General features: G+C 45.6%; 466 protein-coding genes, 15 tRNA genes, 1 other RNA gene, 3 pseudogenes and 3 riboswitches (2 of these 488 only partly in view). Of the genes and pseudogenes, 229 read left to right on the top strand and 256 right to left on the bottom strand.

Translation table 11 applies throughout. From position 1 onward, the window contains the following. From C2758_RS06320 to C2758_RS06305, 4 genes are all read right to left on the bottom strand, one after another. Positions 1-1,153, bottom strand: partial view of a DEAD/DEAH box helicase gene (locus tag C2758_RS06320; protein WP_215327429.1) — the 5' portion only. 137 nt of this gene lie to the left of the window's left edge; the window shows 1,153 of its 1,290 coding nt (coding positions 1-1,153); it begins with the start codon at positions 1,151-1,153; its stop codon lies beyond the left edge, outside the window. A gap of 104 nt (positions 1,154-1,257) precedes the next feature. Continuing rightward, positions 1,258-1,839 (bottom strand): hypothetical protein, encoded by a 582-nt coding sequence (locus C2758_RS06315; RefSeq protein WP_215327428.1) that lies wholly within the window; start codon positions 1,837-1,839, stop codon positions 1,258-1,260. Between the two features lie 21 nt (positions 1,840-1,860). Next, complete coding sequence (locus tag C2758_RS06310; RefSeq protein ID WP_215327427.1) at positions 1,861-2,280, bottom strand: YbgC/FadM family acyl-CoA thioesterase; 420 nt, start codon at positions 2,278-2,280, stop codon at positions 1,861-1,863. Positions 2,281-2,296: 16 nt separating this feature from the next. Next, complete coding sequence (locus tag C2758_RS06305; RefSeq protein ID WP_215327426.1) at positions 2,297-2,752, bottom strand: GNAT family N-acetyltransferase; 456 nt, start codon at positions 2,750-2,752, stop codon at positions 2,297-2,299. Between the two features lie 143 nt (positions 2,753-2,895). Between C2758_RS06305 and C2758_RS06300 the strand changes: the two genes are divergently transcribed. Next, a complete protein-coding gene (locus C2758_RS06300) occupies positions 2,896-3,477 on the top strand; it encodes a hypothetical protein (RefSeq protein WP_251369149.1) in 582 nt (193 codons plus the stop codon). An 86-nt stretch (positions 3,478-3,563) separates the two neighbouring features. On the opposite strand, the gene C2758_RS06295 is transcribed toward C2758_RS06300, so the two are convergent. The 3 genes from C2758_RS06295 to C2758_RS06285 are packed head-to-tail and all read right to left on the bottom strand — an operon-like array spanning position 3,564 to position 5,499. Further along, positions 3,564-3,788: a molybdopterin-binding protein gene (locus C2758_RS06295; protein ID WP_046330336.1), complete on the bottom strand. Its 225-nt coding sequence runs from the start codon at positions 3,786-3,788 to the stop codon at positions 3,564-3,566. An 8-nt stretch (positions 3,789-3,796) separates the two neighbouring features. Beyond that, a complete protein-coding gene (locus tag C2758_RS06290; RefSeq protein ID WP_215327425.1) occupies positions 3,797-4,672 on the bottom strand; it encodes a substrate-binding domain-containing protein in 876 nt (291 codons plus the stop codon). Between the two features lie 5 nt (positions 4,673-4,677). Next, on the bottom strand, positions 4,678-5,499 hold the full coding sequence (locus tag C2758_RS06285; RefSeq protein ID WP_215327424.1) for a substrate-binding domain-containing protein: 822 nt from the start codon (positions 5,497-5,499) through the stop codon (positions 4,678-4,680). Between the two features lie 75 nt (positions 5,500-5,574). On the opposite strand from C2758_RS06285, the gene C2758_RS06280 reads away from it, so the two are divergent. The 5 genes from C2758_RS06280 (at position 5,575) to C2758_RS06260 (ending at position 9,216) form a co-directional block, all read left to right on the top strand. Further along, positions 5,575-6,600 carry a helix-turn-helix transcriptional regulator gene (locus C2758_RS06280; protein ID WP_215327423.1) on the top strand — a complete coding sequence of 342 codons (1,026 nt, stop codon included), beginning with the start codon at positions 5,575-5,577 and terminating at the stop codon, positions 6,598-6,600. An 81-nt stretch (positions 6,601-6,681) separates the two neighbouring features. Beyond that, positions 6,682-7,074, top strand: coding sequence for a cytochrome c5 family protein (locus tag C2758_RS06275; protein WP_215327422.1), 393 nt, complete (start codon positions 6,682-6,684; stop codon positions 7,072-7,074). A 4-nt stretch (positions 7,075-7,078) separates the two neighbouring features. After that, on the top strand, positions 7,079-7,351 hold the full coding sequence (locus tag C2758_RS06270) for a SemiSWEET transporter (RefSeq protein WP_215327421.1): 273 nt from the start codon (positions 7,079-7,081) through the stop codon (positions 7,349-7,351). 89 nt (positions 7,352-7,440) lie between these two features. Further along, positions 7,441-8,133, top strand: coding sequence for a fumarylacetoacetate hydrolase family protein (locus C2758_RS06265; protein ID WP_215327420.1), 693 nt, complete (start codon positions 7,441-7,443; stop codon positions 8,131-8,133). A gap of 36 nt (positions 8,134-8,169) precedes the next feature. Then, on the top strand, positions 8,170-9,216 hold the full coding sequence (locus tag C2758_RS06260; RefSeq protein WP_251369148.1) for an alpha/beta fold hydrolase: 1,047 nt from the start codon (positions 8,170-8,172) through the stop codon (positions 9,214-9,216). Positions 9,217-9,254: 38 nt separating this feature from the next. Here the strand turns inward: C2758_RS06260 and C2758_RS06255 are convergent, their stop codons facing one another. Next, the gene (locus C2758_RS06255; RefSeq protein ID WP_215327419.1) at positions 9,255-10,028 is read right to left on the bottom strand and encodes an enoyl-CoA hydratase/isomerase family protein; all 774 of its coding nucleotides are present in this window, start codon (positions 10,026-10,028) and stop codon (positions 9,255-9,257) included. Between the two features lie 74 nt (positions 10,029-10,102). On the opposite strand from C2758_RS06255, the gene C2758_RS06250 reads away from it, so the two are divergent. The 5 genes from C2758_RS06250 (at position 10,103) to C2758_RS06230 (ending at position 12,951) form a co-directional block, all read left to right on the top strand. Beyond that, a complete protein-coding gene (locus tag C2758_RS06250; protein ID WP_215327418.1) occupies positions 10,103-10,261 on the top strand; it encodes a DUF5993 family protein in 159 nt (52 codons plus the stop codon). A gap of 5 nt (positions 10,262-10,266) precedes the next feature. After that, complete coding sequence (locus C2758_RS06245) at positions 10,267-10,830, top strand: disulfide bond formation protein B (protein WP_215327417.1); 564 nt, start codon at positions 10,267-10,269, stop codon at positions 10,828-10,830. Then, complete coding sequence (locus C2758_RS06240; RefSeq protein ID WP_251369147.1) at positions 10,769-11,818, top strand: tripartite tricarboxylate transporter substrate binding protein; 1,050 nt, start codon at positions 10,769-10,771, stop codon at positions 11,816-11,818. Before C2758_RS06245 ends, C2758_RS06240 begins: the two co-directional genes overlap by 62 nt. Before the next feature lie 111 nt (positions 11,819-11,929). Next, positions 11,930-12,427 carry a hypothetical protein gene (locus tag C2758_RS06235; protein WP_215327416.1) on the top strand — a complete coding sequence of 166 codons (498 nt, stop codon included), beginning with the start codon at positions 11,930-11,932 and terminating at the stop codon, positions 12,425-12,427. Positions 12,428-12,462: 35 nt separating this feature from the next. Then, positions 12,463-12,951, top strand: coding sequence for a glycine zipper family protein (locus C2758_RS06230; protein ID WP_215327415.1), 489 nt, complete (start codon positions 12,463-12,465; stop codon positions 12,949-12,951). 15 nt (positions 12,952-12,966) lie between these two features. On the opposite strand, the gene C2758_RS06225 is transcribed toward C2758_RS06230, so the two are convergent. The 5 genes from C2758_RS06225 to trxA all read right to left on the bottom strand — a co-directional run bounded on the left by C2758_RS06225 (position 12,967) and on the right by trxA (position 18,512). Continuing rightward, positions 12,967-14,358, bottom strand: coding sequence for an MATE family efflux transporter (locus C2758_RS06225; protein ID WP_215327414.1), 1,392 nt, complete (start codon positions 14,356-14,358; stop codon positions 12,967-12,969). A 3-nt stretch (positions 14,359-14,361) separates the two neighbouring features. Further along, positions 14,362-16,089 carry a glycosyltransferase family 39 protein gene (locus C2758_RS06220; RefSeq protein ID WP_215327413.1) on the bottom strand — a complete coding sequence of 576 codons (1,728 nt, stop codon included), beginning with the start codon at positions 16,087-16,089 and terminating at the stop codon, positions 14,362-14,364. 107 nt (positions 16,090-16,196) lie between these two features. Next, the gene (locus C2758_RS06215) at positions 16,197-16,544 is read right to left on the bottom strand and encodes a type B 50S ribosomal protein L31 (protein WP_173960509.1); all 348 of its coding nucleotides are present in this window, start codon (positions 16,542-16,544) and stop codon (positions 16,197-16,199) included. Positions 16,545-16,702: 158 nt separating this feature from the next. Further along, positions 16,703-17,965 carry a transcription termination factor Rho gene (gene rho / locus C2758_RS06210; protein WP_046330324.1) on the bottom strand — a complete coding sequence of 421 codons (1,263 nt, stop codon included), beginning with the start codon at positions 17,963-17,965 and terminating at the stop codon, positions 16,703-16,705. 220 nt (positions 17,966-18,185) lie between these two features. After that, on the bottom strand, positions 18,186-18,512 hold the full coding sequence (trxA, locus tag C2758_RS06205) for a thioredoxin TrxA (RefSeq protein WP_215304272.1): 327 nt from the start codon (positions 18,510-18,512) through the stop codon (positions 18,186-18,188). Positions 18,513-18,629: 117 nt separating this feature from the next. On the opposite strand from trxA, the gene C2758_RS06200 reads away from it, so the two are divergent. From C2758_RS06200 to C2758_RS06190, 3 genes are all read left to right on the top strand, one after another. After that, positions 18,630-21,623 (top strand): PD-(D/E)XK nuclease family protein, encoded by a 2,994-nt coding sequence (locus tag C2758_RS06200; RefSeq protein ID WP_215327412.1) that lies wholly within the window; start codon positions 18,630-18,632, stop codon positions 21,621-21,623. Continuing rightward, positions 21,620-25,147 carry an exodeoxyribonuclease V subunit beta gene (locus C2758_RS06195; protein WP_251369146.1) on the top strand — a complete coding sequence of 1,176 codons (3,528 nt, stop codon included), beginning with the start codon at positions 21,620-21,622 and terminating at the stop codon, positions 25,145-25,147. Before C2758_RS06200 ends, C2758_RS06195 begins: the two co-directional genes overlap by 4 nt. 111 nt (positions 25,148-25,258) lie before the next feature. After that, positions 25,259-26,104 carry a tetratricopeptide repeat protein gene (locus tag C2758_RS06190; RefSeq protein WP_215327411.1) on the top strand — a complete coding sequence of 282 codons (846 nt, stop codon included), beginning with the start codon at positions 25,259-25,261 and terminating at the stop codon, positions 26,102-26,104. A gap of 95 nt (positions 26,105-26,199) precedes the next feature. Here C2758_RS06190 and C2758_RS06185 read toward each other — a convergent pair whose 3' ends face one another. Both C2758_RS06185 and C2758_RS06180 read right to left on the bottom strand, forming a co-directional pair. Beyond that, the gene (locus C2758_RS06185; protein WP_251369145.1) at positions 26,200-27,150 is read right to left on the bottom strand and encodes a tripartite tricarboxylate transporter substrate binding protein; all 951 of its coding nucleotides are present in this window, start codon (positions 27,148-27,150) and stop codon (positions 26,200-26,202) included. Beyond that, complete coding sequence (locus C2758_RS06180; protein ID WP_215327410.1) at positions 27,147-28,214, bottom strand: tartrate dehydrogenase; 1,068 nt, start codon at positions 28,212-28,214, stop codon at positions 27,147-27,149. The genes C2758_RS06185 and C2758_RS06180 overlap by 4 nt, the downstream gene beginning before the upstream one ends. Positions 28,215-28,410: 196 nt before the next feature. On the opposite strand from C2758_RS06180, the gene C2758_RS06175 reads away from it, so the two are divergent. The 4 genes from C2758_RS06175 to C2758_RS06165 all read left to right on the top strand — a co-directional run bounded on the left by C2758_RS06175 (position 28,411) and on the right by C2758_RS06165 (position 31,223). Next, positions 28,411-28,899 carry a LexA family transcriptional regulator gene (locus C2758_RS06175; protein ID WP_215327409.1) on the top strand — a complete coding sequence of 163 codons (489 nt, stop codon included), beginning with the start codon at positions 28,411-28,413 and terminating at the stop codon, positions 28,897-28,899. After that, the gene (locus C2758_RS06170; RefSeq protein ID WP_215327408.1) at positions 28,896-30,197 is read left to right on the top strand and encodes a Y-family DNA polymerase; all 1,302 of its coding nucleotides are present in this window, start codon (positions 28,896-28,898) and stop codon (positions 30,195-30,197) included. The genes C2758_RS06175 and C2758_RS06170 overlap by 4 nt, the downstream gene beginning before the upstream one ends. Positions 30,198-30,383: 186 nt before the next feature. Then, positions 30,384-30,515 (top strand): hypothetical protein, encoded by a 132-nt coding sequence (locus C2758_RS10790; RefSeq protein ID WP_256441893.1) that lies wholly within the window; start codon positions 30,384-30,386, stop codon positions 30,513-30,515. A gap of 165 nt (positions 30,516-30,680) precedes the next feature. Beyond that, a complete protein-coding gene (locus C2758_RS06165; protein ID WP_215327407.1) occupies positions 30,681-31,223 on the top strand; it encodes a TIGR00645 family protein in 543 nt (180 codons plus the stop codon). A 20-nt stretch (positions 31,224-31,243) separates the two neighbouring features. Here the strand turns inward: C2758_RS06165 and C2758_RS06160 are convergent, their stop codons facing one another. Then, positions 31,244-31,900 carry a putative quorum-sensing-regulated virulence factor gene (locus tag C2758_RS06160; RefSeq protein WP_215327406.1) on the bottom strand — a complete coding sequence of 219 codons (657 nt, stop codon included), beginning with the start codon at positions 31,898-31,900 and terminating at the stop codon, positions 31,244-31,246. Positions 31,901-32,234: 334 nt separating this feature from the next. Between C2758_RS06160 and C2758_RS06155 the strand changes: the two genes are divergently transcribed. The 5 genes from C2758_RS06155 (at position 32,235) to C2758_RS06135 (ending at position 37,416) form a co-directional block, all read left to right on the top strand. Continuing rightward, positions 32,235-32,795 carry a hypothetical protein gene (locus tag C2758_RS06155; RefSeq protein WP_215327405.1) on the top strand — a complete coding sequence of 187 codons (561 nt, stop codon included), beginning with the start codon at positions 32,235-32,237 and terminating at the stop codon, positions 32,793-32,795. After that, on the top strand, positions 32,792-34,441 hold the full coding sequence (locus C2758_RS06150) for an ion transporter (RefSeq protein WP_215327404.1): 1,650 nt from the start codon (positions 32,792-32,794) through the stop codon (positions 34,439-34,441). The genes C2758_RS06155 and C2758_RS06150 overlap by 4 nt, the downstream gene beginning before the upstream one ends. Before the next feature lie 129 nt (positions 34,442-34,570). Beyond that, entirely contained in the window at positions 34,571-35,710 is a 1,140-nt protein-coding gene (locus C2758_RS06145) for a mandelate racemase/muconate lactonizing enzyme family protein (RefSeq protein WP_215327403.1), read from the top strand. 41 nt (positions 35,711-35,751) lie between these two features. Further along, on the top strand, positions 35,752-36,729 hold the full coding sequence (locus C2758_RS06140) for a tripartite tricarboxylate transporter substrate binding protein (protein WP_215327402.1): 978 nt from the start codon (positions 35,752-35,754) through the stop codon (positions 36,727-36,729). Between the two features lie 159 nt (positions 36,730-36,888). After that, a complete protein-coding gene (locus tag C2758_RS06135) occupies positions 36,889-37,416 on the top strand; it encodes an HD domain-containing protein (RefSeq protein ID WP_215330142.1) in 528 nt (175 codons plus the stop codon). Between the two features lie 19 nt (positions 37,417-37,435). Here the strand turns inward: C2758_RS06135 and C2758_RS06130 are convergent, their stop codons facing one another. Genes C2758_RS06130 through C2758_RS06120 form a run of 3 tightly spaced genes read right to left on the bottom strand, consistent with a single transcriptional unit; the run spans position 37,436 to position 38,503 of the window. Then, on the bottom strand, positions 37,436-37,834 hold the full coding sequence (locus C2758_RS06130) for a hypothetical protein (RefSeq protein WP_215327401.1): 399 nt from the start codon (positions 37,832-37,834) through the stop codon (positions 37,436-37,438). Positions 37,835-37,883: 49 nt separating this feature from the next. Continuing rightward, entirely contained in the window at positions 37,884-38,318 is a 435-nt protein-coding gene (locus C2758_RS06125) for a polymer-forming cytoskeletal protein (RefSeq protein WP_215327400.1), read from the bottom strand. An 11-nt stretch (positions 38,319-38,329) separates the two neighbouring features. Beyond that, complete coding sequence (locus tag C2758_RS06120; RefSeq protein ID WP_215327399.1) at positions 38,330-38,503, bottom strand: hypothetical protein; 174 nt, start codon at positions 38,501-38,503, stop codon at positions 38,330-38,332. 301 nt (positions 38,504-38,804) lie between these two features. Next, positions 38,805-38,920: riboswitch (SAM-I-IV-variant riboswitch) on the top strand. A 227-nt stretch (positions 38,921-39,147) separates the two neighbouring features. Between C2758_RS06120 and C2758_RS10785 the strand changes: the two genes are divergently transcribed. The 4 genes from C2758_RS10785 (at position 39,148) to C2758_RS06105 (ending at position 40,140) form a co-directional block, all read left to right on the top strand. Continuing rightward, positions 39,148-39,279 (top strand): hypothetical protein, encoded by a 132-nt coding sequence (locus C2758_RS10785; RefSeq protein ID WP_256441892.1) that lies wholly within the window; start codon positions 39,148-39,150, stop codon positions 39,277-39,279. An 85-nt stretch (positions 39,280-39,364) separates the two neighbouring features. Further along, positions 39,365-39,766 carry a hypothetical protein gene (locus C2758_RS06115; RefSeq protein WP_215327398.1) on the top strand — a complete coding sequence of 134 codons (402 nt, stop codon included), beginning with the start codon at positions 39,365-39,367 and terminating at the stop codon, positions 39,764-39,766. A 25-nt stretch (positions 39,767-39,791) separates the two neighbouring features. Beyond that, positions 39,792-39,941 (top strand): hypothetical protein, encoded by a 150-nt coding sequence (locus C2758_RS06110; protein ID WP_215327397.1) that lies wholly within the window; start codon positions 39,792-39,794, stop codon positions 39,939-39,941. Between the two features lie 28 nt (positions 39,942-39,969). Next, positions 39,970-40,140 carry a hypothetical protein gene (locus tag C2758_RS06105; RefSeq protein ID WP_215327396.1) on the top strand — a complete coding sequence of 57 codons (171 nt, stop codon included), beginning with the start codon at positions 39,970-39,972 and terminating at the stop codon, positions 40,138-40,140. A gap of 1 nt (position 40,141) precedes the next feature. On the opposite strand, the gene C2758_RS06100 is transcribed toward C2758_RS06105, so the two are convergent. The 3 genes from C2758_RS06100 to ffs form a co-directional block, all read right to left on the bottom strand. Further along, on the bottom strand, positions 40,142-40,456 hold the full coding sequence (locus C2758_RS06100) for a helix-turn-helix transcriptional regulator (protein WP_215327395.1): 315 nt from the start codon (positions 40,454-40,456) through the stop codon (positions 40,142-40,144). Continuing rightward, positions 40,449-40,763: a type II toxin-antitoxin system RelE/ParE family toxin gene (locus tag C2758_RS06095; protein WP_251369144.1), complete on the bottom strand. Its 315-nt coding sequence runs from the start codon at positions 40,761-40,763 to the stop codon at positions 40,449-40,451. The genes C2758_RS06100 and C2758_RS06095 overlap by 8 nt, the downstream gene beginning before the upstream one ends. 319 nt (positions 40,764-41,082) lie before the next feature. Continuing rightward, positions 41,083-41,180, bottom strand: an RNA gene (ffs, locus tag C2758_RS06090) — signal recognition particle sRNA small type. Positions 41,181-41,212: 32 nt separating this feature from the next. Between ffs and dnaX the strand changes: the two genes are divergently transcribed. From dnaX to rlmD, 16 genes and pseudogenes are all read left to right on the top strand, one after another. Further along, a complete protein-coding gene (gene dnaX / locus C2758_RS06085; RefSeq protein ID WP_215327394.1) occupies positions 41,213-42,880 on the top strand; it encodes a DNA polymerase III subunit gamma/tau in 1,668 nt (555 codons plus the stop codon). Positions 42,881-42,907: 27 nt separating this feature from the next. Continuing rightward, the gene (locus C2758_RS06080; RefSeq protein WP_215327393.1) at positions 42,908-43,231 is read left to right on the top strand and encodes a YbaB/EbfC family nucleoid-associated protein; all 324 of its coding nucleotides are present in this window, start codon (positions 42,908-42,910) and stop codon (positions 43,229-43,231) included. A gap of 25 nt (positions 43,232-43,256) precedes the next feature. After that, the gene (gene recR / locus C2758_RS06075) at positions 43,257-43,871 is read left to right on the top strand and encodes a recombination mediator RecR (protein WP_215327392.1); all 615 of its coding nucleotides are present in this window, start codon (positions 43,257-43,259) and stop codon (positions 43,869-43,871) included. 148 nt (positions 43,872-44,019) lie between these two features. Then, complete coding sequence (locus C2758_RS06070; protein WP_215327391.1) at positions 44,020-44,247, top strand: hypothetical protein; 228 nt, start codon at positions 44,020-44,022, stop codon at positions 44,245-44,247. Then, on the top strand, positions 44,244-44,534 hold the full coding sequence (locus C2758_RS06065; RefSeq protein WP_215327390.1) for a nucleotidyltransferase family protein: 291 nt from the start codon (positions 44,244-44,246) through the stop codon (positions 44,532-44,534). Before C2758_RS06070 ends, C2758_RS06065 begins: the two co-directional genes overlap by 4 nt. After that, positions 44,531-44,755: a DUF86 domain-containing protein gene (locus C2758_RS10750; RefSeq protein WP_251369143.1), complete on the top strand. Its 225-nt coding sequence runs from the start codon at positions 44,531-44,533 to the stop codon at positions 44,753-44,755. The genes C2758_RS06065 and C2758_RS10750 overlap by 4 nt, the downstream gene beginning before the upstream one ends. Further along, the gene (locus tag C2758_RS10745; protein ID WP_251369142.1) at positions 44,749-44,886 is read left to right on the top strand and encodes a DUF86 domain-containing protein; all 138 of its coding nucleotides are present in this window, start codon (positions 44,749-44,751) and stop codon (positions 44,884-44,886) included. Before C2758_RS10750 ends, C2758_RS10745 begins: the two co-directional genes overlap by 7 nt. A gap of 232 nt (positions 44,887-45,118) precedes the next feature. Next, positions 45,119-46,537: a carbohydrate porin gene (locus tag C2758_RS06055; RefSeq protein WP_215327389.1), complete on the top strand. Its 1,419-nt coding sequence runs from the start codon at positions 45,119-45,121 to the stop codon at positions 46,535-46,537. Positions 46,538-46,766: 229 nt separating this feature from the next. Further along, the gene (locus tag C2758_RS06050; RefSeq protein WP_215327388.1) at positions 46,767-48,239 is read left to right on the top strand and encodes a TolC family protein; all 1,473 of its coding nucleotides are present in this window, start codon (positions 46,767-46,769) and stop codon (positions 48,237-48,239) included. 9 nt (positions 48,240-48,248) lie between these two features. Then, positions 48,249-49,520 (top strand): efflux RND transporter periplasmic adaptor subunit, encoded by a 1,272-nt coding sequence (locus C2758_RS06045; RefSeq protein ID WP_215327387.1) that lies wholly within the window; start codon positions 48,249-48,251, stop codon positions 49,518-49,520. Then, positions 49,521-52,598 carry an efflux RND transporter permease subunit gene (locus C2758_RS06040; RefSeq protein WP_215327386.1) on the top strand — a complete coding sequence of 1,026 codons (3,078 nt, stop codon included), beginning with the start codon at positions 49,521-49,523 and terminating at the stop codon, positions 52,596-52,598. Positions 52,599-52,623: 25 nt separating this feature from the next. Continuing rightward, the gene (surE, locus tag C2758_RS06035) at positions 52,624-53,418 is read left to right on the top strand and encodes a 5'/3'-nucleotidase SurE (RefSeq protein WP_215327385.1); all 795 of its coding nucleotides are present in this window, start codon (positions 52,624-52,626) and stop codon (positions 53,416-53,418) included. 29 nt (positions 53,419-53,447) lie between these two features. Next, positions 53,448-54,071, top strand: a pseudogene (locus C2758_RS06030) (protein-L-isoaspartate(D-aspartate) O-methyltransferase); the annotation flags it as partial. An 8-nt stretch (positions 54,072-54,079) separates the two neighbouring features. Then, positions 54,080-54,853 (top strand): peptidoglycan DD-metalloendopeptidase family protein, encoded by a 774-nt coding sequence (locus C2758_RS06025; protein WP_251369141.1) that lies wholly within the window; start codon positions 54,080-54,082, stop codon positions 54,851-54,853. Positions 54,854-54,884: 31 nt separating this feature from the next. Beyond that, a complete protein-coding gene (locus tag C2758_RS06020; RefSeq protein WP_215327382.1) occupies positions 54,885-55,706 on the top strand; it encodes a 3'-5' exonuclease in 822 nt (273 codons plus the stop codon). After that, the gene (gene rlmD, locus C2758_RS06015) at positions 55,699-57,126 is read left to right on the top strand and encodes a 23S rRNA (uracil(1939)-C(5))-methyltransferase RlmD (RefSeq protein WP_215327381.1); all 1,428 of its coding nucleotides are present in this window, start codon (positions 55,699-55,701) and stop codon (positions 57,124-57,126) included. Before C2758_RS06020 ends, rlmD begins: the two co-directional genes overlap by 8 nt. 75 nt (positions 57,127-57,201) lie before the next feature. Here the strand turns inward: rlmD and C2758_RS06010 are convergent, their stop codons facing one another. Beyond that, complete coding sequence (locus C2758_RS06010) at positions 57,202-57,903, bottom strand: Bax inhibitor-1 family protein (protein WP_215327380.1); 702 nt, start codon at positions 57,901-57,903, stop codon at positions 57,202-57,204. A 295-nt stretch (positions 57,904-58,198) separates the two neighbouring features. On the opposite strand from C2758_RS06010, the gene ndk reads away from it, so the two are divergent. From ndk to C2758_RS05935, 15 genes are all read left to right on the top strand, one after another. Next, on the top strand, positions 58,199-58,624 hold the full coding sequence (gene ndk / locus C2758_RS06005; protein ID WP_215327379.1) for a nucleoside-diphosphate kinase: 426 nt from the start codon (positions 58,199-58,201) through the stop codon (positions 58,622-58,624). 91 nt (positions 58,625-58,715) lie between these two features. Then, a complete protein-coding gene (gene rlmN / locus C2758_RS06000; RefSeq protein WP_215330138.1) occupies positions 58,716-59,912 on the top strand; it encodes a 23S rRNA (adenine(2503)-C(2))-methyltransferase RlmN in 1,197 nt (398 codons plus the stop codon). Between the two features lie 17 nt (positions 59,913-59,929). Beyond that, on the top strand, positions 59,930-61,198 hold the full coding sequence (gene ispG / locus C2758_RS05995) for a flavodoxin-dependent (E)-4-hydroxy-3-methylbut-2-enyl-diphosphate synthase (protein ID WP_215327378.1): 1,269 nt from the start codon (positions 59,930-59,932) through the stop codon (positions 61,196-61,198). A 57-nt stretch (positions 61,199-61,255) separates the two neighbouring features. Then, positions 61,256-62,584, top strand: coding sequence for a histidine--tRNA ligase (hisS, locus tag C2758_RS05990; RefSeq protein ID WP_215327377.1), 1,329 nt, complete (start codon positions 61,256-61,258; stop codon positions 62,582-62,584). A gap of 47 nt (positions 62,585-62,631) precedes the next feature. Beyond that, positions 62,632-63,291 (top strand): tetratricopeptide repeat protein, encoded by a 660-nt coding sequence (locus tag C2758_RS05985; RefSeq protein ID WP_215327376.1) that lies wholly within the window; start codon positions 62,632-62,634, stop codon positions 63,289-63,291. Continuing rightward, positions 63,291-64,445 (top strand): outer membrane protein assembly factor BamB, encoded by a 1,155-nt coding sequence (bamB, locus tag C2758_RS05980; protein WP_215327375.1) that lies wholly within the window; start codon positions 63,291-63,293, stop codon positions 64,443-64,445. Before C2758_RS05985 ends, bamB begins: the two co-directional genes overlap by 1 nt. Further along, a complete protein-coding gene (der, locus tag C2758_RS05975) occupies positions 64,442-65,806 on the top strand; it encodes a ribosome biogenesis GTPase Der (RefSeq protein WP_215327374.1) in 1,365 nt (454 codons plus the stop codon). Before bamB ends, der begins: the two co-directional genes overlap by 4 nt. Positions 65,807-65,992: 186 nt before the next feature. After that, entirely contained in the window at positions 65,993-66,235 is a 243-nt protein-coding gene (hfq, locus tag C2758_RS05970) for an RNA chaperone Hfq (RefSeq protein WP_114653200.1), read from the top strand. Next, positions 66,195-67,469 carry a GTPase HflX gene (gene hflX / locus C2758_RS05965; RefSeq protein WP_256441890.1) on the top strand — a complete coding sequence of 425 codons (1,275 nt, stop codon included), beginning with the start codon at positions 66,195-66,197 and terminating at the stop codon, positions 67,467-67,469. Before hfq ends, hflX begins: the two co-directional genes overlap by 41 nt. Continuing rightward, a complete protein-coding gene (gene hflK, locus C2758_RS05960) occupies positions 67,462-68,964 on the top strand; it encodes an FtsH protease activity modulator HflK (RefSeq protein ID WP_215327373.1) in 1,503 nt (500 codons plus the stop codon). The genes hflX and hflK overlap by 8 nt, the downstream gene beginning before the upstream one ends. Next, positions 68,964-69,836 (top strand): protease modulator HflC, encoded by an 873-nt coding sequence (hflC, locus tag C2758_RS05955; protein ID WP_215327372.1) that lies wholly within the window; start codon positions 68,964-68,966, stop codon positions 69,834-69,836. The genes hflK and hflC overlap by 1 nt, the downstream gene beginning before the upstream one ends. An 18-nt stretch (positions 69,837-69,854) precedes the next feature. Continuing rightward, positions 69,855-71,018, top strand: a complete 1,164-nt coding sequence (locus C2758_RS05950; RefSeq protein ID WP_215327371.1) for an ATP phosphoribosyltransferase regulatory subunit — start codon at positions 69,855-69,857, stop codon at positions 71,016-71,018. 50 nt (positions 71,019-71,068) lie between these two features. Further along, positions 71,069-72,409, top strand: coding sequence for an adenylosuccinate synthase (locus C2758_RS05945; RefSeq protein ID WP_215327370.1), 1,341 nt, complete (start codon positions 71,069-71,071; stop codon positions 72,407-72,409). A 61-nt stretch (positions 72,410-72,470) separates the two neighbouring features. Continuing rightward, positions 72,471-74,687 carry a malate synthase G gene (locus C2758_RS05940; protein ID WP_215327369.1) on the top strand — a complete coding sequence of 739 codons (2,217 nt, stop codon included), beginning with the start codon at positions 72,471-72,473 and terminating at the stop codon, positions 74,685-74,687. 100 nt (positions 74,688-74,787) lie between these two features. After that, positions 74,788-75,291, top strand: coding sequence for a hypothetical protein (locus C2758_RS05935; protein WP_215327368.1), 504 nt, complete (start codon positions 74,788-74,790; stop codon positions 75,289-75,291). Between the two features lie 96 nt (positions 75,292-75,387). Here the strand turns inward: C2758_RS05935 and C2758_RS05930 are convergent, their stop codons facing one another. Continuing rightward, positions 75,388-75,543 carry a hypothetical protein gene (locus tag C2758_RS05930; RefSeq protein WP_215327367.1) on the bottom strand — a complete coding sequence of 52 codons (156 nt, stop codon included), beginning with the start codon at positions 75,541-75,543 and terminating at the stop codon, positions 75,388-75,390. Between the two features lie 172 nt (positions 75,544-75,715). On the opposite strand from C2758_RS05930, the gene C2758_RS05925 reads away from it, so the two are divergent. The 5 genes and pseudogenes from C2758_RS05925 to C2758_RS05905 all read left to right on the top strand — a co-directional run. Continuing rightward, positions 75,716-76,945 carry an MFS transporter gene (locus C2758_RS05925; protein ID WP_251369140.1) on the top strand — a complete coding sequence of 410 codons (1,230 nt, stop codon included), beginning with the start codon at positions 75,716-75,718 and terminating at the stop codon, positions 76,943-76,945. A 29-nt stretch (positions 76,946-76,974) separates the two neighbouring features. Then, a complete protein-coding gene (locus C2758_RS05920; RefSeq protein ID WP_215327366.1) occupies positions 76,975-77,661 on the top strand; it encodes a dienelactone hydrolase family protein in 687 nt (228 codons plus the stop codon). Positions 77,662-77,685: 24 nt separating this feature from the next. Further along, complete coding sequence (locus C2758_RS05915) at positions 77,686-78,183, top strand: hypothetical protein (RefSeq protein ID WP_215327365.1); 498 nt, start codon at positions 77,686-77,688, stop codon at positions 78,181-78,183. Positions 78,184-78,192: 9 nt separating this feature from the next. Continuing rightward, the gene (locus C2758_RS05910) at positions 78,193-78,897 is read left to right on the top strand and encodes a class II aldolase/adducin family protein (RefSeq protein ID WP_215327364.1); all 705 of its coding nucleotides are present in this window, start codon (positions 78,193-78,195) and stop codon (positions 78,895-78,897) included. A gap of 13 nt (positions 78,898-78,910) precedes the next feature. Then, positions 78,911-79,096 (top strand): annotated as a pseudogene (locus C2758_RS05905) (4-oxalocrotonate tautomerase); the annotation flags it as partial. Between the two features lie 158 nt (positions 79,097-79,254). Here the strand turns inward: C2758_RS05905 and C2758_RS05900 are convergent. Continuing rightward, positions 79,255-79,341 (bottom strand) — tRNA-Leu (locus C2758_RS05900). A gap of 144 nt (positions 79,342-79,485) precedes the next feature. Here C2758_RS05900 and rnr point away from each other — a divergent pair. Together rnr and rlmB are read left to right on the top strand one after the other, a co-directional pair. Beyond that, positions 79,486-81,888, top strand: a complete 2,403-nt coding sequence (gene rnr, locus C2758_RS05895) for a ribonuclease R (protein ID WP_215327363.1) — start codon at positions 79,486-79,488, stop codon at positions 81,886-81,888. 29 nt (positions 81,889-81,917) lie between these two features. Next, a complete protein-coding gene (gene rlmB / locus C2758_RS05890; protein WP_215327362.1) occupies positions 81,918-82,673 on the top strand; it encodes a 23S rRNA (guanosine(2251)-2'-O)-methyltransferase RlmB in 756 nt (251 codons plus the stop codon). Here the strand turns inward: rlmB and trxC are convergent. Both trxC and tal read right to left on the bottom strand, forming a co-directional pair. Next, entirely contained in the window at positions 82,666-83,088 is a 423-nt protein-coding gene (trxC, locus tag C2758_RS05885) for a thioredoxin TrxC (RefSeq protein WP_215327361.1), read from the bottom strand. The genes rlmB and trxC overlap by 8 nt on opposite strands. Positions 83,089-83,118: 30 nt before the next feature. Further along, a complete protein-coding gene (gene tal, locus C2758_RS05880) occupies positions 83,119-84,087 on the bottom strand; it encodes a transaldolase (RefSeq protein ID WP_215327360.1) in 969 nt (322 codons plus the stop codon). Between the two features lie 110 nt (positions 84,088-84,197). Here tal and rpiA point away from each other — a divergent pair, with 110 nt between their 5' ends. After that, positions 84,198-84,908 (top strand): ribose-5-phosphate isomerase RpiA, encoded by a 711-nt coding sequence (gene rpiA / locus C2758_RS05875; protein WP_215327359.1) that lies wholly within the window; start codon positions 84,198-84,200, stop codon positions 84,906-84,908. Positions 84,909-85,129: 221 nt separating this feature from the next. Here the strand turns inward: rpiA and C2758_RS05870 are convergent, their stop codons facing one another. Both C2758_RS05870 and argA read right to left on the bottom strand, forming a co-directional pair. Continuing rightward, positions 85,130-85,402 (bottom strand): oxidative damage protection protein, encoded by a 273-nt coding sequence (locus tag C2758_RS05870; RefSeq protein ID WP_215304216.1) that lies wholly within the window; start codon positions 85,400-85,402, stop codon positions 85,130-85,132. A 56-nt stretch (positions 85,403-85,458) separates the two neighbouring features. After that, on the bottom strand, positions 85,459-86,823 hold the full coding sequence (gene argA, locus C2758_RS05865) for an amino-acid N-acetyltransferase (RefSeq protein WP_215327358.1): 1,365 nt from the start codon (positions 86,821-86,823) through the stop codon (positions 85,459-85,461). Between the two features lie 17 nt (positions 86,824-86,840). Between argA and hrpA the strand changes: the two genes are divergently transcribed. The 15 genes from hrpA (at position 86,841) to C2758_RS05790 (ending at position 103,557) form a co-directional block, all read left to right on the top strand. Continuing rightward, positions 86,841-90,923, top strand: coding sequence for an ATP-dependent RNA helicase HrpA (gene hrpA / locus C2758_RS05860; RefSeq protein WP_251369139.1), 4,083 nt, complete (start codon positions 86,841-86,843; stop codon positions 90,921-90,923). A gap of 65 nt (positions 90,924-90,988) precedes the next feature. Next, positions 90,989-92,809 carry an alpha/beta fold hydrolase gene (locus tag C2758_RS10810; protein WP_215327357.1) on the top strand — a complete coding sequence of 607 codons (1,821 nt, stop codon included), beginning with the start codon at positions 90,989-90,991 and terminating at the stop codon, positions 92,807-92,809. Positions 92,810-92,824: 15 nt separating this feature from the next. Next, on the top strand, positions 92,825-94,846 hold the full coding sequence (locus tag C2758_RS05850; RefSeq protein ID WP_215327356.1) for a bifunctional (p)ppGpp synthetase/guanosine-3',5'-bis(diphosphate) 3'-pyrophosphohydrolase: 2,022 nt from the start codon (positions 92,825-92,827) through the stop codon (positions 94,844-94,846). Between the two features lie 19 nt (positions 94,847-94,865). After that, positions 94,866-94,942 (top strand) — tRNA-Val (locus C2758_RS05845). A 113-nt stretch (positions 94,943-95,055) separates the two neighbouring features. Continuing rightward, positions 95,056-96,978 (top strand): threonine--tRNA ligase, encoded by a 1,923-nt coding sequence (gene thrS, locus C2758_RS05840; RefSeq protein WP_215327355.1) that lies wholly within the window; start codon positions 95,056-95,058, stop codon positions 96,976-96,978. A 33-nt stretch (positions 96,979-97,011) separates the two neighbouring features. Next, complete coding sequence (gene infC, locus C2758_RS05835; protein WP_370624483.1) at positions 97,012-97,545, top strand: translation initiation factor IF-3; 534 nt, start codon at positions 97,012-97,014, stop codon at positions 97,543-97,545. Positions 97,546-97,696: 151 nt separating this feature from the next. Continuing rightward, entirely contained in the window at positions 97,697-97,894 is a 198-nt protein-coding gene (rpmI, locus tag C2758_RS05830) for a 50S ribosomal protein L35 (RefSeq protein ID WP_046330084.1), read from the top strand. Between the two features lie 26 nt (positions 97,895-97,920). Then, positions 97,921-98,286 (top strand): 50S ribosomal protein L20, encoded by a 366-nt coding sequence (gene rplT / locus C2758_RS05825; RefSeq protein ID WP_015421011.1) that lies wholly within the window; start codon positions 97,921-97,923, stop codon positions 98,284-98,286. Positions 98,287-98,314: 28 nt separating this feature from the next. After that, on the top strand, positions 98,315-99,361 hold the full coding sequence (gene pheS, locus C2758_RS05820) for a phenylalanine--tRNA ligase subunit alpha (protein WP_215327354.1): 1,047 nt from the start codon (positions 98,315-98,317) through the stop codon (positions 99,359-99,361). A 31-nt stretch (positions 99,362-99,392) separates the two neighbouring features. Further along, complete coding sequence (pheT, locus tag C2758_RS05815; RefSeq protein WP_215327353.1) at positions 99,393-101,852, top strand: phenylalanine--tRNA ligase subunit beta; 2,460 nt, start codon at positions 99,393-99,395, stop codon at positions 101,850-101,852. A 42-nt stretch (positions 101,853-101,894) separates the two neighbouring features. Next, positions 101,895-102,218: an integration host factor subunit alpha gene (locus C2758_RS05810; RefSeq protein ID WP_046330087.1), complete on the top strand. Its 324-nt coding sequence runs from the start codon at positions 101,895-101,897 to the stop codon at positions 102,216-102,218. After that, the gene (locus tag C2758_RS05805; RefSeq protein ID WP_215327352.1) at positions 102,196-102,546 is read left to right on the top strand and encodes a MerR family transcriptional regulator; all 351 of its coding nucleotides are present in this window, start codon (positions 102,196-102,198) and stop codon (positions 102,544-102,546) included. Before C2758_RS05810 ends, C2758_RS05805 begins: the two co-directional genes overlap by 23 nt. Before the next feature lie 25 nt (positions 102,547-102,571). Then, positions 102,572-102,648: transfer RNA gene (locus tag C2758_RS05800), tRNA-Pro, on the top strand. 22 nt (positions 102,649-102,670) lie between these two features. Further along, a complete protein-coding gene (locus tag C2758_RS05795; RefSeq protein ID WP_215327351.1) occupies positions 102,671-103,072 on the top strand; it encodes a PaaI family thioesterase in 402 nt (133 codons plus the stop codon). A gap of 200 nt (positions 103,073-103,272) precedes the next feature. Continuing rightward, complete coding sequence (locus C2758_RS05790; protein WP_215327350.1) at positions 103,273-103,557, top strand: H-NS family nucleoid-associated regulatory protein; 285 nt, start codon at positions 103,273-103,275, stop codon at positions 103,555-103,557. A gap of 85 nt (positions 103,558-103,642) precedes the next feature. Here the strand turns inward: C2758_RS05790 and C2758_RS05785 are convergent, their stop codons facing one another. Then, complete coding sequence (locus C2758_RS05785) at positions 103,643-104,344, bottom strand: excisionase family DNA-binding protein (RefSeq protein ID WP_215327349.1); 702 nt, start codon at positions 104,342-104,344, stop codon at positions 103,643-103,645. Between the two features lie 295 nt (positions 104,345-104,639). Between C2758_RS05785 and C2758_RS05780 the strand changes: the two genes are divergently transcribed. From C2758_RS05780 to bamC, 9 genes are all read left to right on the top strand, one after another. Further along, entirely contained in the window at positions 104,640-107,495 is a 2,856-nt protein-coding gene (locus C2758_RS05780; RefSeq protein ID WP_215327348.1) for a 2-oxoglutarate dehydrogenase E1 component, read from the top strand. A 42-nt stretch (positions 107,496-107,537) separates the two neighbouring features. Next, positions 107,538-108,746, top strand: a complete 1,209-nt coding sequence (gene odhB, locus C2758_RS05775; RefSeq protein WP_215327347.1) for a 2-oxoglutarate dehydrogenase complex dihydrolipoyllysine-residue succinyltransferase — start codon at positions 107,538-107,540, stop codon at positions 108,744-108,746. Positions 108,747-108,757: 11 nt separating this feature from the next. After that, the gene (gene lpdA, locus C2758_RS05770; RefSeq protein ID WP_215327346.1) at positions 108,758-110,194 is read left to right on the top strand and encodes a dihydrolipoyl dehydrogenase; all 1,437 of its coding nucleotides are present in this window, start codon (positions 108,758-108,760) and stop codon (positions 110,192-110,194) included. Further along, positions 110,195-111,298: a cell division protein ZapE gene (gene zapE / locus C2758_RS05765; RefSeq protein ID WP_215327345.1), complete on the top strand. Its 1,104-nt coding sequence runs from the start codon at positions 110,195-110,197 to the stop codon at positions 111,296-111,298. Positions 111,299-111,307: 9 nt separating this feature from the next. Continuing rightward, positions 111,308-112,156, top strand: coding sequence for a 3',5'-nucleoside bisphosphate phosphatase (locus C2758_RS05760; RefSeq protein ID WP_215327344.1), 849 nt, complete (start codon positions 111,308-111,310; stop codon positions 112,154-112,156). A gap of 50 nt (positions 112,157-112,206) precedes the next feature. Next, complete coding sequence (locus C2758_RS05755) at positions 112,207-113,409, top strand: tryptophan--tRNA ligase (protein WP_215327343.1); 1,203 nt, start codon at positions 112,207-112,209, stop codon at positions 113,407-113,409. Between the two features lie 7 nt (positions 113,410-113,416). Then, complete coding sequence (locus C2758_RS05750; protein WP_371817685.1) at positions 113,417-113,980, top strand: class I SAM-dependent methyltransferase; 564 nt, start codon at positions 113,417-113,419, stop codon at positions 113,978-113,980. A 76-nt stretch (positions 113,981-114,056) separates the two neighbouring features. Continuing rightward, positions 114,057-114,929, top strand: coding sequence for a 4-hydroxy-tetrahydrodipicolinate synthase (dapA, locus tag C2758_RS05745; protein ID WP_215330129.1), 873 nt, complete (start codon positions 114,057-114,059; stop codon positions 114,927-114,929). Beyond that, positions 114,926-116,074 carry an outer membrane protein assembly factor BamC gene (bamC, locus tag C2758_RS05740; protein WP_215327341.1) on the top strand — a complete coding sequence of 383 codons (1,149 nt, stop codon included), beginning with the start codon at positions 114,926-114,928 and terminating at the stop codon, positions 116,072-116,074. The genes dapA and bamC overlap by 4 nt, the downstream gene beginning before the upstream one ends. Positions 116,075-116,145: 71 nt before the next feature. On the opposite strand, the gene C2758_RS05735 is transcribed toward bamC, so the two are convergent. Continuing rightward, on the bottom strand, positions 116,146-116,337 hold the full coding sequence (locus C2758_RS05735) for a hypothetical protein (RefSeq protein WP_215327340.1): 192 nt from the start codon (positions 116,335-116,337) through the stop codon (positions 116,146-116,148). A gap of 114 nt (positions 116,338-116,451) precedes the next feature. Next, the gene (locus C2758_RS05730) at positions 116,452-117,678 is read right to left on the bottom strand and encodes a cupin domain-containing protein (RefSeq protein WP_215327339.1); all 1,227 of its coding nucleotides are present in this window, start codon (positions 117,676-117,678) and stop codon (positions 116,452-116,454) included. Positions 117,679-117,722: 44 nt separating this feature from the next. On the opposite strand from C2758_RS05730, the gene C2758_RS05725 reads away from it, so the two are divergent. Continuing rightward, positions 117,723-118,310 carry a peptidylprolyl isomerase gene (locus C2758_RS05725; RefSeq protein WP_215330127.1) on the top strand — a complete coding sequence of 196 codons (588 nt, stop codon included), beginning with the start codon at positions 117,723-117,725 and terminating at the stop codon, positions 118,308-118,310. A 9-nt stretch (positions 118,311-118,319) separates the two neighbouring features. On the opposite strand, the gene cysE is transcribed toward C2758_RS05725, so the two are convergent. Together cysE and C2758_RS05715 are read right to left on the bottom strand one after the other, a co-directional pair. Beyond that, a complete protein-coding gene (cysE, locus tag C2758_RS05720) occupies positions 118,320-119,087 on the bottom strand; it encodes a serine O-acetyltransferase (protein ID WP_215327338.1) in 768 nt (255 codons plus the stop codon). Between the two features lie 28 nt (positions 119,088-119,115). After that, positions 119,116-119,862 (bottom strand): RNA methyltransferase, encoded by a 747-nt coding sequence (locus C2758_RS05715; protein ID WP_215327337.1) that lies wholly within the window; start codon positions 119,860-119,862, stop codon positions 119,116-119,118. 130 nt (positions 119,863-119,992) lie between these two features. Here C2758_RS05715 and C2758_RS05710 point away from each other — a divergent pair, with 130 nt between their 5' ends. Then, positions 119,993-120,781, top strand: a complete 789-nt coding sequence (locus C2758_RS05710) for an inositol monophosphatase family protein (RefSeq protein WP_215327336.1) — start codon at positions 119,993-119,995, stop codon at positions 120,779-120,781. A gap of 13 nt (positions 120,782-120,794) precedes the next feature. Here the strand turns inward: C2758_RS05710 and C2758_RS05705 are convergent, their stop codons facing one another. The 3 genes from C2758_RS05705 to C2758_RS05695 are packed head-to-tail and all read right to left on the bottom strand — an operon-like array spanning position 120,795 to position 122,951. Continuing rightward, the gene (locus C2758_RS05705; RefSeq protein WP_215327335.1) at positions 120,795-121,583 is read right to left on the bottom strand and encodes a UDP-2,3-diacylglucosamine diphosphatase; all 789 of its coding nucleotides are present in this window, start codon (positions 121,581-121,583) and stop codon (positions 120,795-120,797) included. Further along, positions 121,580-122,083, bottom strand: coding sequence for a peptidylprolyl isomerase (locus C2758_RS05700; RefSeq protein ID WP_215327334.1), 504 nt, complete (start codon positions 122,081-122,083; stop codon positions 121,580-121,582). Before C2758_RS05700 ends, C2758_RS05705 begins: the two co-directional genes overlap by 4 nt. A 46-nt stretch (positions 122,084-122,129) precedes the next feature. Beyond that, positions 122,130-122,951, bottom strand: coding sequence for a tetratricopeptide repeat protein (locus tag C2758_RS05695; protein ID WP_215327333.1), 822 nt, complete (start codon positions 122,949-122,951; stop codon positions 122,130-122,132). A 60-nt stretch (positions 122,952-123,011) separates the two neighbouring features. On the opposite strand from C2758_RS05695, the gene cysS reads away from it, so the two are divergent. The 4 genes and pseudogenes from cysS to tilS all read left to right on the top strand — a co-directional run bounded on the left by cysS (position 123,012) and on the right by tilS (position 127,363). Continuing rightward, positions 123,012-124,433 carry a cysteine--tRNA ligase gene (gene cysS, locus C2758_RS05690; RefSeq protein WP_215327332.1) on the top strand — a complete coding sequence of 474 codons (1,422 nt, stop codon included), beginning with the start codon at positions 123,012-123,014 and terminating at the stop codon, positions 124,431-124,433. 19 nt (positions 124,434-124,452) lie between these two features. Further along, positions 124,453-125,106, top strand: a pseudogene (locus tag C2758_RS05685) (DNA-3-methyladenine glycosylase); the annotation flags it as partial. A gap of 9 nt (positions 125,107-125,115) precedes the next feature. Then, a complete protein-coding gene (locus C2758_RS05680) occupies positions 125,116-126,087 on the top strand; it encodes an acetyl-CoA carboxylase carboxyltransferase subunit alpha (RefSeq protein WP_215327331.1) in 972 nt (323 codons plus the stop codon). Then, complete coding sequence (tilS, locus tag C2758_RS05675; protein WP_215327330.1) at positions 126,053-127,363, top strand: tRNA lysidine(34) synthetase TilS; 1,311 nt, start codon at positions 126,053-126,055, stop codon at positions 127,361-127,363. Before C2758_RS05680 ends, tilS begins: the two co-directional genes overlap by 35 nt. Position 127,364: 1 nt before the next feature. On the opposite strand, the gene C2758_RS05670 is transcribed toward tilS, so the two are convergent. Together C2758_RS05670 and C2758_RS05665 are read right to left on the bottom strand one after the other, a co-directional pair. Beyond that, positions 127,365-127,658: a type II toxin-antitoxin system RelE/ParE family toxin gene (locus C2758_RS05670; protein WP_215327329.1), complete on the bottom strand. Its 294-nt coding sequence runs from the start codon at positions 127,656-127,658 to the stop codon at positions 127,365-127,367. Beyond that, a complete protein-coding gene (locus C2758_RS05665) occupies positions 127,652-127,936 on the bottom strand; it encodes a hypothetical protein (protein WP_215327328.1) in 285 nt (94 codons plus the stop codon). The genes C2758_RS05670 and C2758_RS05665 overlap by 7 nt, the downstream gene beginning before the upstream one ends. Before the next feature lie 159 nt (positions 127,937-128,095). Here C2758_RS05665 and C2758_RS05660 point away from each other — a divergent pair, with 159 nt between their 5' ends. Then, on the top strand, positions 128,096-129,346 hold the full coding sequence (locus tag C2758_RS05660) for an aspartate kinase (protein ID WP_215327327.1): 1,251 nt from the start codon (positions 128,096-128,098) through the stop codon (positions 129,344-129,346). Between the two features lie 61 nt (positions 129,347-129,407). Then, positions 129,408-129,502: transfer RNA gene (locus C2758_RS05655), tRNA-Ser, on the top strand. A gap of 65 nt (positions 129,503-129,567) precedes the next feature. Here C2758_RS05655 and C2758_RS05650 read toward each other — a convergent pair. The 7 genes from C2758_RS05650 to C2758_RS05620 all read right to left on the bottom strand — a co-directional run bounded on the left by C2758_RS05650 (position 129,568) and on the right by C2758_RS05620 (position 136,903). After that, on the bottom strand, positions 129,568-130,530 hold the full coding sequence (locus C2758_RS05650; protein WP_215327326.1) for a tripartite tricarboxylate transporter substrate binding protein: 963 nt from the start codon (positions 130,528-130,530) through the stop codon (positions 129,568-129,570). An 82-nt stretch (positions 130,531-130,612) separates the two neighbouring features. After that, positions 130,613-131,440: an SDR family NAD(P)-dependent oxidoreductase gene (locus tag C2758_RS05645; protein WP_215327325.1), complete on the bottom strand. Its 828-nt coding sequence runs from the start codon at positions 131,438-131,440 to the stop codon at positions 130,613-130,615. After that, positions 131,441-132,181, bottom strand: coding sequence for an SDR family oxidoreductase (locus C2758_RS05640; protein ID WP_215327324.1), 741 nt, complete (start codon positions 132,179-132,181; stop codon positions 131,441-131,443). A gap of 2 nt (positions 132,182-132,183) precedes the next feature. After that, complete coding sequence (locus C2758_RS05635) at positions 132,184-132,969, bottom strand: citryl-CoA lyase (protein ID WP_215327323.1); 786 nt, start codon at positions 132,967-132,969, stop codon at positions 132,184-132,186. Between the two features lie 10 nt (positions 132,970-132,979). Then, positions 132,980-134,500, bottom strand: a complete 1,521-nt coding sequence (locus C2758_RS05630) for a class I adenylate-forming enzyme family protein (protein ID WP_215327322.1) — start codon at positions 134,498-134,500, stop codon at positions 132,980-132,982. A 28-nt stretch (positions 134,501-134,528) separates the two neighbouring features. Next, positions 134,529-135,521, bottom strand: a complete 993-nt coding sequence (locus tag C2758_RS05625) for a tripartite tricarboxylate transporter substrate binding protein (RefSeq protein ID WP_215327321.1) — start codon at positions 135,519-135,521, stop codon at positions 134,529-134,531. Between the two features lie 71 nt (positions 135,522-135,592). Next, entirely contained in the window at positions 135,593-136,903 is a 1,311-nt protein-coding gene (locus C2758_RS05620; protein WP_215327320.1) for an amidase, read from the bottom strand. A gap of 338 nt (positions 136,904-137,241) precedes the next feature. Here C2758_RS05620 and C2758_RS05615 point away from each other — a divergent pair, with 338 nt between their 5' ends. From C2758_RS05615 to C2758_RS05595, 5 genes are read left to right on the top strand one after another with little or no spacing between them, the layout of a single operon-like run. Continuing rightward, the gene (locus C2758_RS05615) at positions 137,242-137,538 is read left to right on the top strand and encodes a hypothetical protein (RefSeq protein WP_215327319.1); all 297 of its coding nucleotides are present in this window, start codon (positions 137,242-137,244) and stop codon (positions 137,536-137,538) included. 46 nt (positions 137,539-137,584) lie between these two features. After that, positions 137,585-138,025, top strand: a complete 441-nt coding sequence (locus C2758_RS05610) for a Smr/MutS family protein (protein ID WP_215327318.1) — start codon at positions 137,585-137,587, stop codon at positions 138,023-138,025. Between the two features lie 30 nt (positions 138,026-138,055). Continuing rightward, complete coding sequence (locus C2758_RS05605) at positions 138,056-138,391, top strand: YqjD family protein (protein ID WP_215327317.1); 336 nt, start codon at positions 138,056-138,058, stop codon at positions 138,389-138,391. A gap of 6 nt (positions 138,392-138,397) precedes the next feature. Beyond that, complete coding sequence (locus C2758_RS05600; protein WP_215327316.1) at positions 138,398-138,766, top strand: phage holin family protein; 369 nt, start codon at positions 138,398-138,400, stop codon at positions 138,764-138,766. Then, on the top strand, positions 138,766-139,047 hold the full coding sequence (locus C2758_RS05595) for a YqjK-like family protein (RefSeq protein ID WP_215327315.1): 282 nt from the start codon (positions 138,766-138,768) through the stop codon (positions 139,045-139,047). Before C2758_RS05600 ends, C2758_RS05595 begins: the two co-directional genes overlap by 1 nt. A gap of 8 nt (positions 139,048-139,055) precedes the next feature. Here C2758_RS05595 and C2758_RS05590 read toward each other — a convergent pair whose 3' ends face one another. Next, the gene (locus C2758_RS05590) at positions 139,056-139,574 is read right to left on the bottom strand and encodes an adenine phosphoribosyltransferase (protein ID WP_215327314.1); all 519 of its coding nucleotides are present in this window, start codon (positions 139,572-139,574) and stop codon (positions 139,056-139,058) included. Positions 139,575-139,585: 11 nt separating this feature from the next. On the opposite strand from C2758_RS05590, the gene C2758_RS05585 reads away from it, so the two are divergent. Together C2758_RS05585 and C2758_RS05580 are read left to right on the top strand one after the other, a co-directional pair. Beyond that, complete coding sequence (locus tag C2758_RS05585; RefSeq protein ID WP_215327313.1) at positions 139,586-140,149, top strand: 5'-methylthioadenosine nucleosidase; 564 nt, start codon at positions 139,586-139,588, stop codon at positions 140,147-140,149. 30 nt (positions 140,150-140,179) lie between these two features. Then, entirely contained in the window at positions 140,180-141,853 is a 1,674-nt protein-coding gene (locus C2758_RS05580; RefSeq protein ID WP_215327312.1) for an AMP-binding protein, read from the top strand. Positions 141,854-141,873: 20 nt separating this feature from the next. On the opposite strand, the gene C2758_RS05575 is transcribed toward C2758_RS05580, so the two are convergent. From C2758_RS05575 to C2758_RS05560, 4 genes are read right to left on the bottom strand one after another with little or no spacing between them, the layout of a single operon-like run. Continuing rightward, positions 141,874-142,782, bottom strand: coding sequence for a transporter (locus tag C2758_RS05575; RefSeq protein WP_215327311.1), 909 nt, complete (start codon positions 142,780-142,782; stop codon positions 141,874-141,876). A gap of 24 nt (positions 142,783-142,806) precedes the next feature. Continuing rightward, the gene (locus C2758_RS05570; RefSeq protein ID WP_215327310.1) at positions 142,807-143,343 is read right to left on the bottom strand and encodes a hypothetical protein; all 537 of its coding nucleotides are present in this window, start codon (positions 143,341-143,343) and stop codon (positions 142,807-142,809) included. 22 nt (positions 143,344-143,365) lie between these two features. Next, complete coding sequence (locus C2758_RS05565; RefSeq protein ID WP_215327309.1) at positions 143,366-144,664, bottom strand: U32 family peptidase; 1,299 nt, start codon at positions 144,662-144,664, stop codon at positions 143,366-143,368. A gap of 37 nt (positions 144,665-144,701) precedes the next feature. Beyond that, positions 144,702-145,571 carry a fumarylacetoacetate hydrolase family protein gene (locus C2758_RS05560; protein ID WP_215327308.1) on the bottom strand — a complete coding sequence of 290 codons (870 nt, stop codon included), beginning with the start codon at positions 145,569-145,571 and terminating at the stop codon, positions 144,702-144,704. Positions 145,572-145,749: 178 nt separating this feature from the next. On the opposite strand from C2758_RS05560, the gene C2758_RS05555 reads away from it, so the two are divergent. Then, on the top strand, positions 145,750-147,405 hold the full coding sequence (locus C2758_RS05555) for a thiamine pyrophosphate-binding protein (RefSeq protein ID WP_215327307.1): 1,656 nt from the start codon (positions 145,750-145,752) through the stop codon (positions 147,403-147,405). A 59-nt stretch (positions 147,406-147,464) separates the two neighbouring features. On the opposite strand, the gene C2758_RS05550 is transcribed toward C2758_RS05555, so the two are convergent. Then, entirely contained in the window at positions 147,465-148,496 is a 1,032-nt protein-coding gene (locus tag C2758_RS05550; RefSeq protein WP_215327306.1) for a tripartite tricarboxylate transporter substrate binding protein, read from the bottom strand. 206 nt (positions 148,497-148,702) lie between these two features. On the opposite strand from C2758_RS05550, the gene C2758_RS05545 reads away from it, so the two are divergent. Beyond that, a complete protein-coding gene (locus C2758_RS05545; RefSeq protein ID WP_215327305.1) occupies positions 148,703-149,287 on the top strand; it encodes a hypothetical protein in 585 nt (194 codons plus the stop codon). A 63-nt stretch (positions 149,288-149,350) separates the two neighbouring features. Here C2758_RS05545 and C2758_RS05540 read toward each other — a convergent pair. Further along, positions 149,351-149,425, bottom strand: a tRNA-Asn gene (locus C2758_RS05540). A gap of 21 nt (positions 149,426-149,446) precedes the next feature. Between C2758_RS05540 and thiD the strand changes: the two genes are divergently transcribed. Further along, positions 149,447-150,331, top strand: coding sequence for a bifunctional hydroxymethylpyrimidine kinase/phosphomethylpyrimidine kinase (gene thiD, locus C2758_RS05535; protein WP_215327304.1), 885 nt, complete (start codon positions 149,447-149,449; stop codon positions 150,329-150,331). Positions 150,332-150,348: 17 nt separating this feature from the next. On the opposite strand, the gene C2758_RS05530 is transcribed toward thiD, so the two are convergent. From C2758_RS05530 to C2758_RS05490, 10 genes are all read right to left on the bottom strand, one after another. After that, positions 150,349-151,275 carry a thiamine phosphate synthase gene (locus C2758_RS05530; RefSeq protein ID WP_215327303.1) on the bottom strand — a complete coding sequence of 309 codons (927 nt, stop codon included), beginning with the start codon at positions 151,273-151,275 and terminating at the stop codon, positions 150,349-150,351. 12 nt (positions 151,276-151,287) lie between these two features. After that, positions 151,288-152,106 (bottom strand): thiazole synthase, encoded by an 819-nt coding sequence (locus C2758_RS05525; protein ID WP_215327302.1) that lies wholly within the window; start codon positions 152,104-152,106, stop codon positions 151,288-151,290. Positions 152,107-152,170: 64 nt separating this feature from the next. Continuing rightward, complete coding sequence (gene thiS / locus C2758_RS05520; protein ID WP_215327301.1) at positions 152,171-152,368, bottom strand: sulfur carrier protein ThiS; 198 nt, start codon at positions 152,366-152,368, stop codon at positions 152,171-152,173. Then, positions 152,359-153,510, bottom strand: coding sequence for an FAD-dependent oxidoreductase (locus C2758_RS05515; protein ID WP_256441889.1), 1,152 nt, complete (start codon positions 153,508-153,510; stop codon positions 152,359-152,361). The genes thiS and C2758_RS05515 overlap by 10 nt, the downstream gene beginning before the upstream one ends. Continuing rightward, positions 153,511-155,448: a phosphomethylpyrimidine synthase ThiC gene (gene thiC / locus C2758_RS05510; RefSeq protein WP_251369138.1), complete on the bottom strand. Its 1,938-nt coding sequence runs from the start codon at positions 155,446-155,448 to the stop codon at positions 153,511-153,513. 41 nt (positions 155,449-155,489) lie between these two features. Next, a riboswitch (TPP riboswitch) is annotated at positions 155,490-155,596 on the bottom strand. A 75-nt stretch (positions 155,597-155,671) separates the two neighbouring features. After that, a complete protein-coding gene (locus C2758_RS05505) occupies positions 155,672-156,523 on the bottom strand; it encodes an NUDIX hydrolase family protein (protein WP_215327300.1) in 852 nt (283 codons plus the stop codon). A gap of 209 nt (positions 156,524-156,732) precedes the next feature. Continuing rightward, a tRNA-Arg gene (locus tag C2758_RS05500) sits at positions 156,733-156,807 on the bottom strand. Positions 156,808-156,868: 61 nt separating this feature from the next. Then, the gene (locus C2758_RS10780) at positions 156,869-157,003 is read right to left on the bottom strand and encodes a hypothetical protein (protein ID WP_256441888.1); all 135 of its coding nucleotides are present in this window, start codon (positions 157,001-157,003) and stop codon (positions 156,869-156,871) included. Positions 157,004-157,011: 8 nt separating this feature from the next. Beyond that, complete coding sequence (locus C2758_RS05495) at positions 157,012-158,247, bottom strand: MFS transporter (RefSeq protein WP_215327299.1); 1,236 nt, start codon at positions 158,245-158,247, stop codon at positions 157,012-157,014. Between the two features lie 26 nt (positions 158,248-158,273). Next, positions 158,274-159,263 carry an NADP-dependent oxidoreductase gene (locus C2758_RS05490; RefSeq protein WP_215327298.1) on the bottom strand — a complete coding sequence of 330 codons (990 nt, stop codon included), beginning with the start codon at positions 159,261-159,263 and terminating at the stop codon, positions 158,274-158,276. Positions 159,264-159,412: 149 nt separating this feature from the next. On the opposite strand from C2758_RS05490, the gene C2758_RS05485 reads away from it, so the two are divergent. Together C2758_RS05485 and C2758_RS05480 are read left to right on the top strand one after the other, a co-directional pair. Continuing rightward, positions 159,413-160,894 (top strand): NAD-dependent succinate-semialdehyde dehydrogenase, encoded by a 1,482-nt coding sequence (locus C2758_RS05485; RefSeq protein WP_215327297.1) that lies wholly within the window; start codon positions 159,413-159,415, stop codon positions 160,892-160,894. A 25-nt stretch (positions 160,895-160,919) separates the two neighbouring features. Beyond that, positions 160,920-161,927 (top strand): tripartite tricarboxylate transporter substrate binding protein, encoded by a 1,008-nt coding sequence (locus tag C2758_RS05480; RefSeq protein WP_215327296.1) that lies wholly within the window; start codon positions 160,920-160,922, stop codon positions 161,925-161,927. Here C2758_RS05480 and C2758_RS05475 read toward each other — a convergent pair. Further along, on the bottom strand, positions 161,924-163,144 hold the full coding sequence (locus C2758_RS05475; RefSeq protein WP_215327295.1) for a CaiB/BaiF CoA-transferase family protein: 1,221 nt from the start codon (positions 163,142-163,144) through the stop codon (positions 161,924-161,926). The genes C2758_RS05480 and C2758_RS05475 overlap by 4 nt on opposite strands. A 78-nt stretch (positions 163,145-163,222) precedes the next feature. Between C2758_RS05475 and C2758_RS05470 the strand changes: the two genes are divergently transcribed. Both C2758_RS05470 and parC read left to right on the top strand, forming a co-directional pair. Then, positions 163,223-165,211, top strand: a complete 1,989-nt coding sequence (locus C2758_RS05470) for a DNA topoisomerase IV subunit B (protein WP_215327294.1) — start codon at positions 163,223-163,225, stop codon at positions 165,209-165,211. Further along, positions 165,211-167,628, top strand: coding sequence for a DNA topoisomerase IV subunit A (parC, locus tag C2758_RS05465; RefSeq protein WP_251369137.1), 2,418 nt, complete (start codon positions 165,211-165,213; stop codon positions 167,626-167,628). Before C2758_RS05470 ends, parC begins: the two co-directional genes overlap by 1 nt. 25 nt (positions 167,629-167,653) lie before the next feature. On the opposite strand, the gene C2758_RS05460 is transcribed toward parC, so the two are convergent. Continuing rightward, positions 167,654-168,613, bottom strand: a complete 960-nt coding sequence (locus tag C2758_RS05460; RefSeq protein WP_215327293.1) for an XdhC family protein — start codon at positions 168,611-168,613, stop codon at positions 167,654-167,656. Between the two features lie 77 nt (positions 168,614-168,690). On the opposite strand from C2758_RS05460, the gene C2758_RS05455 reads away from it, so the two are divergent. Beyond that, positions 168,691-169,347 carry an NTP transferase domain-containing protein gene (locus C2758_RS05455; protein ID WP_215327292.1) on the top strand — a complete coding sequence of 219 codons (657 nt, stop codon included), beginning with the start codon at positions 168,691-168,693 and terminating at the stop codon, positions 169,345-169,347. On the opposite strand, the gene C2758_RS05450 is transcribed toward C2758_RS05455, so the two are convergent. The 3 genes from C2758_RS05450 to C2758_RS05440 form a co-directional block, all read right to left on the bottom strand. Then, the gene (locus C2758_RS05450) at positions 169,344-169,802 is read right to left on the bottom strand and encodes a RidA family protein (protein WP_215327291.1); all 459 of its coding nucleotides are present in this window, start codon (positions 169,800-169,802) and stop codon (positions 169,344-169,346) included. The genes C2758_RS05455 and C2758_RS05450 overlap by 4 nt on opposite strands. 72 nt (positions 169,803-169,874) lie before the next feature. After that, a complete protein-coding gene (locus C2758_RS05445) occupies positions 169,875-171,050 on the bottom strand; it encodes a VWA domain-containing protein (protein ID WP_215327290.1) in 1,176 nt (391 codons plus the stop codon). 32 nt (positions 171,051-171,082) lie between these two features. Next, positions 171,083-171,940 carry a MoxR family ATPase gene (locus tag C2758_RS05440; RefSeq protein ID WP_215327289.1) on the bottom strand — a complete coding sequence of 286 codons (858 nt, stop codon included), beginning with the start codon at positions 171,938-171,940 and terminating at the stop codon, positions 171,083-171,085. Between the two features lie 164 nt (positions 171,941-172,104). On the opposite strand from C2758_RS05440, the gene C2758_RS05435 reads away from it, so the two are divergent. Together C2758_RS05435 and C2758_RS05430 are read left to right on the top strand one after the other, a co-directional pair. After that, positions 172,105-172,470, top strand: a complete 366-nt coding sequence (locus C2758_RS05435; RefSeq protein ID WP_215306935.1) for a cytochrome c — start codon at positions 172,105-172,107, stop codon at positions 172,468-172,470. 17 nt (positions 172,471-172,487) lie between these two features. Continuing rightward, positions 172,488-172,832, top strand: coding sequence for a cytochrome c (locus C2758_RS05430; protein ID WP_215327288.1), 345 nt, complete (start codon positions 172,488-172,490; stop codon positions 172,830-172,832). Between the two features lie 84 nt (positions 172,833-172,916). Here the strand turns inward: C2758_RS05430 and C2758_RS05425 are convergent, their stop codons facing one another. Next, on the bottom strand, positions 172,917-173,555 hold the full coding sequence (locus tag C2758_RS05425) for a GntR family transcriptional regulator (protein WP_215327287.1): 639 nt from the start codon (positions 173,553-173,555) through the stop codon (positions 172,917-172,919). A gap of 149 nt (positions 173,556-173,704) precedes the next feature. Between C2758_RS05425 and scpA the strand changes: the two genes are divergently transcribed. Genes scpA through C2758_RS05385 form a run of 8 tightly spaced genes read left to right on the top strand, consistent with a single transcriptional unit; the run spans position 173,705 to position 182,784 of the window. After that, positions 173,705-175,846, top strand: coding sequence for a methylmalonyl-CoA mutase (gene scpA / locus C2758_RS05420; RefSeq protein ID WP_215330117.1), 2,142 nt, complete (start codon positions 173,705-173,707; stop codon positions 175,844-175,846). A gap of 23 nt (positions 175,847-175,869) precedes the next feature. Continuing rightward, on the top strand, positions 175,870-176,895 hold the full coding sequence (gene meaB, locus C2758_RS05415) for a methylmalonyl Co-A mutase-associated GTPase MeaB (RefSeq protein ID WP_215327286.1): 1,026 nt from the start codon (positions 175,870-175,872) through the stop codon (positions 176,893-176,895). A 9-nt stretch (positions 176,896-176,904) separates the two neighbouring features. Beyond that, a complete protein-coding gene (locus tag C2758_RS05410; RefSeq protein ID WP_215327285.1) occupies positions 176,905-178,437 on the top strand; it encodes an acyl-CoA carboxylase subunit beta in 1,533 nt (510 codons plus the stop codon). Between the two features lie 27 nt (positions 178,438-178,464). Then, a complete protein-coding gene (accC, locus tag C2758_RS05405) occupies positions 178,465-180,489 on the top strand; it encodes an acetyl-CoA carboxylase biotin carboxylase subunit (RefSeq protein WP_215330115.1) in 2,025 nt (674 codons plus the stop codon). Between the two features lie 7 nt (positions 180,490-180,496). After that, positions 180,497-180,961 (top strand): VOC family protein, encoded by a 465-nt coding sequence (locus C2758_RS05400; RefSeq protein WP_215327284.1) that lies wholly within the window; start codon positions 180,497-180,499, stop codon positions 180,959-180,961. 17 nt (positions 180,962-180,978) lie between these two features. Continuing rightward, entirely contained in the window at positions 180,979-181,701 is a 723-nt protein-coding gene (gene tsaB, locus C2758_RS05395; RefSeq protein ID WP_215327283.1) for a tRNA (adenosine(37)-N6)-threonylcarbamoyltransferase complex dimerization subunit type 1 TsaB, read from the top strand. Further along, a complete protein-coding gene (gene rimI / locus C2758_RS05390; protein WP_215329958.1) occupies positions 181,694-182,239 on the top strand; it encodes a ribosomal protein S18-alanine N-acetyltransferase in 546 nt (181 codons plus the stop codon). Before tsaB ends, rimI begins: the two co-directional genes overlap by 8 nt. A 2-nt stretch (positions 182,240-182,241) precedes the next feature. Continuing rightward, positions 182,242-182,784: a DNA polymerase III subunit psi gene (locus C2758_RS05385; RefSeq protein WP_215329956.1), complete on the top strand. Its 543-nt coding sequence runs from the start codon at positions 182,242-182,244 to the stop codon at positions 182,782-182,784. A gap of 9 nt (positions 182,785-182,793) precedes the next feature. Here the strand turns inward: C2758_RS05385 and lplT are convergent, their stop codons facing one another. After that, entirely contained in the window at positions 182,794-184,113 is a 1,320-nt protein-coding gene (gene lplT, locus C2758_RS05380; protein WP_215329954.1) for a lysophospholipid transporter LplT, read from the bottom strand. Between the two features lie 72 nt (positions 184,114-184,185). On the opposite strand from lplT, the gene alr reads away from it, so the two are divergent. Then, positions 184,186-185,286: an alanine racemase gene (alr, locus tag C2758_RS05375; RefSeq protein WP_215330113.1), complete on the top strand. Its 1,101-nt coding sequence runs from the start codon at positions 184,186-184,188 to the stop codon at positions 185,284-185,286. Positions 185,287-185,317: 31 nt separating this feature from the next. Here alr and C2758_RS05370 read toward each other — a convergent pair whose 3' ends face one another. Then, positions 185,318-186,190: an outer membrane protein assembly factor BamD gene (locus C2758_RS05370; protein WP_215329952.1), complete on the bottom strand. Its 873-nt coding sequence runs from the start codon at positions 186,188-186,190 to the stop codon at positions 185,318-185,320. A gap of 20 nt (positions 186,191-186,210) precedes the next feature. On the opposite strand from C2758_RS05370, the gene C2758_RS05365 reads away from it, so the two are divergent. From C2758_RS05365 to C2758_RS05335, 7 genes are all read left to right on the top strand, one after another. Further along, positions 186,211-187,254: an RluA family pseudouridine synthase gene (locus C2758_RS05365; protein WP_215329950.1), complete on the top strand. Its 1,044-nt coding sequence runs from the start codon at positions 186,211-186,213 to the stop codon at positions 187,252-187,254. Continuing rightward, on the top strand, positions 187,235-188,014 hold the full coding sequence (gene pgeF, locus C2758_RS05360; RefSeq protein ID WP_215329948.1) for a peptidoglycan editing factor PgeF: 780 nt from the start codon (positions 187,235-187,237) through the stop codon (positions 188,012-188,014). The genes C2758_RS05365 and pgeF overlap by 20 nt, the downstream gene beginning before the upstream one ends. Positions 188,015-188,115: 101 nt before the next feature. Then, positions 188,116-189,750 (top strand): class I poly(R)-hydroxyalkanoic acid synthase, encoded by a 1,635-nt coding sequence (gene phaC, locus C2758_RS05355; protein ID WP_215329946.1) that lies wholly within the window; start codon positions 188,116-188,118, stop codon positions 189,748-189,750. 20 nt (positions 189,751-189,770) lie between these two features. Continuing rightward, positions 189,771-190,511 (top strand): 3-ketoacyl-ACP reductase, encoded by a 741-nt coding sequence (locus C2758_RS05350; protein ID WP_215329944.1) that lies wholly within the window; start codon positions 189,771-189,773, stop codon positions 190,509-190,511. A 113-nt stretch (positions 190,512-190,624) separates the two neighbouring features. Further along, positions 190,625-191,185: a polyhydroxyalkanoate synthesis repressor PhaR gene (gene phaR, locus C2758_RS05345; RefSeq protein WP_215329942.1), complete on the top strand. Its 561-nt coding sequence runs from the start codon at positions 190,625-190,627 to the stop codon at positions 191,183-191,185. A gap of 2 nt (positions 191,186-191,187) precedes the next feature. Next, the gene (gene rimO / locus C2758_RS05340) at positions 191,188-192,546 is read left to right on the top strand and encodes a 30S ribosomal protein S12 methylthiotransferase RimO (RefSeq protein WP_215329940.1); all 1,359 of its coding nucleotides are present in this window, start codon (positions 191,188-191,190) and stop codon (positions 192,544-192,546) included. Between the two features lie 79 nt (positions 192,547-192,625). Beyond that, on the top strand, positions 192,626-193,810 hold the full coding sequence (locus C2758_RS05335; protein ID WP_215329938.1) for an acetyl-CoA C-acyltransferase family protein: 1,185 nt from the start codon (positions 192,626-192,628) through the stop codon (positions 193,808-193,810). Here C2758_RS05335 and serB read toward each other — a convergent pair. Together serB and mfd are read right to left on the bottom strand one after the other, a co-directional pair. Next, complete coding sequence (serB, locus tag C2758_RS05330) at positions 193,807-194,697, bottom strand: phosphoserine phosphatase SerB (protein WP_215329936.1); 891 nt, start codon at positions 194,695-194,697, stop codon at positions 193,807-193,809. The two genes, C2758_RS05335 and serB, sit on opposite strands and share 4 nt — an antisense overlap. Positions 194,698-194,717: 20 nt before the next feature. Further along, on the bottom strand, positions 194,718-198,272 hold the full coding sequence (gene mfd, locus C2758_RS05325) for a transcription-repair coupling factor (protein ID WP_215329934.1): 3,555 nt from the start codon (positions 198,270-198,272) through the stop codon (positions 194,718-194,720). A 23-nt stretch (positions 198,273-198,295) separates the two neighbouring features. Between mfd and ispD the strand changes: the two genes are divergently transcribed. The 9 genes from ispD (at position 198,296) to C2758_RS05280 (ending at position 207,567) form a co-directional block, all read left to right on the top strand. Next, complete coding sequence (ispD, locus tag C2758_RS05320) at positions 198,296-199,054, top strand: 2-C-methyl-D-erythritol 4-phosphate cytidylyltransferase (protein WP_215329932.1); 759 nt, start codon at positions 198,296-198,298, stop codon at positions 199,052-199,054. A gap of 25 nt (positions 199,055-199,079) precedes the next feature. After that, a complete protein-coding gene (gene ispF / locus C2758_RS05315) occupies positions 199,080-199,583 on the top strand; it encodes a 2-C-methyl-D-erythritol 2,4-cyclodiphosphate synthase (RefSeq protein ID WP_215329930.1) in 504 nt (167 codons plus the stop codon). Between the two features lie 81 nt (positions 199,584-199,664). Continuing rightward, positions 199,665-199,751 (top strand) — tRNA-Leu (locus tag C2758_RS05310). 57 nt (positions 199,752-199,808) lie between these two features. Then, the gene (gene tig / locus C2758_RS05305) at positions 199,809-201,146 is read left to right on the top strand and encodes a trigger factor (RefSeq protein WP_215330111.1); all 1,338 of its coding nucleotides are present in this window, start codon (positions 199,809-199,811) and stop codon (positions 201,144-201,146) included. A gap of 27 nt (positions 201,147-201,173) precedes the next feature. Then, positions 201,174-201,803 carry an ATP-dependent Clp endopeptidase proteolytic subunit ClpP gene (gene clpP, locus C2758_RS05300; protein WP_215329928.1) on the top strand — a complete coding sequence of 210 codons (630 nt, stop codon included), beginning with the start codon at positions 201,174-201,176 and terminating at the stop codon, positions 201,801-201,803. 27 nt (positions 201,804-201,830) lie between these two features. Next, a complete protein-coding gene (gene clpX, locus C2758_RS05295) occupies positions 201,831-203,192 on the top strand; it encodes an ATP-dependent Clp protease ATP-binding subunit ClpX (RefSeq protein WP_215329926.1) in 1,362 nt (453 codons plus the stop codon). 177 nt (positions 203,193-203,369) lie between these two features. Then, the gene (gene lon / locus C2758_RS05290; RefSeq protein ID WP_215329924.1) at positions 203,370-205,802 is read left to right on the top strand and encodes an endopeptidase La; all 2,433 of its coding nucleotides are present in this window, start codon (positions 203,370-203,372) and stop codon (positions 205,800-205,802) included. Positions 205,803-205,919: 117 nt separating this feature from the next. Next, positions 205,920-205,995, top strand: a tRNA-Val gene (locus tag C2758_RS05285). A 105-nt stretch (positions 205,996-206,100) separates the two neighbouring features. Then, positions 206,101-207,567 carry a peptidylprolyl isomerase gene (locus C2758_RS05280; protein ID WP_215329922.1) on the top strand — a complete coding sequence of 489 codons (1,467 nt, stop codon included), beginning with the start codon at positions 206,101-206,103 and terminating at the stop codon, positions 207,565-207,567. A gap of 1 nt (position 207,568) precedes the next feature. Here C2758_RS05280 and C2758_RS05275 read toward each other — a convergent pair whose 3' ends face one another. Next, positions 207,569-208,219: an arylesterase gene (locus C2758_RS05275; protein WP_215329920.1), complete on the bottom strand. Its 651-nt coding sequence runs from the start codon at positions 208,217-208,219 to the stop codon at positions 207,569-207,571. A 24-nt stretch (positions 208,220-208,243) separates the two neighbouring features. On the opposite strand from C2758_RS05275, the gene C2758_RS05270 reads away from it, so the two are divergent. From C2758_RS05270 to C2758_RS05260, 3 genes are read left to right on the top strand one after another with little or no spacing between them, the layout of a single operon-like run. Further along, positions 208,244-208,924: an ABC transporter ATP-binding protein gene (locus C2758_RS05270; RefSeq protein WP_215329919.1), complete on the top strand. Its 681-nt coding sequence runs from the start codon at positions 208,244-208,246 to the stop codon at positions 208,922-208,924. Positions 208,925-208,945: 21 nt separating this feature from the next. Beyond that, the gene (gene purL, locus C2758_RS05265) at positions 208,946-212,980 is read left to right on the top strand and encodes a phosphoribosylformylglycinamidine synthase (protein ID WP_215329918.1); all 4,035 of its coding nucleotides are present in this window, start codon (positions 208,946-208,948) and stop codon (positions 212,978-212,980) included. Positions 212,981-212,983: 3 nt separating this feature from the next. Continuing rightward, positions 212,984-213,760 (top strand): spermidine synthase, encoded by a 777-nt coding sequence (locus C2758_RS05260; RefSeq protein WP_251369272.1) that lies wholly within the window; start codon positions 212,984-212,986, stop codon positions 213,758-213,760. A 74-nt stretch (positions 213,761-213,834) separates the two neighbouring features. Here C2758_RS05260 and C2758_RS05255 read toward each other — a convergent pair whose 3' ends face one another. After that, positions 213,835-216,420 (bottom strand): bifunctional aconitate hydratase 2/2-methylisocitrate dehydratase, encoded by a 2,586-nt coding sequence (locus C2758_RS05255; protein ID WP_215329917.1) that lies wholly within the window; start codon positions 216,418-216,420, stop codon positions 213,835-213,837. A 388-nt stretch (positions 216,421-216,808) separates the two neighbouring features. On the opposite strand from C2758_RS05255, the gene C2758_RS05250 reads away from it, so the two are divergent. The 4 genes from C2758_RS05250 to ftsB are packed head-to-tail and all read left to right on the top strand — an operon-like array spanning position 216,809 to position 221,008. Then, positions 216,809-218,470, top strand: a complete 1,662-nt coding sequence (locus C2758_RS05250) for a CTP synthase (RefSeq protein ID WP_215329916.1) — start codon at positions 216,809-216,811, stop codon at positions 218,468-218,470. A 9-nt stretch (positions 218,471-218,479) separates the two neighbouring features. Next, positions 218,480-219,343, top strand: a complete 864-nt coding sequence (gene kdsA, locus C2758_RS05245; RefSeq protein ID WP_215329915.1) for a 3-deoxy-8-phosphooctulonate synthase — start codon at positions 218,480-218,482, stop codon at positions 219,341-219,343. A 33-nt stretch (positions 219,344-219,376) separates the two neighbouring features. Further along, positions 219,377-220,663 (top strand): phosphopyruvate hydratase, encoded by a 1,287-nt coding sequence (gene eno, locus C2758_RS05240; protein WP_215329914.1) that lies wholly within the window; start codon positions 219,377-219,379, stop codon positions 220,661-220,663. Between the two features lie 18 nt (positions 220,664-220,681). Beyond that, positions 220,682-221,008: a cell division protein FtsB gene (ftsB, locus tag C2758_RS05235; RefSeq protein ID WP_215329913.1), complete on the top strand. Its 327-nt coding sequence runs from the start codon at positions 220,682-220,684 to the stop codon at positions 221,006-221,008. A gap of 50 nt (positions 221,009-221,058) precedes the next feature. On the opposite strand, the gene C2758_RS05230 is transcribed toward ftsB, so the two are convergent. Next, positions 221,059-222,024 (bottom strand): Hsp33 family molecular chaperone HslO, encoded by a 966-nt coding sequence (locus C2758_RS05230; protein WP_215329912.1) that lies wholly within the window; start codon positions 222,022-222,024, stop codon positions 221,059-221,061. A 68-nt stretch (positions 222,025-222,092) separates the two neighbouring features. On the opposite strand from C2758_RS05230, the gene gltX reads away from it, so the two are divergent. From gltX to C2758_RS05210, 4 genes are all read left to right on the top strand, one after another. Beyond that, positions 222,093-223,496, top strand: coding sequence for a glutamate--tRNA ligase (gltX, locus tag C2758_RS05225; RefSeq protein ID WP_215329911.1), 1,404 nt, complete (start codon positions 222,093-222,095; stop codon positions 223,494-223,496). Between the two features lie 81 nt (positions 223,497-223,577). Then, positions 223,578-223,653: transfer RNA gene (locus C2758_RS05220), tRNA-Ala, on the top strand. 40 nt (positions 223,654-223,693) lie between these two features. Further along, a tRNA-Glu gene (locus C2758_RS05215) sits at positions 223,694-223,769 on the top strand. Positions 223,770-223,826: 57 nt separating this feature from the next. Then, a tRNA-Asp gene (locus C2758_RS05210) sits at positions 223,827-223,903 on the top strand. A 141-nt stretch (positions 223,904-224,044) separates the two neighbouring features. On the opposite strand, the gene C2758_RS05205 is transcribed toward C2758_RS05210, so the two are convergent. After that, positions 224,045-224,509, bottom strand: coding sequence for a DUF2147 domain-containing protein (locus C2758_RS05205; RefSeq protein ID WP_215329910.1), 465 nt, complete (start codon positions 224,507-224,509; stop codon positions 224,045-224,047). A 64-nt stretch (positions 224,510-224,573) separates the two neighbouring features. On the opposite strand from C2758_RS05205, the gene C2758_RS05200 reads away from it, so the two are divergent. Further along, the gene (locus C2758_RS05200) at positions 224,574-225,365 is read left to right on the top strand and encodes a MipA/OmpV family protein (RefSeq protein WP_215329909.1); all 792 of its coding nucleotides are present in this window, start codon (positions 224,574-224,576) and stop codon (positions 225,363-225,365) included. A gap of 1 nt (position 225,366) precedes the next feature. Here C2758_RS05200 and C2758_RS05195 read toward each other — a convergent pair whose 3' ends face one another. Further along, the gene (locus C2758_RS05195; RefSeq protein WP_215329908.1) at positions 225,367-226,239 is read right to left on the bottom strand and encodes a carboxylesterase; all 873 of its coding nucleotides are present in this window, start codon (positions 226,237-226,239) and stop codon (positions 225,367-225,369) included. A gap of 40 nt (positions 226,240-226,279) precedes the next feature. Between C2758_RS05195 and C2758_RS05190 the strand changes: the two genes are divergently transcribed. Beyond that, positions 226,280-226,705 (top strand): DUF4118 domain-containing protein, encoded by a 426-nt coding sequence (locus C2758_RS05190; protein ID WP_215329907.1) that lies wholly within the window; start codon positions 226,280-226,282, stop codon positions 226,703-226,705. A 40-nt stretch (positions 226,706-226,745) separates the two neighbouring features. Here the strand turns inward: C2758_RS05190 and C2758_RS05185 are convergent, their stop codons facing one another. From C2758_RS05185 to C2758_RS05175, 3 genes are all read right to left on the bottom strand, one after another. Beyond that, positions 226,746-227,570 (bottom strand): M48 family metallopeptidase, encoded by an 825-nt coding sequence (locus tag C2758_RS05185; RefSeq protein WP_251369271.1) that lies wholly within the window; start codon positions 227,568-227,570, stop codon positions 226,746-226,748. 34 nt (positions 227,571-227,604) lie between these two features. Beyond that, positions 227,605-228,201, bottom strand: coding sequence for a hypothetical protein (locus C2758_RS05180; RefSeq protein ID WP_215329905.1), 597 nt, complete (start codon positions 228,199-228,201; stop codon positions 227,605-227,607). A 111-nt stretch (positions 228,202-228,312) separates the two neighbouring features. Continuing rightward, a complete protein-coding gene (locus C2758_RS05175) occupies positions 228,313-229,218 on the bottom strand; it encodes a LysR family transcriptional regulator (protein WP_215329904.1) in 906 nt (301 codons plus the stop codon). 128 nt (positions 229,219-229,346) lie between these two features. Here C2758_RS05175 and gcl point away from each other — a divergent pair, with 128 nt between their 5' ends. From gcl to C2758_RS05150, 5 genes are all read left to right on the top strand, one after another. Next, a complete protein-coding gene (gene gcl / locus C2758_RS05170; RefSeq protein WP_215329903.1) occupies positions 229,347-231,137 on the top strand; it encodes a glyoxylate carboligase in 1,791 nt (596 codons plus the stop codon). A 62-nt stretch (positions 231,138-231,199) separates the two neighbouring features. After that, the gene (hyi, locus tag C2758_RS05165; protein ID WP_215329902.1) at positions 231,200-231,979 is read left to right on the top strand and encodes a hydroxypyruvate isomerase; all 780 of its coding nucleotides are present in this window, start codon (positions 231,200-231,202) and stop codon (positions 231,977-231,979) included. A 50-nt stretch (positions 231,980-232,029) separates the two neighbouring features. After that, entirely contained in the window at positions 232,030-232,926 is an 897-nt protein-coding gene (gene glxR / locus C2758_RS05160) for a 2-hydroxy-3-oxopropionate reductase (RefSeq protein ID WP_371817711.1), read from the top strand. A gap of 10 nt (positions 232,927-232,936) precedes the next feature. Continuing rightward, positions 232,937-233,524, top strand: coding sequence for a YqiA/YcfP family alpha/beta fold hydrolase (locus C2758_RS05155; RefSeq protein WP_215329900.1), 588 nt, complete (start codon positions 232,937-232,939; stop codon positions 233,522-233,524). Between the two features lie 7 nt (positions 233,525-233,531). Then, on the top strand, positions 233,532-234,533 hold the full coding sequence (locus tag C2758_RS05150; protein ID WP_215329899.1) for a DUF3108 domain-containing protein: 1,002 nt from the start codon (positions 233,532-233,534) through the stop codon (positions 234,531-234,533). Positions 234,534-234,558: 25 nt separating this feature from the next. Here the strand turns inward: C2758_RS05150 and C2758_RS05145 are convergent, their stop codons facing one another. From C2758_RS05145 to mltG, 6 genes are all read right to left on the bottom strand, one after another. Next, on the bottom strand, positions 234,559-235,098 hold the full coding sequence (locus C2758_RS05145) for an ion channel (RefSeq protein ID WP_215329898.1): 540 nt from the start codon (positions 235,096-235,098) through the stop codon (positions 234,559-234,561). A gap of 79 nt (positions 235,099-235,177) precedes the next feature. Further along, positions 235,178-235,876 (bottom strand): ankyrin repeat domain-containing protein, encoded by a 699-nt coding sequence (locus C2758_RS05140; RefSeq protein WP_215329897.1) that lies wholly within the window; start codon positions 235,874-235,876, stop codon positions 235,178-235,180. Continuing rightward, positions 235,873-236,661, bottom strand: coding sequence for a TatD family hydrolase (locus tag C2758_RS05135; RefSeq protein ID WP_215329896.1), 789 nt, complete (start codon positions 236,659-236,661; stop codon positions 235,873-235,875). The genes C2758_RS05140 and C2758_RS05135 overlap by 4 nt, the downstream gene beginning before the upstream one ends. Before the next feature lie 11 nt (positions 236,662-236,672). Then, a complete protein-coding gene (locus tag C2758_RS05130; protein WP_251369270.1) occupies positions 236,673-237,818 on the bottom strand; it encodes a DNA polymerase III subunit delta' in 1,146 nt (381 codons plus the stop codon). After that, the gene (gene tmk, locus C2758_RS05125; protein ID WP_215329895.1) at positions 237,819-238,457 is read right to left on the bottom strand and encodes a dTMP kinase; all 639 of its coding nucleotides are present in this window, start codon (positions 238,455-238,457) and stop codon (positions 237,819-237,821) included. It lies immediately after the preceding gene. A gap of 5 nt (positions 238,458-238,462) precedes the next feature. After that, on the bottom strand, positions 238,463-239,506 hold the full coding sequence (gene mltG / locus C2758_RS05120) for an endolytic transglycosylase MltG (RefSeq protein WP_251369269.1): 1,044 nt from the start codon (positions 239,504-239,506) through the stop codon (positions 238,463-238,465). Positions 239,507-239,555: 49 nt separating this feature from the next. On the opposite strand from mltG, the gene C2758_RS05115 reads away from it, so the two are divergent. Together C2758_RS05115 and C2758_RS05110 are read left to right on the top strand one after the other, a co-directional pair. Further along, the gene (locus tag C2758_RS05115; protein WP_215329893.1) at positions 239,556-240,563 is read left to right on the top strand and encodes a folate-binding protein YgfZ; all 1,008 of its coding nucleotides are present in this window, start codon (positions 239,556-239,558) and stop codon (positions 240,561-240,563) included. A gap of 27 nt (positions 240,564-240,590) precedes the next feature. Continuing rightward, positions 240,591-241,448 (top strand): NRDE family protein, encoded by an 858-nt coding sequence (locus C2758_RS05110; protein ID WP_215329892.1) that lies wholly within the window; start codon positions 240,591-240,593, stop codon positions 241,446-241,448. A gap of 17 nt (positions 241,449-241,465) precedes the next feature. On the opposite strand, the gene C2758_RS05105 is transcribed toward C2758_RS05110, so the two are convergent. Beyond that, positions 241,466-241,951 carry a PaaI family thioesterase gene (locus tag C2758_RS05105; RefSeq protein WP_215329891.1) on the bottom strand — a complete coding sequence of 162 codons (486 nt, stop codon included), beginning with the start codon at positions 241,949-241,951 and terminating at the stop codon, positions 241,466-241,468. Positions 241,952-242,006: 55 nt separating this feature from the next. Here C2758_RS05105 and C2758_RS05100 point away from each other — a divergent pair, with 55 nt between their 5' ends. The 8 genes from C2758_RS05100 (at position 242,007) to C2758_RS05065 (ending at position 247,517) form a co-directional block, all read left to right on the top strand. Next, entirely contained in the window at positions 242,007-243,473 is a 1,467-nt protein-coding gene (locus tag C2758_RS05100) for a YdiU family protein (RefSeq protein ID WP_215329890.1), read from the top strand. Positions 243,474-243,490: 17 nt separating this feature from the next. Further along, the gene (gene msrB, locus C2758_RS05095) at positions 243,491-243,904 is read left to right on the top strand and encodes a peptide-methionine (R)-S-oxide reductase MsrB (RefSeq protein WP_215329889.1); all 414 of its coding nucleotides are present in this window, start codon (positions 243,491-243,493) and stop codon (positions 243,902-243,904) included. A 27-nt stretch (positions 243,905-243,931) separates the two neighbouring features. Then, the gene (locus C2758_RS05090) at positions 243,932-244,480 is read left to right on the top strand and encodes a septation protein A (protein WP_215329888.1); all 549 of its coding nucleotides are present in this window, start codon (positions 243,932-243,934) and stop codon (positions 244,478-244,480) included. Then, positions 244,477-244,767 (top strand): BolA family transcriptional regulator, encoded by a 291-nt coding sequence (locus C2758_RS05085; RefSeq protein ID WP_215329887.1) that lies wholly within the window; start codon positions 244,477-244,479, stop codon positions 244,765-244,767. Before C2758_RS05090 ends, C2758_RS05085 begins: the two co-directional genes overlap by 4 nt. A gap of 44 nt (positions 244,768-244,811) precedes the next feature. Next, positions 244,812-245,606 (top strand): peptidylprolyl isomerase, encoded by a 795-nt coding sequence (locus tag C2758_RS05080; protein WP_215329886.1) that lies wholly within the window; start codon positions 244,812-244,814, stop codon positions 245,604-245,606. Between the two features lie 91 nt (positions 245,607-245,697). Continuing rightward, entirely contained in the window at positions 245,698-246,084 is a 387-nt protein-coding gene (gene gloA, locus C2758_RS05075) for a lactoylglutathione lyase (protein WP_215329885.1), read from the top strand. A gap of 15 nt (positions 246,085-246,099) precedes the next feature. Continuing rightward, entirely contained in the window at positions 246,100-247,272 is a 1,173-nt protein-coding gene (locus C2758_RS05070) for a GNAT family N-acetyltransferase (protein ID WP_215329884.1), read from the top strand. Continuing rightward, entirely contained in the window at positions 247,269-247,517 is a 249-nt protein-coding gene (locus C2758_RS05065; protein WP_215329883.1) for a DUF1289 domain-containing protein, read from the top strand. The genes C2758_RS05070 and C2758_RS05065 overlap by 4 nt, the downstream gene beginning before the upstream one ends. Before the next feature lie 5 nt (positions 247,518-247,522). Here C2758_RS05065 and C2758_RS05060 read toward each other — a convergent pair whose 3' ends face one another. Together C2758_RS05060 and C2758_RS05055 are read right to left on the bottom strand one after the other, a co-directional pair. Next, positions 247,523-249,130, bottom strand: coding sequence for an ABC-F family ATPase (locus tag C2758_RS05060; RefSeq protein ID WP_215329882.1), 1,608 nt, complete (start codon positions 249,128-249,130; stop codon positions 247,523-247,525). Positions 249,131-249,231: 101 nt separating this feature from the next. Then, on the bottom strand, positions 249,232-249,942 hold the full coding sequence (locus C2758_RS05055; RefSeq protein ID WP_215329881.1) for a queuosine precursor transporter: 711 nt from the start codon (positions 249,940-249,942) through the stop codon (positions 249,232-249,234). 97 nt (positions 249,943-250,039) lie between these two features. Between C2758_RS05055 and C2758_RS05050 the strand changes: the two genes are divergently transcribed. Continuing rightward, positions 250,040-251,218: an acyl-CoA dehydrogenase gene (locus C2758_RS05050; RefSeq protein WP_215329880.1), complete on the top strand. Its 1,179-nt coding sequence runs from the start codon at positions 250,040-250,042 to the stop codon at positions 251,216-251,218. On the opposite strand, the gene mnmH is transcribed toward C2758_RS05050, so the two are convergent. The 17 genes from mnmH to C2758_RS04965 form a co-directional block, all read right to left on the bottom strand. Further along, positions 251,215-252,288, bottom strand: coding sequence for a tRNA 2-selenouridine(34) synthase MnmH (gene mnmH, locus C2758_RS05045; protein ID WP_215329879.1), 1,074 nt, complete (start codon positions 252,286-252,288; stop codon positions 251,215-251,217). The genes C2758_RS05050 and mnmH overlap by 4 nt on opposite strands. 9 nt (positions 252,289-252,297) lie before the next feature. Continuing rightward, the gene (locus C2758_RS05040; RefSeq protein WP_215329878.1) at positions 252,298-252,717 is read right to left on the bottom strand and encodes a thioesterase family protein; all 420 of its coding nucleotides are present in this window, start codon (positions 252,715-252,717) and stop codon (positions 252,298-252,300) included. A 24-nt stretch (positions 252,718-252,741) separates the two neighbouring features. Beyond that, on the bottom strand, positions 252,742-253,086 hold the full coding sequence (locus tag C2758_RS05035) for a TIGR01244 family sulfur transferase (protein ID WP_215329877.1): 345 nt from the start codon (positions 253,084-253,086) through the stop codon (positions 252,742-252,744). Between the two features lie 58 nt (positions 253,087-253,144). Continuing rightward, positions 253,145-253,576 carry a DUF6691 family protein gene (locus C2758_RS05030; RefSeq protein ID WP_215329876.1) on the bottom strand — a complete coding sequence of 144 codons (432 nt, stop codon included), beginning with the start codon at positions 253,574-253,576 and terminating at the stop codon, positions 253,145-253,147. A 3-nt stretch (positions 253,577-253,579) separates the two neighbouring features. Then, on the bottom strand, positions 253,580-254,017 hold the full coding sequence (locus C2758_RS05025) for a YeeE/YedE family protein (protein ID WP_215329875.1): 438 nt from the start codon (positions 254,015-254,017) through the stop codon (positions 253,580-253,582). A gap of 21 nt (positions 254,018-254,038) precedes the next feature. After that, positions 254,039-255,160 (bottom strand): YeeE/YedE family protein, encoded by a 1,122-nt coding sequence (locus C2758_RS05020; protein ID WP_215329874.1) that lies wholly within the window; start codon positions 255,158-255,160, stop codon positions 254,039-254,041. Between the two features lie 20 nt (positions 255,161-255,180). Continuing rightward, complete coding sequence (locus tag C2758_RS05015) at positions 255,181-255,495, bottom strand: hypothetical protein (RefSeq protein WP_251369268.1); 315 nt, start codon at positions 255,493-255,495, stop codon at positions 255,181-255,183. A gap of 60 nt (positions 255,496-255,555) precedes the next feature. Further along, positions 255,556-256,524: an MBL fold metallo-hydrolase gene (locus C2758_RS05010; RefSeq protein WP_215329873.1), complete on the bottom strand. Its 969-nt coding sequence runs from the start codon at positions 256,522-256,524 to the stop codon at positions 255,556-255,558. A gap of 3 nt (positions 256,525-256,527) precedes the next feature. Continuing rightward, positions 256,528-256,953, bottom strand: coding sequence for a DsrE family protein (locus tag C2758_RS05005; RefSeq protein ID WP_215329872.1), 426 nt, complete (start codon positions 256,951-256,953; stop codon positions 256,528-256,530). Positions 256,954-256,975: 22 nt separating this feature from the next. Next, positions 256,976-258,706 carry a thiosulfohydrolase SoxB gene (soxB, locus tag C2758_RS05000; protein ID WP_215329871.1) on the bottom strand — a complete coding sequence of 577 codons (1,731 nt, stop codon included), beginning with the start codon at positions 258,704-258,706 and terminating at the stop codon, positions 256,976-256,978. 45 nt (positions 258,707-258,751) lie between these two features. Continuing rightward, positions 258,752-259,390: a sulfur oxidation c-type cytochrome SoxX gene (soxX, locus tag C2758_RS04995; RefSeq protein WP_215329870.1), complete on the bottom strand. Its 639-nt coding sequence runs from the start codon at positions 259,388-259,390 to the stop codon at positions 258,752-258,754. Between the two features lie 16 nt (positions 259,391-259,406). Continuing rightward, a complete protein-coding gene (gene soxA / locus C2758_RS04990) occupies positions 259,407-260,222 on the bottom strand; it encodes a sulfur oxidation c-type cytochrome SoxA (RefSeq protein WP_215329869.1) in 816 nt (271 codons plus the stop codon). Between the two features lie 55 nt (positions 260,223-260,277). Continuing rightward, on the bottom strand, positions 260,278-260,586 hold the full coding sequence (gene soxZ / locus C2758_RS04985; protein WP_215329868.1) for a thiosulfate oxidation carrier complex protein SoxZ: 309 nt from the start codon (positions 260,584-260,586) through the stop codon (positions 260,278-260,280). Between the two features lie 57 nt (positions 260,587-260,643). After that, positions 260,644-261,096: a thiosulfate oxidation carrier protein SoxY gene (gene soxY, locus C2758_RS04980; protein ID WP_215329867.1), complete on the bottom strand. Its 453-nt coding sequence runs from the start codon at positions 261,094-261,096 to the stop codon at positions 260,644-260,646. A gap of 83 nt (positions 261,097-261,179) precedes the next feature. Further along, positions 261,180-262,247: a c-type cytochrome gene (locus C2758_RS04975; RefSeq protein WP_215329866.1), complete on the bottom strand. Its 1,068-nt coding sequence runs from the start codon at positions 262,245-262,247 to the stop codon at positions 261,180-261,182. Beyond that, the gene (gene soxC / locus C2758_RS04970; RefSeq protein ID WP_371817716.1) at positions 262,231-263,586 is read right to left on the bottom strand and encodes a sulfite dehydrogenase; all 1,356 of its coding nucleotides are present in this window, start codon (positions 263,584-263,586) and stop codon (positions 262,231-262,233) included. The genes C2758_RS04975 and soxC overlap by 17 nt, the downstream gene beginning before the upstream one ends. A 79-nt stretch (positions 263,587-263,665) precedes the next feature. Further along, positions 263,666-264,007 (bottom strand): metalloregulator ArsR/SmtB family transcription factor, encoded by a 342-nt coding sequence (locus C2758_RS04965; RefSeq protein ID WP_215304153.1) that lies wholly within the window; start codon positions 264,005-264,007, stop codon positions 263,666-263,668. Positions 264,008-264,110: 103 nt separating this feature from the next. On the opposite strand from C2758_RS04965, the gene modB reads away from it, so the two are divergent. The 3 genes from modB (at position 264,111) to C2758_RS04950 (ending at position 266,349) form a co-directional block, all read left to right on the top strand. Next, the gene (gene modB / locus C2758_RS04960; protein WP_215329864.1) at positions 264,111-264,767 is read left to right on the top strand and encodes a molybdate ABC transporter permease subunit; all 657 of its coding nucleotides are present in this window, start codon (positions 264,111-264,113) and stop codon (positions 264,765-264,767) included. Continuing rightward, on the top strand, positions 264,761-265,870 hold the full coding sequence (locus tag C2758_RS04955; RefSeq protein WP_215329863.1) for an ABC transporter ATP-binding protein: 1,110 nt from the start codon (positions 264,761-264,763) through the stop codon (positions 265,868-265,870). The genes modB and C2758_RS04955 overlap by 7 nt, the downstream gene beginning before the upstream one ends. Positions 265,871-266,037: 167 nt before the next feature. After that, positions 266,038-266,349 (top strand): high-potential iron-sulfur protein, encoded by a 312-nt coding sequence (locus C2758_RS04950; protein ID WP_215329862.1) that lies wholly within the window; start codon positions 266,038-266,040, stop codon positions 266,347-266,349. Positions 266,350-266,389: 40 nt separating this feature from the next. On the opposite strand, the gene C2758_RS04945 is transcribed toward C2758_RS04950, so the two are convergent. From C2758_RS04945 to C2758_RS04830, 24 genes are all read right to left on the bottom strand, one after another. Then, entirely contained in the window at positions 266,390-267,013 is a 624-nt protein-coding gene (locus C2758_RS04945) for a bifunctional 2-polyprenyl-6-hydroxyphenol methylase/3-demethylubiquinol 3-O-methyltransferase UbiG (protein WP_215329861.1), read from the bottom strand. A gap of 9 nt (positions 267,014-267,022) precedes the next feature. Then, a complete protein-coding gene (locus C2758_RS04940; protein WP_215329860.1) occupies positions 267,023-268,231 on the bottom strand; it encodes an O-succinylhomoserine sulfhydrylase in 1,209 nt (402 codons plus the stop codon). 69 nt (positions 268,232-268,300) lie between these two features. Further along, a complete protein-coding gene (gene purF / locus C2758_RS04935) occupies positions 268,301-269,839 on the bottom strand; it encodes an amidophosphoribosyltransferase (RefSeq protein WP_215329859.1) in 1,539 nt (512 codons plus the stop codon). Between the two features lie 4 nt (positions 269,840-269,843). Then, the gene (locus C2758_RS04930) at positions 269,844-270,410 is read right to left on the bottom strand and encodes a CvpA family protein (RefSeq protein ID WP_215329858.1); all 567 of its coding nucleotides are present in this window, start codon (positions 270,408-270,410) and stop codon (positions 269,844-269,846) included. Continuing rightward, complete coding sequence (locus C2758_RS04925) at positions 270,410-271,174, bottom strand: SPOR domain-containing protein (protein ID WP_215329857.1); 765 nt, start codon at positions 271,172-271,174, stop codon at positions 270,410-270,412. The genes C2758_RS04930 and C2758_RS04925 overlap by 1 nt, the downstream gene beginning before the upstream one ends. A 3-nt stretch (positions 271,175-271,177) precedes the next feature. Beyond that, the gene (folC, locus tag C2758_RS04920; RefSeq protein WP_215329856.1) at positions 271,178-272,503 is read right to left on the bottom strand and encodes a bifunctional tetrahydrofolate synthase/dihydrofolate synthase; all 1,326 of its coding nucleotides are present in this window, start codon (positions 272,501-272,503) and stop codon (positions 271,178-271,180) included. 5 nt (positions 272,504-272,508) lie between these two features. Beyond that, entirely contained in the window at positions 272,509-273,396 is an 888-nt protein-coding gene (gene accD, locus C2758_RS04915; protein ID WP_215329855.1) for an acetyl-CoA carboxylase, carboxyltransferase subunit beta, read from the bottom strand. 22 nt (positions 273,397-273,418) lie between these two features. Continuing rightward, positions 273,419-274,216, bottom strand: coding sequence for a tryptophan synthase subunit alpha (gene trpA / locus C2758_RS04910; RefSeq protein WP_215329854.1), 798 nt, complete (start codon positions 274,214-274,216; stop codon positions 273,419-273,421). A 47-nt stretch (positions 274,217-274,263) separates the two neighbouring features. Next, positions 274,264-275,457, bottom strand: coding sequence for a tryptophan synthase subunit beta (gene trpB, locus C2758_RS04905; protein WP_215329853.1), 1,194 nt, complete (start codon positions 275,455-275,457; stop codon positions 274,264-274,266). Between the two features lie 32 nt (positions 275,458-275,489). Beyond that, positions 275,490-276,164, bottom strand: a complete 675-nt coding sequence (locus C2758_RS04900; RefSeq protein ID WP_215329852.1) for a phosphoribosylanthranilate isomerase — start codon at positions 276,162-276,164, stop codon at positions 275,490-275,492. A 40-nt stretch (positions 276,165-276,204) separates the two neighbouring features. Next, positions 276,205-277,032 carry a tRNA pseudouridine(38-40) synthase TruA gene (gene truA / locus C2758_RS04895; protein ID WP_215329851.1) on the bottom strand — a complete coding sequence of 276 codons (828 nt, stop codon included), beginning with the start codon at positions 277,030-277,032 and terminating at the stop codon, positions 276,205-276,207. A gap of 6 nt (positions 277,033-277,038) precedes the next feature. Continuing rightward, positions 277,039-278,412 (bottom strand): FimV/HubP family polar landmark protein, encoded by a 1,374-nt coding sequence (locus C2758_RS04890; protein WP_215329850.1) that lies wholly within the window; start codon positions 278,410-278,412, stop codon positions 277,039-277,041. After that, positions 278,405-279,568 carry an aspartate-semialdehyde dehydrogenase gene (gene asd / locus C2758_RS04885; RefSeq protein ID WP_215329849.1) on the bottom strand — a complete coding sequence of 388 codons (1,164 nt, stop codon included), beginning with the start codon at positions 279,566-279,568 and terminating at the stop codon, positions 278,405-278,407. Before asd ends, C2758_RS04890 begins: the two co-directional genes overlap by 8 nt. A 52-nt stretch (positions 279,569-279,620) precedes the next feature. Beyond that, positions 279,621-280,694 carry a 3-isopropylmalate dehydrogenase gene (gene leuB / locus C2758_RS04880; protein WP_215329848.1) on the bottom strand — a complete coding sequence of 358 codons (1,074 nt, stop codon included), beginning with the start codon at positions 280,692-280,694 and terminating at the stop codon, positions 279,621-279,623. A 24-nt stretch (positions 280,695-280,718) separates the two neighbouring features. Further along, positions 280,719-281,366 (bottom strand): 3-isopropylmalate dehydratase small subunit, encoded by a 648-nt coding sequence (gene leuD / locus C2758_RS04875; RefSeq protein ID WP_215329847.1) that lies wholly within the window; start codon positions 281,364-281,366, stop codon positions 280,719-280,721. Positions 281,367-281,395: 29 nt separating this feature from the next. Further along, a complete protein-coding gene (locus C2758_RS04870) occupies positions 281,396-281,605 on the bottom strand; it encodes a hypothetical protein (protein WP_215329846.1) in 210 nt (69 codons plus the stop codon). 9 nt (positions 281,606-281,614) lie between these two features. After that, positions 281,615-283,024, bottom strand: a complete 1,410-nt coding sequence (leuC, locus tag C2758_RS04865; protein ID WP_215329845.1) for a 3-isopropylmalate dehydratase large subunit — start codon at positions 283,022-283,024, stop codon at positions 281,615-281,617. A 20-nt stretch (positions 283,025-283,044) separates the two neighbouring features. After that, positions 283,045-284,358, bottom strand: coding sequence for a citrate synthase (gene gltA / locus C2758_RS04860; RefSeq protein WP_215329844.1), 1,314 nt, complete (start codon positions 284,356-284,358; stop codon positions 283,045-283,047). 81 nt (positions 284,359-284,439) lie between these two features. Beyond that, positions 284,440-284,709, bottom strand: coding sequence for a succinate dehydrogenase assembly factor 2 (locus C2758_RS04855; protein WP_215329843.1), 270 nt, complete (start codon positions 284,707-284,709; stop codon positions 284,440-284,442). After that, positions 284,706-285,410: a succinate dehydrogenase iron-sulfur subunit gene (locus C2758_RS04850; protein WP_215325017.1), complete on the bottom strand. Its 705-nt coding sequence runs from the start codon at positions 285,408-285,410 to the stop codon at positions 284,706-284,708. The genes C2758_RS04855 and C2758_RS04850 overlap by 4 nt, the downstream gene beginning before the upstream one ends. A 17-nt stretch (positions 285,411-285,427) precedes the next feature. Continuing rightward, complete coding sequence (gene sdhA, locus C2758_RS04845) at positions 285,428-287,206, bottom strand: succinate dehydrogenase flavoprotein subunit (protein WP_215329842.1); 1,779 nt, start codon at positions 287,204-287,206, stop codon at positions 285,428-285,430. A gap of 4 nt (positions 287,207-287,210) precedes the next feature. After that, the gene (sdhD, locus tag C2758_RS04840; RefSeq protein WP_215329841.1) at positions 287,211-287,576 is read right to left on the bottom strand and encodes a succinate dehydrogenase, hydrophobic membrane anchor protein; all 366 of its coding nucleotides are present in this window, start codon (positions 287,574-287,576) and stop codon (positions 287,211-287,213) included. Positions 287,577-287,601: 25 nt separating this feature from the next. Next, entirely contained in the window at positions 287,602-288,021 is a 420-nt protein-coding gene (sdhC, locus tag C2758_RS04835) for a succinate dehydrogenase, cytochrome b556 subunit (protein WP_215329840.1), read from the bottom strand. A gap of 141 nt (positions 288,022-288,162) precedes the next feature. After that, entirely contained in the window at positions 288,163-288,900 is a 738-nt protein-coding gene (locus tag C2758_RS04830; protein WP_215329839.1) for a GntR family transcriptional regulator, read from the bottom strand. A 148-nt stretch (positions 288,901-289,048) separates the two neighbouring features. On the opposite strand from C2758_RS04830, the gene C2758_RS04825 reads away from it, so the two are divergent. Next, entirely contained in the window at positions 289,049-290,038 is a 990-nt protein-coding gene (locus C2758_RS04825) for a malate dehydrogenase (protein WP_215329838.1), read from the top strand. 12 nt (positions 290,039-290,050) lie between these two features. Continuing rightward, positions 290,051-290,425 carry a hypothetical protein gene (locus tag C2758_RS04820; protein ID WP_215329837.1) on the top strand — a complete coding sequence of 125 codons (375 nt, stop codon included), beginning with the start codon at positions 290,051-290,053 and terminating at the stop codon, positions 290,423-290,425. A gap of 84 nt (positions 290,426-290,509) precedes the next feature. Here C2758_RS04820 and C2758_RS04815 read toward each other — a convergent pair whose 3' ends face one another. Together C2758_RS04815 and yaaA are read right to left on the bottom strand one after the other, a co-directional pair. Continuing rightward, entirely contained in the window at positions 290,510-291,721 is a 1,212-nt protein-coding gene (locus tag C2758_RS04815) for a DUF2863 family protein (RefSeq protein WP_215329836.1), read from the bottom strand. Between the two features lie 11 nt (positions 291,722-291,732). Next, a complete protein-coding gene (gene yaaA, locus C2758_RS04810) occupies positions 291,733-292,509 on the bottom strand; it encodes a peroxide stress protein YaaA (protein WP_215329835.1) in 777 nt (258 codons plus the stop codon). 68 nt (positions 292,510-292,577) lie between these two features. Between yaaA and C2758_RS04805 the strand changes: the two genes are divergently transcribed. From C2758_RS04805 to C2758_RS04745, 13 genes are all read left to right on the top strand, one after another. After that, positions 292,578-293,780, top strand: coding sequence for a methionine aminotransferase (locus C2758_RS04805; RefSeq protein WP_215329834.1), 1,203 nt, complete (start codon positions 292,578-292,580; stop codon positions 293,778-293,780). Between the two features lie 41 nt (positions 293,781-293,821). Beyond that, on the top strand, positions 293,822-294,529 hold the full coding sequence (locus C2758_RS04800; RefSeq protein ID WP_215330103.1) for a glutathione binding-like protein: 708 nt from the start codon (positions 293,822-293,824) through the stop codon (positions 294,527-294,529). Between the two features lies 1 nt (position 294,530). Continuing rightward, entirely contained in the window at positions 294,531-295,385 is an 855-nt protein-coding gene (locus tag C2758_RS04795) for a 3-hydroxybutyryl-CoA dehydrogenase (protein ID WP_215329833.1), read from the top strand. 56 nt (positions 295,386-295,441) lie between these two features. Beyond that, positions 295,442-295,921 carry a DUF3429 domain-containing protein gene (locus C2758_RS04790; RefSeq protein ID WP_215329832.1) on the top strand — a complete coding sequence of 160 codons (480 nt, stop codon included), beginning with the start codon at positions 295,442-295,444 and terminating at the stop codon, positions 295,919-295,921. Positions 295,922-295,931: 10 nt separating this feature from the next. After that, positions 295,932-297,245 (top strand): replication-associated recombination protein A, encoded by a 1,314-nt coding sequence (locus tag C2758_RS04785; RefSeq protein ID WP_215329831.1) that lies wholly within the window; start codon positions 295,932-295,934, stop codon positions 297,243-297,245. Continuing rightward, entirely contained in the window at positions 297,242-297,883 is a 642-nt protein-coding gene (locus tag C2758_RS04780) for a 2-hydroxychromene-2-carboxylate isomerase (protein WP_215329830.1), read from the top strand. Before C2758_RS04785 ends, C2758_RS04780 begins: the two co-directional genes overlap by 4 nt. Before the next feature lie 52 nt (positions 297,884-297,935). Next, on the top strand, positions 297,936-298,511 hold the full coding sequence (locus C2758_RS04775; protein WP_215329829.1) for a peptidylprolyl isomerase: 576 nt from the start codon (positions 297,936-297,938) through the stop codon (positions 298,509-298,511). A gap of 19 nt (positions 298,512-298,530) precedes the next feature. Continuing rightward, positions 298,531-300,375, top strand: a complete 1,845-nt coding sequence (locus tag C2758_RS04770; RefSeq protein WP_251369267.1) for a bifunctional chorismate-binding protein/class IV aminotransferase — start codon at positions 298,531-298,533, stop codon at positions 300,373-300,375. A 9-nt stretch (positions 300,376-300,384) separates the two neighbouring features. Beyond that, positions 300,385-300,945, top strand: a complete 561-nt coding sequence (locus tag C2758_RS04765) for an NUDIX hydrolase (protein ID WP_215329828.1) — start codon at positions 300,385-300,387, stop codon at positions 300,943-300,945. A gap of 13 nt (positions 300,946-300,958) precedes the next feature. Then, a complete protein-coding gene (gene aat / locus C2758_RS04760) occupies positions 300,959-301,696 on the top strand; it encodes a leucyl/phenylalanyl-tRNA--protein transferase (RefSeq protein ID WP_215329827.1) in 738 nt (245 codons plus the stop codon). Continuing rightward, the gene (locus tag C2758_RS04755; RefSeq protein WP_215329826.1) at positions 301,693-302,439 is read left to right on the top strand and encodes an arginyltransferase; all 747 of its coding nucleotides are present in this window, start codon (positions 301,693-301,695) and stop codon (positions 302,437-302,439) included. Before aat ends, C2758_RS04755 begins: the two co-directional genes overlap by 4 nt. Before the next feature lie 9 nt (positions 302,440-302,448). Next, the gene (locus C2758_RS04750; protein WP_215329825.1) at positions 302,449-303,483 is read left to right on the top strand and encodes a quinone-dependent dihydroorotate dehydrogenase; all 1,035 of its coding nucleotides are present in this window, start codon (positions 302,449-302,451) and stop codon (positions 303,481-303,483) included. Positions 303,484-303,561: 78 nt separating this feature from the next. After that, positions 303,562-304,380 carry an IclR family transcriptional regulator gene (locus C2758_RS04745; protein WP_215329824.1) on the top strand — a complete coding sequence of 273 codons (819 nt, stop codon included), beginning with the start codon at positions 303,562-303,564 and terminating at the stop codon, positions 304,378-304,380. Positions 304,381-304,408: 28 nt separating this feature from the next. Here C2758_RS04745 and C2758_RS04740 read toward each other — a convergent pair whose 3' ends face one another. Together C2758_RS04740 and C2758_RS04735 are read right to left on the bottom strand one after the other, a co-directional pair. Then, the gene (locus tag C2758_RS04740; protein ID WP_215329823.1) at positions 304,409-305,449 is read right to left on the bottom strand and encodes a serine hydrolase; all 1,041 of its coding nucleotides are present in this window, start codon (positions 305,447-305,449) and stop codon (positions 304,409-304,411) included. Positions 305,450-305,535: 86 nt separating this feature from the next. Further along, positions 305,536-306,423: a DMT family transporter gene (locus C2758_RS04735; protein WP_215329822.1), complete on the bottom strand. Its 888-nt coding sequence runs from the start codon at positions 306,421-306,423 to the stop codon at positions 305,536-305,538. Between the two features lie 192 nt (positions 306,424-306,615). On the opposite strand from C2758_RS04735, the gene C2758_RS04730 reads away from it, so the two are divergent. Next, positions 306,616-307,182, top strand: coding sequence for a phasin family protein (locus C2758_RS04730; protein ID WP_215329821.1), 567 nt, complete (start codon positions 306,616-306,618; stop codon positions 307,180-307,182). 96 nt (positions 307,183-307,278) lie between these two features. On the opposite strand, the gene lpdA (C2758_RS04725) is transcribed toward C2758_RS04730, so the two are convergent. The 3 genes from lpdA (C2758_RS04725) to aceE are packed head-to-tail and all read right to left on the bottom strand — an operon-like array spanning position 307,279 to position 313,113. Next, positions 307,279-309,078, bottom strand: coding sequence for a dihydrolipoyl dehydrogenase (lpdA, locus tag C2758_RS04725; protein ID WP_215329820.1), 1,800 nt, complete (start codon positions 309,076-309,078; stop codon positions 307,279-307,281). A 9-nt stretch (positions 309,079-309,087) separates the two neighbouring features. Then, positions 309,088-310,401 (bottom strand): dihydrolipoyllysine-residue acetyltransferase, encoded by a 1,314-nt coding sequence (aceF, locus tag C2758_RS04720; RefSeq protein WP_215329819.1) that lies wholly within the window; start codon positions 310,399-310,401, stop codon positions 309,088-309,090. Positions 310,402-310,416: 15 nt separating this feature from the next. Next, on the bottom strand, positions 310,417-313,113 hold the full coding sequence (aceE, locus tag C2758_RS04715) for a pyruvate dehydrogenase (acetyl-transferring), homodimeric type (RefSeq protein WP_215329818.1): 2,697 nt from the start codon (positions 313,111-313,113) through the stop codon (positions 310,417-310,419). Between the two features lie 203 nt (positions 313,114-313,316). On the opposite strand from aceE, the gene C2758_RS04710 reads away from it, so the two are divergent. The 4 genes from C2758_RS04710 (at position 313,317) to C2758_RS04695 (ending at position 319,560) form a co-directional block, all read left to right on the top strand. Beyond that, entirely contained in the window at positions 313,317-315,806 is a 2,490-nt protein-coding gene (locus C2758_RS04710; protein WP_215329817.1) for a PAS domain-containing sensor histidine kinase, read from the top strand. A 37-nt stretch (positions 315,807-315,843) separates the two neighbouring features. Then, positions 315,844-316,491, top strand: coding sequence for a response regulator transcription factor (locus tag C2758_RS04705; protein ID WP_215329816.1), 648 nt, complete (start codon positions 315,844-315,846; stop codon positions 316,489-316,491). Positions 316,492-316,497: 6 nt separating this feature from the next. Next, positions 316,498-317,355 carry a bifunctional methylenetetrahydrofolate dehydrogenase/methenyltetrahydrofolate cyclohydrolase FolD gene (gene folD, locus C2758_RS04700; RefSeq protein WP_215329815.1) on the top strand — a complete coding sequence of 286 codons (858 nt, stop codon included), beginning with the start codon at positions 316,498-316,500 and terminating at the stop codon, positions 317,353-317,355. Between the two features lie 72 nt (positions 317,356-317,427). Then, positions 317,428-319,560, top strand: coding sequence for a M3 family metallopeptidase (locus C2758_RS04695; protein WP_215329814.1), 2,133 nt, complete (start codon positions 317,428-317,430; stop codon positions 319,558-319,560). A 17-nt stretch (positions 319,561-319,577) separates the two neighbouring features. Here C2758_RS04695 and xth read toward each other — a convergent pair whose 3' ends face one another. The 11 genes from xth to C2758_RS04640 all read right to left on the bottom strand — a co-directional run bounded on the left by xth (position 319,578) and on the right by C2758_RS04640 (position 330,632). Beyond that, on the bottom strand, positions 319,578-320,423 hold the full coding sequence (xth, locus tag C2758_RS04690; protein ID WP_215329813.1) for an exodeoxyribonuclease III: 846 nt from the start codon (positions 320,421-320,423) through the stop codon (positions 319,578-319,580). Next, the gene (gene ntrC / locus C2758_RS04685; RefSeq protein WP_215329812.1) at positions 320,416-321,867 is read right to left on the bottom strand and encodes a nitrogen regulation protein NR(I); all 1,452 of its coding nucleotides are present in this window, start codon (positions 321,865-321,867) and stop codon (positions 320,416-320,418) included. Before ntrC ends, xth begins: the two co-directional genes overlap by 8 nt. Then, the gene (glnL, locus tag C2758_RS04680; protein ID WP_215329811.1) at positions 321,864-323,000 is read right to left on the bottom strand and encodes a nitrogen regulation protein NR(II); all 1,137 of its coding nucleotides are present in this window, start codon (positions 322,998-323,000) and stop codon (positions 321,864-321,866) included. The genes ntrC and glnL overlap by 4 nt, the downstream gene beginning before the upstream one ends. Before the next feature lie 11 nt (positions 323,001-323,011). Continuing rightward, positions 323,012-324,427, bottom strand: coding sequence for a type I glutamate--ammonia ligase (gene glnA, locus C2758_RS04675; protein WP_215329810.1), 1,416 nt, complete (start codon positions 324,425-324,427; stop codon positions 323,012-323,014). Positions 324,428-324,624: 197 nt separating this feature from the next. Beyond that, positions 324,625-325,488 carry a molybdopterin-binding protein gene (locus C2758_RS04670; protein ID WP_215329809.1) on the bottom strand — a complete coding sequence of 288 codons (864 nt, stop codon included), beginning with the start codon at positions 325,486-325,488 and terminating at the stop codon, positions 324,625-324,627. Next, on the bottom strand, positions 325,481-326,341 hold the full coding sequence (locus C2758_RS04665) for an EI24 domain-containing protein (protein ID WP_251369266.1): 861 nt from the start codon (positions 326,339-326,341) through the stop codon (positions 325,481-325,483). The genes C2758_RS04670 and C2758_RS04665 overlap by 8 nt, the downstream gene beginning before the upstream one ends. A 43-nt stretch (positions 326,342-326,384) precedes the next feature. Next, entirely contained in the window at positions 326,385-327,377 is a 993-nt protein-coding gene (locus C2758_RS04660) for a sterol desaturase family protein (RefSeq protein WP_251369265.1), read from the bottom strand. Continuing rightward, positions 327,378-328,148 (bottom strand): polysaccharide deacetylase family protein, encoded by a 771-nt coding sequence (locus tag C2758_RS04655; RefSeq protein WP_215329807.1) that lies wholly within the window; start codon positions 328,146-328,148, stop codon positions 327,378-327,380. It lies immediately after the preceding gene. A 9-nt stretch (positions 328,149-328,157) separates the two neighbouring features. Beyond that, positions 328,158-329,174, bottom strand: coding sequence for a cytochrome D1 domain-containing protein (locus C2758_RS04650; protein ID WP_215329806.1), 1,017 nt, complete (start codon positions 329,172-329,174; stop codon positions 328,158-328,160). Positions 329,175-329,232: 58 nt separating this feature from the next. Beyond that, positions 329,233-329,883 carry a CoA transferase subunit B gene (locus C2758_RS04645; protein WP_215329805.1) on the bottom strand — a complete coding sequence of 217 codons (651 nt, stop codon included), beginning with the start codon at positions 329,881-329,883 and terminating at the stop codon, positions 329,233-329,235. Positions 329,884-329,933: 50 nt separating this feature from the next. Continuing rightward, positions 329,934-330,632: a CoA transferase subunit A gene (locus C2758_RS04640; RefSeq protein WP_215329804.1), complete on the bottom strand. Its 699-nt coding sequence runs from the start codon at positions 330,630-330,632 to the stop codon at positions 329,934-329,936. Positions 330,633-330,820: 188 nt separating this feature from the next. Between C2758_RS04640 and C2758_RS04635 the strand changes: the two genes are divergently transcribed. Continuing rightward, positions 330,821-332,491 (top strand): electron transfer flavoprotein-ubiquinone oxidoreductase, encoded by a 1,671-nt coding sequence (locus C2758_RS04635; protein WP_215329803.1) that lies wholly within the window; start codon positions 330,821-330,823, stop codon positions 332,489-332,491. A gap of 25 nt (positions 332,492-332,516) precedes the next feature. On the opposite strand, the gene C2758_RS04630 is transcribed toward C2758_RS04635, so the two are convergent. From C2758_RS04630 to C2758_RS04615, 4 genes are all read right to left on the bottom strand, one after another. Next, the gene (locus C2758_RS04630) at positions 332,517-333,674 is read right to left on the bottom strand and encodes an MFS transporter (RefSeq protein ID WP_215329802.1); all 1,158 of its coding nucleotides are present in this window, start codon (positions 333,672-333,674) and stop codon (positions 332,517-332,519) included. Positions 333,675-333,704: 30 nt separating this feature from the next. Continuing rightward, complete coding sequence (gene aroC / locus C2758_RS04625) at positions 333,705-334,820, bottom strand: chorismate synthase (RefSeq protein WP_215329801.1); 1,116 nt, start codon at positions 334,818-334,820, stop codon at positions 333,705-333,707. Positions 334,821-334,863: 43 nt separating this feature from the next. Further along, entirely contained in the window at positions 334,864-335,319 is a 456-nt protein-coding gene (locus C2758_RS04620) for a CBS domain-containing protein (protein WP_215329800.1), read from the bottom strand. A 79-nt stretch (positions 335,320-335,398) separates the two neighbouring features. Beyond that, positions 335,399-336,247 carry a YhjD/YihY/BrkB family envelope integrity protein gene (locus tag C2758_RS04615; protein WP_215329799.1) on the bottom strand — a complete coding sequence of 283 codons (849 nt, stop codon included), beginning with the start codon at positions 336,245-336,247 and terminating at the stop codon, positions 335,399-335,401. A 30-nt stretch (positions 336,248-336,277) separates the two neighbouring features. On the opposite strand from C2758_RS04615, the gene wrbA reads away from it, so the two are divergent. From wrbA to C2758_RS04600, 3 genes are all read left to right on the top strand, one after another. Beyond that, on the top strand, positions 336,278-336,880 hold the full coding sequence (gene wrbA / locus C2758_RS04610; RefSeq protein WP_215329798.1) for an NAD(P)H:quinone oxidoreductase: 603 nt from the start codon (positions 336,278-336,280) through the stop codon (positions 336,878-336,880). 3 nt (positions 336,881-336,883) lie between these two features. Further along, on the top strand, positions 336,884-337,288 hold the full coding sequence (locus C2758_RS04605; protein WP_215329797.1) for a DUF2069 domain-containing protein: 405 nt from the start codon (positions 336,884-336,886) through the stop codon (positions 337,286-337,288). A gap of 106 nt (positions 337,289-337,394) precedes the next feature. Continuing rightward, the gene (locus tag C2758_RS04600; RefSeq protein ID WP_215329796.1) at positions 337,395-337,580 is read left to right on the top strand and encodes a hypothetical protein; all 186 of its coding nucleotides are present in this window, start codon (positions 337,395-337,397) and stop codon (positions 337,578-337,580) included. 84 nt (positions 337,581-337,664) lie between these two features. On the opposite strand, the gene C2758_RS04595 is transcribed toward C2758_RS04600, so the two are convergent. Both C2758_RS04595 and C2758_RS04590 read right to left on the bottom strand, forming a co-directional pair. Continuing rightward, positions 337,665-338,669: a sulfurtransferase gene (locus C2758_RS04595; RefSeq protein ID WP_215329795.1), complete on the bottom strand. Its 1,005-nt coding sequence runs from the start codon at positions 338,667-338,669 to the stop codon at positions 337,665-337,667. Between the two features lie 33 nt (positions 338,670-338,702). Further along, the gene (locus tag C2758_RS04590) at positions 338,703-339,977 is read right to left on the bottom strand and encodes an MFS transporter (protein WP_215329794.1); all 1,275 of its coding nucleotides are present in this window, start codon (positions 339,975-339,977) and stop codon (positions 338,703-338,705) included. A gap of 57 nt (positions 339,978-340,034) precedes the next feature. On the opposite strand from C2758_RS04590, the gene C2758_RS04585 reads away from it, so the two are divergent. Further along, positions 340,035-340,313: a serine/threonine protein kinase gene (locus C2758_RS04585; protein WP_215329793.1), complete on the top strand. Its 279-nt coding sequence runs from the start codon at positions 340,035-340,037 to the stop codon at positions 340,311-340,313. A 25-nt stretch (positions 340,314-340,338) separates the two neighbouring features. Beyond that, entirely contained in the window at positions 340,339-341,112 is a 774-nt protein-coding gene (ppk2, locus tag C2758_RS04580) for a polyphosphate kinase 2 (protein ID WP_251369264.1), read from the top strand. A gap of 1 nt (position 341,113) precedes the next feature. On the opposite strand, the gene C2758_RS04575 is transcribed toward ppk2 (C2758_RS04580), so the two are convergent. Genes C2758_RS04575 through C2758_RS04565 form a run of 3 tightly spaced genes read right to left on the bottom strand, consistent with a single transcriptional unit; the run spans position 341,114 to position 342,439 of the window. Then, entirely contained in the window at positions 341,114-341,377 is a 264-nt protein-coding gene (locus C2758_RS04575) for a hypothetical protein (RefSeq protein ID WP_215330309.1), read from the bottom strand. A gap of 7 nt (positions 341,378-341,384) precedes the next feature. Beyond that, positions 341,385-342,071 (bottom strand): DUF3313 domain-containing protein, encoded by a 687-nt coding sequence (locus C2758_RS04570; RefSeq protein ID WP_215329792.1) that lies wholly within the window; start codon positions 342,069-342,071, stop codon positions 341,385-341,387. Positions 342,072-342,106: 35 nt separating this feature from the next. Then, on the bottom strand, positions 342,107-342,439 hold the full coding sequence (locus C2758_RS04565; RefSeq protein WP_215329791.1) for a hypothetical protein: 333 nt from the start codon (positions 342,437-342,439) through the stop codon (positions 342,107-342,109). Between the two features lie 86 nt (positions 342,440-342,525). On the opposite strand from C2758_RS04565, the gene pcaC reads away from it, so the two are divergent. Next, complete coding sequence (gene pcaC, locus C2758_RS04560) at positions 342,526-342,903, top strand: 4-carboxymuconolactone decarboxylase (protein WP_215329790.1); 378 nt, start codon at positions 342,526-342,528, stop codon at positions 342,901-342,903. Between the two features lies 1 nt (position 342,904). Here pcaC and C2758_RS04555 read toward each other — a convergent pair whose 3' ends face one another. The 17 genes from C2758_RS04555 to C2758_RS04475 all read right to left on the bottom strand — a co-directional run bounded on the left by C2758_RS04555 (position 342,905) and on the right by C2758_RS04475 (position 358,189). Continuing rightward, on the bottom strand, positions 342,905-343,639 hold the full coding sequence (locus tag C2758_RS04555) for an amino acid ABC transporter ATP-binding protein (RefSeq protein ID WP_215329789.1): 735 nt from the start codon (positions 343,637-343,639) through the stop codon (positions 342,905-342,907). A gap of 30 nt (positions 343,640-343,669) precedes the next feature. After that, entirely contained in the window at positions 343,670-344,338 is a 669-nt protein-coding gene (locus tag C2758_RS04550) for an amino acid ABC transporter permease (protein WP_215329788.1), read from the bottom strand. A gap of 20 nt (positions 344,339-344,358) precedes the next feature. Beyond that, positions 344,359-345,147, bottom strand: a complete 789-nt coding sequence (locus tag C2758_RS04545; protein WP_215329787.1) for an amino acid ABC transporter permease — start codon at positions 345,145-345,147, stop codon at positions 344,359-344,361. A 32-nt stretch (positions 345,148-345,179) separates the two neighbouring features. Further along, positions 345,180-346,094 (bottom strand): amino acid ABC transporter substrate-binding protein, encoded by a 915-nt coding sequence (locus C2758_RS04540; protein WP_251369263.1) that lies wholly within the window; start codon positions 346,092-346,094, stop codon positions 345,180-345,182. A 181-nt stretch (positions 346,095-346,275) separates the two neighbouring features. Next, positions 346,276-346,854, bottom strand: a complete 579-nt coding sequence (locus C2758_RS04535; protein ID WP_251369262.1) for a cytochrome c — start codon at positions 346,852-346,854, stop codon at positions 346,276-346,278. 14 nt (positions 346,855-346,868) lie between these two features. Then, a complete protein-coding gene (locus C2758_RS04530) occupies positions 346,869-348,146 on the bottom strand; it encodes a sorbosone dehydrogenase family protein (RefSeq protein ID WP_251369261.1) in 1,278 nt (425 codons plus the stop codon). Positions 348,147-348,292: 146 nt separating this feature from the next. Next, the gene (locus tag C2758_RS04525; RefSeq protein WP_215329786.1) at positions 348,293-350,404 is read right to left on the bottom strand and encodes a TonB-dependent receptor domain-containing protein; all 2,112 of its coding nucleotides are present in this window, start codon (positions 350,402-350,404) and stop codon (positions 348,293-348,295) included. Positions 350,405-350,506: 102 nt separating this feature from the next. Further along, positions 350,507-351,112 (bottom strand): alternative oxidase, encoded by a 606-nt coding sequence (locus C2758_RS04520; RefSeq protein ID WP_215329785.1) that lies wholly within the window; start codon positions 351,110-351,112, stop codon positions 350,507-350,509. A 153-nt stretch (positions 351,113-351,265) separates the two neighbouring features. Continuing rightward, the gene (locus tag C2758_RS04515) at positions 351,266-351,451 is read right to left on the bottom strand and encodes a hypothetical protein (protein ID WP_215329784.1); all 186 of its coding nucleotides are present in this window, start codon (positions 351,449-351,451) and stop codon (positions 351,266-351,268) included. A gap of 118 nt (positions 351,452-351,569) precedes the next feature. Then, a riboswitch (glycine riboswitch) is annotated at positions 351,570-351,674 on the bottom strand. Positions 351,675-351,861: 187 nt separating this feature from the next. Further along, positions 351,862-353,169, bottom strand: a complete 1,308-nt coding sequence (locus C2758_RS04510) for an aspartate aminotransferase family protein (protein ID WP_215329783.1) — start codon at positions 353,167-353,169, stop codon at positions 351,862-351,864. 14 nt (positions 353,170-353,183) lie between these two features. After that, positions 353,184-354,110: an NAD(P)-dependent oxidoreductase gene (locus C2758_RS04505; protein WP_215329782.1), complete on the bottom strand. Its 927-nt coding sequence runs from the start codon at positions 354,108-354,110 to the stop codon at positions 353,184-353,186. A 2-nt stretch (positions 354,111-354,112) separates the two neighbouring features. Continuing rightward, positions 354,113-354,823, bottom strand: a complete 711-nt coding sequence (locus C2758_RS04500) for a trans-aconitate 2-methyltransferase (protein WP_215329781.1) — start codon at positions 354,821-354,823, stop codon at positions 354,113-354,115. 273 nt (positions 354,824-355,096) lie between these two features. Next, positions 355,097-355,504 carry a PAS domain-containing protein gene (locus C2758_RS04495; protein WP_215329780.1) on the bottom strand — a complete coding sequence of 136 codons (408 nt, stop codon included), beginning with the start codon at positions 355,502-355,504 and terminating at the stop codon, positions 355,097-355,099. A gap of 95 nt (positions 355,505-355,599) precedes the next feature. Next, positions 355,600-355,980: a HEPN domain-containing protein gene (locus C2758_RS04490; RefSeq protein ID WP_215329779.1), complete on the bottom strand. Its 381-nt coding sequence runs from the start codon at positions 355,978-355,980 to the stop codon at positions 355,600-355,602. Continuing rightward, the gene (locus C2758_RS04485; RefSeq protein WP_046330019.1) at positions 355,977-356,321 is read right to left on the bottom strand and encodes a nucleotidyltransferase domain-containing protein; all 345 of its coding nucleotides are present in this window, start codon (positions 356,319-356,321) and stop codon (positions 355,977-355,979) included. The genes C2758_RS04490 and C2758_RS04485 overlap by 4 nt, the downstream gene beginning before the upstream one ends. A gap of 266 nt (positions 356,322-356,587) precedes the next feature. After that, a complete protein-coding gene (locus C2758_RS04480) occupies positions 356,588-357,364 on the bottom strand; it encodes an enoyl-CoA hydratase/isomerase family protein (protein WP_215329778.1) in 777 nt (258 codons plus the stop codon). Positions 357,365-357,403: 39 nt separating this feature from the next. Further along, positions 357,404-358,189 (bottom strand): IclR family transcriptional regulator, encoded by a 786-nt coding sequence (locus C2758_RS04475; protein WP_215329777.1) that lies wholly within the window; start codon positions 358,187-358,189, stop codon positions 357,404-357,406. Between the two features lie 153 nt (positions 358,190-358,342). On the opposite strand from C2758_RS04475, the gene C2758_RS04470 reads away from it, so the two are divergent. The 6 genes from C2758_RS04470 to C2758_RS04445 are packed head-to-tail and all read left to right on the top strand — an operon-like array spanning position 358,343 to position 364,246. After that, complete coding sequence (locus tag C2758_RS04470; protein ID WP_215329776.1) at positions 358,343-359,563, top strand: CaiB/BaiF CoA-transferase family protein; 1,221 nt, start codon at positions 358,343-358,345, stop codon at positions 359,561-359,563. A 12-nt stretch (positions 359,564-359,575) separates the two neighbouring features. Next, positions 359,576-360,061: a MaoC family dehydratase gene (locus tag C2758_RS04465; RefSeq protein WP_215329775.1), complete on the top strand. Its 486-nt coding sequence runs from the start codon at positions 359,576-359,578 to the stop codon at positions 360,059-360,061. Positions 360,062-360,089: 28 nt separating this feature from the next. Next, entirely contained in the window at positions 360,090-361,250 is a 1,161-nt protein-coding gene (locus C2758_RS04460; protein WP_215329774.1) for an acyl-CoA dehydrogenase family protein, read from the top strand. Between the two features lie 21 nt (positions 361,251-361,271). Beyond that, entirely contained in the window at positions 361,272-362,243 is a 972-nt protein-coding gene (locus C2758_RS04455) for a tripartite tricarboxylate transporter substrate binding protein (protein ID WP_215329773.1), read from the top strand. A 1-nt stretch (position 362,244) separates the two neighbouring features. Further along, the gene (locus C2758_RS04450) at positions 362,245-363,234 is read left to right on the top strand and encodes an oxidoreductase (RefSeq protein WP_215329772.1); all 990 of its coding nucleotides are present in this window, start codon (positions 362,245-362,247) and stop codon (positions 363,232-363,234) included. 37 nt (positions 363,235-363,271) lie between these two features. Further along, positions 363,272-364,246: a tripartite tricarboxylate transporter substrate binding protein gene (locus C2758_RS04445; protein WP_215329771.1), complete on the top strand. Its 975-nt coding sequence runs from the start codon at positions 363,272-363,274 to the stop codon at positions 364,244-364,246. Positions 364,247-364,685: 439 nt separating this feature from the next. Here C2758_RS04445 and C2758_RS04440 read toward each other — a convergent pair whose 3' ends face one another. The 13 genes from C2758_RS04440 to C2758_RS04380 all read right to left on the bottom strand — a co-directional run bounded on the left by C2758_RS04440 (position 364,686) and on the right by C2758_RS04380 (position 373,278). Further along, complete coding sequence (locus tag C2758_RS04440) at positions 364,686-365,066, bottom strand: rhodanese-like domain-containing protein (RefSeq protein WP_215329770.1); 381 nt, start codon at positions 365,064-365,066, stop codon at positions 364,686-364,688. 96 nt (positions 365,067-365,162) lie between these two features. Beyond that, positions 365,163-365,354: a DUF2892 domain-containing protein gene (locus tag C2758_RS04435; protein WP_215329769.1), complete on the bottom strand. Its 192-nt coding sequence runs from the start codon at positions 365,352-365,354 to the stop codon at positions 365,163-365,165. A 17-nt stretch (positions 365,355-365,371) separates the two neighbouring features. Next, positions 365,372-365,689, bottom strand: coding sequence for a helix-turn-helix transcriptional regulator (locus tag C2758_RS04430; protein ID WP_215329768.1), 318 nt, complete (start codon positions 365,687-365,689; stop codon positions 365,372-365,374). Positions 365,690-365,700: 11 nt separating this feature from the next. Next, positions 365,701-366,678 (bottom strand): sulfurtransferase, encoded by a 978-nt coding sequence (locus C2758_RS04425; RefSeq protein ID WP_215329767.1) that lies wholly within the window; start codon positions 366,676-366,678, stop codon positions 365,701-365,703. Between the two features lie 10 nt (positions 366,679-366,688). After that, positions 366,689-367,315, bottom strand: coding sequence for a hypothetical protein (locus tag C2758_RS04420; RefSeq protein WP_215329766.1), 627 nt, complete (start codon positions 367,313-367,315; stop codon positions 366,689-366,691). An 8-nt stretch (positions 367,316-367,323) separates the two neighbouring features. Beyond that, a complete protein-coding gene (locus C2758_RS04415) occupies positions 367,324-367,557 on the bottom strand; it encodes a hypothetical protein (protein WP_215329765.1) in 234 nt (77 codons plus the stop codon). 18 nt (positions 367,558-367,575) lie between these two features. Beyond that, positions 367,576-368,142, bottom strand: a complete 567-nt coding sequence (locus C2758_RS04410; protein WP_215329764.1) for a YeeE/YedE thiosulfate transporter family protein — start codon at positions 368,140-368,142, stop codon at positions 367,576-367,578. A gap of 1 nt (position 368,143) precedes the next feature. Then, complete coding sequence (locus C2758_RS04405; protein WP_251369260.1) at positions 368,144-368,671, bottom strand: YeeE/YedE thiosulfate transporter family protein; 528 nt, start codon at positions 368,669-368,671, stop codon at positions 368,144-368,146. Between the two features lie 318 nt (positions 368,672-368,989). Then, positions 368,990-369,709 carry a Crp/Fnr family transcriptional regulator gene (locus C2758_RS04400; RefSeq protein WP_251369259.1) on the bottom strand — a complete coding sequence of 240 codons (720 nt, stop codon included), beginning with the start codon at positions 369,707-369,709 and terminating at the stop codon, positions 368,990-368,992. Positions 369,710-369,822: 113 nt separating this feature from the next. Beyond that, positions 369,823-370,839, bottom strand: a complete 1,017-nt coding sequence (locus C2758_RS04395) for a cytochrome d ubiquinol oxidase subunit II (RefSeq protein WP_215329762.1) — start codon at positions 370,837-370,839, stop codon at positions 369,823-369,825. Positions 370,840-370,842: 3 nt separating this feature from the next. After that, the gene (locus C2758_RS04390; protein WP_215329761.1) at positions 370,843-372,204 is read right to left on the bottom strand and encodes a cytochrome ubiquinol oxidase subunit I; all 1,362 of its coding nucleotides are present in this window, start codon (positions 372,202-372,204) and stop codon (positions 370,843-370,845) included. 36 nt (positions 372,205-372,240) lie between these two features. Next, positions 372,241-372,897 carry a peroxiredoxin gene (locus C2758_RS04385; RefSeq protein ID WP_215329760.1) on the bottom strand — a complete coding sequence of 219 codons (657 nt, stop codon included), beginning with the start codon at positions 372,895-372,897 and terminating at the stop codon, positions 372,241-372,243. A gap of 310 nt (positions 372,898-373,207) precedes the next feature. Further along, a tRNA-Arg gene (locus C2758_RS04380) sits at positions 373,208-373,278 on the bottom strand. Between the two features lie 90 nt (positions 373,279-373,368). Here C2758_RS04380 and C2758_RS04375 point away from each other — a divergent pair. Further along, positions 373,369-374,388, top strand: coding sequence for a site-specific integrase (locus C2758_RS04375; protein WP_215329759.1), 1,020 nt, complete (start codon positions 373,369-373,371; stop codon positions 374,386-374,388). Between the two features lie 16 nt (positions 374,389-374,404). On the opposite strand, the gene C2758_RS04370 is transcribed toward C2758_RS04375, so the two are convergent. Together C2758_RS04370 and C2758_RS04365 are read right to left on the bottom strand one after the other, a co-directional pair. Continuing rightward, positions 374,405-375,427 carry an HNH endonuclease domain-containing protein gene (locus C2758_RS04370; RefSeq protein WP_215329758.1) on the bottom strand — a complete coding sequence of 341 codons (1,023 nt, stop codon included), beginning with the start codon at positions 375,425-375,427 and terminating at the stop codon, positions 374,405-374,407. A 2-nt stretch (positions 375,428-375,429) separates the two neighbouring features. Next, the gene (locus C2758_RS04365) at positions 375,430-375,813 is read right to left on the bottom strand and encodes an HIT family protein (RefSeq protein ID WP_215329757.1); all 384 of its coding nucleotides are present in this window, start codon (positions 375,811-375,813) and stop codon (positions 375,430-375,432) included. A gap of 107 nt (positions 375,814-375,920) precedes the next feature. Here C2758_RS04365 and C2758_RS04360 point away from each other — a divergent pair, with 107 nt between their 5' ends. Both C2758_RS04360 and C2758_RS04355 read left to right on the top strand, forming a co-directional pair. Continuing rightward, positions 375,921-376,241 carry a hypothetical protein gene (locus C2758_RS04360; RefSeq protein WP_215329756.1) on the top strand — a complete coding sequence of 107 codons (321 nt, stop codon included), beginning with the start codon at positions 375,921-375,923 and terminating at the stop codon, positions 376,239-376,241. Between the two features lie 256 nt (positions 376,242-376,497). Next, positions 376,498-377,934, top strand: a complete 1,437-nt coding sequence (locus C2758_RS04355; RefSeq protein WP_215329755.1) for a hypothetical protein — start codon at positions 376,498-376,500, stop codon at positions 377,932-377,934. Here the strand turns inward: C2758_RS04355 and C2758_RS04350 are convergent. From C2758_RS04350 to C2758_RS04340, 3 genes are all read right to left on the bottom strand, one after another. Next, entirely contained in the window at positions 377,931-378,485 is a 555-nt protein-coding gene (locus tag C2758_RS04350; protein WP_215329754.1) for a hypothetical protein, read from the bottom strand. The genes C2758_RS04355 and C2758_RS04350 overlap by 4 nt on opposite strands. Before the next feature lie 98 nt (positions 378,486-378,583). Next, positions 378,584-379,216, bottom strand: coding sequence for a hypothetical protein (locus tag C2758_RS04345; protein ID WP_215329753.1), 633 nt, complete (start codon positions 379,214-379,216; stop codon positions 378,584-378,586). 20 nt (positions 379,217-379,236) lie between these two features. Then, positions 379,237-379,854 (bottom strand): hypothetical protein, encoded by a 618-nt coding sequence (locus C2758_RS04340; RefSeq protein ID WP_215329752.1) that lies wholly within the window; start codon positions 379,852-379,854, stop codon positions 379,237-379,239. 105 nt (positions 379,855-379,959) lie between these two features. Between C2758_RS04340 and C2758_RS04335 the strand changes: the two genes are divergently transcribed. Continuing rightward, the gene (locus C2758_RS04335; protein WP_215329751.1) at positions 379,960-380,154 is read left to right on the top strand and encodes a hypothetical protein; all 195 of its coding nucleotides are present in this window, start codon (positions 379,960-379,962) and stop codon (positions 380,152-380,154) included. Positions 380,155-380,194: 40 nt separating this feature from the next. After that, entirely contained in the window at positions 380,195-380,527 is a 333-nt protein-coding gene (locus C2758_RS04330) for a hypothetical protein (protein WP_215329750.1), read from the top strand. A gap of 194 nt (positions 380,528-380,721) precedes the next feature. On the opposite strand, the gene C2758_RS04325 is transcribed toward C2758_RS04330, so the two are convergent. The 4 genes from C2758_RS04325 to C2758_RS04310 are packed head-to-tail and all read right to left on the bottom strand — an operon-like array spanning position 380,722 to position 382,362. After that, positions 380,722-381,306, bottom strand: coding sequence for a hypothetical protein (locus tag C2758_RS04325; RefSeq protein WP_215329749.1), 585 nt, complete (start codon positions 381,304-381,306; stop codon positions 380,722-380,724). Continuing rightward, positions 381,296-381,562 (bottom strand): hypothetical protein, encoded by a 267-nt coding sequence (locus C2758_RS04320; protein ID WP_215329748.1) that lies wholly within the window; start codon positions 381,560-381,562, stop codon positions 381,296-381,298. Before C2758_RS04320 ends, C2758_RS04325 begins: the two co-directional genes overlap by 11 nt. 52 nt (positions 381,563-381,614) lie before the next feature. Beyond that, complete coding sequence (locus C2758_RS04315) at positions 381,615-381,833, bottom strand: hypothetical protein (RefSeq protein WP_215329747.1); 219 nt, start codon at positions 381,831-381,833, stop codon at positions 381,615-381,617. Between the two features lie 58 nt (positions 381,834-381,891). Beyond that, positions 381,892-382,362 carry a hypothetical protein gene (locus C2758_RS04310; protein ID WP_215329746.1) on the bottom strand — a complete coding sequence of 157 codons (471 nt, stop codon included), beginning with the start codon at positions 382,360-382,362 and terminating at the stop codon, positions 381,892-381,894. A gap of 36 nt (positions 382,363-382,398) precedes the next feature. On the opposite strand from C2758_RS04310, the gene C2758_RS04305 reads away from it, so the two are divergent. Further along, positions 382,399-382,569 (top strand): hypothetical protein, encoded by a 171-nt coding sequence (locus C2758_RS04305; protein WP_215329745.1) that lies wholly within the window; start codon positions 382,399-382,401, stop codon positions 382,567-382,569. A 46-nt stretch (positions 382,570-382,615) separates the two neighbouring features. On the opposite strand, the gene C2758_RS04300 is transcribed toward C2758_RS04305, so the two are convergent. The 3 genes from C2758_RS04300 to C2758_RS04290 form a co-directional block, all read right to left on the bottom strand. Continuing rightward, a complete protein-coding gene (locus C2758_RS04300; protein ID WP_215329744.1) occupies positions 382,616-382,774 on the bottom strand; it encodes a hypothetical protein in 159 nt (52 codons plus the stop codon). Positions 382,775-383,139: 365 nt separating this feature from the next. Then, positions 383,140-383,216, bottom strand: a tRNA-Arg gene (locus tag C2758_RS04295). Positions 383,217-383,251: 35 nt separating this feature from the next. Then, positions 383,252-383,328 (bottom strand) — tRNA-Pro (locus C2758_RS04290). A gap of 60 nt (positions 383,329-383,388) precedes the next feature. Between C2758_RS04290 and C2758_RS04285 the strand changes: the two genes are divergently transcribed. Together C2758_RS04285 and C2758_RS04280 are read left to right on the top strand one after the other, a co-directional pair. Further along, positions 383,389-383,754 carry a hypothetical protein gene (locus C2758_RS04285; RefSeq protein ID WP_215329743.1) on the top strand — a complete coding sequence of 122 codons (366 nt, stop codon included), beginning with the start codon at positions 383,389-383,391 and terminating at the stop codon, positions 383,752-383,754. A 90-nt stretch (positions 383,755-383,844) separates the two neighbouring features. Then, positions 383,845-385,950: a TonB-dependent receptor gene (locus tag C2758_RS04280; protein ID WP_215329742.1), complete on the top strand. Its 2,106-nt coding sequence runs from the start codon at positions 383,845-383,847 to the stop codon at positions 385,948-385,950. A gap of 8 nt (positions 385,951-385,958) precedes the next feature. On the opposite strand, the gene C2758_RS04275 is transcribed toward C2758_RS04280, so the two are convergent. From C2758_RS04275 to C2758_RS04255, 5 genes are all read right to left on the bottom strand, one after another. After that, on the bottom strand, positions 385,959-386,486 hold the full coding sequence (locus C2758_RS04275) for a chromate transporter (RefSeq protein WP_215329741.1): 528 nt from the start codon (positions 386,484-386,486) through the stop codon (positions 385,959-385,961). Beyond that, on the bottom strand, positions 386,483-387,055 hold the full coding sequence (locus C2758_RS04270; RefSeq protein ID WP_215329740.1) for a chromate transporter: 573 nt from the start codon (positions 387,053-387,055) through the stop codon (positions 386,483-386,485). Before C2758_RS04270 ends, C2758_RS04275 begins: the two co-directional genes overlap by 4 nt. Then, a complete protein-coding gene (locus C2758_RS04265) occupies positions 387,052-387,879 on the bottom strand; it encodes a hypothetical protein (RefSeq protein WP_215329739.1) in 828 nt (275 codons plus the stop codon). The genes C2758_RS04270 and C2758_RS04265 overlap by 4 nt, the downstream gene beginning before the upstream one ends. A gap of 59 nt (positions 387,880-387,938) precedes the next feature. Next, positions 387,939-388,844 carry a polyphosphate kinase 2 gene (ppk2, locus tag C2758_RS04260; RefSeq protein WP_215329738.1) on the bottom strand — a complete coding sequence of 302 codons (906 nt, stop codon included), beginning with the start codon at positions 388,842-388,844 and terminating at the stop codon, positions 387,939-387,941. Positions 388,845-388,909: 65 nt separating this feature from the next. Beyond that, positions 388,910-389,695: a 1-acyl-sn-glycerol-3-phosphate acyltransferase gene (locus C2758_RS04255; protein WP_215329737.1), complete on the bottom strand. Its 786-nt coding sequence runs from the start codon at positions 389,693-389,695 to the stop codon at positions 388,910-388,912. A gap of 84 nt (positions 389,696-389,779) precedes the next feature. Between C2758_RS04255 and C2758_RS04250 the strand changes: the two genes are divergently transcribed. The 4 genes from C2758_RS04250 to C2758_RS04235 are packed head-to-tail and all read left to right on the top strand — an operon-like array spanning position 389,780 to position 392,981. Then, positions 389,780-390,589 carry a UDP-2,3-diacylglucosamine diphosphatase gene (locus C2758_RS04250; RefSeq protein ID WP_215329736.1) on the top strand — a complete coding sequence of 270 codons (810 nt, stop codon included), beginning with the start codon at positions 389,780-389,782 and terminating at the stop codon, positions 390,587-390,589. Continuing rightward, on the top strand, positions 390,586-391,614 hold the full coding sequence (locus C2758_RS04245) for a glycosyltransferase family 1 protein (protein WP_215329735.1): 1,029 nt from the start codon (positions 390,586-390,588) through the stop codon (positions 391,612-391,614). The genes C2758_RS04250 and C2758_RS04245 overlap by 4 nt, the downstream gene beginning before the upstream one ends. Positions 391,615-391,623: 9 nt before the next feature. Next, positions 391,624-392,025, top strand: coding sequence for a diacylglycerol kinase (locus C2758_RS04240; RefSeq protein WP_215329734.1), 402 nt, complete (start codon positions 391,624-391,626; stop codon positions 392,023-392,025). 20 nt (positions 392,026-392,045) lie between these two features. After that, complete coding sequence (locus tag C2758_RS04235) at positions 392,046-392,981, top strand: GNAT family N-acetyltransferase (protein WP_251369258.1); 936 nt, start codon at positions 392,046-392,048, stop codon at positions 392,979-392,981. 3 nt (positions 392,982-392,984) lie between these two features. Here C2758_RS04235 and ppx read toward each other — a convergent pair whose 3' ends face one another. Both ppx and C2758_RS10800 read right to left on the bottom strand, forming a co-directional pair. After that, positions 392,985-394,496 carry an exopolyphosphatase gene (gene ppx / locus C2758_RS04230; protein ID WP_215329733.1) on the bottom strand — a complete coding sequence of 504 codons (1,512 nt, stop codon included), beginning with the start codon at positions 394,494-394,496 and terminating at the stop codon, positions 392,985-392,987. A 125-nt stretch (positions 394,497-394,621) separates the two neighbouring features. Continuing rightward, positions 394,622-394,834 carry a GDCCVxC domain-containing (seleno)protein gene (locus C2758_RS10800; RefSeq protein ID WP_305849063.1) on the bottom strand — a complete coding sequence of 71 codons (213 nt, stop codon included), beginning with the start codon at positions 394,832-394,834 and terminating at the stop codon, positions 394,622-394,624. 111 nt (positions 394,835-394,945) lie between these two features. Between C2758_RS10800 and C2758_RS04225 the strand changes: the two genes are divergently transcribed. Both C2758_RS04225 and C2758_RS04220 read left to right on the top strand, forming a co-directional pair. Further along, the gene (locus tag C2758_RS04225) at positions 394,946-395,365 is read left to right on the top strand and encodes a hypothetical protein (protein ID WP_215329732.1); all 420 of its coding nucleotides are present in this window, start codon (positions 394,946-394,948) and stop codon (positions 395,363-395,365) included. Continuing rightward, the gene (locus C2758_RS04220) at positions 395,366-396,340 is read left to right on the top strand and encodes a hypothetical protein (RefSeq protein ID WP_215329731.1); all 975 of its coding nucleotides are present in this window, start codon (positions 395,366-395,368) and stop codon (positions 396,338-396,340) included. A gap of 1 nt (position 396,341) precedes the next feature. Here the strand turns inward: C2758_RS04220 and C2758_RS04215 are convergent, their stop codons facing one another. The 3 genes from C2758_RS04215 to C2758_RS04205 form a co-directional block, all read right to left on the bottom strand. Beyond that, complete coding sequence (locus C2758_RS04215) at positions 396,342-397,358, bottom strand: alpha/beta fold hydrolase (RefSeq protein ID WP_215329730.1); 1,017 nt, start codon at positions 397,356-397,358, stop codon at positions 396,342-396,344. A 114-nt stretch (positions 397,359-397,472) separates the two neighbouring features. Beyond that, positions 397,473-399,224, bottom strand: coding sequence for an alkaline phosphatase (locus C2758_RS04210; RefSeq protein ID WP_215329729.1), 1,752 nt, complete (start codon positions 399,222-399,224; stop codon positions 397,473-397,475). Positions 399,225-399,260: 36 nt separating this feature from the next. Continuing rightward, positions 399,261-399,443: a hypothetical protein gene (locus C2758_RS04205; protein ID WP_215329728.1), complete on the bottom strand. Its 183-nt coding sequence runs from the start codon at positions 399,441-399,443 to the stop codon at positions 399,261-399,263. A 154-nt stretch (positions 399,444-399,597) separates the two neighbouring features. Here C2758_RS04205 and C2758_RS04200 point away from each other — a divergent pair, with 154 nt between their 5' ends. The 3 genes from C2758_RS04200 (at position 399,598) to C2758_RS04190 (ending at position 402,031) form a co-directional block, all read left to right on the top strand. Then, positions 399,598-400,428: a hypothetical protein gene (locus C2758_RS04200; protein WP_215329727.1), complete on the top strand. Its 831-nt coding sequence runs from the start codon at positions 399,598-399,600 to the stop codon at positions 400,426-400,428. 207 nt (positions 400,429-400,635) lie between these two features. Continuing rightward, positions 400,636-401,646 carry a CorA family divalent cation transporter gene (locus C2758_RS04195; protein ID WP_251369257.1) on the top strand — a complete coding sequence of 337 codons (1,011 nt, stop codon included), beginning with the start codon at positions 400,636-400,638 and terminating at the stop codon, positions 401,644-401,646. 160 nt (positions 401,647-401,806) lie between these two features. Then, entirely contained in the window at positions 401,807-402,031 is a 225-nt protein-coding gene (locus C2758_RS04190; protein WP_215306664.1) for a hypothetical protein, read from the top strand. A gap of 15 nt (positions 402,032-402,046) precedes the next feature. Here the strand turns inward: C2758_RS04190 and phoR are convergent, their stop codons facing one another. From phoR to C2758_RS04135, 11 genes are all read right to left on the bottom strand, one after another. Continuing rightward, complete coding sequence (phoR, locus tag C2758_RS04185) at positions 402,047-403,345, bottom strand: phosphate regulon sensor histidine kinase PhoR (RefSeq protein WP_215329726.1); 1,299 nt, start codon at positions 403,343-403,345, stop codon at positions 402,047-402,049. A 61-nt stretch (positions 403,346-403,406) separates the two neighbouring features. After that, complete coding sequence (gene phoB, locus C2758_RS04180) at positions 403,407-404,120, bottom strand: phosphate regulon transcriptional regulator PhoB (protein ID WP_215329725.1); 714 nt, start codon at positions 404,118-404,120, stop codon at positions 403,407-403,409. Between the two features lie 21 nt (positions 404,121-404,141). Beyond that, complete coding sequence (gene phoU, locus C2758_RS04175) at positions 404,142-404,849, bottom strand: phosphate signaling complex protein PhoU (protein ID WP_215329724.1); 708 nt, start codon at positions 404,847-404,849, stop codon at positions 404,142-404,144. Positions 404,850-404,861: 12 nt separating this feature from the next. After that, entirely contained in the window at positions 404,862-405,653 is a 792-nt protein-coding gene (pstB, locus tag C2758_RS04170) for a phosphate ABC transporter ATP-binding protein PstB (RefSeq protein ID WP_215329723.1), read from the bottom strand. A 56-nt stretch (positions 405,654-405,709) separates the two neighbouring features. Then, positions 405,710-406,576 (bottom strand): phosphate ABC transporter permease PstA, encoded by an 867-nt coding sequence (gene pstA, locus C2758_RS04165; protein WP_215329722.1) that lies wholly within the window; start codon positions 406,574-406,576, stop codon positions 405,710-405,712. Further along, positions 406,573-407,562, bottom strand: a complete 990-nt coding sequence (gene pstC / locus C2758_RS04160) for a phosphate ABC transporter permease subunit PstC (protein WP_215329721.1) — start codon at positions 407,560-407,562, stop codon at positions 406,573-406,575. The genes pstA and pstC overlap by 4 nt, the downstream gene beginning before the upstream one ends. Before the next feature lie 87 nt (positions 407,563-407,649). Continuing rightward, the gene (gene pstS, locus C2758_RS04155; protein ID WP_215329720.1) at positions 407,650-408,672 is read right to left on the bottom strand and encodes a phosphate ABC transporter substrate-binding protein PstS; all 1,023 of its coding nucleotides are present in this window, start codon (positions 408,670-408,672) and stop codon (positions 407,650-407,652) included. A 114-nt stretch (positions 408,673-408,786) separates the two neighbouring features. Continuing rightward, positions 408,787-410,130, bottom strand: a complete 1,344-nt coding sequence (gene glmM / locus C2758_RS04150; protein ID WP_215329719.1) for a phosphoglucosamine mutase — start codon at positions 410,128-410,130, stop codon at positions 408,787-408,789. A 40-nt stretch (positions 410,131-410,170) separates the two neighbouring features. Beyond that, entirely contained in the window at positions 410,171-411,043 is an 873-nt protein-coding gene (gene folP, locus C2758_RS04145) for a dihydropteroate synthase (protein WP_251369256.1), read from the bottom strand. Positions 411,044-411,047: 4 nt separating this feature from the next. Next, the gene (ftsH, locus tag C2758_RS04140) at positions 411,048-412,925 is read right to left on the bottom strand and encodes an ATP-dependent zinc metalloprotease FtsH (protein ID WP_215329718.1); all 1,878 of its coding nucleotides are present in this window, start codon (positions 412,923-412,925) and stop codon (positions 411,048-411,050) included. A gap of 127 nt (positions 412,926-413,052) precedes the next feature. Further along, entirely contained in the window at positions 413,053-413,727 is a 675-nt protein-coding gene (locus tag C2758_RS04135) for an RlmE family RNA methyltransferase (protein ID WP_215329717.1), read from the bottom strand. Between the two features lie 138 nt (positions 413,728-413,865). Between C2758_RS04135 and C2758_RS04130 the strand changes: the two genes are divergently transcribed. Continuing rightward, the gene (locus C2758_RS04130) at positions 413,866-414,492 is read left to right on the top strand and encodes a YhbY family RNA-binding protein (protein WP_215329716.1); all 627 of its coding nucleotides are present in this window, start codon (positions 413,866-413,868) and stop codon (positions 414,490-414,492) included. A 73-nt stretch (positions 414,493-414,565) separates the two neighbouring features. Here C2758_RS04130 and C2758_RS04125 read toward each other — a convergent pair whose 3' ends face one another. The 7 genes from C2758_RS04125 to gloB all read right to left on the bottom strand — a co-directional run bounded on the left by C2758_RS04125 (position 414,566) and on the right by gloB (position 424,395). Continuing rightward, positions 414,566-415,051, bottom strand: coding sequence for a DUF4149 domain-containing protein (locus tag C2758_RS04125; protein ID WP_215329715.1), 486 nt, complete (start codon positions 415,049-415,051; stop codon positions 414,566-414,568). Between the two features lie 17 nt (positions 415,052-415,068). Continuing rightward, a complete protein-coding gene (greA, locus tag C2758_RS04120) occupies positions 415,069-415,545 on the bottom strand; it encodes a transcription elongation factor GreA (RefSeq protein WP_215306640.1) in 477 nt (158 codons plus the stop codon). Between the two features lie 19 nt (positions 415,546-415,564). Further along, positions 415,565-418,828 (bottom strand): carbamoyl-phosphate synthase large subunit, encoded by a 3,264-nt coding sequence (carB, locus tag C2758_RS04115; protein WP_215329714.1) that lies wholly within the window; start codon positions 418,826-418,828, stop codon positions 415,565-415,567. After that, positions 418,828-420,021, bottom strand: a complete 1,194-nt coding sequence (gene carA, locus C2758_RS04110; RefSeq protein ID WP_215330081.1) for a glutamine-hydrolyzing carbamoyl-phosphate synthase small subunit — start codon at positions 420,019-420,021, stop codon at positions 418,828-418,830. Before carA ends, carB begins: the two co-directional genes overlap by 1 nt. A gap of 245 nt (positions 420,022-420,266) precedes the next feature. Beyond that, complete coding sequence (locus C2758_RS04105) at positions 420,267-422,150, bottom strand: propionate--CoA ligase (protein ID WP_215329713.1); 1,884 nt, start codon at positions 422,148-422,150, stop codon at positions 420,267-420,269. A gap of 35 nt (positions 422,151-422,185) precedes the next feature. Beyond that, positions 422,186-423,604, bottom strand: a complete 1,419-nt coding sequence (locus tag C2758_RS04100; protein WP_251369255.1) for a transglycosylase SLT domain-containing protein — start codon at positions 423,602-423,604, stop codon at positions 422,186-422,188. Next, the gene (gene gloB, locus C2758_RS04095; RefSeq protein WP_215329712.1) at positions 423,586-424,395 is read right to left on the bottom strand and encodes a hydroxyacylglutathione hydrolase; all 810 of its coding nucleotides are present in this window, start codon (positions 424,393-424,395) and stop codon (positions 423,586-423,588) included. The genes C2758_RS04100 and gloB overlap by 19 nt, the downstream gene beginning before the upstream one ends. A 6-nt stretch (positions 424,396-424,401) precedes the next feature. On the opposite strand from gloB, the gene C2758_RS04090 reads away from it, so the two are divergent. The 5 genes from C2758_RS04090 (at position 424,402) to dnaQ (ending at position 430,984) form a co-directional block, all read left to right on the top strand. After that, complete coding sequence (locus C2758_RS04090) at positions 424,402-425,217, top strand: class I SAM-dependent methyltransferase (protein WP_215329711.1); 816 nt, start codon at positions 424,402-424,404, stop codon at positions 425,215-425,217. Between the two features lie 4 nt (positions 425,218-425,221). Next, complete coding sequence (rnhA, locus tag C2758_RS04085) at positions 425,222-425,677, top strand: ribonuclease HI (protein WP_215329710.1); 456 nt, start codon at positions 425,222-425,224, stop codon at positions 425,675-425,677. A 119-nt stretch (positions 425,678-425,796) separates the two neighbouring features. After that, complete coding sequence (locus tag C2758_RS04080; RefSeq protein WP_215329709.1) at positions 425,797-427,179, top strand: efflux RND transporter periplasmic adaptor subunit; 1,383 nt, start codon at positions 425,797-425,799, stop codon at positions 427,177-427,179. Then, on the top strand, positions 427,176-430,274 hold the full coding sequence (locus C2758_RS04075; RefSeq protein WP_215329708.1) for an efflux RND transporter permease subunit: 3,099 nt from the start codon (positions 427,176-427,178) through the stop codon (positions 430,272-430,274). The genes C2758_RS04080 and C2758_RS04075 overlap by 4 nt, the downstream gene beginning before the upstream one ends. Further along, positions 430,274-430,984, top strand: a complete 711-nt coding sequence (gene dnaQ / locus C2758_RS04070; protein WP_215329707.1) for a DNA polymerase III subunit epsilon — start codon at positions 430,274-430,276, stop codon at positions 430,982-430,984. The genes C2758_RS04075 and dnaQ overlap by 1 nt, the downstream gene beginning before the upstream one ends. Positions 430,985-430,997: 13 nt before the next feature. Here the strand turns inward: dnaQ and C2758_RS04065 are convergent, their stop codons facing one another. Genes C2758_RS04065 through C2758_RS04055 form a run of 3 tightly spaced genes read right to left on the bottom strand, consistent with a single transcriptional unit; the run spans position 430,998 to position 433,810 of the window. After that, positions 430,998-431,657 (bottom strand): SprT family zinc-dependent metalloprotease, encoded by a 660-nt coding sequence (locus C2758_RS04065; RefSeq protein WP_215306620.1) that lies wholly within the window; start codon positions 431,655-431,657, stop codon positions 430,998-431,000. 11 nt (positions 431,658-431,668) lie between these two features. Beyond that, on the bottom strand, positions 431,669-432,646 hold the full coding sequence (locus C2758_RS04060; RefSeq protein WP_215329706.1) for a tripartite tricarboxylate transporter substrate binding protein: 978 nt from the start codon (positions 432,644-432,646) through the stop codon (positions 431,669-431,671). A 42-nt stretch (positions 432,647-432,688) separates the two neighbouring features. After that, complete coding sequence (locus C2758_RS04055) at positions 432,689-433,810, bottom strand: NADH:flavin oxidoreductase/NADH oxidase (protein WP_215329705.1); 1,122 nt, start codon at positions 433,808-433,810, stop codon at positions 432,689-432,691. Positions 433,811-433,961: 151 nt separating this feature from the next. Here C2758_RS04055 and C2758_RS04050 point away from each other — a divergent pair, with 151 nt between their 5' ends. Further along, entirely contained in the window at positions 433,962-435,482 is a 1,521-nt protein-coding gene (locus C2758_RS04050; RefSeq protein ID WP_215329704.1) for a CoA-acylating methylmalonate-semialdehyde dehydrogenase, read from the top strand. 95 nt (positions 435,483-435,577) lie between these two features. Here the strand turns inward: C2758_RS04050 and C2758_RS04045 are convergent, their stop codons facing one another. The 25 genes from C2758_RS04045 to pnp all read right to left on the bottom strand — a co-directional run. After that, a complete protein-coding gene (locus C2758_RS04045) occupies positions 435,578-436,243 on the bottom strand; it encodes an amino acid ABC transporter permease (protein ID WP_215329703.1) in 666 nt (221 codons plus the stop codon). Continuing rightward, the gene (locus C2758_RS04040; protein WP_215329702.1) at positions 436,243-436,974 is read right to left on the bottom strand and encodes an amino acid ABC transporter ATP-binding protein; all 732 of its coding nucleotides are present in this window, start codon (positions 436,972-436,974) and stop codon (positions 436,243-436,245) included. The genes C2758_RS04045 and C2758_RS04040 overlap by 1 nt, the downstream gene beginning before the upstream one ends. Before the next feature lie 34 nt (positions 436,975-437,008). Further along, positions 437,009-437,662 (bottom strand): amino acid ABC transporter permease, encoded by a 654-nt coding sequence (locus C2758_RS04035; protein WP_215329701.1) that lies wholly within the window; start codon positions 437,660-437,662, stop codon positions 437,009-437,011. Positions 437,663-437,706: 44 nt separating this feature from the next. Beyond that, entirely contained in the window at positions 437,707-438,459 is a 753-nt protein-coding gene (locus tag C2758_RS04030) for a transporter substrate-binding domain-containing protein (protein WP_215306608.1), read from the bottom strand. 82 nt (positions 438,460-438,541) lie between these two features. After that, the gene (locus C2758_RS04025) at positions 438,542-439,069 is read right to left on the bottom strand and encodes a DUF1178 family protein (protein WP_215329700.1); all 528 of its coding nucleotides are present in this window, start codon (positions 439,067-439,069) and stop codon (positions 438,542-438,544) included. A 60-nt stretch (positions 439,070-439,129) separates the two neighbouring features. Beyond that, positions 439,130-439,732 (bottom strand): NUDIX domain-containing protein, encoded by a 603-nt coding sequence (locus tag C2758_RS04020; RefSeq protein WP_215329699.1) that lies wholly within the window; start codon positions 439,730-439,732, stop codon positions 439,130-439,132. Positions 439,733-439,837: 105 nt separating this feature from the next. Further along, on the bottom strand, positions 439,838-441,343 hold the full coding sequence (gene nuoN, locus C2758_RS04015; protein WP_215329698.1) for an NADH-quinone oxidoreductase subunit NuoN: 1,506 nt from the start codon (positions 441,341-441,343) through the stop codon (positions 439,838-439,840). 10 nt (positions 441,344-441,353) lie between these two features. After that, entirely contained in the window at positions 441,354-442,820 is a 1,467-nt protein-coding gene (locus C2758_RS04010) for an NADH-quinone oxidoreductase subunit M (protein WP_215329697.1), read from the bottom strand. A 24-nt stretch (positions 442,821-442,844) separates the two neighbouring features. Continuing rightward, the gene (gene nuoL / locus C2758_RS04005; RefSeq protein WP_215329696.1) at positions 442,845-444,899 is read right to left on the bottom strand and encodes an NADH-quinone oxidoreductase subunit L; all 2,055 of its coding nucleotides are present in this window, start codon (positions 444,897-444,899) and stop codon (positions 442,845-442,847) included. Positions 444,900-444,901: 2 nt separating this feature from the next. Beyond that, positions 444,902-445,210 carry an NADH-quinone oxidoreductase subunit NuoK gene (gene nuoK, locus C2758_RS04000; RefSeq protein ID WP_173960150.1) on the bottom strand — a complete coding sequence of 103 codons (309 nt, stop codon included), beginning with the start codon at positions 445,208-445,210 and terminating at the stop codon, positions 444,902-444,904. Further along, positions 445,207-445,854, bottom strand: coding sequence for an NADH-quinone oxidoreductase subunit J (locus tag C2758_RS03995; protein WP_215329695.1), 648 nt, complete (start codon positions 445,852-445,854; stop codon positions 445,207-445,209). Before C2758_RS03995 ends, nuoK begins: the two co-directional genes overlap by 4 nt. Before the next feature lie 21 nt (positions 445,855-445,875). After that, positions 445,876-446,367, bottom strand: a complete 492-nt coding sequence (gene nuoI, locus C2758_RS03990; RefSeq protein WP_215306593.1) for an NADH-quinone oxidoreductase subunit NuoI — start codon at positions 446,365-446,367, stop codon at positions 445,876-445,878. An 11-nt stretch (positions 446,368-446,378) separates the two neighbouring features. Next, positions 446,379-447,452, bottom strand: coding sequence for an NADH-quinone oxidoreductase subunit NuoH (nuoH, locus tag C2758_RS03985; protein ID WP_215306591.1), 1,074 nt, complete (start codon positions 447,450-447,452; stop codon positions 446,379-446,381). 8 nt (positions 447,453-447,460) lie between these two features. Beyond that, positions 447,461-449,776: an NADH-quinone oxidoreductase subunit NuoG gene (gene nuoG / locus C2758_RS03980; RefSeq protein ID WP_215329694.1), complete on the bottom strand. Its 2,316-nt coding sequence runs from the start codon at positions 449,774-449,776 to the stop codon at positions 447,461-447,463. A 31-nt stretch (positions 449,777-449,807) separates the two neighbouring features. Then, positions 449,808-451,106 carry an NADH-quinone oxidoreductase subunit NuoF gene (gene nuoF, locus C2758_RS03975; protein WP_215329693.1) on the bottom strand — a complete coding sequence of 433 codons (1,299 nt, stop codon included), beginning with the start codon at positions 451,104-451,106 and terminating at the stop codon, positions 449,808-449,810. After that, on the bottom strand, positions 451,103-451,609 hold the full coding sequence (gene nuoE, locus C2758_RS03970) for an NADH-quinone oxidoreductase subunit NuoE (protein WP_215329692.1): 507 nt from the start codon (positions 451,607-451,609) through the stop codon (positions 451,103-451,105). Before nuoE ends, nuoF begins: the two co-directional genes overlap by 4 nt. Positions 451,610-451,632: 23 nt before the next feature. Beyond that, the gene (locus C2758_RS03965; protein WP_215329691.1) at positions 451,633-452,886 is read right to left on the bottom strand and encodes an NADH-quinone oxidoreductase subunit D; all 1,254 of its coding nucleotides are present in this window, start codon (positions 452,884-452,886) and stop codon (positions 451,633-451,635) included. A gap of 3 nt (positions 452,887-452,889) precedes the next feature. Beyond that, positions 452,890-453,489, bottom strand: coding sequence for an NADH-quinone oxidoreductase subunit C (locus C2758_RS03960; RefSeq protein WP_215329690.1), 600 nt, complete (start codon positions 453,487-453,489; stop codon positions 452,890-452,892). A gap of 3 nt (positions 453,490-453,492) precedes the next feature. Beyond that, positions 453,493-453,975 carry an NADH-quinone oxidoreductase subunit B family protein gene (locus C2758_RS03955; RefSeq protein ID WP_215329689.1) on the bottom strand — a complete coding sequence of 161 codons (483 nt, stop codon included), beginning with the start codon at positions 453,973-453,975 and terminating at the stop codon, positions 453,493-453,495. Positions 453,976-453,980: 5 nt separating this feature from the next. After that, positions 453,981-454,340: an NADH-quinone oxidoreductase subunit A gene (locus tag C2758_RS03950; RefSeq protein ID WP_011902892.1), complete on the bottom strand. Its 360-nt coding sequence runs from the start codon at positions 454,338-454,340 to the stop codon at positions 453,981-453,983. Positions 454,341-454,450: 110 nt separating this feature from the next. Next, positions 454,451-454,535: transfer RNA gene (locus tag C2758_RS03945), tRNA-Leu, on the bottom strand. Positions 454,536-454,620: 85 nt separating this feature from the next. Continuing rightward, entirely contained in the window at positions 454,621-454,968 is a 348-nt protein-coding gene (secG, locus tag C2758_RS03940) for a preprotein translocase subunit SecG (protein WP_215329688.1), read from the bottom strand. A 22-nt stretch (positions 454,969-454,990) separates the two neighbouring features. Then, complete coding sequence (tpiA, locus tag C2758_RS03935; protein ID WP_215329687.1) at positions 454,991-455,749, bottom strand: triose-phosphate isomerase; 759 nt, start codon at positions 455,747-455,749, stop codon at positions 454,991-454,993. A 17-nt stretch (positions 455,750-455,766) separates the two neighbouring features. Next, positions 455,767-456,765 (bottom strand): NAD(P)H-quinone oxidoreductase, encoded by a 999-nt coding sequence (locus C2758_RS03930; protein ID WP_215329686.1) that lies wholly within the window; start codon positions 456,763-456,765, stop codon positions 455,767-455,769. A 27-nt stretch (positions 456,766-456,792) separates the two neighbouring features. After that, positions 456,793-456,885: the end of a polyribonucleotide nucleotidyltransferase gene (gene pnp, locus C2758_RS03925; protein WP_215329685.1), read on the bottom strand. Its footprint extends 2,061 nt past the window's final position; the window shows 93 of its 2,154 coding nt (coding positions 2,062-2,154); the start codon falls outside the window, past its right edge; it ends in the stop codon at positions 456,793-456,795.

Here is a 456,885-nt window from a genome sequence, read left to right as displayed (position 1 = left end):
GTTGTGCTACAGCGTTTGGATCTGGCTCAAATCCAGCAATGACCTCTTGCGGTAGCTTTTGCTTGATGAGTTTTTCAATATCTCGAAGCATCTCATGCTCGTCAACGCAGACTAAAGAAACCGCAACTCCGTTTGAGCCAGCTCTACCAGTTCTACCAATGCGGTGAACATAATCCTCAGAGACGTTTGGTAGATCGTAGTTCACAACGTGGGGTAGTTGATCAATGTCAATACCGCGCGCAGCAATATCAGTAGCTACTAGAACAGTGATTTTGCCATCCTTAAATTCTGCTAAAGCTTTGGTGCGAGCACTTTGACTCTTATTGCCATGAATCGCCATAGCGGTGATGCCATCTTTTTCAAGCTGAGTCACTAATTTATTCGCGCCATGTTTTGTGCGAGTAAATACGAGGACCTGCTGCCACTGATTTGATTTAATCAGATGTGCTAATAAAGGATGTTTCTGGTTTCTATCGACCGGGTGAATGAGTTGGGCAATAGCATCATTGGTGCTATTACTTCGTGCTACTTCAATTAATGCTGGTGAATTCAGTAAGCCATCCGCTAAGGCTTTAATCTCAGTAGAGAAGGTCGCTGAAAATAGGAGGTTCTGTCGTTGTTTTGGCAATGCTGCAAGGATCTTTTTAATATCCCGCAAGAAGCCCATATCCAACATGCGATCTGCTTCATCCAGAACCAGAATTTCAATATGAGCGAGTGAGACGCAGTTCTGCGACATGAGGTCAAGCAGGCGACCTGGTGTTGCTACCAAGATATCAAGCCCTGCAGCAATGGCTTTAATTTGGGGATTAGCGCCGACCCCACCAAAAATAACAGTCGATTTAAGGCCAGTATATTTGCCATAAGTCACGACGGATTCTTGAACCTGCGCAGCGAGTTCGCGGGTGGGGGTCAAAATCAAGACACGTAATTGACGCTTGCCACCAGTCTGAGCTGTACTGCTTAAGCGCTGCAGAATCGGTAGGGTAAAGCCGGCAGTTTTACCGGTACCGGTTTGAGCAGCGGCTAGTAAATCACCACCCTTTAATACAGCGGGGATCGATTTTGCTTGAATGGGGGTAGGGCTGGTATAACCTTCTTCGCTAATCGCGCGAAGAATGGGTTCTGATAAACCAAGATCTGTAAATAACATAGGAGCCAATTAAATATTGGCCCGTATTCAATTAAACGACTATCCCGGCCAATGGGGTGAGCTGCCACACTTGCAGTGTTTGCAGAAAGAATCGCTATTTTAAGCTATCTGACAGCATTCCAAAGGTTTGGTGTTACAGAATTGGCATATCCCGAGATAAATAATTTCTCTGAACCTGTAACGGGATCAAACACAGCGCGTTCGATACGGCCAATGTTTCCACCATAAACATGGATGCTGATGGAAGTTTGGTCACTCAATGCGTTCTCGACTACATGGATGTCATGTGTATTAGGGGATACAGTGGCCACTTGACCTGGCTCGCAAATAAAAGACTTATCCGCTTGATAACTGCCATCAGACTGGCGGTAATAGTCGGCACTACGTTCTTGCCCGCGTAACTGGCCAATCATTCCCCAGACGGTATGGTTATGCAGCGGTGTCTTTTGACCAGGACCCCATACAAAGCTCACTACTGAAAAGCGATCTAATGGATCTGCGTACAGCAAGTATTGCTGGTAATACTGTGGATGTGGTTTACAAAATTCCTCTGGCAGCCAGTCATCAGACTGGATTAAGTTTTCTAAGAGTTTTTTACCTTTGGAGAAAATGATCTCTTCATTCGGATTGGTCTCCAGTAATGTCGCGAGGCCTTTCACAAAACTCAGTAATTTTCCATCTTGCATACATGCTCCTCAATTGAGATCTTATTGATCGGCTGCAAACAGCCAATCGGGAAGGCCCTTGGGCTTAAGGGAGGTGGTATCAACGCAAACAATATGAAGAACGGCGCTGACAATCAGCTCTGGCTCGCTACCTACAACAATTCGCTGCGCAGTTTGCTTGACTGCAATTTGAGTGCGACCACGATGTTCAATGACCTGATCAATGCTTAAAAGATCATCCAAGCGTCCTGGCCTATGAAAGTTCATCGTGAGTTCTCGAACAGGCAGAAGAATGCCAAACTCATTTATCAATTTTGTTGGGCTTAAACCTCTTTGCTGAAGCCATTCTGAGCGACTGCGCTCAAAGATCTCTAGATAGCGGGCGTGATACACAAAGCCTGCTGCATCGGTATCAGAATAGCAAACGCGAAAAAGGAAAGGTGGATGATTAGTCTGAGTCATGATCATTTCAATGCTGTTAGATACGTAGAATCATATCGCGATGTGGGATGCCTGCTTCGTCATACACATCACCTTGGGCAATAAATCCAAATTGCTCGTAAAACGAGATCACTGTTACTTGGGCGTGAAGCTCTATTTGTTTAATACCCTGAGATTGACATGCTTTTAGTAAAGCTCCCAGTAGTTGTTTACCAACGCCGTGCCCTCGATGCTTTGGTAATACCGCCATACGTCCAATTCTTCCAATGCTTCCAACACTCCCAGTTAGGGTAACAAGGCGAGCTGTACCGTTGCATTCTGAGTCTGCATAGGCAAGTGCATGCTTCGCATTGAGATCGAATTCATCTATCTCCATCTCTTCTGGAACGCCTTGTTCATCGATAAAGACTCGCTTTCGAACGGAGTAAGCATCTAGCCTGGCATCTTGCCAAGCTTTAATCAGGATAACGATAGGGATCTGCGAATGAGTCATAAAGGCTTCTAATGTAGCAAATTGCTTCTATTTAAGGTTTAAATATTAGCTCTAAGACTTAAAATTTACTCATTTCATGGTTAGAATGAATGAGAAGCTTTGCCTGGCCTTGCCCCCTCAAAAACATTTATCTAGGAGTTATTTTGAAGAAATCTTTACTAGCTACATTAGTTGCCTCACTCGGTTTAGTTGTTGTAGGCTCAGTATTTGCTCAGGCACCAGCAAAAATGTTGCCTTTGGCAGCCGAAGCAGTTGTATTGACTGCTACTGTTGATTCAGTCGATGTAAAGAAGCGCATCGTAGTTCTTAAGGACGCTAACGGTAACTTAGCTCAAATGAACGTATCCAAGCAAGTCAATGATTTGGATAAAGTGAAGAAGGGTGATCTGTTTGTAGTTGAGCACGCTCAAGCGATTGCGGTTGGTTTAGTTGCTGCCCCTAAAGATGCAAAACCCGGTGTTTCAGGCGTTCGTTCTGTTGTGATCGCTGGCAAAGGTTCAGCTAAGCCATTTGAAGAGACTACGGATACTGTTTATGCAACCGTCAAAATTACTACGATCGATGCAAAAACCCGTGTTGTGACATTCACATTGCCATCAGGCGAGAAGCAAAAAGTGAAAGTGGATCCAAGCGTTTTAGGTCTTGAGAAATTCAAGGCTGGTGATGACGTATTGGTTGAGTTCGTTGACGACACAGCAATTGGCTTTGTAACACCGAAGAAGTAAGCATTCAATAATGTATTCAGCATGACTTAGTGCTGATGTCCTAAAAAAGGCCCGCATTGCGGGCCTTTTGCATACCAGCTAATCACTTAAGCGTCTTTAGCAATCATGACATCAGAGGCTTTAATGACCGCCCAAGCCTGATCTCCAACCTTGAGATTTAACTCGTCAACTGCCTCATTGGTAATGGACGCGGTGACAATATGGCCAGCACCGATATCTAATTTAACGTGGGAGGTAGTTTGACCCATTTTGAGTTCAACTACTTTTCCGCTAAGAGTATTGCGTGCGCTGAGTTTGACTTTAAGTTCCATGATTTCTCCTATTGGACGTATTGTTTGGCGTAGACGGCATCATTGTAGAGGGCTTCTTTGTACTGAGATTTTCCATAATTGCGAATGATGGCCTGACCTTCATCAGATGCTACAAACTGAATGAACTTAGCAGCAATATCGCGATTTTCAGTTGCACCTACAGGTGCTACTAAAGCATCATAGGTATTGACTAAGTAAGGGTCGCCTCTATACAGAATCTGCAACTCAGGAGCGATATTTTTCTCTGCCACCCAAGTGCTGCTATCTGTCATGAAATACGCCTTATCTGCATTCGCTCTTTTGAGTGATGCCGTCATAAAGTCATTAGTCACGATATACCAATTACCCTCTGGCACGACCCCCGCTTTTTTCCAAATATCCATTTCTTTTTGGTGCGTACCCGATTTATCACCTCGAGAAATAAAGTTGGCTTGGGTCTTCGCAATCTTTGTATAAGCATCTGCACCACTACTTGCAGATTGGATCTTGGCCTTATCGGCTTTGGGGCCCACTATATAAAACTCATTAGATCCAATCAGCGTTCTACCAGTTGCCCATCCTTCAGCAATTGCCTTGTTAACCCCATCTGGTGCATGCACCATGATCATGTCAACTTGCTTTGTTTTCAGCAAATTGAGGGAGGCGCCGCTTCCTGCCTTAATCCACACCAAGCGCGCACCTTCTTTTTTATCAAAGGCCTCACCAAGTTGCTGTAGTAAACCCAACTCACCAGGGCTACCAGTGGCTAATTTAAAGCTCTTAGCACCTTGACCATAAGTAGCTTCTACTTTTGGCGGAGTGGATTGCGCTATCGATGTTTGCATTCCAAGTCCCAATAGCAAAGTGGTGAGTAGGGTACTAGTGAATAGATGTGGATATTTCATATGCATTATTTCTTGGCGTTCGGGAAGAAGAGTTGTTCGCCACCAATTTGATAGCTGGCAATCACGTCTTGACCATTTTTAGAAGTAATCCAGTCAATGAATTCTTGGCCTTCAGCTTTTTTCACATGTGGGAATTTAGTTGGGCTTACCAACATCACGCCATATTGATTAAATAGCTTTGGGTCACCTTGAACTAGGATTGTTAAATCGCCACGGTTCTTAAATGAAAGCCAAGTAGCGCGATCAGCTAAGATATAGCCATTCATTGCTGAAGCCGTATTTAATGCTGGACCCATACCTGAGCCGGTTTCTTTGTACCAGGCGCTAGGAGCCACTGTGATGGCAGCATCTTTCCAATAACGTAATTCAGCTGCATGTGTACCGCTCTTGTCACCACGGGATACAAATGGTGCCTGCGCTGTAGCGATCTTTTGAAATGCCACTTTAATGTCCTTGCCGCCACCAATTTTGGCTGGATCTGATTTAGGCCCAATCAAGACGAAGTCGTTGTACATCACTTCAATACGTTTTGTAGCAAAGCCCTCGGTAACAAACTTTTCTTCAGCAGGTTTGTCATGAACAAACACCACATCTGCATCGCCCCGACGTCCAATGTCTAGAGCTTGTCCAGTTCCAACAGCAACTACTTTGACATCAATCCCGCTCTTCATCTTGAAGATTGGCAAGATGAAGCCAAAAAGACCAGATTGCTCTGTTGAGGTGGTGGATGAGACAACAATGCTTTTCTCTTGCGCGTAAGCTGAGTTGCCTACAAGCAGCAGTGCAGCAATGGCGCTTGCTAATAATCGGTTGAATGAAAATGTCATTTAAATAGAGCTCCATTTGTTAGGTTCGGTTAAGATTTGACATATTACAAAACATCAATATGCAAAAAATTACATATGAGAATTCAGATCCGGCCAACCCTCGTTTTTGGAAATAAGAATGCTAAAGATCCAGCTGTAGTGGATTTGGTGTGGTTGACTGCCTTATTAAAGGACATTGATCACGGCAAAACGCTGATGTCTGCCTGTAAAAAGATGGGGCTTTCTTATAGAAATGTTTGGCAAAAACTCAACGATGTAGAACTGGCCTTGGGGTTTAAGTTGATGGATCGCGTAAGGGGGCATGGCTCTCAATTGTCAGAATACGCAAGATACTTGATTCAATTTACCGAAGACTTTGACCAAAAAACCATGCGATTGGGACAATCCAGTCTCTCGCACCTAGAGGAGGGTTTTGCTCAATTCAGGGTGAAGGCAAAAAAACAATGGCGCTTTGCTAGTAGCAGTGATCCGATGATTCAAAAAGCGGTTTTAAGTATTGGTGGCTTCGAACTCATTACCGCTGGGTCAGGTGAGGCCTTGGAGCGTCTGCTGAATTACGAAGTCGATATTGCCGGATACCACGTTTCAGATTCACAAAGCTCTTTGATTATTTCGAAGCGGCTACAAAAAGAGGGTATGCAAATATTTCCCGTGATGAAGCGTGTGCAAGGTTTTTTAGTAGCCAGGGGAAATCCTCTCAATATTATTTCAGCTAAAGATTTAATGAAACCCAAAGTGCGTTTCATCAATCGCCAGAAGGGATCTGGCACACGCTTACTACTCGACACGATTCTAAACAACGAGGGTATTGATGCACATGGCATTAAGGGCTACGAGAACGAAGAGTTCACCCACTCCGCAATTGCTACGGCTATATTGGCAAAAAAAGCGGATGTAGGCATGGGGGTAAAAAGTATTGCCTTGGAGAATGGTCTGGATTTTATTCAACTGAAAGACGAAATCTTCTTTCTTGCGATGAACAAGGACCTTAGTCTGAATCCCGATTTCGCAAAACTGATTCGGAAAATTCGGGTTCTTTCCAGCGCTAGTCCGGGCTATAAGTCGATCGGGCTAAAACGGCAGATTGCGGGTTGGTTATAAGTAGCGCGAGCTCAAATAAGTGCGCCGTCTGAAAATGAGATAAATTATCAGTCATACCCACTTATCTCAGAGAAGCTACCCATGAAATCGCTCCTTCGCCCCTTAATTCTTGTTACTTGCTTCCTCTCCCCATTAGCTGCCTTTGCCGAGCCCGGTGAAAATACTTATAAGCAAGTCTGCGCAGGCTGCCATGGTGCTGGCGTTCTAAAGGCCCCCAAGTTTGGTGATAAAGCCCAGTGGGCTCCATTGATTGCAGAAGGTCAGGTTACCCTCACTGCACACGGATATGTTGGTGTGAGAGGAATGCCTGCTAAGGGCGGTAACCCCAATCTCACGGTAGAGGGATTCTCAGAGGCAGTGGCTTATATGGTCAATAAGGCGGGTGGTAACTGGAAGACTCCTGACGCAAAAACCTTAGCAGCCATCAACAAAGAAATCGAAGCGCGTAAATCAAGTCTGAACAAGAAGCCGTAAGCGCGTGAATTTACTGCCACATCAGATTGAGATCATTGGTTACTGCGCTGCATTTTTAACCACGATTGCCTTCCTGCCTCAGGCTATTCAATCCTGGCGTACCCGAGATCTTTCTGGGATCTCAGTGGGAATGTATAGCCTATTTATTGCTGGGGTAGGCTTGTGGCTTGTTTATGGACTCATTATTGAAAAGTGGCCTTTGATTCTGGCTAACGCCTTGACCTTTGCTTTGGCTCTGAGCATCCTCGTGCTCAAGCTCCGCAGTAAGGTGCAGTAAGGGGCAGCAATGACATTGATTCAAGTAATATCATCATTTATTCAGATCAGAATGATCAAAAAATTAGACATTCATCACAAAGGCCATTCATGAGCACCACATACGTTATTGATCCACCCATTGTTCCATCACTACCCGTAGTGGGGGATACCCGCCGTTTTGCTGTGAATCGTATCTATTGTGTTGGACGTAACTATGCTGATCATGCCCGTGAGATGGGTCATGACCCTGATCGTGAGCCACCATTCTTTTTTATGAAGCCGGCTAATTCGATTGTTGCTGACGGTAAAGATATGCAATATCCAAACCTATCAAATGATGTGCATCATGAGATTGAGATGGTCGTTGCTATTGGTAAGGGTGGCGCCAACATTTCTGCGGATAAAGCGCTAGAGCATGTCTATGGTTACGGAATTGGATTGGATATGACTCGTCGTGACTTGCAAGGAGAGGCTAAAAAAATGGGCCGCCCTTGGGATACCGGTAAGGCATTTGATCAATCCGCACCATGTGCGGCGCTGACACCAGCCACTCAGTTTGGTCATCCAACTAAAGGCACAGTCAAGCTCTTAGTGAATGGTGAAGTGCGCCAAGAGGGTGACTTAAACCAACTGATCTGGAATATTCCAGACACCATTGCCTACCTCTCTACTTTATTTACGCTGGAGCCAGGTGATTTGATTATGTCTGGCACACCTGCGGGTGTGGGCCCTGTAAAAAAAGGTGATGTACTTGAAGGATCAGTTGAAGGTTTAAGTCCTCTGAAAATTAAGATCGTATAAAAAGTTTAAACAGTTCAAAGAGACAAAGGGATAGAGATGAAAATAAAGACACTGGGAATTGCTTTGGTGATGTGCGTCGGTGGAGTCTTCCTCTCGGCTTGTACATCGGTTGATCAGCCCAAAGTGGAAACGCCACCACCCAGTCGCTATGCCAATGCAAGTCCTTTAGATTTACGCCTCAGTGCTTGGCCCTATCCTTATCCCACTAAAGAATTTAAAACCTCTCTTCAAGGCCAGTCTGCCACCATGGTTTATATGGATGTGCCTGCAGTGGGTGCGCAGAAGGGTGTAGTGGTTTTGTTTCATGGGAAGAATTTCTCAAGTGATTATTGGGCACCTACGATTAAAGGATTGACTACGGCAGGCTATCGAGTCATTGCTCCTGATCAGATTGGCTTTGGCAAATCTTCCAAACCAGATGTCGCATATCACTTTGATGATCTTGCCCAGAACACGCAAGCCCTATTGAAATCACTCGGAGTCAACAAGACTTCAGTAATCGCCAATTCGATGGGTGGCATGGTGGGCATTCGGTTTGCCCGCCTTTATCCTAAAACTGTCCAGAAAATGATCTTGGAAAATCCATTGGGTCTTGAGGACTACAGTAAAGACATTCCGCCACAAACGAATGACAACTTACTGAAGTTGGAGATGGCGCAAACAGAAACCAGTTACCGCCGTTTCTTGCAATCGTATTTTCCAGTATGGCAGCCAAGCTTTGAGCAGTTTGTGGAGGTATATGTCAGGATTCAAAAAGGACCTGACTACCCAGCCTATGCAAAGACCTCAGTATTAACTTATCAGATGATTGCTGAAAAGCCTGTAGTGGGCGACTTGCCTCAACTGAAGATGCCGGTACTACTAGTGATTGGCCAGAAAGATAGAACGGTATTTGGTCGCCGCTTTGCTCCGCCTGAAGCGGTGAAGTCCTTGGGTAATTATCCTGAGCTAGGTCGTAAAGCGGCGCAGGTGATTCCGAATGCCAAGTTAGTGCCTTTGGATAATGTCGGACACATACCCCATATTGAAGTGCCAGATGTTTTTGTGCAGACGGTAGTGGATTTCTTAAACTCGAAATCCTAAATTAGGCGGTCACCGATAAGGTGACTCGTCGCCAATCTTTACTTACCAAGCCACTGAGGCGGGCGTCCTTCAAGGAAGGCATTCACTCCTTCTTTGAAGTCGACGCTGTTGTACGTCTCTCTCATGAGTTCAGTGCAATCCGGTAAGTTGCTTTCCATCAAGCGTGCCAAAGTGACTTTGCTCGCCTTTTGTGTAATTGGTGCGAGTGCCGCTAATTTACTAGCCAAGATCTCAGTTGCTTCTGTAATGGCATCAGGGGTAGTGGTTTGATAAAGGTAGCCTGAGTTATGTAACTCGGGTGCCTTAATGAGTTCTGCAGTCAGTAACATGCGCTTTACTATTGTGACGCCTAAGTGAGAAGCGATCCAAGATAGATTGCTAGGCGATAGGCAGTTACCTAAAGTCTTGGCGACTGGAATACCAAAGCGCGCATCATCAGTCGATATTCTGAAATCACATGCGGTAGCAATCAGTAGCCCGCTACCCACCGCCAATCCTTCGATGAGTGCAATTGTCGGAATCGGCAAATGTTGGAGAGCCTGAAAAATAGCATCCACTGCAACTTCATAGGCCTCATCTTTTTGGAGATCTACAAATTGCTGTATGTCGCTGCCTGACACAAAAGCTTTATCACCGGCACCTCTAAAAATAGCTACCCTAATCTCTGGCGTATTCGCTATCGCATTGCAAATACGCTGGAGTTCTTCATACATAGGCCACGTTAAGGCATTACGTGCAGCAGGATTATTGAAGGTAATTCGAGCAATAGACCCATCCAGCTTTAGGTCAATGCAAGGTGGGGTGGATTTCATAGTCTCATTTTATACAAAAGACCCTTTAAGACGCTTGTTTTTAAGTCTGCATCGACCTGCGATAGAATTCATTCATGTATATGTTTCTACCTTTCCTGACAGCCTTTATCGGTCTTGTCCTTGTATGGTTTGAGAAACGTCTGGCAGGCCTCTTTGTACTTGCTATCACCGTCAGCATTTTGATGTTCTGGTTTCGCATTCATGCCAACAGTCACCTCAATCTCAATTTCTAAAGAAGATGAGTAAGCAATCTTTTCTATCTTTGGCAGGTCTTGGTAATCAGCTGGCTTTGGCTGCGATTATTGGGATGTTGTCTTATGCCTTTGTCGATCAACTGTATTTTGGTGAATTACCATGCCCACTCTGTCTTATGCAGCGTATGGGTTTTGCGATTATCGGCTTTGCACTGGTACTCAATATTCGTTGTGGAGCGCATTCTGCTCACTACGGCTGGGGCATTATCGGTGGCTTAGTAGGTATGATGGTTTCATTACGCCAAGTGCTCTTGCATGTGTTGCCAGGAGATAAAGGATTTGGCGCCACCTTTTTAGAGCTGCACTTTTACACCTGGGCTTTTGTGGCTTACCTCGGCCTCATTGCAGGGCTGGCGATTTTATTGATGCTACCCAACCGAGAAGTGCGCTCGCGTTCACTGTTTGCCAATACATTAATCATTCTATTTATTGTTCTAGTCTTTGCTAACCTAGCTTCCACTCTGTTGGAATGCGGCATTGGTCCTTGTGCTGACGATCCCGTTAAATATGAGGGATGGATTTGGTTGCGTACGCGTTTTGGTTTTTAAGTCGGCTTCCGTGAAGTATCTTCTAGTTCTGCTTTTTTGCTTAGGCCTTACTGGCCTTGCCAAAGCCCAAACAATCAAAACCGATACTGCTTGGCCAAAACAGACCATCAAAATTGTAGTGACCTTTACGCCCGGTGGAGCGCCTGATATTTTGGCACGTGTACTGGCTGAGAGTTGGCAAAAAAGTTTAGGTGTAACCGTGCTGGTAGAAAATCGTCCCGGCTACGGTGGCAATATTGGCGCTGACCTAGTGGCAAAGAGCGAGCCAGATGGCTACACTCTCCTGATCGGCACTGTTGGTATCCATGCAATCAACGGCGCTCTCTACGACAAGTTATCTTTTCATCCGATCAATGATTTCACACCCATTAGTTTTTTGGCGAGCACGCCCAATGTATTGGTGGTGAACAAGAAGCTAGGCGTCAATAATCTTCATGAACTGATTGAGCTCGCCAAGGCCAAACCCAATGAGCTTACTTTTGGCTCCTCTGGTGTCGGCACTTCATTGCACATGTCTGGCGAACTCTTTAAAGAAATGACTGGTGTGCAGATTCGTCACATTCCTTACAAAGGCAGAGCCCAATCCTTGCCCGATCTCCTCAGCGGACGTATTTCTATGCTGTTTGACAACCTATCTTCATCATTACCTTTAATTAAGGCGGGAGAGGTTCAGGCTTTAGCGGTAACGACCTTAAAACGCTCACCAGCAGCCCCAGAGATTCCGACCATGGCAGAGCAAGGTTTGCCAGGATTTGAGGCCACATCGTGGTTTTCTCTCATGGCGCCAGCAAATTTAGCCCCAGCACTGCAAAAGCATTTAAATGCTCTGACTCGCCAAACTCTTAATCAATCCGACGTTAAAAACAAGCTTCGCGCCAGTGGTCTGGAACCAGCGCCCGGAAGCCCTCAAGAGCTCAATAAGCTGATTCAATCCGAGACAAATAAATGGGGTAGGGTTATTTACAAATCAGGCGCAAAATTAGAGTAGTAGTGAATACGGCAAAGTAATAAATATCTCAATAAAAGCCCAATTCCTGTCAGCCTAGGTTTGGATGAAGCGTTAAAGGAAGTAGGAGGCGACCAATTAAAGGGTTCCACTATGAAAACAGCTCAACTGCAATACCCATTCAGTATCTCTAAAGTGATGCTAGCGCTCCTCACGGTAGCGGGATTATTAGCGCTTGCACCACTACCGGCTCAAGCAGGTAATGTCGGTTGGGCAGTCTCCGTTGGGGGTGGCCATGGTGGCTATGGTGGCTATGGTGGCGGTTGGCGTCCAGCAGCATACGGTCCAGGATATGGTGGTGGATGGGGCCCAGGCTGGCGTGGCGGATATTACGGTCCTGGCTATGGCTATCCTTATGCTGGTGCTTACTATGCGCCGCCCGTGGTTTACGCAGCGCCACCCGTAGTGAGTTATGCAGCCCCTCAGCAGCCTATGGTCCTAGCTTCTCAGCCCCAAGCTCCAGTTTGGTATTACTGTGAAGCGAGTGGGCAATATTTCCCATACGTACAAAGTTGTTCATCAGGTTGGCAGACTCAGCCAGCAATGCCGCCATCTGGCAGTGCGCCTACCAGACAGCAGAGACAAAACTAATTAATTAACTCATTGCCCCGATTGAAGGATTGAATATGAAACGTGCCGTACTGACTTTGGCCATCATGAGCACTTTAGCCTCTTTGGCTGCTTGTGTCTCCGCGCCAACTGGCCCAACCATCGCGATCATGCCGCGTGAAGGCAAGCCATTTGATGTGTTCCAGCAAGAAGATCAGCAATGCCGTGAGTTTGCTGCAAATGCAATTAAAGATACTAGCAATGCCGCCTTAAAAGAAGGTGCAACCAGTACAGCGATCGGCGCTGCACTCGGCGCTGCAGCGGGTGCTGTAATTCAGGGGGGCAGTAGTCAGAACATCGGTACTGGTGCTGGTATTGGCTTGCTCGGTGGCGCAGCTATGGGCGCCATGAATTCTTCAGGTAAACAAAATCAGGCTCAGGCGCAATACAACATCGCTTATCAGCAGTGTATGTATTCCAAGGGCAATCAGGTACCGAGTTATCCATCGCAGGGTGGTGGCTCCAACTACAGACCTCCAAGCAGTGGATTTAAACCCATTCAGTAAAACTATGTGCTGAAATTAAACCTCAACCGGCGGATGCGTTTTCTCAAAGCGTGCCGCCGTTTTTCTGAAGAGGTAGAGCAATAAGAGTGCAGCCAATCCTAAGCTCATACTATTGCCAGCCCAAAAGCCATTGGCGCCTTGCAAAAATTCTGGGGTATTGCCAAAGACATTAAAGCCCATCAAGTATCCGCCACCTAAGCCTACACCCCAGAGTGAGCCTGCATAAATCAGCATCGGCCAGAAGGCAATACGATAGGCGCGCAGAATAAATGCAGCAGTCACTTGCAGGGCATCAAAGAGTTGGTAAAAAGCAATAAACAAAAAGAGTGGAATAGAAAATACCTTCACCTCTTCCGGTGGGTCGTAAAGATCTAGCAAGGCCACTCTAAAAATCCACACCATCACCCCAATAAAAACGCATAAAGTGGTGGTGAAGAAAACCGACGACCAACCAATTTCTTCTGCACGCTCTTGTTTATCTGCGCCAATAGATTGAGATACCAAAGTCATCGTAGCAATCGATAGGGACAGGGGCACCATGTAAATTACCGTTCCCATATTGGCCACAATTTGATGACCAGCTAAGGCGGTGGTACCAAGACGCGCAATGAACAGCGACATGAAGGTGAATGAGGTCACTTCAATTAAATAGCTAAAGCCAATGGGTGCACCCAATTTCAGGAGAGTCCAGATACGATGCCAGTCAGGCCAGCTAAAGCGTACAAAGATTTTGAACGGCTTATAGAAGTTATCAAAGAGTACAAAGCCCAGGGTGATAATGAGCCAGAACCAGCTGATGATGACGGTCGCTACCGCACAACCTGGACCGCCCATACCCTCAATGCCAAAGCCCCCGTAAATAAATAAGAGATTAAGTGGTAGTTTTAAGCCTAAACCAATCAGTTGCACTACGGTAATGACGGTTGGTCTTGAAACCGCATTGTGAAGCGCCATGAGCACGCGCATGGCCATGCTGGCAGGTAAACCAATCGCGAGGATATTTAGATAGAGCCTGGCCTTGCCTTCAATATCAGGCGTTACTTGAGAGATTTGCAGCAAGTGATCTGCATTGAGCAAGATTGCAATACCTAATAAGGTGAGGCCAAGAGCGAGCCAAGTGGCTTGACGTACTTCTTCACCAATCTCACTAAAACGCTTGGCGCCAAAGAGTTGTCCGGCAATTGGGGCGAGGGCAGAGATCACGCCAGTCAGGCCAACATAGATGCTAATAAAGATAGCGGAAGCCATCGCCAAAGCAGCTAAGTCATCGGCAGAATAGCGCGCAGTCATGGCAGTATCCAAAACACCAAAGGCAATCACTGCTAGCTGACCAATGAGAAGTGGACCTGCGAGTTTTAGGAGGGAGGGAATATCCTCGCGCAAACGCGATAATTTAAAGTGCAACACGTTTTATTCTTTACCTGCAGGGGTAATTTGATAGAGGCGCAGACGCTCATCACGATCGGATGCACGGCGATCTTCCCAGAGTAATTCAATTTTCTTTTTATTCAGACTGGCGTATGCCTTGGCCTCTAAAGAGCTGTGAGTCAACATCAGATTGCAGCTAGAATCATCACGCAAAGGCAGTTTTGTGAAATAACTAAATGAAGCCAATTGAGCTGGACCCAGATTAGTAGTGTCAATGCATCCTGGTGTATTGGCAATAATTTGAACTAAGCGATCGGATACATAGCGATAGGTCTTGGCGTAATTAATCGTCGGTAGCCACAAAGTCATCAAGAGAACCCACATCAAAGTAGTGCCAGAGGCGGAGATGATGAGACAGCGCCAGATTTCTTTAGGGGCGCGAGAAGTTCTCCAGCGCACAATCGCCAACCAGATGCCGGTAATGATGAGGGCAATAATAAAACCAATGTAATCAAACTGTGCCTGAAAGCCAGGTAACAGTCTTGCCAAATTTGCAGCGGTGGATTCTGGGAAGCCGGTCACCTTAGCAAGCCAAATAATCCAAATGGCTAAAGCAATCATGGTGAAGCTAAACATCGCAAACCAATCAATAAAGCTAATCAGGCCACGTTTAAGAATCGGCAAACTAAATGCAGCAATGATCGACAAACTCGGAATCAAAATGATGAGGTCATGTTCGTTTGCTTCTAAGCGGAACAGAACATAAATCAAGCAACCAATAAACAAACTCAGCGGAATGCACAGATGTGGAGCGCGCCATTGACCTGCCTCTTTTACTCTACCCCAGTGCGCGAGCGAGATGATAGCCAATGGCCAAACTGGCCAGGCATAGGCCCAGAAGTTGACACTTAAAAATCCTAGGGATTCAATAGAAGGCGTTGAGCGCATCTCTGGCATATTGCGCCAGCCTTCTTGTGCGATATGACGCCACTCAGGCGTGAGATTACCCAGATACCAAAGCGCAGGCCAAATCGCAAAACCAATTAGACCCAAAACAGTACTGGTTAAAGTCCAACGAAAGCGTAACTTCGCATTACTGGCAATCACTGCAATGATGGTGGAGCTGACGATGATGAGGCTGAGTGTCAGATTGCTTGAGAGCGCCACGATCGCAATACCAAGACCAGTCCAAAAGCCACCTTGCCAAGGTTTATCTAAACCACGGACGGTGCCGTACAAAACAATGCTGATGCCCATGAGTTGCGCCATCATCGGTGTAGTCTCATGCGCACGCTGCGCAAGTCCAACGCAAGCTAAGAAAATCAATAGAGCGCCATCAGCTAAAGTCATGCCGTAATTTTTACGACCCGGTTGACCACCCACTGCTAGCACCATCGGCTGAACTTCTGGGCGACGTCCTAATAAATAAGTCGCATACCAAATGGCTAGAGCAGCAGCAAAGAAGCAAACTGCTGCATAGAGACGTGCAGCATTAGCCATACCAATCAGTGGACCAAATAGATCCATTAGGGTGGCACCTAGCCAGTAGGGAAAGGGTGAGCCAAGAGAGACATCACGCCCCGCAAGGTGCGGCACAATCCATTCGATTGCTTTGCCACTGTGCAAAGTCCACATGCCACCAAATCCGATGGCATCTTCGTTCTTCCAGGGATCGCGCAGAAAGAGGCCAGCGAAACCATAAACCAAAGTCAACGCAAAAATAATAATGCGTGGAATGGAGGTGGTGGCGGCGGCGGTGAGTTTAACCATAAAAAACTAGCAATAAAAAAGGCAGCAAACGCTGCCTTGATTATCTCGCAGGGGAGGGTGAATAGTGAATATCCAAACCCCAGCCCCTTTGTAGAGTAAGCCTATTATTAAGCCTTCTTCTTAGCTGGCTTTTCAGCAGCTTTAGCTTCTGCAGCAGCAGCTTTTTTCTCAGCTGTTTTAGCAGCGCCATCACCAGCAGCCTTAGCAACAGCCTTAGTGCCGAATTTCTGACGGAATTTCTCAACACGACCGGCAGTATCCATAATCTTCTGGGTACCAGTGTAGAAAGGGTGTGACTCAGATGAAGTCTCGATCTTAGATAAAGGATATTCTTTGCCATCTTCCCACTTGATTGTCTCTCTTGTAGACATAGTGGAGCGAGTCTTGAAGCTGAAGTTATTAGAAACGTCTACAAAGACGATTTCACGATATTCGGGGTGAATGCCAGGTTTCATTATTGAGTCCTATTAGCGGGCAGCCGTTTTGGTGAGGTAACAAAATACGAGACCTAAATACTTACCCAAGTTAAATGCAAATTATTAAAGCGGTAAAGGCGAAATTATGCCATGAAATCAACAACAAAGCGCACTTTTACCGACTTCGAGAGCCTAAATTAGCCACCCTTACGCATTAAATCAAAGAATTCACCATTGTTTTTGGTGGATTTGAGCTTATCAACAATAAAGTTCATTGCCTCAATATCGTCCATATCGGCCAATAACTTACGCAATACCCAGATTTTCTGGAGGTTTTCAGCTTTCACCAGCAACTCTTCACGGCGGGTACCGGACTTATTGAGGTTAATCGATGGGTAAACACGACGCTCAGCCAAACGACGCTCAAGGTGTACTTCCATATTGCCGGTACCCTTGAACTCCTCATAGATGAGATCATCCATACGGCTACCAGTCTCAATCAAGGCAGTTGCAATGATGGTGAGTGAGCCACCTTCTTCCACGTTACGCGCTGCACCGAAGAAGCGTTTTGGACGTTGCAATGCATTCGCATCCACACCACCAGAGAGTACTTTGCCGGATGAAGGGATGACGGTGTTGTAAGCGCGAGCCAGGCGGGTAATCGAGTCAAGCAAGATAATGACGTCTTTTTTCATCTCGACTAAGCGCTTGGCTTTTTCAATCACCATCTCGGCAACTTGAACGTGACGCACAGCTGGCTCATCAAAGGTTGAGGCAACGACTTCACCGCGCACAGAGCGCTGCATTTCAGTCACTTCCTCAGGACGCTCATCCACTAACAATACTATCAAGATGGCATCGGGATTGTTTGCAGAAATCGCATGGGCGATGTGCTGCATCATCACGGTCTTACCGGATTTAGGTGAAGACACGATCAAGCCACGTTGGCCATAGCCAATTGGGGAGATCATATCGATGATGCGGCCAGTTAAATTCTCTTCCGCCTTGATATCACGCTCCAGTTGAATCACGCGATTTGGATGCAAAGGCGTTAGGTTTTCGAACATGATGCGGTTCTTCAAGGCCTCAGGAGCCAAACCGTTGATCTTGTCTACTTTCACTAATGCAAAGTAACGCTCGCCATCCTTAGGTGTACGAACCTCGCCTTCAACGCTGTCACCAGTGTGCAGGTTAAAGCGGCGAATCTGGGCAGGAGAGATATAGATGTCATCCGGAGAAGCCATATACGAGGCATCTGGGGAACGTAAGAAACCAAAGCCGTCAGGCAAGACTTCCAAAGTACCGTCACCGAAAACAGATTCGCCTTCCTTGGCGCGTTTCTTCAGAATGGCAAACATCAACTCTTGTTTGCGCATACGTTGTGTATTTTCAATCTCCAGGCTGGCTGCCATTTCAAGCAGGGCGGATACGTGGAGTACTTTGAGTTCAGATAATTGCATGTGGTTCTCGGGTGTAGAAAGGGAAGTAAATGTGTTTTGGGGTATCGCTGTCTAGATGGACATCAGACAGAATTGAAAAACAGAATGTTTGGGGGAGGGGGGGAGTTTGCTAAAAAAAGAAGAGCACTTGTAGTGCGTTGAACTACTAATGAAACAGATACTACACTAAAAACAGCTAAAAACCACAGGCTCACCCAGTGAACCTGTGATCCGGGACTATTTACAGATGACTATCAATAAATGCAGTCAACTGAGATTTGGCCAAAGCGCCTACTTTTTGAGCAGCCACAGTGCCGTTCTTAAAGAGGATCAATGTAGGGATACCGCGGATATTGAACTGGGCAGGAACGCCTTGGTTCTCATCTACATTCATCTTCGCGATTTGGATCTTGTCACCATATTCGCCAGCCAGCTCTTCAAGGATAGGGCCGATCATCTTGCAAGGACCGCACCACTCAGCCCAGAAGTCCAGGAGAACAGGTTTATCGGACTTGAGAACGTCTTCCTCGAAAGAAGCGTCAGTTACATATTTGATGCCGGCACTCATGAAAATTCCTTAATTAGTCTTATTTAGTTTTATATTTTATTGCGCTACAACGCTTATATTAGCAATAAGCCACAGTCTCTGCCTAAATTCTCAAAAGAAGCCATAGAACTCACCTCAATGCCGCACCCGTTTCCAACCCTAAACAAGCAAAAGCAGCCGCATGCTTGGGTGATCACACCCAATGCTAATGCTCTGAGATCACTCGCCGAGGGTATCTGGAATTGTGCAGTGCAAACCAATCAACGCCCCTTAGTGGTGCTGAGCACGGCAGGTCCACTAATGGGAGTCAGGACAGCCTTAGAGAAATATCGACCAAAGGATCTACCGAGCCAGATTGCCTTCTTGCCCCAAGTGATGAGTTTTAACGATTGGCTAGAAGCAGCGCCAGGCGCATGGAAGTTCCCCAAGAAGCAAACGAATCTAGAGCGTTGGTTATCTGTTTACATTAATCTGCGCAAACATAAAATATTGCAAAGCTGGTTCAAGGCTGAGAATGAGGCGGGTGCATGGGGATTAGCTCAGGCAGTGATCGATGCATGCGATGCTTTATCAGAGGCAGTCGTGCCACTGATGCAAAGTGAGATTAATGCCTTAGTGCAAAACCCAACCCTCGATGCAGAGTTATGGGTAAAAAAAGTAGAAACACTGTTAGATCAAGCAATTGCTAAAGCCTATGTTGGTTTATCTCGTAAAGTCGTTGATCAAGAGTCCACAGTGTTATTAGCCTTCTGGCGCTATCTCAGTAGTGCTGGTGATCCTGTAATACGTAAACATATCGCCTTGGCTGCCCACCTACAAGCAGCCGGCACCAATCAAGCTCTTGCAAGGCCTTTGATCTGGGTAGAGACTGCCGATCCTAAGCCAATCGATCAAGAGACGATCTCGGAGTACTTGCAGGAGTATTCGCAATTTGCACCCGTAGTCAATATTGGATTAGATTGGCATTCAGTAGCGCTATGGTCTGAAGCCTTAAGCGGTCAAAATGCTGAGGGTCAACTCAAACCCATAGATAGCGAACAACAGATTCAGATAGATCGCAATGTTCAAGCAAGCTTTCACAATGGGTGGAAGTTGCTAGCAGCTAGACGCTTTGAAGAACTAGCTTGGGCTGCAGCCAAATCCATTGAGGCCCACTTAATTGCTGGCAAGACCAATATCGCTCTAGTTGCACAAGATCGTTTGGCTGCAAGAAGGGCGCGGGCATTGTTATCCCGCTTTGGCCCTAGTTTGCGTATTCGGGATGAAACCGGTTGGAAGCTGTCGACTACTCGCGCCGCTGCCTCGCTCAATAGTTGGTTAGAGTTAGTCCGCTCACCAAAAGAAGGACCGAGTGCCAGTGCTTTGCTCGAGTTTTTGCAAAATCCTTTTTTTGATATTGCGCATACCTTACAAAAGCCGCCACAGGCTTGTGTCAGTCTGATTGCGCAGCTCGAGGATATTCTGATTGCAAGCCAAGCAAAGTCTGGTTGGGAAACCTTTCGGATGGCTATTGAGCGTGCCAACGTTTATTCATCATCGCGCGATAGTGTGCCTTATGAATCACTCTTAGAGCTGCTTACTTTCTTGCAACGGCATCATGCCCAGTGGTTGGAGCTCAAGCTCGATTGTGAAAATGCTTATGCGCTTTTAAATACCAATCTACAAGAGATGGGTATGACACAAGAGCTTGAGAAAGACTCTGCCGGTAAACAGTTGCTTGAAGTGCTCAAGACCTTTGATCTGGGCGCGGGAGCTTACCGGCAAGTTAGTATGCGTTTGCCGGAATGGCTGAGCTTACTCAAGACAGTTATTGAAGAAGCCTCGTATCAGGAGGTGGGGCAACAAGCGGAAGCAACTCTGAGCATCCTGCCTCTGAGCTCAACACGTTTACGTGAGTTTGATGCTGTTGTCTTGGTGGGTTGTGATGAGCAACAATTACCAGCGTTTTCTGAACCGCCATTATTTTTCTCGGACACGCTCAATCGATTATTAAAAGCCTCCACCATAACAGCGCAATATATTCAGCAAGCCAGAGATCTATCGCAATTATTAATTTCTTGTCCTGAGGTGGAATTGCTTTGGCAAAGTAAAAGTAAGAGCGGTGAACCGCTCAGACCATCAGCCTGGATTAGTCGTCTGCGTACGCAACTTCCAGATTGGTCAATATTAGAAGTGAAGCCCGATACGCATGCAGATCACTCCCGTCCTTTGCAGGAGGCAGTCACTACGGTCAATCCAGAGATTGCTTTGCCAGTGAGCATGTCCCCTAGTGCATATAAGGCTTTAAGAGATTGTCCTTATCGCTACTATGTCCGCAGCATCCTGAGATTGCGTAAGGCAAAAGAATTTGAGGAAGGCTTTGATGCCTCATTGGCAGGGCAGGTTTTGCATGCTTTATTAAAAAACTTTTTCCAAGCATTAAAAACAGAAGAGCAAAAATCCCATTCAAGCATTCATCAGGGCGAAGATGCTCGTCGCTTATGGATGCAAGAGCATCTCACAAAGCATTCAGAAAAAGAGTTTGAGCGCTTGATTCAGGGTGATGCCAGGGTCACTGGAACTTTACGTGATTGGCAAAAGCAGATCCCTAGCTTTGTAGATTGGCAAATTAAGCGTGAGGCAGAGGGTTGGCAATATCACGATGCAGAGCTATCAGTCGGGTTCACCATCACACTGACTGACGCTGATGGTATCGAGAGGGAGATTGAGATTGCAGGTCGCGCTGACCGCTTTGATGTGAATACCAATCAGTCCAATGTTGCCGCAGTCATTGATTACAAGAACCAAGGGATTGCCAAAATTAAGAAGCGGGCAGAGCGTCTTTTGGATGATCCGCAATTGTTAATCTATGCCCGCGCAGTCAATGAGAATGCCATTGCTGCGCATCTTCCTGAGCGAACTGTTGAGCAGGCTGAGTGGGTTTCACTAAAGGCAGATCTTAAAAAAGCCAATGACAGAATTGTCAGAGCACATCCGGTTGAAAAGATGCCAGAGATGATGGAGCAATTTTCAGAGCAGCTTCGTGAAGATTTAGAAGTCTTATGGGCACGCAAACCCATGAAAGCTTTTGCGCCAGATAGTGTTTGCCAATATTGCGAAGCTAGGGGCATTTGCAGAAAGGGGATGTGGTGAAAGATAATTTTGATTACCCCGTAGCCTGCAACCCCAATAACTCAGTGATTGTTTCTGCTTGTGCGGGCAGTGGTAAGACTTGGCTCTTAGTTGCGCGCATGGTGCGCTTATTGCTAGCTGGTGCTAAGCCTCAAGAGATCCTAGCGCTGACCTTTACTCGTAAAGCTGCACAAGAAATGCGTGACCGCTTGTATGGATTGCTAGAACAGTTTTCTCAAATGACTGATGAGCAACTCTTGCAGGAGCTCACCATCAGGGGTTTAGATGATGCCCAAGCCAAGCACTTATTACCGCAAGCGAGAGCGCTTTACCTCAAAGTATTGATGAGTCCTCAATCGATTGTGATTGACACCTTCCATGGCTGGTTCGGAAGACTTCTTGGAGCGGCGCCAATCTCAGCAGAAGTTCAGCCTGGATTTAATCTTCGCGAAGATGCTAAGCGTTTGCAGGAGGAGTGCATGCAAGATTGGTGGGGAGATTTGTCTGCTGATCTTAAAAAACACTATGACGTTTTACTCAAAGCATTTGGCGCATTTGAGACCGAAAAGTTTTTGATGGGCAATTACAGCCTCTTTAAGCAAAGAGGTGCTTGGACATTCTTCTTAGCTTCATACAAGACTAGGGGCATTTCGCCAGTGGATGCTTTGGCGCAATGCTTGCCCAATCTAGCTTTGCCAAACCCGCTAGAAGAATATTGGCGGCGCCCTGGCACCAAAGAAGATTTGCAGGTGATGCTTGATTGCTTTAGCAATGGCACAGCCACTCAAAAGAAAAGGTTGCCCTTGATTCAGCAGGCGATCGCTCTTCACGCAGCGGGGCAATCTATCGTAGAGATTGCAGATGAATGGCAAAGCTGTTTCTACGCTAAAAGTACACTGACACCATCAGACGATATAGCCAATATATCTGCCCCCATGCGTGATTACCTTGCCGCAACTGGTGGCGACCCAGCGCAGATTACCTCCATTCGAAATGCTTGGGTAGATGCATATGAGGCATGGTTTGCCTGGCAAAATGATCAAGATGCTTATGCGATCAACGCTGCTTGGTTTGCCATGAGTGAAGCCATGCTAGGGCATATGCAAAAGGCGAAAGAGTCTATGCGCGTGCGCGACTTTGATGACCTAGAGATTGGCGTGAGCCAGCTCATGGCGGATCCGGCGAATGCAGCTTATCTACAAGCTAGATTGGATGCGAAGTACAGTCACATCCTGATTGATGAGTTTCAGGATACCAACCCACTGCAATGGCAGATTTTGCGATCCTGGTTAGAGGGCTATGGACAAGACGGCTCTCGTCCAAGTGTCTTTATTGTGGGAGATCCGAAGCAGTCAATTTATCGCTTCCGCCGTGCTGACCCAAGACTATTTACTAGCGCAACTAGCTTTCTGCAATCTACTTTGCAAGCGAAGTATCTAGAAAAAAACACCACCCGCAGAAATGCACATGCAATTAACGATGCAGTGAACAATATCTTTTTAACGGATGCCATTCCATCAAGTTATGTGTTTTCAAAACAGGATACTGACTGGAAGGCGCCAATAGAGGGTATTGCTAAGCACGAGTTTGCTACTCAGGGTGAGGCGATATTATTGCCACTGATTGAGCGTGTAGAGCAAGACCATGCTGAGCGTACTGGTAGTGCTTTAGATAACCCCATTGAGGATTCGGGGCTTACTGTGGGTGTACAGCAACGCTACTGGGAGGGTCAACAAGTCAGTCGTTTGATTCATCATGTAATAGCAACACGCCAAGTAATTGATAAAAAAGATGGTAAGGACTATTGGCGCCCAGCAAGAGCTAGCGACTTTATATTGCTCGTTAAACGACGTGCCTACTTACCGCAATTTGAACGAGCGTTGCGCGAGGCAGGTTTGGCCTATGACAGTTCTCGCCTCGGTGGACTACTCAATACTTTAGAGATTGATGACTTAATTGCTTTACTCACTGTCTTGGTATCTCCTAGGCATGACTTGCCATTGGCGCAGGTATTACGTAGCCCCATCTTTAGTTTCACTGAGCAGCAAATGCAAAAACTCAGTAGTCATGTGGGTGATAGTCAAAGCGAGAGCCAAGGTCAAACTCAAACTTCTTGGTGGGATGCTTTACAAAGTAGTTCTGAGCGTGAGATTCAGAAGGCGGCACGCTATTTGGAGCGCTGGAGAAGTTTAGGTGAAGTATTGCCTGTACATGACCTGCTTGATCTGATTTATCAAGAGAGTAATTTACGAGTCAACTATGCAGTGGCTTCTCAAAATCTAGCGCGTGCACAGGTACTGGCTAATTTAGATGCCTTCTTGGAGCTTGCCTTAAATCAAGATGGCGGTCGCTATCCGAGTTTGAGTCGCTTTATTGAAGAGATTAATGCGATGCGTCGGGGTGACGATGATGAGACGCCTGATGAAGGGGATGTAGAGGCCGAAGCCGAGGAAGATATTGGTGAGGTAGATCTCGATAGTGAGATGACCGAGGAAGATCGGCATCAGCGTGTACGTCTCATGACTATTCATGGTGCTAAGGGATTAGAGTCGCCATTTGTGATCATGCTAGATGCCAACCATACCGAGTGGAAAGCGCCTAAGCGCGGAGTACTGCTCGATTGGTCTCCGGATGAAACCAGCCCAAGCCATCTATCCTTGTATACCGCGAAGTCCTTGAGTGAGAAGCGCGCAGCAATCTATCAAAAAGAGAATGAAGTGAGTGAGAATGAAAATTGGAACGTTCTATACGTTGCAATGACGCGCGCACAGCAAGGCTTATGGATTAGTGGCGTGCACTCTCACATTAGAGATGGCATTAGCCAAAAATCTTGGTATGGCAGGGCGCTGGCAGCTGGCATGGCAATTGTAGATCCCACCCAATTGGGTGAAGTAATCCCGCAAAAGCAAGAGCAGGTGATCTCCAACGATAGCGAACTATTTCAGATAAATCATTTCCAGTTGTCATGGGACGCTGCTAAACAATCCCACCAAGAAACTATTGCCAGCATTGAGAGCGGTGCACTAGCCATTGCCACAAAGGCAAAAGAGCAAGCACAAGCAGTAGCGCAGCCAGACTCGGAAATTTTGGAAGAAGGCACGCATTTTCATAAACTATTGGAGTTCTTGACCGCACATTCTGGCAGTCAAGTTACAGCTTCAATGCCAAGCGAGCAAGAGCTCATGAATTGGCTCAGCATTGATCAAGAGCGTGCCCAAAAACTCATGGAGCGTGTCCAGCTTGTCATGGATGCGCCCATACTCAAGCCTTACCTTACGGATAATCAGTGGGTGCAGGCCTGGAATGAGATTGATATAGCGGACGAGCAAGGTAAAAGCTACCGCATGGATCGCTTAGTAGAGTTTGATGATTATTTGGCTATCCTGGATTACAAGCTCGCGATTCCAGAAGAGGGTGATGAGAAGTACGATAAATACCGCAAGCAATTACAGGGCTATCAGGCTGAGCTCGCGCGCATTCGGAAAGACAAGCCTAATAAGGCCTTTTTAATCTCCTCTAAGGGTGGACTCAAGGAAGTCATCTAGCCTTAGGCCCCTTGAAATCCCCCGCTAAAGACCCAATATGAGTAGGGAATAGCAAAAATCCCCAAACTAGGGATAATGAAATTCAGACGAAACATCCTACAAGGAGTCTTGATGAACATTCGTAAAGCAATCAATTTATTTATTGGCGTATTCGCAGCGGCGGTACTGCTAACTAGCAACGTCGCATTTGCTGAGGCAACTTTGCCAGAGGTATATAAAGCGGTGCAATCTGGACAGATGGCTAAAGCCGATGCCATGATGAAAGAGGTTCTGCAAAACCATCCGAATAGTGCAAAAGCGCACTATGTGGCTTCTGAGCTTTACCTCAAAGAAGGTAAAGTAGATCTAGCGCGCAATCATTTCATCAAAGCGCAAAACTTAGCCCCTGGCTTGCCTTTTGCTCAACCAGAATCCGTGCAAAAACTACAAGTGCAACTCGCCAGTGGCGCAGGCGGTTCTGTTGCTAGTTCACCCTCTTCTTCTATTTTTAGTAATCCACTCTTTTGGGGTTTGATTGCTATCTTGGTAGTAGGCGTCATTATTGTGATGAAGCGTCGTAAAGAACAAGCGGTACAGGTCTATAACGCCCCAAGCGCTGGTTACCCTGGCACTCCAGGTGGTCCTACTGGATATCCTGGTGGTCCCGGTGCCCCTGGAGGTCCTGGATACCCCGGAGCACCAGCTGCCGGTGGTATGGGTAGCGGCTTGATGGGTAGCCTTGCCACTGGCGCTGCATTGGGTGCTGGTATGTATGCTGGTCAGGCATTAGCCAGTAATCTCATGGGTGGTCACGATAACGGACATTCCAATGCTGGCTCTAACCCCAACATGAACCAAGTTGGCGGCCCAGCATCTTTGGATCCAAACTTTGGTGTACGTGATGCCGGCTCTTGGGACGATGGCGGCGCAAGCTCATGGGATGACAGTGGTGGTGGCGATTTTATGAGTGACGTTTAATTCTCACTCTGCCCACAAAACAAAAGCTACCGACATGGTAGCTTTTGTTTTTATAAAGACAAATTAATGTATTGCTTTATCAACTTACTCAGTCATTATTTAATCATCCCGGCATTCTTTGCATCTTCCATTGCCTGAGGAATTTTCTCTTTCATAAACGCCGGCATTTTGGAGAGTGGGACATCTACAATCACAAAGCCTGAGTCTTCTAGTTTTTTCTTCGTTTCAGGATCGGCATTGAGCTGTGCAAAATAATCCGACATTTTTTGCTGCAAGACTAGTGGCGTAGCCTTAGGTACTGCAACGCCGCGGTAAGCACCATCCACCCAGTTCAAGCCTAATTCTTTAAATGTAGGTACATCTGGTAGGGCGGGATTACGTTTTTCAGTAGCAATCGCCAGTGTACGTACCTTAGTTTTTTGTTGAATTGCCAAGGGTAGATAACCCATGGCGCCATCTACGTGCATCCCAATTAAGGCAGTAATTAAATCTCCAGTACCTTTAAAAGGAACGTAATTAATTTTTACGCCGGCCAACTTATTTAAGCGCTCCACTGCCATGTGGTTTGCAGAGTATTGCGCAGAGCCAGCAAGATTGATCTTGCCAGGTTCTTTTTTAGCAGCGGCAATAAACTCTTGATAGGTTTTGTAGGGGCTATCAGCAGAGACCATGAGGGCATCTGGAGTGAAGTGGTAATAGTAGATTGCGCTGATGTCCTCAGTCTTGTACTGAATGCCTTCTTGCAATGGCTGCAAGATCGTATGGGGAATATTGACGCCGACTACGGTAGTGCCATCAGCGGGGTAGGTATTGAGAGCACTCCAAACAAGTGCCCCACCGGCACCTGCACGATTCATGACCACCATCGGTTGTTTGAACTTTTTGGCAGAAATATCCGCTTGATAGCGCGCTACTAAGTCCGACTCTCCAGCAGGGGGGAAGGGGATGATGTATTGGATGGTTTTATCGGGGAACGGCTGTGCACTGACCACCGAGATAAAGCTTAAAGAGAGCACAGCAAACTTCATTAGTGAAAACACATTCATTTTGATATCTCCTGAATTACTGCATTAGTAACATCACTCATCATTGCAGAGCCTCCTAAATCCCGGGTATGTAATTGAGGATTAGCGGTGACGACTTCAATTGCGTGCATGAGTTTTTTGCCAAGCTCCTTTTCTCCTAAGAAGTCGAGCATCATGACTGCGGACCAAAACGTACCAATGGGATTTGCCAAGCCCTGACCCATAATGTCAAATGCTGAACCATGAATCGGCTCAAACATCGACGGGTAACGTCTTTCAGGATCAAGATTGGCGGTAGGAGCAATACCCAAGCTACCAGCAAGAGTTGCCGCCAAGTCACTTAAGACATCCGCATGTAAATTGGTAGCCACAATCGTATCGAGTGATTCAGGGCGATTGACCATGCGAGCGGTAGCAGCATCGACCAGTTCTTTATCCCAAGTTACATCTGGAAAATCTTTGGCTACCAGCTTAGCGATTTCATCCCACATCACCATACCGTGTCGCTGGGCATTGGACTTGGTAATGACGGTGAGGTGTTTACGGGGCCTAGACTGCGCGAGCTGAAAGGCAAAGCGCTGTACACGCTCTACGCCAACGCGCGTCATGATGCTCATATCGGACGCCACTTCAATTGGGTGGCCCTGGTGGGCTCTGCCGCCTACCCCGGAATACTCGCCTTCTGAGTTCTCCCGCACAATCACCCAGTCCAATTGTTCCGGCTTGCAATTGCGCAAGGGAGTTTGAATGCCAGGAAGAATGCGAGTGGGACGCACATTGGCATATTGATCAAAGCCTTGGCAAATTTTGAGACGCAAACCCCACAGCGTAATGTGATCCGGAATATCAGGGTCGCCAGCTGAACCAAATAAGATGGCATCTTTAGAGCGCAGGGGTTCTAGGCCGTCGTTAGGCATCATGATGCCGTGCTTACGATAGTAGTCGCCGCCCCAATCAAAGTGCTCAAAGGCAAAGGCTACTTGAGGATGTTTTTTACTTAAAGCATTTAATACTTTCTCGCATTCAGGGATTACTTCTTTGCCAATGCCATCACCCGGAATCGAGGCTATTTTGTAAGTCTTCATTCGTCTCCTACTGCCATTTTCTTATTAGTGCATGCGCTTTTACATGCATTCTCAGAACCATTATGTGGTGCTTCCCCCGCTAAAGAACTTGGGGTTTATGACTAGAAAAAGCGGGGATCAGCAGCAAAACAACAAAAAAAGAGTCATTTTTAAGGTTTTTACATATACTGTATGGATATACAGTATATTAATAAACATGACGACTCAGCTGATCTCCCCAAAATCGACCCTAAGCCAGGCTCCACAAGCCTTGGGGCTTCATTCTGCATATGAGTTCAAGCTATTAAGTCACCGGATTTCAGCGGGATTTCCGAGTCCAGCGGCTGATTATGCCGAGGAAGGCTTGGATCTCAATAGCTACTTAGTCCAAAACAAGCCAGCCACCTTCATGTTTACCGTCAAAGGGGACTCGATGATGGGCGCGGGTATTTGTGACGGCGATAAGGTAGTGGTCGATAAAGCCCTCAAGCCAAAACACAAAGATATCGTGGTTGCCGTAGTGGATGATGAGTACACCATTAAGCGCCTCTATCAATTGCGTGGCAAAACTGAGCTGCAGCCTGAGAACGCCAATTACGAGCCCATTACCTTTAATGAGAACAGCGAGCTCCAAATCTGGGGTGTAGTCGTTGGGGTAGTGCGCAAGTACAGCCACGCTAGCAACAGAAACGGCAGGTCCGCATGAACCAAGCCGGCCAAACCAATCAACTCTTCGCGCTGGTCGATGTAAACAATTTCTATGTATCTTGCGAGCGTGTATTTGCTCCCAAACTGGAAGATGTGCCGATGGTAGTGCTATCGAATAACGATGGTTGTGCCGTAGCGCGTAGTGCTGAAGTCAAAGCACTGGGCGTGAAGATGGGCACGCCCTGGTTTCAGATGAAAGATCTAGCTCAGCAACATGGTATTCAAGCCTACTCATCAAACTACACCTTGTATGGCGATATGAGTGGCAGGGTAGTAGAAGTCTTAAGAAAGTTCACGCCTAATTTAGAGGTCTACAGTATTGATGAGAGCTTTCTACAAATCGAAACAGTACTTAAGCAATATGCTGATCCCACTAGCTTGGGTCAAATCATCAAGCAAGATGTTAAAGACACTACAGGCTTGCCGGTATGTGTTGGCATTGGGGCTAGTAAGACGCTTGCCAAGTTAGCCAATCACTTGGCCAAAAAGAATCCTCAGTTTGCTGGTGTGTGTGACATCAGCTCCATGCCAAAAGCAATGCTCTATCAGTGGATGGCCGAGACAGCAGTAGGTGAGGTGTGGGGTATCGGCGGGAAGACTGCCAAGAAACTCAAAGAGCTCAAGATTAATAGCATATTTGATCTAGTACAAATATCGCCACAAGCCATGCGTCAACAGTTTGGTGTTGTGATCGAGCGTATTTGCTATGAGTTGCGCGGAGTATCTTGCCTGCAGTTAGAAGAAGTAGCGCCAGCTAAACAACAAATCATTTCCTCAAGAAGTTTTGGCAAGCCAGTGACTTCAATGGAAGGCTTGTCTGAGTCTGTTGCCACTCATGCCGCAAGAGGTGCCGAGAAACTCAGAAGCCAAAAGTCAGTGACGGGCGCGCTGACGATCTTTGTGCAAACTAACCCGCATAAACCATTTGAGCCACAACATCATCAAAGCATCACAGTAGTGCTGAGTGATCCTAGTGATAACACTTTAACGCTGACTAGCGCTGCATTAAAGGGTTTGAAGCAAATCTACAAAGCAGGTTTTAAGTACAAGAAAGCAGGAGTCATTCTGAATCTTTTGGCTGATAAGCCGACGATGCAGCAATCTCTATTTGACGACGTGGAAGTCAAAGGAAAGTCTGCAGGACTTATGAAGGCCATGGACTCCATTAATAGCCGCTTTGGTAATACTGCAATCAAAACCGCCGCATCCGGAACCAAGCAAGACTGGAAGATGCGGTCAGGCAATAAATCACCAAACTACACCACGCAGTGGGATGAGTTGCCGGTAGTGCGCTAACGAGCAAGTAAAAACAATGAAAAAAACGATGAAACAAATGAAGAAAAAAACAACAAATAACGACTCTAGTTTTACTAGCTCATTTCGTGAGCTAGTAAGCCCATATTCTGAATACATAGAAACAAAACAGTCATCAACAATAGCAACAAAATTTTATTAACGTAGATACACACTAGGAGAAATCAAATGGAACTATTAAATAACTTTAACGGCATCTCACTCGCAGTGATTATGGTTTTGTCTTACTGCGCAGTATTGAAAAACACGAAGCGCAATGAGCGTAGCAATAATTCGGTATTTAGCCGCAAGTATCAGTAAGAAAAATCAGCAGTAGAAAAAACAAGCAGCAGCTGCCTAGAGGGGGAATAAGGAAATCACGGATTCCTTATTCCCTAGTCAAGGCGAGAGTCATCAGATTCGCCCTTACACAAAATATGTGTAATGAGGGTATAAAAATGTCATAAATATGGATAAAATCCATACATGATCGACGATAAGCAAACCTTCATAGATAAAAAATTACGCCCACTACCACGTTGGATATTTATGTCCCGCTGGTTGCAGGCGCCGCTCTACATTGGCCTAATTGTTGCCCAGGGTGTTTATGTGTGGCAGTTTTGGTTGGAGTTAGCCCATCTGATTAGCATGATGTCAGAGAAAAGCATGACAGAAACTGCACTCATGCTCATTGTGTTGGGCTTGATTGATGTGGTGATGATCTCAAATTTGTTGGTGATGGTCATTGTCGGCGGTTGGGAAACTTTTGTTTCTAGGTTAGAGCTAGAGAACCATCCAGATCAACCTGAGTGGTTATCGCATGTCAATGCAGGCGTACTCAAGGTGAAGTTGGCAACAGCCATCATTGGAATTTCATCAATTCATTTGCTAAAGACCTTTATTAATGCGTCCTCACACGATGAAAAAACCTTACTGTGGCAAACCGTCATACACATGACCTTTGTATTTTCAGCTCTCGCGATTGCTTATACAGAAAAGCTCGTAGCCTCAGCACATCAGAAGCACTAAATAAGTTAGAGCTTAAAAAATTAGGCCTGCAAAGCTTTGCGTAGGTATTCAGAGACATTGTCCTGACGTAGCATCCATTGCTTGTAATCGGATGGTACTTGGCTAATGAGTTCGCCCTTGTGCTTACCAAAGGGCATGATCGTCGGAATACGAGCCTTCTCAGACATTTCCCATAAAGCGTCCAGAGAAGCGGGTTTGAGTTTCTCAATAATCTGCCCAAGTATCTTGGAGCAAATCCACACATCCGCTAATGCACTATGGGCATCACGCAGTTGCTCTCTAGCAGTCGAGCGTTCAAAGTAATAGAGTAGGGCACTTTGGGTGTGACTATCGAGATCAGGCCAAAGACTGCGAGCTAAGGCAAGGGTGCAGATACGTTTCACTTCGGGTTTGCCAATGGCCTCCCAGTCAAAATCCACGCTATGGCCAATGATGCACTTGGTGTCGGCCGGCAATTTAAAAGAGCTGCTAGCCGGGCAATGAACCAATTCTTCATCCAAGATGTGGTGGGTTGCTAGTGCACCTAAGCTAATCGGCTTACCTGGGTTGTAGCGTTGCACCCAAGGGTTGCCAACGGATAATGGATTAATTGAAGTGACATCTAAGGAGGCTGCTTCAATAATGACGGCATCCGTCTTATCGGTGGCTTCAACATCAAAAATAATGGCTTGGGGCATAAAAATCTTAAAAGAGAATGGCTTAAAGCTAGGCTAGCTATTTATTGCCTGGAATGTCTGACTTACTAGCAACATCTGGGGATAAACCCTTGTTTTTATCGTGCTCAGCCAGTTTTTGCATTATGTTATGAGCCATTGGGGATAAATCTTGAGTAGGCTGGGCGGGATTAACTCCGGGCTTTACTCTCTTTTTCTTTAATAAATTTTGTAACAGCGTTTGGAAAAACATTGATAATCCCCGTGTGGCAGTCTTATTAACTCTAAATCTGAATATACAGTAATTAAAAGCGGCAAGATAGCCACTTTTAAATCAAGGAAAAGCTGGGAGAGCGTGTTGGGCAAGAATATCCAAGTTCTATTTCGCGACATGCGCGTCTCAGACTATTTCTTTATTTTGGCTGTAATAGCCAACGTGCTTCTAGTGATCTATCTCGGAATAGGAAACTATCAAAATGCTGCAAAGGTAGCGGCATCACAAAATAATGCCGAAGAGATCATTACCTGGTTTGAGACTCTTGCTAGCAAGAACGAAGCCAATGAGCCTATTGAACCTGTGGCATGCACCCCCATCGATGAAGATGAAAAATTGATTAAAGGCGTCAAGCCAAATCACTGGAAAAATTGTGTTGAAGCACTTTTTGCAGCCAAAGGCCCCTTTGAGAGCTATGTCAATCTTTTAAATCCGGCTGGCCCAGCATATACAGCTAAATGTAATAAAACAGATCTGCTCAATAGCGGAGCTCTCATCTTTGAAAAACTGACTCCCAATCCGGCAGGGCCTCCCGGGGTATCTCCACTAGAACCTGGGGAGAGGCTCGTCAGCGGTTTGCAAATTCGTCTCAGTCTTTGCGATACCGGTTTTTACCTCATCAGAATTGGAGAATTTAAATTATGAATCTCCAGTCGATTTCTTTGTCTAGTTTGAACTTATACATCCGTAAGCGGATATTTGATTTATTCTTTAATCACCAGATTAAAGCAAATTATTGCAACCAGTTCGAGCGCTTTATTACGTACATGATCGTACTGAATATGGCAGGTTTAGTGCTTGAGCATATTCCGGTGTTCTATGAAACTCGCGAACACCTCTTTCATATTTTTGATGTGGTCTCGCTGGCAATCTTTTCGATTGAATACGTCTTGCGCGTGTATGTTGCGCCAGAAGATCCTGCCTTTAGTTCGGCTAAATACCCTCGTCTTGCTTACTGTAAGAGTCCATTTGCCCTCATTGACTTGGTATCGATCTTGCCGTTCTACCTAAGCGCATTCTTTGAAGCTGATTTACGGATTCTGAGAGCCCTACGTTTATTGCGTTTACTCAAACTCTTCCGCGCTTTGGCACCAGCGTTCAATGAATTTTTAGAGCTGAACAAAAACAAATCCTATCGTTATAAGATTTATGCCCTAGTCAATGAAACACCAACCAGCGGCAACCTGCATCACATCTTTGATATGTTTATTGTGAGCTGGGTCATTGTGTCGGTGCTGGCTGTGATTTTTGAATCAGTGCAGAGCATTAGCTACCACCTACATTCTGAATTTATTATTCTCGATACCATTGCAGTGGTGATTTTCTCGACAGAATACATCATGAGGATCTATAGCGCCCCTGAGGATCCCAAGTACCAAGCTTGGTTCAATGGACGCGTAAGATACGCCTGTAGGCCAACGAGCATTATTGATTTCATGGCAATTGTGCCCTTCTATTTAGAGAGTCTGCTTCACCACCTCTTTGACTTGCGCTTCTTGCGAGTCTTTAGATTGATGCGTTTACTCAAGCTAGCGCGTTATTCTGGCGCCACTCAATCCTTATTTACTGTGATTCAACGCGAGTGGCCTGTCATGAAGGCTGCGGTTTTCATTTTGCTATTACTTGTCATGCTCGCTGCCTGTTTAGGTTATGTCTTTGAGCATGAAGCTCAGCCCGATAAGTTTGAAAATATTCCCCAGGCAATTTATTGGTCTGTGATTACTTTGGCCAGTGTGGGTTATGGTGATATCTCTCCGATAACCCCAGCGGGTAGAGCAGTGACGATTGTTATAGCGCTCTTGGGTATTGGTATTTTTGCGATTCCGGCAGCGATTCTTTCATCTGCACTGAGTGACCAACTACGGATTGAGCGCGAAAGAATGATGAATGAGCTCTACCACATGCTAGAGGATGGCGTGATTTCAGCCGATGAACAAGAACTCATTGAGGCCGAGGCTAAGCGTTTGCATCTATCTCAGGGAGAGCTCACGCGCTTACTAGAAAAGGCGAAGGTGGAAATGGGTATTGAGCATGCCCCAGCCAAGGATGCTAAAACAGGTAAGGGCGCCACTAGCGAAATGAGCCTGGAGTTTTTGTCTAAGCACCCCGAATTAGCTGCTGAGCAACTGAAGATCACCATCTCCAAGCTACAGCAAATTGTGAGTGTGTCAGATCGTCAAGAGCTAAGTAAATACATTGATAATCCTGATAATGTGACGGGGCTGCAAAGTAGTATGCTAAAAATACTACTGCAAAACGCTGCGGTAAAAGAGCAGAAGAAAGATACGTAGTAGTTCGCTGGACTTGTTCTTTCCAAAGCAATCAGATGAAGCCCTTCAATTGATTTTGATGGGCTTTTTTCTTGACGACAGTTTAAATATGAGTCATATCAATCGAGCTATGACTGTACGGATTTTTATATGAAAGATACGACTTTGCAGATACCTATTCTTATTAAAAATATCGAGGCATTTGTCTTGAGGGCCCCCATTGCAAATCCGGTAAAAACCTCATTTGGAATTATGACCAATCGGCCTGCTATTTTTGTTCGATTAGAGGATGAGGATGGTCTTGTTGGGTGGGGGGAGATTTGGTGTAACTTTCCCAATTGTGGCGCTGAGCATCGCGCCAAGTTATTGCAAGAAACTTTTAAGCCTTTGCTGATTAAAAAATCGTTTCATCACCCCTCGCAAATCTATCAACAGATTACTGAGCATACGGCAGTATTAGCTATTCAATCAGGAGAGTTTGGTCCTATAGCTCAAGTTATTGCTGGCATTGATCTTGCAGCCTGGGATTTATTTGCTAAAAAATCAAAGCTACCTCTTTGGCGCTGCCTAGGCGGCTCAGATCCACTGATCAAGACCTACGCTAGTGGCATTAATCCGGATAAACCAGAGAAAGTAATTGAAGACTTGTTAAAAGAGGGTTTTACCGCTTTTAAGCTCAAGATCGGTTTTAGTGAAAAGGCAGATATTGAAAATCTACGCAACATTCGACAACTGATCCCAAGTCATCAACTCATGGTTGATGCCAATCAAGCGTGGGATTTACCAGCTGCCATCAAAAATATTCAATCGATCGAAGAGTTTGATGTAAGTTGGATTGAAGAGCCAATCAGAGCGGACAATTCCATTACCCATTGGCAAGAGCTCTCTAGAAGTTGTACTGTAAGGTTAGCTGCTGGCGAAAATATGGGCAGTGAACACGCTTTTAAAGAGGCTATTGCATCAAAGGTATTTAGCGTCATCCAGCCTGACATTGCTAAATGGGGTGGAATTTCAGGTTGTCTACCTATTATTCATAGCCTTAATCAACATGGCATTGAATATTGTCCGCACTATCTTGGCGGTGGCATTGGGCTCATGGCTTCGGCGCACCTCTTGGCGGCATCCTCATCAACTGGAATGCTTGAAATTGACTCTAACCCTAATCCTTTGAGATCTTTGGTATCGACTCCATTGGCCCATATTGCTGATGGTAGGGTTAGCTTGTCTGATGTCCCTGGAATTGGAATTGAGCCAGATTTTGATGTGCTAGCTCATTTTCTAATACACTAAAAATTCATGATTTACCAACCGACTCATTCTTCCTTAAAAATATGCGCCCACAAAATTTCATCCTCAGTTTGATTTCTTTGCTATTACTCACTCTATCTAGTTTGGTAGCGGCACAGTCTTGGCCAGATCGTCCAGTCAAGGTAATTGTTCCTTATGCACCAGGTGGTGGTGTGGACCCTGTAGCTCGCCTTGTCAGTTTGAAACTGGCCGATATTTGGAAGCAACCCGTAGTAGTTGAAAATAAAGCGGGTGGTAGTGGCACTATTGGTGCTAACTATGTGGCCAAATCTCCATCTGATGGCTTAACGATTTTGATGTCTGCGACAGCAGAAGTCGTGATTAATCAACATTTCATGCAAAAAATGTCTTACAACCCGGATACCGACCTAAAGCCGGTGACCTTGCTTGTGAAACTACCATTTGTGTTGGTTACCAATCCTTCTAAACCCTATTCAAGCGTTACTGAGCTTATTGCTTATGCGAAGAAAAATCCTGGCACCGTGACTTATGCATCATCTGGTCCTGGTACACCGCAGCACTTAGCTGCCGTGATGCTAGAAGAGCAGGCCAATATTAGATTGGTTCATGTTCCTTATAAGGGCGTTGCTCCTTCAGTATCTGATTTGCTCGCTGGCCATGTGGATGTTGGCTTTGCAGGACTACCAACTGTACTACCGCATATTCAGTCAGGAGCCTTGAAAGCACTTGGACTCTCATCTAAAACGCCATCGATTGCTGCACCGAATATTCCACCGCTAGCTAAAACACCAACGCTACAGAATTTTGATCTCACTCAATGGTTCGGTGTTTATGTACCAAGCGGAACGCCTAACGCCATTGCCCAAAAGATTCAAAAAGATATTGTTGATGTACTTAAGATGCCTGAGGTGAAAGAGGTCCTTGAAAAGCAGGGCGCACAGCCAGGCAATATGACCCTAGCTGAATTTCTAGCATTCTCTAATAGTGAGAGCAAAAAGTTTGGCGCTATTGTGAAAAGCGCAAAGATAGAGCAGAACTAAATGATAAGAAATTTTATAGCCCTGAATTTTTTTGGGCTTTTTATTTACCAAGACAGATAAAATGATGAGGATGCAGAAGAGTTTTGTCAATATTGCCTTTAAATGAAGGTGCGGGATTGGAAAAATAAATAGCCAATCCCTATAATAGATAACATCATGATTAATCATTTTGTTCATGCTCTAGCATTTTCAGCTGAGAAGCATAAAAATCAGCGGCGTAAAGATGCGCAAATAACGCCTTACATTAATCACCCGATTGAGCTAGTGAATGTTTTAGTCAACGAGGGCGGAGTGTTATCTTGGGATGTTCTGTGCGCAGCCTTACTGCACGATGTGATTGAAGATACCCAAACGACTGAAGAAGAGTTAATAGCCCATTTTGGTAAAAAAGTCACTGCGATTGTGAAAGAGTTGACCGACGATAAATCGCTTGCCAAAGAGGTGCGTAAAAGCTTACAAATTGCTCACGCCCCCTTTGCTAGTCATGAGGCCAAGCTTGTCAAACTCGCCGATAAGATTTGCAATCTGCGCGATATATTGGTCGCCCCGCCAGCTGGCTGGGATCTCAAACGCAAGCAAGAGTATTTTGCTTGGTCTGAAGCAGTAGTAGGTGGCGTTAGAGGAACTAATGCCAAGCTAGAAAAGGTATTTGATGGCTTGCTACAAGAGGCTGAGCAAATGCAGTAGGTGAGCCTTGATACTGGATTTAGGTATCGAGCTTGCTAGTGATTAATAACTCACCCCACATCACGATATCCATATCGACCAATTGCCAACCTTTGTGTTGAAAGCCAATATCAAAATCATCCGTGGTCTTGCTCTGCTGAAAAATAGCATTTAAGGATTTTTGCTCATCTTGTGACACGGTCTCAGAAAAGTAGATGAGGTGCTGACCTTCGCTAGAGAGGTTTACCTCCGTAAAGTCCTGACTCCCCACGCTAATACCAATATTTTCATCATATTCGGCCAAAAAGTTGGGCGGATTCTCTGTAATGAAAGACCCGCTTTTCCAAAGAAAGCCGCAATGCATTTCTTTATTGTCTTTGCGGTAGGTCATACGCTCGGTAAGGTGAAATTCATTTTTAGGTGAAATACTAAAAGCCATAAAAAACTCCGTTTGCTAATAGCGGTTTAGATCATTTGAAAGAGTTTTTTTATGAAGCAATCTTTTTAATAGGCTCAAAAGTAATTACTTCTGATTTATTAGGTTTGACAACATCTAAGGCTTCGCAAGACAAGATGCCATTGACTCTCGCATCAGGGTGAATATCAATGGATTTATAGCGAATATTGCCCAAAATCATAGCGCTGGGATACACCACCATTTTTTCATCTACTGTAATGGAGCCTTCAATAGTTCCGGCAACAATCAGGTTGGAATAATGTAAATCGCCAGTCAGAACCCCTCCTTTATCGATCACAAGGGTTGATTCGCTTCCTTCTACTTCTTCGATGTTGCCTACAAAATGCCCCGCAACCCGGATATTGCCGTTGCCCTCTAGGTTTCCAAGTACTTTGGAACCCGCTCCAATTTCATTAGTAAATTGAAGTTGGTAATTGGTCGATTTTTTGGTCTCAAACATACTCATACCTACTTGTCCTAATCAAGCTTTTGCTTGCGATACTCTTGCTCTGAAATGTCGTGCATTTTATTCATTTTACGTCTGGTGAGATGTTGCCAAATTAGCCTCTCCTCGACTAATTCGTAGTTCTGTAATGCAAAAACTTGATCAGAAGGACCGTCTTCTTTAATTTCTAATTGCGTAATATTCATGATGTACTCCTCAAGAATGTCTATTTGGTTGCCAACAAATCGACTAATGCGTGCTGTGTCGAAACGGGACCGTTGGCACGCTTAACTGATTTATTGACATGGCTTTATCCTGCCTTTCAACTACCAACTTGTCCAATCAATTTTTACATTTTTTACGAGATGAAATTTCGTTGCAGGGCAACAAAATAAATCGCTTTCTAAGTCCTTGATTCATCAATACAGGGGTCAAAATATTGAAAGATATGTGACAAAGTAATGACGCAATCCCCTATACAGAAAAGGTTATTATCTTATTAATAGACACATACATGAAGAGGGGGCGAAAGCCCACAGCAACCGGTCTACTAGACAGCGGTGCCACGCTTACAGCGAATGTGATCTAACAAACTAGCTTGATAGGTAACTAAACATCGCATTGCTGACTTGGACGATAACTTGATGTTTTGTATGAGCGCTGAAGTAGTGAAGCCTGCATTTCTTCGCAAGAAGGTCACCCAAGGCGGAAACTCAGATTCACAAAAGTAATCTTTATTCATTGGCTTTAGGAGAGGGCAATCCTTTCCTACACACCAATCATCTTCAATCCCTGTTCATTTTCGATGCAAACCTCTACGCTGAACTTTTCTAGCTAATAGGGGTTTGTCATGCAGGTTTCACTTGAATGTACTCATAAGCAATTACGTTTATTTAGATTGGTGATGGACGCCCGTACCGTTGTCGTCCTATTGATCATTTTGATGATCTGGCAAATCATGAAAATCCTCCATATTCTTTAAATTCTTAAAATAAGCCTCCTTCAAAGGATCGCGGTAATATTCTGATGAATGATCCCTGCATTCATCAGTTACTTAGGAGGCTCTCATGGATGATTTCATGGACGATTTGGTATATAAAAAGCGTGGCAAAGGTCCTGCTTCAAGCTCTTTAATTGATATCTCACCGAATTCATCTAGCGCAAATTCCCCATTACCAACGCTAGCCCAGTTACAAGAAAAGCAGCGCAGTGAACTCATTGAGATGGCCCAACTGCGCTATGGGATTAAGGGTGGTGCTGTGCAAATTAATTTAGTGCCATTACACATTCATTTAGGCATGACTCAAAAAGAAATCTTTAAGGAGCTACTAGCCGCCCCAGAAGCAGAGCACGCTGACCAAGTGCTCTATGCATTGGCTAAAGGGGAGATTGATGCGGATATGGCCAATCAAATCTTAGCTAGCTTGGCACTTTTAGATAAGTTTAAGAAAACCAAAATAGAGCCCTAAGGGCAATCTCAATGGATCCTCTCGCATGAATACTTCCCTTAAATGGTCATTGATATTTTTGGCTTTAGTCATCTTGGTATTGATTACGGTAGATCAATTCATTTGTAGTAAGTGGGTCTATCACGACTATGCTGCTGGAATTGATCGTCGTATGTCTTGTTTTTGGAAAAAATGAACTTAAGATCTAATTCAACTTCCTAATAATGTTCAACCCAGAGCCTTGGACTGATGAAGACGATGCTCCTGAATTAACTGCGGAAGATTTAAAGCGTTCTATATGGAGTGTTGATGGAAAAGTGGTCCCCGAGGCTGAAGGCAGGGCTGCCTTCGCCAAGAAGCTCAAAGAGCTAGACTGCTTAAAAGATGACTCTTAATCTATACCATCTTGATGAGAAGCTTCTTCCCGCAAGCATTGGCGTACTTACGCAGGGTTGAAAAAGAAGGGGAGTGACTATCACTCCGAATGGATGACTCAAGTCGTGAGATAGCACTTTTAGTTGTTCCCATAATTACAGCTACTTGCTCTTGTGTTAACCCAGCCTCTTTGCGTGCTTGAAACAATTCAGAGAGGGCGGCATATTCTTCCTCTAGCGCATCCCATGCCCTTTTAAATTCAGGATTAGCAAATAGTTTTTGATCGTCCTTGTGGGTATGCGGGACGGGGGAGAATGTATCTTTATGCTTAACCATGTTCTTTTACCTCTTTTAATCGCTTGCGCGCTTTTTTAATTTCTTTATCCGGAGTCTCCTGAGTCTTCTTAATGAAGCTATGCAAGATGATGATTTGTTTTCCAATCATCATTCCGTAAAAAACTCGCCCAATTCCTTCACTACCTTTACAACGAATTTCAAATAAACCATCTCCCATTGATCTTGAGTGGGGCAGTCTTAAATCAGCTCCGTGTTGCTCCATTAAATCCAGTAGCCGCCTGTAATCCGCAAGGATCCCTGCCGGCCAAGCAAGAATCTCAACTTTCGTTCGTTCATTGAAGTACAAAATGGTCCAAAGGCTCAAGATAATGTTCTCATATATGTGAACTTATTGCAATCATTGATTTGCCAATAAGCGTTTGTGGATGATGTGTTTTGGGTCAAGAAGGCTGCTATAAGCTTAAAAGCCAGAGCCTGAGGCCACTATCAGGAAAGGTGTATTACTTTGTAGGAATATCTAGAAAAAAAGGATAGGCATTGCATCAGAAAAGTTATTCAATGAGCTGAGATTGTGATGAAGTGTTGGGATCGCCAAAACACTAACAATAGGGTTGCAGGCTACACCCTCTGGGTAAGCTGCTTATGCAAAAAATCTAAATAGGAAGGTGGACGAGCCTGACCCCCGGCACTGACAGAATTGGGTTTGGCTGCTTCGTTCCCGACCTGACCAGGTTATCCAAACCGCCATGCGGGGAGGCCCGTCCAATTTCATTTTAGCTTGTTAGAATGGAGTACATGACAGCATTGGCTTTAGCCCGCTCGTGGCGCCCTAAAACTTTCTCCCAATTGGTAGGACAAGACCATGTGGTCAAAGCTCTGACCCATGCCTTAGACCAGGGTCGACTACACCACGCTTGGCTCTTTACAGGCACTCGCGGGGTCGGAAAGACCACCATTGCCCGAATTATGGCCAAAGCCCTCAATTGCACCGGGGAAGATGGCCAAGGTCGCATGACCTCAGAACCTTGCGGAAAATGCCCAGCTTGCCTAGAAATCGATGCAGGACGCTTTGTTGACTATATTGAGATGGATGCTGCAAGTAATCGCGGGGTAGACGATATTGCCTCTCTATTAGAAAAAGCAGCCTACGCACCGAGTAATGCACGTTACAAGGTTTACATGATTGACGAGGTGCACATGCTCACCAATCATGCCTTTAATGCCATGCTCAAAACGCTCGAAGAGCCGCCTGAACATGTGAAGTTCATACTTGCCACAACTGATCCTCAAAAGATTCCAGTCACCATTCTGTCGCGTTGTTTGCAGTTCAATCTCAAGCAAATGCCAGTTCCGCTCATCGTTGAGCATCTAGAAAAAGTACTCGCCGCAGAAAAAGTCGAATGTGAAACTAATGCACTGCGTGTTTTAGCAAAAGCGGCGCAAGGCTCTATGCGCGATGCGCTATCACTGACTGATCAAGCCATCGCCTATGCTGCTGGCAAAGTATCTGAAGAAGCCGTACGCGGCATGCTCGGCACCTTAGATGATGCTTACCTCATTAAAATTCTAGATGCACTGATTGCGAAAGATGGCGCAACACTATTGGCCATCTCCAATGAGATGGGTGAGCGCAGCATGTCTTTCTCATTAGCGCTGGCCGACCTCTCTAGTCTCATTCAGAAAATCGCCGCGGCGCAAATCGTTCCTGAGTCAGTATTAGAAGATTGGCCAGAAGCAGCAGAGATTCATCGCTTAGCAAGCGAACTGACAAAAGAAGAGGCTCAACTCTTCTATCAAATTAGCATTACCAGCCGCCCCGATTTATCACTCGCACCAGACGAGCAAACGGGCTTTGCCATGACTCTCTTGCGGATGTTGGCCTTTCGTCCCGGTAATGAAACTCCAGGCAGGGTAGGTAGTAATAGCAGCAATAGCGGCAACCCCACACCACCAGTAGCCCCAGCACCCCGATCACCTAGACCGGCAAATCAAACTGCTGCCCCAGTCAGGTCTGCACCTGCAGCATCTGCTCCAGCACCAGTACCAGCAGCTAAGCCCGCTGCATCAGCCTCTAGTTCTGATCGTCCAGACTGGCACACCTTAATGCGTCAGTTGCCCGTTAAAGGTCTAGTGCAACAGTTAGCGTTTCAGACAGAGTTACAAAATTGGGAAGATTCATCAGCAGGCGTGCGCGCCACAGTGGTGACACCGATGCCGCAATTAGCTTCAGAAGCTTCTATTGGTCGTCTTGCAGATGCACTGACTGCACACTTTGGCAAGCCAGTGAAAGTAGTCATCGAAAAGGGTGAGGTTGAAGGCAAGACCGTAGCTAAAGTCGATGCCAAGATACACCAAGAGAAAAGACTCAACGCAGAGCAAATGATTGCGCAAGATCCATTTATTCAGCAATTAGAAAAAGAGTTTGGAGCCAAAGTAGTGGGCGGCTCTGTTAAGCCAATCTAAAGATTAAAAACATAAGGAAATAAAGCGATGATGAAAGGTGGCCTTGCGAGTTTGATGAAACAAGCCCAGCAGATGCAAGAGAAGATGAAAGTAGCGCAAGAGCAATTGGCTGCGCTCGAGGTCACCGGTCAAGCGGCTGGTGGTTTAGTCAAAGTCACTATCTCTGGCAAACACGAGATGAAGCGTGTACAGATTGATCCAGGCGCCATGGATGATCGCGAAATGCTCGAAGATTTGCTTGTTACTGCCTATACAGAAGCATTCAAACAAGTAGAGGCAGCTAGCTCACAAGTGATGTCCGGTGCTACTGCGGGTATGCCAATGCCCCCAGGCTTTAAGTTGCCGTTTTAATCATTCATCAAAAACGGTTTATTTAATGGCACGTCAAGAAGCTCCGCAAGATGCCCTTGGTCGTTTGATCGAGGCATTGCGCGTATTGCCTGGAGTAGGGCCCAAGTCAGCACAGCGCATGGCTTTCTATCTACTGCAGCATGATCGCAATGGTGCAGCGGTGCTGGCTCAGTCATTAGGCGAAGCAGTAGAGACGGTAGGTCACTGCGCCCGTTGTAATACTTTTTCAGAGACCCAAATCTGTGGTACTTGCATGGATGACCGTCGTGATCCATCCCTGCTATGCATTGTGGAAACACCAGCCGACCAAGTGATGGTCGAGCAGACTATGAGTTTTAAGGGCAATTACTTTGTATTAATGGGGCGTATCTCGCCACTCGATGGCATGGGTCCTAATGAAATTCATTTTGATCGGTTACTCAATCGCATTGAAACACCTGACACTGGAGTGCCAGTCAGAGAAGTAGTGCTAGCAACGAATTTCACGAGTGAAGGTGAGGCGACAGCCCACTACATTGGTGAAGTACTGAAATCCAAAGGCATTAAAGTCACCAGAATTGCTAGAGGTATTCCGGTGGGTGGAGAGTTGGAGTATGTGGATGCAGGCACTTTGGCCAGAGCGCTGATGGATCGGCGTTAAGCAAATTTGTTTTATAAACCCTTTTGCTCATGGCATTGAAATTAACGCCCCAAAGAGTTACATTCACCTTTAACTACACTGCAGTCAGATTTTCCCTATGACCGATTAAAAGATGAGCTCAAAACCTAATTAAAGCCTTTCGCCAACTTTGGCTGCAATTGCAGAATTTGAGATTGGCAAGGGTCAGGCATTGAATATGGTCGACGAATTGATGGCTGACCTGCACCGTGATGAGATTGAAGATCAAGAAGATCTAAAACTAGCCGATAGGGCCATGAGAGAAATGCGAAGAGGCGGAGTTAAGGCAATACCCATAGACCAGGTAATCGAAAATATTGATCTTCGTGTAAAAAATTCGGATAATCACTCATTATGAAACCATCTACTGCTATGAACTCTCACAGGGCTCAAATTCGCTCAATTGTTGAAGCACATCATGCTAGCAATGCGCGTGTTTTTGGGTCAGTTGCTTCCTGTACCGACGTTGAAGGAAGTGATTTAGATGTTTTGATTGATCCAACTGTGGAGACCACTCTATTTGATATAGGTGCGATTCGATATAAATTAAAGCAACTATTAGGTGTTCCGGTAGATGTTTTGACACCAAATGCCTTGCCTGAGAAATTTCGTGGTTCTGTTATTGCCCAAGCCTTACCAATATGAGTCGTGATCCCCAGCGATTGCAGGATTACTTGGAGCACATTCTGCAGGCAATTACTAGAATTCAGGACTACTGTGCTGATATTGATGAGGCTGGTTTCTTGGAGAGCCACTTAATTCAGGACGCGGTAATACGCAATTTTGAGATTATTGGTGAAGCCAGTAAAAACATAGATCACCTTTTCCCGAATTTGCTAGCAGCAACCCAGATCTGCCATTGCTGATTGCTTACGAGATGAGAAATGCCTTGGCGCATGGCTACTTTAAGGTTGATCTGCAAATTGTCTGGAAAACAATTGAGCTGGATTTGCCAATGATTCAAGCGCAGGTTAGCAAGCTGATCAATATTCAATAAAGTTGGCTGACTTCACTGCATTGAGATTGCAGTCGTTGGCAATATCGTCACTAATTCGACATAAACTCTAGGTAAATTACTCTTTTCGGGGATAATTTGGTTTGCACCCCTGTTGAGCTTCAACCTCACACCGTGCCTATCCGAGCTGTCTTGTTTTTACCCCGGTAGATCTGGCCAAGAGTTTCTTTAAATGATTCATTGGTCATTGATGCTAAGTATTGTGAAATTGTGAATGACCCACAAATCCTACGTTCTCCTGTTGAGCTTGCTTGCTGCCCTTGCTAGCACGACTGCGCACGCACAGAAGGCGGGATCTGGTTCAGATCAAATCGCAACCTTTGCATCTCCTATTGAGACCTTTCCCACAGAGGGTGATCTGTTCGGATTGCCAGTCAATTTCCACGGTCAAACCACTTACATTAATCAGCGCTACAACAACTTCACATCTTCGTACTCCGGCATACGAAGTCTGTCCAGCGATAAGGCGATGAGCTATACCTGGTCAGGCACCTTATTCATGGGTGCTCGTATCGCACCAGACACCGATATTTACTTTAATCCAGAGGTGATATCTGGAGTTCCTTTTTCTAACTTAAATGGTTTAGGTGGCTTTTCAAATGGTGAGGCGACCAAAGCCAATGGTGCGCAGGCCAAGATGTATTCTGCCCGCGCCTTTGCTCGCCACATCATTAATCAAGAAGGCGATAAAGTTGTTCTGGAGAATGAAGCCAATCAAATTACTCAGACAGTGAGTAGTAATCGCGTCGTACTGACTGGCGGTCAGTTCTCCACGCTTGATATTTTTGATGACAGCCGTTATGCCAAAGATCCCCGTGTTCAGTTCATGAACTGGGGCAATATGACCTATCTAGCCTATGACTATGCAGCCGATGCCAGAGGCTATAGCTGGGGCTTGGCGGGTGAGTGGTATGTCGATAACTGGGTCATGCGCGCCTCCCGCATGCTCGCTCCTAAATCACCAAATGGTCGTGACCTCAATTGGCAAATCTTCAATACCTATGGTGATCAAGTAGAAGTAGAGCGTCAGCACAACATTACCGATCTGCCTGGCAAGGTCAGTGTTTTGGCCTACCGCAACAAAATGATGTTGGCACGTTTCTCAGACGCTACTAATTACATTGACCAAGATCCCAGCACTCGCCAAGGTACTCAAGCGATTAATAATGTCCGCAACAATATGCAGATCAAAACGGGTATTGGTTTACACGGCGAGCAGGCTCTCACGAAAGACCTTGGCATTTATGGCCGCGCCTTTACCTCTGACGGTCATACCGAAACAATGTCTTTTACTGAGGCAGACAATTCCATATCTGTGGGCATGGGCATGAACGGCAGCAGTTGGAAGCGGCCGCATGACAGTATCGGTATCTCTGCCATGCAAAATGGTTTATCAAGCTATCGTCGCAGCTACCTGCAAGCAGGAGGTGTGTCTTATTTCATTGGCGACTACGCTAGCCCAAGTCAGACGATTTCCTATTCACCTGAGCGGATTGGTGAGGTCTATTACAATGCTACGGTGATTAAGAACGTGCTTGCAGGTTTGAACTTCCAACACATCATCAATCCGGCTTATAACTCGGCACGTGGGCCGGTCAACATCCTGTCATTTAGGATTCATGCCGAGTTTTGAGCCTTTCAAGGCTGCTCAGATTCATTATTTTCTTTATAATCAATAAGTTATAAAACTCCAATAATTCGACTTTTGGAGTTTCTCACCTATAATCTTCTAATTCCCTTGTAAGCATAGGTAAACCTGTGTTTTGGGCTACAAAAACAGTATTAGTACAGATTTAGAGGTAGCCGATTTGATTTACGGCCAGATAAAAACGAGCGAATTTGTTATTGCTACTGCAATCCCCATGAAACGGGTTGCCTGTGTATTTGCCTCGCTGATTTTTGCCTCCCCTGTATTTGCCCAGATCAATGCTCCGATTCCGGCCAGCGTCACAGTGCAAGTGAGTCAATCTAACGATTCATTATCAACGCCGCCAGTAGTGAGCAATGAAACTACTAACCCTGCAAATGCCGCATCACTATTTGCACCGGTAACCAAGAGCGATACCCCTAAGATTTATACCAAGGGTGCACCATCGGGTCCAACCGATATGGATTTGCGTCAACTGTGGAATGAGCTCAAGCTCAATAACCCACAATTGTCATCATTGCGTGAGGCCTATTTATCTGCCAAGGCAACCGTGCCGCAGATTAACTCACCAGCCAATCCTCAGGTGGGTTTGGTGTGGTCTGGTATGCCGGTGAATTCTCCATTTGCATTAGGTGGGGCTAATACGCCTAGTGCTGCAAATCCTGGTGGTATCAGTAACAATAATTCCATTTCGATAGCCCAGCCATTTCAGTTTCCTGGTAAGAAGAGTTTGGCATCCGATATTGCCAATACCAATGCTGAAGCACTCTTAGCGCAAAGCGAATCTACCTACTTACAGTTAGGTGCTCAGCTATCTACTTTGTATTACACCGCTTTGGCATCGCAAAAGCAGTTACAGGTGCTCAAAGAATCGGTCATGCGTTTGGAGATGATTAAGAACGTAGCCAAAGCACGCTATGCCAATAATGCCGCTGCTTATGTTGAGTATCTCAATGCGCAAGTAGCGCAAAGCGCAGCTCAGGCGGATCAATTTAATGTCGAGCGTCAGCTATCGGTCGCATTAAACAATATCAATACCTTGGTGGGGCGCCACTCAAGAGAAAGACTTGTCTTGCGTGGCGATGTACGTCGCGCTTTGAGCAGTGTGCCAACCTTGCTGGAGTTGGAAGACTATGCCGAAACCAGTCATCCCTCGTTAAAGAGTTCTGCGCTGCAGCTCGAGGCAGCACGTAAGGGTGTTGATCTGGCCAAGAAGGCTTACTTGCCCGATTTTCAGGTGATTGGTTCTTCGTTCACACCACGCGGTCCATTTTCAGCTAACAATGGGGCGATGTTTTATCAGTTAGAGCTTGATCTCATCATTCCGCTGTATTTCTTTACCAAAGAGCGATATGGGGTAGAGCAGGCGCAGCGCAATCAAGCGGCTGCCGAGGCAGGCAATATCTCCAATCGTCAGCAAATTGTGTTGGCCGTCAATAGTGCTTATGCTGGCTATGAACAGGCTAAGAATCAAACCCAATTTTTAAAAGAACGCCAAGTCCCTCAAGCAGATGCTGCTTATAAGGTCGGCTTAACTCAGTACTCGAATAATGGTCAGGGATTTAACGATCTACTGACAGCGCAAACGCAATTGCGTAATCTTGAAGTTCAATTGGCACTTTCAGAGAGTAATCTCTTACAAGCGCAAGCAGTATTGCTGGTGACATCGGGCAAAGAACCTTTTTAAGGAGCAGTGTTGAAAGACCAAATTCTTTCTTTTCTAAAGCAGTTAGCCGATAAGGCAAAGCCTGTCACTGATAAGGCCTTGCGTTTTGGTGGTCATCGATTGCAGCTAGCTTTTGCTAGTGTTGCCGGCCTGTATTGGAATTTAAGTCCTCAAAATCGTCATCGCGTTCGTTTGGCTGCTGTTGCATTCGCCATTCTTTCAATCGGTATCGTTTTAGGTCGCATTACCAACGTCAATCGCAGCGTCAAAATTGAAGCCTCTGATAAAGCACTCAAAGTAGATAAGAGCGGTATTTTGGAATTAAAACTTCCAGGCATCAAACTGAATCCAGAAATTTACACCTTCCAAACTGCGATCAAAGTGCAGGTACCAGTTGATATTAAAGTGCCTGGCCGCCTAGCATTTAATGCCGAAAAATCTAAAGTCTTATCTGCGCGCGCACCCGGTCGAGTGGAGCGTATTTACGCTTTTGATGGTGCTGAAGTCAATATAGGCTCCCCCGTTGTAGAACTCTATAGTCCTGAATTTATCTCTGCACAACAAGAGTATTTACTGTCATCCAAAACCGCTAAGGTATTGGAATCTACTAGAACCATGAGTGATTTACTCGGTGATGCCCGCATTACTCAGCAAGCTGCAGCAAGCCGTATGCGTAATCTAGGTGCTGGCGATGCTGATATCAGATCGATTGAAACCACCGGCAGGACTCAGGGTAATTTAATCATGCGTGCTCCCTTAAAGGGGGTAGTAGTTAAACGCAATGTAGAGCCAGGATCAGTAGTGAATTCGGGTGATGTGATTGCTACCTTGGCAGACCCAAAGCAACTGTGGTTTTTGGGAAATGTGTTTGAACAAGATTTTCGTTTTGTGAAGCCGGGCCAAAAAATGGTGCTGCAAGTAGAGGCTTATCCCGGTAAAGAGTTTGTGGCATATGCAAACTATGTAGCTCCCACTGTAGATCCGCAAACTCGAGCTTTATTAATTCGTGCAAATATTGAAAATGATGACGATCTCTTACGTCCTGATATGTATGCTTCAGCAAAACTGACAACAGGCATGGCGGACGCTATCGTTGTGCCACAAACTGCCGTAGTGCGCATACGAGAGATGCGTTATGTCATTACCAAAGTAGGGGACGAAGCCTATCGCCGCCTCCCAGTTAAAGGCTATGACCTAAACAGCAAGACCTTTGCGATTACTGAAGGTGTTGAGCCTGGTGCGCGTATCTTGGCTGAAGGCGCTGTCTTGTTAAATGATCGATTTGCTAAGCAGGAAGACTAAGTGAGCGCTTTTACCTCCTTTATCCGAGGCGTACTTGAGAAACGCGTACTAGTTATCGTTGGCTCAGTCGTACTCCTCGGCTTGGGAATGTTCAGTCTTTCTAAACTACCAATTCAGCCATACCCAGGAGTAGCGCCATTAACTATCCAGGCGATTTCACAATGGCCCGGTAGAAGTACAACTGAGGTAGAGCAGCAAGTCACCATCCCCGTTGAAAATGCATTAGCAGGAATTCCGGGCCTTCAAGCTTTCCGCTCAGTTTCCTTATTTGGCCTATCGGTTGTCACACTCAAGTTTGATGACACGACAGATCCATTTCGGGCACGCCAACGTTTTATTACCAGCTTATCTAATGTTGCTTTTCCTCCAGGAGTCACTTCAAGCGTCAGTCCAGACTCCGATGCCACTGGCGAGATCATGCGTTACGAGGTGAAGTCGGATTACGCATCTTCCACCCAATTAAAAACATTACAGAATTACGATATTTACAAAGCCTTAAAGCAAACTCCTGGTGTGGCTGACGTCTCTTCATTTGGGGGCAAGGTACGTCAGTATCAGGTGATTGTTAGTCCGGAAAGTCTGCAATCTAAGGGTGTGACTGTTAATGAACTCATCACCGCCTTAACCAATGCTAATAGCAACACTGGTGGTGGCTTATTACCTAGTGGCGAGCAGCAATTTGTGGTGCGCGGTGTAGGCTTGCTGAAAAATATTGATGACATTAAGCGTGTTGTGATTACTATTCGCAATAATGTGCCAGTTCGAATCGGTGATGTCGCTAGAGTCGAGATTGGTAATGCACCGCGCTTAGGCTTATTTCAGTTTAATGACAACCCAGACTCTGTAGAGGGCATCGTTTACCTCCGTCGTGGCGAAGATGCTACTCAAGTGTTAGCGCGTGTCCGCACTACGGTTGACAATATTAATAGGCAAGTTCTTCCACCTGGTATCCAAGTAAAGCCTTTCTATGACCGACAGGTGCTCTTAGACATCACTATTGGCACCGTGAAGCACACCCTGTTTTTTGGTATCTCCTTAGTATTGGCAGTGCTATTTTTCTTCTTGGGTAATTTGCGGGCAGCAGCAGTGGTTGCGGCGGTAATCCCTTTGGCGCTTTGTGTATCGTTTATTCAGATGCATCTCTGGAGTGTGCCGGCCAATCTAATTTCCCTGGGCGCCATAGATTTTGGAGTCATCGTTGACTCTGCCGTCATTCTGACCGAGAACGTGATGCGCCATTTAGAGCAGGGTGGCAAGCGCTTGAACCAAAGTATTATTTTGGCCACTAGTGAAGTGCAGCGTGCCATGATTTATTCGACAGGCATCATAATTGTTGCTTACTCTCCACTATTCTTTATGGGCGGAGTGGAAGGAATTATCTTTAAGCCCATGGCATTTACTATGGGCTTTGCTCTCATTGCGGCTGTGATTTTGAGTTTAACTTTCCTACCAGCAATGATCTCTTTAGTATTTGGTGAGAACTTACAGCACAAACAGCCGGGTTTTATGACCAAGCTTCTCAATGCATATAAGCCTTTGTTGAGAAAATGGATGGATCGCCCGTTAACAGTGGTATCTGTTGCGGTATTTGTTCTGGGTCTGACCTTATTGAGTGTGACTCGTCTGGGAACCGCATTCCTGCCCACTCTAGAAGAAAATAATATTTGGTTACGCGTAACCTTACCAAATACAGTGGACTTAGATTACTCCGTCAAGGTGGCTAATCAATTGCGTGAAACATTCTTAAAGCAGCCTGAAATTGATAAGGTAGCCGCTCAGATTGGTCGCCCTGATGATGGTACTGACTCCACCGGTGTATTTAACCAAGAGTACGGCCTCTATCTCAAGAGTCCCGATAAGATGCCAAAAGGCACTAGTAAAAAAGATTTGATTGCCCATTTAGAAATGGAGCTCAATAAGATACCCGGCATCACTTATAGTTTCTCGCAATATATTCAGGACAACGTAAATGAAGCCCTCTCAGGCGTGAAGGGTGAGAACTCCGTCAAGATATATGGCACAGACCTAGAGGTTCTAGACCAAAAAGCCCACGAGGTGATTGACCAGCTGAAGAAGGTGCGCGGTGTTGCTGATGAAGGTATTTTGAAAGAGCTTGGTCAACCAACCCTCAATATTCAGATTGATCGTGAGCGCGCCGCTCGCTACGGGATTAATGTGAATGACATTGAGACGGTAGTGGCTAACGCTATTGGTGGAGCCGCAGTCACCAATCTCTTAGAAGATGAAAAAACGTTCGGTATTGCCATTCGTTTAAATGAAGGCAGTCGTAATGATATTGCAGATATTGGACACCTCTTAGTGGATTCACCAAACGGCGCATCGATTCCTTTGTCGATGGTGGCGACGGTTCAACTCAGTGATGGCCCATTCTTTATTTATCGTGAAGCAGGTAAGCGCTATATCGCAATTAAATTTAGCGTCCGTGGCCGTGACTTAGGTAGTGCCGTAGAGGATGCACAGTTCTTGGTTGAGAAAAACATCACCTTGCCACCAAACTATTCGATTAGCTGGGATGGTCAATTTAATCAAATGAAGCAGGCGCAGAAGAAGTTGATGCTGATCGTGCCATTGGCATTGCTAGGTATCTTCTTATTGCTAGTGAGTGCTTTCGGTAATTTCCGGGATGCAGTGATTGTGATGATCAATGTGCCCTTTGCTGCCATTGGCGGAGTGCTTGCTTTGCATCTTGCGGGCGAGACTTTGAGTATCTCCGCATTCTTTGGCTTCTTATCGCTTTTTGGTATTGCCATTCAGGATGGCGTCATCCTGATCTCCTTTATTAATAAGACAGCGGTTATGGAGCACGGGGAGATGAAAGATGTGATGGTGGAGGGCGCCTCCTTGCGTGTGCGTCCAGTATTGATGACCGCTGCACTATCTGGCTTAGGACTTTTACCAGCCGCTTTATCCCATTCAATTGGCTCTGAGGCTCAACGACCCCTTGCTTTAGTGATTGTGGGCGGTATGGTGACGACGACTATTTTGACTCTCTTAGTCTTACCAGTAATATATGGATGGTTCCGAGGTCGTGCATTAACGAAGATGGCAAAAGCCTAGGGCCGCTAAGAAGGCATTGATATTCATGAGTGAAAACACAAAACAGCCACATATTCTGATTTCGAATGATGATGGCTATCTTGCCCCTGGCCTTTTAGCTTTGGTCAATGCCATTCGCCCATTAGGTCGAGTTACAGTAATTGCTCCTGAGCAAAATCACAGTGGTGCATCGAACTCGTTAACACTCTCACGACCACTCTCAATTCATCGGGTGGCAGGTGGTGAGCGTGATGGCTTCCTATTTATTAATGGCACGCCGACCGATTGCGTGCATATCGCCATGACGGGTTTCTTGGATGAGAAGCCAGACTTAGTAGTTTCAGGCATCAATCAGGGTGAGAACATGGGTGAAGATACCCTGTACTCGGGCACTGTAGCTGCTGCAGTTGAAGGTGTGATGTTTGGTGTTCCAGGAATTGCCTTCTCACAAATCGATAAGGGCTGGAATCGGATTGAAGATGCCGCAAAAGTAGCGCACGATATCGTCGCGCAAACCTTGGCATCTAATTTGACCCATACTGATGGCGCTGCTACTTTGCTCAACGTCAATATTCCGAATCGACCCTATACCGACCTGAATCGCTGGCGTGTGACGCGCTTAGGTAATCGCCATCACTCGCAACCGGTAGTGGTGCAAAAAAGTCCACGTGGTGATGATATTTATTGGATTGGTGCGGCAGGGCATGCCAAAGACAGTTCCGAAGGTACAGACTTTCATGCAATTGATGATGGGTGCATCTCAATCACGCCCATGCAATTAGATCTAACGCATCATGCGCGCTTGGCTGCCATGCGGGCTAATGGCTGGACACGCGGTTGAAGTCAGCGGCGGAACGTAATGCTGGTCATCGGCAGGCTTTAGCAGCCAAAGTTCTTGCTGCTGGAGTGAAGCATGGCAAAACTTTAGAGGCCATTGCCACCGTCCCGCGCCATGCATTTATGGATGCAGGTATGCATCCTCAAGCCTACGAAGATACTGCTTTACCAATTGGTCACTCACAAACCATTTCTAAGCCATCGGTAGTAGCACGCATGATTGAGCTTTTGCATAAGCCTAAGCAATCTTTAGGAAAAGTATTGGAGATTGGTACTGGCTGTGGATACCAGGCAGCCGTTCTCAGCTTGTTATCGGATGAGGTGTATTCGATTGAGCGTATTCGTCCATTACACGATATGGCGAGGGATAAGCTGCGACCTTTTCGGATTAAAAACCTACGCCTCATTTATGGGGATGGCATCCTCGGCCTACCTCAAGCAGCCCCGTTTGATGGAATCATTCTCGCGGCCGCTGGACTAGGTATCCCAGACGCCTTATTAGATCAATTGGCTATTGGCGGACGCCTAGTGGCCCCGGTTGCCAAGAATGAGAAAGAGCAGCAACTAATCATGGTGGAGCGAATGAGCTCCCAGCGCTATCAAAGAACCGTTCTGGACGAGGTCTTTTTTGTCCCCTTACAATCAGGGGTAGTATGAAAATCCTTATGAATACTTTACCTAAATACTTCCTATTGCTCCTGGCAATGACTTCTGTGCTGCTTAATGTGGGTTGCTCAACAACGCCCAGAGCAAAACCCGCAACGGTAGTAGATCGAAGTGGTGGTATCAGTAGCAGTGCAACTAGTGAGGCTACGCCGCCAGGCTACTATCGCGTTAAGCGCGGTGATACCTTAGCCCGCATTGCTCTAGATAATGGGCAATCCCCGCGGGACATAGCGCAGTGGAATAATTTATCGAACCCAAACTTAATTGAAGTAGATGATCTCATTTTAGTAAGGCCTCCAGCCAGCAGCAAAATGACTGTGAAGCCTATTTCGAAAACGGCTGGCGATACCCCCAAAACCGATGCGCCAAAAGTAGATGCTTCCAAAGAAACCCCTAAAGAAATTGTTGCTGAACCTGGTATTCGTTTATCTTGGCCAGCTAAAGGTAAGGTCACAGATGATTTCAGTGAAAAGACTAAGGGTATTGATATTGCAGGTAAGTTAGGCGATCCTATAACGGCAGCCTCTGAAGGCAAGGTGGTTTACGCTGGTAACAGCTTACGTGGCTATGGCAATCTCGTCATCATCAAACATGACAATACTTATCTCACGGCCTATGCCCACAACCGCACACTCTTAGTTAAAGAGGGTGATGCTGTTAAGAAGGGGCAGAGAATTGCTGAGATGGGCGATACCGATGCAACTTCGGTGAAGCTCCATTTTGAATTACGTGTGAATGGCAAGCCGGTAAATCCAACGCCGTACATACAGTAATTGCCTTCATTCAATTGCTAGCGATTTAAGTATGGCAACCGTTCTCGTCTTCGATATTGAAACTATTCCCGATGTTGCGGGCCTGCGTCGCCTCAATGACTATCCTGAAACGCTGACAGATAGTGAGCTTGCTACTAAGGCGATGGCCGAGCGTGCCGAGAAAACCGGTAGCGAATTTCTCCCGCTGTATTTACAGCGTATCTGTGCTATTTCGTGCGTTATTCGTAGAACCAGTAAGGATGGCTCACCGCAAATTAAGGTCGGTACTCTGGGCACCCCGCAAGATGATGAGAAGGTATTGATTCAGACTTTCTTCGAGCTTGTAGAAAAGTACACCCCTCAGTTAGTTTCATGGAATGGCAGTGGCTTTGATCTGCCAGTGCTGCACTACCGCGCTTTAGTAAACCATGTTCAAGCACCGCGTTACTGGGAGATGGGTGAGAGCCAAGAAAACGATAGCCGAGAATTTAAGTGGAACAACTACATCAGTCGTTATCACATGCGCCATTTAGATCTAATGGATCTCTTGGCTAAATTTAATGGTCGCGCTAATGCACCCTTAGATGGTCTAGCAAAACTCTGCGGCTTCCCAGGCAAGATGGGAATGGATGGCAGCCAAGTATGGCCCGCGTATCAAGAAGGCAGAATTGATGAGATTCGTCGCTATTGCGAAACCGATGTGGTCAATACTTATTTAATGTATTGCCGCTTTCAGTTAATGCGTGGTGGTTTTTCATTAGCAGAATACAAAGAAGAAATTGCTTTCGTTAAGGCGTATTTAGAGAAAGAATCTAAAGAGCCACAGGGTGAACAGTGGCAAGAATATCTCTTAGGCTTTACTTCGGATGCGTAGAGGAGAAAAGCCAGTCCATATTGTGGTGACTGAGCCAGTACGAGTTGACTCCCTTGATCTAGATGCGCAAGGCATTGCGCGCCTGGCACCCAATGAGGAGGAGGCTGCTCAAGGTCAAAGCGGTAAAGTCATTTTTATTCAAGGTGCGCTACCAACTGAACTAGTCACTTACGTCATTACGCGTGACAAAGCCCGCTTCAGTAAAGCCAAAGTTCTCGACATTCTTAAGCCTGCCGTATTTAGGGCAGAGCCTAAGTGCAAAGCGTTTGGAGTTTGCGGTGGCTGCACTATGCAGCACTTAGATATTCGAGCTCAGGTAGCCATAAAGCAGCGTGTACTGGAAGATGACTTAAAACATATCGCCAAAGTAGCTCCCGAAGAAATTCTTCGTCCGATGGGTGGCCCTGCTTGGGAATATCGTCATCGTGCACGCCTGAGCGCCGTCAATCGCTCGATTAAAAAAGGTACTGTGCTGATTGGATTTCATGAGGGCAAGAGTAGCTATGTCACCGATATGACTGCGTGCGAGATTTTGCCCAAGCATGTTTCTGGTTTGTTGCCAGAGATGCGTAAATTAGTGATGGGACTATCGATTGTGGATCGCATGCCCCAAATTGAAATCGCTGTAGGTGAGCCCGAAGATCCGAATTCAGATGATCCTAAAAAATCAAAACCCGTTATCGCATTAGTATTTAGAAACCTCCTGCCACTAACGCCAGCAGATGAACAGTTATTCAGAGACTTTGCAGATAAGCATCAGGTCTGGGTTTGGTTGCAGCCTAAGGGTATTGAAACCGTTGCACCTTACTATCCATTGACAGGCAAGCTTTGCTACCGCTTACCTGAATTTGAAATCGAGATGCCCTTTAAGCCAGCCGATTTCACGCAAGTTAATCACATGATGAATCGCGCCTTGGTCAGTAGGGCGATTCGTCTCTTAGATGTTCAGGCAAGTGATCGTGTACTTGACTTATTCTGCGGCATTGGCAATTTCACCTTACCGCTTGCAAGACGGGCAAACACAGTTCTAGGCATTGAAGGTCTAGAAAGTTTGACTACGAGAGCTAAGGCCAATGCGGAGCACAATCAGCTCACAGATAAAGCGAGCTTTCTGCAAAGTAATCTGTTTGAAGTGACAACAGAAACAATTGCTTCATGGGGTAAGGCTGAGCGCTGGCTCATGGATCCTCCGCGCGAGGGCGCCATGGAGATCTGTCAAGCATTAGCCCAATTACATAAGGGGGGCAGTGACCTGCCACCGCAACGTATTGTCTATGTCTCCTGCAATCCCAAAACCCTAGCTAGAGATACAGAGATTTTGTGTCATCAAGCAGGCTATATTCTTAAGAGTGCGGGTATCGTTAATATGTTCCCCCATACCTCTCATGTGGAATCCATGGCGGTATTTGAAAGACCCTGAGAGCTCAGCAGTTGGTGATCGAGGTAAAGAAAAAGGCACCTGAAGGTGCCTTTTCTGTTGAAGCTGAACTAATACTTAGTCTTTATTGCCACCCACAATGCCCAAGAGTGCGAGCAAGTTGGTGAATACGTTATAGACATCTAGGTAGATAGCTAAAGTAGCCATCACGTAGTTGGTCTCACCACCGTTGATGATGCGCTGTACGTCAACCAAGATGAAAGCTGAGAAGATCGCAATTGCGAGAATCATCACGGTCAGCATCAAAGCAGGTAGTTGCAACCAGATATTGGCCAATGAAGCCACAATCAAGAGTAGTACTCCTACCATCAACCATTTACCCATGCCTGAGAAGTCGCTCTTGCTCACAGTAGCAATGGATGCCATAACAGCAAAAATTGCAGCTGTTCCGCCAAAGGCCAGCATGATCAAGGTAGCGCCGTTACTGTAGCTATTGAGGGTGTAACCAACTAAGCCGGACATCATGATGCCCATAAAGAAGGTGAAACCTAAAAGCAGCAGAACGCCTGCCCCAGTGTCTTTGTTTTTCTCAATCGCCCAAAAGAAGCCAAAAGCGATTGCCATAAAGACGATGAAGCCTAGGAAAGGACTACCCGCCATGAAGTTGAGGCCAAAAGCAACGCCGAGCCATGCGCCAATGACGGTAGGAACCATCGAGAGCGCCAAAAGGGCGTAAGTGTTGCGCAGTACGCGGTTGCGTACTTGAGGGGTGCTAATCGAGCCAGTTTGCCCAAAGCCGTAAGAGTTAAGATCGCTCATATTGACTCCTTTTTTCAAAGTAAATACATAAGCCCACAAGGGACTGTTGACAGTAAGTATAGACAAAATGGGGTAATTTCAAGCCCCCCATGAAAAGGACTACAACTTAAAGGGTTATGCCCTGTAAATTCAAGGGCTTAGCCACGCTAGGATCAGGGTAAATACGGTCAGCCGATGTATAATTTGGGGGTCGCCGAAATCCTGGCGCGTTGTAGGAAGTAGGGGAGAAGTTCTCTCTGGACCCAAATCAGCGCCAAATTCAGCAAAATCTTTGAAATCACTATTGGAGTTTTACATGGCTATTGAACGCACCCTATCTATCATCAAACCTGACGCTGTAGCAAAAAACGTGATCGGTAAGATCTATGAACGTTTCGAGTCTGCTGGTTTGAAGATTATTGCGTCCAGAATGGCGCATTTGTCACAAGCTGAGGCTGAGCAGTTCTACGGTGTTCATGCAGCACGTCCTTTCTTTAAAGATTTGGTGAGCTTCATGATCTCTGGTCCTGTCATGATTCAGGTATTGGAAGGCGAAGGCGCAATTGCTAAAAACCGCGACTTGATGGGCGCTACCGATCCTAAGAAGGCAGACAAAGGCACTATCCGTGCTGACTTCGCTGACAGCATCGATGCAAACGCGGTTCATGGCTCTGATGCTCCTGAAACTGCTGCTGTCGAAGTGGCATTCTTCTTCGCTGGCATGAACGTTTTCAATCGTTAATTCACGATTGCTAACGAATAAGCTATTTAATATATAAGTAGTCGCATTGACCTCCCCGCGCGTAAATCTCTTAGATTTTGACGCTGACCAAATGGCAGCGTATGTCGCGGGGTTAAATGAAAAACCCTTTCGGGCGAAGCAACTCATGCAGTGGATTCACCAACGCGGTGTATCTAACATCAACGACATGAGTGATTTAGCAAAAAGCTTTAGAGCAACATTATTCGATAAGGCGGAAGTTCTTTCACTTCCAATCATTAAAGACGAGCATGCAGCCGATGGCACCCGTAAGTGGTTGCTCGATGTTGGCGCTGGAAATGCTGTCGAGTCCGTATTCATTCCTGAAGATGATCGCGGCACCCTGTGCATTTCATCTCAGGCTGGTTGTGCAGTCAACTGCCGTTTTTGCTCAACTGGGCATCAAGGCTTCTCGCGTAACCTCACCGCCGGTGAAATCATTGGCCAACTCTGGTTTGCAGAACATTTGCTCCGCACTGATCCGAATGCGGTTCGCCGTATTGAAAAATATCCTACTCCAGGTTGGGAGCACACAGGTCGCGTGATCTCCAATGTGGTGTTAATGGGTATGGGTGAACCGCTACTCAACTATGACAACGTGGTAACGGCTTTACGTTTGATGCTTGATGACAGAGCCTATGGTTTATCACGCCGTCGTGTGACTCTCTCTACCTCTGGTGTGGTGCCAATGATGGATCGCTTGGCACAAGATTGCCCAGTCGCCTTGGCGGTGTCATTGCATGCACCAAACGACAAGCTACGCGATCAACTCGTCCCACTCAACCAAAAATATCCCTTAAGAGAATTACTTGCTGCGTGCGAACGGTATTTACCATTTGCCCCAAGAGATTTCTTAACCTTTGAATATTGCATGCTCGATGGCGTAAATGACTCTGACATTCAGGCTAAAGAACTGGTGCGTTTATTGGCAAACATTAAGTGCAAAATTAATTTGATTCCGTTTAATCCATTCCCAGAGTCTGGATTAAAGCGCTCATCAGCGCAGCGCATTCATGCCTTCGCCAGCATTTTGTTAGACGCGGGTATGGTGGCTACGGTTCGTAAAACCCGTGGCGATGACATTGCTGCAGCTTGTGGTCAATTAGCGGGTGATGTGGTTGACCGCACTAATGTGCGTGAGCGTGCAGTGCATGATAAGCGGATTAATTTGGGTCAAGATGATGAAACTGACAGTCTTGATGATGAAGAAGAAGAGCAAGAGTACCAAGCTGAGCACCCAGTGCAGTGGCTTAAAAAATTAGACGACTAATTTCATAAAAGAGTCCTATGAGTGATACATCTAGCAATCCTCCAAAGCTACTATTAGGCCCATCGCCAAAACGGGAAACACGTCAGGCAACGGTTGCCTGGAAAACCAACATCATTACGATTGGTGGCAATGCACCAGTGCGCGTGCAATCGATGACCAATACCGACACTGCTGATGCAGTCGGTACTGCTATTCAGGTCAAGGAATTGGCCCGAGCTGGTTCAGAGATGGTGCGCATTACTGTGGATACGCCAGCTGCGGCTGCAGCAGTTCCTTATATTCGTGAGCAGTTAGACAAGATGGATGTCTTGGTGCCATTGATTGGCGACTTTCACTACAACGGTCATACCTTATTAAAAGACTACCCCGAGTGTGCTAAGGCTTTATCGAAGTATCGAATCAATCCCGGCAACGTAGGTAAGGGCGCTAAGCGTGATCCGCAATTTGCGCAAATGATTGAAGCAGCCTGTACATACGACAAGCCGATTCGGATTGGCGTGAACTGGGGTAGCTTAGATCAAGACTTGCTAGCCAGCATCATGGATGCCAATGCAGCACTGCCAGTTCCCAAAACTGCGCAAGAGGTCATGATTGAGGCTTTGATTCAGTCAGCTTTGCAGTCCGCTGAAAAAGCGGTGGAGTTTGGTATGAACCCAAACCAAATTATTTTGTCTTGCAAAGTTAGTAATGTTCAAGATTTGGTGGCGGTGTACCGTGATCTCGCCAATCGCTCAGATTACCCATTGCATTTAGGATTAACCGAGGCAGGCATGGGAAGCAAAGGAATTGTTTCTTCTACTGCTGCATTGGGTATCTTGTTGCAAGAGGGCATTGGCGACACCATTCGTGTTTCCTTAACGCCTGATCCTGGTGCACCACGAGAGAATGAAATCATTGTGGCTCAAGAGATTTTGCAAACCATGGGATTGCGTAATTTCACACCCATGGTGATTGCTTGTCCGGGTTGTGGCAGAACAACGAGTACTACTTTTCAAGAGCTAGCTGCTGATATTCAATCGTATCTGCGTCAGCAAATGCCGGTGTGGAAAAAAACCCATCCAGGTGTTGAGGCGATGAATGTTGCTGTGATGGGTTGTATTGTCAATGGCCCAGGTGAGAGTAAGCACGCCAATATTGGCATCTCATTGCCAGGTACAGGCGAGACCCCTGCTGCACCGGTATTTGTGGACGGCGTCAAAGTCAAAACTTTGCGTGGCGAGAATATTGCTCAAGAGTTTCAGGTCATTGTCGATGAGTACGTCAAACAGAATTACGCGCCGAAGTAAAAGTAATAAAAAAACAAAAACACATAACAATAAAAAAGAAATCCATTAAAGCACCTCATGACAGACCAGGCAAATCCAACTAAAGCGCAAAAGATTCAGAAAATTAATGGCGTACGCGGCATGAATGATCTCTTGCCAGCGGATGCTGCGCAGTGGACACATTTAGAGCATGTTCTGCGTGATCTCACACGTGCCTACGGTTATGAGTTCTTACGCACTCCGATTGTTGAAGCGACTGCAGTGTTTCAGCGCGGCATTGGTGAAGTAACCGATATTGTTGAAAAAGAGATGTATTCGTTTGAAGATCGCCTGAATGGTGAGCAGCTCACATTGCGTCCAGAAGGTACTGCCGCTGTCGTGCGAGCTGTGGTTGAAAATAATTTACTGTACGAAGGACCAAAGCGTCTTTGGTACACCGGACCGATGTTCCGCCATGAGCGCCCACAACGTGGCCGCTATCGCCAGTTCCATCAATTTGGTATTGAAGCCATGGGCTTTGCTGGCCCAGATATCGATGCAGAAATTATTTTGATGGGTCAACGCTTGTGGGATGAGCTCGGCCTGAAAGGCGTTCGTCTGGAGATTAACTCTTTAGGGCAAGCTCCTGAGCGTGCAGAACATCGTGCTGCTTTAGTTACGTACTTCGAGAAAAACAAAGAGCAGCTCGATGAGGATTCCCAGCGTCGTTTATTAACGAACCCATTGCGTATCTTGGATTCTAAGAATCCAGCAATGCAAGATTTGATTGAAGGCGCACCCAAGTTATTGGATTTCTTAGGCGAAGAATCACTTAAGCATTTTGAGGCCGTGCAAGCTTTACTCAAGGCCAACAACATTCCTTGCAAAATCAATCCCCGTCTAGTGCGTGGATTAGATTATTACAACTTGACTGTGTTCGAGTGGATTACCGGAGAGTTGGGTGCTCAAGGCACGATCGCCGGCGGCGGTCGCTATGACCCTTTGATTGAGCGTATGGGTGGTAAAGCTGCTCCAGCCTGCGGCTGGGCAATGGGTATGGAGCGAGTCTTGGAGCTGATGAAGGTTTCGGGATCTTTGCCAGAAGCGCAGGCTCAATGCGATGCTTTTGTGATTCACCAGGGCGGTGAGACTCTGTCTGCAGCCATGATCATTGCTGAGCGCCTGCGTAATGCGGGTATTGATGTCATCCTGTTTTGCTCTCCCGATGGCCAGACTGCCAGCTTTAAGTCACAAATGAAGAAAGCGGATTCGAGTGGGGCAGCCTATGCTGTCATTATTGGGCCTGATGAATTGGCTAAGAATGAGGCTCAACTCAAAGATTTGCGTAGCACCGGTGTACAGAAGGCAGTAGATCTCGACAGCGTTGTAGAAGCAGTAATTGATGCCATAGTTGGCGCCACCGAATAGAATGAAGATATTGATTATTAATACTGTATTTATTTGCTTGGATTGACATGCCCTTAGACCTAGAAGAACAAGAACAATTAGATCAACTTAAAGCATTTTGGCAAAAATATCGCAACCTAATCACTGGTGTGATTACGGCTGCTTTATTTGCCTACGCGGGGTATAACGGATATCACTGGTGGCAAACTAACCAAGCTGCAGCCGCATCCCAGTTATACGAGACCATGGTCACTGCCATCAACAAGGGCGATAAAGATCAAACTTTACGCGCTGCTGATGATTTGCAAAAACAGTTTTCTGGTACGCCCTATGCTGCAATGTCCAGCTTAGTAGCTGCCAAGATTGCCTCTGATGCGGGTGACTCTGCAAAGGCGATGGATTATTTGCGCTGGGCTGCGAAGAATGCATCTGACCAGGGATATTTAGCATTAGCTAAATTACGCCTCACTGCCCAGTTAATTGAGTTTGGTACAGAAAAAGATTTTGTAGAAGCCGATGCGATCCTGAAAGAAAAACCTATCTCCGGTTTTGAGGCCTTGTGGTTAGAGCGTCGCGGCGATTGGTATTTAGCGCAAAAAAATACGGCCGATGCACGCAAGAGCTATGAAGCTGCCTGGAAGCAATTAAATGATGCAAAAGAATTCCCTGAAGAGGCGCGTCGTCTCTTGAAGGTTAAATTAGATGCCGTCGGAGGAGTAGCTCAGTGATGATGGATTGCAAACGTGTAGCAAAACTAGCAAGTACAGCTTTAATACTAGGTTCTGTGCTTGTGGCCCTAGTAGCTTGCTCAGGCGGCTCACGTGTACGCAAGCCTGCTGAGCTAGCTCCTGTCAGCAATCAATTTGACTTTACTCCCGTATGGACAACTAGCGTAGGTTCATCTGAGCCATTTAATTTTCATCCTGCGGTAGCAGGAGATGCTGTTTATGCTGCTTCCCATCGCGGTAATTTGGCCAAGATTGATTTGCGCTCCGGTCAAAAAGTATGGGAAGTATCTGTGCCTGATCGCCTATCGATTGGACCTGGATCGGATGGTCGCACTACAGCAGTAGTCACCACCAAAGGAACGGTCTATGCCTACGACGATACTGGTAAGGCCATTTGGAATGTAAGTGTTGGCAGTGAGGTCCTATCAGAGCCAGTCGTTGCTGGTGGTGTAGTCATTATTCGTACGCTTGATAGCCGCTTTGTTGGACTTGATGCGCAGACAGGTGTACGAAAGTGGACCTACCAACGTCAACAATCCGCTCTGTCATTGCGCGTTGGTTACGGTATGCTTGCCATTGGTAATGAGGTGATTGTGACTGGGTTTTCTGGTGGTCGCTTTGGCATGATTGCGATTGCGAACGGGGGACTCGTTTGGGAGACTCCGGTTTCGTTTCCAAAGGGATTTTCTGAAATTGAGCGCCTCAATGATGTAACAGCTAAGCCAAGTATGGATGGTGAGATTATCTGCGCCGTCTCTTATCAAGGTCGAATAGGTTGTGGTCAAGCGCGTACAGGTAATTTATTGTGGTTCAAAGATTATTCAAGCTATACCGGCACAGCGCAAAGTCCTGATTTGGTTTTCTCCTCAAACGAAAAATCGCATGTCACTGCATTTGCGGTGAAAGATGGTTCACAGGCCTGGGAAAATACGCAGCTGACATTTAGAGATGTCGGTGAGCCGATGGCGGTTGGTAAAGTATTGCTCCTTGGTGATGCGCAAGGTTATGTGCATGCACTCTCACAATCGAATGGCGAAATGCTGGCACGCATTCGTCATGATAGTAGTCCCATCACAGCCGCACCGATTGCGGTGAACGGCCTCATCTTGGTTCAGTCTCAAGGTGGAAAACTAGCGGCGTACAGTCCAAAATGAATCCAGTAATTACTATTGTCGGCCGTCCTAACGTTGGCAAGTCGACACTCTTTAATCGTTTAACGCGTTCACGTGATGCTTTGGTTGCGGACTTCTCGGGTCTGACTCGCGACCGTCACTACGGTAAAGGCCGTATTGGCGAACGCGCATTTATTTGCGTAGACACCGGTGGTTTTGAGCCGGTAGCCAAGACCGGCATTGTTGCCGAGATGGCTAAGCAAACTAAGCAAGCTGTTGCTGAATCCGACATCATTATTTTCTTGGTGGATGGCCGTTTGGGCATGGCCCCTCAAGATCGTGTGATTGCCGATTTCTTGCGCAAGACGGGTAGACCGATCATTCTGGCAGTGAACAAAACTGAAGGCATGCAGTCCGGTGTGGTTACCGCAGACTTTCATGAGCTGGGTTTAGGCGAACCATTTCCAATTTCATCAGCGCACGGTGATGGTGTGCGTGGTTTGATTGATGATGCATTGGATTCTTTAGGTATTCCAGAGCCAGAAGCAGAAAAACAAGAAAACGATCCTAATCGCCCAATGAAGATTGCGGTAGTGGGTCGTCCTAACGTGGGTAAATCAACCCTGACCAATAAATTGATCGGTGAAGAGCGTGTGATTGCATTTGATATGCCGGGCACAACCCGTGATGCGATTGAAGTTCCGTTTGAGCGTAATGGCAAGCCATATATCTTGGTAGATACAGCAGGTCTGCGTCGTCGTGGAAAAGTATTTGAAGCGATTGAGAAATTCTCTGTAGTTAAAACATTGCAGGCGATTGCTGATTGCAATGTGGTCATTTTGATGCTTGATGCCCAGCAGGATATTTCTGAGCAAGACGCCCATATCGCTGGATTTATTGTGGAGGCAGGGCGTGCATTAGTTGTTGCAGTGAACAAGTGGGATGGTCTTGATACTTACGTTAAAGAGCGTGCGCGTTTAGAGATCACTCAAAAATTACGCTTCCTTGATTTTGCAAACGTACACCCGATTTCTGCTAAGAAGGGCACCGGTCTTAAAGAGCTATTTAAGGACGTTGATCTAGCTTATGCCGCAGCCATGGCGAAATTGCCAACTCCGAAACTCACCCGCATTTTGCAAGATGCCATTGAGCACCAGCAACCTAAGCGTGTGGGTATGGGTCGTCCAAAATTACGCTACGCTCACCAAGGCGGTATGAATCCCCCCATTGTGGTGATTCATGGTACCTCCTTGAGTGGTGTAACTGATAGCTACAAGCGCTACCTAGAGGGTCGCTTTAGAGAGGTCTTCAAGTTACGCGGCACCCCATTGCGCATTCAGATGAATACCGCTAAAAACCCTTATGTTGATGCGGACAAGGGTAAAAAAGGTAAAAAGAAGTAAAAAAGCAAAAATAGCGCTACAGTTTTAATTGTGTTTTAAGTAAGGGGCTTGATTTTTGAATATCAGCCCCCTTATGTTGGAGGTAGGCAGTAGAAGCAAGCAGTAGAAAGTAAGCAGTAAAGCAATAAATAAAAAAAGCAAGACTCCCAAAATAGCAGCAACAAATAAAAACCATTAAGGAGCAGTATGAATAACAGCAAAATCCAATTACTACAGGACCCTTTCCTCAATGCCCTGCGCAAAGAGCATGTTCCTGTCTCCATCTATCTTGTCAACGGCATCAAGCTGCAAGGCAATATTGAATCATTTGATCAATACGTAGTGCTCTTGCGTAACACCGTAACTCAGATGGTCTATAAACACGCCATTTCCACAATTGTTCCTGCTCGTGCAGTGGAGTTCCGCACGGAAGAAGTTAGCTCTGTTTAAAACTGGTGTAGATGCGGCGCGTGCCGTTCTGGTTGGAGTTGATACAGGCCGCGAGGATTTTGCGGACAGCATGGCAGAGCTCAGCCTGCTTGCACAGAGTGCAGGCTCCATACCCATCACTAGTGTGATTGCCCGCAAGGGTAAGACAGATCCTGCTTTATTTATTGGTTCAGGTAAGGCCAACGAAGTTAAAAAAGCAATGGAGGAGCAAGGTGCCGAGCTGGTCATCTTTAACCATCCGCTATCCCCAACCCAGCAACGCAATTTAGAGCGCCATATTGGCTTTCATGTGATGGATCGTACTGGTCTGATTTTGGACATCTTTAGCCAAAGAGCGCAAAGTCATATTGGTAAAACTCAGGTGGAGTTAGCCCAGGTTCGCTACCGTATGTCTAGATTAGTGCGTGCCTGGAGCCACTTAGAGCGCCAGCGCGGCGGTATTGGTGTACGTGGCGGTCCTGGTGAAACCCAGATGGAGCTCGATCGGCGGATGCTGGCAACCAAGGCTAAACGTCTAGAGGCTGAATTAGAGAAGCTTCAGCGCCAGCAAAGAACCCAAAGAAGGGCTCGTAACAGAAGAGACGTTTTTTCAGTTTCGCTGGTCGGCTACACCAATGCTGGTAAATCTACCTTGTTTAATTCCCTTACAAAAGCAGGGACTTATGCGGCAGATCAGTTATTCGCAACCCTAGATACGACCTCCCGTAAAGTCCATTTAGACGGTGTGGGTTCAATTGTGGTTTCAGACACAGTAGGCTTTATCCGTGAGTTACCGCATCAGCTGGTGGAGGCATTCAGGGCCACCTTGGATGAAACGATTCATGCAGATCTAATTTTGCATGTGATTGACGCCTGTAGCCCAGTCGCAATGGAGCAGAAGGCCGAAGTAGAGGCTGTTTTACGGGAAATTGGGGCCGATGACATTCCCCGTATCGAGATCATGAACAAGATTGACCAGATGCCTCAGACCTTTACGGAAGGCGCTGTCCTAGTGCGCGATTCTGAGGGCATTCCGAGTCAGATTTTCCTATCCGCTAAGACAGGCCTAGGCCTTGATTTATTGCGATTAGCCCTTGCCGAATGCTCTCAAATGACTGATAGAATAAGAGTCGAGCAGAATCGCGCTAAAGTTCAAATGGAATCAGGCGAGTTTTTAGCTCCTTTACCAGAACGACCAGAAACTTCCGAATTTAATCCGATTCCTAACCGTAAGTACTCACCAAACGATGCGTAAATTTCTCGAACTGTTTTCGGTCAATGATCCAGGCTGGGGTAACAGTGCCCCAGGTAACGGATCTAAAGATGCCAAAGAGGGCCAGGGTTCTGATCAGGCTCCAAAAGTAGACCCCGCTAATCCAGGGTCGAATAAGCCTGTGGAAACCCCACCGCAAAATCAGCCCGCACGACCCAATGGCCCTCCAGACCTTGATGAGTTGTGGCGTGACTTTAACGACCGCCTGAGCGGTATTTTTGGCGGCAAGAAAAAGCCAGGCTCCTCATCAAGCGCGCCAGCGAATAAGCCCAACAGTACTGATATCCCTCCACCATCACAGCGCGGTAATGGCGGAGGTAATGGTGGCGGTGGCTTTACTGCACCCAACTTCAATTTCACCAACCCCTTTGGCTCAAAAGTCACAGTAATAATCGCTGCAGGTGGCGTAGTGTTGCTTTGGATTTTTAGTGGTTTCTACATCATTCAAGAAGGCCAGTCGGGTGTGGTCACTACCTTTGGTAAGTATGCGTACACCGCAGGCCCTGGTATTAACTGGCGCATGCCTTGGCCAGTTCAGGCTGAGCAAGTTGTCAACGTCTCTGGAGTTCGTTCCGTTGAGGTTGGTCGCTCTATTTTGATTAAAGCAACCAATCAAAAAGACACTTCCATGCTCACGGAAGACGAAAACATTATTGATGTACGTTTTGCAGTTCAGTACCGCTTAAAAGATCCAACCGATTATTTGTTTAATAATCGCGATCCCGATACTACTGTGGTGCAAGCTGCGGAAACTGCAGTACGTGAAATCGTGGCACGGAGCAAGATGGATACTGTTTTGTATGAAGGTCGTGAAAAGATTGCGATTGATCTTGCTGGCTCAATACAGAAAATTCTAGATAGCTATAAAACTGGTATTTATGTGACGAGCGTGACTGTTCAAAACGTTCAGCCGCCTGAGCAAGTGCAAGCTTCATTTGATGATGCTGTTAAGGCGGGCCAAGATCAGGAGCGCCTCAAGAGTGAAGGTCAAGCATATGCGAACGACATCATTCCACGTGCAAAGGGTACGGCTGATCGACTCATTCAAGAGGCTGAAGGTTATAAGTCTAGGGTGGTTGCAACCGCAGAGGGTGATGCAAATCGCTTTAAGCAAGTCCAGACTGAATATGCAAAAGCACCCGGCGTGACTCGTGATCGTATGTACATTGATAGCATGCGCGAGATGTATAACAACGTGTCTAAAGTTTTGGTAGATACCACCAAGAGCAATAGCATGCTGTATTTACCACTCGATAAGATCATTGCTCAAGTTAGTGCAGAAAGTACACAAGTCGCTACTGGTCAGGCAGCAGCTGCAACGCCTACTGGGTCTGTGACAGTAGGAGGCGCGACAGGTAATCCAGCGGCCCCATTTAGCAACAATGCAACTAGCCCAAGCCCTAGCAATACCTCAGGCTCTGGCGCTTCCGAAAAACGCGACGGCCTAAGAAACCGTGATAGAGGAGATGCAAGATAATGAACGCAAATCGTCTCTTAGCTGCTATAGCTGGCCTGATTGGTCTTTTCTATATTTTGACTTCAAGTATTTTTGTAGTCGATCAGCGTAACTACGCTGTGGTGTTCTCATTCGGGCAAATTGTGCGTGTGATTGAACAGCCTGGCTTGCAAGTGAAGCTGCCGGCGCCTTTTGAAAACGTTCGCTTCTTTGATCGTCGTATTTTGACTATCGATACACCAGAAGCCGAGCGCTTTATTACCTCTGAGAAGAAAAATCTCTTGGTTGATTCATATGTGAAGTGGCGTATTGTTGATCCCCGTAAGTTCTTTGTCAGCTTTAAAGGTGATGAACGCTTGGCACAAGACCGCTTAACTCAGTTAGTACGTTCTGCTTTGAACGAAGAGTTCACTAAACGCACAGTCAGAGAGATTATTTCAGATCAACGTGAGCAAGTGATGCAAGGTATTCGTAAAAAGGTAGCTGATGATGCTGCTGATATTGGCGTTGAAATCGTCGACGTTCGCCTCAAGCGGGTAGATCTACTAGCTGAGATTAGTGACTCCGTTTATCGTCGTATGGAAGCGGAGCGTAAACGTGTTGCTAATGAGCTACGCTCCACAGGTGCCGCAGAGTCCGACAAGATTCGAGCCAATGCAGAACGTCAGCGTGACACAATCTTGGCCGAAGCTTATCGTGAAGCACAGAAAATTAAAGGTTCTGGCGATGCAAGGGCTACGGCTTTATATGCTGATGCATTTGGACGCGACCCTCAGTTTGCGCAGTTCTATCAGAGTCTTCAGGCCTACCGAAGTTCTTTCAAGGATAAGAGGGATGTGATGGTGATTGAACCTAATGGCGAGTTCTTTAAATTCATGAACAAAAAAAATTAAGAGTGCATATTTCAAATCATGAATCGCTGGTTACTTCCTGAAGATATTGCTGATGTTTTGCCAGCCGAGGCTCGTAAGGTAGAGACTCTGCGTCGCGCTATTTTGGATTTGTATCAGTCCTATGGCTATGAGCTAGTTGCCCCTCCTATATTGGAGTTCCTAGATTCTTTGCTTACTGGCACTGGTTCAGATCTGAACCTACAAACATTTAAATTGGTTGATCAGTTATCTGGCCGAACATTAGGCCTGCGTGCCGATATGACTCCGCAAGTGGCTCGTATCGATGCGCACCTACTCAATCGTAAAGGCGTAACCCGCCTTTGCTATGCAGGATCTGTTGCCCATGCACGCACACCAGTAGGCAGCTCGGCCCGTGAAGAATTGCAACTTGGCGCAGAGATTTATGGATGCGCCACTTGGGAAGCAGATTTCGAGGCGATCTCCTTATTACTAAAAACCTTGAGTGTTGCAGGCTTGAATAAGGCCTATCTCGATCTCTCGCATGCAGGCGTGCTTGAAGGTATTCTGGATGGGCAAGTTAAAGAAAAAGCTGATGTCGAGGCTCTGTATAGCTTATTGCAAAGTAAAGATCGCCCACGCTTAGCGATTTGGTCTAAATGCTTACCAGCCAAGTCTGCACAAGCCCTAATGGCGCTTACTGAATTAAATGGCCCTTGTGCGCAAGTATTGGCTGGCGCCAGAAAATCTTTACCGAAACATCCATTGATTGATGAGGCCTTGGCTCAATTAGAAAAATTGGCCGCAGCAACAGATGCACTTCCAGGTAAGGTTGAACTCAGTATTGATCTGGCGGATCTGCGCGGATATCAATATCACAGTGGTGTGATGTTTGCGGCTTATGTTGATCAGTTGCCACAACCAATTGCGAGGGGCGGCAGATACGATCATGTTGGTCAAGCATTTGGACGCTCCCGTCCTGCTACTGGCTTTTCAATGGATTTATTGACTCTAGCTAACCTTGCGCCTTTAGCGCAAAGAAAGCCCGCTATCGTAGCGCCTTGGACTCTAGATGCTGACTTAACTAGCAAGATTACTGAATTGCGTGATGCTGGTGAAGTAGTCATCCAAGCTCCTAGTGCTGATGCCCTAGAAACTGCTGAATATCTTTGTGATCGTGAGCTAGTAAAGCAAGGCAGCTCATGGGTAGTAAAAAAGAAGTAAGCGCTATTTGAACAACACATTAATTCTGTAATTATTTTTTGGATTTCATTATGTCTTTAAAGCAACAAGCTCATGGTCGTAACGTCGTTGTCATTGGTACCCAGTGGGGTGACGAAGGCAAGGGCAAAGTAGTGGATTGGTTAACCGACCATGCTCAAGCAGTTGTGCGTTTTCAGGGTGGACATAACGCTGGCCATACGCTGATTATTGGCGGTAAAAAAACAATTTTGCGTCTGATCCCCTCCGGAATCATGCATAAGAACGTGATTTGCTACATTGGTAATGGTGTCGTACTTTCTCCAGAAGCACTCTTTAAAGAAATTGGTGAGTTAGAGGCTGCGGGCTTGGATGTTCAATCTCGCTTGAAGATTTCTGAAGCAACAACGTTAATCTTGCCCTATCACGTAGCAATTGATCATGCTCGTGAGAAAAAGCGTGGTGATGCCAAGATTGGTACTACTGGTCGTGGTATCGGACCAGCCTATGAAGATAAGGTAGCCCGCCGCGCCCTACGTGTTCAAGATTTGTTTTATCCAGAAAAGTTTGCCGCGCAATTGCGTGAGAACTTGGAATATCACAACTTCATGCTCACAAATTACTATGGTGCCGAGCCAGTAGATTTTCAAAAGACTTTAGAAGAGGCCATGTCTTATGCAGGGCGCATTAAGCCGATGGTGGTTGATGTCTCCAGCGCCTTATATGCAGCAGAGCAAGCTGGCCAAAATTTATTGTTCGAGGGTGCGCAAGGCACTTTGCTAGATATCGATCATGGCACCTATCCATACGTGACTTCGAGTAACTGTGTGGCTGGTAATGCTGCTGCTGGATCTGGCGTTGGTCCGGATTCTTTGCAATATATCTTGGGTATCACCAAGGCTTATTGCACGCGTGTTGGCGCCGGCCCATTCCCAAGCGAGTTATACGACTTTGATAACCCAGCTAAGCAAGATCCTGTTGGTATCCGTTTGGCTGAGGTAGGTAAGGAGTTTGGTTCTGTTACCGGCCGTCCGCGTCGCACTGGTTGGTTAGATGCCGCTGCACTCAAGCGTTCTATTCAGATCAATGGATTGTCTGGCCTGTGCATTACTAAGCTGGACGTATTGGATGGCTTTGAGACGATTCGTCTTTGTGTGGGTTACACACTTGATGGTCAAAAATTAGATGTATTGCCGCGTGGAGCTGAAGCTGTTGCGCATTGCGAACCAATTTACGAGGATTTCCCGGGATGGAAGGGAACAACTTTTGGTATTCGTGAATGGGGCAAACTCCCAATAGAGGCACAGAAGTTCCTGCGTCGTATCGAAGAAGTTGCAGGAAAGCCGATCGCCATGGTCTCAACAGGACCTGACCGCGATGAAACAATTCTTTTGCAACATCCATTCAAAGGTTAATAAAGCACCCCCTTTTTAATTTTTTTATATTTAATTTACACATTTGCTTTGGGATTTAGAAATGACAGCACGTACACAATGTAATAGCCTTCAAGTAGCTACACCGCTTTACCGTTTTATTGAAGATCAAGTTTTACCTGGCACAGGAATTAAAAGCGCAGACTTTTGGAAGGGTTTTGACGAGATCGTGAAAGATCTGAGTCCAAAGAACGAAGCTTTACTAGCTAAGCGTGATCGCTTGCAATTGGATTTGGATAAATGGCATCAAGCCAATCCTGGCCCAATCAAAGATATGCCTGCTTATCGTAAGTACTTGAAAGAAATTGGTTATATCGATGATGTACCTGCCAAAGTGTTGGCTACTACTCAGAATGTGGATGACGAACTGGCTCTTCAAGCCGGCCCTCAACTGGTTGTTCCTGTGCTCAATGGGCGCTATGCCTTAAATGCTGCAAATGCGCGTTGGGGCTCTTTGTATGATGCCCTGTACGGCACAGATGTTATTTCTGAAGAAGATGGCGCTACCAAGACCGGAGCCTATAACCCTATTCGTGGTGCTAAGGTCGTCGCCTACGCACGTCAATTTTTAGATCAAGCCGCTCCTTTGGCTAAAGCCTCTTATACCGATGTAGTTGCCTATGTCGTTGTAGATAAAAAACTGTCCGTGAAATTAAAAGACGGCAGCACAACGGGTTTGATTGATGAGAAACAGTTTGTTGGCTATCAAGGTGATGCCTCTGCTCCATCATCTGTCTTATTGCGTAACCATGGCATTCATATTGATATTCAAATTGATAAGACTAAAACCATTGGGGCTGCTGATTTAGCGGGCGTAAATGATGTGGTGCTTGAAGCTGCACTCTCAACCATTTTGGATCTAGAAGACTCGGTAGCAGTGGTGGATGGCGATGACAAAGTGCTAGCTTATGAGAATTGGTTGGGCATTCTCAAAGGCACCTTGGTTGAAGAAGTCAGCAAAGGCGGCAAGACTTTTACCCGCACACTGAATGCAGATCGCAAGTACACAGCGGGCATTGGCGCTATCAATGCTAAAGATGGCGTTGTGACTTTGCATGGCCGATCACTTTTGTTTCTGCGCAACGTTGGTCACTTGATGACTAACCCCGCCATCATTACTGGCGAAGGCAAGGAAATCTACGAAGGTATCTTAGATGCAGTAGTGACGGTGTTGATTGCTTTGTATGATATCAATCGCCCAGCGACTCAGGCTATTGGTAATACACGTAAAGGCTCGGTCTATATTGTTAAGCCAAAAATGCACAGCGCTGAAGAAGTGGCATTTGCTGGCGAGCTCTTTGGTCGGGTTGAGAAATTACTTGGCTTGCCTGTGAACACGGTCAAATTGGGCATCATGGATGAAGAGCGCCGTATGAGCGTCAACATTAAAGCTGCTATCGCTGCAGCTGGTGCTCGTGTTGCCTTTATTAATACTGGATTCTTAGACCGCACTGGTGATGAAATGCACACCGGCATGTATGGCGGAGCTATGGTTCGTAAAGGCAGAATGAAGATTGCTAAATGGTTCGGAGCTTATGAGCGCCGCAATGTATTGGCAGGCTTAGATTGTGGCCTACGTGGTCGCGCACAGATTGGTAAGGGCATGTGGCCTGCGCCAGATCTCATGAAGGAAATGGTTGAGCAAAAAGCTGCACATCCTCAAGCTGGAGCGAATACTGCTTGGGTACCATCACCTACTGCTGCCACTTTGCATGCCATTCACTATCACCAGGTCGATGTAGCAAAGATTCAGGAAGATATGGAGAAGCAGGACACTGCAGCCGAGTATGAGGCCTTAACCGATGATCTCTTGACCGTACCAATTGCGCTATTCCCGGATTGGACTAAGGAGGAGATTCGCGAAGCTCTGAATAATAATTGCCAAGGTATTTTGGGTTATGTCGTGCGTTGGATTGATCAAGGCGTTGGTTGTTCTAAGGTGCCTGATATCTATAACGTAGGCTTAATGGAAGATCGCGCAACATTGCGTATTTCTAGTCAGCACATTGCTAACTGGTTGCTGCATAAGTATGTAAGCAAAGCCGAAGTAGAGGAAGCCATGCAACGAATGGCTACTATCGTGGATAGTCAAAATGCTGGCGATCCCTTGTATAAGCCGATGATGCCAAACTATAAGGATTCCTACGCCTTTCAAGCTGCGAGTGATTTGATCTTTAAGGGTCTTGAGCAGCCAAACGGGTATACCGAGCCTTTGCTACATGCTTGGCGTTTGAAGGTCAAGCAGGCACAAGCGAAGTAAGCTGTGGTGAATAGAAAATGAGAATGGATTTGTCGAAAGGCAAGTCCATTTTTCTTTTGACGATAACTTGCCTGAATTCCCCTAAACTCCCGACTACCCTGTGCTGAATTTTTTTAACCTCTTCACCAGACTATCTAATAGTCGCGGCCAAGAGCTGGGCTTTCAACTCAACGATGGGGGTAGGGAGCTTGCGGGTTTCAAAGGTGGGGCTGGTGACTGTGTAGTTCGAGCGATTGCGATTGTCGCCCAATTACCTTATTTGCAGGTCTACGAAGATCTTCGCGCTGCCAATGCAGCTTATGCCGATCAACGAAACGACAAGTTGGCTAGGCGTCTCAACGCTAAGGGCGCTTCACCGCGTAACGGCAATCATCGCAATGTGTTTCATGACTATATTGTGGGTCATGGCTTTGATTGGGTGCCTACTATGCAGGTTGGCGCTGGCTGTAAAGTGCATTTACTAGCCAACGAGTTGCCCTCGGGCAGATTAATTGTGAAGGTTTCTAAGCACCTGACGGCTGTCATTGATGGTGTTATTCAAGATACCCATAACCCGTCTCGGGGTGGTTCACGCTGTGTCTATGGTTACTATGTTCAGCGTTAGGGACGCTGTTTAAAAGAAAAAGCCTCCAAAGAACGGAGGCTTATTTCTTAAAAAATGACCAAAAATGGCCTAAAACAGAGTTAAATCAGCAACAAATTACCAATTTCCACTAGTTCTACGTGATTTCTGCTCCAATACCTTAGCTTCGCTGAAAGCTTCTGCTAATAAGACAAAAATATCTTTAATTGCTATTAAAGGTTTAATGCTAATAGTAGGTGCCTGTTGAAATAGTACTGAGTTTGAATGTGCCATGGTGAGCTCCTTAAGGGTTAACCCTAATGATACACCTTTTACTTTTCAATTGCAGGAAGTGCCCATAAAAACCCATTCCTAGTAGTTGGCGTCATCAATCAAATGCTGGTAGGCTCAGCTTTAAGCTCTTAGGTTGATAATGTCCTACCCCTAATAAACTGTAAAGTAACCTTTGACCGAGCATCACACGCCAGGCGGCAAGAAGAAAGAATACTTTTTCTTATTCTCCTTGGCTGGAATTCAGTTCACTCACATCCTAGACTTCATGATCATGATGCCTTTGGGTCCGGAATTTATTCGTGAGCTCAATATCAATACCCATGAATTCGGCCTGTTACTTTCTTCCTATACTTTTGCCGCAGCTCTTGCCGGTGTCTTTGCTACCTACTTTGTAGATCGCTTTGAGAGGCGAGTGCTGCTTCTCAGTTTGTATGCCTGCTTCATTATTGCCACCTTAGTCTGTGGTTTGGCGCCGGATTACCATTCTCTTTTTATTGCTCGGGCATTTGCAGGTGCCTTTGGCGGCATATTAGGTTCATTAGTTCAAACCATCGTTGCAGACTCTATTCCGTTTGAGCGCAGAGGCAAAGCTTTGGGTACGGTGATGTCTGCTTTCTCGGTGTCGACCGTAGCGGGAGTCCCTCTCAGTCTATTGTTGGCTAACAATATTCCATACTTAGGTTGGCGTGCGCCATTCTTTTTTATTGCCTTGATATCCACTCTCATTTTGTATTTGGGTTATCGCAATATTCCCAGAATCATCGGTCATTTAGATCAGACTCATGAAGGCAGTCGCTTAAGCCAAATATGGAATGTGTTTAGCGCACACCAGCATCTACGCGTATTCTTTTTTATGGCACTGATCATGTTGACTGGATTTTCGGTTATTCCATATATTGCACTCTATCTCACCTCCAATGTGGGGATTGATAATGGATATATTCCATTGATCTATCTTTGTGGCGGGATTGCCACTTTGATGAGTTCTCGAGTGATTGGGCAAATGGCTGATCGCTATGGCAAGGTGAAGATCTTTAAAATATTGGCTATCGCCAGCCTTATTCCTTTGCTAGTCACAACCAATCTGATGCCTGTGCCGCTGTGGGTGGCCTTGGTAAATTCAACTGCATTTTTCATCTTGATCTCCGGGCGCATGATTCCGGCGATGGCAATTGCTAGCCAAATGGTGGAGGCGAAAATTCGGGGTACCTTTATGAGCTTGGTGGGCTCAGTCCAAATGTTAGCATCGGGGCTTGCCTCAATACTTGCTGGCATGGTGGTGACTATTGGTGCAGATGGAAAAATGGAGCACTACAACCTAGTTGGTTATGGGGCGGCTTTATGTGGCTTGCTTACTTTCTGCTTGGTGGGCTATATTCATACTGATAAAAAAGAGCAGTAAACCGAATTTATTTGAAAAGAAAGACTGTGATGATTTCATTTAAGAGACCAGACGGCACCTCAGTAGAGGCCTATTTAATTGAGCCGGCCAATCCAATAAATGCCCCTGGCGTGGTAGTGATTCAAGAGTGGTGGGGTTTGGATGATGAGATCAAGAATGTTGCCAATCGCTTAGCTAAAGCAGGATATCGCGCCTTGGTTCCGGATTTGTACCGTGGCAAACTCGCTCTGGAAGCAAATGAAGCAGAGCACCTCATGAAGGATCTGAATTTTGGTGATGCCGCCAGCCAAGATATTCGTGGCGCTGTTCAGTACCTCAAGACAACTGGCAGCGCTAAAGTTGCTGTTACTGGTTTTTGTATGGGTGGGGCGCTCACAGTCCTGTCAGCCGGCCTTGTTCCAGAATGTGATGGAACCGTGGTTTGGTATGGCTACCCTCCGCTGGAGTATGTTGATGCGCCGGCTATCAAAAAACCGATGTTGGCACACTGGGCCCTGCAAGATGATTTTTTCTCTATCGCTGGCGTAGATCTACTGGAGGAGAAGTTGAAATCCGCTAGAGTACATTATGATTTTCAGCGCTATGATGCTAAGCATGCATTCGCTAATCCAAAGTCAGACGCTAGGGGCTTGCCACCATTGCAATACAATTCTGCAGCTGCAGATTTAGCTTGGGATCGCACGATGACTTTCCTAAAAACTCAGCTAACTCCATAAGCACTTTATTTACAGATTTACTTTATGCACCTTTTTTCCGAAAATCTCGCTGTTGAACTTTCTTCTTATTACCGAAATCTTGCCTTAGGGCATGGGGTGATTCCCAAGGTCTTTACCTTGGTCAATGGAGAAGGGAGCCAATACCTCTTTTTTATTGATGACCTGCATATGGAGCAAGACCAGGAAAATCAATTCTTAGCTTATATTGTTCAGGAGCATGAGGCAGTTTGCTACGCCAGAGGTACTCTGGTCATCCTAGACAAGTCCCAGCAGTTGATTGAATTTGCCGTGATTGATCAAGACGATCATGAAGCTATTGTTTGCTCTGCTCAATTAACTCGGGATATGAACGATAAGCCGGTTGGGTTAACGGAGTTTGAAAAGATCTTAGCTCCCAAAAAGACAATCTTCTTTAGCGGACTCTTTGAGCCGATTGAGCTATCCGAAGATAGAGCTGAAGAGTTTGAAGGTCTTTGGGAAGAAATGAAACCCAAGATTTTGCATCGCTCTATGGGGCTCTAGTTCTTCGATATGACGAATCAAACTGAGGAAGAAGTTCGAATCAATTTAGCTGCAGCCTATCGTCTTGCTGCGTTGAAGGGATGGGATGATGGTATTTATACCCATATTTCAGCCTCTATTCCAAATGAAGAGGGCGCTTATCTCATCAATCAATTTGGTTTGCGCTTTGATGAAGTATCTCCAGAAAATTTAGTCAAGGTGAATGTTCAAGGAGAAATTCTCTCAGGCATAGGGCCGGTAAATCAATCTGGTTTTGCTATTCATGGAGCGGTACATGCGGCTAGACCAGACGCGGCATGCGTGCTGCATCTACATGTTGATTCCGTCATTGCTGTCTCAGCACAAAAGCAAGGTCTATTACCACTATCGCAGCATGCCTTACGTTTCTATGGCGATATCGAAAGGCATCGCTATCAAGGACTGGCCTTATCGGCCTCAGAGCAAGTGGGACTCATATCGGCGCTTGGGAATAAAAAGGCTTTATTGTTAGAAAACCATGGCAGCATCATCTGTGGTGTGAGTATTCAGCAGGTATTTTATTTAATGGACGTATTAGATAAGGCCTGCAAAATTCAACTATTAGCAGGTGAGGTAGAGGAGTTAGTTGTTCCCGATCCGGCAATTTGTAGAATGACTTACGAGCAATTGTGCAGTGATGGTGACGAGGAGGGTCAGATAGAGTGGCCGGCTTATCTAGGTTTATTAAAAAAATAGTGAAAAGGAGAAATCTATGCCATTAATTCAAGTTCAAATATTTGAGGGTCGCAGCGATGAGGTCAAGCGCGAGTACGCTAAGGCAATTACAGAAGCGGCGGTCAAAATTATGGGATGCAGCGCTGAATCAGTAGATGTTATTTACCGAGACGTTAAGAAATCAGACTGGGCGACCGCAGGCAAGTTATGGAGTGACTAACTTTGCGTATGAATGAATACACTATGTAGCGAGCTAAAAAGGGCTTGCAATCTGAGAAAGCACCCCCATATAGGCTTTATGTATTTTTGTGTAGAGACGGCCAGTTTTCTCTATATTGGCCTTGTATTATTAGGCGTAGAGCGCCGTTAAGCCTTGTTTGGTGCCCAGGAAGGGACTCGAACCCCCACAACCTTACGATCGCCAGCACCTGAAGCTGGTGCGTCTACCAATTTCGCCACCTGGGCATGCCGTTATTATAAAGGTATGTGCCTTTTGGCCCACCTCTTCACTCGTTTTGGTCTTTCACCCTTCAGACTTGATGGTTTGATACAGTAGGCTAATTCAGAATTTTTATTGAAATATAAGGCATGTTTTGCCGAAGGAATTAAATGCGTAAAGCAAAAGACTTGGTGCCACGAGAGGCTGACCGCTTAGGTACAGTCCAGGGTCACCGAGATGGATTTGGATTTGTTATCCCAGACGACGGCGGTGAAGATATTTTTCTTTCTGAAAGAGAAATGTCCCGCGTCATGCACGCAGACAGAGTCAATGTCAGAGTATTGGGAACAGATCGGCGCGGTCGCCCAGAAGGCCAGATCGTCGATGTCATTTTGCATGCCAATAAAGTAGTCATTGGGCGTCTATTGAATGAGAACGGTGTTTTGATTGTTGCGCCGGAAGATAAGCGCATCGGTCATGATATTTTGATTCCACCAAAAGGTCAGGGTAACGCTAAATTGGGTCAGGTTGTCAGTGTCGAGATCATTGACTATCCAGATAGCTACCGTCAAGCCGTTGGTCGTGTTGTTGAGGTACTAGGTGAAATCGATGATCCTGGTATGGAAATCGAAATCGCCGTCCGTAAATATGGTGTCCCCCACGAATTTTCAGTAGCTGCAAAAAAAGAAGCAGTTGCCTTGCCTGATGCTGTTCAGCAATCTGATTTAGAGGGTCGAGTGGATTTGCGCGACGTTCCTTTGGTCACCATTGACGGTGCCGATGCTCGTGATTTTGATGATGCGGTGTATTGCGAACCTGTGATGCACGGTAAGAGCAAGGCTTGGCGCCTGATTGTCGCGATTGCCGATGTATCTCATTATGTAAAGCCAGGACATCCTTTGGATGATGAAGGACTTCTGCGTGCGACTTCAGTGTATTTCCCAAGAAGGGTAATACCGATGTTGCCAGAGAAGATCTCTAATGGTCTTTGCTCCCTGAATCCTGGGGTTGATCGTTTGTGCATGGTGTGTGATTCAGTAGTGGATCAAAATGGTGTTGTTTTGGCTTATCAGTTCTACCCGGCAGTCATGCATTCTGCGCAGCGCTTTACATATGACATAGTTTGGGAGATTCTCTCGAACAGCAAAGGCCCCGAGGCAACACGCTTTGCCCAACTCAGGCCTCTACTGACCAATCTCTATTCCCTATACAAGATTTTGCTAGACGCACGTCAAAAACGTGGCGCTATCGAGTTTGAAACTACTGAAACCCAAATTATCAGTAATGAGTTAGGCAAGATCTTGCGCATTGAACCCCGTCTGCGTAATGACGCGCACCGCTTGATCGAAGAGTGCATGTTGACAGCAAACGTATGCGCTGCTGACTTTATTGATAAAAACAAGCATCTCAGTCTTTACCGTGTACACGGTGAACCTTCAGAAGAAAAGTTGGTTACTTTGCGCCAAGTTTTACGTACTTCAGGCTTGTCTTTGGGCGGCGGTGAAAAGCCGAAACCAAAAGACTATGCCAAGCTCATGCGCGAAATCAAAGAGCGTCCTGATGCCAATATGCTGCAGTCGGTTGTTTTACGTTCTATGCAGCAGGCTATGTATCAGCCTGATAACGAAGGTCACTTTGGCCTTGCTTACCCTGCGTATTCTCATTTCACAAGTCCGATTCGTCGTTATCCCGATCTCTTGACCCATCGTGTCATTAAAGCAATTCTCATTAAGAAGCCGTACACGCCAGTATTGCCGCCAACGGTTCCATTGAATCTCACATTGCCGCGCAAAGGTAAGGGCCGTGAAAATGCCGTGAATGCTAAGAAGTCTCATAGCGATGCAAAAGAGGCTGCAGCTAATGGCACACGTTTACCTAAATTGCCCAAGGGCGCTAATGCAGCAATGCCTATTTGGGGTCAACTGGGTGTGCATTGCTCATCGAATGAGCGCCGAGCAGATGAGGCATCCCGTGATGTAGAGGCTTGGCTCAAGTGCTACTACATGCGAGATCATTTGGGTCAAGAATATGCCGGCACGGTTACTGGAGTAGCTACATTTGGTTTATTTATTCAATTAGAAAACCTCTTTGTTGAGGGCATGATCCATGTAACTGAGTTGGGTGGTGATTATTTCCAGTACGATGAAGCTCGTCAAGAATTGCGCGGTGAGAGAACGGGTATTCGGTATCGCTTAGGTGACCGGGTTCATGTATTGGTCAGTCGAGTGGACTTAGATGCGCGTAAAATTGAATTTAGTTTGGTCAAATCGGTTGGCTTAGAGCCAGGTGGCACTACTAATCGTCGCCAAATTGTGTTGGCAAGCGATACCGGTAGACCCAATAAAAAAGCTGCCTCTAAAAAAGGTCGCTCTGGTAGCAAGGAACCGCAGAAGCATTCTGGTTTAAATGTAAATGCCGCCAAATCTGCTGGTAATCTTGGCGCAAATCAATCCAAGAATCAAGCTGGACGAACCGCAAGTAAAGTTGCGAAGTCTGGGAAGCCCACAAGACCTGCCGGCAAACCGGCAGGCACAAAACCACCTGTTCGCAGCACTAAAGCGCGTCGTAAATAAGTATCAATATCAGATCGAGATAAGTAAATATGAAGCAAATATTAGTTGGTTTTCATGCAGTACAAGCGCGCTTACGAGTGGATGCAGCAAGTCTGAAGTCAGTTTATTTTGATCCTAGCCGGCGTGATCGCCGTATGGGTGATTTTCTTAAGCAAGCCGAAGAAATTCTAGGTGAAAGATTACATGCCGCCGATGCAGAACGTCTTCACAAACTCGCAGGTCATGATCGCCATCAAGGGGTGGTTGCACTGGCCGAGAAGATGACCATTGCTAGGACCATTACTGAGGTAGTAGAGGATGCAGAAAGCAATCAAAGCAAGGTAATGTTCTTGGTCTTGGATGGTGTAACCGATCCTCATAACTTTGGTGCATGCTTGCGCGTGGCTGATGGTGCTGGTGTAGATGCTATAGTGATTCCTAAAGATCGTTCGGCCTCAATTAATGCTACTGTGAGTAAAGTATCGAGCGGCGCTTCTGAGGTAATGCCTGTCATTACCGTCACCAATCTGGTTCGAAGCATGAAAGAAATGCAAGAAGCGGGTGTTTGGCTCATCGGCACCGATGATGAAGCTGAAAAATCGATCTATGATTTAGATCTGACTGGCCCCATAGGTATTGTTATGGGTGCAGAGGGTGAGGGCATGCGCCGCTTAACCCGTGAGACTTGTGATGAGTTGGTACGTATTCCGATGAAGGGTGTTGTAGAGAGTCTGAACGTATCCGTTGCCAGTGGCGTCTGTTTGTATGAGGCGCTAAGACAGCGTTTATCTAAAGAGTCTAAATAGTCAACTGCTTAACAAATTGCTCTAGTTCGGCTGGCGGTAGAGCACCACTAGCACGGTGCACTTCTTTGCCACCCTTAAATGCCGCCAGGGTTGGGATTGAGCGGATATTCCATTGCGACCCAAGTAGCTGCTCTGCTTCGGTGTTTACTTTTACAAACAAAACTTGATTTGCATGGGCAATGGCACTTCCCTGAAAAATGGGTCCAAACATCTTGCAGGGCCCGCACCATGGTGCCCAGAAATCGACTATCACTGGCAGCGTAGATTGAGTGACGAGTTCGCTAAAGTTAGCTGCTGTGGCATTAATCGGGAGCGATAGGAGTTCTTGTTGACAAGCTCCGCAGACAGGCGTTTGATTGAGTTTTTCAGCAGGAACACGGTTCCCTTTATTGCAATGCGGGCAATGAATAATCATCTTGACTCCTCAATATGGCAATTTACAGAATTAGTGACTTAAGAGCACTTCGAGTTTCTCAGTATCGATACAGAAATTTCTAATTCCTTCGGCTAGTTTTTCAGTAGCCATGGCATCATTATTTAACTGCAATCTAAAGTTTGATTCATCTAGCTTGAGTGCGAGGATATTTTCGCTGGCAAGCGCGCTAGCTGCATTACTAGCATTTAGTTTTTTCTCAACTGCTGCAGAACTATTCTGCAGATCGCCCAATAGCTCTGGGCTGATAGTTAATAAGTCACATCCGGCTAGCTCTAATATTTGACTGGTATTACGAAAGCTGGCCCCCATGATTTCGGTGCTGATACCGAAGTGTTTGTAGTAGTGGAAGATACGCTTGACTGAGGTAACGCCAGGATCATTTGCTCCGCCATTGTTTTCATCACTCCAATTACTGCCAAGTTTTGTTTTATGCCAATCGGTGATGCGCCCTACAAAAGGGGAAATCAATTTTGCATTGACTGCACCACAAGCTGCCGCTTGTACTAAAGAGAACAGGAGTGTCATATTGCAGTGAATGCCTTCAGCCTCTAAAGCTCTTGCTGCCTCAATTCCTTCCCATGTGCCAGCCAGCTTAATCAAGACGCGTTTACGGTCAATCCCATGTGATTGATACAGCGAGATGAGATGCTTGGCCTTCTGAATTGTTGCCTGAGTATCAAAGGAGAGGCGGGCATCAACTTCAGTCGAAACCCTTCCTGGGACGATCTTCAAGATCTCCAGACCAAAAGCTACCAGGATATGGTCGACTAAATCGACGGATTTTAGGCCAGGATGCGCAGATTTGACTTGATTTACCAAAGCCTGATAGTTGGCTTGCTGGGCAGCTTTTAGGATTAGGGAGGGGTTAGTAGTCGCGTCTTGCGGTTGGTATTCCTGCATACGCTCAAAGTCGCCGGTATCGGCCACGACGGTAGTAAATTGCTTGAGTTGGCTCAGTGCGCTTGCAGGTGATGTCATGGCTATTGGCAATACTCTCGATGAATTAATCAGGTGATATAGATTGAATATCATATGATAGATGGATAAATAAGGCTGTTCCAGTTCAGACAAGGATATTGGGCAAGATCATGAATCAAGATCAACTAAAGCAATTGGTGGGTGAAGCGGCTCGGGATGAGGTATTAAAGCTACCCCCAGGGCAGATCTTGGGTGTCGGGACGGGCTCTACCGCCAATTACTTCATTGATGCCTTAGCATCCCACAAGGAGCATTTCGCTGGAACGGTATCTAGCTCCAATGCCACGACTGAACGCTTGTTAAAACACGGTTTTAAGGTGTTGGATCCCAATGAGGTGGATCATCTACCTGCCTATGTGGATGGCGCTGATGAAATCGATCCTGCTGGCCATATGATTAAAGGCGGCGGCGGTGCTTTGACCCGCGAAAAGATTATTGCCTCTATGGCCAAGCAATTTATCTGCATCTGCGATGCCTCAAAGCAGGTTCCAGTATTGGGTAATTTTGCATTGCCTGTGGAAATCATTCCCATATCAAAAGGCATTGTTACTCAAGAACTGGCTAAGTTAGGCGGCACAGTCACAGTCAGAATGAGCAAAGAAACACGAACAGACTTAGGTCAGACTCCAAGTCAGCCTTTTGTGACAGATAACGGTGGCTGGATTTTGGATGTCGCTGGTTTAAAAATCGCTAATCCCATCGCTCTTGAAGCGCAAATTAATCAAATCGCCGGCGTAATCACCGTAGGTTTATTCGCAAAAGAGAAGGCCAATATTTTGCTGGTAAGCAATGCCTCTGGCGTGAGCAGAATTACTTTTTAATTAAAAAACCCGACGGGGCAGCGAGCTGATCCATCGGGTTAGTTTGCCATGATGATTCATGGCGCAGGCAAAGGGAAGAATTGATGTTCCCAATGCCCATAAGCACATAGATATGCTTACAAGTAGTGGCTTTCGCCAATGTAGCCGATCACACAAACTGACTGACTACGATTTCATCCTATGCTTCTGAATTTGACTCGTCAAGAGATATTCAAAAAGAATTATTCAGCTGGTGGTACATAGCCCTGAGCCATGTCTGCACCACCTTCAAAGAAGTATTTTTCAACTTGCTTGAGAAGGTACTGACGAGCACGAGGGTCAGCCATATTCAGACGATTCTCATTAATGAGCATGGTTTGGTGTTTCAACCAAGCAGCCCAAGCCTCTTTGGAGACTTGATTCCAAACTTTCTTACCGAGGTCGCCAGGTAGTGGTGCGAAGTCCATGCCTTCAGCTTCTTTATTCAGTTTGATGCATTGAACCATGCGTGCCATTTGTGTTGCCTTTCAAATACGGTGTGCTAAAGAGAAAATATAAAACGAATAACTTATTAAAGATCTTTGGTTAGAACCATCGATTTACGATCCCAGTTGTAAATTTGCTTTCTTTCTTCTGGAAGATCATCTACCGACGCGCGCTTAAAGCCACGCTTCAAAAACCAATGTTCTGTTCTAGTAGTCAAGACGAAAAGCTTCTTGATGCCCTCCTGTTTTGCGCGCATTTCAACGCGCTTAAGTAAACGCTCTCCATCGCCTGAGCCTTGAACATCAGGATCTACCGCGAGGCAAGCAAGCTCACCTACGCCATTCGGGAATGGAAAGAGGGCTGCGCATCCAAAGAGAACCCGGTCATGCTCAATCACAGAGAAGCGCTGAATATCACGCTCAATGACATCCTGACCCCGCGCAGCCAAAATACCCTCATCTTCGAGCGGGCTGGTGAGTTGCAAAATGCCACCAACGTCATCCTGATTAGCTTCACGTAGATTCTCAATATCGGATGAGGCCAGCATCATGCCAATGCCATCATGGGTAAAGAGCTCCTCCAGGAGTGCTCCATCTCGGTTGCAAGGCAAGAAGTGCACTCGACTGACGCCAGCACGAATAGCCCTGCCAGAAATATTCAACAAACTTTTCATGCCTAGGTCGAGTTCCGGATGTTGGGCTACATATTCTTGAAGCTGGGGCATTGAGAGTTCGGTGATGAAGTCATCTTCCTCATCTTTCAAGCCGGTATAGGGACTTAAGAAAATTAACTTATCCGCTTTGAGTGCCACAGCAGTAGATGCAGCTACATCCTCAAAGGCGAGATTAAATGCTTGACCAGTTGGCGAGAAACCCAAAGGCGAGAGCAGTACGATCTTATTGCTATCGAGCGAAAGTTTGATAGAGGTAGAGTCTACTTTACGCACCAAGCCAGTATGAATGTAATCAATCCCCTCAACTACACCGACAGGCATTGCAGTAATAAAGTTGCCCGAGATAACGGAGATTCGTGAGCCTGCCATCGGTGTGTTGGGCAAGCCCCGACTGAATGCTGCTTCGATATCGAGACGTAATTCACCAGCAGCTTCTTTGACACACTCTAGGGCAGCTGCATCGGTAATCCGGTAGCTGTGCATTGCGCTTTGACCAAATTGACTTTTAATATTGCGAAGCATGAGTTGCTCTTCAATTTGCGGGCGAATACCGTGTACCAAAACAATTCGCATGCCCATGGCATGCAACATGGCGATATCTTCAATCAGATTCTCAAGGCCGATCTCTTGGACTAGTTCGCCAGCAAAGGCGATAACAAAGGTCTTCTCACGGAAGCTATGGATATAGGGTGCAACATCACGCAGCCATCCTACAAATGGAAAGTTAGAGCTGGATTCTTCGGCATTTGAGCCGGGATTCGGTGCATTTGTTGGCATAGTGAGAAAATTATAGGGTGCAAGAGCCATTAAACCAACAAAAACCCAAAGCAAGCCCTGAGACTGTGCCTGCTTCCAACACCTCCCGACGGCTAGAGATTCGCTTTCCGGAGGAGTTGCCGGTATCTGGTCAACGTCAAATCATCAAAGATGCCTTGAGTTCTCATCAGGTTGTGATCGTCTGTGGTGAGACTGGTTCTGGTAAAACAACCCAATTACCCAAAATCTGTTTAGATCTGGGCAGGGGCACTATGAACGGTGGTCGCCTCATTGGGCACACACAACCTCGTCGCATTGCTGCTACAGCCACTGCAAAGCGTATCGCCCAGGAGTTGGGAACCCCAATTGGTCAAGACGTCGGCTACCAAGTGCGCTTTGCTGATAAGACCAGTCAGGGCGCTTCCATCAAGTTAATGACCGACGGCATCTTGCTAGCAGAAACGCAGCGAGACCCTCAGCTGCGTGCCTACGACACTCTCATTATCGATGAGGCTCATGAACGTAGCCTCAATATTGATTTTCTATTAGGCTATCTGCGGCAGTTGCTCCCCAAGCGCCCAGACCTCAAGTTGATCATTACTTCAGCGACTATTGATGCAAAGCGTTTTTCAGATCATTTCTCATTAAATGGCAAGTCTGCTCCGGTAATTGAGGTGAGTGGGCGACTTTTCCCGGTTGAGCAACGTTACGAACCACTAGAGCCTGATGTGAAGCCTGACGGAAAAAAAGAATCTAAAGAGGCCAAGGAGCTTTCGGACGCAGTAACAGAAGCAATTGCAAAAGTATGGCGTGAAGGCGTATCTGGTGCGGGCGATGTGCTGGTCTTCCTACCCGGTGAGCGGGAGATTCGGGATTGTGCTGAAACGCTCAGAAAAGACCATGTAATTCAGCAGCGTTTCCATCCGGAGATTTTGAGTCTTTTTGCTCGGCAATCGGTTGCAGAGCAAGAGCGTGTATTTAATCCTGGTAACGGTCGACGAATTATTTTGACGACTAACGTTGCCGAGACCTCATTAACAGTTCCCAATATTCGTTATGTGGTCGATAGCGGTTTGGCACGAGTCAAGCGTTATTCCTATCGCAATAAAGTAGAGCAACTGCAAATCGAGTCAATTTCACAGGCGGCAGCCAATCAGCGAGCAGGTCGTTGTGGTCGTGTGTCAGATGGTATTTGTATTCGTCTCTATAGCGAGCAAGATTATTTAAGTCGTCCCAAATTTACTGATCCAGAAATTTTGCGCAGCTCATTAGCGGCGGTCTTGCTTCGCATGAGCTCTCTACGTTTACCTCGTATACAAGAATTTCCATTTATTGATAAACCCTTGGGTCGCGCGATTGCCGACGGGGTACAGCTTCTAGATGAGTTGGGCGCCATCGTCTATGACGATGTCACCATCAATAACGATACAGATAGCAACAGCAGATTCAAGCTCACCTCTATTGGTAAGCAGTTAGCAGATCTGCCATTAGATCCTCGGATTGGTCGAATGCTATTAGCAGCTAAGGAGCACAACGCATTACGTGAGGTCACTATCATTGCCTCCGCTTTGGCTACACAAGATCCTCGTGATCGACCCATGGATCAAGCAGCTGCCGCTGACCAAGCGCATTTGCAGTTTGCTGATGAGCGTTCCGAGTTTCTGAGTTTCGTCAAATTGTGGGATTGGCATCAAGATGCCCTAAAGCACAAGCATAGCAATCGACAATTAGAGAATCTATGTCGTAGTAAGTTTTTGTCACCAAGACGTCTGCGTGAATGGCGCGATGTTCATGCTCAACTGCACACCATGTTGGCTGAAAAGGGTTGGAGAGAAAATCCATCTGCTGCTACTTACGAACAAGTTCATCTTTCACTATTAACTGGCCTCTTAGGTTATGTAGCTAAAAAAGAAGAGGATGAAAAATCTCAAGAGCGTGGTAGTAAGACGGGCAGCTATATGGGTGCTCGCGGTATTCGTCCCTTTATTTGGCCGGGTTCAACGATTGGCAAAAAAGCCGGCGCTTGGATTTTGGCTGGCGAACTGCAAGAAACTAATCGCATGTACGCTCGCACGATTGCCAAAATCGAGCCTGGGTGGGTTGAGAAGGTTGCAGCCCACCGTCTGATTAAATCTTTGAGTGAGCCATTCTGGGATAGCCGACAAGGAGAGGTCATGGCCTTTGAGCGCGGCACTCTATATGGCCTGCCAATTTATCACGGTCGTCGCGTGCGTTATGAGCCTCACAATCCAAAAGATGCTCGTAACTTGTTTATTACCCAGGCCTTAGTTCAAGAAGAGATGTTTGGCCGTATGGATAGCCCTGCATTAATGCGAGAGACCGAAGCCGATGCTAGAAAAAAATATCCTGGGACTTTTGAATTCTTTTGGCATAACCGCAGACTGATTAAGGAGATTGAAGCTTTAGAGCATCGCTCACGACGTCCCGATGTGTTGGTGGATGATGATCTCCTTTTTGCTTTTTATGATTCACGCATTCCTGAAGATGTTCTAAGTAGGGAAAGTATGAAAGCCTGGTTGCTAAAGACATTGGCAAACAAAGGCGTTGCCGAGGAGAGTCCTGACAGTCTTTTGCGCCTAGCTAAAGCAGATTTAATGCGCCACGAGGCTGCCGGCATTACGGTAGATCGCTATCCAAAAAAGATGATGGTTGGTGGTAGCGAACTGAGTTTGACTTATCATTTTGAGCCCGGCAGTCCCAAAGATGGAGTAACGCTGGTAGTGCCTTTAACTCTATTGAATCAGGTTGATGGTCGTCGATGTGATTGGTTGGTGCCAGGCATGTGTGAAGAAAAAATTGGGTTATTACTCAAATCACTTCCTCAGAAATTACGTCGCCACTGCCTCCCACTGCCCGAGTATGCAAAATCGTTTTTAGAGCGGATGTTATCAAGCAAGCAGTTTGGGGTAGGTGATTTTTTAGACACCCTCATTACCGATATTCGTAAAGAACGTGGCTTAGAAATTAAGCGTACTGATTTCAGGCCAGAATCCTTACCTTTACATTCTTCAATGAATTTTCGTCTGGTGGATGAGCACGGCCGCCAATTAGAGTTGGAACGTAATTTATCCCGATTGCGAGCTGAGTATGGAGAGACTGCTCGCACAGCCTTCCAGGCCATAGCGCAGCAAGCAGTTCATGATGAGCTCGGGAGTGCTACCCCAGTAAATAATTTAGCGCCTATTGGTAAAACCAATCAAAGCGCTAATGCATCTTTAGTAAAAACGGTCGAGCAGGGTGGTTATCGAAGCTGGGACTTTGGTGAACTGCCCGAGACTCTAGAAATTCAGAAAGGCAATCGCACTTTATTTGGCTATCCCGCCTTGGTCGATCGTACCGAAGCATGTGATCTTGAAGTGTTTGATGATTTATTGGAAGCTAGAAAACATCATTGGCAAGGATTGCGCAGATTATTCGCACTATCGAATAAAGACACACTCAAGGCACTACAAAAACAACTCCCTGGAATTCGGGAGCTTGGTTTGCTCTTTATTAATATTGGGTCTGTTGATAGCTTAATTGAGCAAATTCTGAATCTTGCATTAGAGCGGGCATTTATGAATGACCCACTACCAGTAAATGCCGAGCAATTTGCAGAGCGTTTGCAAGCAGGCAAGCCTCGTTTAGCTCTGATTGCACAGGAGATTTCAAAGCATGCCTTGGCGGCCTTGCAGGCTTATGCGGATCTTCAAAAGAAATTGTCTCAAGCCAAGGCTGCCTCAGCTACTGCTCATGTGGATATTCAGAATCAGGTCCAGGGGCTCATATTTCCTAAATTTGTTTCAGATACGCCATATAGCCAGTTAGTACATTTCCCTCGCTATCTCAAGGCTATTGCCATGCGCATTGATAAATTGCGTGCTAACCCTAGCCGTGATTCACAGTGCCAAAAAGATTGGGAGTCGGTTGCCAGACCATGGCAAAAACTCGTTCAGGCTGGCCATGGCTCTGCTGCATATACTACTAATGAAGATCAGGCTTTAGCGGACTTTCGTTGGCAACTCGAGGAATTGAGAGTGGCTCTATATGCCCAAGAGTTAAAGACCCCAAGCCCAATGTCCTTAAAGCGCCTAGAAAAGGTCTTGGCTAGCTTGCGTTAGGTCTTTTTTATAGATAGTGAAATAATGAGGTTAATGACCCCATTTTCTTTTTTAAAGATTCCTTTATGAGCGTTGTAGATCATTCACTTCACGCACACAAGCAGGGTGATGCTAAGCATACCCATAGCAAGGAAGTCTCTAACCAGAATCTCCTGCTGATTGCCTTGGTGCTTACACTGGGTTTTTCAGGAGTTGAGGGTGCTGCTGCTTACTTTGCAAATTCTTTAGCGCTAATATCGGATGCGGGTCATATGGTGACCGATGCTGCCGCACTGGGTTTAGCATTGCTAGCTCAAATCATTTCCCGTCGTCCACCATCAGCAAAACATTCGTTTGGATTCGGCAGAGCCGAGGCCTTAGCGGCTTTTGTCAATAGCATTGCAATGCTGGCATTAGTTGCATGGATTATGTTTGAGGCAGTGAGTCGATTCTATGACCCGCATAAAGTGGATGGCTTAACTGTCACGATAGTGGCTGCCATTGGTTTGGTAATGAATATTGTGGTGGCATGGGTGCTGTCGCGCGATAAAAAGAGTGTCAATACCCGCGCCGCCTTGGTTCATGTCATGGGTGACTTGCTGGGATCTATAGCTGCTCTGATTGCAGGTATTGTGATTCAGCTTACTGGATGGATGCCGATTGATGCCATCTTATCTATCTTGGTCTCTCTCTTAATCTTAAAATCTACCATTTCAATTTTGAAGGAGTCGTATCACTTCCTCATGGAAGGGGTGCCACTACATATCGACTATTTACAGGTCGGTCAAGATTTAAAAAAGGTGCCAGGTGTTTTGGCGGTGCATGATCTGCATGTTTGGGAGATGACGCCCAGCTTCCCAGCACTGATTGGCCATATTGAAATTGAGCGTATTGGCGAATGGCCTGAAATCATGGCGCGTATCAATCAGATGCTATTTGATAAACACGGAATTGATCATGTTACCTTGCAGCCAGAGGTTCCTGGCATAGCAGATGAGCATACGCATGACGCACACCTGAATAATGAGATTCAAAAGTCGAATGTCCTTCATCGTGGTGATACCTTCTTTGTGACTTGCACTAGTCCTGACGGTCCTCATCGCATAGCCTACCACGCCTGGGGTAATCCTAATAACTCGAAGGTATTAGTGTGTGTTCATGGACTGACGCGCAGGGGGAGTGATTTCAAAACCCTGGCTGAGGCAATGAATCAGGACTATTACGTTGTGTGTCCAGATGTAGTGGGACGAGGTGATTCTGATCGACTCAAGAACCCTATGCACTATGGCGTTCCTCAGTACGTTGCAGACATGGCGAGCTTGATTAAACAGCTTAACCTTACACAAGTGAATTGGTTTGGAACCTCTATGGGTGGTTTGATTGGCATGGTCTATGCCGCAATGCCCAAGAGTCCAATTCGCAGGATGTTAATTAATGATGTGGGTCCACGCATTGAGCCTGAAGCTATCAAGCGTTTAGGCTCATATGTTGGCCAGCCTTTTAGCTTTTCTAATCGTACCGATGCTTTGCAGCGCCTCAATGAGATCTGCACATCTTTTGGCAGTCACACTCCAGAAGAGTGGGAGATTTATAACGGCCCCATGCTCGTGCAAAAAGAGGGTCTTTGGGTAATGCATTACGACCCGGATATCTCTGTGCCGTTTGCATCGGTTAATCCAATTATGGCAAAGGCGGGAGAGATGGCGATGTGGCATGCCTTCAAGCAAATCCATATCCCGATGTTGATTGTGCGTGGCGGGGAATCCGATTTGCTTTCAGCAAAAACTGTAGCCGAGATGTGCAAAGTTAACCCCTACATTCGGAGTATTGAAATTCCAGAGGTTGGTCATGCACCTGCCTTTGTGAAATCAGAACAAGTGGCTTTAGCAAAAGAATTCTTTAGTTAAGGATTTCAGTCACCCATGTCAAATGCTTCTTCTGCATCTGAGAGCATCAAAATTATTGATGGCTGGTATGGTGAGCCTTCTGAAAATCATACCGCTGGCGTTCTCGGCATACTGAAGCTGCTTCACTTAGATGAGGCAACACTCACAGCTGCACATCATATTGCCCGCACTCACGGCAAAGAATCACTCACCAAACTCATTGGCGATGAGTCGGCGAGACTACTGATTGGTTACCGTGGCCTACGGCAAGCTCAAGCTAAGCTGGTTCGCAATGATGGCGGTCTGAGTATTTCTGGGCAAGAAGAAATGCTCAGAAAGATGCTGCTCGCTTTTGGAGATGACTTGCGCGTCGTTTTGATTTATCTTGCTTCGCGCTTACAAACGCTGCGTTGGATCAATCAAGAAAAAATCGAGATGCCAAAAGCTTGGGCACAAGAGATTCTCAATATTGATGCATCGCTTGCTAATCGCCTTGGTATTTGGCAAATGAAATGGGAGATGGAGGACTTGGCATTTCGAGTTCTCTCTCCAGAGATCTACCGCGACATCGCTAAGATGTTGGATGGCAAGCGTATTGAGCGTGAATCTTTTATTCATCAGATTGTGAGTAAGCTGAAAGAGGAATTAAATGCCACCCATATTGAAGGTGAGGTTCAAGGTCGCCCAAAGCACATCTACAGTATTTGGAAAAAGATGCAGGGTAAGTCAATCGACTTCGCCAATCTCTATGACGTCAGGGCGTTTAGAGTCCTAGTAGATGACGTTAAATCTTGTTACGCTATTTTAGGAATAGTGCATAACGTCTGGCAGCCTGTGCCACGTGAATTTGATGACTACATTGCCAGACCAAAACCAAACGGCTATCAATCTTTACATACTGTAGTAATGGATGAACATGGGACGGCATTTGAGATTCAGGTGCGTACTCATGAAATGCATCAACAGGCTGAGTATGGCTTAGCTGCGCACTGGCGTTACAAAGAGGGTGCTTATATTGGTACTGCAACTCCGCCTAGAAATAAATCCAATGACACAAATTCCAGTTATCAAACTGGTACCCATAGTGCGGCAGTTGCCTATGAGCGCCAAATTGCTTGGGCAAGGCAACTCATCTCCTGGAAAGAAGATGCTTGGGAGCAACTCAAGCACCATGAGATCGATGACCATATTTATGTACTCACTCCATTAGGAAAAGTCATTTCATTGGAGAAGGGTTCATCGCCCATCGACTTTGCATATGCAGTTCATACCGACCTGGGTCACCGTTGTCGTGGCGCTCGAGTAGATGGTGCGATGGTGCCTTTAGATACGCCATTGCAAAATGGCCAGACTATTGAAATCATTGCTGTAAAACATGGTGGTCCCTCACGCGATTGGATTAGTCCGAGTCGCAATTACTTGCGTTCACAGCGTGCTCGCACACGTGTACGCGCTTGGTTTAATGCTTTGGATGATGAAGAGGCGGGGTCTAAGTCCGCTGACACTAAGGTGGAACAAAAGACGGAGACGAAAGCAATTACTCCAGCCCCAGAAATTGTTCTTAAACAAAGCACTCGTAAGCAGGGTCAGGCAGGTGATGTTTTGGTAGTTGGGGTGGATTCCTTGATGACTCAGTTGGCGCGGTGTTGCCGGCCGGTACCACCCGATGCGATTGCAGGTTTTGTGACCCAAGGTCGTGGCGTATCCATTCATCGACGCTCATGCAAAACATTTAGAGGTTTATTGGAGCGAGCTCCCGAGCGCGTCATCCAAACCGCCTGGAATGATTCTGGGTCTGAAATAACTGCCGGAAATGATCCTAAGCGTGTATTTCCTGCGGATTTAGCCGTAACCGGGCTAGACCGCCCTGAGCTGATGCGCGAGCTGTTTGAGATTCTGACAAGGCAGGGTATCCATGTGATTGATCTTCGCAAATCTGCCAAGCGGGGTCTTGCGCAAATACTGTTGACGGTGGAGATTAAAGACTCGGAAGCCTTGAGACTTACCCAAAATGCCCTGGAAGAAGTCAAAGGGGTGACCCAAGTGCGCCGCCGGTGATAAACTCTATGGCTTATATAGGCTCGTAGCTCAGCTGGTTAGAGCACCACCTTGACATGGTGGGGGTCGTTGGTTCGAGTCCAATCGAGCCTACCAACGAATAATGACCCAAAAGTGCGCGGTTGCCCAAAAGCTCCCGCGCTTTCTTTTTGGTGGATGTTGTGCAGTAAATCAGTCTTTCGGCTGAATCTTAATAAGATGGAGCGGTCATGCTTGTAGTTACCCTGCCAGATGGATCTAAACGTGAGTTCGAAGCTCCCGTACGCGTTCTTGATGTTGCCCAAAGCATTGGAAGCGGCCTTGCCAAAGCTGCCCTCGGCGGCATTGTTGATGGGAAGATGGTTGATGCTAGCTTTGTGATCGACAAAGATAGTCAATTAGCCATCATCACGGACAAAAGCCCAGAAGCGCTGGAGATTGTGCGTCATTCCACTGCCCACTTATTGGCCTATGCCGTTAAAGAGTTATTCCCAGAGGCACAAGTCACGATTGGCCCAGTAATCGAAAACGGTTTTTATTACGACTTCTCATTTCATCGTGCGTTTACGCCTGAAGATTTGGTGACAATTGAGAAGAAAATGGCTGAGCTGGCTAAAAAAGATGAGCCAGTGATTCGTACAGTAATGCCGCGTGATGAAGCCGTGAAGTTCTTTAAAGATCAAGGCGAAAATTACAAAGCAGAGATTATTTTTAGCATCCCGCAGGGTGAAGATGTGTCTTTGTATGCTGAGGGCAAGTTTACTGACTTATGCCGCGGACCCCATGTGCCATCTACTGGCAAGCTCAAGGTCTTCAAGCTTCTGAGTGTTGCTGGTGCTTACTGGCGTGGCGATAGCAAGAATGAGATGCTGCAACGGATCTACGGCACGGCTTGGTTGAAAAAAGAAGATCAAGATGCGCATTTGCATATGCTCGAAGAAGCTGAGAAGCGTGACCACCGTCGCCTCGGTAAGTTCTTAGATTTATTTCACTTTCAAGCTGAAGCACCTGGTTTAATTTTCTGGCATCCAAAAGGCTGGTCTATTTGGCAAGAAGTTGAACAGTACATGCGCCGCGTTTATCAGCGCGAAGGCTACCAAGAGGTCAAGGCCCCGCAAATTTTGGATCGCGGCCTTTGGGAAAAGTCTGGCCACTGGGATAACTACAAGGAAAACATGTTTACAACGGAGTCGGAGAATCGTGCTTATGCATTAAAGCCGATGAACTGCCCGGGACATGTACAGATTTTTAATTCAGGATTACACAGCTATCGTGAATTGCCATTACGCTACGGCGAGTTTGGTCAGTGTCACCGTAACGAACCGTCTGGTGCATTGCATGGTTTGATGCGCGTCCGCGGTTTCACACAAGATGATGGTCATATTTTCTGTACTGAAGATCAAATTCAGTCTGAAGTAGCTGCATTCGATAAAGCGGTTCGTGAGGTTTACCAAGACTTTGGTTTTACTGAAGTCGCTGTAAAGCTCGCCTTGCGCCCAATAAAGCGCGTTGGTGATGATGCTATTTGGGATAAAGCGGAGGCTGCCTTACGTGGCGCCTTGACCGCTTCAGGCCAAGAATGGGAAGAATTGCCAGGTGAGGGTGCTTTTTATGGTCCGAAGATCGAATATCACCTCAAGGACTCCATCGGGCGTACTTGGCAGTGCGGCACGATTCAGGTGGATTTCTCAATGCCAGCCCGTTTAGGCGCTGAATATGTGACCGAAGAGAACACCCGTAAGGCCCCAGTGATGCTTCATAGGGCAATTGTGGGCTCTTTAGAGCGTTTTATCGGTATTTTGATCGAAAACCACGCTGGAAATATGCCAGTTTGGCTTGCTCCGACTCAGGCTGTAGTCCTCAATATCTCGGATAATTCTGCTGCATATGCTCAAAAAGTCCAGCAATCTCTGAAAAAACAAGGGTTTAGAGTCGAATCGGATTTGCGAAATGAGAAAATTACGTATAAAATACGCGAGCACGCATTACAGAAGCTCCCATTTTTGTTAGTTGTAGGGGACAAAGAAGCAGAAAGTAATTCGGTGGCCGTTCGTGCCCGTGGCGGAGTGGATTTAGGGGTAATGCCTCTTGATGCCTTCGTTGCCCGACTCCAGCAGGATATTTCTCAGAAAGTCGGACCCGAGCTTAGCTAGGGGTGGAATGGTTTTTATTGTTTTTTTAAAGGAATTAAGAAGATCGCTACTGATAAATCGCAGCGCATAAATCGGGAGATTACTGCTCCTGAAGTGCGTCTGATTGGACTGGATGGAGAACCCATCGGTGTAGTTAAGTTGAGTGAAGCCCTGGCTTTAGCAGAAGAGAAAGAGACCGATTTGGTTGAAATTGCTCCGACAGCTGTGCCACCTGTAGTCCGGATCATGGACTTCGGCAAATTCAAGTACCAAGAAGCCAAACGTTTGCATGAAGCTAAGCTCAAGCAAAAGGTGATTCAGGTGAAGGAAGTGAAGTTCCGTCCCGGCACAGATGATGGTGACTATGGTGTGAAGCTACGCAATCTAATCCGCTTTTTGGAAGATGGCGATAAGACAAAGATTACGCTGCGGTTTCGGGGTCGTGAAATGGCTCACCAAGAAATCGGAGTCAGAATGTTGGAACGTTTGAAGTCAGACCTGATTGAGCATGGTCAAGTAGAACAATTTCCAAAGATGGAAGGTCGCCAGATGGTGATGGTATTGGCCCCCATTCGTAAGGCTAAGTAATAAATCCAATCGCAAGATGGGGTTTGTTGTTTAAGTAGGGAGGAGTCCCTAAGAATTAATAAGGGCTCTGGTAGTTAGAAGTGCTTCTAGGTACAGGAAGCGTAACCGTCGGTTACCACCTATGTTGCACAAGTAATTGAAGGGGTGCTTTATGCCCAAGATGAAGAGTAAGAGTAGCGCCAAAAAGCGCTTCACGGTTCGCGCAGGCGGAACGATCAAACGAGGTCAGGCCTTCAAACGCCACATCCTCACCAAGAAGACCACAAAGAATAAGCGTCACCTACGTGGTACTACTGAAGTTGCGAAGGCAGACGTTAAGTCAATTCGCTCCATGCTTCCATACGCTTAACCTCAGACTAGATTAGGAGAATTTAAATGCCAAGAGTCAAACGTGGGGTTACAGCAAGAGCCCGTCATAAGAAAATCACCGATGCCGCAACAGGCTATCGTGGACGTCGTAAAAACGTATTCCGTATTGCTAAGCAAGCAGTTATGCGTGCTGGTCAATATGCATACCGCGACCGTCGTAATAAGAAACGTGTATTCCGCGCATTGTGGATTGCTCGTATCAACGCGGCAGTTCGTCAGCATGACATGACCTATAGCGTATTCATGAATGGTATGAAGAAAGCTGCGATCGAACTCGACCGCAAAGTGCTTTCTGATATGGCCATTGCTGACAAGGCGGCTTTCGCTGCTTTGGTTACTCGGATCAAATCCGTAGTAAGCGCTGCAGCTTAATTCTTAGTTCATAAAAAACTAAGCTGCAATGGTTTCTCTCGACCACATTGTCGAGGATGCTAAACGTGATTTCCTCGGAGCTGCCGATTCGGCAGCTCTTGAAGACGCGAAAGCCAAGTATCTCGGTAAGTCAGGTGTTCTCACTGAGCGTTTAAAAGCGCTTGGTGGAATGTCGCCTGATGAGCGTAAGAGTGCTGGCGCCCAGATTAATCAAATCAAAACCCAAGTAGAAGCTGCATTACAAGAGCGTCGCCAAGCATTGGCTGATGCCGTATTGCTGCAACGTCTTGCGGCGGAATCCATTGACGTTTCCTTGCCTGGCCGTGGCCAAGCAGTAGGTAGCCTACATCCAGTGATGCGTACCTGGGAACGTGTTGAAGAGATCTTCCGTTCCGTTGGTTTTGATGTAGCTGACGGCCCTGAAATTGAAACCGATTGGTTTAATTTCACCGCCTTAAATAGTCCTGAGAATCATCCTGCTCGTTCAATGCAGGATACCTTCTATATCGATGGCAAAGATTCCAGTGGAAAGCCTTTGCTATTGCGTACTCATACCAGCCCAATTCAGGTTCGTTATGCGAGTGAGCATGTCAAGAAATACGCCCATGCCGATGTGATGCCACCAATCAAGGTAATTGCCCCTGGCAGAACCTATCGCGTGGATAGCGATGCAACCCATTCGCCGATGTTTCATCAGGTTGAAGGTTTGTGGATTGCAGAAAGTGTTTCCTTTGCTGATTTAAAAGGTGTGTACACCGATTTCTTAAGAACTTTTTTCGAGACAAATGAACTGCAAGTTCGTTTCCGCCCATCGTATTTCCCATTCACTGAGCCTTCAGCTGAAATCGATATGGCCTTCGGTAGCGGCAAGTTAGCCGGCCGTTGGTTAGAGATTTCTGGAGCAGGGCAGGTTCATCCAAATGTATTGCGCAATATGGGTATTGATCCAGAACGCTATACCGGTTTTGCTTTTGGCTCTGGCTTAGAGCGTTTAACGATGTTACGTTACGGTGTTGATGATTTACGCCTTTTCTTTGAGAACGACCTCCGTTTCTTAGCGCAATTTCCGGCTTAACTCGCCAACCCTCTAATAGTAGATAGCGCATATGCAATTTTCTGAATCTTGGTTACGTCAATATGTAAACCCTTCGCTGGATAGCAGTGCATTAGGTCATGTCATGACGATGGCTGGCCTTGAGGTCGAAGAGCAGCGTTCAGTAGCCCCTGCATTCACGAAAATTGTAGTTGCTCAAATTCTTTCAGCTGAGCAGCATCCTGATGCAGACCGCTTGCGTGTTTGCAAAGTTGACGCAGGAACTGGCCAAGAATTACAAATAGTATGTGGTGCACCGAATGCGCGTGCTGGCATCAAAATCCCTTGCGCTATGGTTGGAGCAGAACTGCCGCCAGCAGAAGCCGGTGGCCAGCCTTTCATGATTAAGATTGGCAAGCTACGCGGCGTAGAAAGCCAAGGCATGTTGTGCTCTGGTCGCGAGCTGGGCTTGGGTGATGACCACGAAGGTATTTTGGAGTTGCCTGCAGATGCACCAGTGGGTGAGGATATTCGTAAATACTTAAACCTAGATGACCAGATCTTTGTTATCAAGTTAACACCCAATAAGGCTGATTGTTTATCTCTGATAGGTATGGCACGTGAAGTGTCGGCCATTACAGGTGCTGCCTTGTGTGCACCCAAGTGGACGCCAGTAAACGTCACTATTGCCGATAAGCTCAAAGTGACCGTTGAAAACACTGATCTTTGCGGACGTTTTGCTGGTCGCGTGATTCGTGGCGTTAATCCAAAATCTAAAACTCCGGATTGGATTGTGCAGCGTTTATCTCGTGCTGGTCAAAGGAGTATTTCTCCTTTAGTTGATTTGTCTAATTATGTGATGTTAGAAATGGGTCAGCCGACCCATGTATTTGATATAAATAAATTGACTGGTGACTTATCGGTTCGTTGGGCAAAGTCTGGTGAAAACCTTGAGTTATTGAATGGCCAGACAGTTGTTTTGCAAGGCCCAGATTCTGCAGGCAAGATTCAAGATGCTGGTGTGGTTGCCGATCAAAATGGTCCTGTAGCGTTAGCTGGGATTATGGGCGGCAATCATTGCGCCGTGACTGATGACACTAAAAATATTTATATTGAAGCCGCTTACTGGCAGCCTTCGGCTATTCAGGGTCGTGCTCGTCGTTTTAATTTCAGTACCGATGCGGCGCATCGCTTTGAGCGTGGTGTTGATCCGCAAAATACAGCTAACTGTCTGGAATATTTAACTGCTCTGATTGTTGAGGTATGTGGTGGTCAAGTTGGCCCAATGGATGATCAAGTATTGGCTATTCCTGAGCGCAAGCCAGTCAATATGCGTTTAGCTCGCGCTATGAAAGTCATCGGTATCCCACTCACCACTGAAATTGTTGCTGATGTGTTCAAGCGCCTTGGTTTTGAGTTCAAACAAGAAGCAGGTGATGTATTTGTGGTGACACCACCAAGCTATCGCTTTGATATTGAAATTGAAGAAGATTTAATCGAAGAAGTCGCACGCATGTACGGCTTTGAAAATATTCCTGATGTACCGCCAGTCTCCTCCTTAAAAATGAGCGCTAGGGCTGAGTCAAAGCGCGGGGTGCATTTATTGCGCCAGCGTTTAGCTCTACAAGGCTATCAAGAGGCGGTGAACTTTGGATTTACCGATCTTGAGAGTGAGCAGCGTTTAGCTGCAGCTACTGAAAAAGATCTTATTCCCGTACTTAACCCGATTGCCAATCAATATGGCGTCATGCGCAGCAATCTATGGGGTGGCTTACTGGGTACTCTCAAGTCAAATCTGAATCGTGGTGCTGGCCGTGTCCGCCTATTCGAGACGGGTCGTGTATTTAAGCGTGATGCTAGCGTGCAGGAAGAGGCTGGCAAAGTTGCAGGCTTTCATCAGCCGCAGCAGCTTGGTGGCTTGGCTTACGGCTCATTTGTAGCGGAGCAGTGGGCAAGTGCTGATCGTGCAGTCGATTTCTTTGACGTTAAGGGTGATTTGGAGCGTGTGCTCGATCCCTTACACTTCGAAACTGAGGCAGCCGTTCATCCAGCGCTCCATCCTGGCCGCAGTGCACAAATTCAGTTAATGACACCAACGGGCAAGCTCAATATTGGCTGGATTGGTGAATTACATCCGGGCTTGCAGCAAGCTTACGAGTTGCCACAAGCACCAGTGCTCTTTGAAATGGATTTAGAGGCTGTTCGCAATTTAGATATTCCGCAGCCAGAAGAGTTGAGTAAATTCCCTGCAGTGCAGCGTGATTTGGCGGTAGTGGTAAAGCAGAGCGTTTCCTCACAGACTTTGCTAGATGCAATGAATGCGAAGAAGCAAAACTTTGTTAAGGCAATTGAGCTCTTTGATGAGTTCAAGCCAAAAGCTGGCTCTAGCAGTATGGCTGATGATGAGAAGAGCTTGGCTTACCGTGTGACTTTGCTCAATCCACAGGAAACGCTACAGGATGCACAAATTGAAGCGGTAATGAATGCTTTATTAGCGACACTTGAAAAAAATTGCGCAGCCCGTCTGCGCTAGGTTTAATATTAGCAACAGATCTAGTAAGAAGAGACTTTCGCCATGAATGATTTAGTTAGCAACGATACCGTTACCAAGAATGAGCTCTCGGAAGCTCTCTTTGATCAAGTTGGCTTAAATAAGCGCGAAGCCAAGGATATGATTGACGCCTTCTTTGACCGTATTGGAAAATCTCTGGAGACGGGCGTTGAGGTTAAGATTTCTGGATTTGGTAATTTCCAGTTACGCAATAAATCTGCCCGTCCAGGCCGTAATCCAAAAACTGGGCAAATGATTCCAATTGCAGCCCGTCGCGTTGTGACATTTCATGCAAGTCAAAAGCTCAAGGACGTAGTTGAGTCTCATGCTCGAGAAAACAGCATTTGACGCTGGGTCGGTGCTGCTGAGTTCGCAGCTTCCCCCAATTCCTTCTAAGCGTTATTTCACTATCGGTGAGGTATCCGATCTTTGTGCCGTTCGTTCTCATGTATTGCGCTATTGGGAGCAAGAGTTCACCCAATTAAGTCCACAAAAGCGTCGCGGTAACCGTCGCTACTATCAGCACCATGAAGTTGTCTTAATTCGCAAGATTAGGACGCTCTTATATGAAGAGGGCTTCACGATCAGCGGCGCCCGCAATCGTCTTGATGAGGCTCGTGGTGAGCTTCGCTTGCGCGATGAGTTGCAAGCTGTCCTGCAAATTCTCTCTAAATAGTTACTGATACAATTTCTTTTCCCGTCGGGGCGTAGCGCAGCCTGGTAGCGTACATGCATGGGGTGCATGTGGTCGGAGGTTCAAATCCTCTCGCCCCGACCATTCAACTTCGCATCCTCTTCCTATGACATCAAACTCAAATAACACTACGTATTTTGGATTGACCATCCCGTTTTTAGCTCACTTAGGGGTTGTTCCTGAGTATGCCGAAGGGGGTAAGTCGCGCATTAGCCTGGTCATCAAACCAGAATTTGAGAATAGCTTTCAGATTGCTCATGGCGGTGTCGTCATGACCCTCCTAGACTTTGCGATGGGGGCAGCAGCTCGCAGTACCGTGAACCAACAACTTGGCGCTATGACCATTGACATGAACGTCAGCTTCCTGCGCCCAAGTATTGGCAAGATTGTGGTGGAGGGTAGTGTTCTGAAATTTGGTAAAACGATTCATTACTGTGAAGCGGTAGTTTTAAATGAGGCTGGTGAAATTACTGCTAAATCTAGTGGTACATTTATGCTGAGAAGATAATCTTAATTCATTTATTATAAATATAATATTTATAATGATTTTTTAATAATTCCAACATTAATACTAAAATCAATAACCTATACAGGTTTTATGGTTTATTTACTTAGATTTCTATCTAGTTAATATTAAGCGTATAATCTTAGACTTAGAAATAATTATCTTATGATTATCTCGTAACTAATATTCGGAGAAATTACTAAATGTCATCTTATAAAGAGCTTTTAGCCCAGCGCGAACAGTTAGATAAACAAATTAAAGAAGCAGTTTTACGTGAAAAGGCCGACGGCATTGCTAAAGCCAAGCTCATCATTGAGCAATATGATTTGACAGCTTCAGACTTATTTAGTCGTAAAGCTGGCGTTCGCAGTTCTGGCGCTAAGGTTGCCCCAAAGTACCGTAATCCCTCTACTGGTGATACCTGGACTGGTCGCGGTAAGGCGCCAAAATGGATTGAAGGTAGAGATCGCAGTAACTTCTTAATCTAAACCATTGATTTAAATAGAAATTTTATTTAAAAAAGCCGCTCATAGCAAGATTGAGCGGCTTTTATGTTTTTTGAACCTTGAGACTCTATGCACACTTTCTATTGAGCGCCTGAATAAATATAGGCTCTAAGAGTTCGTGGCGATTTTTATCTCCCACGGTGTTTTCAAGTTCAGGATTAGTAGCTGGATAGCCAATAATCAAAGGATTTTGGTCAATTAGGCCGTTTTCAAGCTCCTCTTGAAGTACTTCAGGGTAGCGTGACTTTACTCCAACCGTATTTTCATCAGCCAGGCTGATAACCCCAGGATGAAGGCGAATAAATCCCTCGTCTACCAAAATGGGAATGCGCTGCGTGTCCCTGTTTTTGCTCAAGTAATGGATTAGGTGTACCTGCTCAACTGGTGGAATCAGTGCATCTAGGAATATGAGGTCGGGGGAAATTGAAACGGCCTTCATCAGACCCTCAAGGCTATCAACAGATACTTCCATATCCACTTTTAGCTGCCAGCATTGTATAGATTCGATTAATTCATGGCTATTTTCAGCCCTTCTGAATATCCCCATGGCAATGCAGTTTTGGGTAGTTTTTTGGCGCATTGCTCTTTTGCGACGTGCTAACTGTTGATCTAAAGAGCTTGCCAAGATGCGCCGGTGACCACCACGCGTCTTCCAGGCGATTAATTCACCTAATTCAACCATTTTCTGGACCGTGCCAAGTGATACCTGCAGCACTTTTGCGCTTTGACGGGTGCTTAGATATTCCAATTCTGGGGTAATCGCTTTCATATGTCCCTAATCTCATTAATTTATTTGGAGATTTAGAGAATACGAATCAAGTCTGGGGGAATCTGTCAGGCATGGTTTAAATCAAAGTAGGAAAATTCTTATTCAGCCCTTAAACAGTGAGGATTGCATTGAAAGCCCCTTTAATAAGGGAAAGTCCTTTATGAATCAATGGGTAGTCGTGTTAAATTAGCGTGTAAGAGTATTCGCACAGATCAATTCGTAAAGCGGTTTAGCCGCAGAGCGAATGGTTTTAACCACAGTCTTTATTCGGGAAACCCGATGAAAGGTGAGCATCATGATGCAAGATCAAAGAGATAGCTCCTATCTCTTCGGTGGAAACGCCCCTTACGTAGAGGAACTCTACGAATCCTATTTGCACGATCCAGGCTCTGTAGCTGACCATTGGCGAGATTATTTTGATAATGTGAAGCAAGTCCCAGCAGTAGATGGCTCTTCTAGATCAGACGTTGCCCATGGACCTATCGTTGCTTCCTTTGCTGAGCGAGCTAAGCAAGGCCCTATCAGAACAGTTTCTGATTCGGCTGACTCTGAGATGGGGCGCAAACGCGTTGCCGTTCAGCAGTTAATCGCCGCATATCGTAACGTGGGTAATCGCTGGGCCGATATTGATCCCTTGAAGCGAATTGAGCGCAAGGATATTCCAGAGTTAGATCCTGCTTTTTATGGTTTCACTGACGGCGATATGGATATCGTCTTCAATACTAGTAACACTTTCTTTGGTCGTAACGAAATGACCTTGCGTGATTTACTGCAAGCATTGCGTCAAACTTACTGCGGCACCTTGGGTGCTGAGTACATGTTTATTGCTGACCAGACCATCAAGAAATGGTGGCAAGAAAAATTAGAGTCGATTCGTTCAACTCCTAGATTTAATATGGACGAGAAGCGCCATATTTTAGATCGCGTGACTTCAGCAGAGGGTTTGGAGCGTTATCTTCAAGCAAAGTATGTTGGTCAAAAGCGTTTCTCTCTTGAGGGTGGTGAGAGTTTTATCGCTTGTATGGACGAATTGATTCGTGAGTCCGGCTCTAAAGGCGTTCAAGAGATTGTGATTGGTATGGCCCATCGTGGCCGACTCAATGTGCTGGTGAACGTCTTAGGAAAAATGCCTTCAGATCTTTTTGCTGAGTTTGAGCACAAAGGTCCAGAAACATTGCCTGCGGGTGATGTGAAATATCACCAAGGTTTCTCGAGCGATATTTCTACTCCAGCCGGACCCGTTCATCTATCGCTTGCATTTAACCCCTCCCATTTAGAAATCGTGAACCCAGTAGTAGAAGGGTCTGCACGCGCTCGTATGGAGCGCCGTGGTGATATGGTGGGCGAGCAGGTATTGCCAGTATTAGTGCATGGAGATGCCGCTATTGCAGGTCAAGGCGTGATGCAAGAAACCTTAGCAATGGCAGAGGTGCGCGGTTACTACACTGGCGGCACGATTCATATCGTGATTAATAATCAGATTGGTTTCACTACATCCGATCCTCGTGATTTGCGTTCTAGCTTGTATTGCACAGACATCATGAAGGTGATTGATGCGCCTGTATTGCATGTGAATGGCGATGATCCTGAAGCGGTTGTTCTGGCTACCAAGCTAGCTGTTGAGTTCCGCACACAGTTCCACAAAGATGTTGCGATTGATATTGTTTGCTTCAGAAAGCTGGGTCATAACGAGCAAGATACCCCAGCAATGACGCAACCATTGATGTACAAAATCATCGCGGCTCATCCGGGTACACGCAAGTTGTATGCAGATAAATTAGAAGCTCAAGGTGTATTGCCTGCCGGCACCGGTGAATTAATGGTGAAAGAGTATCGTGCGGCCATGGATGCTGGTAAGCAGACTTCTGACCCTGTCCTTAGTAACTTCAAAGGTAAGTTTGCGGTTGACTGGTCTCCATTCCTCAATAAGCGTTGGACTGATGAAGCCGATACTGCCATCCCTTTGACCGAGTGGAAGCGATTAGCCGAGCGAGTGTCTACTGCTCGAGAGGGATTCAAGGTGCACCCACTGGTTGAAAAGGTCTTAAAAGATCGTGCCGCCATGGGCCGCGGAGAAACCAATGTTGATTGGGGCATGGGTGAGCATATGGCTTTCGCATCTCTAGTGGCGAGCGGTTATCCAGTTCGCTTATCAGGCGAGGATAGTGGCCGCGGCACCTTCACTCATCGTCATGCTGTTTTGCATAATCAAAACCGCGAAAAATGGGATACCGGGGTCTACATTCCCCTGCGCCATATCGCCAAAGATCAAGCTCCTTTTTTGGTAATTGATTCCATCCTCTCCGAAGAGGCTGTGCTTGGTTTTGAGTATGGTTACGCTGCAGCAGAGCCAAATACCCTAACTATTTGGGAGGCTCAGTTCGGCGACTTTGCAAATGGTGCTCAAGTGGTGATCGACCAATTTATCGCTTCAGGAGAAGTGAAGTGGGGTCGTGCAAACGGCTTGGTCATGATGTTACCTCACGGCTATGAGGGCCAAGGTCCCGAACACTCATCCGCACGTTTAGAGCGCTTCATGCAGTTATGTGCTGACACTAATATGCAAGTGATTCAGCCAACGACTGCATCGCAGATCTTCCACGTCTTGCGTCGCCAAATGATTCGTCAGTTCCGCAAGCCGCTGATCTTGATGACACCAAAATCATTGTTGCGTAATAAAGAAGCTGCTTCGCCATTGTCTGAGTTTACAAAGGGTGGTTTTCATACCATTCTTGGGGAGCGCGATGAGAGCATCGATGGCAAAAAGGTAACTCGATTAATCATGTGTTCTGGCAAAGTCTATTACGACTTAGCCAAAGCACGTACCGAGAAAAAACTAGAGGATGTAGCGATTATTCGTTTGGAGCAGCTCTATCCATTCCCGCACAAAGCGTTGACTGTTGAGTTAAAGAAATATCCAAACTTGGAAGAGGTGGTGTGGTGTCAAGACGAGCCACAAAACCAAGGCGCTTGGTTCTTTGTTCAGCACAATATCTTGGAGAATATGTCTGAGGGGATGAAGTTGTCCTATGCGGGCCGCCCAGCTTCTGCTTCACCAGCTTGTGGCTACGCTCACCTCCATCAAGAACAACAGAAGTCACTTCTGAATGCAGCATTCGCAAAACTAAAGGGTTATGTCATTACGAAGTAATCGTAGACCTCACTCACATATAAATACTAAACAGGATTAATCATGGCTATTTTTGAAGTTAAAGTTCCCCAGCTCTCAGAGTCAGTAGCAGAAGCTACTTTGTTGCAATGGAAAAAGACAGTTGGCGATGCTGTCGGTCAAGATGAGATTTTGATTGAAATTGAAACTGACAAAGTTGTGCTGGAAGTTCCTTCACCGTCTGCTGGTGTCATCACAGAAATCCTGATTGCTGATGGTGGCACAGTAATTGCTGAGCAGTTGATTGCGAAGATTGATAGCACCGCTGTTGCTGCTGCAGCTCCTGTGGCAGCTGCACCAGCACCTGCAGCCGCTCCAGCTGCTGCATCAGCTAAAGCTGCGCCCGCAGCAAAATCAAGTGGCGCTGCGGCTGCACCTTCTGCAGCAAAAATTTTGGCTGAGAACAATATGACCACAGGTCAAGTTACAGGCTCTGGTCGTGATGGTCGCGTGACAAAAGGTGATGCGCTCAATGCTGTTGCTGGAAGTGCAGCCCCTGCTGCATTACCTAGTACACCAATTCCGTCGGGCAACCGTCCAGAAGAGCGCGTGCCAATGAGCCGCTTGCGTGCCCGTATTGCTGAGCGTCTGCTGGAGTCTCAAGCAAACAACGCCATCTTGACTACCTTTAATGAAGTCAATATGGCCCCAGTAATTGCTATGCGTAATAAGTACAAAGATCAGTTTGAAAAAGTTCACGGTGTGAAGTTAGGCTTCATGTCCTTCTTCGTTAAAGCGGCTACCCATGCTTTGAAGAAGTTCCCATTATTGAACGCATCGGTTGATGGCAATGATATCGTGTATCACGGTTACTTTGACATTGGTATTGCAGTGAGCTCACCACGTGGTTTGGTGGTTCCCATTCTGCGTGATGTGGATCAAATGAATTTGGCTGACATCGAGAAAAAGATTGCGGAGTTTGGTATAAAAGCTCGCGAAGGTAAGTTGTCATTGGAAGATTTAACCGGCGGCACATTCTCCATCTCTAATGGCGGTGTGTTTGGTTCGATGCTGTCTACTCCAATTATTAATCCTCCGCAGTCTGCGATCTTGGGTATTCATGCAACTAAAGAGCGTGCAGTAGTTGAGAACGGCCAAATTGTGATTCGTCCGATTAACTACCTAGCTTTGTCATATGACCACCGCATTATTGACGGTCGTGAGGCAGTGCTTGGTTTAGTCGCTATGAAGGATGCATTGGAAGATCCTTCACGCCTTCTCCTTGACCTTTAAGAGAGAAGAGCATGAGCCAATCATTTGACGTAGTAGTAATCGGCGGTGGCCCTGGTGGCTATATCGCTGCGATTCGTGCGGCGCAACTCGGTTTTAAAGTTGCCTGCGCTGAATCAAATTCTTTTGACGATCCAAAGGGTGAAATACGCCTTGGCGGAACTTGCTTGAACGTCGGTTGCATTCCGTCTAAAGCTTTGCTGGCTTCTTCTGAAGAGTTTGAGAAGATTAGCCATCATGTAGCCGATCACGGTATTACCGTTGGATCGGTGAAGCTAGACTCCGGCAAGATGATCGCTCGTAAAGATGCAATTGTGACCAAGATGACTGCTGGTATTCAGTTCTTGTTTCGTAAAAATAAAATCACCTTGTTAAAAGGCCATGCGTCTTTTGAAGGTAAGGGTGCTGATGGTTATCAAGTCAAAATTGACGGTAAAGATAAAGAAGTAGTCACAGCTAAAAACGTGATCATTGCTACTGGATCTAAGGCACGTCATTTGCCAGGTATTCCTGTTGATAACGTTTTGATTAGCGATAACGAAGGTGGTCTCAAGTTTGATTCTATACCGAAGAAGCTTGGTGTCATTGGCGCTGGTGTAATCGGCCTAGAGCTCGGATCAGTTTGGCGCCGTGTTGGTTCTGATGTGACGATTCTGGAGGCGCTCCCTACTTTCTTGGGTGCCTGCGATCAAGGTATTGCAAAAGAGGCTCATAAGATCTTCACCAAGCAAGGTCTCAAAATCAATATGGGCGTCAAGATTGGTGAAGTGAAGGTAGATAAAAAAGGTGTTGTAGTGAACTACACCGATAGTGAAGGCAAGGCTCAAAAATTAGAGTGCGATCGTTTAATCGTTTCTGTTGGCCGGGTTCCTAATACGGACAAACTAGGTCTCGATAAGATCGGCCTAAAAGTGGATGAGCGTGGGTTTATTCCAGTTGATGACCATACTTGTGCAACAGCGGCCCCTGGCGTTTACGCTGTGGGTGACGTGGTACGCGGACCGATGTTGGCCCATAAGGCTGAAGATGAAGGTGTGCTCGTTGCTGAAACGATTGCCGGTCAAAAACCACATATTGATTACAACTGTATTCCTTGGGTGATCTACACCGATCCTGAAATTGCTTGGGTTGGTAGAACTGAAGAGCAGCTTAAACAGGCTGGTATTGCTTACAAAGCAGGTCAGTTCCCATTTGCAGCTAACGGCCGCGCCTTAGGCATGGATCGTGCCGATGGTTTCGTCAAGGTATTAGCAGATGAAAAAACAGATGAAATTTTAGGTGTTCACATCATTGGACCAAATGCTTCTGACTTAATTGCTGAGGCGGCCGTAGCAATGGAATTTAAAGCAGCAGCTGAAGATATTGCACGTATCTGTCATCCACATCCAAGTCTATCGGAAGTGGTTCGCGAGGCAGCATTGGCGACGGATAAACGTGCATTAAACATGTAATTGAAAGCATTAGAGTATTACCATCAAGAGTTAAAGGCGCGCGGGTATCAAAGCGATCCCGCGCAGCTTGCTGCTATTGAGCGCTTGCAGCGCTGCGAAGATGAGTGGGTTGCTTACAAAGAAATTCGCAACAGCGGTTTAAAAAAGAAACTCTTTAAACCAAAACTCCCTCGTGGCGTCTACTTATGGGGCGGAGTCGGTCGCGGCAAATCCTTTTTGATGGATATCTTTTTTGCTGCATCTCCCCTAGAGAAAAAGATCCGCATTCATTTTCATGAATTTATGCGAGAAGTGCATCGTGAACTTCATGAGCTCTCTGGTATGGCAGATCCACTGGATGAACTTGCCAAAAGAATTGCCAATAGATACCGGCTCATCTGTTTTGATGAGTTCCATATTAATGACATTGCCGATGCCATGATTTTGTATCGCTTGCTGAGCGCACTCTTTGAAGATCGCGTCCAGTTTGTGATGACCTCTAATTATCAGCCTGACCAGCTTTATCCCAACGGCTTACATCGTGATCGCTTGCTGCCAGCCATTAAGCTGTTGGAAGAGCAGCTCGATGTGATGAATGTTGATGATGGACATGACTATCGGCGTATACAAATGGCTCAAGTTCAGGCCTACCTCACTCCAGTGAACGCCGCAACTCATGCGATCTTGATGCAGATGTTTAAAGGCTTAATTGGCAATCAAAAAGAGACTGTCCGTCCGGTGTTACGCATTGAGTCCCGTGAGCTAAGGCCTTTGCATATGGCTGAAGGGGTAGTTTGGTTTGATTTTCAAACCCTATGCTGTGGTCCAAGGTCACAAAACGACTATTTGGAGATTGCCAAGCAGTTTCATACGGTAATCTTGTCTGGGGTGCCTTATATGCCCCCTAGAATGACTAATGAAGCCCGCCGCTTTATTTGGCTGATTGACGTCCTCTATGACCATAAAATCAAACTAATCATCTCTGCAGAGGTTCCGGCGGTCGATTTATACACTGAGGGCCAGATTACCAGTGAGTTCTCCAGAACGGTTTCTCGTTTAATTGAGATGCAGTCTCGTGATTACCTGGATGCACCTCGCCGGGTAATTGATACCAGCTTGACCTAAAATAGGGTCATGACTAGCAATTCCAGCCTAAACGCAGATTTACACTGCCATTCCGTTGTTTCTGATGGAACGCTCACGCCTGAGCAGTTGGCTGAACGTGCCTATGCTAACGGCGTACGTTTATGGGCATTGACCGATCACGATGAGCTTGGTGGCCAAGCGAGGGCGCAGATTGCTGCAAGCACACTGGGTATGGACTATCTACCTGGGGTCGAGATTTCAGTAACTTGGATGGGGCAAACCATCCATATCGTTGGCTTAGGAATTGACGCTGCCCATGCAGGAATTCTAGAGGGCTTGCGCCGCACTCGTGAAGGTCGCGGTAATCGCGCAAAGCAGATGGCTGAACAATTATTGAAAGCTGGGATACCTGGCGCCTATGAAGGCGCATTACATTTTGCTGGCAACCAAGAGCTGATTTCTCGCACACACTTCGCGCGCTTTCTGGTGGAGCAGGGTATTTGCAAAGATACTGACCAGGTCTTTAAAAGATATCTGGTTGAAGACAAGCCGGGTTACGTACCGCATCTCTGGGCAACACTAGATGATGCGGTCGCCTGGATTAAAGGGGCGGGGGGTGCTGCTGTGATTGCCCATCCTGGTCGTTACAAGCTGAGTGCTATGCAGATGGATGAACTCTACAAGCATTTTAAAGAAATCGGTGGCATGGCTATCGAGGTCATTACTGGCAGTCATAGTCCGAATCAATATCAAACCTATGGCAAGATTGCTCAGCATTATGGATTTTTAGCTTCTCGTGGATCCGATTTTCATGACCCAGAGGAAAGTTATATTGACCTTGGCACCTTGCCTCATTTGCCAGATCATTTGACTCCAGTATGGTCGCTGTTTCATTAAGCGGCCTCACACTCAACCTATTTAATTACCCTTAAAGAATAAAGATCAAGATGTTTGCAGAACGCGTTCTCTCTGGCATGCGACCAACTGGTAGCTTGCACCTCGGCCATTACCATGGTGTTTTAAAGAACTGGGTTCGCTTGCAATCTGAGTATCCCTGCTACTTTTTTGTCGCAGACTGGCACGCCTTAACGACTCACTATGAAACTCCAGATGTGATCGAGAAATCGGTATGGGATATGGTGATTGACTGGTTGGCATGCGGTGTTGATCCAAACCAAGCGACTTTATTTATTCAGAGCAAAGTGCCTGAGCATGCAGAGCTATTTCTATTGTTGGCGATGGGTACTCCTTTGGGTTGGTTAGAGCGCGTGCCAACGTATAAAGATCAAATCGAAAAACTCAAAGAGAAAGATTTGCAGACTTACGGTTTCTTGGGTTACCCCTTGCTGCAAGCTGCTGATATTTTGATGTACCGCGCTCAGTTTGTGCCGGTGGGCGAAGATCAAGTGCCGCACGTGGAGATGACTCGTGAAGTAGCGCGTCGTTTTAACTATCTCTATGGACGCGAGCCTGGCTTTGAAGAGAAAGCCTTGGAGGCAGTTAAAAAATTGGGTAGTAAGCGCGCCAAAATGTATGCTGAATTGCGTATCGCTTTTCAGGAGCGGGGTGATGAAGAGGCTCTAGAGCAAGCTCAAGCACTATTACAAGAAGCGCAAAGTTTGTCGATGGCTGATCGCGAAAGACTGTTTGGTTTCTTAGAGGGAGCACGCAAAATTATTCTGCCAGAGCCACAAGCTTTGTTAACTACGGCATCCCGCATGCCGGGTATTGATGGGCAGAAGATGTCCAAGTCTTACGGTAATACGATTAGCATTCGCGAAAAACCTGAAGAAGTGATTCGCTCAATTCGCACTATGCCAACTGATCCTGCCAGGGTGCGTAGAACTGATCCAGGTGATCCTGCGCGTTGTCCTGTGTGGCAACTTCATACGGTGTATTCGAGCGAAGATACTAAAACTTGGGTTCAAAAAGAATGTCAATCTGCGGGTATAGGCTGCTTAGAGTGCAAGCAACCTGTAATTGATTCCATTCTTGCTGAACAGCAGCCCATGTTTGAGCGTGCCCAGAAATACTTAGATGATCCAAGCTTATTGCGCTCCATCATTGCTGATGGTTCCGATAAAGCGCGTAAGGTTGCTCAAGAAACCATGCGCGAGGTCCGAGAGTCTATGGGCTTGGCTTACGACTGAGGCAATCTTGACTGCAATACATGATGCAATTTCAAATGCTTCGCCTTGGGTGAAGCGTTTTGCTGCAGCAATTCCAACTGATGGGGTAGTTCTTGACCTGGCCTGTGGCTCCGGTCGGCATACTAGCTTGTTAGCTTCTTTAGGCCATCGTATTCTGGCGGTTGATCAAGATATTTCGGCTATTGAGCCCCTGAAAAGTGATGTTGTCCAAACCCAAAAACTCGATCTAGAAGGTTTAGATTGGCCTTTAGTAGGCCAGCGGTTTTCAGGAATTGTGGTGACAAACTATCTTTATCGACCATTTTTAGAAGAATTGCCAAAAATGCTATCTGAAGGTGGCGCTCTCATCTACGAGACCTTTGCTGAGGGGAATGCGGTATTCGGTAAACCTTCAAACCCCAATTTCTTGCTAAATCCAGGGGAATTGCTGGCTTTGGCACAGCGTTCAGGTCTGAAAGTGATTGCCTACGAGGATATTTACCTCGATCAACCTAAACCAGCCATGGTTCAGCGGATTTGTGCCGTAAAAGGGCATTTAAAAGGGTGCATTCCGTTACAATTTGATGGTTAACATTCAGAAAAATCAGACACATTCAGTGACTAATACAACTCAATCCAAAGTCAGTAAAAAGCCTATTGCAGGCAGTATGCCTGCCATTGTGACGCCGATGTTCGAGGATGGAAGCCTGGATTTTCCGGCTTTACGTTCCTTGCTCGATTGGCATGTTGCCGAAGGTTCTGATGGCATTGTTATTGTTGGTACCAGCGGAGAGTCTCCCACGGTATCTGTAGAAGAGCATTGTGAGCTGATTAAGGTGACAGTAGATCATGTTGCTGGGCGTATCCCAGTGATCGCTGGTACTGGTGGCAATTCCACTACTGAGGCAATTGAGTTAACGAACTTTGCCAAGTCGGTTGGTGCTGATGCCAGCCTGCAGGTGGTGCCTTATTACAACAAGCCAACTCAAGAGGGTATGTATGCCCACTTTAAGAAGATTGCAGAGTCAGTTGATCTGCCTGTAATTCTGTATAACGTTCCCGGTAGAACCGTAGCTGATCTTGCCGGTGAGACCACTGTTCGCCTAGCAGGAGTTCCAGGCATTATCGGTATCAAAGATGCCACCGGAAGTATTGAGCGCGGCACTGTGTTGCTAGCCGATCTTCAGCGTGCTGGGCATCAAGATTTTTCCGTATTTTCTGGTGATGATCTTAGTGCAGCAATGCTGATGCTCATGGGCGGCAAGGGTAATATTTCTGTAACGGCTAATATTGCCCCTCGCTTAATGCATGAGCTCTGTCAGGCTGCAATGTCCGATGATGTCGTCAAGACGCGTGCGATTCAATATCAATTACTGGCTGTGCATAAAGCTATGTTTACTGAGGCAAATCCGATTCCTGTGAAATGGGCCCTGCATCAAATGGGTAAAGTAAGCCCAGGTATTCGATTACCTTTAACCCCTTTGAGCGTTGCCTTGCGCGAACCTTTGAAGACTGCATTAAAACAGGCTGGCTTACTATGATGAATTCGATGCAACTCCTGCGCCAACACTGTGCAACTCTACTAATGCTCTCTTTAGTAAGCATTGTTTTGCTTGGCTGTAAATCCGTAACAACGAATGACACGGTTGACTACAAATCTGCTGGTGCTGTGCGTGGGCCTAATTTATCTTATCCGCCTGATCTGATTACCGCTCAAGCTGATCGTCGTTACATTGTTCAGGATGGTTCTGCCACCATGTCTGAGTACAACGCTGCGGTAAAAAAATCGGTACAGACCCGCAAGAACGTCATGACTGGTATTCCGGGTATGCGTATTGCTCGTGATGGTGAGCGTCGTTGGTTGGTTGTAGAAAAGCCAGCACCAGAGCTCTATCCGCAAATTAAAGATTTCTGGCAAGAGAATGGCTTCCTATTGGTGATTGACTCACCCTCTACCGGCATCATGGAAACCGACTGGGCCGAGAACCGCGCTAAGATCGCACAAGACTTTATTCGCTCTGCAATCGGCGGTGCATTAGATTCTCTCTACGATACTGGTGAGCGCGATAAATACAAGACTCGTCTTGAAGCCAGCAAGCCTAGCGAAACAGAAATTTATATTACTCAACGTGGTGCCATTGAAAAATGTACAACAGATGGTACTGGTGCTTGTATATCGACTATATGGACTGCACGCCCAAATGATCCTGAACTTGAAGCAGCATTTTTGGCTCGTTTGATGGAGCGCTTGGGTATGACCCAAGAAATGGCGAAGGCTCAGGTTGCAGCACCACTGGGTCCAAAGACACCTAAGGCGAAATTAGTTCAAGAGGGCGTAAATACCGCCCATATTGAGATGGCAGCCGGCTTTGATCGCGTATGGCGTGACACTGGACTTGCCTTGGATCGTTCGAACTTTACCGTTGAAGATCGCAATCGTGCGAATGGCGTTTACTACGTACGTTATGTGAATCCTAAAGATTTGGGCGATACCAAAGGATTTTTCACTAACTTGTTTAGTAGCAAAGACGACTCAAGCTTGAAGGCTAAGAAATACCTCGTGGTGGTTAAATCGACCGGTGATAATTCGTCAAGTGTGTACGTTCAGAACGCAGATGGTAAGCCTGAAAATACTCCTGCTGGATTACAACTCTTAACGCTGCTGACGGAGCAAATGGCTAGATAGGTATTGAAGCTAAGAAAACTGAGTTAATAAAAAAGCCGCTTCTCAGCGGCTTTTTTTCTTCAAGAAGAAGATTACTTCTTAGCGTCAGCAGCAGGTGCAGCAGGAGCAGCAGCAGGAGCAGCTGGAGCAGCAGCAGGAGCGTCAGCAGCTGGAGCGGCAGCAGGAGCAGCAGGAGCGGCTTCAACAGGTTTTGCTTCTTCTTTTTTACCGCAAGCGGCCAAAGCGATTGCCAACATTGCTACGAGTGCTAGGGACTTCTTCATTTGTGATTTCCTCTTAAAAAATATCATTAATAACCGGTTATTAATACTTGGAAGATACAGGGTTAGACCCTAAGTACTTTCCTGTATGCATTATAGCCATCTACTAATTGAGCCTTAAAAAAGCAGCCATCCGGCTTCAAAAGCCTCAAAAAGGCTGTTATTTAACCCAATTTTTCCTAATGATCCCTTGAACTGTTTGCTACTTGCCAGTGAGCGCCAAGCCACTTGAACAGAGGCGGGTTGACCGTTGGTCATTTCTTCGCCATTGCAGTAAATTCTTGTGCCCAAAGCGAGAAGCCTTGTATAGGGGTGTGCTTTTAAAGATTGCTTGGTAAGTTGGCGTCCAAATTGTTCGGGGGAGAGTTTATTGGCCATGCCATCAAAGTAGGCCTGTGGTTTTGGTTCGCTAAGATAAGCGGCGATACCAGGGAGAAATGTTTCTACGCGATCGAGTTGCAAACTTTTTAATTTTTGCGCTACTTGCATAATGATTTCTGCTGGTAGTTGCTCTGCACAATCGGTTGCCGTTTGCTTGGGATCTGCAAAGTGCTTATTGAGTTCAGGAATATCTTCCAGTGATTCAGCTAAACGCCAGAGGCCCTCTTGCAAGATTTCTTTATAGCTTTGCGATCTAAAGCCAACTGACCAAGTTTGGCAGCCTGCATCTAAAGCAATGCCATCATGAGCAACATGGGGTGGCAGGTAAAGCATATCGCCTGGCTCCAGATCCCACTCCTGCTCCTCTCTAAAGTCCTGCAGAATTTTCATAGGTAGATTTGGATTCAGGGTTAAATCCTTTTGCTCAGAAATACGCCAACGTCTACGTCCTGACATCTGAATTAAAAAGACATCATAAGAATCAAAGTGGGGGCCTACGCCGCCGCCAGGACCGGCGATACTAATCATCAAATCATCTAGGCGCGCATCCGGAATAAAGCGAAACCAGGAAAGTACTTTTGCAGCTGCAGGGTGTTTGGTCTCCATGCCTTGAAGGAGTAGCGTCCAATCAGACTTCTCAATGGAGGGAATCAATTTCTTTTTAAATGGACCGTTTGTAAAAGTCCAAGGCTTTGCCTTAATTAATCTAGACTCCACCGCATCATCAGCCGCTATTTTGAACAATTCTTCAGGTGATATCGCGCTACCCAAGGGGTCACCTATTTGTTTGGCAAGCTCAAAGGCGGGGATAGCACCTCGCACTAGCAGCGGCTTCTTTTGCCAATAGAATTTCATGAACTGCTGAGGGCTATTGCCCCCCAGAAGAGCCCAGGGGCGATCCAGCGGGAGGTTTTGGGGTGCCTGTGGTGGATCGTAGGCCTTGCTCAAGTAAAATGCTGTCATATCAGTAAGAAGCTGTTTAAAACACAATGTTGAATGAATTACGCATGAAGATCGAAAAAAATACCGTTGTATCCCTGCGCTACAAATTAACTGATGCGCAAAATAATATTATCGAGGAACCTGACTCTCCGATGGTATACCTGCATGGTGGATATGAGGGCACTTTTCCTAAAATTGAAACTTTATTGGACGGTCAGGATGTGGGCTATGAGGCCAGCATTCAGCTTGAACCTAGCGAGGCCTTTGGAGAGTATGACCCCGAGTTACTCAAGATTGAGCCACGCGCACGCTTTCCTGAGCCTTTGGAAGTCGGTATGCAGTTTGAGGGTGTTCCTGATGAAGAAGGAGAAGACTCTGATGAAGAAGATGAAGACCCCTTGATCTACACCGTTACTGATGTGGCTGATAGCCAAGTCGTTTTAGATGGGAATCATCCACTCGCTGGTATGGCTTTACGCTTTTGGGTTCATGTGGAAGATATCCGAACTGCTACGGATGAAGAGATCGAAAATCAACAGCCTGAGGGCGGTGAAGCATTTACCTTTGGAATGCCTGATGATTCAGATGACAGCGAGGATGACCCTGCTGGCCGAATCTCTCCCCCTGGCAGCCCATCACCAACTCTGCACTAAAACCAGAGGCTACTCTTTAAGCCACTCTTTTAGAGCTCCAAGATCACGCTTGGTATCACTAGCTTCATCGCTCAGTGTTGAGGGCGAATTACTCAACTTTGCCAGCGCTTTTTCAAGTGCAGCGATTTTGGCTTCTTGTTCCAAGGTGGCATCAATTAAACCTTTTAGTGCCATCGAAACTGGATCATCTACGTTTGGTGTGACGCCATAGGCTGAGAAATATTCTTTAGCCTTACTGTCTGGCGAGCTGGCCTGAGGCAAATCAGGATGCAAGATGCGCGCAGGAATTCCTACGGCAGTTGCACCAGCCGGGATTTCTTTAAGCACAACCGCATTAGATCCAACGCGAGCGCCATCACCTACGGTAAAGCCCCCAAGAACTTTAGCTCCTGCACTGATGACTACGCCTTTGCCTAGTGTGGGATGACGCTTTACACCTTTATATAGAGAGGTCCCGCCCAAGGTAACGCCTTGATAGATGGTGCAGTCATCACCAATTTCAGTAGTCTCTCCAATCACAATGCCAAGACCATGATCTAAAAATACCCTGCGACCGATCTTGGCCCCAGGATGAATTTCAATACCGGTAATGAAACGGGCCAGCATCGATAGCAGGCGCGCAATCCACTTCAAACCCAAGTTCCATAGACCATGTGATGCCCGGTGTATCCAAACAGCATGTAAGCCTGGGTAGCAGGTAATGACCTCAAGGCGATTTCTTGCGGCAGGGTCACGAACAATAATGGAGTCGACTTGGTCGAAGAGCGAATTAAACATCAGTTGATTTTAACGGGTAAAGTCCAATCTATTTTTTCAGGAGCATCTGCTTAGCGATACCCCGGAGCAGGTCGATTTCTTCCTTATGGAGACGTGTTCTGGCAAACAGCGCTTGTAAGCGGGGCATGAGCTTCTTGGGGTTGGCGGGATCAAGGTAGCCAATGGCTTCAAGCCCCTCGCGCCAGTGCTCCAGCATGGCAGCTACAGCTGCAGGATCCGCATAATCTACCGGCTCAGTCGAGCCTAAGGGCGCAAGCTCTAAATCCTCCGCTAGAGATTCTCTAAGGGTGAAGGCGCAAACCATGATGGCTTGGGCTAGGTTTAGTGAGGGGTAGACTGGGTTCGCATCAAGCCATACACGATGCGTGCACAGTGAGAGGTGGTGGTTATCTAGCCCAGTGCGCTCTGGCCCAAAGAGGAGGGCAACTTGCTGATTACCTGCGATAGCTGCCTTAACTAATGGGCGAGCGTCTTGCCAATTTAATGCTGGTGGTCCGAATTCGCGATCACGACTCGTGAGCCCTAAAACAAGAGTGCAACCCTGAACAGCTGACTCCAAAGACGAAGTTTCTTGGCTTGATTCCAGGACATCCACCGCACCGCTAGCAAGAGCAATGGCCTCAGGTGTCTGGGCAACTTCTGCAATCTTCGGTGCAATCAGGTGCAGATCACTAAACCCCATGGTTTTTAGTGCACGAGCTGCCGACCCCACGTTTCCTGGGTGGCTGGTTTCGACTAAAACCCAGCGGAGTAACTGTGCTTGTGAGGCATTCATATCAAAGAGAATTCTCTGGTGGCTTGGGAGTTCAATGTAGCAATCGTTTAGAATCAGAGTGTTAGCTCCTTATTGTCCCGCAGTTTGCAATCTGGTGAGCTTGTTCTTATTTAATTTGTCCATCAATACTATGCATCCCATGTTAAATGTGGCCGTTAAGGCTGCCCGTCGTGCCGGAACCGTGATTAATAGAGCCTCTCTAAATCTAGAGCGACTTCAGGTTGACCGCAAACAACATAATGATTTCGTAACTGAGGTGGACAGACAGGCTGAAGCGGCCATTATTGAAACGCTCAGCGAGGCCTATCCTTCGCACGGATTCTTAGCCGAGGAAACTGGTGCCCAAAACACCGATGCTGAAAACGTTTGGATCATTGATCCGCTCGATGGCACAACCAACTTTATTCATGGCTTTCCGCAATACGCAGTTTCTATCGCACTGTCTGTAAATGGGGTAACCCAACAAGCAGTGGTGTATGACCCAACTCGTGATGAGTTATTCACTGCTACGCGTGGTGCAGGTGCTTATTTAGATCGTCGGCGTTTACGCGTTGCCTCGCAAGATCGTTTAGCCAATTCCCTATTGGGCACTGGTTTTCCTTATCGCGAAGATCAGGACTTAGAAAAATATTTAAAAATCTTTGCAGATATGTCCCGCCAGTGTGCTGGTCTGCGTCGTCCTGGTGCTGCATCTCTTGATCTAGCTTATGTTGCTGCTGGTCGTTACGATGGATTTTTTGAGAGCGATCTCAAGCCATGGGATATGGCCGCAGGTGCTTTATTGATTACTGAGTCTGGTGGACTTGTCGGCAACTACCGCGGTGAAGAAGGCTTCCTGCAAAGTGGTGAAGTGATGTGCGCAAATCCCCGCATTTTTGCTCAGATGGTGCAGTGCTTATCCAAATATTCCACCTGTTAATTTGGTGGCAGTATTAAGTTTTAATCAGGTCGGCGTAACTTACGCCGTCTTGATTAATGAGTAGGGCGCTTGCGCGTGGTCGCCCACTCTCGGGATGATCTAAATCCCAGTCTGATAGGACCCAGCGTTGCCATTCCTGATCTTGTAGATGCTCTTGATGGTGTTTTGGCAGGTGGGTGTGACCATGTATCAATTGATTGCCGGACTGATCTCTGAGCACTGCTGCGCAGGCATCTAAAGTGACGTTTGTTTTAGCTTGCGTACCCTCGGCTGAAGATTGCATTGATCGTTGATATTGCACACCACTATTGCTGCGCAGGTGATTGGCAATCGAGCGGCGCCAACTCAAAGGTAATCTCAAGAATAGTTTTTGGATCCAGGGTTTACGAACCCAGCTACGGAAAACTTGGTAACCAATATCTGCCGTGCAAAGTGAGTCACCGTGACAGAGAACATATTCAGAGCCTGCAATATTGATCTTGCTAGGATCAGACAAGAGGGTCATGCCGGTTTTACTTAAAAAATGCTTGCCAACTAAAAAGTCCCTATTACCGTGAAGATAATAGGTTTTTACTTTGGTGGATAGTGTTGCAAGCGCTTTTTTTATCTCTTGTTGAAAAGGTGAATACAGAGTGGCATCATCCCCAACCCAATACTCAAATAGGTCGCCCAAGATCAATACAGCCTCTACCTTGGGGGCATCTTTTTCGCAAAAATCAAAGAAGCGTTGCGCCGTCAAGGGCATTGACGGTGTGAGATGTAAATCAGAAATGAGCAGCGCGCTCGCGTATTGCGGAATCATTCCTCGAGAACGCTTGCCTTTTCAAGGACGATATCTTCTGCAGGAACATCTTGATGAAAGCCGGCATTACCTGTTTTGACTTTACGAATGGCGTCAACCACATCAAGGCCATCGGTAACTTTGCCAAAAACAGCATAACCCCAACCTTGAGCATTAGGAGCTGTGTGGTTTAAGAAGTCATTGTCATTGACGTTAATAAAAAATTGTGCTGTCGCAGAGTGCGGGTCGCTTGTGCGGGCCATGGCTACTGTGCCACGGTCGTTCTTGAGGCCATTGTTAGCTTCATTCTCAATTTGTTCACCAGATTTTTTTTCTTTCAGGCCAGTAGTCATGCCGCCACCTTGAACCATAAAGTTATCAATCACGCGATGGAAAATCGTGCCATCGTAGTGACCACTTTCGACGTACTGCACAAAATTAGCAACGGTCTTTGGTGCTTTAGCAGCATCTAGCGTGAGGGTGATATCACCCTTATTGGTTTTGAGCAGAACTTTGGTCATGATGAATTCACTTTCTATGTGTTAGTGGATAAAAATACTAGAAAAATTATTTTGGAGCGGGTGCCATTGGTGCAGTCAGCTTTTTAGGTGGTTTCAGTATCTCCATCAATGCTTTTGCACGATTGGTATATTGACGCTGATTTAGGGCTGCATCCTTTGCGGCATTGTCATAGGCCTGGGTAGCAAGACGAATATAGACCTCGCCTAAGTTAGCAGAGGCAACTGTATAGCTCGGGCGCAATTTTAAGGCGAGCTCTAAATAGTCTCTTGCTTCAATCCAATTACCTTGATTCGCTGCTAGTGCAGCCAAGTTGTTGTAAGGCTCTGGTAGCTCCGGAAATTGCTGGGTAATTTCAACCAAGGTCTTTTTGGCTTCTGCCCACTGGCGCATTTCAATCTGCATACGCGCTTTGACGTAACGTAATTGAACATTGCCTGGTGTTTTCTTGAGCTGCTTATTAATGCTATCGATGGCTTCAGGATATTTTTTGGCTTTGACCAACTTTTCAATATCAGACGGAACTCCATTTTTAGTTACAGGATCAGGCTCAATAATTAAAAAGGATAAAAACGGAACAGCAACAGAATCTGATAGTTCAGCATTAAATTGATCGTAGCTAGCCTCATTGCCAGCTAGTCTTGGGGGGTCATTCGGGCCATAAGATCCTAGATAGGGTGCTTGTGTACCTTGAGTACCAGCGGGGGCGCTATTAAGTGCCTTAATTTCAGCCTCTGCTAACTGTTGCCCAGGGGTGCTGCAGCCCACAAGGAGTAAAACAGCAAAAATGGCGTACAAGCGACCTAGCTGGGCTGGACGTAGTGAAATATGGTTAGCTGACATAGGATTTGGAGTGAAAAACGGGCTCATTCGATATACTCAGCGCTCAGTCTAACAAATTGGCGCTACTTGCCCACCTTTATAGCCCCTATGCTGCAAATCTATAACACCCTCAGTCGTTCTAAGCAGGCCTTTAAACCCATTGAGCCGGGCAAGGTGAAGATGTATGTCTGCGGAATGACGGTTTATGACTTTTGCCACATTGGTCATGCCCGAGTGATGATTGTTTTTGACATGGTAGTGCGCTGGCTGCGTGCGTGTGGCTATGAGGTTGTTTATGTACGCAATATTACCGACATTGATGACAAGATCATCAATCGAGCGATTGAAAATGGTGAGCCTATTTCCGCTTTGACACAGCGTTTTATTGACGCGATGCATGCCGACTCAAATGAATTGGGCTTGATGCACCCCGATCATGAGCCTCGTGCCACTGATTACATCGGGCAAATGCAGGGCATTATTGGCCGCTTGATTGAAAAGGAATTAGCCTATCAAGGTGAAGATGGCGATGTCAATTTCGCCGTTCGCTTGTTTCCAGAATACGGTCGTCTTTCCGGCAAATCCCTAGATGAATTAAATGCCGGTGAGCGTGTCGCTGTTGGCGGCGGTAAACGGGATCCTTTGGATTTTGTTCTATGGAAGAGCGCTAAACCAGAAGAGCCTGCAGATACGCGTTGGAAATCTCCCTGGGGTGAAGGTCGCCCTGGATGGCATATTGAATGCTCTGCCATGTCATGCGACTTATTAGGTGAACATTTTGATATTCATGGTGGTGGTGCAGATTTGCAGTTTCCGCATCATGAGAATGAGATTGCCCAGAGCGAAGGAGCTCTTTACGGTCAAGATCACCAGGCTAGCGATGCGCCTTTTGTAAATTACTGGATGCATAACGGGCATATTCGGGTAAATGAAGAAAAGATGTCCAAGTCACTGGGTAATTTTTTCCTCATTCGCGATGTCTTGAAGAGTTTTGATCCTGAGGTCTTGCGTTTCTTTATGCTGCGTGCCCACTATCGCAGCCCAATTAACTATAGTGATGCACAGCTTGAAGAGGCTCGTGCTGGACTGGTTCGTCTTTATACGGCTTTAGCGCAAGTGCCCTTAAGCGATAAACCTGTAGACCCCAATTCAGTATGGTCTCAGCGCTTTACTGATGCGATGAATGATGACTTTAATACACCAGAGGCAATCGCAGCCCTGTTTGATTTAGCCACCGAAGTGAACCGTACGCAGGGCGAAGAAAAAGTGCAGTTAGCTCAGACGCTTAAGGAGTTGGCTAAAACTCTCAATTTCTTGCAACGTGACCCAATCGTATTTTTACAAGAAGGATCCCGAGGGGGCAATGCAAGCTTATCTGCTACTGCTATTGAAGAGCAGATTGCGGCACGAGTCGCTGCAAAGCTAGCTAAAGATTTTGCTAAAGCTGATTTAATTCGCAAGACTTTATTAGATCAAGGCGTAGTATTGGAAGATAAGCCCGGTGGTATTACCGAATGGCGAAAAAGTTAATTGAAGAATATTTATTTTGAGTAAAGTTGCACAGCAAGTCCTCATTGAAGAAATTGCTCCCGATTATTGGGAGGAAGCTTGTGCAGAGCTGATGAAGCACGATCGCATTTTAAAAAAACTGATTCCAAAATATGGCGCAGGTTTTTTGCGGACACGTGGTGATGCATTTACTACTCTAGCAAGATCGATCGTTGGCCAGCAAATTTCGGTTGCTGCAGCTCAGTCTGTTTGGTCTAAGGTTTTGCTAGCATCTAAAAATAAAGTAATTCCTAAAAATATTCTGACCCTAAGCGTTGATGATTTGCGTGCAGCAGGATTATCGGGTCGCAAGGTGGAATACATCCGTGATTTGGCTGAACACTTTGATTCTGGTCGTTTACATGCCAATCAGTGGAAGGGCATGGAAGATGAGGCCATCATCAAAGAATTGTGTGGGATTCGGGGAATTGGCCGCTGGACAGCTGAAATGTTCCTGATTTTCAATATGAGTAGGCCCAATATTCTCCCTTTAGACGATGCCGGACTGATTAAGGCTATTTCCGTCAATTATTTCAGTGGTGAGCCTGTGAGCAGGCATGAAGCCCGTGAAGTGGCTGCAAATTGGGCCCCTTGGCGAACGGTAGCCACTTGGTATATGTGGAGAAGTATCGACCCCAAGCCAGTTGAATATTAAAATCAGACTATGAAAACGACTTTCCTGGATTTTGAGCAGTCAATCGCTGAACTAGAGTCAAAGATTGAAGAGCTGCAATTTGTGCAAGATGAATCATCGGTAGATATTTCTGATGAGATCAAAACGCTGACTGAAAAAAGTCAGCAACTTACCAAAGATGTCTATGCCAATTTAAGCCCATGGCAAGTTTCTCAAGTGGCGCGTCATCCTCAACGTCCTTACACCTTAGATTACGTTGCTGCCTTATTCACCGATTTTCATGAGCTGCATGGTGATCGTAATTTTGCAGACGACCAATCCATTATTACTGGCTTAGCTCGTTTTCAGAATCAGCCCTGCATGGTCATTGGCCACCAAAAAGGCCGCGATACAAAAGAGCGTGCCTTAAGAAACTTTGGTATGAGTCGCCCTGAGGGTTATCGAAAAGCAAAGCGCGTTATGCGCTTAGCAGAAAAATTTAAATTACCGGTGTTTACCTTTGTCGATACGCCGGGCGCATTTCCGGGGATTGATGCAGAAGAGCGTAACCAATCAGAAGCCATTGGTCACAACCTGTATGTTCAAGCAGAACTAGAAGTGCCGATCATCGCCACTATTATTGGTGAGGGTGGTTCCGGTGGTGCATTGGCAATTGCAATGGGTGATGTTGTGTTGATGTTGCAAAACTCAACTTACTCGGTAATTTCACCCGAAGGATGTGCATCTATTCTTTGGAAGACTGCGGATAAAGCACCTGAAGCTGCTGAGCAATTAGGCTTGACTGCACAACGTTTAAAAGCGATTGGCTTGATCGATAAGATTGTTGCTGAGCCTACTGGCGGCGCACATCGTGATTACGATACGATGATGAACAATATGCGCAAAGCTTTGGCTGAGTCACTCAAGACTTTCGATGGAATGAAGGTGGATGCGCTGCTAGAGCGTCGCCATGAACGCTTGATGAGCTATGGCAAGTTCAGGGAAATCGAAGCCAAGTCTTAAGGCGGCTTCACCAGCGGCCAAACGAATTGGGCTTGCCTTAAGCGGTGGGCTCGATTCCGTTGTGTTACTTGATACTGTTTGTAAGGCAGTCAAAGCAAATGCCAATGACTCAACTGAGGTTTGGGTATTTCACATTCACCATGGCTTACAAAAGCCTGCTGATCAATGGCTAGAGTTTTGTGAAAAGTTAGCCAAAAAATACCAAGTGCATTTTGATTTCCGTCTTCTGCACTTTGCTGATCTATCTCAGGGCAATATTGAAGCCCGAGCAAGGGCGGAGCGCTACGATGCCTTGACTGATTTATGTCTAGAGCATGGCATTGAAGATTTGCTGCTTGCGCACCATCAAAACGACCAAGCTGAAACTGTGCTTTTGCAACTCTTACGTGGCTCTGGCGTAGCCGGTCTGTCTGGCATGCCACTTCATCGTGCCAACGCAATCCAGGGAGACCCAATTACTCTGTGGCGCCCATTGCTAAATCAAAGCAGGGTAGATTTAGAGGCCTATGCCAAAGAGCACAAGCTCAAATGGGTGGAAGATCCTAGCAATCAAAATACACGCTATCGTCGTAATGCTATTCGTAAAGATATTATTCCGAGGCTGGAGAAAATTCAGCCTGGCGCAATTGCCAACTTAGCTCGCAGCGCTACTTTACTAGCTCAATCCCAAGTCTTACTCGATCGCCTAGCTAAGCAAGATGGAAAAGATATTCTTGAAGGTTATAAGCTAAAGCTAGGGCCTCTTTTAGCGCTTGCCAAGACAGATCAACCCGCCGCCAATAATTTGATACGTTACTGGTTGAAGTTAAATGATCTATCTATGCCATCCCAGGAGCGTCTTGAGTCTTGGTGGAAAGACCTGAAAGCTGTAAAACCAGGCTCGAACTTGGAGTGGCAGCATGATGAGGCGAGTATTTATTTGTGGCGCAGCGTTTTGCAGGTTACTTATCGTAAGGCAGGGCGGTGGGCTTTCCAAAATGTGACTGTACGAAGTAGGTCGCTTGGTTTGCCTGCTGATTGGGTCAATACAGCTCAAGAGCAAGGCTTGATTGAGGAAAGACTGCGCCAGGGGGCAGAAAAGATTCAAATCAAACCCAATTCTCCACGCAAAACGCTCAAGAACCTCTTTCAAGAATCAGATACGCCACCTTGGGAGCGACAGGCGCCACTCCTATATATCAACGACCAACTCGTTGCCGTTGCTGGGGTAGGGACGAGCTACCCGCATTTAGTCTCATCAGGAAAAAGAGTTTTGCCCTCTTGGGAGTTGCTCTAACTTAGTAAAGCCCGCCAGATTCTTTTTGGTGACGAATGGCATTGATGAGAATCATATTTTTTGATTCTTCGAAACTATATAGGGCGACATAGCCACTCTTTCCCCGTGAAATTACCAGCTCCCTCAGGTGGGTATCGCAAAGGCGTCCTACTAGAGGATGTTTCGCTGGGATTTGAATCGCTTCTTCAATGAGCTCGATAGTGCGAAGAGCAGCATTTTTATCATTTTCAATTAGGAAGTCAGTAAGCCTTTCTAAATCTTCAAGTGCTTGCGGTGCAAAAACAATTCTTAACAATTACTAACCTTTAATGTAGCTTTTTTCCCAGCGATTCGGGCTTTCATAGCCTCGAAAACTTTATCTGATTCGAAGACCTTACCATTCTTCATAACCCCTTCGCGAGCAATGCTGGCTTGCTGAATGAAGTTTCTGCGTATTTCTGCATTGATGCTGGCTTGCTTGATTGCTTCCACCATAAATGCATGGGGAGTCATCCCCAGTTCTTTAGCTGCATTCGCAGCTTGCAGCTTAATTTCTTCTGTAAGCTTTAGAGAGGTTGTGGTGACAATGCTCATAATCGGTCTCCTGGTGTTACTTAGGTAACACCAAATCGTATAGTCAGATTGATCTACTGTCAATCACCTTAGTTTTGGGCGATAAAAACCCTGTAAAATAAGCCCCTTTTAGACCCTAGGGAATGTAATTCCCTGTAAATAGAAAATACAACGGTTTTTATGGCTCTTATCGTTCATAAGTATGGTGGCACCTCAATGGGCTCGGTTGAGCGCATTCAGAATGTCGCTAAACGCGTTGCCAAGTGGATGCGTGCAGGTCACCAGGTGGTTGTGGTGCCTTCAGCGATGTCCGGCGAAACCAATCGTTTGCTTGGCTTGGCAAAAGATATCAATCCTGATGCCAATCCTCGCGAACTCGATCAAATTGCCTCTACAGGTGAGCAAGTCAGCTCTGGCTTATTAGCCCTGGCATTGTTGCGTGAGGGCGTTGATGCAGTGAGCTATGCAGGTTGGCAGGTAACCGTCCATACAGACTCCTCATTTACTAAAGCGCGCATCAAGAGTATTGATGACAAAAAAATCCTGGCTGATCTCAATGCAGGGCGTGCGGTAGTAGTAACAGGTTTTCAGGGTGTTGATCCCAATGGCAATATCACTACCTTAGGTCGCGGTGGTTCTGATACATCTGCTGTTGCCATGGCTGCAGCATTGAGAGCGGATGAGTGCTTGATCTATACCGACGTAGATGGTGTCTACACGACAGATCCGCGTGTTTGTGAAGATGCGCGTCGCTTGGATAAAATTACTTTTGAAGAGATGCTAGAGATGGCAAGTCTAGGGTCAAAGGTATTGCAGATTCGTTCAGTGGAGTTTGCTGGTAAGTACAAAGTTAAAACCCGTGTTCTGTCATCACTGACAGATCCGTTGATGCCTTTAGACCAAGAGATGAAGTCGGGCACCTTGATTACATTTGAAGAGGACAGCACTATGGAAGCCGCAGTTATTTCCGGCATCGCCTTTGCGCGTGATGAAGCAAAAATTACCGTTCTGGGAGTTCCTGATCGCCCAGGTATCGCCTATCAAATCTTGGGTCCGATTGCGGATGCCAATATTGATGTGGACATGATTATTCAGAATCAATCATTTGAGGGTAAGACAGACTTTACTTTTACAGTGCCACGCGCTGATTACCAAAAAGCATTGGACTTGCTCAAGAAGAATGTGCAGGCCCATATTGAAGCAAAAGAAATTAATGGCGATCCCAAGGTCTCTAAAGTATCTGTAGTTGGTGTCGGCATGCGCTCCCATGTAGGTGTTGCAAGCAAAATGTTCCGCACATTGTCGGAAGAGGGTATCAATATCCTCATGATTTCTACTAGCGAAATCAAGATTTCAGTAGTGATCGACGAGAAGTACATGGAGCTGGCTGTGCGTGCTCTGCATAAGGTATTTGAGTTAGACCAGAAGTAAAAGAAACCTCTGGGTAGCGGTTATCCGTTACACTATGGTTCGTTGTACTAGTATGAAATACGGAGACGTGGCCGAGCTGGTCGAAGGCACTCCCCTGCTAAGGGAGCATCGGGGCTAAAACTCTGATCGGAGGTTCGAATCCTCTCGTCTCCGCCAAGTGCTATAGAAGAGCCCCTACCACGGGGCTCTATTTTTTTGCCCTATGACATTGAATACAGGGTTTAGTCAAGAGAGGCGCCCGATGCTTTAACGATCTTCGCCCAGCGTGTAATGTCTTCTTGAAGCTGTTTAGCAAATTCTGCTGGAGTCATGTTTGCAAGCTCTACTCCAGTGGCCTGCAGTTTTTCTCTCAACTCGGGATTGGTCAGGGTTAACTGCATCTCCTTTTGCAATTTATCGATGACTGGCTTAGGCGTGCCTTTAGGTGCGAATAAACCTATCCAAAGAGTTCCAGAAAAGCCTGGAATCTTTTCTGATATGGATGGGACCTCGGGCAGTAGGGGGGAGCGCCTTGAAGAGCTCACACCCAGGGCAACTAATTTTTGAGTATTAATGTATTGCAAAACGGATGGCAAGCTAGCAAAAGCAATTTGAATTTGCCCACCCAAGAGATCATTGAGTGCGGGTGCAACTCCTTTATAGGGAATATGTTGCAACGATATCCCATAGCTTTGATTAAGCATTTCACCTAAGAGGTGATTTAGCGTCCCATTACCAGCTGATGCAAATTGGTAAGTCTCCGGGGGCTTTGATTTAACTAACTTTAAAAAATCATCTAGATTCTTGGCCGGAAAATTAGCATTTACAACTAGAACATTTGGAACTGATCCAACCATGGCCAGGGGAATAAAGTCATTGACTGGATCAAAACCTGGATTCTTATAGAGGGCGGGATTAATAGCTTGAGCACTACTAATTGTCATTAAAAGTGTGTGACCGTCCTTCGGGGCATTGGCAACAAACTGAGTGCCAATATTGCCGCCAGCACCCGGTTTATTCTCGACAACCACGGAGGCTTTGATTTGCTCTCCGAGCCGCTGTGCAACTACTCGACCCACAATGTCATTTGTTCCACCTGGTGCTTGGGGAACAATAATGGTGATTGGTTTATACGGATAGGCAGTTGCTAAACTACAAAACAAGCAGAAACAAGTCAGGAGTCCTAATTGCAGGAAGCGGTTCATTAGAGTCTCTTTAATTTGGAGTAAGGTTAAAAAATACCTCAATATGATCCAGTAGGGAAATGGGTGCTGACCCTTAGTTTTGTTAGGTATATTTACCGGTAATGCCCCCATCCACTACCAGTTCTGTTCCGGTAATGTAGGCTGCTGCATCTGATACCAGGAAGGCGCAGGCATGAGCCACATCCCATGCTGTTCCTGATCTACCCATAGGAACTTGCTTATCCCTAGCGGCACGAGCCTCATCTAGACTATTTTCAGAGAAAATCTTTGCTACCGTGTTGGCAATGCGTGGGGTATCGATTAAACCGGGCACCACTGTATTGGCACGAATGCCTTGGCTTGCGTATTGTTGGGCAATCATCCGAATAAATTGGGTGTTGGCTGCCTTAGTGACGCTATAGGCCAAATGCGGGTAGCCTAAATAGCGCATACCCGCTACCGATGAAATAGCGATGATATTTCCTGTGCCTCTGGATGCCATCTCAGGCAAAACCTCCTGGGCTGCCAGCAAGAGGCTACGAACATTCACTTTATGAATGCGATCAAAATCTTCGGCACTCGTTTCCATAGGGCCACCAACTTTACCGATGCCCACGTTGTGATGCAAAACATCGATAGGGCCAAATTGATTACGAGCCTCAAAGAAGAGTCGCTTCACTTCATCTTCTTCAGAAACATCTCCAATAAAAGTCTTTGCAATACCACCTTCCTGCACAATAATCTTCGTGGTTTCTTCTGCGGAGGCCGCATCTCGATCAACTACGCAGACATTGGCGCCCAGTCTGGCGTAAGTGACACAAGATGCTCTACCAATACTCCAGCCCGGTCCAGCCGAGCCGCCGCCAGAGACTAAAATAGTGCGACCAGTTAGATCGGTTGGTAAGCCGGGAGGATGTGAAGTTGAGTTCATTTATTGATGTAGTCCTACAGTCATGCCACCACAAACATACACTACTTGGCCGGTAGTAAATCCAGCGCGTTGATCTAGTAGTGAAGCAACGATATGTGCTACTTCTTCTGGTTGACCAATGCGACCCAAGGGTATGCTATCAAGAATACGTTGTGTAGCAGGTGTACCTAGAGGGTTTGCACTCTGAAAGAGCTCTGTTGCAATAGGGCCAGGTCCAATAGCGTTCACAGTGATGCCATCAGCCGCAAGCTCTAAGGCCAATGTACGCGTTAGTCCTAGTAAGCCTGCTTTAGAAGTGGCATACGCAATACGCTCTTCTTTACCCAAAGCGGCGCGACTAGAGATATTCACAATCCGTCCAAAGTGAGCTGCTTGCATGGTGGGGAGAAGTTCCTGTACACAAATAATGACTGCGGCAACATTCACATTCATCACTGCATAAAAATCTTCAATGCTGGTTTTTTCTATTGTGGCAGGGCGCACAATACCCGCATTATTGACTAAGCGGGTAATGGGATACTTTGATATCGCCTTTATTAGCGTACTTCGCAATGCAGTTTCATTTGATACATCGACCTCATAGAAACTCTCATGAGGTGAACTTTCTTGAGGGGCTATTTTGTCAAAGTTAATGACGTGCATCCCATCGGCAATCAAACGCTCAGCAATTGCTCGCCCGATACCGCGGCTAGCACCTGTAATCAATACGCATTCTCTCGCTAATTGAGTTTGAGTACCCATGCTTAGCCAATCTTATTGGCGCCATCCACAAAGGGAATGGCATGTTCAACGGTATCCCAAATAAAACGGCCAGAGGGACTTTGTTGCTCTTCAACAATATGGGCTACCAAACCTGCTGAGCGTGAGATAACAGCAAAGCCACGCATGACTGCAGTCGGAATGCCGATCTCACCCAGCAGTGCAGCTACTGCACCAGTAGCATTGATCGTAATCGGGCGACCAGCTACCGTATCAACGGCTTTCGATAGAATTTCCAGTGCTCGGATCTTATCGCCCTTGAGGTCTGGTTCAGCCCGACCCATTTCTAATAGTTTGTATGCTCGTGGGTCTACTGGTTTATGAAGGTGATGCCCAAATCCCGGAACTGCTGCCTTGATTACTTTGTAATGTTGCGCTATCTCGAGCGCTTCTGCCTCAGGATTACTCGCCGCTGTAATGCGATCTAATAAGCCGGAACAATTTTCCATGGTGCCAATGAAAGAACTACCAACAGCCAGCAAGCCAGCTGATACGGCTCCTTGAAGATTTTCTGGTGCACTCATGTAAATCAATCGCGTTGCAATGGCACTGGGTGTGAGGCCATGTTCCATGAGAACAATGAGTACAACGTCTGTGATTCGGATATCTACAGGTCGTGGAGTTCTTCCTAAGATTTGCATCAACATCACTTCGGTAAACGTTTTTTTACCCATCAAGTCTTCGACAAGGTCTGCATCGCGATAGTGCAGACTGGTAAGAGTATGGGTGCACAAACTAGTTACTGGCGTTTTGTTGGATGAATTAGTCATGATGGCTTAATTAAGAATGTGTTGAAGGGTTAAGAATATTTTGGAGGACGGCGCTCTTGAGTAATTTGCCCACATTAGAGCGAGGCAAACTCTCATAAAAGTGGATACGTTTTGGTGTCTGAACCGGCCCCAAGAGTTCGCGCACAAAAGAAATGAGGGCTGCCTCATCAACCTGTTGGCCGGGGCGAAGTTGTACTGCTGCTTGCACGCTTTCTCCCCACTTATCATCTGGAACGCCAAAGACCAGACATTCGTGAACGGAGGGGTGTTGAGTTAAAGCATTTTCAACATCTACTGGATACACATTAAATCCTCCGGTAATCACGATATCCTTGAGGCGGTCTTTTAGATAGAGGTAACCACGCTGATCAATCAAACCGCGATCTCCAGTGTGCAGCCAGCCATTAATGATCGTTTCCGCAGTTTTTTCTGGCATACGCCAGTAGCCTGTCATGAGAAGATCACCGCGTACCACTACCTCACCAATTTCGCCTGTTGGTAGGAAACTTCCATCAGGCGCCATGATTGCGACATCACTAAACCAGGTAGCGCAACCAACTGCAGCCCAATTTTGAGGATCTTCAAAATCCTCCGGTTTCATAATGGTTAATATTTGAGGGGCCTCAGTTTGACCATAAGTAGTGCAAAGTACGGGACCAAAAAATTCACGGACAATACGCACTTTTTCAGCGGGCATTGGTGCGCCACCATATATCAGTCTGCGTAGCTTGGGAAAATCCTTGCGCGAGGCATTGGGTAATGCCATCAACATGTATAGCATTGTTGGTGGCATAAAGGAGGCAGTGCCACCACGCTCTCTAAAGGCTGTGCGAACAACTTCAGCACCAGCCCCATCTAGGATGACATGGCATCCGCCTTGCGCTAGGATGGGCAAAATATAAGTTGATGTGCCATGAGTAATTGGCGCAGCGACAATATAGCGCTCATGTTCATCAAAGCCCCACGACTGAATCTGGTTAGTTATATTAGCCAGCCAGGCGCGATAGGGTTGCATCACTCCTTTTGGAGCGCCCGTAGTACCGCCAGTAAATTTGATCGCTTGAGTGGCATCTAAAGGCAGGTCAAATGATGGGAGTGAGGCGCCATCGTAACCTTGGATCAGACTACCCATTGTTTTGCTTGATGTTTGCCCATCATCCATGCTGGTTAGGATAAAAATACCTGGGGCATCGGTTAACAATTCACCTAAGGCTTGATCATGAATGATGAGGCTTGGTTCTGTGATGTCGATGATGCGTCGTATTTCAGGTCGAGTACTTTTAGGGTTGAGCGGAACCCATACTTTGCCAGAGGCAAGTACCGCCAATAGGGCGATGATGTGCTCCGCGCTATTGCCTGAGCAAATTGCCACGCGGCTTTGAAGATGAGGGTCCAATGCAACAAGGGCGCTAGCAAGCGCCTTCACTTTGGAGGCTAACTCTTCATAGCTAATCGGGCCAGTAGGGGTGTCAATGGCTGTGCGCTTTGGCCAGCGCAAAGATGCTCGCCAAAAGAAGTCGATTGGAAACATGCGGGGACTTCCTTCTTTCTGGTGTGTTTTATTCGGCTTTTGCGCCAGATGCTTTAACTACTTCACGCCAGCGTTTTACCTCAGCTGTTGCGAAGTCACGCATTTTCTCTGGCGAGCCAGGTTCAGGTGTAGCTCCCAACTCTTGCAGACGTTGACGCACATCTGGCGCAGTGAGGGCTTTATTTAGTGCTGCATTAAGCTTTTCAATGATCGGCTTCGGGGTTCCAGCAGGAGCAGCCAAGGCAAACCATGACTGCACGTCAAAATTGGGGTAACCAGACTCGGCAAGTGTAGGTACTTCGGGCAGCAATGGTGATCGTTGCGCACTGGTAATGCCAACTGCACGCAGCTTTCCACTTTGAATATGAGGCATTGCAGAAGGGGCGTTATCAAACATAGAATCTACCTGACCTCCTAGTAAATCTGTGACGGCAGGAGCGCTCCCCTTGTAAGGGATATGGAGCATTTGGATTTTCGATTGCATCTTAAACATTTCGCCGGAGAGATGAATAGATGAGCCGCTACCGGAGGAAGCAAAAGTCACGCCATCTTTTGATTCTTTGGCGTAGCGCACATAGTCCGCAACTGTTTTGATTGGAAGATTTGGATTGACTACCAAAATATTGGGGATCTTGGCAATCATGCCAATCGGATCTAAATCTTTGAGTGCGTCGTACCCAAGTTTTGGATAAAGCGACATATTGATGGTGTTGGCAATTGAGAAGGCATAAAGGGTATAACCATCAGCTGGTGACCGTGCAACGATTTCTGCGCCGACATTGCTATTGGCGCCAGGCTTGTTTTCAATAATCACTGTCTGACCCAAGGTAATGCCCATTTTTACTGCAACTAAACGTGCCAATATGTCTGTAGCCCCTCCAGCAGAGTAGCCAACAATGATCTTGATGGGCTTATCAGGCCAACTTGCGTTCGTTTGAGCGTTTGCTACTCCTACCGCACAACAGGCTAGGACAGTGATTAATACAAGTAAGCCTCTACGCTTCTCAAAAGATAAGGACATTACGCTTCTCCTAAATTCAGTTTTCAACACATCCCAGATTCATATCTGGACATGATTCATTTATAACACCGCTAGTTGTTTAGAGTCTTAAAGCTTGCCTCGGCGAACGCGGCCATATTGACTAATTTTTCATCCTCACAGTAAGCACCGATGAGCTGAACGCCTAGTGGAAGTCCATTACTGGATTTGCCTACGGGTAGTGCGATGGCTGGAGTGCCTATAAAAGTCCAAAGAGAGCAAAAGATCGGATTTCCGGTAAAGCTGAGACCTTTTGGTGCCTCGCCGGTTGCAGGGGGTGCCAAGATTGCATCAAAACGCTCAAAATATTTACCAATCGACTTACGTAAGGCAATCTGCAGATTCTTAGCTTCCAGATAATCTCTTTCCGAACACGCATTTCCTTTTTCAATTAATTCTTTTATATCTGCGCCCAACATTTCAGGAAATTGTTCAAGATGTTTTTTATGTACTACTGCAGCCTCATATGACATCAGTACCGCCAATGCTTCTATTCCATCCCAATAAGTCTGTGGTAACGATAATTCTTCAATGCTGGCGCCTGAGGCTTTTAATAATGTCGCCGCCTTTTTTAAGATATCCATCTGTTCTTGGCTTAACAATTCATCGAATGGAGAACTGAGAATTGCAAAACGGGGTTTCTGCTGATCTAAAACTGCATTCACTGGTTTAAGAATAAGCTCAGGAATCACAATTGAATAATCCTCTTCAGTTGTGGAATTTTTGAGAAAATTAAATGCACACACTCCATCTGCAACGGATCTGGTAAAAAAACCAATGTGATCTAGTGAGCCAGAAACTGGATGGACTCCGCTGCGGGGAACTGCTCCATAACTCGCCTTATATCCAACGATTCCACAATATGAGGCCGGTCTAATAATGGACCCTGCAGTTTGGGATCCTATCGCCAGCGGCACAATCCCGCTTGCAACCGCTGCTGCAGAGCCACTTGAAGATCCTCCTGGAGTGTGATTACTATTCCATGGATTGCTTGTAGCTCCCGGATTACGCCACGCAAATTCGGTTGTGACGCTTTTACCAAAGATAACGCCACCTAAGGCGCGAATCTTTTTGACTATTTCGGCATCCTCACTAGGTACAAAATCTTTATAAATTGCAGATCCATAGCTTGTTACGAAATCTTTTGTATCGATCAGATCTTTAATTGCCACTGGAATACCCCTAAGCGGACCCAAGCCTGATTGTTGTATCAGAGTGGGTAGTGAAGCTCTGACGGTAAAAGCTTTTAATGTCGGCTCCAATGCATCTGCTAGCGCCACGCATTGCCCTAAATAGTCATCTACCGAAAGCTGCTCCTTCTGGATGAGCTCGCAAGCTTGCACAAGGCTACTTTGTATTTTCATGGTGATTCACTGTCTCTGTTTAGTCCTTAGTCCTTTATACCGCATCTGATCATATGTATAGCTTGCCTGCCATTAAGTCAGCATCCAAAAAACAACATATTAATTAAAGTTCACAACTTCACAACTTCTGTAGTATAGTATTACCAAAGGAGGTGAAATGAGAAGAGCGATACCAAAAACACATCAAGCTTTAGATTGGATAGGGAAGGGAATGACCGCAGCTCAGGCCGCTAGAAAGATGGAAATTTCAGAATCTAGCGTCTACGCCGCCTTAAGAAAAACAAAAGCAAAAGATTTAGGTTGTTGTCCAACATGTGGTCACAAATTAAGGAAATAAGATGAAGAAGACTCTATTGGCTGTTGTCTCAGTCTCTGTAGCTGCCTTGGCATATGCAAATACCTCATCGGATTCTTCCGAGTTGTTAAGCCAGCAATGCAAGATCTCTGCTGAAGCTGTCTCTACATTAAAGGGCTTACGCTACGGCAATACCTCGATTCGCAAGGATGTAGCCGGATTGATTAACTTAAATCTAAAAGTTCAAGAGAATAAAGATGCAGCGCAAATGACCCTAAACCGGATGGTTGATGATCAGGTCAATTCAACATCTGCTTTAGAAGCAAAGTATTGTTCTTAATAATGTTATGAATGAGTCATTACCCAATCATCTGTAAAGGCGTTTGATGATCCATTCATTTGAATGTCTAGACTGTGGCAACCCCAGGGGCATGATGGGGGAATGTCGTCAATGCGGAAGTGAGGAGCTTCCTATTCCGCATAGCGACACGATGGTGCTGAATTTAAAGTTTGATAGCCCAAGTGCCCAGGAGGCTTTGGATAGATTAACTATTGGGCTGCGCCGAGCTTCGGAAGTAGGTATCAAGGCAATCATTTTGATACATGGCTATGGGGCTAGCGGTGAGGGTGGCAAAATTAAATGGGCTGTACATGATGCTCTGGAGAATAACTATTTCTCAGACCGTGTTGATGAATATCACTTTGGCGAGCAAACCGCATTTGGTAGCGAGGCTTACCATGCGCTTTTGAGAAGAAGGCCTGGATTAAAAGCCTATCTAAAGCACTTCAAGGAGGGCAATGCAGGTATGACGGTATTAATACTGTGATCTTTGGGATCAATTGCTTAGAATAGAACGATGACTACCAAAAAACCAACAAGTACGCAGGAAGAAGCTCAGATCCATTCAGAAGTTTTGATAAGTGACTTCAAGGCGCTTATGGCAGACGCTGAGGATCTCATCAAGGCAACCGCAATCCATGACGATGGCCCACTTGGCGCAATTCGGTCAAAGGCTTTGGAGACGCTCAATAGCGCAAAAGAAAGTCTATCCTCTGTTGAGGGTACTGTGACTGAAAAAGCTAAAGTCGTTGCGGAGCGCACTGATGAGTTTGTCCATCGAAATCCCTGGGAGGCAATAGGTGTTGCAGCTGGGATTGGCTTGTTAGTAGGTCTTTTTATTCGTCGTCGCTAGGAATTCATGTCTCAAGAAAACCTTTTATCCTCCCTGAAGAATCTCGTCTCCACGGGGGCATCTATTGCGCAGACTCGTCTGGAGTTGATCTCTACTGATGTGCAGATTGCGCGCACTAAGTTCTTGAGTCTTTTAGTGATTGTGATCTTTACCTTGTTTTTCTTATTCTTTGGCTTGGTGATGCTGGCTTTACTTATTGTGATTTATAGTTGGGAGACTGATCGGGTCTTGGCGCTAAGCTTGCTAACCAGTGGTTTTTTAGCCGTAGGCATCATTTTGGCGCTGGTAGTCTTGCGCTTGCTCAAAACTATGCCCAAACTATTCGAAGCAACGATTGCTGAGTTGGCTAAAGATCGTCAGGAGCTCTCTAAATAATGGGCAAAATACTAGCTGAACTTCAGGCAAGGCAAAAAGTGCTGCAGGAGCGGGCAGCCCAAGAGCGTGCTGACTTTGCTTTGCATTTTGAGCCCATAGAAAAGCCCTTGTCATGGGCTGATAAGGGTATGGATGCATTTAATTTTATGAAGAGTACGCCGATCTTGTGGACGAGTGCGTTCGCAGTACTAGCGCACTACAAACCCAAACTTGCCAGTAAAGTACTCGCAGTAGGCTGGGGCACTGTCAAGTTTCTCAAAGGCGCTAAAAGTCTTTTGTAAGACCCGCATTAGGCAATAAAGACTGTCTTATTGGCGACTCCGTTCTGGGTGAGGATATCGCCACCATGTAAACCAGCAATTTCTAAAAACGTGAGAGCACCAGCAACGTTAAAGCCAGCCTTTTTGAGTAATTTACTGGCTGCGATGATGGTACCGCCGGTAGCTAGTACGTCGTCCACAATCAAAACCCGCGAGCCTGACGGCAAAGTAGATTGGGCAATTTCCAAGGAATCAGAGCCGTACTCTAAGCCATAGGATTCTCGATGGCTTGCCAAGGGTAGCTTATTGGGTTTGCGTGCTAAAGCGAGGCCTTTATGAGTCTGATAGGCGAGGGCGCTACCAAAGATAAAGCCCCGTGATTCAATTCCTAAAATATGACTGTAATCAAATTGCTGTGCAAGTGCCTCTAGTTGCAGTGTAGCCTCCTTAAATGCACTCGGATTAGCTAATAAAGGAGAGATATCCCTAAAGAGAATTCCTGGCTTAGGAAAGTCGGGGACTACGGGTAGATAATCTAATAAATTCATTATTGGCTGATATGAAAACACAATTACTCATTATTACCGCATTAGAGTCCGAGCTGGATAAAAGCGCGTTACCAGCGGGTGTCGATATTGTGTATTCTGGAGTAGGCAAAATCAATGCAACTGCGGCCAGTATTCAGGCTATTCATGAATATCAGCCAAAGCGGATAGTGAACTTTGGCACCGTTGGAAAAATTAACTCTGCTCTACAAGGCTTATTAGAAATCGGTAAAGTAATGCAGCGAGACATGATGGCGGTTCCTTTGGCACCTAGAGGCCAAACCCCTTTTTGCCCTAAACCATCCCACTACCTTTCTCTTGGGGGTGAGCATACTTGCGGCACTGGAGATAGCTTTGTGACAGCGCATGATCCTTGGTTAATCTCCCAGGGCATTGATGTAGTGGATATGGAATTATTTGCGATTGCGAGTATTGCCTATCAATCAAATATTCCATGGCAATCATTTAAATATGTGACTGATGATGCCAACGCTGATTCGGGAAACGAGTGGACTCATCGCGTAAACCATGGCCAAGAACTCTATCTAGAAAAGCTCAAAGAGCTTTTGAGTGCCTAAGGCACACCCAACCCAATCTCTTAATTGCTGATGCAAATGAACAATCAAAAACCTTGGCTTAAAAACTATCTCGAGGGCGTTCCCCATGAGATTGATTTAGCGGGCTATTCATCTATCGTTGATTTAATAGAAGAATCTTTTAAGAATTATCCTAATCGCGTTGCAATGGAGTCGATGGGTCACTCCATTAACTATCGTCAACTCGATATACTGTCTAAGGACTTCGCTGCGTATTTGCAAGCATTAGGTCTTGAAGCGGGTTCGCGTATCGCTATCATGTTCCCGAATGTGCCGCAATACTTAATTGCAATGCTTGGCACCCTTCGTGCAGGCTTTGTCGTAGTCAATATGAATCCGCTCTATACGGCTCGTGAGCTAGAGCATCAGCTGCAAGATAGTGGTGCATCCATCTTGGTGATGCTAGAAAACTTTGCTCACGTATATCAAGAGATTTCCAATCAAGGGCTTGTAAAGAAAGTGATTGTGAGTAGCATAGGTGAGACTCTGGGGCCGAAAGGCGTCATTATTAATTTGATTGCTCGCCATATTAAAAAGCTGATTCCGCATTGGAGCTTTCCTTGTATCAAATTCAATCAAGCTCTCAAAATTGGCTCTGGCCATGGCTTTACTAAACCCAATCTCAGGCAGGATGATATTGCTTTTTTACAATACACGGGCGGCACTACAGGGGTTTCTAAAGGCGCAGTTTTATTACACCGCAATATCTTGTCCAACATCATTCAGATTGAATCTTGGCTTGAGCCTGCTTTAAATAATCGTCAGCAGCAATTAGTGTTTTTATGTGCCTTACCCATGACCCATATCTTTGCGTTAACTGCCTGCGGTTTGCTTGGAATGCGTAAGGGTGCCAAATTATTATTGGTCGCCAACCCCCGTGATATCACTGGCTTTATTAAGCTGCTGATGAAACATCCTGATATCAATATTTTTCCAGGCGTCAATACGCTTTTTCATGCGCTGATACATCGCCCAGAATTTAAGCATGTACGTTTACCCCATCTCTTAGTTACCATCGGCGGTGGCATGGCGGTCCAAAGGAAGACGGCTGAACTTTGGCAAAAAATGATGGGGGTGCCGATTGCTCAAGGATATGGGCTATCGGAAACTTCCCCAGTGGTTTGTGTCAACACGCCATTTGTAAAAGAATTTACGGGATCCATTGGCATGCCAGTTCCTGGTACGGATGTATTGATACTCGATGATGACGGAGTAGAGGTTCCATTCGGCACACCTGGAGAAATTTGTATCAAGGGCCCACAGGTGATGGCGGGTTACTGGAATAGACCTGAAGAGACTGAGCAATCTATGACGGCAGAGGGATATTTTAAGTCTGGCGACATCGGCATCATGAGTTCCGATGGCTTTGTCCAGATTGTGGATCGTAAGAAGGACATGATCGTCGTTGCTGGCTATAAAGTATTCCCTAATGAAATTGAGGAAGTGATTTCTCAAATGCCTGGCGTAAGAGAATGCGCTGTTATTGGACTGTCACACCGTAAGCTCGGTGAGATCGTCAAGGCCTATATCGTCAAAGATAAGCCTGAGTTAAGTGAGACTCAAGTCATTCAGTATTGCAAAGAGCAAATGACCAGTTACAAACGTCCCAGAAAGATTGCTTTTATTGAGGAAATGCCCAAGTCTAATGTGGGCAAAATCTTGCGCCGTCATCTGCGCGACCTATAAATAAGCAAATAAACAAAAAACTATAAGCCACCGCCAAAGCGGTATTGCCAAGAAATTCCATACAAGTCATAGCTATTATTGGTTCTTGAGTACGCACCTGTGCTCGCCGATAGACGAATCGAATTATGTTTATTTACTGGGTAGGACATCGTTGTGCCAAAACGCCAGTTCTCTTGACTGCCGCTAATCGGGTTGCCATTTAGGTATGATTGCCCGCCAATAAAGTAAGTGGCATCTACTGAGATCCAGGCGGTATTCTGAAAGTAGTAGATTCCATGTGTTTGTGTTGAGTAAACCGGGTTCTGAGATAGCGAGTTGCCGCCCATATAGTCAGTATTGCTAGTGTAGAAAATACCAGCACCAGCAAGTTCAAATCTCCAAGAGCCAAGTGCCTTAGATACGCCAAGACCCGGCTGGATAAACCAACGATTAGCTCCCACATTAATGAGTTGATTGTCGTTGTACTTGCCCCATGGCACTGATGCTGCAAGACTGACACCAATAATTAGATCTTGCTGATAGCTCTTAAATTGATCTAGAGTTAATGCTGGAGCACCATAAAGGTTAACTGCCGCTTTGATGAGTGGATCTGATAATCCCTCGGTACTGGCATTGACTGTACGTCCACCAATGGTGCTCGACCCAGTCAGCTGGCCATAAGGAAGTACTAGAGTGATCTTGCCGGATTGGCCCCCTGCATCAAAGATATGAGTAAGACCCATGACTTCACTTGTCAGGGTGTAATTACCAGCCTTAGCTTGTGCAACCCCAGCGCTGATGAAGTTAATCCCAACGGGTGCATTGGAATAAGTTCGCGCTTCAATTTCTTGGGCATAAGATAAATCTGGTAGTAAAGCGCCTGTAATGAGAAGTAGCCAAACGCCTATTACAAAAGTCCGACCTTGAGAAATGGAGTGCAACTTAATCATCCGAGCTATATGACTCAAGTTTGATTAGTTTGGATTGGATTTGTCACCAAACAAAATCTTGATGGTTGCGTTGCCGCCAAGCATGATGCTCATCCCTGTCAGGAGTAAATAAGGCCACACAATTAACCAGTACACAATCGACATAGCCACTACGCGCAAGGGATTGGATTGTCCAAATTCAGTCATAGAGACCAAAAACGCTTTGCCATGAATTAATCCATGCACTCCAGCTTCTAAATAATTTAAGCCCAAAACAACCAGAAGATAAACGAGGGATTCTAAGAGGAGTGAGCTAACGATGCCATGCTGTTTATTCACTTTAATTGGATATGCAGCCTGAGCGATTAGCATAAATTTGGCACAGATTGCCGCTTTGAACAAAGCAAAGCCAAAGATGGATAAGGGAATCGGTCTCTCATTCAATGATGTTGCTGCTAAAAAAGCAAGAGCACAAAACCAAGAACCAAAGTAAATGGTTAGCTGAAATGCTTTGACGAACTCTTCTTTGGCTTTTTCTTTAAAACCATGGGCAGGGGCTGAGTTGGGTGTCGAGGCGCTCATAAAAACTGTCTGAAGTATTTCATTAGCAGTTACTGCAAGAGCTAGCCTCAACCGGTGCTGGTTCCTGGGTGTAGCGCGCAATAAATGCATGCTTACTCTTGAGTGGCAATTTAATCCACACAAAGTGACCTGAGCCAGGGGCAACGTCAATTGGCTCATCTTTGAGATTCCACATGGCATCTAAGACCATATCTTGATTACCTTCGGGTTCAATGATTTCTAACTTATCACCAATCGAGAAGCGGTTCTTTACATCTACCTTGATGCGACCTGAGGCTTCATCAATCTCCAATGTCTCACCAACATACAAACTTCTACCCGAGAGGGAGTGGCCACGCATATAGAGTTGATACTCTTTATCGTGGTGACGCTCATAGAAGCCATCGGTATAGCCACGATTTGCAAGGCCCTCTAAATTTCCGATGAGGGACATATTCATGGGGCGACCCTCTACCGCATCATCAATCGCAGTGCGATAGGATTGGCAAGTACGTGAAACGTAATAGGGTGACTTAGTGCGACCTTCAATCTTGAATGAGTCCACACCCATCCTGGTCAAGCGTTCGATATGTTCAATGGCACGCAAATCTTTGGAGTTCATGATGTAAGTTCCGTGCTCATCTTCTTCCATCGGCATTAAATCATCTGGGCGACGTGCCTCTTGAAGAAGAACTACATCACCACTGGTATTTTGTTGACCAGGCTTTACCTTGTAATCCCAACGACAAGCGTTAGTGCAGGCACCTTGGTTAGAGTCGCGATGGGACATGTAGCCAGATAGTAAGCAGCGTCCAGAGTAGGCGATACACAAAGCGCCATGTACGAATACCTCTAATTCCATTTCTGGACAGTCTTGGCGAACTTCTTCAATTTCATCAAAAGATAGCTCGCGTGACAAAATCACTCGACTGATGCCAACAGAGCGCCAGAATTTTGCAGAAGCGCCATTGACCGTATTGGCTTGTACCGATAAATGGATCGGCATATCTGGCCAAGCTTCTCTGGCCATCATGATGAGGCCGGGATCTGACATGATCATCGCATCAGGCTTTAAGGCAACTACAGGATCCATGTCTTTAATATAAGTACGGGTCTTACCTCCATGGGGCAGTAGATTGGACACAAGGTAAAACTTCTTACCTAAAGCATGGGCAGTATCAATACCTTCTTTGAGCGTCTCCATTTTGCCGAAGTCGTTATTACGTACTCGCAGAGAATAACGCGGCTGCCCAGCATAAATAGCGTCAGCACCAAAGTCAAAGGCAGTACGCAGCATGGAGAGGCTGCCGGCCGGGGCGAGAAGTTCTGGAATCTTAGTCATAGCGCTATTTTAAGGTCTACTGAGAGCTTTAGCTCGATTACTCATCCGCTATAGAGTTGCGCAGTATTCCAATGGATTCAATCTCAATTTCACAAATATCCCCTGGTTTCATAAAAACAGGGGGTGTCCTTGCATAGCCAACGCCAGCCGGGGTTCCGGTAATCACCAGATCGCCAGGCTCCAAGGTCATGCACTCGGTTATCAAGACAATGGTCTCTGCCACGTTCCATAAAAAGTCTTTGGTATTAGCGTTTTGCATCACTTGACCATTTAAGCGCGACTGAATACTCAAGCCATCACAGCCAAGGGGAAGTTCATCTGGGGTCACGAGCCATGGCCCAAAAGCACCAGTTTGATCGAAGTTTTTACCAATGGTCCATTGGGTAGTTTTACGTTGGTAATCTCGAAGACTGCCATCATTAAAAATGCTGTACCCTGCTACATATTCCAAAGCATTATCCAATGTCAGATGGCGCGCCTTTTTACCAACTACAAAGGCGAGTTCCGCTTCGTAATCTAATTTATCGGAAACGCGAGGCCGAATGATGGGGCTTAAATGCGCTGTTAATGAATTAGGACCACGCATAAAAAAGCTTGGGTATTCAGGTCTAGCGTTGCCACCTTCTTTTGCATGGTCAGCATAGTTCAAGCCCATACAGATAATTTTTCCAGGTTTCTCAATAGGGGATCTAAAAGTGATAGCTTCAATCTCTCCTTTAATTGCCTTTGAATTTTTGATTGCTGCTGCAGCGCGACTTAAAGCTTCTGGCGATTCAATAATCGCTTGCAAGCTATTGGGTATCGAAGGATCTGTGGCAGATAGATTAATAAAGGTATTTGAACTCCCTGTTAAGAGAGCGCCCACACCGTTATGGCCACTTGAATCTCGATAGCTAAATAGTCTCATTGCACAGCCTCCAATTAAATGGGTTTATTTGTTGTTAGTAATGGCAGTATAGGGCAGTCCTTTAGAGTATTAAGTCTCTTCAACAGGCGCTTCAATTGCTGCTGTTGCTAGATAAAGTGTGATAACTTTCTGATACTCGTCACATATATCTAAAATCTTTAGAAAGCCTATCAATATCATGGAGACCCCAAATAAAGTGCTAAATGGTGGCCAAATTCTCGCCAATGCGTTAGCAAGACAGGGTGTAGATATTGCCTTTGGCGTTCCTGGTGAGAGCTTCCTGCCTTTATTAAATGGCTTAGTTGATCACCCTGATTTTCGATTCATCACTTGTCGACAAGAGGGCGGTGCTGCCTATATGGCAGAGGCCTATGCAAAGTTGACGGGTTACCCTGGCGTTTTAATGGTTACCCGTGGACCTGGCGCCTCGAATGCCATGATTGGAATGCATACCGCCTATCAAGACTCAAGCCCAATGGTTTTATTGGTCGGACAAGTTGGGACTGACATGGTGGAGCGTGAGGCCTTCCAAGAAATTGACTATCGCCGGATGTATTCAGAATGCGCAAAATGGGTTGGCAGCATCGATCGCGTTGATCGAATTGATGAATTTGTTTCACATGCATTTCATGTTGCTCAGGCGGGTCGAAAAGGTCCAGTTGTATTGGCTTTACCAGAAGATGTGCTGTACATGATTGGTCAAGAAAGCCCCGTCAAAGCCGCCCATATCGTTCAGCCAGGTCTAGATCTCCACAGTTTTGATCAAGCAATGACTGCTTTTACCTTCGCTAAAAACCCTATGGTGATCGCAGGCGGTGGCAATTGGAATAGCACTGCCTGCGAGGCTTTACGTTCTTGGGCAAATGCGCAGGCCATTCCAGTTGCAAGCAGCTTTCGCTCTCAAGATGTCATTGACAATCTAGATCCTGCCTTTGCAGGTGACCTGGGTATTGGTGCTAATCCTGCTTTGGTAAAGCGTATTCAAGAGGCGGATGTTTTATTGGTCATCGGTGAGCGCCTTGGAGAGATGACAACTGCTGGTTACAGCATATTGACTGTTCCTCAAGCGAAAGCAAAATTAATTCACGTGCTGTCGGGCCCAGAAGAGTTAGGCCGTGTATATCGACCTGACTTTGCTATCAATTGCAGTCCAGAAAATTTCTGCTCAGCATTAAGTATGGTGAAGATGAATGCTCAGCATGATCGCACTGCCATGAAGCAGGCTCATGATGAGTATCTCACTTTCTCTAGCCCAGTGACTGTTCAAGGTGAATTGCAATTAGCATTCATCATGGACTCATTACCAGATCTCATACCGCGTGATGCCATTATTACTAATGGTGCTGGGAATTTTGCAACCTGGGTGCATCGTTTTTATCCCTATGGGAAATACAAAACCCAATTGGCACCTGCTAATGGATCCATGGGCTACGGTCTTCCTGCCGCAATCGCTGCCAAGATTGCTAGCCCTGAAAAAGTAGTTATCGCTGTGTGTGGTGACGGCGACTTTATGATGAACTGCCAAGAGCTGGCTACAGCTGCTCGTTACGATGCTTACCCAATTGTTTTGTTAGTCAACAACAGTATGCTCGGTACTATCCGCATGCATCAGGAGAGAGAGTTTAAGTCTCGCGTGATTGCGACGGGCTTAACTAACCCCGATTTTGTGAAGTTTGCAGATAGTTTTGGAATGCCTGGTTTTAGAGTCAGCAAGACCGAGGAATTTGCACCGGCATTTGCAAAGGCACTGGCTGGTAAAAAAGGTGCTTTGATTGAACTTGTCTTAGATCCAGAGGTGATTACTCCAACAAAACTACTTTCTCAATTAGGATAAAAAAAGAGGAGCTAGGCTCCTCTTTAGCTAAGTAACTAAGTAAGCTAACTCTCTAAAGCTTAATCTACTTTTGCTCCAGAATCTTTGACAACCTTTGTCCACTTCGTAATTTCATTTTTAATGAAAGCTGAGAATTGAGCTGGTGTATTACCAACAGGCTGTGCACCCATTGCTAAATATTTTTCTCTCACAGCAGGGCTATTAATAGCAGCCATTAAGATGGCGCTATCTTTATTCAGAATATCTGCTGGCATATTGGCGGGGCCGACAACACCGAACCAAGAGGTTGCCTCATAGCCTGGTAAGTTTGCTGCCTCAGCAATGGTAGGCATATCCGGAAACGCAGGGGAACGTTTGGCGCTAGTCACAGCTAATGCCTTTAAACGACCTGCACGAATAAAGTTAATGGAGGAAGGGAGATTGTCAAACATGATGTCTACATTTCCTGCCATTAAATCGGTGACTGCTGGTGGGCTTCCCTTGTAGGGTAAGTGAACCATATACGTTTTTGTCATGGACTTAAATAGCTCTCCCGCCATATGAATGGAGGTACCATTACCACTCGAAGCCATGTTGACTTTTCCTGGGTTAGCTCTTGCATACGCAATCAAATCATTCACGGTATTAATTTTATTTTTAGCGGCAAATTCAGGATTGAGAACTAAGACGTTAGGTAACTCCGCTACCAATGTTATGGGAGTGAAATCCTTCACCGGATCAAATGGTAATTTCCCGCCGCCCTGGGTGTAGAGGGGTAAGTTAATACCATGCGTACCGACTGACGCCATGAGCCAGGTATAGCCATCTGGGGCTGCTTTAGAAACAATTTCCGCGCCAATATTGCCGCCTGCACCTGGCTTATTGTCAATAATGACATTCCACTTTACGGTATTGAGAAGCTCGTTTTGGAGTGGTCTGGCAATGTTATCGGTTGCCCCGCCAGCAGGAAAGGGAACAATAAAACGTATGGGTTTATTGGGGTAATCTGATTGAGCGACAGACGTATGGCTAGTGCCAATCAATATCGCCACAACTGCTGTAAAGAATAGAGGCAAACGAATAAATACATTTACAAGCTTACTTTGAATCATAGCTATCTCCTGTTTACTAAATTCACTCTAATGATGATTTTTAATTCAGTAACAAAAGCATAACAGAGCAAGTGGTAACTGGGTTTCGGGTGACTAAAAGACCCATTTTGAGCTCAATCTAGCCCAATGAAGAGTATTCTACGGGGCTGTGGTGAGCCTTTCCACCTTGAATTGAAGGCGCCAGTAAAGAATGCAGAAAGTACACAATGACAAAACTCACATCCAAGCCAATCCTAAAAAAAGCGAGCGGCATTTTGGCGCAAGAGTTTGCTATACCTAAAGACATCGCCTGGGCTTGGGTCACTTTGCTACTTTCGCAAGAAGAACAAAAGCGCGATAGTGAAGAAAAACGCTATGCCCGTATTGCAGAATTTGAAGCCTGGATTATGGAATTAAATCTCCCAACTGATCCAAAAAATCCCGAGAGTGGCGCAGTCAGCCCAGAGTCAGTAAAAAATTCAGCCAGAAATGTATTTGAGTGGCCTCATGAGTACATCTTTGACGAGCCAGTAGTAGCAAAACACCCAGACTCCAAAGTGACCTATGGCGATACGATTACTAAGCCAATCTTAGATGCCATTAAAGATGCCGGAGGATCCGATGATCGCCCAGCACTGATTACTATTTTGGAAGGCTACGCAAAAGAGGGTAAAGAGCCTTTTGCCAATGTCACGCCAGTAGGTATTGAGTGGAAGGGCAGCAATTGGTCCGAGGGTGACAAACTCAACCTGCTTACTATTAAGACCCTAAATAACCGCCTTGCTAATCTAAAAAAGAAGGGCTTGATCTAGGTTCAATCGATTCACCTCGACCACCTAAGAAAAAACCACCTAAAAAGGTGGTTTTCTTGTATTTGGCTCCTCGACGTGGGATCGAACCACGGACCAACAGATTAACAGTCTGCTGCTCTACCGCTGAGCTATCGAGGAATAAGCCGATATTATAGCAAGATGAAAACATCTACTCCCAGTTCTGTACAGATCCCTAAAGTATTGACCATCGCCGGCTCCGATAGTGGTGGTGGCGCAGGCATTCAGGCCGACCTCAAAGTCATTACAGCCCTGGGTGGATATGGAATGACGGTCATCACGGCTATTACTGCACAGAATACTTTGGGTGTGACTCGTATTCAGGATATTGATCTTGATGTGGTTGAGGCTCAAATCGATGCAGTATTTATGGATATTGGGGTGGATATTGTGAAGATCGGCATGTTGGCCAGCCCAGAAATCGTTCGCACTGTGGCATCGGCTCTCAAGCGCCATGGTGCTAAAAGAATCGTCTTGGATCCTGTACTCAGAGCTACTTCAGGCGCCAGTCTTGGTGGAGACGATACCGCTCAGGCCATGATTAAAGAGCTGTTTCCAATGGCAAGCTTAATTACTCCTAATATGGAAGAAGCGGGCTTGTTATTGGGTCGTGAGATCCAAGGAGCTAATGACTTCAAGGTGGCAGCACAAGAGTTGCTGGATATGGGTCCTCAGGCAGTCTTGATCAAAGGTGGACATCTGGATGCTAGCCATACTCAGCTGACAGATTTTCTGATGTGGCGAACTATTGAAGATGGGCTTGAGGTGGTTCAATCTAAAGAATTTAAGCACTACCGTGTTAACACGCTTAACACCCATGGCACTGGCTGCTCACTATCGTCTGCTATCGCGACTTATTTAGCAGATGGTCACGATCTTTCTCATGCAGTTGCTAAAGCAATTTCTTATGTTGAGGCGGGGCTCGAGAAAGGCCGCTTTTTAAGTATTGGTGAGGGTCCAGGACCTTTATGGCACATGCATGATTTTTACCCAACTGCATTGCCAGAAGAAGAGGGCAAGTATTAAAGATTAAGAATTCAGAATTAGGTTTTCATGAGTTCTTGCAGTCGCTTCACAGCTGCCTTTGGATCACTAGATCCATTGATTGCCCTGACAACCGCAACCGAGCCAACACCGCTCTGTGCCACCGCATGAATACTACTTTCATCAATGCCGCCAATAGCTACTAAAGGATAGTGGCTCATCAATTGAGCATACTTATATAAACGCCCCAAGCCTTGGGGAGCGGTAGCCATCTTTTTCAGATTGGTTGCAAAGACTGCACCCATGGCGACATAACTCGGGCAGAAACGATCTGCATAAACCATCTCAGCATAGCCGTGAGTACTAAGACCTAAGCGCAGGCCTGCAGACCGAATCGCATCTATGTCTGCCACTTCTAAATCTTCTTGCCCTAGATGAACACCGTAGGCATCGGCTTCAATTGCTTCTTGCCAAAAGTCGTTAATAAAGAGCAAAGTCTTGCTGCCTTTGACTGCCTCAACAGATTGCACAATTTGTTTACGAATCAGTCTACGATCATCTGATTTGAGGCGCAGTTGTACCGTTGGCACTTCGGCCTCAATAGCGCGCTTTACCCAATCAGCATCGGGCATGACTGCATATAAACCCAAGCGCTGAGGACACTCGGCAAAAGCATTGGGGTTCATATTGCGCGTCCAAGGGAGTAAATCAAAATGCTCGGGCCTAGAGGGCCATTTGGATGGATTAAAGCCGCCATCTTGATGAGCCATGCGTGACCATGCCTTGCCCAATACTTTGGCATCACATTCGATAAAGCCCATCTCAATCGATGCAAGTGCACCTGCTAGCTCATAGTGATCGGCAGCATGTTCATTATCAATTTTTGGTGGGGGCGATGACATGCTGTACGTTGGGATCGGTAAGCGCAGATCTTCCTGTACATGGGCTGCAACTATTTGATCTGCAAGGTCGCGTACTAAGCTCATCTCATCAACTCTTTAACTTTGATGCCAAAAAGGCGTGCCAACTAAAGGCGTACTAGCTTGAGCAGACTGTTGGGCTTTCATGGCACCAGAGAGGAAGGCAGTGCGACCAGCATCGACTGACATCGCAAATGCTTTAGCCATCGCCACTGGGTCATCAGCCAATGCAACAGCCGTGTTGAGTAAGACACCATCAAAACCCCACTCCATCACACTGCATGCATGCGAAGGTAGACCTAGGCCAGCATCCACTAGTAGCGGAACTTTTAAGCGATCACGTAAGAGTTTTAATGCATAAGGATTTAAAGGGCCTTGACCAGTACCAATTGGAGCAGCCCATGGCATCACTGCCTGGCATCCTACATCCACCAAGCGTTGGCACAAAATCAGATCTTCAGTGCAATAAGGCAAGACCTTGAAGCCATCATTGATCAAAGTTTCCGCAGTGGCAACTAAACGTAAAGTATCCGGTTGCAAAGTGTAGTCATCGCCGATGAGCTCTAACTTAATCCAATTCGTCTCAAATACCTCACGTGCCATCTGCGCGGTAGTAATTACCTCTTTTGGACTATGACATCCTGCAGTATTTGGTAAAACCGGCACAGCCATTTTCTTTAAAAGATCCCAAAAGCCGGAGTGCGCTTCTGTAGTTGATGTCCCTTGCCGACGCAGACTGACCGTAATCATTCCAGGATTAGATTGCTTCACTGCATTTTCTAAGACCTGTGGTGAAGGATAGCGCGAGGTTCCTAGCAATAGGCGACTAGCAAAGGTCTCGCCATACAGCACCAAAGGATCGGCTGTATTTAAGGGGTTTGGTAATGGTGCAGTCATGTTGATCAATTACTTTTTTCTTACTTTTTATCTGTATTAATTTCTTGATATGTTCGTTACTAAATTAGCCGCCAGTCACTGGTGCAATCACTTCCATCTCATCGCCTTCACGCAACACTTCTTCTGCATGCCTGGTCTTGGGTACAAATTCATAATTAACGGCAACAGCAAAGGGTGGCTTTGCATCGATGAGTAGTAATACATCATCAATCGTGCATTGATCCGGAACCTCTTTGGCAATTTGATTGACCATTATGTGCATGTGCTGAGCTCCTGATCAGCAGAAGCTGTCACCTGAAGACCTAAGTCGATTGCGATGCTGCAAGAGCCACAATCTAATATTTCTAATGCACAGTCCAGGATCGCTGGTGAGATCATAAAACCATGTCGATAGAGTCCATTAATCATCATCAGACCAGCTTGATTTGGTTTTCGATCAACAGAAATCTCCGGCAAATTATCTTTGAGCGTAGGGCGACATTGCGTTGCCATTTCTAAAATACGCGCTTCAGCAAAGCCGCTATGGACGGTATACACCGCGCTCAGTAATTCCAGGGCGGAGCGCACACTCATTGGAGAGAGATCTTCAGATTCAATTTCAGTTGCACCAACAACGTAGACATCATCTTCTTTAGGGGCAATATAAATTGGATAGCGCGGATGAATTAAGCGAGTCGGGCGACGCAGCTTTACTTCAGGGGCATGTAAGCGAATCACTTCACCACGCACTCCTCGTAAATCTCTAGCGGAGTTACCAGCATGCTCCCAAGAAACTTTAGCACCGAGCCCACGACAATCGATAACCCAATCAAAACCATTTTTATGAGTGCGCAGTTGCTCAGGATCGGCAGCTTGACTCCAATGACAAGGCACCTTCATTAAAGTCAACTCAACTAACAAAGCCTCGAGCAGTTGGCGATTATCGAGTTGGCCTTCATTGGGAAGATAGAGGCCTTGGGTAAAGCGCTCAGCAACACCAGGCTCTATTTCTGCAAGAGACTGACTATCCAAATGAATTGGTTTTGAAAGCGCCTGATTGTGATCACAATTTCTTTCAAGATGGGAGGCAAAGCGCTCTGCATCACTGCTATCTTGACGATGCCATAAGATCAGAGTGCCATCTTGTTGAAAGAATACTGGCTTGGCTAATTCATCGATGAGTTGCTTCCAGCGCGGCAGACTATGAACACCCATGCGCACCACGTTATCTTCCGTAATAGCAGACTCTGCTAATGGAGCCAACATAGCAGCCGCAATGCGAGCTGCCGCTAAGTTGCCATCCGAACCACCTTTCTCAAACAGCTCAACCTGAGCGCCGCGTTTAGCAAGCGCGACCGCTAGTAGCCGACCCATGAGGCCGGCACCAACGATGGCGTATTTGCCGTTTGAGAATACGTGACTCACTTACTGATAAATCTCGCTACCGCGCTTACGGAACTCAGCTGACATCTCTTCCATGCCTTTTTGTGGATCGGTAGATGCTTCTGCAGTAATTGGAATGACTTTGGACTTTGGATTACCGTCCGCATCCAATGTGGCAGCGTAGTCACGTACTTCTTGCGTGATCTTCATTGAGCAGAACTTCGGTCCACACATTGAGCAGAAGTGCGCAATCTTCGCGCCTTCTGCAGGCAAGGTAGCGTCGTGGTACTCACGAGCACGCTCAGGATCTAAACCAAGATTAAATTGGTCTTCCCAGCGGAATTCAAAACGGGCTTTTGATAAAGCGTTATCGCGCACTTGAGCACCCGGCAAACCTTTGGCCAAGTCTGCACCATGGGCTGCAATTTTGTAGGTGATGATGCCGGTGCGGACATCTTCTTTATCTGGCAAACCTAAATGCTCTTTTGGTGTGACATAGCAAAGCATCGCTGTACCATACCAACCAATTTGCGCAGCACCGATACCGCTGGTGATGTGATCGTAACCAGGGGCGATATCGGTAATCAATGGTCCGAGAGTGTAGAAGGGCGCCTCTAGGCAGTGCTTCAACTCTTCAGTCATATTTTCCTCAATGCGCTGCATTGGTACGTGACCAGGACCTTCAATCATGACTTGTACATCATGCTTCCAGGCTTTGGCAGTAAGTTCACCAAGAGTATGCAACTCACCAAACTGGGCAGCATCATTGGAGTCAGCAATACAGCCAGGGCGCAAGCCATCACCCAAGCTAAATGACACGTCATAGGCTTGCATGATTTCGCAAATTTCATCAAACTTCGTATAGAGGAAGTTTTCTTTATGGTGGGCCAAACACCACTTCGCCATGATGGAGCCGCCACGAGAGACGATGCCAGTAATACGATCAGCTGTTAAAGGCACATAGCGCAGTAACACGCCCGCATGAATGGTGAAGTAGTCCACACCTTGCTCAGCCTGTTCTACTAGTGTATCGCGGAACATTTCCCAGGTAAGGTCTTCTGCAATACCGCCGGTCTTATCGAGCGCTTGGTAGATTGGAACGGTACCAATTGGAACTGGCGAGTTGCGAATAATCCACTCACGAGTTTCATGAATATGCTTGCCTGTAGAAAGATCCATGATGGTATCTGCACCCCAACGGATTGACCACACCATTTTTTCTACTTCTTCATTAATAGAAGAAGTCACAGCAGAGTTACCTAAGTTGCCGTTAATCTTGACGCGGAAGTTACGACCGATAATCATTGGCTCGAGTTCTGGGTGATTAATGTTGGCTGGAATAATTGCGCGACCGGCAGCGATTTCAGAGCGCACGAATTCACCAGTAACGATGTCAGGCAGATTTGCGCCGTAGCTCTTGCCAGGGTGTTGCTTGAGTAGTTGTTTGTATTCCGGATTCTTGCGTAATTGCTCAAGACCCATAGATTCACGTAAAGCCACATATTCCATTTCAGGCGTCACGATGCCTTTGCGGGCGTAATACATTTGGCTCACATTCTGACCCGCTTTAGCGACACGCGGAGGATTGATATGGCCGAAACGCAAATTCTGTGTAGCCACATCTTGAGAGCGGGCAACACCGTATTCAGAGCTTGGTCCAGTCAGCTGAACTGTGTCACCACGCTCCTCAATCCAGTTCTTACGCAACAAAGGTAAACCTTTTTCAAGATTGATCACGATCTCCGGATCGCTGTAAGGACCTGATGTGTCATAAACAGGTACAGGAGGATTGGGAACCATCTCCTCACCAACACGTGTTGATAATTGCTCGATCATACGAATCGGCGCTTTGATATCTGGACGCGAACCTTCTAGGTAGGTTTTAGTAGAGGCGGGGTAGGCAAATTTTTGGCCAAAGTCACGCTCTAAGCTTTTTAAGCTAGGAATTTCTTGTTTTGATTTTGTGTTGGTATCGCTCATGTCCATCTCCTGACTGTTTTTTAGATGGACGAAACCGGGTGACGGTCTGATGGAAAACTCCCCACGCCAGCATTACCTGGATCGGGTTATAGGGTCTTTCTCAGCGCCTTGTAGCAAAAATCACTCAAGGGCACCCCTGTTTCATCCTTAGGTCTTATTTAACCACGAAATGCCTTTCAACTGGGCGATCAAAATCAAGCGCTGAAATTGATATTGGATGGATTTAGTCTGTCCTGGTATTACGCAAAATGAAATCCGCTGTAACCAAAGCGGCATCGCTAGTGAATTCATCAGCCAAAATACGGGCTGCAGCCTCTGAAAGCGAGATTTCAATAAAACCGCTCACTTCACCGTCATGATTGGTGGGTACAAAGTTATCCGCCAGTTCTAGGTCGTAAACATAGAGCTGCTCATCATGAAAGCCCCGTCCTGGGATAGTGCGACGCATGTGGATGCGACCCACGGGCTCAATTTGATCGGAGATCTGGGGTGGTACACCCGCTTCTTCCCATAACTCCCTGCGGGCATTTACCCAAGGGGTTTCATCTGCCCCAACACCGCCTGCGGCCAAGTTATCAAGACGACCAGGGTCAGTAGATTTGGTTTCGCTCCGTCGCCCAAGCCATAGATTGCCCGCCTTGGTATGGCCGTTGATGTGGGTTGCCATGCTGCGAAAGCCAAAAGCACGGAAGGCAGAGCGCTCTAAACGGAAGTATTCGTGACCATTTTGGTCAATCCAAGCGAAATTCTCATTCCTCCACCCTGGAATAAATCCACCTTGGCGCATCCGATCAGCCATTTGCGAAAGGCTTTCAGAAAGCTCCACAGGCCTTGCATGGTGAATAGTCAGGCGATCGTGGCCCATTTCTATATAAGGGATTGGGTTTTTTACTAAGAATTCGAGTAAATAGGCCGTGAAATCAGGGCTTATATGCCCAATAACCTGTCCAGTTGTGTAGCCACCTAAAAAATAGATGGGTAAGTAATCGGGCGGAGCTGGCCTTGCCGTATTTTGGAGTAATTCCTCTAGTGCAGCGACAGTGCTGCTGGTGAGCTTGGTATTGAGCTTATGCATGCTGTAAGTGTAAGAGAAATTCTGATTACCAAAGATTGGGCTAAAAATCTATAAATAAATTCGAATTGTCAACAACGATTTACGTATATTTTTGTTAAAGGTAAATGCTCATAAATTAAGCAAGCTAGGTGACTCTATACAAATCTTAGACTTACGAAAACTTTTGGGTATTTATCCACACAAGCTGTGGATAAGTTCTGATTGCGAAGTGGTCCCGCCGACAGGAATCGAACCTGTATCCCACGCTTAGGAGGCATGTGCACTATCCATTGTGCTACGGCAAGATTGAAAAAAAGTAAAACGTTTTATAAAAAAGATGATAGGACAACTTTCATTATCCACTGATTACCAACCACACAGTGCCCACACTTGATTGGTAATTGCGACCGTTAACTCTGGTGCAAAGTATGCGGAGAAAATAATTCCCAACACTACTGTTGCTAGAGCGTATGAAACGAAGCGCAAAATAGAAATACTCATCAAAAAAATTAAGCAGTAGCAAGGCGATGAATTGCCCGTTCTTTTACTGGAAAATTAATTAAGAATGCAAACACACCTAAGGCAATCGCAATATTCCAAACGATCAGATAGGAGCCGGTGCGATCAAACAGGTAGCCGCCAAAATAAGCTCCGCAGAAGCTGCCAAGCTGATGAGAGAAGAATACGAGACCCGAGAGCATAGAGAGGTATTTCACGCCAAAAATCTGTGCAACGATGGCATTGGTTAATGGGATGGTGGAGAGCCACAAGAAGCCCATGATGGCTGCAAAGATATAGGTAGTAGTTGGGCTCAGAGGCAGATAAACAAAAGCGATGATCGCCACAGACCTGCTGATATAGATCCCTGACAAGAGGTAGCGCTTTGGAAAACGTTGACCTAATATTCCGGCGCCATAGGTTCCAAAAATATTAAATAGTCCAATTAATGCAAGGGCGGTAGTTGCTACAAAAGGGGCACCAACATCGGGATACATATTAGATAAATCTTTTAGGTAAGGCGCTAAATGAACTGCAATAAATACCACCTGAAAACCGCAAACAAAATAACCCAAAGTAAGCAATCTAAAGCTGGGGTTACCCATCGCCTCTTTTAAAGCTTCTTTGATAGTTTGATTGCTACCTTGCTGCATATTCGCAGCATTGGGTTCACGCAACATAAACGCAATCGGAATCATGAGGCTTGCCATGAGCGCTAACACGAGTAGCGCATCATTGGCACCAAAGTTTGACAGCAAGCCTTGCTCAACTGGAATCATTAAAAATTGTCCGAATGATCCAGCTGCTGCAGTGATGCCCATTGCCCAGACTCTTTTTTCAGGAGCAACATTACGACCTAAGATGCCATACACCACACTATAGGTGGTTGCAGTTTGCGCAAGACCGATTAGCAATCCACCTGCAAATGCAAAACTCAGAGCATCGGTAGAGATCGCCATACCGGCTAAACCGAGTGCATACAGCGCACCCCCAGCAATCATAATTTTGAGTGCACCGTAACGATCAGCCAATGCCCCAGTAATAGGTTGAACAGCGCCCCAAATTAAATTCTGGAGGGCAATGGTCAGAGCAAAAGTTTCACGACCCCAACCATTGGCGGAAGTGATGGGTAGGTTAAAGAGTCCAAATCCATGGCGTATACCCATGGAAAAAGTCACCATCAGCCCGCCAAAGATCAGTAGATTCTTCAGCGTGAGGATGTTAGATGGGCTAGATTGCGCTGTCATGGATGTTTTCTCATTATGTCCAGCGCTTAGGATAGCTTGATTATTTGTTTACCCAAACACCTGCCCTCAAGCAGATCAATGAAGGTCTGGGGTGCGTTTTGTAGGTTTTCAGTGATTTTTTCATGGACCTGGATCTTTTGTTCGTCTATTAGACCTATCAGTTGTTTTTGGATTTCCCGCCAGCGAGACATGTGATCAGAGACGATAAAACCCTGAATTAACATGCGATTGGCTAGTAAGGTGCGCAGATTGATGCTGTGGAGACGCTCCTCAAGGCCTTCAGCAATCAGTCCGCAGATGGCAATGCGGGAGAAGGGGTTCATTTGAGGAATCAGACTGTCAAATAAGGCACCTCCGACATTTTCAAACACCCCATCGATACCATTGGGGGCATGCTTATTTAAGTAGTAAGCCAAATTACTGTGTTTATAGGATAGGCAGTGATCAAAATCCAATACATTCTGCACATAAGCGCATTTTTCCTCAGAGCCTGCAACTCCAATGACATGAGCTCCCTGTAGTTTGGCAAGTTGGCCGGCAACACTCCCTACGGATCCTGCGGCAGAGCTAATGAGGATGGTTTCACTGGCTTGGGGCTTGCAAATATCCATCATTCCAATCCAGGCGGTGATCCCCGGCATTCCTGCAGCTCCCAGAAGCCAGGTTTCCGAAAATGGAATTTCAGGAATGAGCTTGATTGCAGCGCAATTCATGACGGCATGGGTTTGCCATCCCAGCATGCCAATCACCTTATCCCCCGCTTTAAATTGATCGGACCGTGAATCTAAGACGATTCCAATGCCTTCGCCCATGACAACATCGCCAAGCGCCATTGAGGGTGCATATGATTTGCGCTCACTCATTCTGCCGCGCACATAGGGGTCAAGCGAAAGCCATTGATTTAGAACCAGGACTTGGCCGCTCCTGAGAGGCTCTATATCGGCGTCAATGCATTCAAAGTTATCTTGTGTTACGGTTTGATTTGGCCTGTTACGCAGAATAATTTTTGTATTCATTTTTGATTGCAAAATTTTCTTCGTATCCAATAATTAACACCTTGGTAAAGCAATACCTGCCTAGGGTTTTTACTGATTGGTGGGGTCAAAACACTTTTTAAATTAATGAGCAATTTTGCCACCTACAAGATTCTTTGGAGTATTTATTTATGTCAGCAGTAAATCACATTAGTTCGTTATTGAAAGATAAAAATCTCCTGAAGGGCGATGCATTTATCGGCGGTAAATGGCTTCAAGCTAAATCTGGCAAAGTTTTTTCAGTAACTAATCCTGCAACTGGCGAAGAAATCGCTCAGGTTCCCAATCTCGATGTTGCTGATGCACTGGACGCTGTTGCATTAGCTGAAACTGCATTTACGCAATGGCGCACAAAAACTGGTAAGGAGCGCGCTGCAGTTATGCGCAAGTGGTTTGACTTAATCACAGAGCACACCGAAGATCTTGGAATCATTATGTCTTTGGAGCAGGGTAAGCCTTTGGTTGAAGCTAAAGGCGAGATTCATTATGGATCTTCATTTATTGAGTGGTTTGCTGAAGAGGCGAAACGAGTCACTGGCGCCATTCCTAGCTCAACTTGGGAAGACAAGCGTTTGATGGTTCTCAAGCAACCTATTGGAGTGTGCGTAGCAATTACTCCTTGGAACTTCCCTAGTGCCATGATTACTAGAAAAGTATCTCCAGCACTGGCAGCAGGTTGCTCTATTGTGATCAAGCCTGCTGAACAAACACCATTGTCAGCATTGGCATTGGCTGAACTCGCTTCTCGTGCAGGCGTCCCTGATGGCGTGATCAATATTTTGACCGCGGATGCTCACAATTCCATCGCGATTGGTAAAGCACTTTGTGACTCTCAAGTAGTTAAGCATCTCTCGTTCACTGGATCCACTGAGGTTGGCAAGTTGCTAATGATGCAGTGCGCCCCAACAGTGAAAAAGATTGCTCTTGAGTTAGGTGGTCATGCGCCATTTATTGTTTTTGAAGATGCCAACATTGACAATGCGGTTGCTGGCGCTATGTTTGCTAAGTACCGTAATGCTGGCCAAGCTTGTGTTGCAGCCAATCGCTTTTATGTGCATAAAAAAGTCCATAACGAATTTGTTGAAAAGTTTGCTGCTGCTACAAAAGGACTCAAAGTGGGTCATGGTTTAGAGCCTGGGGTGACTCAAGGCCCCTTGATCGATGAGCATGCACTGGCTAAAGTCCAGAGACATATTGCTGATGCAGTAGCTAAGGGGGCGACCTTGGTTACCGGCGGCAAGTCTTCTGAGCGAGGCGGTACTTTTTTTGAGCCCACCATTTTGGCAAATGTAAGTAATTCCATGCTAGTGGTAACTGAAGAAACCTTTGGGCCAGTTGCCCCAGTCATTCCTTTTGAGTCTGATGAAGAGGTTGTCAAGCTCGCCAATAACAGCCAGTTTGGATTGGCTTCTTATTTCTATAGCCGTGATATCGGTCGCATCTGGAAAGTGGCTGAGGCTCTGGAGTTTGGCATGGTCGGGGTCAACACCGGCCTCTTTTCTAACGAGGTTGCCCCATTTGGCGGTGTTAAGCAATCCGGCTTAGGTAGAGAAGGCAGCTCTTGGGGTATTGATGAATACCTCGAGATGAAGTATGTCTGCGTAGGCCTATAAATAAATAGTTGGAGGAGACAAATTAATGCATTCCAAGAAAAAACAAAAAATCGGAATCTTATTAGGCTGTTTATTTGCTGCAGTGTCGCTGTTCAGCCAGAGCGCTTCTGGTCAGTCAGCGCCTGCTGAAGAGTCATGGCCTAACAGACCCATTTCAATGATCATTCCATTTCCGCCGGGTGGGGTTGCTACAGTTGTTGGTAGACCCATTGCTGATGGCATGGCTAAAAATCTTGAAAAGCCGATCATTATGGAAAATAAACCTGGTGCAGGTGGCGGAATCGGTAATGCCTTTGTAGCAAAAGCAAAGCCAGATGGCTATAACGTATTGTTTGCGATGTCCTCTGTTTCAACCATTCCAGAGACAGATAAGATTGCTGGCAAGACAGCTTCGTATTCCACCAATCAGCTAAGACCCATTGGCCGCATTACTTCTGATCCATTGGTGATTGTGGTGAAGAATGATGCTCCATGGAAAACCATGACAGAGTTTGTTGCTGATGCTAAAAAGTATCCTGGTAAATACAATTTCAGCTCTTCTGGTAACTACGGAACAATGCAGTTGCCAATGGAGATGTTAAAAACAAATCAGAATATTTTCGTTGTTCATATTCCCTATGGTGGTGCTGGCCCTGCTGTGTTAGCTGTACTTAGTGGAGAGGTTGATATTGTCGCTAGTGGCCCATCAACCGTAGTTCAAAACGTCAAGGCTGGAAAACTCAGAGCTTTAGCTCATACCGGAACAGGCAGGATGGCTGCACTACCAGATGTTCCATCTCTAAAAGAGCTCGGAATACCCGTTGAATACAATCAATGGACTGGAATTTTTGTACCGAAAAGTACGCCTGAGCCGATTGTCAAAAAGTATCGTGATGCATTAAGAGTTGCCGTTAACGACAATTCCATTCGCTCAACTATTGGTAATGCAGGTAGCCCAATCGACTATCTTGATGAACCTGAATTCCAAATCTTTTGGGATAAGGATATTGCCAAGATGAATGAGGTAGTTAGAAAAATTGGCAAGCTCGATTAGATCGAACCATTCTCTCTCAGTAAATCGATATCCTGCGCGCTAAGACCCAGTCTCTCGCGTAGGATCTCATCAGTATGCTGTCCCAAGGTTGGGGGTGCCATTCTGACTTCTACTGGAGTTTTAGAGAGTCGCATAGGACTTGCTACCAACTTCATCTTGCCAGCTGTGGGGTGGGGCACATTGATTTGAATATCACGGGCTTTGACCTGTTCATTTTCAAATACCTCTTGAAAATTATTAATTGGTCCGCAGGGTACATTTGCTTTTTCAAGTAAGGCAATCCACTCTGCCTTAGTTTTCTTTCTCGTCATTTCCTCCAGCAGAGGTACTAGCTGTTCGCGGTGCTTCACCCGCATTGGATTCTCGGAGTACAGAGGGTTATCGGCTAAATGGGCTTCATTACCTGCGGTAACAAAATGCCTGAATTGGCCGTTATTTCCGGCTGCAACAATCATCCAGCCATCTGATGTGGGAAGTGTTTGATAAGGTACTATCGTTGGCGATGCATTGCCCCAACGTTTGGGGATTTCATCTGAGCATAAATAGGCGCTAGCCACATTTGCCATGACTGCTATTTGCGTATCCAATAGTGCCAAGTCAATGTATTGACCTTCGCCAGTATGGTTTTTATGGGCAATGGCCGCCAAGATGGAGGTGGTGGCGTACATCCCGGTAAAGATATCGGCAATTGCAACACCCGCTTTTTGCGGGCTAGCACCTGGAAAGTCATCCGCTTCACCGGTAACGCTCATAAAGCCACCCATTCCTTGGACAATAAAATCATATCCAGGGCGTTTTGAGTAGGGCCCAAATTGCCCGAATCCAGTAATTGAGCAGTAAATGAGATCCGGCTTTACTTTGATTAAGCTCTCGTAATCCAGTCCGTACTTAGCCAGCTGTCCAACTTTGTAGTTCTCAATGACGACATCGGAGTCTTTTGCGAGCTGGCGAATGATTTCTTGGCCTTCAGGCTTGCTAATATCGACCGTAATGGAACGTTTATTGCGGTTAATGGATATGAAATACGCACTTTCAGCCGTATCTTTGCCGTTTTGATCTCTGGCAAAAGGAGGGCCCCAGTGCCGTGTGTCATCGCCCTCACCAGGTTTTTCAACCTTAATGACATCTGCACCGAGGTCGGCGAGGTTTTGAGTACACCACGGGCCGGCAAGCACACGGCTGAGGTCTAAAACGCGAATATGACTTAAGGCTCCCATCCTGCAATTTTGGCATGAAAAAAAGGGTAATTCAGGAAAATTCAGGTTTTCCTTCAGACATGACTACAATTTGCGCGCATGGCTACCCGTAAAACATCTGAATACAGCGAATCATCGATTCAAGTCTTAAAAGGGCTTGAACCCGTCCGTCAGCGGCCGGGAATGTACACCCGCACTGATAATCCCTTGCACATCATTCAGGAGGTACTGGATAACGCTTCTGACGAGGCTTTAGGAGGGTTTGGCAAACAAATCATTGTGACTTTGCATACCGACAGCAGTGTGAGTGTGGAGGATGATGGCCGCGGTATTCCTGTGGGAATGCATCCAACCGAGAAGCTCCCAGTAGTAGAAATCGTCTTTACCCAGCTTCATGCTGGCGGTAAATTCGAAAAAGGCTCCGGCGGTGCATATGCCTTCTCTGGTGGTTTGCATGGTGTCGGTGTTTCTGTAACCAATGCCTTATCTAAGCGACTAGAGGTCACCGTATGGCGTGAGGGTCAAGTCTCTACATTGACCTTTGCTGATGGCAGGGTGATTGAAAAGCTCAAAACCAGCGCCGCCGGCAAAGAGGATAAGTCTCACGGTACACGTGTACGTGCATGGCCTGATGGCAAGTACTTTGATAACGCAGCTATCCCTATGCCTGAACTCATTCGTTTATTACGCTCTAAGGCAGTCTTATTGCCAGGCGTAAAAGTGACCCTGATTCAAGAAAAGTCTGGCGAGAGCCAAACTTGGCAATATGCCCATGGCTTGCGTGGCTACTTAAATGAAGCAATGGCTCAAGCTGGTCATGGCGCAGAAGTAATTCCTCCATTTGAAGGTGAGCAATACGCTACTGGTAACGGAGATGATGACTCCTTTGCTGAAGGCGAGGGCGCTGCTTGGGTTGTAACTTGGACCGAAGATGGCCCACCTGTGCGTGAGAGTTATGTGAACTTAATCCCGACTCCTGCAGGTGGAACGCATGAAAGTGGTCTGCGTGAAGGCCTCTTTAATGCCGTGAAAGGCTTCATTGAGATGCATGCTTTACAACCAAAAGGTGTCAAGTTAATGCCTGAAGACGTCTTTGCGCGCGCTTCATTTATTTTGTCTGCCAAGGTATTGGACCCCCAATTCCAGGGGCAAATTAAAGAGCGTCTGAACTCTAGAGACGCAGTGCGTTTGGTTTCTGGCTACGCTAAATCTGCATTAGAGCTTTGGCTCAATGAGCACGTGGACTACGGTCGCAAACTAGCGGACTTAGTGATTAAGCAAGCTCAAGCTAGAACCCGTGCTGGCCAAAAAGTAGAGAAGAAAAAATCATCTGGTGTAGCAGTTCTTCCCGGAAAGTTGACTGATTGCGAGAGCGAAGATATTGGCCTGAATGAAATCTTCCTGGTTGAGGGAGATTCAGCCGGCGGCTCAGCCAAGATGGGGCGCAACAAAGAATATCAAGCGATCCTGCCTTTGCGTGGCAAGGTTCTCAATACTTGGGAAGCCGAGCGCGATCGTTTATTTGCCAATAATGAAGTACATGACATTGCGGTAGCCATTGGCGTCGATCCACATGGTGCTAATGACATGCCGGATTTATCGAATTTACGTTACGGCAAGGTCTGCATCTTGTCTGATGCGGACGTCGATGGTGCGCATATTCAGGTATTGCTACTCACCTTGTTCTACAAGCATTTCCCTAAGTTAATTGAATTGGGGCATATCCATATTTCCCGGCCGCCCTTATTTAGAGTGGATGCGCCAGCTCGTGGTAAAAAGCCAGCCCAAAAGATTTACGCTTTAGATGCAAGCGAGCTGCAAGCAATTGAAGATAAGTTGCGTAAAGATGGCGTCAAAGAGTCTGCTTGGCAAATTTCTCGTTTTAAAGGTTTGGGCGAGATGAGCGCTGAACAACTGTGGGATACCACCCTCAACCCAGATACTCGTCGCCTATTGCCAGTGACATTGGGCACGTGGACAGAAGATGAAACAATTAAAACAATGGATATGTTGATGGGTAAATCCGAATCCGGGGCTCGTCGTGATTGGTTGGAAGAGCGCGGTAACGAAGTAGAGGCGGATATCTAATGGCGATCAAAAAAACTCCAGGTAGTGCAGACTCTACAGATCAAGCTGATTTGTTTGCAATCGATGAACCTATTTCTGTTCAGGCAGGTGGACCCAATGATCCGCATGATCCAAAAAAGATTGAGCTCAATGAGGACGATAAAGATAGCCTAACGCTAGCGGTCTATGCTGAACGCGCTTACTTAGATTACGCCATTAGCGTTGTCAAAGGTCGCGCATTGCCAGATGTATCTGATGGTCAAAAGCCGGTTCAACGCCGCATTCTGTTCTCGATGAGTGAGATGGGTTTGCGTGCTGATGCGAAGCCAGTTAAGAGTGCGCGTGTAGTTGGTGATGTACTTGGTAAATTCCATCCGCACGGTGATCAATCCGCTTATGACGCATTAGTGCGTCTTGCCCAAAGCTTCTCATTACGTTACCCATTGATTGATGGTCAGGGTAACTTTGGTTCACGTGATGGTGATGGCGCAGCGGCTATGCGATACACCGAAGCGCGTTTAACCAAAATTGCCGGTTTGTTGCTCAGTGAGATTGATGAAGGTACGGTCGATTTTGCGCCGAACTACGATGGATCCTTCCAGGAGCCTAAGTTGTTACCAGCACGCTTGCCTTTTGTTCTATTGAACGGCGCATCAGGTATTGCGGTAGGTATGGCAACGGAGATTCCTTCGCACAATTTACGTGAAGTGGCTAGCGCAGCGATTGCCTTGATGAAGTCTCCGAAGATGAGTACTTCAGAGTTATTGGAAATCATACCTGGCCCGGACTATCCTGGTGGCGGTCAAATTATTTCTTCTCCAGCAGAAATTACGCAGATTTATGAAGCAGGTCGCGGCAGCTTAAAAGTACGTGCCCGTTGGTCTGTTGAAGAATTGGCTCGTGGCCAGTGGCAAATCGTGGTGAATGAACTACCACCATCAACGTCATCGCAGCGGGTATTGCAAGAGATTGAAGAGATTACCAATCCTAAAGTCAAAGTTGGCAAGAAGACTTTAACTCCAGAGCAAAGCAATCTCAAATCCACCATTCTGAATGTCCTGGATGGCGTACGTGATGAGTCGAGCAAAGATGCGGCTGTACGTCTGGTATTTGAGCCTAAGAGTAAAAATATTGATGTCAATGAGTTTGCTAATTTATTACTAGCTCATACATCGCTAGAATCCAATGCACCAATGAACTTGGTCATGATTGGTACTGACGGACGTCCACGTCAAAAAGGTCTTAAAGAGATTATTTCAGAGTGGATTTCTTTCAGAGTGGGTACTGTTACAAGACGTACTCAATACCGTTTAGGCAAGGTGAATGATCGAATGCATATTTTGGAAGGGCGCTTGATCGTTCTTCTGAATATTGATAAGGTCATTAAGATCATTCGTAATAGCGATGAACCTAAGGCTGATCTTATAAAAGAGTTTAAGCTGAGTGATCGTCAAGCGGAAGATATCTTAGACATTCGCTTGCGTCAGTTAGCTCGCCTTGAAGGTATCAAGATTGAGCAAGAGTTGAAAGCGCTTAAGTCTGAGCGTGATGATCTTGAGGGCTTGTTACAGAGCGATACCGTTCTACGCAAGCGCATCATCAAAGAAATCGAATCCGACATGAAGGATTTTGGTGATGATCGTCGTACTCTGATTCAGGAAGATAAGCGTGCTGTAGCTGAGACTAAAGTCTTAGATGAGCCAGTCACTGTGATTGTGTCGCAAAAAGGTTGGGTGCGCGTACGCCAAGGTCATGAACATGATGCAATGCAGTTTGCCTTTAAAGCAGGTGATGCCTTGTATGACACATTTGAGTGCCGCACTGTCGATGTGATGCAAGGCTTTGGTAGTGATGGCCGCGTCTATACCGTTCCAGTAAGTGAATTGCCTGGCGCACGTGGAGATGGCTCGCCATTAACGAGTTTTGTGAACTTAGCAGCTGGATCACAAATGGTTGCCTACTATGCTGGTCAGCCTGATGATCTCGTGCTGATTTCTACAAGATCAGGCAATGGCTTCCTGGCAAACGTGGCAGACATGACTACCCGTAATAAGGCCGGTAAATCGTTTGTTGGTATTGACAGTAAATTTCCAGGTGGTGATGCACCTCTCGGAGCCGCTAAGGTCACGGCGGGCATGAAACAGGTAGCCTGCTTATCTGAAAGCTCTAAGTTATTGGTCTTCCCACTAGATGAGCTAAAGCGTTTGCCTACTGGTGGTAAAGGCGTCATCCTGATGGGCTTGGATGATAAAGAGAAGTTGGCGTCTGCCATTGCAGTTGGGCCTGATGGCGCTACGTATTCAGGAGCGGGACGGGCTGGTAAACCAACGGAGCTCAGTCTTGATGCGAAAACCTTGAAGTCCTTTGCAGGCAATCGTGCCCGTAAAGGTCACTTTGTAGAGCCAAGACTCAAAGACGGAAAGCTCACAGCGAACTAAGAGGCTGATCTAGTTTTAATTTGAGCTAAACCTTCTGAGGTATTGGGACGCCGTACTTGACGGCAATCACTTCCGCTAAGATTGATACGGCGATCTCAGGTGGAGTCAAAGCGCCGATAAATAGACCCACGGGTCCGTGAAGACGTTCAACTTGTTCCTGTGTCACATCAAATTCTAGCAAGCGATCTTTACGTTTTTGAGTATTGATTCTACTGCCCAGGGCTCCCACATAAAAAGCTGGGGACTTCAATGCTTCCATTAAGGCCATGTCATCAAGCTTAGGGTCATGCGTTAAGGCAACCACCGCTGTATGGGAGTCAACTCCAATTTCTAGCAGCACGTCGTCCGGCATGCCCTTGATAAATTGAATCTGTTCACGATTGATGCCTTCTGCATATTCTTCGCGCGGGTCAATGACGATCACTTCAAAGTCCAACGCAAGAGCAAAGTCAGCGGTATACAGTGATAGCTGTCCGGCTCCAATGATCACCATACGCCAGCGAGGACCGTAAGTGGTTTTCATTAAGCGCTCATCGCAGATGAATGCCTCATTACGATTACCAGCTTCGAGCGTAGACTTGCCAGTCGCAAGATCCACCGTACGTGAAGTAATTTGGTGATTGCTGATGGACCCTAAGATAGCTTCCAAAATAGCCAGCTCTGGTTTTGGCTCGACGAGTAATCGTAGTGTTCCACCACAGGGCAGGCCAAAACGGGCGGCCTCTTGTTGACTAACGCCATAGACCACCATTTCTGGCAAATCTCGAGTCAGGATTTCAGTTTGTACTCGGCGAATCAGGTCATCTTCGACACATCCACCTGAGACTGAGCCGGTGACTTGCCCGTCGCCTCGAATAGCTAACCAGGAGCCGATAGGTCTTGGAGCAGAACCCCAAGTCTGAACAACTGTGGCAATAGCAACCGAATGGCCTGATTTGAGCCAATCTACCGCAGCCTTTAATACGCTTAAATCGGTACTATTCATTTACTGTATTTAATTTCTTACGTTTAATTTTTTTCTATTTATTATTTATTGCTAGTTACCTATTTATTATCTCTCTAATGACAAGTTCTAGCCCATCAGCCCAAGATTCACAACTACGTATAGCCGTGCTCTTATTGGCAGCAGGCGAGGGTAGTCGGCTAGGCATTCATCCAAAAGCATTACTTCATCGTGACGGAAGAACCCTTTTAGAGCGTTTTGCAAGTGCAATTCAAGTATTTAGTCCCGTCGAATGCATTGTGGTCACTGGCTTTCATGCCCAGTTGATTGAGTCTGAGATTGCAAAGATGAATGCCTCTTTAACTAACCCGATGAAGATCATTAGAAATGTTTCACCAGAAAGGGGGCAACCATCCTCCGTTCGCTTGGGTCTTGAATCACTGCGAGCTGACTTTGATGTATTACTAGTCGCACTATCCGATCAGCCCGAAGTGGGTGCAAAAGAAATTCAAGAATTGCTTGATGAATACGCTAAGCGACAAGGTGGGCAGGAAATTATTCTGCCAACAGTGGATGGAAAGCGGGGCAATCCTGTATTGTTTTCTTATAAAGCAGTCTCGGATGTATTAGCCAAGCCAGGCATGGTTTGTCGATCTTATATGGATGCCCATCCTAATAAGGTGAGGATTATGCCCACCATCAATCAGGCATTTGTGATGGATGTCGACACGCCGGAAGACATCCAAAGGCACCAATTAAATCTATTTCCTATTTAAATTTCTGCAATCAGCTCGATTTCAACACAAGCACCCAGAGGGATTTGCGCCACACCAAATGCGCTCCGAGCATGTTTTCCTGCATCACCAAATACTTCAAAGAGTAGTTCCGAGCATCCGTTGACCACTAAGTGTTGCTCTGTAAATTCAGAAGTTGAATTGACTAAACCTATCACCTTGACTATGCGCTTTACTTTATCGAGTGAGCCTAAGTGATTTTGTAGAGTGGCAATTAAATCAATCGCAATAGATTTCGCTGCAGCTTTACCAGTTTCGGTATCCATATCAAGACCCAGCTTACCAACCCAGGGCTTACCATCTTTCTTAGCAATATGGCCCGATAGAAAAACAGTATTGCCAGTTGTTGCAGCCATAACATAGGCAGCAGCAGGCGGTCCAGGTTGAGGTAAGTCAATACCCAGAGTTTTCAGGCGATCGCTAATGTGATTTGTCATAAAGTTTTAGAAAAAAATAAAAAAATAAAGAAAAAAAGAAAATAAAAGAAGGCTGATGTAAATCTTACTGGATTACTTTGATAGTTGACGCATGGCGTTCTCGAGACCGTTTAAGGTCACAGGATACATGCGGTCTTTCATGAGACCTTTCATGATGTCGATGGATTGTCGATATTGCCAAACTGATTCTGGCTCTGGATTGAGCCAGGCAAAGTGTGGGAAGTGCTCAATGAGGCGATTAATCCACGCCGCACCAGCTTCCCGATTGTTGTACTCAACTGATCCATTCGGACTCAGAATCTCATAAGGAGACATGGTGGCATCGCCAATGAAAATGAGCTTGTAGTCAGGACCATACTTATTAATAATGTCTTGGGTTGCGGTGACTTGATCGCGTCTGCGGCGATTACTTTGCCAGAGACTTTCATAAACGCAGTTATGAAAGTAGTAATACTCCAAGTGTTTGAATTCTGTTTTGACGGCTGTAAATAATTCAGAGATGCGCGCAATATGATCATCCATTGAACCGCCCACATCCATTAGTAACAAGACTTTGACCTGGTTGTGACGCTCTGGACGCATTTGAATGTCGAGCATCCCCGCGTTTGCAGCAGTTGAGTGAATCGTTTTATCGAGATCTAACTCCAGATTTGAGCCTTCTCTGGCAAAACGGCGTAGGCGACGTAAGGCCATTTTGATATTGCGCGTTCCCAGACTGAGGTCGCCGTCATAGTCTTTAAACTCCCGGGCTTCCCACACTTTGATGGCTGTACGATTGCCCGCGCTCTCGCCACCAATGCGTATACCCTCCGGGTGAAAACCGCTATGCCCAAACGGTGATGAGCCACCTGCGCCAATCCATTTATTGCCGCCACCATGCCATTCTTTTTGCTCTTTCAAAAGCTCTTGAAGGCGCTTTTGTAATGCTTCAGAGCCGCCTAGCTTTTTGAGTGCCGCTTTTTCTTCCTCATTTAATACGCGTTGCAGTTTTTTCTCAAGCCAGTCCAAAGGAATATCGAGAGCTAGAGCGATGATCTGCTCTACACCATTGAAGTAGGAGCCAAACACTTGATCGAAGCGATCAAAGTACTGCTCATCCTTGACTAAGGTCATCCTAGCCAATTGATAAAACTCATCAATCGATGGTTCAATAACGCCTTCCTTTAGAGCTTCTAGCAGCGTTAAAAATTCCCGCACGGAAACAGGCACCTTGGCCTCTTTCAGATTCAGAAAAAATTGAATCAACATGATTCAGTTATTGAAAATATTGACTAGATAGATCAGCGGTGATTACGATTCATCATCACCAAACGCTCAAAGAGATGAATGTCTTGCTCGTTTTTAAGAAGTGCTCCATGTAGAGGAGGAATCGTAATTTTGTCATCACCGCTATACAGAGCCTCGGCAGGAATATCCTCTGCAAGTAGTAGCTTTAACCAGTCGATCAGTTCAGAAGTGGAGGGCTTCTTTTTAAGACCTGGCAAAGAGCGGATTTGATAAAAAGATTGAAGTGCGGCTTCTAACAATTCTTGCTTGATGTTGGGATGATGGACATCAACAATGCTCTGCATTGTTCCCGCGTCTGGAAAAGAGATGTAGTGGAAGAAGCAGCGACGCAAAAATGCATCTGGCAATTCTTTTTCATTATTTGAAGTAATAATGACAAGAGGGCGGTGCTTCGCTTTGATCAACTCACGCGTTTCATATACATAGAACTCCATACGGTCGATTTCTCGCAAGAGGTCATTCGGAAACTCAATATCGGCTTTATCAATCTCATCAATCAACAAAACAACGGGCTCATCTGCTTCAAATGCTTGCCAAAGAACACCTTTCACAATGTAATTACGAATGTCATTGACCTTTTCATCGCCAAGCTGTGAGTCTCTTAATCGGCTAACGGCATCGTATTCATAAAGGCCTTGTTGCGCCTTGGTGGTCGATTTAATGTGCCATTGCATTAGTGGCATGTTCAGGGCCGCAGCTACTTCCTCGGCCAGCATGGTTTTACCTGTTCCTGGCTCTCCTTTAATCAAAAGAGGGCGCTGAAGCTTTATTGCGGCATTGACTGCCAATTTCAAGTCATCAGTGGCTACATAGCTTTGCGAGCCGTCGAAGCGGGATTGGATCTTGGTCATAGTGGGGCAATTAACTTGTCTGTGAATAGCCGTCAAGTATAGGTAAAAGAGTCGGTATTTTCAGTGTTTTACTCATTTCAAGGGGTGAAAATGGGGTATCAAGGCTCGTCTCCGCTATACTCTCTTCAAATTGATTTGAATCAAACTCGTTACAGATGATTTCTATGAAAAAACACCTCATTCTTTCCCAATTGACCCTCTGCGCTGCTTTGGCCTTTGCCGGATTCTCAGCTCAAGCTCAAGACGTCAAAGGTTCTGCTCAAGCTGGACAAGGCAAGGTTTGGCTCTGTATTGGCTGCCATGCCATCCCTGAATATCGCGCTGACTATCCTTTGGTATACAAAGTCCCTATGATTGGCGGTCAAAATGCTGCTTACATTGCTAGCTCCTTGGCGGCCTACAAAAAAGGTGAGAGAAAGCATCCAACGATGCGTTCGATAGCAGGTAGCTTGTCTGATCAAGACATGGCTGACCTCGGCGAATACTATGCTGCGCAAACTGCCAGCTCACCTAATAACCCATTGAAGTGATATTTAGAGGCACGTTTATGAAATTCGCACTAATTACCGCCATTTTGTTATCAAGCATTGGCTTGGCTCAAGCAGCTAGCGCCGAAAAAGGTCAGGCTCTTGTAGAGAAGGGCAACTGTGCCTCCTGCCATGGTGCTGGGCTAAATGCACCAATCTTGCCCGTTTATCCAAAGTTGGCAGGTCAGCATGCTGATTACCTTTACTACGCTTTGCGCGCTTACCAAGTTGGCGGCTCTAATCCGCAGTTTGGTCGTAACAATGCAGTAATGTCTTCTCAGGCCAAGCCTTACAGCGATGCAGATCTTCTCGACATGGCTGCCTATATCGCTAAATTGCCAGGAAACTTTGTTGTTAAGAAGTAATTTCCTTAATTAACTAGATCCACACCAAAAGGCTTAGGTTAATCACCTAAGCCTTTGTTCTTTATGGTATTTGCAACAGATCTTTTATTTCGTAGCCTCAAGCCCTCTAGCGAGGTGATTGCGCATAGCCATCTCTGCCGCTACAGGATCTCTTTTGAGAATAGCCTGGAGAATTTCCCGATGCTCAAGCAGGGAACTTAAAAGGCGGCCCCCTCTACTTAAAGAATCGCGCCTTTGGAGTTTGAGTACCTTACGCAGGTCATCAATGACGCCATTCATCCACTTATTTCCCGCAATTTCTTGGATTAATTCATGAAATTTGACATTAAATTCAAAAAACTGCCCTATATCTCTGTCTGCAGCGGCCTTTTCTAGGCGGTGATGTAAATCATCTAATTGGGTTAGTTGGGCTTCAGTAGCATTTATTGCTGTTTCTTTGGCTGCTTGACCCTCCAATAGAGAGAGAACGGTAAAGATTTGCTCTAAATCACGCCTATCAACCTCTGTGACATAAGAGCCTTTGTTCATCTTGCTAATTACCAGACCTTCTGAAGCAAGTACCTTTATAGCCTCGCGCATGGGCGTTCGGCTTATTCCAAAGGCAGCCGCTAGGCTCTGCTCATCTAGCCAACTTCCTGGGGCTAATTCATGGGAGAAGATTTGCTCTCGCAGTCGCTCAGCAACATCTTCATACAGAGGTCTATTTATTAGTTTTGTATTCATAATTATGTATACAGTATCTAGACAAATTCAGAAAAGTCAAGCAAAATAGCCTTACAGAATTAATGACGATGTAAAAAGCCAACTGGGAGTACTTTGTGAGTTCAAGTGATAAAAAGTCTGCATCGAGTTCATCCAATACTTGGCCAAATGTGCCCGATTACGATTTAGATGCCTGGAAAAAATCAGCCCAAAAGTCAGCGCCCAATGGTGATGTTGATAAATTAGGTTGGCAAACGCCGGATGGTATTCATCTAAAAGCTTTATATACGGCCGAAGATACCGAAGGTCTTCAGTACACACATTCTTTGCCAGGTTTTGAGCCTTTCGTACGTGGACCGCAGGCAACTATGTATTCAGTGCGTCCTTGGACTATCCGTCAGTACGCCGGTTTCTCAACTGCAGAAGAGTCCAATGCGTTTTATCGCAAAGCACTAGATGCAGGGGGCCAGGGTGTTTCTGTTGCTTTTGATTTAGCGACTCATCGTGGTTACGACTCGGATCATCCGCGCGTTACTGGCGACGTTGGTAAGGCGGGTGTAGCCATCGACTCAGTAGAAGATATGAAAATCTTATTCGATGGAATTCCGCTCGATAAGGTATCCGTTTCGATGACGATGAACGGAGCAGTACTGCCGGTCTTGGCAGGTTATATCGTTGCTGGTGAAGAGCAGGGTGTGAAGCAAGAGTTGCTATCAGGCACGATTCAGAATGACATTCTGAAAGAGTTTATGGTGCGCAATACCTACATCTACCCACCAGAGCCTTCGATCCGCATCATCGGCGACATCATTGAATACACCGCCAAACACATGCCAAAATTTAACTCGATTTCGATTTCGGGTTATCACATGCAAGAGGCAGGCGCAAACCAAGTTCTCGAATTGGCATTTACATTGGCTGACGGTAAAGAGTATGTCAAAACTGCTTTGGCAAAAGGCTTAGACGTAGATGGCTTTGCTGGCCGACTCTCTTTCTTCTTTGCGATTGGTATGAACTTTTACTTAGAGGTTGCCAAGTTACGTGCTGCACGTCTTTTATGGTGGCGGATCATGAAGTCCTTCGAGCCAAAGAATCCAAAGTCTTTGATGCTGCGAACACACTGCCAAACATCTGGCTGGTCTCTAACTGAGCAAGATCCGTATAACAACGTTGTACGCACCACAGTCGAAGCCATGGCGGCTGTATTTGGTGGTACGCAATCATTGCATACCAATTCATTTGATGAAGCGATTGCCTTGCCGTCTGAGTTCTCTAGCCGCATTGCCCGCAACACTCAATTAATTTTGCAAGAAGAGACGCATATCACTAGCGTGATCGATCCATGGGCCGGCTCTTACATGATGGAAAATCTGACTCAAGAGATGGCTGATAAAGCTTGGGAGATTGTTCAGGAAGTCGATGCTATGGGCGGCATGACTAAGGCTGTTGAGAGTGGTTGGGCAAAGCTCAAGATTGAAGCTGCGGCTGCTGAGAAACAAGCGAAGATCGATTCAGGCTCTGATGTGATTGTCGGTGTCAATAAATACAAGCTTGGAAAAGAAGACTTGGTTGATGTTCTGATGATTGACAACGATATGGTTCGAGAAAGCCAAGTTGCTCGCTTAAAAGATATCAAAGCAAAACGTGACACCAAGAAAGTAGAAGCGTCATTAGAAGCATTAACTAAAGCCGCAGAAGAAAACACTGGCAACCTATTGGAATTGGCTGTGCAAGCGATCCGTTTGCGCGCTACGGTTGGCGAAGTTTCTGATGCATTGGAAAAAGTTTACGGGCGCCATCGCGCCGATACTCAAAAGGTGACCGGTGTGTATGCAGCTGCTTATGATTCAGCCGAAGGCTGGGATAAATTGAAAGTCGAGATCGCCGATTTCGCAAAAGACTTTGGTCGTCGTCCGCGTGTGATGATTGCTAAGCTTGGTCAGGATGGTCATGATCGCGGCGCTAAAGTGGTTGCGACCGCCTTTGCTGATTTAGGTTTTGACGTAGATATTGGACCCTTATTCCAAACGCCTGAAGAGTGCGCGCGTCAAGCCATTGAGAATGATGTCCATGCTTTAGGAGTTTCCACTTTGGCGGCGGGTCATAAGACTTTAGTTCCCGCCATCATTGCTGAATTAAAAAAGCAGGGTGCTGACGACATCATTGTCTTCGTGGGCGGAGTCATTCCTAGGCAAGATTATGAGTTCTTATACGAGGCTGGAGTTAAGGGCATTTACGGCCCAGGCACTCCGATTCCAGCATCTGCTAAGGATGTACTTGAGCAGATTCGCAAATCTGCAAAGCCTGCTTAACTTTAGATAAGAAGAAAATCAGCATGCTCAATGCAGTAGACCAAGCCTTAGTGAATGACCTCACCGGTGCGCCCTCAGCGGCGCAGCGCCGTGCATTGGCCAAGATCATTACTTTGCTTGAATCCACTCGTATGGATCATCGTCAGCGTGCTGATGAGGTTCTCAATACTTTATTGCCAAAGACAGGCAAGTCATTTCGTTTGGGTATCTCAGGTGTACCTGGCGTTGGTAAATCTACTCTCATCGAAACGCTAGGCTTAGATTTAATTGCAAAAGGCCATCGCGTTGCGGTTCTCGCTATTGACCCATCCTCGAGCATATCGGGTGGTTCTATTTTGGGTGATAAGACGCGTATGGAGAGGTTATCTGTTCTAGATAACGCCTTTATTCGTCCGAGCCCATCATCTTGCACATTGGGTGGCGTAGCTGAAAAAACTCGGGAGGCAATGCTAGTTGCCGAAGCTGCAGGATTTGACATTGTGATTGTCGAAACTGTAGGCGTAGGTCAAAGTGAAATTGCCGTTGCCGGTATGACCGATATGTTCCTCTTACTGCAACTACCTAATGCAGGCGATGATCTACAGGCAATTAAAAAAGGTGTGATGGAAATTGCTGATCTGATCGTGATTAATAAGGTGGATATTGATCCTGATGCTGCCATACGTGCGCAATTATTTATCACTAGCTCTTTGCGACTGCTGGGCTTCCAAGGCAATCCTGATCACGCCTCACATGACTTGGGGTATTGGCATCCGACTGTTATGACTTTGAGTGCGCTAGAGGGTAATGGCGTTCCTGAGCTATGGGAAAAAATTCTGCATTTTCAGAAGCTACAAAATGCGAACGGTCAATTAGCATCGCGCCGTAAGCAACAAGCAGGGGCTTGGATGTGGGATCGGATTGATGCAGGCCTTAAGAATGCTTTTCAGAACCATCCAGCAGTACAAGCACTTTTGCCCAGTCTGAGCGCCGAGGTGAATCAAGGAACGATGGCCGCTTCTGTTGCTGCCAGACGTTTGCTCGAGGCAATGGGTCACGAATTTTTCTAAGGAGTAGTTATGAAGGAAATCATTCAACAGCTAGAAGCAAAGCGTGAGCTCGCCAGATTAGGTGGTGGACAAAAACGTATAGCTGCTCAACATTCCAAAGGTAAGTTAACAGCGCGCGAGCGTATTGAGCTCTTGCTAGATGCCGGCACCTTTGAAGAGTGGGATATGTTTGTTGAGCATCGTTGCCATGACTTTGGTATGGCTGATCAGACTGTTCCTGGTGATGGCGTTGTTACTGGCTATGGCATGATTAATGGCCGCTTGGTCTTTGTATTTTCACAGGACTTTACCGTATTGGGAGGCTCACTTTCAGAGGCTCATGCGGAGAAGATTTGTAAGATCATGGATCAGGCGCTTAAGGTAGGTGCACCTGTGATTGGCTTGAATGATTCTGGTGGTGCGCGTATTCAAGAGGGTGTTGCTTCTCTAGGAGGTTATGCTGAAATTTTCCAGCGTAATGTCACCGCTTCTGGTGTAATTCCACAAATCTCTTTGATCATGGGCCCATCAGCGGGTGGCGCTGTTTACTCGCCCGCACTCACAGACTTCATCTTTATGGTGAAGGACAGCTCTTACATGTTTGTGACTGGTCCAGAAGTCGTGAAGACGGTAACGCATGAGGATGTGACTGCTGAAGAGCTCGGCGGTGCAATAACGCATTCAACTATTTCAGGGGTTTGCGACCTCGCTTTTGATAATGACGTTGATGCCATCATGATGCTCCGTCGTTTCTTTAACTATCTCCCATTATCGAATCGTGAAAAGCCGCCCATGATCAATGGGGCGCAACGTACTGAAGAGCCTGACTTCTCGCTCGATACATTAGTGCCAAGCAATCCAAATCAGCCTTACGATATGAAAGAATTGGTCAGGAAAATTGTTGATGATGGCGAGTTCTTTGAGCTGCAGCCTGATTACGCTAAAAACATCTTGATTGGTTTTGCACGCATGGAAGGCCGTTCAATTGGTATCGTCGCTAATCAGCCCCTAGTGTTAGCTGGCTGCTTGGATATCAAGGCATCTATCAAAGCGGCACGTTTCGTTCGCTTTTGCGATGCTTTTAATATTCCAGTGGTCACCTTAGTTGATGTCCCAGGATTTATGCCGGGCACATCTCAAGAATATGGCGGCATCATCAAGCATGGCGCAAAGTTACTCTATGCTTATGCGGACTGCACCGTTCCTAAGGTCACACTAATTACTCGTAAGGCTTACGGTGGCGCCTATGATGTGATGGCCTCTAAGCATTTGCGTGGCGATGTGAACTTCGCTTGGCCCTCAGCTGAAATTGCAGTCATGGGCCCCAAAGGGGCTGTTGAAATCATTTTCCGCGAAGAAAAGTCTGATCCTGCAAAAATTACGGCACGGGAAGCTGAGTACAAGGCCAAGTTTGCCAATCCCTTTGTGGCTGGTCGTCGTGGCTATATAGATGACGTGATCTTGCCTCACGAAACACGTAAACGTATCTCACGCTCTCTGGCAATGCTCAAGGATAAAGAGCTTACAAATCCACCGCGCAAACACGGCAACATCCCCCTTTAAGGCGCCGGAAAAATCATGACTACAAAAATGTTTAAGAAAATTTTGATTGCCAACCGCGGCGAGATCGCTTGCCGTGTGATGAAAACCGCCAAAAAGATGGGTATTAAGACGGTTGCTGTCTACTCTGAAGCTGATAAGGAAGCGCGCCATGTACAGATGGCTGATGAAGCAGTTTGTATCGGGCCTGCACCATCACGTGAATCCTACCTCGTAATGGATCGCATCATTCAAGCCTGCAAGGATACTGGAGCCGAAGCAGTTCATCCTGGCTACGGTTTCTTATCCGAAAATGAGCAATTTGCACGTCGTTGCGAAGAAGAGGGCATTGTTTTTATCGGCCCTAAACATCAGTCTATCGCAGCGATGGGCGACAAGATTGCTTCCAAAAAACTTGCCTTAGAAGCTAAGGTTAATACGATTCCTGGATTTAATGAAGCAATTGAAAAGGCGGAAGATGCTGTCAAGATTGCCCAAGGTATTGGCTATCCCGTCATGATTAAGGCATCAGCAGGAGGTGGTGGTAAAGGTTTACGTGTAGCCTTTAATGACAAAGAGGCTTTTGAGGGCTTTACAGCCTGTCGTACTGAAGCCCTCAATAGCTTCGGTGATGATCGTGTCTTCATTGAAAAATTTGTTGAAGGCCCTCGTCATATTGAGATTCAGGTGCTGGGTGATGCACACGGCAATATCGTGTATCTCGGTGAGCGTGATTGCTCGATTCAGCGCCGCCATCAAAAGGTAATTGAAGAGGCTCCATCTCCTTTTATTGATCCTGCAACACGTAAGGCTATGGGTGAGCAAGCCGTTGCTTTAGCAAAGGCTGTTAACTATCAATCTGCTGGTACCGTAGAGTTCGTAGTAGGTAAAGACAAGTCCTTCTACTTCCTCGAGATGAATACCCGCCTGCAAGTAGAGCACCCAGTGACTGAAGGCATTACTGGTCTCGATTTAGTTGAGCAGATGATTCGTGTGGCTGCTGGTGAAAAGCTGGCATTTAAGCAGGAAGATATCAAGCTAGATGGTTGGTCGATGGAGTGCCGTATTAATGCAGATGATCCATTTCGTAACTTCTTGCCATCGACTGGCCGCTTAGTTAAATACCGTCCGCCAGCAGAGCAAGATGGCGTGCGTGTCGATACAGGCGTCTATGAGGGTGGCGAGATCCCGATGTATTACGACTCTATGATTGCCAAACTGATTGTGCATGGCAAGGATCGTACTGAAGCAATAGAAAAGATGCGCTCAGCACTAAATGACTTTGTTATTCGTGGTATCCACTCAAATATTCCTTTTCAAGCCGCTTTATTGCAGCACCCCCGATTTGTATCGGGAGACTTTACAACTGGCTTTATTGCTGAAGAGTATCCAGATGGTTTCAAAAAAGATTCTGTACAACCAGCCGATCCTCAACGTTTAGCAGCCCTAGCGGCATTCATGCGCTATCGCTATCTTGAGCACATCAAAATGATTGATGGCCAGTTAGCTGGTCATGAAATGACCATTGCCAAGAGGTTTGTCGTTGTCACTGGATCGAGGGTAGGCTCAAGCGAAGACATCAAAGAAATCCCTATCCGGGTTGAGCTTAAAGACGGCATTTACTCTGTCTACATTGAAGAGGGAAGTGATGTTACTTCTTACAACATCGTTAGCAAATGGCGTCCAGGTGAAATTTGTTTACACGCCACCATCAATGACACGCAAAAAATTACTGCGCAGGTTGAGCGTAAGGGTGTGAAATACGCGCTTGTTTTAGATGGCGCCCATTTTGAGTGTATGGTGCTTAGCCCCCTCGGTGCCGAGCTTCAGCGCCGTATGTTGGTCAAGATCCCGCCAGATACCTCTAAGTTAGTAATGTCGCCTATGCCAGGTCTGTTGAGCAATGTTTCTGTCAAAGTTGGCGAGACTGTTACAGCCGGTCAAAAATTAGCTGCCATTGAAGCAATGAAGATGGAGAACACGCTTGTTGCTGCTCAAGATGGTGTCGTTGCTGAAATCTGTGCCAATGTTGGTGAAAGCTTGGCAGTTGATCAAATGATCATTCGCTTTGAATAAGGCAATCATGACTAAGCCATTCAAGATATTGGGGATTCAGCAGATTGCTATCGGCGGAGAAGACAAGAATCGTCTTCGTAAGCTTTGGGTTGACTTATTAGGCTTTGAGTACAAAAGCACTTTTGTATCCGAACGTGAAAACGTAGATGAGGATATTTGCTCGATCGGTAAGGGGGCTCATGAGATTGAAGTGGATTTGATGCAGCCATTCGATATCGAAAAGAAGCCCGCTGTTCATCAAACACCCCTGAATCACATTGGCTTATGGGTTGATGACCTTCCAAAGGCTGTTGAATGGTTATCTTCCCAAGGTCTTCGCTTTGCTCCTGGCGGGATACGTAAGGGCGCTGCTGGCTATGACATTACTTTTGTTCACCCCAAAGGAAATGAAGCGTTTCCTCTTTGCGGTGAGGGCGTATTGATTGAACTAGTTCAGGCGCCACCAGATATCATTGCAAGCTTGAGTTTATAAGATCAAGAGAGTTCCCATTGACCCATATATTGGCCATCGATACCTCCTCGGCATGGTGTTCGGTGGCTTTATCTTTAGCTAATGCTCCCCCTATAGTTCGCCACCAAAAGGTGTCGGCTGGAGCTAGTCAACTTTTATTACCTTGGGTTCAAGAGTTGTTATCCGAAGCCTCGATCGAACTTGCCGATTTGGATGCCATTGCCATAGGAATCGGTCCTGGGGCTTTCACAGGTGTTCGCCTTGGCGTTGCTGCTGTTCAGGGTTTGGCAACAGCTGCTCGCCTGCCAGTGCTTCCCATCGCTAGTTTGGATGCTATTGCCAGTCAACTGGCTCAAACCCCTGCATTTATCGCATCTGGGGCGCAGTCTTGTGTCATTGCTGTTGATGCTCGCATGGGGGAGGTTTACTGGGCTCGCTATCGAGTTGGAGCTAATCTATTACTTGCACGTCAGGATGATATTCACCTAACTGCTCCAGAGGGAGTTGAGCTCACGCAGATTGATTTTCTAGCGGGAAGTGCAATTGCTGAGTTTGGTGATCGCCTTTTTGTTACTGCTCCCAATCCATTTTCTAGCGCCCATCTCGATTCAACTATCGGAGTCAATGCCTTGGGCGTTTTAGCTTGCGCGCAAAACATGTGGAGTCAAGGTCTGCAACAAGATATTCACTTGCTGGAGCCGCTATACATTCGCAATAAGGTAGCTTTGACTTCTGCGGAGCGAAGTCAACAACATGGTTGATAAGCTTCACTCTGTGCAATCGAATACTGAAGGCGTTTCTGAGCTTTCATTTTTGCCTATGACCGCGGCAGATTTAGATTCAGTTTTGGCTATTGAAGCTGTTTCACACATTCACCCATGGACTAAGGGTAATTTCTCAGACTCATTGGCTGTGGGTCATTGGGCTTATTGCGTGAGACCCCAATTAGCAGATGCGGTAAAAGGGAGTTATTTAGATCCAGATATTCTTTGGGCCTATTGCATCTTGTTTCCCGCTGTAGACGAATTGCATCTCCTAAATATTACTGTCTCACCTAAGTTACGTCGCTTAGGTATCGGCGTAAAAATGATGAGTGCAATTGAGGGTGTAGCTGCACAGCAAAACATGCCTCGCATTATTTTAGAGGTTCGTCCTAGCAACGAGGCAGCCCTTCACCTCTATCAAAGTCTTGGCTATGAGCAGATTGGTTTACGAAAAAATTATTACCCAGTCGATGCTGTCAATGGCTTGCGTGAAGATGCGCTAGTTTTGGCTAAATCGATTAAGCTTGAGGTATGAATATGAGCACCAACTCCACCTTTCTTAAAGAGATGGGCATCACTGAGTGGACATTGCGCGACGCTGCTCCAGAGCCCACTCAAGCAATACTTGCTGCCGAGGTAAGTAATGATCAGTCTGCCCCTGTATTGCCTGCTACAGAAACACAAGAGCGTCATTCTTTAGGAATCTGGTGGTTTTTTGGTAATAAACCTCAGGGTGATGCCGAAGTCCTTTTTCAGAATGTCATTCGAGTTCTCGGTTTAACTCCAAAAGAGTGGTCTTGGAAAAATCCCGCGGATAAATTCAATCCCGACCTATTGCCGCAAGATGGAACACCCATAGTTGCCTTAGCCTTTGGTGGCGCTGCTGCTCAAAAACTATCTGGTGAGCGGGATGCACTGCCAGAACTTCGCGAAACTGTTTTAGCAATTAATGCTGATGGTGCAGAGGATCTGCCGCTGATAGCTACTTTTGAATTAAATCAATTACTTTCAAGGCCGAAAGATAAGGCTCTATTTTGGCAAGATCTACTGCTTGCTAAGTCAGTATTGCAAAATATCTAGGCCCTAGACTTAGTGCTTGTGTTCACCAATTAAATGCATCGAGTCATATTCAGCTTGATTGGCAGCATGACGTTTAATTACCATCCACATGATCACACTCACTACTACGCCAAAGCCAATAATGACTGCCTGAATTGGAACATCCAACCAAATCAATCCAGAGTAGATTAGTAGCATCATCAAAACAGAAATATTTTCATTAAAGTTTTGAACTGCAATGGAGTGGCCAGCTGACATTAGTACGTGCCCACGATGTTGCAGTAGGGCATTCATGGGCACTACAAAATAGCCCGCCAACCAGCCCACCAAAATCAATAAGAAGTATGCTGGTATCAATTTGAGTGAAAGCTCAAACTGCCCAACAGTCAAGACCGTAATGTTAGGCAGCATGTCAGAGTTGTAGATAGCCATGACACAAACGACTAAACCCATGGCAATGCCATAGGGGAGTACCTTCAGTGAATTTCTGAGAGGGATGCGCCAGGCGGCATACATAGCTCCTCCAGCAACCCCAAATGCAGATATTGCTTGAAGAATAGCGCCTTGGGATAAGGTCATATGAAGAGCAACCTGAGCCCACTTAATCACAATAAATTGTAAGGTGGCACCGGCACCCCAAAATAGAGTGGTGACTGCCAATGAGATCTGGCCAAGACGATCATCCCAAAGGGTCTTGAAGCAGACAGCAAAATCTTTTACCAACTCGATTGGGTTGGTTTTTTGGGACTCGTAGCGGGCTCCAGTATCGGGGATGCGTAAATTAATGAGTGCTGCCAGAACATAAATCATCATGATGATCATGATGGCGGACTCTGCCGCAGTATCGATGCCAGTTTCTAGGACGGGTATATCAAATCCCAGGAGACTTTCAGATACGGACTTGCTAATCAACACTCCGCCAAGAACGGTGCCCATGATGATGGAGCCTACCGTAAGCCCCTCAATCCAGCCATTGGCTGCCACCAGCTTTTCTGGGGGGAGTAGTTCTGTGAGAATGCCGTACTTAGCAGGTGAATAGGCAGCAGCTCCTAGTCCCACAATTGCATAGGCCAGTAAGGGGTGGCTTCCGAATAGCATGACTACGCAACCGATAAACTTAATCGTATTGGTAATGAACATGACATTACCCTTGGGGCGGGAGTCAGCAAAAGCCCCCACAAAGGCTGCCAGCAATACATAAGAGAGGACAAAGAATAATTTGAGCAAAGGAGTCATCCAGGCCGGAGCATTAAGCTGGACCAAGAGGGCGATTGCTGCGATCAGCAAGGCGTTATCAGCAAGCGACGAAAAAAATTGCGCCGCCATAATGATGTAAAAACTACGGTTCATTCGTACAATCTAGTCATTAATTAATTAAAACATGAAAGGAGGGTGTAAATGAGTCAGTCGGCTAACCGTTTTATTAGTAGGCCTATTGTGGCAACTATACACACTGATGCCTTTCGACATAATTTAGGCCGTATTCGGGAGCTTGCCCCAGAATCGAAGATCTGGTCAGTTGTGAAGGCAAAAGCCTATGGCCACAGCCTAGAAGCCGCCTTTAAGGGGCTGGAATCTACCGATGGCTTTGCCTTGCTCGATATTGCTGATGCTCAATGGCTAAGAGATCATAGTTGGGGAGGTCGCATCCTCCTTTTAGAGGGTCTTTTTAGTCGGCGAGAGCTAGAGCTAGTAATTAAGCTTCAATGTGACTTAGTGGTTCACAGTGAGAAGCAGGTTATTTGGCTAGAAAGCGTCCAAAATCATTCAGGTCGCCCAATAAACGTCTTCCTGAAACTGAATTCTGGAATGAATCGCCTTGGTTTTAGGCCGGAGGATTATCGTACTGCCTTTCACCGTTTGCACGCTGCCGGATACCATCTACACCACATGACTCACTTTGCTAATGCGGACCAGGTTGAGCATTCGCCAACGGTCGGAGAGCAAATGGAGTGTTTTAACAAAACTACCGAAGGACTTGAGGCGCCATCTTCCTTAGCGAATTCAGCCGCGATCCTTTGGCATCGCAACGCATTGGGGGATTGGGTGCGTCCGGGTATTTTGCTTTACGGTGTTTCGCCAACTGGGGTGCATGCCGACATCGTCCGCACTGAATTTCAAGCAGTGATGAGTTTGCGTAGTGAAATCATCGATATTCAAAATCTCAAGAAAGGTGATCATGTGGGTTACGGTGGTCGCTATCAAGCTCCAGAAGATATGCGCATTGGTGTGATCGCTGGTGGCTATGCCGACGGATATCCACGTCATGCGGAAGATGGCACACCGGTTTGGGTTGGGGCTGCTGATGCTCAGGGCGATGGCGTCATTTGCCCAATTGTTGGAAGAGTCTCTATGGACATGCTGACGATTGATCTGCGCGAGGCACCCAATGCCAAGATAGGCACTGTGGTGGAGCTATGGGGCAACGAGGTACCAGTAGATGATGTAGCTCAAATGAGCGGCACCATCGGTTATGAACTGATTTGCGCATTGGCGCAGAGGGTGCCGGTCCTTACTGAGTGAAATGGCTGGCGTTATTGATTCTTATTAGCCCTTACTTATTCCAGATCTGCCACCAGCGACGTTCTTTTTGAACACGTTGACCAGTGATCAGCATTTGACTGTCGGGGAAGTTCAGCTTAAAGACACGGGCTGCATCGTTACTAAGATCAGTCATGCCCAGCTTCTCATAAGACTTTGTCAGAAGGTAGAGCGCCTCCTCAACGGCTGGTGCGCGATCATAATCTCGTATAACCAGCTGAGCTCGATTAGCAGAGGCTAAGTAGGCGCCGCGTTGATAGTAGAAGCGAGCCACAATGACATCCGCCTCTGCTAATGAATTCACGATATAACGCATCCGATCTAAAGAATCGGGCGCATATTTACTATCAGGAAAACGCTCAACAACAACCTTGAAAGATTCAAAAGCTTCTTTAGCCGCCTTCGGGTCACGCTCACTCAAATCTTGCCCTGTAAATTTACCGAGCCAACCCAAATCATCATTAAAGCTGATTAAGCCCTTGAGGTAATAGCCGTAATCTAAATTGGGACTGCCTTGATGAAGCTTGATAAATCGATCGATAGCAACTAGAGCCTGGGCTTGCTCTTGCGCTTTCCAATAGCAGAAGGCGGCATTAATTTGTGCCTGTTGAGAATAAGGTCCAAATGGGAAGCGACCTTCTAACTTTTCAAAATACTTACCGCACTTTGCATAGTCCGCGTCCTTCATTTTCTCGGTGGCTTCGGAATACAGTTTTGTTTCTGACCAAATATCAGTGTCATCTTTTTGGCCATCACTGCCTGCGCATCCACTCAGGACAAGACAAGCAGCGCTAGCGCCAACAAGGAGAGAAATAAAGGATTTTCTGGAAGATGACCCAAGGGTGGTCGCAAGCCTTAAACTGGCGTCTGTAATAACGTCCGACATAACTAAAAGGCTCTTTAAGCGTGGCATTGCCGCATACTCCCGATTCGAATCCCATTGATTATATCGATGATGAGGATTTCATAGCCCTAGAAGTTCCTCCCGAGGTCAGTGGAGAGCGTTTAGATAAGTTTCTTGGTGGCGCTTTGCCTGATTATTCCCGCAATCGCCTTAAATCCTGGGTTGAGGCTGGGGCGGTAACTGTCGATGGAAAAGTCACCAAAGTCCGTCATTTACTTCGTGGGAGCGAGAGTATTAAGGTGTTTCCTCAAGAAATGCCTGAACAGTTCGCTTTTTCTCCTGAAAATATCTCCCTAGATGTTGTTTATGAAGATGACTCCATTATTGTGATCAATAAACCTGCTGGACTCGTGGTTCATCCTGCTGCTGGTAATTGGACGGGAACCCTCTTAAATGCCTTGCTCTACCACTTTCCGGAGCTCAAGCAGCTTCCAAGAGCGGGCATTGTTCATCGACTAGATAAAGATACCTCTGGACTCATGGTGGTTGCTAGAACAGATATTGCCCAAACTTCACTGGTAAGGCAGCTTCAGGAGCGAACAGTCGGCAGACGTTACCTTTCTTGGGTGTGGGGGGATGCACCCTCCCAGGGTAAGGTGCTGGCAACTGTTGGACGAGATCAGCGTGACCGGCTCAAAATGTCCGCGGGATCTGCTCAAGGTAAGCCTGCCGCTACCTTATTTCGGCGCTTAGCCAAAGGCAGCTTTGCGCAAAGTGCAGTCGCCTTACTGGAATGTCGCTTAGAGACTGGCCGTACCCATCAAATTCGGGTTCATTTAGAGTCTTTGGGTTTCCCTCTTTTGGGAGATCCGGTCTATCGCAAGAGGACCCCTGGTGTGGCTAAAACTTTGCCTTTTAATCGTCAGGCTTTACATGCTTACGCCTTAAGTCTTCAGCACCCCACAACTCAGGAAGTCATGACCTGGTTTCGATTACCCCCCCAAGATTTGATTGATTTATTGCCCTTGGTGGAGATGACTGAAGCTGACTTGCCAAGAGAAGAGGCTCTATTAGCCTCCATTAAAAATGACCAACGCAATCAATAAGATTGAACCAAGCTGGGCTATGCCTCAGCAAATTCAGGCTTTTTGTACTACCAGGCAAGGCGGCATTAGTAAGTCACCATTCAATAGTCTTAACCTTGGACTTAATGCAGGTGACGATTCAGCGGATGTTCTCCAAAACCGGAGCATCGTCAGGTCAGAGCTACCCTCTGAACCGCTTTGGCTCAAACAGATTCATGGCGTCACGGTAAGTACCCCAGCCTCGAGGAATTCTTTGGGCAATGGGCCATTTGAGGCGGATGCCGCAGTCACCAACATCCCAAATGAGGTGTTGGCCATTTTGGCTGCGGATTGCATGCCCGTATTATTTGCCAGCAGAAGTGGTGAGGTGATTGGGGCGGCTCATGCAGGTTGGCGCGGTTTGAGCGGTGGCGTTCTGGAAAACACCATTGATGAAATGATTGCCCTATCTACTGGCCTGATGATAAGTGATATCAGTGTGTGGCTGGGTCCAGCGATTGGACCGAATACATTTGAAGTGGGTGAGGATGTTTTACAAGCCTTTGCTCAGCAGGGCCAAGGCATCATATCCAAGGCCTTTATTCCTATTGACGGGACTTCCGGTAAGTACTTGGCCGATCTCTATTTACTGGCAAGAGATCGCTTACATGCCCTAGGTATACGGCAAATTACTGGCGGTGAGTTTTGTACCGTGAGTAGCCCAGAGCGCTTCTTTTCTTACCGCCGGGATAAGGCAACAGGTCGCTTTGCCTCACTTATCTGGATTGCAGTAAGCGCTTAGCCTGGGGTTATTACTAGCCCAGCTTTGGGGCTAGGGTTAGTGCGTATAACCCTTCCAGCCTGATAGATGGAGAATGGTCTTAATAACTTTACGAGATCATTATGTTTGCAGGCATGAATACGGGTGTAGCGCCATCGTTGGCCCCACACCATATGGCGTTAATTCCCCAAGAACGCTTAGCGGAAATCCAAAAAGAATATTTCACTGAGTTCTCTCATCTTGCAACCAATCCTGAAGCCGTCGAAGTAAAGGATCGCCGTTTCTCAGGCAAAGCCTGGCACTCCTCATGGAGCAAAATGATTGCGGCAACCTATTTGCTGAATTCAAAACATTTGCTTGCGCTTGCAAAAGCAGTTGATGCAGATGAAAAAACGAAGATCAAGATTTTGTTCACTACCGAGCAAATGATTGATGCATTGTCACCATCTAACTTTATTGCAACCAATCCTGAGGTTCTTGAAAACATTATTAGTTCACAGGGCCAGTCCATTCAAAATGGCATTGTCAATTTACTTGGTGACCTTAAAAAAGGGAAAGTCTCTCAGACAGATGAAAGTGCTTTTGAAGTCGGAAAAAATATTGCAACAACTGAAGGTCAGGTGGTATTTCGTAATGATCTTTTTGAATTAATTCAGTACACGCCGCTAACCGAAACGGTATTTGAGCGCCCTTACTTAATGGTGCCGCCTTGTATTAATAAGTACTACATTTTAGATTTACAGCCCGATAATTCAGTTGTGCGTTATATGGTTGAACAAGGCCACACTGTTTTCTTGGTTTCCTGGAAAAATCCAGATGCTTCAATGTCCAAAATTACTTGGGATGACTACGTAGGTGATGGTGTCATCAAGGCGATTGAAGTCGTCAAGGATATTGGCGGCACTGATTTAATTAACATTCTCGGTTTTTGTGTCGGTGGAACGTTAACTTCTACCGCCTTAGCAGTACTAGCGGCGCGAAAAAAGAATTACGTCGCCAGCTTAACTTTGTTAACAACTCTGCTAGATTTTAGCGATAGCGGCATCCTGGACGTGTTCATCGATGAAGGTATGGTGAAGTTACGTGAGAGCACTATTGGCGGAGAAGGCGGTCATTTCGGCATGATGTCTGGCTTGGACTTGGGCAACACCTTTTCCTTCTTGCGCCCGAATGACCTAGTCTGGAATTATGTTGTGGAGAATTATTTAAAAGGTAATTCGCCGCCCCCATTTGACTTGCTTTATTGGAATGGCGACTCAACCAATCTACCTGGTCCAATGTACTGTTGGTATCTACGCCATACCTACTTACAAAATGAATTAATCAAACCCGGCAAGCTCACCGTTTGCGGAGAAAAAGTAGATCTAGGCAAGATTACGGTTCCAGCCTACATCTATGCATCGCATGATGATCACATCGTACCTTGGAAATCTGCCTATGAGTCTACGCATATTTTAAAGGGTAAGAGCCGCTTTGTTTTGGGGGCTTCTGGACATATTGCTGGCGTGATCAATCCACCGGCAAAAAATAAGCGCCATTATTTTGAAAACAATACATTAGCCAAGACTGCGGATGAGTGGTTGGCTGCGGCAAAAGATATTAAGGGTAGTTGGTGGCCTAACTACGCTAAATGGTTAGAAGAGTTTGGTGGCAAGAAAGTGAAAGCTAGTAAAACGTTTGGTAATGCACGCTACAAAAAACTAGAAGCAGCGCCTGGTAAGTACGTGAAAGAAAAAATATCCACAGCTGCTCAATAATATTTTCATAAAGGGAACACATGACTCAAAAGATTGCATACGTAACTGGTGGTATGGGCGGCATTGGTACGGCTATTTGTCAACGTCTTGCCAAGGATGGCTTTAAGGTCATCGCTGGTTGCGGTCCGAATTCTCCGCGCAAAGATCGCTGGATCGGAGAGCAAAAAGTTTTGGGTTATGACTTTATAGCCTCTGAGGGCAATGTTTCCGATTGGGACAGTACGGTTGCTGCATTTAATAAAGTCAAAGCTGAAGTAGGGCGTGTCGATGTTCTAGTAAATAACGCCGGAATTACTAAAGACAGCGTATTTCGTAAAATGACTCCAGATCAGTGGAAAGCAGTGATTGATACCAATCTCAACTCTTTATTCAACGTTACCAAACAAGTGGTGGATGGCATGGCTGATAACGGCTGGGGTCGTATTATTAATATCTCCTCAGTTAATGGTCAAAAGGGTCAGTTCGGCCAGTCTAACTATTCAACGGCAAAAGCGGGTTTGCACGGATTTACGATGGCATTGTCACAGGAGCTAGCCTCTAAAGGCGTAACAGTGAACACGGTTTCTCCGGGTTATATCGGTACTGATATGGTCAAAGCCATTCGCGAAGATGTCCTTGAAAAGATTGTTGCTGGTGTACCTGTAAAGCGCTTGGGCACCCCTGAGGAGATCGCCTCAATCTGCTGCTGGATTGCTTCTGTTGATGGTGGCTACGCTACCGGGGCTGACTTCTCCTTAAATGGCGGCCTGCATACTGGCTAAATCTTAAAAAATAGAGTTTTAGTGGTCCCATCATCGGCATATTTACCTTTGGCTCAAACTAGAGATAAACTATGCCGATGTTGCATTGCAGTACCAAGAGTTAGGAAAACTACATGGCCACGCGTTCTAAAAAATCCGGCGACAGCCGCTTAATCAAAAAGTATCCCAATCGTCGTTTATATGACACCCAAACTAGTGCCTATGTCACGCTGGCGGATATTAAAAATTTAGTGATGGCTGGTGATGCTTTTAGCGTTGTTGATGCTAAAACTGAAGATGATTTAACTCGCAATATTTTGCTTCAAATTATTCTTGAAGAAGAGGCTGGCGGAGCCCCAGTTTTTTCAACTCAAATGCTTTCTCAAATCATTCGCTTTTATGGAAATTCCATGCAAGGTTTGATGGGAAGCTATCTTGAAAAGACCATGCAATCTTTTGTGGATATTCATAACAAGTTAGGCGATCAAACTGAGGGCTTAGGGGCAGGCAGTACACCCGAGGCTTGGGCTAAGATGATGAATCTGCAAAACCCAATGATGCAAAGCCTGATGGGAAACTACATGGATCAAAGTAAAGATCTGTTCGTAAAAATGCAAGAGCAAATGCAAAATTCCCCGAACATGTTTAGCAGCTTCCCTTTTCCTGGGCAAGCCAATAAGACTGAAAAAGAATAATTGTGGCCGGTAAAGTTGGTTTTGTTTCCTTAGGATGCCCTAAGGCATTAGTTGATTCCGAGCTCATCCTCACGCAACTCAGCGCTGAAGGTTATGAGACAGCCAAAGATTATTCTGGTGCCGATCTGGTGGTTGTGAACACCTGTGGCTTTATTGATTCCGCGGTAGAGGAGAGTCTCGCAGCGATTGGTGAGGCTTTGGCTGAAAATGGCAAGGTGATTGTGACGGGTTGCTTAGGTGCCCGAAAAAATGCAGATGGCAGCGATCTGATTCAGAGCATTCACCCTAAAGTCCTTGCTGTGACTGGGCCGCATGCTACCCAAGAGGTGATGCAGGCTATTCATTTGCACCTGCCAAAACCGCATGATCCCTTTATTGATTTGCTACCACCGATTGGCGTTAAGCTCACGCCAAAACACTATGCTTACTTAAAGATATCTGAGGGCTGCAATCACCGCTGTACTTTCTGCATTATTCCAAGCATGCGAGGCGATTTAGTTTCACGTCCGATCGGCGAAGTATTGCTTGAGGCAAAAAAATTATTTGAATCAGGTGTTAAAGAGTTACTAGTTGTATCGCAAGATACGAGTGCCTATGGTGTTGATATCCAATATCGCACTGGCTTTTGGGATGGTAAACCCGTCAAGACACGAATGTTTGATTTGGTAAATGCCTTAAACCAAATTGCGAGAGAGCATCAGGCTTGGGTGCGTTTACATTATGTTTACCCATATCCACACGTCGATGATGTCCTGCCATTAATGGCTGAGTTTTCTGAGCACGGTTTTGGCGTACTTCCTTATTTAGATATTCCTTTGCAACATTCACATCCAGATGTCCTGAAGCGGATGAAACGTCCCGCCAGTGGCGAAAAGAATTTAGAGCGCATTCAGGCATGGCGAACTGCTTGTCCGGATCTGGTCATTCGCAGTACTTTTATTGCCGGCTTTCCCGGCGAAACTGAGGAAGAGTTTTTGCACCTATTGAATTTCCTAGATGATGCGCAAATTGATCGCGCAGGCTGTTTTGCTTACTCGCCAGTCGATGGAGCTACTGCCAATGCGTTGGATAATCCAGTTCCGAGTGAGTTACGCGAGGAGCGTCGTGCTCGCTTCATGGCTAAAGCTGAGGAAATCTCAATCAAGCGACTTACTAAAAAAATAGGTAAGCGTATTCAGGTCATTATTGATCGGGTTGATGAGTCGGGTGGAGTGGGTCGAACTATTGGAGATGCCCCTGAAATTGATGGCTTGGTACGGGTTTTACCACCAAGCAAGCCATCTAAGCGCTACCGCGTTGGTGAAATCATCAAAGCAACGGTGATTAACTCCCAAGGGCATGACCTAATAGCCGAAACTTGACTATTAGAATAAAAATGGTGTTTTGGCCCTGTATTGGGTCAATTGTTTTACTTAATTAGGTATCGTAAAGGGGATTGTTATGAGTCGTGATGTCGTCGTTTTAAGTGCTGTACGTTCTGCAATTGGCGCATTTAATGGATCGCTTAGTAGCCTTGAGCCAAGTGAGCTCGGCGGCATTGTGATGAAAGAGGCAGTTGCGCGCTCTGGTGTAGATCCATCATTAATTAATTACATCACAGTAGGCAATACGATTCCGACTGATAACCGTTATGCCTATGTTGCACGCGTAGCCTCCATTCAGGCTGGTTTACCAATGGAATCTGTGGCGATGGCCTTGAATCGTTTGTGCAGTTCTGGCTTACAAGCAATTGTGACCACAGCCCAAGCCATTATGTTGGGCGACTGTGATTATGGTGTTGGTGGTGGAGTAGAAGTGATGTCACGTGGCATGTATGGCTCACCAGCTATGCGCAGTGGTGCGCGTATGGGCGATACCAAAATGATTGACTTGATGGTGTCTGTTTTGACGGATCCATTTGGTGTAGGTCATATGGGTGTCACAGCTGAGAACCTAGTTGAAAAGTGGAAGCTCACCCGTGAAGAGCAAGACGCTCTCGCAGTAGAGTCCCATCGTCGTGCTGCACACGCCATTAAAGAAGGTCGTTTTAAGTCTCAAATTGTTCCCATCACCATCAAAACTCGCAAGGGTGATGTGGTGTTTGATACGGACGAGCATTGCAAGCCAGAAACCACCATGGAAACTTTAGCGAAGATGAAAGCAGTCTTCAAAAAAGAGGGTGGTAGTGTTACTGCAGGTAATGCATCGGGCATTAATGATGGTGCAGCATTCTTTGTCCTGGCGGATGCGGAAGCGGCGAAGAAGGCTGGTCATAAGCCAATCGCCCGTTTAGTTTCTTATGCGATTGCTGGCGTTCCCAACCACATCATGGGTGAGGGTCCAATCCCCGCAACTAAGATCGCTCTTGAGCGCGCTGGACTCAAATTAGATCAAATCGATGTAATCGAATCTAATGAAGCTTTTGCTGCTCAGGCATTGGCCGTTACTAAAGGTTTAGGCTTGGATCCAGCCAAGACTAACGTGAATGGTGGAGCGATTGCATTGGGCCACCCAATTGGTTGCTCTGGTGCTGCAATTGCGACTAAGGCTATCCATGAGTTACATCGTGTTCAAGGTAAGTATGCTTTGGTCACCATGTGTATTGGTGGCGGACAAGGTATTGCAACTATTTTTGAGCGCCTCTAAGCAATCAGCAGTAAGGCAGCATCCAAGCCGACTCGGTCGAAAGCCGCGTCGGCTTTTTCTTTGACGATGGGCTTGGCTCTATAGGCAATGCTGATACCAGAGCCATGCATCATTGGCAGATCGTTGGATCCGTCGCCCATGGTGATGGCATTCCTCTTATGGCAATTCAGCAGAGCACAGGCTTGTTCTAGATAGGTATTTTTAGCTGCGCCATCCACAATGTCGCCAATGACTTTACCTGTTAGTTTGCCGTCGATGATTTCTAAAGTGTTGGCTTGGGTTTGTTTGAGGCCTAACTCTTGCTGTAGCTTTTCAGTAAAGAAGGTAAAGCCGCCTGAAACCAGCATCGTGTATAGTCCCCGAGCATTTGCTCCGGCCATTAATTGAGCAGCGCCAGGATTAGGGCGTAAACGCTCTTTGTAGACCGAGTCGAGTACATCGGCAGATACGCCGGCTAAGAGGGCTACGCGCCTGCGCAAGCTTTCTTTAAAGTCTTTAATTTCACCACGCATAGTGGCCTCAGTGATTTCTGAAACAGCCGCTTTCTTACCAGTAAAGTCGGCAATCTCATCAATACATTCAATATTGATGAGAGTAGAGTCCATATCCATTGCTAGCACCCTCACTTCATCTGGCTTAAATCCTGATGATAGAAAGGCTAAATCTACATCATGCTCACCAGCAATATTGCGCATAGCAACCCTAGCTTCCGGTGTTAAAGCTTGAGCGCAAGTCCAGCGGGCGGTGAAGTAATTAGGGTGCACACGTTCTGCACTTTCCTTGGTAATTGAAATACCTAAGACTTTTGCATGCTCAATGAATGCGGTATTTAATTCTGCAGGGATCACAGTATTAGCAAGGGCGACAAGTGTGAGGTGACTGGACATAAAGGGTGGGTAAATAATAATTAATTGGCTTGAGCAGTACTAAGCATGGCAGATGAATTCAGACTCCTGAGAATTTTCCGAATTTGCTCCAAACGTTGCTCTAGTTTCTCAAAATCCTTCTCTTTCTGGGGAAGAATTTTTAATTTATCTTGGCCGTTCAGCTGTATGTATTTTGATGATTGGATCAGTTGAATAATCTTCATCGGGTCAATTGGTGGATTGGGGATAAACTGAATCTGTATCGATAATGGGCTTGCATCAATCTTCTTAATTCCAAAGCTAGCCATCTCTAGGCGTAAGCGATGGGTTTCATAAAGTGATTTAGCCTGGTCAGGCAAATCACCATAGCGATCCACTAGTTCCTCGCGTAATCCCATGAGTTCAGAAAAGTCGTTCGTACCAGCAAAGCGCTTATACATAGAAAGTCGTTCGTGGACATCTGGGCAATAGTCATTGGGAAAGAGGGCTGGCACGCCTAAGTTGACATCGGTTGTCGCTTGGAGTGGAGACAAGAGATCTGGCTCTTTACCGCTGCGCAGTGATTTGACTGCGCGGTTAAGCATCTCGGTATAAAGCTGGAATCCAATCTCATGAATTTCACCGGACTGCTTATCTCCTAAGACTTCACCAGCACCACGGATCTCTAAATCGTGCATCGCCAAATAGAAACCAGAGCCGAGCTCTTCCATGGCTTGAATAGCATTTAAACGTAGTTGTGCTTGCTTACTGAGTGCCTCAGGATCTGGCACCAGTAAATAAGCATAAGCTTGATGGTGGGATCGTCCAACACGTCCACGTAATTGATGTAGCTGTGCCAAGCCAAACTTATCAGCACGATGAATGATGATGGTGTTGGCAGTCGGTACGTCAATACCAGTTTCAATAATGGTAGTGCACAACAAGATATTCGTGCGTTGGGTTACAAAATCACGCATAACTGATTCCAGCTCACGTTCGTGCATTTGACCGTGCGCTACGCTGATGCTTGCTTCTGGAATGAGCTCTTGTAATGCGTGTTTACGATTTTGTATGGTTTCGACTTCGTTATGCAAGAAGTAGACCTGTCCACCACGTTTAATTTCTCGAAGGACTGCTTCACGAATCACGCCATCACCTTCTCGTCGCACAAAGGTTTTGATTGCCAAGCGCTTCTGTGGAGCAGTTGCGATGACTGAGAACTCCCGCAAACCTTCCATCGCCATGCCAAGCGTTCGTGGAATAGGAGTGGCGGTTAAAGTCAGGATATCTACTTCAGCACGTAATGCTTTAAGTGCATCTTTTTGCCGCACACCAAAGCGATGCTCCTCATCCACAATCACTAAGCCTAAATTAGCAAACTGAGTTTCTTTAGATAGTAGCTTGTGAGTTCCGATGATGATGTCAGCTTCGCCTTTACCAATGGCTTCTAAGGCGGCATTAATTTCTTTGGTGGTTCTGAAGCGGGAGAGCTCGACGACGCGCACAGGCCAATCGGCAAAGCGATCCTTCCAGGTTGCGACATGTTGTTCAGCGAGTAGAGTGGTTGGAGCCAGGATGGCCACTTGTTTACCGCCCATGACCGCAACAAAACTAGCGCGTAGGGCGACCTCTGTTTTACCAAAGCCTACATCACCACACACCAGTCTATCCATAGGTGTACCACTGGTCATATCCCCAATAACTGCCGCAATGGCATTAGCTTGATCGGGTGTTTCTTCAAAGCCAAAGCTTTCTGCAAACGCAGCGTAATCATGGGCTGAGAATTCAAAAGCGTGGCCTTTGCGTATAGCTCTAGCGGCATATAGATTTAAAAGTTCAGCTGCGGTATCGCGTATTTGCTGGGCGGCCTTACGTCTTGCTTTATCCCACTGGCCCGAGCCTAATTGATGCAATGGTGCCGAATCAGGATCAGAGCCCGCATAACGGGTCACCATTTGTAGCTGTTGAACTGGTACGTAAAGAGTAGCATCCTTGGCGTATACCAAGTGCAAAAACTCTTCAAAAATGGGCTCTTCTTTCGGAGGAGCTAAATTCAGAAGCACTAAACCTTGGTAACGACCAATCCCATGATCAGAATGCACAATCGGGTCACCAATTTTGAGTTCAGATAAATCTTTAAAGAGCATATCTGGATCGGCGCTCTGACTTTCTTTACCCTTGCGTCTTTGCCGAGCGGTAGCTGTAAACAGCTCAGCCTCGGTTACGATAATTAAGTTTTCAGCAGGCCAGGTAAAGCCATTAAACAGTTGTGCTGTTACCAGGCCAAACAAAGCATCACTCTTAATAAAATCGGAGACACCTTCAAAACCTTCTGGTTTCAGTGGATAGAGCGGTTTGCCATGTTGACCAGCTACTGAATTACTCTCTTCAAATAGTTGACGAATCGATTCTTTACGACCGTTACTATCGCTGCAAATAAGTACGCGCACTTTTTCTTGAGAAACTAAAGTACGCAGTCGATTGATAGGGTCGCTGTCTCGCCGATGTACTGATAGGTCGGGAACGGCTAAAAATTGTGGAGACTCTTTGCTATCTTTACCCACTTCTTTATTTAATGCTAAGCGCGCATTTGGCTTGGCTGCCGTAAAGAATTGATCTGCATCTAGAAATAATTCAGCTGGCGGCAGAATAGGACGATCAAGATCATGTTTTAAGAATTCGTACCTAGAAACTGTATCTTTCCAAAAACCCTTGATGGATTCTTCAACATCACCAATGCTGACAGCCCAAACGGGATCGCCTGAGCGTGGAAAGTAATCAAAGACTGTCGATGACTCTTCAAAGAAGAGGGGTAGATAAGACTCAATACCTGCACTAGGAATTCCGAGGTTGGCATCTTTGTAAATAGCGCACCGCGTTGGATCACCTTCAAATACTTCACGCCAGCGCCCACGAAAGGCTGTTCGTGAAGCATCGTCAAATGGAAATTCGTGACCCGGTAATAAACGAACTTCTTTTACTGGATAGAGACTGCGCTGAGTATCAGGATCAAAGGCTCTGATTTGCTCAATCTCATCACCAAAAAGATCCAGGCGATAAGGTAGGCTGGATCCCATTGGAAATAAATCAATCAAGCCACCACGAATGCTGTATTCACCGGGGCGCATTACTGAGCTTACGGGATCGTAACCGGCTTGCTGTAACTGCAGTTTCAGTGCGACTTCATTAAGCTTATCACCCTGCCTAAAAAAGAAGGTGTGACCAGATAAAAAGTTTGGCGGCCCTAGTCTTTGCAGTGCTGTAGTAATTGGGAGCAGAACAATATCGCAGCTGCCATTCAGCAATTCATACAGAGTGGCTAAGCGCTCTGAAACCAAATCCTGGTGAGGTGAGAAATGGTCATACGGCAGGATCTCCCAGTCAGGCAAAAGGCGTGTTTTGAGTTGCGGGGCAAAAGCCGGAATTTCTTCCAGAAGGCGTTGTGCCTCCTGCGCTTGCGCGCAGAAAATGACCATGACTGAGAACTCTGAGCGATACCGAAGAGCAGATTGGGCGATGAGAGCTGCATCTGAAGAGCCAACTAGGCCTGAAAAGGTAAAGCGCTGCCCAGCCCGGGGAGCGGGTATGGGGGGTGCTAGTTTTAATGCATCAGACATCTGTGCTCATTATAGAATCAGGTATGTCCGCCGGAAATCAAACCTCATCGTCTGCGCCCCAATGTCATGCTCTGTTACCTACGGCAGGCACTGGATCTCGGCTTGGTGGAGTTTTACCAAAGCAGTTTCAGGAGCTGGCACGAAAGCCGATGCTAGCCTACGCCCTAGACGCTTTTATCAACACTCCGGAGATAGCCTCTATTTGGGTCGGTGTCAGCCCTAGTTTTATTGATAACCCCATCCTAGGGGAGCTTTCCAGTAAGTCCCCCTTGATTCGGTTCACTCCGAGCGGTGGACCAAGTCGCCAAGAAACAGTCCGAAACACTTTGGCAGAGATGCTTAAAGCAGGTATTCCTGAGAGCGATTGGGTTCTGGTGCACGATGCTGCTAGACCGGGAATCACCCCTCAACTCATACAAAAACTTATTCTTGCTGTAAGGCAGGCTGGTGAGGGCGGCTTATTAGCAATGCCGCTAGCTGACACCCTCAAGATGGCTGAAGCTCATTCCGCAATTGCTGGCAATCCCAATAGGGCTGTGAAGACGATATCCCGAGATCATCTATGGCAGGCCCAAACCCCACAGATGTTTGGTTTAAAGGATCTGCACGATGCGATTGAAGAAGGTATTCGCTTGGAGGCGGATATTACGGATGAGGCCAGCGCCATCGAGCTTGCTGGTAAAAACCCCTTATTAATTGAAGGTGCGACTAGTAACTTCAAAGTAACCCACCCAGCAGATTGGGACTTGATGCAAACCATCTTGCAAACCTCCGTTAAATAAGCCTGAAGAGAATATCCATAAGCCCATGACATCAAGTGCACCCCACATTCCGCAATTTCGAATTGGCCAAGGATATGACGTTCATGCCTTAGTCGAGGGTCGTAAGCTCATCCTCGGCGGGGTTCACGTCCCAGGTGACAAGGGTTTGTTAGGGCATTCGGATGCGGATGCCTTGTTGCACGCTTTAACGGATGCTTTACTTGGTGCTGCAGGCTTGAATGATATTGGCCAGCTGTTTCCTGATACAGACCCTCAGTTTAAGGATATGGATAGCCGCATTTTGCTCAGAGCAGCCTTGCAAAAGATCCAGGCAGCTGGATTTCATGTGGGCAATGTGGATGCAACGATTATTTGCCAAAAACCTAAATTAGCTACTTTTTTACCAGAAATGGTTCGCAATATCGCAGCAGATTTGCTAGTTACACCCAGCCATGTCAACCTCAAAGCTAAAACCAATGAATCCCTTGGGCACCTTGGCAGGGGTGAGGGTATAGCAGTCCATGCAGTGGCTTTGCTCTACAAGGTCTAAATATCCTCCAAAACCGCTAAGCATTGTAGAATTACGGTCTTTAGAGTGAAGCTTCAGCTCGGTAGTGTTTGCGGAATTCGCGCGAGGATGGCGAAATTGGTAGACGCACCAGGTTTAGGTCCTGACGCCAGCAATGGTGTGGGGGTTCGAGTCCCCCTCCTCGCACCACAAGATAGCTACTTGGCTTGGGCTTCACATAATCCGATTTTCAATTAAGAGACGAGAATAGCTGTGCAGATAGAAAATTTAGGTCAGTTAGACCGCAAAGTGACCTTAGAGTTTGCTCGTGCCGATTTGGCTAAGGCGAGAGATGACCGTTTGGCTAAGTTGGGTAAAACCATGAAAGCCCCAGGCTTCCGTCCAGGCAAAGTGCCTAAGACCATGGTTGAAAAGCAATATGGCATGCAAGTGGATTTCGAGCTCCAGTTCGATAAAGCTTCCGAACTGTTCTATGAGCTAGCTCAAAAAGAAAAAATTCAATTGGCTGGTCAACCTCGTCTCGATCCTAAATCAGAATTAGACGCTGACAAGATCGTATTCGATGCTTACTTTGAAGTCTTGCCAGAAGTAAAAATTGGCGATTTCAGTAAAGCAGAAGTAACTAAGTACACAACGGATATCTCTGATGCTGAGATTGATCGCGCACTCGATGTATTACGCAAGCAGCAAGTGCACTACCATCCACGCGGCGACGCCGGTGATCATGGCGATGGCGGTGCAAATACGGCCGCGCAAGCTGGCGACCAAGTAATTATTGACTTTGTTGGCAAGATCGATGGCGTTGAATTTGCTGGCGGTAAAGCAGAAAATTTTGAATACGTGCTCGGCGAAGGCCGCATGCTCCCTGAATTTGAAGCTGCTACATTGGGACTCAAAGCGGGTGATAGCAAAACTTTCCCATTAAGCTTCCCAGCTGATTACCACGGCAAAGATGTTGCAGGTAAAACTGCTGATTTCACCATCACTGTAAAGTCAGTGAATTGGGCTCACCTGCCAACGATCGATGATGCGTTCGCATTGTCCTTAGGCGTTAGCGAGGGTGGCGTTGCGAAGATGCGTGCAGAAGTCAAAGAAAATTTAGACCGCGAAACCAAGCGTCGCATTACTACTTTATTAAAAGGCGAAGTAATGGAGAAGCTCAATAGTATTTGCGAACTTGACACGCCCAAATCTTTGGTTGCTCAAGAGCAAGAGCGTTTAGTAGAGTCTGCACGTCAAGACCTAATACAGCGCGGCATTCCAAATGCTAAGGATGCACCGATTCCTGCTGAGATGTTTGCTGAGCAAGCCATGAAGCGTGTTCGTCTTGGGTTGATTTTGAGCGATTTAGTAAAGCAGCAGAATTTAGCTGCTACTGCAGATCAAATCAAAGCAGAAATTGATGAGCAGGCTGCTACCTACGAAGATCCAAAAGAAGTGGTACGTTGGTTCTACAGCAATCCTAGCCGCCTAAAAGATGTTGAGAACGTCGTCCTTGAGGATAACGTGATCAAGTTCTTCACTTCGCAGGCTAAGGTGATTGACAAAGCAGTTACCTTCGAAGAACTCAGTAAACTAAGCTAAGTCACTAATTTATAAAGGTCTGATCATATGAACCAGAATCATTTCCAGTCTGAGAATGTAGAGCCCAAAGGTTTGGGTTTAGTTCCAATGGTGATTGAAACCTCTGGTCGAGGTGAGAGAGCCTACGACATCTACTCTCGCTTACTCAGAGAACGCGTAGTTTTCTTAGTTGGCGAAGTAAATGATCAAACTGCAAATTTAGTGATTGCACAGCTGTTGTTTCTCGAGAGCGAAAACCCAGATAAAGAAATCTCTCTGTACATCAACTCTCCTGGCGGCTCTGTTTCAGCTGGTTTAGCAATTTACGACACCATGCAATTCATCAAGCCACACGTCAGCACTTTGTGTATGGGCATGGCTGCGAGCATGGGTGCGTTTTTATTATGTGCCGGTGAGAAGGGTAAACGCTACGCCTTACCGAATTCACGCGTAATGATTCACCAGCCATTAGGCGGTGCACGTGGTCAGGCTTCAGATATTGAGATTCAAGCTCGTGAAATTCTTTATCTACGTGAGCGCTTGAATAAGATTTTGTCTGACCGTACAGGTCAAACAATTGAAACAATTGCCAAAGATACTGATCGCGATAACTTTATGTCTGCAGACCAGGCCCAAGAATATGGCTTAATCGATAAAGTCATCGATAAGCGCCCTTAATTCAAATTTCATTTTTAGATAGTTATTTTGAGCGATATTAAGAACACCACTAGCGCAGACAAAGTTCTGTATTGCTCATTTTGCGGCAAGAGTCAGCACGAAGTTAAAAAGCTGATTGCCGGGCCCTCGGTATTTATTTGTGATGAGTGTATTGACCTCTGTACAGACATCATTCAAGAAGAATTATCTAAGCTACCTAAGCATGAGGGCGATGATTCGCTGCCAACGCCCCATCAGATTCGTGAGAATTTAGATCAATATGTGATTGGCCAAGATCATGCAAAGAAGACTCTAGCGGTAGCAGTTTACAACCACTACAAACGTCTACAGTATTTGCCAAAGCCAAAAAAAGAGAAACTGGATAAAGACGGTAAGCCTGTTGAGACTGTTGATAAAAAAGAATCCAAGCTTCCTGCTAAAGCCATGGTTGATGGTGTTGAGTTAGCCAAGAGCAACATCTTGCTGATCGGCCCAACCGGCTCTGGTAAAACATTATTAGCCCAGACTTTAGCGCGTATGTTAGACGTGCCGTTTGTGATGGCTGATGCAACCACCCTGACAGAAGCAGGTTATGTTGGTGAAGATGTAGAAAATATTATTCAGAAGTTGTTACAGGCTTGCGACTACAACGTAGAAAAAGCACAGCGTGGCATTGTCTATATCGACGAGATCGATAAGATTTCTCGTAAATCAGATAATCCATCCATCACTCGTGATGTATCGGGTGAGGGTGTTCAACAAGCGCTGTTAAAGCTTGTTGAGGGCACTATGGCTTCAGTGCCACCTCAGGGTGGGCGTAAGCATCCAAACCAAGATTTCTTACAAGTCGACACCACCAATATTTTGTTTATCTGTGGTGGTGCATTTGATGGTCTAGAGAAGGTCATTCAGCAGCGTACTGCGAAGACCGGTATCGGATTTAATGCAACCGTTCCAGGTAAAGATGATCGCGGTATTAGCGACCTCTTAATCGAAGTGGAGCCAGAAGATCTTATTAAGTTCGGTCTCATTCCCGAATTGATCGGTCGCTTGCCGGTGGTAGCGACTTTGATGCAACTTGATGAAGCAGCTTTGATCCAGATCTTGACTGAGCCGAAGAACGCCCTAGTTAAGCAGTATCAGGCACTATTAACAATGGAAGGCTCTGAGCTTGAGGTTCGTCCAGCAGCACTCTCAGCTATTGCTTTGAAAGCGATAGCCCGTAAGACGGGTGCTCGTGGCCTACGTTCTATTCTTGAGGGATCCCTCATGGATGTGATGTATGACCTGCCATCCTTGAAGAATGTTCAAAAGGTCGTCATTGATGAAAGCACTATTGCAGAGGGTGGTAAGCCCATTTTGGTCTACAAGCAAGCCGAAGAATCGACAGAATTGAGTAAAAAAGCCTAATTTTTGCTGTTTTTTGCTGTTTTCAGTAGTTTTTTGCCACTTTTCACACATTTCCCCCTTGTTTTCCGCCAGTCGGTACCCACATAGGTAGTATCCTGTTCTTAAATAATGCCCGTATCTAGTGGTACGGCATTTTTAGAGATTTTTACGGAACGACTACTTTGGAGGAATTGCCCCATGCCTGGCCACTTATTACTACCCTCTGAACCTATTCAATTGCCACTACTTCCATTAAGGGATGTGGTGGTATTTCCTCATATGGTGATTCCATTATTTGTGGGGCGCCCAAAATCCATCAAAGCACTTGAAGCCGCCATGGAAACAGGCAAAAACGTCCTTCTAGTGGCGCAAAAGACTGCTGCTAAAGATGAGCCTAGCGTGGAGGACCTCTACGAGGTTGGCTGCATTGCCAATATTCTGCAGATGCTGAAACTTCCTGACGGTACTGTCAAAGTATTGGTGGAAGGTGTTCAACGCGCTGATGTTAGTCAAGTGGAAGATAGTCAAGGCTATTTCTCTTGCGAAGCCTCTCCAACGGCTATGTCCTCATTAGACGCTCACGAGACTGAGGCATTACGTCGTGCCATCATGGCCCAATTTGATCAGTATGTGAAGCTGAACAAAAAAGTACCTCAAGAAATTCTTTCCTCATTAGGTGGTATTGATGATCCAAGTCGTTTGGCCGATACCATTTGCGCACATCTGCCAGTCAAGCTTGAGCAAAAGCAACGTTTGCTGGAGATGGGCGACGTAGTGCAGCGACTGGAAAGTCTTTTAGCTGATCTTGAGAGTGAGATCGATATCTTGCAAGTTGAAAAGCGTATTCGTGGGCGTGTAAAGCGTCAGATGGAGAAAAGTCAGCGCGAGTACTACTTGAACGAGCAAGTTAAAGCCATTCAAAAAGAATTAGGTGAGGGTGAAGAGGGTGCTGATCTCGAGGAACTCGAGAAGCGCATTAAGGCCGCTCGCATGCCTAAGGAGGCGCTTAAAAAAGCTGAGTCTGAACTGAAGAAGCTCAAGCTAATGTCACCAATGTCTGCTGAAGCCACGGTAATTCGTAACTTCATCGATACCTTAGTGACGCTGCCTTGGAAGAAAAAAACCAAGATTAATAATGATTTAACGAATGCCGAAAAAGTATTGGATGAAGATCACTACGGTCTTGATAAAGTTAAAGAGCGTATTTTGGAATATCTCGCGGTTCAACAACGAGTTGATCGTGTTAAGGCGCCAATCCTCTGTTTAGTTGGCCCTCCAGGTGTTGGTAAAACTTCTCTAGGTCAATCCATTGCCCGTGCAACCAACCGCAAGTTTGTGCGTATGGCCTTGGGTGGAGTACGTGACGAATCTGAAATTCGGGGACATCGTCGTACCTATATTGGTTCTATGCCGGGCAAGATTCTGTCTAGCTTGACTAAGGTGGGTGTGCGTAACCCTTTGTTCCTCTTGGACGAAGTCGACAAGATGGGGATGGATTTCCGTGGAGATCCTGCAAGTGCATTGCTAGAGGTATTAGATCCAGAGCAGAATCACACATTCCAAGATCACTATGTTGAAGTTGATTTTGATCTCTCGGATGTCATGTTTGTTGCGACATCGAACTCATTAAATATTCCTGGTCCACTATTAGATCGCTTGGAAATTATTCGCCTTGCTGGCTATACGGAGGATGAGAAGACCAGTATTGCTATTAACTATTTAATCCCTAAACAGATTAAAAATAATGGCCTTAAGAAAGATGAGCTGAAGATTGAGGAATCTGCTGTGCGTAGCATGATTCGTTATTACACACGTGAAGCCGGTGTTCGTTCCTTGGAGCGAGAAATCAGCAAGATTTGCCGTAAAGTGGTGAAATTGCTACTACTCAAAAAAGAAGCCGCTCCAGTCACTGTCGATGCCGACAATCTTGAGAAGTTCTTGTCAGTGAAGATGTATGACTTCGGTCTCGCAGCAAAAGAGAATCAAGTTGGCCAAGTCACCGGCCTAGCTTGGACTGAAGTTGGTGGCGACCTCCTCACCATCGAAGCAGCGGTAATGCCTGGTAAGGGCGTCATTACTCGTACGGGCTCCATTGGCGATGTCATGAAGGAATCTGTAGAGGCGGCAAAAACGGTGGTTCGCTCACGAGCAAGAGCGCTTGGTATCACTGATGAAGCATTCGAGAAGAAGGATATTCATATTCACTTCCCTGATGGTGCGACCCCGAAAGATGGTCCATCAGCTGGTATCGCCATCACCACTGCCTTGGTCTCTGTATTTACAGGCATTCCAATCCGTTCGGATGTGGCAATGACGGGTGAAATTACCTTGCGCGGTGAGGTGCTTCCGATTGGCGGATTAAAAGAGAAGCTATTGGCAGCGCATCGTGGTGGCATCAAGTTGGCATTAATTCCAGAAGAGAACGTTAAAGATTTAATTGATATTCCTGATAACGTCAAGAATGCTATTGAGATCGTGCCAGTCCGATGGATTGATAAAGTTTTGGAGTTGGCTTTAGAGCGAAAACCAGTTGCTTTGTCTGATCCAACGCCAGAAGAGCTTGCTAAAAAGGCCGCTGAAGCAAGCAAAGCCAATGAAAAGATTTCTTCTGGTGAGGTCTTAAAGCATTGATGCTGGTGGATGTTTGAGGGATTTTGAGTCTGATTGAGCGGTTTACTACTGCCCACTTTGTCGAAGAATCCCTCTTTTATTCTTACACTAGGTTACAATCTTGTCTGTATTAATTTGGGGCGCTTAGCTCAGATGGTAGAGCGTCTGCCTTACACGCAGAATGTCGGCGGTTCGATCCCGTCAGCGCCCACCAGCTTCCCATTTGCACTTGTTTTCTTTCCTATAGGCTCCCTAGTTCCTTCTAGACCTTCCGCCTAGTACACTCGTATTATTGATTTTATTTTCGAGCGATTAATTTATGTTTGATTCAGTACGTAAACACCAAAGAATTCTGCAGTTTGTTTTGATGTTGTTCATAGTGCCTTCTTTCGCCTTGTTCGGTATCTCAAGTTATTCCGGATTTATGGATAAAGAAACTGACATTGTGAAAGTTAACGGCAAGCCCATTACTGCACAAGAAGTTGATGCTGCTGCAAAACGTCAAGCTGAGCGCGTTGGTGGCAATGCGCAGATCGCTCAAAGCCTCCCTTTCCGTCAGGCGATCTTAAATGAGTTACTGCAACAACGAATTCTCGGTTTTGCGGTCAGCGACCTTCGCCTGCAAGTAGGCAAGCAAGAGCTAGTCAATAGCCTGCAAAAGATTCCACAGATTCGTGCCTTATATCGACAAGACGGTACATTTGATGATGTGCGTTTTAAACAGTTACTTGCTAGCAACGGCATGAATGAAGAGCAGTTTTATGCTGGCCAAAGTTTCGATTTAAAAATTCAGCAGCTAGTCAATTCAGTTGCACGTACAGAATTAGCTAGTCCAAAATTATCTGAAATTGTTTCATCCTTATATGAGACTGAAAGACAGGTTCAGACTTTGCAGTTCAACGCTAAAGATTATTTAGCTAAAGTAAATCCAAGCGCACAAGAGCTGCAGGCTTTCTATGAAGCCAATGCCAAGTTGTTTGAACGTCCTGAATATATGGATGTTGAATACATCGTGCTAAAGGCTGATCCGAAAGAGGATTCTAAGACTTTTAATGAAAAAGCAGATCAGTTTGCCAATATCACTTACGACCAGTCCGATAGCCTAAAACCGGCCGCAGACAAATTGAAGCTTAGTATCCAAACTCAGAAGGATGTTACTCGTGGTGGTGCAGCTGGTGTGTCTAGAGATCATCCTTTAGCTAATGCCAAAGTAATTCAGTCGCTCTATGGTGATGAGGCGCTGAAAAATAAGCGCAATACCGAGGCTGTTCAAATAGCGCCTGGGGTCTTTGCATCTGCTCGAGTTGTGACTTTATATCCAGCACAAGTTCTACCTTATAAAGATGTTGCGGCAGAAGTGAAACGCCAAGTGAGCCAAGTTTCTGCTGAGAAGCTGGCTATTGCTGCTGCTAGCGAAAAATTAGCTGCTCTTGAAAAGGACCCTCAGAATGTTGCCGGCTTCAGTAGCGCTACCTGGATTTCACGTAATAAGCCCGGAAGCTTAGTAGGCCCCTCCATGGATCAAGTCATGTCCGTAAATGAAGCTAAGCTACCAGCGATTGTTTCAGTTACCAATCCTGGTGTTGGCAGTACGATTTATCGGATTGATCAGGTTCGTCAACCATCAGCAGTTGATGCTAAGGTTCAAAAAGCGCAAGCACAACAGATCCAAGCATTGGCTGCGCAATCAGAGTTTGCAGGCTTTATGGGCTACTGGCGTAATGGTGCTGGCGTTAAGATCATTAACCCACTGAAGCAAGCAAGTGCTGGAAGCGCGGGAAGTTAAGCTAGGGCAGTTTTTTCAGCAAGTTACTGTATGGGGCCATTGAGCCCCATACGTTTTTAAAGATAATGCTTTGCGCCTCTACGTTGGGATGTAGTCGATCCGCTTGAAATAACTCTGGTTTAGTGGCAACGCCCTCTAAGAAAAAGGGCAGCAACTCCACTCGCTCTTGATTCGCTATCTGAGGATAGAGCTGTTTAAATTGCTTAGTATAAGTTTGGCCATAGTTCGAGGGAATCTGAATGCCACACAGCAAAACCTTGGCGCCTGATTTTTTACTCATCTGAATCATCTGCCGTAGATTAGCCTCAGTTTGATTTACAGGTAAGCCACGCAAGGCATCGTTAGCGCCTAACTCGATCAAGACAATCCCTGGTTTTTTCTGACTCAAGAGGTTAGGAAGGCGAGTTAATCCACCAGAGCTAGTCTCACCGCTAATGCTGGCATTAAATACGCTCCAAGGACTTTTCTCTTTTGCAAGCTCTCCCTCAAGCAGTGTTACCCAGCCTGTGCCACGCGGTAGACCGTATTCAGCCGAAAGACTGTCGCCTAACACCAGAATTACCGGCTTTACTTGAGCCCAAGAACAAATACTCATTAAGAGGCAAAATAGACCTGTAATGAATTTATTGGCGATTAAAAGCTGAGTCTGCATTTTTCCATTCTTGAAAATTTTCACATGAACAAACAGTCTAATTCCATTGTTGCCGATCGGGTAAGCAAGCTGGTTAACACGGCTGATGGCAACCTGAGTATTTTGCACGACCTGAGCTTTCAGATCGAGCAAGGCGAAAGCGTCGCCATTGTGGGGGCCTCGGGCTCTGGAAAAAGTACTTTATTAAGCCTACTGGCTGGACTAGACCTACCAAGCGCGGGACAAATTGACCTTATGGGGCAAAGCTTGAACTTGCTCGATGAGGGCGGCAGGGCACGTTTACGCGGTCAGTTTGTTGGCTTTGTTTTTCAATCATTTCAGCTCTTACCTCACCTGACCGCCCTAGAGAATGTGATGCTCCCGCTGGAGATTGCTGGGATATCCCAAGCTAAAGCTCAACTGTCCGCCCTAGAATGGCTAGAAAAAGTCGGCTTAACTCCGAGGACCAATCATTTTCCCAAAACTCTTTCTGGGGGAGAGCAGCAGCGTGTGGCACTAGCACGAGCCTTTATTAATAAGCCGGCTATTCTATTTGCTGACGAGCCTACCGGAAGCTTAGATGAGGCTAGCGGAAATAGGGTGATTGAGCTTCTTTTTGAGCTAAATCGGGAGAATTCCTCAACGCTTGTTTTGGTAACCCATGATCCAGCCTTGGCTGCTCGGTGTGGACGCCAATTGAGCCTGCATGGCGGACGATTGGCTTAATCAAAACCTTATAATCTTGGCATGTCATCATTCTGTTGCTTGCCCGGGGCAAATGCCCTTTCTGCCTTCCGTCAACAGCGACTTTTAGCTTCGCTCGCAACCCAAGGAATTCAATTTGAGTCCATTGAGGCTCAATACCTTCATTTCATTTGGTCTGAGTCTGAACTCACTGCCAAAGACAGAGAGGTGCTCGAAAGTCTGCTGACTTACGGCCAGCCTTTCGTATCGAAAATAAAGGATGGTGGTTTCATATTTAGTAAGGCCGCTGACAAACAAGCTGCGATTTCAATTCCCCGCTTCGGAACAGTTTCTCCATGGGCTAGTAAAGCTACGGATATCGCTCGTCAGTGCGGTCTTCACATTCTACGCATTGAACGCGGTATTCAATATGCTTGGCAAAGTAAAAAATCACTCAATGCGCAACAAGAGCAACAGGTATTAGCTGCTCTTCATGATCGGATGACGGAAGTTGTTATTGGCGACATTAATGAAGCAAGCGCTTTGTACCAATCTCTTGCCGACAAACCTTTTGTGCGCATTCCTGTACTTACTGAGGGTAGAGCGGCATTAGATAAAGCCAATCAGGATTTAGGCCTTGCTCTATCTGAAGATGAAGTGCTTTATCTAGTTGAGAACTTTATACGCTTAGAGCGCAATCCGAGTGATGTTGAGTTGATTATGTTTGCTCAGGCAAACAGTGAGCATTGCCGTCACAAGATATTTAATTCTAGCTGGACGATTGATGGAGATGATCAGGAAAAATCCCTGTTTGCGATGATTCGCAATACGCATCAACTTCAACCTGAAGGTACCATCGTGGCCTACTCTGATAACTCAGCGGTGATGGTGGGGGCTGAATCAGAAACCTGGTCGGCTAAGGGTCAAGATCGTCGCTACGAAAAAGATATGCGCCTTGTGCATACCTTGATGAAGGTGGAGACACACAATCACCCAACAGCAATTGCGCCATTCCAAGGGGCATCTACTGGTGCTGGTGGTGAGATTCGAGATGAGGGTGCAACAGGTGTTGGTGGACGCCCTAAAGCGGGCCTCACTGGCTTCACTGTATCCAACCTCAATATTCCTGGCACTGACTTACCATGGGAAGTCGAAAAATACGGTAAACCTGAGCGCATCGCTACACCACTCCAAATCATGATTGATGGTCCTTTGGGTGGTGCTGCATTTAATAATGAATTCGGCCGCCCTATTCTGGGTGGTTATTTCCGCGTATTCGAGCAAACCCTAGAGGGTGTTCGTCGCGGCTATCACAAACCCATCATGATTGCGGGTGGTATTGGTAGCATCGATTCCATTCACACAGCAAAGAAACAAATTAAAGCAGGGCACTTATTTATTCAATTGGGTGGCCCTGGTATGCGTATTGGTATGGGTGGCGCAACGGGTAGCTCTGTTGCGACCGGTACTAACACGGCAGATTTAGATTTTGATTCAGTCCAGCGCGGTAATCCAGAAATGGAACGTCGCGCGCAAGAGGTGATTAACTCTTGTATCGCCATGGGCACGAACAACCCGATTGTTTCGATTCATGACGTGGGTGCTGGTGGAGTATCTAATGCATTCCCAGAGCTTGCTGATGGCGCAGGTTTGGGTGCGCAATTTCAATTACGTAAAGTACCGCTAGAAGAAAGCGGCATGAGCCCTGCAGAAATTTGGTGCAACGAATCTCAAGAACGCTATGTCCTGGCAATTGAGGCTAAAGACCTAGAGCTTTTCAAATCTTTATGTGAACGTGAGCGTTGTCCATTCGCAGTAGTTGGTGAAGCCACCACAGAGCGTCAACTGCAGTTAAGTGATAGCAAAGAAGTTGTTGGTAGTGATGCTGCTATGCCAATTGATATGCCAATGGAAGTATTGCTTGGGAAGCCTCCACGCATGCATCGTAACGTGAAACGCGTTGCTCAAGCTTTTGAAGAGTTGGATGTCACTGACGCTGATCTAGCGCAATGTATTGCTTGGGTTCTACAGCAACCTACTGTTGCCAGCAAGTCTTTTTTAATCACTATCGGTGACCGTACCGTTGGCGGCCTTAACTCGCGCGATCCATTTGTAGGTCCTTGGCAAGTGCCTGTGGCTGATTGTGCCGTCACCTTGATGGATTACAAAGGCTATCGCGGTGAAGCAATGTCGATGGGTGAGCGCACTCCATTAGCCGTGATCGATGCTCCAGCTGCCGCCAAAATGGCTGTAGGTGAAGCTATTACCAATTTATTGGCTGCAGATATTCGACGCTTAGAGGACGTGAAGCTCTCTGCTAACTGGATGGCTGCTTGTGGCTCGCCCGGTGAAGATGCAAAGCTATACGACTCAGTTAAAGCGATTGGTATGGATTTATGTCCAGCGCTGGGAATTTCTATTCCGGTTGGCAAAGACTCCTTATCCATGGCAACAGCCTGGCAAGAGGGTGATCAAGCTAAAAAAGTGGTTTCACCCGTTTCACTTATCATCTCTGCTTTTGCAGCAGTTCAAGACGTTCGCAAAACAACAACGCCTTTGCTCAAACTCCAAGATGAGTCAGGCGTAGCCTTAGAAACTGAATTAATTCTGATTGATTTGGGCCGGGGTAAAAACCGTATGGCTGGAAGCATCCTAGCTCAAGTACTCAATCAGTCTGGTAAATCAGCCCCCAATGTAGATCACCCAGAAGACCTCAAGGCTTTAGCCGCCGCGATCATCGAGTTCCGTAAAGATAATCAATTACTGGCATATCACGATCGTTCCGATGGTGGTTTATTTGCTTGTATCGCAGAGATGGCTTTTGCATCACATACTGGCATTTCCATCAATGTCGACATGATTGCTGTTGATGTTGGGCAAGAGGCTGATTGGGGTGATGCTAAGAATTGGGCAGAGCAAGTTTCTGGACTTCGTCATGAACAGACTATGCGCGCCTTATTTAACGAAGAGCTTGGCGCAGTGATTCAGATTCGTAAAGCGGATCGTGATGCCGTATTTGCCGTTCTACGAAAGTTAAATCTCAGTGCTTACAGTCATGTGATTGCAAAGACAAATAACAATGGCCGTATTGAAATTTGGCGTGATGCTAAGAATATCTTTGCAGAGCCACGTGAAGTACTTCAAAAGATGTGGGCTAACACCAGCTATCAGATTGCGCGCTTACGCGATAACCCAGACTGTGCTGATAGCGAGTTTTCATTACTCGATAATATTGCTGACGCAGGAATGTCTCCCAAGTTAACGTTTGATATTGCAAATGATGTGGCGGCGCCATTCATCAACCAGAATGTTCGACCTAAAGTGGCTATCTTGCGCGAGCAGGGCGTTAACTCCCATGTGGAGATGGCATATGCTATGAACTGGGCTGGTTTTGATAGCTATGACGTGCATATGTCAGATTTACTTTCTGGTAAATCCAAGTTGAGTGATTTCCGTGGTCTGATTGCCTGTGGCGGATTTAGCTACGGAGATGTATTGGGTGCAGGTGAGGGCTGGGCTAAGACGATTCTATTTAACAGTCAACTGCGTGATCAGTTCTCCGCATTCTTTGGGCGCCAGGATAGCTTTGCGCTAGGTGTTTGTAATGGTTGCCAAATGATGAGTAATTTAGCTGGAATTATTCCTGGTGCAGAGGCTTGGCCTAAATTTACGCGCAATCAGTCTGAGCAATATGAAGCCCGCTTGGTGATGGCTGAGGTGATGGCCTCACCCTCTATATTTACACAAGGCATGACAGGCAGTCAGTTGCCGATTGCTATTGCGCACGGCGAAGGCTTTGCTAACTTTAGCCAGCAGGGTAGCTTAGAAGTTTTACAGAAACAAGGGTTAGCTGCTTTACGTTTTGTAGATCACCAAGGCAGCCCAACCGAAATCTACCCAATGAACCCGAATGGCTCGCCTGGTGGTCTGACAGGAGTTACTACGCCAGATGGTCGATTTACCGTGATGATGCCGCATCCTGAGCGCGTATTCAGGACCGTGCAGATGAGCTGGGCACCAAAAGAATGGCTGGACAATCCTGATGGAGCGAGTCCTTGGATGCGCCTATTCCGCAATGCGAGAGTCTGGGCTAAATAATTAATGGCAGACATATCCATGGCTATGGAGCCAGTGACGTTTTCCGAGAGTGGTGGGGTTCGTTACTTGCATTTTGGTAGTGAGTTGATTCAAGGCGCCATGCGCATCCGCGACCCGGATGAGATTTATCTGGAATACAACCAGCAGATGATGGCCTGGTTATTGTTTCTAGAGACAAAGCCAGGTATGCGCATTGCTCAACTTGGCCTTGGCACCGGCGCTCTGACTAAGTTTGCGCATCGCTATTGTCCTGCGGTCAAAACCACCGTAGTTGAGCTCAATCCTGCTGTGATTGTTTCTGCTAGAAGTATGTTCTTCACGCCATCTGATGATAGGCGTCTTGAGACTCTTCAGGTTGATGCAAAAGCCTTTGTGAAGAATGCTAAATATCAAAATCACTATGATGCAGTCCAAGTCGACCTTTATGATGCAATATGTGATGGCCCATCTGCAAGTTCCTTAGACTTTTATAAGGGCTGTTTTGATATCCTGAGATCGCCAGGCGTATTAACGGTGAATTTATTCTCTCGCCATAAGAGTTTTAATATTAATCTCAATAACATTTGCGAAGCATTTGATAACCGAGTGCTCTTATTTCCAGAATCGCATGATTGCAATGTTGTTGCAATTGCCTTTAAAGGTCCACAACTCGATGTGGAGTGGAAAGAGGTTTCACAGCGCGCCAAGCTGATTATGCAAAAAACGGACTTACCAACCAATACCTGGGTATCTGGATTGAATCGTGAAAATGCGCATCAAGAAAATAAACTATTTATTTAAGGAAAGTTAAATAAGAAAAAAGGCGATCAACTGATCGCCTTTTTTGTTGTCCTAAGATTCAGGGAAGATATGACTCAAATTGTGACTGTGTCAGCAACATCGCTAAATGACTTAATCTTGTCGAAGTTCATATACTTATAAACTTCGCCAGCCTTAGCATTTAAGGACTCCACTTGCTCGAAATATTCTTTCGGAGTTGGCAGACGACCCAAGAGTGCAGCTACGGCTGAGAGCTCGGCTGAAGCTAAGTAAACTCGAGTATCAATACCTAAGCGATTCGGGAAATTACGGGTCGAAGTAGAAACTGCTGTCGAGCCTTTTCGGATCTGCGCCTGGTTACCCATGCAGAGTGAGCAACCCGGAGTTTCCATACGAGCACCAGTAGCTCCCAAAATGCCGTAATAACCTTCTTCAGTCAGAATCATCTGATCCATCTTAGTTGGTGGCGCAATCCAAAGACGTGTAGGCATATCCTTTTTGCCCTGAAGAACTTGACCAGCAGCGCGGAAGTGGCCGATGTTAGTCATACATGAACCAATAAATACCTCGTCGATTTTCTCGCCAGACACTTCGGATAAGAACTTCACATCATCTGGGTCGTTAGGGCAGGCTAAGATCGGCTCCTTAATCTCGTTCATATCGATTTCGATAATCTCAGCATAGTCTGCATCGGCATCTGCCTTAAGTAACTCAGGCTTAGCAATCCAGGCTTCCATTGCTTTGATGCGACGGCCTAAAGTACGCTTATCTTCGTAGCCATTGGCGATCATCCACTTCATTAAAGTGATGTTAGATCGCATGTATTCAATAATTGGCTCTTTATTTAATTGAACGGCGCAACCGCCAGCAGAACGTTCAGCTGAGGCGTCTGATAATTCAAATGCTTGCTCAACCTTCAGGTCAGGCAGACCTTCAATTTCTAAAATACGGCCAGAGAAAATATTTTTCTTGCCTTGCTTCTCAACTGTTAATAAACCTTTTTTGATTGCATACAAAGGAATTGCATTCACCATATCGCGCAAAGTAATGCCGGGTTGCATCTTGCCTTTAAAGCGTATCAATACAGACTCAGGCATATCCAAAGGCATTACGCCAGTAGCGGCAGCAAAAGCAACTAAGCCAGAGCCGGCTGGGAAGGAGATCCCGATGGGAAAGCGAGTATGGCTATCGCCACCAGTTCCACAAGTATCTGGCATGAGCAGACGATTTAACCAACTATGAATTACACCATCACCTGGGCGTAATGAAACACCGCCACGGTTAGTCATAAACGCTGGTAATTCATGATGAGTACGAATATCTACTGGCTTTGGATAAGCAGAGGTGTGACAGAAAGATTGCATGACTAAATCAGCGGAGAAGCCTAAGCAAGCAAGGTCTTTTAATTCATCACGGGTCATTGGACCAGTAGTGTCTTGCGAACCTACGGTAGTCATGTGTGGCTCACAATAAGTACCTGGGCGAACGCCTTGACCCTCAGGTAGGCCACACGCACGACCGACCATCTTCTGTGCCAAGCTAAAGCCTTTTTTGTTATCAGGTGGGCTAACTGGAATACGGAATTCTGTAGAGGCAGGTAAGCCCAGTGCTGCACGGGCTTTAGCAGTAAGGCCACGACCGACGATCAAAGGGATGCGTCCACCCGCACGAACTTCATCCAGGATGACTGGTGACTTCAATGAGAAGGAAGTAATTTCTTTGCCGTTTTTAAAGGCTTTACCTTCGTATGGACGTAGTTCAATTTCGTCGCCCATATTCATATCGGAAACATCGAGCTCTACTGGCAATGCTCCCGCGTCTTCCATCGTGTTAAAGAATATTGGGGCAATCTTGTTGCCCAAGCAAACACCGCCGAAGCGCTTGTTTGGAACGAAGGGAATATCTTTGCCGGTCCACCACAACACGGAGTTCGTTGCGGATTTACGTGAGGATCCAGTTCCCACTACGTCACCTACATAGGCGATTTGATTGCCTTTCTTCTGGAGGGCTTCAATTTGTTTCATCGGACCACGCACACCAACCTCGTCTGGCTCAATACCTGGACGTGGGTTTTTCAACATGATGGTTGCGTGCAATGGAATATCTGGACGGCTCCATGCATCAGGGGCAGGGGACAAATCATCCGTATTGGTTTCACCAGTCACTTTAAATACAGTGAGCTTCATACTTTCTGGAACAGCTGTGCGGCTTGTAAACCATTCAGCATCTGCCCAGCTTTGCATCACTGCCTTACCGTGCGCATTGCCTTTTTCTGCCAATTCCTGAACATCATGGAAGTAGTCAAACATCAATAAGGTCTTTTTCAATGCATTTGCTGCAGCTCCTGCGCACTCAGCATCCGAAAGCAACTCAACTAAAGGCTTAATGTTGTAACCACCTAGCATGGTACCCAAGAGCTCAGTTGCCTTAATGCGTGAAATCAAAGGAGACTTCTCTGTTCCTTTGGCGATGGCATCCAAAAACTCCGCTTTAACCTTCGCTGCCTCATCAACACCTGCGGGCACTCGATGAGTAATCAACTCAACTAATTCGGACTCTTTACCCTTTGGTGGATTTTTAAGCAAACCTACTAATTCAGCGGTCTGATCTTTAGAAAGGGGGAGGGCCGGAATTCCCAGGGCTGCGCGTTCAGCGACTTGAGCGTTGTAGGCTTCTAGCATCGTATTTCCTATTGGGTAAGAGTTATCAACAGTATGACTAAGCAGGGTTTGTCCCTTTGTGAGTCTATTGTAATTGCTAATTCATGTCTTATATAAGACTTAATCATCAAAAATATCCTTTATTGCTTAAAAATTAGGCAATTACCCATCAGCTTGGGTATTGGACTCAGCAATTGTGAGCTTAATGTCATGGAAAAAAGGCGATCTGATCAGATTAAAGAGATGTTAAAAGAGTCGCAAATCATTTCACATTACAAAAATACAAATCTAAAAAGTTGCTGCAGCCTAAATAAGCTCAATCAACACCCCTGATTAATTGGGCTTCTAAAGAATTTTTAATGACTCGGTCGCTGTCGTTATAATTGCCATTTCCAACAGAGCTTAAGCGATGACCAAATACGTTTTTGTCACTGGTGGTGTGGTTTCTTCTCTAGGGAAAGGAATCGCAGCTGCCTCGCTTGCCGCGATTCTCGAATCCCGCGGCCTGAAAGTCACCCTCCTAAAATTAGACCCTTATATCAACGTTGACCCAGGGACAATGAGCCCGCTTCAACATGGTGAAGTCTTTGTTACTGAAGATGGCGCTGAAACCGATCTCGATCTTGGGCACTACGAGCGCTTTGTTTCTGCAAAGATGCGTAAGAGCAATAACTTCACTACCGGACAGATCTACGAGTCTGTTATCAGTAAAGAACGGCGTGGCGAGTACCTTGGTAAAACTGTCCAGGTAATTCCACACATTACGAATGAGATACAGGCTTTTATAGAGCGGGGCGCTAAAGCAAGTCACGATGGTCAGGCTGATATTGCGATTTGTGAGATCGGTGGCACTGTTGGTGACATCGAGTCACTACCATTTTTAGAGGCCGCTCGACAAATGAGCATTCGTCTTCCAAGGCATAGCTGTGCCTTTATCCACCTTACTCTGGTGCCTTATCTGAGTAGTGCCGGTGAGTTAAAAACTAAGCCCACCCAACACTCCGTACAAAAATTACGTGAAATCGGCATCATGCCTACGGTACTGTTATGCCGCGCAGATCGTCCGATTCCAGCAGATGAACGCGCTAAGATTTCTCTTTTCTCCAATGTACGTGAAGAGGCAGTAATTTCAGTTTGGGATGTCGACACTATTTATAAGATTCCAGAGATGCTGCAAGCGCAAGGTATGGATGACTTGATTTGTCGCGAATTGGATATTGAGGCTAAACCTGCAGACTTATCAGTTTGGGCAAACTTGGTTTATGAGTTAGCCAACCCGCAACATGATGTCACTATTGGCATGGTTGGTAAGTATGTTGAGTTAACTGAATCTTATAAGTCATTGATCGAAGCTTTGCGTCATGCTGGAATTCATAATCACACTCGCGTCAACATCAACTACATTGATTCTGAAGTGATTGAAAAAGATGGTATCGATTGCCTGCAAAATTTAGATGCCATTTTGGTACCAGGTGGATTTGGTAAGCGCGGCACTGAAGGCAAGATTGCTGCCATTCGTTATGCCCGTGAAAATAATATCCCATACCTAGGTATTTGCTTGGGCATGCAATTGGCCGTGATCGAATTTGCTCGCCATGTTGCCAACATTGCTCAGGCTAATAGCACTGAGTTTGACCCGGAGACTGAAAATCCTGTGGTTGCATTAATTACTGAGTGGGTTGATCGCGAAGGTCGAGTTGAGAAGCGTAGCAATGAATCTGATCTGGGGGGAACCATGCGCCTTGGCTCACAACGTTGCCCCGTTAAGGCTGGAACTCTGGCTCATGAGATTTATGGTAATGAGGTCAATGAACGTCACCGTCATCGCTATGAGGTCAATAATATTTATGTTCCTCGTCTTGAGAAGTCTGGCCTCATTATTTCTGCTAGAACTCCAAATGAGTCTTTGCCTGAAATGATGGAATTGCCCAACTCTATGCATCCTTGGTTCTTTGGTGTGCAGTTCCATCCAGAGTTCACTTCAACTCCACGCGATGGGCACCCATTATTTTCTGCGTTTATAGAGGCGTCATTAGTTCATCAAGCCGCAACTCAAAAGCAAGCCGCCTAGGAGAAACGCATGAGCATATTTAAGTTATGTGGATTTGATGTTGGTTTAGACCATCGCTTCTTTTTGATTGCGGGTCCTTGCGTCATTGAGTCTGAGCAGTCCGCCTTGGATATCGCAGGTCAACTCAAAGAGATTACCGGTGCGCTTGGTATTCCATTCATCTATAAGTCTTCCTTTGATAAAGCCAATCGCTCCTCTGGAACTTCTTTCCGTGGCTTAGGTATGGAAAAGGGTTTGGAGATTCTGGCCCGTGTGAAGCGCGAGATCGGTGTGCCGGTCTTGACCGACATCCATGACATTAGTGAAATTGAGCCCGTATCTAAAGTAGTGGATGTGCTTCAAACGCCCGCTTTCTTGTGCAGGCAAACGGATTTCATACGCGCTTGCGCTCAAAGTGGCAAACCAGTGAATTTCAAGAAGGGGCAATTTTTATCTCCTCATGAAATGCTCAACGTGATCGATAAAGCACGTGCAGCAGCTAAAGAAGTCAATCTGCCAGATCAATTTATGGTTTGCGAGCGAGGCGCTTCATTTGGCTACAACAACTTAGTTTCTGATATGCGTAGTTTGGCTATTTTGCGTGAAGCAAAGGCGCCAGTCGTTTTTGATGCCACCCATTCAGTGCAGCTTCCTGGTGGTCAAGGCAATGCCAGTGGCGGCCAACGTGAATTTGTTCCTGTTCTAGCACGTGCTGCTGTTGCAGTAGGCATCAGCGGTCTATTTATGGAGACGCATCCAGATCCAGCTAAAGCACTTTCTGATGGCCCAAATGCCGTGCCCTTGAACCGCATGAAAGAATTACTTGAGTCTTTAGTAGCAGTTGACTCCGTTGTGAAGAAGCCTGGATCATTTTTAGAAGATAGCTTTAAGTAATACCCCATATTCATTTAATTTAGGAGAAGGTGCATGAGCGCCATTGTTGACATCATCGGTAGAGAAGTTTTAGATTCACGTGGTAACCCCACAGTGGAATGCGATGTATTGCTTGAATCGGGTGTGATGGGGCGAGCTGCAGTGCCTTCAGGCGCATCAACAGGCTCACGAGAAGCGATCGAGCTACGTGACGGAGATCAGGCGCGTTACTTAGGCAAGGGCGTTCTCAAGGCTGTGCAGAATATTAATATTGAGATTGCTGAATCCATCCTAGGTCTTGATGCAAGTGAACAAGCATTCCTTGATCACACCTTGATCGAACTAGATGGAACGCATAACAAAGCACGCTTGGGTGCTAATGCAACCTTGGCCGTTTCTATGGCCGTGGCACGCGCTGCTGCAGAAGAAGCTGGCTTGCCTTTGTATCGCTACTTTGGAGGATCAGGCGGTATGCAGTTGCCAGTCCCCATGATGAACATTGTCAATGGCGGTGCTCATGCAAATAATAGTCTTGATATTCAGGAATTTATGGTGATGCCAGTGGGGGCGCAAAGCTTCCGTGAAGCACTGCGCTGTGGCGCTGAAATCTTCCACGAATTAAAAAAGATTCTGGGTTCTCAAGGTATGCCAACAACTGTTGGCGATGAAGGTGGCTTTGCACCTAATTTCAAGAGCAATCAAGAGTGCTTGCAAACCGTTATGAAGGCAATTGAAGGTGCGGGTTATCAGGCTGGTGAAGATGTCCTACTGGCTTTAGATTGCGCTGCTAGTGAATTCTATAAAGACGGTAAGTACCACCTAGCAGGGGAAGGCTTGCAACTGACTTCAAGCGAATTCTCAGACTATCTTGGTAACTTAGCCGACCAATTCCCAATCGTATCGATTGAGGACGGTATGCATGAGAGCGACTGGGATGGATGGGCTGACATTACTCAAAAATTGGGCAAGAAGATTCAATTGGTTGGTGATGATCTCTTCGTTACTAATACTCGTATTCTTAAGGAAGGAATTGAGAAAGGTATTGCTAACTCCATCCTGATCAAGATTAATCAAATTGGCACTTTAACTGAGACCTTTGCTGCGATTGAAATGGCGAAGCGTGCTAATTACACGGCTGTCATTTCGCATCGCTCCGGTGAAACAGAAGACAACACCATTGCGGATATTGCTGTTGGTACGAATGCTGGCCAAATTAAGACCGGTTCTTTGTCGCGCTCTGACCGGATTGCCAAGTACAACCAGTTATTGCGCATAGAAGAGGATTTGGGTGATGTTGCTAGCTATCCAGGCAAATCTGTTTTCTATAACCTGAAACGCTAGTCACAAACTAGCTAGCTCATGCGCCTTGTCATCTACTCAATGCTGCTATTGCTAATTGCAATACAGTACCCACTTTGGCTGGGTAAGGGTGGATGGCTGAAGGTGTACGAGATGGAGAAGCAGCTTGAGTTGCAGCAGGCTAAAAATAGTCTGTTGAGTTTGCGTAATGCCAAACTCACTGGTGATGTGAAGGACTTAAAAGATGGTACCCGCGCGATTGAAGAGCGGGCTCGGGTAGAGCATGGCATGCTTAAAGAGGGTGAATTCTTTGTACAAATCCTACCAAGCGAAAAATCTGCCTCGAATGCTGCTGATGGCGTAAAGCCTACTGCAACGAAACAGTAACTAAGTAATAACTGAGCAATAGCTGAGCAATAACTGAGCCATAAAATTGCTTAATGCCCACTAGAGGGTGGTCTCGTAGCATCTGCCAATAAGTCTGTTTTAAAGACCTGCCTACAATCAACCGCATCAAAGCGATAGGCCTTTGCACAAAAATCGCACTCAGTTTCTACTGCCCCTTGCTCTGCAAGAATGCTTTCAACTTCTCCTTCACCTAACATCCTGAGAATATCGGCCACCTTGGTGCGTGAACAGCGGCAGCTAAAGCGAATAGGGCGAGGCGGGAAGCTTCGGACACCGCTTTCAGTGGACTCTTCCAGAAATAGCCGGCGAAGGATTGTGTCCGGTGAAAGCGTGAGTAACTCTTCATTGGTAATGGTTTCACCCAGCGTCTGAATTCTGGTCCAGCCTTCAGCGGCAAGTTGAGGATCGAGATGGGCATGACCCCCTGAATCTGGCAAGCGTTGCAACAGTAATCCACCGACATGGGTGTCATTGGATGCAAGCCAAATGCGAGTGTCCAATTGTTCTGAGTTTTGCATGTAAAGAGCAATCGCTTCGGCAGCGCTGGTAACAGGCTTGATAACAGTACCGCGGTGCTCTTGAAGCGCCACGATCCCTTGGTAGGGCGCTTGACCTGGTTGACGGTCAGATGGGTCTAGGGTGATTACTAGACGCCCAGTATTGTCGGCATCTAATAATTCTCCCAGAGTGGCGTTAGGATCAATGCTGGCGGGGACTACAGATAGCTTTACGGTAGCTCGCATGGTCAGGTCGGACTTGCACTCAACCACCAAAAGCTGAATGGGGCCTTTACTTTGAGCCTGAATAATCAGCGTCCCATCAAATTTGAGGCTGGCGCTCAACAGGGTCGCTGCACCCACAAAATCACCCAGGATTCGCCTGACTACAGGGGGGTCATTACGACGCTCTAATACTGCCTGCCAAGCACTGCTAATAGAAACAATCTCCCCGCGAACCGGGGCACCATCACATATAAATACAAGTAATTCGTTCATATGTGAAAGTATCCACTTTTTTGACGATCAGAGTGCCAAATAATCAAATCTAAAGCTGACCTGAGATAATGCTAATTATGCATATCAGAACACGTTTCGCCCCCAGTCCAACGGGCTTTATTCACTTGGGCAACCTTCGCAGCGCTTTATATCCCTGGGCTTTTGCACGCCATAATCAAGGCGACTTTATTTTACGGATTGAGGATACCGATGTAGAGCGCTCCACACAGGAAGCTGTCGACGTCATCATTGAAGGCATGGCCTGGCTTGGACTAGATTTAGACGAAGGTCCAATTTATCAAATGCAGCGTATTGATCGCTATCGTGCGGTTGTGAAGCAGATGCTCGATGCTGGTCTTGCTTACCCTTGCTACATGAGTGAAGAAGAACTCAATAAGCTACGTGATCAACAAATGGCCAATAAAGAAAAGCCGCGATATAACGGCCAATGGCGTCCTGAGCTGGGCAAAACTCTGCCATCTATACCCGAAGGTGTTCTGCCAGTAATCCGCTTCAAGAATCCCATCGGTGGATCTGTGATTTGGGAAGATGCTGTTAAGGGCAAGATCGAAATCAGTAATGATGAGTTGGATGATCTCGTGATTGCTCGTCCTGATGGCACGCCAACCTACAATTTCTGTGTTGTAGTGGATGACCTTGATATGAACATCACCCATGTGATTCGTGGTGATGACCATGTCAACAACACGCCACGCCAAATTAACATCATGAAAGCGCTTGGTGGCACACCACCGGTATACGCCCATTTACCAACGGTCCTAAATGACTCTGGTGAAAAAATGAGTAAGCGTAATGGCGCTATGAGCGTGCGCGATTATCAAAAAGCAGGCTATCTACCTGAAGCTATTTTGAATTACCTGGCAAGGCTAGGTTGGTCACATGGTGATGCAGAGATCTTCACTAAAGAGCAGTTTGTGAATTGGTTTGACTTAGGCAGTCTAGGTAGATCACCAGCACAACACAACCCTGAAAAATTACTCTGGTTAAACCATCAATATATTCAGAATGCAGATCCAAAAAAACTGGCAGATGCAACTAAGCCATTTGCACATGAGCTTGGCATCGATACAGAAAATGGCCCGGACTTTGTGCAAGTTGTTGCGCTACTAAAAGATCGCGCCAATACGCTGATTGAAATCGCCGAAGGAGCAAAGCTCTTCTATCTACCAGCACCTGCCCATAACAGCGAACAAATTGCAGAAAATATCCCAGCTGAAATCATTCCCGCTTTGAAGGATTTGATTGAAGCCATTCAATCTGCTGAACATACAAAAGCGGCTTATGGGTCAGCTTTTAAAGAAGTGCTAGCCAAGCATCAAATTAAAATGCCAGCATTAGCAATGCCTGTACGTTACGCTTTATTTGCCACCACACAGACGCCAGCCATTGATTCTGTCTTGTTAGTGATGGGTAAGAATGAGGCAGTAGCAAGGCTTTCCAAGGTGGTCTAAACCAGAACTTGCCTCCTCCTACAAAAATAGGATAAAATCTTGGATTGTTTTGAGTGTCTTGTAGGTTTTTAACGAGATTACGGGGGTATAGCTCAGCTGGGAGAGCGCTTGCATGGCATGCAAGAGGTCAGCGGTTCGATCCCGCTTATCTCCACCAAGCATTTAGAATGGCAGAATTAGTTTTAGTAGCAGTCCAGGTCCCCATCGTCTAGAGGCCTAGGACATCACCCTTTCACGGTGAGTACGGGGGTTCGAATCCCCCTGGGGACGCCAAAAATTTTGGCTAGTTGTGGGTAGTAAGAAGTGACACAAGTAGCAAGCGATGTAATTGGAGCGGTAGTTCAGTTGGTTAGAATATCGGCCTGTCACGCCGAGGGTCGCGGGTTCGAGTCCCGTCCGCTCCGCCAAGTAAGTTTAGAAAGCCCCTGCATCAGGGGCTTTTTTCATTTCTACTAAACCAATAATGAGCCTGATTTATGTTTATTCACCCAAAGTTACCCCATAGTAATTTGCGTACTGCGAAGTTTCTTTGATATTCGCAGTAAAGGTTAACGAATCCAAGTTTGGGTTCTGCCCAATAATGGAATGCCAATATACCCCCTGACATCCAATGTTTTGTCATTGACCATAGTGATTTTTACTTTATAAATCTCACCTTCTTCGGGATCTAAAATCTCTCCGCCCGACCAAACGCCTGGGCTAGATCTCTTAAGGCCCTTCATGATGATCATTCCAATAATGGGTTTGCCTTTTCGCTCATCTTTGCACAAGTTACAGTGAGTTACCAGTGTTTCGCCAGGAGTGGGAATTAACTCAGTAACAGTACCAATTAATTCACCATTTTTTTCATCCAGTCGAATTAATGAACTGGGTTGATTTGTTTTCTCATCAATCGTTTTCCAAATACCAAGTGCTGGGTCTGTTGATTGTGCATTGCTATAGCTTACAAAAAGAAGAGCGCTCAATACTATGTATTGGGCAAATTTTGTAATGATTTCTAATGGGTTAGTCATATTACTTCCATTGAGTGGTTTAGCTGCTGATACTGACGGTCCTCTTTCATGTTAGATTGTCGACATGATTAAACCTGTAAAACTAATTGCAAACTTGATATTACTTTGTTTTTTATCAATCGCTTCTTTGGCTTACGCTGCAAATAGCATGGATACTGATATTCCAAACGGAATTCCAGATCGTATTGTGGGTGATATCGGAGCTGCTGTGTACAGCACTAATCTAAACATCGGTAGCTCTGGCAGCCAATCAATGGCCTTACCCTATGGATTTTTTGACTACCAGCGCTTTGCCATGCGCATTGACCAGTTGGCCTTTAAAACTCTGCCTGTCGGGTTTGGATTTCTTGAAATCGTAGGTAAAGTCGATCCTGATTCCTACAAGGTCAAATCAACCATTAACGGTCAAACGATTAACAAAGGCTATCAGGTACCTATTGGCATTGGAACATTTCAAGATACACCTATTGGAGCATTCTTTTTGAATGCCTATCATGACTTTGGTCAATCGAAAGGCAATCTCCTTGAAGTTAATTATTTTGCAGAAATCGAATTGATTAGCAAAGTAGTCCTCTACCCGCAAGTAGGAATGGAACGTCAGTCGGGCTCTTTTGCGAACTACTACTATGGTGTTACTCCTGCGGAGGCTCAAATTACTGGGTATCGAGCATATTCAGCCTCTGCTTCAAATAACCCATTGGCAGGTTTTTTACTTGAAATACCAGTAGCAGATGATTGGTACATTAATTTATACGGAAAACGAAAATGGCTAGGTTCTGGAGTCAATAACAGTCCAGTCCTCACTCGTTCATTTCAGGATACGGTGTTTATGGCGCTTGCCTATCGTTTTAAATAGATTAATCAATGATGCGATCACGAATTATTAATTGTTTAGCATCGTTGCTGTATTCAACTATTGCCTTGCGCTTAAAAAATGATTCTTGAATGAATTCTACGGATTCGTTAACCACTATCTCACGTTCATTGTCTAAGGTGATGATGTGATAAGAGCCCCCAAGCCAAATAATCTTACAAGTTGAAGAGCTGATGCTCTTAGAGAGCCAATCAATGGTTGTTGGTGCAACTACATCATCATCAATAGAGCAAATAATTTTTATATCAGATCGAAAATCACCAAGTATTTTTTTTGCAAATTCAATCAGGCGTAAGGATTGATATAAATGTTTTGCTGAGAGAGAGGCTGATCCCACTTCTGTAGTTTCTTGCTCTAAGATTTGTTTTGCAACACGACGACGTACTTCAGGGTTACGCAAGCCGTAAGGTTGAGATTCTTTATAGTGCCAATTCGTGATGCCAAGTTTGAAGACAATACAAAGTAATGGGTAGTACCAAGGCACACTCCAACCATCAAAAGCAAAAACAGGGGAGAGGGCTACTACTGGTAGATTCTTTTGATAATCAGCCTCGTAGGCTATTGCTAGTGTTGCACCCATGCTCAAGCCAACTAAACACACTTGATCGTGGTTTTCAAGCAGTACATTGACTACCGCATCTAATTCAGAGAGCCAAATATCAAATGTGTCAAAGCCACTTTGAGCAGAGTAGCCATGAATTATGGGAATACAAGAGGTATGCCCTAATTTTTTGATTACTTTGGGGATCGATCCCAACTCCAACATGGAGCCCTGAAGGCCAGGCAGGAATACTACTGCCATACCTGAAGTTCCTAGGGTAAACTCCTCGAAAAGATCATTCACTTCATTGGACATGGTTTTAATTGGTAGTTAGCTTTAAGAGAGTGTAATCCAAATGCAAATAAAAAATTCACGGGCATGGACGCCTAATATTCCTTCTGTCTATGGATATGCATTGCTTGGAACCCTGGCTGCATTTTTTATGCGTTATCAATTCCATCCATTAATGCTTACCCAGTTCCCAATATTATTTTTTCTATTCAACACCACTATAATTGCTTACAAGTTTGGTTGGAAGCCAGCAGCTATGACCGCTATTATTGGAATGGCTTTGGCATATTATTTTTTTATACCGCCGTTTAATAGTTTCGAGTTACCCACCATGCTTGATATTCTGAATCTTTTTATTTATTCGGTCTTATTCTTTACGGTTATTTATTTGATTGAAAAATTGCAACGTGAGCGATATAGGGCTGTATTGATTGCTAGAGTATCTGATTCAAGAATGCAAATAATGGCTAAATTAAGTGCTAAAAAATAATTAACAGTTTTTTAGAAATCTTCTTAACTACTCAATCTTTTTAAAGCTTTTTCGTAGGTGGTGGTTTTGCTGCCACCTTATATAAAGGCTCAACTGCCGGCATGAGCGCAGTGAGTTGCTCGATTCGGGTTTCACCAGAAGGGTGGGTGGATAAGAATTCTGGAGAGCTTTTACCTTTGGTTGCCTTCAACATTTTTTGCCAAACGCTAATTGCACCCATAGGGTTGTATCCCGCTCTTGCTGCAAGCTCTAATCCAATAGCATCCGCTTCTGATTCATTCTCTCTGGAGTTAGGCAAAATAATTGCATATTGGGCAACCTGGTTTGCAGCACTCACTGCGGAACCATAAGGACCAGCTACTGCCATGGCAATATTGACCAATACATTTTGTACGACCGCTTGGGATACGCGCTCTCGACCATGCTCTCTTAAGGCATGAGCAATTTCATGGCCCATGATGGCTGCAATTTCATCATCATTTAAATTCAGCTGCTCAATAATTCCGGTGTAGAAAGTGATCTTTCCGCCGGGTGCACAGGTAGCATTCAGAACGGGTGCATCGATAAGTGTTAGCCGCCAATCCCATTGCTTGGTGTCATCTCTGAATGCCTCGGTCTGCGGGATTAACCTATTTGCAATGAACTTCAATCGATCATAGGCAGGGCCAGAAGTGACCAGTATATTTTTCTCTTTTGCTTTTTGATTCTGCTCGTTATAACTCACCGCAGAAAGACGATTGACCTCTTCAGAAGAAGCCATCATGAATTGGGATCGGTTAACGCCAACAGCTCCCGAGCGAGTTGTGTTGGCGCACGCCGATAGTAAAACGATGAACGCGAGGATCAGATAGATGCGAATGCTCAAATGAAATCCCTGCCAATACCTATTTCTTTTTAAATTACTTCTTCTTTGGAGGCGTAATCGATGCAGCCATCGCATCAAAGTAAATAACTCGAACCTGCTCACCAACATTAACATCTGCTAGCAACTGCGGGTTCTTTACGGTAACAACAGTGACCTTGCCGCTCGGGCCTTTAACCGAGACTAATTTCTTAGCGCGATCTACAGCCACGATATCAGCGATGATGGTCGTGGTGTTCGTAATGGTACGAGTTGGCTTTTCACCTGGTTTAGAGGCTACTTCTTGTGAGGTTTCCACTTTGCTACGAACACCATCACTCTTAGTCTTAATCAATTCAATGGCAACAGCCAGTTCATAGGTCACATTGAGTCGGTCACCTACTTTTATCTGATCAAAGCTCTTAATTTCAGGGCCAGCAATGAACTTGGATTCACCTTCATTATTTTTAAAGAAAATAGTGCGTGTTTTCTTATCAATCTTCGTAACAGTACCTTCATACAACTGGAAAATGTTATCGGTAACAGCTGCATCCACCACTACAGCATTAGCAGCAGGTGCTTGAGCCATTACCAGTGCTGGACTAGCCAACATTGTTGCCGCTACCAGGGTAATTTGGGCGATTTTAATTTTCATAACTTTCCTTAATATTAAGTATCTATAACGATATTAGCGTATTTCAGTTGCAAAAATCTGTTGGTAAGCCCACAGATGATTTGGGTGACGTTTCAGTTGTAAGCAATTGGTTTACAGTCGCTCCCACCAGTTTCCAGAGAAGTGGCATTGCAACCAGTCTATGCACTGACTTACCTTGCCCGGCACTAAACGAGGCGATGAGAATACAGCGTGGATTTCTTGGGAGGGCAGGCTCCAATCCGTCAATATCGGCTGTAAGGTGCCTTTATTAATCGAGTGATAAGCGACGTACCAAGGGATGGTAGCCAAGCCCATGTTCCCGATCGTTGCAGCGAGCAAAGCAGATAAGTTATTAGAGTACAGCGGGCCTTTAACAGGAATTGAGATTGTCCCCCCATCACCTCCACTAAAGTGCCAGCGGTGATTATCTTGAACTGAGCTATATATGAGGGCCTGATGTGATGCCAAATCTTCTGGATGACTCGGAGTGCCGTGCTGCCTTAGATAATCTGGGCTGGCTACCAAGACCCATGGATTTAAGCCTAAATAGCGTGAGCCAAGAGAAGAGTCTGCGAGGCGACCCATGCGGATCGCAAGATCAACACCACTTTCAACCAAATTAACAAATTGATCCTCAAGACTCAGGTGTATCTCAAGTTTTGGGTTCTGACTCATGAACTGAAGTACAAGCGGAGTCAATATACGGCGCCCAAAGGCAACAGAGGAGCTAATGATCAATTTACCCTGCGTCTCGCCTTGCAGTAGGGCGGCCAGATTATCTGCCTCCTCAAGCTCTCTAGAAATGATCTTGCATTTTTCATAGTAGATCTCACCAATTTCCGTTGGTGTGACCCCTCTTGTGCTGCGGTGCAATAAAAGGGAGCCGAGACGCTTTTCTAAAAAGGCGATGTGTTTGGTTGCGGTGGGCTGAGTAATGCCCAAGCTGGCTGCAGCCTTGCTAAATGAGCCAGTTTCTACGACTCGGACAAAAAGGGCTATTCCCTGAATACGATCCATTCTAGAATTCTAACTCGATTTTGTTGGGGTATTCCATTTTGGAATAGCACATATGATGCCGACTGGCATTCTCATTTCATCATTAAGTGTTGATGATGTATCCATTCTTAAACAGCAAGGGAAACATCATGGCCAAAATGAAAGCCGCAATGGCAGCAGTTCTTGTAATGGAAAAAGAAGGTATCACCACTGCATTTGGTGTTCCTGGAGCTGCTATTAATCCACTTTACGCACAATTACGCGAACGTCAATCAATCACACACATCCTAGCCCGACATGTTGAAGGCGCTTCACACATGGCTGAGGGTTACACAAGAGCTAAAGCAGGCAACATTGGTGTTTGTATCGGTACATCTGGCCCAGCCGGTACTGACATGATTACAGGACTGTATTCCGCAAGTGCTGACTCTATTCCTATTCTTTGTATTACTGGGCAAGCTCCTCGTGCCCGTCTCTACAAGGAAGATTTTCAGGCTGTTGATATCGAGACGATTTCTAAGCCAGTAACGAAGATGTCTGTAACAGTTCGTGAGCCTGGCTTAGTGCCACGCGTTTTCCAGCAGGCATTTCATGTGATGCGTTCAGGTCGTCCCGGCCCAGTATTGATCGACTTGCCGATTGATGTTCAATTAGCTGAAATTGAATTTGATATCGATACGTATGAGCCATTGCCGGTATACAAACCAGCGGCTAGCCGCAAGCAGATTGAAAAAGCGCTGGGAATGTTGATGTCTGCCAAAAAGCCATTAATTGTTGCTGGTGGCGGCATTATTAACGCTGATGCAGATGCACTATTAGTTGAGTTTGCAGAATTGACTGGTATTCCAGTGATCCCAACCCTGATGGGCTGGGGCACTATTCCGGATGATCATCCATTGATGGCTGGTATGGTTGGCCTTCAAACTTCACACCGTTATGGCAATGCAACTTTGTTAGCCAGTGATCTTGTTTTAGGTATCGGTAACCGCTGGGCTAACCGTCATACGGGATCAATCGATGTGTATTGCAAAGATCGTAAGTTTATTCACGTTGATATTGAGCCAACGCAAATTGGTCGCGTATTTAATCCCGACTACGGCATTGTTTCAGATGCAAAAGCGGCCTTAGAGTTATTTGTTGAAGTTGCCAAAGAATGGAAAGCAAAAGGCAAGTTATCTAACTACAGTGAGTGGGTTGAGCGTTGCCAAGAGCGTAAGAGCTTGATGCTACGTAAAACCAACTTTGATAATGTACCTATCAAGCCACAACGCGTCTATCAAGAGATGAATTCCGTATTCGGTCGTGATACCGTGTATGTATCTACTATTGGCCTATCGCAAATTGCTGGCGGACAATTCCTCCATGTCTATGGTGCTCGCCAATGGATTAACTGTGGTCAAGCGGGTCCCCTTGGCTGGACAATTCCGGCTGCATTAGGTGCATTGGCGTCCGATACAACAAAGACTGTAGTTGGACTTGCAGGTGATTACGACTTCCAATTCTTAATTGAGGAATTAGCAGTTGGCGCACAATTTAACTTGCCATTAGTAATGGTCTTAGTAAATAACAGTTACCTAGGTTTGATCCGTCAAGCACAGCGTGGTTTTGAGATGGATTACTGCGTGCAGCTAGCTTTTGACAATATCAATGTGGACGATCAAAACCTAAAGGGCTATGGAGTTGATCACGTTCAGGTCGTTGAAGGGCTTGGTTGCAAAGCTATCAGAGTCTCGGATCCCAATAAAATCAATGCTGCTTTGATTGAAGCGCAAAAGATGGCTAAAGAGCATCGAGTTCCTGTAGTAGTTGAGGTCATTCTGGAAAAGATCACCAACATTGCGATGGGTACAGAAATCAATAATGTGAATGAATTTGAGGATATTGATTGCCGTCATCCCGCTGGTACAGAGGGATTGGTTGCCGCTGGTCTTTTAGAGTAATCGCTTCATTGCCTTGAATTTACCCATGTATCATCCAGTTTGATTGTTATTAAGGAATAGGAATGCCCAAGTTTGCAGCTAACCTCACGATGTTGTTTAATGAAAAACCTTTTTTGGAGCGTTTTGCGCTAGCCAAAATTGGAGGTTTCAAAGCCGTTGAATTCCTATTTCCTTATGCTTTTGAAGCGAGCGAAATCAAATCCGCTTTAGATAACAATGCCCTAAAGCTGGTTTTACATAACTTACCGGCTGGAGATTGGGATGCAGGGGAGAGGGGTATTGCATGCCACCCAGACCGTGTTGCTGAGTTTCGGTCTGGTGTTGCCAAGGCGATTGAGTACGCTAGTATTTTGGGCGTACCTCAACTCAACTGTTTAGCAGGAAAGACCCCTGAGGGAGTTGATCCAGCATTGGTTCATGACACTTTTGTCAGTAATTTACAGTTTGCTGCTGCTGAGCTAAAGAAGTCGGGATTAAAGCTGTTGATTGAACCAATTAATACATTTGATATTCCTGGTTTCTATCTCTCTAAAACTGCTCAAGGCATTGCAATACTGGATGCAGTTGCTGCTGATAATGCTTTTTTACAGTACGACATCTACCATGCCCAGCGTATGGAAGGTGAACTAGCCAATACGATTCAAAAATACTTTGATCGAATTGCGCACATCCAGTTGGCAGATAATCCAGGTCGTAATGAGCCTGGTACCGGAGAAATCAATTACAGCTACTTATTTGATTTATTAACTCGTCTTGGATACACAGGTTACATCGGTTGTGAATACAAGCCTTTGAAAACGACTGAGGCTGGCCTACATTGGATGGGTCAATACGAGCAGTAATATTAGTTGATCTGCATATTAATAAATTAATAACAATTTGGAAATAAATGATGAGTAAGTTAAAACTAGGCTTTGTAGGTTTAGGCATTATGGGTGCGCCAATGGCAGGGCATTTGGTCGCAGCAGGTCATGAGTTGTTTATCAACACACGCAGTAAAGTTCCGGATGAGTTAGCTAATACTGCCGCCGCTCTTTGCGCAACTCCTGCAGAAGTTGCGACTAAGGCAGACATCATTATTACGATGGTCCCAGATACTCCCGATGTAGAAAAAGTACTTTTTGGAGAGAATGGCATTGCTTCAGGTCTGAGCAAGGGCAAGATCGTTGTTGATATGAGTTCTATCTCTCCCATTTCTACAAAAGATTTTGCGAAGCGCATCAATGATCTTGGCTGTGAATATTTAGACGCCCCTGTATCTGGTGGCCAGCTAGGTGCAAAGGGTGCAAGCCTCACGATTATGGTCGGTGGTAAGCAAGCCATCTTTGACAAGGTCAAACCTGTATTTGATTTGATGGGAAAAAACATTACCTTAGTTGGTGATAACGGTGCCGGGCAAGTTACTAAAGTTGCAAACCAAATTATTGTTGCCTTGAATATCGAAGCTGTTGCAGAGGCCTTGGTGTTTGCTTCTAAAGCAGGCGCTGATCCAGCGAAAGTTAGACAGGCATTAATGGGTGGCTTTGCTAGCTCAAAAATACTGGAAGTTCATGGCGAGCGTATGATCAATCGCACCTTTGATCCTGGCTTCAGGATTGAGCTGCACCAGAAAGATTTAAGTTTGGCCCTCAGCAGCGCTAAGGCTCTAGGCGTTAGTTTGCCCAATACAGCTAGCGCACAAGAGTTATTTAATTCCTGTGCAGCACATGGCGGAAAATCGTGGGATCATTCTGCTATGGTCAAAGCATTAGAAAAAATGGCTAATTTTGAAATAGGTCAAAAAAGCTAGAGGAAGAAGTATGGCAGTAACCTTGGTTGTTTATTTGCATGGCTTTCGGTCTTCACCAAACTCAACCAAGGCAGTCATGACTGGGGAGGTGGTGAGGGCACTTACATCGGCAGACCATTCTTATGAGTGGTATTGCCCTCAGTTGCTTGCATCTCCAAAAGCAAGTCTGGAGATGGTGGTCAAGCATATCGATCAATCCAAATTCGATAGCCTGGTAATCATCGGATCTTCCTTAGGCGGTTTTTATACCAACTACCTTGCAGAAAAATATCAATGCAAAGGTATTGCCCTTAATCCTGCCGTATATGCCGCTAGAGAATTAGAGCCCCATGTTGGCATGATGACTGCCTATGACAGCGAAGAGCCATTTGATTTTAAGGCCAAGTACATCGACGAATTACGCGCCTTACAAGTGGGTCTAATAACTGATCCCGAGCGTTATTTTTTAATTGCAGCAAAAGGTGATGAGCTTTTAGATTGGAGGGAAATGGCAGCTTTTTATCCTGGCGCTAAACAACTGATCCTCGAAGGTGGTGATCACGGAATTTCTGACTATGCCAATCATTTGCCAGCAGTAATCGACTTTATCGAGCATTAAAGTCTTGATGGATGCAATCGACAAGCGATTTCGATTCGTACCCAGAAAATCTCTGTGGATTCTGACTGCTGCAATTTTTCTATCCCTTTTGGGTCACTTGATTTTGTTTTTCGGGATTCCATTCTTTTCTTTTGCTAGTGCTCCACCTATTGCCGAAGATCTCATTATCAAAACAGAGCTTCGGGTCGAGCCTCCAAAGAAAATACAGATGACTACGGCGCCAAAGAAAAAAGCGCCCCCCAAGCAAACTAACGCCGTATCAGCAGACCCTTTATCAGATCAGGGAAAGGGAGAACAGGGTGCATTCGGCAATCAATCTGGGCAGGCATTTCGCCTGCCTGAGTCTGGCACATATTATTTTGATGCCTATGTCGATGGCCAACTCATTCAATCCGCTCAACTGGACTGGATTACTGAGGGCAATAATTACAGGTTGCATATCAACATACCTTACGCTATTGTCGGCCCCTTTATTTTTGAATCCAGAGGCACTGTCGATGCCTACGGCATAGCGCCATCCATTTACTGGACCCAGCGAGGTACAAAAACACCGCGCTATTCTCGTTTTGATCGTGATCAGAGTGGAGCAGGGAAGATGTATTTCTCTGAAAAGCCAGAGTTCACTCCGGATCTACTGCCGGGCACTCAAGATCGTTTTAGCTTACTTTTTCAACTGGCCTCTTTACTCAATGGCAGCGATAAGATTGATGAGGCTGGCAGTATCCGAGGCATACCTGTGGTGGACTACGACACTCTCGAGATGTGGCAATTTAAAAGCTACGGAGAGGTAGTATCAGAAGATGTTCCAAGCCTAGGAAAGTCTGTAAATCGCCATTACGCACTAATGCAGAGGGAAAGTAGCCCTTTCAAGCGTCAGGTCGATATTTGGCTAGCGAGAGACTTAGATTGGCTGCCTGGCAGAATGCGCTCCCTAGAGTCTAATGGACGCATCTTGGAGCTGGTATTTAAGCAAAGGGCACCCATTGATAAATCCAAGCTAGTGAACTAAGCCTAAGAGGGCTACAGCTACTAATTTAGAACCCAGAGCCTGATCTGGGGTTTTGGTTTGATCTTCCCAGTAAAGCACCCATCATGGTGTAAAGCGCAGCCCCAGACATGGATACTGCAAAGATTCCGGAGAATGAAATAATAATGGGGAGGATTCGCCAGCGCGTAGTAAGAACATATTCACCATAGCCAACGGTTGTATACATCTCACCAGCAAAATATAGAGTTTGAAGGTTGGTGGGAAATACCTGCAATCCCAAACATATGTATGCCCAGGCAATGATTTCAAGCAGGTGGATGGCAATAATCAATAAAATTGCAAAGAAATAGGATACAAAGTTCGCTCCATAGACCCGCTTATTTTCGAGTTTTTGGTCAATCCAATGAAAGATACCTGCGATTGATAAAACGCTTAAACCATGTAATGTGAGCATCAAACACGTTAGAAATAACAAAACCCAGATATCACTATCGCCCATATCCGCATTAATTTCAGCAAAGAGCGTGCTGAAACTGGGTAGGGAGTTAAGCCCGGGAAGCTTGTCTAACAAACCGCTCAAAGTCATCGATGGGGTCCCTTAAATCCAGTTACATTTTTTGTTTGACATAATAATGATTATACGCATTAAGCAGTTATATCACTTATTAAGGAGACTTCTTGGGGCCGCCAGGATATGGCTGGTTGTAGAGCTTTAACCAACGTGACATTAAGCCATTACGAATATCATCCTTGCCGAATAATTGGGCAACATCTATCGCTGTATAACCCTCATGATTTCGCATGCGTAAGTCTGCGCCACTATCAAGCAGGTATTTAATTAATTGATCGTTGCCGGAGCCAATAGACATCATCAATGGCGTTGTCTCACTTGGACTCAACGCATTAACCTGGGCGCCATTTGCCATTAAGAATTGAGTTATTTCTAAGTGACCATTGGTGGCCGCATAGTGAATTGGTGCCCAACCAGGCTTATTTACAGCGGCTTTTTTATCAATAACCAAGGACTTTACTAAAGGCAGTTGACCATCAAAAGCAGCCATCATCAGTGCGTTTTCACCGCTTTTGTTAGTCAAATTGATGTTCGTAGCTGGATTAGCAAGCAATAAATCCGCAACCTTAAAGGATTTATCCCGAATAGCCAGGATCAGCATGGGGGTGCCTCTAGGATCGAGCGCATTTGGGGTAACGCCTGCCTTTATTAAAGACTGCACCTCAGAGACGTCATCAAACTTCGCAGCTTTGGTGAAATCCGTAATCTGATCAGCAGTTTGTGCAATTGCAAGGCTAGAAAAGCACAATAAGGAGGCATGAAAAAAGTGGCTATATTTAAATGAACTTCTCATGAAATTGCTCTATTTATTTGAAAACATTGAAAAAAGTTACTTGAAGTCTGTTCTGCCAGCAATTCAACTGAAACACCCTTCAGCTCAGCAACAAATTCACCAACCTTGGAAACCCAAGCTGGCTCATTCGTCTTGCCGCGATAAGGAATTGGGGCCAAATAAGGCGAATCTGTCTCAATCAGCATGCGATCCAGAGGAACTTCCCTGCAAGTTTCCTGTAAATCCTTAGCGCTCTTAAAGGTCACAATGCCAGAGAAAGAAATATAAAACCCCATTTCAATGGCAGCTTTGGCAACTTCAGTGGTCTCTGTAAAGCAATGCATGACGCCACCAATCTGATCAGCACCCTCTTCTTTGAGGATTCTGAGGGTATCAACAGAAGAAGATCGCGTATGGATGATGAGAGGCTTCTTAGCTGCAATAGCAGCACGTATATGCGTTCTAAAGCGTTCCCTCTGCCATTCCATGGATTCATAGCTGCGATCGCCCATGCGAAAGTAATCAAGCCCGGTTTCGCCAATCGCAATGATTTTTGGATGTTTTGATTCTTCGACTAAGAATTCAAAGCTGGGTTCTGGCGTATCTTCGTAATCTGGATGCACCCCAACCGAGGCATACAAATGAGGATGATCTTCGGCTAGCTTGCGCACCTTGGGAAAGTCCGGGATGTCTACCGATACGCACAAAGCATGACTCACCTTGCAGGCGGCCATATTCGACAAAACCTCAGGTAGACGGCTTTGAAATTCTGGAAAATCGAGATGGCAATGTGAGTCTATAAACATGACTCGCTATTTTAGTCTTCAAATACCTGCTGGTACTGAGAAAGCAATGCTTCTAGTTGAATACGGGTGGCCAGCGGGTGATTTTCGTGACGCCGCGCTTGTATCAAAGACTTCCAGAAGCGGAGCAGCTTTGGAAGACGCGCCTGCTGCGCAAGCGCCTTGATAGTGGCCTCATGCTTGGGGTAATAGCGCGGCGAACCCATTTGGGCGCAACTTTGCACATCAGAGACCCATCGCTGCATAGTAGCCAACAAAACTGAATACCGGGCTTTTTGAGTCTTATCAGCCGCATCTAGCCAATTCATTCGAGCGCCCTGCGACATCGCTTGCAATAAGTAACGCGAAGCTTGGATGGCAATCGTCAGCTCATCCTTTTCATCTTTATTGTGACGCGCAATTAAGGAATCCAATACTGCATAGGGTGCCCCACCCTGCTCGTCATAAATAGACTCGACATCGGCACCACTCATTTTTAAACCCGGAATCTTACTTAGTTCGGTATGTAGCCAATTGAGCCCAATCAATCGATCTGGTCGCGGTGCAGACAGCAAGCGGCAGCGAGAACGAATGGTTGGCAAGACACGATCAAGGCGATCTGCTAACAAAATAAAGATAGTATTTTTTGGAGGCTCTTCAAGAGATTTCAGCAAGGTATTTGCGGAATCTGATTTAAGCATCTCTAGCGGATAAACCAGAATGACTCGGTTTCCACCGCGGTGAGATCCAATAGATAGCCCTTCAATTGCACTGCGGGCGTCTTCAATAGAGATGCTTTTCTTTTCCTTTTTCTCGGGCGCATCACCATCGGAATCAGCTTGACTGGCCTTGGATTTTTTAGGTGATTCAGCATCCGAATCAAAATCACCCTGCGGTAAAAGCTTACGATGTGTTTCTGGGACTAGCGCAATAAAGTCAGGGTGGTTACCAGAGTCAAACCACCGACAGGCTTCACATTGCTTACACGGCTTTATAGCGGATGAAGTCTCGCACAACAGCGCCCTGGCTAATTCAATGGAAAACTCAAACTTACCAATACCGGACTGACCATGAATTAAAACTGCGTTAGGAAATGCGGCCAAGTTCATGCCATCCCAAATGGGCTCTAGCCATGGGGCTATTTTTTTCACCGACGCATTTGCTAACATCACATCACTCATTTAGAGCTTCATCTTTAATGTCTCGAGCTCATGCCAAATAGCTTCTGGTGTTTGGGTAGCATCTACCAGATAGAAACGATTTGGATCTGCTTTTGCTCTACGTAAATACTCTTGACGAACTTTTTCAAAAAAATCTAGATCCATCTTTTCAAATTTATCAGGCGCCCTTACCTTTGATCTTCTCGCTTGTGCAACTGAACCAGGTAAATCAAAAAGGAAGGTCAAATTAGGTTGAAGCAATGAACCATCAGGACGACCCTGAACCCATTTCTCCAAATCATTTAACTTCGCTAGACTTAAGCCGCGACCGCCGCCTTGATAAGCAAAGCTCGCATCCGTGAAGCGATCAGAGATCACAATCTTTCCTGCTTGCAGTGCTGGCTCTATTACTTGTGCAATATGTTCCCTGCGAGCAGCAAACATCAGCAATGCCTCAGTTTCTAAATTCATTGGGGCTTCAAGTAATAAAGCGCGAAGTTGCTCGCCTAATTGAGTGCCGCCGGGCTCCCTGGTCATCACAACATCGCGATCAGGATATCGCTGCTTAATCAAGTTGCTGAAAGATTCAATATGGGTACTTTTACCCGCACCATCGATACCTTCAAAGCTAATGAAATAACCTGGAAAATGAACTGTCATAACAATTACTGAGACTTAGATTGATTAGAGGGATTGCGTTTACGTTGAAACTGATCAACTGCGCTTTCATGCTCTTTCAAGGTTTTGGAGAAGTGACTAGTGCCATCACCGCGTGCCACAAAAAACACCGCATCACTTTTTGCTGGATGCATCACAGCGAGGAGCGACTCCTTGCTCGGCATGGCTATTGGCGTTGGTGGCAAACCCTTGTGCATATAAGTATTGTAGGGACTGTCTCTGCGTAAATCTGTTTTTCGCAGATTGCCATCAAATTTGGGGCCAATTCCGTAAATTACGGTTGGATCGGTCTGCAAGGGCATATTCAAATTGAGACGATTGATGAAAACTGCTGAGACCATAGACCTGTCACTCGAGCGGCCTGTCTCCTTTTCCACAATCGAGGCCAAAATAAGCAGTTCATAAGGCGTTTTTAAGGGTGTGGCTGAGTCCCTTTGCTCCCAAGTAGCCGTGAGCTGTTTTTGCATAGCCTGTGAAGCTCTTCGATAGATTGAAGTATCTGAATCGTCTGGGTCAAAAATATAGGTATCTGGATAAAAGAGGCCTTCATCGCCTGGATAAGTAAGTCCGATAGTCTGTAGCAGCTCCTTGGAGCTCATGCCTTTAGTTTGATGAATGAGTGCTGGATGTTTATCAATTAGGCTTCTCAGTTGCCATATGGTCATGCCCGGAATGATGGCAACACTCTCTCGAACTCGATCACCACGAGCAATTTGTAACAAAATATTTGCCAGGCTAGCGCGAGGAGCCAGCAAATAGGTTCCCGGCTTTAACTTAGAGCTAACAAACAGTGCCCTTGCTGCAACTTGAAAACTAACTACATTTGTAGATATGCCCTGCTCAGACAGCTGAGCTGTAATTGCAGAAAGGCCGGATTGGGGTGTTATTTTGACTTTATAGGCAGATCCCTTATCAATATTTGATATGGCTGGTACAACCGGCCATAAAAAGATGGCTGCGTACAAAAGAAGCGCTAGGGTAATGAAGATGAGGGCATAGAATTTCCAACTACCATTCTTTGAAGGTTTCATAAAAAGACTTTTCTGAAATTTTCTGCTCATCAGGCTATGATAAAAGCTCATGACCTTCAGCACAGAAAACGCCACAATGCCTGCCTCCAGCCCAAACCATGGATTTACCCCTTTGACCGATTGGGGCTTGATCTTGGTCGAGGGGCCTGATGCCGCAGCCTTGCTACAAAGTCAATTAAGCAACTCCGTGCTTAGCCTTAAGCGCACTATGCCGGGTGGTATCGCCTATGGTTCCGATGCTGTTCGATTGGTTGGCTATTGCAGCCCCAAAGGGCGCCTTCTCTCTAGCGCTTGGCTTGGACTGTTTCCAGAATCTCTTGATTCGGATGACCGTTTCGCCCTTTTTGTCTCTAAAGATATTGCAGCGAGTACTGCAAAACGATTGTCAATGTACGTACTGCGCTCAAAAGTAAAAGTGGTGAATGCCTCGGATGACTGGGAAGTATTTGGCGCCTATCAAAGCCAGAATGTTGGTCAATCCTCCAATCTATCTAAAGACGCCCTCTCTTTGCGCATGCCTGACGTGCTGAATCAAGATCAATCTTTTCAGCGCACCCTCATCGCCCAGAAAAATGCGGGGGCTACCCCGTCATCAATTGATCAAGCCTCACTAGATCAGTGGAATTCTTTAGAGGTGCTGAGTGCAATCCCCAGAATTGTTTTAGCAACTCAGGAGCAATTTGTTCCGCAGATGATTAATTTTGAATCCGTTGCTGGCGTGGATTTCAAAAAAGGTTGTTACCCGGGCCAGGAAATTGTTGCTCGGAGCCAATATCGTGGTGCAGTAAAACGTAGACTTCAACTTGTACATGTTGATTCGAGCGCAACTGCACTGGAGATCTCAAAACCAGGCGTAGAATTATTTCAAGAAGGTGATACCAGCCAGCCATGCGGTATGGTGGTACTGGCGGCTAGCAATGCCGAAAATTTGGCTCGTATTGATCTGCAGGTGGAATGTAAGCTAGATGCCTTAGAAATTGGAGCAATACATCTTGGTGCGAGCGATGGGCCAGCCCTAAAGATAGATTCACTACCCTACCCTTTATTAGAAATCTAATCCCTCCCTCATTCCACTAATCTTGCTATGTGCTTAATTCTTTTTGCCTGGAAATCTCATCCAGACTACCCTTTGGTGGTTGCGGCAAACCGTGATGAATTTTATGAGCGCGATACTGATCCCATGGGGTGGTGGTCCGAACATCCACATGTGTTAGCCGGCAAAGACCGCGCGGATGTATTGGGCAGTCCGGGAACTTGGTTAGGCTTCACAAAGACGGGGCGGTTTGCCGCATTGACTAATGTCAGAGCGCCTAGCGAAAAAAATCCCGATGCAAGAACGCGTGGAGAGCTCAGCCTGCACTATTTAACGGGTCAGCACAAGCCGCATGCTTACATACAAGAAAATGCCAAACGGTTTGAACTGTATAACGGATTTAATCTGCTGATGGCTGATCTGAGCGATCCAGAGAATGCTGAAATGCATTGGGTTAGTAACCGCCTCATGATGGGTCAACATATTCGCCCAAGGAAGGTATTTCCTGAGCAAGCACTTAGTCCTGGAGTCTATGGCCTATCAAACGCGATGTTGGATACACCATGGCCTAAAGTCAATCACCGTGTAGCAGCGTTCGCTCAAACATTGGCAATGGATAGCGGGCAACTCAAAAATGCAGATCACTATTTGCGCTTATTGGCAGATACCCACGAAGCAAGCCCGCAAGAGCTACCCAATACCGGCATTAATCCGGACTGGGAAAAAGCCTTATCTGCTGCATTTATTAAAACTCCAAGCTATGGAACACGCTCAAGTACTATTTTGCGTGTTCGCAAGGATGGTCAGTTTGAGATGGTGGAGAGACGATTTGATGCCAATGGCACCGTGGGTCATGATGTTGTCACGGGTGAACTTACTACTGCACCGGGATCCAACCTTTCAGTCTAAGCGGCCAATCGGTTAGATTATTTCTGCTGACGGGAGTCCTCGTTAATGACGCGCTCACCATCCGCATTTTTGCTTGCCAGTCGCTTAATAAACTGAAACGTTCCGGTTGACATGCAGCAGATTTCACCTTGATCGTTGTAGAGTTTGGCTTCGCAAAAGGCCATCGTGGCAGTGCGGCGTACGGTATCTGCCTTTACGCGCAAGATGCCGCTAGCAGCTTGCATGAAGTTATTTTTCATCTCAACGGTTACGACGCTGCGATCACCGGGATCACTTGAGCGGGCTGCAACAGCCATGGCTACATCCATCAGGGTAAGCAAAACACCACCATGGGCCACATCCCAAGTATTGTTATGCTCGGGCTTGAGGGCTAGAAGTATTTCACCTTTGCCCATTTCGGCAGTAATAAGCCGTACCCCTAGTAACTTTAAAAAAGGAACGTTAAGCTCTTCACCTAGGTTGGCAAGTTGAGTTTCTGCATTGAGTTGTACTTTATTTGTCATAAGGTCATTCTAGAGGCTTCTGCGACGCTTGTGAATTACCCATAGAATACAAAATATGCCTTTTACACTCCGCGGTGATGATGTATGCCAGCTAACCCCACCTACCCCTATATCCAACCCCTATTGGGTTGCATTCTCAGCCTCCGCTGCCAAACTGCTAAACCTTGAGATCGGAGCCCTTGGCATACCCAAGGATCCTGATTGGCTTGAACTTTTAGCGGGAAATCAATTGCATGCGGGCGCACTCACTTTCTCCAGCCCAATTTCAACTGCCTATAGCGGCCATCAATTTGGATCCTGGGCAGGACAGCTAGGCGATGGTCGTGCCATCTTGTTGGGTGATATGAACCAGCTTGAGCTCCAACTAAAAGGGGCTGGTAAGACGCACTACTCCAGAATGGGTGATGGCAGAGCCGTCTTAAGATCGTCCATACGTGAGTTCCTTTGTAGCGAAGCAATGCATGCTTTAGGTATACAGACCAGCAGAGCTCTTTCAGTGGTTGGATCGAAGCAGCGTGTTATCAGGGAAACCGTTGAAACCGCAGCAGTATGTTCACGTATTGCCCCAAGTTTTATTCGGGTCGGCCACTTTGAACACTTTGCCTCACTTCAGAATACTGTCCGACTCAAAGAGCTGGCAGACCTCCTGATCAATCAATTCTATCCGGAGTGTCTTAATACAAAAGATTCCTATTTAAGTTTATTTAAAGAGATCAGCGCTCGCAATGCCAAATTGGTTGCGCAGTGGCAATCAGTAGGATTTTGTCATGGCGTATTAAATAGTGACAACATCAGCGCCCTTGGTCTTACGATTGACTATGGGCCATTTGGATTTCTGGATCATTTTGAAATTGACCATATTTGCAACCATAGCGATCATGGCGGTAGATATGCCTATCATCGTCAGCCACAAATCATGCATTGGAATATGGCCTGCTTGGCTAGCGCTATGCTTCCACTGCTAGAGCTGGAGCATTCACCAGAAGAATCCCAAGCTCTTTTACGTTCGGCACTAGAAGAGTTCCCTGTGATTTATGCGAGAGAATGGCAACAAATATTCCGCTCTAAATTAGGTTTTCAGTTAGAGCAAGATGGTGATGTTGAGCTCATTGAGCGTCTCTTACAAGCGATGAATGATTCAAAAGTAGACTTCTCCACATTCTTTCGAAATCTCAGTAATATCCGAAAAGATTTCCAGCCAACAGATATTAATCAAAGAAATGAATTCATTGACCGCAACAGTATTGATCAATGGTTTTCGGATTACATTCATAGACTTCAAGTGGAAGTCTTCAGTGACGAGGCTAGAAAAGTAATGATGGACCAGGTCAACCCTAAATATATCCTCAGAAATCACCTCGCTCAAGCTGCAATTGAAAAGGCACAGCAAGATGATTTTTCTGAAATCGAACGATTGCAGCTCATACTCAGCAAACCTTTTGATGAGCAGGAAGAATTTGAAGTTTACGCCAAACCACCACCCGTCGACATGCAGCGCATAGAAGTTAGCTGCTCCTCATAACCTACCACCTTATAGCCATGAACAAGAAAACAGATCAAGAATATAAAAAATCACTGAGCGATATTCAATATCGAGTGACCCGAGAGGCTGCCACAGAAAGACCTTTTTCTGGGGAATTCTGGGATCACTGGGCTGCTGGTCAGTATCGCTGCATTTGTTGTGATACCCCGCTATTTCAATCCGCAACTAAGTTTGATGCTGGTTGTGGCTGGCCCAGCTATAACGCTCCTGATAATAACGAGGCCATTACTGAAATTCGGGACGCAACTCATGGAATGATTCGCACTGAGGTGCGTTGTACGGCATGTGATGCGCATTTGGGTCACGTATTTGAAGATGGTCCACAACCCACTGGATTGCGCTATTGCATCAATTCAGCATCCTTGGCGTTTGAACCTTCCGAAAATGCTGCACCAAGTAAAGCGGAATAATCTACAAATAGCTGGATAATCAAGCTCATGAAATTTCTATTCGACTTATTCCCGATCATCCTCTTTTTTATCGCCTTTAAATTTGGCGATATCTACACTGCAACTATCGTAGCGATGGTTGCCACTATTGGTCAGATACTGTGGGTGTATTACCGACACCGCAAGATTGATGCTATGCAGTGGGTCAGCCTTGTCATGATTCTGGTATTTGGAAGCCTCACCATTTTCTTGCACGATAAGACTTTTATTCAACTAAAGCCAACTGCGCTTTACTGGCTATTTGCAGGCGCCCTATTTATTAGCGCTCAATTTTTTCAAAAGAACTGGATTCAAGTGTTGATGGGTAAGCAAATCACCCTGAAAGAACCCACCTCAAAATCAGTTTGGCATCAAGTCAATATGGCCTGGGCAACATTTTTCTTTTTTATGGGCGCACTCAATCTCTATATTGCCTTCGAATACTCCGAGGAAACGTGGGTCAACTTTAAGCTATTTGGCAGTACAGGATTACTGGTTATATTTGTGATTCTTCAAGGAGTCTGGCTCACCCGTCACATGGAGCATCCTGCAGAATGAATATTAATCAAGAGCGAATTGTCCGATTTGAATCTGACCTCAGATTAGCGTTTCAGGTAAGTCATTTACATATTGAGGATGAAAGCCATCTTCATGCAGGTCATGTGGGCGCCGCCTCTGGTGGGGGTCACTTTAAACTGACCATCGTGACCCCAGAATTTGAGGGAAAGACTAAGGTAGCCCGTCATAGAGCTATCTATGCTGCTTTAAATAGCCACTTTCCTGATGCAATCCATGCCCTGACCATCCTGGCCTACACCCCTAGCGAAAGCACCCATTCAGCGTAGATTGCTTTAAGATTCCCTTTTACCAATATTTAAATTCCTCATCCATGTTCAACACACGCCAATTTTTGACTATCAGCGCCTGCACTGCTACGCTTTTCTCAACAGCCGTTTATGCCCAAAACGCTGCCATTGTTAATGGCAAAGCAATTCCAAAGGCGCAACTAGATAAATTAATTCAAAAATCAAATCAACCAGATAATCCGCAAGTTCGTGATCAAGCGAGAGAAATGCTGGTTACTCGTGAGCTTATTTTGCAAGAAGCCAACAACCGTGGCATCACACAAAAGGAATCCGTTCGAGACCAATTGGAGCAGTCCAAAATGGGCGTGCTCATTGCTGCCGTGTTTGAGGACTTCGTTGAAAGAGAAGGCGTAACTGAAGCCGAGTTAAAAGCTGCTTACGAACAAGTTAAAGGGCAATATACTGGCAAGGAATATCACGTAGAGCATATCCTAGTAGAAAAAGAAGCGGATGCAAAAGCTATTACTGCCCAAATTAAAGCTGGTGGTAACTTCGCACAAATTGCTAAAGAGAAGTCCAAAGACCCCGGCTCCGCAACAAATGGTGGAGATCTAGGCTGGGTAAGCGATAAAGCGCTTGTCCCAGAATTTTCCAAGGCGATGGTGCCGCTCAAAAAAGGTCAGATTACAGACAAACCAGTCAAGACCCAATATGGCTGGCACATTATCAAGATGGACGATATTCGCGATGTTAAGGCACCAAGCATGGAAGAAATCAAAGACCAGCTAAAGCAGATGATCACAGCAGATCAAAATTGGCAAAAAGCGAAATTTTCTGAGTTGATGCAAAAGCTTCGCTCTAAGGCCAAGATTCAATAAGAAGCTTGTACTTCAAGATAACAAACCCAGGCCAACTCCCTGGGTTTTTTCTTGAGCAACGGGAAATCAGATTTACCTTTATATTGAAAGAATGATGATTCTTCACACTATGCTCAGAGTCGGCAATATGACTCGCTCGATCAATTTCTACACCAAAGTTTTAGGAATGAACCTGCTTCGTAGCACTGAGCGCCCAGAGCAAAAATATTCTCTTGCATTTGTAGGATTTGGAAAAGGGAATGGGGATGGTCAATCTGAAATTGAACTCACCTATAACCATGGTGTTGAGAGTTATCAACTTGGTGACGCCTACGGACACATTGCAATTGGCGTCGCTGATGCCTATGCCGCTTGTGAAAAAATCAAGGCTGCCGGTGGAAATGTTACGCGTGAGGCTGGCCCGGTCATGGGCGGCGATACCATCATCGCCTTCGTCACTGATCCTGACGGCTACAAAATTGAATTAATTCAACGCTAGATTTTTTTTATTTAGTTGAAGCAAGACGCTATCCAACTTCGGGTTATTAATAGTCTTTCGCAGATTGCTGAAGATGATTGGAATGCCCTGTTATCGCCTGAAGCAGGTCCATTTCTAAAGTATGCATTTCTAAATGCATTAGAGCTAAGCGGATGTGTAGGCGGCAATACTGGATGGCAAGTGGCTCACTTGCTCGTTGAAGACTCTGAATCAAGATTACTTGGTGCAATGCCACTCTATTTAAAGCGACATTCCTATGGAGAGTTTGTTTTCGACTGGGCATGGGCACAGGCATATGAGCAAAACAATATGCCTTACTATCCCAAAGCGCTGTCTGCCATACCCTTTACTCCAGTACGCGGACCTAGACTACTCGTAGCGCAAACAGCAAATAAGAATGAAGTACAAGAAATCTTAGTCTCTGGATTAAAGACGCTAGTTAATCAAAATGCACTCTCGTCTGCCCACGTCCTCTTTCCCGAGAGTAACGAACTATTGGAGCTAGAGAAGCAAGGATTTATGCTTCGCAACTCGGTACAGTTTCATTGGCAGAGCATCGGTTACATAGATTTTGAGCAGTTTCTTGCAGATCTCACCATGAAACGTCGCAAGAATATTCGACGAGAGCGTGCATCTGTAGCCATGCACAAAATCAGCTATCAACATATTCCAGGAACGCAAGCAACGAGAGACGATTGGGCATTCTTTTATCGCTGCTATGAAAATACTTACATTGAGCACCGCTCTTCCCCTTATTTAACGGAAGAATGCATTCAAATACTTGGAAGGGATATGCCTGAGAATTTTCATCTCATTATTGCTATCCAAGATGAGAGGCCAATTGCCTCATCATTACTGGTAGTAGATCGCCCGAATTCAAAAGCATACGGACGTTATTGGGGTGCAATTGAGCATATTCCCTGCCTACATTTTGAATTGGCTTATTACCAAGCAATTGAGTATTGCATTCAGGAAGGCATTCAGATATTTGAAGGTGGGGCCCAGGGCGAACACAAGATGGCCAGGGGTTTCTTACCAACCGCTCTTCAATCGGCACATTGGATAGCGGATGCCAGTTTTTCAAATGCAGTAAAGCGTTTTTTAGAGCGTGAACGCGAAGGTATGGCAGCTTATGTTGATGAGCTCGAGCAACACATTCCTTTGAAATCGTCTAAAGTACTGCTATGACCGAATCCAATAACAACTCACCAGAACAAGCTGGGGCAAATTCTTTGGCCGTTGGTGACGATAGCTCTGACTCCCCTTGCATTGGAGTCTGCACAACCCTATACGATGATGTCTGCCAAGGCTGTGGCCGCACCCTAGGCGAAGTCAGTAATTGGGTCTTTTTTAGCCAAGAAGAAAAAGATTCTGTCTGGAAACGCATCCGTGCAGAAGGCACTGCAATGCGCTTTCAACGTCAAGCCAAGTAAGAAATTTAGCCAGCTAAAGCTTGACTGCGTAGATATTCTTCGTAGGTTCCCGAGTAGTCAGCAATTGAGCCATCCATCTTCACTTCGAGGATGCGATTAGCTAGCGCTGATACAAACTCACGATCATGAGATACGAAAATTAAAGTACCCTCGTATTTCTCAAGCGCGATTTGTAAGCTCTCGATCGATTCCATATCCATATGGTTAGTTGGCTCATCCATTGCAAGCACATTGTGCTTTTGTAGCATCAACTTACCCCAAATCATGCGACCCTTTTCGCCGCCAGATAGCACTTTGACAGACTTACCGATATCATCGCCAGAAAATAAGAGGCGCCCTAAGGTGCCACGAATAACCTGATCATCGTCACCAGTATTACGCCATTCATTCATCCAATCCATGAGCAATTCGTCTTTTGCGAACATCTCGGTATTGTCCTGAGGCATGACACCAACGTTAGCATTCTCCGCCCACTTCACATCACCGCTATCTGCTGAAATCCCACTAAAGCGTTTGCTGAGAATAGTCTTCAGCAGCGTTGTCTTGCCGGCGCCATTCTGACCAATGATGGCAATCTTTTCACCAGCGCGGATGCCAATCTTGAAGTTCTTAAAAATAGGACGGTCATATGCCTTGGAGAGCGCGTTACACTCAACCGCCATATTGTGCAACTTCTTCTCAGAATCAAAACGAATAAATGGGTTTTGACGTGAAGAAGGTTTTATTTCAACAATCTCAATTTTCTCTAATTGTTTTTGACGTGAAGTGGCCTGACGTGCCTTCGATGCATTTGCAGAGAATCGGGCTACGAAAGCAGCTAATTCAGCAATCTTTTCCTTAGCCTTATCGTTGGAGCTCAGCTGTTGTGCACGAGCCTGAACAGAGGCCAACATGTAGGAGTCATAGTTACCTGGATAAACTTTCAGAGTACCGAAGTCCATATCCGCCATATGCGTGCAAACCTCATTGAGGAAGTGGCGATCATGGGAAATGATGACAATCGTGCTCTTAATTTGGTTCAGAATATCTTCAAGCCAATGAATAGAGTGAATATCCAAGTTATTGGTTGGCTCATCTAGTAGCAATACATCTGGATCAGAGAACAAGGCTTGCGCCAACAATACGCGCAATTTCCAACCTGGAGCCACGGCACTCATTGGACCATTGTGTTGCTCAATCGGAATGCCAATTCCCAATAACAACTCCCCTGCCTTAGCTTCCGCCGTGTAACCACCATACTCTGCATAACTGCCCTCGAGTTCAGCAGCCTTCATGTAATCTTCGTCAGTGGCATCTGCGTTTGCATAGATCGCATCACGCTCTGCAGCTGCTTTCCACATTTCTTCGTGGCCCATCATCACCACGTCGAGAACGCGCTGATCTTCGTAAGCAAATTGATCTTGGCGCAACTTACCCAAGCGAATACCAGGATCGAGGCTCACGTTTCCGCTGGTTGGCTCTAACTCTCCACCCAAAATTTTCATGAAAGTGGATTTACCGCAACCGTTAGCGCCAATGAGGCCATAACGATTACCGCCACCAAACTTAACGGAAATGTTTTCAAACAGGGGTTTTGCCCCAAACTGCATAGTGATATTAGATGCGGACAGCACGGATGTATTCTTACTTTCTGATAGGTCAATTCGAGGATGCGGATGTAGCTAGTGCATCAAAGAGCATTATTTTAACGGCTTGCGGCTAAAAAAGCCGTAAATTAGACTTTCAGCTTAAATGGCGTGAAATCGGTGTGAATATCGTAGTGATCCTGATTTTCCTTGCGCTTGAGAAAACTAATCACCCAATACGTTAAAGGGGTTGCTAGAACCTCCCAGGCAGTCTTTAGGACGTATTGAGATGCAGCGACAGCCAAGACCTCATTTATAGGCCACAAGCCGTAAAAAGCCAGCATATAGAACAGTGAAGAGTCGACTAATTCTCCGCATGCAGTGGAACCAATGGTGCGCATCCAAAGATGACGGCCTTGGGTCAGAATCTTCATTTTGGCTAAGGTATAGCTATTTACGAAACTACCGCAGCAAAAAGCAATCATGGAGGCAAGTGCCACTCGCCAAGAATTACCAAATACCGTTTCCATACCCTGCTGGTAATTAGCCATGTAGGAACCTGGAGCGACAGGCAAAGCAATCACTAGTTGCGCCATGATGGCGGCAAAGGCAAGTGCTGCAAACCCTGCCCAAACTGCACGGCGATCGTAAGCGTAGCCATAAACCTCAGTCAATATGTCGCCAAAGAAATAGGCGATTGGGAAAAAGAGGATTCCAGCTCCGAAGGTGACGTTGCCAAAATAAGGCAAATCTAATGTAGCGGCCTTGCCAGCACCTATAAAGTTGGAGCACAACAAAACCACCACAAAGGCAGCCAATATCAGGTCGTAATAGCGATGGTGACGTCTAGGTGCGTCCATATGTCTGGAAAAATGGATAATAGAACAAAAGAATATCCGCATTCTTAAAAATTGACAGAGCGCTGATTAAACCACCCCTATAGGATCCTTAAGAACCATGAGTAAAGCTAGTTTTAATTGGGCCGACCCCCTTCTCCTTGATACGCAACTGACAGAAGATGAGCGCATGGTGCGTGATGCTGCTGCTGAATACGCACAAGGTCGCTTAATGCCGCGTATCCATGATGCCTATCGAAATGAAACTACGGATCCCACCATCTTTCGCGAAATGGGTGAATTGGGTCTACTCGGCATTACTATCCCCGAGCAATATGGTGGCGCGAACCTGAATTACGTCTCATACGGATTGATTGCTCGAGAAATTGAGCGTGTTGATTCAGGCTACCGCTCCATGATGAGCGTGCAGTCATCTTTAGTCATGGTGCCGATTAATGAATTTGGTAGCGAAGCACAAAAACAAAAATACTTGCCTAAGTTAGCTACCGGTGAATGGATTGGCTGCTTTGGCTTGACTGAACCTAACTATGGCTCTGATGCGGGTGGCATGATCACCAGAGCCAAAAAAGTTCCCGGCGGTTTCTCATTGACTGGCTCTAAGATGTGGATATCCAATTCCCCCATCGCGGATGTATTTGTTGTCTGGGCTAAAAATGATGAGGGTTTGATTAGAGGCTTCATTTTAGAAAAAGGCATGAAGGGTTTATCGGCTCCTAAGATCAGCGGCAAGATGGGTCTACGTGCCTCTATTACCGGTGAAATCGTCATGGATGAAGTCTTTGTTCCAGCTGAAAATGAATTCCCAGAAATTACCGGCCTCAAGGGTCCGTTTACTTGCTTGAACTCAGCCAGGTATGGCATTGCCTGGGGCACGCTTGGAGCTGCTGAGTGGTGCTGGTACGCAGCGCGCCAATACACTATGGATCGCAAGCAATTTGACCGCCCCCTCGCAGCAAATCAGCTGGTGCAAAAGAAGCTTGCAGATATGCAGACCGAAATTACCATGGCACTACAAGGTTGCCTGCGTTTAGGCCGTATGAAAGATGAAGGTATTGCTGCTCCAGAAATCACCTCCATCATGAAGCGCAACTCCTGTGGAAAATCATTGGATATCGCCCGTCTAGCTAGAGATATGCACGGCGGTAACGGCATCTCTGATGAGTATGGCGTCATTCGTCATATGCTCAATCTGGAAGTCGTCAATACTTACGAAGGTACACATGATATCCACGCCCTCATCTTAGGGCGTGCACAAACTGGAATCCAAGCTTTTAGTTAAAGGCCAAGCTTGGTAATGAGGTCTTTTGCTGTTTTTGCAAAGGCCTCATCGCTGTCATCCTCGAGTTGTACAAAATAGTCTTCACGATAGCTCGGGAAATTACGAATAATTGAGGATTGGTAGGATGGGTCGTAATGCATCACCAATAATTCTTCGACCAAGCTCTCAAAATCTCCCGCATCGATAGCCTCATGCCATTTGGTAATTTGCTCCTTCCCATATCGCGATGTCAGCAAGCTCAGCTTCTCTTTAAAGCTTTCAGGATTAGCTAAGAAATGCTCATACTCTCGTAACAACCAAGATACTCGCGTGTGGGTGCTAGAGCGAAGCTCAATGCATTGCCCCTCACGAATACGCTCCATCAAGAGATCGGGAATGTGCAATCCCCCAACCTTTTTGCTTTCAGACTCAACAAACACTGTCTTGGATGAGTCCAATGAATTCAGTGCATTCCATAGGTTTGTCTCAAAGCCTTTTTGTGAAGGCTGGTCTATATTGGGCTCGTTGCCCAGCACCGATCCACGGTGAATAGCCAAGTCTTCCAGATCTAGTATCTGCTGATCAAGTAAACCGATTTCTTGAAGAATGCGCGTCTTACCACTTCCAGTCATGCCAGCAATCACCTGGAAAGAAAAGTCTTTAGCAGCTTGGTCGAGATCATTGATTACGACACGGCGGAAACCTTGATAACCACTTTGTAGTTGCAGAGCTTTCCAGCCAATGCGATTGAGGATATGAGTAAAGGCACCGCTACGTTCGCCACCACGCCAACAATAAATTAAGGGGCGCCACTCACGCGGAAAATCAATCAGAGAGTTTTCTAAATGATCGGCAATATTGCGCGAGACATAAGAAGCGCCCAATTTCTTGGCAACGAATGGAGAAGCTTGCTTGTACAGCGTTCCAATCTCAATGCGCTCCTCGTTACTCAGGACCGGAAGATTGATTGCGCCAGGAATATGGTCTAAGGCAAACTCCGCTGGTGTTCTCACATCAATAATGGCATCAAATTCAGCTAAAGAGGATGCCAGCTTTTCAATACTGAGAATATGCGGATTACTGGGAAGCAAAAAAATATCCTATTGCAGCTTAGAGATCACGTGTTCAGGCCAGGGTGACGATTTACCCGTCTTCATGTCAACCCACACCATAGTAGCGCCGCCGACCGCAGCCATCATATCTGGCTCAGTAGTTAAAGACATCGTAGTGTAAACATCCACACTAGAACGCCCAATATTACCGATATAGGTTTTTAGAATGAGTTCGCCTGGATAGGTAAGTTGTTGATAGAAATTACAAAAGCCATTGATCATCAACATAGATTCGTCGCCAGGAGTAACGCTATATCCCATGGATGTAATCCACTCTACCCTAGCCTGCTCCATATACCGAAAGTACACCGTGTTATTAACATGTCCATATGCATCCATGTCACCCCAACGAATCGGCATACACATTTGGTGTACAAACTTTTTTTCTTCCGGGATTTCAATACGCATGAATATTTACTAAACGATCATTCATTAACGAACTTGCAAAGCCATGTGATACAAATTGGTAGAGCGAGCACCAGACCGACAGAAAGCCAAGATAGGACTCGGCATAGTCTTCAGTAAGCGCGCCATCTCAACCACTTGATCTGGCGTAAATGCACCAGGAATCACCGGTAAAAAAGCGTAATTTAAGCCTAAGACTTCAGCTTGAGCCTGAATTTCTGCATTTGTAGGTTGATCGGGACCACTTTCAAAATCTGGGCGATTATTGATGACGCTTTTGTAACCTTGTTTAACAATCTCAGTTAAGTGACTAGGGTCGATTTGACCCAAAGTACCGAAGTGATCGGTATGGCAGGCAATAGGAAGACTCATCTAAACCTCAAAAAATAATAAGAATTTAAAAACCAATAACTTAGATTCTAAATCAGACTTACTTTTTGTGACCTGTAAACAAGCGGTTGCAGATAGCCATACCAGCAAGCATTGCCAATATAAAGACGAGAGCCTTAAGGTGACCAGCCCCGAGAGCAACAATTGCAGGGCCTGGACAGAAACCAGCAATACCCCACCCCGCACCAAAAATGAGGCTACCTATGATGAGGGGCTTCGAAATATCTCTGCGAGTGGGAATATGTAGCGCTCCACCAAAAAAAGCTTCGGAGCGCTTTGAAACCAAATAAAAGCCAGCGAGGCCCACAAGGATTGCACCGCCCATCACAAAGATAAGGGACGGATCCCAGTTACCAGCCAGATCAAGAAAATTCAGAATCTTCTGCGGGTTACTCATGCCGGAAATGATCAGACCAATTCCGAATAAAACACCAATCAAATACTGGCTATAAAAATTGAAATGTCTTCTCATAATTTATAGACCCAGCACATGACGAGTGACAAACACTATAAAAAATCCAGCGCTCATGAAAGACACTGTAGCAACTAAAGATCTTGGCGAAAGGCGGGACAGACCGCAAACACCATGACCACTGGTGCAACCTGAACCATAGTTGGCACCAAAACCTACCAGCAGACCGGCAATGATGAGGGTGATCCAATCGGCATCAATCACAGTGATTGTGTGAAGCCCAAAAAAGAAGCTAGCCAAGAGTGGTGCGCTCAACAGCCCTAAAACGAGACTTAAACGCCAATTAGTATCACCCTCTTTGGGGGGCAGTAATCCAGAAACAATTCCACTGATACCTAGAATGCGGCCATGGAGGATGACATATAAGGCAGCTGCAAGGCCCAACAAAACTCCACCAAGAAATGCCGGGCCGGGAGAAAAAGTAAGCCAATCTATCTGCATATCATTAAGCCTAACTAAGAATTAACTACAGGGATTAGGTGCATTGCGCGTTTCTAAATACCGAAGTGCTATGTAGGCGCCGAAGATAAATCCTGGCAAGGCAAGCAGCGATCCAATTGCCAATGTGGAAATGCCACTTAAGCCTTGGCCAACAGTACAACCAAGCGCAGTAACTCCTCCAAATCCCATCAAAGTAGCGCCAATTAAATGGTTAGCTGTATCTTCAGGATCGCGAAAGCTTTCCCAGCGAAATGACTTAGTCAGAATGGCAATACATGCCGATCCGGAAATCATTCCAATGACAGCAGCAATACCAACAGTAATTACCTTTGAAGTATCGCTGTAAAGCATCAACCATTCAAGCGAGAACGCATATGGCGCCACAAAGGAGAGGCTCTCCATTCGACCAGAGTTAGTTACCAAGAAAACCTCTTCTAGGGTATTGGGATCTTCGGCAACAAAACCTAAGTTACCTGATATCCACCATACAGCGCAAATAGCTAGACCAACAAAAGTTCCAGCAAAAAGGTTTTCAGCTGTCCAAAAAGCTTTGCTTGAAAGTGCATAAGCAATGAAGGCAAATCCTACTATCATGCCCAAGGCGAGATGTAAGTTATTGCGAGCGATACCAGTAATTGGGGCTAAGATACTTGGCAAATCTTGAGATGTATTTAGGGCGATGAAGACCGAATCCAAAGTATTGACGCGAATCACACCCAAAAAGCCCCTCATAGTCATATAAGCCGAAAGTCCGAGAACGAGGAAAACAATAACGGATTTGAGATTGCCGCCGCCAATACGAACAAGAGTCTTGCTACCGCAACCAGAGGAAAGCACCATGCCAAAACCAAATAAGGTGCTACCTACAATAGAAGATAACCATAAAAACTTATTGCTAGTGTAGAAACTTTTCAGTGGGTCAATCAGCCCCAAGTAAGACATCAAAGCAAACCCGATGATCGCAACACCGATGGCCAGAAACCACTGCTTTAAACGCCCCCAGCTAGACATAATATAAATATCTGAGACTGCGCCCATGCTGCAAAAACCTGTTTTTTGCATCACTGCGCCAAGCAAGAAAGTCACTGCGAAGGTAGAAAGTAAAACTGATTTGCTAAGAGAGGAAATATCTACCGCATCCATAATAAAAATCTTTACTGAAATTATTTAAATTTATAAAATTGTTTATTGAGAAAGGCTGTTACGTCAGCCTCATCCTCAGGAAAAAGATCAAGACGTAATTCTGTATTACACCTAGCAACCATCGTCTTTAGGTTTTGAAGATTTTTAACCTTGCTATCACTGCGGGTGTAGATCATGTCACCATTGCCAAAGCCAGATTTTTTGGCATGGCAGGCATAGCATTTCTGCTGGTCAATTTTTTTGCCATTTGCAAGATCCGTTGTGGCATAGACGGATAAATGCAGGCCGAACATGGCAGCGAATATAAATACAAGCTTGATCAGTGGTAATTTCATTTGAAATCAGTCATTTAGCAAAGTAATCCGCTATTTTAAAGCCCAGATGACAAAAATGCCTTATTCCGCCTGAATTGAGAGATAAACGTTATAGGCATTCATGCGGTTTGCAGCCCTAAACAAGGGCATGCCTTCATATTCTGACCAGTCAGCCTGCCGATAAGCCTCCTCAAAGGGGTCCATATCGATAGCCGCCTTAGCCATCGATTGGCGCAAATATCGTAAATACTCCCGTGTAAAACGGATATCTTCAATTGGATTAATCGAGTGCGCACCGTGGCCAGGAATCACGATACTGGGATTGAGTGATTCAATCTCATTCAAAGCCTGCAACCAGCCCTTACTATCGGCATTGCCAACAAAGGGAATGCGACCCCGAAAAACCAAATCACCTGCAAAGAGGACTTTTTCCGATGGCACATAAACAATTAAGTCCTCAGGCGCATGAGCGGGACCCACTCTACCTATCTTAAATTCCACGCCCCCGACAGTAAGCATGAAACTCTGATCTATCCAGACATCTGCTGATATTAAATTAGTAGAGGCATTTACCAAGGGGGCAAAATCAATTCGTGATGCGATCAAGCGCTGTTTAGCAGTTTCAGAGGAAATATAGTTTCTGCCCTCTCCTTGTGCATAAATCTTCGCCCCAACACGCTTGAACTCTTGAAGTCCATAAACATGATCTGCATGGTAATGCGTTACGATGACGGCAACTACTTTTTGAGATGAAAGCTTTTTAATTTCTGCAATGAGTTTCTTGGCAAGCGCTGGTGAACCTAGAGCATCAACCACCACTACACCTTTGGGAGTAATCACAAACCCCGCATTAGAAATAAAGTTTTGATTTTTACTGCTGCCCATCTCCGGCAAGCCTTTTACGAAATACGTATGTGGGGCTACTTGAATAGGCTTCAGGATCAAATCATCGGATGCGTGAGCAGTGCTTACAGATAAAAGTAGTAAGGCCGAGACAAGAAAAAGCACTCTTAGGGCATAAGCGCGCAAGTCAAGATGCGGCAACCTCATAGCTTAGGGCTTTATATAAGCGAAACGGCTTTGGTTTTGAAGATCAGCAACTCGAACAACTCCGGATGGAGTGTAGTCTGTGTCTAAGATGAATTGATCCTTTTTCAGATTTCGATTCTTTAGCGTAATCTCGCAGACCTCAAAGCGAACTCCACGGGACTTCAATGCGCCAACTAAGGGTGCATATTCAATTCCATTCTTCTTATCTTTTGCGCCTTCCATCATGATGTCGACGCCATTGGCATGAGTAACGACAATGATTTTGGTCTGCGGGGATACATCCAAATGATTGCGTATATTACGCAAACCTTTAATACCTTGAGACTCAGCGTCATCAATGTGATAAACCACCTCTGTGGGTCCCGCACCATTGGCTCCGCTAGCAAACAGGGTAAAAGTAATTGCCAGGCATTGAAGTAATTTTTTCATTATTGATCTCGAATTAATAGTATTAGAGTGAAACCATTCCGGGGTTATTTTTTACACCTTTAATGATCGGTTCGTTGAGCTTTACAGCCTTAACCACCTTCACATCACGCAAATGGCGTTCCATCACATCCCAAATTGCCTCACCACCAGCATTCTTAGCATCTTCGCTAACTGGTGCCCAACCAGCAACCTTATATGTCTTGCTAGGATCAATATCCTTGCCATTTAAACGCATATCACTAATCCGCTTGCCAGCAGATGCCGCTGGATCAATGGTGTATTGCATACCACCCACACGAACCATGTCACCACCCTGCTGGTAGTAAGGATCAGGGTTAAATAAATTGTCTGCCACATCTTCCAAAATAGTCTTGATAGTTTCACCAGTCATATTGGTAACTGTGGTGTATGGATAGGTAATGGCGGTTTGATCTAGCAAATTCTCACGGGTAATAGCTTGACCTGGCAATAAGCTTGTGCCCCAACGGAAACCTGGAGAGAAAGCAATCTCCGCGTTCTTCTGAGTCATCAATCCGTCCAAAATTAACTGGTCGAAACTGCCATTGAAATTACCACGGCGATACAAAAGACCATCTGTAGTTGCTAGTTTTTCATTCAACTTCGCTTCATATGGGGCTCGTACTTTAGCGATCAACTTGTTCATCGCAGGATCAGCCGGAATCATATTCGAGAAAATTGGGAAAAGCTTGTAGCGAAAATCTACTGGCTTGCCACCTTTGACATCAAAATCGAGTACGCCCAAGAATTTACTATTGGAACCTGCATTGGTAACTAAAGTTACCCCATTCGAGTTCTTTACCTTGACTGGAGTTGGAACACCATCATGCGTATGGCCACCCATAATCGCATCTAAGCCTGTAACACGGGATGCCATCTTTAAATCCACATCCATACCGTTATGGGATAACAACACAACTACTTTTGCACCCTTGGCCTTTACTTCATTAATGGTCTTCTGAAGATTTTCTTCCTGAATACCAAATGTCCAGTCTGGTGTGAAGTAACGTGGATTAGCAATTGGGGTGTAAGGGAAGGCCTGGCCAATCACTGCCACTTGAATACCGTTCTGCACCTTCATGACATAAGGATTAAAAACGGAGTCACCAAAGTCAGCGGTCTTAATGTTTTGAGCGATGAAAGAAACCTTGCCTTTGAAATCGCCATTCACAATTTCCATGACGCGTTTCTCGCCTAGGGTCATCTCCCAGTGCGCAGTCATCACATCAACACCCAAGAGTAAGGCTGCATCAACCATATCCTGACCATTAGTCCAGAGTGCTGTAGCAGATCCCTGCCAAGTATCACCACCATCTAATAACATCGCACCCGGACGGCTAGCTTTAATTTGTTTAATCAAAGTTGCCATATGAGCAAAGCCACCCATCTTGCCGTAATTTTGCGCAGCAGCAACGTAATCAAGATAGGTAAAGGCGTGCGCATCACGCGTCCCTGGCTTAATGCCATTAGCCTTTAGAAAATATTCACCAACTAAGTGAGGTGTCTTACCCTCTTGCGCACCAATACCAAGATTGACATTGGGCTCACGGAAATAAATTGGCAATAGTTGCGCATGGCAGTCTGTGAAATGCAAGAAATGCACATTCCCAAACTTAGGCAAATCATAGAATTTCTGGGCAGTTGTCTGCGCGTTAGCAAAATTGGATTGCAAACTCATGCCACCAGCAGAGGCGATAGCCAATGCTTGCAAAAATTCGCGTCGATTTAAAGACATAGTTATTCCCTTAAGAAAACAGGCCTTACGGCCTGTTTAAATGTGTTATTTGTTCACAGGTGATTCTGGATCAAGAAGCAAAGCCATGACATCTTGCATTTGCTTCTCATTTAATAACTTGAAGTGGGCAAAGCGCGGCATATTACTGCAAGCGTTGTACGCCTTGGAATTGTTAATTCGGTTCCATGTGTAAGTTACAACCTCTGGTGAATATCCGCGTATTTTTCCATAGCCAGTTAGGGATGGACCAATATTTCCATAAGAGATTTCTTTGGAATCAATCTGGTGACAGTTATAGCAACCACCGCCAATAGGAGTTTCAGCAGTATCAGTCCAAGTTGCACCACGACCACTTTGTGCGATTCGCTCACCATTCTTCCAGTCACCAATGTACTTCCCATCGGATGGCTGCTTGATCGAGTCCATATTGATCTTCTGGATTTTCTCGCGCATAGCTTGACCTTGCTTGCTATCAGCAAACTTAGGATCTGAACAGAACTTTTGCGTTGCGTCTTGGTCGATGCGATCCAATCCAGCAATGCCATCAGCTCGGAAGCTATCTTGAATCATCTTATTAAATTTTGTATCATTTTTTTGCTGAGCAAGAGCAGGAGTTTGCACCAAACCAGCAGCAAAGATGAATCCAGTAGCAGCTAAGAGTTGTTTTAAGTGTGTCATTTTCATATTCATCTCTTATCCATTAACGCTTTAGGCCAGGTGTTTCGACTGTTCCACCATTTGCAGTTTTTGCCATGTACATGGACAAAGCGATGGTCACATCCGATCCATAAATAGGGAAAGGAAAGCGCTGCTGACGGAAGCAATCATTCAAACGCTGTTGCATGGTCCAAAATTGACCACTCGATACGCGGTAGGCTGGCCAATAACCCCAACCTAAAGCAGCACCTTTTTGCTCTGTAATGTTCGGTAAATCTTGCAAACGAATACGCTTGCCGTTTTCAGCATGGCAAGATGCGCAGGAGAAGTCCATTGGACCACCCTGGAAGAAGAAAGCGCGCTTACCAAGGTCATACATTTCTTTTTCTTTGGGATGTGCCGTTCTTACCTTAATCTTGTCGCCCTTAGATAAAGTAACAACATAGGCAACAATAGCCTCCATGTCTTTCTTGGGACCCTTTTGGAATGGAGCATCAATCATTTCCTGTGGATCGCGACCCTGCAATACCTGCATACAGGTCATCAAGCGTGACTCTAAATCTTGCACCTTATTAGTGTCTTTAAAGTAGCGTGGCAGTTGTGCTGCTGCGCCCTTTACTACCCCAGGCCCTAAACCCAGATTACATTGCTCAAGAGTTGCATTCTTTGGACCAGCCGGTTTTTTCCATAACTCTTCACCCGCCGCCTCGTAGAGTTCTGAAGGATTTCCATCAGCAATCATCTCGCGATATTTAGCAATATCGTCGGTAGCACTCTTTTGTGCTGACACCGAAGATGTCATTGTTAGTAAAGCTGCTACTAGGCCAGTAGCGAGCCCTAAAGTCAATTTACGCTGCATTTCCTACCCTTTCAGAACCACGGAGGCGGTGAAGATTTATTAAAGCAAAAAACAATTAAGAAACAGTTGCTTCATCAGTGCGTTTGTCGCCCTTATTATCATTCCAAGTTACAGCAATTTTGTCACCCTTAGCGCCTTTGTATTTAAAGTTCAAAAATGGGTCCTTAGAAACTGCAGGACCAAATTCGCCAGAAAATACTTTCTTGCCGTTGGCTGTAACATTAATCGTGCTGATAAACCACTGAGGAATAGTTTTGCCAGCAGCATCTTTACGCTGACCAGATTCCATATCGTGTTTCATCAAGATTTTTACATCCACAGTACCGCCATTTTCAGCGGCTCTTACGCGCATTGGATCAGCCATTTTGGTTCCTTTTTTACTCTATATATAAATGAATTGTTCTATTGAATTGCCGCGGAATTAACCGCCGCAACCACCGAGCGTTACTTTGACTTCTTTAACAGTCATTAGCCACTTACCATCGGCCTTAACTAAGCCATACACATTGGATGTTTGACCCATCTTGATACGGGTAGTAACAAAAGCGTCTGTGCCAGCAGGGATGAAAAATTGAGCCGCAAGTGCACTTGGATTCTTTTCAACCAAGATTGCCATTTGCTCGGCTTTTGCTGTAGTGGTAATGCCGACAGGCACAACGGCACCGTTTTCAGCAATATCAGGTGCGTTTAAAGTCACTGCGGCAGATTTATCTGGGCTACCAGCGCCTAAGATTTTAAAAACATCATCCAAGCTCTTGCCTTCAAAAGCGGCTTTATTCCACTCTTGGGCTTGAGCGCTGCTAATAAGACCCGTAGAAGCCATCAAGCCGAACACTGCTGAGTACTTCAATACACTACGACGCTGCTGATTCATAAAAACTCCTTTATTAATCTCTAATACGTAAGAATATTATTACTTAATCATTAAAACGTTAAGGTTAACACCTATTTTTTTAATTACTTACCACCCGAAAGCATCCACTCAACCAAAGCTTTAGACTCCGCAGCAGTCACGTCTTGAGCCGGCATTGGAATAGCGCCCCAGGCTCCAGCGCCACCCTTGATCACCTTGGTGGAAAGCATAGCTAAATCAGCTGGATTTTTATACTTTGCCGCAACCTGCTCTATTGAAGGCCCAACTAACTTCGCATTTGGAGCATGACAAGCTGAGCAATTTTTTCCTTTAAACAATGCTGCAGGCCCAGTATCGGCAACCGCCACTGATTTTGGCTGCATGCTTGAGCCAGCAGGGAGCTTTTGAAGAGGTGGCTTTGTACTGTCAGAACCTCTATAAGGACCATATTCGCGATTTTGCAATGCAATATCGCCATGCGCATTTCTGGCGTATTCAGGCAATGTAGAGCCAATTTGAACAAATTGCGTGCAATTATTCATACAAGCTTTGGCATTGACATCTGGCTTGCCATTGGCATTCCACATACCATGCTGCAAATTCATACCATTGCGATTAGGCATTTTTGCCTGAACTTCAGCAATGTTAGTATTGCTCAACACAAAGTCGCTGGGCACAATTTCACCCAAACTGAGGATGTAGGCAACCAATGCGTAAGTATCATCAGCACTCAATGAACGCGGGGCGTTCCAAGGCATAGCGCGATAAATGTAGTCCCACAACGTTGAAACTGTGGCTACTTTCATTAAAGTTGTTCGCTGAGGTTGCTTGTTATCTTTTAAGGAAGCAACCTTTCCGGTTTTTTGATCTTCCTTACTTGTGCCGCCAACAATAGGTGTGAAAATTTCATTAGATTCACCAAAGCTGCCATGACAACTTGAGCATTGAGCTTCCCAAATAATTTCACCCTTGCTAGCAGATCCAGACCCCTTTGGAAGGCCTTTGAAATCAGGGCGAACATCAATATCCCAGGCCGCAACTTCAGCCATCGTTGCATGCCGGCCAATCCCTGGAAACTTTGAGGAATCAGATTGGGCAAACGCACCTTGTGCACCCAATACTAGAAGCGCTACAAAACCAATGAGAGCAGTTAATTTATCCAACTTGTACATTGCTGACCTCACCATTTGAATCTAATTTCCAGGATTGAATTGCATTGTTGTGATAAATCGATCTTGTTCCACGAACATCACGTAAGGCCTTGATTGATGGCTGGACGTAGCCAGTCTCATCAATTGCGCGCGATTGAAGAATGGCGGGAGACCCATCCCATACCCAATCAATATTAAATCGGGTAATAGACTTGGTGAGGACAGGTGTTTCAAGGCGTGCAGTACGCCAGTTGTTACCACCATCGAAGGAAACATCTACGCGTTTGATCTTGCTACGCCCAGACCAGGCCATACCGCTGACATTATAAAAACCTTTATCTAGCAACTGCTGTCCACCAGATGGCGTGGTAATAACAGACTTACACTCTTGTACGGATGTGTACTGACGATGAGAGCCATCGGTCATGAGGTCAATATAGTGAACAGCCTCATCCTTAGAAGCCCAAGGCATGTCACCAATTTCTAAACGACGTAACCACTTCACCCAACTAACACCCTGCACCCCAGGAACTACCAAGCGTAATGGGAAGCCGTTTTCTGGACGCAGCATCTCACCATTCATGGCCCAAGCCACAATCGTATCGTTAAGGCAACTCTCAAGGTTGATAGTGCGAGTCATTCCCGAGCCATCGCCGCCCTCGGCCAACATGAACTTCCCTTTTTTGAGATTGGCGCCGCACTCTTCCAGCAATACCTTTAAAGGCACTCCAGTGAATTCACAGCAGGAGAGCATGCCATGCGTGTATTGCACGGTTGGAACAGCTACGTTGCCCCACTCTAATCCAGTATTAGCACCACACTCAATAAAGTGGGTACGAGAAACTGATGGCAAGCGCATTAAGTCATTCATCGTGAAAACACGTGGGTTTTTCACCATGCCATTCACCATCAAACGATGTTTATCTGGATCGACGTTGTACCAGCCTTGGTGGTGACGTTCGAAATGTAAACCGTTTGGAGTGATAGTTCCAAATAAACCTTGCAGAGGAGTGAAGGCTACGGATGCAGCAGAGACACGGGTAAGCCCAGGTGACTCACGTCGAATTAAATTGGATTCGTAAATAGATGGCATACCATATGGCATGGTTGCCACATTCTTGCCAAGCGTTGTTTGCCATTCTTGCTTTTCAAGAATAAATACATCGCCTTCACCCGCGGCCATGGCTAGGGGAGCTGTCAGTCCAGCAGCTGCACCACCAAGAGCGGACATAAAACCTTTACGCAAGAAGCCACGACGGTTTTCATCCAAACCATTTGTATTGATATCAGCAATCAGCTCCTGAGAAATGAAATGTTCAGGTGCTTTTACAAGGCGAGCCTGATTGGCTGGCTTTTCGATTGCGCTAATATCCTGCGCACTGATCTCAATTTGTTTTTTGGTCATTTGATATTTGCTTTGGTCAATAGATACTTCGGAATTAATGCAAACTCTCAGCAATTTTTGCGCAAACGGTTTGGCACATTTCTACTGTGGCGTTATCAGCGATTGAGTAAAAGACAGTGATGCCCTCTTTGCGTCTAAGCAAAATTCCCGCCTTATGAAGCGCAGAAAGGTGACGTGAAACATTGGCCTGGCTCGAGCCACATAACTCAACAACCTCGGATACAGACTTTTCACCGCTACAAACTGCATACATAATACGAAGCCGTGACGGCTCCGAAAGAACATTAAAGTATTCCGCGACACGAGAAAAAACCTCTTCCATTGCTTGCGGAGAGAGATCTTTGGTGGCTTTTTTTGCTTTAGCTTTTATATTCATTATTGATAATCATATATGCGTATATATGCATTTATTAAATACCTAAGAGCCTTGTATTCATATAGAGAAATACCCTAGCCTTTGGAGGCAATACAATGGGAGCATGGATATTGACGCAATTCTGCTGTCCTTAAAGCTTGCTTTTTGGACCACGGCTCTGATGTTGCCATTTGGGATATGGGCTGCCCATAAGCTAATGGATCTCAATAGAAGTCGGCCATGGGTTGAGGCTGCTCTGGCACTGCCTTTAGTTCTTCCGCCTACAGTTTTAGGCTACTACTTTCTGGTTTCATTTGCTAACACCAGTATTTTCGGGGCTCCCCTTGTATTTTCATTTACAGGAATCCTAGTTGCCTCACTGATTGCAAACATCCCATTTGCCATTCAGCCAATACAACGCGCCTTTGAGGCCATTAATCCTGAAATCCGAGAGGCGGCCCAAGTAAGTGGTCTCAGTAATTGGCAAATCTTTCGCTTAATTGAACTGCCACTTTCTTGGCGCGGCATTACTGGCGCCGCTGCCCTCACCTTCGCCCATACCCTTGGGGAATTCGGCGTCGTTCTGATGGTTGGCGGCGCAATACCTGGCGAGACAAAAACAGCCTCTATTGCTATTTATGACAAGGTGCAGAGCTTTGATACCACCGGTGCTGGCGCAATTGCTCTCGTGCTCTTAGGTATATCCCTGGTTTGCATTGCTCTCTCCTATGGAGTGCTGGGTCGTAAGTCAAATCTGCGCAAAGGCTTCAGCCAATGCTGAAGGTCAAAATTCAGCAGATTAGCCCGAGTCCGCTGCAAATTAGCTTGGAATGCGCTCCAGGTGAGCTGCATGCCTTGGTTGGACCTTCTGGTAGCGGTAAAACTACTGCGCTCAGAACCATTGCAGGCCTAAATAAACCAGCCAGTGGAAAAATTGAGTGCAATGGTCAGGTTTGGTTTGAAACCGATGATCTTGGTAATAAAGTGCAACAACTCTACCCCGCAGAGCGCTCTTGCGGCTTCTTGTTTCAGCAATATGCGCTTTTTCCGCATCTTAGCGCCTTAGGCAATGTGATGATTCCATTGCAGAACTCCGATCTCAACACATCGCAGCGCAAAGCGATTAGTCTTGATCTACTGGATCGCATGGGTATTGCCAATCTTGCAGAGCGCATGCCAAATCAACTGTCTGGTGGACAGCAGCAACGCGTTGCCCTTGCAAGAGCGCTGGCTAGACAGCCTAAAGTTCTGCTGCTAGATGAGCCATTTTCTGCAATCGATACTCCAACACGCCAGGGTCTTTATAAAACATTGGCAGACTTACGTACAGATTTACATATTCCCATCTTATTAGTCACACATGATTTACGAGAGGCTGATTTGTTGGCTGATCGGATTACTGTTATTGACCAAGGCATCAGTCTACAAACTGCAGCGCCGCAAGTGCTCTTTCAGAAACCAAGAAATTCCAGGGTTGCTGAATTAGTCGGCATCAGCAATATGTTTCATGGTGTATTTGATGCTGGTAACTTGAGTTGGGATGGTTGCGGCAGGGTCTTTAAGGTTGCTGACAAAGGCAAGATCCCTCCGAAAGTTCGCGTAGCCTGGGTTATTCCTCAAAGTGGCTTGAGCGTTCATGCTGGCCCGAGTAATGCCAGCTTACCAGCGGTAGTTGAAAAGATGAGCAGCCTTGGCCAAATAGCCGTTATTCAATTACGAATTCAAAATAGTCAAAACGCGATTGAATGGGAAGCCTCCTCAGCTGAGGTCAAAAGGCTATGCATGGAGGTTGGCAGTCTGATGCATTTAGAGCTTGATGGAAATCAAATTCACATCATGCCCTTGCGCCTCATTAATGACCCTAGACGCTTTATTGGTCCCTGAAAAGAAGTTAGATTCAGGTATCAGTAAGATCTCGAGCTGACGCTGTTCACTAAAGCCCTACTAAATCGGTAATGTTTATTACCCTATGCATAGAAATGGTATTTTGATTAATATGCTAATATCGACACCACATTATTAATAACCCTCTCGAAAAAATGGAGTTTTATATGCAAAATAGTCGTCGCCAATTTATGATCTTGTCCGCTGCTGGTGCTTGCACTTTGGCATTGAACGGTCAAGTTCAAGCTCAAGCCATGGTTGCTGAAACTGATCCACAAGCTGCCGCATTGGGTTACAAAGCAAACGCTACTACTGTAGATAAAGCTAAGTACCCTAAGTATGCTGCTGGCCAGGTATGCGGCAATTGCGCTTTGTACCAAGGTAAAGCGGATTCTGCTGCTGGTGGTTGTTCATTGTTCGGTGCTAAGCAAGTTGCTGGCAAAGGCTGGTGTTCTGCTTACGCTAAGAAAGCCGGTTAAGCTACAACGCTGAATCAAAAAGCTGCTTCGGCAGCTTTTTTTACGCCCTCTTTTTAGCTACCATTCCCAGTAATGCCGACATACCAGTATGCCTTGCACCCTCTGACAATTGTTTTTCGTAGCACTGAAGCTCGAGCACTTCAAAGTCTTGACTTAGCTCACGGATCATTTCTTCTGTATAGAGGTGCTCTATGAGTGATGGGCCACCGGTTTTATGTACCAATTGCTTTGGGGTGTATCCCTGCAAAATAAATAGGCCGCCTAGTCTCAAAGTCTGATGTACTTGTTTGAAAATTCTAAACCGCATTTCGGGATCGGCAAACTGGATGAAGATACCCATTACCGCATCATATGCATTGGCCTGCCAATCAAAGCCATCGGTGTCGCAAAGACTGTATTGAATATTGACTTGATTTTCTTTTGCGAACTGATTGGCTTTAGCTAGTGCGATATCAGAAACATCAAAACCCGTGACGCACATGCCCTGCTTGGCAAGCCAAACACCATTGCGCCCTTCTCCATCAGCAATACAGAGAACAGAAGAGTTGGGCTTTAGATAACGAGACGCTTGCTCAACCAAATATTCATTCGGCTCTTTTCCAAAGATGAATTCTTTTTTATCAAAGCGTTCATTCCAGAACTGGGTAGCATCTGTAAAGCCCATGATCTTGAATTACTTCTTCAAGCCGCCAATGAGATCACTCTTTAAATCTACTACGTTCTCTAGTCCAACTGCGATACGGACCAAGCCATCAGTAATGCCTGCAGCTTTGCGTGCTTCTGGACTTACTCGACAGTGTGTCGTTGTAGCAGGATGGGTAATGGTTGTACGAGTGTCACCCAGGTTTGCCGTAATAGAACAGAGCTTAGTTTGGTTGATTAACTTGAAAGCCGCTTTTTTCCCACCCTTAAGAGTGAAAGACAAAATAGCACCACCCGCTTTTTGCTGACGCTTAGCCAACGCATGCTGAGGATGAGATTTCAGGCCAGGATGATAAACGCGCTCTACTCCAGGCTGTTTCTCGAGCCATTGAGCAATCTCTAGCGCATTTTGACTCTGTTGCTTCATACGCAACTCTAGCGTCTCCAAACCTTTTAAGAACACCCAAGCATTGAAGGCTGAAAGTGTTGGGCCGGCAGTACGTACAAAGGGAAACACTTTACCCATAATGAAATCCTTGCTACCCACAATCGCGCCACCCACTACGCGACCCTGGCCATCCAAGTATTTGGTCGCTGAATGGATAATTACGTCAGCACCTAATGCAAGTGGTTTTTGTAACGCTGGCGTACAAAAACAGTTATCAACAGCAAATAGCGCCTTAGCTTTCTTTGCTATCTTGGAGATAGCCTTGATATCGGCAATCTCCGTTAAGGGATTGGATGGCGTTTCCAAGTAAAACATTTTGGTATTTGCTTGGACGGCACCCTGCCAAGCCTTGGTATCTGATAAATCAACATAGGTTGTTGTAATGCCAAAGCGACCTAGAATATTGCTAAATAATTGGATGGTGGCACCAAACACTGAGCGAGAACAAACAACGTGATCTCCCGTCTGGAGATGCGACATTGCCATTGTCAAAATAGCAGCCATACCAGATGAAGTTGCAATGCAAGCCTCGCCACCCTCTAGTGCAGCCAATCGATCTTGGAACATGCTCACAGTGGGATTAGTAAAGCGAGAATAAATAAAGCCTTGATCTGCATGTGCAAAGCCATCAGCTGCAAGTTCAGCACTATCAAAGCAAAAGCTAGAAGTAAGGAACATAGCCTCGGAGTGCTCTTGATATTCAGCAGTGCGACGTGTTCCAGCACGAACTGCTAAGGTTTCAAGCGCAAGCTTGGAGAAATCAGGTTTTTTACGGATAGTTTTACTCTTCATACCGCTATTTTGACACCGAATTACAGAATTGCCTCAGACACACATGTCTGACGAACTCAATCGTTGTTTTTAGTCTTCTGTAGCCAAGTGCAAATGCAGCTGCGAACGGGCAAAGTCACTAGAATCGCGTTGGCGGTCAGCTTTGGCCTCGGAGGTATTACGAGCTGCCTCTAGAGCATCTAAATACGATTCATTGATATCGCCGGTAACATAATGGCCATCAAAACAAGATGCCTCAAAGTTCTGGATATCAGGGTTGATATCTTTCACGGCCTGCTTCATATCTTCGACGCTTTGGTAAATTAATTGGTCTGCACCAATCATCTTATTAATCTCTTCATCAGTGCGGCCGTAAGCAACCAACTCACTGCGCGTTGGCATATCGATGCCATACACATTAGGAAAACGCACGGGCGGTGCAGCAGAAGCGAAAATCACTTTCTTTGCACCGGACTCTCGTGCCATCTGCACAATCTCAAATGAGGTAGTGCCCCGAACAATAGAGTCATCCACAATGAGAACGGTCTTATCTTTGAACTCAATGCGCATGGCATTGAGTTTTTGGCGGACTGATTTTTTACGAACAGCCTGGCCCGGCATGATGAAGGTTCTACCGATATAGCGATTCTTAAAGAATCCTTCACGGTAATCTACGCCTAGACGTTTAGCAACCTGCATTGCGGCTGGACGACTTGAGTCAGGAATCGGCATCACAACATCAATCTCACCTGGAATAGTCTCTTTACGGATCTTTTCGGCAAGGTAGTCACCCATGCGCATCCGCACGTTATACACAGTCACGCCATCAATCGTAGAGTCTGGGCGAGCCATGTAGACATATTCAAAAATGCAAGGTGTCAGGACTGCATCAGCAACACACTGACGTGAGGTGAAATTACCATCTAAATCAATATAAATTGCTTCACCAGGATTGACATCACGTACAAAGGTAAAACCTAAGCCATCGAGCGCAACCGATTCAGAAGCAATCATCCACTCTGGACCCTTCGGTGTATCCATGCGCCCAATACAGAGAGGACGAATTCCAAAAGGATCACGAAATGCTAATAAGCCATAACCCGCAATTAAAGAAACAACCGCATAAGAACCCTTAACACGCTTAGTTACTTGTGTAACGGCGTTAAACATAGCGCCCTCATCTAATGCTGCGCTATTGGTTTCTTTTTGAAGTTCATCAGCCAATACGTTCAATAACACCTCTGTATCTGAACTAGTATTAATATGGCGACGATCACGATAAGCCATCTCTACACGCAGGCTAGCCGCATTAGTGAGATTGCCATTGTGGGCCAAAATAATACCGTAAGGAGCGCTGACATAAAATGGCTGGGCCTCTTCCTCACTACTTGCAGAGCCAGCAGTTGGATAACGAACCTGACCAATGCCAGCGCTACCTACCAGACTTCGCATATTACGTGTTCTAAATACATCTCGCACAAGACCATTAGCTTTATGCATCGTGAATGAATTACCGTTCATCGTTGCCATACCGGCGGCATCTTGACCGCGATGTTGGAGTAACAACAACGCGTCATAAATGAGTTGATTTACTGGGGAATGGGAAACTGTTCCGACAACGCCGCACATAAGCCTAGATCCCTATTTTTAATGAAGGTGTAATGGTGGGTGTAATTTTAGGCATTGCATCACCTAATTGCTTTGCCCAATCAGCAGGCAACCACCCTTTAATTAAATGAGTTGCCATATCAATGGCTGGACGGGTAATTGCCTTCTGCCAAGCGACACTTTGGGGGATAGGAGTCAAGGCCGCTAATGTAGCCATCACAACTACAACTACACAGCCACGCGCTAAGCCAAAAACAAGACCGAGAAATCGATCTGTCATGCTCAATCCAGCAGACAAAATAATCTTCTGAATCACATTACCGATCAAACCACAAACAATCAAAGTAAGAATAAATAGAATGAGGAAGCTCACACCCAGACTCAGCAGCTCATCCATGTGAAAAGTAGATAGCCATTCAACAGAAAGGTAGTTGGTATAGTGATAAGCAACCCAAGCGGCTACAAACCAAGAGGCCAGCGCTAATACCTCTTTAAAAAGCCCACGAGAAATCCCCACCAATGCCGAAACCAAGAGCACTACCAGGGTGAAATAATCCACCGTGGTTAACTTCAGGGTGGATAAATATTCCATTAAGGGGCCTCTACCTCAACTAGCCTCGGAGACAATCCCATAGCTTTAACTTTTTTCTCAGCAGTTTCTGCTGCGTCTTTATCGGTAAAAGGTCCGACTCTTAATACATAAAGTTTTACGCCGTCAGCACCGGTTTTATTTAAAACATAGTTGGGAATCTTTTGATCTTTCATCTTCGCTATCCAACCCTTAGCCCGCTCTTCAGATGCAAAAGCACCAACCTGAATGACGTACTTACCAGGCCCGACTTTTTTTGGTAGTTCTTCAGTTTTTGATTTAGCGATTGCCTCTGGTGCAGAAATCACTTCTTCACCAGCGGCCAAACCACTAATAGAATTTATTTTGCCTGCAGGAGATGGTGTCTTTACAACTTCTTTGGGTGGAGTGGATGCTTTTTCTTTCGCTGGTGTCTCAACTCCAGCAGCCGGACTTGCTCTCTCATCATTTGCGGGCATTGCAAGATTAGGGCTAGGCAGGGTAGTCACAATATTGACAGCAATATCGTTATTCACAGACTTAGGCTTGTTATCCAAAATACGAGGGAGGCCAACTACTGCAATTAAAACCAGGACAGCCGCACCAATCAGACGATGACGTGCGCGTTGCTGATCAGGATCTTCTGTAAATGCTAGCTCTTCGTTTTCTTGAGCACGCTGAAAACTACGAGGGGCTAATTTATTGACTGTACGACGACCCCTCACCGAAGCCCGATCAAGGTCTTCAGTCTCAGGGTTTCGCTTAAAAAGCTTCGGTAAACGAATCATGGATCAATGGGCCTGGTTATTTCGATATGCCATTACGCCGGCAACGGTATAGAAGGATCCAAAGATGACAATTCTATCACCCTCACCGGCCATAGAAAGCGCTTTTTGATACGCTGCAGCAGGATCTGGGAAGCACTCAATACCACCATCTTCCCCATTTTTGACGGATACACCCAGATCTACCAGCTTCTCAGATAGTGCTGCGGCACCAGCGGCACGTGGAGTTGGTAAATCAGTGCAAAACCAGAAGTCCACACTATTTAACAGGGGCTTAATAACCCCAGCAATATCCTTATCCGCCATTGCGCCAAAAATGGCATACGTATATGGGTGATATCCCATCTTGTCCAAACCCTGCCCCAAGGTTGCTGCCGCATGGGGGTTGTGGGCAACATCCAAAACGATGGTTGGTTGACCTGGTAGAACCTGAAAACGGCCTGGCAGCTGCACCATAGCAAAGCCATTGCGAATATCCTGTGCGCTAACTGGTAGTCGCTGATGCAATGCCATCAATGCGGCTATCACAGCAGATGCATTCAGAATCTGATTGGCACCACGTAATGCAGGATAACCTAAACCACTAAAGCGTTTTTGACGCCCTGCCCAAGCCCACTGCTGCTTATCGCCTTGAAAGTTGTAGTCACGTCCCTGTAGCCATAAATCACATCCGAGTTTTTCTGCGTGATCAATCAAAGATTGTGGAGGCACTGGGTCACCACAGACCGCAATACCGCCGACTCGGAAAATACCAGCCTTTTCAAAACCAATTGCCTCACGTGTGCCACCTAAAAAATCAGCATGGTCAATGTCAATACTCGTAACGATTGCGCAATCTGTATCAACAATATTGACAGCATCCAAGCGACCGCCCATACCTACCTCAAGCACTACTGCATCTAAGTTTGCCTTAGAAAATAAATGCATGATAGCCAAGGTGGTGAATTCAAAATACGTTAGGGTTGGTGGATCCTCTAAGCTGACGCGCGCTTTTTCAACAGCTGCAAAATGCTCAAGTAAAAGATCATCTTTAACCTCCTCACCGTTGACGCGTGCACGCTCATTAAAGACAAGTAAATGGGGAGACATATGGCAACCAACCTTATAGCCAGACGCCAGCAAAATACTTTCAAGATAAGCGCAGGTTGAACCTTTGCCATTGGTACCAGCCACGGTAATAACCGGACAATCAAAGTGAAGACCTAGCGCATCTTTAACCCGATTAATACGAGCAAGACCCATGTCAATACCAACAGGGTGAGCTGTTTCGAGATGACTAAGCCAAGCCGTTAAGCTAGAAAAAAGGACGGGGGTTTGGAGGGCGAGACTCAAGCGCTTTATACAGCTGCGCTACCCGCAATCGCAGGCTCGGGGAGTTGCTGAAGCAAGGCCAATAAACGGGCAATCTCACCACGCATCTGCCGACGGTCAACGATCATGTCGATGCCGCCCTTTTGCATCAAAAACTCAGAACGCTGAAAACCTTCTGGTAGTTTTTCACGAACGGTTTGTTCAATCACGCGTGGGCCCGCAAAACCAATTAAGGCTTTTGGTTCGGCCATCACAACATCACCCATAAACGCGAAGCTAGCAGAAATTCCACCCATTGTTGGGTCAGTTAGGACGCTGATGTAAGGCAAACCTTTTTTAGCAAGCAAAGTCAGCATCGAGTTTGTCTTTGCCATCTGAAATAGGGATAACAAACTTTCTTGCATGCGCGCGCCACCGGTTGCGGTAATGCAAATAAAAGCACACTTCTTGGCAATAGCCTCTTGTACGCCACGAGCAAAACGCTCACCCACAACCGAACCCATTGAACCACCCATGTATTGGAATTCAAAACAGGCAGCTACCACTGGAATGCTTTCAATCTTTCCACCAAGAACAATTAAGGCCTCGGATTCACCGGAGGCATCGCTAGCCTCTTTAAGGCGATCGGGATACTTTTTTGAATCTTTAAATTTGAGTGGGTCGATTGGAAAGATATCGGCACCAATCTCATAGCGGCCTTTTGGGTTCAAAAGACTATCAAGGCGCTGGCGGGCGCCAATGCGCATGTGGTGACTGCATTTTGGACAAACCGATAAATTTGCTTCGATATCAGTGCTATAGAGTACGGTTTCACAGCTGGGGCACTTAACCCAAAGTCCCTCAGGGACAGATTTGCGATTAGCAGGATCCGTATGTTGGATTTGTGGGGGTAGTAATTTATCGATCCAGCTCATCAGTCTTTAACTATCCAGTACATTAACTATCTAAAGCAACGCGAATCTCACGTATGAAGGTTTCGAGTGATTGTACCGCTTGGCCAGGGGCAGAATCCTCCAAAAGACGAATAATTCGGCTGCCAATCACCACTGCATCCGCTGTTTTTGATACGGCGCGGGCACTTTCAGCGTCACTGATACCAAAACCTACTGCGATCGGAATTGACGTAGCTTCACGAATCTTAGGAATAATGCTGGCCACATCTTGGGTATTCAGATGAGATGCACCTGTTACACCCCGCATAGAAACGTAATAGATATAACCAGAAGCTATTTTGGCTGCATCTTTTATACGCTCTGGTGATGAGGTGGGTGCTAATAGAAAGATAGGATCAACACCGGCTAGCTTCATTTGGGCGGCAAAATCAACGCACTCTTCTGGAGGGTAGTCCACGATCAGAACACCGTCAACCCCGGCAGCTTTAGCTTCCGACGCAAAGCGCTCTGCTCCCATCTGTTCGACTGGATTGGCATAGCCCATTAAAACGACTGGTGTATCTACATCGGTTTTACGAAACTCTTTCACCATCTGTAAGCAGCCATGCAAGGTGACACCTTGAGTGAGCGCTCTTTCAGACGAGCGTTGAATTACTGGTCCATCAGCCATTGGATCTGAGAATGGCACACCAAGTTCAATGACGTTAGAACCACCACGCACTAAAGCGTGCATTAATTCAACAGTGAGTTTTGGATCAGGATCACCAGCGGTAATAAAAGGAATCAGACCTTTTTTTCCGCTAGCTTTTAGCTCAGTAAATAGTGCAGTAATTTTTGACATGGCAATTCGTAATTATTCTTGTATGTGGCCAAATGATGGGCTATGGATTAGCCCTCTGAACCAGTGGCTTGAGCAACGGTATGCATATCCTTGTCACCACGACCAGATAAGTTTACCAAGATGGTTTTATCTTTAGGAAGCGTGGCTGCCAATTTGCATGCATAGGCAATTGCATGAGCAGATTCAAGGGCGGGGATAATGCCTTCAATACGGCAACAGTCATGAAAAGCTTTCAAGGCCTCTTCATCAGTAATCGCTACATAGTCTGCGCGACCTGAGTCTTTTAACCATGCATGCTCAGGGCCAACGCCAGGGTAATCCATACCAGCAGAAACAGAATGGGTCTCTGATATTTGCCCATTTTCATCTTGCAAAAGATAGGTTCGATTACCGTGCAATACACCTGGCTTTCCAACGCAAAGCGCTGCGGAGTGCAAGCCGCTATTGAGTCCATGGCCTGCAGCTTCAACACCAATTAGTTTCACTTCCGGGAAATCAATATAGGGATAGAAAATACCCATTGCGTTAGAGCCGCCGCCAACGCAGGCCATGACGTAGTCAGGCTGGCGCCCGGTCATTATAGGCATTTGTATTTTGCACTCCTCCCCGATCACGCTTTGAAAATCGCGGACCATCATTGGATATGGATGGGGTCCGGCGACAGTGCCGATAATGTAAAAGGTATCTTCTACATTAGTAACCCAATCACGCATTGCTTCATTGAGTGCATCTTTGAGAGTTTTGGTTCCAGATTCAACAGGTACGACTTTTGCACCGAGCAATTTCATACGAAATACATTTTGCGCTTGACGCGCTACGTCAACAGATCCTTGATATACAGTGCAATCTAAACCAAAGCGAGCGCAAATAGTTGCAGTGGCAACACCATGCTGCCCTGCTCCAGTCTCAGCAATGATGCGCGGCTTACCCATACGTTTGGCCAGCATCGCTTGACCAATCACATTATTAATTTTGTGTGCGCCAGTATGATTTAAGTCTTCACGTTTGAGATAGATCTGTGCACCACCTAACATTTCACTCCACCGTTTGGCATGGTAGACCGGTGATGGGCGACCTACAAAATGCTTAAGCTCGTAATGAAATTCTTCTAAAAACTCTGGGTCGTATTGATATTTTGCATAAGCTGCTTTCAGTTCATCCAAAGCAAACATAAGCGTCTCAGAAACAAATACGCCACCGTAAGGACCAAAGTGTCCTCGTGCATCTGGCTTATCGTACATAAGTACCTCTTTTTATTAGTTACAGCAAATGATTAGGTTGGTGTGCTTGCGTCTGCCGCACGCACTGCCTCAATAAACTCTTTCATCAAGGCATGATCTTTTACACCTTTGCTGATTTCGACGCCGCTAGAGACGTCAACCGCGCAAGGGTGTAGACAAGCAATAGCTTCGCCCACGTTGTGAACGTTCAATCCACCACTCAAAACGACCCGAGGCGCGTTTGCGCTTATCCATGCTTGTGGAATTCCTGACCAATCAAAAGGAACACCCCCTCCTCCATAGCCCTCAACGAGTGCATCGAGCAAAAGAGCATTTGCTTGGCTATATTGTAAGGAAAAATCATTAAACGCGAAGCCAGCACCAACACGTGCAGCCTTCATCCAGGGCTGACCTGCCGCTAGACGATGGCATTCCTCAGGAGACTCGTCCCCATGAAACTGCCACAAAGTAATAGGGGCAGCTGCCCTAATAGCCTCAAATTCAGCATCGCTAGCATTTACGACCAATCCAACAGCATCAACCCCTGCTGGAAGCCTCGAAATCAAGGTGGCAGCTATATTGGGAGTAACGGCTCTAGAACTAGGGGGATAAAAAACAAAGCCGAGCGCATCAACACCAGAGGCAATAGCAGCGTCGACATCACCCGGTGTCTTGAGACCGCAGATTTTGACCCTAGTTCGGCCTGGAGAGTTTGTTATTAAGCCCATAAGAGGAAATGATAAAGGTCTTGAGCTATTAAAGACATATTTAAACAAAAATTGCCATAGGCAACCAAGAATTTGAAAGCCATGGTTTGGGGATATTAAATTCTTCCGGATAGGCAACTTGGGTCAAATAGAGGCCTGCAGGTGAAAACGTGGGAGCTGCAACACTACGATTTTTTGCGGCCAAAACTTCGGCCATCCAATTGGCAGATTGTTTGCCTACACCAATTTGGATGAAGCTCCCCACTAAATTGCGAACCATGTGATGCAAGAAGGCATTTCCTCTGATCCTAAAATACAACCATGGCTCATTCGAGAAAATTTCGATGGAATAGATGGTCTTCACTGGAGTCTTACTTTGACATTCTGATGAACGAAAAGACGTGAAGTCATGCTCACCAATCAAGCATTTAGCCGCGGATCTCATCGCGTTGGTATCAAACCAGCGATCTGCTGGAAGCATCACATAACCAGCGCGATCAGCACCCATGGGAGAGCGGCAAGGCCCTGCATGCAATGCGTAGATATAAGTACGTTCGTAAGCAGAATAACGAGCACTAAATTCATCTACAACCGGTTGGGCCCAATTAATCACAATGGACTCCGGCAGGAATGCATTAACCCCCCTTACCCACGACCAGTTATCTCGCTCAACCTCAACATCAAAGTGAACGACTTGACCTAGCGCATGAACACCAGTGTCTGTTCGACCGGCGGTGATAACACGAATAGAATGAGAGTTCTGGGCATCTTTACCAACAAACGAGGTAATAGCTCTCTCTAACTCATTCTGAACAGTAGGTTGATTGACCTGTGTCTGCCAACCAAAAAAAGCACTGCCGTCATATTGAAGTCCGAGGGCAATGCGCATCAAAGTTTAGCTATTACTGTGCGGAAGCTCGGCTAATACACCTCGCGCTTCAACCACAATTTCAGGGTCAATTGATGTGCCAATACGAACAATCTCATCTAAAGATTTCTTGGCGGCAGAAAAATCTTCAATAGTGATATAGGCTCGTGCTAGATTCAATCTCACCCTGAGCTCATCAGGCGTCAGGTCTGATGTGGCAGACTTGGCAACCGGTAAATCTAAATTAATGCTCCCGAATAACGCCTTGGCTTTGTCAGAGATCCCCTCATGATGAGCATGATCACTTATATGATGATCGGCTGATGTAGATTGCACCTGTTCTTGTTTGAATGGGTAGTCGCTAGCATGGATATGAGGTAATGGAGTTTTACGCGAATTACTGATGAAGAACCAAATCAAAAGACCGGCAATTAAAGAAAGCGCCAATAAGCCAAGAAAAAGTGTCTTTGCGTTAAAGCCAGCCTTTCCAGAATCAAGCACCTCTGAGGTACCTTGAGATTCAGCTAATAATTTTTTTAAGTCTGAAATATTCTTCTCCAACTCTTGTGCTCTAACATTAGTTTGTTCGAGAATTTTTTCTTGTGCAACTATTTCTTCGGTAATACGCTTGTTATCCGCATCTCGGTCCCCACTAGAGCCGATCTTTAAACGATTTTCAGACTTAACAACATCATCAACACTAACTTCTACACTAGCCTGATCAACCTTTTTCTCGGTCCATTGTTGTGCCGCCGAGTCAACAAAGACCTTAGCAAGCTTAGAATCAATCGCCTGCACTGCGGCAGGATCAGGAATCAAGAGTTCAGAACCAGCCAGCAAACGATTAATATTGCCACCCGCAAAAGCATCTGGATTAGCCTGATATAAAGCCATCATTTTCTGGTCAATGGAAAACTCTGGTGAACCTGGATCCATCTGGGAAGCAATCGAAGACAGAGTTTGCCCAGGCTCTACAATAAACTTAGGAATGGTTCCGTTTAAGAATGTATATATTCTGGTAATTGAACCTGTTGACCAATTTAAGGTCAGCAATAAATCTACAAAGATATCCTCAGAGATCGGTACAGCTTTTACCGTTTCTACCAAAACCATCAAGCGTCCATCCTTTGCTCGATAGACCATGACTTGGGTATTGAAGTCCAAAATTTTAGGTGAAATACCGAGGCGCTCATAAGCGCTTGCCGATGGTATCGAAGCTGATAAAGTTGTTAAAAGAGCTTGCTCATCTGGAGCCAACTCAATGGGCACCTCAATTCGTAGACTTTCGCCAGGATTAGATACCAAATTCGCCTTGCCTAAGCTAACAGCAAAGGCACTGGTCGATAGCGCAATACCGATAAAACTAGCAAAGATAAATTTCAGTATTTGAATATTAGGCATTGCTATCCAATAGAATTTTTAACATTCGGCGCAAAGGCTCAGCAGCACCCCACAAGAGTTGATCGCCCACAGTAAAAGCACCGAGATATTCAGGGCCCATCGCCATCTTATGCAATCGTCCGATAGGTACCGTCAATGTGCCGCTAACAGTGGCTGGAGATAGTTCACGTTCAGTAATCTCGCGATCATTTGGGACCACCTTGACCCATTGATTGTCATTGGCCAATATTGTCTCAATCTCTTTGAGCGGAATATCTTTTTTGAGTTTGACGGTGAGGCCTTGCGAGTGGCAGCGCATCGCACCAACGCGGACACATAAACCGTCAATGGGAATACTGCCTGGGGTTCTAAACGCAGGGCGACCTAAGATCTTATTAAATTCGGCTCCGCCCTTCCACTCTTCTTTTGTTTGACCGTTCTCAACGGGAACATCAATCCAAGGAATCAGACTACCTGCTAAGGCAGTATTACGGAAGTTTTTCTTAGGGAAGTCTGGCGAACGCAAAGTTTCAGTAATTTTGCGATCAATATCCAGAATCCAAGATGAGGGGTCGGCCAACTCAGTGGCCACACTATCGCGCAAAGCACCCATCTGCAACAGTAGCTCGCGCATGTTTTGCGCACCAGCTCCGGATGCAGCCTGATAAGTCATAGCACTGATCCATTCAACCATATCAGCTTTCACTAAACCGCCCATAGCCATCATCATTAAACTGACTGTACAGTTACTACCAATCCAGTTTTTTCCACCAGCTGCTAATGCTTTATCAATTACCGGTCGATTTACTGGATCAAGCACCAGGACCGCATCATCCTTCATACGCAATGCACTTGCCGCATCGATCCAATGACCTTGCCAACCAGCGGAACGTAACTGAGGGAAAATCTCATTGGTGTAATCACCGCCCTGGCAAGTCAAAATGATGTCGCAACGAGCAAGCGCCTTAATGTCATTCGCGTCTAGCAGAATATTTTCACTCTTGGTCACTTTTTGACCATTTAAGAGTGGCACCTCACCACCAGCTTGGCTTGTACTAAAAAAAATAGGCTCAATCAGGTCAAAATCTTTTTCAGCCAACATTCTCTCCATGAGAACGCTACCAACCATACCCCGCCATCCAACTAAGCCGACTAAAGGTGTTTTTGTATTTGACATGATGAGCAACTATCTATTCGGTGTGATGAAATATTTTTAATATGAGCAATTCTTATTTTGCAAGGGCGGCAACAACGGCATTACCCATTTCAACGGTAGAAACTTTTTTAGTACCTTCAGTATAAATATCAGCGGTACGTAAACCTTGAGATAACACCTTTTGGACTGCTGCCTCAATACGATCAGCTTGGGCAGGTAAACCCAATGAGTAACGCAGCATCATGGCAGCAGAAAGAATTGTTGCTAAGGGATTAGCAATACCTTTACCAGCAATATCTGGTGCAGAGCCATGGCTTGGCTCATACAAGCCTTTATTGTTTTTATCCAATGAAGCGGATGGCAACATACCAATTGAGCCGGTCAACATCGAAGCTTCATCCGAGAGAATATCGCCAAACAAGTTACCAGTCACCACCACATCAAATGCTTTGGGCGCTTTCACTAATTGCATGGCAGCGTTATCAACATACATATGCGTTAACTCAACATCTGGATACTCTTTGCCAACACGAATCATGACATCCCGCCACAGTTGTGAAGTCTCCAATACATTGGCCTTATCCACGCTGCAAACCTTTTTGCCTCGCTTACGGGCTGCTTCAAAAGCTACACGACCAATACGCTCTACTTCAGGCTCGCTGTAATGCATCATGTCGAAACCTTCGCGTGCGCCCTTAAATAGTGGCAATTCAGAAGCCCGAATTCCGCGTGGCTGACCAAAGTAGATATCGCCATTCAGTTCGCGAATAATCAAGATATCCAGACCACTCACAATTTCAGGTTTCAAGCTTGATGCAGCGGTAAGCTCGTCATAGCAAATAGCAGGTCTGAAATTGGCAAACAGTTCAAGATGCTTGCGCAAACCCAAGATGGCTTGCTCTGGACGAAGTTCACGAGCCAAAGCGTCATATTTCCAGTCACCCACAGCACCAAACAAAATAGCATCTGCTTTTCGAGCAAGCTCTAGAGTCGCAGGCGGCAATGGATGACCGGCTAAATCATAAGCAGCGCCACCAACTGGGGCTGACTCAAGGTCAAATTTAGGGCCGAGCGCGTTTAATACCTTAACGGCTTCAGCAACGATTTCCGGGCCGATACCATCACCCGGTAGGACTGCAATTTTCATGAAAAGGCCTTTAACTCTATAAAACTACGGCAGTTGTGTCGCAAGCCAAGGCATCTTGAGAATGCGCTCAGCTTCGTAAGCCTTGATTTTATCTGCATGTTGCAGGGTTAAGCCAATATCGTCTAAGCCGTTTAGCAGGCAATGCTTTCTAAACGGGGCCACATCAAAGCTGTAGGCGGTTCCATCAGGACAGATGACTTTCTGTGCCTCTAGGTCAATTGTGAGCTGATAGCCACTAAAAGCCAAAGTTTCATTAAATAAATGATCAACCTGTAACTCTGTCAGAGCGATCGGTAAAAGGCCATTTTTAAAGCAATTGTTGTTAAAGATGTCAGCAAAACTTGGGGCAATGACCGCTCTAAAGCCATACTGATCTAAAGCCCAGGGTGCATGCTCACGGGAGCTGCCACAGCCAAAGTTCTTACGGGCTAGCAATATTCCGGCATCTTTGTAACGCGGCTGATTTAATACGAAATCTGGATTGATTGGACGTGTACTGCAGTCTTGACCAGGTTCACCATGGTCCAGATAACGCCATTCATCAAACAAATTCTGGCCAAAACCTGTTTTCTTAATTGATTTTAAAAATTGCTTGGGGATGATGGCATCGGTATCTACATTTTCGCGATTAAGCGGAGCTACTAAGCCTTTGTATACCGTAAATTTTTCCATAGTGATCTATCTAAATATCGGCTGTGCGCTTATTTGACTGGCGTCACAACAACATCTTTCCCTTGGGTTTGGGACTGATTCGAAGTGTTGGGGGCTTTGCTAGTGCCCATAGAATTACCCATGGTTTGAAGGTCTTTACCAACACCCTCCATCGTGTTTGCACAAGCAGACAGAATGATTCCCGCGAAGGCAACGATAGTTAATTTTTTAATCATTGTGAAAGAGGACCATTTAAACACTATATCTCCTTAAGAAATCTTACGAACATCAACAAAATGACCTTCAATCGCAGCAGCGGCAGCCATCGCTGGGCTCACTAAGTGCGTTCTGCCACCATTACCTTGGCGACCCTCAAAGTTACGATTCGATGTAGATGCGCAACGCTCACCAGGCTCAAGACGATCGGCATTCATTGCCAAACACATAGAGCAACCAGGCTCACGCCACTCAAAGCCAGCAGCTTTAAATACACGATCCAAACCTTCACGCTCCGCTTGAGCCTTTACCAATCCAGATCCGGGAACTACTAGTGCCAACTTCACATTGGCAGCCACCTTCTTACCTAGACGATCAACCACCTTAGCGGCAGCGCGAATATCTTCGATACGGCTATTGGTACAAGATCCGATAAATACTTTATCAATGGAGATGTTGCTTAATGGGGTATTCGGAACAAGGCCCATATATTCAAGCGCACGCTCCATTGCAGAACGCTTGTTTACATCACGCTCTTTTTCAGGATCGGGAACGCGCTCACTAATAGCTAACACCATTTCAGGCGAAGTCCCCCAAGTCACTTGGGGGGCGATTTCTTCTGCACGTAGCTCAACTACAGCATCAAACTGCGCATCTAAATCTGAATGCAAGGTGCGCCAATATTGCAAAGCGTGACGTAAAGCTTCACCATTAGGGGCATAAGGTCTGCCTTGAATATATTCGATTGTGGTTTCATCCACTGCCACAAGTCCAGCACGAGCACCCGCCTCAATTGCCATATTGCAGACAGTCATGCGACCCTCCATGGAGAGGTTGCGAATAGCTTCACCAGCAAACTCAATGGTGTAACCAGTTCCGCCAGCTGTGCCGATCTTACCAATGACGGCAAGTACGATATCTTTTGCTGTAGAACCAGGTTGAAGGCGTCCATCAACCTTCACCAACATGTTCTTGCTTTTTTTCATCAGCAAAGTTTGGGTAGCTAATACGTGCTCCACTTCAGATGTCCCAATACCAAAAGCCAGCGCACCAAAGGCACCATGAGTACTAGTATGAGAATCACCGCAGACCACCGTCATACCGGGTAAGGTTGCGCCCTGCTCTGGTCCAATGACGTGAACAATCCCTTGGCGGGTATCGTTCATTTTGTATTGTGTAATTCCAAAAGCGTCACAGTTTTGATCTAGCGTATCTACTTGTAACTTCGATATAGGGTCAGCGATCCCTTCAGAGCGATCTGTTGTTGGAACGTTGTGATCTGAAACAGCGAGATTGGCAGAGATTCGCCACACTGGACGGCCAGCTAAGCTGAGCCCCTCAAAAGCCTGAGGACTGGTTACTTCATGCAATAACTGACGATCTATATAAATCGTGGCCGTGCCGTCTTCTTCGGAATAGACGACATGGTCATCCCACAGTTTGTCGTAGAGCGTGCGTGACATGAATACCCTCGAAAACTTTTTTATTTACGAACAGAGATGTTAGGAACTTTGCGTGAAGTCTCTCCAACATATAACTGACGTGGACGGCCAATTTTGTACTCAGGATCAGTAATCATTTCTTCCCACTGGGCAATCCAACCTACTGTTCTCGCTAAGGCAAATACACAAGTAAACATTTCAGTTGGAATGCCTAATGCGCGCTGAACGATTCCGGAGTAGAAGTCCACGTTTGGATAGAGCTTGCGGCTGACAAAATATTCATCTTCCAAAGCAATCTTCTCAAGAGTCATGGCCAGCTTGAACAATGGATCGTTCTCCAAACCCAGTTCTTTTAATACTTCATAACAGGTTTCACGCATCAGTTTTGCACGTGGGTCAAAGTTTTTATAAACACGATGACCAAAACCCATCAAGCGAACGCTAGAGTTCTTATCCTTGACTTGGGCAATGAACTCATGAATCTTATCTACGCCACCACTAGCCTGTATTCCATTCAACATGTCTAAGCAAGCTTCGTTTGCTCCACCGTGAGCTGGTCCCCACAGACAGGCAATACCAGCAGAGATGGCAGCGAATGGATTAGTACCGGAGGAGCCGCACAAACGCACTGTTGAAGTAGACGCATTTTGCTCGTGGTCAGCATGCAGGATAAAGATACGATCCAAAGCACGTACCAAGACTGGATTAACCTTGTACTCTTCGCAAGGAGTTGCAAACATCATGCGCATGAAATTGGCTGTGTATGACAAAGAGTTATCTGGATAGATAAATGGTTGTCCTACGGAATATTTATACGACATTGCAACCAAGGTTGGCATCTTCGCAATCAGACGAATCTGAGCAATTTCGCGTGCCTTAGTTTGACTGTAGTCAATTGCGTCATGGTAAAAAGCCGCCATCGCACCAACTAAGCCAGTTAATACAGACATTGGGTGCGCATCACGTCGGAAACCGCGCAAGAAAAATTGCATTTGCTCGTGAACCATCGTGTGGTGTGTTACCAATTCCTCAAAATCTTTTTTCTCGGTAGCATTAGGTAGCTCACCATTAATTAGCAAATAGCAAACCTCCAAGAAGTCGCAATTATGTGCAAGATCTTCAATTGGGTAACCACGATAGAGCAACTCCCCTTTATCGCCATCGATATAAGTGATTTTGCTATTGCAGGAAGCGGTAGATAAAAAACCTGAATCGTAAGTGAACTTGCCGGTTTGACCGTAAAGTTTCCGAATATCAATTACATCAGGACCAACTGTGCCCTTGTAGATCGGCAAGTCGATATCTGGTGTGCCATCCGAAAACGATAATTTTGCCTTGATGTCCGATTCAATCATTTCTAATCCTTAGTCATTCAAATTGATAATTACTACAACATGCGATCATGCATCACACTGCAAGCGCAACACGATACTGAATTACTTCTGTCTCAGCTTTTGTAAAACCGCCTTAAAAGAGACCTCTTGAGATTCTTTTTCCAATCCAGCCACAGAATCCCTGCGACTAATTAAAAGATCCATTAAGTCATTGTCTTCTAAAGCAAATAAGAGGCTCAATACTTTTCCATCTTCTACGCTTAATTGAGAGCCATAGCGCTCAAAAAAACGCTGCAGAATGAGATCGTTTTCAAGCAAACCCCTGCGGGCATCACTTTTTAAGCGATATAACTCTGCATTACTAAGGGTCATACTGCCCTACGCACCATCAATTCTTTGATCTTGCCAATTGCCTTGGTTGGATTGAGATGCTTAGGGCAAACATCCACGCAATTCATGATGGTATGGCAACGGAATAAGCGGTATGGGTCCTCTAAGTTATCTAAACGCTGCGCTGTATCTTCATCACGGCTGTCCGCAATAAAGCGATAGGCCTGAAGCAAACCAGCTGGTCCAACAAACTTATCTGGGTTCCACCAGAAAGATGGGCATGAAGTTGAGCAAGAGGCGCACAAGATGCACTCATATAAGCCATTCAACTCTTCACGTTCTTCAGGGCTCTGAAGACGCTCTTTCTCTGGAAATGGATTGTCGTTTACCAAGTAAGGCTTGATAGAGAGATATTGCTTAAAGAACAAGGTCATATCCACGATCAAATCACGCACTACTGGCAAACCAGGCAATGGGCGTAATGTAATGACTTTAGGCAAGGTCAACATATTGGTTAGGCAAGCCAACCCGTTCTTACCGTTAATATTCATGGCGTCAGAGCCACAAACACCTTCACGACATGAGCGGCGATAGGAAATGCTTTCATCTTGTTTCTTTAAAGAAATCAAGGCGTCCAGTAACATCCGCTCGCCAGTTAATTCAAGCTCGTAGCGCTCCATACGTGGCGCAGCATCGACATCTGGATCGTAGCGGTAAATTTCAAATACACGAATATCACTCATTTTTAATTTCTCTTCGCTTAGAAAGTACGTTCTTTAGGAGGGAAAGACTCAACAGTCAATGGCTTGAGAACAACCGGCTTATAGTCAAGTCGGTTACCTTCGCTATACCAAAGTGTGTGCTTCATCCAGTTGTCGTCATCACGATGTTGATGATCATCATGTGAATGCGCGCCGCGACTTTCTTTACGGGCAGCCGCAGAAATCATGGTCGCGTTTGCTGCTTCAATCAAGTTCGCAACTTCTAAAGCTTCGATACGTGCCGTATTGAAAATTTCAGACTTGTCTTTTAACCATATGTGCTTAGCGCGCTCAGTTAGCTTAGCCATTTGACGAACGCCCTCATCCATCAACTCTTGATTACGGAATACACCGGCATATTTCTGCATAGTCTTACGAATATCGTTTGCAACATCTTGTGCATACTCACCGGAGGTGGACTCATCAAGGGCAGCAATACGAGCCAAGGTTTTTTCACCAGCATTTGCAGGTAATGGTTTAAATTCGCGATTCTTGAGATCCATTGCAACAATATGATTACCTGCAGCACGACCAAATACCAATAGGTCGAGCAATGAGTTGGTACCTAAACGGTTTGCACCGTGAACGGATACACAAGAGCACTCACCAATGGCATACAAGCCATTAACAATATTGTTATGTTCGCCATTACCTGGAACAACTACTTGACCGTTGATATTAGTAGGAATGCCACCCATCTGATAATGAATAGTTGGCACAACAGGAATTGGTTCTTTAGTAACGTCAACGTTAGCAAAGTTGATACCAATTTCATAGACAGAAGGTAAACGCTTCATGATGGTCTCAGCACCAATATGCGTTAAGTCTAGAACCACGTAATCGCCATTCGGGCCACAACCGCGCCCTTCTTTGATTTCCTGATCCATACAGCGTGAAATAAAGTCTCGTGGAGCTAAGTCCTTATAGGTGGGGGCATAACGCTCCATGAAGCGCTCGCCATCCTTGTTACGCAAGATGGCACCCTCACCGCGACAGCCCTCTGTCAACAGTACGCCAGCACCAGCTACGCCGGTTGGGTGAAATTGCCAGAACTCCATGTCTTCCAATGGAATACCTGCACGCGCAGCGAGACCCATACCGTCGCCAGTATTAATGAATGCATTGGTAGATGCATCCCAAATGCGACCAGCACCACCAGTAGCCATCATGACTACTTTAGTTTCTAAGATATACACTTGGCCCGTTTCCATTTCGAGCGCAGTAACACCGACAACATCACCCGCATCATCACGAATCAAATCCAAAGCCAACCACTCAACGAAGAAGTTTGTTTTTGCACGAACGTTTCTTTGGTACAAGGTATGCAACATGGCATGACCAGTACGATCTGCTGCAGCGCAAGCGCGTTGGACGGCTTTCTCGCCATAGTTTGCTGTGTGTCCACCAAATGGGCGCTGATAAATAGTGCCATCTGGATTGCGATCAAAAGGCATACCGAAGTGCTCAAGCTCATAAACGACTTTTGGAGCTTCGCGACACATAAACTCGATTACGTCTTGGTCGCCCAACCAGTCTGAACCTTTGATCGTGTCGTAAAAATGATAGTGCCAGTTATCTTCACTCATATTACCGAGTGAAGCACCAATACCGCCCTGAGCAGCAACAGTATGTGAACGTGTTGGGAAAACTTTAGTTAATACCGCAACATTCAGGCCAGCTTCTGCCAACTGCAAAGAAGCGCGCATGCCTGAACCACCTGCACCGATAATTACCGCGTCGAATCGACGGCGTGGTAATGCTTTTTTAATCGCGGTCATTGAATTACACTTTCCACAAAATTTGTACGGCATAAGCCGCACAGGCTACGAGATACAGAACAGTTAACACTTGAAGTGTTAAACGAATGCTGACAGGCTTGATGTAATCCATCCAAATATCACGAATGCCAATCCAAGCGTGATAGAACAAGCTGATGAAAAATAACAGTGTCAAAAGCTTCATGAACTGGTTGCTAAACAAAGAAGCCCAACCCTCATAAGTTGCACTACCAGTGATGCAGTAATCCACCAAAAGAACGATTGTGAAAACTACCATCACGATGGCTGTGGCACGCTGAATAATCCACTCTTTGAGGCCGTAATGGGCGCCAACAACTAAGCGCTTAGGTCCAATTTGATAAATAGGCATTCGATTTCCTTAAAAAGTGAGGCGCTTAGTACAAGCCGAATAATTTGAGGCCAACAATCGCAGTGAGAGCAAGTCCTAAACAAAATACGAAAATCGCAGAGCGGTTTGCATCAGCCTTTTCAACGCCAATCTCTAAATCCAGCAAGAGATAACGAATTCCAGCACAAAAATGGTGCAAAAAAGACCAAATTAATCCAAGTAGAACAATTTTTACTAGCGCATGACCAGTAATTGCCTGAAAGGTTTGATAACTCACCTCAGAAGCCAAACTTTGGTCCAAGAGATAAAGCAAGAAAGGCAGCATTAAAAACAGTGCCGCTCCGCTGATGCGGTGAAGAATGGAAACTTTCCCAGCCCAAGGGAGGCGGTACTTGATTAACTGAGCAAGACCAATATTTCGGTAAACCGGTCTGTCTTTTTTTACATTTTGCTGTGCGTCAACCATGGGCAATCTCAATCTTTCGGTGGAGGTTCGGTGTGGTTTTGTTGTGTTGCAACATATTCTATTAGAAACCTAGGGATAGTGGGGACTTTTTAGCGTTTAAAGGGGTTAAAAACTGGTTTTTGATGATTTTGAGTGTACTACCTAGTTCAATTTATTGTCGTAATGCTGGCCATCAGTGTCATATCTAGCCCGTCGAATTTCTACTGGTTTATTCCCGTAGGTGAAAGCCACGCGTTCAACAGAAAGTAAGGCGGCAAGCTCTGAGACTTGCAGATATTTGGCAAGGTCTGGTCCCGCCAAGACGGCCTTGATTTTTTCCTCCGCCCGAACCATATGGGTGGCATATTTAGACTCATAAAAGGCATACATCGGGCCAGACCAAGCATTGAGCGTTTCTAGATTTAAGCCCTTAAAGCGGGCTTCTGGCAGCCAAATTTCTTCAAAAACAATAGGTCGACCTGCTGAGCTTTGCACTCGCTCGATCCGGATAATTAAATCGTCCGGCTTTATCTTAAGCAACTGAGCAATATAGGGATCCGATTGGATGTTCTCGCAGGCTAAAAACTGATTTTTCAGGTGCAACTTCTCACCAGAATCTGGCTCTAAACGCAAAAAACGATATTGGAAGTCTTCCTCTTGGTGGGTTGCCACAAAGGTACCTTTACCCTGGCGACGTATTAGCAAGTTTTGGGCAGCTAACTCATCAATCGCCTTGCGAACAGTCCCCTGGCTCACCGCATACCGCGCTGCAAGCTCCATCTCACTGGGGATTGCATCACCAGGCAACCATTCGGAGGCCTGCAAACTCGCCAAAATCATGGCTTTAATCTGCTCATAGAGTGGGCTAAATGAGGCAATGGGTTCGGATATCAGGGACAAATTAGCTCCAGGACAGCTGATGTTGGATAAAATTGAGGCTTATCTCATATCTTATATAAGACATGTATACAGTGTAAATGGAAAAGTCCATACACTTGAATGGATAATAGAAAAAATAGTCAATTAACCTCAACTGGAGTTATTAGTAATGGCAAAAGCCCCAATGCGTGTCGCAGTCACCGGTGCAGCCGGTCAAATCGGATATTCACTCCTCTTTCGCATCGCCAATGGCGACTTGTTAGGCAAAGATCAGCCAGTGATTCTGCAGCTACTAGAAATTCCAGACGAAAAAGCTCAAAAAGCCCTTGCTGGCGTGATGATGGAGCTCGAGGACTGCGCTTTCCCCCTATTGGCAGGCATGACAGCCCACTCTGACCCAATGACAGCATTCAAAGATATTGATGTTGCTTTATTGGTTGGCGCACGTCCACGCGGCCCAGGCATGGAGCGCAAAGATTTGCTCTCAGCCAATGCGCAGATTTTTACAGCACAGGGCAAAGCATTAAATGCCGTAGCTAAGAAAACAGTCAAAGTATTGGTTGTAGGCAACCCAGCAAACACCAATGCCTACATCGCCATGAAGTCTGCACCAGATATTCCTGCGAAGAATTTCACAGCCATGTTGCGCTTGGATCACAACCGCGCACTCTCACAGTTAGCTAACAAACTGAATAAGCCTGTTGCAGACATCGAGAAATTGGTTGTTTGGGGTAACCATAGCCCAACAATGTACCCAGACTATCGCTTTGCGACTATCGATGGTAAGTCTGTAAAGGACAGCATCAACGATGCAGCATGGAATAAAGATATCTTCATTCCTACAGTTGGTAAACGTGGCGCTGCCATTATTGAGGCGCGTGGCCTTTCTTCTGCAGCATCAGCAGCTAATGCCGCAATTGATCATGTGCGCGATTGGGTTCTGGGCACCAATGGTAAGTGGGTCACTATGGGTATTGCATCTAAGGGCGAATATGGTATTCCTGCTGAAGTAATCTACGGTTATCCAGTAATTTGCGAGAATGGTGAATACAAGATGGTGGAAGGTTTAGAAATTGATGAGTTCTCTCGCGAACGCATGAACCACACACTCAATGAATTGCTTGAAGAGCAAGCTGGTGTTAAGCATCTCCTCTCATAAGGATTTATATATATGAAGCAAACCCTTCTCATCGCTAGCTTAATTGCAGCCGCCCTTTTGGGATCCGCCACAGCCACTGCTAGCGAAGAAGTATCTATTTGGACTTGTAGCGAAAGTAAGCAGTTCAAAACTTCCGGAACAACAGAAACGGTTCGACTAACCTGGGAATCTAAAACGTTTGACTTGAAGCGGGAAAATTCTCTACCAGGAAGCTTGCGTTATAAAAATGCCACTACTGGACACGATCTTGTAGTGTTGGGTAATAAGGCAATGCTGTTCAATATTAAATCTGGGACTCGTCTGGCTGATTTCTGCCAAACAGCAGAAATGAAAACTGGCAAGCTCCCGCACCTGTTTGCGAATTCAGAGCCTTTTGTACAGAACTAAATGTAATGCTTCATAGTAAAAAAGCCGAGACATCCTCGGCTTTTTTTATTTGCAACTTTCAGTTTTATAGCTAAGTGAATTTGTTTAATGGAACAAGGGTTGCTGTATCGGTGCATCATCTGGTAGCTCGGCATGCACAGCATCACCTGATCGGTCCGGAAATAGCGGCGCTCCACAGTCGTCACAAAGTTCTGGGTCAAAGAGCATTGCATGGCGGAAGACGTCTTCCACGCCAGCATTACGAAGCGCGTCTGCGATGCGTTTCATTGGGCTTTCGTCATCAGATAAATCATTGAGCGCATCATTGGCAACACTCTCGCGATCGTACAAAGGCCAAATCACTCCGTACACCACTTCAGAAGAGCCTTTTACGCTAAAAGAAATTCGATACTCATCGGCCTGATCTTCGCCGAAGGCCCCCACTACGCAGGACAATCCAGCGGGCATCACACCGAGAGTGCTCTCCAGAAAATTCACGCCAGCTCGAATGCTCAGTGGACGCACTTGTTTATCCGCTAATCGACAGTTAGTGAAATACGCCTCAGGCAATAAAAGCTCAAACTCGCAACCCGGCAAGAGTGCAGCAATAGGTTCTTGCATCGCGTTTTGCCAACCAATTAAGCTCATGCCACGCTCTTGACGTGTTGGCACTTCAGCTTGCCAACGGAATAAGGGCATACCAGAAGGAGCAGCAATAGCAGCGATGATGAAGCGTGGATCAGCCAGAACCGCAATGGTCTCTGACATATCGCGCAGCTCTATTTTCACTTCACTAGCAGTAATGGCGGCGGTAGCTAAAGCCTCGGTTAGTAAACGCGTTTGGCAATGTGAGTGGGGCATTTGATCAATGCTGTACAGCCAGGGGACAATCGCCAAGCGTGTATCCGTAGAAGCTATTGAGTTATGCAGTGCGGCGGCAGTAGACTCAATCACATTCACGGGCAATGCCCCAGAGGGAATCTGATAGCGAGTGTGGGCAACGATTGGTAAAGCCAAGAGCAGCACATCCCAATTCTGACCCTCATGCTCCATAACCAGTGATTCAGCAAGTGTTTCAGCGCAATCAGCAAGTACCTCGAAGGCTAGCGTATTAATTCGAAATGTTTGATCTAAGGAAGCATCGATCACATTTTGATTTTGACTTTTAAGCAGGCGCATTAAGCGAACATTTAAGCGCTCCTCCCAAAACTGGTCTTCAATATGACTGCCAGAAGCTGCCAAAGAAATAGCATCAGCTACTAGGCGCTCAACATCTGGAGAGGCGCGTTGTGAGGATTTAGTGCGATGAACAGCCATGGTGCACTCTCCTACTTTCTTTCAGGACGTCTAAATAACGGTTTTTCTGGTTTAGATTCGGAAGCAACATATTTGTAACCATCCAAATTGAAACCCTTCAAATCTGCGGGATCGGTGATCCGGTTTTCAACCACATAGCGTGCCATCAATCCCCTAGCTCGTTTAGCGTAGAAAGAGATGATTTTGTATTTGCCATCCTTACCGTCCTGAAATACTGGGGAGATCACCGGGCAATCTAAGTTTTTGGCTTGTAATACCTTGAAATATTCTTCAGAGGCTAAATTGAGAAGTACTGGTTTCTTTTGTTGTTCCAGCACCTTCTTTAGTGAATCGGTCACACGCTCACCCCAAAAAGCGTATAGATCCTTACCTCGGGCATTCTTGAAGGAAGTGCCCATCTCTAAGCGGTAAGGCTGCATTAAATCTAGGGGACGCAGAGCGCCATACAGGCCTGACAAGATACGAAGATGATCTTGCGCAAAATCCATGGCTTTGGAATTCAGTGTCTTGACGTCAAATCCGTCATAGACGTCGCCGTCAAAAGCATAAATAGCCGGCTTGCTATTGGCATCCGTGAACTTCTTAGACCAATCACGATAGCGACCCACATTCAATGCAGCCAACTGGTCCGAGAGACCCATCAAATCGGCGACCTCTTGAGGTGAGAGCTTCTTGAGATCCGCTATCAACTTGGCTGATTCTGAGACAAACTCGGGCAAGGTTGGAGCCTTGACCTTGGCTGGGGTTTTGTAATCTAGGGATTTCGCGGGTGAAAGGACGATCAACATGGCACAATTTGAAGATGAGTTCTTACCATTCTAGCGACTACCTCCCTTATTTGCCCTAAACCGCCTTAATGGACCAAAACCTCGCCCTAAGCCCAGAATTTCCAAGTCGCCTACCCAAGGTGGGTACAACCGTCTTTACGATCATGTCAGCCCTCGCTGCAAAACATCAGGCCATTAATTTAGGCCAAGGTTTTCCAGACTTCCCTTGCGATCGAAAGCTGATAACCGAAGTTCATGCGGCCATGCTGGCTGATCACAATCAATATCCACCGATGATGGGAGTTGCAGAGCTACGCCAAGGCGTGTCACGAAAGATATCCGCTTTATATGGCCATGATTACGATCCTGATTCAGAGATCACCATTACTGCCGGTGGCACCCAAGGAATCATGACCGCCATTTTGTGCTGCGTCAGTCCAGGCGATGAAGTGGTCATCATTGAACCCGCCTACGACAGCTATCGCCCGTCAATTGATCTGGCGGGAGGCAAAACTGTTGCCGTATCTTTGACTGCTAATCGTGATGATCAAGGCATGGTAAGTTCTTATTCCATACCCTGGAACGATCTAGCAAAAGCAATTAATACCAAAACACGGCTCGTCATGATCAATACACCACACAATCCAACCGGTATGGTGTGGCAGAAATCTGATCTTGAGCGCTTGGCAAACTTAGTCCGAGATACGAATGCACTGATCTTGAGTGACGAGGTCTACGAGCACATGGTGTTTGATGGACATCAACATATCAGCATTGCAAGTCATCCTGAATTAGCGGCGCGCAGTTTTCTGATATCCAGTTTTGGCAAGACCTATCATGTGACTGGCTGGAAGATGGGCTATATAGCAGCTCCTGCAGCGATGATGACCGAGTTTCGTAAGGTGCATCAGTTCAACGTGTTTACAGTAAATACGCCAATGCAATATGGCCTTGCTGAGTACCTTAAAAACGCAGATCACTATTTAGGATTGCCGCCTTTTTACCAAGCCAAGCGGGATTACTTTCGTCAAGGTTTGCAGCAAACTAAGTTCAAGCTACTGCCTGCGCCGGCAAGCTATTTTCAGTGTGTCAATTACACCGAGCTGGGCATCCCACAGGCTAAGTTAAGTGAAGCAGATTTTTGCTCCTGGTTAACTACCGAGATTGGCGTAGCTGCTATTCCAGTTTCTGCTTTTTACGCCAAGCCAGTGGAGTCAGGTGTCATTCGTTTTTGTTTTGCTAAAGAAGAAAAGACGCTTTTAAACGCATTAGAGCGTTTACAAACCCTATAGAAAAGGAATAAATCATGGCGATAAGCAAACTCAATAAAGACATCATTGATGTTTACAGCTGGCCAACACCAAATGGCCATAAGGTTCACATCATGCTCGAGGAGTGTGGCTATCAGCTAGGTAAAGATTGGATTGCCCATCCCATTGATATTGGCGCCGGTGATCAGTTTAAAAAAGAATTCTTGGCGATTAGCCCGAATAACAAGATTCCAGCTATCACCGATCCCAATGGGCCTGATGGCAAACCTATCCATTTATTTGAATCCGGTGCAATCTTGCTATACCTAGCAGCCAAAACAGGAAAGTTTTTACCTAAATCTACCCGAGGCAAATATGAGGTGTTGCAATGGCTCATGTTTCAAATGGGCGGCTTAGGGCCCCTCTTAGGGCAAAACCACCACTTTCGAATCTACGCTCCGGAGAAAATTGATTACGCAATTAATCGCTATACCAATGAAGCTAAGCGCTTGTATGGAGTAATAGATCACCAACTGAAAGATAATGCCTATATTGCTGGCAAAAGTTATTCCATAGCCGACATTGCTATCTTTCCTTGGACTCGTAACTGGAAGAATCAAGGCATTGATATTAACGAATATCCTCATTTCAAACGTTGGTTTGAAATGATTGGTGAACGCCCTGCTGTTAAGCGTGGCGTTGAAGTGTTGACTGCATTACGCAAGCCCTTGCACGATGACAAGGCAAGAGAACAATTATTTGGCCCATCACAGTATCAAAAAAGGAAATAGCATGAAGATTCAATCAGTCGGGGTCATTGGGGCGGGTACGATGGGCAATGGTATTGCGCAAGTCTGCGCAGTTGCCGGCCTTGATGTTGTCATGGTTGATATCAGCGATGCTGCCCTTGAGCGCGGCTTAAACCAAATTAGCAAGAGCTTGGATCGCTTAGTGAAAAAAGAATTACTTACTAATGAGAATAAAGATGCTGCACTGAAACGTATTAAAGCTAGCACTTCATATACTGACTTCAAGGGACTGCAATTAGTCATTGAGGCCGCTACTGAGAACCAAGCTGTTAAAGAAAAGATTTTGAAGCAGGTTGATGAGATCGTCAGTAAAGAAACTATTATTGCCACCAATACCTCCTCACTCTCCATTACCAAACTTGCAGCCTTAGATTCCAATCCAGGCCGCTTCATTGGTATGCACTTTTTCAATCCGCCACCGCTGATGGCATTGGTTGAAGTGATTCGAGGCTTGCAAACCTCTGACACGACCCACGCTGCCATTATTGAAATGGCCAAACGTATTGGTAAAGAGCCCATCACCGTGAAGAACTCACCCGGCTTTGTGGTGAACCGTATATTGCTTCCAATGATTAATGAAGCTTTCTTTGTTCTGCACGAAGGCCTTGCTAGCCCAGAAGATATAGATGCTGGTATGAAATTGGGCTGCAATCAGCCGATTGGCCCACTTGCTTTAGCCGATTTAATTGGTCTTGATACCTGTTTGGCAGTGATGGAAGTCTATTTTGAGAACTTCAGTGACTCTAAATATCGCCCTTGTCCACTGTTGCGTGAGATGGTTGCCGCTGGCTACCTCGGTCGTAAGTCTGGACGCGGCGTCTTTGTCTACGATCAATGATTTTGTAATTCACTATCCACTATCCACCACCCACCAACCCAGATAAAGAAGTTTTTGTGAACCCATTACCTCCCCTAGTTACTAAATTAGCCTATGCCGGTCTAATTCCCTTTGTTGGTCTTGCGCTGATGGTGCAGCTTGCGCCAACACCGCTGAATTATTTAAGTGGGGAGTCACTGGCTGGTTATGGGGCAGTAATCACTGCATTCATGGGCGCCTTGCATTGGGGCGCCAATCTACATAAATTAGGAAAAATACCTAGCGGCGATCGGTGGGGAGATCGCAATGCATGGATCTGGGGCGTAACACCGGCCTTAGTTGCCTGGCTCGCGCTACATATTTACATACCAGTTGGTATGGTCATCTTGGCGTCAGCATTAGTGATTCAGCGCAACATTGATAAAGAAACTTACCGATATTATTTTTCTAGTGAAGCAGCGCTCAATGCATTCATCACCTTACGAAATCGACTCACATTCGTTTCTGCTGGATGCTTAATTTGGTCTGCATTAGTTATTTTGTTTGTACAAAACTAAATAAGTGCTTATGGGCAATCTATTTGATCAAGCACCTCTGCCACCATTAGCGGAAGTCTTGCGCCCTAAATCTATAGAAGAAGTCATCGGTCAGACACATCTGCTCGCAACTGGCAAACCACTGAGTCTTGCCTTTGGATCTGGTAAGCCACATTCGATGATTCTGTGGGGTCCGCCAGGTGTTGGTAAAACAACCTTGGCAAGACTTTCAGCAAAAGCCTTTGATCGAGAATTTATCGCCATTTCAGCTGTGCTTGCTGGGGTAAAAGAAATTCGTGAGGCTATAGAGCAGGCCCAACAGAATATGTCTCAATATGGCAGACAAACTATTTTGTTTGTAGATGAGATCCATCGATTTAATAAAAGCCAACAAGATGCCTTGTTGCCACATGTTGAGTCTGGCCTATTTAACTTTATCGGCGCTACAACTGAAAACCCTTCATTTGAGGTGAACTCAGCCCTACTCTCACGCGCGCAAGTCTATGTACTGAAATCGTTAAGCGCTCTCGAGCTGAAGCAGTTGTTTGATCGTGCATGTCAATATGCAATGCCTGATATTCCTTTTGAGTCAGATGCAGTCGAGAGCTTAATTTCACATGCGGATGGTGATGCTAGGCGATTATTGAATTTAGTGGAGCAAGTTCGCAATGCCGTCTCAACGCCAAACTCAGAGATAAGCAAAATAGATCAGCAGTTTATTGAAAACGCCCTAACAGCTCAGGCACGTCGCTTTGATAAAGGCGGAGACCACTTTTACGATCAAATATCTGCCTTACATAAATCAGTGCGTGGTTCCAATCCTGATGCTGCGCTGTATTGGTTTTGTCGCATGATAGATGGCGGTGCAGATCCCCGATATCTTGCTCGCAGAATTATTCGCATGGCTTGGGAAGATATTGGGCTTGCCGATCCCAGAGCGATGCAACTAGCCAATGATGCAGCTCAAACTTTTGAGCGGCTGGGCTCGCCTGAAGGTGAATTAGCGCTAGGTCAAGCTGTAGTCTATTTAGCGATCGCCGCTAAGAGCAATGCAAGTTATAAGGCTTACAACGCGGCAAGAGCTTATGTTGCTGGCGATCAAAGTAAACCTGTTCCCAACCATTTGCGCAATGCCCCAACTAAACTCATGAAAGAGCTAGGTCACGGCAAAGAATATCGTTATGCACATGATGAACCCCATGCCTATGCTGCTGGAGAAAACTACTTGCCCGATGGCATGGCAGAGCCTCATTGGTACCAGCCAGTTGATCGGGGCTTAGAGAGTCAGATTACCGAGAAAATAGCTTTCTTGCGCAAGTTAGATCAGGAGTCAAAACAGAAATGAGCCAAGATCCAGTAGATGAAAAACGGATTAAAGGGACGTTCTACTACGACATCATTTCTCCATTCTCTTATTTTTATATTAAGCAACGCCATCGTCTTGAAAAACGAATCGATATTCAACCCATACCTATCTTATTGGGTGGCTTACTCCGGGCAACTGACAATCGCGGACCTGGTGAAGTGGAAGCCAAGCGCCCTCATACCTATCAATATTGCGTATGGCTCGCTGAAAAGTTAGGTCTCCCTTTTCGCTTTCCAGAGCACCACCCTTTTCTCACCGTTGCAGCACAGCGTTTACTTGTTCAGCAAAATGCTCAGTGGGATATGGTTGAGCGTGCGTTTGAGTATGTCTGGGTAGAGGGTAAAGATCCTAATTTATCTTGGCCAGAGTTTTGCCGATATCTTGGCTTAGCTGCAGACACTCCAAAACCAGATATGCCAGAGGTGAAAGCCGAACTTATTAGCAACACAGAGAGAGCAAAATCAGATGGGGCGTTTGGTGTCCCCACCCTTGTGATCACTGGGCATGCTTTTTGGGGTGTCGACTCCATTGATTGGGCCTTAGACTATCTAGATAGGCCGAACCTGTTTAAAGAGGCGGCTTATGACTATGCTGGTCACATCCCCTCTGGACTTTGAGCAATACAATTTGATTTACTCTATTTTCACTCGATTCTTAAGGATACTCAGTATGCGCAAAATCATTACATCCCTATTTTTAGTTTCCAGCCTCATTGCTAGTGCTGCAAGCTTTGCTGGCCCTAAGGTGGAATTTAAAACTACCATGGGTAATTTTGTTGTTGAGCTTGATTCAGTAAAGGCACCAAAAACTTCTGCCAACTTTTTGAACTATGTAAACAGTGGTTTTTATAACGGCACGATTTTTCACCGTGTGATAGATGGCTTTATGGTTCAAGGCGGTGGATTTACTGCGGACTTGACACAAAAACCAACTAATGCGCCTGTAGTTTCAGAAGCTCAAAATGGCCTGAAGAATCAAACTTACACCATCGCTATGGCGCGTACCTCTGACCCCGATTCAGCAACAGCCCAGTTCTTTATTAATGTGAAAGACAATGAGGGTCTGAATTTTCCAAATGCTATGGGTAATGGCTATACCGTTTTCGGGATAGTCGTTTCTGGTACGCAAACTATTGACGCTATTCGTAAAATCCCAACCATGGTGGCATCATCACCAAAAATGGGTCGCATGTCAGACGTGCCTAGCAAGACTGTTACGATCGAATCAGCTACTGTTTTAAAGTAATTGCCACTTGCTTATTTGAGTGCTGACGATCAATAGCATGATATTGCTTGATGATGCCCAGAGCACCACAGCAAAGCCGAGCAGTCGCCTGTATGAGCAAGTGCTCCAGCTTTGGACCATCTATCCTCAGTCCAACCATGCACAGACAATTGCAGCTGTAGATCAATGCCTGAAAGATGTCAATGCAGCATTGGCACAAGGAGAATACGTTGTCGCTGCATTTGCTTATGAGCTAGGTCTAGATATACACAATATAGACCGTCCAGCTCAACGTGAAAGCAAAGAGCATCCATTAATCCAAGCATGGTCTTTTAAGTCCTATGAAAGCTTTAGCAAAGCGGATGTTGATAATTACATTGAAAAAAAGATAGCAACCCTAGAACCTGAATCTCAAGTTGCAGGTGTTGCCAATCTACAATTTTCCCTTGATCAAGAGAAGTTCACCTCTGACATTCAGACTATTCAAGAGTACATTCGCAATGGCGACGCTTATCAAATTAATCATACGTTTCGGATTACAGGTGAAGTCTATGGTGACCCGCTCTCTCTGTATGCGCGATTAAGGAAGCGTCAACCCGGAAGATTTGGCGCATTTATTGCGCAAGATTCAAGCTTTATTTTGTCCCAATCACCCGAGTTATTTATTCAGAAGCAAGGCAATACTTTGAAAGCCATGCCGATGAAAGGTACTGCTAGCGCATTGAATGATTCAGCTGAGCATTTATCAGCAGATGCAAAGAATCAAGCCGAAAATGTCATGATCGTCGATTTATTGCGTAATGATCTGAGTCGACTTGCCTTACCAGGAGCGGTCTCTGTACCCAAGCTCTTTGAGGTTACTCAGTATGGTGATGTTCTGCAAATGACATCGACAGTTCAAGCTGAGATCAGGCCTGAAATGCAATTGCGTGATGTACTCAATGCAGTATTTCCCTGTGGGTCAGTAACGGGTGCTCCCAAGAAGCGCAGTATGGAAATCATTCAAGAATTAGAGCCGCAAGATCGAGGCTACTATTGTGGCGCACTGGGCTGGATTGATCCTGGTGGTGACTTTGCATTTAGCGTTCCTATCCGCACCCTTGAAGTGAATCATGATCCAAAAACACATACTTCACCCTTTTCCTTGGGTATAGGTGCGGGTATCACGATTGACTCTGAGCCCGAGCAGGAGTGGGAAGAATGCCAAATTAAAGCTGCATTCTTGAGCAAATTACCCAGTGAAGTGGGATTGTTTGAAACTATCTTGGTCCGCAACGGTCAGGCTCAGCATGTACAACTTCATCTAGCACGCTTGGCCAATTCTGCTTTATCGCTTGGTATTCCCTGCTCTGTGCCGGATATCATGAAAGTAATTTCGCTTGCGTGTGAAAACTGCGCAATAGATATTGAATATCGATTACGTTTGAATCTAGATCGCCTAGGAATCGCAAGTTATCAAATAGCTCCCATCAGCCCATTAGAAGGCTCGGTAAAAATATTTTGGGCAAAAGATATTCTGCCCGATTCAAGCAAGGCGACCTTTTACTCTGGCAATATTTTATTAAGGCATAAGGTGAACATTCGTAATGTCTATGACCAAGCCTGGGGATTGGCAGAAAATCTTAGTGGCTTTGATGCTCTATTTACCAACGAGCAAGGTTATGTCACCGAGGGTGGAAGAAGCAGTGTTTTTGTAAAATCTGGAGATCGCTGGCTTACACCCCCCGTATCTGCAGGTCTGTTACCAGGGGTTATGAGATCCATCATATTGAACGATCCCCAGTGGAATGCCCATGAAGTCAACCTGACTATTGATGATATTCAGAATGCAAAAGAGATTATGCTTAGCAATGCCTTACGCGGTCACATCCCCGCTCATTTTTAGAAAGTCCGCATGAAGTTTTGCTCGTACTGTGCAGCGCCTATCAGCATCAAGATTCCTGCGGATGATTCGCGAGAGCGCCATGTCTGTGACTCTTGCGGAAGTATTCATTATTTCAATCCACGTAACGTAGTTGGCAGTATCCCCATCTTTGGTAAGCAAGTTTTATTGTGCCGTCGTGCTATAGAGCCTCGCCATGGTTATTGGACGCTGCCTGCTGGATTCATGGAGCTTGGTGAAAGTACCAGTACTGGGGCAGCACGTGAAACACATGAAGAGGCTGGGGCTATTGTTCAGATGGGCCCGCTCTACTCTCTTCTCAATGTGCCACATGCCGAACAAGTACATCTTTTTTATCTAGCTTCGATGAGTTCGCCCAATTTTCAAGCGGGAGAAGAGAGTCTAGAGGTTGCTTTATTTGATGAGCAGGATATCCCATGGGATGACATTGCCTTTCCAACGGTAAAGCAAACTCTGGAGTGGTTCTTTGCCGATCGTGCTGCCGGCGTATTTGATTCAGGTAAAGAGTTTAGTGTTCGCAGCAGAGACATTCTGCCGACTGAAAAAATCTAAGCATCACAAACTCATGAGCAACATCAACTGGCTGGGGTCTCAGGATGAATTTCCTAACCCTATTCATCATTCAGATCCCGACCCGAGCGTTCCCGGTTTAATTGCAGTCAGTGAACGAATATATCCAGGACAGTTAGCTCGTGCATATCAAATGGGAATCTTTCCTTGGTATTCTGATAATCAACCAGTGTTGTGGTGGTCACCCAATCCCCGGATGGTATTAAAGCCTGATCACTTTAAATGCCATGACTCGCTGAAGAAATCAATTCGTCATTTTTTATCTGACCCTCGTAAAGAAATCATGGTTGATAAAGACTTTAGTGCTGTTGTCCGCTCCTGCGCAACTGCGAACCGCAAGGATCAGGATGGTACTTGGATTACCCATGAAATCATGGAGGCTTACACCAATCTTCATGAAGAGGGGCATGCTCATAGCATTGCTATCATGGAAGATAGTCGACTAGTCGGTGGCCTCTATTGTGTTTCATTCGGCGGGATGGTTTTTGGTGAATCGATGTTTAGCCATCAAACAGATGCCTCTAAAATTGCTTTAGCTGCGCTTGCTGCCTGGTGCGAGCAAAATCAAGTGGGGATGATCGATTGTCAGCAAGAAACCCCTCACCTCAATTCTTTAGGGGCCGCACCAATTTCCCGTGATGAATTTTTAGCGCATCTGCAAGTTGCTTTAAATCAAACTAATATAGAGATTCCTTGGAAATTTGATAAACAGATTCTTGGTCACTGGTTATGACTCAACTAAAAGAGCTTCCTCTTACTGAATTGCAGTTTTATGCAACTGCACCCTATCCCTGTAGCTATCTACCAGGGAAGACTGCACGCTCGCAAGTCGCAACTCCCTCACATTTAATACACGCTGATTTGTATAGTGAGCTCGTAAATGCGGGATTTCGTCGCAGTGGCTTATACACTTATCGACCTTATTGCGATGCATGCAATGCCTGTACTGCCACACGCATTCCAGTAAAGCAATTTTTACCCAACCGCAGTCAAAAACGCGGCTGGAAAAAACATGCTGGACTGGATGTACGCGTTCTTAATCTAGGATATCAAGAGGAACACTACCAACTCTATCAACGCTATCAACATGAACGTCATGCTGGTGGGGATATAGATCAAGACGATCAAGACCAGTACATGCAGTTTTTATTGCAAAGCCGTGTGAACTCCAGAATTGTTGAGTTTCGGGATGGTCCACATGATTCACACCCAGGACGTCTGCGCATGGTCAGTATGATTGATATCTTGGACCAAGGAATATCTTCGGTTTACACCTTCTTTGATACCAGCAATACTTCTGCAAGCTACGGAAGCTTCAGCATCTTGTGGCAAATTCAGCAGACTCTGGAGTTAGACCTTCCTTATCTCTACCTTGGTTACTACATTGAGCAAAGCGAAAAAATGTCTTATAAGGTGAAGTTTCAGCCTATCGAGGGCTTGATCGACGATCACTGGCAGCCCATCAATGGGTCATAATATCCACCCATGATTGATAGCTACCCCCTTCTACGTTCCTGGCTTTTTTCTTTAGATCCAGAGCAAGCCCACAACCTCACCATGAGCAATCTAGATCGTGCTGAGCGCTGGGGTTTATTACGTCATTTGATCGATCAACCCGCTCTAGATCCACGTCAATTGTGCGGGATTACCTTTCCAAATCCAGTAGGGCTTGCTGCTGGCCTCGATAAAGATGGTAGACATATTGATGCGCTGGGGGCCCTAGGCTTTGGTTTTTTAGAAATTGGTACTGTTACCCCAAAACCGCAACCCGGCAACCCGAAGCCTCGCATGTTTCGTCTACCGCAAGCTCAGGCCCTCATTAATCGCATGGGCTTTAATAATGATGGTGTTGATGCTTGCGTAAAGCGTGTACGCAATTCCACTTATTGGCAGAATGGCGGCATTGTCGGTCTCAATATTGGCAAGAATGCGAGCACCCCCATCGAGAATGCTGCAAGCGATTACGTCATGGCCATGGAAGCAGTCTACGAGGTGGCCTCGTACATCACTGTCAATATCTCATCGCCTAATACCCAGAATTTACGCGCTCTCCAAGGTGAAGATATGCTGCGCTCTTTGCTGCAATCGCTGCATATTGCGCGTGAAGCTTTGAGTGATCGATTTGGTGTACGTAAACCCCTCTTTTTAAAAATTGCACCTGACCTTGAGCAAAACGATATTAAGCTCATTGCCGATCTCTTGGTGGAATTTAAGATTGATGCCATCATCGCTACCAACACAACGATTGCCCGAGATGCTGTCCAAGAGCTTGAATTTGGCAAAGAAGCTGGTGGCCTCTCTGGGGCGCCTGTGCGTCAGGTCTCCACCGAAGTAGTCAGAAGTCTCAAAGAGTATTTAGGCGCTGCCATTCCGATTGTTGGCGTTGGCGGCATTATGACTGGTAAGGATGCCCAAGAAAAGCTTGTCGCTGGAGCTAGCCTAGTTCAAATTTACAGCGGCTTGATCTATCGTGGTCCGAAATTAATCTCTGAATGTGCTGCTGCCCTGAAGGGTCATTAGGCTTCAAAAACGTTTTTTTAGCGTTCCGATGCTATTTCATATTGTGCAATTTGGGCAAAAATCGCTACAATTGACAGCATGGCATTGAACAAATCAGAAAAAGTTACAAAAACACCAGGCGAAGCTGGCAAAACAGCGATTCAGGTGGTGGAACGCATGATGAACTTGCTCGACGCCCTTGCATCCCACGAAGAGTCTAGTAGCCTTAAAAACCTTGCCCAAGAAACTGATTTACACCCCTCCACAGCTCACCGCATTCTGAATGACTTGGTAGCCTGCCGCTTGGTGGAGCGTGGCGATGGTGGCACATACCGCCTTGGCCTAAAGCTGCTTGAGCTAGGTAACCTCGTCAAAGCCCGTTTATCGGTACGTGAGGCAGCGCAAGCGCCAATGCGGGCATTACACAAGCTGACCGGTGAAACCATCAATCTTTCTGTGCGCCAAGGTGATGAAATTGTTTATATTGACCGCGCCTATAGCGAACGATCTGGCATGCAGGTGGTTCGGGCTATTGGCGGTCGTGCGCCGCTCCACCTGACATCAGTTGGCAAGCTATTTCTGGCAAGCGATGATCCAAGCCAAGTTCGCGCTTATGTCACGCGCACCGGTTTAGCTGGCCACACTAGAAACAGCATTACCGAATTGGGAAAATTAGATTCAGAACTCAATCAAGTTCGTAAGTTAGGCCATGCGAGCGACAATGAGGAGCTAGAGTTGGGTGTCAGTTGCGTGGCAGCTGAAATTTATGATGACAGTGGTAAGTTAGTAGCAGGACTCTCATTAAGCTCACCTACCGATCGTATTCAGGCAGACTGGCTCAAGCTTCTACAAGATACTGCACTGCAGATTTCTAAGGGGATGGGTTACAAACCTAAGGTCAGCGACCCCCATTCTTAAAACTCAATCTTGCTTAGTAATGCAATTCCTACATCAATCGACGAATTGCCTGAGGCTCACCCATTGGCATACGCTCATACCAATCGCGTACTCTCACGGCATCAGCAAAACGCGATTGCGTTCCAACAGAGTCCAAGAAAATCAGTAGCAAAGGTGTGTTGTTCACACGGGCCTGCATCACTAAGCACTTGCCTGCTGCATTAATAAATCCCGTTTTTTGTAGGCCGATATTCATATCGCCTGCACGTACCAAGCGATTAGTATTAAGAAACTTCTGGGGTCGCTTGGCAATCATCATAGTCAAATCTGGCCAGGTAGAAAACTCTCGAATCATTTTGTATTGATAAGCAACACTCAACATACGTGCCAGATCTTCTGCGGACGCAACGTTTTCACTTAAGAGGCCAGTAGGATCAGCAAAATGAGAATGCGTCATCCCAATCTCTTTAGCCTTACGGTTCATAGCGTCAATAAATGCAGTAATACCGCCTGGGTAGTTTCGTCCAAGCGTGTAGGCTGCGCGATTCTCAGAGGACATTAGTGCTAGTAAGAGCGCCTCCTCTCTTGTTAATACCGTCCCCCCAGCAAGACGGGATGCACGATAAATATGTACGTCATCCGCATTGATAACAATGGTTTCATCTAGAGGCAATTTAGAATCAAGTACAACCATTGCAGTCATCAGCTTGGTAATAGAAGCGATCGGCAAACTGACCGAGGAGTTCTTTTCAAAATACACTTCCTTGGTATCTTGATTAACCACCATAGCTACGCTGGACTTTAAACTCAAATCGTCATGTTGACCGCGCAAACCCAGTGCTGTTGCAAATGAGGGTCTTAGTGGGACAACAGGCTCGACTGAACGAGTAACAGTGGTCCTCACTGTTTTTGATTTTTTAGATGACTTAACTACCTTTTTTGACTCTGATTTTGCAGGCGCCTTTGCTGCTGATTTGGTGGACTTTGCAGTTTGGGAATCTGAGTTAGCTGCGATTACCGGAGAAGAGGTAGCAACTCCAAACGAAATTAGGCAGATGTGGGCAAGAAGCCAAAAACGATTCAAATACATCCCAAATTGCCTTCCAAAACTTTTAACATACGGAATGATAAATAACTTTTAGTTCCCAGCTGCAGTTTTTTACCATTAAAGACAACTTATTCTGCAATCGTAGCAACTGTACTTGTTTGACCTCGGTTAACTAGAACAACTCCAGTCATCGTGAGCAATAAACCACCTGCCATCATAAAGGTAAAAGGTTCGCCGAATAAGAACCATGCCATCGCCGCAGTGGTGGGTGGCGTTAAATACAGGAGACTCGTTACCTTGGTTGCAGCCCCCTTACGAATCATCATAAAGAGCAGGCTGATGGAGCCTATCGAGAGCGGGAAAATCGCCCACAGTAATGCTCCGATGACTGGGGCATTCCAAACCATGACAGCAGACTCAAAGTAATACATACAAACAAAGCAAAGTATGGCGGATACGCCAAACTGAATCGATGAGCCTGCCCGCAAGTCAAAGACTGGACAGAATTTCTTTTGATAAAGAGTGCCAAACGTAATTGAGAGTAAGGCAGCAAAAGCCAATACGTAACTCAATGGAGGAATGTAGGTGAAGCCGATTTTTTCAGCGACAACCAAAGCTACCCCAGCGAATCCGAAACCCAAACCAATCCACTGGCGTCCCGTCACTTTTTCAGATACCCAGGCAGCGAACCAAGCTGTCAGGATGGGCTGCAAGCCTACGATGATTGCTACCAGGCCTGCAGTCATCCCCAGCCGGACTGCGAACCAGACACCCAATAGATAGCCGAACTGAAGCAATATGCCAGCAACCGCTATGTGCTTGAATTGAGACCAACTTGGCCAGCTGATTCTCCAGACCAGGCTCAGGCATGCCATAGCCATTAATACCCCTGAGAAACGCCAAAACAGGAAGGTAGCAGGTTCAACATAAGGCATTGCTAAGCGTGCAATAACAAAGCCCGTACTCCAAATTAATACAAATAAGGGGGCAATCAGGCTATCAAGCTTCAATTTCATGGATAACTTATTGAAAGGGTGGGATTTTTAGTTAAGCCATGATTTTAGGCTTATTTCTTAAGCCTCTGTCCAGATCTTGGGGCGCTGCAATATAAAAATTAAATACTACTCAATGTAGCCTAAATGAATTGACTTTATACAGATATAGCTCATAGTAAGCAAAGCCATGAAATCATTAGCAAAGGTATTGAGATGAAATTAACGCCTGAACAAATAGCTGCAGCACAAAAAGCTAACCTAGAAACCTTAAGCGGGCTAACTAATCAAGCACTACAAAGCATAGAGAAATTAATTGAGCTTAATATGCATATCGCCAAGCAAAGCCTGAGTGAAAGCATGAGTAGCGCCAAGAAAGCGCTTGAAGTCAAAGATATACAGCAACTCCTTGCCCATCAGGCGGAAGCAGTCCAGCCCATGGCTGAAAAAATAATGGCCTATAGTCGCCATCTTTATGAATTAGCGCATGAGACTCAAGCGAGTTTTACTAAGTCTGCTGAAAAAGAATTTCAAGCAGGCCAGCAAAAAATGAATGCCTTAGTAGAAGACTGGACCAAGGCTGCGCCAGCAGGCTCAGATGCTGCAGTCCATGCCATGAAACAAGCAATCACATCTGCTGCCAGTGTATTTGAAACCAGTCAGAAGGCAGTGAAACACGCTGTAGAGGTTGCTCAAACAAATCTGAACCATGCAACTAGCGCAGTTGAAAAGAACGTGCAATCAGGCAATCAAACGGTGAGTAAAAAAAGTAATAAGAAATAATAATTATGTAACGACTGCATCACTCTTATTGCAAAGATATACAAAAAAAGCCCCGATTTTTTTTCGGGGCTTTTTTGTCAAGGCAAAGAGGATTACTTAATGCGCTTTCTTCTTTACAGGCGGTAAATCAGTGCAGTGACCAAGTGCAGACTCTGCAGCTAGACCAACCGATTCGCCTAGGGTTGGATGTGGATGAATCGTTTTGCCAATATCCACAGCGTCAGCACCCATCTCTATAGCAAGACAGACTTCGCCAATTAAATCGCCGGCATGCGTACCAACGATACCGCCCCCAATAATACGTTTGCTGGTCGCATCAAAAATCAGTTTAGTGAAACCTTCATCACGACCATTGGCAATCGCTCTTCCGCTAGCTGCCCACGGAAATAAACCTTTTTCATAGGCGATTCCTTGAGCTTTGCACTGCTCTTCAGTCAAGCCTGCCCAAGCCACCTCAGGGTCAGTGTATGCAACCGATGGAATTTGCTTAGCGTCAAAATAGGATTTTTCACCCGCAGCGACTTCAGCGGCAACGTGACCCTCATGAACTGCTTTGTGCGCAAGCATGGGTTGACCAACAATATCGCCAATCGCAAAGATGTTGTGCACATTGGTGCGCATTTGATTGTCGACGGGGACAAAGCCGCGCTCGTCTACAACAACGCCTGCAGCCGATGCATCAATCTTCTTGCCATTTGGCGTACGTCCAACTGCAACCAATACTAAGTCGTAAGTCTGCGGCTCTGAGGGAGCGCCCTCACCTTCAAAGCTCACCGAAATACCTTCAGCCTTGACTTCAGCTTTAGATGCTCGGGTCTTCAACATGATCTTTTCGAAACGGCCGGCATTAAATTTCTCCCAGACCTTTTCTAAATCACGATCTGCACCGGCCATGAGGCCATCCATCATCTCAGCAATATCGATACGGGAGCCTAGGGTACTGTAAACAGTAGCCATCTCCAAACCAATAATGCCACCACCGATGACCAGCATGCGCTTTGGAATACTCTTGAGTAATAAGGCACCAGTGCTATCTACGATACGAGGATCTTCTGGCAAGAATGGTAATTTTACTGGCTGGCTTCCCGCTGCAATAATCGCCTTCTGAAAACGAATCACTTCTTTTTGCCCTGTTAAGTCTTGGCCATCACCCTTAGTTAACTCCACTTCAACGTGATTTGCATCTAAGAATCGGCCTAATCCACGCACTACACTAACCTTACGGGCTTTTGCCATGCCGGCCAATCCACCCGTTAACTTCGCAATCACTGAATTTTTATAGCCGCGCAATTGATCAATCTCAATCTTGGGCGCACCATAGCTAATGCCATGCTTGGACATCGTTTTCACTTCATCCATGACTGCGGTTGTGTGAAGCAAGGCTTTCGAAGGAATACAACCCACGTTTAAGCAAACACCACCGAGAGTTGAATAGCGCTCTATCAAAATAGTACTCATACCCAAATCTGCACTTCGGAAGGCGGCGCTATAGCCACCTGGTCCTGCGCCTAAGACGAGCAATTCGCACTCATGATCCACTTTGCCGCTGTATTGACCGGCAATAGGAGTGCTGATGACAGGCGCTGCTACAGGAGCAGAAGCAGGGGCAGGAACTGATGGGGTTGCAGGAGCAGAAGCTTGAGGTGCAGTTGTTGCCACCCCCACTTCAATCTCCGCTACAACACTACCTTTACCAACCTTATCTCCAGCTTTGACTGAAATACTCAGAACAGTTCCAGCTGTATCTGCTGGAATTTCCATCGTTGCTTTGTCAGATTCTAGAACGAGTAATGGCTGCTCCTTTTCAATGACATCACCCACCTTAATGAGCACTTCAATCACTGGTACATCTGAATAATCACCAATATCCGGTACGAGAATAATTTGCTTAGCCATATCTTTTCCTTATAGCGCAGCGCGACGGAAGTCGGACATCAGCTGAGCGATGTAGACATTGAAACGCGTTGCCAAAGCACCGTCAATCACACGATGGTCGGCACTGAGTGACAATGGGCAAATTAAGCGTGGCACAAATTGCTTACCATCCCAAACTGGTTTCATAGCAGCTTTGCTGACACCCAAAATTGCTACCTCAGGAGCGTTCACGATTGGTGAGAAATAGGTGCCGCCAATGCCACCCAAGGAAGAGATAGTGAAACTAGCGCCCTGCATTTGCTCGGGCTTCAGTTTTCCATCTCGCGCTAGTGCGGCTAACTCTGACGTTTCACGAGCAAGCTCAAAAATACCTTTTTTATCTGCATCACGAATCACGGGCACCACTAAACCATTTGGCGTATCAGCGGCAAAGGCGATATTGAAATACTTCTTCAACACTAAGTCATCACCATCAATAGAGCTATTGAATTCAGGGAATTTTTTGAGCGCAGCTACGGCAGCTTTCATCATGAAAGCCAGCATGGTGATTTTGAGGCCCTGCTTTTCATTCTCTTTATTGGTTAGCACTCTAAATGCCTCGAGATCAGTAATATCGGCATCTTCGTGATAAGTCACAGCAGGAATCATGACCCAGTTACGACCCAGGTTAGCGGCGGTCAGCTTCTTAATGCGATTGAGTGGCTGACGTTCTGTCTCACCAAATTTAGAGAAATCGACTTTTGGCCAAGGAATGAGATTCAGGCCGCCTAAGCTTCCGCCAGATGCAGTTGATGTGCTGCCGGCTCCGCCACTCATTGCAGCCTTTACAAAAGCCTGCACGTCTTCTTGGGTGATTCTGCCTTTGGGGCCAGAGCCTTTAACTTGATGAACCGTGACACCGAGTTCACGTGCAAATTTACGGACTGAAGGACTGGCGTGACTGGCTGTTGGATCCATTTCAACCGGGGCATTACCAACAGGAGGTGGTGCTGGTGCACGCATAATTGGTGGCTCCACTTTGGGCACTGGTGCCTCAGCAGATTCCATTTTCGCTACTGCGGGAGCGGCGGCGGTTTGTGTAGCAACTGGAGCTGCAGTTGCGCCACTCTCCTCAAGTACCAGAACAATAGCGCCCTCTGAAATAGAGTCACCCACCTTCACCTTGACCTCTTTCACAAGCCCTGAGTGCGATGAGGGGACGTCCATGGTTGCCTTGTCTGACTCCAGAACAACGATAGATTGCTCTTTCTCAATACGATCACCGGCTTTTACCAATACCTCGATGACAGGCACATCTTTGTAATCCCCAATGTCTGGGACTTTAATATCAATTAGTTGGCTCATAGTATCCGTCTCTTATCAAACCGTCATTGGATTTGGCTTGGTGGTGTCGATGCCGTACTTCTGAATTGCTTCGGCTAACTTTTGACGATCCAACTGGCCAGCATCCACCAAAGAGCGCAAGGCTGTGATAACGATCCAGCGACGATCTACTTCAAAGAAATCACGTAATTTTTCACGAGTATCAGAGCGTCCAAAACCGTCTGTTCCTAGCACCTCAAAGCGACGGCCTAGATGCTGAATGGCTGGGCGAATTTGCTCAGCAAACAAGCGGACATAGTCAGTAGCAGCGATGATCGGGCCCGCAGTATCTTTGAGGCACTGCTCTACATGAGATAAAGCAGGTGCTGTAGTTGGATTTAGAAGATTATTACGATGAACTGTATTCCAATTACGACCAAGTTCAGTAAAGCTTGGGCAACCCCACAAATCGGAAGCAATACCCCAATCTTTATTTAGGATTTCAGCGGCTTCAATAACTTCACGGAAGATAGTTCCCGAACCTAATAGCTGTACACGCAATTTCGTATTAGCATCGCCAACCGACTTGAGTTTGTACATACCCTTAATGATGTCTTGCTCCGCTCCTTTGGGCATAGCAGGATGAGCGTAGTTCTCATTCATCAAAGTGATGTAGTAATAGACATCTTCTTGTTCAGCCAGCATACGGCGCATACCATCTTGAATGACTACGGCTACCTCAAACGAGAATGAAGGGTCATAACTAATGCAGTTTGGAATTGAAGCGCTCCATACTTGGCTGTGTCCATCTTCATGCTGAAGACCTTCACCATTTAAAGTCGTTCTACCGGCAGTACCGCCTAATAAGAATCCACGACTACGCATATCACCAGCAGCCCAACAGAGGTCACCAATGCGCTGGAAACCAAACATGGAATAGAAGATATAAAAAGGCAGCATCGGTACGCCGTGCGTTGAGTATGAAGTGGCAGCGGCGATCCAGTCGCACATACCACCCGCTTCATTAATGCCTTCTTGCAAAATCTGACCAGTCTTATCTTCTTTGTAGAACATCAATTGATCATGATCTTCTGGGGTGTAAAGCTGGCCTAGCTGATTCCAAATACCTAATTGACGGAACATGCCCTCCATACCAAAGGTGCGTGACTCATCCGGAACAATCGGAACAACCCGCTTACCCAACACCTTGTCGCGCACAATCGTATTGAGTATGCGAACAAAGGCCATCGTGGTAGAAATCTCACGACCATCGGTAGTTGCTTCTAGTAATGGAGCAAATACCTCAAGCGCAGGAACAGGTAAGCTCTCAGCCTTCATGCGACGCTGTGGCAAGTAGCCCCCCAACTCTTGACGGCGAGCTTTCATGTACTCAAGCTCTGGACTTCCTTCAGCGAATTTCACTAAAGGCATTTCTTCTAGTTGCTCATCTTTTACGGGAATCTCAAAACGATCACGGAAACGACGCACATCATCTGCATTCATCTTCTTCGCTTGATGGGCAATATTCATCGCCTCACCCGAGGCACCCATACCGTAGCCTTTGATGGTGTGAGCCAAAATGACGGTTGGTTGATCCTTGTGATTTACGGCTGAATGAAAAGCTGCAAATACCTTATGGGGATCATGACCACCGCGATTGAGTTGCCAAATTTCGTCATCACTCCAGTCGCTGACCAATGCCTTTAACTCGGGTGTATTGAAAACGATTTCACGTACGTAGGCACCACTCTTGGCTTTCATGGTCTGGTATTCACCATCGACAATCTGACCAAGACGCTGCATCAAGATACCTTTTTTATCGCGAGCGAATAAAGCATCCCAATGACCGCCCCAAACTACCTTGATTACATTCCAACCTGCACCGCGGAACTCACCTTCGAGCTCTTGAATAATCTTACCGTTACCACGTACAGGCCCATCAAGACGTTGAAGGTTGCAGTTCACTACAAAAATCAGGTTATCTAATTTTTCACGGCCGGCCATACCAATAGCACCCAGTGATTCTGGTTCATCAGTTTCACCATCGCCGAGAAAGGCCCAAACCTTTCTACCTTCGGCTTGAATGAATCCACGATCCTGCATGTAGCGCATAAAGCGTGCTTGATAAATAGCCATGATGGGTCCAAGACCCATCGATACTGTTGGGAACTGCCAGAAATCGGGCATCAACCAAGGATGTGGATAGCTAGAAATGCCTTTGCCACCCACTTCTTGACGGAAGTTATTCAGCTGCTCATCCGATAAGCGACCGAGCATATAGGCCCGAGCATAAACACCGGGGGCAGAATGCCCTTGAACAAATATGAGATCGCCACCATGCTCTGGAGATGGGGCATGCCAGAAATGGTTAAAGCCGACGTCATATAGAGTTGCCGCCGACTGGAAAGAAGAAATATGACCACCAACGTTGGTATCTTTATTGGCACGCAAGACCATAGCCATTGCGTTCCAACGCGTGTAGGAACGGATGCGATGCTCGACATTTTGATCGCCTGGTAGACGTGCTTGCTGCTCTACAGGGATTGTGTTGATGTAGGGAGTTTCAGCATGAAAGGGTTGGTTCACTCCATTCACTCGGGCATGAGAAATTTGCTGATCAATGAGATAAGCAGCACGCTCTGGACCCTCATTCCGAATAACGCCATCAAGAGCCTGTAACCACTCTTGGGTTTCGCCTGGATCAGCATCTTGTTTTCCTGCGCTACCCAAAATTTGTTCTGGAACCGCTGCCATAAACTGCCTCCATTAGTTATATCGTTTTTATTAATTCACTTTATAGGCAATATTCTAGGAAGGTCTATGGGTGTAAACAAGCAATTTTTCACATAATGATAGTATTTCTTACTATGTGGAAAATTGTTGCATCGCATTCAAATGAGCCAAAAAGTGAAAAAAGGCCAAGAAAGCCTATCTATAGGGCAAAATAAGCGGATTACATGAAAAAAATAGCACTGTCTTTCTGGCAGCTCTCGCCCGTGAAATGGCTCCGCCGAATACGGGGATTCAAGCTTGTCTTTACCCCCCTAATAGCCATCGTCCTATTTACTGTAGTGATGGGCATCATTATGGGTACCTTGCAGTTGCAAGAAAAAAGTCAGCAAGAAGCTGCCCTATTTAGAGAGCTTTCTTTTGCTAAGCAACGAATCCAATTACGTTTTTCTAACAATACCGATGTACTTCAGTCTCTTGGACGTGATTATGTAAGTGGTGGCGAATCACCTAAGTCAAAAGAAAACTTCTTTATTCAAGCTGAAAATTTATTACAAAGTAATCATGAAATTGCACAAATAGTTTGGATTGATAAAGCAGGTCAACGACAGTGGAGAATTCCACTAGATAACTTAAGAACAGAATGGTTCAATAAGAACGTAAACGCTGAGACTATCAATCAAGGCTTAAGAAAAACACTTGAGCTCAGTTCAGCAACAAGCAGACCTGCTTTTAGTCAGTTCATGACGCTTGAAGTCCCCAGCGACGAAGTCATCTCAAAAGAGATTCGTAACGTATTTTGGCAAACAGTTCCCCAGATTTCTGGTAATGAAATTAATGGCATGGTGGCTGTTCTATACACCACACAAGGCTTGCTAGAAATGATTCCTGGCGAGCTCAAGGGTCAGTACCGCTTCACATTAATTACGGACGATGACAGAGTCCTAGCAATCTCATTCGATAAAAATACGCCAAAGCGTGCATTTAGCAATCAAACCAGTTTGGATATTGGAGTTCTCAGCCCAAACCTAAGTCTACGCATTGACACCTACCCGCCAGCAACGAATTTAACTTTTAGGATGTTAATAGGCGTCGTGCTGGGTTTGAGTGCATTTGTGATCTGGAGCTTATGGTCCGTTCTCAAACAGATGCAAGTTAGGCAAGAGGCTGAAGCAAATCTTCGAGCGGAAACTAATTTCCGTCGTGCGATGGAGAATTCCACTCCCGTGGGAATTCGTGCGCACGACATGAATAGAGTGATTACTTATGTGAATCCAGCTTTTTGTGAGATGACTGGGTGGTCTGCAGAAGAACTCATCGGACTGAGCCCCCCTTTTGCCTTCTGGCCTGAAGGCCAGAAAAATGAGCTGACTGACAAAATGAATAAGGCTCTCAAAATAGCGATGAGTGAAGAAAGGACTATTGGGATTGAGGGCTCGATTCTCCACAGAAATGGAGCAGTCATTCAGACGCGCACATTTATTGCACCCCTCGTAAACGAGAAGGGTCAGCAAACTGGTTGGGTAACTTCATTAATTGATATCTCCGAACCCAAGAAAATTCGAGAAGAATTAGCAGCTTCACAAGAGCGATTTGTTGCGGTATTAGAAGGGCTTGATGCTGCCGTTTCAGTAGTATCAAATGAGAACGGCGAACTATTATTTACAAATCGCTTCTATCGTGAACGCTTTGGTAATACTGCCAAGGGTCACTTTGAATTAGCTGGTAGCGATAAGACGTCCGAAGGCATTTCAGTCCAGCCGCCTTACCAAGAAACTGAGTCAGAAGAAATTCAATTACTTGATGAGGTAACGGGAATCTCAAAATGGTATGAAGTTCGCAGACGGAATGTCCCATGGGTAGATGGTCACTTGGCACAATTATTAATTGCCACGGATATTACGCCTCGCGTCGAAGCTGATGACTTGGCTCGACAACAAGAAGAGCGGATGCAATTTACTAGCCGCTTAACAACCATGGGCGAAATGGCCTCTTCCTTAGCCCATGAATTAAACCAACCGCTGGCTGCAATTTCAAACTATTGCATGGGTGTAGCAAAGCGCTTACAGGGTCAACTTGACCCTGCCTTGCAAAAAGATATTCTTCCGGCGCTAGAGAAGGCATCTGATCAGGCTCATCGCGCTGGTACGATCATTCAGCGTATTAAGGGCTTTGTAAAACGAAGTGAACCCCAAAGAAAGTCTTGCGACATTGCTGAAATCATTCACGATGCCGTTGGATTAGTAGAAATTGAAGCCCACCGCCATCGCTTAAGTATCAGCACTGAAATTGCTGAAAATCTTCCTGCGGTCGACTTAGATCCAGTCTTAATTCTGCAAGTCTTGGTCAATCTTCTCAAAAATTCATTAGATAGCTTGAGAGAGGTTTACCCCCTTTCCTCACGCTGGTCGGCTCCTCCTGTGCGGATTTCAGCGGATCTAGATACCAGCACCTTCCCCACTATGTTGCGCATCCAGGTGAAGGATACAGGCTCCGGGATCGCTGAATCCGTGATTGAACGCATGTTTGAGCCCTTTTTCAGCACCAAAAGTGATGGAATGGGCATGGGTCTGAATATCTGTAGATCCGTTATTGAGTCCCATCAGGGTCGCCTTTGGGCAACTAATCTGATGGATGCCGAACATACAAAGCTGTCAGGCTGCACCTTTACAATATTATTACCTTTAGAGTCTCCTGGCTCTGAGGATAGTATTTAATTTGATGTATTTTTTAGATTTATCTGCGAAAGCTAATATGAATATCAGTGCTGCCACCAAACCCAATCAAGCTGAAGTAGTTTATGTTGTAGATGACGATGAGGCAGTTCGCGACTCCCTTACCTGGCTACTCGAAAGCAATGGTTATGTTGTTCGCTGCCATGCAAGTGCTGAGCGTTTTTTGCAGTCACTTCAAAGTACTGACAAGACAACCATCTCCTGCGCCATTCTGGATGTCCGCATGTCCGGCATGTCTGGCCTAGAATTACAAGAGCGCCTCATTAGTGAAAACCTACCCATGCCAGTTGCTTTTATTACTGGTCACGGGGATGTTTCGATGGCAGTTTCGACTATGAAGCGTGGTGCGGTGGACTTTATCGAAAAACCGTTTAAAGAAAACGATCTCTGTGGCTTAGTAGATCGTATGCTTGGAAAAGCGCGAGTTGATTACTCACAAGCAAGTCAGCGTAAGGTCACCCAAAGCCTCTTGAGCAAACTCACTGGGCGTGAACGCCAAGTACTCGAGCGCATCGTAGCCGGTCGCTTAAACAAACAAATCGCAGATGATTTGAGTATCTCAATCAAAACTGTAGAGGCTCATCGCGCGAATATTATGGAAAAGCTCAATGTGAATACCGTTGCAGATCTTCTACGTCTTGCCCTTTCTGATCCACAGCCGAATTAATTTTTTATGCCTGCACAGTTACTCGATGGCGTTGCGCTATCAAAAAAATTACGTACTGAAATTGCTGCACGTGGAGCAATCGTTACAGCCAAGGGTGTTAGACCAGGTTTAGCTGTCATCGTTGTTGGCGAAAATCCTGCTAGTCAGGTTTATGTCAGAAACAAAGTAAAAGCCTGTGAAGACGTTGGTTTCCACTCCGTGCTTGAGCGCTACTCCGTAGAGTTAGGCGAAGAAGAATTACTTGCTCGTATTGCCACTCTCAATGCTGATCCAGCGATCCACGGGATCTTGGTCCAACTACCGCTTCCCGAGCACATTGCAGCTGAGCGCGTACTGGAGGCAATCGCACCAGCAAAAGATGTGGATGGCTTTCACGTAGCCAATGCTGGCGCCCTCATGGTAGGCCAGCCTGAATTCAAGCCCTGCACTCCTTATGGCTGCATGAAAATCCTGGAGAGCATTGAATACCCCATCCGTGGTGCGCGTGCGGTGATCGTGGGCGCTTCTAATATTGTTGGCAAACCCATGGCTATGCTCTTGCTACAAGCAGGCGCAACCGTCACTATTTGCAACAGCAAGACTCGTGACTTAGCGCATCACACTAAAGATGCCGATATTTTGGTAGTGGCAACTGGCAAGCCGAAAATGATTACCGGTGATATGGTCAAACATGGTGCCGTAGTCATTGACGTGGGAATTAATCGCATGCCCGATGGCAAACTCTGTGGCGACGTAGATTTTGATGCCGTTCAATATGTTGCTGGTTGGATCACACCCGTGCCAGGTGGCGTAGGCCCCATGACTATCACCATGCTTCTGATGAATACCCTAGAGGCAGCAGAAAAGGCGGCCAAGCCGTCTTAATAGGCGCCTTCGCTTGAGGCCTTTTTTAGGATCTGATTAGCAAAAGTTCCTGTCGTCCATTAAGCTATGGGGATGACTACATCAATCACATCAAAGCCTTCTGCCGAACTTCAAAAAAATCCACTAATTGCATTCGGAAGAGGTATTTGTGCCTACCCTGAGGTAAAGCCATCCGACATTGCACCGGCAATCGATTTCCTTTTGCAGCGGGCGCAATCTGCAGTTGATCATGCGGTGGACCCAAGCACCCCTGCAAACTGGAATGATTTGCTCGAACCCCTTGAGGACGCAACTGAATCCCTAAGTCGGTCATGGGGTGTTGTTTCTCACTTAAATAGCGTCGGAGATACGCCGGAGCTACGAGCTGCTTATGGCGAGATGATGCCTAAGGTAACCGCCTTCTTTTCAAGCTTGGGACAAAATCTTGCGCTATATGAAAAGTTTAAAGTCCTGAGTCAAGATAGTGACTTTTTGAAACTTAATTCTGCACAGAAAAAAGTGATTAAAAACTCATTAAGAGACTTCCGCCTTGGTGGCGCAGAGCTGAGTGATGCCGATAAGCCCCGTTTTGCTGCGATTCAAGATGAGCAAGCATTATTAGGCAAGGCCTTCTCTGATCATGTTTTAGATGCCACTGATGGATTTATTCATCTCATAACTGATAATGCCGATTTGGCTGGCTTACCTGAAGATGCTATTGCTGCTGCAGCCGATCTTGCCCAACAAAAGAATCTTCAAGGTTGGGCATTTTCATTGCATTTCCCTTCCTATTACCCAGTAATGCAGTACTCTGAGAACAGGGCACTACGTCGCCAAATGTATGAGGCCTATGTCACTCGAGCTTCTGAATTAGCCCCGCAATACTCTCAAGGCAAACTTGATTGGGATAATACGCAAAACATGCTTGAGCAATTAAAGCTTCGCGATGAAGAAGCGCGCATGTTGGGATTCAAAAACTATGCCGCTCTGAGTTTGGCACCTAAAATGGCAAGCACCGTTGAGGAAGTCGATACCTTCTTAACGAATTTTGCTGAAAAAGCAAAACCTTTTGCATTAAAGGATTGGCAAGAACTTTCTGACTTTGCCGGGACTGAACTCTCTATTGCCAATGGGTTAGAGCCTTGGGATGTTGCCTATGCTTCCGAGAGATTAAAACAAGAGCGCTATTCTTTTTCTGAAAATGAGTTGAAACAATACTTCCCTTTACCTAAGGTATTGGAGGGCCTATTTGGCGTCATTCAAACTTTGTTTGGGGTGAAGATTGAAAAGGTTAATCTGCCAACTTGGCATCCAGATGTCCAATCCTTCTCAGTCAAAAATACTGCAAATAATATAGTGGCCTATTTTTACTTAGACCCCTATGCGAGATCAGGTAAACGTGGCGGAGCATGGATGGATGATGCGCGCGGTCGCCGTGAATTACCTAGTGGGGAAATCCAGATTCCAGTAGCGTATCTGGTCTGTAACTTTGCACCTCCTGTCAAAGTCAATGGTGTATTGCGCCAACCGACAATCACTCATGATGATGTGATCACACTCTTTCACGAGAGCGGTCATGGTCTACATCACCTCTTAACCCAAGTCAGTGCCTTAGGCGTGTCCGGTATCAATGGTGTTGAATGGGATGCCGTAGAGCTGCCAAGCCAGTTCATGGAAAACTTCTGCTGGGAATGGGAGGTCTTAGAAAAAATGACAGCGCATGCTGAAACTGGAAAACCGCTGCCTCGTGAATTATTTGAAAAAATACTGGCTGCCAAAAATTTTCAAAATGGCTATATGACTTTGCGGCAGGTTGTGATGTCACTCACTGATTGGCGCCTTCATGCTAGCTTTGATCCCATGAGTGCACATGGGCAGGCTGTGCTCGATCTGTCTAGAAGCATTTCAGATCAATTCAATGTCATACCGCAGGCATCCATCTCTCGCTGGATAAATACCTTCAGCCATATTTTCGCTGGTGGCTATGCTGCTGGTTATTACAGCTATAAATGGGCGGAAGTACTCTCAGCCGATGTCTATTCCGCTTTTGAAGAAGCTGCCAAACTGACCGGTAGCGTCCTTGATGAAAAAACGGGTATTCGCTATCGCCAAGAAATTCTGGAGGTGGGTGGTAGCCGCCCCGCTGCCGAGTCATTTAAGGCATTCAGAGGCCGCGAGCCCAGTATCGATGCCTTACTTCGTCACGGCGGCTTAGTGACTCAGTAGCTTTGCAGGGTAATGATTTAAGCTTTAATTTCTGCAATGACGGGGGCATGATCCGAAGGTTGCTCCCAAGTTCGCGGCTCTTTATCGATGATGCTGGACTTGCACTTTTCTTTTAGTGCATCACTCAGAAGAATGTGGTCGATACGCATACCAGCGTTTCTTCGGAAGCCCATCATGCGGTAATCCCACCAGCTGAAAGATTTTGGCGCCTGCTCAAACATGCGAAAAGAATCTGTCAAGCCTAATTCCAGTAGTTGCTGGAAAGCTTTACGTTCTTCTGGAGAAACTAGATTTTGCCCGATCCATTTTGAGGGGTCGTGTACGTCGATGTCACTTGGTGCAATGTTGAAGTCACCTAAAAGGGCTAAGCGACTATTCTGAGTTAGTTCTTCTTTTAACCAATTTTCTAGCGCCTTAAGCCAGCCTAGTTTGTAAATAAACTTGTCACTATCGGGCGACTGCCCATTAGGGAAGTATGCTGATACTAGGCGAATAGGCTGCATTCCCTTGAAGCATACTGTAGCCGCTAAGATACGTTGTTGCTCATCTACATTTTCTGGAATATTTCTGACTGGCTTTAGAAAAGTAGTGTCATGATCGGAAGCAATAGGCGCTAAGGCAGCTTTACGAACAATAATCGCCACACCGTTATAAGTTTTTTGCCCAGCAGCAATACTGATATATCCCGCCTCTTCAAGCTCTTGATGCGGGTACTTATCATCAGTCAGCTTAAGCTCCTGAAGACAGAGTGCATCAATAGGTGTTTTTGCCCGCTCTTGATCCTGCAACCACTTAAGCACCTGCGGTAAACGCACCTTTAGAGAGTTCACATTCCAGGCAGCTATTCTGATTGAATCAGTCATTAATTCCTAGCTCCTGCAATTTCCGGGTAATGGTATTACGACCGATGCCCAGTCGTTGAGCTGCCTCTACACGTCTGCCACGAGTTACCTCTAGTGCAGCTTGCAGTACCGCTTTTTCAAATTTAGAGCACAACACGTCATACACTTCGGAATCTCCATCCTGCAACATTTTGACTGCAAGGCGCGCCAAACCGCCTTCCCAGTCAACAGGGCTAGTTCTAGATGCAAGCTGTACATTGGAGCTAGACTCGCCCTGTAATAGAACCGGCTGTTCACCGGCTTCTGCCAAAACATCAGCTGGCAAATCACTAACTCCAATGACATTAGATGGTGTCATCACCGTCAGCCAGTGACAGAGATTTTCTAATTGACGTACATTGCCTGGAAATGGCATCGAGCTCATTTCTTTTAAAACGTCGTCCGAAAGATTTTTAGCTTCAACACCTAAGGACTTTGCACAGGTCAACATAAAATGCCGTGCCAAAACAGGAATATCCTCTGCACGCTCACGTAATGCTGGCATGCGCAAACGAATGACATTTAAGCGGTGCAATAAATCTTCTCGGAAAGCGCCTGCAGCTACTCGAGCCTCTAAGTTTTGGTGAGTCGATGCAATGATGCGTACGTTTGCTTTAATCGGATCTTGACCGCCAACACGATAAAAATGACCATCCGTTAGCGCGCGCAACAAACGTGTTTGTAGGTCGAATGGAATATCGCCAATCTCATCTAAGAATAAAGTGCCGCCATCCGCCTGCTCAAAACGACCACGACGTAAAGTCAATGCTCCAGGAAAAGCGCCGCGCTCGTGGCCAAACAGCTCTGACTCCAATAAATCCTTGGGAACTGCTGCAGTACTAAAGGCGAGAAATGGGCCTTTCGCGCGGGGGCTATGCTTGTGCAACGCTTGCGCTACCAACTCTTTACCAGTACCAGACTCGCCTGTAATTAATACTGTTGAGTGTGACTGAGCTAGACGTCCGATCGCTCTAAAGACCTCTTGCACTGCCGGAGCTTGGCCAATCATTTCAGTGGAATCTTGTCTCCAACCATTCATCTCTTTATTGCCAGATTGATTGCGCTCACTTTGCTCCATAGCGCGACGAATTAACTCAACCGCTTTATCAATATCGAATGGCTTAGTAAGATATTCAAATGCGCCGCCTTGAAAAGATGAGACTGCCGAATCTAAATCCGAATAAGCAGTCATAATGATGACCGGCAGCAATGGATGGGTTTCTTTTACATTCTGCAAAAGATCTAAACCATTGCCACGTGGCATACGAATATCTGATATCAATACTTGCGGAGCATCTTTTTCTAGCGCATCCAGCACATCATTGGGATTGGAAAAACTCTTATGGGGAATATTTTCGCGAGACAGCGCCTTTTCTAAGACCCAACGAATAGATTGATCATCATCCACGATCCAAACGGGTTTCATAATACTTTCTCCTGCCTACGGTAAGGAATTTGAATCTGGAAATCAGTCCGTCCAGGACGGCTGTTACAAGCAATAAAACCTTGATGCTGCTGCACAAAAGTTTGTGCCAAGGTGAGACCAAGACCACTACCACCATCCCTACCGGATACCAAGGGAAAGAAAATGCGCTCACGAATATCTTCTGGGATACCAGGTCCGTTATCAATCACATGTAAATCCATTGCCATCTTGTAGCGTTGCTTTGAAATAGTGACCGAACGAGCCACCCTCGTCTTCAATTCAATCTGGGCTGTACCTTGAGCAATTTCCTCAGTAAGCGCTTGGGCTGCATTGTGGGCAATATTTAAGACAGCCTGAATTAACTGTTCACGATCGCCCAAAACATCAGGAAGACTGGTGTCATAGTTACGAATGATTCTGAGCCCCTTAGGGAACTCAGCCAATACGAGACTGCGAACTCGCTCTAGCGCCTCGTGAACATTAAATGACTCCATGGCATGCGCTTTGCGATGCGGCGCAAGCAGTCGATCAACTAAGTTCTGTAGACGATCAGATTCTTTAATAATGACTTGGGTATATTCGCGCAAGCCCTTTTCTGGCAGCTCGAACTCGAGCAATTGGGCGGCACCACGAATACCACCTAGAGGATTTTTGATTTCATGCGCTAAGTTACGCATTAATTGTTTATTTGCTTCAACTTGCTGTGTTACGCGCTCATCACGCTCACTACGCAACTGCTGGTCAATTGGGAACCACTCCATCATGATGAGTGTTGGATCTTCAAGACTGGCTACCACCACATGTGCAGGAATAGATTCTTGATGAATGCTACCAGGCAAGGAATGCAACATCATTTCCTGTCGTTTTGCAGAAAAGTGCCCTGCCTTGACCTCCTCAATCATGTGATTGAGGGCTTCATTGGATCCAAATAATTCACGCACAGATTGACCCTCAAGTGATTTACGAGAAAGATCCAACGCAGACTCTGCTGCAGGATTCACATAAACCAATTGTTGGTTATCAGCCTCAAATACCACGACAGCATTGGGCATCTGATCAAGCAATGTCGGAAAAAAAGGAGCAGCCGAAGCTGCCCCTTTGAACGAATTGCGCAACAGACCTGCGCTCAACATTTCTCCTTCGCTTACAGGGAGTAGTACATATCGAATTCGATTGGATGAGTAGTCATACGGAAACGTGTGACATCTTCCATCTTCAAAGCGATATATGCGTCAATCATAGAGTCTGTAAAGACACCGCCACGAGTTAAGAACTCACGGTCTTTGTTCAAAGCTTCCAACGCCTCTTCCAAGCTTGCGCAAACGGTTGGGATCTTTGCATCTTCTTCTGGTGGCAAGTCATACAAGTTCTTGTCAGCAGCTTCACCTGGATGAATCTTGTTCTGAATACCATCTAGACCTGCCATCATCAATGCTGAGAAGCAGAGGTATGGGTTAGCCAAAGGATCAGGGAAGCGAGTTTCGATACGACGACCCTTAGGGCTTGAAACGTGTGGAATGCGAATCGAAGCAGAACGGTTACGCGCAGAGTAAGCCAACTTCACTGGAGCCTCAAAGCCTGGGACTAAACGCTTGTATGAGTTTGTACCTGGGTTGGTGATCGCATTCAATGCTTTAGCGTGCTTAATGATGCCGCCGATATAGAACAATGCGAACTCTGACAAACCTGCGTAGCCGTTACCAGCAAACAAGTTCTCGCCATTCTTCCAAATAGATTGGTGAACGTGCATACCAGAACCGTTGTCGCCAACAATAGGTTTAGGCATAAATGTGGCTGTCTTACCGTAAGCGTGAGCAACGTTTTGAACAACGTATTTCTGCCAGATAGTCCAGTCAGCACGTTGAACTAACGTGCTGAACTTTGTACCTAATTCGTTTTGACCTTGACCAGCAACTTCATGGTGATGCACTTCAACTGGAATACCCAAAGATTCTAGTATCAAACACATTTCAGAACGCATGTCATGGAATGTATCTACTGGAGCAACTGGGAAGTAACCACCCTTTTTACCTGGACGATGTCCGGTATTGCCACCCTCGATTTCAGCAGCCGAAGACCATGGGGCCTCTTCAGAATCTACCTTAACAAAACAACCTTGCATGTCAGCACCCCAACGGACGCCATCAAAAATAAAGAATTCTGGCTCAGGACCAAAGAAGGCCGTATCGCCTAAACCAGTACTCTTCAAATAGGACTCAGCACGCTTCGCAATCGAACGTGGGTCGCGGTCGTAACCTTTGCCATCTGAAGGCTCGATCACATCGCATGTGATTACCAAGGTTGGCTCTTCATAGAAAGGATCGATGTAGCAAGCTGTTGGATCTGGCATCAACAACATATCTGAGGCTTCAATACCTTTCCAACCAGCAATAGATGAACCGTCAAACGCATGACCGCTCTCAAACTTGTCTTCGTCAAAATGGGAAATAGGTACCGTTGTGTGTTGCTCTTTACCCTTTGTATCTACAAAGCGGAAATCAACGAAAGTACATTCTTTCTCTTTAACCAACTTCATCACATCAGCGACGGTCTTCGTCATGCAAATCTCCTCTATTAACTGAATTCGGAATACAAACCTAAGGTGTACACCCTTGTTTATTCCAAGCATCAAATATGCCCTTGGGATGTATCTAATTTACTGAAGCAAACAAACGGGAACAGTCATTATTGCACTAATTAAGTGCTGAAAAGCCTCTCAAAACCCTATAAATAGCTATATTTGCACCAAACTAGTGCTTAATCAGATTTTGAAATATCATGAATTACATAACCCAAGGCCTCGGTGCCTGTACGCAAGGCAATCCAAGCATCATCCAAGAGGCTAGCATTGCCCTTGATACCCAATTCAATATGCCGCTCGGCATAGACACCGCCTCTAGATGAATCGCCTACTGACGGGAGGCTGAAGACCTTGACACCTGGATAAGAAGCCTCGATACGCTCCATTAAAGGGGTGAGAACGGATTCAATCCCTTTTGGAACAATATAGCTTTGCTCTGCCCAGTTTTCGCGATGAAATAAATTCTGATAGTAGGTATCCAAGCACCAGGCCATCATGGGCGCAGCCATGACAGGAAAGCCAGGCACAAAATAGTGCTCGCGAATCGAAAAACCCGGGATCTGGTTATAGGGATTTGGGATGATGTCGCTCCCAATTGGAAACTCCCCCATCTTAAAGCGATGCTGATTTTCTGCAGTACTCAGATCCGCCTTCATGGGATCGCCCTCTGCCATGATCCGAATACGTCCTGCAATAAGCTCTTGTGCAGTCGCGTGTAATTGCGTTTTTGTACCCAAAGCTAAGGCAGCACATTGTCTCGTGTGGTCGTCAGGCGTAGCTCCGATGCCACCAGTACTAAAAACCACATCACCACTTGCAAAGCTGTCTTTCAAGGTAGCGGTAATTTGCTCGGGATCGTCTGCAACATATTTAGCCCAAGATAAGCTTAGGCCACGCTCATTTAAAAGCTCAATCAATTTACTGAGATGCTTGTCTTGACGACGACCAGACAAAATTTCATCACCAATCACAATTAAACCGAAACGACGCGTATTCACTTCGGAGTCCTCGACACTCGGATTTCTTAATACCTCAACCATGGGTAGGTAACTCCGTATCAATAACACGCGCTTCAATATTTAAAGATCGATCCAACTCATTACTACGCAATTCTTTTAAAGCCTCAAGCAAGTAATGTGTAAACCAGAGCGCAGCAAAAACAAAGATTAAAGAATAGATCCAGAGCGCAACAAAACTGACTATAGGAAATAAAACCAAAGCTAAAACAGAAGTTGCCCAGAAAAAGGTAGGTACCGCTCCCAACATCCCAGAAACAATTCCCATCGCCAATAGTGGCCAACGGTATTGATGCAACAGGATATCGCGCTCTTCTGCAGTAGCATGCAGCGCTAATACATCGTAAGACATCAAGCGCATAGTCAACCAGCCCCAGAGCAATGGTGGCAAAACAGCAACTAGTGGCGGAATCCACCACACTGGCAAAGTGAGCATCACTAGCCCCAAACAGATCAAAGCTGACCACAGGGTATAGGCAAAACTACCCAACAAACCACCGCCATTTTTCTTGGCAATGTCTTTATAAGAATATTGCCGCGCAACCACCTTGACGATGGTTGGCACAGTCGTCAAAGCAATGAAAACCAATAAACTAATAGAGATTAAAGGAATCAGTAACATCACAAAAAAGAGTGGCGCGATCCATGCACGTGCACCCTCGAAGCCAGCCCAGATCAAACCATCCGCAATCCAGCTAGTAAATATGGATGCTGTCAGAAAAGCACTCAGCATCTCCAATGCTGGCGTCCAAGTTAGCCAAATTAAAACGCCCCACAAGACCGAGACAATTAAAAAGGGACGTAGACTAAGCCATAGCATTTTGGGATGCATCACACCAACTAAAGCTAAGCCAAAAGACTTAAAAACTTGCTGCATGCTATTCATAAATTTTCATTGCTGCTGTGTGAACTACTAACTTCTATTTTGCTTTGGGAAAGATTTCTCGGATCGAGAGCATGAGACTCTGCCACTGGTGCCGCAATACATTGGGTGACAAATCTAAATCTCTGACTCCAGTAGGATGAACCTCTTTTGAAAAGATGGCAGTATTGAAAACCATGTCCCACCAAGGAAACAAGACGCCAAAGTTACAGCCACCTAAAACACCTGGCTTACCTTTAGCCTCATGACCGTAACCTACCGCGTGATGCAAGCGGTGATACATTGGAGAAATCAATACATATTTAAAAGGTCCGAGATCAATCTTTAAATTAGCATGTTGCCAGCTCTGAATGAGTTGGCTCAATACCACCAACACAATAAATTGGGCAGGTGATACCCCAAACAAAAGAGCAAAGAAGGAAAACACAAACGCGTGCATGATGTCATCGACAATATGATTGCGATCATCTGACCAAGCAGTCATCACTGTTTGACTATGATGCAAGGCATGCAGTTTCCACCACCAATTAAACACATGGGAGGATCGGTGATATAAATATTCTACAAAATCAAGCAATATAAAGTAGATACAAAAACTTACCAAGGGTATCGATGTCACTGGTGGCCACCAGGACTCCACATTCAGTCTGCCAAAACGAAAATCATGTAGGACTGAATCAATCTGAAAGAAAAATCCAGACAAAGTAATAAAAATCAGGCCATGAAAAATGCCCAGGCGATGAAACAAGGTGTAAAAAATATCTGCCTTAGAGTTCTTTGCAAACCGCTCTTGTATCTCTGCCGGGGAAAATCTTTCCCAGACTCTGAGAATGACAGCAATCAAGAAGATCTGAATGCATCCAAATAAAAACCAGTCAATACCGTCAAATACGTCCTCAGCCATCGACATCAGGTCAAATTGATACAAAATTGGCCCAGCCACATAGGTGAACAAGAATTCTTGAACGCTAGCGTAGGCTGAAGCGATGGCGGCTGACAGAGGGTTTGAATCCATAAACTCAATTGTCACTTATTTATCCCGTTTTGGCAGGGTTGCAAAACAAAACCCTCGAGCTTTCAAATTCAATATCAGCTGCTCTAATACCGCCGGAGCCCAAGGATCCTTGCGCGACCAAATGCCCAAGTGGGCCATGGCGATATCGCCATCCTGAAGTTGACTACTGGCCTTATCCAAAAGCACTTTGTTGGGGTGCGTCTGTGAGCTCAACTCATCACCCAAAAAGCCCGCAGCATTCCAGCCAATATGCTGATAAGCGCATTGATCGCCCATCCTGATCGAACGGGGTGAGGTTTTCCCGCCAGGAGCACGCCAAATTTTTTGAATACTGGTGCTGGTTAACTCTTTAAAGCGCTCATCTACTCGTCGGATTTCTCGGCAATAAGCCGCTTCGTTGTAAAGTGTGGTCACTCCAGCCTTTGGTCCAAATTGTGGCTTTGCAAAAATCTCTCCGCTTGGGCCGTCCTTCACAAAGTACACATGGTCGTAGGTATGACTGCCAAAGTGATGGCCTTCACGAACGCGATCTTGCCAATACGATTTCCAAGAATCGTCTAAAGAAAAATCACCGCGGCTGGTTTTTTCATTCGCCAGAAAAAAGGTAGCTTTCACATTTTGACGATTCAAAATGTCGGCGATCGTTTGCGCTACAGACATATTGCCAGTATCAAAAGTCAGATGAACCGTTTTTTTACAATTCGCCTCCTGTGCAATACCCAGCGAGGAGCATGCCACCAAAACAATGAATGCCGTCAGTCGAACGAGGATCGCATTCAAATACATCTAATTGGGCTATTCCCAGCTAGCACGCGGCGTAAAGAAAACACCATGAGGGGATCTACCAACAGGAATTACCGAGACTAACTTCATCGAAGGAATATCAATGACTCCAACCTTTTTAGAGAAGCGCAGAGTAACCCACATGGTTTTTCCGTCAGGCGTAATTTCCATATCATCAGGACCTGCTGGTAGCCCAGTGATATCACCCGTCTTTTCTAAGGTCTGCATATTAATCATGCTGATGCTTGACGCAATACGGTTGCTTACGAACACATGCTTTTTATCGCCTAAGGGTCTGAAGTTATGAGCGCCCTTTCCAGTAAAGATTCGTTTTACCTCTTTACGGGTTTTCCAATCAATCACTTGGACATAGTCCTCACCAGTAATACCAATTAATAGGTATTGATCGCCAGGTGTCAGCCAGACTCCTGCTGGCACCTTACCCGTGGTGATCTTCCAAAGGACAGTCTGGGTGTCCAAATCAATTGCCGCAAGCTCATTCGAGTCTTGCAAAGTAATAAAAGCGATCTTGCTATCTGCCGTGAATGCGACATGACTTGGTGTCTTGCCAAGCTTGATTGCTTTAGCCAACTTGAGATCTGCACCCTGCGCGTGATACACATCCACCCTATCCAAACGATTACCGTTTGCAACAAACCACTTATGATTGGGCGAATAACCAATTTGGTACGGATCAATGATGTCCGGTATCCTGCCAGTCAACTCACCAGTGGTAGGATTCATCAGCACAACATCATTGCCTGCAGCATTGGCAATCAGCAAAGTCTTTTGATCAGGGGTCATCATCAAGTGATGAGGCTCTTTTCCAACCGGCAATGTCTTGATCACTTTGCGACTGGGCATATCAATCAAGCTAACAGTAGCCTCGCCGGAATTTAAGACCACTGCTAGCTTGGGCTCAGTTGAGTTTGGCCCTTGAGCATAGACAGCATTGAAGAGCCCGGTCAGGGCAAATACAGCCAGGGTCGAAATACTGCCAAATTTGGCCTTACGAATGTAAATATTCATGCCTCACATTGTAAGCAATTGATTCGTTTGGCGTAGACCTTTAACCAGAATCATGTAATTAGAAATCTGCCATATCAATAGGGGCGCCTGTTTTGGATATGACTTCCTCCTTGCTTACGCCTGGGGCTAACTCCACCAACTTCAGGCCCTTTGGCGTGATGTCGAGCACACAAAGGTCGGTAATGATGCGGCTGATAACGCCTACACCCGTTAATGGCAAAGTGCACTTAGGCAGAATCTTGATTTCTTCTGTGCCGTCTTTTTTCTTAGCAACGTGCTCCATCAAGACAACCACATGCTTTACTCCAGCAACTAAGTCCATGGCGCCGCCCATGCCCTTCACCATCTTGCCAGGAATCATCCAGTTCGCTAAGTCACCATGCTCACTGACCTGCATTGCACCCAAAATCGCAATATTGATTTTTCCACCACGAATCATTCCAAAGGAATCTGCAGAAGAAAAAATGGAGGAGCCAGGCAAAGTCGTAATCGTTTGCTTACCCGCATTAATTAAATCCGCATCAATCGTTTTTTCAGTTGGAAATGGGCCAATACCTAATAAACCATTCTCAGACTGGAGCCACACCTCCATGCCTTCTGGCACATGATTAGCCACCAAGGTTGGCATGCCAATACCTAAATTGACGTAATAACCATCCTTTAATTCCTTAGCAGCACGTGCTGCCATTTCATCTCTATTCCAAGGCATGTCGTTCTTCCTAAATATTCTGTACTGTTTTTATATGGTGTCTAAAAGTATTAAGCAGCAGACAAAGTGCGTTGCTCAATACGCTTCTCAGGCGTAGTGTTCAGCACCAAGCGATGCACATAAATACCTGGCGTATGAATCTCATCAGGATCCAATTCGCCGTTCTCCACGATCTCTTCCACTTCAGCAACAGTAATCTTGCCAGCCATAGCTACCATCGGATTAAAGTTGCGAGCTGTAAGGCGATACACTAAATTGCCTGACTTATCAGCCTTCCACGCCTTCACTAGAGAAATATCCGAGACGATAGCGCGCTCCATGATGTACTTCTCACCATCGAATTCTTTTTCCTCTTTACCTTCAGCAACTAAAGTGCCTACACCAGTCTTGGTATAAAAAGCAGGAATACCGCAACCGCCAGCACGCAACTTCTCAGCTAGGGTTCCTTGCGGAGTAAATTCCAGCTCGAGCTCGCCAGCCAAAAACTGACGCTCAAATTCTTTGTTCTCGCCCACGTAGGAGGCAACCATTTTTTTTACTTGTCTTGAATTGAGCAACACGCCCAAGCCAAAGCCATCAACGCCAGCATTATTGGCAATGGCCGTCAAATTTTGTGCGCCAAGATCCTTAACTGCAGCGATCAATGCCTCAGGAATACCGCACAAGCCAAAACCGCCAACAGCAAGTTTTTGGCCATCCTTCAAGATATCCCTTAGGGCATCCACAGCCGATGGGTAAGTTTTGTTCATAAATTAGTCCTAATATTGCCAAAAAAGGTAAAAAAGCAATCATAACGCTTTAGGCCGAATGCCCATTGGCATTGGGTACTTACGTGGTTTTTATGACTTAGAACTAAACTAGAGCTGTAGCTTGGGGCTTTAAAAATGGCAGAAATGCTCAAAACACCCCCATTAATAAGCAATGCCGGAGAAATGAAATGACTGCCCAGGAATTACTAGAACAGTTTGGACCTAGAGAATCAATGGACTATGACCTCGTCATCGTAGGCGGTGGCCCTGCAGGATTGTCCGCAGCCATCAAAGCAAAACAGCTAGCCAATGAATCTGGCAAAGAGATTAGCGTTTGCGTGCTCGAAAAAGGCTCTGAAATCGGGGCGCACATCTTGTCTGGCGCCGTCATGGACCCCAAAGCGTTAACCGAACTCTTCCCCAACTGGAAAGAACTAGGCGCGCCACTAGATACTGAGGTTAACCAAGATCAGTTTTTGTTTCTGACCAAAGAGAGCGCATTTCAGGTTCCCAATTGGATGCTGCCCCATTGCTTTAAAAATGAAGGTAACTATATTGTCAGCTTGGCTAACGTCACTCGCTGGCTAGGTCAACAAGCCGAGCACCTAGGCGTGGAAATCTTTCCAGGCTTTCCTGCTGCAGAAATTCTCTATAACGAGCAAGGCGCAGTTTGTGGCGTCATCACTGGCTCGATGGGTTTGGATAAAGCAGCTCAACCCACCGATCAATTTCAGCTTGGTATGGAATTGCGTGCCAAATACACCTTATTCGCTGAGGGTTCGCGCGGACATTTAGGCAAACAACTGATAGCCAAGTTTGCCTTAGATAAAGATGCTGATCCACAAAGCTATGGCATTGGCATTAAAGAATTATGGGAAGTAGAACCCTCGAAGAGTAAACCTGGTCTGGTGGTTCACACTGCTGGCTGGCCATTAGAGAGTGATACCTATGGCGGTTCATTCTTGTATCACTTGGGTGATAACAAAGTTGCTGTAGGTTTGGTAGTTGGGTTGTCCTATAAGAACCCGTACCTGTCTCCGTTTGAAGAGTTTCAACGCTACAAGTTGCACCCCAAGATTCGTGAAACCTTTGAAGGCGGTAAGCGCCTGGCCTATGGTGCACGGGCACTGACAGCTGGCGGCTTAAATAGCCTACCTAAAACAGTTTTTCCCGGTGGCGCACTGATTGGTTGTGATGCTGGATTCTTGAACGCCTCACGCATTAAAGGAAGTCACGCTGCTATTAAGACTGGCATGCTGGCTGCCCAAGCGGCAGTTGCTGCCCTTTCCGAAAATCGTTCTGCTGATGTTTTAGCTGCGTATCCAAGCGCCTTTAAAAATAGCTGGTTACATACCGAACTAAACCAAGCACGTAACTTTAAGCCATGGATGTCTAAAGGACTGTACCTTGGCACTCTGATGGTGGGCCTTGAGCAAAAAATCTTGGGCGGCAATATGCCTTGGACGATTCATTTAAAGCATGCAGATCATGAATGCCTAGAGCCAGCAGCTCAGCATCAGCCGATTGACTATCCAAAACCGGATGGCAAGATTACTTTTGATCGCCTCTCATCGGTATTTATCTCTAATACCAACCATGCTGAGAATCAACCTATTCACCTCACCTTAAAAGATGCGTCGGTACCGGTGAACTTGAATCTCAAAACCTATGCCGGTCCAGAGCAACGCTACTGCCCTGCTGGTGTTTATGAGTATGTAGAAAAAGAGGGGCAGCCGCAGTTGCAAATTAATTCGCAAAACTGTGTGCATTGCAAGACTTGTGACATCAAGGACCCAAGCCAGAATATTGTTTGGATTACCCCTGAAGGTGGTGGTGGCCCGAACTACGCATCGATGTAAGTCATCTAGCGAATTACTTCGTCATTTATCTAAGGGGCTTATGGTTGGGGTGCAGCTTCCCAATTGCCATACCCCCTAGACCGCAGGCTAAAGCCGCCATCACAAATACATTACGAGGCTGGGTAGCATCCCATAACCAACCAGCCATCAAACCGCCCAGTGTTCCACCTAAGCCATAGGACACGGTTGCCATTAAAGCTTGTCCCCGCGCCTGTAATGGTCCAGTAAACCAACGTTGTAATAGTTTCGTAGCAGCACTGTGGTGAGCACCAAAAGTACCCGCATGCATGAGCTGAGCCAGAATCAGCACCCAAGTGAGTGGGAAGAAAGCCATCAAGATAAAGCGAAACACGCCCATACCAAAAGCGATTTGCAAAACAATCTCGGGATCTAAGCGACTGAGCACTTTACTTTGGAAATAAAAGAAGATTACTTCGGCTGCAACACCTAAAGCCCAAAACAAGCCAATCTGAAATTTATCGTAACCTAGGTCAGCTAAGTAGAGCGAATAGAACACATACAAAGCAGCGTGCGCAAAGATCATAAAAAATCCGGAGAGCAAGAACCAACGCACATCGGGATTGAATAGAACAATCAGTAGTTCGCCCTTGACCATCTTACGACGCTCCATCTTGGGCTCATGCAAGCGAAAGGTAACCAATGCCAAGAATATGAGGATCACCGCGCCCACGATGGGGTAAAGCTCGATACCTTTGCGCTGAAATAATTCACCTGCAAATAAGACCATGGCAATAAAACCAATTGAGCCCCATAAACGCAAACGACCGTAACGTTTATCAAATGAATTGTCTTTAAATAAGGCATGTACAGTAGCCGACTCACCTAAAGGCATTAGGCTACTCAAGATGGTATGCAATACAAACATCCATATGAAGAATGCAATATAGCTGTTGAGAAAAAAGATACTCAGAAAAGTGACTGCTGCTAGACAAGCGCAGAAACGAATGATACCGATACGGTCGGATAAATAGTCTGACAACCAACCCCAAGAGAACGGCCCTACTATTCGAGTAATTTGTAGCATGGACATTAAGACGGCGATCTCAATAACACTAAAGCCACGATCTAAAAAAAAGAGACTGGCGTATGGGGAAACTAAACCGACATAAGCAAAATACAAAAAGAAAAAGGACCCGAAGGCCCAACGCACTGAGGGTGTCATTTTCTTTTTAGTTTTCTGAAGTGAATTCGATTAATCCGTTGCAGAGCCAGGACGTGCAGCTGGAATCGAAGCCACACTATGTTGCACATCACCGCACTGAGCGCGATGACGCAAAGCATGATCTATCAACACTAAGGCAAGCATCGCTTCTGCAATTGGGGTGGCGCGAATACCTACACAAGGATCATGACGACCTTTAGTTTGCACAGTCATAGGTTTGCCATCTAAATCCACCGATTCTTTTGGACTCAAGATGCTAGAGGTTGGCTTAATGGCAATCGACACCCGCAAATCTTGACCAGTGCTGATGCCACCTAAAGTGCCGCCCGCATTATTGCTAGCAAATCCATCTGGATGCAACTCATCGCCATGCTCACTGCCACGCTGCATTACTGACTTAAAGCCAGAGCCAATCTCAACACCCTTGACCGCATTAATGCCCATCATGGCATGTGCAATATCCGCATCTAACTTATCGAATAAAGGCTCACCTAATCCGATGGGCACATTACGCGCCCGCACTTCAATCTTCGCTCCACAAGAATCCCCTGCTTTACGTAATGTATCCATATACGCTTCTAGCTGAGGAACGATATCGGCATTAGCGGCAAAGAAAGGATTGCTCTCAATGAGTGCTACATCCTTAAATGGGATTTCAATTTCACCGAGCTGGCTCATGTAGCCATAAAACTCCGTGCCATATTGTTCTTTGAGCCACTTCTTGGCAATCGCTGCTGCAGCAACAACAGGTGCAGTCAATCTTGCTGAAGAGCGCCCACCTCCACGAGGATCACGCAAACCATATTTGTAGTGATAAGCGTAATCAGCATGACCGGGTCTAAATGTTTGCAGGATGTTGCCGTAGTCTTGACTGCGCTGATCGGTATTCCGAATTAACAAGCCAATAGGCGTGCCCGTGGTTTTGCCTTCATACACACCAGACAGAATTTCTACCCTGTCGGCCTCTTGACGTTGGGTTACATGACGCGAGGTTCCTGGCTTGCGGCGATCTAAATCGACTTGCAAGTCTGCTTCGCACAGAGACATACCTGGAGGACAGCCATCAACAATAGCGCCAATGGCGGGACCGTGGGATTCACCAAAAGTGGTGACAGTAAAGAGAAGACCTAATGTATTTCCTGACATGTTGACATTATGTCATTGCTCGGGGGCTTGAGCTAGGCCGAGCCTATGGGGTAGCTTTTTCAGCCTCTTCTGGCCAGTCGCGGATGTAAGCCTTGAGCATGGTGTTTTCGAAGTCCTGAGCCTCAACAACCGATTTAGCCACGTCGTAGAAAGAAATCACGCCCATCAGCATCTTTTGATCGATCACCGGCAAGTAGCGTGCATGATCAACTAGCATCATGCGACGAACCTCATCAATCTCTGTCTCCATATTGCATGTCAAGGGCTTGGCATTCATGACACTGTAAACTTTGAGCTCATCTAATTTGCCATGATTTTTTGCTAAAGCCGCAATCACTTCACGGAATGTCAGGATACCCACCAGTTTGTCGTACTCCATCACTACCAATGAACCAATGTCATGTTCACTCATGACCAATACGGCAGTTTGCAAAGGAGTATCCGGCGCCACTGTAAATAGTGTGCTGCCCTTAACGCGTAGTATGTCGCAAACTTTCATAGGGGATCTCCAGCAAGGGGTTCTTATTGAACCAATATATGCTTATGCCCCCAAGGAATCAAGCGACATGAGCAGTATTTCAGTAACGAATAACCCTAAGCAACCCATTTCGAATGCTAGGGAGATTAGCAACTAAGACTGCCCCAGCCAAAGTAATCCACCAGGTCAGGTAAATCCAAATCAGTGCCAAGGGAAAGATTGCAAAAGCGCCATAGACCGTTTTGTAAAAACCGACATTACCTAGAAAGAGGCCAAAGCCAAACTTCATTAACTCAAAAGTGAGGGCCGCAAAGAAGGCGCCGCTCAAAGCATCACGCCACTCAATTTGGGCATAAGGGAGGATTTTGTAAGCTACTGAGAATACGGCCATGGCCAGAAGTATGGGTACCACCGTTGCCACAAAACCCAAACTAAAGCTCAGAGTTTCCGTCCACCCCTCTGCCGCACTAAATAAGAGACCGCTTAAGTAAGTTCCAATACCTAATAGAACGGGCCCCAATATGGTTGCAGAAGAATAGATCGCAACCCTCTTCAAAATCGGTCGCCTTTCAGAGATGCGAAAGATCTGATTAAAGGCGTTTTCAATCACTGCCAATGTCATGATGGTCGTAATCACCAAGCCGAGCAAACCAATCAAGGTAAGACCTTTGGCCTGCGCTGAAAATTGATCCAAGTAATTAAAGACTTGCTGATTTAAGCCCCCTGGCATGTAGGTGTCTAGCAACCAGGCCTGAAAGGCATACTTAATACGAACCACACTAGGGAGATAACCAATCAGAATGGAAGCCACCGTCAGCATCGGAATCAAGGCCAGCGTTGTAGTAAAGGCCAGGCTAGCAGCTACTTGCTTTAGATTTTGACCCCGGTTACGCTCCCAGATCTCTTTTCCAAGAGAGAGCCATAATTGAGGATTCTGTATAAGGCGCATCGCCCATATCATAAGAGATAAGAGAACCATATGAGCCAATCTGACATTTTAGTTTTGTACTACTCACGCTCTGGAGCAACGCGGGACTTAGCTCGACTGATTGCTGAAGGTATTGAGAGTGTCCAAGGCGTTAACGCCAGACTACGCACCGTACCAGCGATCTCCGCAGTTTGCGAGGCTACGGAAGCTGCTGTCCCAGCCGATGGCGCTCCCTATGTTGAATATGCCGACTTAAAAGAATGTATTGGTCTTGCCCTAGGTTCTCCAACGCGCTTTGGCAATATGGCCGCTCCCATGAAATACTTCTGGGATGGCAGCTCCTCAGAATGGCTCAATGGCGCCCTCGTTGGCAAACCAGCCTGCGTCTTTACCAGTACGGGAAGCCTGCACGGCGGTCAAGAAAGCACCCTTCTGACTATGATGATTCCCCTGCTTCACCACGGCATGATGCTGATGGGTATTCCGTATAGTGAGCCCGACCTGATGAGCACCTCAAGTGGTGGCAGTCCTTATGGCGTTACCCACCTGGCGCATGCTGATGGTCGAGCGCCCATTAGCGCTGAAGAGCAGCGCCTAGCCATTGCCCAAGGCAAACGCCTTGCAATTGCAGCACTCAAACTCAGTCAAGGGTAATTTATGCTCAAAAGCTGGCTCTCCAAAAACCCTTACCAACTCATTGCTACGGCAGCTTTTGTTGACCTATTCATCCTGTGCGTAGCTTGGGAATGGTTTATCTCGCCACTGAGGCCAGGAGGCTCTTGGCTCGTTCTCAAGGCCATCCCCTTGTTATTTGCCATTCCAGGCTTATGGAAAGGCAATGTTTACACCATGCAATGGGCCTCCATGCTGATCCTCCTCTACATTACCGAGGGCTTGGTGCGTATTTTGGAAACGGGGGTCAATTTCTGGATGGCCGCCCTAGAAACGGCTATTGGAGCAGTTGGGTTTGTATGTCTGCTGATGTTCCTCAAACCCATTAAAGCGCGGGCTAAAGCAGCAAAAAAGGAACAGGCCGCGGTAGAAAACAGCCTTAAAGAATAAAAAACCATCAATTTGACTAGTTTTTGTTGATTTCTTGAAAAATATTACTTAACTCTGTCATCCCAGCCACTTTTCCATGCGTTGTATGCTCATGGAGGTAGTAAATATGTCAACAAGACTAAAACGTTGGGCCCGCACAATTGAGCAGATCGACTTGTCCAAAAGGACGCCTGAGGTCGCGATTAGCTATTTAGATAGCAAATACCGCGATATCGCCTGGCGATACATCCGCATTTTGGGCTTTGAACGCACTATTAGTTTTATGGCCAGCAATAACTTTCACCCAGAATAATCCGCTTCACTCAAAAAAACCCCAGAAGATCTCCTCTCTGGGGTTTTTCACTTTAGAGCCCTAAGGACCAGCCAATAGAAGGGGTTAGTTGCTACTTTTGGCCTTTAAAGCCTCTTCCAGCTGATTAATCTTGTTTTGCATTGCAGATATTTTGGCATTGAGGGCGCCTACATTTAGGAAGCTTTCCTCTGAGACTTGGGCCTTGAGGTTATTTCCCCAACCCAACCATGATGAGTCGTAAACCTTTACCTTCTTAAAGCCCAGATTTTTGAGGACTGTGGCTGTTTCGGCAGCACGCACCCCGCTTTGGCAATACACCACCGTCTCTTGATTGGGATCCAAATTCGAATACAGTTTTTTCAGATCCGTCTGGCTTTTTAGAGTCATTCCAGAGTTATCAGAAACCTGCTTCTTACCAAGCTTGATTGACGTTGCAGGATCCTGCCAATTTTCCTCGTAAGGAATATTGATCGCATTGGGTATATGGCCACCTCGAATTGCACGAACATCTTTACCAGAAAACTCGTCAGGAGTTCGCACATCAATAATCTGGACTGATTTAGATTGAGCCAACTTCAGCATCTCCTCATTCGTCACTAGCAACTGAGGTTGAGGCACTAAGGTTACAGAGACAGCCGGCAGATTGGGACGCTCCTTTTGAAGAGTTAATCCAGCTGACCTCCAAGCATCAATTCCATCATGATAGATTTGGGCCTGCTTACCGCCAAAGTAATGAATCGTATAGAGGCCGAAGTAAGCGTATGGATTTCCGCGGGAGCCGTACACCACAACATCTTTATTCACATCGAGTCCAGCAGCATTAAAAATCGCTTGAATTTTTGCAGTGGCGATGTAGTCCTCTTTATTTGCATCCCTCAGAATATTGCCTGCATCACCAATATTGATAGCGCCAGGAATATGCCCCTCCAAATAACTCTTTTCATCTCGCACATCCCAAAGAATTGCGCCTCGCGCTATGGCCTCCTGCACTTGCCCTGTCTGAATAATGGCATCATTTTTTTGAGCTACAGCCATAGAACTCAAGAGTAAGAAGCTAATGGAAAAGATGTATTTGATGGATAGACGCATATAGATGCCTTCTTTTGATAATGGGACGTAAGGTTAAATATTAACTCGCTGCTCTTGCTGAGAATGAAATACCCAAAAGGCCAACAAAAGAAAGGCTATGACAGCACACGAGCCTGAGAACAAAAAGGCATAACTGGGATTAAATGATTCATATAGCCACCCAAATATGAGGGAAGCGGGCAAGAGCATCAAGCCGGAAACCAGATTGAACCAACCAAAGGCTGTACCAGCCATTCCTTGGGGAGCCAGGTCTGCCACTAGAGCCTTTTCTACTCCCTCGGTTGCGGCCTTGAATAATCCATAAATTGCGAATAATCCACAGAGCATCCATAAAGAGATTCCAGAAAAACTCATTGCAATGTAAAAGAATGCAAAAGCAGCCCAAGCAATCAGAATAAAGTGTTTACGACTGAATCGATCCGAGAGTGCCGATAGCGGCGTTCCAAAGATAGTGGTGATTAAAGAGATGGCTGCCCACAATAAAGGGATTTGCTCTTGAGGCACACCAAGTTCCCTTGCCCTTAACAACAAAAACATATCCGATGAGTTTGCTAAGGCAAAAATTCCGGCAACCAAAAAGTAGCGTTTGAATTGCGGTGGAAGGCCCTCAAGCGACCAAGAAAAAGGCTTCACTGCCACTTGCTCACGAGGTGGCTCTTTGAGACAAAGGGCCAAAGCTACAGCAACGATGCCGGGCACGATTGCCCATAAAAAGATATCCCTCAAGGGAACCTGCATCCACAGTAAAAATGCTGCCATCAAAGGTCCAAAGACTGCGCCGGCATTATCCATCGAACGATGCAGGCCGAAGGTAATGCCGCGTTGATTAGGCTGAACGCTCTCTGCCAAAAGAGCATCCCGCGGAGAGCTTCTGAGTCCCTTACCAAGACGGTCTGTAAACCGAATACATAAAACCCAGGCCCAAGAATTAGCGATCGCAATTAAAGGCCTACCAATCCCAGCCAAGAAATAGCCAATCACAATCCAAGGCTTGGTTTTTTTAGTACGATCGACAATCACACCAGACACCAACTTAAAAATACTGGATGTAGCCTCTGCAATCCCCTCAATTAGACCCAAGGCCTTAGGGCCAGCCATGAGCACGGTGGCAAGATATAGAGGCATCAAAGGGTAAAGCATCTCACTTGCAGCGTCATTCACAAAGCTAATGAGGCCAATGAGCCAAACCGTTCGCGGAAGGGAGAATAATGTTTTCAACATACCAAGCCAATGTAGCACCAAATTAAATGTGGCTCCGACTGTCATAATCGCTTGAAACTCTACCCAATAAAACGTACGATCAGGCATTAGATATCAGCTATTTTGCAGATTGAATAAATAGTACTCTCTTGAAAGGAATACACCATGAGTCAGAAAAAATTAGTGAAGCAATTATTGAAAAAACTAGACAAGCTCGAGGCAGATAGAGAAAAACTCATCGACAAGCTGGCAAAAGCTTTGGATAAGCTCGAGAAAAATACGCCAGTTAAAAAAGTTGTAGCTAAGAAAGCAGTAGCGAAAAAAGTTCCTGCAAAAAAAGCACCAGCTAAAAAAGTCGTAGCCAAGAAAGTGCCGGCAAAGAAGGCTCCCGCTAAAAAGGCTGTAGCAAAGAAAGTGGCTCCAGCAATACCTACTGCTGCATAGTCAATTGCATCAGTGAAGGCTGCCCGTGAGTAAATCAGAAATTCATGAACATACTTACGAGGCAGACCTCAGACTTCTTCAGATTGAATTAGTCAAACTTCAGCATCACATCATTCAAACAGGTAAGCGACTCTTAGTTATTTTTGAAGGTCGCGACACTGCTGGTAAAGATGGCTCCATCAAAAGTATTTCGGAACATTTAAGCCCTAGGGATAGTCGTGTCGTTGCCTTGAACAAGCCCTCCCCGCGCGAGGAAGGTGAATGGTACTTCCAAAGATATATTGCGCAGCTACCGACTACTGGTGAATTCGTATTATTCAACCGCAGTTGGTATAACCGTGCTGGCGTTGAAAAAGTCATGGGATTTTGTACTGATGCGCAGTACAAGCAGTTTATGAATACGGTCAATGATTTTGAATCTCTACTAGTCGGATCAGATATCCGACTAATCAAGTATTACCTAGACATCAGCAAAGAAGAGCAAGCGGCCAGGCTCAAGGATCGCGCCAAAGATCCACTAAAGCAATGGAAGATTAGTCCGATAGACCAAAAAGCCCAGAAAATGTGGGACGCCTATTCAGCTGCTAGAGATAGCATGCTCAAGAAAACCAGCTCCTCAGATGCCCCATGGACTGTTGTTAGTGCCAATGATAAAAAGCTTGCACACCTCAATCTGATTGCTGATTTATTGTTGCGAGTTGACTACCCGGATAAGAATAAGAAGATCTTAAAGATTGATCCGAAGATTGTGCTGACTTGGCCTGCGGGTTCTAAAAAGCTACCGAAGCTCGCTCAATAGATTAACGATCTGCTATCGCCTGAATTTGAGTAACAGTGACATAAGCTCTTCCCTGCTCATCAATTCTGTTGAAATGGTCATAGATTCGAGGCATACAGCCTTTGGCCTCAAGCATGGTCAACTTACCATCTCGATTAGTGTCGCATTTAGCGAAGCGCTCTTGAATTTCTTTATTACGTGAGGCTTCATCAGCGTAGGCAGGGACCGCTAGAAATAGGAATGCTGCCGCGCCGATGAGGCATAAGTTAGCGATAGAAAATCCCATAGAGCCCTTATTTTGTGGCAGTTGCTCTTGGATCAGCTGAAGTCTCCATTGCTACCTTGACTACTTTTTTAGCCATGGCCACAAATGATTCGACTGAACCACCGCCAGTACGGAAAGATTCACCCTGAATGGTTACCAAACCCTCGCCAATGACTTCCCTAGTTTGGCTATCGGTAATTTTGCTCTCGACTAACATGGCTGGGGTTTTAGAGTTGACGCCACCAGCATAAGCAGCCGCATTCATTGCCAAGCCAATCGGCGTGAAATTCCATGGCTGCAGGCTATCTGCTGAACTCTCTGCACCAGTAATACCAACGGAGATACGAGCAACCCCTGGGCCGGGTTGATTGACGATCTTAATATTGCCACGACTGTTTATTGCATTCACCATGGAGTCTTGTAATGCAATCTGTGCTTGATTAATCACCTCTGGAGAAATTTCCTTCGTAGCATTTTGATTCAAGTAAATTGGATCCAAGATCACTGCAGTATAGGCGCCAGGATTTATATCAGCTTTACGGTATCTCCAAATACGAGTATCCTCTCCCGATGTCGCCATCGGCACCAGCGCTGAGTAATTTGGTAAAAACCCAGACTTGGGCATTGGCTGGCTTGCCAACTTAGGCGTATTACTACAAGCAGCTAACAAAGTAGCTACAGAGATTGCTGTAACTAAAGCGCCTAATTTGTTCATATTTTCTTTCGGTAAACGATCTATGTGATCTTTGATTACGGTGCTGGGCAAGGCATCAAGCTACCTGATTTTTGATGAAGTTGTGGCTTGCACTCTACCGGTACAACAACAGCTTTTGGAGTTGTTGCTGAGGTAAAAGTAGATACTTGTTTGACTTCACCTTGAGCTAGCTTTAGGGCAGGAACAGATTTATAAAACTCTTTATCAGTGCCAGGGCATGGCATTAAAGCACCGGTTTTAGCGTTCATGACCGATTTACATTGTGGATCAGCCTGTAACCTGGCCTCGAGCTTATCTACAGTACAGGCGCTTAGTAGAGCTAAGGCGAAAGATAAGGTGGTAATACGAAAAGAGAAAGTCAGGCTCATGAAAATCATTCTAGGCTAAACGGGGGTAGCTGAATAGTGGCAATATATTAATTCCAACAAATATAGTACGACCATAGGAGCTTGATATGAATAAAGAAGCATTTGAAAAAGGCCTTAAAACTCGCCGCGAAGTCCTAGGGGCAGAGTATGTGGACAACTCCATCAAGAATGCAGACGCATTCAATATGCCTATGCAAGAATTGGTTACCGAGTATTGCTGGAATGAAATCTGGAATCGTCCTGGCCTAGACCGTAGAACCAGAAGCATCATTAACCTATCTATGATTACTGCTTTAAATCGCCCCCATGAGCTTAAGCTTCATGTGCGCGGGGCCATTAATAATGGGCTAAGCAAAGAGGATATTCAGGAAGTGTTTTTACAGGCTGCAATTTACTGTGGAGTACCAGCAGCGATCGATAGCTTCAGATGCGCCAAGGAAGTGTTTGCTGAGATGGGGATTTAGGTCAGTGATCTAAGATTTTTGAGAGGAAATCTTTGGCTCTCGGCGATCGCGCTTCGGGCTTGCCAAAGAACTCCTCCTTACTGCAGTCCTCAATGATTTTGCCTTGATCCATAAAAATCACGCGGTGACTTACCTTGCGAGCGAAGCCCATTTCATGGGTAACGCAGCACATCGTCATCCCCTCATGTGCAAGCTTCACCATCACATCCAATACCTCTCCCACCATCTCGGGGTCTAAGGCTGACGTTGGCTCATCAAATAGCATCACCATCGGATCCATGCTCAAAGCACGTGCAATTGCGACTCGTTGCTGCTGACCACCAGACAACTGTCCAGGAAACTTGTCCTTTTGAGCCATTAGCCCCACACGCTCTAAATATTTAAGGCCGTGGGTCTTGGCATCATCTACCGATCTACCTAAGACCTTCATTTGAGCAAGCGTTAGATTTTCGGTAACGCTGAGATGCGGGAAAAGCTCAAAGTGTTGAAACACCATACCAACGCGGGAACGCAGTTTGGGTAAATTGGTTTTTGGGTCATGCAGCGCAATTCCATCAACCATAATCTCACCTGCCTGAAAGGGCTCGAGCGCGTTAATGGTTTTAATTAGAGTGGATTTACCAGAGCCAGAGGGGCCGCAAATTACCACCACCTCACCTTTTTGAATCGATGTTGAGCAATCAGTGAGTACCTGAAATGAGCCATACCATTTGGACACGTTTTGAAGTTCAATCATGATGATCTATTTAATTTGTACTGGATGAGATTAGCGAATAATGGCGACTCTAGCTTGTATCTTACGAACTACTTTAGAGAGCGAGAAACAAATTACAAAATATGTTGCTGCAGCCAAAATATAGGTTTCAATTGGGCGGCCGTAATTTTTACCAGCAATCTCAAATCCCTTAAGTAGGTCGTACGCGCCAATGGCATAGACCAATGAGGTATCTTGAAACAAAACAATGGTCTGAGTCATAAAAACAGGGATCATGTTTCTAAAAGCCTGAGGTAAAACCACTAGACGCATATTCTGGCCATAAGTCATACCCAAGGCTTCCCCTGCAAAGCTCTGCCCCTTCGGTACGGACTGAATGCCAGCGCGCACAATCTCTGAGAAAAATGCTGCCTCAAATGCAATGAAAGTAATCGTAGCCGAAAGATCAGCGCCAATGGGTCTGCCAATCAACATCGGGATCAGCAAGAAAAACCAGAGAATTACCATCACCAAAGGAATAGATCGCATGGTGTTCACGTAAAAGGTAGCGGGATATACCAATGCTGGCCGTCCAGACAAACGCATTAAAGCTAAAAATGTCCCAAATAGGATGCCTCCCACTGTTGCAAAGACAGTTAACTGAATACTAAATACCAGACCCTTCAAGATATAGTTGGTAAATAATTCCCAATTATAAAAACTCAGGTCTAAGCTCAGCATATCATTAGCCTCATGAACATCTAGTGAGCCAAGCTTGCGTCATTGGAAACAATAAAACCCGGAATGCGATTACGCTTTTCAATTAGTGTCATTACTCGATTGACTGCGAATGCCGAGAGCGCGTATAGCAAGGTCACTGCTAAGTAGATTTCAACACCCTTCGATGTTTCTTCTTGAGCCTGCATTGCAAATAAGGTGAGTTCCGGTACGGAAACTGCGAAAGCCACCGAGGAGTTTTTAATGAGATTCATGCTCTCCGAGGTCAGTGGTGGCATCACAATCCGTAATGCCATTGGCAAGATAATGTAACGGTAACTTTGCAGGGTTGTTAAGCCTAATGCAGTTGCAGCAGCCGTTTGTCCGCTAGGCAGAGACTGAATGCCCGCCCTGACCTGCTCAGCTATACGAGCGGATGTAAAGAAGCCCAGAGCAATACTTACTAACCAATAAGATGGCAAAGACTTTAAGGGCAGTACAAAGGATGGAATGACGTGATACCAAAGAAATACTTGAACCAAGATAGGGATGTTTCTGAATAGCTCCACCCAAGCAGTAGAAATATGAATTAACCATCTATTCAGAAAGCTGGTAGCTGGCAGAGTACGGAGAGTGCCCATCACCGCCCCCAGAATAAAAGCAATCATCAAGCTTAGGGCTGCTACCGCCAAAGTCCAGCCCCAGGCCTTCATCAGCCAATCTAAGTAGCTTGGATCACTATTTTGAGCCAAGCCAAACAGTGCGGAGAAGCAGTGATCTACTACTTCTCCATCTAAGGTGTTCTTACAAAAAACACCTAAATCTAAAGACATATTGTTGGCTCGTATTTAGTGATGACTACCGTTTATTTCTTGTTGTAGTCTTCAGCAGGCTTGTCATTGAGATTGGCCCAAGCGTTTTTAGTTGCTGGGGACAACTCAAGGTCCACGACAATACTCTTTGGTGGAATTGGAGCTAAGAACCATTTATTCCAAAGCTTAGGCATATTGCCGTTAGCTACAATCTTAGCAATCGCAGCATTCACAGCGGCCTTAAATTCTGGATCATTTTTGGGGACCATGATGGCAATAGGCTCCGTTGCCAGTACCTCACCCACAATCTTGTAGTCCTTTGGATTTTTGGAGTTGGCAATGTTACCAGCCAGGATTGAACCATCCATTACAAACGCATCTGCACGGCCAGACTCTAGCAATAAGAAACTGTCGGCATGATCCTTACCAAATACTTCGTCAAAATTAACACCATTGGCTTTTTCATGTTTACGTAGTAACTGTACTGAAGTAGTACCGGTAGTGGTAGCAACTTTTTTGCCAGCTAGCTGAGCAATTGAAGTAATGCCAGAGTTAGCTTTTACTGCAATCCGAACTTCTTCAACGTAAAGGGTATTTGCAAAGCCTACATCCTTAGCGCGCGCAGTATTGTTAGTCGTTGTTCCGCACTCAATATCTACTGTCCCGTTTTGCACTAAAGGTACGCGATTCTGAGATGTCACAGGTTGATAGTTAATACGCAAAGTGCTTAGGCCAAGCTTATCTTTTAGGTCAGCCAGAATCATGCGGCAAACTTCAACGTGATAGCCATCAAAGCGGCTATCACCAGTGGTGTATGACATTGGAATAGACGATTCGCGAACACCCATAGTAATTGCACCAGTAGATTTCATCTTATCCATTGTTGCGCTAGCAGCAAAAACAGGTGTAGCGCCCAAAAATAATGTTGTAGCGATCAAGCAGTTAAGACTGAGTTTTTTATTTTTCATGAATATCTCTCTTGTTATAGATATTAATATTGACAGCTAGTATTTCAATGAAGAGTGAAGTCATCGTCGTAGTCATTAATAGATAAACGAGCTACGCCTTAAAAGAATGCGCCTCTAAAGTGAAAAACATCCGAACTTCTTGTTTGGGTCTGTACTAAGATTCAAATAGCACATCGCTTCATTACTGTAATTGTGACAGATAGTGGGCAATTGCTTTTAAATCATCGTCCGTCATACCGTATAGGGATGCCGCCATGATCGTATCTCTACCTGTAGCTTGATTTGAACGAAACTGTCTCATACTGTACAAAAGGTAGTCTTCTCTTTGAGCAGCAATTCTTGGCATCTGATCTCTGCCAACATAGCCAGGCAAATGGCATGTTCCGCATAAGGCCTCTTTTGAAATCACTTGGCCCTTTTCAAATAAAGTAGCATTCCTAGAGCCTGCTTGCGAGATAGCTGGACTATTGGTGTAAAACTTTGCAATCGCAACAATAGCAGCATCGTTTAAGCCATCAAGCTGCCCCTTCATAACCGGGATATCGCGCATACCCTCCCGAATCATCACCATTTGATTTTCTAGAAAAGTCTTAGGCTGACCCGCTAAAGATGGGGTGCCTACAATTTTGGAATTGCCATCGGCACCATGGCAAGCGCCACAAACCTGAATCTTGGTACCAATGTCTTGCGCAAAAGAAAGCGACGCTGCACTAGAACATATGAGTCCTAAGGCAAACGTCGCTATTTTTAAATACTGCACAACAATACTGCGAATTACTTAGCTGCTACTAGTTGCTGCTTGCTATAGGTAACTCGGTAAATTGCACCTAACTGCTCATCCGACACCAACATGGAGCCATCAGGCATCTGCATGAGATAGGCTGGACGACCCCAGAATGAATTGTCTGCAGGATTCATAAAGCCCGTAATGAATGGAGTAATCTTGGCATTTTTACCATCTGCACTAGTCTTGACCATGACAACGTCATATCCAGACTTTTGATTACGGTTCCATGAACCCTTACGAGCAACTAGTGCTGCATTTTTATATTCAGCTGGGAACATATTGCCGGTATAAAACTTCATGCCCATCACTGCAGTATGCGGACCCATTAAAGTAACGGGTTGCTCTACACCTTCACAAGGGTTTGACTTCTTCACAACATCGTCTGGGATATTGCCTGAATGGCAATAAGGGAAGCCATAGTTCAGACCTGTTTTTTGCATGCGGTTAAGAGTGTCGTTTGGTTTATCGTCACCCATCCAGTCGCGACCATGATTGGTAAACCACATTTGCTTGGTAGTGGGGTGCCAATCAAAGCCGACGCTATTGCGAACTCCGGTTGCGAGTACTTCCATACCTGATCCGTCAGGGTTATAGCGACGAATTTGAGCGTACTCAGGGGTAGGCAACTCACAAATGTTGCAAGGCGCTCCAAATGGAACGTAAAGCTTTCCATCGGGTCCGAATGCAATGTACTTCCAGTTGTGGTGCTGCTCGGGTGGCAAATTAAATTTAGCAGTGAGATCTACTGGCGTTACGCTTGGATTTTTTTCAATCCCGTCATAACGCAGGACTTTATTGATGGCCATTACATATAAGGAGCCATTATTAAAGGCAACTCCAGCAGGCTGCACTAATTTGTCTACTAATACACGGCTAGTGCGCTCTTTACCGTTGTCGGTTAATTCATAAACACGGCCAATGGCTCGGGTACCAATGTAGATCTTGCCGTCATCACCGCGAGCCATCGCGCGTGCTCCAGGCATACCAGTTGCCCAAACCTCGATCTTGAAACCTGGGGGTAATTTCAGCTTATCAATCGGAATTTCATTTGCCGCTGTCGTGGTCATCTTTCCTGGCATTGGCGCCAAGGTCGAAGTGGCCATATCTGGACCCATGCCCTGCTTCCATGCTGGCGCTGGAGCCGCCGCTGCGGGAGCTGGGGCAGTCTCAGCTTTAGGAGGAGGTGTGATTGAGCAGCCTTGCAGAATCACCAAGGACATGGTCAAAGTAGAAAGGGTTGCTGCCGAAATAAGTCTCTGGGACATGGTTGTTTCCATTCTTTTTTATGACTAAGTTTTTTATACAGTTAGTGCTATTAATTTAATTCTTTTTTACCGCAATCGCTATGGTCTGATACTAGGGTTTTGCCTTATAAAGCTGCAACAAATTGACTCTGGGGCACATTTTGAGATTACTTAAATTGATAGCTTGCATTGGCACCGATCATCCAATTACGTCCGGGGGCAGCCTCATAAAACTGGCTACTAGCCTGATTAACGATGACAGACCCAACATATGAGCGATCCAATATGTTATTAATCCTAAAAAATTGTGAGGACGACCAACCGCCAGAAAGTTCTTGACGCAAAACACCACGAATATTCATCACAGCATAGCCATTTGCCATACTCGAGCTGTTGATGTCATTAACCGCCATAGAGCCATTGACCCTCGCCTCTACTGCAGCCTCCATCGATTTATTAGGCTTAACCCAGAGGAGCTCAGAAAAAAGGCCTTGATTGGGAACGCCAGGAATTCGATTGCCGCTGAGCACGACATTGGTTGTGGTCGGGATACCAGTAGCTTGATAAGTATATGAATATGCCTCTTTAACAGTTGCATTTAACCAAGTGTATGCAAGATTCATTTCGAAATCATGAGGTAATTTAAATTGCGAACCAAGCTCCATCCCCTGTCGGTTCGTCTTAGGAGCATTAGTAAACGCAGTTCTCCCAAAGCTCGAGGCACCGACTACGATATCGTTTGTGGTGTTGGCATTAAAAAGGGCTACATTAACTTGGGCCGACTTCGATACTTTGGATTTAAAACCAACTTCCAGCTGTTTAGTAGTGGCGGCAGATAAACCAAAATTGGAGCTACTAAAATTAGAGTTGTACGTCACTTGATTTAGCGTAGGAGTATCAAAACTCGATCCATACGAAACATATACATTGGAGAGCTCAGTTAAATAATATTGCAATGACATCATGCTGGTGAGCGCCTGATAAGTATTGGAGCCACTACTTGTATTATTCAGTGCAGGGCTATTACTAATTGAGCTCAGAGTAGTTGTGGAATTTCTTGCGCCCATATTGAGTGATAAGCGCTCAAGCAAGCGCCAATCTAAATGAGCATATTGATCAAAGTTTTTGGCGCTCATGCGGTAATTTTGACCAAGTGCTCCCTGAACGCCCCCATTATTTTGATAGGTCATGCGCTGATCATCATTCTCATTCATGTCAACGCCGCCGACTAAGGTAAGTGGCATCTCTAGCATTTGGTTTTTTTGAACCCATTTACTGTCCATGCCATAAAAGTTTCGCTTTAAATCAATGACCCCATTACTCTGGGCGGCCAGAAATTGAGTGACATGACGCTGGCCGTAATAAGGAGTAAACAACAGCTGATTTTCTTGATCCACACGGGTATCAATCGTAGCGCCCGTCTGAGACTGCAAAACTGACTTACGTGTGTTTTGACTAATGGCACTATTGCCAGCTTGTTTTGGGTTGGCAGCTAATTGGGATGACGTTAGTCCCAGTGGATCTTGAGCAGTTAAATTAACATTATTAGCAATAAATGTGACGGCTGTATCGCCACCCATCTGAAACTTCAGCTTTGAATTCGCATTAAATCGATCTGCTACGCTATGTACCCGATAGCCATTGGTATGAAGGTCTCCAACATCGAGCAGATAATTAGTTTCGCGATAAATGCCGCTTGCCTTAACGCCTACTTTTCTTTGCGAGTAAGACCCCACCTCAAAGTAAGGTACCACCTCGTTATTTGGACCACCATCTTGCGTAAAGATACTGATCACTCCGCCAGATGAATTGCCATAGAGAACAGAGTATGGGCCACGCATAGCCTCAATTCGCTCGGTAGATGGCAAATCAATATGTGAGATTTGGCCCTGCCCGTCTGCGACGGTGCCGGGAATGTTATCAACAAAAATTTTGATACCCCGCGTACCAAAAGTAGAGTTTGCTCCAAAACCGCGGGAGGATATTTGAAGATCCTGTGCATAGTTTTGACGATTTAAAGCAAAAATACCAGGCACTCGGTTCAATGGCTCGGAGAGATTTTCCATAGCCTGACCGCTTTGAATCTGATTGCGGTTAACTACGTTGATTGAGGCTGCTGTATCTAATATTTTCTGCTCATATCCACTAGCCGAGACCACAATCTCATCAAGTGGCGGAGCTTCGTATTCAGGCTGATTTGCAAGCACTGGCTTAATAAAAAGACTGCTTACGAACAGCGCTAATGCCTTTTTACGAAAAGCAGGACTTCTAGAATTCATTTTTCATATAAAGCGGAAGGTTTATAGGCAAGGACACATTGAAAAATTTAGCATGCCCAGCAAGATTCGAACGTGCGACCTAAATCTTATTAGGCTAGACCATTAATCATAGTCACTAGCAAATTGGTGATTTGTATCTCGATGATGAGCTTCATCGTTTCGGACCGCAATCACAACATCACGCAAGGTTGCATTGGCATCTAGCTTCCAATAATCGATAGCAATCTTAGGAGCAGGAACATTAGGCGTGCGTCCCTCAACAATTTCTTTTAAATATTCGGTATAGGAGTAGACAGCCTCTTCCTCAAAATAGCCAACTATGCGATGCGCTGTTCTTGGAAAGAACACATAAATAATGAAAAAGAAATTCCAGAAAATGGCTTGAGTAATTAGGACCAGATAGCGCTCAAACATATTGGGCTTTGCAATCTCGATAAAGGTCATTAAATGCATTCTTTCGTTCTCAGCTTCTGCTAAGAGCGTACGGATCTTTGGCCCATAGCCAACCTTCATGCTACGCAGGCTGGTTAAATGGGTCCACATACCGGCCACCATTCCCGGAACTCCTGCGACCGTTTCCAAAACAACAGCTCTGTGCCCATAGCGTTTCTTAAAAAAAGTATCAGCAAAAAAACGCATGCCCTTAGTAAACGATAGAGCAACTCGATCAGAAAAATCAATGGGGGTGTAGTGGGCGATCTCTTTCATACCGAATACTTTAAGCGTTTTTCAGCTTTCTTGCCCGCAAGTCATTTTTTTACTTACTGTAGCTTGAGTATTTGGCCTGCTCGGCACGATTTGAGCTTGTGACCTAGATCCTAAAAACCCCAGCTATTGCTAACTGGGGTTATTTATTAACTATCAGGCTGGGGTAAATGACTTTGAAGACTTACAGAAATCCACAATCAGCTCTGAAAAGCCAAGGTGGCGAGCGTTCATTTTTCTAAAGCTCTCTAATTCGGCAATCGCTGGTGAAACTTCATTTTTATAGGAAGCATCCTCATATCCAGGGTGAAAAGGGGCTTCTTGGACTAGTTTATTACTCATGATGTATATCCTTATTCAGTAGGTGAAAATTGAATCAAATGATCTGCATTAGCAAAAACTGAATTAGCTCGGAAGTGTATGCATGCGAAGTCTCCTAAAGTGCCATATCAATATGGCTGCCGCTCCCCCTGTCCCTGATACCTGAGAGATTCACACTACAGCGTGGCTGAGTGCTTGCTCCTTCGGTGCACCATAAAGATGGTGTCTCTCCAGACGGCTATTTAGGATAAGCAGTACCTTCCTAATGGATACCTGAGCGTTCATGGGAGTTTGCGCCTTCGGTGGAGGTAAACCTCACTCTCCTGCTTAAGGAAAGTATATCCTTAAAATCAGAATAGGATCAAGCCTTACTTTAAATAACGCTTGAGGAGGTTTAATTGTGAGATCTATTTAGCGCAATAAATCAAATCTTAGAGTACTGATTTAATTGCTTTTGTAGCCACATCCTCTAACCAAGCAAAGTCTATTTGACCATGTGCCTCACAAATAAACCATGGCTCTCTTGAGTCTGGCTCGAGCATTACTCCATACTCAATTAATTTCCAAGCAAAGTTCTTATATAAGGTGTTATTGACCTTTCGCCACTGACGATAATTATTGGGCACTTCGCTCGAAAAATGAATACCTAACATTGCGGGAGGGCCTGCAAAGGCATGCTCAATTCCCGCGGCGGTAAAGACGCGGCCTAGTAGTGCTTGAATCTTTTGCCCCGCCTCATCTACTGTTTTAAGGGCATTGGTATTTGCCAAAATATCTAAGGTTGCATGCGCTGCACTTAAACTAACTAAGTTGGCAGTATAGGTTCCACCATGCACAACACCTCCTGCATGAGAGCCAACTACATCCATTACCTCGAATCTTCCACCAAAAGCAGCAACAGGATAGCCGTTACCCATAGCCTTGGCATACGTTGTCAGATCTGCATAAATCCCATACAAAGATTGGGCGCCACCCTTAGCCACCCGAAATCCCGTTTTGACTTCATCAATAATGAGAATCGTACCGTTTTCGGTACACAGATCACGCAACCTTTGTAACCAGCAATTACAGGCTGCAATACTGCCAGCATTACCAATAATGGGCTCCAATAAAACACAGGCTAAAGAATCTTTCCGAGTCATAAAAAGGTGCTCAAGAGACTCAAAATTATTGAGTTCAATAAAATCTACCAATTCGCGCGTATTGTCTGGGATGCCTGCACCAAATGGAATGATCTTAGGGGGATGAAGATCGCCGGAATTCCAATTTTCGATATCAGATTTCCACATCATTTCATCAACTAAACCATGAAAGCTACCTTCTACAATAGCAATTCGATCCCTACCAGTAAAACCACGTGCCGTTCTGACTGCGCCTATCACGGCTTCGGTACCGGAATTAGCAAACCGTAACTTATCAATTTGCGGGCATAGGGCTTTGATTTGCTTGACCACCTCAGTATCTAGCGATGTAGAAAAACCTGACAGTGTTCCACCTTCCTGAATTTGTCGAATGACTGCTTGATCTACTCGATCATCGCGATAGCCCAAAATAATTGGGCCATATCCCAAACGAAAATCAATATATTTTTTGCCATCACAGTCGGTCAGCTGAGCGCCCTTGGCTGAAGATATAAATACAGTTTGTTCGTCACCCCAATAGCGATAGTTTTCTGCAACCCCTTGAGGCATATGCAGGTGCGCCTCTTGCATGAGTTTGACTTGATTTTTTAATGTCATGATCGATATATCCGTTACGGGATTAGGTTTTGTAAATGAGGGCGCAAATAAGTACCTACCCGATCTTCTAATAATTTGACTACGTGCAACTCAGCAGCAGATGCTCCATATTTTTTTTGAGCCTCCTCGAAAAGGCTTTGAACGAATTGGCCCATCGTCAAGGTAAAGCCCTGAGACTGCGCAATTTGATTGACCAAATCTAAATCTTTACAACATAGCGCTAGAGAAAAACTTGGGTCATAGTGCCCTGCAAATATCGATGGAATGTCATGTTCCGCTACCCAGCTATTACCAGCACTTGATTGAATCGCTTCAGCAACAATTTCAAGCGGAATATCAGCCTTAGCTCCTAACATCAAGGCCTCGCCGATCACTGCGGCGTGAGTGAACCATAGCAGATTGGTTAGCAACTTAATCGTAGCCCCGTTACCAGATTTACCAACATAAAATATTTTTTCACCGAGCACTTCAAAAATAGGCTTGTACTTTTCAAAATTTGATTGCTTACCGGCAACAAAAATAGATAACTTACCAAGTACTGCAAAGTCAACAGCATTAGTCACTGGCGCCTCTAAAAAGCCTACATTCTTTTGCTCTAGAAGAATTGATAATTCTTGTGCAAGCTCTACCGAGCTAGTGGAAGTATCAATAATGGTTGAGTCTGGCTTTATTGCATCAATAAGCCCACCGCTACCAAACATCACCTCCTTGACTTGTGCTGGACCAGGTAATGAACAAATCACCACTTGAGATTGCCGACCAAGTTGCGTAATATTTTCTGCAAGGTTTGCACCCAAGGATACTAAATTTAGTGCCTTGTGAGGCTCACGATCAAACACACTGACCCTGTAACCTGCTTTTAATAAATTGGCAGCCATGGGATTGCCCATATTACCTACACCAATAAAACCAATCAAAGGATCGCTAATCTTGATGGACATCTTTAAGTGCGCTTAAATTCAAGAAAATGTTGGTGCTTTTCTGTCCGTTCCTCATACTCAAAACCATAACTCGAGAGTAATTGCTTAGCATCGCTAAAATTATAAGTACGGTAGTGGATCGTTTGAGCCATTACTCGATGACCTTTATCATCCAGATAATAGTGCTTAGTAAATCCGAGCTCTAGGGGTTCAATCTTTTGTGAGTAAATCATCCCATTAGAAATAGGCTTCTCATAATCATGGTGCGGCCCTTGAATTCCTAGTAGCAATTTTCCACCGGACTGAACAAATCTACTTAAACTTTCAAGCCCAAGATGATTTGCATGCTCATCATAGATATGGCTAACTAGAAACGGTTCTTTATCTCCATCAATCACGAAATACCAAACTCCACCATAAGAAAATGCCAAACGATATTGCTGCTCAAGACTTAACTCCGTAATATTTTGTTGGCTTAACTTAATGTTTGGGTAAGACTCTAAACGTTTTTGGGCGATTTCAAGCATTGATTGGGTTAAGTCTATGCCGCGGATATTTGCAGTTGGCTCACGTTTGGCAATCTCTTCCAAAATTAAACCCGTACCGCACCCAATCTCCAAAACATTCTCAAAAGGATGATGATTTAGTAATCCATCAACAATTGCCTGATAGTCGTAATACCCTGAGGTCATAATCGTGTCGTAATGTGCCGACATCTTGGTGTAATCACCCATCTGCTTTCCATTTCTAATAGGGATCTTGCAATTTAAGAGATTAGCAGCTGCTAACGGGTGTTTTTGTACTATAAACGAAGATAACTAAGCAATAGATGTGATCTGATCCAATGCCAATTGAGCGCAACAGTAAAGCTGGGATAAACATTAACAATAAATTTTGGCCTGCCCAGCACGATTCGAAAGTGCGACTTCAGCCTTAGAGGAATTCGTGGCTGCTGGAATGTCTATATATTTCAGTGACCTACAGCTTAGAAAAGATAATGTAGTCTATTAATCTGGTAACCATGTGACAACTTTTTCGCGTTGGATTGCTAACCAAGCTTTTAATTCTCCATTGTCAATAATTGGAATCATGCGCCAGTTCATCATAAAAATCGTGCCATCTTTTTTATAATTTACGGTCTCACCTTCAAAGACCGTGACATCAACGAGACATTGCCGTAAGCGTTGAATAACCTTTTGGGAGGTACTTGAGCCCTGGAGAATCTTTGGCGATTTCCCGAGAATTTCATCTGCGCTATAACCGGTCAGTTGCGTGAACGCTGGGTTAGCATAGATAATTTTGGGATTATTTGATGCATCGGTAATAAGAACAGAATCGTAGCCCTGCAAAAGTATGGTTTCAAGAATAGATTGGCATAAATCACTATTGAAGGTATTTTTAAGATTGCTTAGCATGCCCTGACAGTAACATAGTCTATTCTTTGATTTAAAAGGATGGGGGTAGAGAATTTATGGCCTGCCCAGCACGATTCGAAAGTGCGACCTACGCCTTAGCTAAATTTGGCGCACAAGGCTTCAACAAATATATCGGCCTGATTAACTGCCCAACTGGCATCCTCTTCTAAAATGGAGTCACCCTTATAGTCAGCCATCAATCGAAGATCCTCAACCTTGTTTAGGGACTTGCCAAGCTCTACGGAAACTTGACCAGATTTAACAAGCTCAAGACTAAATTTTGAAATAAGGCCGCTATGGGTTTTAGTATTAACTGTTGACTCGCTAACACCAGATGCCAAAAGGGCTCCCCTAGCAGCATCAAACATCGCATAATAAGCGCGGTTGCAAGCACCATCAACATCCCCAGCATTTAACAAAATTCGAGCTGAAGTTGCTGCGGTTTGAGCTTTAGTAAAAAGTTCTTTCGCCTTCAAAGAACAATACCTTCATTTTGAATATTCCTTAAAAGACTGGGATTGGAGTAATTTTCTGGGTGATCCCACTCCTCTTGCCAAATAGGGAGAGGTTGAATCCGAATGCCGGAGTCTAATAGAACATCATAGGCCAGATCATCCATCGCAAACTTAGTAGCCATAAAGCGGCCCGGTTTGCCTCGCAATAAAATAGCAATATCAGCATCACTCTCACCTTGGTGCGTATTGCGAGCACGACTACCGAACAAAAAAGCCTTGCTGACATCATATTGATGTGCAATTTTTTCCATAAATGCATGAGCTGCATTTTGAGTAGCTAAGTCGATCAGGGCTGTATTCATATGATGTAATTATGCTAAGAAATAGGTATCTGAGCAACAGATACACAGTAGACAGGGTTACGAATTGAGGTTTTTGGCCTGCCCAGCACGATTCGAACGTGCGACCTACGCCTTAGAAGAATTCGTGGCTGCTAAAAAGCCTATATATTTCAACGACTTAAATCGTAAAAATGGCGCTGTGTAATAAACTGTGCAATGCCAAAGCATCATTTCACCACGTTGCATCAAAGTACTTTTTTAAAATAATGTAAATATGGCTTACGTTGTTATTTATTGAGAAAATTTTCAACCGATGTTCGATGCTCGACAGAACTAAAACAAATTCCTAAGGCCATATTACTTTGAGCAAAAATATCCTCAAGTGAGGACTCTAGACTTTTATTAACAATACGCTTGCTAAGCATAAAGGCAGGCTTGGCTGTGTCTTTGAATGTTTTAGCCCATTGTTCAGCATGCTCGAGTAAATCGCCAGGATCTGAGCAGCGATCTATGACACCGATTGTCATTGCCTCTTTAGATTTGATTCTTCTTCCTGAAAAGATTAAATCCTTAGCCAAGCTCATTCCAACTCGTCGAGGTAAAAAATACATACCACCTCCATCTGGAATCACAGCTCTATCAATGTATGACCAGCAAAACAATGCATTTTCACTGGCAATAATGAAATCACATGCTAACGCTAAATCAGCGCCCAATCCAAATGCTGAGCCATTTACTGCAGCAATCATGGGTTTTGGCATATTGTGAATCAGCATAATCATTCGCTGAATTTCTTGATGCCGCTTCCATCCCTTGATAGCTATTTCGCCAGCAGGAATCTCAAGCCTTTTGGCCATCGCCTCAATATCGCCACCCGCACAAAAACTAGCCCCATTTCCACTCAAAATAACAGCATAAATACCCTCATCATTTGATATTGACTCAAGAGCATTGAGAAGCTCATGTCTTATCTGATCGTTCAAGGCGTTATGCTTACTTGGTCTATTAAGAAAAAGAAATGCCACGCCATCATCAACTCTTAAATCAATACATTCATAATTCATTGAAAGACCCCTTTAAGGATTATTGTTTTTATAAAGTGCTCAAGATTTTCTGCTGATAAAAATTCTTCCACTATCCTTTTCAATATTATGTTTTGCTTCAAGTAAATGCGGAATAATAAATTGATGAATCTCTTGCTGCGAAAGCTTTGAACCACTGAGAGTGCAATTTAGCGCAGTAGTTGGATCATCACTACTTCCAACCCTAAGCGGGACTGATACAGCGCATACATTTGGTTCCCAGTCACCAAGACTCAGGCAGTATGAATTTTTTTCATAAAACGCTTTATCTCGATTAAAGTGGTGTAAGTCTTTACGATACTGGGCAGGATCAGTAATCTTTATTCTATTAAGGATAGCATTCTGATCTTTTTCCGAGGAGGCAAGTAAAAGAGCGCGCCCTATCGAAGTAGTTAAAAGTGGCCTACTACTTCCAATATCTGGCTTTAAAAAATTCCGACGATCAAGTCGCATTGCGTCTATATATATAACTTCAAGACGTCCAAGCATCCCTAAATTAACCGTCCATTTTGTTTTGGTAGCCAACTGCTCCATATGAGGGCGAGCTAAATGTCGAATTTCTAGGCCAGCCAACATGGGATAACCCAACATTAAAACTCCAGGTCCAAGGCGATATTTTTGTAATCTATCTACCTTCAATAAGTAACCCAATTTTTCAAGTGTGTAAGTTAGACGCGAAACTGTTGCCTTAGGGAGCGAAGTTCTTTCACATAACTCTTTGTTGCCCAATAATTGGTCAGCGGGATTAAACGCCCTCAGCACTTCTAGGCCCCTACTTAGATTTATTGCAAACTGACGATCGATCATGCCTTTTAGCCCCTTTCAAGGTCTATAGATCCTTATTCTTTTCCCAGTGGATAGCAATCTATTCTAACAAGTGTTTCGCTAGGCGAAACACACTGATGGTCCTAATTTTCTCTGATTTAATAGAAATTCCTACTAAAAATCGACTAAAAAAATATGAGCACAACTCAAACACCAAGCAGTAATAAAGGTCCTTTATCTGGTGTACGTATCCTGGATATGGCTACTGTAATTGCTGGTCCATTTGCAGCGACGCTTTGCGCTGACTTAGGCGCTGAAGTCACCAAACTCGAACTACCTGCCAGCAATGATCCTTTGAGAACTTTTGCTCCCATGAAGGATCATCATTCTTTATATTGGAAAGTTACAAATAGAGGAAAAAAAGGCATTACCTTAGATGTACGAAAGCCTGAGGGAAAAGAAATTTTTTTAAGAATGCTGCCCTCTTTTGATGTATTGGTGGAAAATTTTAGAACTGGCACCCTTGATCAATGGGGTCTTGATATCAAAACCTTGCATCAAGCTAATCCTCAGCTTATCGTTCTTCGTCTTACTGGGTTTGGTCAGACTGGCCCCTATGCCAGAAGGCCAGGCTTTGCTCGCATCTTTGAGGCAATGAGTGGCTTTACAAACTTAACGGGAATGGCTGATGGTCCCCCTCAGCATATGAATTACCCTTTAGGAGATGTAGTTTCCGGATTATTTGGTGCATTTTCTATAGCAGCAGCTTTAGTTGAAAGTTCTCGATCAAAAGATATGGTCGGCAGAGAAATCGACCTATCTGCAACCGAAGCCATGATGCGTCTACTTGATCCGCTCGCGGTTGAGTTTGATCAACTAAATTATGTTCGTGGGCGCACTGGATCACGGGCAACATATACAGCACCCTCTAATATTTATAAAACATCCGATGGTGTATGGATTAGTGTAGTTGGATCATCTGAACCAATATTTAAGCGATTCTGCTCTGCAATTGGTATGGATGAATTGGCAAACAATCCTAAATTTTCCAACAATCAGTCGCGCCTAAAGAATTTAGATGAAATAGACCAAATTATCTCTAACTGGTGCTCATCGCTAAATTTTGAAATGTTAGCAAAAGCTCTTAACCAGCATGATGTTCCTTTTACCAAGGTTTATGACATTAATGATGTCTTGAATGATCCCCACTTTAAAGAACGCAAAGCAATCATCAGACTGCCTGACGAGGATTTGGGTAGCATTCCGGCGCCTTGTGTCGTTCCGCGTTTTTCTGGCATTCCCGAATATATTCCCCATAGCGGATCAAAAACTGGTGCCCATAATATTTCTTTTTATTCTGAACTTGGGTTAAGTGATGAAGAAATTTTCAATCTAAAAGCTAGCAACGTTATATAAAAGGAGCACTGCATGCACAAAATTACACTTAGTTCTCTTAATGAACTAAAAAACTGGGTTGGTAAACAGCTTCCCCCTTCCGATTGGCAGGAAATTACTCAACAGCGTATTGATTTATTTGCTGAGGCCGGTGGAGATAATCAGTGGATACACGTAGACCCAGTAAGAGCAGCTAAAGATTCTCCTTACGGAGTCACAATAGCTCATGGCTTTTTAATCCTCTCACTCTTAAGCAAATTTTTTACAGATACCGTTCTCATCGATGGCGTTACCTTGTCGATCAATTATGGAACTAATAAAGTCAGATTTACTGATCCAGTTTTAGTAAATGCTAGAGTGCGTGCTCATTTCACCCTAGCATCTCTAGAGGCATTTAAAGGCGGAGTACAAATTATTTGGAATGTATCTATAGAGCAAGAAGGTAAGGAACGACCTTGCATGATCGCAGAATGGATAAGCCGACGTTATGGGGCTTTTGATGGTGAAGCTTCGCAATGAAATTGAGCACTTTGATTAAAGGATCGCTATGATTCGTAACCCAAACGAATTCTTTTCTTTTTTAGATTCACTAAAAAAGTATTGTCAGAATAAACTTATTCCTCGTGAGGCAGAAGTTGAATTACTAGACGATGTCCCCCCAGATATTGTGTCCGATATGGCTGGATTCGGATTATTCGGATTCTCAATCCCAGAAGCATATGGCGGTTATGGTATGACGACTGAAGAGCTAGTTTTGGCCGCTATGGAAATATCACAATGCTCTGTTGCCTTTCGTGCGAGAGTGGGAACCAATACTGGGATTGGATCAGAGGCATTAGTTGCCGATGGATCAGAGGCACAAAAAGAAAAATATTTACCTAGATTAGCTAGAGGAGAAATTACTGGGTGCTTTGCAATTACCGAGCCTGACGCGGGCTCAGACGCAGCCTCTTTAAAAACTTCGGCAAGAAAAGAGGGAAATGATTTCATCCTAAATGGCACCAAATGCTTTATTACTAATGCGCCTATATCTGATCTATTTACAGTCATGGCAAGAACGGATCAAAGCAAGCCTAAAGCTGATGGTGTTTCTGCATTTTTAATAGAAAGAAATACACCGGGTCTCACTGTTGGTAGCCCATATAAAAAAATGGGGCAAGCAGGATCCCCAGTTTCAGAAGTGCATTTCGAAAATTGCCGCATTCCTTCTGGAAACCTTATCGGAATAGAGGGTGCAGGCTTTAAAACTGCAATGAAAGTATTAAATAAGCAACGCATACATTTAGCAGCACTTTGTATTGGTCCAGCTATTCGTATGTTGGATGAAATTGTGAATTACACATCTGTAAGGGGGCAATTTGGTAAGCCTATTGGCGCTTTTCAGTTAGTGCAAGCGATGATTGCAGACTGCCAAACCGAAATTTATGCTGCTAAAGCACTTATTTTAGAAACTGCCCGCAAACGTGATTCCGGAGAAGATGTCAGCATGGAAGCTTCCATCTGCAAATATTTTGCTTCGGAGATGTGTGGAAGGGTTGCTGATCGTTGTGTACAGATGTTAGGCGGATATGGTTATATTTCCGATAATCCGATTGAGAGATTTTATCGGGATGTGCGTCTTTTCCGCCTCTATGAGGGAACGAGTCAAATTCATCAACTGAATATCGCTAGAAATACGTTCAAAAAAGCAGGACATACCTTTAACTAGCTCTTTAATTTTGGAGAAATAATGAAAAACAAACTTCATGTAACTATATTTTCTTTGCTCTGCATAACATCTTCTTTTTCTGCTTTTGGGCAAGATTCAAGCTACCCTAATCGCCCTATTAAGATTATTGTTCCTTACGCTGCAGGCGGAGGAGCGGATAATCTGGCAAGGACAATTGGTCAGAAATTAGGGCCTCTACTTGGACAAACAGTAGTTGTTGAAAATAAACCTGGTGCCTCTACCCAATCTGGCACTCTCGCAGTTGTGAAGGCGCCCGCTGATGGTTATACCTTGTTGATGGGCACAGCCAATCTAGCAACAAACCCAGCATTATTTGAGAAATTACCATATGACACACAAAAGGATTTAGCACCAATCGCTCTTATTACCAAAGTACCTGTCTATATTTTTGTTACAAATAATTCAAATATTAAAACTGTTTCTGACTTGCTAGCTAAAGCAAAGTCCACACCCAACGGTCTATCTTATGCAACTCCAGGAAATGGTAGTAGCGCACACTTAGCGGGTGAACTTTTTAAAAATAACTCTAAAAGTAACCTTCAACACATCCCCTACAAAGGAAGTTCAGAAGCTACAACCGCTCTAATTGGAGATCAAGTTCAACTAAGCTTTGATAATTACGGGCCAATAATGGCGCAGGTTAAAGCGGGCAATGCAGTACCAATTGCTATTGCGATGCCAACAAGATCAAGCATTACTCCTAACGTACCTACCCTAAAAGAATTAGGCTACCCTATGGAAGCATATGCTTGGTGGGGAATTTTGGCGCCTGCTGGAACCCCTAATAACATTGTCGAACGACTGAACACCGCAATACAGACTACTCTCAATGATTCTGAGGTCCGTGAGAATCTTCAAAGACAAGGGGTTCAGATTGTCAATAGCACACCAACTGAGTTTGCTGAACACATCAAAGCAGAAACTATTAAGTGGTCACAAGTTACTAAGCAAGCCAACATTAAAGCCCAATAAGATGAATACATCTTTTAAAGCTTTTCGTCTTCACTCCCTAGATGGAGCAGTCACCAGCAAAATTGAATCCATTCAATTGGATTCTTTAAGTCCGGGTAATGTGATCATCAAGGTGGCATATTCTAGTATTAATTACAAGGATGCGCTGGCTTCAAAAGGTCTTAACAATATAGTGCGTGAATGGCCAAGAATTAGCGGTATTGATTTGACTGGCACAGTGGTTGAATCGCTTGATTCACGATTTAGTCCAGGCGATGAGGTATTAGTAAATGGCTGTGGAATCGGAGTTGATCATGATGGTGGGCATGCCCAATATGCACGCGTCAATGCGGATTGGGTTATGAAAATACCCCAAGGCCTCACGTTACTGGATGCCGCCACGATCGGTGTTGCAGGCTATACGGCAGGATTATCTTTGGACTTAATGGAGCTAAATGGACTTAATCCGCAAAGTGGTCCAATACTAGTAACCGGTGCAACTGGTGGAGTAGCCACTATTGCCATAAATATGTTGGCGCAAAGAGGCTATCAAGTGACCGCCATGACTGGAAAACTAAATGAAGCTGGATACCTTAAAAACCTTGGTGCCTCGGAAGTCATTGGACGAATTTCATCAGAGAGTAAATTTAAACCACTTGAAAAAGCGCAATGGGCTGGGGCAATAGATTCTGTAGGTGGCTCTACTCTATCCTGGCTGACTCGCGTAATACAACCAAGCGGAGTAATTGCTGCCTTTGGAAATGCTGGTGGAGCAGAGCTTGAAACTACTGTAATACCATTTATTCTCAGAGGAATTCGTTTGATTGGTATCAATGCAAACTCACCTATGCTCATAAGAGAAAAAGTTTGGAATAAGATTGCTAATGAATATCGCCCAACTCATCTAAAAGAAATTGCCAGCGTCATTGGCGTTGAAGAGCTACCACATCACCTAGATCTCACGCTGGCAGGAAAATCAAAGGGCAGGATTGTGATTGATATGAATCAATAAGATCTGAAAAACTTAAACATAAAAATTAGGAGATAACATGAAGCGTCGACAGTTTCTCATTACCATCCCCAGTATTGGCCTATATCCTTTTGTGTCATATAGTCAGACAGGTTTTCCGAGCAACTCGATCAAAATAGTCTGCCCTTACGCAGCCGGAGGTGGTCCGGATATACAGCTAAGACAGGCGGCACCTTATCTGGGAGAAACTTTTAAGCAATCCGTCATTATTGAAAATAAAGTTGGGGCTGGTGGTGTGCTGGCGACTCAATTTACCGCACAGTCAGCGCCCGATGGCTACACCCTTATGCTTGGATCAAACATACAGTTAATTCAAAAAATTATTAAGCCAGAAATTTCAATTAACCCCCTAACGGATTTTGCTCCTATCAGCAATATGTACTCCTTCCCAACGGTGATGATGGTTTCAGCAGACTCTCCATATAAACGGGTTGAAGACGTTATTGCTGCTGCTAAAGCCAACCCGGGCTCTATGAATTATGGGTCCGGCGGGATTGGCACTTCAGCGCACATTGCAGGTGCAACATTTGTAACGTTGAATAATTTGAAGATAATTCATATCCCATTAAAAGGATCGGTAGAAATTGCTACGTCTTTAATTCGGGGCGATACACAATTTGCTTTTCCAATAGCAGGAACAGCCGTACCATTGATCAAAGGTGGAAAAGTGCGTGCACTTGCCGTAACAAGTAAAAATCGTTTAACGCAGTTGCCAGATGTGCCAACACTAAATGAAATCATGAAAAATGAACTAACAATTCAGGAATCATGGTTTGGCATTTGGGCCCCGATCAAAACACCTCGAGATAGGATTGATACTTTATTTCAAGGTATTACGAGCGCACTCAATAACAAAGCTCTTAAGACCACGTTTGAGGAGGCAGGCAATATGGTTACACCCAGCCAAAGTACTCAGAGCTTTGGAATGCATATGGTGAACGAAAATAAAAAATGGGCGGAGATTATTCGCCTTACAGGCATAACAGCTGAGTAAGGAATTTACTAATTAATCATCATCTACAAATCTAATTAGTAGGCGTTACTTAAAGTAGCAATTACAAGACCAAACCTCACCTTTTACATCAAAAGCTTCCTTTTTGTAAGTTTTAGGTTAAGTCTAGGTTCGTAGCTAATTAGGTCGAGTAGATCAGCGCAAAGCTTTGTCGGGTAAACCGACAAAAAAGAGTGTGGCCGTATAAAGACAGAAATACCAGCATTAATTCTTGGCCTGCCCAGCACGATTCGAACGTGCGACCTACGCCTTAGAAGAATTCGTGGCTGCTGGAAAGTCTATATATTTCAATGGCTTAAACGCATAAATCGGGACTGTGTAATAAACTGTGCAATACAAAGCGTGACTTCACCTCGTTGCTCCAAAGGACTTTTTAAAAAAATACGCGTTACTTTAAGTAACGCTATGATAAAGATAAGTTTTATTCAAATTTGATTGCCTCTGGCTTAGCTATAGGATTACCTGCCCCAGCCCACGCATCAAATCCACCGGCGATTGACTGAACATGCAAATAACCCATCTCATGTAAAACTTTAGAGGCTAATGCTGCTCTCCCACTATTTTTACAATATAGAACTATTTTTAAACTACGTGTACTCAATTCAGGGTCATTGCTTAACTTAAACTCCAGCAACCCTCTTGAAATATGAACAGCTCCTGGAATGTGGCCATTCATATATTCGTCAGCCTCCCTAACATCGAGCAATACATCAGAATTCTGAATAGCTAATTGAGCGTCTGCCAAGCTCACCTCATTAATAGTAGCTTTAGCCGCAGCGACTAGATCATGCGCTGTCTTCATTGATATCCTTTTAAATATTTTGCGTATATACGTTTATACGCATATATTGTTAACATAAGCTCTCAAGAAAACCTGAGGAAGCTAGAGCAATTGATCTCAATTGCAATTTCTGCCGGTATTGATTCCTAGCAATGTATAAGCTGGGCAGAATTTAAATAACCCTGTTGCTAGTGGCACAACGCCAATCCAACCCCAAACACCCACAGTTCCCGTTGCTGCTAGACCAAGCAATACCAGGCCAACGACTATACGTAAGATACGATCAATACCACCGACATTACATTTCATATTAAGACCTCTTTTGGTTATGTACTGCAATAATTTTGATAAAGCACATTCATCACCTCTAAAGCCACTCGATTGGAGAGAGAGTAGTAAATTTGCTTTCCCTCTCTTTTGGTCGTGACTAACTCTTCATTTCTCAATACAGTGAGTTGCTGAGACAAAGTGGGCTGATGAATATCAAGACACTCCTCCAGCTCACTTACACACATTTCACCTTGACTAATCTGACACAACAACATCATCCGATCTCTATTCGACAGCACTTTCATCAAGTGGCAGGCATCTTCGGCTGATGAGTGCAGCATTTTCAGATTCAAGGTGGCCTCAAGGACTGACATAGTGGACACCCTTAATTCAGTGGCACACCAACCAATGGACGACCTTCCAAAGTCCACAGGTATAAAGATCCGTCATATAACTTGGTGGATTTATTACCCACTAACTCTGACATCACAAACCAACCGCCAGAGGCTAAGTGACCAGTATTGCAATAGGCAATGGTTGGACTCTTGCTGCTTAAGCCGTTGGCTGCAAGCAATGCGTCATAAGTCTTCTTTTGCCAAAAATACAATGCGCCATTGCTTGGCCTAGCCAATAACTCAGGAGCTAATTCTTTGGAGCCTGCAATATGGCCAAAGGTTAAGACATCAGGACGTTTTGCAAGGCCTAAGTATTGAGCAGGCTGACGAGCATCCAATAACTGTGGCTTGCCACTTTTTGATGCTGCAGCTACTTCATTAGAACTAGCGATTAGTTCCTTACGCTCTGCTTTTGCAGCCCAATTTCCTGCGGCCTTTGGAGAATTGGCAATTGTAAATTCACGACCCTCACTTAACCATCCTGCAATACCGCCATCCAATACCGCTACTTGATCCTCGCCATACACCTTGAATGACCAATAAGTTCGCAATGCTTCATCTATATCAGACATATCTTGTCCAATAGGAACGAGGACGATTGGTTTATCGGAATTAATTCCCAGAGATTGAACCAACTTCTCAAAATCTGCTTTTTCAGGAATCAGATGCTTAATCTTCTTGCCATCTACTAAACGCTCCACACGTACTTTCTTAAAGTCTAGGAGCGTTGAATTAGCAATATGGCCACCAACCTCTACGAGGAATTTCTTACCAGTTTTTTTATCTGTATCAAACTCCGGGCTTCTGAGGTAACTCGATAAATCTGTTCTCACTTCAATGACTTGAACCTCAGACATATTATTTGCCAACCAGTCGGCGCTAACAACCGGACCAGGTAAGGTAATTGCCTGGGCTAAGCTTACTAAGCTTATTAGAACGAAGGCTAAAAGCCATTGAATCTTTTTCATTTCCACTCCTCTAGGAATTGACAACCAACAAATGGTCTGAGATACGTTCCATCAGATCAATTTTGCATTCGGTTAATACATGATGTTCTTTTGAATTTAGGACAAGCTCTCGATTACCTTGCTGTGCTAATAGCCGTGCAATCTTTTGATCGCGCTCTAAAATCAATCCTTCAATCTCTTTAGCAAATAATTGGATCAAAGCGCCGATCCACTTAGTCACTAGAGCCATGCGCCCTTTTGTCACCATTTCAAATCCCTGAATTGACCTCATCGCTATTGTTGAATCTGCTATCACTTCACCTGTCACCCACTGGTTCGTAGTAAACAGACGAGTTGGCAATCCCTTTTGGTTTAATGCAATCCCAATCAGATGATGGAAGCCTTTTGCATTACGCTTAATCACATGAAAATGACCGTGCTCTCCATTGGGCATTTCATCAGCAGAATGTGCATGGTAATAAAACTCATAACCACTTACTTCATCTACCAAGTCATTAGCGGGGTAATGTTGCCATTCAACAAATTCCTTGGCACCGCATAAAGCAGCCTCACTTAAAGTACGCCCAGACTCCGCGTACTTCATTTGAATACTTGCCAGCTCTTGAGCGGCCAACCAAAGATTAGATTGAATCAGCATTTTTACAATTACTCTGCAGCTTTACGTTTTTTAGGGCCGCAAGGATTTGCAGGACCACATGGGTTAGCTGCTTTTTTCTTTGCAGGACCGCATGGGTTAGCCGCCTCTTTTTTTGGTCCGCAAGGATTCTTTTGCTCTGCACCTGCTGGTGTTGTCGGTGCATCAGCAGACTGCGCTAGCGGAGCTGCAGCTAAACCGGCTAAGGCCATTACTAATGCTGCTACGGTAGATTTCTTAGACATTACTTTCCTTTTAAATAATTAAACTTGTGAACTGACGGGGCCTTTGGATTTGCTTTCCATCCAAGAGCCCAATGCAAATACACCAACTGCTGCAATGACCATACCAACATCGATTGATAAACCTGAAATATTGAAGGCATCTGGTAATGCATCTGCTTTTGCGTATTCGCCTAAAGTAGTTAAGAACTCAATATTGGGATAAATGCCTGCAAACAATACTGTCCCGAGCATTAATCCAAACAAGAATATGGCTGCATCAATACGACCAGACATCAAACCAACTACAGAGGTTCCCGGGCAATAGCCGCCAATCGCAAAGCCAGCCCCCACTAAAGCCCCGCCTAGAGCTGCTGCACCTAAAAATGCTGGTGGCACGAATAAGCTACCCGCATCTACCAGTCCAAAATTTTCTAGAATTAATAGGCCAACTGCAGTAAATACAATGGCGGTGAACATCACCTTAAATACCGACCAGTCTGTTAAACGGAACTGGCCCGTTAATTTATTGGGGTTACCAAATCCAGCACGCTCTAATACAAACCCAAAGCCTGCACCCAAAAGAAGTCCCGAAAGAATTTCAGTCATCTTATTTCTCCTCTTTCAAGAATCGACTGGCTAATAAACCTACTGCAAAGAATGTCCCCAGAAAGGTAAATCCAGCCAAACTCAATACCGCTGCGCCAGATAAACCAAGACCACTAGTGCAGCCTGCAGCTACCCTTGCTCCAAAGCCTGCCAAGATGCCGCCAAATAAAGCCGTCATAGGACGCTTAGAGCCACCTAAGAACTTTTTGCCATCAAGCTGAATATGAATCCTCTTTGCTAAAAATGCGGATAACAAAGCGCCTATGGCGACACCAAACACTTGCCAAGTAATCCAAGCATTTAAGGGCTTTCCCTCTTCAACCATACCGCCTAAGTAGTCATTTGCATTAGTTGCCACTGGAGCGACATACATTCCAATCCAGGCTACTACGCGTGTTGTAAAGCCTGTAGCGCCAAGACCATGACCCGTAACTACGAAGGTGGCTAACAAAACCATCCCCAGTAGAATTCCTGCTAACAGCGGATTCATATATGGCGCTGGCTTATCTAGCTTGACGTTTTCAACCATCTTGGTGTCCCTCATTTAATAAATTAATAATATATAATTTAATATATTATTATCGAGCTAATACAAAGTCAATGCATGATTGAAGTAAAACCGATAAACGCTAAAAGTTTTTGATCTAGATCATGAAAATGAGAATCTAAAATCTCATTTATCAAACATTTACTAGAAAGGCGCCATTACAAGAGGTCCTATGCGGCCTCCAAAGCTAAAGCATCTGAAGTCGACGGCAATGCCAGTTTAGAACATAGATGATAAGGATTAATGAGCCTTATCTGCTATATCAAGGCTGCTTCGGCAGCCTTTCTTTTTAAGAGGAAGTTAAAGACCGCGCTCTGAAAAATTTCTGAGCGCATCCATATCGGGGATTTGGACTGTCAGCCTACTCACATTTGATATGAGCCCTTGCACTGACATAGATGCTAAGGCCCTACTGATGGTTTCAAACTTGACATCCATCATCAGCCCCATATCTTCGCGTTTGAACAATGGTGCAACAGCAAAATTACCGGATGGTTTTGCTAGCTTTAGAAAAAAACGAGCAAGCCTAACTTCGATCCTCCCGGTATTAATCTCGGCAAACCATGACTCTGCTTGAGATAAAGCTTCCCCCCATTTTTTAACTATTTGGCGATGAAGGCGTGGAGACTCCTCACCTAGAGTAGAAATAATGTTTTTAGGAATTCTACAAAGACGAATATTTGTAAGAGCAGTTGCAGAGTGAGAGTAATGATCACCCAGTAATGCCTCCATCCCAAATAAATCACCGGGAGTCACCACGCGGACAATTCTAGTAGAACCGTCTGGATTGAGATGGAGTAGCTTCATATAACCCTCCCGAAGGGTAAATAGATGCAACGCTGAATCACTTTGGGAATAAATGATTGCATTTGATTCATACTTTAAATCATCGATTGGGGCATGTATTTTTGAAAAATCTTCCTCATTTAGCTCTGCAAATAAAGCAGAGCTCCGGATAGAGCATGTGCCACAGTCGCTCTGACCTTGCCACGCAATCTTGATGTCTAGAGGCTTCATCATGACTATATCTTCAAATAACTTTAAACGATTTTATGCATATATTTGTATATACGCATATATAGATATGCATATATTCGTATATACAAGTCTAATAAGAAACGGAGCAAGTAGACCTAGTAATAAGTGAGTGCACTAGCTTTACCCTTAAATATCCGATATGAAAAAAGCGTATACCCCAGAATTGTTGGGAGCACGATGATTGCGCCCCAAAAAATTACCCATAGGGATTCAGTAGCTGCGGCCGCTTGCCAGAGAGTCATTTTTCCAATAATGACATATGGGAAAATACTATAGGCAATACCAAAAAATGCCAGCCAAAAGATCGCAACAACACAAGCAAATGGTAACCACTCCCGCTTGTTAGTACCCTGCTCTAAGGATTGGATAGAGCGATTGGTAAGCAGAAATAAAATGACGGTTGCGAGCGGTACCGGGGAGAGCCAAAGAATTTGCGGCCAAGCAAACCATTTATGCATGATTTCAGAGCTAAAGTATGGAGTTGCCGCAGAGACTAATGCAATTCCAAATCCGGTAAGCCATAAGCTGGTCTTAGCCCATCGAAATGATTGCTGCTGAAGTTGCCCTTCTGTTTTTAAGATCAGCCATGTTGATCCAAGAAGTACATAACCTGCTGGCAAACAAATTCCAACAAGTAGCGAAAAGCCCCAACCCAAAATTCCTGAATCAAAACCCACAATCAAACGACCGATCATGATGCCCTGCGAGACTGAAGCAATCAAACTGCCGATGTAAAACAATAAGTTCCAAAGTGGCTTTTGCTCAATATTGACCTTGACTCTAAAGTCAAATGACACACCTCGCAAAATTAATCCCATCAACATGGCTGCTACAGGTAAGTAGAGCTCAGTCAGTATCGGCCCATGAGCCAGTGGAAACGCAACGAGTAATAGGCCAACACCTAAAACAATCCACGTTTCATTGGCATCCCAAAAAGGGCCAATCGATGCAATCATCATGTCCTTATCATGATCTGATGCACGATTGAGCAGCATTCCAATTCCTAAGTCATAACCATCCAGCACCACATAGGACAGCATGGCAAACCCCATAGCGACAAAGAAAAATAGCGGGAGCCAGACAGATGCTTGGGTATAGTCAATTGAGGTCATAACTTAAGTCCTAAAAAGGCTCCACGAAGTTTCAGGCTTTTTCTCTAATTGAAAATTGGGATTTTCTTTATCGTCAGCCTGACGAGCCAAGTAGAAAACTACCCAAATGTAAGCAGCTAACAAACCCACATAAAGAGCCAAATAAGCAAATAGAGTAGAAAAGACCATGCCCGTTGGCAAAGTCGTTGCGGCCTGTGCAGTGGTTAGCACTCCAGTCACCAAATAAGGTTGTCGTCCAATTTCAGTTACATACCAACCGGCTAAGACGGCAACCCAGCCAGAGAAGGTCATTAGCACTAAACCTTTGGCTAACAACTTTGGTAAAGGTCGATTTTGACGCATCTGCCAACGTCCCAACCATGAAAATAAGAGCATTAAGACACCAATGCCAACCATCACTCTAAAAGCAAAAAATACAGGGGCAACAGGCGGAATCTTATCTCCAAAGTCATTCAATCCCTTGACCTCACCATCCCAACTATGGGTTAAATAAAAAGACGCCAACTTAGGAATGCTAATCTCATAATCGTTGGTACGAGTTTGTTTATTGGGTACCCCAAAGATCACTGCAGGCACACCAGCACCACCATTCCAAATTCCCTCCATGGCGGCTAGCTTTGCAGGCTGATGATGAAGGGTATTTAGGCCATGTAGATCACCAAGGACAATTTGAATAGGCGTTAAAACCATGGCGGCAGTAAGCGCCATTTTCATCACCATCAAATTTGCTTCAGAACGACTATTGCGTAAGTAGCGGTAAGCAGAAATACCGGCTAAGAAAAACGATACAGTCAAAAATGAAGCTAACATCATATGGCTAAGGCGATAAGGCATCGATGGATTAAAGACGATAGCCAGCCAATCAACGGCATGCGCTCTGCCATCAATCATGGTGAAACCCTGTGGGGTTTGCATCCATGAATTTAAAGCAATAATCCAAAAGGCTGACAGGCTAGTGCCAAAAGCCACTAAAAAGGTAGCTAATGTATGCACTCGTTGCGAAACACGCTTTGCACCAAACAACATGACGCCTAAGAAAGTTGCTTCAAGGAAAAAGGCTGTTAGGACTTCGTAGGCCAATAATGGACCGGCAATGTTGCCAACTGTCTCCATGTACCCAGGCCAGTTTGTTCCAAACTGAAAACTCATCGTGATACCACTCACGACACCCAAAGCAAATGTTAGAGCAAAGATTTTGATCCAGAACTGATACGCCTCTTTCCAGCAATCTAGTCCAGTCCTATTGTGCTGAATCTTGAAGTAAAAGAGGAACCAGCCTAAGGCAATCGAAATGGTTGGAAATAGAATGTGGAAAGAAATATTCGCTCCAAATTGGATTCTGCTCAAAATAAGTGTGTCCAACATCTCATTACCCCTTGTTTTTATTTAGATTCACACAAATTACTTTTTGGGTGCTTTAGCGTATCGCAGATAAGGCAACTTGATGTCAATATCACCAAACTGAGCTTTTGCCTGCTCATCATTAAGGGACAGACCCACGATCACATCTTGACCAGGAATCCAGTTTGCTGGGGTTGCCAATGGCACGCCATCGGTTATTTGGATTGCATCTAAAGCCCTGAGAATTTCCGCAAAGTTACGACCGACTGACATTGGATAAGACATAGTCAGGCGTAGTTTCTTATCTGGGCCAATAATAAATACGGTACGAACAGTAGCACTATGGGCAGGTGTCCGACCATCTGGCAAATAAGCATCCGCAGGCAACATGTCATACAGTTTGGCAACCTGTAATGAAGTATCGTCAATGATTGGAAAATCTGCTGGCGCTCCTGCAAAAGCGCTTATGTCCTGCTTCCACTTTTGATGCTCTTCTACACTATCAACTGAAACACCCATCACCTTAGTATTGCGCTTAGTAAACTCGGGCGCCAACTGAGCAACCGCACCAAACTCAGTCGTGCATACAGGAGTGAAGTCTTTTGGATGTGAAAACAAAATAGCATAGCTATCTCCAATCCAATCATGCAAGGTTAACTCACCAGCGGTTGAGTCAGTTGTGAAGTTTGGTGCAATATCGTTAATTCGTAGTGACATGTTATTTCCTATTTAAATTCTTTAATCGTACTACGCTCTATTCAAGCCAAAAAGAGTAAGTAATGAAATTAAGATCAATCATTTGATTTAGATCAAATTGAGCATGATCTTTTATTTGATTATTGAACTTTAACTATACCATCATTTTATATTTTTATATAATATATTTAAATATGACGTATATTGAGTCAGGTTATCAATAAAACGCATTGAAAATTCACTCCAACCTACGAACAAACTGTGTAATCACTGTGCAATGGACTTTAACGGCCCCATAGCTACTGTATCCGCTTGAAATGCTTGAGGTTTTTGGCCTGCCCAGCACGATTCGAACGTGCGACCTACGCCTTAGAAGGGCGTTGCTCTATCCAGCTGAGCTATTAAAAGCCCTGCTAAATCAATGACTAAGTAATCAATCAAGCAACTAGACAGTGTTCTTGGACAACTCCTTGGACAAGAAGGTCTAGACAAATGGCTTCTATTACACAACGCAGCGGCTCTTACAGAGTGCGAATCTTTCGAAAAAACGACAAAACTATCAGCAAATCTTTTAGTAGTGAACCAGAAGCAATACAGTGGCTTAAAAAGACGCAGGCACAGCTTGAACTGGGTCTATATCAGGAAGAAGTTAAAAATCAGGTCACTGTAAAGGTAGCGTTTAGTGAAGCAGTAGAAAAATACATCCCTGCTCATTCGGTACATAAGGGCAATCACAAGACAGAAGCTGGAATCCTAAGAGTACTTGCCTGTCGCTGGGAAGGTCAAAACCTGAGTGCCATCAGTAAACAAGATATTGTCTTACTCAAAGACGACCTCTTAGCTAAAGGTCGAGCAGCCTCCACAGTCAATCATTATTTAAACGCCCTCTCCCAGCTTTATCAGATTGCCATTAACGAATGGGGGCTAAAACTTACCAATCCAATCACGGGTATTAAGCGGATGTCTGAGCCACAAGGGCGCATGAAACGGCTCTCAGTAGAAGCGGAAGCTACCCTACTTGCCTGCTGTCATGAACTCCACTTAGATTATCTTGCTGACATCATTGCGGTGGCTATAGAGACAGGAATGCGATGCGGAGAAATTCTGTCAATGCGATGGGAGGATGTTGACTTTATAAATCGTAGAGTGTTACTCAGAGACACCAAGAATGGAGATTCAAGGCAAGTTCCCCTATCGTCTCGGGTAAAAACAATCCTCGAGCAACTATCAACCAGAAATACTGATGAATTAGTCTTTCCTTATTGTCGCTGGGCAATCAGAAGGCACTACACAAGAGTTGTCAAGCAATCAGAAAAAGCCCACAAGGGAGTGCAGAATCCATTTACGGATTTACGCTTTCATGACCTAAGACACGAAGCTCTGAGTAGGCTATCTGACAAAGGCTTAAATGTGATGGAAATCGCTCATATTAGCGGACACCGAACACTTGCCATGCTCAGACGCTATACACATCCTTGTCATGAAACTCTATTGGGCAAATTAGATAAGTAAATTAAATCATTGAAAATTAAAAGCACTCCATATCTTTTTTTGGAGGCTCCCATGAGTGAAGTAACTTGGAGATAGCTTTGTTGTAATAATCATTTAAATAATGCCTTCTACTGACCAAGTCACTACCGGTTTGGTTCATTAGCGTTTCTCGCAAAGGATGATGACTAGCAATCAAAAACTCATTTCGTCTAGACAAACGCTCAAGCAGTGGAAGTGTCGGTATTTTTTGATGCTTTCCACCCTCGCCAGCGTTACATTGAGGGCAAGCAAGAACTAGATTCCAAATTCCGTTAATTAATTTAAAGGTTGAGTCCTTTTGCAAGACAAATGGGAAGAAATGGTCAACTTCTGTATCGCTACCGTCATCCGCATGAATATCTGTAAAACAATAAAAACACTTCCCTTTTTGATAACCGTTTAATGCTCCACGGCAACTTGTAATTGTCTTTCTACGCCGTGCCGAGTCAAGAGTGAATAATGTCTGTTCATCATTATCATGTTGGATTTCAATGAGATTGGAAGATATACCTAATCCCCAAGCTGTCTCGACAAGATTCCAACGAGACTCAACCTCTGCACTTAAATTTCCAAACTGAATTCTTTCAATTAATCTAGAAAATTCTTCAGTAATACGAATGCCGTTATTGACAACTCTTTCATCGATATAAAATTTTTTGGCTACCTCACCAGCTCCAACGATATGAAACGCATCGATTACATTATTAAAACCAAGTTTGACCGTTTCTTCAATCAATCTATTTTGGTTTGGTTCATCAATTCCATATCTTTTACATGCTTCTAAAAATTTACTAGAAGAAGCTGTAATTTGTTTTGGCGAATGTCGAAGATGCTCTGCAAGATAGGTGGAAAATGGAATAGCAAGGTCGCTTAATTTCAATAGCTGACCAGCCTCAGGCTTAAGACTCAACAAACTCTTTGCTAATGCAAATTTATAACTCGCAACATTACGACCAAATAAAATAATTGCACGCCAATAATCCTCAATGACTGGCTCTTTGGCAATGAATTGATTAGACATAATTATTCTGGAGCCTTGTAAAAACCTTTGCCTGGAATTAGGTGCCTGATACCACCTCTTGGATTTTCTACGTCGCCCCTACGCCTAGGAATGAGATGAATGTGGCAATGGAAAATTGTCTGTCCAGCCATTTCGCCGGCGTTCATCCCTATATTGAATCCATCAATTAAGTCATCCTCTGCAAGCATAGAATTCTTGAGCTGCCTCATTAAATCATTGCAAGCAAGCACTTCTTCATCGGAAAGGTCGAAGTATGTAACAACATGACGCTTTGGAATGATTAAGCTATGAAGAGGTGTAACTGGAAAGCCATCGCGAATTGCATAACAAAATTCATTTTGAGCGATTATTCGTTCATCAGGTATTTCACAAAATAAGCATGTCATCTGGAAGCCAAAGGTTATTTTTGTCTTAGCTTACCGCATGTTTACTATTGACTTTACCTCTTCAAATCTGCTAAAGGTAGTTCTAGACAACCCACTAGGACACACAGATGACAGTATTACAGGACGAAGTGAATGTTTTCCCCTCAAAGGAACACTTAAACCCTATTTTGGAGCGATTTAAGCAATCCTCCTTCCAACCAGACATTCAGTCCTATGTCACTCTGGATGCAAAGATATACGAGGATAGAACCTATTGGCTAGAACTTCATGCAAAGTATTTTGGTACTGAGATGGAGATATTTCTTCATAAGCATCATGGGGAACTAGATGAAGCCATGAAGTATCTAAAGAGCTTAAATCAGCTCACTGGAGATATGATGCATTTCATCAAAAGACACGACCTAAGAAGCCCTGTAGAGATTGAATAATGGAATACAAGTAACCGAGTAATAGTCAAAAACGGTTAATTCAACTTCTTGGTAAAAATGCTGCACAGAATTGCCTCAATAGGCTGTAATTTACAAGATATGTATGACTAGGTAGCACCCTCTGATGGTCTCTATTTATCGATATTTATCTAAGATTTATTTACTCTGATGACCTTGAAATACAAGTATTTATTGATAAGCTGTATGTAGTATTTATTGTCTTTATTTGCTCTGAATCTGCTCACGATAGCCCTTAATGAATAAACCTAAGTCTTTATCTTCTAATGTCTCTAAGAAGCCCTCTGCAGGGACTCTTCAGGGGTATAGGGAAGCTGTAAGCGATGAGGTAGTTTTTCTCTCAATTAGGAGGTATTCAGAGCATCCAGAGGTATATGCTGCAGCAGATTTACTAGTCAAGGAATTTAGTAAGACCAGACAAAGGCTCAAGAACAAAGATAAGTTACCAAAAGATGCAAAGAAGCTCATAGCCTCTATTTGGATGCACGAAGGCTTATTTCGTTTCACTACCAAAGCTGAGCATTTCAGTAAAGGTAAGCGTAAACAGGTTTGGATGACCAACAGAACTCTTGACTTATTCAACTGCATGAGAGGGTTGAAATGGGTTAAAGAGGTTAAGGGTGCAATACCTCCATATTTAGCTAAGAATGAGATTGGTTTCTCAGCCATTTACACATCGACAGATACATTCAAAACACTGCTGAGAAGCCTTACAAAGGAAGATATAACTATTAACCCTGACTTACCTTGTGTACTGCGTAAGAACGCTGATAAACAGGTCATAGAAGAGCCTGAGAGCTTTTATAGCTCCAAGCCCTACAAAGAGCATCAAAGCCTTATACAAGCTCATTTAGAGCGTTTGAGAAGACATAAAACTTGCTGGGCTGACGACTCTGAAATTGACCCAATTGAGCTGCTTTTAACCCGTCAATTTACTGAAGATTTTGCTCATGGCGGTAGGTGGTATTGCAACTTTCAGAATAAGCCAAAGGCGGTCAGAAATAGCATCACCATTGGTGGAAAACCAGTTGGTAGTTTAGATATTACCCAGTGTCATCCAATGCTCATTCTGCGAATATTCAAGGGTAAAGAGTCTGAGGATGGTTTATTCAGTCGCCATAACGAGGATGTGTATCAAGTTGCTGGATTTGAGCATTTAGATAGAGGCATCCGCAAGAAGGCTGTCAATACGCTCTTTAATGCAAATAATGAAGCTGAAGCAATTAAATCCCTTGGAAATACTCATTGGTGGATTGATGGTATTACTAGTGAAGTTGAGATTGAGACTTATAGGGGTAAAAAGAAGCGTTGGGGAAGCCCCATATTTAAAGATGCTAAAGAGGTCAAAAAGTTTATTGGTAACTTTAAGCTAGTGCATCCTGATTTTGTTGATGCGCTTGGAACTGGTATTGGTTTGCAATTACAAGGTTTTGATGGGGCAGTAACGCATCAAGTATTGAAGTTTTCGGAATCGATTGATTTACCACTTATTCCAATCCACGAGGAGTATTTGGTTGCTGAGGATAAAAAAGCTGTTGTTGAAGAGGTATTGAGGTCATCAATACAAGTTGTACTTCAAAAGGCAGGTCAGTACGGTACTTTAAGTGCCAAATGGACAAACTCTTTAGGCGACGAAACAAAAGTAAAAATTGATTTGACTGGAAAAAAACTCTAAATCTTTAGTGTCTTTTGGCTTAGATTGTTGTTGATGATTATCAAAGTACGAAGAATATTCTTGTTACTCTCATACAAGGGGGCATCAACCTTGTTAAGTTCATTAAAATAATCTTCAGCCAACATATAGAAATTGAAGTCACCATCTTTAATAAGTTGATAAAAGTTTTTGCATACTTGGTCTAGGTCGCCTCTTGGGGTTGCTTTGAACTTTTGCTTCATTTCTTCATATTGGTTACTAATTTCTGTATCTAAAACTTTATTAAAGGTAATCGCTGATTTTTCTCCCTGCCTTTTTGTAATGAGGGCAGTATTGATTTCCTTAATACTACCCATTATTGGCGGGAGCTTCTCCAAGAACTCATTGCCATAATTTAAGTAAAAACCTCGCATATTAGAACTCTGACAAGCAGGTACGATTGAACTAACTATCGAAATAACAGACCCCATCCTACCTATCGAGTACCCCATTTTTTCAAAAGATTCTTTATTGCCTTGAGCAAAAGCCCCTGTGCAGAGAACACAAGTAACAAAAATTAGAATCTTCTTCATATTCAGCCCCGAGTACAAGTAAGCAAATTGTTCTCTACACTTGATTTTCCTTAACATCCTTGCGTCACCTATTTAGTAACTAGCTAACCCAATCAAAATCACTTCTTTTTGAAAACCCATTTTTGATTATCTATTTCTAAGGCTTGTTTTTGAGCGTTTGCTGCCTCAATTTCAGCCTTACACGGAATGCATTCGCTCTCAAATACCCACCTTCCATCAACTTGCTCAATTAGACGAGGAATACCAACTTTTGACCTAATCTGAGGACACTGACCCCACTTTTTATCAATCATTCTCTCTATAAAGAATCTTGCTGGAAGAAATCTGTCAAATATCGTAAGTTTATCTCCACTCTCCAGTTGACCAACAACCCAGTAATGCAATCCAAATATTGGTAATTGATTAAAACTGTTGGGGCAATATTTTTGGATTTCCTTGAGTTCAGGTGTAACTGCATAGTCTGGATTGCCTGCAGTGACATAACCTCTTCCGAACATGGCTTTATTAGCTATTAGCTCACATTGTTTTGTTCGGTCATTAAATTTAGCTTTTTCCATGACATCTCTAAAGTCTTTTGGTGTTTCTGGCGACTTTATTTGAGTAGCTTCCCAGCATAATTCAGCATAGTTGTAGCCAGTTAAATAAAGCACATTGAAGTATGCAAGGGTAAGAAAAATACATGGCACGGCAGCAAACAAGATGTACTTTAGCTTACCGTGTATTTCGTTCATTTTTAAACGAAGGAAATGCATCATACCTTTGCTCTCCATAAAAACACCAAGCCAACAATCAAAACTAAGCCAATTAAAATTAACATAGACCAATTAAGTGAAAAGTTCTCTATCTTGCTTCTCTCCACCTTAACAACATCGAAGCCATTAACTAACCGTAATTGCATGTTTTTCTTTTCTACCTCTTGGCATAGATTTTTATCGGCTTTAGGTTTTGGAATGCGAACGCCGCTAACTTCTTGGGTTATACGATTTATGGTGTACAGGTAATAAGTGCAAGTTGGAGCATAGTCGGCATAAATAATTTGGGAATCATCCCACTTTAATACTGGATAAGTTTCTACGCTTACATTTAAAAAAGGTGTGCCTGAGCCAATTGGAAATATCGAAGCATACCCTTCTCGACAAGTCGCCTCTCTTTTTAGACATACGATTTCAGATGTTCTAAGGGGATTTCCCATCTCATCTGGAGCAGTCATTGTCCATGTCCCTTTTGCGGTCACATATCCTAACTTATTCCAGAAAACATCCTCAGCATTTAAAGTAAAACTGGGGAGAGATACAGGAACAGCATCCCTTATCTTGTAATGCTGAAATAGAAAGAAAACAAAAAGAGAAATTAAAGCTATGGTTGTCAAGCCAATTGAGTAAAGACTTCTTTTGAGCATTTGCTAGTCTTTCAACTTATTAGAAGTAATATAACCATTCTAGCCCTAAGAGATGTCTGCAATAAGCCTAAAATTATGATTAAACTGATAACAATCTTATATTGCATCATCTTAATGGGCGCTGCTGTTGCGGCTGAGCCAGTCAAAATGAGTAAATCAGGCATTTGCCATGCCCCTAATTCGACCTATTACAACCAAACTAAGCACTTCACAACTTATAAGACTTTAGATGAGTGCTTGAAGGCTGGTGGAAAGCTGCCCAAGAAATGAAGAAATTATTATCCTTTTACTTTATTTCTTAACAAATTAGATGCTAACTCTCATCACGGGAATTTTAGGAGCGCTACTTGCTTTATTTTTTGCGACACTTGCTTATATTCAGGAAATTGAATCAATCGAAAAACCTGATGTTAGGGAAAGGATTGAATCAATAATTAAGCAGCTCCTCTTAGCGGTAACCGTTTATTTGTCAGAAATGATTATGTTTTTATTATTAATTGAAAATTCTGAGATGAGAAGTAATTCCCACAATACATATGAGCTTATTAAAGGCTTTTTAATTGCACTTTTTTATATGTATGTGATGTATTTAATTGGACGACTCTACGCAGTCATGTCGGGCTTTATTGAAAGGTTTGATTAGTTGAGAATCATTATCGGTCTGATTATCATTTTTTTGCTCCCTTGGCTTATAGCGAATTTTCAAGAGCCTGAAAATAATGATAGGTGGGGACAGGTCTACCTCAAATGGGTTGTCATTTTTGCAGGGCTTATCGCTATTTCACTGTTTTTTTAATTTATGCTTGTCAGATATTTACAGGACGGTACTTAAAATATTTACTGCTTCAGTTTATTAAGCTCTGGTGAATTTTTATCAAACCATACTGAATATTTTTTACCATCGTAGAGTCTTTTATAAATCATAACGGACTGGGATTCACAATTTGGTACTTTCATTTCAACAAAGCCAAATGGCTTACAAAACCAATGGTAGGAATTATTTTTAGTAATTGATATGAGTTTTTGTCCATCACCTTCCTTATCAAAATACCAATAAAAGTAGCCTCCATCTATGCTATTAGCGCTTGAGTATTCCTTGCTGGCTGCGGACATGACCTCGGCTAACTCCATGTTGTTTAAAGTGACCGCACTTTGTATTCGGTAAATATCCTCTTTAGCATTTATATTAATTTCTAAAAGTTGTCCGCTGATAGTGGTTGAACATATATAGCCACTTTTTTTATTGCAGACAAAGTCGGGATATTTCTTTAAAGCCTCACTTGCAGACATTCCTATTTTTAATCCGAGAATTTCTTCGTTATCTATGCTTTTTTTTCCATACAAGATAACAATAATTAAAAAGCAGATAGAGATAGCAAGGGCAATGAATATACCTTTTTTGTTGTATAAATTATTCACCATTGTCTCTTTCTGAAGGGCGCTCTAATTTTTCAATTCTTTCTGCTATCAAGGTTGCACTAATGCTCTGAATAATCGCAAAAATCATTAAGGCTAGGGGCAATAGATACCATTTCGAGTCTGAGAAGTATGAAACTGCGAGAGATACAGCTAATAAAAACCATGCGGCATTAGCCTTGTTATCTGAAGCCTTCTTAAATTCTTCTGAGCCTTTGCCCCGAAGAAATGCCTTCATAGCTAACTTGTCATGTAATCCCATATGTATTCAATCATCAATATTTGTTATTACGGGGAAATATTTAACTAATTATTTAATTACAGCGCACTACATAGCCATTATTGTTGATGACGCAATTCTTCGCTTGACCATTAACTTCACTACGAATGGTTTGATAGCTTTGAAACTGATATGGATTGATAGGGGCTACTGAACGGTCTAGGCTTGTTTGGGGTTTCTTAGGTTCAGGTTGAACCTTAAAGTCTTTCCACTCCTTATCTTGGGATTGAGCTAACAAGTAGCTATTAAACATTATTGACAGAACTAGAAAAATCAATCTAAACATTTGTTAACCTAGTCTCATAAAAGAATTAAAATTTATTCGTACCCCGTAATTCACACTTGCCATCTAAATTTGTAAATTTCTGTTGAGGTATGCCTGACATAATCTCTCCATAACCAATGACATATTCAGTCCATATTCCGTCAATTCGCGATATAGTGCCAATCCTAGTTTGACCCCATTCTCCATAATTTTGAGTGGCATAAGCTACGTAATCGAACTTATAGGATATTTTTGAATCAGAGATTTCTAAACTCACCAATGTTCTTTTGCTAGGCGAGTTACCAACCGTGTCACGGTTAACATTTTCACCATCCCAACTCATCTCCCATAACCCTTGTTTATTTTTTTTAAAGTCGATGGGTCTAGCACCCTTATCCTTAAATTGATTATGCTGACAGGCTAAATTGATTGATTGTGCTACCGCAGAAAAACAAATGCTTAATGAGAGCAATAGAGTTAGGGCAGTCGTTCTGATTATTGACATATTAGTTTCCATTCATATCTTCCACTAGATGGATTTAAAACTTGCTGGTTGTCACATCTAGAAGCCCCCAAGGGTGGTAAAACTAATGGTGGCAGTGGGGCTAGTGCAGCAGGTGTTAATGGGCAAATTGTTAGCGGACAAATTGGTGGCAAATCAATGGAGCTACTGCAAAGAGCTTGCATTTCTCCATTAACGCATCTACATATGCACTCAGCATGAGAAATAATTGGCATTAATAAAATGCTGAAGGCGAATAAATAAAGTTTCACTTCTTAAACTGACCTTTTTCACACCAATATTTAACCGTTACACCTGATTGCTTTTGAAATAGCTCTTCCGCTATTTGGCAGTTACCCATGTTGTAGGCTTCGCCATCCTTGGCGTCAAAGGTAGCAACATGCGTTCTAGCGTTTTCATTTCTCACCTGAGTTCTGTATAAAGTATAGGTGGAGTCTCCACACCCTGTAAGAAGTACTATTACCGCCAGTGATGGAACTATTAATTTCATATGCTGGGTATTTTTATAAGTACTTTTATACTAATCCTAGTTTTCATTGATTAGTCATTTTTCTTTTTTATGTGGCTATGCGGTATCCGTTGTAACCTATTGGAAGACTTACCCTACCCCCCCCCAATCAAGCCCGCTAGACAGAATTCTGGACAAGTATTTGGACAACAAACTGGTGTTTTGGACAAGTTTTCGCTATATTGGACAACTAAGTGAATACTGTCTCTGAATGCAGGGCTGACTGCAAAGTGTTGATTTAAAAGGATGAGGCAGAACTTTGGTGGCCTGCCCAGCACGATTCGAACGTGCGACCTACGCCTTAGAAGGGCGTTGCTCTATCCAGCTGAGCTATGGGCAGAATGTGCTGGGTATATCTAGAACAATAAGGGAAAGTGGTCGGAGTACAAGGATTCGAACCTTGGACCCCCTGCTCCCAAAGCAGGTGCGCTACCAGGCTGCGCTACACTCCGACGGAATCGATATTCTACACTGAGATGGCCTACAGGGGCAAATACTGTAAGATTCGGGGCATGGAAGCCTTATTTTTAAGCAAATTTAGAAAACAACTCAGGAGCTTCCTTGCTCTTTGTTTTTTGCTTGGCAGCTTACTAGGCACTCACTGGATTGGCTTTGCCCATGGCATCGCTCACTCCGGAATCCAACACCAAAATATTGAACTGAGTTGCAATGATCAAGCCCCCGCCCTTGGCCATAGCTTTGCCAGCTGCCATCTGCTTGATGCACTAACACTTGCTAGCTTTGTTGCCTCAACTCCAAACTTACTCCTTGGTACCAACCTCTTTCATGAGGTGCAGTTTGTATCCAATAGTTCTTCACTAGCCCAGACTCAAATTGGGCTTTATCAATCTAGAGCTCCACCTAGCTTCATTCTGTAATTCATCATCACGCCAAGCGAATGCTTGGCCTACCGATTTATTAAATGCATCAACCTTGTGAGGTGCATTTTTCAGAATGAAGGCTTTACTATGCGGCACCCCCATCCTTGCTTAGACAAGCAAAAGCTCATTTTTGTTCTTATCTATGGATTATTGAGCTCAGTCACCATCGCCCAATCAGCAACCCCAAGCTTAGAAATCACTGCAACGGGATCGCAAGAGGCTACTCAAAGCATTCTGACACCAACTAAGGTTTTGCAAGGCGATGAGTTACTGAACAAATTAGGCACAACTTTAGGCGCCACACTAGCCAATGAGCTTGGCGTATCAGCCACGGGATATGGCGCAGGCTCATCGCGACCAGTTATTCGTGGTCTTGAGGGTGCTCGTGTACAAATTTTGCAAAATGGCTTATCTGTTGGCGATGTATCTAACATCTCTCAAGATCATGCTGTTGGCAACAATATGCAAAATGCCCATCAAGTTGAAATTTTGCGTGGTGCAGCCGCCCTACTCTATGGCTCGGGTTCAAGCGGTGGACTTGTTAATGTAATCAACGATCGCATTCTGACTAACCTGCCTGATAGGCCAACCGGTGCAGTCAATACAAGCTACGAGACAGTGAACAACGGTAGAGCTGGAGCATTAGAGGTAGATGGTGCTTTTGGCTCAATAGCAGTGCACGTAGATACCGCAATTAATAATGCCAATAATTACCGCATACCTGGCAACTCAACGCAATCCCAAGGTGAGCCCGTAGGAGGATGGACTGTTCCTCCAGATGGCAACGGTGGCAATAACTACTCTGCTAAGTTGCCTAATAGCTTTAGTAACCAGAATAATTTAGGTGTTGGCGTTTCTTATATAGGTGAATCTGGCTACACCGGGGTTTCTGTAGAGCGCTTGAATAATAACTATGGCATTCCGACGCCTGAAGGTGGATCGATAAACCAATCGCAAAATCGATATGACGTCCAGCATCAAACTCGAGATCCATTTGCAGGATTTTCCTCTTTGAAATTGAGTGCAGCCAATTCGAATTACAACCATACTGAATTTAATAACGTGGGTGCAGCTGCCGCAGTTTGGAAGAATATTGCCAATGAGGCTCGCCTAGAATTGGCTCACAATCCGATAGCAGGATGGAAAGGTACTTTTGGCGCTCAAGTCTCTGCTGCCTCTCTTAATGCTACGGAAGTAGGCACTGGCAGTTATGCCATTGTTCCTCCCACTAAAACTAATTCCAATGCCTTATTCTGGATTGAGGAAGGGAAGTGGAATTCTCTACAAGGAAGCCTGGGTCTGCGATATAACCAAGTTGCCCAGAATCCCAATTTAGGCACGACTTTAGAGGCCCAGCCTACAGTTGATCCAACCGGAACTACTCCCAGTATTACTCTACAGAATCGTAAATTTAATCTCATGTCTTACTCTGCAGGTAGCTTATGGAACTTCACGGAGGGGTATGGAACTGGAGTGGCATATACGGTGTCACAAAGAGCGCCAAGTGCTCAAGAGCTCTATTCTTATGGAGCACATGAATCTACTGCTACCTTTGATATTGGCAACCCTAATCTCACTAAAGAAACCTCGCACAACTTAGAGTTCAATATGCAAAAGACCAGTGGATTGCTGAGAAGCAAGGCAAGTATTTATGCAAATCGATTTAATAACTATATTTATGGTTATTACACAGGTGCTGCTATCAATAACCCTGGGGGAGACGGCAATGGGTTTAATGTTGTGACAGCGCAGCAAGCTGCAGCAACGATCAAGGGTATTGAGGGCGAGCTGACTTACAACTGGAATCAAACCGGCTTAGGCAGTCGAGTTTTTGGCGATGCTTCACAGGGAACTTTTGATGCAGGAGGTAATCTACCCCTGCAGCCTGCACCCCGCTTAGGTGCAGAGTTAGCACACCAAAAAAATGGCTGGCTTACGAGTACGACTTACATCTACAGCTATCAACAGAATCGCTTGGCAAGCTGGGAGCAAGGCCCTGCCCCAAGCTATAACTTATTAAATGCGGGTATCTCATACACAGAAAAAGTAAGGGATGTAAATTGGACTGTGTATATGAATCTCAAAAACTTACTGAATGAGCAGATTCGATATGCAACGACACCAATGGCCGTGAGGTTGTATGCGCCTCAGCCTGGTAGAAGTCTGATGGTCGGCTTAAGAGGAACCTTCTAAACTTTTAACTAGTTCAAGTAGGACATTAGCAAAGCACCAAGTCCGCCAGAGCCCAAAATAACCAATACAGGGTTAATTTTGGTTCTGAGAATGAGATACAGGGTGACAAGAGCAAGCGCTAAGGTAATGCTACTCACTACAGATGCCTTAGCAACGGCATAAACACCGGATGACATGAGGCCAATCGAAATGGGCTCCAGCGCATTTTGAATAGATCGACGCCAAGGACTTTCTCCAAAACGATTCCATAAGTGCCCGACATAAAAACAGAGAACGCTTGAAGGCAAAAAGAAGGATAGCAAGACCACGCCTGCACCGATGAGTCCAGCAATTTGATAGCCAATCACTAAGACCATCAACATATTGGGGCCAGGCGCTAACTGACCAATACTATAGATATGAACAAATTGGGTGTGGTCTATGCCGAATTGATATGCGAGTATGGTTTGCATCTCTGGCAGCACAGCGGTACCGCCACCAACCGCGAGAATGGAAAGCAAGGCAAAGGTCCAAGCCAAGTGAATCAATAGGCTCATTGAGTTTTACCTGGTCGATACAGATAGAGTGATATCGGTGCCATAATCAGGATCACATATGGCAGTGAAAGCTTAAAGAGACTCATCAATATAAATGTGGCAACAATAATGGCCAAGGACTTCAGATGACGCCAGTGAGCATCTCCGATTTTGTAAGTAATTGCAGCTAGTAAGCCAGTAGCAGCTGCTGCAATTCCAGCTAGGATGAGATTAATCGAAGGATGATCTGCAGCGCTAGCGTAAATCATGCCAAACCCCAGCACGAGCAATGAGCCCGGAAATATTAAGCCCAAGGTGGCAATGACAGCGCCTTGCCACCCGCGTAGATGATCTCCAGCAAGCACTGCTAAGTTCACGGAGTTTAAGCCTGGCATTGTCTGGCTAATTGCTAAGTACGCCATAAATTCATCAGCACTGAGCCACTTGCGCTTTTCAACCAAGAGAATGCGTTCGTAGGCAATGATGCCGCCGCCAAAGCTGACAGCGCCAATAATCAAAAATTGTACAAAAAGATCACGTAAGTCTGGAGACTTAGTTATCGTCACATCATCTTGCATCTGAGAGTTCACTCAGGTTTTCCGTAGACTAAAGCTGTTTTAGTGCTGCCAATTTCTAACCAACTTTCTAGTTCGATTTGGAGCTTCTTGAAGAACTTATCAGCACGCTTATGTGCTTTTGCTTGACCACGATTGGCATCATTCACCCGATAAGAAAAAGCCAACTCTCCAACAATGGGATCGCCCACACTCTTCATCCAGATGGCAATCTCACAATGGGCCTGCACACCATCACCAAAAACCAGGTTTCCAATAGGCAGGCATGCTTCGAGAATCTTATTAGTGCGGCCACCAACAATGCGGATGGGTGATTTTTTATCAATTGGTAAAGTAACTAAGCTAGGGAAGAACTTAGCAACACTCGCTAGTGACTTTTCAAACAAACTATCAATGGGTACCGCATCTAAAATGGCATTATTAGAATAAATACTTCTAGCCGTTCCAATCGCATCACCTCGTAGAATTTCTTCTTTTAGTCGTAGGCGGGACTTAATCGATTTTTTAGGAGAGGGGTCGAATTGATGGGATTTAGCTAAATCATCTGTCCGGCACTTCAGAGTAACCTCGCACCAGTCATCAACCCAGATGTTTTGACGGGACTCTCGGACACGTAGAATAATGTTGTTGCGTCTGAAATCTTCGCCAGGGGTATCGTAAAAATAAATATTACGTAAACCAGTAGTAGCGTTATCAAGGTGAAAAAATTCCACCTTATTCTTTTTACAAAAACTCAGAATTTGTTCGCTTAAGGCGGTAATTCGGCTGCGCCGATCTAAGCCCTGCGGCTTAATCAGAAGCTTAAATTCTCTATTGGTAATGCTGTGCTTTGCTTTCAAGTGCCGGCCCCTTATTGAATAACAAGAGGTTAACACCCTCGAGACCTATATTTACAAAATCAATAGATCTCAGGAACGTACATATCTTTTGGTACAGGACCACGAAGATAGTCAGGGTTATGCACCCGTTCAGGCAAAGTGATTTCAGGGTGGGCAATTTCACTATAAGGAATTTGGGTCAGCAGATGCGAAATGCAATTGAGGCGGGCTTTTTTCTTATCATTTGCAGCCACAACCCACCACGGTGCCTCAGGAATATTGGTGCGCTCAAGCATGGTCTCTTTTGCCTTGGTATAGGCCTCCCAATGACGGCGAGCATCTAAGTCCATTGGACTCAGTTTCCATTGTTTTAATGGGTCATGGATGCGCACCATGAAGCGGCTATATTGCTCATCATCTGAAATAGAGAACCAATATTTAATCAGAATGATTCCGGAGCGAATAATCATGCGTTCAAACTCAGGGACCGTGCGCAAAAACTCTTCGTACTCGGCATCGTTACAAAATCCCATGACCTTTTCTACACCAGCGCGGTTGTACCAGCTACGATCAAACAAGACGATCTCGCCACCAGCAGGCAGGTTTGATACGTAGCGCTGAAAGTACCACTGGGTTTTTTCACGCTCGCTAGGTGCAGATAATGCAACGACTTTACAAACGCGGGGATTAAGTCGCTGAGTAATTCGTTTAATCGCGCCACCCTTACCCGCAGAATCGCGACCTTCAAATAAAACAGCCACCTTGAGTTTGTTTTCAACTACCCAATCTTGGAGTTTGACCAACTCACCCTGTAGGCGAAACAATTCTTTAAAGTAAACATTTCGGGGTATGACAGAGGCACTTCCGCCATCGGGTGACAAGCGATCATCATCGAGCTCCATTTCGAGCTCTTCATCCATGCTATCAAGAATGTCTTCTCGAGCACTCTTGTACCAATCATTTATTTCTTTATGCTTTGACGTCATATCTCTTCCCGATACCGATAAGTCTTTGTACCTCTAGGATATGACACTTTTATTACATATGCTGTTTATAAGGTTTTAGTAATACCTTCCTGGCAATAAAGAGCGAGTTCCTTACGATCCGGATTGCTTGCATTGCCTATTAAAAATGGCTCTAGTAGGCTTAAATGAACCTCAATATCCCGGCTGGCAATGACATTAGACATTGATTCCAATAGTCCCATATCTCCAATAAAGGCAGGGGCATCACTCCTCAGACCCGTTGACCTTGACCGATAAGCAATGGCTATCGGAAAGACTGGCGCATGAGCTAGGATAGCGGATTCAAACAGATTGGGCTTAAACGGCAATACCAACTCTCCGGAGGTGGAAGTACCCTCGGGAAAAATACAGACCGACTCTTCTTTCAGGACCTGGGCCATCTGGTCTACTACCTGCCTCGCATGACGCGCACTATCTCTGCGAATAAAGACGGTACCCAACTGCTCTGCCATCCATCCAAATACAGGCCACCCCCGCACTTCCGATTTAGCAACAAAACGGACCGGCTTAAATGCATTAATCACATGGATATCTAACCAGGAGATGTGATTTGATGCCATTAAATGAGGATTAGAGACCAACTTCTCCGCACCTATCACGCGCAACTGAATATGAAAGATTCTTAATAATTTCTTAGACCATCGTTGTATGCGGCGGTCTTTCTGATCTCGATTGAGGAAGGGGAAAAAGAAAGATAGCGTGCAAACTCCGCAAATCACATGTGACAGGATTTGCATCCAGACCCAATAGCGAAGCCAACTACTCGGGGTTGAGGTGAGTTTTGGGGTGGGGCTTAGTTGGGAATGCGTCATATCTAGCCGTAATATAAATCAAGTCATCAAACTGTCGTAAAAGTGTCATGAGGCCTTCATAAAAAATCGGCTTAATACTTACTCATGACGCATTACAGAGCGATTTGGATTTCAGATGTACACCTCGGAACATCAGGGTGTCAGGTTAACTACCTCCTTGATTTTTTAAAACATAATGAAGCCGATCAGTTTTACCTGGTAGGCGACATTATCGATGGTTGGCGCTTAAAGCAGTCGTTTTACTGGCCGCAGACCCATAACGATGTCGTCCAAAAGTTATTGCGCAAAGCCCGTAAGGGTACCGAAGTCATTTACATTCCTGGCAACCATGACGAAGCAGCTCGGCAGTACTTTGGTATGTCTTTTGGCGATATTAAGGTTCAAGAAGAAGTCATACATACAACCTTGGACGGACGTAAGCTTTGGGTAACCCATGGCGACTTATTTGATGGCGTCATGCAATACGCCAAATGGCTTGCCTATGTCGGCGACTCACTGTATACCTTTATTTTGTACATCAATCGCTACTTCAATATGTTGCGTGTCAGGATGGGGATGCAGTACTGGTCTCTCTCCCAATATCTTAAGCATCAAGTAAAAAATGCTGTTAGCTACATAGCGGACTTTGAGCACATCATGGCTAGAGAAGCCCGCCTCAGAAATTGTGATGGCGTTGTATGCGGCCATATCCATAAAGCAGAAATTCGTGAAATCGATGGTCTGTTGTATTGCAACGATGGTGACTGGGTCGAAAGCTTATCAGCCCTTGTAGAGACTACAACCGGTGAACTCAAAATTATCTACTGGACACATATACACGGTGATCTTGTAGAGGCACCTGAAATTACTCATCAACCCGAGCTATCAACACTGATTAAAGAGGTTACTGTATGAAAATTATGATCATTACTGATGCATGGGATCCGCAAGTCAATGGTGTTGTGAGAACGCTCAAACAAACTAGAGCTGAACTCATCGGCATGGGTCATGAAGTCGAAATGATTACCCCGACTGGCTTTAAATCCATTCCCTGCCCTACCTATCCTGATATTGCCCTATCCTTATTTCCTGGTAAGGAAGTGGCTCGCCGTATTAAAGAATTTGCACCAGATGCAATGCATATTGCGACAGAGGGTCCTTTAGGCTTATCTGCTCGTTCTTATGCTGTAAAAAATGATTTGCCATTTTCTACGGCTTATCACACTCGTTTTCCTGAATATGTCAAAGCCCGCACTGGAATTCCTCTGAGCATTACTTATGCATTTATTCGTTGGTTTCATGGGCCATCGATGGCGGTGATGGCACCAACCATTGTTGTAAAAGATGATCTTGAGAAGTTCGGGCTTAAAAATGTTGTGCTGTGGTCACGAGGCGTAGATTTGGATATCTTCAAAATGCAAGACTCTAAATCTCTCAACAGCGCTCACCCGATTTTCTTATATGTTGGTCGCGTTGCCGTAGAGAAAAATATCAACGCCTTCCTAGAGATAGATTTGCCAGGCTCCAAATGGGTTGTTGGTGATGGCCCCGCAATGGCCAGTATTAAAGAAAAATACCCCAACATCAATTACCTAGGCGTATTACAGCAAGAAGAATTAGCCAAGGTATACGCTGCCGCTGATGTTTTTGTCTTCCCAAGCAAGACCGATACTTTTGGGCTTGTCATATTAGAGGCTATGGCTTGTGGCACTCCTGTTGCAGCCTATCCAGTGACAGGTCCAATTGATGTTCTAGGTAACTCTGCTGCTGGTGCAATGCACGAAGATCTTCAAATAGCTTGTATGCAAGCTTTGAAGATTCCTCGTGAATTAGCTCGCGCTCATGCTGAAAAGTTTTCTTGGAGAGCGGCTTCAGAGCAGTTTGCCAATCATCTAAAGCCCGTACCTTCTACTGCAGCTAATACTACTGCTCTCGCTTAATAATTCATTGTGACGGCACCTTACGACATCAAGCAAAACCCCCATAAAGGTAATCGGGGTCTCACAAGAGCATGGCATGCAGCCAAGAACTCTTGGTGCGGCATAGTCTATGCATTTCAAGAGGAAAGTGCTTTTAGGCAAGAGCTTTTCTTGCTTGTGGTGCTGACGCCAATTGCCCTTTTCTTGCCAATTAGCCCGCTTGAGAAATGCGCCCTCATTGCATCGCTCATTATGGTTTTAGTGGTCGAGCTCCTCAACTCCAGCGTTGAGGCAGCGATCGATCGTATTTCATTTGATCATCATGATCTATCGAAAAGAGCAAAAGATTTTGGCTCAGCTGCCGTCATGCTCGCCTTACTAATTTCCGCCCTATTGTGGGTAACGATTTGCATACCTCTGGTCATCAATTAGATTAATACTTAAGGAACACTATGTCTGACATTCCAAATCCCCTTGCTGCATTTGACCTCTTTAATTCTCGCTTTGAAACAAAGCCAAAGAAGATTAAAAAGAGTAAAACTGAGGCATTTAAAAAACTCTTTTCTAAAAAAATTGCGAAGAAATTATTTGGTAAGAAATTTGCCACTAAAGCCAGAGCTGAGCTTAGAGCCATAGAGCCAGTTGCCGAGAAAGCGACTGCTAAGCCAAAACGCCCTGCATTTCAAATTACTTGGGCTAGCAATCCGAGTGAGATTAAAGAAGCACAGCGCCTGCGCTACAAGGTATTTGCAGAAGAGATGGGAGCTAAGCTTCCAAGCAATCCAGAGAACCTCGATATTGATGAATTCGATGCCTATTGCGACCATTTACTGATTCGTGATCAGGAGTCATTACAGGTGGTTGGGACCTATCGCGTACTCCCTCCGCACAAAGCCTTAGAGATCGGACGTCTCTACTCAGATTCTGAGTTTGATTTAGCGCGCTTAGATCACTTACGTCCTAAATTAGTTGAGCTCGGTAGATCTTGCGTGCACGAAGACTTCCGTTCTGGCGCAGTCATTATGGCTTTGTGGAGCGGCTTAGCGCAATACATGAAAAAACATGATTATGAAATCATGCTCGGTTGTGCCAGCATCCCCATGGGTGATGGCGGTCATTTTGCAGCCAGCCTATACAACTCACTAAACAATGATCAGATGGCGCCAGTTGAGAACCATGCTTTCCCTCGCCTACCTTTACCACTGGAGCGACTCAATGGCGGCCTAGCAGTAGAGCCTCCTCCATTGATTAAAGGTTATTTAAAGTTGGGCGCTAAGATTTGCAGTGCACCTGCTTGGGATCCAGATTTCAATACAGCAGATGTACTGACTATGTTGCGTCTATCAGACATCAATCCACGGTACGCTAAACACTTCTTTGGGCTGTAAGAATTACTTTAAGCTAATGCTGTAAGGTCGGCCGATGCGTTCCCATTCGGCCGCTTCTTTTTGAAGGCTAAATTCCGTTAATGGATGCTCTTTAGCCCATTCTTTGGAGAGGCTAACTAAATAGTCTCCATTGTGCTCCGAGACTTTCACTTTGGATAAATTGACATCACTGCGCCCGCGGCAAAGTACCTGCGCAAGCCGCATGCAAAACAACATACGCCAATCGGAGAAGGAGACGTTATTCGCTAACTTTCCTAACTTACCGGTATGACCAATAAGTAAGGCGGCTAATCTAGCCTGATCGTTTTTTGAGAAACCCGGCATATCAGCATTACCCGCAATGTATGCAGAGTGTTTGTGATATCCGTTATGCGATATCGATAAGCCGATTTCATGAAGGTTGGCAGCCCATTGCAATAATGCAATGTTATCGGCCCGACTCTCTTCATCTGGCTTAGGTAATTGCGCCAAAAACTCAGCGGCTAGATTGCCAACGCGCTTAGCTTGTTCTCGATCTACAGCGTAACGCTGCATAAATTGCTCAACTGTTACAAAGCGCATATCCTCATGCTGAGAGCGGCCCAATAGGTCGTAAAGGACACCGATTCTTAAAGCAGCATCTGTGACCTCCATAGACTCAATACCGAGCTCATCAAATACAGCAATCATGATCGCAAGGCCGCCGGGCCAAACTGAGCGCCGATCATCCTTAAGGCCTTGGAGCTCGACCTGATTGATATGCTCATATTTAAGCAGATGCTTTTTCATGGCTCTTAAGCCATCACGGGTAATCAACCCATCGGCGCCATCTTTCTGGCTGTTGAAGTTATTCTCCGCAATGAGTTCCGCTAAAGCGCGTGCGGTTCCTGAGGAGCCAATCACTTGCTTCCAGCCAGCATTCAGATACGCCCCAGAAATGACCTGAATTTCTCGTCTAGCGGCTAGCTCAGCTTCTTTGAAGGCATGAGAATCAATATTGCCCTTAGGGAAGAACCTCAGGCTGTGAGAAACACATCCGATATACAAGCTTTCCATCAATCTGGGCTCGTACCCTTTGCCAATGATCAGCTCAGTAGAGCCTCCACCAATATCTACCACCAAACGATTGCCTTGCACTGCTGGCACTTCATGGGCGGCACCAATATAGATCAAGCGCGCTTCCTCTACGCCTGCGATCACTTCAATGGGGAAACCTAAGGCCTCCTCGGCTTCTTGGATGAAGTGTGGGGCATTTTTAGCTACTCGTAAGGTATTGGTAGCAACAGCGCGCACATTGGCAGGATCAAACCCCCGAATACGCTCACCAAAGCGCCGAATTGCGGTTATGCCTCGCTGATAAGCATCATTACCTAATAATTTATTATCGGTTAAGCCGGCAGCCAGGCGGACAGACTCACGCAAGGTATCAATCGGACGAAGCTGAGTACCCGAGGGTGTCTTAACGACTTGGGCAACCAGCATGCGAAAGCTATTCGAGCCAAGGTCAACTGCAGCGACAAGGTCAGATGCATTCATTAAGGATTTATTTTGATGTAAGGCCACAGCATTTCCAATAGAAGCAGGTTTACTTGAATATGTCTATTTTATGAAACTCTAATGACACATTCGTGAAACGAGACCCTAGTCTACTGGGTAGTGGCCTAAGCAGCTAAATTTTGCTCCGCATTAGAGCAATCTTGGCTTCCGAAGCTGCAAAAAATGCAGCAGTCTCCTGATCTGGGCTTCAGAATGGTGCTGCAGCTTGGGCAGCGATACAAATGCTGAGAATAGCCTTGTGAGATCTCCAGGGTTTCTTGTCCACAGCAGTCGGGGCAGGTAATAGTTGTAAGTACTGTATTCACAGACCAGATCATGAACTGGAACTATTACAGAATGAAGACATTCATTCAGATCGACCGATCTTCATCGAATCGTCATACTTTAGGAGCATGATTAAGGCTCAGATTCACTACAGGAGATATGAGATGCTGTATCAAATTATCCCCCTCGAAATGGGCTCTCTAGTCCAAAGATGCATCTTTAAAAAACAGAATAAAGAAATTAAATGTGGAACTGTCTGGAAGCTAGGTTCTATCACTACCACTACCAAGCCAAAGTTCATCAGTCACTATCAAGCTCAAATAGGGATTTGTATTGCCGATATTCCTGGGGCTGAAATCAGCAAGACTTATGATGGGGAGAAGGTAATCTACTTTTCTGAGACCGTTGATGAAGATGAGCAAGATGAGCTAACGGATATTTTCTATGGCAAATCAAAAAAGTTCTCCGGGGAATACGTGCATGTCTTTCAGGATCTAGGCTGGAAGGAAATGGGAGAAAATACGTATATCTTTGGTGAGCTAGAGATCAAAGAAATCAATGATGAACCTGAGCAATATAAATAAATGAAATCTTTTAAAGCACTACGCTTCAGCATATTTTTTCTCACTATCTTCATAGCAAGCTTTTCAACAGCTGCTATCGGCCAGAGCTTTAAGTTCATTGCTCTAGGGGATATGCCCTACTCACTACCTCAGGATTTTCAACGCTTTGAAAATTTGATTACTGAAATAAACCGACTAAAACCTAGTTTCAGTATTTTTATTGGGGATACAAAATCTGGCTCATCAACCTGTAGTGATGAGCATAACCAAATTATTAAAACGTATTTTTCAAGCTTTAAAGCGCCCTTGATTTACAGTCCAGGAGATAACGAATGGACTGACTGTCATCGACCTTTAGCTGGTGCATACGATCCACTGGAAAGACTTGGGGCTTTGAGATCGGTATTTTTTAATACCAATCAGAGCCAAGGTAAAAATACCATACGACTTCAAAGGCAGGCAGACCTCGACCCGAAATACTCCAAGTATGTAGAGAACGCCTATTGGATCAAAAATAACTTTTTGTTTGTCAGTATTCATATACCTGGCTCCAATAACAATAATGAAGGCACAGAGTCAGCCATCAAAGAATATCAAGATAGAAATCAAGCAAATCTGGCATGGATTGATCGGGCATTTAATTTGGCTAGCGAAAGAAATTTGAGCGGCATCATCTTTGCCTATCAAGCGGATATGTTTTACCAGCCTAGCCAACTGACAAGTAACGATAGTGGCTATCGTGATACCTTAGAGAGCTTTATATCAAAGTCAGAGATTTTTAATAAACCAGTGTTATTGATTCATGGTGATAGTCATCGACTCATCATTGATCAACCCCTCTATCGCAAGAATCAAAAAAAGTTATTAGAGAATGTATTGCGACTTCAAGTGATGGGAGCCGATCAAGTTCAAGCAGTTGAAGTTCAGGTAAATCCCACGCAAGAACAGCCCTTTAGCTTCAATCCAATTATTCTCAAGGTGAATCGCCAGCAATAACTTATTTAAGTTTCATCTGTTGCTGGATAAACTCACAAACTTGGAGCGTAAATGGCACTGGGTGCCCTGCATTCTCGATCTCGAATGTAATTAATCTTGGTATCACAGCCTTTGCAGAGCGCACTCGCTCGCGTGTACATACCTTTGAGTCGGCGCCATAAATAAGTGCCACCTTCCCTTTGTAGCCCTCCATAGCCTCATGAAAGTTCATTCCCCATACATCGGCTTTATAACTTAAATCAAAGTGGCCTGGTAATTGAACATCTGCAAATGCTCTCTCATCCACCCTCAAATCTTTTGCTAATTGTTTAACTTCTTTAAAACCAACTTCATTGTTCATTGATTTATATAAAGAATAGAGGGCGGTCCAATTTACAGTTAAGGCAATATCATTCAGAATAATTTCAAAAATTCTTTTTCCCAGTGACTGCGTTAAGTACATAGCTAATACACCGCCCATACTAGTGCCCAAAATGGTAAATTGAGTACTCGATGGATGACTACTCAACAGCATCTTAATGAGACTTTGAATGTCTGATAGATAGAGAGACATGGTGTAGTTTTGAGACAAGGCAATGGACTCAGAATCCCCTCTACCAGGAAAATCAACGCTAACTACTTTGCATTCTTCAAATCTTAAAAAATAGCTATGCAATACGCTAAAGGAATCTTTGGTCTCCAAGAGGCCAGGCAAACAAAGTAATATTTTTTCGGCATTCGTATTTCCGGAAATGCTGTAGGCGAGCCTTCTGCTGCCCCCCTCATCCACAATATCAAAATATCGAGTCTCTGGAAGAGCAAAGTCTATTTTTAACTTTGCAAGCACCTGAGGCCGAATAGGCTCTTCTTTAGGAGCTAGCTCAAGGAGTTCTGAGGGTTTATGAAAGAGCTCATGCACAAACCCAAACTTCTCTGCTGTGGTGACTGGGGTGATGTGTTTGATCTCTTGAGTGAACCCAAGGACTTTAGAAACCGTAAGTCTTAAATCTACCAGCGAATCGTATAACTTTCTTTTCATTAAGGCCAAGTCCATTCATAACAAGAGATTACTTGTTAGCATTCATTGTGAACTACAAAGGCATTGAATAATAGCTATACATCAATAAATAGAAGGTACTGTTAAATTTACTTGCTAACGCTTGGAATAACCCAGGCCGAGGGTTTCAACCATTACCTTAAATACCTCAGTGTTATCCATGAATCCCCTGAACTTTTCAGATCCGGGCCCCATGGCATTGAGCACTGCATCATCGGCCGTGTGAACCCCCACCTCTTGGTGTGAGGGCAGGTTACCTGGCATATGAATAGCATCTTCTTGAAGCTGGATATATTTGGGATTAGCAACATACTTGCCAGACTCGTCTTTGACTGCCGGCTTAAATGTGCCATCTAGTTTTGGATGAAGCGTTTCATAGTGATCAGGGTAGTTCCCATAAAAGAAGGCCAAACGCTTACTTACATCAATCTGATTTGGATAGCCTGCCACATCCGCTTTAGGATAGTTCGGGTAGCCAGCATCTGCATATACCCCAACCTTTTCTCTTAAGGGGCCTGGCTTAGCGTCGTTTACAACGCCACTGATTGAGCCGCTATGGGTATGGTCAGGCGTAACAATGATCAAAGTGTCTGGGTTTTTCTTTGCAAAATCTTTAGCAATTTGTACGGCATTACTCAACATGATGGTGTCAAAAGCAGCCCGCTCCCAGTCTAAGGGATGATTAAACTTATCAATTAAGGCAGCCTCAACCATCAAGAAAAAGCCATTCGGATTTTTGGATAAAACGTTGATCGCTGCTTGCGTCATCTCTGTCAAATCAGGCTGATCTGGATATTGCGCTACTGTATTTTTCTTTAGGAAAAATCGATCTAAGGAACCATCCATATTGTCCGGATGGAATACTCCAAATAGCTTTTTAGTTTCCTTGGCATTACCTGCTGCTAATAGCTCTTGCTTGTTTAAAGCAATGGCATATCCCGAAGTTTCGAATTGGGATACTAGATTTTTATCATCTTTACGCTTTGACCCTTTAGTAGACTGAGGGTAGAAGTAAGCGGAGCCTCCACCTAAAATGACCTCCGCCCCGCTGGCAAATAGTTGATCGGCAATATATGGCTTATCTGCGCGCCTTCTGGTGTGAGCCACCATAGCGCCTGGAGTTGCATCCTGTAGTTCGGCATCCGAAACAATGCCAACGGACATTTTAGTTTTGCGTTTAATTAATTCAGAAATAGTTTCCACTTTCGGGTGGGATAAGTTGTCTGCCGCCCGTGAAACATACACCCCCATGGCATTCACAGCAGTCTTATGACCGGTTGTATAGGCACTCATCGAGTTTGCAGAATCGGTAATGAGTGAGTCAGAGCCTGACGTGCCGATTAGCGCCATATTAGGCATGTCATCAAATGACAACTTACCCTGGTACTTGCCTTCGGTTATCCCTTTAGATAAAACACGTGCAGAGGTTCTATTGGCGATAGTCATACCATCACCCACGAAAAGAATGATATTTTTTACTTTTCGAGGGCCGCTTGCATAGATATCCCAAATGACCTGAATACTTTCCTGACCCCCCTTAGCAATCAGAGAATATTGGCCAGGCTTTGCTAGCTGAACGTCTCGATAGATTAGGGAACTTCCTTTACCCGATTCATTTGCGATATAGATTGGCTGTGACTTGATCTGCGCTTTGATAGGGGCATTATTGAGTTGAATATCCAAATCCTCTAATTTGTACTCTTGATCAAATTCAATTTTGATGTCAAATGAAGATCCAACAAGAATCGAAGCCTTGTTAATTGGATAAATAGCCGCAGCCTCAACCCAAATTGCCTGAAGAAGAAGGGTAATAAATAAAATGGGGTAGGCAACTTTGATGATGGGCATAGGTAATTTCTTAGGAAAGAGTTGGCAGTTTAAAATTTAAATGAGCTCGTCAAGGTTTAAAGCGTACTTTTGATCAACAAGAAATATGCTGGCAGAGTGCTCAGTCTTTTCATATTTTTCATTGAGAAATTCGTGCTTAATATTTGCACCATCTTGCGTATGAGCATAGAGATTAGGCCGAAATATGGTTGACAAGTTGATATCGCCATGATGACTCATGATATTTCCCTGATAAATGGTTTAATACTATCTTAAGGGAGAAATATTTCAGATTGATTGCAATTCTTTGGTGAATTCACTAGGGAATCTGCTTTTTTGACATGGATTTGTAATGTTCCGCAATTAAAGTTTTAATTTTAGGCATTCAAGTTAAATGCGATCGATTGCCCTCCTTTTACTGCTGATTCCACTGGCATGTAAAGCATTTGAACCACTCAATACAGATGATGCTGGTACGGTGCCTAAGGGTTTAAATCAGATTGAACAGTATTTTTTTACTACGGCTTCACATGGCAGCGGATCAGCTAATCCTGCAGATGTGATTACTCCTGGCGAAGAGTATTTCGGCGGGCAAGATGCTAGGGCATTCCCATTTACCTACACCCGAGGAGTCGCAGATAATATCGAGCTATCTTTAGGTGGCACCTACTTTGCAGCTCCAAGAGGCAGATTCTCGCCTGTATCTAATAAGGTAATAGCCATGAAATGGCGCTTTGCTGAAAATGATCGGTGGGGCTTAGCAGTAAAACCCAGCATCACCCTGCCCGGATCTCCACAGCAGCAAGTTGCAGGATTGGGTCTCGCACTACCAAATTATGGCGTCAATCTGATTGCTTCACGATATTGGGATGTGGTGGAAATTCACTTCAATGGAATGTATAGCAAATCTCTCTACAACACCAATTACAGGCTTGGTGCAGGTACAGTTGAAAATAGAACTAATATTTGGTTTTTCTCAACAGCCCCCGTTTGGAAGGTGACTGACAAAGTCAGGCTGGCATTGGATTTAGGTCTAACAACCAATCCACCGAGTACAGAACAATATCTTAGAAACTATGCCTTAGTTGCAGCTATCATATCGGCAAGTGATAGCCTTGATATTGGCATCTCTTATATGAAAAGCGCTGCAAATATGGGCGTCATTATGAGCAACTCAGGCATCAATGCCTCTCGCTCAGAGATCGGTTTCACATGGCGATTTTAACTACCAAGACGGTGTTGCATATTCCGATTGCGATAGGCCACCCTGATGTCGTGCCAAATAATCAGAGCTTTAATAAAAAATCGTTTCATATAAACCTCCCCAGAGTTGATGAACATAAATTACTTATATCTTATTACTTGAGTATTGCAGCTTGATGTCAGATTCATGTAATGAACAAATATTTTTTACCACCTTAGGAAATTCATTTTGACTTTAACTGCAACACTTCCCTTCCCCATTAATGGCGTTGTTTTTGCTTGGGCAATGACTGCTGATGGGAAGAACTATGAAATTCCCTTGTTTGATATTGCAGATGCCTTAAGTAATTCAGATTTATCGGTTTGGTTACATCTCAACCTGTCCAACTCTCAAGTGCAGCGCTGGCTTAAAAACACTTCCCTTATTCCAGATCGGGTTGTAGAGATGATCGATGAGGGCGTAACTCGTAGTCGCCTAGAAAGAATTGAAAAGCTAGATGATTGCCTATTGATGGTGATGAATGATTTTGAGCAGGAGTTTGGGGATGATCTTGGTAATGGTGACTTAGGTACCCTGTGGGCCATTCTTACCCCGCGGCTCATGATCTCCTTACGAAATATCCCACTAAGAACAACTGATCGTTTGCGATCTGATTTACGCTCCGGATTACTCAACCCCCACTCTGCAATTGAGCTCTTCCATGAGCTGATTGATTTACGTGCAGAGTATTTGCGTAGCCTACTCATTAATCTATCCGAAACGATGGATGACTTGGAGGAGCTTCTACTAAAGGGTAAAGAGCTTCCTGAACATGAATTTTTGGGCAGGATTCGAATCCAATGCAGCCGTCTAAGACGTCAATTCTCACCCGAACTCATTGCCTTACATCGCCTACAAAAACGCCTTCCTTACTGGTTCTCTGAGGACGATAAGTTCCGCTTAAATGAAGATTTAGAATTACTCTCGTTCTTGGTGCAAGAGATTTCCAATTTATATGATCGTGCAAAAGTATTGCAGGATGAACAAGCTGCTCACGTTGCCCAATTCAATGCCAGAAATCTGCAAGTCCTGTCTGTGATGACCGTAATTTTCTTACCAATGACGCTTTTAACTGGCATCATGGGGATGAATATGGAAGATCTACCCGGCCTCAAAGAATCCTTCTATGTTGTGATGGTGCTAATGGCTAGCGCTGGTGCTGCTGTATACATTGCCCTTAAAGTCAGAAAAATCATTTAAAAAAGCTGGCTTTGAGAGCCAGCGACCCAGCGGAGACGGGAATTACCTATCGAAATCTTCTCAGATCCAGATTAAATGCCCTTCCGGATGCTAAAAAAGCAGTTTTGTCATATAACTTTGCTAGCATGTATTCGTTCTTATTACTTTTACCCGGATACCCATGAGTGATTATAAATATGAAGACGCTGTAAAACAGCTACAAGAGTCTGGCGCTATTGGCCTTCAAGACTTTAAAAATCTATCTTATGAAGACTTAACTGAACTGCTTGAGGAAATCAAGGTGTGGTGCCTGTATGCCAACGGTAAGCTAGATAAGCTGCCGAAAGAGTCTAAGAAGAAAAAAGAAAAAAAAGATAAGAAAGATAAGAAAGATAAAAAGGACTAAGTAATATCAGTGCCTTTAAGCTGAAATACGCTCCTTAGGAAATCGAAGAGTAAAAGTGCTGCCCTGTCCGGGCGTACTAGTAATGATGAGTTGGGCTTGATGGCGGTTTGCAATATGTTTCACAATTGCTAAACCCAAACCAGTGCCTCCAGTATCCCTAGATCGACTTCTATCCACGCGATAAAAACGCTCGGTCAGTCTAGATAGATGCTCTGATGCAATGCCAGGCCCCGTGTCAACAACTGAAAACTCACCTTCACCACGTTCATTTATTCTCCATCGCACCTGAATTGAAGCGGTGTCTGGTGTGTAACGAATAGCATTGGAAACTAGATTCCCAAAGGCAGAAAGAATCTCCCGCTCTTCCCCCATCAAGTTATTTGGATTTGAGATCTCAAAGCTAAGGATATGACGGCCTTGAGAAAGCGCCTCTGCATCATTCTTTAAAAGCGCCATCAGAGTAGCAATGCTGATTTCTTGTGTTGGGGCAGGCAAGGTGTTTGCCTCTAGATTTGCAAGAGTCAATAAGTCTTCCACCAAACTCTTCATTCGCTGAGCCTGAGACATCATCATTTCAAAATATTGACTTTGCTGGGATCTATCTAAGTCAAGCGACTGCATAGTCTCTAAAAAACCCATCAACACAGTAATTGGCGTTCTCATTTCATGCGAAACATTTGCTACGAAATCACGTCGCATTGCATCTGCCTTCTGAAGATCAGTTACGTCCTGCACAAGCAAGAGATGGCGTTGATCACCGAATGGGAAAATTTGTAACATTAAACTCAGATTAGAGTTTGGGCCCATTCGCTCCATCAACAATGGGTCCTCAAAAGCCCTCTTATATAAATACTGGATAAATTCTGGGCGTCGAATCAGAAAATTAATCTTCTGAAGCGCATCACGCTTAAAACTCAAGCCAAAGAAACGCTCAGCAATGCCATTGCACCACTCAATATGATCTTCACTATCCAGCATCACAATGCCATTAGGAGAAGCCTGAAAAGCCTCAATGAAGCGATTGTGCTGTTTTTCAATAGATAGTATTTGTTGCTTGAGATTGCGAACTAAACGTTGAAGACGAAAAAAGATCTCTTCCCAATAGCCACTCGGCAAAGGCATGGATTCAACAGAATCAGATAATGTGAATTTTCTTAAACGAGCTAAATTGATATACGAATAAATCAAGGGCACTGCGAGCACAGCTATTGCCGCAGCAACCCCTGAAAAGGGGCCCAAATTGGAGGACGCTATGTATGCCGCAAGAAAAGCCAGGCAAATCAGCACAATAAAACGAGAAATAACGGATAACATTCGACAATCTTAGAGCATCCGCTCTATTAGATCCAAAAACCCAGTTAGGGCACGATTCTAATTAGGTCTGGGTCGGCATCTTGGTAATTCGATAACCGCTTCCACGAACCGTCTCTATGTAGCGATCAGAGTCCGTAGGAGCTAGAGCCGCCCTTAATCTCTTGATGTGAACATCGACCGTCCGCTCCTCGATATAGACTTCATTTCCCCAGACCTTATCGAGTAAATTTGCCCGAGAGTGCACTCTTTCAGGGTTGGCCATCAAGAACTGCAATAGGCGATATTCGGTAGGCCCCAAGGGGATGGATTGTGGATCCATATTAGGCCATATAGCAGTGACACGATGAGAGAGTGGATCCATTCTTAATGGGCCCACGGCCAAAGGCCCAGAGTCTTCTATTGGAGTCTGGCGGCGTAAAAGGGCCTTAACACGCGCAACTAGCTCTTTGGGTGAAAAAGGCTTGGTGACATAGTCATCGGCACCAGAGTCTAGGCCGAGGACCTTATCGGACTCATCGCTCTTAGCTGTCAACATCAGAATAGGCAAGGAACGGGTACGCTCATTTGAGCGGAGCTCTTTTGCAAACTGAACACCCGACTTTCCAGGGAGCATCCAGTCCAAAATAAGAAGAGAAGGAAGCTTATCTCGCATGATATTCATAGCAAGATCAGTTTGGAGGGCTCTCTCAACCTCGTAACCTGCGTGAGTCAGGTTGATTGCAATCAGTTCAGCAATCGAAGGCTCATCCTCAACAATCAATATTCGGTGAGTCATCTGAAATTCCGCTTTGATTAGTTACGGTTTATTTGCCTCGCGAACCAAATCCTCATGAGGAATATGGCGCACATCAGAGCCTTTAGCAATATAAATCACGAATTCAGCAATATTCTTTGCATGATCGCCAATACGCTCAATCGCCTTTGCAATAGTCAACATATCCAGTCCTGTTGAAATCGTATGTGGATCTTCCATCATGTATGAAATCAGCTTGCGAACAAAGCCTCTGAACTCTTCATCAATTTGGCGATCTTCTTGTACTACTTCTGCAGCAGCAATGGTGTCTAACCTTGCGAATGCATCCAAGCTACGGCGCAAAAGAGAAATGGCCATCTGTCCGGATAAACGAATTTCTGCAACGTTAATATTGTGAGTAGCCCCAGCTTCAATTAGGCGCTTCGTTCTTTTAGCAACACGCTCAGCTTCATCGCCGGCACGCTCAAGATTAGTAATCGCTTTTGAAACAGCCATGACAAGACGGAGATCTCGTGCCGTAGGCTGACGACGGGCAATTAATTCTGTACAAGCCAAGTCAATCTGGATCTCCAGATCATTTACGAGCTTTTCGTTCTGGATGACCACATTACAAGTATCAATATCCATTTGCGTGAAAGCACGCATCGCCGTTGAAATCTGAGACTCGACAAGTCCACCCATTTCTAATAAACGGCTAGAAAGTGAATTTAAGTCTGCATCAAACTGTGATGAAAGGTGTCTATCTGGCATATATTTCTCCAATTAACCGAAACGGCCGGTAATGTAATCTTCTGTTTCTTTACGCTTAGGCTTGATGAAGATTTCATCTGTCTTGCCGAACTCAATTAAGCTTCCTAGATACATATAGGCAGTGTAATCCGATACACGAGCGGCTTGCTGCATATTATGAGTAACAATCGCAATCGTGTACTCATGCTTCAGTTCATTAATTAACTCTTCAATCTTACCTGTAGAGATGGGATCCAAAGCAGAGGTGGGCTCATCTAGCAAAATTACGGACGGTTTAACAGCCACACCACGAGCAATACATAAACGCTGCTGCTGACCACCGGAGAGAGATAAACCGCTTTGATTTAATTTGTCTTTGGCTTCATTCCATAATGCAGCCTTATTTAAGGCCCACTCTACACGTTCATCCATTTCGGAACGTGAAAGCTTCTCATAAAGACGCACACCGAACGCGATATTTTCATAAATAGACATTGGGAAGGGAGTTGGCTTTTGAAAAACCATACCAATTCTTGAGCGCAATAAATTGAGGTCCTGCCCAGGCTCTAGAGTATTCTGGCCGTAGAAGTTAATTTCACCCTCAGCACGTTGGCCAGGATAAAGATCATACATGCGGTTTAAGGTCCGAAGTAAGGTAGATTTGCCACAACCGGAAGGACCGATAAACGCAGTAACCTTACCCTCTTCGATATCCAAATTGATATCCTTAAGACCTTGAAAAGAACCGTAAAAGAAATTTAAATTACGCACTTCAAGCGCATTTTTAACCTCTTTGGCTTCTTGCATATTTGTAGTATCATTCATTCTGTTTCCTTGACTATCGATTGTATTTAAGTCAAACATTGTTTTCATATTAGCCATTAACTTTGCACTTTTTCACGGAAGACAACACGCGCAAGGATATTTAATCCAAGAACTGCAAAGGTAATTAACAATGCAGCTGCCCAGGCGAGATTAACCCAGTTGTCATATGGGCTCATTGCAAACTGGAAAATGACTACTGGCAAGTTCGCCATCGGAGCATTCATATTGGTTGTGAAGAATTGGTTATTCAAGGCAGTAAACAGCAGAGGCGCTGTTTCACCACTGACGCGAGCAAGAGCCAACAAGATACCAGTAATAACACCGCTTTGAGCAGCCCGTAAGGTAATCATAAACGCTACTTTCCACTTCGGAGTACCCAGGGCATAGGCCGCCTCTCGTAAGCTACCGGGAACTAAGCGCAACATATTTTCTGTAGTGCGCACTACTACTGGAATAGCAATCAAGGCCAAAGCAATCGTACCAGCCCAGCCCGAAAAGTGCCGAACTTGCGCGACTACGATCGCATATACAAACAAACCAATCACAATAGATGGTGCTGATAGCATGATGTCAGTAACAAAGCGAGTTATCGAAGCTACTTTACTTCTGTCACCGTATTCAGAAAGATATAGGCCAGCAAGAACACCAATTGGGGTACTAATCAAAGTACAACTGGCAACAATCATGAGGCTTCCAAGAATAGCATTCGCTAAACCACCGCCCTCAGACCCAGGCGCAGGAGTACTTTGCGTGAACACATCAAGGTTGATTGAAGAAAATCCCTTGATGAAAAGGATACTCAAAATCCACAAGAGAAATGCCATTCCCAAAACCATGGCACCAGTAGAAAGCACTAGGCCAATCTTATTTGTGCGCTTGCGTTTAGCAAAAATTGCGGGATTGATGTTTGACAGGCCTCTCATGTTTTCAACCCTTGTTTTTTCTCCATGCTAGCTAACATCCATTTGGCAATCGCCAAGACTATGAAGGTAATCATAAATAGCGCAAGACCCAAAGCAAACAAAGAGGAGTAATGAGGTCCGAGCTCAGCTTCACCAAACTCGTTTGCCAATGTGGAGGCAATTGAATTGCCCGGAGCAAATAATGATGGGGATAAGCGATGGGCATTACCAATCACAAAGGTCACAGCCATAGTCTCGCCAAGCGCCCTGCCTAATCCCAGCATGATCCCACCGATTACACCTGCTTTGGTGTAAGGGAGGACGACGTTTTTAACCACTTCCCAGGTAGTACAGCCAATACCATAGGCAGACTCTTTTAAAACTGGGGGAACGATTTCAAATACATCACGCATCACTGAAGCGATAAAGGGCAAAATCATCATTGCCAAAATAAGTCCAGCACAAAGAATTCCGATACCATTAAATGCACCAGAAAATAGAATTCCGAAGCCAGGAATTTGACCCAAAGTAGCGGCTAATGCAGGCTGGATGTAGTCGGCAAATAAAGGAGCGAAGATGAAGAGGCCAAACATACCGTAGATGATGGAAGGAACTGCAGCGAGTAGTTCAACTGCAGTACCTAAAGGCCTACGTAAGGAGCTTGGGCATAACTCCGTTAAAAATACTGCAATACCAAAACTTAAAGGCACTGCAATGAGCAAGGCGATGAAAGAAGTAACAATGGTGCCGTATATGGCGATTAACCCACCAAACTCGCCATTAACAATATCCCACTCTTTGGTGAAGAAGAAGCCGATACCGAATTTATCGAGTGCTGGCCACGCGTTGATGATGAGTGAAATGATGATGCCGATCAAAGCAATCAGAACCGATAAAGCAAAAAATTGAGTAATTGCATGAAACAAGAAATCTTGAATACGCTGCAACTTAGCAATTCGAAGCGCCTGAGGCGTCGGTGCTGCGTGAGACTGGGTCGATTCAATCATAGATTGTGCTTATTTAAATATTGAAACAGCCCCACTTTTGGTGGAGCTGTTATTCATTAATGATTAAGAAACCTTAATCATTAAACCTTACTTAGTAACTACCTTTGAGAAAACATTCTTACGGATGAAGTCTGTTGTAACGTCAGGCATTGGCACGTAATCTAACTCTTCTGCCATTTTCTTGCCATCCTTAAATGCAAAGTCAAAGAACTTGATTACTTCAGCAGCATTCGATTTATTTTCTGGATTCTTGTACAAGAGGATGAAAGATGCACCAGTAATTGGCCATGATTTAGCACCAGCTGCATTGGTAATAAATGTACCCATACCTGGAATCTTAGACCAGTCTGTTCCTGCAGCTGCAGCAGCAAAGGTGATGTCATCAGGCTGAACAAATTGACCATCTTTGTTCTTCATGGAAACGCTGGTCATTTTATTTTTCTTGGCATAGGCATACTCAACATATCCGATTGCGCCTTTGACACGAGATACGTTTGCAGCAACACCTTCGTTACCTTTACCGCCAACAGATGAGACAGCGGGCCATTTAACAGCGGCGCCTTCACCAACAGCATCTTTCCAGTTCTGGCTCACTTTTGCCAAGTAGTTTGTAAAAATTGCGGTAGTTCCAGAACCATCAGCACGATGCACTACAGTAATTGGCAAGTCAGGCATCTTCATGCCAGGATTGTTCAACACAATGCGCTTGTCATTCCAGTTGGTAATAACACCCTGGAAAATATCAGACAAGGTATCAGGAGATAACTTCAACTCGTATGGCTTAACACCTTCTACGTTAATGACAGGCACTACTCCACCGATGATGGCTGGAAACTGAACCATGCCATCTTTTTCTAAGTCTTCGAATTTCACTGGATTGTCGGTTGCACCGAAATCAACAGTCTTTGCTTTGATTTGCTTGATGCCACCGGAAGAACCGATAGATTGATAGTTCAGGTTAGAACCGGTTTTTGCTTTGTAGGCTTCGGCCCATTTAGCGTAAATTGGATATGGGAATGTTGCGCCAGCACCAGTCATGTCGGCTGCGAATGCAACTTGGGCAAATGAAATCGCGCTAATAACCAACGCTTTTTTCAAAAATGAGTTCATGTGGATCGTTCCTCAAAAAATTACGCAACATTGCGATATGAGGACGATACGATGTATGTATGACTCTTTTGTGACAAGTGTTTTAACTGAAATTAATCCAATTAAATCAAATACTTATAATTTTGGTACCAGTTCAGCGATGCTCTTAGCTGCGCTCATCGCTACATTACTATCATGAGCCTCCACCATGACCCGTAGGACGGGTTCTGTACCTGAGGCGCGGATCAGCACCCTACCCGTACTCTTGAGATCACTTTCAACCTGGCTTACTTGGGAATGAAGGGTCTTATCGGACTTCCAGTCATAACCAGGCTTGAACTTGATATTGAGGAGTACTTGCGGGAAGAGCTTTACGGAATCTAGGAGCTGAGCTAAGCTTTTCTTAGCCTGACTCATCGCTGCCAACACTTGCAATGCGGCAATAGTCCCATCACCGGTTGAGTGTTGATCCAAACAAAGCAAATGGCCTGAGCCTTCGCCACCAATAATCCAGCCTTTTTGTTTGAGTAATTCCAAGACATAACGGTCGCCTACATTAGCACGCTCAAATCCGATTCCTAAACTCTCAATTGCATTTTCCACAGCAAGATTCGTCATCAAGGTGCCAACAACTCCACCAATGGCTTGGCCGCGATCAATCCGGTCTTTTGCCAGAACGTATAGCAGTTCATCGCCGTTAAACAATCGGCCAGAGGCATCGACCATTTGCAAACGATCGGCATCGCCATCTAAAGCAATACCGAGATCAGCTTTGGTTTCTTTAACCTTCGCAATTAATGCAGCTGGGGCTGTTGCGCCAAAGCCATCATTAATGTTGCGGCCATCGGGCTGAACACCAATCGAGATGACTTCTGCGCCAAGCTCATGAAAGACATGGGGGGCGATATGGTACGCAGCGCCATGTGCGCAATCCACAACCAACTTCATTCCCTTGAGATTAAGCTCTCCAGGAAAAGTAGATTTACAGAACTCAATATAACGACCAGTAGCATCATCAATACGAAATGCTTTACCTAATTCTTTTGAACTGACACAACCCATCGGTTTAGCGAGCTCAGCCTCAATAGCCAACTCAAACTCATCGCTTAACTTACCACCATCTGCTGAGAAGAATTTGATACCGTTATCTTGATAGGGATTGTGTGAAGCAGAAATGACTACACCGGCAGATAAACGCAATGCTTTAGTAAGGTAAGCAACCCCAGGAGTTGGCATTGGGCCACACAACATCACATCGACACCTGCGGCAGCAAATCCCGCTTCTAAAGCCGCCTCTAATAAGTAACCTGATATACGGGTATCTTTACCAATCAGAATCTTGCAACGCTCTCCAGGCTTTGCCTGGCTACTCAGTACTATGCCTGCAGCATAGCCAAGGCGCGTGATGAATTCTGGAACAATCGGAAATTGCCCTACTTCACCGCGGATGCCATCAGTACCAAAGTATTGTTTTTTCATGGGCTTGATTATAAAACTTGTAGGTATACGACTAGTCAGCTTATTCCTGAATGGCTTCCCAGAGCTTCAAGGAGTCGACTGTCTCTTGAACGTCATGTACGCGGATAATACGAGCTCCTCGATCGGTAGCCAGAATAGCGGCTGCCACGCTGGGTGCCACGCGGTCATTGGTGTCTCGACCCGTTAATTTTCCCAGCATGGATTTACGAGACATCCCGGCCAGTACCGAGTAAGCTAATTGTGAGAATTGATCAAAATCTGCCAGCATCTTGAGGTTGTGCTCTAGACTTTTACCAAAGCCAAAGCCAGGATCAATGGCGATGCGATTTTGAGCGACGCCCTTCTTTTGCAGTAACTGTGCGCGCTCTTGTAAAAACTGTTTCACTTCTGCAATGACGTCTTGATATTCAGGATCAAATTGCATGGTTTGTGGATCACGCTGCATGTGCATGAGGACAAGGCCACACTGCTTGTTTGGATTGTGCTGGTCGTTCTCGATGATGGCTTCTACTGCACCCTCTTGTCGCAATGCCCAGATGTCATTGACACAATCAACTCCAGCATTCAGGGCCTGGCGCATAGTCTCGGCTTTATAGGTATCAATTGATAAGGCAAGGCCGCAATCTTTTAAAGCCTCAATCACTGGCAAGACGCGATCTAATTCCTCTTGTAGAGAGACCGGTTCCGCACCAGGGCGAGTCGACTCACCACCGATATCAATGAGATCTGCACCATCGGCGATCATGCGCTCTGCTTGAGCAATAGCATCGCTTGGGGTTCTGAACTTGCCGCCATCCGAAAAGGAATCTGGCGTGGCATTAAGAATACCCATCACTAGTGGGCGCTGACGTTTGCTAAAGTCAAAAAGAAAACGCCCGCAACGCCATGTTGCGGGCAGAGTTTGCTTACTCACCTTGCTATGCAGTGGCTGGGGTAGCCCCGGCAGCAGGACCCGGCGTACCAGCAGAGTTACCAAACTGGGTTGCTGGTGGTGGCTTAGGAGCGCGTGGTGGGCGACCCTCCATGATGTCGGTAATCTGCTCAGCATCAATGGTTTCCCATTCAAGCAAAGCTGTCACCATGGCTTCAACCTTGTCACGGTTTTGCTCAAGGATCGATCTTGCCAATGCGTATTGGCTATCCACCAATGCACGAATCTCTGCATCCACCTTTTGCTGAGTTAACTCTGAAACTGTCTTCGAGCTATTTCGCCCAAAAATACTTTCAGACTCGGTATCGACATAGACCATCGTACCCAAGCTATCACTCATGCCATAACGGGTGACCATATCACGCGCCATTTTGGTAGCACGCTCAAAGTCATTTGAAGCACCTGTACTCATGGAGTTTAAAAATACTTCTTCAGCAGCGCGGCCGCCAAACAAAATAGCTAACTCTTCCAACATGCGATCTTTGTACAAGTTCACACGATCAAACTCAGGCAACTGCCATGTCACACCCAAAGCCATACCGCGCGGCATAATGGTGACCTTATGCACTGGATCTGCCTTAGGCAAGACCTTGGCAACTACCGCATGTCCAGACTCGTGATACGCCGTGTTACGACGCTCTTCTTCACGCATCACTGCAGACTTGCGCTCAGGACCCATATAGATCTTGTCTTTTGCGTCTTCAAAGTCTTTCATATCAACGGCACGCTTATTGCGACGTGCTGCAAATAATGCAGACTCATTTACTAAGTTTGCTAAATCTGCGCCCGAGAAACCAGGAGTGCCACGTGCCAATACTGCTGCATTCACATCAGGATCAATTGGAACTTTGCGCATATGCACTTGCAAGATTTGCTCGCGACCACGAATGTCTGGCAAGCCAACGTGTACTTGACGATCAAAACGTCCTGGACGCAACAAGGCCTTATCCAACACATCAGAACGGTTAGTAGCAGCAACCACGATGACACCGCTATTGCTTTCAAAACCATCCATCTCAACTAACATTTGGTTGAGAGTTTGTTCACGCTCATCATTACCGCCGCCCATACCAGCACCACGGTGACGACCCACCGCATCGATCTCATCAATAAAGATGATGCAAGGAGAATTTTTCTTGGCGTTCTCAAACATGTCGCGTACGCGAGAGGCACCAACACCAACAAACATCTCCACAAAGTCTGAACCAGAGATGGAGAAGAATGGAACTTTTGCTTCGCCTGCAATCGCACGCGCTAACAAAGTCTTACCAGTACCTGGAGGACCTACTAGTAATATGCCATGCGGAATGCGACCACCGAGCTTTTGAAACTTTTGCGGATCTTTAAGGAAGTCCACAATCTCGAACACTTCTTCTTTTGCTTCATCACAGCCAGCAACATCAGCAAAAGTAACGGTATTGCTATTCTCATCAATCAAGCGCGCTTTGGATTTGCCGAAAGAGAATGCACCACCCTTACCGCCACCTTGCATCTGACGCATCATGAAAAACCAGAAACCAATAATCAATAAAGTAGGTCCAAGGTAATACAAAGCAGAAACCAGCATATTTGGTTCGTCGTCTGCTTTACCAGTCACCTGGACACCAAACTTCATCAAGTCGCCAACCATCCAAATATCCCCTGGAGTGATGATGGAATATTTGTTGCCGTCGTTTGGAGTTACTTGCAAAGTGCGACCTTGTACATCCACTCGCTTGACCTTGCCTGCTTTGGCATCGTCCATGAATTGAGAATACGTGACTTGATTCTGGTCTTTAGGCTTGTCGAACTGTTTAAAAACAGTAAACAAGACCAAACCCACAATGAGCCACACGCCAATTTTTTGCAACATATTGCTATTCAAAAGGAGACCTTTGCCGGATTAATCCGGGAGTTAAAGCGGATTGCTATACCTAAGTATCTGATTCTACTACTAGGCTTTTTCAATAGCGAAGAGCTAATTTATTTTATAAACCCCTTTTTTTGGGGGGTTATTTGAGTGCTTTAAGGTCTCGGCCGAGCAAAAAGATTTCTGAGGACTTCGCTCTGGAGGCTTTTGGCTTTCTGGAAGCTACTGTTTTAAAGACCTTTTTAAAGGATTCCACGATCTGACTGTAGCCGCTGCCGTTAAAGCACTTAATTAATAGAGCCCCGTCAGGCTTGAGGTGCTGAACTGAAAAGTCCAAGGCAATTTCGGCCAAAAAGGCCATTCGGGCAGCATCTGCCACCCCTACTCCGGATAAATTGGGGGCCATATCGGACATCACAAAATCGACTTTTCCATCGGCATTCGCCGGTAAAAGTGCCTCCAGCGCCTTTAAACCCTCATCCTCCCGAAAATCCCCCTGAATAAAGGAAACGTCCGCAATGTCCTCCATCGGCAGGATGTCGATCGCAATAATGATCCCATCTGGCTTACCAGATTCAATATTGGGATTATTTTTACCAAGTTCAGTCAGGCGATTGCGAACGTACTGAGACCAACTCCCAGGAGCACTCCCAAGATCCACAATCGTCATACCTGCTTTGATGAGTCGGTCCTGCTCATCTATTTCGCTCAGCTTATAGACTGCTCGCGCGCGATAACCCTCTTTTTGGGCCATCTTCACATACGGATCATTGAGGTGATCCTGTAACCAACTTTTATTAAATTTATTCTTTGCCACAACTTACCCACTTTCGTCATCTATTTTCCTTGTTTCCGCTCTACAAGGCAAAAGGAATCGACTCGAAACATCTGGATATTGGCTTAAATAAGCCCGAAAGCCCTGTTTTACATGCCCTAATGCTCTATCATCATGCCCATGACTGCACTTACTATTACCCCCGCACAACGCAAATCCCTTAAAGCTGACGCCCATGGGCTCAGCCCAGTTGTCATGATTGGTGGCGATGGCCTGACCCCTGCGGTGATTAAAGAAGCTAAATCAGCCATCTCTCATCACGGCTTGATTAAAGTTCGCGTTTTTGGCGATGATCGTGATGCACGTATCGCTATTTATGAAGAGCTCTGCGACAAACTGGGCGCCGCACCCGTTCAGCACATTGGAAAATTACTCGTGGTCTGGAAGCCGATTGATATTGTCGATGCAGCACTCGTCAATTTGAGTAGATCTAGCAAGCAAACTAAAAAGACATTACAAGCGCCCCGCACTAAGCGCCAACCAAATCGCGTGGCGGCGAAAGCTGGTATTCGCACTAGCACTTCTGAGAGATCAGATCGACGCTCAGCAGCGAGTAAATCCCCTTTTGAAAGAGTGGCTGCGGCTAAAGGCACTGCCCCCAAGAAACGGGTTCTGCGTGCTGATGCTGCTGAATCAAAAATTGGTTGGTCATCACCAGGTTACCGCAAGGCAGTTGCAGCACCCGCTCCCATCAAAAAACGTAAGGTTCGCATGAGTAGTACTAAGAAGAAATCATTGGGCTCTTAGTGCAACGAATATGTGTGTGAGCTTCTAATAAAAAACGCCGCTAGTCGGCGTTTTTTTATGGCTTAGCCTGGGCTTATCTCTTGGTGAGTCGCCAGACCAAGAGGACTCCCAAGAGACTCTGCAGCATAAACAGAATGCTAGAGACGCCATGTAGCCTTCCAAATAAGGTGGCTGAGGGAGAGAGCATGACTGGCATGCCTTGAAGGAGAGCATCATCTCGCAAGGTATTCATCCAGGGAATCAAGATAAAGCTAGCTGCGATTGCACACAGCAACATTGCCAACAAGATCCAGCGAATGATCTTGAATTGATTGAGGCCACGATTCACCAGGAGATTGGCTAGAACCATCAGGCCAATGCAGACAATCAAGCTGAGATAGGCTTCTAATTTAAAGATGCTGCCAGCAACCATGCCAGCAGCCTGTCGATCAGTCATCGTGCTAAAGATAGCTGGAGCAACTAGATAACCTACAGTGAGTATGCCGCCAACCCATAAACCAGCAATCACAATAAAAAGTCTTTGAGCCACCAGATGCTTTGGGGTCTCTAAGGTCTGCATATGGACTCTGCTTTGTATTAGATGTAACGAACCGCGAGAATTTCTACCTCGCGATTACCGCCAGGGGCCTGCACTGCAACCACATCACCCTCTTCTTTGCTAATTAAGGCGCGAGCAATGGGCGAACTAATCGAGATCTTATTTACGGCAATATCGGCCTCATCATCACCGACGATTTGATAAGTGAGCTTCGTGCCATCTTCTAAATCTTCAAGATCAACGGTTGCACCGAATACGATACGTCCGTTTACATCTAAGGTAGCAGGGTCAATGATTTGCGCTGCAGATAACTTTCCTTCCAGCTCCTGAATACGACCCTCAATAAATCCTTGCTTCTCTTTAGCGGCGTCGTACTCAGCGTTCTCAGAAAGGTCGCCTTGAGCACGGGCCTCAGAGATTGCATTAATCACGGATGGGCGCTCTACATGCTTTAGGCGATGTAACTCTTCTTTGAGAAGCTCAGCGCCACGCTTAGTAATAGGGATTGTGTTCATGCGTCTTACCTCATTTAATTTAATTGAGAGTCTTGTGTAGATTTTGCAATGAATACACCTCAAGCGACCCTTTGTTACCATTTTGCGATGCCATCAAGCCATCCATTACCGCACGTGCTGCACTAATCGTAGTGTAGTAGGTCACATTATTAGCTTGTGCGCTAGTACGAATGGAGCGTGAATCCGCAATTGCAGTACGGGTCTCATCAACAGTGGTAAATACCAGGGAGATCTCACCATTCTTAATCAGGTCAACAATGTGTGGGCGTCCATCCTTAACCTTGTTGACTACGCGAACTGGAAAGCCAGCCGCCTCAATCGCTGCGGCTGTGCCTTTAGTCGCCACCATGGGGAAGCCCAATTGATGCAAAAGCTTAGCCACTTCAACTGCTTTAGGCTTATCGCTATCTTTGACGGTTAACAACACGGTGCCGCTCTTAGGCAATTTAATTCCTGCGCCTAATTGGGATTTGAAGAGGGCTTCACCGAAAGTCTTGCCAACACCCATCACCTCACCAGTAGAACGCATCTCTGGCCCTAGAATCGGATCAATACCTGGGAACTTGTTAAATGGGAACACAGCCTCTTTTACTGAGTAGTAAGCTGGCTTGACTTCATTCAGAATGCCCTGCTGTTTAAGAGTTTGACCCACCATGCAGCGAGCTGCAATCTTGGCCAACTGCAAACCGGTTGCTTTGGATACAAATGGAACGGTACGAGAAGCGCGCGGATTTACCTCGAGCACATAGATGACATCTTTACCATCGACGTGCTGAATCGCGAACTGTACGTTCATCAAACCAACCACGTTGAGACCTTTAGCCATCGCTGCGGTTTGACGTTTGATTTCTGCAATCGTCTCATCCGATAAGGAGTATGGCGGCAATGAACAAGCAGAGTCACCTGAGTGAACACCGGCTTGCTCAATATGCTCCATCACACCACCGATAAATACCTGCTGACCATCACTAATGCAATCTACATCACACTCAATCGCATCATTCAAGAAACGATCTAGTAATACTGGTGAGTCATGGGAGACTTTGACAGCTTCACGCATATAGCGCTCAAGATCACGGCCATCGTGAACGATTTCCATCGCGCGGCCACCCAATACATAGGAAGGACGCACCACCAATGGGTAACCAATCTCTTCAGCAAGCTTCAATGCCTCATCTTCTGCACGGGCGGTACGATTCGGCGGCTGACGCAAATTCAACTCATGCAATAGCTTCTGAAAGCGCTCGCGGTCTTCTGCAGCATCAATCATGTCTGGCGATGTACCGATGATTGGTACGCCATTGGCCTCGAGATCCAAAGCCAACTTCAATGGAGTCTGGCCGCCATACTGAACGATGACGCCTTTTGGCTTTTCAATTGCGACGATCTCTAAAACATCTTCTAATGTCAAAGGTTCAAAGTACAAACGATCAGAAGTATCGTAGTCAGTAGACACTGTTTCTGGGTTGCAGTTCACCATGATGGTTTCATAACCATCTTCGCGCATTGCTAAGGCCGCGTGAACGCAGCAGTAGTCAAACTCAATACCTTGGCCGATACGGTTTGGACCACCGCCCAAAACCATAATCTTATCTTTAGTACTTGGTTGCGATTCGCACTCACCATGCTCTGCTTCGTAGGTGGAGTACAGATACGCAGTGTTCGTAGAGAACTCAGCGGCGCAGGTATCTACCCGCTTGTAGACTGGCACTACTTTAAGGCGATGGCGTGCTGCGCGTACGGAAGAGGCGTCCACTCCCAATAATTTCGCTAAGCGGCGATCTGAGAAACCTTTTTGCTTAATGAAACGTAACTCAGGGGCTGACAAGCTATCGAGCTTGCGCTGCTTGAGTTCAGTCTCCATGGTGATGAGTTCTTCGATTTGCTCCAAGAACCACGGGTCCACCTTAGTCTCGTTGTAAACCTCATCCAAGCCCATGCCCATACGGAACGCGTCTGCCAAATACCAAATGCGGTCTGGTCCTGGCTCACCGATTTCTTGAATGATGTCATCTAAGTCTGTAGAAACTTCATCAAGGCCATCAACGCCAACCTCTAGGCCGCGTAATGCTTTTTGGAAAGACTCTTGGAATGTGCGGCCAATCGCCATCACCTCACCGACGGACTTCATCTGCGTAGTTAGACGAGAATCTGCTTGCGGGAATTTCTCAAAGGCAAAACGGGGGATCTTCGTTACTACGTAATCGATTGAGGGCTCAAAGGATGCTGGAGTTGCGCCACCGGTGATGTCATTCTTCAACTCATCTAAGGTGTAACCCACTGCCAGCTTGGCAGCAATCTTGGCGATCGGAAAACCAGTTGCTTTTGAAGCCAAGGCAGATGAACGTGAAACACGGGGGTTCATCTCAATCACAATCATGCGGCCATCAACTGGGTTAATCGAGAACTGCACGTTTGAACCACCGGTATCTACGCCAATTTCACGCAAGACCGCAATGGAGGCGTTGCGTAAAATTTGATACTCTTTATCAGTCAAGGTTTGTGCAGGTGCAACGGTGATCGAATCACCGGTATGCACACCCATCGGATCTAAGTTTTCGATTGAGCAAACGATGATGCAGTTATCGGCACGGTCACGCACCACCTCCATCTCGAACTCTTTCCAACCTAAGAGAGACTCTTCAATCAAGAGCTCACGGGTTGGAGATAAATCTAAACCGCGTTTACAAATTTCTTCAAACTCTTCACGGTTATAAGCGATACCGCCGCCTGATCCACCCATGGTGAAAGAAGGCCGAATGACGACTGGGAAACCTAAACTGTCCGTCTCTTTCTGAATACGTTGCTGTACTTCATGCGCTTCATCCATGGAGTGCGCGATACCAGACTTCGCAGAACCCAGACCAATCTTGGTCATCGCATCTTTAAACTTTTGACGATCTTCCGCTTTATCAATCGCCTCTGGTGAAGCCCCAATCAGTTCGCAACCGTATTTTTCGAGGACACCGTGGCGATGTAAATCGAGTGCACAGTTCAAGGCAGTTTGACCGCCCATCGTTGGCAAAATCGCATCGGGTTTCTCAGTGGCAATGATGCGCTCTACTACTTCCCAAGTAATTGGCTCGATGTATGTCACATCCGCCATCTCAGGATCAGTCATGATGGTGGCAGGATTACTGTTCACCAAAATCACTTTGTAACCTTCGTCACGCAGAGCTTTACAAGCTTGCGCACCAGAATAGTCAAATTCACAAGCTTGTCCAATCACAATTGGACCAGCCCCAATAATCAGGATGCTCTTGATATCGCTACGCTTAGGCATTATTTGCCCCCCTTATTACCAACAGCGGCAGCATTCATGAGCTCCACAAAACGATCAAATAAATAGGCGATATCGTGAGGGCCCGGTGAGGCCTCAGGATGCCCTTGGAAACACAAAGCAGGCTTATCTTTCCAAGCCAGGCCTTGTAGTGATCCATCAAATAAAGACACGTGCGTAACGCGAATGTTGTCAGGCAAAGTTTTTGCATCTACAGCAAAGCCGTGATTCTGAGAAGTAATCGCTACGCGCCCCGTATCCAAATCTTTTACCGGGTGATTCGCACCATGGTGGCCAAACTTCATCTTCAAGGTTTTAGCGCCAGCAGCTAAGCCCATAATTTGATGACCCAAGCAAATACCGAAAGTCGGAATGCCCTTTTCGATAATTTCTTTAGCGGCAGCAATTGCGTAATCACATGGACCAGGATCGCCTGGGCCATTTGAGAAGAACACACCATCTGGGTTCATTGCCAACACTTCGGCAGCGCTAGTTTGTGCAGGAACAATCGTTAACTCACAACCACGCTCAGTGAGCATGCGCAAAATATTACGCTTCACACCAAAGTCATAGGCAACGACTTTTTTGATTGGCTTACTGATATCTAAAGATCGATATGCAGGTTTGTCATCAGGGCCATGCAGGTCCCATTCAGCCTCACGCCATTGGTATGGGGTTTTTGTTGTTACCACTTTAGCTAGATCTAAACCAGCCATACCTGGGAAGGCTTTTGCGAGCTCCAAGGCTTTCTTGCCAAGGGTCTCTACGTTATCACCCAGCTTGCCAGCCACAATCGCACCGGACTGAGCGCCTTTATCGCGCAGGATGCGAGTGAGCTTGCGGGTATCGATACTAGAGATGCCTACTACCCCTGCTTTTGTGAGGTAGCTATCTAGACTTTCTTCAGAACGGAAATTCGAGACACGCTTAGATAGGTCTTTCACAACCAAGCCAGCCGCATGAATCTGGTCAGACTCAGCGTCTTGACCGTTTACCCCAACGTTTCCGATGTGTGGGTAAGTCAAGGTAACAATTTGGCGTGAGTAACTCGGATCAGTGATGATCTCTTGATAACCAGTCAGTGCAGTATTAAAAACAACTTCGCCGGTAGTTTCGCCAGGGGCGCCGATACTAAGACCAGGAAATATAGTGCCGTCGGCTAAGGCCAACACGGCAGGAGGAAAAGAAGGAAGCAAGGGTGACAAACCATCTCCAGTCCCTGCTCCATCCGACGCTCAACACCCCAAAAAGACCAACCCAGGACTGTTTGTGCGGGAGGTGAGTGTCTTTAAGCGCTAGGGTAATTTATTAAGTTTTGAACCCTTGAATCATACCAGTTTTGCGTATAAACCCTTGGATTCCCAGCCAATTGGGCTTCCAAGGTAATGAGCCTCAGAGTCACAGGACCAAGGGGCTTATTTTTGATGCTGCCAAGCTAGGCTTAAGGTTTTGCGCTTTGCTCGATGATGGTCTTAATTTGCGCTAAAACGGTTTGATCTTCCATCGTACTGATATCACCAGGATCGCGCCCTTCAGCTACAGCCTGAAGAGCACGGCGCACGATCTTGCCTGAACGGGTCTTGGGCAAGGCTGTGACTACATAAACCCGGCCTGGACGAGCAATTGCGCCTAGAGTGGTGTCTACGGTTTTCATACACTCTGCTTCTAGAGTAGCTGTATTAGAGGCATCCTTTGGAATCACAAAGGCGATCGCAGCTTGCCCCTTGAGCTTGTCCTCAATACCCACTACTGCAACTTCAGAGATATTCGGATGACTAGAAATACTCTCTTCGATCTCACGGGTGCCCAAGCGATGACCAGCAACGTTAATTACGTCATCAGTTCGACCTAAGATAAAGAAGTAGCCATCCGCATCCTTGATACCCCAGTCAAACGTAGAGTAAATCATCTTCCCAGGGATAGTTTCCCAATAGGTGCTTACAAAACGCTTATCGTCACCCCAGACTGTTTGCATGCAGCCTGGAGGCAAGGGACCCTCAATCGCAATCACACCCTTCCGATCTGGACCCAATTCTTCCGAAGTGGCGTCATCCAGTAGTTTCATGTTGTAACCAAATGATGGGACGCCAGGAGAGCCAAACTTGTGTGGCATCACTTCCACCCCACGCTGAATTGCCAACATGGGCCAACCTGTTTCTGTCTGCCAATAGTTATCCACGATCGGCTTCTTAATCGCATCATGTATCCAGGTTGCCGTTGGCTCATCCAAAGGCTCGCCTGCCAAGAACAAAGCACGTAAGCTCGAGAGATCATATTTAGTTAAGAAGGCAGGATCTTGCTTCTTGAGAACGCGAACTGCAGTTGGTGCAGAGAACATGACTGAGACTTTGTACTTCTCAACCAACTCCCACCAAATCCCTGCATCAGGACGCAAGGGTGTGCCTTCGTAAAGAATGGTTGCCATGCCGTTTAGCAATGGCGCATAAATGATGTAGCTATGACCCACTACCCAGCCAATGTCTGAGGTACAGAACATGGTCTCACCAGGGTTACCGCAGAAGATATGCTTCATGGTCGAAGCCAAGGCAACTGCGTAACCACCGGTATCGCGCTGTACACCTTTGGGCTTACCGGTAGTGCCGGAGGTATACAAAATATATGAGGTATGGGTTGCATCCACCCACTCAATCGGCACTAAATCATTGAGGTGTTTCTGGCGCTCGGTTGCGTAATCTAAATCGCGACCAGCTACTGTGGTGAACTCAGTCAGACCACGATTGACGATCAGAACTTTTTCAGGCTTGTAGCTCGCGAGCTTAATGGCCTCATCGAGCAAAGGCTTATAAGGGACCGCTTTACCACCACGCGCGCCCGCTTCTGCAGTCACAATCATTTTCGGCTTGGCATCGTCGATACGTGATGCCAGGCTATGGGATGCAAAGCCACCGAATACTACGGAGTGAATTGCACCAATGCGTGCACAAGCGAGCATTGCAAAACAGGCCTCCGCAATCATCGGCATGTAAATCAATACGCGATCGCCCTTTTGAACGCCGTTCGCTTTGTAGATGGCGGCAATACGATTGACTTCTTCGTAGAGCTCTTTAAATGTGAATGCTTTTTCTAGATTGGTTTCTGTTGAAACAGCGACAAGCGCGATTTGGTTTGCACGGTCTTTGAGGTGACGATCAACTGCGTTGTAGCAAAGATTGGTTAATCCACCCTCAAACCATTTAGCAAAGGGAGGGTTTGCGTAGTCTAGAACTTTATTAAATGGTTTTTCCCAATAAATGAGTTTTGCCTGCTCTCCCCAGAATCCATCTGGGTCTTTAATGGAGCGTTCGTGTTCTGACTTATAGGACATGATCAACCTAAATGAGTAAATTAAAATGTCTAGACTTACTGAATCTTATTGACTCCCTTGCTAGTGGAAGTCTTGGGAGTCGAGCTAGTTGTATTCGAAGATCCATTATTTGCAGATTTTGCAAGTCCTGTCGATGCGGATTTATGCTGAGTTGCAGCATTCTTCGCAGAGGAATTACCCTTAGAAGCACCTTTTCCAGACTTTGCCACTGCGCACTTAGCCCCTTTTGCACAATTGTTAGGCGCTGACTTAAGCAAATTAAGACTGCCATTTTCAGCTAATGCTACTGAGATATCACCAGGGCGCTGGTGAGTTTTAGGCACTAAAACTGTTGAACCCGCCCGAATTCTCATGCTTTTGGGAATGCCATTGACTGCTCTTAAGGTGTCGGCATCCACACCAAGCGTTTTTGCGGCTTGCTCAACTGATTCTGTCTTGGTCACTTGCACTGCCGTCCAAGAAGACAGTGGCTTGGTGTACTTCTTGAGGTTTTCCTGGAAGACCTCGGCATGTCCAAACGGTAGCAAGATTTGCTGATTAGCATTACTCAAGATGACCGGCTTATTAAATGAGGGGTTCAGACTATGAAACTCGTCCTCCGGAATTTCGCTCAACTGAATTACCAGTGCCACATCAATATCAGACCCAACATCCACAGCAACAAAATAAGGATGGTTTTCTAAATCCGGTAGAACAATGCCGTAGGCTTTGGGATCCAAAACAATCTGACGGTAAGCCATTAACTTCGGAACATAGTTGCGAGTCTCATTGGGCATCTTGAGACTGAGGTAATTCGTAGGAAGACCTGCGGCAAGATTGCGTTTCTGTGCTTTTGACACATTACCAGCGCCCCAGTTATAGGCAGCTAAAGCGAGATCCCAACTACCAAACTGCTTATGCAAACGCTGCAAATAATCCAATGCTGCATCAGTAGACTGCAAGACATCCCTACGCTCATCCCTAAAGACGTTTTGCGTCAACCGAAAATCTTTACCAGTTGCAGGCATAAATTGCCACAAGCCCATAGCCTTTGCACTAGATTTGGCATTAGTCACAAATGCGCTCTCGACAAACGGGAGCAAGGCAATCTCTGTTGGCATTTTGCGTGCATTTACCTCTTGCACGATATAAAACAGGTAGCGCGATGAGCGAGCCATTGAGCGATGTACATAGTCTGGGCGTGCACTAAGCCAGCGTACTTGTTCAATCTCCAACGGTGTATTCATGGGTTCCATCTCGAAGCCATCCCGAATCCGAATCCAGAGGTTGCTCGATGGTGCATACAGATCGCTGACAGATTGATTTTTGAGGTTTACCCGCTGCGCGTTAGAGGCTCGTGGATCCTGACGTGTCGGCACATCAGAGGACCAATCTCCAGTGCTTGCACAGCCTGAGAGTAGTGCAATCAGCCCTATCGCTGCATAGCGCCACATCATCAGAACCGATCCTTCCATGCACGAATTACCGCTAATACATGGGCAGGCGTAGGTAGCAATTTTTCGCCAGAGACCTCGAGAGCGGCATCAATCACAGCCGGTTGATCACAACGCATGAATGGATTGACTTGTAATTCTTGCCCGATGGTCGTTGGTAATGTTGGTAGGTGTTGATCGCGTAGAGCGTTAGCAGTTTCCGCCCAAGTAATCAGGTTGGCATTATTCGGCTCAACCGCCAGCGCAAAGCGAATATTGGATAAGGTGTATTCATGGGTGCAATACACCAGAGTATTTTTAGGCAAGGCGATAAACTTCGCTAGAGACTGACTCATCTGCGTTGGGGTGCCCTCAAACAAGCGACCACAGCCAGACGCAAATAAGGTATCGCCACAAAAGAGCATAGGCTCAACTACATTAGCCTGCATGTTCGCAAAGTAAGCAATGTGACTCAAGGTATGGCCAGGTACCTCATAAACCTCAAGGCTAATACGTGGCGCAGCGACTTCTACCTTGTCGCCTTCCATCAGGGCATGCGTACGACCCGGAATATCGATCGCAGCTGGGCCATAAACTGGGATAGATGAGCCAAGGGTATTGAGCAAAGTAACAATGCCACCGGTATGGTCTGCATGGTGATGGGTAATTAAAATACCAGTCAGAGTCAGCTGATTTTGCTCGAGATATTGCAATACGGGGGCGGCATCACCCGGATCCACGATCAAAGCAGACTCGCCATCATGGATACACCAGAGGTAATTGTCATCAAAAGCCGGTATCGGCCAAACTTGCAATAAAGTATTCTTCACCATAGACCCATGATACCAACCCCACCCGCCCCCTCTCAGATGCCCGCACCACCATGGAGTTCGTGGGAAAAGTGGCTGCAATCACCCCCAGGACGCTATGTACTTGCTTGGGAGCAAAAATGCTTCAATCAAATTGTGGTTGATGTCTTTGGTTTTTATGCCGTACAAATTGGCTTGCCGCAAATGAACACCTTGGCAGAAAACCGAATGCCCTTGCACGCGTTACTAATAAACACCCACGACCGGCAAAAACAGGCTGGCCAGTTTAATTGGCATCAGATTGAGGGCAATGCCAATGAGCTCCCCTTTGCCTCTGAATCTATTGATTTATTGGTGATGCCACATGTCTTGGAATTTGCCGCTGATCCTCATCAAATTCTGCGAGAGGCTGAGCGCGTCCTTCGCCCTGAGGGCCGCTTGATTATTTCTGGATTTAATCCAGCTAGTCTGTGGGGCATGCGCCAATATCTCAGTAGATTAATCGGCACCCCCTATTTACCAAGGGATGGACAGTTTATTGGCCTTCTCAGAATTAAAGATTGGTTACAGTTACTAAACTTCTCTCTAGATAGAGGCCATTTTGGCTGCTATAAACTCCCTTTAAGTGGCGAGTCAGGCATGGCCAGAATGGACTTTATGGAGCCGGCTGGCAACCGCTGGTGGCCTATTTTTGGAGCTGTTTTCCTGGTTTCGGCCATTAAGCGCCAGCAAGGCATCCGCCTGATCGGACAAGTCCAAGGCCTACGCATCCCAGCGATCACTCAATTGAACCCGGTAGCGGAAAGTCGTCAGCAGTTAGCAAACCAGCAAGACCGAGTAAATTAAGGGCATGTCCCACGCCAAACCACTTCCTCATATTGTCATTTACACCGATGGCGCCTGCAAAGGCAATCCGGGTCCCGGCGGCTGGGGTGCTGTTCTTCGCTCTGGCGGCCACGAGAAGCATCTTCATGGCGGCGCTGAGCACACCACCAATAATCGGATGGAAATTAGCGCCGTAATTCATGCGCTGCGAGCCCTGAAGCAAACTAGCTCGGTAGAACTATGGACCGACTCTCAGTATGTCCAAAAAGGCGTGACTGAGTGGTTAGAGGGCTGGAAAAAGAGGGGCTGGAAAACCGCTAGTAAAGATCCCGTCAAAAACGCTGATTTATGGCAAGAATTAGATGCCCTCATTCCCCACCATACGATCACTTGGCATTGGGTTCGTGGGCACAATGGACACCCTGGAAATGAGCTGGCAGACCTATTGGCAAACAAAGGTGTAGAGGAGTTTCTGCCCTAATTGGGATCGAGGCGCTACTGCCCATGTTTATGAGCCTTGTGAGAAAATAATCTCGTTCAAGGGCGGCAAAGATGACTCCCTACTAAACCGATATAAAACTAAGAAAAAATACCGAGATCGTGTCAAAAATTGAATTAGCCCTTGATAAAGCAGTCGCTTCACTTCCAAAGCTCAAAAACTGGGTGATGGGCCGCCTGTGTGCCCTATGGAAAAAAACTTCCCCATACCTACGCCTTGATAGGCTCAAAAAATTAGACTTCACCACAGTTAAAGCATTTACCCTGAAATACAAATGGCGTATTTTGCTTGTGCTTGTCGTGTTGTACGCTGGCTTGAAAGCCTACGACTATTTTTTTCCTGCTCCCGAGAAAAAAGGTGGGGTCGTCACCATCACCTCAGTTGTAGTCGATAAAAAAGAGGTTCCGCTCATTATTGAAGCTACTGGCACGATCGTGAGCAATAGCATCGTAGATATTCGCCCAATGGTAACCAACACCGTTGCCAAGATTCATATTAAGGACGGGGAAGAAGTTAAAGAGGGGCAACTCCTGTTTACTTTAGATAATCGTAATGACAAAGCAAATTACGAAAGATTAAAAGCCTTAGCCGATGACGCGCAGAATCAATACTTGCGCGCCAAAGAATTGGTTGCCAAAAACTTTATTTCTAAGGCAGGCTTAGAAACCTCTCTTGCAAATTCGAAGGCTGCACAAGCTGCAGCTCGTTCTGCAGAGGTTCAGCTCTCTTTTGATTCCATCCGCTCTCCAATTACTGGTCGCGCAGGCATTGTGAATGTCTTCCCAGGATCTCTAGTGCAGGCAAGTAACGTTGTTAGTACTGCAACGAGCTCAACTGCAACCACTAGCGTTGGCTCTATGGTCACCATTACCCAACTCAATCCAATTAATGTCCAATTTGTGATCCCAGAAAAAGATATCCCCCTTTTGCTGGAGAACCAACTTGATGGTGAGCCACTCGCCGTGAAAGTCACCGTGGGTGACTCTGGCAAAAGAACCTATCAAGGCAAAGTCTTGGTAATTGATAACCAAGTAGATCCTTCCATTGCAGCGGTTCGAGTCAAGGCGCAAATTCCGAACGATGCTATGACTCTGCTGCCTGGACAATTTGCACGTGTCTCGCTAGTGGCTAGCGATTTAAAAGATGCGCTTGTGGTTCCCTCACAAGCTATTGTGATTAATCCTCGTGGTAGGCTGGTCTACACAGTAGATAAAGATAGTAAAGCAGTATCCAAGCCAGTTAAAGTCGTTTATGAATACCAAGGTAATTCTGTTATCACCGGTATTGAGCCGGGCGATCGAGTAGTAGTAGAGGGCAAGCAAAACTTAAGGCCTGGCAGTAAAACCAAGGAAGCTAAAGATGCGAAAGGTGCGAACCCAGCTGCTGCGCCTACACCTGCTCCTGCTGCTAATGCCCCCTCTGATCCCTCAAAGGCTTCAGAGACTAAAGCTCCAGCCACTCCTACTGCAGCAGATAAGAAATGACCCTATCTGAATTATGTATTCGCCGTCCGGTAATGACGGTACTGCTTTCGGTATCAACAGTCATTGCTGGGGTAATCGCTTATCTCAATATTCCAGTCGCAGCATTACCTAGCTTTAATACGCCCGTTATTTCTGTGAGCGCATCTTTACCAGGGGCTTCACCAGAAAATATGGCGTCGGCTGTAGCGCTACCATTAGAAAAAGAGTTCTCTACCATTGATGGCGTTAAGGTCATCAGCTCTACCAACTCTCTTGGTAGTACTAGCGTTACCCTCGAGTTCAATACTGATCGTGATATCGATAAGGCCGCAGTCGATGTGCAAGCAGCACTACTACGCGCTCAAAAACGCCTCCCGATTGAAATGACGGTACCACCGTCTTACCGTAAGGTGAATCCTGCCGATACCCCAATTTTGGTAGTGAGGATGCAGTCTCCTTCTGTGAGTCTCTCAGATTTAAATGACTATGCAGAAAATCTTCTCTCGCCGAACTTGTCAACCATCGGCGGTGTTGCACAAGTCATTGTCTATGGAGCAAAGCGTTATGCCATCCGCGTGCGCGTTAACCCAGATGCCTTAGGAAACCGCAATCTAACAATGGAAGATGTCTCGGTTGCGATCAATAAAGCCAACGCAAATAGTCCTTTAGGTGTTTTAGATGGTCCCCGCCAATCCATCACGATTTACGCCAACCCGCAATTGGTCAGACCAGAAGAATTCGGCAACCTCATTATTAGCCAGAAGAATGGTTTACCAATCTACCTCAAAGACGTAGCTGAAGTCATTGAAAGCTATGAGGATGTAAAAACCTTAGCTAGCGTTAACGGTGAGAGATCAATTGCAATTGCTGTGTTACGTCAGCCGAACGCCAATACGGTTGAAGTAGTTAAATCCGTCAAAGAGTTACTGCCAAAACTTAAAAAGCAAATGCCAGACTCGGTTCAGTTACAGCTTGCGAATGACCGCTCGCTATCCATTATTGAAGCGATCCATGACGTCAACATTACCCTAGCACTAACAGTTCTTCTGGTAGTGCTTGTGATGTTCTTATTCTTAAAACATCTTTCCGCCACCATCATTCCCTCGATCAGCCTACCCATCTCGCTGATTGGCGCTTTCTCGCTTTTATATTTTTTAGGCTACAGCCTAGACAATATTTCTCTACTCGGCATTACCTTGGCAGTGGGCTTAGTCGTCGATGACGCGATTGTTGTTATAGAAAATATCATGCGCCACATTGAGGAAGGCATGGATCCACTTAAAGCCTCTCTCAAAGGAAGTCAAGAAGTTGGATTTACGATTTTTTCTATCTCCCTTTCTTTGGTAGCTGTATTTATCCCGCTCTTCTTTTTGCCCGGTCCTATTGGTCTCTTGTTTAGAGAATTTGCGGTAGTGGTATCGCTATCGATTCTAGTGTCCGCAGTGGTATCGCTCACGATAGTCCCCATGCTATGCAGTCGCTTTTTGCCAAAACCAGGGCAGCACGCTAAGGAATATGCCATCAACAAGAAGTTTGATCGCTTTTTCGATTGGATGCTAAAGACCTATGTGCATTATTTGGATCTGGCATTACTGCATCGCAAAAAAGTGTTGTGGGGCGCCCTTTCTACTTTCGTAATTACGATTATTCTGTTTATGAGTAGTCCTACAGGATTTTTCCCAGAGGAAGATATCGGACAAATTTCAGTAACCACTGAGGCATCTGAGGACATCTCTTTCAAGGCGATGCTCATCCTGCAAGATCGAGCAGCAGCCATAGTCAATAACGATCCTAATGTGGAGAGCTCTATTTCGATTGTCGGTGGAGGCAATAGCTCAGGCAGCAATACTGGACGTATCTTTGTCGTTTTAAAGCCTAAGGGTGATCGACCCAAGATGGCAAAAGTAATGGAGGAGCTCAGAACCAAGTTCAGGGAAATTCCTGGGTTACAGGTGTTCATGCGCCCAGTGCAAAATTTACAACTCGGTGGCCGAGGCAGTAAAAGTCGCTATCAATTTACATTGCAAAGCGTTGGCTTTGAAGGTGTAAATGAGTGGGCAGATAAGTTGCTGCAGAAAATGCGTGCTGACCCCATCTTCCGCGACGTCACCAGCGACTCTCAACTAAAGGGTCTTAATGTCAAAATTGATATTGATCGTGAGAAAGCAGCGAGCGCTGGCGTCTCAATCACCGATATCCGTGCAGCACTGTATAACTCCTTTGGCCAAAAACAAGTCTCCACAATTTATACCCCCGTGAATACTTATTACGTCATTCTGGAAACTGCAGAGGAGGATCGTCAGTATGAGACGGATCTCAATAAGGTGTTTGTTCGTGGCCGCGCAACTGATAAGCTCATACCACTCTCTAGTGTAGCCAGCTTTACCAGAAGTATTGGTCCTACCGCTGTCAACCACCAAGGGCAAATCCCTGCAGTCACTCTATCGTTCAATCTAGCGCCAGATGTGTTCTTGGGTGATGCTACTAAAAAGATTGAAGCCTACACCAGTGAAATTAAATTACCGACATCAATCATTACTAGCTACGGTGGTGACGCTGCTGTCTTTAAGAGCAATCAGTCGGGACAATTAATTTTAATTTTTGCAGCCTTAGGCGTAATTTATATTCTCTTGGGAGTTCTGTACGAGAGTTATATTCATCCGCTAACGATCTTGGCGGGTCTGCCCTCAGCAGCAATTGGCGCGATCTTAGCACTGCGTATTTTTGGATTTGAGCTCACTATCATCGCTTCGATTGGTATCTTATTGCTAATTGGTATCGTGAAGAAGAATGCGATCTTAATGATTGACTTTGCTTTGGATGCACAACGTAATCAAGGCATGTCACCTGAGAAAGCGATTCGGGAGGCCTGTATTTTGCGCTTCCGCCCGATCATGATGACTACATTCGCTGCCTTAATGGGCGTTCTCCCCATTGCCTTCGGAATTGGTGCTGGTGCAGAGCTTCGGCAGCCTCTAGGGATTAGTGTCGCTGGCGGTTTAATCTTCTCGCAATTTGTAACGCTCATTATTACTCCAGTGATCTATCTGTACCTAGATAAGTACGCGGGTAATGGCCCTCTTGAAATCCCCCCATCCGCCTTAGAAGGTACCTAATGCGTCAAGTGATTCTCGATACCGAAACAACCGGCCTCAATCCCGCTACAGGCGATCGTATTATTGAAATTGCTTGCGTTGAGATGGTGGGTCGCCGCTTAACTGAACGCACTTTTCATTACTACATTAATCCTGAGCGTGATATCGATGCCGGCGCTTTTGCAGTTCATGGACTCTCTCGTGAGTTCCTGTCTGACAAACCCGTGTTCTCAAATATTGTGGAAGAGTTGATTGAATTTGTTGATGGTGCTGAGGTAGTTATTCATAATGCGGCGTTTGACTTAGGCTTCCTCGATAACGAATTTGCTTTGCTCAAGCGCCCAGCTTTTAGAGGTCTTGCCTCCAAAATTACCGACACCCTACTCGATGCCCGTCAGATGTTCCCGGGTAAGCGTAATTCGCTTGACGCCCTCTGTGAGCGCTTTGCGATTAGCAATCAACATCGCACCCTACACGGTGCTCTATTGGATGCCCAGTTATTAGCTGAAGTCTATGTAGCGATGACGCGTGGGCAAGAAGACTTATCGATTGACCTCATTGATTACACCGTTGGCACTGATGCATCAGGACAAGCGAAAGCCTTGCCCACCATGCTCAAAATCATAGCGGCAAGCGAGGAAGATTGCCAGTTGCATGAAAAGATCTTGGCTGACATTGCCAAGGCAAGCAAGAAGGATCCTGTTTGGAATCCTGCTGCTATCGCTAGTTAATCAGTCATTTTGATTAACTGATAGCGCGGCGGATTTCATCCTTCTTAGGTTTAGATCCTGTAACCGATTCTGTATCGTGCTCAGTCGTATTTTCGATTGTCTCGATCAGCGCTTCTTGCATTCGAATATTGTCTTTAGGGCAAATAGGTGCGCCATAGGTTGCCCATTTCTTTAGTAGCGTGACCTCATATCCGCACTGCCCGCACTTAGCTTTATTGCGACTGGCATTGCTCGGCCTCGGAGGTGGAAAAACGATTGCCTGATGTGGATATGGCCCAAGCTCTTGGCTGATCATCATAAGGCGCACCATCAACTCTTCGGTTGCGTGAGCCATTCTAGCGGGACCTTCTAAACCTACAGTCTGGGCAATGCCCTTGAAGTCCTCGCCATGACCGCTAAAGCAATCATCCACGGCGTGGCACAACTCATGTACCAAGGTATCTAACAACTGAACGGGATCATCTAACTTAGGTGAAATAAAGATCTCGTTCACTCCCCCACCAGAGCGCTCGCGCGGCCAGCATTGCCCCAAGGTTGTTCTGGGACTGCTAGAGGCTGGAAAACCGCAGGATACTCTTACTGGGGGTATGGCATATCCCGCCTTTGAGAATACCGGCTCCAAATGTCTTACTGCATCTTCTAACCAAGATTCTCGTACGGAGTGTTGCTTCATTTATGGATCACTTAATCAAGCTTGATATTGGCGGATTTGATTGCTTTATCCCAATAAGGCAATTCTTTCTTCAGTAAGGCATCCATCTGTGGAGGCGTTAAATAACGCAACTCAACACCAGCGGCATCAGAGCGTTCTTTCACTTCAGGTAGAGCAAGACTTTTCTTAACAGACTCGGTCAGCTTAGTAATGACTGGTGCTGGCGTGCCCGCTGGCGCATATAAAGCTACCCAAGATTCCAATTGAAATGTAGGCAAGCCTGCTTCGGCAGTCGTAGGCACATTGGGCATACCAGGGTGACGACTTTTACCCGTCACAGCCAAGCCTTTTAGCTTTCCGCTTTGTACGTGTTGCATCACCGAAGGTGGTGTCGTAATAAATACTTGCACCTGACCTGCCAATACATCCTGAATTGCAGGACCAGAACCCTTGTACGGTACGTGAACGATATCTACACCCGTATTTTGCTTAAAGATTTCAGTGCCAATATGAGATACAGAGCCATTGCCCTGCGAGGCGTAATTGAGCTTGCCAGGATTGGCTTTAGCGTAAGCAATCAATTCTTTTAGGTTATTCACAGGTACCGAAGGATGCACTGCAATCACATTCGTAGAAACTGTCAGGAGCCCAACTGGAGAAAAATCTTTAATTGGATCCCACGGTAATTTATCCATCAAGGAAGGATTGCCAACGTGGTATCCAGAATACGAAATCAGCAAGGTGTATCCATCGGGCTTGGCCTTGGCAACATATTGATAGGCCGTATTTCCGCTGGCGCCTGGCTTGTTATCCACAATCACTGGCTGACCAATCACCCGAGTTAGAGGCTCACTCAATAAACGCGCCGAGGTATCCACTAAGCCTCCAGGCGGGTTCGGAACAACCAAGGTAATGGGTCGATCCGGGAATGCTTGGGCATGAACAAGGTGAGAGCCTAATGCAATGCTAACGATGGCTAAAGAACGATAGATAAGTTTGATTGATTTCATATTGATCTCCAAAAACTGAGTTTCATTTGTTGTTTGAAAGAATTATCGCTGCCCTACTTTGACATCACCAAAAATGGCCTGAGCTTCACGCGGTAAACAGCGCCAGTAACGCTCATTGGAAGGTACGATGCCACCTAGGGCTGCAGCAGCCTCCCAAGCCCAACGGGGTTTGTATAAAAATGCCCGTGCCAGAGCGATTAAATCCGCATCCCCTTTTTGCAAAATATCTTCAGCCTGCTTAGGGTCGGTAATCAAGCCCACTGTCATCGTTGGAATGCCCGACTTGTCTTTCACAATCTTGGCAAATGGCACTTGGTAATTTGGTCCAATCGCAATCTTTTGCAATGGAGAAATTCCCCCTGAAGAGATGTGAACAAAATTACATCCCAAGGGCTTCAGTCGAGCAGCAAAATCAGCCGTTTCTTCGGGCGTCCAACCACCCTCGATCCAATCGCTTGCAGAAATGCGAATACCTAAGACACCTTGATAGGCCTTTCGTACCGCCGCAAATAATTCCAAAGGAAAGCGGATACGGTTTTCATAAGAGCCGCCATATTCATCTGTACGTTGATTGGCGATGGGCGACAAAAACTGATGCAATAGATAGCCATGGGCACCGTGTAATTCAATGCCATCAATCCCAATTCGCTCAGAGCGTTGCGCTGCAATGACAAATGCAGTGATGAGTTCAGCTAACTCTGTTTTGGAGAGCTCATGCGGCAAACGTTCATCCTTGAGTTGCGGAATGGCGGATGGCGCAACCATGTCCCAGCCGCCCTGCTCTTTAGAAAGCAACTGACCGCCAGCCCAAGGGCTAGCACTGGAGGCTTTACGACCAGCATGCGCCAGCTGAATAAACACAGGGGTGGCTGGAGCTAAACTCCGGGCCCTCGTGAGCTTGTCTTTCAGGGCCGCTTCTGTGCGGTCATCCCACAGGCCCAGGCATACAGGGGTAATGCGACCCTCAGGGGTCACGCCAGTGGCTTCGATGATGAAAAGCCCTGCGCCACTATTGAGGAGATTGCCCCAGTGCATGAGATGCCAATCCTGAGCCTCTCCATTGACTGCAGAGTACTGGCACATTGGTGCCACAACCACCCGGTTTGAGAGGGTTAGAGGCCCCTTAGGGGAGCTTAGAACATAACTGGAGAATAAAAGACTCATTTGCTTACCTTTAGGGCCGAAAAAGCGTAAAACTAGCTAAAGCGATAAAATAGATTCAGTAGAATAAACGAGACCACAAAGTTGTGCGGAATCTAGCCCAAGCACCTTTATTGAACCCAAAACCAGACAATAGAATATTAAGTAAATTACTATGAGCGCACCCCAAGCATTTACATCAAAAGAAGATATTGGCCATTTCGTTGGCGGTAAAGTCGTCAACCCTAAAGATGGTCGTTTCGCCGATGTATTTAATCCCTCCACAGGCGCTGTCGCAAGACGCGTGGCCCTAGCTAGCCGTAAAGAGGTTGATGAGGTTGTAGCAAATGCGCAGGCAGCATTCAAGACCTGGAGCCAGACCTCCCCATTACGCCGTGCGCGCATTATGTTTAAGTATCTTGAGCTACTCAACGCCAACCGTGATGAGCTGGCTGCCATCATTACTGCTGAACACGGTAAAGTATTTACCGACGCTCAGGGCGAAGTGACTCGCGGTATCGAGATTGTTGAATTTGCTACCGGTATTCCAGAACTGCTCAAGGGTGATTACACCGAGCAAGTGTCGACCGATATTGATAACTGGGTCATGCGCCAGCCTTTAGGTGTGGTTGCTGGCGTGACGCCATTTAACTTCCCCGTCATGGTCCCCATGTGGATGTTTCCAGTGGCGATTGCCTGTGGCAATACCTTCATTCTGAAGCCTAGCCCAACCGATCCATCTGCTTCATTATTCATGGCGAAGTTGCTGACTCAGGCTGGCTTGCCTGACGGTGTATTTAATGTGGTGCAAGGCGATAAAGAAGCGGTTGATGCCTTGATTGAGAATCCCGATGTCAAGGCAGTAAGCTTTGTAGGTTCTACCCCTATTGCTAACTATATCTATGAGCGTTGCGCACACTTCGGCAAGCGCTCCCAGGCTTTAGGTGGCGCTAAGAATCACATGGTAGTGATGCCAGATGCTGATATCGATAAAACAATTGACGCTTTGATTGGTGCAGCCTATGGCTCTGCTGGTGAGCGCTGCATGGCAATCTCAGTGGCAGTTTTGGTGGGCGATGTAGCCGAGAAAATCATGCCAAAACTGATCGAGCGTACCAAGACCCTGAAGGTGAAGAACGGTATGGAGCTCGATGCTGAAATGGGCCCTATTGTTACTAAAGCTGCCTTAGAGCGCATCACTGGCTACATTGATAGCGGCGTTGCCTCCGGTGCAAAGTTATTAGTAGATGGTCGCGGTTTGAAAGTGCCAGGACATGAGAATGGCTTCTTTATCGGCGGCACACTGTTTGATAACGTTACCTCCGAGATGAAGATCTATCTAGAAGAAATCTTCGGACCAGTACTCTCTTGCATGCGCGTGGCAAACTTCACCGAAGCACTCAATTTAGTGAACTCCTGTGAGTTTGGTAATGGTGTAGCTTGCTTTACGAGCGACGGTAATATTGCCCGTGAATTTGCTCGCCGTGTACAAGTGGGTATGGTTGGTATTAATGTACCTATTCCAGTTCCAATGGCTTGGCATGGTTTTGGTGGTTGGAAGAAATCCCTCTTTGGCGATATGCATGCCTACGGCAAAGAAGGTGTTCGTTTCTATACCAAGCAAAAGAGCGTGATGCAACGCTGGCCTGAGAGTATTGCCAAGGGTGCAGAGTTTGTGATGCCGACTTCGAAGTAATTAGATGCAGCAGTAATGTAACAAGCATCTGCAGATAACAATAGCGACCCTCGGGTCGCTATTTTTTATCATTTACTTTTGATTCAGTGGTGAAGCTAGGCAGGAATCAGGTAACGCCTCTCGATGGCACGAGCAAATAACACAATCACCGATACCAGGGCCAGATAGACTAATGCGGCCAAGAAATAGGCTTTAAAGAATTGGAAGTTGCTTGCGGCCAACTCTTGTACTCGAGCAAAGAATTCGGTGTACTGAATCAAGAAAGCAACTGAACTGTCTTTGAGATTGGCAATCACTTGATTGGTGAGTGCTGGAATAGAAAAGCGAATCACTTGCGGCAAAGTAATCAAACGAAAGATCTGCAAAGGACTGAAGCCCTGTGCACTTGCCGCCTCTAACTGACTTTTATCTAAACCATTAAAGGCAGTCTTTAAATATGCCGCATTGTAGGCTGCTACGTTGAATGTAAAGCCAATGAAAGCGACTGTGAATGGAGAGAGTCGAACGCCCCACTGTGGCAAGCCGTAATACATCAAGAACAATAAAACAATCAAGGGCATGCCGATAAAAAAGGAGATGTAAGAATTAGTGGCGCTACGCACATATTGGTTTTTACTCAGCGTGAGATAAAACACGACGATGCCTAAAAGTAATCCTGAAACACTAATCAAGCCCGCCAATTGCAAGGTCTTCACTAGCCCCGTCAAAATCAAGGGCATCTGCTCCGTGAGATCACGAACGAAGGATGGCCACCCTCCCATCAACGCTTCTCCTCAGCGCCAAAGAAGGCTTTGATATCTGGATCGGAATGTTTACTCAATACATCGATTCGATCATCAGCCCGAATGACGCCACGATCCAGAAACATCACGGTATCTGCAATATTGCGAGCCAAGTTCAGGTCATGGGTCACGCAGATCATCGTGATCCCTTCGCTATGCAAGCGGTTAATGAGATCCGCCACATCTCTAGACATCACAGGATCGAGTGCTGAGGTAGGTTCATCGAGAACCAAGACTGCTGGATCCATCGCAAGTGCACGGGCAATAGCCACCCGCTGCTTCTGTCCGCCAGAAAGCTGGGAGGGATATTTATCTTGATGGGACGTCATTTCAAAATGGGATAGCTCTAGAAGGGCTTTTTCTTTTGCCTCCGCTTTACCCATCTTGTGTAGCTTGCGTAGGCCTAATGAAACGTTATCTAATACGGTGAGATGACTGTAAAGTGCGAATTGCTGAAATACAAAACCAATTTGCTTGCGCAACTCGCGGACATCCACGTCAGGATACAATACTTCCTTGCCTTTAAAAACAATCGATCCCGAGGTAGGCTCAACCAAACGATTAAGGCAACGCAATAAAGTAGATTTACCAGAGCCAGAAGCGCCCATCAAGACCTGAACATCGCCCTCTTTTAAATCCAGGTTGATGTTGGATAAGACAGTTTGCCCATCAAACTCTTTAACCAAATCTCTCACTTGAATTAATGCCACAGGTTTACCTCTTTAAATAATGTGGTGCCAGTGCTCATGCTGGAGTCATCCCTGGGATTTGAAAACGCTTACTCAGAAGCTGAACGCCGATTAAGCAAATTCGGTAGATCACGAAATATAAAATGCCCACAGCTAGATAGACCTCTATGCCACGGAGCGTGGTTGAAGTGAGTGTCATAGCTTGCTTGGTAATCTCCGGAATCCCCACCGTATAGGCAAATGGAGAATATTTAAGTACTGAAGTGAATTCATTAAGCATACCCGGCACTGAAAATCGCAGCATCTGGGGTAACTCGATAAACCTGAGAACCTGTATACGAGTCATTCCCATGGCCTGGGCAGCAATCACTTCAGCAGGATCTACTGAGTTAAACGCCCCCCGAAATACCTCGGCTAAATATGCAGATGCTACAAGGCCTAAGCTGAGCGCCATCGCCATTAAAGGCGGAACCTTAAAACCAATGCCTGGTAAGCCAAAATACACCATAAACAGTAAGACTAAAACTGGTACACCTCTAAAGACATAGGTGTAGCAGTCAATCAGCGGGCTTAGCCAGGAAATATCGAGACGGCGTAGGCTTGCTAAAAATAAGCCGACTACTAAGCCTGTTAGTGAGCAAACGAGAGTGACTAAAACCGTATAAGAAATGCCCTGGGCTAACTGGGCAAGAATATCCAGAAAGGTCACAGGGCAGGCTTTCGGCTACGGATTAAGGTATTAATGAATGGAGCTTATTTCATCCACTTATCTAGAATGGCTTTGATTTTTTCTGGCCCCAGTTCATTGAGGTATTTATCAAAATCATCACGCAGCTTAGAGCCTTTAGCAAAAGCAAAGCCTAGCTTATCAAACCCTTTAAATACATAGCTACTCTGAATCGGTAGCTGCAGTTTATTTTCATAATTGAGGAATACCGGCTCCTCAATAAAGGCAAGGTCCAAATTACCATTCTGCAGATCAGTAATCACTTCTGCATAGGAGGGATAGAGCTTGACCTTGCTTAATGAATAATAGCCCTTGGGCTCTAGCTCATTCTTAATCAGGTCATCGTATGCCATGCCACGTGGATAGCCGATAGAGTATTTCTTGAGCTGATTTAAGTCAGTGATCTGAATATTTTTATTCTTCATGCTCACAAGATGCCAAGCATTGTCATAGTAAGGCTGAGAAAAATCCATCACCTCCTTACGTTTATCGGTAATAGAAATTCCTGAGAAAGCCACATCAGCCTGACCACTAGAGACCGCACCCAACATTCCAGCCCAATCATACGGAGTGACTTTTAAAGTACAGCCGCGCGACTGACAAAAGCCCTGGAAAATATCCATATCAACGCCAACGATCTGCCCTTTGTCATCAAATAACATAGGGGGAGATGCAGGAGAAACAGCAACCTTAATTTCTTTGGTATCAGAGGACTTGGAGCAAGCCACAATGGTGAGCGCTAGAACAGCTGCAAACAATGCTAGAAAAAAGCGTTTCATGGGGTACTTCTCCTATCCTAATTAATGGTGATATCCAGAACCTGGGTACACATTAAGTATAGGGGAATTAGGATGGTGCTGGCTACTGCAGAGTGTTTTTGAAGGCAGGCATCATGGGCATGGCCATGACCTCAATCCCCTCGTCGCGCAAAGCCTCAGCTTCATCTAGCGTAGTTTGACCGCGGATACTGCGCTCAGGCGACTCTTTGTAATGAATCTTTCTAGCCTCTTCTGCAAAAGAGTTTCCTACATCTTCGGATTTACCCATTAAATCACGCATGCCTTTTAAAAAGGCTGCCTGTACCTGTGCCTCTAACTGAGAATGATCGCTACCAGTTAAAGCAAGGACATCGCCACTCAATGTGCCGCTGACACCGGCATGCTCAGTTGAGGTTGAACTAGCCACAGTCAACTCAGTTGAAGTCGGGATATCTTTGCTAGATCCTGATTTAGCAATATGGGGGGCCGAAGGCATCCGAGTAATCTCGGTACTATCGCAAATAGGACATGCCAGCATTCCCTTGTCTTGCTGAGCAAGGCAATCCTCTTCAGAGGCAAACCATCCCTCAAAGCGATGAGACAATGGACAAGCGAGGTTGTAAACTTTCATAAGATCTATATAGGGGCAAAAATACCAAATTCAATAGCCCTATTTTAAAGGATTGTTCAATTACCCCGAGATAGTCTCAGGACTTACTAAACCACGACGATAGCGATCCAACCAATAAGTTGCAATGGTCGTCTTTACGTCAGTAATTTCACCCTGCTCCACCCACTCTAATAATTGCTCCAGAGGGGCAGCAAATACATCCAAAAACTCTTCATCATCTAAGTGGCTTTTGCCGGAAACTAAACCTTCAGCAAGATAGATATCAATAAACTCGGTCGAGTAAGAGATCACCGGATGAATGCGACGAATAAAACTCCATTTACTTGCAGAATAGCCCGTCTCCTCCTCAAGCTCTCGTTGGGCGCAGAGCAATCGATCTTCACCAATTTCCAGCTTACCCGCAGGAATCTCAATACAGGCCTTTGCGATGGGGTAGCGGTATTGGCGTTCCATCAACACCCTGCCATCATCTAAGATCGCCAGAATAGCGACTGCGCCAGGGTGCGTCAGATATTCACGAACGGCCTGATTGCCATCTGGCAGACTAACTTGATCGCGCTTCATATTTAAAAAGATACCACCGTAAATATCCTCACCAGACAAGCGCTCTTCCCTCAAATGGGCGTCACCGATTGGCAGGTCTTTAAATGATTTTTCAGTCATGGTGCATCTTTCATTATTTGAACATCCATCATACAAAATCCAGGTGACATCAAAGAAAAAGGCTCCCGTCAGGAGCCCATATCACTAGCTAAATGGTGATTTGGCCTATGAACCTAATAAGGTACGACGCATAGTGTCTAAACAAATAGCCATTAGGCTAGCCGGGAAGATTCCTAAAGCCAGAACAAAGATGGCATTCAGACTCAGCAGTCCACGAGCAAAGCCAGATCCTGAAATCTCAGCAGCATGCTCTTCTTTTGGCTCATCAAAGTACATCACCTTAACCACTCGCAGGTAGTAGAAGGCACCGATCAAAGAGGCCATTACGGCAATAATTGCTAAGAAGGTATGCTCACCATCAACTAGCGCCTCAAGTACGCCAAGTTTGGCCGCAAAGCCCACTGTTGGCGGAATACCCGCCAAGGAAAACATCATTACCAAGCCAATGAATGCAAACCAGGGGTGGCGCTTATTTAAACCTTTGAGGTCATCAATGGTTTCGCAATCATGACCCTTGCGTGACAAGATCATGAGAAGGCCGAAGCTACCCAAGGTAGTCAATACATAGGTAATAGCATAGAACATCGATGCACTAAATGCATGATCATCAAACACAGATAACATACCCAGTAATACAAAGCCCATTTGCGCGATAGCAGAATAAGCTAGCATTCGCTTGATATTGGTTTGTGCAATAGCGGTAACGTTTCCTACCACTAAAGATAAAACGGCAAGGATCACCAGCATTGGCTGCCAATCACCCATCAGCGGTAAAAGTGTATTTACCAAAAGTCTGAATAGCAGTGCAAAAGCAGCTAACTTAGGCGCAGCTGCAATCATTAAAGTCACTGCTGTTGGAGCGCCTTGGTATACATCAGGCACCCACATATGAAACGGTACAACCCCTAACTTAAAGGCTAAGCCAGAGACAATAAATACCAAGCCGAAAGCCATCACCAAATGATTCACACGAGGGTCGGCTACTGTTCTGAAGATCTCAATTAAATCGAGCGAACCAGTTACGCCATACAACATCGACATACCGTAGAGCAAGAAACCAGACGCCAAAGCACCCAAGATGAAGTATTTGATACCTGCCTCAACACTCTTCTCGCTGCTGTGACGCATCGCAACCAAAGCATAGGTTGGCAAAGCCATCAGCTCCAAACCTAAATAGAGCATAAGCAGATTTGCGCCCGAAATTAATACGCACTGACCTAACAGGGCTAGCAAAGCCAAGACAATGAAGTCAGGACGAAACAATGCACGATCAGACAGGTACTTCTTTGAATATACCAAGCTCACTAATACTGCAGCACATGAACAGGCTTTTAAGAGATTTGAAATGGGGTCTGACTGAAATAAGCCATTCATAGCCACGATGGATACATCACCCATGCGACCTACAAATGCAAAGATCAAATACACCAACAAGATGATGGTGAAAAAGTAAACAAAACCAACGCCACGTGGTGTGTGGAATATGTCTTGCTCTACACCCGGAGTGGCTGGCTGACGCTCAGGTACATAAACACTCGCCACCAGCAAAAAGCAGGTGACTACCAGTAAAACGAGTTCCGGCAGGACGGCGTATAGGTCGAATGCTTGCATTAGCTTTTACTCAGAGTTTGCTGACAGCGACATGCTGTAGCAGATTAATCACGGCTGGATGAATGATGTCAGTAAACGGTTTTGGATAAACGCCCATACCGATCACACAGATGGAAAGCGCCGCCATCATGAAATACTCACGCGCATTGAGATCTTTTAATTCCTCAACATGCGCATTAGTAATCGCGCCGAAGAATACACGCTTAACCATCCACAAGGAATAAGCAGCGCTCAGAATCAAAGCGGTTGCTGCCAAGATACCAATCACGAAGTCGTAATCCACGGCAGCCAGAATCACCATGAATTCACCCACAAAACCAGAGGTAGCGGGTAAACCACAGTTCGCCATTGCCATTAAAACTGCAAACGCTGTAAAGGCAGGCATGCGGTGTACAACACCACCGTAATCCGCAATTTGGCGGGTATGCATGCGGTCATACAGCACACCAATTGAAAGGAACATGGCACCAGCAACAAAGCCGTGAGAAATCATCTGCACAATGCCACCCTCAATACCCAAAGGGCTGAAGAGGAAGAAGCCGAGTGTCACAAAACCCATATGCGCTACTGAGGAGTAGGCCACCAGCTTCTTCATGTCTTTTTGAACCAGCGCTACTGCACCTACGTAGATCACAGCCACTAAGGATAAGAAGATGATGAATGGTCCAAGATACTGACTTGCGTCTGGAGCAATTGGTAATGAGAAACGCAGGAAGCCATAAGCACCGAGCTTCAACATGATCGCTGCCAATACTACAGATCCGCCAGTAGGCGCTTCAACGTGAACGTCTGGTAACCAAGTATGCAAAGGCCACATTGGAACCTTTACAGCGAATGCCATAAAGAAGGCAAAGAACAGGAGGATTTGCTCAACAATATCAAGGCGTGCGTTATGCCAAGCCAAGATATCAAAAGTATTAGTTACGTTATACAAGTACAGCATGGCAATCAAAGTCAGCAATGAGCCAAGCAAGGTATACAAGAAGAACTTAAATGCCGCATAGATCCGGTTATGACCGCCCCATACGCCGATGATGATGTACATTGGGATTAGAGTTGCTTCAAAGAATACATAGAACAACAAAGCATCAAGGGCTGCGAATACCCCAATCATTAATCCAGAAAGGATTAAGAAAGAGGCCATGTATTGCGAAACCTTCTTATCAATCACTTCCCAAGCTGCAATGACGACAAAAATATTAATGAAAGCGGTCAAGACAATAAACCAAACTGATATGCCGTCAATACCCAAGTGATAGTTAATGTCGTAACGCGGGATCCAACTCATCTTTTCAACAAATTGCATGCCAGGGTTGGCAATATCAAAATGGATGATTAATGGCAGCGTTGCAATAAAGCCCAATACGGAACCGAAAAGGGCTAACCAGCGAACACCGGCTGTAGGTCTCTCTGAACCGTAGAACAAAATAATGATGCCGAAGAAAATCGGGATCCAGATGGCGTAAGAAAGAATCATGATGGCTACTTAAGTAACAAAGGCCTAGCGAACAAACGGCAGGTAAGCGTACAAAACCCAAGCTAGCAAGACCGCCAAGCCCGCAATCATTGCGAAGGCATAGTGGTAGAGATAGCCGGATTGCAAATGGCGAATAACTGTGGACAAGCGCCCTACTGCATGCGCACTACCGTTGACTAAGAAGCCGTCGATAGCCTGTTGATCACCGCGATGCCACAAAACACCACCGATCCATAACAAACCTTTGGCGAATACCGCTTGGTTTAGATCATCGAGATAGTATTTGTTGTCCATCAACTTCTTGATAGGCGCAAATGCTTGAGCAACTACGCCGGGCAACTTTGGAGCCCAGAGATAACCGATCGCCGCAGTCAATACACCCAGAACAACCAATAGCAACACCGGTGAGGTGAATGAATGTATTGCCATGGCGATTGGGCCGTGGAATTCATCCTCCAACTCCTTCATGACCGGATGACGAGCTAGATCAATAAAAATAGAATCACCGAAATAGGTACCAAACAACAAAGGCGTAATTGTGTAAAAACCAATGATGACTGATGGAATGGCCAACAAGATCAAAGGCAAGGTCACAACAAAGGGTGACTCATGTGGTTTTTGACCGGGAGCTAAACCATGGTGGGCATGATCATCCCCCTGCTCTGCGTGATCATGATCGTGCGCGTGAGCATCATCATGTCCCCAACGGGCTTTACCATGGAACACATAGAAGTACAGACGGAATGAATATAGGGCAGTGACAAAGACGCTGGCCATGACAGCGAAGTAAGCAAAACCTGAGCCAGGAATATGGCTAGCTGCTACCGCCTCGATGATGGAGTCTTTTGAATAGAAGCCAGAGAAAAATGGCGTACCGACCAATGCCAAGTTACCTAACAACATCATAAGGCAAGTGATCGGCATATATTTCCAGAGACCACCCATCTTGCGCATATCTTGCTCATGATGCATGCCTAGAATTACGCTACCCGCAGCAAGGAACAGAAGTGCCTTGAAGAATGCATGGGTCATCAGATGGAAGATGGCGATTGGATAAGCAGATACGCCCAAGGCGACAGTCATGTAGCCCAGCTGAGAGAGGGTGGAATAAGCTACTACCCGCTTGATGTCGGTTTGGACGATACCCAAGAAACCCATAAAGAGCGCTGTGATCGAGCCAATTACTAAAATAAAGCTCAAGGCTGCATCAGATAACTCAAATAGAGGTGACATACGTGACACCATGAAGATGCCGGCGGTCACCATGGTTGCAGCATGAATCAATGCAGAAATTGGGGTTGGGCCTTCCATGGAATCTGGCAACCAGACGTGCAATGGGAATTGAGCTGATTTACCCATCGCGCCTATAAAGAGGCAGATGCAGGCTACGGTGACTAAATTCCAGCTCGTACCTGGCAATGTTTGTGCAGCTAAAGCGGTATTCTGAGCAAAGATCACGTCGTAGTTCATGGAACCAGTGCTAGCTAGCAGTAAGCCAATGCCGAGAATAAAACCAAAGTCACCAACACGGTTAACCAAGAAGGCCTTCATATTGGCAAATACAGCTGATTGACGCTCATAGTAAAAGCCAATCAACAAATAAGAAACTACACCCACCGCTTCCCAACCAAAAAAGAGTTGCAAGAGGTTATTACTCATGACCAGCATCAACATGGCAAAGGTAAAGAGTGAGATGTAAGAGAAGAAGCGGTTGTAACCTTCCTCACCTTTCATGTAACCAATGGTGTAGATGTGAACCATCAGGGAGACGAAGGTCACTACACACATCATGGTGGCCGTCAGTGGATCAATCAAGAAGCCAATATCCAGGTTGAGCTCACCCAATTGCATCCAGCGATATACGGTACCGTTGAAGTAGAAACCATCCATGACCTGTACAAGTACAAAACAAGATAGGACAAAGGCGACCATCACACCAAGAATAGTGACAAACTGGCAAGCACCATTACCGATACTGTTGCCACCTAATTTTGTGCCAAATAATCCAGCAATGGCTGAGCCAAATAATGGCGCCAGCGGAATTATGCAGAGAACAGGAAGAGTTAAGGTCAATTGCATGACTAGCCTTTTAGGTGGTCAAGGTCTTCAGCATTAATGGTGTCAACCTTACGGAAGAGAACAACCAAAATTGCCAAGCCGATTGCCGCCTCAGCAGCAGCCACAGTCAAAATGAAGAATACGAATACTTGTCCAGCCATATCCCCCAAATAATGAGAGAAGGCTATAAAGTTCATGTTTACCGAGAGGAGCATCAATTCAATTGCCATTAAAAGCACGATGATGTTCTTGCGGTTTAAGAAAATACCAATCACGCTAGTCGCAAATAAGATTGCACCGAGCACCAAATAGTGAGCCAGGGTAATAGTCATTTCTTCTCCCCGCGGGTATCTTGCTTTGCAGCCATATCAGAATCCATCTTGACGATACGCATGCGATCAGCAGAGTTCACGTTCACCTGCTCATGAATATTTTGGGCTTTCGAATCCTTGCGATTACGCAAGGTCAATGCGACAGCAGCAATGATGGCCACCAACAGAATGACGCCAGCAACCTCGAAGGCATAAACATAGTCAACGAAGATCAGCATGCCTAAAGCCTGTGTATTGCTAGTAGCCATTTCTTCAAGCATGGGCTGTACTGGAGTGCTAGTACCGATAAAGCTGCGAATCAAGACGATAGACAACTCCAGTACGATGACCGCACCCATCAAGAAAGCTACAGGAAGGAATTTCTTGAAATCGCGACGCAAATGCTCAATATCTAGATCTAGCATCATGACTACGAAAAGAAAGAGCACCATCACAGCGCCAACGTAAACCAGAATTAAGGCTAGGCTGAGAAACTCTGCTTTGAGTAGCATCCACAGACCAGAGGCGCAGAAAAAAGCGAGCACTAAAAAGAGTGCGGCGTGAACTGGATTACGCGCAGTAATCACACGCAATGCTGAGAGCACCAAAAGGCCAGCAAATGCGTAGAAGAATGCTGCGAATAATGTAGAAGTATCGAATGTCATATATTCTTGTGCTCGATTCGATTAACGATAAGGCGCATCAGCTGCGCGATTAGCGGCAATATCTTTTTCATACTTGTCGCCAACTGCCAAAAGCATGTCTTTAGTGAAGTACAAGTCACCGCGTTTTTCACCGAAATACTCAAAAATATTCGTTTCAACGATGGCGTCAACCGGACAAGCTTCTTCACAGAAGCCACAGAAAATACACTTGGTCAAATCGATGTCGTAACGGCTGGTACGACGCGTACCGTCATCGCGCTCAGCCGTTTCAATCGTGATTGCGTAAGCAGGACAAACTGCTTCACACAGTTTGCAACCAATGCAACGCTCTTCACCATTCTCATAACGGCGCAAAGCGTGTAAACCGCGGAAGCGAACAGACTGAGGCGTCTTCTCTTCAGGATATTGAATCGTAATCTTTGGTTTGAAAAGATAACGGCCGGTAATCGACATACCGACCAAAATATCTTTCAGCATCAAGCTATCGAGGAATTGGGAAATTTTCTTAAACATGATTGATCAACTTATTTCCAAATATTCAATGGAGATACAACCCATGCACCAACGACAACGACCCAGAATACGGAGATGGGGATAAAGATCTTCCAACCCAAACGCATAATTTGGTCGTAGCGGTAGCGCGGCAATGTAGCGCGCAACCAAATAACGCAAGACAAGAGGAAGAAGGTTTTGGCAAACAGCCAGAAGAAACCGGGGATATCGCGCAGGATTGGCAAATCCACAATTGGCAACCACCCACCCAAGAACAGAGTGGATGCTAAAGCGGCGATCAAGATCATATTGGCGTATTCAGCCAAGAAGAACATCGCAAACGCCATACCAGAGTACTCAACCATGTGACCCGCAACAATCTCAGACTCACCTTCAACCACGTCAAATGGATGACGGTTCGTTTCAGCAACGCCAGAGATGAAGTAAATCACGAACATGGGTAGCAATGGCAACCAATTCCAAGAAAGGAAGTTCAAACCAATATTAGCGAAATAGCCCTGCTCCTGAGAAGCAACAATCGCGCTTAAATTCAAAGAGCCTGAAGTCAACAAGACAGTAACCAAAGCAAAGCCCATAGCGATTTCATAAGAAATCATTTGAGCTGAAGCGCGCATAGCGCCAAGGAATGGATACTTAGAGTTGGATGACCAACCCGCCAAGATCACGCCATAAACACCAATGGATGAAATTGCCATCACATACAGCAATCCAGCATTGACGTCTGCCAAGACCATTTTGGCTTGAAATGGAATCACAGCCCAGGCGGCAAATGCCGGCATGATCACCATGACTGGTGCAATGAAATACAGAACCTTACTTGCTTGCGTAGGAGAAATGATCTCCTTCATCAACAACTTCAAGGCATCGGCAATCGGTTGTAGCAATCCTAAAGGGCCAACGCGGTTTGGTCCAAGGCGGATATGCATCCAACCAATCAGCTTACGCTCCCAAAGAGTCATATAAGCAACGGCAGCAAACATCGGCAATACGATGATAACGATGCGCACTAATGCCCACACTAGCGGCCATAGTGAGCCAAAGATAGCTTCGCCTTGGGTGGTAACGAGGTTCAAGAAATTATCCATCTCGCTCCCTATACCTTGCTAACAGTTACGGGACCAAACATCGACCCCAATTGAGCGCTAGCCATAGTGCCCGCAGAAATTCTGACAGCGCCCTGGGCTAAGTTTGCTTCCAATGTCACTGGTAGGTCTACTGATTGACCGCCTTGGGTAACTCGTACAGCATCACCCTCTTTCAAACCTAACTCGCTAAAGAGTCCTTTACCTAAGCCAACTTGATTGCCACGCATTGCATCGCGAGTTAACTGCAATGCAGATGCACGACGAACGATTTGATCGCCGGCATAAATACCCACATCAGATAGGCGCTCTAAACCTGCTGATGGCGTTGCATTGCCATTAGATAAGCCAGTGGCTGTAGATTGATTCCCAAGCTTAGTGCAATAGTTATCACCTAGGGCTTCACCCAATACCTCTTCAGGCATGTTGTAGAGGAAACCATCTAAATTCAATAAGCCACCCAGAACGCGGAGAACCTTCCATGCTGGACGTGAATCGCCCAAAGGTTTTACAGCAGGCTGGATAGTTTGCGTGCGAGCCTCTGCATTAACAAAAGTAGAGACTGTTTCTGTAAATGTAGAGATCGGCAGAATCACATCGGCCACCTCAAGAAGATCAGCGCTCTTATAAGCACTTAATGCAATCACCGTATTGGCTTTGGCCAATGCGGCACGTGCTTGCGCAGGATTTGGTAAGTCAGCATCTGGATCGATATTCATCAAGATCACAGCACGACGCTCACCAGATAAGATGGATTCAACGCCAGCACCATTGGCGTTTACCAAGCTAGCACCAACAGCGTTACCGCCAACTGGCAAGAAACCTAAAGTGGCGCCAGTGTGCTCAGCAATAAATTGCGCCAGTAGATGTAAATCGGATGCTCGTGGATGTGCGATTGCTGCAGAGCCTAGCAATACCGAAGTAGATGCGCCCGAAAGCAAGCTATCTGCAATCTTTTGCGCAGTAGCAGATACCGTTAAATTAGCAGTACCCGTTGGAGCGGAAACAGATTTAGCTTTGGCTACTGCCAATGCAACTTCACTTAATGCACTGATCCATGCACTTGGAGTAGCAGCAATACCAGTCGCAGGAATCAACCAATCATCACCGCCGGCATCAATTCGGGAAACTTGCAAACTACGTTTAGCTACAGTACGAATACGAGCAGCAATTAATGGCTGCTCCTTACGCAAGAAGCTACCGATGACTAAAACACGATCTAACTCACTTAATTTACTGATCGGCATACCCAACCATGGGGCAGAGGCAGAACTCTTGACGTCAGTTTGACGTAAGCGAGTCTCGACTTGATTAGAACCTAAACCACGAATCATCTTCTGGAGAAGGTACAACTCTTCAGTGCTAGAGATTGGATGCGCTAAGGCAGCAACTGCTTGGGGACCACTCTCAGCAGAAATGGTTTTGAGTGAGTGGGCAACGTAATCCATTGCGGATTGCCAATCAGTCTCAAGCCATTGACCGCCCTGCTTCACCATGGGTATTGTTATGCGATCTGCACTATTTAAACCTTCATAAGCAAAGCGATCACGGTCGCTAATCCAGCATTCGTTAATTGCATCATTCTCTAAAGCAACGACACGCATGACTTTGTTAGCTTTTGTTTGAATGGTAGTGTTCGCACCTAAGCTGTCATGCGGACTTACTGAACGCTTGCGACCCAATTCCCAAGTACGCGCTGCATAGCGGAATGGCTTGCTTGTTAAAGCGCCTACTGGGCAAATATCAATCATGTTTCCAGATAACTCTGAATCAATGGTTTGGCCGGCAAAAGTAGTAATTTCAGAATGCTCGCCACGATTGACCATACCCAATTCCATGACGCCAGCCACTTCTTGGCCAAAGCGCACGCAACGAGTGCAGTGGATGCAACGGGTCATCTCTTGCATGGAGATGAGAGGTCCTACATTCTTATGAAATACAACACGCTTCTCTTCTTCGTAACGTGAATTCGACTTACCGTAACCAACCGCTAAATCTTGTAACTGGCACTCACCACCTTGATCGCAAATTGGGCAATCCAATGGATGGTTGATGAGCAGGAACTCCATCACTGAGCGCTGCGCTTCAACTGCTTTAGCGGAATGCGTAAACACCTTCATGCCTTGCGTCACTGGTGTTGCGCAAGCTGGCAAAGGTTTCGGTGCTTTCTCTACTTCTACTAGGCACATACGGCAGTTAGCAGCGATAGATAATTTCTTGTGATAGCAAAAGTGCGGAATGTATGCATCAAGCTTATTCGCAGCGTGCATCACCATCGAGCCTTGCGGAACCTCTACCAACTTACCATCTAATTCGATTTCAACCATGCTCACTTTAAGATGTCCCGTGCTCAATGTCTTATAAAGGTTTAACAGAATCTAAGCAGCGCTTATGTTCTACGTGATACACAAATTCATCCATGTAATGCTTCAACATGCCACGAACCGGCATAGCAGCTGCATCACCCAAGGCGCAAATCGTACGACCTTGAATGTTAGCTGCTACATCATTTAATAAATCTAAGTCTTCAGGGCGACCCTCGCCACGCTCAATGCGACTCACGATGCGCCATAACCAACCAGTACCTTCACGACATGGGGTGCATTGACCGCAAGACTCTTCGTGATAGAAGTAGGACAGACGCTCTAAGGCACGAACCATACAGCGTGTTTCGTTCATGACAATGACTGCGCCAGATCCCAACATGGAACCGGCTTTTGCAATACTGTCGTAATCCATGGTGAGCGTCATCATCTCTGCACCCGGAATGACTGGGGCCGATGAACCACCGGGAATGACGGCCTTCAAAGGAATGCCATCACGCATGCCACCAGCAAGCTTGAGTAGCTCAGCAAATGGAGTACCCAATGGAATCTCATAGTTACCTGGATAAGTCACATCGCCTGAGATAGAAAAAATCTTCGTGCCGCCGTTGTTGGGCTTACCCAGCTCTAAATACGCTGGACCACCGATTGCCATAATGAATGGTACGGCAGCAAACGTTTCGGTGTTATTGATCGTAGTAGGCTTGCCATACAAACCAAAGCTAGCAGGGAATGGTGGCTTAAAGCGTGGTTGACCCTTCTTACCCTCAAGTGACTCTAAGAGCGCAGTTTCTTCACCGCAGATATAGGCACCCCAACCCGGAGAAGCATGCAACTGGAAGTTGAAATCACTTCCCATAATCTTGTCACCAAGGAATCCAGCAGCACGGGCTTCTTCAAGAGCCTCCTCGAAGCGAGAATAGACTTCCCAAATTTCACCGTGAATATAGTTGTAGCCTACAGAGATACCCATAGTGTAGGCACCAATAATCATGCCCTCAATTAAGGCATGCGGATTGTAGCGCATGATGTCGCGGTCTTTAAATGTACCCGGCTCACCCTCGTCACTATTACAAACCAAATACTTCTGACCAGGAAATTGGCGGGGCATAAAGCTCCACTTCAATCCGGTTGGGAAGCCTGCACCTCCACGACCACGCAATGAGGATGCTTTTAATTCAGCAATGATGACATCTGGTGCAATCTTGTCATTGATGATGCGACGCAGCTGTTGATAGCCACCTCGGCCTTCGTAATCTTTTAAACGCCAGTTCTCACCATTTAATCCCGCTAGGATCAAAGGCTTAATGTGTCTATCGTGCAAACTGGTCATGCTGCTTTTCCTTCTGCACGGAGTTCACTTAATAAGGCATCAATCTTGTCATTACTCATATGGCTACACATGCGTTTGTTATTCACCAGCAGAACCGGAGAATCACCGCAAGCGCCCATGCACTCACCCTCTTTTAAGGTGAATGTGCCACAAGACGTTGTCTCGTTGTAGCCAATACCAAGCGTTTCTTTTAAATGGCTTGCTGCAGTCTCACCATGCATTAGCTGGCAAGGTAAATTTGTGCAGATCACCAACTTGTACTTACCAATTTTCTTGGTGTCATACATATTATAGAAAGTAGCAACTTCATCTACTGCAATGGTTGGCATTTCTAAAATTTGGGCAACAGTTTCAATCACCTCAGGAGAGACCCAACCTAATTCAGTTTGGGCAGCAATCAAAGCGGCCATCACCGCAGATTGCTTTTGCTCTGGAGGATACTTAGCAATATTGCGCGCAATGTCTGCGAGCGTTTTGTCAGATAGTTGAAGAGTTGTTGTCATGAATTCATCCTTGGCACGCTGCATTAGCGGTCAATCTCCCCGAACACGATATCTTGGGTTCCAATAATGGTTACAGCATCAGCCAACATGTGACCACGGGACATCTCATCCATTGCAGAAAGATGCACAAAGCCTGGTGCACGAATCTTCATACGGTATGGCTTATTAGCACCATCAGAAATTAAGTAAATTCCAAACTCACCTTTTGGATGCTCAACAGCAGAGTAAGCCTCGCCATCAGGAACATGCATACCCTCAGTAAAGAGTTTGAAATGGTGAATCAACTCTTCCATATTAGTTTTCATATCCACACGCTTTGGCGGAGATACTTTATGGTTGTCACTCATGACAGGACCATCATTTGCCTTGAGCCAAGCTACGCACTGTTTAATGATGCGATTGGATTGACGCATCTCTTCCATGCGCACTAAATAGCGATCATAAGAGTCGCCATTGACACCAACTGGAATATCAAAATCGAGTTTGTCGTAAGTTTCATAAGGCTGCTTCTTACGTAAATCCCACTCAATACCGGAGCCACGCAACATGGGGCCAGTAAAGCCAAGTTGCAAAGCGCGCTCAGGAGTCACAACACCAATACCAACCAAGCGTTGTTTCCAAATACGGTTATCCGTCAAGAGATTGCAGTACTCATCTACGTTGGCATCAAAACCATTAGAGAACTGCTCAATGAAATCAAGCAATGTACCGCTGCGGTTTTCATTCAAACGCTTAATAGCAGAGGTGCTACGAATCTTAGATTTTGAGAACTGGGCCATCTGGGTTGGTAGGTCACGATAGACTCCACCTGGACGGTAGTAGGCAGCATGCATACGAGCGCCTGATACGGCTTCGTACATGTCGAAAATATCTTCACGATCGCGGAAGGCGTACAAGAACACGGCCATAGCACCAACGTCCAAACCATGACAGCCAATCCACAAGAGGTGATTTAGCAAACGCGTTAACTCGTCATACATCACCCGGATGTACTGCGCCCGCAAAGGCACATCTACTTGTAGCAACTTCTCAATCGCCATCACGTAAGCATGCTCGTTTGCCATCATGGATACATAATCCAAACGATCCATATAAGGAACGTTCTGAATCCAGGTACGTGTCTCTGCTAATTTTTCTGTAGCGCGATGTAATAAACCAATGTGCGGATCAGCACGTTGGATCACCTCTCCATCAAGCTCCAACACGAGACGTAATACGCCGTGGGCAGCAGGATGTTGAGGTCCAAAGTTGAGGGTGTAGTTCTTAATTTGTGCCATGACTTAAACCGGGCCTCCGTACTGCTCTTCGCGCACGATACGTGGTGTGATTTCACGCGCCTCGATCGTAACAGGCTGATACACCACCCGCTTTAACTCAGGGTCATAACGCATTTCTACGTTGCCAGAGATTGGGAAATCTTTTCTAAACGGATGGCCAATGAAACCGTAGTCAGTCAAGATACGACGTAGGTCTTCGTGGCCATCAAACAAAATACCGTAAAGGTCAAATGCCTCACGCTCAAACCAATTAGCCGAAGCCCATACTGGTGTGAGAGAGGCAACTACTGGGTAGGCATCTTCAGGTGCAAATACACGTACACGCAGACGCCAGTTATGAGCAACAGACAGAAGATGGGTCACAACTGCAAAACGCTGACCACCCCACTGTCCTTCTCGGTAGTCCTGGTAATCCACTCCACATGAATCCATTAACTGTTCAAAAGCCAATGAAGGCTCATCGCGCAATAACATAGCGGATTCAAAATAAGTGTCTGCATGAACAACAACGGTCACTTCACCTAAAGCGAGCTCAATAGATTGAGCACGTTTACCTAAAACTTTTTCTAGATTGGCGGCGAGTTGAACTAAACGGTCTGACATGATTTAAGTCTTCCGCGCAATCGTGCTAGTACGAGCGATCTTGGATTGCAACTGAATAATTCCGTAGATCAAGGCCTCTGCAGTTGGAGGGCAACCAGGAACATAAATATCGACTGGCACAATGCGGTCGCAACCGCGCACTACTGAATACGAATTATGGTAATAACCACCACCATTGGCACAAGAACCCATCGAGATCACCCAGCGTGGCTCAGGCATTTGATCGTAAACCTTACGAAGTGCTGGAGCCATCTTGTTACACAAAGTGCCAGCCACAATCATCAAATCTGATTGACGCGGGGATGGACGGAACACCACACCAAAGCGATCCAAGTCATAACGGGAGGCGCCTGCGTGCATCATTTCTACAGCGCAGCAGGCAAGACCAAATGTCATTGGCCATAAAGAACCATTACGAGTCCAGTTAATTAACTGGTCCGCAGTAGTGGTAACAAATCCTTCTTTGAGAACGCCTTCTAGTGCCATATCGATCACTCCCAGTCGAGAGCGCCCTTTTTCCAGATATATACGAAGCCCACAATAAATTCCAATAAGAAAATCACCATAGAGGCATAACCAAACCAACCAATATCACGCAGAGCCACACCCCATGGAAATAGAAATGCAGTTTCTAAGTCAAATAAGATAAATAGGATTGCGATGAGGTAGTAGCGTACGTCAAATTTCATACGCGCATCTTCGAAGGCTTCGAAACCGCATTCGTAAGGAGACAGTTTTTCAGCATCTGGCTTTGAAGGAGCCAAAATTTTTCCGAGGAACATGGGTACTAAACCAACCCCAATACCTACAAGGATAAAAAGCAGCACGGGAAAGTAATTAGCGAGATTCAAAATGGCCCTGAGTCGTTCGTCCGGTAAATCCTAAGAAGCTACAAATTATCAATTACTCCACTACAAAAAACCTTGATTTAGGGCATAAACCCCCTACAATTTTTACAATTTGGTGCCGACGGCGAGACTCGAACTCGCACAGCCTAAGCCACTACCCCCTCAAGATAGCGTGTCTACCAATTTCACCACGTCGGCATCTTGTAAAACTCGTCAATTCTACTGCATTGCACCACTCATTTACCTCAAAAATAGCGTTAGAAACTACTTAAAACCCTATTTTTTACTTTGGAACTGCTGGCTTGGTCGGATCCTGAACTGGAGCTACTGGTGCGACAGCAGGAGCTGCAACTGGTGCCACGGTATTAGACAAAATTCCAGGACTGACTTCATTTTTATTTCCGATCCAGGTAATGCCTAAAGTGCAAACAAAAAAGATTCCCGCAAAGATTGCAGTTGTGTGGGAAAGGAAGTTGGCTGAGCCACTGGCGCCAAAAAGACTGCCGGAGGATCCAGAACCAAAAGCAGCCCCCATGTCGGCACCTTTGCCCTGCTGAAGCAATACGAGCAAGATCACAGCCAAAGCTGAAATAACCTGTAAAACGATCAATAAAGTCTTAAACCATTCCATGGCTTATCTCCAAATAAAAAATCTAGGCCTGACAGATGGCTAAAAAATCTTGAGGGTTCAATGAAGCGCCCCCAATCAATCCACCATCAATATCTGGCATTGCAAATAGTTCAACGGCATTATCAGGCTTGACACTGCCGCCATACAAAATTCCCACGTGGGAAGCTACATCTTCATCAAACTCTGCCAACTGCAATCGAATTGCTCTGTGCATGTCCTGAGCTATTTGAGCGCTGGCTACCTTACCAGTCCCAATAGCCCAAACAGGCTCATAAGCAATCAGACAATCGGCTAAGCGGTCTTGCAAAATTGCAACTTGCTTTGAAATTTGACCTCTTACAACCTCAACTTCACGTCCAGAGTTGCGCTCATCTGCAGACTCACCAACACAAATCACGGGAATCATACCGTTGTCTAATACCTGCAGCGCTTTTTCTGCTACCTGCTCATCAACCTCCTGATGATGCTGGCGGCGCTCTGAATGTCCCACGATGACGTAGGCACAATCTAATTCCTTTAGCATAGCTGCTGCAACATCGCCGGTATAAGCTCCCGCCGAGTAAGCTGACGCATCTTGAGCGCCTAAGCTTAAAAAAGCTAAAGAGCAGTCACGAATTAAATCGCCACACTGTGACAAATAAGGTGCTGGGGCACACACTACATACTTACGACCTGCAGGCATCCCCTGCTCCATCCCACGGCAAACGGTCTTGATCCAGTCTGCATTACTTGCAAAGCTGCCGTTCATTTTCCAGTTGCCGATAACAGTGATGGGGCGCATGAAATTAAATTAAATACTTAAACAGTTAAAACAATTTTGCCAACGTGCTCAGAAGACTCCATTAAACGATGGGCATCAGCCGCTTGGTCTAAGGTGAATGTCTTATAAATCACTGGCTTTAACTTGCCCGCATCTAGCAAAGGCCAGATGTGCGCATGTAACTGCTGGGTAATCTGCTTCTTAAATGACACTGGACGTGGACGTAATGTGGAACCGGTAATGGTCAAGCGACGACGCAAAATTTGATTCGTACTCACTTCAGCTTTTGACCCACCCTGAATAGCAATGATCACAATACGACCATCATCAGCCAGGCAATCGATTTCTTTTTGTACGTAAGCGCCGGTAACCATATCTAGAATGACATTGACGCCCTTGCCGTCAGTTGCCTTCTTTACTTCTTCAACAAAGTCTTGCGTCTTGTAGTTGATCGCCAAGTCAGCACCCAAGGCAACACAAGCAGCGCACTTCTCATCAGTACCTGCAGTCACAAATACTTTATGACCTAAGGCTTTCGCAATCAAAATAGCGGTTACACCGATACCACTCGAGCCACCTTGAACCAATAAAGTTTCGCCTTCAGATAGTTGGCCGCGCATGAAAACATTACTCCAAACGGTATAAAACGTTTCTGGTAACGCGGCAGCCTCTTGATCAGTAAATCCTTTTGGATAAGGCAAGCATTGGGCAATTGGAGCTATACACAAATCTGCATAACCACCACCCTGCACTAGCGCGCACACCTTATCGCCAAGCTTTAGTCCAAACAGATTATCGACGTGAGCTAAATCACCGCCAATAATCTCACCAGCTACTTCAAGGCCAGGAATGTCAGATGCGCCTGCTGGAACCGGGTAATGGCCTTTGCGTTGCAAAACGTCAGGGCGATTAATCCCAGCAGCCAAAACACGAATCAAAATCTCGCCAGACCCAGCACTAGGAAGCACTGGATCAGGGCGAGTAGCAGACACCAGCATTTCTGGTGCGCCAAACTCTTTGATTTCTATTACGCGCATATGAATTCCGCTTGCTAACTGAACTACTTAAGGGTTTTCGCCAGATGCGGGAGCGGCTTCAGCACCTGCCAAAGGAGCAATCGTGCCACCTTCTTCAGCCATCGCAGCTTTGAGAGATAG

It is taken from the genome of Polynucleobacter sp. AP-Sving-400A-A2, assembly GCF_018688155.1.
Taxonomy (GTDB): domain Bacteria; phylum Pseudomonadota; class Gammaproteobacteria; order Burkholderiales; family Burkholderiaceae; genus Polynucleobacter.
This window is presented reverse-complemented; position numbering and strand designations above follow the sequence as displayed.

What these genes read in the sequence shown, in the direction of transcription:
- C2758_RS06315 (WP_215327428.1), bottom strand. Translation starts at nt 1,839, where the DNA reads ATGCAAGATGGAAAATTACTGAGTTTTGTGAAAGGCCTCGCGACATTA.
- C2758_RS06310 (WP_215327427.1), bottom strand. Translation starts at nt 2,280, where the DNA reads ATGACTCAGACTAATCATCCACCTTTCCTTTTTCGCGTTTGCTATTCT.
- C2758_RS06305 (WP_215327426.1), bottom strand. Translation starts at nt 2,752, where the DNA reads ATGACTCATTCGCAGATCCCTATCGTTATCCTGATTAAAGCTTGGCAA.
- C2758_RS06295 (WP_046330336.1), bottom strand. Translation starts at nt 3,788, where the DNA reads ATGGAACTTAAAGTCAAACTCAGCGCACGCAATACTCTTAGCGGAAAA.
- C2758_RS06290 (WP_215327425.1), bottom strand. Translation starts at nt 4,672, where the DNA reads ATGAAATATCCACATCTATTCACTAGTACCCTACTCACCACTTTGCTA.
- C2758_RS06285 (WP_215327424.1), bottom strand. Translation starts at nt 5,499, where the DNA reads ATGACATTTTCATTCAACCGATTATTAGCAAGCGCCATTGCTGCACTG.
- C2758_RS06280 (WP_215327423.1), top strand. Translation starts at nt 5,575, where the DNA reads ATGAGAATTCAGATCCGGCCAACCCTCGTTTTTGGAAATAAGAATGCT.
- C2758_RS06275 (WP_215327422.1), top strand. Translation starts at nt 6,682, where the DNA reads ATGAAATCGCTCCTTCGCCCCTTAATTCTTGTTACTTGCTTCCTCTCC.
- C2758_RS06265 (WP_215327420.1), top strand. Translation starts at nt 7,441, where the DNA reads ATGAGCACCACATACGTTATTGATCCACCCATTGTTCCATCACTACCC.
- C2758_RS06260 (WP_251369148.1), top strand. Translation starts at nt 8,170, where the DNA reads ATGAAAATAAAGACACTGGGAATTGCTTTGGTGATGTGCGTCGGTGGA.
- C2758_RS06255 (WP_215327419.1), bottom strand. Translation starts at nt 10,028, where the DNA reads ATGAAATCCACCCCACCTTGCATTGACCTAAAGCTGGATGGGTCTATT.
- C2758_RS06250 (WP_215327418.1), top strand. Translation starts at nt 10,103, where the DNA reads ATGTATATGTTTCTACCTTTCCTGACAGCCTTTATCGGTCTTGTCCTT.
- C2758_RS06245 (WP_215327417.1), top strand. Translation starts at nt 10,267, where the DNA reads ATGAGTAAGCAATCTTTTCTATCTTTGGCAGGTCTTGGTAATCAGCTG.
- C2758_RS06235 (WP_215327416.1), top strand. Translation starts at nt 11,930, where the DNA reads ATGAAAACAGCTCAACTGCAATACCCATTCAGTATCTCTAAAGTGATG.
- C2758_RS06230 (WP_215327415.1), top strand. Translation starts at nt 12,463, where the DNA reads ATGAAACGTGCCGTACTGACTTTGGCCATCATGAGCACTTTAGCCTCT.
- C2758_RS06220 (WP_215327413.1), bottom strand. Translation starts at nt 16,089, where the DNA reads ATGGTTAAACTCACCGCCGCCGCCACCACCTCCATTCCACGCATTATT.
- C2758_RS06215 (WP_173960509.1), bottom strand. Translation starts at nt 16,544, where the DNA reads ATGAAACCTGGCATTCACCCCGAATATCGTGAAATCGTCTTTGTAGAC.
- rho (WP_046330324.1), bottom strand. Translation starts at nt 17,965, where the DNA reads ATGCAATTATCTGAACTCAAAGTACTCCACGTATCCGCCCTGCTTGAA.
- trxA (WP_215304272.1), bottom strand. Translation starts at nt 18,512, where the DNA reads ATGAGTGCCGGCATCAAATATGTAACTGACGCTTCTTTCGAGGAAGAC.
- C2758_RS06200 (WP_215327412.1), top strand. Translation starts at nt 18,630, where the DNA reads ATGCCGCACCCGTTTCCAACCCTAAACAAGCAAAAGCAGCCGCATGCT.
- C2758_RS06190 (WP_215327411.1), top strand. Translation starts at nt 25,259, where the DNA reads ATGAACATTCGTAAAGCAATCAATTTATTTATTGGCGTATTCGCAGCG.
- C2758_RS06185 (WP_251369145.1), bottom strand. Translation starts at nt 27,150, where the DNA reads ATGAATGTGTTTTCACTAATGAAGTTTGCTGTGCTCTCTTTAAGCTTT.
- C2758_RS06180 (WP_215327410.1), bottom strand. Translation starts at nt 28,214, where the DNA reads ATGAAGACTTACAAAATAGCCTCGATTCCGGGTGATGGCATTGGCAAA.
- C2758_RS06175 (WP_215327409.1), top strand. Translation starts at nt 28,411, where the DNA reads ATGACGACTCAGCTGATCTCCCCAAAATCGACCCTAAGCCAGGCTCCA.
- C2758_RS06170 (WP_215327408.1), top strand. Translation starts at nt 28,896, where the DNA reads ATGAACCAAGCCGGCCAAACCAATCAACTCTTCGCGCTGGTCGATGTA.
- C2758_RS10790 (WP_256441893.1), top strand. Translation starts at nt 30,384, where the DNA reads ATGGAACTATTAAATAACTTTAACGGCATCTCACTCGCAGTGATTATG.
- C2758_RS06165 (WP_215327407.1), top strand. Translation starts at nt 30,681, where the DNA reads ATGATCGACGATAAGCAAACCTTCATAGATAAAAAATTACGCCCACTA.
- C2758_RS06160 (WP_215327406.1), bottom strand. Translation starts at nt 31,900, where the DNA reads ATGCCCCAAGCCATTATTTTTGATGTTGAAGCCACCGATAAGACGGAT.
- C2758_RS06150 (WP_215327404.1), top strand. Translation starts at nt 32,792, where the DNA reads ATGAATCTCCAGTCGATTTCTTTGTCTAGTTTGAACTTATACATCCGT.
- C2758_RS06145 (WP_215327403.1), top strand. Translation starts at nt 34,571, where the DNA reads ATGAAAGATACGACTTTGCAGATACCTATTCTTATTAAAAATATCGAG.
- C2758_RS06140 (WP_215327402.1), top strand. Translation starts at nt 35,752, where the DNA reads ATGCGCCCACAAAATTTCATCCTCAGTTTGATTTCTTTGCTATTACTC.
- C2758_RS06130 (WP_215327401.1), bottom strand. Translation starts at nt 37,834, where the DNA reads ATGGCTTTTAGTATTTCACCTAAAAATGAATTTCACCTTACCGAGCGT.
- C2758_RS06125 (WP_215327400.1), bottom strand. Translation starts at nt 38,318, where the DNA reads ATGAGTATGTTTGAGACCAAAAAATCGACCAATTACCAACTTCAATTT.
- C2758_RS06120 (WP_215327399.1), bottom strand. Translation starts at nt 38,503, where the DNA reads ATGAATATTACGCAATTAGAAATTAAAGAAGACGGTCCTTCTGATCAA.
- C2758_RS10785 (WP_256441892.1), top strand. Translation starts at nt 39,148, where the DNA reads ATGCAGGTTTCACTTGAATGTACTCATAAGCAATTACGTTTATTTAGA.
- C2758_RS06115 (WP_215327398.1), top strand. Translation starts at nt 39,365, where the DNA reads ATGGATGATTTCATGGACGATTTGGTATATAAAAAGCGTGGCAAAGGT.
- C2758_RS06110 (WP_215327397.1), top strand. Translation starts at nt 39,792, where the DNA reads ATGAATACTTCCCTTAAATGGTCATTGATATTTTTGGCTTTAGTCATC.
- C2758_RS06105 (WP_215327396.1), top strand. Translation starts at nt 39,970, where the DNA reads ATGTTCAACCCAGAGCCTTGGACTGATGAAGACGATGCTCCTGAATTA.
- C2758_RS06100 (WP_215327395.1), bottom strand. Translation starts at nt 40,456, where the DNA reads ATGGTTAAGCATAAAGATACATTCTCCCCCGTCCCGCATACCCACAAG.
- dnaX (WP_215327394.1), top strand. Translation starts at nt 41,213, where the DNA reads ATGACAGCATTGGCTTTAGCCCGCTCGTGGCGCCCTAAAACTTTCTCC.
- C2758_RS06080 (WP_215327393.1), top strand. Translation starts at nt 42,908, where the DNA reads ATGATGAAAGGTGGCCTTGCGAGTTTGATGAAACAAGCCCAGCAGATG.
- recR (WP_215327392.1), top strand. Translation starts at nt 43,257, where the DNA reads ATGGCACGTCAAGAAGCTCCGCAAGATGCCCTTGGTCGTTTGATCGAG.
- C2758_RS06065 (WP_215327390.1), top strand. Translation starts at nt 44,244, where the DNA reads ATGAAACCATCTACTGCTATGAACTCTCACAGGGCTCAAATTCGCTCA.
- C2758_RS10750 (WP_251369143.1), top strand. Translation starts at nt 44,531, where the DNA reads ATGAGTCGTGATCCCCAGCGATTGCAGGATTACTTGGAGCACATTCTG.
- C2758_RS06055 (WP_215327389.1), top strand. Translation starts at nt 45,119, where the DNA reads ATGACCCACAAATCCTACGTTCTCCTGTTGAGCTTGCTTGCTGCCCTT.
- C2758_RS06050 (WP_215327388.1), top strand. Translation starts at nt 46,767, where the DNA reads ATGAAACGGGTTGCCTGTGTATTTGCCTCGCTGATTTTTGCCTCCCCT.
- surE (WP_215327385.1), top strand. Translation starts at nt 52,624, where the DNA reads ATGAGTGAAAACACAAAACAGCCACATATTCTGATTTCGAATGATGAT.
- C2758_RS06025 (WP_251369141.1), top strand. Translation starts at nt 54,080, where the DNA reads ATGAATACTTTACCTAAATACTTCCTATTGCTCCTGGCAATGACTTCT.
- C2758_RS06020 (WP_215327382.1), top strand. Translation starts at nt 54,885, where the DNA reads ATGGCAACCGTTCTCGTCTTCGATATTGAAACTATTCCCGATGTTGCG.
- rlmD (WP_215327381.1), top strand. Translation starts at nt 55,699, where the DNA reads ATGCGTAGAGGAGAAAAGCCAGTCCATATTGTGGTGACTGAGCCAGTA.
- C2758_RS06010 (WP_215327380.1), bottom strand. Translation starts at nt 57,903, where the DNA reads ATGAGCGATCTTAACTCTTACGGCTTTGGGCAAACTGGCTCGATTAGC.
- ndk (WP_215327379.1), top strand. Translation starts at nt 58,199, where the DNA reads ATGGCTATTGAACGCACCCTATCTATCATCAAACCTGACGCTGTAGCA.
- rlmN (WP_215330138.1), top strand. Translation starts at nt 58,716, where the DNA reads ATGGCAGCGTATGTCGCGGGGTTAAATGAAAAACCCTTTCGGGCGAAG.
- ispG (WP_215327378.1), top strand. Translation starts at nt 59,930, where the DNA reads ATGAGTGATACATCTAGCAATCCTCCAAAGCTACTATTAGGCCCATCG.
- hisS (WP_215327377.1), top strand. Translation starts at nt 61,256, where the DNA reads ATGACAGACCAGGCAAATCCAACTAAAGCGCAAAAGATTCAGAAAATT.
- C2758_RS05985 (WP_215327376.1), top strand. Translation starts at nt 62,632, where the DNA reads ATGCCCTTAGACCTAGAAGAACAAGAACAATTAGATCAACTTAAAGCA.
- bamB (WP_215327375.1), top strand. Translation starts at nt 63,291, where the DNA reads ATGATGGATTGCAAACGTGTAGCAAAACTAGCAAGTACAGCTTTAATA.
- der (WP_215327374.1), top strand. Translation starts at nt 64,442, where the DNA reads ATGAATCCAGTAATTACTATTGTCGGCCGTCCTAACGTTGGCAAGTCG.
- hfq (WP_114653200.1), top strand. Translation starts at nt 65,993, where the DNA reads ATGAATAACAGCAAAATCCAATTACTACAGGACCCTTTCCTCAATGCC.
- hflK (WP_215327373.1), top strand. Translation starts at nt 67,462, where the DNA reads ATGCGTAAATTTCTCGAACTGTTTTCGGTCAATGATCCAGGCTGGGGT.
- hflC (WP_215327372.1), top strand. Translation starts at nt 68,964, where the DNA reads ATGAACGCAAATCGTCTCTTAGCTGCTATAGCTGGCCTGATTGGTCTT.
- C2758_RS05950 (WP_215327371.1), top strand. Translation starts at nt 69,855, where the DNA reads ATGAATCGCTGGTTACTTCCTGAAGATATTGCTGATGTTTTGCCAGCC.
- C2758_RS05945 (WP_215327370.1), top strand. Translation starts at nt 71,069, where the DNA reads ATGTCTTTAAAGCAACAAGCTCATGGTCGTAACGTCGTTGTCATTGGT.
- C2758_RS05940 (WP_215327369.1), top strand. Translation starts at nt 72,471, where the DNA reads ATGACAGCACGTACACAATGTAATAGCCTTCAAGTAGCTACACCGCTT.
- C2758_RS05930 (WP_215327367.1), bottom strand. Translation starts at nt 75,543, where the DNA reads ATGGCACATTCAAACTCAGTACTATTTCAACAGGCACCTACTATTAGC.
- C2758_RS05920 (WP_215327366.1), top strand. Translation starts at nt 76,975, where the DNA reads ATGATTTCATTTAAGAGACCAGACGGCACCTCAGTAGAGGCCTATTTA.
- C2758_RS05915 (WP_215327365.1), top strand. Translation starts at nt 77,686, where the DNA reads ATGCACCTTTTTTCCGAAAATCTCGCTGTTGAACTTTCTTCTTATTAC.
- C2758_RS05910 (WP_215327364.1), top strand. Translation starts at nt 78,193, where the DNA reads ATGACGAATCAAACTGAGGAAGAAGTTCGAATCAATTTAGCTGCAGCC.
- rnr (WP_215327363.1), top strand. Translation starts at nt 79,486, where the DNA reads ATGCGTAAAGCAAAAGACTTGGTGCCACGAGAGGCTGACCGCTTAGGT.
- rlmB (WP_215327362.1), top strand. Translation starts at nt 81,918, where the DNA reads ATGAAGCAAATATTAGTTGGTTTTCATGCAGTACAAGCGCGCTTACGA.
- trxC (WP_215327361.1), bottom strand. Translation starts at nt 83,088, where the DNA reads ATGATTATTCATTGCCCGCATTGCAATAAAGGGAACCGTGTTCCTGCT.
- tal (WP_215327360.1), bottom strand. Translation starts at nt 84,087, where the DNA reads ATGACATCACCTGCAAGCGCACTGAGCCAACTCAAGCAATTTACTACC.
- rpiA (WP_215327359.1), top strand. Translation starts at nt 84,198, where the DNA reads ATGAATCAAGATCAACTAAAGCAATTGGTGGGTGAAGCGGCTCGGGAT.
- C2758_RS05870 (WP_215304216.1), bottom strand. Translation starts at nt 85,402, where the DNA reads ATGGCACGCATGGTTCAATGCATCAAACTGAATAAAGAAGCTGAAGGC.
- argA (WP_215327358.1), bottom strand. Translation starts at nt 86,823, where the DNA reads ATGCCAACAAATGCACCGAATCCCGGCTCAAATGCCGAAGAATCCAGC.
- C2758_RS10810 (WP_215327357.1), top strand. Translation starts at nt 90,989, where the DNA reads ATGAGCGTTGTAGATCATTCACTTCACGCACACAAGCAGGGTGATGCT.
- C2758_RS05850 (WP_215327356.1), top strand. Translation starts at nt 92,825, where the DNA reads ATGTCAAATGCTTCTTCTGCATCTGAGAGCATCAAAATTATTGATGGC.
- thrS (WP_215327355.1), top strand. Translation starts at nt 95,056, where the DNA reads ATGCTTGTAGTTACCCTGCCAGATGGATCTAAACGTGAGTTCGAAGCT.
- rpmI (WP_046330084.1), top strand. Translation starts at nt 97,697, where the DNA reads ATGCCCAAGATGAAGAGTAAGAGTAGCGCCAAAAAGCGCTTCACGGTT.
- rplT (WP_015421011.1), top strand. Translation starts at nt 97,921, where the DNA reads ATGCCAAGAGTCAAACGTGGGGTTACAGCAAGAGCCCGTCATAAGAAA.
- pheS (WP_215327354.1), top strand. Translation starts at nt 98,315, where the DNA reads ATGGTTTCTCTCGACCACATTGTCGAGGATGCTAAACGTGATTTCCTC.
- pheT (WP_215327353.1), top strand. Translation starts at nt 99,393, where the DNA reads ATGCAATTTTCTGAATCTTGGTTACGTCAATATGTAAACCCTTCGCTG.
- C2758_RS05810 (WP_046330087.1), top strand. Translation starts at nt 101,895, where the DNA reads ATGAATGATTTAGTTAGCAACGATACCGTTACCAAGAATGAGCTCTCG.
- C2758_RS05805 (WP_215327352.1), top strand. Translation starts at nt 102,196, where the DNA reads ATGCTCGAGAAAACAGCATTTGACGCTGGGTCGGTGCTGCTGAGTTCG.
- C2758_RS05795 (WP_215327351.1), top strand. Translation starts at nt 102,671, where the DNA reads ATGACATCAAACTCAAATAACACTACGTATTTTGGATTGACCATCCCG.
- C2758_RS05790 (WP_215327350.1), top strand. Translation starts at nt 103,273, where the DNA reads ATGTCATCTTATAAAGAGCTTTTAGCCCAGCGCGAACAGTTAGATAAA.
- C2758_RS05785 (WP_215327349.1), bottom strand. Translation starts at nt 104,344, where the DNA reads ATGAAAGCGATTACCCCAGAATTGGAATATCTAAGCACCCGTCAAAGC.
- C2758_RS05780 (WP_215327348.1), top strand. Translation starts at nt 104,640, where the DNA reads ATGATGCAAGATCAAAGAGATAGCTCCTATCTCTTCGGTGGAAACGCC.
- odhB (WP_215327347.1), top strand. Translation starts at nt 107,538, where the DNA reads ATGGCTATTTTTGAAGTTAAAGTTCCCCAGCTCTCAGAGTCAGTAGCA.
- lpdA (WP_215327346.1), top strand. Translation starts at nt 108,758, where the DNA reads ATGAGCCAATCATTTGACGTAGTAGTAATCGGCGGTGGCCCTGGTGGC.
- C2758_RS05760 (WP_215327344.1), top strand. Translation starts at nt 111,308, where the DNA reads ATGACTAGCAATTCCAGCCTAAACGCAGATTTACACTGCCATTCCGTT.
- C2758_RS05755 (WP_215327343.1), top strand. Translation starts at nt 112,207, where the DNA reads ATGTTTGCAGAACGCGTTCTCTCTGGCATGCGACCAACTGGTAGCTTG.
- dapA (WP_215330129.1), top strand. Translation starts at nt 114,057, where the DNA reads ATGCCTGCCATTGTGACGCCGATGTTCGAGGATGGAAGCCTGGATTTT.
- bamC (WP_215327341.1), top strand. Translation starts at nt 114,926, where the DNA reads ATGATGAATTCGATGCAACTCCTGCGCCAACACTGTGCAACTCTACTA.
- C2758_RS05735 (WP_215327340.1), bottom strand. Translation starts at nt 116,337, where the DNA reads ATGAAGAAGTCCCTAGCACTCGTAGCAATGTTGGCAATCGCTTTGGCC.
- C2758_RS05730 (WP_215327339.1), bottom strand. Translation starts at nt 117,678, where the DNA reads ATGACAGCATTTTACTTGAGCAAGGCCTACGATCCACCACAGGCACCC.
- C2758_RS05725 (WP_215330127.1), top strand. Translation starts at nt 117,723, where the DNA reads ATGAAGATCGAAAAAAATACCGTTGTATCCCTGCGCTACAAATTAACT.
- cysE (WP_215327338.1), bottom strand. Translation starts at nt 119,087, where the DNA reads ATGTTTAATTCGCTCTTCGACCAAGTCGACTCCATTATTGTTCGTGAC.
- C2758_RS05715 (WP_215327337.1), bottom strand. Translation starts at nt 119,862, where the DNA reads ATGAATGCCTCACAAGCACAGTTACTCCGCTGGGTTTTAGTCGAAACC.
- C2758_RS05710 (WP_215327336.1), top strand. Translation starts at nt 119,993, where the DNA reads ATGCATCCCATGTTAAATGTGGCCGTTAAGGCTGCCCGTCGTGCCGGA.
- C2758_RS05705 (WP_215327335.1), bottom strand. Translation starts at nt 121,583, where the DNA reads ATGATTCCGCAATACGCGAGCGCGCTGCTCATTTCTGATTTACATCTC.
- C2758_RS05700 (WP_215327334.1), bottom strand. Translation starts at nt 122,083, where the DNA reads ATGACCAAAGTTCTGCTCAAAACCAATAAGGGTGATATCACCCTCACG.
- C2758_RS05695 (WP_215327333.1), bottom strand. Translation starts at nt 122,951, where the DNA reads ATGAGCCCGTTTTTCACTCCAAATCCTATGTCAGCTAACCATATTTCA.
- cysS (WP_215327332.1), top strand. Translation starts at nt 123,012, where the DNA reads ATGCTGCAAATCTATAACACCCTCAGTCGTTCTAAGCAGGCCTTTAAA.
- C2758_RS05680 (WP_215327331.1), top strand. Translation starts at nt 125,116, where the DNA reads ATGAAAACGACTTTCCTGGATTTTGAGCAGTCAATCGCTGAACTAGAG.
- tilS (WP_215327330.1), top strand. Translation starts at nt 126,053, where the DNA reads ATGGCAAGTTCAGGGAAATCGAAGCCAAGTCTTAAGGCGGCTTCACCA.
- C2758_RS05665 (WP_215327328.1), bottom strand. Translation starts at nt 127,936, where the DNA reads ATGAGCATTGTCACCACAACCTCTCTAAAGCTTACAGAAGAAATTAAG.
- C2758_RS05660 (WP_215327327.1), top strand. Translation starts at nt 128,096, where the DNA reads ATGGCTCTTATCGTTCATAAGTATGGTGGCACCTCAATGGGCTCGGTT.
- C2758_RS05650 (WP_215327326.1), bottom strand. Translation starts at nt 130,530, where the DNA reads ATGAACCGCTTCCTGCAATTAGGACTCCTGACTTGTTTCTGCTTGTTT.
- C2758_RS05645 (WP_215327325.1), bottom strand. Translation starts at nt 131,440, where the DNA reads ATGAACTCAACTTCACATCCTCCCGGCTTACCAACCGATCTAACTGGT.
- C2758_RS05640 (WP_215327324.1), bottom strand. Translation starts at nt 132,181, where the DNA reads ATGGGTACTCAAACTCAATTAGCGAGAGAATGCGTATTGATTACAGGT.
- C2758_RS05635 (WP_215327323.1), bottom strand. Translation starts at nt 132,969, where the DNA reads ATGACTAATTCATCCAACAAAACGCCAGTAACTAGTTTGTGCACCCAT.
- C2758_RS05630 (WP_215327322.1), bottom strand. Translation starts at nt 134,500, where the DNA reads ATGTTTCCAATCGACTTCTTTTGGCGAGCATCTTTGCGCTGGCCAAAG.
- C2758_RS05625 (WP_215327321.1), bottom strand. Translation starts at nt 135,521, where the DNA reads ATGTCCTTATCTTTTGAGAAGCGTAGAGGCTTACTTGTATTAATCACT.
- C2758_RS05620 (WP_215327320.1), bottom strand. Translation starts at nt 136,903, where the DNA reads ATGAAAATACAAAGTAGCCTTGTGCAAGCTTGCGAGCTCATCCAGAAG.
- C2758_RS05615 (WP_215327319.1), top strand. Translation starts at nt 137,242, where the DNA reads ATGAAGAAGACTCTATTGGCTGTTGTCTCAGTCTCTGTAGCTGCCTTG.
- C2758_RS05610 (WP_215327318.1), top strand. Translation starts at nt 137,585, where the DNA reads ATGATCCATTCATTTGAATGTCTAGACTGTGGCAACCCCAGGGGCATG.
- C2758_RS05605 (WP_215327317.1), top strand. Translation starts at nt 138,056, where the DNA reads ATGACTACCAAAAAACCAACAAGTACGCAGGAAGAAGCTCAGATCCAT.
- C2758_RS05600 (WP_215327316.1), top strand. Translation starts at nt 138,398, where the DNA reads ATGTCTCAAGAAAACCTTTTATCCTCCCTGAAGAATCTCGTCTCCACG.
- C2758_RS05595 (WP_215327315.1), top strand. Translation starts at nt 138,766, where the DNA reads ATGGGCAAAATACTAGCTGAACTTCAGGCAAGGCAAAAAGTGCTGCAG.
- C2758_RS05590 (WP_215327314.1), bottom strand. Translation starts at nt 139,574, where the DNA reads ATGAATTTATTAGATTATCTACCCGTAGTCCCCGACTTTCCTAAGCCA.
- C2758_RS05585 (WP_215327313.1), top strand. Translation starts at nt 139,586, where the DNA reads ATGAAAACACAATTACTCATTATTACCGCATTAGAGTCCGAGCTGGAT.
- C2758_RS05580 (WP_215327312.1), top strand. Translation starts at nt 140,180, where the DNA reads ATGCAAATGAACAATCAAAAACCTTGGCTTAAAAACTATCTCGAGGGC.
- C2758_RS05575 (WP_215327311.1), bottom strand. Translation starts at nt 142,782, where the DNA reads ATGATTAAGTTGCACTCCATTTCTCAAGGTCGGACTTTTGTAATAGGC.
- C2758_RS05570 (WP_215327310.1), bottom strand. Translation starts at nt 143,343, where the DNA reads ATGAGCGCCTCGACACCCAACTCAGCCCCTGCCCATGGTTTTAAAGAA.
- C2758_RS05565 (WP_215327309.1), bottom strand. Translation starts at nt 144,664, where the DNA reads ATGACTAAGATTCCAGAACTTCTCGCCCCGGCCGGCAGCCTCTCCATG.
- C2758_RS05560 (WP_215327308.1), bottom strand. Translation starts at nt 145,571, where the DNA reads ATGAGACTATTTAGCTATCGAGATTCAAGTGGCCATAACGGTGTGGGC.
- C2758_RS05555 (WP_215327307.1), top strand. Translation starts at nt 145,750, where the DNA reads ATGGAGACCCCAAATAAAGTGCTAAATGGTGGCCAAATTCTCGCCAAT.
- C2758_RS05550 (WP_215327306.1), bottom strand. Translation starts at nt 148,496, where the DNA reads ATGATTCAAAGTAAGCTTGTAAATGTATTTATTCGTTTGCCTCTATTC.
- C2758_RS05545 (WP_215327305.1), top strand. Translation starts at nt 148,703, where the DNA reads ATGACAAAACTCACATCCAAGCCAATCCTAAAAAAAGCGAGCGGCATT.
- thiD (WP_215327304.1), top strand. Translation starts at nt 149,447, where the DNA reads ATGAAAACATCTACTCCCAGTTCTGTACAGATCCCTAAAGTATTGACC.
- C2758_RS05530 (WP_215327303.1), bottom strand. Translation starts at nt 151,275, where the DNA reads ATGAGCTTAGTACGCGACCTTGCAGATCAAATAGTTGCAGCCCATGTA.
- C2758_RS05525 (WP_215327302.1), bottom strand. Translation starts at nt 152,106, where the DNA reads ATGACTGCACCATTACCAAACCCCTTAAATACAGCCGATCCTTTGGTG.
- thiS (WP_215327301.1), bottom strand. Translation starts at nt 152,368, where the DNA reads ATGCACATAATGGTCAATCAAATTGCCAAAGAGGTTCCGGATCAATGC.
- thiC (WP_251369138.1), bottom strand. Translation starts at nt 155,448, where the DNA reads ATGAGCGATACCAACACAAAATCAAAACAAGAAATTCCTAGCTTAAAA.
- C2758_RS05505 (WP_215327300.1), bottom strand. Translation starts at nt 156,523, where the DNA reads ATGCATAAGCTCAATACCAAGCTCACCAGCAGCACTGTCGCTGCACTA.
- C2758_RS10780 (WP_256441888.1), bottom strand. Translation starts at nt 157,003, where the DNA reads ATGAGTATTTCTATTTTGCGCTTCGTTTCATACGCTCTAGCAACAGTA.
- C2758_RS05495 (WP_215327299.1), bottom strand. Translation starts at nt 158,247, where the DNA reads ATGACAGCGCAATCTAGCCCATCTAACATCCTCACGCTGAAGAATCTA.
- C2758_RS05490 (WP_215327298.1), bottom strand. Translation starts at nt 159,263, where the DNA reads ATGAATACAAAAATTATTCTGCGTAACAGGCCAAATCAAACCGTAACA.
- C2758_RS05485 (WP_215327297.1), top strand. Translation starts at nt 159,413, where the DNA reads ATGTCAGCAGTAAATCACATTAGTTCGTTATTGAAAGATAAAAATCTC.
- C2758_RS05480 (WP_215327296.1), top strand. Translation starts at nt 160,920, where the DNA reads ATGCATTCCAAGAAAAAACAAAAAATCGGAATCTTATTAGGCTGTTTA.
- C2758_RS05475 (WP_215327295.1), bottom strand. Translation starts at nt 163,144, where the DNA reads ATGGGAGCCTTAAGTCATATTCGCGTTTTAGACCTCAGCCGTGTGCTT.
- C2758_RS05470 (WP_215327294.1), top strand. Translation starts at nt 163,223, where the DNA reads ATGGCTACCCGTAAAACATCTGAATACAGCGAATCATCGATTCAAGTC.
- parC (WP_251369137.1), top strand. Translation starts at nt 165,211, where the DNA reads ATGGCGATCAAAAAAACTCCAGGTAGTGCAGACTCTACAGATCAAGCT.
- C2758_RS05460 (WP_215327293.1), bottom strand. Translation starts at nt 168,613, where the DNA reads ATGAATAGTACCGATTTAAGCGTATTAAAGGCTGCGGTAGATTGGCTC.
- C2758_RS05455 (WP_215327292.1), top strand. Translation starts at nt 168,691, where the DNA reads ATGACAAGTTCTAGCCCATCAGCCCAAGATTCACAACTACGTATAGCC.
- C2758_RS05450 (WP_215327291.1), bottom strand. Translation starts at nt 169,802, where the DNA reads ATGACAAATCACATTAGCGATCGCCTGAAAACTCTGGGTATTGACTTA.
- C2758_RS05445 (WP_215327290.1), bottom strand. Translation starts at nt 171,050, where the DNA reads ATGTTGATTCAATTTTTTCTGAATCTGAAAGAGGCCAAGGTGCCTGTT.
- C2758_RS05440 (WP_215327289.1), bottom strand. Translation starts at nt 171,940, where the DNA reads ATGACCAAGATCCAATCCCGCTTCGACGGCTCGCAAAGCTATGTAGCC.
- C2758_RS05435 (WP_215306935.1), top strand. Translation starts at nt 172,105, where the DNA reads ATGAAAAAACACCTCATTCTTTCCCAATTGACCCTCTGCGCTGCTTTG.
- C2758_RS05430 (WP_215327288.1), top strand. Translation starts at nt 172,488, where the DNA reads ATGAAATTCGCACTAATTACCGCCATTTTGTTATCAAGCATTGGCTTG.
- C2758_RS05425 (WP_215327287.1), bottom strand. Translation starts at nt 173,555, where the DNA reads ATGAATACAAAACTAATAAATAGACCTCTGTATGAAGATGTTGCTGAG.
- meaB (WP_215327286.1), top strand. Translation starts at nt 175,870, where the DNA reads ATGCTCAATGCAGTAGACCAAGCCTTAGTGAATGACCTCACCGGTGCG.
- C2758_RS05410 (WP_215327285.1), top strand. Translation starts at nt 176,905, where the DNA reads ATGAAGGAAATCATTCAACAGCTAGAAGCAAAGCGTGAGCTCGCCAGA.
- accC (WP_215330115.1), top strand. Translation starts at nt 178,465, where the DNA reads ATGTTTAAGAAAATTTTGATTGCCAACCGCGGCGAGATCGCTTGCCGT.
- C2758_RS05400 (WP_215327284.1), top strand. Translation starts at nt 180,497, where the DNA reads ATGACTAAGCCATTCAAGATATTGGGGATTCAGCAGATTGCTATCGGC.
- rimI (WP_215329958.1), top strand. Translation starts at nt 181,694, where the DNA reads ATGGTTGATAAGCTTCACTCTGTGCAATCGAATACTGAAGGCGTTTCT.
- C2758_RS05385 (WP_215329956.1), top strand. Translation starts at nt 182,242, where the DNA reads ATGAGCACCAACTCCACCTTTCTTAAAGAGATGGGCATCACTGAGTGG.
- lplT (WP_215329954.1), bottom strand. Translation starts at nt 184,113, where the DNA reads ATGAACCGTAGTTTTTACATCATTATGGCGGCGCAATTTTTTTCGTCG.
- C2758_RS05370 (WP_215329952.1), bottom strand. Translation starts at nt 186,190, where the DNA reads ATGTCGGACGTTATTACAGACGCCAGTTTAAGGCTTGCGACCACCCTT.
- pgeF (WP_215329948.1), top strand. Translation starts at nt 187,235, where the DNA reads ATGACCAACGCAATCAATAAGATTGAACCAAGCTGGGCTATGCCTCAG.
- phaC (WP_215329946.1), top strand. Translation starts at nt 188,116, where the DNA reads ATGTTTGCAGGCATGAATACGGGTGTAGCGCCATCGTTGGCCCCACAC.
- C2758_RS05350 (WP_215329944.1), top strand. Translation starts at nt 189,771, where the DNA reads ATGACTCAAAAGATTGCATACGTAACTGGTGGTATGGGCGGCATTGGT.
- phaR (WP_215329942.1), top strand. Translation starts at nt 190,625, where the DNA reads ATGGCCACGCGTTCTAAAAAATCCGGCGACAGCCGCTTAATCAAAAAG.
- C2758_RS05335 (WP_215329938.1), top strand. Translation starts at nt 192,626, where the DNA reads ATGAGTCGTGATGTCGTCGTTTTAAGTGCTGTACGTTCTGCAATTGGC.
- serB (WP_215329936.1), bottom strand. Translation starts at nt 194,697, where the DNA reads ATGTCCAGTCACCTCACACTTGTCGCCCTTGCTAATACTGTGATCCCT.
- mfd (WP_215329934.1), bottom strand. Translation starts at nt 198,272, where the DNA reads ATGTCTGATGCATTAAAACTAGCACCCCCCATACCCGCTCCCCGGGCT.
- ispD (WP_215329932.1), top strand. Translation starts at nt 198,296, where the DNA reads ATGTCCGCCGGAAATCAAACCTCATCGTCTGCGCCCCAATGTCATGCT.
- ispF (WP_215329930.1), top strand. Translation starts at nt 199,080, where the DNA reads ATGACATCAAGTGCACCCCACATTCCGCAATTTCGAATTGGCCAAGGA.
- clpP (WP_215329928.1), top strand. Translation starts at nt 201,174, where the DNA reads ATGAACCAGAATCATTTCCAGTCTGAGAATGTAGAGCCCAAAGGTTTG.
- lon (WP_215329924.1), top strand. Translation starts at nt 203,370, where the DNA reads ATGCCTGGCCACTTATTACTACCCTCTGAACCTATTCAATTGCCACTA.
- C2758_RS05280 (WP_215329922.1), top strand. Translation starts at nt 206,101, where the DNA reads ATGTTTGATTCAGTACGTAAACACCAAAGAATTCTGCAGTTTGTTTTG.
- C2758_RS05275 (WP_215329920.1), bottom strand. Translation starts at nt 208,219, where the DNA reads ATGCAGACTCAGCTTTTAATCGCCAATAAATTCATTACAGGTCTATTT.
- C2758_RS05270 (WP_215329919.1), top strand. Translation starts at nt 208,244, where the DNA reads ATGAACAAACAGTCTAATTCCATTGTTGCCGATCGGGTAAGCAAGCTG.
- purL (WP_215329918.1), top strand. Translation starts at nt 208,946, where the DNA reads ATGTCATCATTCTGTTGCTTGCCCGGGGCAAATGCCCTTTCTGCCTTC.
- C2758_RS05260 (WP_251369272.1), top strand. Translation starts at nt 212,984, where the DNA reads ATGGCAGACATATCCATGGCTATGGAGCCAGTGACGTTTTCCGAGAGT.
- C2758_RS05255 (WP_215329917.1), bottom strand. Translation starts at nt 216,420, where the DNA reads ATGCTAGAAGCCTACAACGCTCAAGTCGCTGAACGCGCAGCCCTGGGA.
- C2758_RS05250 (WP_215329916.1), top strand. Translation starts at nt 216,809, where the DNA reads ATGACCAAATACGTTTTTGTCACTGGTGGTGTGGTTTCTTCTCTAGGG.
- kdsA (WP_215329915.1), top strand. Translation starts at nt 218,480, where the DNA reads ATGAGCATATTTAAGTTATGTGGATTTGATGTTGGTTTAGACCATCGC.
- eno (WP_215329914.1), top strand. Translation starts at nt 219,377, where the DNA reads ATGAGCGCCATTGTTGACATCATCGGTAGAGAAGTTTTAGATTCACGT.
- ftsB (WP_215329913.1), top strand. Translation starts at nt 220,682, where the DNA reads ATGCGCCTTGTCATCTACTCAATGCTGCTATTGCTAATTGCAATACAG.
- C2758_RS05230 (WP_215329912.1), bottom strand. Translation starts at nt 222,024, where the DNA reads ATGAACGAATTACTTGTATTTATATGTGATGGTGCCCCGGTTCGCGGG.
- gltX (WP_215329911.1), top strand. Translation starts at nt 222,093, where the DNA reads ATGCTAATTATGCATATCAGAACACGTTTCGCCCCCAGTCCAACGGGC.
- C2758_RS05205 (WP_215329910.1), bottom strand. Translation starts at nt 224,509, where the DNA reads ATGACTAACCCATTAGAAATCATTACAAAATTTGCCCAATACATAGTA.
- C2758_RS05200 (WP_215329909.1), top strand. Translation starts at nt 224,574, where the DNA reads ATGATTAAACCTGTAAAACTAATTGCAAACTTGATATTACTTTGTTTT.
- C2758_RS05195 (WP_215329908.1), bottom strand. Translation starts at nt 226,239, where the DNA reads ATGTCCAATGAAGTGAATGATCTTTTCGAGGAGTTTACCCTAGGAACT.
- C2758_RS05190 (WP_215329907.1), top strand. Translation starts at nt 226,280, where the DNA reads ATGCAAATAAAAAATTCACGGGCATGGACGCCTAATATTCCTTCTGTC.
- C2758_RS05180 (WP_215329905.1), bottom strand. Translation starts at nt 228,201, where the DNA reads ATGAAAATTAAAATCGCCCAAATTACCCTGGTAGCGGCAACAATGTTG.
- C2758_RS05175 (WP_215329904.1), bottom strand. Translation starts at nt 229,218, where the DNA reads ATGGATCGTATTCAGGGAATAGCCCTTTTTGTCCGAGTCGTAGAAACT.
- gcl (WP_215329903.1), top strand. Translation starts at nt 229,347, where the DNA reads ATGGCCAAAATGAAAGCCGCAATGGCAGCAGTTCTTGTAATGGAAAAA.
- hyi (WP_215329902.1), top strand. Translation starts at nt 231,200, where the DNA reads ATGCCCAAGTTTGCAGCTAACCTCACGATGTTGTTTAATGAAAAACCT.
- glxR (WP_371817711.1), top strand. Translation starts at nt 232,030, where the DNA reads ATGAGTAAGTTAAAACTAGGCTTTGTAGGTTTAGGCATTATGGGTGCG.
- C2758_RS05155 (WP_215329900.1), top strand. Translation starts at nt 232,937, where the DNA reads ATGGCAGTAACCTTGGTTGTTTATTTGCATGGCTTTCGGTCTTCACCA.
- C2758_RS05150 (WP_215329899.1), top strand. Translation starts at nt 233,532, where the DNA reads ATGGATGCAATCGACAAGCGATTTCGATTCGTACCCAGAAAATCTCTG.
- C2758_RS05145 (WP_215329898.1), bottom strand. Translation starts at nt 235,098, where the DNA reads ATGACTTTGAGCGGTTTGTTAGACAAGCTTCCCGGGCTTAACTCCCTA.
- C2758_RS05140 (WP_215329897.1), bottom strand. Translation starts at nt 235,876, where the DNA reads ATGAGAAGTTCATTTAAATATAGCCACTTTTTTCATGCCTCCTTATTG.
- C2758_RS05135 (WP_215329896.1), bottom strand. Translation starts at nt 236,661, where the DNA reads ATGTTTATAGACTCACATTGCCATCTCGATTTTCCAGAATTTCAAAGC.
- C2758_RS05130 (WP_251369270.1), bottom strand. Translation starts at nt 237,818, where the DNA reads ATGAGTGATGTGATGTTAGCAAATGCGTCGGTGAAAAAAATAGCCCCA.
- tmk (WP_215329895.1), bottom strand. Translation starts at nt 238,457, where the DNA reads ATGACAGTTCATTTTCCAGGTTATTTCATTAGCTTTGAAGGTATCGAT.
- mltG (WP_251369269.1), bottom strand. Translation starts at nt 239,506, where the DNA reads ATGAAACCTTCAAAGAATGGTAGTTGGAAATTCTATGCCCTCATCTTC.
- C2758_RS05115 (WP_215329893.1), top strand. Translation starts at nt 239,556, where the DNA reads ATGACCTTCAGCACAGAAAACGCCACAATGCCTGCCTCCAGCCCAAAC.
- C2758_RS05110 (WP_215329892.1), top strand. Translation starts at nt 240,591, where the DNA reads ATGTGCTTAATTCTTTTTGCCTGGAAATCTCATCCAGACTACCCTTTG.
- C2758_RS05105 (WP_215329891.1), bottom strand. Translation starts at nt 241,951, where the DNA reads ATGACAAATAAAGTACAACTCAATGCAGAAACTCAACTTGCCAACCTA.
- C2758_RS05100 (WP_215329890.1), top strand. Translation starts at nt 242,007, where the DNA reads ATGCCTTTTACACTCCGCGGTGATGATGTATGCCAGCTAACCCCACCT.
- msrB (WP_215329889.1), top strand. Translation starts at nt 243,491, where the DNA reads ATGAACAAGAAAACAGATCAAGAATATAAAAAATCACTGAGCGATATT.
- C2758_RS05090 (WP_215329888.1), top strand. Translation starts at nt 243,932, where the DNA reads ATGAAATTTCTATTCGACTTATTCCCGATCATCCTCTTTTTTATCGCC.
- C2758_RS05085 (WP_215329887.1), top strand. Translation starts at nt 244,477, where the DNA reads ATGAATATTAATCAAGAGCGAATTGTCCGATTTGAATCTGACCTCAGA.
- C2758_RS05080 (WP_215329886.1), top strand. Translation starts at nt 244,812, where the DNA reads ATGTTCAACACACGCCAATTTTTGACTATCAGCGCCTGCACTGCTACG.
- gloA (WP_215329885.1), top strand. Translation starts at nt 245,698, where the DNA reads ATGATGATTCTTCACACTATGCTCAGAGTCGGCAATATGACTCGCTCG.
- C2758_RS05065 (WP_215329883.1), top strand. Translation starts at nt 247,269, where the DNA reads ATGACCGAATCCAATAACAACTCACCAGAACAAGCTGGGGCAAATTCT.
- C2758_RS05055 (WP_215329881.1), bottom strand. Translation starts at nt 249,942, where the DNA reads ATGGACGCACCTAGACGTCACCATCGCTATTACGACCTGATATTGGCT.
- C2758_RS05050 (WP_215329880.1), top strand. Translation starts at nt 250,040, where the DNA reads ATGAGTAAAGCTAGTTTTAATTGGGCCGACCCCCTTCTCCTTGATACG.
- C2758_RS05040 (WP_215329878.1), bottom strand. Translation starts at nt 252,717, where the DNA reads ATGCGTATTGAAATCCCGGAAGAAAAAAAGTTTGTACACCAAATGTGT.
- C2758_RS05035 (WP_215329877.1), bottom strand. Translation starts at nt 253,086, where the DNA reads ATGAGTCTTCCTATTGCCTGCCATACCGATCACTTCGGTACTTTGGGT.
- C2758_RS05030 (WP_215329876.1), bottom strand. Translation starts at nt 253,576, where the DNA reads ATGAGAAGACATTTCAATTTTTATAGCCAGTATTTGATTGGTGTTTTA.
- C2758_RS05025 (WP_215329875.1), bottom strand. Translation starts at nt 254,017, where the DNA reads ATGCAGATAGATTGGCTTACTTTTTCTCCCGGCCCGGCATTTCTTGGT.
- C2758_RS05020 (WP_215329874.1), bottom strand. Translation starts at nt 255,160, where the DNA reads ATGGATGCGGTAGATATTTCCTCTCTTAGCAAATCAGTTTTACTTTCT.
- C2758_RS05015 (WP_251369268.1), bottom strand. Translation starts at nt 255,495, where the DNA reads ATGAAATTACCACTGATCAAGCTTGTATTTATATTCGCTGCCATGTTC.
- C2758_RS05010 (WP_215329873.1), bottom strand. Translation starts at nt 256,524, where the DNA reads ATGAGGTTGCCGCATCTTGACTTGCGCGCTTATGCCCTAAGAGTGCTT.
- C2758_RS05005 (WP_215329872.1), bottom strand. Translation starts at nt 256,953, where the DNA reads ATGAAAAAATTACTTCAATGCCTGGCAATTACTTTTACCCTGTTTGCT.
- soxB (WP_215329871.1), bottom strand. Translation starts at nt 258,706, where the DNA reads ATGTCTTTAAATCGACGCGAATTTTTGCAAGCATTGGCTATCGCCTCT.
- soxX (WP_215329870.1), bottom strand. Translation starts at nt 259,390, where the DNA reads ATGAAAATGACACACTTAAAACAACTCTTAGCTGCTACTGGATTCATC.
- soxA (WP_215329869.1), bottom strand. Translation starts at nt 260,222, where the DNA reads ATGCAGCGTAAATTGACTTTAGGGCTCGCTACTGGCCTAGTAGCAGCT.
- soxZ (WP_215329868.1), bottom strand. Translation starts at nt 260,586, where the DNA reads ATGGCTGATCCAATGCGCGTAAGAGCCGCTGAAAATGGCGGTACTGTG.
- soxY (WP_215329867.1), bottom strand. Translation starts at nt 261,096, where the DNA reads ATGAATCAGCAGCGTCGTAGTGTATTGAAGTACTCAGCAGTGTTCGGC.
- C2758_RS04975 (WP_215329866.1), bottom strand. Translation starts at nt 262,247, where the DNA reads ATGTACAAGTTGGATAAATTAACTGCTCTCATTGGTTTTGTAGCGCTT.
- C2758_RS04965 (WP_215304153.1), bottom strand. Translation starts at nt 264,007, where the DNA reads ATGAATATAAAAGCTAAAGCAAAAAAAGCCACCAAAGATCTCTCTCCG.
- modB (WP_215329864.1), top strand. Translation starts at nt 264,111, where the DNA reads ATGGATATTGACGCAATTCTGCTGTCCTTAAAGCTTGCTTTTTGGACC.
- C2758_RS04955 (WP_215329863.1), top strand. Translation starts at nt 264,761, where the DNA reads ATGCTGAAGGTCAAAATTCAGCAGATTAGCCCGAGTCCGCTGCAAATT.
- C2758_RS04950 (WP_215329862.1), top strand. Translation starts at nt 266,038, where the DNA reads ATGCAAAATAGTCGTCGCCAATTTATGATCTTGTCCGCTGCTGGTGCT.
- C2758_RS04945 (WP_215329861.1), bottom strand. Translation starts at nt 267,013, where the DNA reads ATGGGCTTTACAGATGCTACCCAGTTCTGGAATGAACGCTTTGATAAA.
- C2758_RS04940 (WP_215329860.1), bottom strand. Translation starts at nt 268,231, where the DNA reads ATGAAGAGTAAAACTATCCGTAAAAAACCTGATTTCTCCAAGCTTGCG.
- purF (WP_215329859.1), bottom strand. Translation starts at nt 269,839, where the DNA reads ATGTGCGGCGTTGTCGGAACAGTTTCCCATTCCCCAGTAAATCAACTC.
- C2758_RS04930 (WP_215329858.1), bottom strand. Translation starts at nt 270,410, where the DNA reads ATGGAATATTTATCCACCCTGAAGTTAACCACGGTGGATTATTTCACC.
- C2758_RS04925 (WP_215329857.1), bottom strand. Translation starts at nt 271,174, where the DNA reads ATGATTCGTTTACCGAAGCTTTTTAAGCGAAACCCTGAGACTGAAGAC.
- accD (WP_215329855.1), bottom strand. Translation starts at nt 273,396, where the DNA reads ATGAGCTGGATCGATAAATTACTACCCCCACAAATCCAACATACGGAT.
- trpA (WP_215329854.1), bottom strand. Translation starts at nt 274,216, where the DNA reads ATGTCAAAAATTACTGCACTATTTACTGAGCTAAAAGCTAGCGGAAAA.
- trpB (WP_215329853.1), bottom strand. Translation starts at nt 275,457, where the DNA reads ATGTACGATAAGCCAGATGCACGAGGACACTTTGGTCCTTACGGTGGC.
- C2758_RS04900 (WP_215329852.1), bottom strand. Translation starts at nt 276,164, where the DNA reads ATGGGCTTAATAACAAACTCTCCAGGCCGAACTAGGGTCAAAATCTGC.
- truA (WP_215329851.1), bottom strand. Translation starts at nt 277,032, where the DNA reads ATGCGCATTGCCCTCGGACTTCAATATGACGGCAGTGCTTTTTTTGGT.
- C2758_RS04890 (WP_215329850.1), bottom strand. Translation starts at nt 278,412, where the DNA reads ATGCCTAATATTCAAATACTGAAATTTATCTTTGCTAGTTTTATCGGT.
- asd (WP_215329849.1), bottom strand. Translation starts at nt 279,568, where the DNA reads ATGTCAAATACAAAAACACCTTTAGTCGGCTTAGTTGGATGGCGGGGT.
- leuB (WP_215329848.1), bottom strand. Translation starts at nt 280,694, where the DNA reads ATGAAAATTGCAGTCCTACCGGGTGATGGTATCGGCCCGGAAATCGTT.
- leuD (WP_215329847.1), bottom strand. Translation starts at nt 281,366, where the DNA reads ATGGAAAAATTTACGGTATACAAAGGCTTAGTAGCTCCGCTTAATCGC.
- leuC (WP_215329845.1), bottom strand. Translation starts at nt 283,024, where the DNA reads ATGTCACGCACGCTCTACGACAAACTGTGGGATGACCATGTCGTCTAT.
- gltA (WP_215329844.1), bottom strand. Translation starts at nt 284,358, where the DNA reads ATGATTGAATCGGACATCAAGGCAAAATTATCGTTTTCGGATGGCACA.
- C2758_RS04855 (WP_215329843.1), bottom strand. Translation starts at nt 284,709, where the DNA reads ATGACCCTTAGTAATGCAGAGTTATATCGCTTAAAAAGTGATGCCCGC.
- C2758_RS04850 (WP_215325017.1), bottom strand. Translation starts at nt 285,410, where the DNA reads ATGAGTGATATTCGTGTATTTGAAATTTACCGCTACGATCCAGATGTC.
- sdhA (WP_215329842.1), bottom strand. Translation starts at nt 287,206, where the DNA reads ATGACCGCGATTAAAAAAGCATTACCACGCCGTCGATTCGACGCGGTA.
- sdhD (WP_215329841.1), bottom strand. Translation starts at nt 287,576, where the DNA reads ATGCCTATTTATCAAATTGGACCTAAGCGCTTAGTTGTTGGCGCCCAT.
- sdhC (WP_215329840.1), bottom strand. Translation starts at nt 288,021, where the DNA reads ATGGTTGACGCACAGCAAAATGTAAAAAAAGACAGACCGGTTTACCGA.
- C2758_RS04825 (WP_215329838.1), top strand. Translation starts at nt 289,049, where the DNA reads ATGGCAAAAGCCCCAATGCGTGTCGCAGTCACCGGTGCAGCCGGTCAA.
- C2758_RS04820 (WP_215329837.1), top strand. Translation starts at nt 290,051, where the DNA reads ATGAAGCAAACCCTTCTCATCGCTAGCTTAATTGCAGCCGCCCTTTTG.
- C2758_RS04815 (WP_215329836.1), bottom strand. Translation starts at nt 291,721, where the DNA reads ATGGCTGTTCATCGCACTAAATCCTCACAACGCGCCTCTCCAGATGTT.
- yaaA (WP_215329835.1), bottom strand. Translation starts at nt 292,509, where the DNA reads ATGTTGATCGTCCTTTCACCCGCGAAATCCCTAGATTACAAAACCCCA.
- C2758_RS04805 (WP_215329834.1), top strand. Translation starts at nt 292,578, where the DNA reads ATGGACCAAAACCTCGCCCTAAGCCCAGAATTTCCAAGTCGCCTACCC.
- C2758_RS04795 (WP_215329833.1), top strand. Translation starts at nt 294,531, where the DNA reads ATGAAGATTCAATCAGTCGGGGTCATTGGGGCGGGTACGATGGGCAAT.
- C2758_RS04785 (WP_215329831.1), top strand. Translation starts at nt 295,932, where the DNA reads ATGGGCAATCTATTTGATCAAGCACCTCTGCCACCATTAGCGGAAGTC.
- C2758_RS04780 (WP_215329830.1), top strand. Translation starts at nt 297,242, where the DNA reads ATGAGCCAAGATCCAGTAGATGAAAAACGGATTAAAGGGACGTTCTAC.
- C2758_RS04775 (WP_215329829.1), top strand. Translation starts at nt 297,936, where the DNA reads ATGCGCAAAATCATTACATCCCTATTTTTAGTTTCCAGCCTCATTGCT.
- C2758_RS04765 (WP_215329828.1), top strand. Translation starts at nt 300,385, where the DNA reads ATGAAGTTTTGCTCGTACTGTGCAGCGCCTATCAGCATCAAGATTCCT.
- aat (WP_215329827.1), top strand. Translation starts at nt 300,959, where the DNA reads ATGAGCAACATCAACTGGCTGGGGTCTCAGGATGAATTTCCTAACCCT.
- C2758_RS04755 (WP_215329826.1), top strand. Translation starts at nt 301,693, where the DNA reads ATGACTCAACTAAAAGAGCTTCCTCTTACTGAATTGCAGTTTTATGCA.
- C2758_RS04750 (WP_215329825.1), top strand. Translation starts at nt 302,449, where the DNA reads ATGATTGATAGCTACCCCCTTCTACGTTCCTGGCTTTTTTCTTTAGAT.
- C2758_RS04745 (WP_215329824.1), top strand. Translation starts at nt 303,562, where the DNA reads ATGGCATTGAACAAATCAGAAAAAGTTACAAAAACACCAGGCGAAGCT.
- C2758_RS04740 (WP_215329823.1), bottom strand. Translation starts at nt 305,449, where the DNA reads ATGTATTTGAATCGTTTTTGGCTTCTTGCCCACATCTGCCTAATTTCG.
- C2758_RS04735 (WP_215329822.1), bottom strand. Translation starts at nt 306,423, where the DNA reads ATGAAATTGAAGCTTGATAGCCTGATTGCCCCCTTATTTGTATTAATT.
- C2758_RS04730 (WP_215329821.1), top strand. Translation starts at nt 306,616, where the DNA reads ATGAAATTAACGCCTGAACAAATAGCTGCAGCACAAAAAGCTAACCTA.
- lpdA (WP_215329820.1), bottom strand. Translation starts at nt 309,078, where the DNA reads ATGGCTAAGCAAATTATTCTCGTACCGGATATTGGTGATTATTCAGAT.
- aceF (WP_215329819.1), bottom strand. Translation starts at nt 310,401, where the DNA reads ATGAGCCAACTAATTGATATTAAAGTCCCAGACATTGGGGATTACAAA.
- aceE (WP_215329818.1), bottom strand. Translation starts at nt 313,113, where the DNA reads ATGGCAGCGGTTCCAGAACAAATTTTGGGTAGCGCAGGAAAACAAGAT.
- C2758_RS04710 (WP_215329817.1), top strand. Translation starts at nt 313,317, where the DNA reads ATGAAAAAAATAGCACTGTCTTTCTGGCAGCTCTCGCCCGTGAAATGG.
- C2758_RS04705 (WP_215329816.1), top strand. Translation starts at nt 315,844, where the DNA reads ATGAATATCAGTGCTGCCACCAAACCCAATCAAGCTGAAGTAGTTTAT.
- folD (WP_215329815.1), top strand. Translation starts at nt 316,498, where the DNA reads ATGCCTGCACAGTTACTCGATGGCGTTGCGCTATCAAAAAAATTACGT.
- C2758_RS04695 (WP_215329814.1), top strand. Translation starts at nt 317,428, where the DNA reads ATGACTACATCAATCACATCAAAGCCTTCTGCCGAACTTCAAAAAAAT.
- xth (WP_215329813.1), bottom strand. Translation starts at nt 320,423, where the DNA reads ATGACTGATTCAATCAGAATAGCTGCCTGGAATGTGAACTCTCTAAAG.
- ntrC (WP_215329812.1), bottom strand. Translation starts at nt 321,867, where the DNA reads ATGAAACCCGTTTGGATCGTGGATGATGATCAATCTATTCGTTGGGTC.
- glnL (WP_215329811.1), bottom strand. Translation starts at nt 323,000, where the DNA reads ATGTTGAGCGCAGGTCTGTTGCGCAATTCGTTCAAAGGGGCAGCTTCG.
- glnA (WP_215329810.1), bottom strand. Translation starts at nt 324,427, where the DNA reads ATGACGAAGACCGTCGCTGATGTGATGAAGTTGGTTAAAGAGAAAGAA.
- C2758_RS04670 (WP_215329809.1), bottom strand. Translation starts at nt 325,488, where the DNA reads ATGGTTGAGGTATTAAGAAATCCGAGTGTCGAGGACTCCGAAGTGAAT.
- C2758_RS04665 (WP_251369266.1), bottom strand. Translation starts at nt 326,341, where the DNA reads ATGCAGCAAGTTTTTAAGTCTTTTGGCTTAGCTTTAGTTGGTGTGATG.
- C2758_RS04655 (WP_215329807.1), bottom strand. Translation starts at nt 328,148, where the DNA reads ATGTATTTGAATGCGATCCTCGTTCGACTGACGGCATTCATTGTTTTG.
- C2758_RS04650 (WP_215329806.1), bottom strand. Translation starts at nt 329,174, where the DNA reads ATGAATATTTACATTCGTAAGGCCAAATTTGGCAGTATTTCGACCCTG.
- C2758_RS04645 (WP_215329805.1), bottom strand. Translation starts at nt 329,883, where the DNA reads ATGCCTTGGAATAGAGATGAAATGGCAGCACGTGCTGCTAAGGAATTA.
- C2758_RS04640 (WP_215329804.1), bottom strand. Translation starts at nt 330,632, where the DNA reads ATGAACAAAACTTACCCATCGGCTGTGGATGCCCTAAGGGATATCTTG.
- C2758_RS04635 (WP_215329803.1), top strand. Translation starts at nt 330,821, where the DNA reads ATGACTGCCCAGGAATTACTAGAACAGTTTGGACCTAGAGAATCAATG.
- C2758_RS04630 (WP_215329802.1), bottom strand. Translation starts at nt 333,674, where the DNA reads ATGACACCCTCAGTGCGTTGGGCCTTCGGGTCCTTTTTCTTTTTGTAT.
- aroC (WP_215329801.1), bottom strand. Translation starts at nt 334,820, where the DNA reads ATGTCAGGAAATACATTAGGTCTTCTCTTTACTGTCACCACTTTTGGT.
- C2758_RS04620 (WP_215329800.1), bottom strand. Translation starts at nt 335,319, where the DNA reads ATGAAAGTTTGCGACATACTACGCGTTAAGGGCAGCACACTATTTACA.
- C2758_RS04615 (WP_215329799.1), bottom strand. Translation starts at nt 336,247, where the DNA reads ATGCGCCTTATACAGAATCCTCAATTATGGCTCTCTCTTGGAAAAGAG.
- wrbA (WP_215329798.1), top strand. Translation starts at nt 336,278, where the DNA reads ATGAGCCAATCTGACATTTTAGTTTTGTACTACTCACGCTCTGGAGCA.
- C2758_RS04605 (WP_215329797.1), top strand. Translation starts at nt 336,884, where the DNA reads ATGCTCAAAAGCTGGCTCTCCAAAAACCCTTACCAACTCATTGCTACG.
- C2758_RS04600 (WP_215329796.1), top strand. Translation starts at nt 337,395, where the DNA reads ATGTCAACAAGACTAAAACGTTGGGCCCGCACAATTGAGCAGATCGAC.
- C2758_RS04595 (WP_215329795.1), bottom strand. Translation starts at nt 338,669, where the DNA reads ATGCGTCTATCCATCAAATACATCTTTTCCATTAGCTTCTTACTCTTG.
- C2758_RS04590 (WP_215329794.1), bottom strand. Translation starts at nt 339,977, where the DNA reads ATGCCTGATCGTACGTTTTATTGGGTAGAGTTTCAAGCGATTATGACA.
- C2758_RS04585 (WP_215329793.1), top strand. Translation starts at nt 340,035, where the DNA reads ATGAGTCAGAAAAAATTAGTGAAGCAATTATTGAAAAAACTAGACAAG.
- C2758_RS04575 (WP_215330309.1), bottom strand. Translation starts at nt 341,377, where the DNA reads ATGGGATTTTCTATCGCTAACTTATGCCTCATCGGCGCGGCAGCATTC.
- C2758_RS04570 (WP_215329792.1), bottom strand. Translation starts at nt 342,071, where the DNA reads ATGAACAAATTAGGCGCTTTAGTTACAGCAATCTCTGTAGCTACTTTG.
- C2758_RS04565 (WP_215329791.1), bottom strand. Translation starts at nt 342,439, where the DNA reads ATGAGCCTGACTTTCTCTTTTCGTATTACCACCTTATCTTTCGCCTTA.
- pcaC (WP_215329790.1), top strand. Translation starts at nt 342,526, where the DNA reads ATGAATAAAGAAGCATTTGAAAAAGGCCTTAAAACTCGCCGCGAAGTC.
- C2758_RS04555 (WP_215329789.1), bottom strand. Translation starts at nt 343,639, where the DNA reads ATGATTGAACTTCAAAACGTGTCCAAATGGTATGGCTCATTTCAGGTA.
- C2758_RS04550 (WP_215329788.1), bottom strand. Translation starts at nt 344,338, where the DNA reads ATGCTGAGCTTAGACCTGAGTTTTTATAATTGGGAATTATTTACCAAC.
- C2758_RS04545 (WP_215329787.1), bottom strand. Translation starts at nt 345,147, where the DNA reads ATGTCTTTAGATTTAGGTGTTTTTTGTAAGAACACCTTAGATGGAGAA.
- C2758_RS04540 (WP_251369263.1), bottom strand. Translation starts at nt 346,094, where the DNA reads ATGAAAAATAAAAAACTCAGTCTTAACTGCTTGATCGCTACAACATTA.
- C2758_RS04530 (WP_251369261.1), bottom strand. Translation starts at nt 348,146, where the DNA reads ATGTCCCAGAGACTTATTTCGGCAGCAACCCTTTCTACTTTGACCATG.
- C2758_RS04525 (WP_215329786.1), bottom strand. Translation starts at nt 350,404, where the DNA reads ATGAATTCTAGAAGTCCTGCTTTTCGTAAAAAGGCATTAGCGCTGTTC.
- C2758_RS04520 (WP_215329785.1), bottom strand. Translation starts at nt 351,112, where the DNA reads ATGAAAGAGATCGCCCACTACACCCCCATTGATTTTTCTGATCGAGTT.
- C2758_RS04515 (WP_215329784.1), bottom strand. Translation starts at nt 351,451, where the DNA reads ATGAGTAATAAACTAGTCCAAGAAGCCCCTTTTCACCCTGGATATGAG.
- C2758_RS04510 (WP_215329783.1), bottom strand. Translation starts at nt 353,169, where the DNA reads ATGACATTAAAAAATCAAGTCAAACTCATGCAAGAGGCGCACCTGCAT.
- C2758_RS04505 (WP_215329782.1), bottom strand. Translation starts at nt 354,110, where the DNA reads ATGTCCATCAAGATTAGCGATCCTTTGATTGGTTTTATTGGTGTAGGT.
- C2758_RS04500 (WP_215329781.1), bottom strand. Translation starts at nt 354,823, where the DNA reads ATGGGTGATTACACCAAGATGTCGGCACATTACGACACGATTATGACC.
- C2758_RS04495 (WP_215329780.1), bottom strand. Translation starts at nt 355,504, where the DNA reads ATGCTAAGCAATCTTAAAAATACCTTCAATAGTGATTTATGCCAATCT.
- C2758_RS04485 (WP_046330019.1), bottom strand. Translation starts at nt 356,321, where the DNA reads ATGAATACAGCCCTGATCGACTTAGCTACTCAAAATGCAGCTCATGCA.
- C2758_RS04480 (WP_215329778.1), bottom strand. Translation starts at nt 357,364, where the DNA reads ATGAATTATGAATGTATTGATTTAAGAGTTGATGATGGCGTGGCATTT.
- C2758_RS04475 (WP_215329777.1), bottom strand. Translation starts at nt 358,189, where the DNA reads ATGATCGATCGTCAGTTTGCAATAAATCTAAGTAGGGGCCTAGAAGTG.
- C2758_RS04470 (WP_215329776.1), top strand. Translation starts at nt 358,343, where the DNA reads ATGAGCACAACTCAAACACCAAGCAGTAATAAAGGTCCTTTATCTGGT.
- C2758_RS04465 (WP_215329775.1), top strand. Translation starts at nt 359,576, where the DNA reads ATGCACAAAATTACACTTAGTTCTCTTAATGAACTAAAAAACTGGGTT.
- C2758_RS04460 (WP_215329774.1), top strand. Translation starts at nt 360,090, where the DNA reads ATGATTCGTAACCCAAACGAATTCTTTTCTTTTTTAGATTCACTAAAA.
- C2758_RS04455 (WP_215329773.1), top strand. Translation starts at nt 361,272, where the DNA reads ATGAAAAACAAACTTCATGTAACTATATTTTCTTTGCTCTGCATAACA.
- C2758_RS04450 (WP_215329772.1), top strand. Translation starts at nt 362,245, where the DNA reads ATGAATACATCTTTTAAAGCTTTTCGTCTTCACTCCCTAGATGGAGCA.
- C2758_RS04445 (WP_215329771.1), top strand. Translation starts at nt 363,272, where the DNA reads ATGAAGCGTCGACAGTTTCTCATTACCATCCCCAGTATTGGCCTATAT.
- C2758_RS04440 (WP_215329770.1), bottom strand. Translation starts at nt 365,066, where the DNA reads ATGAAGACAGCGCATGATCTAGTCGCTGCGGCTAAAGCTACTATTAAT.
- C2758_RS04435 (WP_215329769.1), bottom strand. Translation starts at nt 365,354, where the DNA reads ATGAAATGTAATGTCGGTGGTATTGATCGTATCTTACGTATAGTCGTT.
- C2758_RS04430 (WP_215329768.1), bottom strand. Translation starts at nt 365,689, where the DNA reads ATGTCAGTCCTTGAGGCCACCTTGAATCTGAAAATGCTGCACTCATCA.
- C2758_RS04425 (WP_215329767.1), bottom strand. Translation starts at nt 366,678, where the DNA reads ATGAAAAAGATTCAATGGCTTTTAGCCTTCGTTCTAATAAGCTTAGTA.
- C2758_RS04420 (WP_215329766.1), bottom strand. Translation starts at nt 367,315, where the DNA reads ATGCTGATTCAATCTAATCTTTGGTTGGCCGCTCAAGAGCTGGCAAGT.
- C2758_RS04415 (WP_215329765.1), bottom strand. Translation starts at nt 367,557, where the DNA reads ATGTCTAAGAAATCTACCGTAGCAGCATTAGTAATGGCCTTAGCCGGT.
- C2758_RS04410 (WP_215329764.1), bottom strand. Translation starts at nt 368,142, where the DNA reads ATGACTGAAATTCTTTCGGGACTTCTTTTGGGTGCAGGCTTTGGGTTT.
- C2758_RS04405 (WP_251369260.1), bottom strand. Translation starts at nt 368,671, where the DNA reads ATGGTTGAAAACGTCAAGCTAGATAAGCCAGCGCCATATATGAATCCG.
- C2758_RS04400 (WP_251369259.1), bottom strand. Translation starts at nt 369,709, where the DNA reads ATGATGAAGCCTCTAGACATCAAGATTGCGTGGCAAGGTCAGAGCGAC.
- C2758_RS04395 (WP_215329762.1), bottom strand. Translation starts at nt 370,839, where the DNA reads ATGACCTCAATTGACTATACCCAAGCATCTGTCTGGCTCCCGCTATTT.
- C2758_RS04390 (WP_215329761.1), bottom strand. Translation starts at nt 372,204, where the DNA reads ATGTTGGACACACTTATTTTGAGCAGAATCCAATTTGGAGCGAATATT.
- C2758_RS04385 (WP_215329760.1), bottom strand. Translation starts at nt 372,897, where the DNA reads ATGTCACTACGAATTAACGATATTGCACCAAACTTCACAACTGACTCA.
- C2758_RS04375 (WP_215329759.1), top strand. Translation starts at nt 373,369, where the DNA reads ATGGCTTCTATTACACAACGCAGCGGCTCTTACAGAGTGCGAATCTTT.
- C2758_RS04370 (WP_215329758.1), bottom strand. Translation starts at nt 375,427, where the DNA reads ATGTCTAATCAATTCATTGCCAAAGAGCCAGTCATTGAGGATTATTGG.
- C2758_RS04365 (WP_215329757.1), bottom strand. Translation starts at nt 375,813, where the DNA reads ATGACATGCTTATTTTGTGAAATACCTGATGAACGAATAATCGCTCAA.
- C2758_RS04360 (WP_215329756.1), top strand. Translation starts at nt 375,921, where the DNA reads ATGACAGTATTACAGGACGAAGTGAATGTTTTCCCCTCAAAGGAACAC.
- C2758_RS04355 (WP_215329755.1), top strand. Translation starts at nt 376,498, where the DNA reads ATGAATAAACCTAAGTCTTTATCTTCTAATGTCTCTAAGAAGCCCTCT.
- C2758_RS04350 (WP_215329754.1), bottom strand. Translation starts at nt 378,485, where the DNA reads ATGAAGAAGATTCTAATTTTTGTTACTTGTGTTCTCTGCACAGGGGCT.
- C2758_RS04345 (WP_215329753.1), bottom strand. Translation starts at nt 379,216, where the DNA reads ATGAACGAAATACACGGTAAGCTAAAGTACATCTTGTTTGCTGCCGTG.
- C2758_RS04335 (WP_215329751.1), top strand. Translation starts at nt 379,960, where the DNA reads ATGATTAAACTGATAACAATCTTATATTGCATCATCTTAATGGGCGCT.
- C2758_RS04330 (WP_215329750.1), top strand. Translation starts at nt 380,195, where the DNA reads ATGCTAACTCTCATCACGGGAATTTTAGGAGCGCTACTTGCTTTATTT.
- C2758_RS04325 (WP_215329749.1), bottom strand. Translation starts at nt 381,306, where the DNA reads ATGGTGAATAATTTATACAACAAAAAAGGTATATTCATTGCCCTTGCT.
- C2758_RS04320 (WP_215329748.1), bottom strand. Translation starts at nt 381,562, where the DNA reads ATGGGATTACATGACAAGTTAGCTATGAAGGCATTTCTTCGGGGCAAA.
- C2758_RS04315 (WP_215329747.1), bottom strand. Translation starts at nt 381,833, where the DNA reads ATGTTTAATAGCTACTTGTTAGCTCAATCCCAAGATAAGGAGTGGAAA.
- C2758_RS04310 (WP_215329746.1), bottom strand. Translation starts at nt 382,362, where the DNA reads ATGGAAACTAATATGTCAATAATCAGAACGACTGCCCTAACTCTATTG.
- C2758_RS04285 (WP_215329743.1), top strand. Translation starts at nt 383,389, where the DNA reads ATGGAAGCCTTATTTTTAAGCAAATTTAGAAAACAACTCAGGAGCTTC.
- C2758_RS04280 (WP_215329742.1), top strand. Translation starts at nt 383,845, where the DNA reads ATGCGGCACCCCCATCCTTGCTTAGACAAGCAAAAGCTCATTTTTGTT.
- C2758_RS04275 (WP_215329741.1), bottom strand. Translation starts at nt 386,486, where the DNA reads ATGAGCCTATTGATTCACTTGGCTTGGACCTTTGCCTTGCTTTCCATT.
- ppk2 (WP_215329738.1), bottom strand. Translation starts at nt 388,844, where the DNA reads ATGACGTCAAAGCATAAAGAAATAAATGATTGGTACAAGAGTGCTCGA.
- C2758_RS04255 (WP_215329737.1), bottom strand. Translation starts at nt 389,695, where the DNA reads ATGACGCATTCCCAACTAAGCCCCACCCCAAAACTCACCTCAACCCCG.
- C2758_RS04250 (WP_215329736.1), top strand. Translation starts at nt 389,780, where the DNA reads ATGACGCATTACAGAGCGATTTGGATTTCAGATGTACACCTCGGAACA.
- C2758_RS04245 (WP_215329735.1), top strand. Translation starts at nt 390,586, where the DNA reads ATGAAAATTATGATCATTACTGATGCATGGGATCCGCAAGTCAATGGT.
- C2758_RS04235 (WP_251369258.1), top strand. Translation starts at nt 392,046, where the DNA reads ATGTCTGACATTCCAAATCCCCTTGCTGCATTTGACCTCTTTAATTCT.
- ppx (WP_215329733.1), bottom strand. Translation starts at nt 394,496, where the DNA reads ATGAATGCATCTGACCTTGTCGCTGCAGTTGACCTTGGCTCGAATAGC.
- C2758_RS10800 (WP_305849063.1), bottom strand. Translation starts at nt 394,834, where the DNA reads ATGATCTGGTCTGTGAATACAGTACTTACAACTATTACCTGCCCCGAC.
- C2758_RS04225 (WP_215329732.1), top strand. Translation starts at nt 394,946, where the DNA reads ATGCTGTATCAAATTATCCCCCTCGAAATGGGCTCTCTAGTCCAAAGA.
- C2758_RS04220 (WP_215329731.1), top strand. Translation starts at nt 395,366, where the DNA reads ATGAAATCTTTTAAAGCACTACGCTTCAGCATATTTTTTCTCACTATC.
- C2758_RS04215 (WP_215329730.1), bottom strand. Translation starts at nt 397,358, where the DNA reads ATGAAAAGAAAGTTATACGATTCGCTGGTAGATTTAAGACTTACGGTT.
- C2758_RS04210 (WP_215329729.1), bottom strand. Translation starts at nt 399,224, where the DNA reads ATGCCCATCATCAAAGTTGCCTACCCCATTTTATTTATTACCCTTCTT.
- C2758_RS04205 (WP_215329728.1), bottom strand. Translation starts at nt 399,443, where the DNA reads ATGAGTCATCATGGCGATATCAACTTGTCAACCATATTTCGGCCTAAT.
- C2758_RS04200 (WP_215329727.1), top strand. Translation starts at nt 399,598, where the DNA reads ATGCGATCGATTGCCCTCCTTTTACTGCTGATTCCACTGGCATGTAAA.
- C2758_RS04190 (WP_215306664.1), top strand. Translation starts at nt 401,807, where the DNA reads ATGAGTGATTATAAATATGAAGACGCTGTAAAACAGCTACAAGAGTCT.
- phoR (WP_215329726.1), bottom strand. Translation starts at nt 403,345, where the DNA reads ATGTTATCCGTTATTTCTCGTTTTATTGTGCTGATTTGCCTGGCTTTT.
- phoB (WP_215329725.1), bottom strand. Translation starts at nt 404,120, where the DNA reads ATGACTCACCGAATATTGATTGTTGAGGATGAGCCTTCGATTGCTGAA.
- phoU (WP_215329724.1), bottom strand. Translation starts at nt 404,849, where the DNA reads ATGCCAGATAGACACCTTTCATCACAGTTTGATGCAGACTTAAATTCA.
- pstB (WP_215329723.1), bottom strand. Translation starts at nt 405,653, where the DNA reads ATGAATGATACTACAAATATGCAAGAAGCCAAAGAGGTTAAAAATGCG.
- pstA (WP_215329722.1), bottom strand. Translation starts at nt 406,576, where the DNA reads ATGAGAGGCCTGTCAAACATCAATCCCGCAATTTTTGCTAAACGCAAG.
- pstC (WP_215329721.1), bottom strand. Translation starts at nt 407,562, where the DNA reads ATGATTGAATCGACCCAGTCTCACGCAGCACCGACGCCTCAGGCGCTT.
- pstS (WP_215329720.1), bottom strand. Translation starts at nt 408,672, where the DNA reads ATGAACTCATTTTTGAAAAAAGCGTTGGTTATTAGCGCGATTTCATTT.
- glmM (WP_215329719.1), bottom strand. Translation starts at nt 410,130, where the DNA reads ATGAAAAAACAATACTTTGGTACTGATGGCATCCGCGGTGAAGTAGGG.
- C2758_RS04130 (WP_215329716.1), top strand. Translation starts at nt 413,866, where the DNA reads ATGACTGCACTTACTATTACCCCCGCACAACGCAAATCCCTTAAAGCT.
- C2758_RS04125 (WP_215329715.1), bottom strand. Translation starts at nt 415,051, where the DNA reads ATGCAGACCTTAGAGACCCCAAAGCATCTGGTGGCTCAAAGACTTTTT.
- greA (WP_215306640.1), bottom strand. Translation starts at nt 415,545, where the DNA reads ATGAACACAATCCCTATTACTAAGCGTGGCGCTGAGCTTCTCAAAGAA.
- carB (WP_215329714.1), bottom strand. Translation starts at nt 418,828, where the DNA reads ATGCCTAAGCGTAGCGATATCAAGAGCATCCTGATTATTGGGGCTGGT.
- C2758_RS04105 (WP_215329713.1), bottom strand. Translation starts at nt 422,150, where the DNA reads ATGTCCTATAAGTCAGAACACGAACGCTCCATTAAAGACCCAGATGGA.
- C2758_RS04100 (WP_251369255.1), bottom strand. Translation starts at nt 423,604, where the DNA reads ATGGAAGGATCGGTTCTGATGATGTGGCGCTATGCAGCGATAGGGCTG.
- gloB (WP_215329712.1), bottom strand. Translation starts at nt 424,395, where the DNA reads ATGGTGAAGAATACTTTATTGCAAGTTTGGCCGATACCGGCTTTTGAT.
- C2758_RS04090 (WP_215329711.1), top strand. Translation starts at nt 424,402, where the DNA reads ATGATACCAACCCCACCCGCCCCCTCTCAGATGCCCGCACCACCATGG.
- rnhA (WP_215329710.1), top strand. Translation starts at nt 425,222, where the DNA reads ATGTCCCACGCCAAACCACTTCCTCATATTGTCATTTACACCGATGGC.
- C2758_RS04075 (WP_215329708.1), top strand. Translation starts at nt 427,176, where the DNA reads ATGACCCTATCTGAATTATGTATTCGCCGTCCGGTAATGACGGTACTG.
- dnaQ (WP_215329707.1), top strand. Translation starts at nt 430,274, where the DNA reads ATGCGTCAAGTGATTCTCGATACCGAAACAACCGGCCTCAATCCCGCT.
- C2758_RS04065 (WP_215306620.1), bottom strand. Translation starts at nt 431,657, where the DNA reads ATGAAGCAACACTCCGTACGAGAATCTTGGTTAGAAGATGCAGTAAGA.
- C2758_RS04060 (WP_215329706.1), bottom strand. Translation starts at nt 432,646, where the DNA reads ATGAAATCAATCAAACTTATCTATCGTTCTTTAGCCATCGTTAGCATT.
- C2758_RS04055 (WP_215329705.1), bottom strand. Translation starts at nt 433,810, where the DNA reads ATGAGTCTTTTATTCTCCAGTTATGTTCTAAGCTCCCCTAAGGGGCCT.
- C2758_RS04050 (WP_215329704.1), top strand. Translation starts at nt 433,962, where the DNA reads ATGAGCGCACCCCAAGCATTTACATCAAAAGAAGATATTGGCCATTTC.
- C2758_RS04045 (WP_215329703.1), bottom strand. Translation starts at nt 436,243, where the DNA reads ATGGGAGGGTGGCCATCCTTCGTTCGTGATCTCACGGAGCAGATGCCC.
- C2758_RS04030 (WP_215306608.1), bottom strand. Translation starts at nt 438,459, where the DNA reads ATGAAACGCTTTTTTCTAGCATTGTTTGCAGCTGTTCTAGCGCTCACC.
- C2758_RS04025 (WP_215329700.1), bottom strand. Translation starts at nt 439,069, where the DNA reads ATGAAAGTTTACAACCTCGCTTGTCCATTGTCTCATCGCTTTGAGGGA.
- C2758_RS04020 (WP_215329699.1), bottom strand. Translation starts at nt 439,732, where the DNA reads ATGACTGAAAAATCATTTAAAGACCTGCCAATCGGTGACGCCCATTTG.
- nuoN (WP_215329698.1), bottom strand. Translation starts at nt 441,343, where the DNA reads ATGCAAGCATTCGACCTATACGCCGTCCTGCCGGAACTCGTTTTACTG.
- C2758_RS04010 (WP_215329697.1), bottom strand. Translation starts at nt 442,820, where the DNA reads ATGATTCTTTCTTACGCCATCTGGATCCCGATTTTCTTCGGCATCATT.
- nuoL (WP_215329696.1), bottom strand. Translation starts at nt 444,899, where the DNA reads ATGCAATTGACCTTAACTCTTCCTGTTCTCTGCATAATTCCGCTGGCG.
- nuoK (WP_173960150.1), bottom strand. Translation starts at nt 445,210, where the DNA reads ATGACTATTACCCTGGCTCACTATTTGGTGCTCGGTGCAATCTTATTT.
- C2758_RS03995 (WP_215329695.1), bottom strand. Translation starts at nt 445,854, where the DNA reads ATGACATTCGATACTTCTACATTATTCGCAGCATTCTTCTACGCATTT.
- nuoI (WP_215306593.1), bottom strand. Translation starts at nt 446,367, where the DNA reads ATGTTTAAGAAAATTTCCCAATTCCTCGATAGCTTGATGCTGAAAGAT.
- nuoH (WP_215306591.1), bottom strand. Translation starts at nt 447,452, where the DNA reads ATGGATAATTTCTTGAACCTCGTTACCACCCAAGGCGAAGCTATCTTT.
- nuoG (WP_215329694.1), bottom strand. Translation starts at nt 449,776, where the DNA reads ATGGTTGAAATCGAATTAGATGGTAAGTTGGTAGAGGTTCCGCAAGGC.
- nuoF (WP_215329693.1), bottom strand. Translation starts at nt 451,106, where the DNA reads ATGACCAGTTTGCACGATAGACACATTAAGCCTTTGATCCTAGCGGGA.
- nuoE (WP_215329692.1), bottom strand. Translation starts at nt 451,609, where the DNA reads ATGACAACAACTCTTCAACTATCTGACAAAACGCTCGCAGACATTGCG.
- C2758_RS03965 (WP_215329691.1), bottom strand. Translation starts at nt 452,886, where the DNA reads ATGGCACAAATTAAGAACTACACCCTCAACTTTGGACCTCAACATCCT.
- C2758_RS03960 (WP_215329690.1), bottom strand. Translation starts at nt 453,489, where the DNA reads ATGTCAGACCGTTTAGTTCAACTCGCCGCCAATCTAGAAAAAGTTTTA.
- C2758_RS03955 (WP_215329689.1), bottom strand. Translation starts at nt 453,975, where the DNA reads ATGGCACTAGAAGGCGTTCTCAAAGAAGGATTTGTTACCACTACTGCG.
- secG (WP_215329688.1), bottom strand. Translation starts at nt 454,968, where the DNA reads ATGGAATGGTTTAAGACTTTATTGATCGTTTTACAGGTTATTTCAGCT.
- tpiA (WP_215329687.1), bottom strand. Translation starts at nt 455,749, where the DNA reads ATGCGCCCCATCACTGTTATCGGCAACTGGAAAATGAACGGCAGCTTT.
- C2758_RS03930 (WP_215329686.1), bottom strand. Translation starts at nt 456,765, where the DNA reads ATGCGCGTAATAGAAATCAAAGAGTTTGGCGCACCAGAAATGCTGGTG.